Below are 450,530 nucleotides of genomic sequence, written 5' to 3' on the forward strand. Positions count from 1 at the left end.
CGAGGCGCTCGGCAAAAAGGTCCTGCGTCTGGCCGGTGGGGCGGATGTGGGCGACGCCCTTGTCCGCATCGACGAGCACCTCGTCGCCTTCGCGGACGAGACCGCGCAACCCCTGCACCCGGCCCAGCACCGGCACGCCCATCGCCCGCGCGACGATGACGACGTGGGCGGTCAATGATCCTTCCTCCAGCACGACGCCCTTCAGCCGGCGGCGATCGTATTCGAGGAGTTCCGCGGGACCGAGGTTCTTCGCGATCAGGATCGTGTCGCGCTTGAGGCCCTGGCTCGCCGCGGTGCCGAGCTGGCCGGAAACGATCCGCAGCAGCCGGTTGGACAAGTCCTCGAGGTCGTGCATCCGGTCCGCCAGCAGCGGATCGTCGATCTCGCGCATGCGCATCCGGGTGCGCTGCTGGACGCGTTCGATGGCCGCCTCGGCGGTCAGGCCGCTGTCGATCGCCTCGTTGATGCGGCGCCCCCAGCCTTCGTCGTAGGCGAACATCTTGTACGTCTCGAGCACCTCGTCGTGCTCGCCGCCCTTGCCGAACTCGGCCTGGCTGGCCATCACTTCGATCTGGTCGCGCATCTTGTCGAACGCGCGGTAGACCCGCTGGCGCTCGGCCTCGGTATCGTCCGCGACGACCTGGTCGATATGGATGCGCGGCTGATGGAACACCGCCTGTCCGCCCGCCAGCCCCTTCACCAGCGCGAGCCCGGTGGCCGACTGCGGGCCGGACTGCGCTTCGCCGACGACCCCCTCTTCCTCGTCGACGAGGCCCGCGTGCGCGATGAGTTCGCTGAGGACCATGGCGACGGTCTGTAGCGCCTCGATCTCCACGTCCTCGTAGCGGCGGGGATCGGCGTGCTGGACGCACAAGGTGCCCACCGCGCGGGCGCGATAGACGATCGGCACGCCGGCGAAGGAGTGGAACTTGTCCTCTCCGGTTTCGGGGCGATAGGCGAAATCGGGGTGCGCCGCCGCTTCGGCGAGGTTCAGCGTCTCGATGCGTTCGGCGATGATGCCGTTGAGGCCTTCGCCCACGGCCAGCCGGGTGACGTGCACCGCGTCCTGTTCCAGCCCGCGGGTGGCGAACAGTTCGAGCATCCCCTCGCGCAGGAGGTAGATCGAGCAGACCTCGCTATCGAGGCTTTCGCCGATGATCTGGACGACCTGGTCGAGCTTGCCCTGCGGGTGGAGGCGCGAGGCCATGACCTCGTGCAGGCGGGTGAGGATCGTGCGGGCGGCGTTGGCGGCTGTCATCGACCGCGGTGCCTAGCGCATCGGACCGCGCATGGGAAACCGCGCGGCGCCGGAAATCGTATCCGGGCAGAAGGCCGATGGCGCGCCCCGTGTCCCGCCGAAGCGAAACGCCGGAGCGCGCCACCCTCCCGTCGCTGGTCCATACGGCGAACGGGTTGGCGAAGGCCTAGATCGCGCTCAGTTCCTCCTTGATGCGCAGCTTGGCCTTCTTGAGTTGCTGGATCGTCCCGGCGTCGGGCGCCGGCCGGCACATCTCGTCGTGCAGGCGGGCCTCGAGGCTGGCGTGCTTGGTTTCGAGAGCGTTGGCGTGGGACGATGATAGCATCGGTGTCTCCTTTCGAAGGGTGCGACCCAGAAAAGCGACTCGTGCCTCGCGGACACGAGCCGCGTGAAGGGAATGAACCACACCGATCCTGTCTTGCGAACCCCTGACATTCCCCTAATTCGACGGACCGCAGGCAAACGTGCGACGGACCGAGACAGGGGGGACAAGCGGCGTGACCGAGCAGGAACTGAAGAAGCTGCTGGCCTCGCTGCGCACCGAGCATCGCGATCTCGACGCTGCGATCGATGCGCTGTCGGCAGCGGGCTCGACCGACCAGCTGCAGATCGCACGCCTCAAGAAGCGGAAACTGCGCCTGCGCGACCAGATCTCGATCGTCGAGGACCAGCTACTGCCCGACATAATAGCGTGAATCCCGGGTAAACCTGTGCCGCCGCGGGACAGGTCCCAGAATTCTCGGGATTGTTCGGTTACCGTTCTGGCGAGCGAAGGATGGTCTGGGTAGCGAGGTCCCGATGGCCAGCCCAACCGACATCAGCCAACCGATCGTCGAGACCCTCTACTGCGAGGCGCTCGTGCTCGCCGACGAGGTGCGCGCGGCGTTCGACCTTTCGCCCGCGCGCACGGGAACCGAGGACCTGGTGCGGATCGCCCTGTCGGTGGAAGGCTTGCGCACGACGACGCGGATGATGCACGTGCTGGCCTGGCTCCTCAATCACCGTGCCTATTTCGCCGGCGAACTCAGCGAATTCCAGTTGCGGCGGCATGGCGTGCTTCCGCCCGACCGCCCCGCCGATCCGGAGCAGCTCGCGTTGCTCGAGCCGGAAACCCGCGCGTTGATCGCCGACAGCATGGCGCTCCACGGACGGATCGCCCGCCTCGACAAGGCATGGCGCGATCGCTTCATTGTCGAGCCCGCAGCCGTCCTCAGGTGGCACGAACGGCTGGGCAGGGAATTCTCGGCCGGCTGACCGCCGCTCAGATCGCTTCCAGCGCGCGTTTCCAGCGCTTCAGGCGATCCGCCCGCTCCTTGCCGTCCATCGCAGGCTCGAACCGGCGGACCCTGCCGCGCATGGCAGCCGCAGCGTCTTCCAGCGCGGGAAAGAGCCCTGCCCCCACGGCCGCCAGCATCGCCGCGCCGAGCGCGGTCGTCTCGATCATGTCGGGCCGCTCGACCGGGACCTCCAGCACGTTCGCGAGGTCCTGCGCCATCCAGTCGTTGGCGCTCATTCCGCCGTCGATCTTCAGGCTGGCCCAGCGCGCGCCGTCGGCGGCGAAGGCATCGGCAAGATCGCGCGTCTGGTGCGCCATCGCTTCCAGCGCGGCGCGCGCGATCTGCGCGCGGCCGGTAGAGAAGCTCAGGCCCGCGATCACCCCGCGCGCATCGGCCTTCCAGTGGGGCGCGCCGAGGCCGGATAACGCCGGCACGATCGTCACCCCGCCGCTGTCCGGCACCGAACGTGCCAGCGCCTCGGTCTCCGCCGCGCTGTCGATCACGCTCAGAGCGTCGCGCAGCCACTGGACGAGGCTGCCGGCGACGAAAACGGATCCTTCCAGCGCATAGGTCCGCTTGCCGCCGGACTGCATCAGCACCGTGCCGAGCAGGCGATGCTCGGACCGGGGCATCGCCTCGCCCATGTTGGTGAGGACGAAGGCGCCCGTGCCGTAAGTCGATTTGGTATCGCCGGGCGCGAAGCAGGCCTGCCCGATCGTCGCGGCTTGCTGATCGCCGGCGAGCCCGGTGATGGGGATGCGCGGGCCGAGCAGTTCCGTCGCTGACAGTGCGCCCTGCGTGTCGACGACCCGCGGCAGCGCGACACGGGGAACGCCGATCAGTTCGCATAATCCCTCGTCGAACTGTTGCCCGTCCAGGTTCAGCAGCAGGGTCCGGCTGGCGTTGGATGCGTCGGTCAGGTGGTCGCGGCCTTCCGACAGTTTCCACACCAGCCAGCTCTCGACCGTGCCCAGCGCCAGCCGCTCCGCCGCAGCAGCCGAGCGCACCTGCCCGTCGTTGTCGAGCAGCCAGCGCATCTTGGTGCCGGAGAAATAGGGGTCCAGGAGCAACCCCGTCGCACGCTGGACCAGGGGCTCGTGCCCCGCCTGCTTCAGCTCGGCGCAGAAACCGGCGGTCCGGCGATCCTGCCACACGATCGCGCGGGCGAGCGGTTCGCCGCTCTGGCGGTCCCACGCCACCACGGTCTCGCGCTGGTTGGTGATGCCGATCGCCGCGATGGTATCGGCGCCGACCTTGTCCGCGACCTCCTGCGCGCAGGCGAGCGTAAACCGCCAGATCTCGTCGGCGTCGTGCTCCACCCAGCCGGGCTGCGGATAGTGCTGGGTGAGCGCCTTTTGCGCCACGGCGGCGACGTGGCCGGCACGGTCGAAGGCGATCGCGCGAGTGGATGTGGTACCCGAATCGAGGACGAGGATATGGTCGGTCATCTGGCGGCAGTTCTCCCGGCGCGTGACATGCGCCGCCCCGGGCCCCATATGCAAGGGGATGGCAGGCCCGCCCCCCAAACCCTGGCCGACCGGCAAGGTCGAGCGCCTCGAACCGCTGGTACGCCGCGTCCTCGCGCCCAATGCCGGTCCCTACACCTACACCGGCACGGAAACGTATCTGGTGGGCGACGACGATCGGATTGCGGTGATCGATCCGGGTCCCGACGATCCGCGCCACCTCGCCGCGCTGACCGACGCGATCGGCGATGCGCAGGTCGCCGCGATCATGTGCACCCACACCCACCGCGACCACTCGCCCGCGTCGCGCCCGCTGGCGGAGGCGACTGGCGCACCAATCGTGGGATGCGCGCCGCTGGTGCTCGACGACAGCGGCCCGCGCGCCGACGCGAGCTTCGACCGGCATTACGCCCCTGACAGGGTGCTGGAAGACGGGGAGGCCATGACGGGCCCGGGCTGGACGCTGACCGCGGTCGCCACCCCCGGGCACACCTCGAACCACCTGTGCTTCGCGCTCGAGCAGTCGGGCGCGCTGTTCACCGGCGATCACGTGATGGGCTGGTCGACCAGCGTCGTCGTTCCGCCCGATGGCGACATGGGCGCCTACATGGCGAGCCTCGACAGGCTCTACGCCCGCGCCGGAGAAAACGGCGACCGGGTCTATTACCCTGCCCACGGCCCGCAGATCGACAATCCGCGCCAGCTGGTACGCGGGATGATCGGTCACCGCCGCCAGCGCGAGAACCAGATCCTGCGCATCCTTCGCGAGGGACCCCATGCTGCCGCCGACTTCGTACCGCGCATGTACAAAGGGCTCGATCCGCGCCTCAACGGGGCGGCGGAGATGAGCGTGACGGCCCATCTGGTCGATCTGGAACGCCGCGGCATGGTTGCCCGTACGGGCGACATATGGGCCGTATCGTAGCGGGAAGCGGCTCTACTCGAACCCCGGTTCTTCGAAGGAGCGGAACGCTCTCGCCTCTCGCGCCGTTCGGGTTATAGCGGGGGCAGACCCCCATCGGGAGCGAAGATGAGCATAGAGACACGGCCGCCCACCGGGGAGGACCTCCTCGCCGAGATCGATCGCCTGCGGAAAGACCGCAACGCGGTGATCCTGGCGCATTACTACCAGACGCCCGCGATCCAGGACATCGCCGACTTCGTGGGCGATAGCCTCGAGCTGAGCCGCAAGGCTGCCGATACCGATGCCGACGTGATCGCGTTCTGCGGCGTCAAGTTCATGGCCGACACGGCCAAGATCCTCAGCCCGCAGAAGATCGTCGTGCTGCCCGACATGGATGCGGGGTGCAGCCTCGAGGACAGCTGCCCGCCCGAAAAGTTCAAGGCCTTCCGGGAGGCCCATCCCGACCACATCGCGCTGACTTACATCAACTGTTCGACCGAGGTGAAAGCCCTGTCGGACGTGATCGTCACCAGTTCCAGCGCCGAAACGATCCTGTCGCAGATCCCCGAGGACCAGAAGATCATCTTCGGTCCCGACCGGCATCTCGGCGGCTATCTTTCCCGCAAGTTCGGGCGCGAGATGCTGCTGTGGCCGGGGGTGTGCATCGTGCACGAGGCGTTCAGCGAGACCGAGCTCCTCAAACTGAAGGCGCAGCACCCCGGGGTGCCGGTCGCCGCGCATCCCGAATGCCCGCCCTCGATCATCGACCACGCGGACTACGTCGGTTCGACCAGCGGTATCCTGCAGTTCGCCAGGACGTTCGAGGGCGACACCCTGATCGTCGCGACCGAGCCGCACATCATGCACCAGATGGAACTGGCACTGCCGGACAAGACCTTCATCGGCGCGCCGGGTGCCGACGGCAACTGCAGCTGCAACATCTGCCCGTACATGGCCCTGAACACGATGGAGAAGCTCTACGTCGCGCTGCGCGATCTCGAGCCGCGCATCGAGATCGAGGAAGGCCTGCGCCTCGCCGCCAAGAAGAGCCTCGACCGCATGCTCGAGATGGCGAGCGGGACGATTGGCCAGGGAGATCTCGGCGCGCGGTGACGCGCCGGAAGGGAACACGCGACCTCGGCAAGGTCTGAGGCGTTTCAGGGAGAATGAGAAGAATGGTCGCACGCTGGGCGCTCGCCGCCGCACTGATCGCAACACCCGCCGCGCTGCCGGCACAGGATACCGACGCGCAGGATCCGTACATCTGGCTCGAGGAGATCAAGGGCGAGAAGGCGATCGCACAGGTCGACGAGTGGAACGCCGCAACCGAAGCCAAGCTGACCGCCGCGCCCGAATACCCCATCGCTAAAGCTTGCGCGAAGCAGATTCTCGACGACGATCGGCAGATCGCCATGCCGACCGCGATCTACGGCGACAAGGTCACGAACCTGTGGCGTGACGCCGCGAACCCGCGCGGCGTGTGGCGGATCGCCAGCCTCGCCAGCTACACCGCCGGAACGCCCGAGTGGAAGACGCTCATCGACGTCGACAAGCTGGGCCGCGACGAGAACCAGAGCTGGGTCTGGCACGGCGCCAACTGCCTCGCGCCCGACTACGCCCGCTGCCTCGTCTCCATTTCGCCCGGCGGGACCGACGCGGACGTGGTTCGCGAATTCGATATCGGCACGGGCCGGTTCGTCGATGGCGGCTTCACGCTCCCCGCCGCGAAATCGAACGTCGCCTGGTTCGACAAGGACACCCTGTTCGTCGGCACCGACGAGGGGGCGGGATCGATGACCGATTCCGGCTACCCGCGCCTCGTCAAGCTGTGGAAGCGCGGCACGCCGTTCGCCTCGGCGAGGCAGATCGCCGCTGGCGAGCAAGCCGATGTCAGCATTTCGGGGTTGTCGGTGCTCGACGGCGATACCCGCTGGCAGTTCGTCAACCGCAGCCCCACCTTCTGGACCAACAAGTGGTCGCTCGTGAGCGACGGCGGCAGGCTCGTTCCGCTGCCGCTGCCCGAAGATGCCGAGTTCGAAACGGTGCTGGGCGGCCAGCTTATCGCGAAGCTCAATTCGCCGCTGGCGGCCGCGGGTGCCGGGTCGGGCTCGCTCGTCGCCTGGCCGCTCGCGGACATTCGCGCAGGCCGCACGGCGAAGCCGACGGTCGTCTTCCGCCCCGAAGCCTCGCAATCGGTGGAAGAAGTATCCTCGTCCGAAAACGCGCTGTGGATCAAGGTGCTCGACGACGTGTCGGGCAAGCTGCTGCGCTACGATCCAGCCTCCACCGGGTGGACCGGTCGCGCGATACCCCTGCCCGCAAACAGCACGGTGCAGATCGCGCAGACCAGCGGCAAGGGCGATACCGCGTTCGTCTCGGTCGAAAGCATGCTGACCCCGCCGACACTCTACGCAGTGACAGGCGATGCCGCACCGGTGGCCGTGGCGAGCGAGCCGCCGCAGTTCGACGCGTCGAAGTTCGAGGTCGTGCAGAAATTCGCGACGTCGAAGGACGGGACGAAGGTGCCTTACTACCTCGCCCGTCCGAAGGGCGCGACCGGGCCGCTGCCGACGCTGATCCACGCCTACGGCGGCTTCCGCAATGCGCAGACGCCCAAGTACCTGACCGAAGAGCCCTATCGCAGCGGCCCGCTGGGCCTGTTCTGGCTGGAGGAAGGCAACGCCTACGTCCTTGCGAACATCCGCGGCGGCGGCGAATACGGTCCGCGCTGGCACCAGGAAGCCTTGCGCGAGAAACGGCAGAACAGCTTCGACGATTTCCACGCGGTCGCCGACGATCTCGTCGCACAGGGCCTTGCCGAAAAGAAGCGGATCGCGGCCAGCGGCCGCTCGAACGGCGGCGTGCTGGTGGGGGCGGTCGCGAACCAGCGACCCGATCTCTACGGTGCGATCATCTCGGGCAGCCCGCTCATCGACATGCGCCGCTACAACAAGCTGCTGGCCGGGGCATCGTGGATGGACGAGTACGGCAACCCGGACGTGCCCGCCGACTGGGCCTACATGAAGGCCTGGTCGCCCTACCAGAACATGAAGCCGGGCAAGGACGCGCCGGTCGCGTTCTACTATCTCTCCACGCTCGACGACCGGGTCCATCCCGGCCACGCGCGCAAGGCCGCGGCCAAGCACGAGGCGTTCGGCCAGCGGTTCTATTACCACGAGTACAAGGAAGGCGGCCATTCGGTGGGCGCCGACCACGCCGAGGATGCCAAGCGCGCAGCGTTGCTGCTGGCGTTCCTCAACCGCGAGATCGGTTCGGAGATGGCGGCCGGCAGCGTGACCGACTGATGGCCGATATTCGCTGGCTCTGGGATCGGTTGAACAGCAACTACTGGTTCTACCCGGCGCTGTTCTCGGTCTTTGGCGCCGCGCTCGCGTTTGTTCTCATCGGCGTCGACCGGTCGGGGTTCGCAAACTTCCTCAATAGCGTGCCGCAGATCGTGCCGGCCCGGCCGGACAGTGCGTCCAACATGCTGACCGTCATCGCAGGGTCGATGATCGGAACTGCTTCCACGGTGTTTTCGATTACCATCGCGGCGGTCGCGTATGCGAGCGGCAACTACGGGCCGCGCCTGCTGACGAACTTTCTGGAAGACCGTGGCAACCAGCTGAGCCTTGCGACTTTCATCGGGACGTTCGTCTATGCAGTAACGGTGCTGCGCAGCGTCCGTGCAGAGGACGAGGTCGCCTCGAGCGCGGAAACGTCCGCATCCACTTATCTTCCCGGGTTCGTGCCCCAGCTATCGCTGCTGGTCGCCTATGCACTGATGGCCCTGTCGGTCGCGGTACTGGTCTATTTCCTCAACCACGTCCCGTCCTCGATCCGCATCAACACGGTCCTGCGCGGAATCGGCGCGCGTTTGATCGAGCAGTTGCGGGACGATTTTCCTCACGACAACACGGGGCAGGAACCGATCCCCCATCCGGAAGGTCGCGCGGTCGAGGCGCGCACGACCGGATACGTGCAAATGGTCGATTTCGACGAACTGGACGATCTTGCGCGCAAGTACAAATGTACCATCGGCATGCGTATCCGCCCCGGCGACTTCGTCCATCCCGGAATGGCATTGGCGGATTACCGCTGCGAGGAGGACAAAGACGATACAGGCGAAGAGATCTGCGACCGATTGCACGGCGGGTTCATCGTGGGCGCAACCCGTACGGCGAAGCAGGATCCGCAGTTCCTTATCGATGAGCTGGTGGAGATCGCGCTGCGTGCCCTGAGCCCCGGCATCAACGATCCGTTCACCGCCATCACCGCTCTTCACTGGCTGGGCGCGGCGACAGCCGAAATCGGTGGCCGCGACTTGCGTGTCCGATTAGGCGACGTTGACGCGGAGCAGGTCGTCTTTCCCCTCCCCGACGACTTCGCGCACTTCGTCCGTCGCGGATTTGGGGCCGTCCGCGGAGCGGTGGCGACGAGCCCGTCCGCCGCGCTCGTCATGTTCGACGTGCTGGTAAATGCAAACCGCTCGATCGACGACGCGCGGCGCACACGTCTCCTCCGGCTCGAAGGGGAGCGGCTGATGGAGCAATCGCGCGAGGCCTTGGCGGGGCCGGAGCTGCAGGAAGTAGAGGCGCGCTTCCAGACCTTCCGGAAACGAATTCCGGCGGAGTAGGGCCGTTTGCTAGGGCGCGCGCACCCGCGGGGAGGCGGGGGCCCGCGTCCGCGCCAGTACGAGTGCTCCGCTGACGAGCGCCATGCCGAGGAGGTCGGTCGGCCCCAGCACCTCGCCGAACGCCAGCCAGCCGACCGCACCCGCGATCGCCGGCTGGGTCAGCAGTGCCATGCCGATGACGAGCGGCGGGAAGTGCTTGAGCGAATAGACGAGCAGCCCCTGGCCGAGCACCTGGCTCGACAGCGCGAGCCCCAGGATCGGCCACCAGCCCTCCGGTCCGGGCCAGACCGGTTCGCCCAGCATCAGCGCGATGACCAGCAGGGCCGGCGCCGCCGCCACGCAAACGAGGAGCAGGACGCTCCACTGGCCGAGCTGGGTCCGCGCCGCCTGCGCGGGCAAGAGGTAGAACACGTAGAACAGACCCGCCGCGAGGCAGAACAGGTCGCCCACGAGGGTCGCGGTCGATATCTCGAGGCTGCGACCCATCAGGATCGCCGCCCCGGCGAGCGCGGCGGCGAGTGCAGCCCATTCGGCCACGCGCGGCATTCGGCGCAGCGCCACGAGACCCCACAGCATGATGAGAATGCTGCCCGAATTGCCGAACAGCGTCGCATTGCCGAGCCGCGTCCGCTCGATCCCGATGTGCCAGCTGGCGAGATCCGCCGCGAAGAACGCGCCGGCGGCAAGCAGCAGCAGTACCGTTTTGCGCCCCGCCGTGTTCGCATCCCGCTCGCGCCAGGCGAGCAGCGCGAAGAGCGGCAGTGGCAAAAGCATGCGCCAGAACCCCGCCGCGACCGGCCCGGTATCGGCCAGCCGGACGAACCACGGGCCGAGCGCGAGCGCGGCGTTGCCGCCGAGCAGCGCGGCGAAGTGCCACGCGCCGGGGGCGTAGGTTTTGTTGCCGTTCGCCTCGCTTGCACCGTCCATCACGCGCCCCTAGCTCGGTTGCGATACGAAACCAGCGAAAAGGCGAGTGCATGTACGACATCCTGTTCCAGCCGATCCAGCTCGGCGCGATTGCGGCAAGGAACCGCATCCTCATGGCCCCGCTCACCCGCGGGCGCTCGAACTACCCCGATGCCAACCCCAGCGACCTGATGGTCGAGTACTACCGCCAGCGCGCTGGCGCCGGGCTCATCATCTCCGAAGCGACCGCGATCAGCGCCGAAGGGCGCGGCTGGCCCAACGGGCCGGGCATCTGGACGGACGAACACGTGGCGGGCTGGAAGAAGGTGACCGAAGCGGTCCATGCCGAAGGCGGCGCCATCGTGCTGCAGCTGTGGCACATGGGCCGGACCGTGCATCCCGACATGCTGGGCGGCGAGCCTCCCGTCTCGGCCAGCGCGACCTGCGCGCCCGGCCATGCCCACACCCCGACCGGACGACAGAACTATCAGCCTGCCCGCGCGCTCGGAAAAGACGAGATCGCCCGCGTCGTCGGCGATTATCGCAAGGCGGCCGAGAACGCGAAGGCGGCGGGCTTCGACGGGGTGCAGCTGCACGGCGCGAACGGCTACCTCGTCGACCAGTTCTTGCGCGATTCGACCAACCTGCGCGACGACGAATACGGCGGCACCGCCGAGAACCGCGCGCGCTTCCTGCGCGAGGTGCTGGCCGCGCTGGTCGATGTCTGGGGCGCGGGGCGCGTCTCGGTCCGGCTCAGCCCGAACGGCGAAACGCAGGGCTGCGACGACAGCGATCCCGCGACGACGTTCGCCGCGGCGGCCAAGGTGTGCGAGGATCTCGGCATCGGCTTCGTGGAACTGCGCCAGCCGGGTCCGGACGGGACCTTCGGCCAGACCGACGTGCCCAAGCAGGACGGCGTGATCCGCAAGGCCTACACGGGTCCGCTCGTGCTCAACAGCGACTACACCGCCAAAGAGGCCGTGGCCGATATCGAGAGTGGCCGGTGCGACGCGGTGGCCTTCGGCCGGCCCTTCATCTCCAACCCCGACCTCCCCGACCGCATCGCCGCGGGCGCCGATTGGGCACCGAACAAGGACGTGCCCAAGAGCTGGTACCTGCCGGGGCCCGAGGGGTACACCGACTATCCGACGATGGCCGAAGAACGCGAGGCTGCCGAATAGCTACTCAGCAGGGGTTTCGGCTGCCGCCGGCGGGCTTTCGGGTTCGCGCGGCGGTTCGCCGGGACCTTCGCCTGAATCGCGCGGCGGGGCGGTGGCCCCGTCGGTTGCCGGCGTTTCTCCGCCGTCGCCGCTATCGCCGGCACCGCTCATCGGCGGGCTCTGCGACCGGACCGTGTCGAGCGGCAGCATCTCGTCGCTGATCGTGCCGCCCAGCACCTGGCCGGCGGCGTTCTTGCGTTCCCCTTGCGCGGGGGCATCATTGCCGCCGCACGCGGCGAGCGTGAGCGGCAGTGCCGCCAGCAGGATCGGGCGCAGGGTCATGTCGTCTCCGGGCAGGGCCTGAGGCCGGCGATAAAGTCGCCTGCCCGCGCGAGCAAGGCCGCATCGAACGCGGCTGTATCGGAAGGCAGGCCCAGCCGCTCCATGCTGGTGACGCCGAATTCGGCGATACCGCACGGCACGATGCCGCCGAAATGCGAAAGATCGGGGGCGAGATTCACGGAAAAGCCGTGCATCGTGACCCAGCGGCGCACGCGCACGCCGATTGCGCCGATCTTCGCCTCGGTCCCGTCGGTGTCGCGGGTCCAGATGCCGATCCGCCCCGGCGCCCGCCAGCTGTCGACCCCGAGATCCGCCAGGGTGCCTATCACCCACCCCTCGATGCCGTGCACGAAATTGCGCACGTCCTTCCCCCGCCGTGAAAGGTCGACCAGCACGTAGCCGATGCGCTGGCCGGGGCCGTGGTAGGTGTATCGGCCGCCCCGCCCGGCGTCGACCACCTCGAACCGGGGATCGAGCAGTTCGGCCCCTGCCGCGCTGGTGCCGGCGGTGTAGACGGGCGGATGTTCCAGCAGCCACACGAGTTCGCGCGCCTCGCCCGCGGCGATCGCGCGATTGCGCGCTTCCATTTCGGCCAGCGCCTCGCGATAGGGCACGAGGCCGGGCGACACGCGCAGTTCGATTTCGGCGGGTAGGGTCGACACGGGCGTTGCGTGGGGCCTCGCGCGGCGCTTATCAAGCCCGCGCGCATCGAGAGGGAAGACGACAGCGATGAAATTCGACATGACCGCCGCGTGGAACGAGGCGATGCGCCTTGCGAACGCCAACCGCGACGTGCTGCTGGTAGTGGCGGGCGTATTCTTTTTCCTGCCGTACGTCGCCTTCATGCTGTTGTTCCGTGACCGCATGAACGCGCTGGAAGCGGCGCAGGCCGCCCGCCCCGACCCCGAGGCCGCGAGCGCGGCGATGATGGGCTTCTACGGCGAGATCTGGTGGGTCATCCTGCTGATCGCGATTATCCAGGGCATCGGCATGGTGGGCCTGCTGGCGCTGCTGCGCGACCGGTCGCGGCCCACCGTGGGCGAGGCGCTGAAAACCGGCGTACGGTATCTCCTACCCTATCTCGGCGCGCAGCTGATCACGAGCTTCCTCATGGGCATGCTGCTGTTGCTGCCGTTCCTCGTCGCCGGGGTCGCGGGCGTGACGATCGGCGTGTTCGCGGGCGGCGCGGCGATCGTGGGGATCGCGTACACCTTCCTGCGCTTCATGCTCACGCCGCCGGTCATCGCGGTCGAGAAGGTGGGCAACCCGATCGCCGCCATGGGCCGTTCGTGGCGCCTGACGAAGGGCAACGCGGTGCGCCTGTTCTTCTTCACGATGCTGCTGGTGATCGCCCTCCTGGTGGTGAGCATCGTCTTCAGCATCGTCGTCGGACTGGTCTTCGCGCTGGGCGGCACGCAGAGCGCGCTGATCGGTCAGGCGATCGTGTCCGGCCTCGTCAACGCGATCTTCGTGACGATCTTCCTGGCGGTGCTGGCCGCGATCCACCGCCAGCTCGCCGGCCCCGCCGCCGCGGCGATCGGCGAGACCTTCGACTGAAAGGTCAGTCCTTCCAGCCCCAGAACAGGCGGCAGGGAAGGACGTTCAGCGCTTCGAACCCGCTGTCGATGCGGGCGAAGTGCCGCGCCATGAAATCGCGCGCGGCGGCGCTGAACTGATAGACGAGGAACGCGCCGCCGGGGCGCAGAACGCGGTGGGTCGCGGCGGCGATGGCTGGGCCGACGCCATCGGGCAGGGTCGAGAACGGCAGGCCCGACAACACGTAGTCGGCATGGTCGAACCCGTGTGCCCGGACGATCTCCTCCACGTCGGCGGCGCTGCCGAGCACGGGCTTGAAGCGGCCGTCGGTGATCGTCTTGCGCAAGTAGTCGATGTAGAGCGGATTGGTGTCGATCACGATCAGCGTGCCGTCGCGCCGCATCCGTTCGAGCACCGGGCGGCAGAAGGTGCCGACGCCGGGGCCGTATTCGACGAACAGCCTGCATTCGTCCCATTTCACCGGAGCCAGCATCTTGGCGATGGTGAAGCGCGAGGACGGGATGATCGAGCCGACCATCTTGGGATGTTCGAGGAAACCGCGGAAGAATACGCCCCACTGGCCGAAGAACCGGCCCATGCGACTTCCGAAACTTTCGCCCCGGTCGATCGCCATCTCGTTGGAATCGGACAAGAAACGCGCCCCGTATGTCACCCTGTGCGTCAGGGCCGTTGATGGCGCGCGGGACTGGCAGGAACGGCCGCGCATTGCAAGCGCCGACCGCCCTCGCTAGCGCCGGGCCGATGGCCCGTCCCGATCCCGAACAGCCGACCGCGCCGACCGCCTCTGGCGCGCCGCACCGGCCGATCTCGCGCCAGCGCATGGCGCTGCTGTTCATGGTCATGCTGGTCACCGCCGCGGGCAACACTGCGATGCAGTCGGTCATGCCGTCGATCGGCACGGAACTCGGCGTGGCCGACGTATGGATCAGCTTCGCCTATACCTGGTCGGCACTGTTATGGGTGATCTGCGCGCCGATCTGGGCTCGGCGCAGCGATCGGCGCGGGCGCAAGGCGATGATGACCGTCGGGCTGTTCGGCTTCATCGCCAGCTTCGCCCTGTGCGGCCTGATGCTGTGGTTCGGCCTCAGGGGCTGGCTCGCTCCGCTGTGGACGCTGCTGTTCTTCGCCGCCGCGCGCAGCCTTTACGGCGGGTTCGGCTCCGCCGCGCCGCCCGCGGTGCAGGCCTATGTCGCCAGCCGCACCCCGCGGGCCGAGCGAACGCAGGCGATGGCGCTGATCGCCTCGAGTTTCGGCCTCGGCACCGTGATCGGCCCCGCGCTCGCCCCGCTGCTCGTGTTTCCCGCCACCGGCCTCGTCGGACCGTTCTTCGCCTTCGCGATCGCCGGCGTGGTGGTGCTGGCCGCCTTGCGGTCGACCCTGCCCAACGACGATCCGATGTTCGCCGCCAAGGGCGACGTGGTCGGCGCGCCGTTCAGCGCCAGCTCCAGCCCGCGCCCCGACGATCCCCACGCCGGCGAGGACGAAGAGGCGGCGGGCGGCGCGGACATACCCGACCTGTCGTGGCGCGACCGGCGCCTGCGGCCGTGGCTGATCGCCGGGCTCGTCGGCGGCCATGCGCAGGCCGCGTTCCTCGGCCTCGCGGGCTTTTTCGTGCTCGACCGGCTGGGCCTGCGCGCCACGCCCGACGAGGGGACCGGATCGATCGGCATCGTCCTCATGTCCGGCGCCATCGCCACGTTGCTGGCGCAGTGGGGGCTCATCCCGATGCTCAAGCTCGGGCCCCGGGCCAGCACGCTGTGGGGCATGGCGATGGCCATCGTCGGGGTCGCGGTCTTCGCGCTGTCGCACAGCCTCCACGCGATGGCATTGGGCATGGCGATCGCGGCGATGGGATTCGGCCTCTATCGACCCGGCTTCACCGCCGGCGCTTCGCTGGCGGTCACCCGGGCCGAACAGGGGCAGATCGGCGGCATCGTAGCCAGCGTGAACGGCGCGGCCTACATCCTCGCCCCGGCGATCGGGGTGTGGCTATACGGCCACCACGAATTCATCGGCTTCGCGACCATCGCGGGGCTTTGCGCAGCGGTCTTCGTGCTGGGATGGCGATCGCTCGCCGCGGACGAAGTGCTGGAAGCACCCCGTCCGCAAGGCGAGGACCGCTAGAGGATTTCCTCGACCTTCTCGGGCGGCCGGCAGAGGCGCACGCCCTTCGCGGTTTCGACCAGCGGACGCTCGATCAGCTTCGGGTCGGCCACCAGTGCATCGAGCACCGTCGCATCGTCCGCCGTCGTCAGGCCGCGCTCTTCCGCATCGGTCTTGAACGTGCGCACGCCCTCACGCGGGGCCATTCCGGCGTCGGCGTAGAGCTGGGCCAGCTTCTCACGCGTCGGCGGGTTCTTCAGGTATTCTATCACGTCCAACTCGATGCCGTCGTGCGCCTCGAGGATCGCGAGCGTGGTGCGCGACTTGCCGCACTGTGGGTTGTGCCAGATCGTTGCCTTCATCGCGGATCTCCTTCGCTTTCGCGCCTAGCGCGCGGTGCAAGGCAGGAAAAGTGCGGGCTAGAGTTGTAAATGCGAATTAGTCGCAATAGACGGTTGTGTAACGAGAACGATTCGCAACAGGGAATGTCATGAGCTTTACCATCCGCACCGCGCTCGCCGGTGCCACCGCGCTGTCGCTGCCTTTCACCGGAACCCCCGCCTTGGCGGCCGAAGAAGCGCCCGGCGACTACCTACCGTCCGATATCGTCGTGACCGGCCTGCGCGATGGCTATTCCAGCGCCGACGGATCGACCGCGACTAAGACGCCGACCCCGCTGATCGACGTTCCGCAAACCGTCTCGATCATCACCGAGGACCAGTTCGACGACCAGGCGATCACCCACCTGCAGGATGCGCTGCGCTACGTCCCCGGGGTCACTCTCGACACCGGCGAAGGACACCGGGACCAGGTCTTCATCCGCGGCCAGGCGACCACGGCCGATTTCTATCTCGACGGCCTGCGCGACGACGCGCAATACCAGCGCCCGCTCTACAACGTCGCCCGCATCGAGGTGCTGAAGGGGTCGAACGCGCTGATCTTCGGTCGCGGCGGCGGCGGTGGGGTGATCAACCGCGTGAGCAAGACGGCCGACCCGGTCGCAGCGTTCGCCGGTTTCGACGCCGACGTCGACACGTTCGGCGCCTTTGCACTCGCCGCCGATCTTAACCAGCCGCTTGCCGCCGGGGTCGCCGGACGCCTGAATGCGACGTACGAGGAGTTCGATAACGCCCGCGACTTCTTCGAAGGGCGCTTCATCGGCATCTCCCCCACCGTGCGGGCCGACCTCGGCGAACGCACCCGCGTAACCGCATTCTACACTTACGACGACGACCGGCGTATCACCGACCGCGGCAACCCGTCGCTGAACGGCGGGCCGCTGAAGGGTTACGACCGCACCTTCTTCGGCGATCCCGACTTCAATCTCGCCGAGACCCGCGCGCACATCGCCCGGCTGCGCCTCGACCACGATCTCACCGACAGCCTCAGCGTCAACCTGACCGGCCAGTTCGCCGACTACACGCTGTTCTACGCCAACGTCGTCCCGTCCAGTGCGACCGCGACGACCGCGACCCTGTCGGGCTACACCAGCGGCACCGACCGGCAGGGCCGCATCGTCCAAGGCAACCTCGTATGGGGCGGGGCGACCGGCCCGGTGCGCCACACGCTGCTCGCCGGGTTCGAGGCGGGCCGGCAGGACACCGACGCGGATCGCACCCTGATCGATTTCGGCGGCGGCGCGCAGACGGTGATCGTCGCGCTGGCGCGCCGGCTCGCCGTGCCGTCGGCGGTGGCGGGCCCGCTCAGCCGATCCACGTCGTCGCAGCTCGACTTCGTGTCGGGGTACATCCAGGACCAGGTCGAATTCGGCCCCGTCCAGCTGATCGCCGGCGTGCGGTACGACGAGTTCAGCCTCGACAGCGTCAACAACTTCGGCAACCTCGCCCTGTCGCGCACCGATCGCAAGTGGAGCCCGCGCGCGGGCGTGGTCTTCAAGCCGGCCGAGGAGTTGTCGCTCTACGCCAGCTACGCGACGAGCTTCCTGCCCCAGTCGGGCGACCAATTCACCGTGCTCGACACGACCACCGCCGGGCTGGAGCCGGAGAAGTTCCGGAACCTCGAGATCGGCGCGAAGTATGCGCTCACCCCCGGCCTGTTCGCGACCGCCGCGCTCTTCCGCCTCGACCGGTCGAACACCCGCGCCGCCGACCCGCTCAACCCCGGTTTCACCGTGCTGACGGGCGAGAGCCGGGTCGAGGGCTTCGAGGCGAGCCTCGTCGGGCGCATCCGTCCGAACTGGCAGGCGAGTCTCGGCTACACCTACCTCGACGGCGAGATTCGCGAGGCGACGACGTCCGCCCCCGCCGGCCGCCGCCTCCAGCAGCTACCGCGCCACCAGGCGAGCGCGTGGACGCGCTACGACGTCAGCGACCGCTTCGGCCTCGGCCTCGGCGCGGTGTACCAGTCGAAGCAATTCGCCTCGGTCAGCAACGCCGTGACCCTGCCGTCGTACGTCCGCTTCGATGCCGCCGCGTTCTTCGAACTCAACGAGCGCATCTCGCTGCAGGTGAACGCCGAGAACCTGTTCGATGCGAATTACTATCCGAGCGCCCACGGCGACAACAACATCCAGCCCGGCGACCCCTTCAACGTCCGGTTCGGGGTGCGGGTGAAGCTCTAGCGGCCGGCGCTCACGCCCCGGGGTCCATCGCCGGCACCGCCTTCGCGGCATCCTCGGCCGAGATGCCGGGGGCGGGCGCCGCGCCGATGGTCTCGCGCCGCGCGGCAACCCGCGCCGCCCGCTCGATCGCGCGGACCAGCCGGGGGTAGACCCCGCAGCGGCACAGGTTGGGCAGCGCGGCCGCGATCTCGGCCTTGCCCGGGGCGGCGTTCTTCGCCAGCAGCGCGGCGGCGGCCATGACGATGCCGGGGGTGCAGAACCCGCACTGGATCGCCTGTTCGGCGACCATCGCCTGCTGGACGGGATGGCTGCGGTCGCGGCTCAAACCCTCGATCGTGGTCACGAAACGCCCTTCCGCCTCGGCCAGCGTGACGAGGCAGCTGCGCAGCGCCTCGCCATCCACGATCACCGTGCAGGCATGGCAATCGCCCACGCCGCAGCCGTATTTCGTGCCGGTCAGGTTCGCCGCATCGCGCAGCGCCCACAGCAGCGGCGTGGCTGGGTCGAGGTCGAATGCGACGGGGCGGCCGTTGACGGTGAGCGCGGTCATGCGCCCGCGCCTATCGCACGGCGGCGCGTGCCCGCACAAGCAGCTTGGCCTTGCCCGCCCCGCCCGCTACCGCGCCCGCGATGAGCGAGACGGCCAGGCTGACGCGCGGGAGCATCCGCGGCCATCTCGTGACGCAGACCCTGCCGATGGTCGTCGCCTCCGCCGCGCTGATGTCGGTCGGCCTGATCGACGCCTATTTCGTCGGTCAGCTCGGCAGCGACGAGCTGGCGGCGATGTCGTTCATATTCCCCGTCACGATCGCGCTCGCCAGCCTCGGCGTGGGGGTCATGGTAGGGGTCAATTCGGTCGTGGCGCGCGCGGTCGGGGCGGGCGACATGGAACAGGCGGGCCGGCAGTCGAACGTCGGCGCGCTGTTCGCGCTCGGCCTTGGCGTGGCGATGGGTGCGGCCCTGTGGCTGCTGACGGATCCGTTGTTCCGCCTGTTGCAGGCCCCCGCCAACCTGATGCCGCTGATCGAGGCGTACATGGGTCCCTTCGCGCTCGGCATGCCGGTGCTGCTGCTCCAGATGGGTCTCAACGGCGTGCTGCGCGCCCAGGGCGAGGCGAAGCGCACCTCCGCCGTGGCGGTCACCTACGCGGCGGCGAACTGGGTTCTCGACCCGTTGCTGATCACCGGCGGCATGGGCATCCCCGCGCTGGGGATTGCGGGCGCCGCGTGGGCGACGACGCTCGGTTACCTATTCGCGGTCGTGCTAGCGATGTGGCTGGTGCAGGGAACCGACCTGCCGGTGAACCCGATGCTTGCCCGCAAGGCGCGGGTCGGCAAGTCGCTGCGCGAGATCGCGGTCGTCGCCGCGCCGGCCAGTTTCTCGAACGCGATCAATCCCATCGGGCTGTCGGTGCTGACCGCGCTTCTGGCGAGCCAGGGGCAGGACGCCGTCGCGGGCTACGGCGCGGCGGGCCGGTTGCAGAGCTTCGCGACCGTTCCCCTGCTCGCGCTGTCGGCCTCAATCGGCGCGATCGTGGGTCAGAACTGGGGCGCCGCCCAGGAGGACAGGGCCCGGCGCGCGTTCTTCGAGGCGGGGGTTTTCTGCGTCGGATACGGCCTCGTGCTGGCGGTCGTGCTGTTTGCCGCGGGCGAATGGTTCGCCGGGTTCTTCACCGAGGATCGCGCGGTCGTGACCGAGTTCGCCCGCTACATGCGGATCGCCGCGTGGGGCTATGCCGGGTTCGGCCTGCTGATCGTCGCCAACGGCGCATTGAACGCGATCGGCAAGGCGAACTGGTCGCTGGGCCAGAGCTGCGCCCGCGTGTTCCTGGTCATGCTGCCGGTGGCATGGGTTCTGCGGCCCGTGTGGGGATCGGCCGCGATCTACACCGCGGAACTCGCGGCCAACGCGATCGGCGGCGCGCTCGCGGCGTTCATCGCGTGGCGGATGCTCGGCCGCCGCGCCTAGTCGCCGCCGAGCGCCAGCAGCGCGAAGCTGCCGAGCCAGTGCGAACCCATGTAATCCTCGCCGATATGCGGCAGGCTGGCGTCGATATGGCGGCGGGCGACGTCCGCGAACCGGCCGGGCTCGTCCAGCGCCTTGCCGATGCCGTGCCAGCACCATGCCCGGCTGAGGTTGAGGCCGTCGAGATGGGCGATCTTGCCGTCGGTGCGGTCGGACACGGTCACAGGTTCGAACAGGGCGGGCGGCGCGGCGGTGGCGGTGTGCGGCAGGAAGTTCGTGAACCAGCCCGCGAACGCCTCGCGCTCCAGCACCCGGCCCATCAGCGATGCGACGGTAAGTGCGGGCGAGAGGAACTCGTCGCCCCCCGGCTCCCACCCGCGATAGTCGGTGCGCCCGCCGAACCATTCGAGGGCGCGGGTACGCAGGGCCGCGGCGAGCTCCGCGTCGCGCCCGTCCGCCCAGCCTAGCGCCAGAACCATCGCGAAGGCGCTGTTGAAGTGGGTGCCGACGGTGATCGGATACGTCATCCGCCCCATGTATTCGCCGAGCATGGCGGCAAGCTGCTCCGCCAGCGGCCGCAGCGCTTCGCCCCACGGCGCATCGTGCCGCTCCGCCTCGGCATGGAGCGCGAGGAGCCAGGCCCAGCCGTAGGGGCGCGATGCCCCGCGCCCGTCGGGCCGGTCGAACCGGGCGATCTCGCCCGCGATCTTGTCCGGCACCAGCATCGCGTCTGCCAGCACGCGGATGTCGGCGGCCTCCGGCATGTCGGGATGGAGCCGCGCCAGCCGCAGGACCTGCCAGTAGCCGTGGACGCAGCTGTGCCAGTCGAAGCTGCCGTGGAACACGGGATGGAGGACGGCCGGCTCCACCACGTCCGCCGGCCCCTGGATCACCTGATCGAGCTTGAACGGCCAGCGGCGCGTGAGGTTCGGCAGCGTCATCTGCGCGAACGTGCGCGCGTGGTCTCGGGTCAGTGTCATGCGAACGCCAGGAAATAGAGGAGCAGGATGTTGGCGAGGAGCAGCGGGATCGCGGTCGGCACCTGCGCCTTGATCACCGCGTTCTGGTCCTTCAGTTCGAGGAGGGCGGCGGGCACCAGATTGAAGTTCGCCGCCATCGGCGTCATCAGCGTGCCGCAGAAGCCCGCCAGCATCCCGATCGCCGCGACCTTGATCGGATCGCCGCTCCACAGGCCGACCAGCACCGGCATGCCGACGCCCGCGAACATCACCGGGAAGGCGGCAAAGGCATTGCCCATGATCATCGTGAAGCCCGCCATGCCGAGTGCGTAGACGACCACCGCGCCCATCCGGCTGCCTTCGGGGATGATGCCGCTGGCGATTCCGCCCACGACCCCGCCCACGCCTGCGAGCGCGAACACCGCGCCGAGGCTCGCGAGCATCTGCGGCAGGACCGCGGCCCAGCCCACGCTGTCCATCAGCCGCGTGCCTTCGGCGAGCGGCGTCACCGCGCGCGGGCGGACCCAGGCGTAGCAGGCCGCGAGCGCGAGGAGGACGCCGAAGGTCAGGCCCACCAGCGTCACCTGCCTGACGTCGAACAGCCCCGGCATCCGCTTGAACGCGAGGGTGCCCGCGAGCGCGACGGCGGGAATGATCAGCGCTGGAAGGAATATCCGGTTGCCGCGCCGCGCGGCTTCCTCGCGCCGTTCCTCGATCGACGTCGTCGGCCGCCCGCCGCGCCCCATGAGCTTGAAACCGGCGACGACCACCAGTCCCAGCACGAGCACGCCGTTGCCGACGTCGCCCAAAAGGTCGCCCAGCCAGAAACTGGCGGCGAGCAGCGCATAGAACGCCGCGTTGCCCCACCGTTTCGGGTTGCCCCCATCGGTGGCGGAGAGGATCGCGTAGGCGAGGAACACCGCCCCGCCGACCGCATAGACGAAACCGAGCCCGATCATTCGCCCGCCCCTTCCTGCCGCGCGCGTGCCTTCGCCAGCGCGCGGTCTAATAGGCACAGCCGCGAAGCGTGGATGGCGAAGGCGCAAACCGCGGTGGGGATCGCCCACAGCGCGAGCTGCAGAGGTTCCGCCTCGATCCCGAAGCCCTGCAGCACGCCGACCATCAGCAGGATCGAACCGATGGCGATGAAGATGTCCTCGCCGAAGAACAGGCCGACGTTGTCGGTTGCCGCCGCGAGTGCGGGCACTCGGTCCTCGCCCGGCGGCGCGCCTTGCTTCTCCGCCGCGGCTTCGGCCATCGGCGCGACGAGCGGCCGGACGGTCTGCGCCGGGCCGGCGATGGAGGTGAGCCCGAGCGCGGCGGTCGCCTGCCGCAAGATGAGGTATCCTATTAGCAGCCGGCCCACCGTCGCGCCCTTCAGGGCGGCGATCGCGGTGCGCGCGCGTTCCTGCAGGCCGTGGCGTTCCAGGATGCCGATCACCGGCAGGACGATATAGACCACGCTGACGTAGCGCGCATCGTTGAACGCCTTGCCGAAGGAGGCGAGCACGCTGAGCGGATCGAGCCCAGCGGCCAGCCCCGTGACGAGCGCGGAGCCCGCCACCACCAGCAGCGGATTGAACCGCAGCACGAAGCCGACGACGACGACGGCGATACCCAGCAGGACCAGCATCAGGCCTCTTCCCCCTTTTCTCCCCAGCCGCCGCCGCCCGGCGTCTCAATCACGAATACGTCGCCCGGCGCCATGTCGGCCGATGCGGTGGCGCCGAGCACCTCGACGCTGCCGTCGGCCCGCTCGATCCGGGTGGCGCCGGCCGCTCCGTCGCCGCCGCCGGCCATGCCCGCGGGCGGAACGGCGCGCCGGTTGGCAAGGATGTTGGCGCGCATCGGCTCGCGGAAGCGGACCCGCCGCAGCGCGCCGTTGCCGCCCGGCCACTCGCCCGCCCCGCCCGATCCGGCGCGGACCGCGAACGCCTCGACCAACACGGGAAAGCGGCTTTCGAGCACCTCGGGATCGGTCAGGCGGCTGTTGGTCATGTGCGTCTGCACCGCGTCGGCCCCGGCATAGCCCGGCCCCGCCCCGCCCCCGCCGGCGATCGTTTCGTAGTACTGGCGCGTGTCGTCGCCGAAGGTGAAGTTGTTCATCGTCCCCTGGCTGCCCGCCTGCGCGCCCAGCGCGCCGAGCAGTGCATCGGTGATCGCCTGGCTCGTCTCCACGTTGCCCGCGACCACGGCCGCCGGATACTCCGGCGACAGCATCGAGCCTTCGGGCACTCGGATCGCCACGGGCCGCAGGAACCCGTCGTTCAAGGGGATCGCGCTGCCCTGCAGCAGCCGCATGGCATAAAGGCAGGCCGCCCGCACGACCGGGCGCGGGGCGTTGAAATTGTCGCCGAACTGGTCGCTGGTGCCGGCGAAGTCGATCGTCGCCTCACCGCTATCCCGGTCCACGCTCACGGCCACGCGGATGCGAGCGCCGTTGTCCATCGCGACCGCGTGGGCGCCGTCGGCCAGCGTCTTCAACCGCCCGCGCACCGCCCCGTCGGCATAGTCGAGAAGGCGGCCCATGAAATCCGCGACCGTGTCCGCCCCGTGATCCGCCGCAAGATCGAGCAGCCGTTCCGCGCCGCGCCGGCAGGCGGCGACCTGCGCGGCCAGATCGGCGACGTTGATCGCCGGGTTGCGCGCCGGATGCGCGCCTGCGGTCAGGAGGGCGTGGAGGTCGTCCTCGAGATATTTGCCATCCCGCACGACCAGCACGTCGTCGAGGACCACGCCCTCTTCTTCGATGGTGGTGGAGTTCGACGGCATCGATCCCGGCGCGATGCCGCCGATGTCGGCATGGTGCCCGCGCGCCGCGACGAAGAAGGCGGGCGCCGCACCGACAGGTACGAAGACCGGAGCGATCACCGTGATGTCGGGCAGGTGCGTGCCGCCGGCATACGGCGCATTGAGGGCGTAGGCATCGCCTTCGCGCATCGTGCCCGCGCGGTTGGCGATCACCGTCCGCACGCTGTCGCCCATCGATCCCAGGTGCACCGGCATGTGCGGCGCGTTGGCGATGAGGCTGCCGGCCGCATCGAACACGGCGCAGCTGAAATCGAGCCGTTCGCGAATGTTGACCGAGCTGGCCGAATGCTGGAGCGCGGCGCCCATCTCCTCGGCGATGCCCATGAACAGCCCGCCGAATATCTCCAGCCGCACCGGATCGGCGGCGGTGCCGGACGACGCGCGAGAAGCGGCGGCAGTCCGTTCGAGGACGAGCATCCCCCCTTCCGCCATCCGGGCGGTCCAGCCGGGCTCGACCGCCAGCGTCGCGACCGGATCGATCACCAGCGCCGGTCCCGCGATCCGCTGGCCTTTCGATAGGCTCGCGCGCTCGTAAACCGGGGCGCGGTGGCTGGCGCCTGCCATCGTGCAATCGACCGTCGTCGCCGCTTCGCCCGGAATGTCGGCGACGGCGAAGTCCGGTACGCGCGCGGTGCTGCCGGCGGCGGCCTCGACGCGCAGCATCTCGATCGTGAGCGCGGCATCGGTGGTGTACCCGAAGCGCACCCGGTGCGCATCGGCGAACGCGGTCCGCATCTCGACCTCGCTACCCACCGGCACGGGAATGGTGCTGTCGCCCGAAGCAAGCCGGATGTGCGCCTCCCCCGCAACCGCGATCCGCGCAGGCTCGACCCCTTGCGCCGCCAGTTCGCCCTGCGCCTCGTCCGCCAGCCGGGCGGTCGCCGCGCGGAGCGCCTGTTCGCAACCCGCCAGCGGCAGCGCCACCGTCGCCTCGCGCACCGCGCGCCGGTCGGCAAGGCCCATGCCGTAGGCCGACAGCACGCCCGCCAGTGGATGGACGAGGACCGTGTCCAGTCCCAGCGCATCGGCGACGAGGCACGCGTGCTGCCCGCCCGCGCCGCCGAAGCAGCTCATCGCGAAGCGGGCGATGTCGTGACCCTTGGCCACCGAGATCGATCGGATTGCCTGCGCCATCTGCGCCACCGCCACCGCGACGAAGCCCTCCGCGGCCGCCTCGCGCGTCATCGCCTCGCCGGTCGCCGCCGCAACCTCGGCCAGAACGGCGTCCATCCTCGCCTCCGCCGCCGCCCGGTCGAGCGGCCGGTCGCCGTCGGGGCCGAAGACGGCAGGGAAGAATTCCGGCTGCAGCTTTCCGAGCAGCAGGTTGCAGTCGGTCACCGTCAGCGGCCCGCCCTGGCGGTAGCAGGCAGGGCCGGGCTGCGCGCCGGCGCTTTCGGGCCCGGCGAGGAAACGTGCGCCGTCGAACCGGCAGATCGATCCCCCGCCCGCCGCCACGGTGTGGATCCGCAGCATCGGCGCGCGAATGCGTACCCCTGCCACGCGGTTCTCGCTGTCGCGCTCGTAGCGTCCAGCGAACAGCGAGACGTCGGTCGAGGTGCCGCCCATGTCGAAGCCGATCGTCCGCTCGTACCCGGCGGCCATGGCGGTTTCGGCCATCCCGACGATGCCGCCCGCCGGGCCCGAGAGGATCGCGTCCTTGCCGCGCAGGGCCGAGCCGGCGGCAAGTCCGCCGTTCGACTGCATGAACAGCGGATCGCTGTCGCCGATCGCAGCCGCAAGCCCCTCGACATAGCGGCGCAGCACGAGCGAGAGATACGCGTCGGCGCACGTCGTGTCGGCGCGCCCGACCAGCTTGGCGAGCGGCGAGACCCGGTGGCCGACGGCGATCTCCTCGAACCCCGCCCGCGCCGCGAGCGCCGCCAGCGCTTCCTCGTGCGCGGTATGGCGATACCCGTGCATCAGCGCGATCCCGATGGCCTTGATGCCCCGCGCCCGCGCTGCCTTCAGGCCCGCGAGCGCGGCCTCCTTGTCGAGAGGGACCAGCACCTCGCCCTCGGCGGTCACGCGCTCGTCGATCTCCAGCACCTCGGCGGGCAGCGGGGCGGGCTTCTCGATCGCGAGCGCGAAGATGTCGGGCCGTTCCTGCGTGCCGATGACGAGGAGATCGCGGAAGCCCTTCGTTACCGCTAGCAGGACCGGCTCGCCCTTGCGTTCGAGCAGCGCGTTGGTGGCGATCGTGGTGCCGATGCGGATGTCGGCGGGGGGCAGCGGGCCCTCGCCTGCACCGGTCAGGCGGCGCATCGCCTCCACCGCGGCATCGGGATACTGCGACGGGTCCTCGGACAACAGCTTGGCCGTATGCAGCCGTCCGCCGGGGCCCAGCGCGACGACGTCGGTAAAGGTGCCGCCGCGGTCGATCCAGAACTGCCAGCGGGCCGCGTCTTCGCTCATCCGGCTCGCTATGCCCCAACCCGCCCCGGCCGACAAACGCCGATGCGGCGCTTACGGGGCATTAACCATCGGACCCGCATAGCCCGGCGCACGAACACGCGGGGGCGACTTGATGGACGATCTGCTGGCCGAATTCCTGGCCGAAACGCGCGAGATGCTGGAGGCGGTGGGCGGCGAACTGGTCGCCTGGGAAGCCGACCCGGCCGATGCCGCGCGCCTCGATGCGATCTTCCGCTTCGTCCACACGGTGAAGGGCAACTGCGGCTTCTTTGACTTCCCGCGCCTCGAGAAACTCAGCCACGCCGCCGAGGACGCGCTGGCCGAAGTGCGCGCCGGTCGGCGTAGCACCAGCCCGCGCCTCGTGACCGCGGTGCTCGCCATCGTCGACCGCATCGGCGCGATGATCGACGCGATTGAATTGGGCCAGGACCTGCCCGAACGCGGAGACGACGTCCTCATCGCCGCTCTCGAACCCGACAGCGGCGACGGCATCGAAACGATTTGCGATGCCGGCGGCACCGGCGGCGACGGCGGAGCGCGAGCCGGCACCTCGCCCGCCGGCGGCCAGCAGCGCACCATCCGCCTGCCGGTGACGCTGCTCGACAGCGTGATGTCGAGCGTGTCCGACCTCGTCCTCGCCCGCAACGACCTCGCCCGCCGCCTGCGCGAGGCCGACGTGGACCCGGCCGTGCGCGGCCCGTTCGAACGGCTGGGCTCGATCCTCGATCAGGTGCGCGAGGCGGTCACCCGCATGCGGATGCAGCGGATCGAGCACCTCTACGGCGCGCTGCCGCGGCTGGTGCGCGACCTTGCGACCGAACTCGGCAAGCAGGTGATGATCGATCTCGAAGGCAGCGAGGTCGAACTCGACCGCGAGATGATCGAGATGATCCGCGATCCCCTCACCCACATCATCCGCAACGCGATCGACCACGGGATCGAGACCCCGGCGCAGCGTCTGGCCGCCGGCAAGCGCGAGATCGGGACAGTGCACATCGCCGCCCGCCAGAGCGGCAACCGCATCCTCCTGTCCATTGCCGACGACGGCCGCGGGATCGACGGGCAGCGGCTGGTCGAGAAGGCCGTCGTCGCAGGCAGTATCTCGCAAGCCGAAGCGGACGCCATGAGCGAGACCGAACGCCAGGCGCTGATCTTCGAGGCAGGCCTCTCCACCGCCGCCGCGGTCACCTCCGTATCGGGCCGCGGCGTGGGCATGGACGTGGTGCGCGCCAATATCGAGCGCGTGGGCGGCTCGATCGAGCTGGTCAGCACGCCCGGCCAGGGCACCCGCATCCAGCTCAGCCTGCCGCTCACGCTCAGCATCATCCCCTCGCTCACCGTCGAGGCGGGCGGGCAGATGTTCGCCATGCCGCGCAGCTACGTCGAGGAGATCGTGCACGGTCGCGCCCGGCACATCGAGTTCGTCCGCGCGGGCGACGCGACGCTCGTCACCGTGCGGGGCAAGCGGGTGGCGCACCTCTCGCTCGCCGACCAACTCGGCATGGACGGCGGGGCACGCCCCGAAGCCGGCACGCTCGTGCTCATCCGGCTGGCCGGGGGCGACCTGTTCTCGCTCGGCGTCGACCGCATCCTCGATCACGAGGAACTGGTCATCAAGCCGCTCGCTCCGGCGATTATGGCCTGCGGATACTATGCCGGCTCGACCCTGCTCGACGACGGCAACCCGGTGCTGATGCTCGACATCGCCGGGATCGCGCGCAAGGCCCGGTTGCTCGGCGAGGCACGCACCCGCGTCCGCGCGGCGGAAGAGGTCGTCGTTAACGACGACGAGCGGGCACGCGAGCCCGCGCTGCTGTTCGCCGGGCTCGACGGCCGCCGCCGCGCGATCCGGCTGGCGGTCATCAACAGGATCGAGCGGATCGAGGCCGGCGCCATCGACCTTGCGGGCCAGCGCCCGACGGCCGTGGTCGGCGACACGATCTTCGCGCTCGCCGGGGTTGCTTCCGGCGTGCCCGACGAGGGACAGGTCAACGTCCTGCGCCTCGGCGACGGAACGGCCGAGATCGCCTACGCCATCGACCGCATCGTCGACACGGTCGACCTGCCGGCCGAGATCACCCCCGCCCCGCACGTCGGGGAGCTCGAAGGCAGCGTTCTGATCGGCGGGGAGGCGGTCGATCTCGTCGACGCGCACTGGCTCTTCGCCGCGCACGCCGCCCCGCCCCGTGCACTCGATCCGCCATCGTGCCGGATCCCCAGCCACGATGCCTGGGCGCGCACGATCCTCGCCCCGCTGGTGGAAAGCGCGGGCTACCGCGTGGTCGACGAGACTTTCGAGGGGACCGCCGATGTGGCGATCGCCAGCGACGATGCCGCAGCCGCGCCGACGGCCGGGTCGGGCACCGTGATCACCCTTTGCGCCGATCCCGGACAGGCCGGGGGCGCGCACGGGTCCATCTACCGCTACGATCGCGCCGCCCTGCTCGCCGCGCTCGCGGCCCTGCGCACCGGGAGGGCGGCATGAGCGAACTGGTCCTGATCGTCACCATCGCCGGCCGCGCCGCCGCACTGCGCGCAGCACAGGTCCATTCGGTGGTCGAACTGGAAGCGGTCGTCCCGGTGCCGCGCGCACCCGGGCACGTCCTCGGCCTGTCGGCGCTGCGGTCGAACACGCTGACCGTGGTCGATGCAGCCGCGGCGCTCGGGCTCGAGGCGGCGGAGCGGCCCGGCATCGGCACGCGCACCCCCATCGTCGACCATCACGGCCACCGCTACGCATTGGTGGTCGAGGGGATCGACGATGTCGCCACCACCATGAGCGAGCCTGTGCCGGTCCCGGGCGAGGCCGGCGACGGCTGGCAGCGCGCCAGCGACGGCCTGATCGAAACCGACCGCGGCCCCGCGCTTCTCCTCTCGCTCGATGCCATGTTCGGCGGGGCGACCGCTAGGGCGGCTTAACCGGATGATTACCCCGCGAGCCTACTCCGGCAACGAACCAACCTCGGAAACGAAGGTCGCATCGCATATGAAACACTGCCTCGTCGTCGACGACTCGCGGGTCATCCGCAAGGTGTCGCGCCATATCCTCGAATCGCTCGACTTCACAGTCGACGAGGCGGAGAACGGCAGCGAAGCGCTGGATCGCTGCGGGCAGACGATGCCCGACGTCGTCCTGCTCGACTGGAACATGCCGGTGATGAGCGGGATCGAGTTCATCACCCGCCTGCGCAAGACCGACGGCGGCGACCGCCCCAAGGTCGTCTTCTGCACGACCGAGAACGACGTGGCCCACATCCGCGAAGCGATCGACGCCGGCGCCGACGAATACGTCATGAAGCCGTTCGATCATGAGACCTTGCAGATCAAGCTCCAGCTGGTCGGCTTCGCCTGAGCGCGCCGGTGGACCGGCCGCCTCCCCCCGCCCCATCCGCCGGAACCGGACGCCGCCCGACGCGGGTGATGATCGTCGACGATTCGCTCGTCGCTCGCACCGTCCTGTCGCGGATCGTCGAGGCCGAGCCGGGTCTCGAGATCGTCGCCAAGGCGACCACCGGCGAAATGGCGCTCCAGCGGCTTGCCGAAACGCCGGTCGACGTGATCCTGCTCGATCTGGAAATGCCGGGCATGGGCGGGATCGGCGCGCTGCCCCGCATCCTCGCTTCGGCGAAGGACACGCAGGTACTCGTCGTCTCCTCGCTGACCCGCGAAGGGGCCGAAGCGACGCTGAAGGCGCTCTCGATGGGCGCGGCCGATACGCTCCTCAAGCCCCGTTCGGGCGAATTCGACGACGCCTATGCGCGCACGCTGGTGGCGCGCATCCGGGCGCTGGCCCCTTCGGGGAGGGCCGGCCTGCTCAGCCCCCCGCGCGCGCCCGTTTCGCCATCGATGCGGACCGCCGCGCCGGCAGCCGAGCCCGACGTCGTCGCGATCGGCGCCTCGACTGGCGGCATCCACGCGCTGTGCCTCCTGCTCGGCGCGCTGCCCAAGGGGTTCCGCGTGCCCATCGTGGTGGTGCAGCACCTGCCCGCCACGTTCATGGATACGCTCGCGCGGCAGGCCTCGGCCGCCGGGGGGATGCCCGCCGTCGTCGCCGCTGCCGACACGCCGATCGAGCCGGGCCGCATCCATGTCGCGCCAGGTACCGGCCACCTCGTGCTCCGCCGCGAGCGGGGCCGCCTCGTGGCGGGAATCGCCCATCACGCGGTGCCGAGCGGGTGTACTCCCTCGGTCGATCCGACGTTCGAGTCGCTCGCCGACGTCGCCGGTCCGCGCGCATTGGGCGTGGTGCTGTCGGGCATGGGCCGCGACGGCGCCATCGGTGCGAAGCGCATCGTAGAGGCGGGCGGCACCGTCTTCGCGCAGGACGCCGTGACATCCGCGGTGTGGGGCATGCCCCGCGCGGTGGTCGAGGCCGGGTTCGCCAGCGCGGTCCTGCCGCCCGAACGGCTCGCCGAGCGCATCGGCGCCCTGTGCACCGCGGCGATGATCGCATGAGCGAGATCTCCGAACGGATCGTCGCCGACCTGCTGTTCGCCCGCACCGGCCAGCAGCTGACCGAGGCGCGTCGCTGGCGCATCCAGACCGCGCTTGCCGGCCTGTTCCGCGAACGCGGCATCGCCAACATCGACCAACTCGTCTGCTTGCTGGCCGAACCGCGCGAATCGGGCCTGGCGCAGGACGTGGTGGAGGCGCTGCTCAACAACGAGACCTATTTCTTCCGCGACCGGCTGATGTTCGATCTCCTCGCGCGCGAAGTGCTGCCGGACCTCGCGGCCAAGCGGGCCGAGACGAAGCGGCTGGCCATCTGGTCGGCCGGCTGCTCGACCGGGCAGGAGGCGCTCAGCCTCGCGATGCTGTTCGCCGACCAGCCCGAACGCTGGGCGGGATGGAAGGTCGACATCCTCGGCACCGACATCTCGGGCAAGGCGGTCGCCGCCGCCCGCCGCGGGGTCTATTCCCAGTTCGAGATCCAGCGCGGGCTCGGCGTCACCCAGATGCTGCGCTGGTTCGAGGAGGGCACACACGGCTGGACGCCGCATGGCGAGCTCAGCCGCCGCGTGCGGTTCGACCGGCGCAACGTGCTCGACGAGCCGCCCCACCCGGGCCGCTTCGACCTCGTGCTGTGCCGCAACGTGCTGCTGTATTTCGAGCGGGCCAACCGGATGCGCGCGTTCGACCATCTCGCGCGCGCCACCGCAGACGACGGCTGGCTGATGATCGGCGCGGGCGAGACCGCATCGGGCCAGACGACCGCGTTCGCGCCGGCCTGCGACACCAGCGGCCTTTATCGCCGCATCGCGCCGAACACAGTCTCGCAGTCCGCTTGGCCGGACCGGGCAAGCGCAGGGTAAACAGGCACTTAAATGTTCCTTAGGCAATGCGCTTTACCGCTTGGCTCTGGCGCGGAAGCCTCTCCTCCGAGGGGGGCCGCATCGAGGGGGCCGGAGTGATCGCACGGGGCGACAGGGAAAGGCTGGGTTCGAAGGCGCTCGTCTTCGCGCCGATCGTCGTGCTGTCCGCCATCTTCGGTGCGTTCGCCGGGCTCGTCGCGATGGGGCCGAGCCTGTCGTCGGCATCCGCGGTCTGCATCGCGGTGATCGGCATCGCGGTCTATGCCGCGACCGTCGCCCTGCTCGGCCGCTTCGGCATGCACCAGGTTTCGCGTCTCCACGCGCTGGGGCGGACCGACAGTCTGACGGGCCTGCCCAACCGCCGCGCACTGCACGACGATGCCGCCCGCCTCGCCCGTCCGGCGGAAGAAGTCGCCATCGCGCTCATCGATCTCGACGGGTTCAAGCTGGTCAACGACCACTACGGCCACGTCGTCGGCGACCAGCTCCTTTGCGAATGTACCGCGATCCTGCGCGATATCTGCGGCCGCGAGGCGCGCAGCTATCGCCTGGGCGGTGACGAGTTCGCGATCCTGAAGACCGGCCCGGTCGCGGGCACCATCGTCGAAGGCATCTGCCGCACGCTGATCGACCGGTTCGCCGCCCCCGTGCCGATCGAGGACCGGCGCATCGCGATCGGGGCCAGCGTCGGGCTCGCCCGTTCGGCGGCGAGCGACAGCGCCGGATCGTCCGAACTGCTGCGCCGCGCCGACGTGGCGATGTACGCCTCCAAGCGCGGCGGCAAGATGCGCTGCACGTGGTTCACCGACGACTTCGACCGCAACCGCGAGGCGATGCAGGAACTCGACGGCGAACTGCGCATGGCGCTGGTACGCGAGGAATTCTCGCTCGCCTACCAGCCGCTCGTCGATGCCCGCAGCGGCGTGGTGGTCGCGGTCGAATCGCTGATCCGCTGGGACCGGCCCGACGGCCGCAGGATCGGCCCCAACGTGTTCATTCCGGTGGCCGAGGAATCGGGCCTCATCAACACGATCGGGCTGTGGGTACTGGAACGGTCGTGCCGCGACGCGCTGGCCTGGAACGAAATAAAGCTGTCGGTGAACATCTCGGCCGCGCAGCTGCGCAACCCGGAGTTCCCGATCCAGCTCGGCCAGATCCTCGAGGACACCGGCTTTCCGCCCGAACGGCTGGAACTGGAGATCACCGAAACCTGCCTCGTGCTCGATCCAGTGGTCGCGGAGCGCAGCCTGAGTCTCATTCGGGGTTTCGGCGTCACCGTCGTGCTCGACGATTTCGGCACCGGCTACGCCTCCATCGGCTTCCTGCGCCAGTTCCGCTTCGAGAAGCTGAAACTCGACCGATCGCTCGTGACGGGGGCGCAGCTCGACGAAGGCAGCCGCGCGATGATGATGTCGAGCATCTCGGTCGCGCGGGCGATGAACATGGATGTGACCGCCGAGGGGGTCGAGACCGAAGCGCAGGCCGATCTGGTCCGCGCCGCCGGGTGCGACCAGATCCAGGGGTGGCTCTATTTCAAGGCGATGCCCGCGGCCGAGATCGCGGCGCATCTGGACAAACCCGCACAGGCCACCGGCGCGGCGGGAACGAGGGCAGCATGAACGCTATCACACCGATCGAAGCCGATACACTGACCGACGAGATCGCGCAGGTCAGCCTGAGCGCCGATGCCTATGCCCGCCAGCAGGATCGCTGGGCCGCGGCGCGCTGGTTCAACGACCTGCCTCTGGCACGCAAGCTGGCGTATCTGTGCGGCGGCCAGTTGCTCGCGGTGACCCTGACAACGTTCCTTGGAATGGCAGCCTTGGCCGGCATCGTGCCGTTCGGGTTCGCCTCGACTGTGATGATATTCGTGTGGCTCGCGGCCTTCGTGCTCGGCGGTGTGGCGCTGCGGCGTATGCTGATCGATACCGCGGCTCCGCTCGGCAAGCTGAGCGGCGACATGCGCAGCCTCGCTTCGGGCAAGCGCGGCTTCACCATCTCGCACCTCGACCGGCGGGACGAGATCGGCGCGATGGCGCGGGCGTTCGAGGTCTTCGTCAAGTCGGGCACCAAGCTCGACGAGATGTTCGAAGGCCGCAAGGCCCAGCGCGAGGAGCAGCAGCGCGCCCTCATCGCGCTCGCGGCCGGCTTCGAACGCGACATTTCCGGCGTCGTGTCGGCGGTTGCGTCGGCCGCCGACCAGCTCGAGAATGCCGCCGAGACGATGGCGGGCAGCGCCGACGGGTCCGCGCGCCAGGTCGACAGCGCTTCGCGCTCGCTCGACGAGGCGTCCGCCGGGGTCGCCGCCGCGGCTGCCGCGAGCGACGAGTTCGCGATGTCGATCGGCGAGATCAGCCGCCAGGCGGCGCAGTCCGCCGGCCTCGCCCGCGAGGCCACCGGCGCCGCCGAGAAGGCCGACCACACGGTGAAGGCGCTGGCGCAGTCGGCCGACGAGATCGGCGAAGTCGTCGAGCTGATCGGATCGATCGCGCGGCGCACCAACCTTCTCGCTCTCAACGCCTCGATCGAGGCGGCCCGCAGCGGCGAGGCGGGGCGCGGCTTCGCCGTGGTCGCGAGCGAGGTGAAGGAGCTTGCCGCGCAGACCAGCAAGGCGACCGATGCGGTCGCCGCGCAGATCAAGGCCATGCAGGAATCGACCGGGGCCAGCGTGGGCGCGCTGCGCTCGATCGCCGCGCAGGTCCAGCAGCTCGAGGCGACCGCGGTCTCGATCGCCTCGGCGGTCGACCAGCAATCGGTGGCCGGACAGGAACTGGCGCGCAACATCGACACCGCCGCGAGCGGCGCGGCTGCCGTGTCCGCCAAGGTCGGCACGGTGCGCGAAAGCGCGCTGGCGACCGGGGCGACCGCCAGCCAGGTCCTGGGCTCGGCGACCGAGCTCAAGGTCCAGGCGAGCGCCCTGCGCGGACAGGTCGACGGCTTCCTGCGGCATGTAAGGGCAGGCTGAAGCCCGCCCTCACGTCTCCGATTGCGCTACCGCGCTTCGCGCTACTTGAGCGCGGGCGCGGGCGCGGGGCCGCCGGTCAGTCGCCGGTACCGTCGCCGAAGTCGGTCGCGGTGCCGACCGACTGCGAACCCGCCGCGCCGCCGCCGTTCTCCCACCAGTAGGGCAGGCGCTTCGCGTCGCCGGTCTCGACCTCGTTCATCGTGCGCGCGTCGTAAAGCCGCCCGCCCACCATCACGCGGGCGATCTTGTCCGAATTGCGGATGTCCACGCTGGGATCGGCATCGAGCACGATGAGATCGGCGAGCTTGCCGGGTTCGAGGCTGCCGACGTCGCGCGCCATGCCGAGCGATTGCGCCGGCACGATGGTGCCCGCCCGCAGCGCCTCCACCGGGGTCATCCCGCCGCGCACGAAGCTCCACAGTTCCCAGTGCGGCGCGATGCCCGCCTGCTGGCCGTGCGCGCCGATGCTGACCTTGACCCCGCGCTTGGCGAGCTTGTGCGCCTCGCGGCCGGCATCGTCGTCGACATAGACCCATTCGGGGCCCGTCTCACGCCGGGCGGTCGCTGCAAGCAGTTCGCGCGGCGGGGTGTGCACCATCAGCGGGTTTTCCCACACGTTGGTGTGCGCACGCCAGTACGGATCGCCCGCGAGACCGCCGTAGGTCACCACCAGCGTGGGCGTGTTGTTGGTCTGGCTCTGGCTCCAGAACTGCAGCACGTCCTCGTAGAAGGTTTCGACCGGCACGTTGTGCTCGACGGTCGAGATACCGTCGGCAATCAGGGTCATGTCCATGCCGAAGAGGCTGCCGCCCTCGGCCACGTCGAGCATGTTTTCGGCGCGGCTCGCCTGCGCGGCCTGCTGGCGCTGTTCGCGGCGGGGCTGGTTGTAGTTCTTGATCGAGTGGCCGCCCTGCGCCTTCAGCCGGCGGACATGGGCCAGCGCATCCTCGTAGCCGTCGATCCGGGCATAGATGCCGGGCGCCTTCGCGCCGTAGACGATCTCGCCGGTCGAGAAGATGTGCGGTCCCAGCAGCGTGCCGGCCTGCTGGCGTTCGGCGGCGGCGAAAATCTGGCTCGCCTGGTTCGACGGATCGTGGATCGTCGTGGTGCCGAGCGCGAGGGCCTGGACCATCGACCAGTTCTGCTGCGGCACGAGGTCGCCGGTGCCCTGCGGTCCGTGCGCGTGCGCGTCGACAAGGCCCGGCATGATCACCTTGCCCGACGCGTCGATCCGCCGCGCGCGCGCGGGGATCGACACCGCGTCCGCCGGCCCGACCGCCACGATGCGGTTGCCCTCGATCACTATCGTGCCGTTGTCGATCGCCCCGGCATCGTCGCCGGCCATGGTCAGGATGCGCGCACCGGTCAGCGCGACGGTGCCGGTGGGCTTGTCGGCGCGCATCGTGGTGCCGAGCGCGATGCCGCCGGTGGGCGGCACGAACTTAGCGTCGTCCTTGCCGCGCGGGGCGGCGGTGAACATCGCCGCGGTGGAGGCGCGCATCATCTGCGGGCCCATGAGCCACGTCAGCGTACGTCCGTCGGCCGTCCAGCCGAGGTAGTCCGCCCCGCCCGTGCTCGCCTTGGCCAGCGGCAGCGCGTCGGCCTTCTCGCCCACCTCGATCGCCTGGCCGCCGGGAAGCAGCGGCATGGCATAGGCTTCGTAGTTCTGGCGGAACGCCACGTACTGCCCGTCGGGCGAAACGGTGAAGTCGGTCGCCAGTTCGCCCTGCACGTGAACGCGTTTCGCCTCCCCGTTGAGGTCGGTTGAGATGAGCTGCTGCTTGCCGCCCTCGCGCGCCAGCATGAACAGGCGGTCGTTCGCCGCGCCGAACTGCGGCACGGCCGTTCCGCGCGCGACTATCTCGGGCGTGCCGCCGCCGGCCGCGACCCGGTAGACGCCCGCGTTGCCCGAATAGTCGGGCGAGGTCAGCCCGCCGCCTTCACGCTTCTCGAACACGATCGAGCGGCCGTCGGGCGAGAACTGCGGCAGCGCGTAATGGCCGGGCTGGCGGGTGACCCGCACCAGCGAGCCGCCGCGCGCGTCGGTGGTCACGATTTCGCCCAGGCCTGCGTCGGTCCACCGCACGAAGGCGATCCGCTTGCCGTCGCGCGACCATGCCGGCCAGGCCTGCAACCCCTCGCCGCTCACCAGCCGCCGGGGCGCACCGCCGGCGGTGTCGCGCACCCAGACATGGCCCAGGCTCTCGTAGGCGACTTGCCGCCCGTCGGGCGACAGTGCGGCCATCTTGATCATCTTCGTTTCGAAGGTGTCGGGCGCGACCGGGATCACCGGATGCGGCGCGTCGGCGATGCCGCGGGTGTCGTCGATGCGGAACGGTATCTCGGCTCCGCCCGTCCCGTCGGCATTCACCCGGCGCAGCTTGCCGCCCGACCAGAACACCACGCTTCGGCTGTCGGGCGTCCAGTCCATGTTGGGATAGAACCCATAGACCGCCCAGGTTTCCTGGAGGTCCGCGTCGAGATCGCCGTAGATCATCCGTTCGACGCCGGTCGCGATGTCCTTGGCCCACAGCTGCGACTGGTCCTTGTCGCGGCGGATGAAGGCGATGCGCGTGCCGTCGGGCGACGGGGTCGGGCGCACCGCTCCGCCGAAGCCGCCGACTTCCGACCGGGTTTCTCCGGTGGCAAGGTCGAAGCTCTCGATCTCGAAGGCGCCCTGCAGCGAATCCTGCGCGTAGGCGAAGGTGTTCCCCGCGCTGATCGCCTTGGTATAGTAGATGCGCTTGCCGTCGGGCGAGAAGATCGGTTCGCCCTGCTCCTTCTGGAACGCTTCGCTCGGCCGGGCGACGAGCTTCACGCCGCTTCCGCCCGCCACGCTGTAGAGCCAGACTTCGCCGGTGCCCGCCGAACGCTGGGTGGTGAAATGCTTCTTGGCGACGATATAGCGCCCGTCCGGGCTCCAGTTCGGCTGGTTGAGCAGGCGGAAGCTTTCTTCCGTCACCTGCACCTTGCCGCTGCCGTCGGTGTTCATCAGCCAGACGTTGTCGCCGCCCCCGCGGTCGGAGGTGAAGGCGATCCGGCCGCCGTCGGGGCTGAAGCGCGGCTGGACCTCCCACGCCAGCCCCTCGGCGATCCGGCGCGGCGTGCCGCCGGCGATCGGCATCGTGTAGATGTCGCCCAGCAGGCTGAAGGCAACGGTGCGTCCGTCGGGGCTGACGTCGACGTCCATCCACGTCCCCTCGTCGGTGCGGATCGGCACCTGCCGGATCGTCGCGCCGCGCGGGTTGCTCACGTCCCACTTCTCGTCCTTGGCCGGGGTCGCGGTGGCCGGCAGCGGGGTCGTCTGGACGGCCTCGCCCGACCCTTCGGCAGGCTTCGCATCGCCTTCCTGCGAGGCGTCGACTTCCTGTTCCTCGACCGGGTTGGGCGACGGCTGCGGAGGCGGTGCCGCCTGCGCATGGACGACGCCGGGCGCGGCGGTCGCCGCCAGCACGAGCGCGAGGACGGATGCGACGGACGACTTCATGGATGTTCCCCCAACTGCGGTTTTGCCGTCGTCTAGGCCGCCCCGCCGCCAGCGTCACCCCGCTAATCGACGAACAACGTGCCGCGATGCTTGACGCTGGGCTCCTTCGTACGGATGCTCGCGCCGAACGAGGGGAGCTTACCGATGAACCGATTCCGTCACCACGCCAGCCGCATCGCCATCGCCGCGGGGGCAATGATCGCCGCCACGACCGCCGCCGCGCAGACCGCGCCCATCGTCCAGCCGGGCGCGCCGGGCCAGCCGAGCAAGGCGCTGTCCGCGCAACAGGCGATCAAGCTCGCCAGCACCGCCTACGCCCCGGGCGACGTCGCGTTCATGCAGAACATGATCGTGCACCACAACCAGGCGCTGGAAATGGCGAAACTGGTGCCCTCGCGCACGAACAACCCGGCCATCCTCAAGACCGCCGACCGCATCGAGAAGGGTCAGGCCGACGAGATGAAGTTCATGACCGGCTGGCTGACCGACCGGAACGAGGACGTGGCCATGCCGGGCATGGGCCACGCCGGGATGGATCACGCGCACCACATGATGAAGGGCATGGCGAGCCCCGAACAGATGGCCGCGCTCGCCGCCGCGAACGGCACCGCGTTCGACCGCATGTTCCTGCAGCTGATGATCGCCCACCACCTGGGCGCGGTCGACATGGTGGCCGAACTGAAGCGCCAGCCGGGCACCGCCTACGACCCGGTGATGTTCGAGTTCGTGAACGACGTGGTGACCGACCAAGAGGCCGAGATCCGCCGCATGAACACCACGCTCGCGGGCCTCTCGCAGGATCCCCGCGCGCTGCTGGCGGCCGGTTTCCGCGACGCGGGCGAGGCGATCCTGAACCTGCGCAAGGTCGCGGTCCTCGAAAAGCCCGCCGGTTTCTTCGACCCCGCCAATCCCGCCCAGCTCCAGCCGGAAAAGCCGAAGAAGGAAGGCGCCGACGCGGCCAAGGCGAAAGCGCCCGCGAAGGCCGCGGCGGAAGACGGCGAGGACGAGGCCAAGCCCTCGTTCTCGGAACGCGGATCGCTGCTCGACTTCGCCGCGACCGACATGGCTTTCCGCGACGACCTGATGATCGCGGGCAGTTACCACGGGTTCAACATCTACCGCCTCGGCACCGACGGCGTGCCCAGTCTCGTCAGCTCGACCGTGTGCCCCGGCGGCCAGGGCGACGTCTCGGTCGTCGGCAACCTCCTCGTCATGAGCGTGCAAGACAGCCGCGCGCGGGTCGATTGCGGGCTTCAGGGCGTGCAGGAGAAGGTCAGCGCCGAACGCTTCCGCGGCATCCGCGTGTTCGACATTTCCGACCTCACCCGCCCGCGCCAGGTCGGCCAGGTCCAGACCTGCCGCGGCAGCCACACCCATTCGATCGTCTCGGCCGACGACAAGCGGCTGGTGATCTACAACTCGGGCACCAGCTACGTGCGCGACGAGAAGGAACTGGCGGGCTGCGTCAACACGCAGGGCGATACCAACACCGCGCTGTTCTCGATCGACGTGATCGAGGTGCCGGTGGCCGACCCCGCACGCGCGCGCATCGTCGACCGGCCGCGCATCTTCGCCGCCAACGGCCAGATCAACGGGTTGTGGCGCGGCGGCGACCACGGCGACGATGCCGCCGGCGGCCGCACGCAGGAAACCTCCGACACCAACCAGTGCCACGACATCACCGTGTTCCCGGCCAAGAAGATCGCCGCCGGTGCGTGTTCGGGCAACGGCATCATCCTCGACGTGTCGGACCCGCTGAAGCCCCGGCGTATCGACGACGTGACCGACAAAGGGTTCGCCTACTGGCACTCTGCCACCTTCAACAACGACGGCACCAAGGTGCTGTTCACCGACGAATGGGGCGGCGGCGGGCGGCCGCGCTGCCAGGCGGGCGATCCGACCAACTGGGGGGCGGACGCCTTCTATGCGATCGAGAACGGCAAGCTGATCGCCAAGGGGCACTACAAGCTGCCCGCGCCGCAGAGCGACAAGGAGAACTGCGTCGCCCACAACGGCTCGATCATCCCGGTGCCGGGCCGCGATATCTTCGTGCAGGCGTGGTACCAGGGCGGGATCAGCGTGATCGACTTCACCGACGCGGCGAACGTGAAGGAAATCGCCTATTTCGACCGCGGCCCGATCGACAAGGATCAGCTGGTGACCGGCGGATACTGGTCGGCCTACTGGTACAAGGGCCGCATCTACGCCACCGAGATCAGCCGCGGCCTCGACGTCTTCGCGCTCGAGCCCAGCGAGTTCCTGACCGCCGAGGAGATCGCGGCAGCGAACGCGGCGGTCTATCCCGGCGACGTCTTCAATCCGCAGACCCAGACCGAAGTGACCTGGCCGGTCGCGGTGCGCGAGGCGGCGGAAGCGAGCCGCAAGGGAGGCTGACGGAATCGTTGCACCCTGCAACGGATAGGCATACGCTCGGGCCGACTGGAGAGAGCGAAATGAGCCTGACCGCCTGCGACCACGACGTCCTCATCGTCGGTGCCGGGATATCCGGCATCGGGATGGCGGCGCACCTCGAAATGATGTGCCCGGACCGCAGTTATGCCGTGCTCGAACGGCGCGAGAACCTGGGCGGTACGTGGGACCTGTTCCGGTACCCGGGCGTGCGGTCGGACAGCGACATGCACACGCTGGGCTTCGTGTTCGAACCGTGGAAGCACGAGAAGACGATCGCCGACGGCCCGGCGATCGTCGACTACCTCAACCGCATCGTCGACGAACGGAACATCCGCGACCGGATTACCTTCGGCACCAGGGTGATCTCCGCCGACTGGAACTCCGACACCGCCTGCTGGACAGTCGTGAGCGAGCGCGGCGCCGCGCGCGAGACGACGACGGCCAACTGGCTCTACCTTGGCACCGGATACTACGACTACGACGATCCCTACGACGCGGGCTTCGACTTCTCCGCGTTCGAGGGCGAGGTGCTGCACCCGCAGTTCTGGCCCCGGGATCTCGACTACGCCGGCAAGAACGTGGTCGTGGTGGGATCGGGCGCGACCGCGGTCACCATCGTGCCGTCGATGGCCGGCAAGGCCGCGCGGGTCACCATGCTCCAGCGCACGCCCACCTGGATGTTCAGCCGCCCGGCCAAGGACCGGCTGGCGAATTTCCTGCGCAAGATCCTGCCGGAAGAAACCGCCTACCGCATCACCCGCTGGAAGAACGTGCTGCTGCAGGATATCGGTTTCAAAGCGGCGCGCAACAGGCCCGAGAAGGTGAAGCAGGGCCTGCACAAGCGGATCGAGAAATCGCTCGGCGACCGCTACGATCCGGCGACCTGGACCCCGCCCTACAACCCGTGGGACCAGCGGCTGTGCCTCGTCCCCGACGACGACCTGTTCGAGGCGATCAAGCAGGACAAGGCCGAGGTCGTGACCGGCCACATCGATACGTTCGAGAAGGACGGCGTGCGGCTGAAGGACGGGCGGCATATCCCCGCCGACATCGTCGTCACCGCGACGGGCCTGAAGCTCGCCGTCGCGGGCAAGATCGCCGTCAGCCAGGACGGCGCGCCGGTCGATTTTGCGGAGCGGTTCTACTACAAGGGCTGCATGTTCTCGAACCTGCCGAACTTCTCGGTCGTGTTCGGCTACCTCAACGCCAGCTGGACCCTGCGCGCGGACATCAACTCCGAATACGTGTGCAAGGTGCTGAACCACATGAAAGCCGTCGGCGCGACCGTGGCCGACCCGGTTCTCGCATCCGATCACACCCTGGAGGAGGACGACCTGTTCGATTTCTCGAGCGGCTACATCCAGCGATCGAAGCACATCATGCCCAAGAGCGCGACGGTGCTGCCGTGGCGGCTCAACCAGGATTACCGCGCCGACCGCAAGGCGCTCGCGAGCGCGCCGATCGACGACGGCGTGCTGACATTCTCTCGCGGCGGCGAGGGCACAGGCACCGGCACGGGTCGGGTGGAACAACTGGAGGCGGCGGAGTAACGCCCGCTCCATGACCGACCGCATCTGGACCGCCGCCCTCGTCGTCATCGGCGACGAAATCCTTTCGGGACGCACGCACGACAAGAACATCGCCCAGGTGGCGAGCTGGCTACAGGTGCAGGGCATCCGCCTCGCCGAAGTGCGCGTGGTGCCCGACGTGGAGGACCGCATCGTCGAAGCGGTAAACGCGCTGCGCACCGCGAACGACTACCTGTTCACCACCGGCGGCATCGGGCCGACGCACGACGACATCACCGTCGATGCGATCGCCAGGGCGTTGGGCGTGCCGGTGATCGTCCACCCAGATGCGCGGGCGATCCTGGAACGGTATTACGGTGCGCGCGGACTGGAACTGACAGAGGCACGCCTGCGCATGGCCCGGGCACCTGAGGGTGCCGAGCTCATTCCCAACCGCATGTCGGGCGCGCCGGGACTGAAGGTCGCCAACCTGTTCGTCATGGCCGGGGTGCCGCACATCACCGCCGGCATGCTCGACGCGCTCACCGGCACGCTCGAAGGCGGCGCACCGCTGCTGTCGGCGACCATCGGCGGCTGGGTCCCCGAAAGCGAGGTCGCCGACGTGCTGCGCCAGGCGGAAAAGAATTTCGCCGACGCGCCGGGCGGCGTCGCCATCGGCAGCTATCCGTTCTTCCGCGAGGGCCGGGTGGGCGCGAACTTCGTCATCCGCTCCACCGACCGCGGCACGATGGAAGCCTGCCGCGACGCGCTCGCCGCGGCGCTGGCCGAGGCCGGCCACCCGACCACCGACGGCGGCATCTGAGACAACAGAAAAGGGCCCGAGGTTTCCCCCGGGCCCTTCCTAATTCCGGTCTGCCGGAAGGCTCAGGCGCCTTCGACTTCGGCGACGTCGATCTTGAGGCCCGGGCCCATCGTGGTGGTCAGCGAGACCTTGCGCACGTACTTGCCCTTAGACCCCGAGGGCTTGGCCTTCACGATCGCGCTCGTGAGGGCGTCGAAGTTCTGCTTCAGCGCATCGTCCGAGAACGACAGCTTGCCGAGGCCCGAGTGGATGATGCCCTGCTTCTCCACGCGGAATTCGACCTGGCCGCCTTTGGCGTCCTTAACGGCCTGTTCCACGTTCGGGGTCACGGTGCCGAGCTTCGGGTTCGGCATCAGGCCCTTGGGACCCAGCACCTTGCCGAGACGGCCGACGACGCCCATCATGTCGGGCGTGGCGATCACGCGGTCGTAGTCGAGGTTGCCGGCCTGCATGTCTTCCATGAGGTCCTCGGCACCGACCTTGTCGGCCCCGGCGGCGAGCGCCTTGTCGGCGTTGTCGCCGCGGGCGAACACGGCGACCTTGACGTCCTTGCCCGTGCCGCTGGGCAGCGAGACCATGCCGCGGACCATCTGGTCGGCGTGGCGCGGATCGACGCCGAGGTTCATCGCGACCTCGAGCGTTTCGTCCATCTTCTTGCTGGCGTGCTCGCGCAGCAGCTTCAGCGCATCGGCGAAGCTGTAGTTGGCGTCACGGTCGATCTGGGCGACGACCTTGTCCTTCTTGGTCTGCTTGGCCATCGGATCAGCCCTCCACCACTTCGAGGCCCATCGAGCGCGCGGAGCCCTCGATGATGCGGGTTGCCATCTCGATGTCGTTGGCATTGAGATCGGCCATCTTGGTCTCGGCGATTTCCGCCAGCTTCGACCGGGCGATCGTGCCCGCGGTCACCTTGCCCGGCTCTTTCGAGCCCGACTTGAGGTTGGCGGCACGCTTGATCAGGAAGCTCGCCGGGGGCGTCTTCGTGACGAAAGTGAACGAACGGTCGGCATAGACCGTGATCACGGTCGGGATCGGCATGCCCTTGTCCATGTCGCCGGTGGCGGCATTGAAGGCCTTGCAGAATTCCATGATGTTGACGCCGCGCTGGCCCAGCGCGGGGCCGATCGGGGGCGACGGGTTGGCGGTGCCCGCGGGCACCTGCAGCTTGATATAGCCGTCGATCTTCTTGGCCATGGCTGGCCTCCTTTCTCACTGTCGGCCCGTTTTATGGAAACGGGCCTCATGGTAAGCGGTCAAGCGGTTGGCCCCATCGGGCCAGCCTCCCGCGCGAAACCCGCGCCGGAACGCGGGAAGCGGCGCCCCTAGTCGATGGGACGCCGAATCACAAGCATGGGTTACTTGCTGAGTTCGACCTGCTCGAAGTCGAGTTCGACCGGGGTCGCGCGGCCGAAGATCGACACGCCGACCTTGACCTTCTGCTTGTCGAAATCGAGTTCCTCGACCAGCCCGTTGAAGCTGGCGAAGGGGCCGTCGAGCACCTTCACGCTGTCGCCGATCTCGTAATCGACGTTGACCTGCTTCTTGGGGGCGGCCTTGGCCTCCTCCACGCCGCCGAAGTAGCGGGCGGCCTCGCGCTCGGAAATCGGCTGCGGCTTCTGGCCGGAGCCCAGGAAGCCGGTGACCTTGGGCGTGTTCTTGACGAGGTGGTAGACGTCGTCGGTCAGGCGCAGCTTGGCCAGCACGTAGCCCGGCATGAACTTGCGTTCGACCTGGACCTTCTTGCCGCGCTTGATCTCGGTCACGGTCTCGGTCGGAACCTCGACCTCCTCGACCGCCTCGGACAGGCCCAGGCGCTCGGCCTCGGCGATGATCGAATCGCGAACCTTGTTCTCGAAACCGGAATAGGCGTGGATGATGTACCAGCGGGCCATGAGTGGTGCCTAGCTTTCGTGTGGGATCAGGCGAGCGACAGCAGCCAGCGCATCACCGCGCCAAACAGGGTGTCCACGCCCAGGAAGAATACCGACAGGATCACCATCATGATGCCCACGAAGATCGCGGTGCGGACCGTTTCCTCGCGGCTCGGCCAGACGACCTTGCGCCCTTCGGCGCGCACCTGGTTGACGAATTCGCCCGGACTGGTCTTGGCCATGGTCTGATCCCGTTCAATCGATTGCCGCGCTGCGCGGCCTCGCGTCCGCTCCAGATAAGGGTCTGCGCCGCCCCGGTTCAAGACCGGGAGGGGCTGGATTCTCTCATCTGTCGAGGAAGCCCGCCCGCCCTAGCCCCGTCGGCGGGCGGAATCAAGCGGGGCCGGCGGCCGCTGGCGAACCCGCGGCGACCGGACCCGATGACACATCGCGAGGATGCGAGAGCGCGGCTCAGCGCAATCCGAGCAAGCGGGCGAAGAAACCCGGTTCTTCCATCGGGCGGATCGGCCCGTGAATTTGGTGCCGCAGCGATGCATCGCTGAACGGACGCGGCTGGACCCACGCATCGGGGCGGCTGGAACGGAACGACAGGCTGGACATGGACGCTTCCCTTCGTCTGGACCGAACGATTACGGTTTGACGATGAAAACGCACGTCTCGTCGCAGCGGTTCCCGAGCATGGCGCGAGCAACCTGTTGTTTACCATGAAAAGCGCGGGCGTGTGGCCGGTGGGCCACGCCGCCGGCGCCGGACGATCAACCGGCCGCGTTCGATCAGGCCGGGCGGCGGGCGAAGATCCCGAAACCCGCGATGATCGCATAACAGATCGCCGGGATTGCGAGTGCCGCGGCAAGCCCGATGCCGTCCGCCAGTGCCCCGTAGAGCGCAGGGATGATCGCGCCGCCGGCAATGGCCACGTTGATGATACCCGAACCGTCGGCCGCGCGCGGACCCAGCTTCTCGCAGGCGAGCGCGAAGATCGTTGGAAACATGATCGAGTTCATCAGGCCGACCAGCAGGAGCGAATAGCCCGCCACGGCACCGGTCGTGTTGGCGGAGACGAGGATCAGCACGATCGCGCCGATGGCATTGAACGCGAGCACCTTGCCCGGGCTGACCATCCGCATGACCGCCGAACCGATGAAGCGCCCGACCAGCGCGCCGAGCCAGTACAGCGTCACCATCCAGCCGATCGCGCTTTCCGGCTGGCCGAGGACGGTGTCCTGCGCGAGATAGTTGATGATGAAGCTGCCGATGGCGACTTCCGCGCCGACGTAGAGGAAGATGCACGCCGCCCCGTAACCGAAGCGCGGACGCTTCAGCAGGCCCAGCCCTTCGCGCAAGGTGGTGGTCTCGTGCTTTTCGCCCTGCAGGCGGTTGCGGAACAGCCACACGACACCTGCCACCACCGCGAGCGCCGCGGCGAGGAACAGGTAGGTGTTGGTGATGATCGCCGATTCGGTCTGGCGATAGGCGGTCAGTGCCGCCCCGCTCAATTCGTCGGCGGTCACGTTGGCGATGCTGCCGAGGATGATGCCGGCCCCCACGAGCGGGAAGATCGTGGTGCCGAGCGAATTGAACGCCTGCGCGAACGTCAGCCGGCTGTGCGTCGTCGCTGCCGGGCCGAGCAGGCTGATCAGCGGATTGGCGACGATCTGCACCAGCACCACGCCGGTCGCGAGGATGAAATACGCGAACAGGAACACCCCGAACGTCGCCGTCTGGCTCGCCGGGATGAACAGCAGGCAGCCGACCATCATCGTCAGCAGGCCCGCCACCGCGCCGCGCATGTAGCCCAGCCGCTTGACCAGCCGCGCGCCGGGGATGCCGACCACGGCGTAGGCGATGAAGAAGCAGAACTGCACCAGGCTCGCCTCGAAGTAGGAGAGCGTGAAGAGCTCCTTCAGCTTCGGGATGATCACGTCGTTGAGGGACGTGATGCCGCCGAAGATGAAGAACAGCGCGAAGACGAAGTAGTTGAGACCGGGCGCGTGCACCTGGGTCCCGGCATCCTCGACCGGATGCGGATCGGTGCTGATCGCGACGTCGGGTGCAAGCGCCATCGGAATTCTCCCTCATGGCCGCTCGTGCGGCCGTATCGTTGTCTGGGTGCGGCCTAGAACGAGCAGTCGGTACCCGCCGGCATATCGACCCGCGCGATCTCCGCCAACTTTATCGTGAGCGGCGCGTCGGTCGCGAAAGTGAGCGCGCTGCCGGCGGCCGGCAGGCAGCGGTCGGTCAGAATCATCTCGCGCCAGTCGCGGCCCGCGGCGGTCGAGAACTGCGAGGTGACGTCGAGCGTCCGTCCCCCGCTCGACACGCGCACCGGGCCCGCCGGTCGGTCGTCGAGCGCGTAGGCCACGCGCCAGGCGTTGCCGCCCGCCACGTTCGGGTTCGCCACGGTCAGCGACGATCCGGCCGCGAGCGTCACGAGCCGGGCATCCTCCTGCCGCTTGCGGTCGAAGCCTTTGGCCGACACGCCCCCGGCGCTGCCGAGCAGGTTGGGGATCGCCGTGCCGCCCGCGGTGGCGGCCGCGCCGCTGGCGAGCCGGCCGTTGCCGAACAGCTCCACCCCGGCCTGCTCGGTCAGGAACGCGCAGTCTTCGGCCAGGCGGCCCGTCGCGGTGCGATTCCCGAGGTCGTTGCCGTAGCCGCGGGGGAAGAGCCCGCTGCCGGGCTCGTTCGCAGGATGCCCGTCGCACGTGTTCGGCCAGGTGAACGAGAGGCGTCCCGTCGCCGGGCGCTTACCGAAGAGCACGTCGGCCACGCCCGCGCCCTCGCCGCCGGGCAGCCAGCTCGCCACGAAGGCGTCGGCGGCGTTGAGTTCGCGGTTCACCCACAGCGGGCGGCCCGAAAGGAACACCGCGACGGTCGGCACGCCGGCGGCGTCGAACTTGCGCAGGAGCGCCAGCCCCTCCTCGTCGCGGAAGGCGAGGTTCTTCCGGTCGCCGTAGAATTCGGCGTAGGCATCCTCGCCGAACACCACGATCGCGGCGTCGGGCTTCGCGGCATAGGTCCCGTCCGCCGACAGGGTGGCGGTGCCCCCCGTCTCGGCCGCAGCGGCGCGGATGCCCTGCCAGATCGAGGTCGCGCCGGGGAATTTCTCCGGCCCCAGCTCGCGTCCGCCCTGCCAGGTCAGCGTCCAGCCGCCCGCGGCCTGCGCGACGCTGTCGGCGGCCTTGCCCGCGACGAGCACGCTCGCGCCCGCCTTCAGCGGCAGGACGCCGGTGTTCTTGAGGATGACCTGCGATTTGGCGACCGCCTCGCGCGCCAGCGCGCGGTGCTCGGGCGAACCGAGCACGGTGCCGGCCCCGGCCCGCTCCGACGGGCGCTTCGCCTGCGGATAGAGCAGCCCGGCGCGTGCCTTCACGCGCAGCACGCGGGTCACCGCCTCGTCCAGCCGGGCCATCGGCACGGTACCGTCCCGCACCTGCTTCACGAGATTGGCGTGGAGCGCCTTCCAGTCGTCGGGCACCATGTAGATGTCGAGCCCAGCGTTGATCGCCTGCGGGCAGTCGGCGTTCGTGCACCCGGGGATCTGCCCGTGCGCGTTCCAGTCGCCGACCAGCAGGCCGTCGAAGCCCAGTTTGCCGCGCAGGTAATCGGTCAGGAGCGCGCGGTTGCCGTGCATCTTCTCGCCGTTGATCGAGCTGAAGCTGGCCATGACCGCCAGCGCGCCCGCATCGATCGCATCGCGATAGGGGCGCGCGTGGATCGCCTCGAGTTCGGCAAGGTCGCCCAGCGTGTCGCCGGTGTCGACGCCGAGGTTCGTGCCGCCGTCGCCGAAGAAATGCTTGGCCGTGGCGATTACCCGGTCCTCGCCCATGAAGCCCGGCGTTCCCTTGCCGCCCTGCAGCCCCTCGACCAGCGCGGCGCCCATCTTCGCGACGGTGGCAGTGTCTTCGGAATAGCTTTCGTAGGTCCGGCCCCAGCGGTCGTCGCGCGCCACGGCGATGGTTGGGGAGAAGTCCCACTCGATCCCGGTCGCGCGCATCTCGGCCGCGGTCGCCGCGCCGATCCGGCGGACGAGATCGGCGTCGCCCGTCGCGCCCAGCCCGATGTTGTGGGGGAAGATCGTCGCCCCGACGACGTTGGTATGGCCGTGCACCGCGTCGATGCCCCACATCGTGGGGACGATCGGCTCGCCGGCCGGGAGCGGGGCGACCGAGGCCTCCCACATCGCGTCGGCGAGCTTCAGCCACTCCGCCGCGGGCGCGAACTCGTCGCCGCCCGGCCCGCCGTTGCCGCCGGCCAGGTAGCTGCCGAAGCGGTAGCGGCGCATGTCCGCGGCCGTGAAGGAGTTGATCTGCGGCTGGATGAGCTGGCCGACCTTGTGCTCAAGCGACATCGCCGAGACGATGGCAGCGATGCGCGCGTCCTCGCCGATGCCGCTGGCGGCCTCCGGTGCGGCTGCGGACGCGGTCCGCATACCGGGCTGCTGGACGCATCCTGCCAGCGCCAGTGCGCAGACAGCCGCCGTGAACATCGCACGCATGCCGATCTTTCCCCTCTCGCCGCCCGGCCTGCCGGGAGCCTGTTCTGTGAACGTTATCAAAAGCGATTTCGCACGCCTCGCGCTCGATTGCAAGCGCCTAGCTGCCGGTCCGGAGCCCCGTCAGCAACACGCTCGCCGCCAGCGCGCAGACGGCCAGCACGGCGAACAGGCCGGTGAAGCCGAACGCCGGCACCAGCGCCAGCGTCAGCCACGGCATCGCCAGCGACGGGCCGGTGTTGGTGAGGTTGAAGAACCCGAGATCCCGCCCCCGGTTGCGCGCGCGCGGCAGCACCCGCAGCGTCTGTGCGGTGTGCAGCGACAGGAACACCGACGCGGCGAGGCCGAAGACGAGGTAGCCCGCGATCGACGATGCGATTTCCTGCGATAGCGCCATGATCGCCAGGCCGGTCGCCGACATCAGGCCGGCGATCTGCATCGGGCGGAAGGGCCGCCCGCTCCGGTCCGCCCAGCGCCCCGCCAGAAGCGCCAGCGGCACCGCGCCCGCCAGGATCGCCCCGAATATGCGCGCCACCCGCGCATCGGTCATGGCGGGATCGACGCTGCGGAACCAGAAATAGAGGAAGGCGAACAGCGCCGCTTCCGAGATCTGCAGCAGCAGCCGGGCAAGCCACATCCGCACGACCCGCGCCTCCACGAAGCGCCCGCGCACCGGCTCTGCCGCCTCGCCCGCGCAGTCGTCCGCCATCAGGTGCGGCATCGCGCGCGGCCGGCCGAAGATCAGCACGGGCGCCACGCACGCCGCGACCAGTGCCGCGACGAGCCACAGTCGCCCGTCCGCCCCCGCAAGGCCCGGCCAGGTCACCACTGCCCCCGCCGCCGCGCCGGCCGCCGGAGCGAACGCCAGCAGTCCGCCCAGGACCCCCTTTTGGTCGTCGGGCACGCAGTCCCCCGCCCACGCGAACAGCGGCGCCAGCATCATGTTGAGGCCGAGCTGCCATGCGACCAGCATGGCCACCAGCAGCATCACGTCGGCCACCCGCGAGAACGCCACGAGCAGGATCGAGGACAGCACCAGCCCGCCCGCGATCCATGGCCGACGGCTGCGCGTGCGGTCGCTGGCCCAGCCGAAGGCGATGTTGGCGAGGCTCGCCGCGACCGCGCCGGCGAAGGTGGCGTAAGCGAGCGCGCCCACCGCATCGCCCCGGGCGATCCCGTCAATGCGCACCGGCAGGAGGATGGTGAGGAAGGGGATGTAGGCGATCGACCCGCCGGCCACCGCGAGCGCGTAGAGCAGCAGGAACCGGGTCGCCTGCCGCGGCCCCGCCTCTTCAGTCGTCAATCGGCATCCGGGCGGTCGAGGCACGCTCCACGAACGGCGCGGGGATCGTCGTCGGCCCGGCGGGCACGTCCTTGCCCGAATGGGCCGCGATGATCAGTTCGACCGCGCGCGAAACGGTCTCGGCGATGGGCTGGTCGATGGCGGTGAGCGGCGGGTTGGCGAAGCGCGTGACCGGCGTATTGTCGAAGCTGACGAGCGACAAGTCGCCCGGCACCTGAAGGCCCATCTCGCCCGCCACCTCCAGCGCGGCGAGCGTCATCTGGTCGCTGCTGGCAATGATCGCGGTCGGCCGCCCGGCCCGCGACAGCAGCGTGCGCGCCGCGACGAGGCCGGATTCGTAACCGAAGTCGCCGCGTTCGCACAGGCCCTCGGTCGGCAGGCCCGCTTCGGCCATCGCCGCGCGCCAGCCCTGCTTGCGCCATTCGCTGAGCGAGTATTCCGCCGCGCCCGCGACGAAGCCGATGCGCGTATGGCCGAGGTCCAGCAGGTGGCGGGTGGCGATGCGCGCCGCGTCCTCATCGCCCATCAGCAGCCCGATGCCGCCCCCTTCGCCCAGCGAGCCGATGCGGGCGTAGGGGACCCCGGCGTTTTCCAGCACGCCGGTAATCAGCGGATTGTCGGAGTGCGGCGGGGTCAGGATCACCCCGTCGGGCTGCAGCGCGGCCAGCGCGGCGGTCAGTTCGCGTTCGACATGGTCGTCGTGCGTGTCGACCAGTTCGATGATCATGCGGTAGCCGTACTCGGCGCATTTGAGCATCCCGCCGAGCAGCATCTGGTCGACCCAGTCGGACCCCTCCCGTGCCCGCCACGCCTCGATCGTGCGGTCGCGGTCGTTCAGGGCGAGGATGAGGTAGGAGCGCGATCCGCTCATCCGCTGGGCCGCGATGGAGGGGATGTAGCCCAGCTTGTCGATCGAGGCCTGCACCCGCTCGCGCATCTGCTGGCGGACGTTCGGCTCGTCGTTGATGACCCGGCTCACGGTTTGCAGCGACACGCCCGCATCCGCCGCGACGTGCTTGATCGTGACTGCCTGGCGCCGTCTCGCCATCGGATCAATCGTCCCTCATCGCGTTCCCGCCGCTAGCGTGCGCGGGCACCCGTGGCCAGTCCCGCCGGCCCGCAGGCCATGAACGAAGCCCATGAACGGGGGGCATATCCGCGCGCGGGCCCCATGCACCGCGCGCGGATACCGCCACCCCCGTCCGCGTCAGTAATTGATGCGAACGAGGAAGGTGTAGCGGCGGTCGTTGCGGAACGCCGAACGGGTTTCCCGCGTGCCGTCGAAGTCGATGACCTGGCTGGTGCGGGTCACCTCGTCGAGCAGGTTTACGCCCTGCACGCCGACCTTTATGTTCTCGGTCACGTCGTAGAAGATCGACGCGTCGAGCTGCCCGGTGCTCTCGCCGAAGATCGGCGAATACGGGAAGATCACGTCGCGCGGGGTCTGCAGGAAGTCCGAGCGCCAGTTGTAGGCCGCGCGGGCCGACAGGCCGTACTTCTCGTAGAACAGGACCGCGTTCACCGTGTGCTTCGACACGCCGGCGAGCGGCAGGGTCGGGGCGATCGGGCTGGCACCGGCCAGGAACGTGTTCGAGAAATCGCCCGCATCGACGTAAGTATACGTCGCCTGCGCGCCCAGCCCGGACAGCGGCCCCGGCAGGAAGTCGTAGGTCTGCTGGTAGGCGACCTCGACCCCCTTGAGCGTACCGCCCTGGAGGTTGAACGGACCGCCGTACTGCACGGTCGCGGTCACCCCGCTCGGCGCGGTATAGGTGCGGATTTCCGCCCCGTTGCTGACGACGTTCTTGATATCCTTCAGGAAGAACGCCGCCGTCAGCGAGCCGACCCGGTTGAAGTACCATTCGGCCGACAGGTCGTAGCTCCACGCCGTGGTCGGGCGCAGGAAGCGGTTGCCGGTCTGGATCGCGAACAGCGGCCCGGTCGTCAGCGTCCCGCTGTTCTGCAGGGCGCCGGTGTTGTTGCCGATGGTCCCGCCGGTCTGGAACGCGGCGAGATCGGGGCGGAAGATGCCCTTCGACATCGCCCCGCGGAACACCCAGCCAGATCCGGTATCGAACTTCACGTTGAGGCTGGGCAGCCAGTAGTCGTACTGGATGTCCGCGCTGTCGTCGATCGTCTCGCCGGTGAAGATCGAGGCGAACTCGGCCAGCCGGGCGTCGGACAAAGCGCAGTATTCCAAAGCCGGAGTGCCGGGCTGCGCCGCTGCGCAGCGGGCGCGCAGCGCCGGGCCGGTCACGACGGTGCCGGCCGGCAGGCCGACAGCCTCGGCAGTCGGGAAGCCGATCTGGCCGGCGACGTCGGTGATCGTGTTGACGTAGCGGATGCCGATGTTGCCCGACAGGTTCGCCCCGCTCGCGAAGTCGCGGCGGAAGTCGGCACGCACGTATGCCGCCGCGCTGGTTTCGCCAACGTTCGAGATCTCGCCCGGCGTGAACGGGGTGCCCGGGACCACGTTGGCGCGGGCATAGATCGGGATCCATGCGTTCGGCGTCAGCGTGAAGGCGGTGATCGCCGCCGCCTGCTGCTGGACCGACCCGTTGAGGTAGTCCTGCAGCACGTTGTCGCCGCCGAAGAAGAACGCCGACCCGTTGCCGACCGGCACCGGCGCGTTGCCGCGCTGGAAGTCATCGCCGAAGGGCGAGCGCAGGCTGGCCGAATTCGGGAAGTCCTGCACGTAGGCACCGCCGCAGCCGAAGGCCTGGAAGTCGCCGCAGTTCCAGTTGCCGCCGCGCCCCGTCCACGGCGCGCCGAGGTTGCCCCAGTTGGAGAAGTTGGAGTTGCGGGTCACCCGCTGGCGGTCGCTCCACCGCGCACCGAACCGCACGCCGCGCAGGAAGCCTTCGTCCGACACGTCGTATTCGAAGTCCGCGCGGGTCGAATAGAGCGAGCCTTCGTTCTGCGACTGGTTGTCGATGAGGAACCAGTAGAGCGACTTCGTCGGATCCTCGAAATAGCCGGGGGTCGAGCTCGACTGGCCCGGGGTGAGGAACTGGACGGCCGGCGTCGTGCCCGAGTTGTCGATCGACAGGTCCGAATAGGTCTGCATCGCCGAGATGAACCCGTCGAGCGAACGGTTCGAGCGGATGTATTGCCCTTCCAGGTTGAACCGGAAGCGGTCGGTCACCTCGCCCTGGGCCGACAGCGAGAAATCCTCGGTCTTCGCGTCGTCCTGTTGCTGGAAGCGCAGGAGCTCGGTCGGCAGGCCGTTGATGCCGCCGTTGGGGTTCGCCTGGGTCAGGATGCCGCTGACGAAGCGGTTGCCGTCGAACACCGGGGTGGTGCCGGGGCGGAAACCGGGGAACAGAAGGTCGTCGTTGACGAGGGCGAGGATCGAGTACTCGTTGAGCGTGCCTTCGGTCTTCGCACGCAGGTATTCGGCGGTGAAGACGAAGCGTTCGTCGGCGCTCTCGAACTGGCCGACGACCGAGATCGCGTTGCGATCGCGGGTAAGATCGGTCGTGCGCACGCCCGCGCCCTTGGGAATGATGACCGTGCCTGCGGGCGGGAAGTTCGACGCGTCGAACGCCGGCGCGCCCGTGAAACCGCCCGAACCCACCGGCTGCACGCGGATGCAGCCGCCCGAGAAGTCGGAAACGCGGTAACACGGGTCGGTGATCTGCGAGGCGTCGGTGCGTGTCACCAGCTCCTGCTGGGCGTAGCCGACCTGCAGGCCGAAGGTGCCCGCCCCGGTCTCGAAGGTGTTGGAGGCCAGCACCGAGAAGCCCGGCGACCATTCGCGGGCGAGGTCGCCGTAGTTGACCTCGGCGGTGCCGGCGACATGGAAGCCGCGCTTGTCGAGCGGCTTGCGGGTGACGAGGTTGACCGTCCCCGAAATGCCGCCTTCGATCATGTCGGCGGTGACGTTCTTGAACACTTCGACCCGGCCGAGCAACTCGGGCGAGACGTCGTTGAACGACAGTTCGCGCCCGCCGTTGGCGGAGAAAATGTCGCGGCCGTTCAATTCCGACCGCACGAAGGGCAGGCCGCGGATGATGACGCCCGAACCCTCGACCGAGAAGCGATCGGGATCGTCGCGCTGGACGAAGCGGCTGATGTTGACCCCCGGGACGCGCTGCAGCGCTTCGGCCACGGATCGATCGGGAAGCGCGCCGATATCCTCGGCGGTGATCACGTCGACGACGGTGTCGGCGTTTTCCTTGATGTTCTGCGCACTTTCGAGCGAGGCGCGGTAGCCCGAGACGACGATCCCTTCTTCGGCCGGGGCGGTCCCCACCGGGCAGGTCTCGGTCGCCGGATCGCAGTCGGCGGTACCGGCGGACGAGCTCTGCGCCCAGGCGGCGGTGGGCATGCCGATGGCCGCGACGGCCGACATCGTACCCAGCGCCAGCGCGCGCCAGGAACACTCGTGCGAAAGGGTGCGCTTGAAAGCCAAAGTATCCTCCCCAGAATCGTTCGTCGGCAGCGCACGCCGCCACGATACGGTTGCCCTCCTATGCCAACTTGTGAGCGTTCACAAGTCTCATTTGAACGTTCACAACAGCTGCGGATATGCTAGCCTTGCGGGCGGGATAAGTGCGAGGGAGAGGGCATGGGTATCGAACGGATCGTGATCGTCGGCGGCGGGACCGCCGGCTGGATGGCCGCCGCCGCGCTGTCGCGGCTGCGCACCGGCCACCGCGACCTCGAAATCGTCCTCGTTGAATCCGAACAGATCGGCACCGTCGGCGTCGGCGAGGCGACGATCCCGCCGTTCAAGGACTTCAACCGCCTGCTCGAGATCGACGAGCGCGAGATGATGGCCTTCGTGCAGGGCGGCTTCAAGCTGGGCATCCAGTTCGTCGACTGGGGGCAGGTGGGCGACAGCTACATCCACCCGTTCGGCAATTACGGGTACGAGATCGACGGATTGTCCTTCCATCACCTGTGGCACCACTACCAGGCGCGGGGCGACAACCGTCCGATCCAGGTCTTCAACCTCGAAACGATGGCCGCCTACTTCGGCCGCTTCATGCGGACCGAGGATTACCAGCGCGACGACCTGCCGCCGGTCAACTACGCCTATCACATCGATGCCACCACCTACGCCCGCTTCCTGCGTGGTTATGCCGAGAAACGCGGCGTCGTGAGGCGCGAGGGCAAGGTCGCCGACGTGACGCTGGACGGCGAGACCGGCCACGTCACGGGCATCACGATGGAAGACGGCGAGAGGGTTCCGGGCGACCTGTTCGTCGACTGTTCGGGCTTTCGCGGGCTGCTGATCGAACAGGCGCTGGAGACGGGGTACGAGGACTGGTCGCACTACCTGCCCTGCAACCGCGCGGTCGCCCTGCCCTGCGCGCGCGAGGACGGCTCGCCCCCGTTGCCCTACACACGGGCCACCGCACACAGCGCCGGGTGGCAGTGGCAGGTCCCGCTGCAACGCCGCAACGGCAACGGCCACGTCTATTGCAGCGCCTTCATGGAAGACCAGCAGGCGCTCGACATCCTCGTCGGCAACATCGCGGGCAAGCCGCAGGCCGATCCCAACTTCCTGCGCTTCACGACCGGGCGGCGGAAGAAGTTCTGGAACCGCAACGTCGTCGCCTTGGGCCTCGCCGCGGGGTTCATGGAGCCGCTCGAATCGACCTCCATCCACCTCATCAACACCGGCATCACCAAGCTGGTGGCGCTGCTCTCGCTCGACGGTGTGACCCAAGCGCAGGAGGATGCCTTCAACCGCCTGACCGGCAAGGAATACGACCGCATCCGCGACTTCCTGATCCTGCATTACAAAGCGACCGAGCGGACCGATTCCGACTTCTGGAACCACTGCCGCACGATGGATGTGCCGGGTAGCCTCGCAGAAAAGATCGGGCTGTTCCGCGCCACCGGGCAGATCTTCCGCGAAGACGACGAGCTGTTCACCGAGACGAGCTGGGCGGCTGTGATGATGGGCCAGCGGATCGCGATGGGCGGGCACAACCCGATGGCCGAAAGCATCGCCGCCGACCCCAGGGTGCGCGGCGAATTCGACGAGATCGAACGCTCGGTCCGTTTCGTGGCCGAACGCATGCCCGCGCACGGCGACTACCTAAGGCAGTACTGCCCGGCGGCCTGAGGCCGGAAAGCGTTCGCGATGCGGGAAGAATTGGCAGGGGTGACACGAACCCCTGCCGGAAAATAACGAGGAGGACATCGTAGTTCCTGCCTGGTCGGATCTTGCTGCTTCGATCGAGCACGAAGGGGCCCAACAGGCCGCGGCCGCGCGGCTGGCCGAGCTTGGCGTGAAGCAGTCGGCGTTGCGCGAGGCAATGGCCCGCAAGGTCATCAACGAAGCGGTCATCGTAGCCATACGTGAATTTCGAGAGGCGCTAGCGGATCCTGGCTCAGCTTACGCGCCCGTCCTGTGAACCGAATACGAGCCGGCTCCGCAGTATGTCGTTGCCCCGCCGGTCCCTTTCACGTCTCCCCTTCCCCAGCCCGCGGCGCCGGACCCCTATGCGCCGACGACCGCGACCGAAGCGCTGCAAAAATCCTTCGAGCACGGCCCCAAGACCGGCGGCAAGGACGGGAACTCTAGACGGAAGAACGGGCAGGCTTCGCAAGCGAATACGCGCAAGCAGGCGCGGGCCCCCGCGCGCCTCTTAGAGCAGGTTATGGAAGGCCGGCCGCTTGTGCGGATTACGCACGATGATCTGGTAACACTCAAGCAGCTGCCGTTTTTCGTAGAGGGCCAAGCCAACCACTCGTTTCGGCACGCGGCAATCGACGCGATGAAAGCAGATGGCATTTCGAGAGAAATACGGTCGGATTTTGATAGGAATAAGCTTACCTCCGAAATTGAGGGCCGCTATTCGAATGCCCACATGAAATTGCTGCGAAACGCTGCAAAAACCATTCCGAAGGTGACCGAGCATCTCCATCCAGCTGCGGTCAACCTACTTCCGAAACGCCTTCGCCAGCCGAGAAACGCGCGAACGAAGCGAACGGAAATGTTAGGGGATTAGTTGACCGAGTTTCGAAATCGTTGAGGAAGCTTGGAGCGTTGAGCTTCCTGTGAAGAAGTCTCAGGTCAAGGTTCGAGACGTGACAAAGCCTAGACCACCTAGTTTCCCAATCGGTTTGTTACGGTAGTGGTGCGCTAGAAGGTTACCGTCGGCCAGCGCGCGGACATCGGAACGGGCGATTTTGTACACGCGGCTGTGCATTTCAGGCTTCCATTTGCCTTCGCACTTGCAACAATTTGGGCCGTGCACTAACCGGTCGCAATCCACCGGACCCGGCCGTGCCGGGTGGCTCGGCCCGGCGCCTATCCCCGGGACAACCTTTCAGACCGGCATTCTGGCCGCACAAAGTGTTCGCAGCTGAGCGATGCTTTCCCGCATCGTGCCGGTCGTGTGAGTCGTGTTAGGGTTCACATGTTCGATATTTCCGCGCTGAAGCGCGAATGGCTTTTCAATCCCCGGCGGGACATCCTCGCCGGCATCGTCGTCGCACTTGCGCTCATTCCCGAAGCCATCGGCTTCTCCATCATCGCCGGGGTCGATCCAAGGGTCGGCCTTTACGCATCGTTCTCGATCGCGGTCATCATCTCGCTCGTAGGCGGGCGACCGGGCATGATCTCGGCCGCGACTGCCGCGATCGCGGTGCTGGTCCTGCCGCTGATCCAGCAACACGGCGTCGATTATCTTTTCGCTGCGACCATCCTGATGGGCGTCATCCAGGTCATCGCAGGTTTCCTGCGGATGCACCTGCTGATGCAATATGTCTCGCGCTCGGTGATTACCGGCTTCGTCAACGCCTTGGCGATCCTGATCTTTATCGCGCAGCTGCCGGAACTGACAGGCGTCCCGATGCTGACCTATGTGCTGGTCGCCGCGGGACTGGCAGTGATTTACCTCTTTCCGCGGCTCACCAAGGCCGTTCCGTCGCCTCTCGTCGCAATCGCGATCCTGACGGCGGTCGTCTACTACATGGGCATGGATGTGCGCACCGTGGGCGATATGGGCGAGCTCCCTTCGTCGCTGCCTTCGTGGTTCATACCCGACGTTCCGTTTACCCTCGAGACGCTGCAGATCATCCTGCCCTACTCGGCGACGATGGCGGCGGTTGGCCTGCTCGAATCCATGCTGACTGCGCAGATCGTGGACGATCTGACCGATACGGGGTCCGACAAGCAGCGCGAGATGAAGGGGCAAGGCATCGCCAACTTCTTCACCGGCTTCCTTGGCGGCATGGGCGGCTGTGCCATGATCGGCCAGTCGGTCATCAACGTGAAATCGGGCGGGGAGACGCGGCTGTCGACCTTCGTGTCTGGTGTCTTCCTGCTGTTCCTCCTGCTCGTTCTCGGTCCGCTGGTCGCCATCATCCCGATGGCATCGCTGGTCGCGGTGATGATCATGGTCTCGATCGGCACCTTCTCATGGCGCTCGATCAAGGACATCCGCACCAATCCCTGGCAGTCGTCGGTGGTAATGATCGTTACGGTGGTTGTGGTGGTGTGGACGCATGACCTGGCGCAGGGCGTGCTCGCCGGCGTGATCCTTTCGGGCCTGTTCTTCGCCAGCAAGGTGAAGCGGCTCTTCACGGTCGATACCGACCTGTCAGCTGACGGGGCGACGCGGACCTATCGCATTGCTGGCCAGGTCTTCTTCGCTTCTTCCGATCGCTTCGTCGAAGCCTTCGATTACAAGGAAGTGCTCGACGGGGTAGTGATCGACGTCAGCCGCGCGCACTTTTGGGACATTTCGGCGGTGGGAACGCTCGACAAGGCGATCCTCAAGTTCCGCCGCGAGGGCACGGCGGTCGAGGTCCGTGGCCTGAACGAGGAGAGCGCCACGATGATCGAGCGCTATGCTATTCATGACAAGCCCGGCGCCGACGCGCAGCTGGGAGGACACTGATGGGAGAGACAACAATGGAAAACGTCCTCGCGGCGATAGATGCCTCGGCCTACGCTACCAGCGTGTGCGGTTATGCCGGTTGGGCAGCGAAGCGGCTGTCCCTGCCGGTCGAACTGCTCCACGTCGTCCAGCGACAGGATGCGGTCACAGCGCGCAAAGACCTCTCCGGCGCGATCGGCCTGGGCGTCAAGAGCGACCTGATGGAAGAGCTCGTGCGCCTTTCCGAAGAAGGCAGCCGGACCGAGATCGAGAAAGGGCGCGTGCTGCTAAAAGCGGGAGAGCAGCTACTTCGCGGGGCGGGCATTGAGCAGCTATCTACGCTGCACCGCCACGGCGGCGTGGTGGAAACGATCCTGGAGCGCGAGGATCATGCCCGCGTTGTTGTGATCGGCAAGCGCGGCGTCGGCCACGAATATGCCTCGGACCATATCGGCTCGACGATCGAGCGCGTTGTCAGGGCAAGTGAGAAGCCGGTGCTGGTAGCCTCGCGCGAATATGCAGAACCAGAGCACATCGTATTCGCCTACGATGCCAGTCCCGCCGCGGAAAGAGCGCTGGAGCGTCTGGCCAACTCGCCGCTTTTTGATGGCCTGCCCGTCACCATCGTGATGGCAGAGGCGGACAGCGAAGCGCAGCGTGAGAAGCTGACCATGGCAGAAGCGGCATTCGCCTCAGGCCACCCTGTCACCGTCTTGATGGAGCGCGACAAGGCCGAAAAGGTCATTCCCGGCGTCGTTGCCGCCACCGAGCATTCGCTGCTGCTGATGGGCGCCTATGGCCATTCGCCTATCCGCCGGATGATCGTGGGCAGCACGACCACGGAAATGGTTCGCACCGTCAAGGCCCCGGTGCTAATGGTGCGCTGATATGTCGATCGATCCTGCCACGTTCCGTGATCAACTGGCCAAGCGGCTAGGCGAACTGGAAGAGCAGGATCGCATCTCCGCGAAGGATCGCGACCCGGTCACGCTGGACCAGGAGAGCGTAGGCCGCCTGTCCCGGATCGATGCCATGCAGGTGCAGGCCATGGCGCTTGCACAGGAGCGGCGACGCAAGGCAGAACGCGCAGGCATCGCGGCGGCCCTCCAGCGAATCGAGGAGGTTGAGTTCGGTTACTGCGTCGAACGTTGCGAGAAGATTGTCGAGGGTCGGCTGCGGAATAACCCAACAGTGGTAAGGTGCCTGGAGTGCGCTGACGGGAGTGCCTGAAGCGACGGATTACGGCTGCGCCGCAAGGTGCGAGCGGTTGTGTTGGACGAAGACGGCGAGGTTCTTCTCGTCCGGCCGCATGGCTACCGCGATGGGGAATGGACACTGGCAGGCGGCAGCGTCGAGGAGGACGAATCCCCGGTCGAAGGGTCAGGTGGATCGGCAGCTTGATCATCTGCTACGCCTTCAGCTCGTCGGCGGCGGCGGACCCGATGACGTTCGACTGCAGCGGCGTCGCGGTGAGTTCGATGATGGCCAAGGGATCGAGGCGCGCTCTCGATCGTGAGAAAGCATCGCATCACGCCAAGGTGGAAGCGAATGAGGCCGCGCTTACGGAAATGATCGCACGTGTCGGCCCTATCCTTTCGCCGAAGCAGGAAGAGGCGCTAAGCCAAGCGAAGAAGGTTATGAGGCAGTTCGGAATGCCACCTTCCGGAGTTGGAGCGGTGATCCGGCTCCCGCGACCGGCGGCGGTTAGACGTTTCTGCCCGCGCAGATTTCCTGCGGCCAATGCAGCCCGCACCTTGCATCTCGACTCCTGCCGATTCATGGTGGCGATATCGAGACCGCGACGAGGTGCCACGGCAGGGTACCACGCAGTTTTGAACCGCAAGGAAACCTGAAACCTTTCAGGTACTTGGACCATTTCGAAAAATTGGCAGGGGTGACAGGATTCGAACCCGTGGCCCTCGGTTTTGGAGACCGATGCTCTACCAGCTGAGCTACACCCCTGCGCTGGAGAGGCCGCGCCTTAGGGGGTAAAGCCGGGCATCGCAAGGCCGCTTGAACGTGCTAGGGCGCGCTTCGACCATGCACGCCCCCGCCAGCCCCCCGATCCCCACCGACCTCCTGCTCCTCGCCTATCGCAACGGCATCTTCCCGATGGCCGACAGCCGCGAGGATACCGAGGTGTTCTGGGTCGAGCCGCGGCGCCGGGCGATCCTGCCGCTGGACGGCTTCCGCCTGTCGCGCTCGCTCGCCAAGACGGTGCGCCGCGACCGTTTCCGGGTGACCTGCAACGCCGCCTTCGACGAAACGATCGCTGCCTGTGCCGCGCCGCGCCCCGACCATCCCGAAAGCTGGATCAGCGGGCGGATTGCGACAAGCTACCGCGCGCTCCATGCCGAAGGGCACGCCCACTCGATCGAGTGCTGGGAGGGCGAGGAGCTCGTCGGCGGCCTGTACGGCGTGGGATTCGGCGGAGTGTTCTGCGGCGAATCGATGTTCAGCCGGCGGACCGACGCCAGCAAGGTCGCGCTCGCGTGGCTGGTGGCGCTGATGCGGCGCGGCGGCGCGCGGCTGCTCGACTGCCAGTTCATGACCGAACACCTCGCCTCGATGGGCGCGGTCGAGATCGCGCAGGCGCGCTACGTCGCGTTGCTGGGGGACGCTTCGGGCGCGGGCGCCGACCCGCTGCCCTCGGCGTTCGCCTCGCTGCTGTCGGATGCGGACGCGGCGGGCTTACCGCCGTCGAAGCTCATTTTGCAGTCCTTGATCCACACGTCGTAGACCGGGTGCTCGACGACGTTGAGGCTGGGGGATTCCTTGAACAGCCAGCCGGAAAAGACCTTGCCCCATTCGGCATTCGCACCGGGGTTCTGGATGAAGACCTGCGCAAAGGCGCCGGTCTGGCGCGGGAATTCCCACGGCGCGGTCCGCTCGCAGGCGGCCAGCCGGACGATGAGATTGCCCCAGCGGCGCGCCTCGCCGGGCTTCATTTCCCAGTTCTGCGACAGGTTGTTGCGCTTGTTGAGGACGCCGATCACCGCCACGCGCTCGGCCATCGGGGTGCCTTCGGATTTCTCGACCGGCTGCACCATCTGCGGTGCGCGCATATCCTCGGGCAATTCGGTCTCGACCGGGCGCGGCTCGGGCGGGGACCGGTCGCAGCCTGCGAGCACGGCGGCCGCGGCGATAAGGGCGAGGGTCGCCCGCACGGTCAGGCGTCCGGGCTCCACGCCTCGTAGTCGCCGGCCGCGGCGGCGCGCCGGCCGCCCCTTTCCAGCGCGCCCTGCGGCCGGTACGCGGCATCGCTGCCGGTGACGTTGGGGCTATGCTCGGCTTCCCAGATGCGCGGCGGCGGCAGGTTGCTTTCGGGCACGCCGTCGAACGCGCCGTGCAGCCAGCCGTGCCATTCGGCCGGCACGTTGCTGGCATCGTTCGCGCCGCTGTAGATCACCCACCGGCGCTCGCGCCCGGCATGGGGCTGGCCCGCCTTTTCCGGCTTCTTGCTGCGGTAATAGCGGTTGCCGGCGAAGTCGGTGCCGACTTCCTCGCCGTGGAGCGAGGACCACAGCATCGTGCCGATCGTCGCGCCGTTCCACCAGGTGAAGATCTTGGAAAAGAAGCCCATGGGCCGCGCGCCTAGCCGATTAGCCGAAAGTCGCCAAGCATCTACCAGCCAGTCCCGACGCTCGGGCCTACCACTCGACCGTGCTGCCGGGCCCGATGCCCAGTTCCTTCGCCCGACCGGCGTTGAGTTCGAGCACGGCGGAGGTCAGCCCGGCGGCGGTGACCGGGGTAAGGTCGTAGGGCTTGGCATCGGCGACGTTCAGCACCTTGCGGTCGGTGCCGATGAAGATGATGTCGAGCGGCAGCGGGGTGTTCTTCATCCAGAAACTGGCGATGTCGGCCGGCTGGCGGGGGAAGAGCATCCCCTCGTCCGCGCCCATCTTCGTGCGGAACATGAGGCCCCTGGCCTGCTCGGCCTCGCTCGCGGCGACCTCGACGCGGAAATCGTGGCGTCCGTTGGTGCCGGTGACCGAAAGCGGAATGACCCGCAGACCCGATTCGGGGTGGACCGACGCGGTCGTCGTCGCCGCGGCAGCGGCGGCGGGGGTCGCCTCGGCGCCCGGCTGGGGCGAACAGGCGGCGAGGACCGCGGGCATCAGGACGAGAGCGGCAATACGCATGTCAGGGGGTCTCCTCGGCCTCGGCCGCCCATTCCTCGGCCGCCGAAACGCTCGGCGCCTCCACTACCGCGCGGGCGGCGTCGAATCCATGCCCTGCGCGCACCATCGCGGCGATCTGTTTCTCCCGCGCGGCCCGGTCGTCCGCCTTCTCGCCCCACGGACCGAGCCGCCGCCGCGCGGCGAGCGCCAGCGCCGCCTGGCGCGCCGCCGCGTCGTCGGGGCGCAGGTCCTCGCGAATGTCCGCATCGATACCCGCCGCGCCCAGCGTCTGGTCGACGCGCCGCGCGCCGTATCCGCGCCGCAGCAGGCCGCCGCTCTTCGCCCGTGCCCAGGCGGCATCGTCGATGTAGCCGAGTTCCACGAACCGTTCGACGATCGCCCGCGGGTCGGCCGGCCGCTCCCCCTCCCACCCCCGCTCGCGCAGCTTGCGCACGAGGTAGCCTTCCACCTTGGCCGCGCTGGTCGCGAACCGCGCGACATAGGCGAGCGCAAGATCGTTCAGCCGCGCCGGATCGAGCGGTTTGGGGGGTCGGCGTTCGCGTCTGTCTCGCATCGTCGCCATATTCGTGCCACATAGAGTAACGAATGGGAAACATTGGACCACATGCGCGCGGCGGAACGTTACGCGCGCCTAACGCTTGGACTGCGTAAAACAGAGCGCCGCCGGCCCCCCGGACAAGGGCGCGCAGACAACGGGTTTATCCTCTTTCATGACCGAATCGACCCTCACGCCCACGCCGAACGACTGCCCGCTCCCGCGGCGGCGATCGGACTTCGCGACTTTCGCCGAAGCGATCGACTACGCCGCGCGTAGCGAGAAGGGGCTCAATTTCCACGACATGCGCGGCGACCTCGTGCGCCCCTATCCGTTCTCCGAAATGCGCGCGGATGCGCTGAAGATGGCGCACCGGCTGGTCGCGGCGGGAATCGGCCGGGAAGACCGCGTCGCCATCGTGGCCGAAACGAGCCCGGAATTCGCGGCGCTGTTCTGCGGCTGCGTCTATGCCGGGGCATGGCCCGTGCCGCTGCCGCTGCCGACCACGTTCGGGGGCAAGGACAGCTACATCGACCAGCTTGCCGTCCAGCTCGAAAGCAGCGATCCGAAGATCCTGATCTATCCGGGCGAGATCGCCGACCTGGCCCAAGCCGCCGCCGAGCGGCAGGGTTGCGAAGGCATCAGCTGGGAGGAATTCGCCGCCGCCGACGCGCCCCCGGTCGACCTGCCCGAACCGCAGCCCGACGACATCTGCTATCTCCAGTATTCGTCCGGCTCCACCCGCTTCCCGACCGGGGTCGCGGTCACCCACCGGGCGCTGCTGCACAACCTCTACGGCCATGCCACCGGGGTCGACCTGGGCGAGAACGACCGCGTCGTCAGCTGGCTGCCGTGGTACCACGACATGGGCCTCGTGGGCTGCTTCCTCTCGCCGATCGCCAACCAGGCGAGCTGCGACTACCTGAAGACCGAACATTTCGCGCGCCGCCCGCTCGCCTGGCTCGACCTCATCAGCCGCAATCCGGGCAACACGCTCAGCTATTCGCCGACCTTCGGCTACGACATCTGCGCGCGGCGCATCTCTTCGCAGAGCCATGTCGGCGACCGGTTCGACCTGTCGCGCTGGCGCACCGCAGGCAACGGCGCCGACATGATCCGGCCCGACGTGATGCAGGCCTTCGTCAACGCCTTCGCCGAAGCGGGGTTCAAGGCGAGCGCCTTTACCCCCAGCTACGGCCTTGCCGAAGCGACGCTGGCGGTCACGGTGATGCCGCCGGGCGAAGGCATCCGGGTGGAACTGGTCGAAGAGGAACGCCTGTCGGGCGCGGAGCGCGATCTCAGCCGCCCGGCCCGCTACCGCGCGATCGTCAACTGCGGCAAGCCGCTGCCCGGGATGGAAGTCGAGATTCGCGGGGAGCATGGCGAGATCAAGGGCGACCACCGGATCGGCAAGGTCTGGTGCCGCGGCGAATCGGTCATGCACAGCTACTTCCGCAACGAGGAGGCGACCAACGACTGCCTCGTCGCCGGGCCGGACGGCGAGGTATGGCTCGACACCGGGGACATGGGCTACCTCGGGAACGGCTACCTGTTCATCGTCGGCCGGGCGAAGGACATGATCATCATCAACGGCAAGAACCACTGGCCGCAGGACATCGAGTGGGCGGTGGAACAGCTGCCCGGCTTCAACCACGGCGACATCGCGGCCTTCAGCATCGACGACGGCAACGGCGAGGAAGTGCCCGCCGTTCTCGTCCACTGCCGCGTCAGCGACCCCGACGAGCGCGTGCGCCTGCACGACCAGATCCGCGACAAGGTCCGCTCCATCACCGGCATGAACTGCGTGGTCGAACTGGTCCCGCCGCGCACGCTGCCGCGCACGTCCTCGGGCAAGCTCAGCCGGGCGAAGGCCAAGCGGCTCTACCTTGCCGGCGAGATCGAGCCGATCAAGCTGCCCGAGGCGGCCTGACCCCTACTCGCCGGCTCCATCGCCGGCATCGTCCCATGTTGCGCGCAGCGGCGCCGGGCCGGGGGCCGTACGCACGGTGACACCCTCGTCCCGCAGCGTAGCCGCGGCGGCGGCGGCATCGGCCTCGGGGCCACTCAGCACCACCGGCCGGCCCGACCGCTGCGCTGCCCAGCTAACGAGGGCGAGAGCGGAAGCGCCCGCCCGGGTCGGCTCCCCGTCGGCGAAGGCGACTGTCGGCAAGGCGATTTGCAGCGCCCCTTGCGGCGGTTCGACCGCCACCGCCCAGCCGTCGGCATCGGCGGCTATCCGGCGCTCGAGCGCGCGGTAGGTGGCAAGGCCCGCGCCCGGCAGGGCCTGCGCGCGCACGACCGCGCGGCGCTTGCCCCGATCGATCGTCACCGCATCCTCGCCCGTCCCCGCCACGAGCGCGAGCTCGCGCGACAGGGCATCGATCCGCGCGCTCTCGTCCGCCTCGCGCTCGGCTTGCGCGGCGGCGAGCTGTGCGGCTTCGGCGGCCTGCGCGCCGGTGCCGACCTGGTACTGCGTGATGCGCAGCTGGACCGGCCGGCCGAGCAGGCGCTGGAGCGTGCGCGCACCCTGCACCTCGGCCTGCGGAACCGGTGTCGGGGTCAGCACCGTGGCATCGACCGCGACCGGATCGGCCCGCCAGTCGATGTCCACCTGGCTCAGCCGCGAACGGTCGTCGAACAGGCCCTGCAGCTCGCTGCGCACGATCCGCGCGCCGTTCGCCTCGCGCCCGATCTGGATCAGCGAATAGCCCAGTGGCACGGCCAGCAGCACGAACACGATGAAGACCGCCAGGTTCTGCATCATCGTCTGCCGCCCGGTGAGGTCCGCCCGGAAGCCATAGAGCCGCGCCATCAGCATTGCGGTGACCGCGATCACGATGGCGTTGGTCACGAACAGCAGCAGCGCGCCCGAGAACACCGTCCAGTTGACCGTCGCGAGGCCGAAGCCGACCACCGCGAGCGGTGGCATCAGCGCGGTCGCGATCGCCACCCCGACGATCGCCCCCTCGCGCCCGCGGATCATCGCGTAGGCGCCCGCCAGCGCGGAAAACAGCGCGACGAGGAGGTCGAACAGGTTGGGCCGGGTGCGACTGGCGATTTCGCTCGTCACCGTCTGGATCGGCGACAGGAACACGATGAGCGCGCACAGCACGATGGCCATCACGCTGCCGGCAAGCAGCGCCCTCGCCGATTTACGCAGCCAGGCGTAATCGCCGATCGCCAGCGCGAAGCCCAGACCGATGATCGGCCCCATCAGCGGGCTGAGCAGCATCGCCCCGATCACCACCGCGGGGCTGGACAGCAGCAGGCCGAGGATCGCGATCCCGCCGCTCATCGCGGTCATGAACATGTAGCGGCCCGAGATGTAGGCCTCTTCCCGCCGCGTCTCGATCACCTTGGCCTGGTCGATGTCGCGGATGACCATGCGCCACCAGCGGCCCCAGCTTCTCACCACGGTGCCGAACGGCACGTGGGTCTGCGCGAGCGTATCGCGGTTCGCGGGCGCGGTGTTCCCCTCTGCCATCCTCGGGTCCCTAGCCCGCCCGGCCGCGCGACGAAAGGGTGCGCGACGGAAGGGTGCGCGCGGGGCGAAACGTGCTAGGAAAAGCCGCGAAACTACTTGCGCACCGCCGCCGCTGTCCTAATTTGATAATACACCATGCCAGAGGATCCCATGGCCGAGACCAAAACCGCCACTGCCGTCGATCTCGAACTCACCCCGCCCGACCCCGTGCCGGCGGTCGCCGCCGAGCGCGCGTCGGGCCTCGTGCCGGTCAGCGAGGAAAAGAAATCGAAGCTGGAAGAGAAGGCCGACGCCTTCGTCGCCGATCTGGTGGCGGAGGATGCGAACTCGCCCGAGTTCGGTCGCAAGGTCGACCAGATTACCAACATGGGCCGCAAGGAAATCATGGCCGCGGCCGGCATGTCCAACCGCTTCCTAGACCGCCCGGTGCGCGCGATGGACAAGGACGAGGGCGTGGGCGCCAACCTCGCGGAATTGCGCCGCGTGGTCGAAGACCTCGACCCGGGCCGCCGCGGGGCGAAATCGGGCACGCGCAAGATCCTCGGCATCATCCCGTTCGGCAACAAGCTGACCAACTACTTCCGCAGCTATCAGAGCGCGCAGACGCACATCCAGTCGATCCTCGGCAACCTTTCCAGCGGCAAGGACGAGCTGCTGATGGACAACGCCGCGATCGACGTGGAACGCCAGAAGCTGTGGGAGGCTATGGGCAACCTGGAACAGATGATCCACATCTCCCGCACGCTCGACGCCAAGCTGGAGGACAAGGCGGCGGAACTCGACGCGACCGATCCCGCCAAGGCGAAGGCCATCCGCGAGACCGCGCTGTTCTACGTCCGCCAGCGCACGCAGGACCTGCTGACGCAGATGGCGGTTTCGGTGCAGGGCTACCTCAGCCTCGACCTCGTGAAGAAGAACAACGTCGAGCTAGTGAAGGGCGTCGACCGCGCCAGCACCACCACCGTGGGCGCGCTGCGGACCGCGGTGACGGTGGCCGAAGCGATGACCAACCAACGGCTGGTGCTGAACCAGATCACCGCATTGAACACCACCACGGCCAATATCATCGACAGCACCAGCACGATGCTGCGCGACCAGACCGGCAAGATCCACGAGCAGGCGGCATCGAGCACCATTCCGATGGAGACGCTGCAGCGCGCGTTCCAGAACATCTACGACACGATGGACGAGGTCGACGCCTTCAAGCTGCGCGCCCTCGACAGCATGAAGCAGACGGTCGAGACGCTGTCGGGCGAAGTCGAGAAGTCCAAGGGCTACATCGCCCGCGCCGAAGGGCAGGCCCGCGCGGCGAGCCAGGTGTCCGAATCGAAACTGCTGGCGGCCGAATGAGCGGGCGCGACCTGACTTCCGCAAGCGACCGGATCATCGAGCACGCGCGGGTCGTGCGCGACGACAATCGCGCCGGCGGCCGTCATCGCCGCACGACCGGGCGCCCCATCGGCGCCGGCTCGAAGCGGCTGCGCCAGCAGCACCTCACGAAGAAGATCGTGCGCATCGTCGTCGCGATCTTCGCGCTGTGGGTCGCGGCCGGGATCGTCGGGACCATCCTGAACGGCATCGGCTTCATGGGCGTGATGGCGCTGATCGTCGCGACGATCGTGGGCGTCGCCGTGCTCGGCAAGTACCCGCGGATGAAGGTGCCCAGCCGCACCGATCTTGCCCGCAGCAACGATGCGAAGGCACTCGTCGGCAAGACCGAGCTCTGGCTGGAGGCGCAGCGCCCCGCCCTGCCCGCCCCCGCCGCCGACATGGTGGGCAGGATCGGCGTGCAGCTCGACGCGCTGGGCCTCCAGCTCGACGGGCTCGATCCCAACCATCCCGCGGCGCGCGAGGTCCGCAGCTTGGTCGGCGAGACCCTGCCCGAGATGGTCGACAGCTATCGCCGCATTCCCCACACTTTGCGCGCCGAGGAGCGCGCGGGCGCGACCCCCGATGCCCAGCTCACCGAAGGGCTCGGCAAGATCAGCGACGAGTTGGGCCGCGTGACCCGCGAGCTGGCCGAGGGCAACCTCGACGATCTGGCGATCAAGACCCGCTACCTCGACTACAAGTACGGCGGCGACGCCGCCCTCGACACCAATCGCAAGGACATCGCCTGATGCGCGTCGCCATTCCCCACCAGCTCGACCAGGACGAGGTCCGCCGCCGTCTGAAGTCGAACACCGAAAGCGTCGGCGACCACATCCCCGGCGGCGCGGCGGTGCGCACGACCTGGCCCAGCGAGGACCGGATGGACATGGCGATCGGCGCGATGGGGCAGAACCTCGTCGCCCACGTCGACCTCGAACCCGGGCAGCTCGTGCTCAACGTCGACCTGCCGCCCGCGCTGTCCTTCGTCGAGCCGATGATCGCGGGCGCGATCCGCAGCCAGGGCGACCGGCTGCTCGCTCCCCCCAAGAAGTAATCGCGGCGCGGCCTAGAGCCGCCGTTCGGTCTCGAGGTATTCTTCCGGGATGCGCAGCGCGGCCGATGCCGCCTGCGTTTCGCGCAGGAACAGCACCAGCGCCCACATCATCAGCCCGATGGCGAGGAGGAACGTGCCGGCGGCGACCTGCTGCAGGTCGACCTTGCCCAGCTCTTCCAGAAACAGCACCGCCACGGTGACCCCGATCGACAGGCCGCTCGTCACCAGCAGGCGCAGCGCCTGGCCGATCAGCTGGATGCGCCGGTTCACAAGGCGGATTTCGCGCACCACCTGATCGTGCGCCATGCCCTCGGTCTCGGCGTGCACCCCCTGCAGCGCGCGGCTGCGGTCGACCACCCGCCCCAGCCTTGCCGACAGCAGGTTCATGATGTTGCCGATCGCCACCAGCACGAACACCGGGGCGAGCGCGAGCTGGATGGTCTGCGCGATCATGCCCGCCAGATAGGACGCGCGCCGCCGATTGGAAACGATTTGCCCCGTGCTGAGTCGACTCCTGCGAACGAAGGGGAAATTTCGATGGCCGCACGCGCATACTGGACCGGGCAGATCCGCCTCGCTCTCGTCTCTATCCCGGTCGAGGTCTACGCCGCCACCAAGAGCGGGGCGGCGATCAGCTTCCGCCAGATCCACGAACCGAGCGGCAAGCCGATCAATTACGAAAAGGTCGTGCAGGGCATCGGCCCGGTCGATCACGACGAGATCGTGAAGGGCTACGAAATCTCGAAGGGCAACTACGTCCTCCTCGACGACGACGAGATCGAGGCGGTCAAGATCGAGAGCAAGCGCACCCTCGAGCTCGTCCAGTTCGTCGACGCGAACGAGATCGACGTGTTCTACTTCGAGAAGCCCTACTACGTCGTCCCGCAGGACGAGCTGGCCGAGGAAGCCTTCGTCGTGCTGCGCGAGGCGTTGCGGGCGAAGAAGAAGGTGGCGCTCGGCCAGATGTCGGTGCGGGGTCGCGAACAGCTCGTCAGCGTCAAACCGTGCGGCAAGGGCCTCGTCATGGAAACGCTGCGTTACGAGGACGAGGTTCGCCAAGCGCAGAGCTATTTCAAGGACATCCCGACGGGCAAACCGGCGAAAGAGATGCTCGAACTGGCGGGATCCCTGATCGACCAGAAAAGCGCACCGTTCGACGCCGGCGAATTCCGCGATCGCTACGTCGATGCGCTGAAGAAGCTCGTCGAGAAGAAGGCCAAGGCGAAGGGCAAGAAAGTGCTGGAGGACGTCGAGGAACCAGGAACGGCCGGCGGCAAGTCCAACGTGATCGACCTGATGGCCGCGCTCAAGAAGTCGGTCGGCGGAAAGGAACCGGCCAAGAAAGCGCCCGCAAAGAAAACGGCTGCGAAGCAAACCTCGGCCAAGAAGGCCTCTCCGGCGAAGAAGCGCGCCTGATGGAACTCAATCCGCCGGTTCTCGTCCATTTCATCGACCTCGACCTCGCCGCCCGGCTCGGCATCGCGGCCGTGCTAGGCCTGGCGCTCGGCCTCGACCGCGAGGTGCGGGGGGTGGCCGCCGGTATGCGGACGCACGGCCTCATCTGCTTCTCCGCCGCGGCGATGACGGTGTCCATCATCGCCCTCTATCACGAGATGGGCGGTGACACCGAAAACGCCCGGATGGACCCGTTACGGGTGTTCGAGGCGACCGGTTCGTTCATCGGCATAATCGGGGCGGGGCTGATCGTGTTCAGCAAAGGGAGCGTCAAGAACCTCACCACGGCGGCGCACCTGTGGCTTGCGGCGGTGATCGGGATAGCCTGCGGCGCCGGGCAATGGCCGCTCGTCGCGATCGGCTCCGTCATCTCGGTCATCATGCTGACGTTGCTGCGCCTGGCCGAAAGGCGGTTCTTTCCCGACAAGGATACCACGGCATGAGCAAGCGCGACCCCTTGGCCGAATACAACAAGAAACGGGACTTCGCGAAGACGGCGGAGCCTTCGGGCAAGCGCGCGACCAGCGACACCGGCAACCGCTTCATCGTGCAGAAGCACGACGCGACCCGGCTCCACTGGGATTTCCGGATCGAGGCCGACGGGGTGCTGAAGAGCTGGGCGGTGACCAAGGGGCCCAGCCCCGACCCCGAGATCAAGCGCCTCGCCGTGCGGACCGAGGATCACCCGCTGAGCTACGCAGAATTCGAAGGCTCGATCCCCAAGGGCGAATACGGCGGCGGCACCGTGATGCTGTGGGACACCGGCACCTGGGCCCCGGTCGAGGGCAAGAGCTGGAAGGACATCGACAAGGGCCATCTCCACTTTACGCTCGACGGGACACGGATGAAGGGTGAATGGATCCTCATCCGCCTGAAACCGCGCGGCAACGAGAAGCGCGAGAACTGGCTGCTGCGCAAGGTTGCCGACGCGTTTGCGGAGGAGGGCGACCCGCTGGTCGAACACGCGCTCACCAGCGTGCTGACCGGCCGGACGATGGCGGAGATCGAGGCCGATGCGGGCGGCGAGCACTCGCTGGCGGGCAAGAAGGGCAAGGCGTTCGCAGCCGAGATGAGCAAGGCTGCGGCGCACAACGCGAAAAAGGCGCGCAAGGCGCCGAAAGCGAAGAATTCGGCACCCGCGAAGCCGCCGAAATTCGGCAAGCCCCAGCTCGCGACGCTCGTGGACAGCGTGCCCGCGGGCAACCGCTGGATGCACGAGATCAAGTTCGACGGATACCGCGCCCTCATCGCCGCGGCAGGGGAACAGGTGCAGGTCTGGACCCGGAACGGCAAGGACTGGACCGACAAGTTCGCACCCCTGGCCGAAGCGGTCGCCGCACTCGACCTGCCCCCCTGCCTGATCGACGGAGAGATCGTCGCCTACGGCAAGGACGGCAATCCCGATTTCTCTTCGCTACAGGCGGTATTGAAGCGCGGTCACGGCAGCCAGACCGCGAAGGACAAGCTCAGCTTTCATGCGTTCGACCTCCTCGAAGCGAACGGCGAGGATTTGCGAAAGCTACCCAATATCGAGCGAAAAGAGCGGCTTGAGGCTCTCCTCGCCGCCGCGCAGCCGCCGATCCATGTCGCCGATCACGTGCTGGGCGCGGGCGAGAAGCTCTACCGCGCGATGTGCGATGCGGGCCAGGAAGGGATTATCTCCAAGGCGATCGACGCCCCCTACCGCGGCAGCCGCACGAAGAGCTGGGTCAAGGTGAAATGCACCCGGCGGCAGGAATTCGTGATCGTCGGCTGGAAGAAATCGAGCGCGAAGGGCCGCCCCTTCGCCTCGCTGCTCCTCGCGCAGAACGAGGGCAAGACGCTGACATACAAGGGAAATGTCGGCACGGGCTTTTCGCAGGAAACGATGGCCGACCTTGCCGCAAAGTTTGTGAAACTCGAGCGCAAGACCCCGCCGGTCGAAGTCGACAAAGCCTCGTCGCGCGGGGTCACCTGGCTGAAACCCCACCTCGTTGCCGAGATCGCCTTTGCCGAGTTCACCGCCGACGGCAACGTACGCCACGGCAGCTTCCTCGGCCTGCGCGGAGACAAGGAGGCGGCGGCGGTCGCTCCGGAAAAGCCCGAACCCGCGCCCGAAGAAGACTCAGGCGTCGCAATCACCAGCCGCGACCGCGTGATCTTTCCCGAAAGCGGGCAGACGAAGGGCGAACTCGCCGACTACTACGAAGCCGTCGCGCCGCTGATGCTGCCGTGGGCTGCGCAGCGCCCGATCAGCCTCGTTCGCTGTCCGCAAGGTCGCGGAAAGAAATGCTTTTTCCAGAAGCACGACAGCGGATCGTTCGGCCCGCACGTCCACCACGTTCCGATCACCGAGAAGGACGGCGGGGCGGAGGATTACCTCTACGTCGAGGATGCCGCCGGGCTCGTCGCCTGCGTCCAGATGGGCACGATCGAGTTCCACGGCTGGGGCAGCCGCAGCGGCGATGTGGAGCAGCCCGACCGGATGATCTTCGACCTCGACCCCGACGAAGGCCTCGACTTCGGCGACGTGAAGTCGGCGGCCGAGAACATTCGCGACCGGCTCGCCGATATCGGCCTCGCCAGTTACGCGATGCTGTCGGGCGGCAAGGGCGTCCACGTCGTCGTTCCGCTCACGCCCGGCCATTCGTGGGACGCGCACAAGGACTTCGCCAAACGGTTCGCCGAGGCGCTGTCGCTCGCCGAACCCGACCGCTTCATCGCGACGATGAGCAAGGCCAAGCGCAAGGGGAAGATCTTCATCGACTGGCTGCGCAATCAGCGCGGCAGCACTGCGGTGCTTCCTTATTCGGCCCGTGCCCGCGAAGGCGCGCCGGTGGCGATCTCGATCGCGTGGGGCGAACTCAAGGACTTCGCCGACGCGCACCCGTTCTCGATCTCGGATGCGAAGAAGTTGGCGACGCGCGCGAAGTCGAAGGCTTTGGCCGGATGGGGCTTCGCCGAGCAGACGCTGCCCGAAATCTGACCGCTCAGGCGAGGCCCTTGGCAATGTCCATCCGGCCCGCATCACCCACGCTGCTGCCCCCGTCGACGTCGAGGATCGTGCCGGTGATGTAGCTGGCGGCCGATGAGCAGAGGAAGGTCGCGGCGTCCGCGATCTCGTCGATCTCGCCCCAGCGCTTGGCTGGAATGCGATGCTCGTGTGCCGCCCGCATCTCGGGATTGGGGGCAAGGCGCGCCATGCCTTCCGTCCCGTCGATCGGGCCCGGAGAGATGCCGTTGACGCGAACGTCCGGCCCCCATTCGATCGCGAGGGTGCGGATGACCTGGTTGACGCCGGCTTTCGCGGCGCAGGCGTGAATCTGCAGCGCCATCGCCTGTTCGGCCTGCCCCGCGGTGATCGCGATCAGGCTGGCGGGCGTGTTGAGGAGGTCGTGGCAGGCGCGGAACGTGTTGAACGTGCCGAGCAGGTCGATGTCGACGACGGTCTTGAAGGCGTTCGCGCTCATGCCCAGCGCGGGTGCCAGGAAGTTGCCCGCCGCGCCGGCGACCACGAAATCGAGCGGACCGAAATCGCTGCGCGCTTGTTCCAGCGCACCGCGGATCGCGCCGTAATCGCGTACGTCGGCACTCATGCCCAGCGCATCGGTGCCGATCTCTCCCGCGGCGCGCGCGGCTTTCTCCGGATCGCGGCCGCAGACCGCGACCTTGGCGCCGAGCGCTGCGAAGCGCCTGGCGATGCCGAGGTTGATGCCGCTGGTTCCGCCGGCGACGAACGCCACCTTGCCGTCGAACAGTCCGTCGCGAAACGTGGTCATGCCGCTCTCCCCCAAAAACGCCGATACTTGCGCGCTCGTGCCGTGAGCGTAGCGTGGGGGCGGGAGGATGCAACGATGATGGACCCGCTATTCGATTTCACCGGCAAGGTCGCGCTGGTCACCGGCGGCAGCCGCGGGCTGGGGCGAGAGATGGTGCTGGCGCTGGCGCAGCGCGGGGCGGACGTGGCGATCGCCAGCCGCAAGCTCGACGCGTGCAAGGCGGTGGCGGAGGAAGTGCGCGCGATGGGGCGCCGCGCGATGGCCCATGCCGCACACTGCGGACGCTGGGACGAGATCGATGCACTGGTGGAAGCGGCTTATGCCGAATTCGGGCGGATCGACATTCTCATCAACAACGCCGGCATGGGTCCGCAGATGCCGAGCCATGAGGTCAGCGAAGCGCTGTTCGACAGCGTGCTCAACCTCAATTTCAAAGGTCCCTTCCGCCTCGCGAGCCAGGTCGCGCACCGCATGGCGCAGGGTGACGGCGGCTGCATCGTGAACGTCAGCAGCACCGCTTCGATCCGCGCGATCCCGATGGTCGTGCCCTATGCCGGGGCGAAGGCGGCGGTGAACGCGATGACCGTCAGCCTTGCGGCCGAATACGCGCCGAAGGTCCGGGTCAATGCGCTCGTCCCCGGCCCCTTCCTGACCGACATCGCGCAGGCGTGGTCGGAAGAGGCACGCGAAACCCAGCCGGTCGCGCTCGGCAGGCCGGGCCGCCCCGAGGAGATCGTCACCGCCGCACTGATGCTGGCGAGCCCCGCGTCGAGCTACACCACCGGAGCGCTCGTGCAGGTGGACGGGGGACCGCGATAGGCCCTCCCGTCATCTCAGCGAAAGCTGGGATCGCTCTCCGAGATGCGGAACCTGGCGGCACGCGACCCCAGTTTGCGCTGGGGTGACGGCCTTGCTCACATCGAGCGCGCGATCAGCATCTTCATGATCTCGTTCGATCCGCCGAAGATGCGCGTGATGCGGCTGTCGCGGAACATCTTCGCGATCGCGTATTCGTTGATGTAGCCCCAGCCGCCGTGGAACTGGAGACACTTGTCGACGACCTCGCCCTGCAGCTCCGTCAGCCAGTACTTGGCGATCGAGGCGGTGGTGACGTCGAGCTCGCCCTTCAGCACTTTCTCGATGCAGTCGTTGACGAAGACCTTGGCGGCGGTCGCCCTGGCCTTGAGGTCGGCGAGCACGAACTGGGTGTTCTGGAAATCCCAGATGGTCTTGCCGAATGCCTTGCGCTGCTTGACGTACTCGACCGTGGTGTCGAGCGCCTTCTCGATCGTGGTCATCGCGCCGATCGCGATCACCAGGCGTTCCTGCGGCAGTTCGCCCATCAGCTGGTAGAACCCGCGCCCCTCGACCCCGCCGAGCACGCTGTCGCTGGGGAGGTACACGTCGTCGAAGAACAGTTCCGACGTATCGGCCGCGTCCTGCCCGATCTTGTCGAGCTTCTTGCCGCGGCGGAAGCCCTCGGCCCCTTCGGTCTCGAGCACCATCAGGCTGATGCCCTTGTGCCCTTCCTTGGGGTCGGTCTTGGCGACGACCACGATGAGGTTCGCAAGCTGCCCGCTGGAAATGAAGGTCTTCGCCCCGTTGAGGCGGTAGCCGTTGCCGTCCTTCACCGCGGTGGTGGTGATGTTCTGAAGGTCGCTGCCGACGCCCGGCTCGGTCATCGCGATGGCGCTGATCAGCTCGCCCGAGACCAGCTTGGGCAGCCACTTCTTCTTCTGCTCCTCCGTCCCGTGGCGGACGATGTAGGGCAGGATGATGACGTTGTGCAGCGACGCCGCGAACCCGTCGACGCCCTTTTCGGCCTGCTGCTCGAGCACCACGAGATCGTGGCGGAAGTCGCCGCCGTGGCCACCGTATTCCTCCGGCACGGTCATGCCGAGCAAGCCCGCCGCGCCGGCCTCGCGCCAGAACTCCGCCTCGACCTGCCCATCCTCGCGCCATTTCTCGACCCGCTTGGCCGGCGCGTGCTGTTCGTAGAACTTGCCCACCGCATCGCGGAAGATCGCGATTTCCTCGTCTTCCATGAATGCGGGATCGGGTACGTCGATGACGGGCATGGGGGAGGTCCTCTCGATGTCGATTCTGCTATTGAGGGAAGCGTATCAGGCGGGTAGCGATCCGCAACCGAAATTACCGCTTACGTAAAGGGCAGGCATGGAACTGATCGGACCCACCAGCCAGAGCTACATCAGCCAGCGCACGCGGCTGCATTACGCCGACTGGGGCAACCCGGACGCCCCGCCGCTGATCCTGCTCCACGGCGGGCGCGACCACTGCCGCAACTGGGACTGGACCGCCGAACGCTTCCGCGACGACTGGCACGTCATCTGCCCGGACCTGCGCGGCCACGGCGACAGCGAGTGGAACAACAACGGCGTCTACACGACGATGGGCTACGTCTACGACCTCGCCCAGCTGGTCCACCAATTGGGTCTCGCGCCGGTGACGATCGTCGCGCATTCGCTGGGCGGCAACATCGCCACCCGCTTCACCGGGCTCTACCCCGACCAGGTCCGCAAGCTGGTGGCGATCGAAGGCCTCGGCCCCAGCCCGAAAATGATCGAGCAGCGCCGCGCGAAGCCCTACGGCGACCTCTGGACCAGCTGGATCGACAAGAAGCGCGAGGCGAGCGCGCGGCAGGTACGCAAGTACGATACATTCGAGGATTGCCTCGACCGGATGCGCGAGGCCAACAGCTACCTTTCGGCCGAGCAGGCCCGCCACCTGACGCTGCATGCCGTCATGCGCAACGAGGACGGCACCTTCAGCTGGAAGTTCGACCCCCACCTCCACGCCTGGCCGCCCGACGACGTGCCGACCAAAGGCCAGCACGCCCTATGGGCCGCGATTACCTGCCCCACGCTGATGATCTACGGCAAGGATTCGTGGGCCAGCAATCCGGAAGAGGACGGGCGGCTGGCGCTGTTCGGCGACAACGTGAAGGTCAGCGAATACGAACGCGCTGGCCACTGGGTGCATCACGACCGGTTCGAAGATTTCGTGAGCGAAGTGGGCACCTTCATCGCCTGAGGCGGCAATGTCGGCAGGGCCGGACAGTGCCCAGAATGCTGCACTTGCGAAATAATTGCGGCGACGGGTGTCGCAAGGGCCGCCTCGTCCCTATGTGACCCCCATGCCCTTTCCCCAATTGCCGCCGGTTCTCGGCGAAGCGCTGACCGCACGCGGTTACAGCGAGCCCACTGCCGTTCAGGCAGCCGTCCTCCAGGCCGAAGCGGAAGGGCGCGACCTCGTCGTGTCGGCGCAGACCGGCTCGGGCAAGACCGTCGCTTTCGGCCTCGCCATGGCGCCCGACCTCATCGGGGCGAACGGCATGGTCGGGTTCGCCGAAGGGCCGCAGGCGCTGGTCGTCGCGCCGACAAGGGAACTGGCGCTGCAGGTCAGCCGCGAACTCGTGTGGCTCTACGGCAAGGCGGGGGCGCGTATCGCCAGCTGCGTCGGGGGCATGGACCCTTCGAAGGAACGCCGCGCGCTGCGCGACGGCCCGCAGATCGTCGTCGGCACCCCCGGCCGGCTGCGCGACCACCTCGAGCGCGGGGCGCTCGACCTCGCGCACATCCGCACCGTCGTGCTCGACGAGGCGGACGAGATGCTCGACATGGGCTTCCGCGAGGACCTCGAGGAACTGCTGGACGCGACGCCCGAGCAGCGGCGCACGCTGCTGTTCTCGGCCACGATGCCGCCCCAGATCGCCCGTCTCGCCCAGAGCTACCAGCGCGATGCGCTGCGCATCTCCACCATCGGCGACGAGCGCGGGCACGGCGACATCGCCTACCAGGCCGTCACCGTCGCGCCCGCCGATATCGAGGCGGCGGTGGTCAATCTCCTGCGCTTCCACGAGGCGCCGAGCGCGCTATTGTTCTGCGCGACACGCGAGAACGTGCGGCGGCTGCACACCACCCTGCAGGACCGCGGTTTCGCGGTCGTCGCGCTGTCGGGCGAGCATTCGCAGTCCGAGCGCAACCAGGCGCTGCAGGCGCTGCGCGACCGGCGTGCGCGTGTCTGCGTGGCGACCGACGTCGCCGCGCGCGGGATCGACCTGCCCTCGCTCAGCCTCGTCATCCATGTCGAGATTCCGCGCGATGCCGAGACGCTCCAGCACCGCTCGGGCCGAACGGGCCGCGCGGGCAAGAAGGGCACCGCCGTCCTGCTGGTCCCCTACCCCCGCCGCCGCCGTGTCGAATCGATGCTGCGCGGCGCACGGATCGAGGCCGACTGGATCGCCGCACCCACGGCCGAGGACATTCGCGCGAACGACCGCACGCGCCTGCTCGAGGCGCTGCTCGAACCGGCCGAGTTCGACGACGAGGACCGCGCGCTCGCTGCGCAGGTGCTCGAACAGCGCAGTCCGGAGGACGTCGCCGCCGCTCTCGTCCGCGCGCATCGCCAGGCCATGCCGCAGCCGGAGGAGCTGATCGCGAACAACCCGGAACGGCAGAGGGCGGACCGCCAGGAACGCCACCGCCCCGGTTTCGAGGATGTCGTCTGGTTCCGCATGGACATCGGCCGCCGCCAGAACGCCGATCCGCGCTGGATCCTGCCGCTGCTCTGCCGCCGGGGTCACATCACCCGCAACGAGATCGGCGCGATCCGCATCGGGCCGAACGAAACGCATTTCCAGATCCCGCGGGCCATCGCGGAGCGGTTCGACGGTTCCGTCCGGCGCACGGCCAGCGCCGAGGATGGGAACGACGTGACGATCGAACACGCGCCCGACGGCCCCCGGCAGGCCGCGCGCCAGAACCGCAAGGGCAACGATGCGCCGCGGCCGGGACCGAATAACGGGCCGCGCGTTCGTCCGGTCGCGCAGGGCGGCAAGAAGCCGTGGCCGAAGAAGCCGCACCGCAAGGGCTCGCGCAAGGCGGACTGACCGGCGAGCGCCCCCCGGCGTGATGGACTCAGGCGACCGTACCGGCCTCCTTCAGCGCCGCGATCTCGCCGTCCGACAGGCCGAGCGAAGCAAGCACCTCGCCCGTCTGGTCGCCCGGCATCGGCGCAGGTTGCGGCTTGGCGGTCGCGGTGCCCGAGTAGCGCGGTGCGGGCGCCGGCTGCATCGATCCGCCGACCTCGACGAACGTGCCGCGTGTCCTGTTGTGGGGATGCTCCACCGCCTCGCTCATGGTGAGCACCGGGGCATAACACACGTCGGTGTGCTCCATCAGCGCATCCCACTCGGCGCGGGTTCTGGTCCTGAACAGCGCGGTGAGCTTGTCCTTCAATGCGCCCCACCGGCCGCGGTCGTGCTGGGCGTCGAAGTCCTTGTCGTCCGCCAGCCCGGCTCTCGCACGCAATTCGGCGTAGAACTGCGGCTCGATGCTACCGATACTGACGAACTTGCCGTCGGCGGTCTCGTAGGTGTCGTAGAAGTGCGCACCGGTGTCGAGCATGTTGACGCCGAGATCCTCCGACCACACCCCCATGTCTTTCATGCCGTGCATCATCGCCATCAGGACCGCAGTGCCGTCGGTCATCGCGCAGTCGATCACCTGGCCCCCTCCCGTGCTTTCTGGCCCGCCGCGCGCGACGTTGAGCAGCGCGGCGGTCATTCCGAAGGCGAGCATCATCCCGCCGCCGCCGAAATCGCCGACCATGTTGATCGGCGGGGTCGGCTTGCCGCCCGCGCGCCCGAAGTGCGCGAGCGCGCCGGCGAGCGCGATGTAGTTGATGTCGTGCCCGGCGTAAGGCGCGTAGGGCCCGGTCTGGCCCCAGCCGGTCATGCGGCCATAGACGAGCTTCGGATTGTCGGCGAGCAGCTCGTCGGGGCCCAATCCCAGCCGCTCCATCACGCCGGGGCGGAAGCCCTCGATGATCCCGTCCGCGCTCGCGGCGAGCTTGCGGGCCAAGGCGACGCCTTCTGGACTTTTCAGGTCGATGGCGATCGATTTGCGCCCGCGGGCGAGCACGTCCTTGGCTGTAACCGGCTGCGATCCGCCGCGCGAACCGCTTGCACGGTCGATGCGGATGACCTCGGCACCGTGGTCGGCGAGCATCATCCCGCAGAACGGCCCCGGGCCGATGCCCGCGAATTCGACGATCCGGATGCCTTCGAGGGGTCCGGGCATTACTTGCCCTTCCAGTTGGGGCTACGCTTCTCGGCGAAGGCGAGGCTGCCCTCGCGCGCGTCCTCGCTCATGAACACCTGTGGCATCAGCTCGCCCTGCTTCTGCCAGCGGTCCGCATACGACCAGTCGGGGCTCTCGTTGATTACCTGCTTCGATACCCGCACCGCGACCGGCCCGTTGGCGGTGACCTTGGCCGCCAGCTCCAGCGCCGCGTCGAGCGCGCTGCCGTCGGTCACCCGGTTGACGAGGCCGAGGTCGTAGGCCCGCTGCGCGTCGATGAAGTCGCCGGTCAGCGCCAGCTCCATGGCGATCTTGGGCGGGATCATCTGGGGAAGCTTGACCAGCCCGCCCGCCGCCGCGGCGAGCCCGCGCTTCGCCTCGGGAATACCGAACTTCGCGTTCGCGTTGGCGACCACGAGATCGCATGAAATCATCAGCTCGAACCCACCCGCCAGCGCATAGCCTTCGACCGCGGCGATCAGCGGCTTCACCGGCCCGCGCTCGGTGATTCCACCGAACCCGCGCCCTTCGACCGAAGGCCGCTCGCCGCGCAGGAAGCCTTTCAAGTCCATGCCCGAGCAGAACGTGCCGCCCGCTCCGGTGAGGATCGCGACACGCAGGTCGTCGTCGCTGTCGAGCCGGTCCATCGCGTCGGCGATGCCCTGCGCCGCGGCGGCGTTCATCGCGTTCTTCGCCTCGGGCCGGTTGATCATGACGATCAGCACGCCGTCACGGACTTCGGTCAGCAATTCCTCGCTCATCGCGGTCTCTCCCATTTCGCTTTGCAACTTGTCTTGTGCCGCTTGTCGGCACGGCTTACGTTTCCGTCAACCCGATTCCAAACGAGAGGATACAAGACATGGGCGAGGCCTACATCATCGACGCGGTGCGCACCCCCCGCGGCATCGGCAAGGCGGGCAAGGGCGCGCTGAGCCACCTCCACCCGCAGCATCTGGCCGCCACGGTCCTCTCCGCGATCAAGGAGCGCAACGACCTCGACACCGCGACGGTGGACGACATCGTGTGGTCGACCAGCAGCCAGAACGGCAAGCAAGGCGGCGACCTGGGGCGCATGGCGGCGCTTTCCGCAGGTTACGACGTGAAGGCCAGCGGCACCACGCTCGACCGCTTCTGCGGCGGCGGCATCAGCAGTGTGAACTTCGCCGCCGCGAGCGTCATGTCGGGAATGGAAGACTGCGTCATCGCGGGCGGCACCGAGATGATGAGCTACACCGCCGCGCACGCTGCCGAACAGGCCAATGCCGGCCTGCCGCCGCGCCTGATGGGTTCGGGCCACGAGGCGCTCGACGAACTCCACCCGCAAAGCCACCAGGGCGTGTGCGGCGACGCCATCGCCACGATCGAGGGCATCGACCGCAAGGCGTTGGACGACCTCGCACTCGTCAGTCAGCAGCGCGCCGACCGCGCGATCAAGGAAGGCCGCTTCGACAAGAGCGTGGTGCCGGTAAAGAACCCCGACGGCACGATCGCACTCGACAGGGAAGAGTTTCCGCGGCCCGAGACGACTGCCGAGGGCCTCGCCTCCTTGAACCCGAGCTTCGCCAAGATCGCGGACTTCGACATCGGCGGGACGACCTTCCGCAAGCAGATCAACCGCCGCTATCCCGACCTCGAGATTCAGCACTTCCACCACGCGGGCAACAGTTCGGGCGTGGTCGACGGCGCCGCGGCGCTCCTCATCACCAGCCCCGAATATGCCAAGGAGAACGGACTCAAGCCCCGCGCGCGCATCGTCGCCTACGCCAACCAGGGCGACGACCCCACGCTGATGCTCAACGCCCCGGTCCCGGCGGCGAAGAAAGTGCTGGAAAAGGCTGGCCTGACCAAGGACGACATCGACGTGTGGGAGATCAACGAGGCGTTCTCGGTGGTCGCCGAGAAGTTCATCCGCGACCTCGATCTCGACCGTGAAAAGGTGAATATCAACGGCGGTGCGATGGCGCTGGGTCATCCGATCGGTGCGACCGGTTCGATCCTCGTCGGCACCGCGCTCGACGAACTCGAACGCTCGGGCGGCCGCTACGGCCTCATCACCATGTGCGCGGCGGGCGGCATGGCCCCGGCGCTGATCATCGAGCGGATCGACGGCGAGGCATAAGCCGGCGCTTCTCGACCGGACGGCACGCGGCGGGCTTTGACAAAAGACCCGCCGTTTGCTATTTAGTTTCAAACGAAACCAATGCGCTTTCCGGAGACACGCCCATGGCCGACCTGTTCGAAAACCCCGCCGGCCTCGACGGCTTCGAATTCGTCGAGTTCTGCGCGCCCGAGAAGGGCATGCTCGAACCGGTGTTCGAGGCGATGGGCTTCACCCGCGTCGCGCAGCACCGCTCGAAGGACGTGCACCTCTGGCGGCAGGGCGGCATCAACCTGATCGCGAACTACGAACCCAGGAGCGCCGCGTGGTACTTCGCCCGCGAACATGGTCCGTCGGCCTGCGGCATGGCGTTCCGCGTGAAGGATGCGCGGCAGGCCTACGCCCACCTGCTGGAAAAGGGCGCCGAACCCGTCGCGGTGCAGACCGGCCCGATGGAACTGCACATCCCCGCGATCCGCGGCATCGGCGGGGCGATCCTCTATCTCGTCGACCGCTATGCCGGTGAAGGCGACGAAGGCCTGACGATCTACGATATCGATTTCGAGTACCTTCCGGGCGTCGACAAGCACCCGGTCGGGGCCGGGTTCGAGCGCATCGACCACCTGACGCACAACGTCTACGGCGGCCGGATGAAGTACTGGGCGGACTACTACGAGACGCTCTTCAACTTCCGCGAAATCCGCTACTTCGACATCAAGGGCGAATATACCGGCCTCACCTCCAAGGCGCTCACCGCGCCCGATGGGAAAATCCGCATTCCCCTCAATGAAGAGGGCAAGGGCGGCGGCGGCCAGATCGAGGAATTTCTGCGCGAATTCAACGGCGAGGGTATCCAGCACATCGCGCTTATCTGCGACGATCTCGTCGCCGCTTGGGACCGCCTGCAGAAGCTGGGCGTTCCCTTCATGACCGCGCCGCCGGACACCTACTACGAGATGCTGGAAGAGCGCCTGCCCGGTCATGGCGAGGAAGCCGAGCGGCTGCGCACCCGCGGGATCCTGCTCGACGGGACGACTGAGGGCGGCCAGCCGCGCCTGCTCCTCCAGATCTTCGCGCAGGCGCAGGTCGGCCCCGTGTTCTTCGAGTTCATCCAGCGCAAGGGCGACGAGGGCTTCGGCGAAGGCAACTTCAAGGCCCTGTTCGAAAGCATGGAGCGCGACCAGGTCAACCGCGGCGTGCTCAAGGTCGAGGAACCGGCGGAATGACCGACCACCCCATCAAGCACCCCATTTCCTTGGGCGGCGTCCACCATGCCGCATATCGCTGCAAGGATGCCAAGGAGACCGTCGAATGGTACGGCCGCGTGCTCGGCATGGACTACACCACCGCCTTCGCCGAGGATCATGTGCCCTCGACCGGCGACTACGACCCGTACATGCACGTGTTCCTCGACGCGGGTAACGGCAACGTGCTGGCGTTCTTCGAACTGCCGCACCAGACCGACATGGGGCGGGACGAGAACACACCCGCGTGGGTCCAGCACCTCGCCTTCAAGGTCGCCAGCGAGGAAGAGCTTCTCGCCGCCAAGGAGCATGTCGAGGCGCAGGGCATCGACGTGCTAGGCCCCACGCATCACGGCATCTTCAAGTCGATCTACTTCTTCGATCCCAACGGCCACCGGGTCGAACTGGCGACCGACATCGGCACCGACGAACAGTACGCCGAACTGAAGCGCGTCGCGCCGATGATGCTGGAGGAATGGAGCCGGACCAAGAAGGCCCCGCGCCATGCCGACTGGCTGCATGAGATCGCCCGCGGCGAACACGCCGCCGCCAAGCCGTCGGACTAGCGGGCGCCTCCGCCCACGAATTCGGCGATAGTCGCGACCAGCCGTTCGCGGCTGGTCGAGAATGCGGTGACGAGCGGCGCAAGATCGCGGGCGAGCAACAGCCTTTCGAGGTCCGCTTCATCCCAGGCGACGTGGATACCTGTCCGGTCCGCCATCGCTGCGGCGGTTGCCTGTTGGTGATCGTTTCGATGCTCCCCCAGCGCCGTCCGGCGAACAGAAGGGACGAGCGGCTTCCTCGCTTTAGAGACCCATAATCAGACGAAGCAGCAGGAGCCATCGAAGCAAGATGAGGCTCGTATGGCATGACCCACTGCGAAGTTAGAAATTGACGCTCGCGATTGGCGCAGGATGCACCAAAGCCGCGACCGCTTTCCCAGCTTGGTAACCGTAAGAGTCACAGAGAGGAGCTGATTATAACGTTGTTTGTTCAGCACCTCCCGAGGGCGATCCGAGACGCGTCCGAGAGCGAATATCCGACCAAAATCGGAATTTTGCTGTAGTTTTGGATTTTTCGCGCTTGCCCACTCGGCCCTTATAAAAAAAAGGGGTGGTGATGAACGATATCTTCGACACTCTGCCGACAGACCGCTTCCCGCTGCCTTTCCTTGAAGCCTTACCATCACTCACTGCGCGAGAGGTTCATGACGAACTCCGACGCGGGCGGGATCAATGCGATTGGTTATGGTCAGATAGCGGATGGTATATGCGCTGCCGGATTGAACGCTTGGATGGTGCCCACCTTCGGTTGGCTGTCACAAATCAACCCAGTTGCTTGATGAATCAGGGCGAGGCGATCATCAAGGTCTCAAAAGCGAGTAACTACTCCGACCTGAGAGCATTCTCATTGTTTGACTGCCCAGCGTGTGGATCAACCAGGAGGAAGCTTCTCGCTTACGATACGTGGCGTTGCCGAGACTGTTGCAAAGTACCTTACCGGAGTGAACGCTTGAGTGCCAAGGTCCGCAAATGGGAGCGGATGGACGAGCTTGCCAAAAAGATAGTTCAGGGGCGCCCAAAGGGGATGCATCACAAAACATTCGCAAGCTTGGTACGAGAGCACGACCGTCTGAAGCGGGAGTTGGGCGATACCCGAGCAACACCGCCCCGCGAATATCAACTGATGCTATCTCAACAATGGTCGTCCTCACGAGTGAGACCGTTCTAACACATTGCTAGTCTCGCCTGACTGTCGATCGCCGATAAGGCGAAGGCCAAGCTCGGTAATCCTCTCTCGCCACTCGATCATGGCAAGCCAGTCTTGGGGAATACCGCTGGCGCCGTAGATCGCACCGGCAAGCTGGCCGGTGATGGCCGCGGTGGTGTCGGCGTCGCCTCCGAGATTAGCAGCGAGCAGGACAGCGTCCCGGAACGAGGTTGTGCGGGCGGTCGCCCAGAGCGCAGCCTCGAGCGAGTGCGCGACATAGCCCGACGACTGGATCTCGTCGCGCCGCTTACCGTGCCAGGAGCCGTCCATGATCGCAGCGATCGTGCCGCGATAGGCGGCATCGGAACGCGGCGCGATAATGGTGCTAAGAGGTTCACCGGCGATGGCAGCGGCAAGAAGCTGCGCAAAGGCGACCGAGGCACTGATGGCTTCTGGAGCGGCATGGGTGGTGACCGTCTGCCGGGCAGCGACCTCGACAAGCCTGGCGGGATCGTGCGCCCATCGCAGGGCAACCGGAGCAAGGCGCATGAGCGCACCATTGCCGGCGGTCTTGGGATCGGTCGAACCGGCTGCAGCGTCGCCCGTGCGGCGCCACCGCGCCAAGGCAGAGGATACCGTGATGCCGATGTCGAAACAGGTCCCGGTACACGAGTAGGCACCGCTGCGCTGCCAGCGGTCGAACCGCTGCATGAGATCGTCCTGGTCGAGTTCGGGGTGCGCAATGAGGCTGTCGGCGAGAGCAAGAGCCATGGCGGTATCATCGGTCCACTGCCCCGGCTTGAGCCGGAAAGGTCCGCCGCCAACGATAGTGGTGAGGGGCTCATAGCTATCGCGGGCTTTGAACTCGAGCGTGGTTCCAAGCGCATCGCCGACCGCAAGGCCAAGCAGGGCTCCGAGTGCGCGGTCCTGCAGCGCATCGGGCGTTGTTGAGGGGATCAGTTCGGGTGCTGGCGCGATGCTGTGGACATAGCGTTCCTGCGCTGTTGTCTCGATAGCGCCGGGCCGTGCCGCGCGCACGATGGCAATGGCCTCCTCCGCCGGGGTGCCCAGTTCGACTAGCAGGCGAGCCGCAATCATGCCGGCACGGCCAAGGCCCCCTTTGCAATGGACGACCACGTCGAAGCCGTTGCGCAGGCGAGTCCGCAGGCCCTCGCCTGCGGTCAGCCAAGCCTGCTCGAACGCGTCGGTGGGAACCGAAACGTCGGCAATGGGCAGGTGAAGCCAGTCCATGTGCTGCCGGCGGACTTCGTCGCCGAGGTCCGGTACGCCGAGCTCATCCAGTTCGTGCGGTTCGACCAAACTCACCACTACCGCTGCGCCGCTCTCGCGAACGGCGGCGACGTCGAGAGCGAGGTCTCGCTTCCACGTACCGGTTGCGGCATGCGCCTGCTGCTTGCCCGGGCAAAAGGTCATGCCGATCCGCCCCGCGGGCAATCCGCCGGTAGTGGCAGGCGACACATAATCGATTCGCAAGGGGTGGGAGATGCTGGTTCGGATCATTCAGGCGGCTTCTTACAACACCGCTTGTTTGTCAGCGGCAGCTTATGCTTGCTCCTCTGAAGCAAGACCAGCCAGCCCAAAGTTGCTCAAGGGCTCATGATCCTCGAGCGACCACTTATTCAAGGCAAGCAACTTGATGCGGCAGCCGACGCGATTGAGTTATCGGCCACCGCGACCAACGTTATACAACCCTTATGAATTCTTGTCTCGTAGAAAGCGGCACGAATGCTCGAGTTTCTTTGAGCGTCAAAATTAATCCAACTTTAGGATCGGACGATCAGGAACATTGATCGCTTCAATCTCGGTGCAACCTCTTCCTAAGAGTTCCTGCTCGAACCTGCTGGCGAATTCAAGGGATGAAATTGGAACTTTGACGCGTTTACCGCGCTCGTTCCTGTAGCGTAGAACCAAAACCCGACCCATCGGACCTTCCCTAGATTTCCGATCGACGCATAGGCGATTTTGAGCGGAATTGCCACGTTTCCCTTGAATTGCTCTGCCTGAGCCGAGCGTCTCATCATTTCGTAAAACACCATTCCTCTTCTGCGTGAAGCGAGCAGATCGTGAAGGCGTGAGGTGATTCTCCGGCATGGGTCGGGGCGGATGCCTCGCGCTGACGAGGAGAGCCGTTGCCATGCAGTTGAACGCCGTACCGCCCGTACCCGCAGTCGCAAGGAAGACGCCCCGGCGCCAGGCCCGGCCAGCTTCGAACCCGTGCCGGGAGGATGCACCGCCGTCGGAGCCGTTGCGACCAGCTGAGCCAGGCCGAACCCCGCAGGAGCCGGGCGGTGCCGATCAATGCCGCTTGCCGGGTGAGCGATGCGGCGTCACGACGCCAGGCGTCATGACCGCAAGCGCATCTTCGCCTATAGGGCCTTACTGGCCGGCGCTGTCGGCGATCGGCCTGTCGGAGGAGGCGCGTGAGGCCCGCCGCCACTCGATCGGGGGAAGCGATGCCAACATCATCCTGTCGGGTTCGGACGAGAAGGTCCTGCGGCTGTGGCAGGAGAAGCGCGGCGAGGCCGAGCCGGAAGACCTGACCGGCAACCTTGCGGTCATGCTGGGATCGTGGAGCGAGGCGTTCAACCGCCAGTGGTACGAGCGCGACAGCGGGCTTGCGGTCAGCCGGGTCGGCATTTCGATCACGAGCGAGCAACAGCCGTGGCGCACCTGCACGCTCGATGGCTACGTCGATGCGCTGGCCGCGGTATGGGAGGCCAAGCACACCAACGCGTTCACCAGCGCCGAGGATGCGCTGGCCCGGTGGATGCCGCAGCTTCAGCACAATATGGCGGTGATCGGCTGCGAACGGGCGGTGCTGTCGGTGATCTTCGGCAACGCCAAGTGGGAGGTGTTCGAGATCGCCGCCGACTGGCTGTACCAGGACGAGCTGCTTGAAGCCGAACAGCGGTTCTGGGACTGCGTGCTGACCGGCGAGCCGCCGGTCGCGCTCCCTCCCCCGCCCCCGCCGCGGCCGGTGGGGCATCGCGAGGTGAGCCTTGAAGGCAGCAACGCATGGGCAGCAGCCGCTGCCGACTGGATCGCCAACCGGGCCGCGGCCGCCACGCACAAGGCGGCGACCGCAGCATTGAAGGAGCTGGTCGAGGCGGACGTGACCCGCGCGTTCGGCCACGGCATCGAGGCCAAGCGCAGCAAGGCCGGCGCGCTGTCGATCCGTGAGCTCGGCCAGTGATCGGCCGGGTCTACCAGGCAATCAGCGCGGTCGCGGGCGAGCTGGCCGGGGACGGCATCGCCAAGACACGGCTCAATGCGCGGGACAACTACCTTTACCGCAGCATCGACGATGTGCTGGGGGCGCTGGCTCCGCTTCTGGCCCGTCACCGGCTCTGCATCCTGCCGCGGGTACTGGAGCGCAGCGCGGCCGAGCGGATCGATGCGAGCGGCGCGCTGGTCATGCACGTCGCGCTCAAGGTTGCGTTCGATCTCGTTAGTGCGGAGGATGGCTCGGCGCACACGATCGAGGCATACGGCGAAGCGCTGGATGAAGGCGACAAGGGCACCGCCAAGGCGATGCAGTCGGCTTACAAGTATGCGGTGCTGCAGGCGTTCTGCGTGCCGGCGCTGGCCGGCGAAGACGCCGATGCCCGCTCACATAAGCTGACGCCCTCGCTCCGGGCCGAACCCGCAGAAGGCTGGCCGGCGTGGTGCGCGATGCTGCGCGGCGAGATCGCCGCCTGCGCGTCTCCAGGCGACCTCCGCTCGTTGCAGCAAGCCCGGCGGGGCGACCTCGCGGCGCTCTCGCGCGAGCAGCCGGCGCTTTACCGGGACATAGGCGCTGCGTTCGCCGGGCGTCAGGCAGCGCTGACCGGGTCACAGCATGACGCCGCGACGTCATCTGCAGCAGGCGAGCCCGAAGCTAGGGATACGGGACCGGCTCAGCCCCCTGCCAGGCCCGCGCAGCAGCGTACACCATCGAGCGCGCACACCGCCGAGAATGGGTCTGCGGCAATAGCGGCAGCCACCATCAATACAGCGCGGCCGAAGAAAGCGAACGGTGCGCATGCGTAGCGCCCCACTGAGCAGACATCTTCCCGAACGACTCACGCGGGATCGTACAAAGCCTGCGTCCGGGCGGGACTGTCCGGCTCACCGGGCATGGGTGCGCGGTCATCACTGCTGTGTCCCCGGCTGTCTCGACCGCCAGATCGAGTGCGCTCATGTGCGGTCGGGCACGGACGGCGGCACCGCCCTCAAGCCGTCCGACCGCTGGTCGGTCAGCCTGTGCCGCACTCATCACGCCGAGCAGCACCGCATCGGCGAGCGTGCGTTCGAAGCCAAACACGCGCTCGACCTCAAGGCGATAGCCGAGCGGTTCGCGGCCACCTCGCCCCATCGGCACAGGATCTGAGCGCGATGGAGATGAGGCCTCGGCCACCGCGCGCCGATGAAGCGGCGTTGCAGATATTAGCAAACTTACCACAGCACCCCGAAAGGCTAGACTGCCTCCAGACCTACCGGGCCCTTCACGCCATTCGCGAACTGCTCGAGAACTACGCTGCGCGGAACTGGTCCTCCAGCGCCGCCAGGTTACTGCACACAGGCGCTGCGATCATCGCGCTTACCGCGACGCGTGTCGGAGAAAGCCTCGCGTATAAACGAGACAGAGACGAGCAAAATTGATTTCAATACCGCAAATTTCGACATCTGTGCTTGGGAGAGCGCCTGACTGACCTACATCCGAGAATCTCGCATCATCCGCCGCAGATTTTTCCGCCAATGCACTGCCGGCACGTCAAGTGTTGCGCGCGTTTCGTTTGAGTCCAAGAGCGAATAGCGAGGTCGCTTGGCTGCGGTGGGAAACTCATCGGTTGTTATTGGATATATGGGTATTTCCCGCGTGAGTCGACCAACCGTTAGCGCTTCCTCCTGAATCGCGACCGCGAAGTCATACCAGCTTGCCGCCCCTGCATCACTGTAATGCCAGATGCCTCGCCCCCGTCGTAGGGCTAGGCGCCAAATTACATCTGCGAGGTTTGGACTATATGTGGGTGCCCCGATCTGGTCAGCGACGACTTTGAGTTCATCACGGGAAGACATAAGCTGTAACATTGTGTTGACGAAATTTGCGCCGTCGAGGGAGTAAACCCATGATGTTCGAAGGATTGCGGCGTGATCAACAACGGCATCCTCGCCACCCGCTTTTGTTTCGCCATAAACTGACAGTGGATTTCTAGCGTCGTCAGGTTTGTATGGGGTGGAGCGAAGACCGTCAAAAACGAAGTCGGTTGAAATGTGCACCATGCTCGCCCCCGCCCTTCTAGAAGCCTCTGCTAAGATGCCTGGTGCTATGGAATTAATTCGACAAGCTTCGTCAGGGTGAGTTTCTGCTAGATCAACCGCCGTGTAAGCGGCAGCATTGATAATCAGATCTGGGCTTTCGGTTTGCACGAATTGCCGGATTGCATGGCCATCACCAAGGTCGAGATTCTGCCGATCGCATGGAATCGCTGTCAATCCGTCGGGTACCGAAGCAAGTAACGCCATACCCAATTGCCCCCGCGCACCCGTAATCAATACCTTCATTATATTTCTCATTCAATGTTGGTAGAAAATGCCAGTAATTACGATTAACCATCGCCGATGAACGAGTGTTCAGATTCTCGGGACGCAGGCGAGTTAATCGTAATCAATCTTGAAAATCGAACTCCGACTTCTTCTGATTCAAGTTCGGATAAATCGACATCAGTCCCTAAGCAACCGCTCCGCCACCTTCCGCACCTCCGCCCCCATGTCCTCGCGCTCCAGAGCCAGCGCGAGGGTCGCTTCCACGAAGCCGACCTTGCTGCCGCAGTCGAAGCGGCGGCCGGCGAAGGTGACGGCGTGGAAGGGCTGGGTGCCGATCATCCGGGCCATCGCGTCGGTCAGCTGGATCTCGCCGCCGTCACCCTTGCCTTGGTTCTCCAGCGTGCGCATCACCTCGGGCTGGAGGATGTAGCGGCCCGAGACGATCTTGGTGCTCGGCTCGGTGCCGGGGGCGGGTTTTTCCACCAGGCCGGCGACTTCGGTGAGGGTACCCGACACCTCCGCGCCCGGGTCGATCACGCCGTAGCTCGAAACCTCCTCGCGCGGGACATCGAGCACCGAGATGAGGTTGCCGCCGACTTCCTCGTAGGCCTCCACCATCTGTTTCATGCAACCGGTTCCGCCGCCCTTTGCAGCAACCATCAGCTCGTCGGGCAGGAGGATGGCGAAGGGTTCGTCGCCCACGATCGCGCGGGCGCACCAGATCGCGTGGCCGAGGCCCAGCGGCACCTGCTGGCGCACGGTGATGATCTCGCCCGGGGTGAAGCGGGTGGAATCGAGCGCGGCCATGTCCTTGGCTCGCTCGGCCATCGTCGCTTCCAGTTCGTAGGCGATGTCGAAATGCTCGACGATCGCGGTCTTGCCGCGTCCGGTGACGAAGATCATCTGCTCGATCCCCGCCTCGCGCGCCTCGTCCACCGCGTACTGGATCAGCGGGCGGTCGACGATCGGCAGCAGTTCCTTGGGGATCGCCTTGGTCGCGGGGAGGAAGCGGGTGCCGAGCCCGGCGACGGGGAACACGGCTTTTCGGATGGGCTTGCGGCTGTTCATAGGCATCTCCAGCGGATTGCGACGACAACATATCAGAACGATAATTGGGCGGTATCCGACAGCGCGCCCGTCCGTCTCGATTTGGTGCGCACGCCTAAAGGTAATAGTTTTGAAGGGATATCGGAGGAAAAGGATTCAACGCACAAAAGGGTACCACCATGAGATTTGCAAACCCCAAAATCTTCGCGTCGGCTACTGCAAGCATCGTTGCCATGAGCGCTCTGGCTGCCATGGGTCCACTTTTGGCGCGCGAACCGGACTCGGAGAGACTGACTGCGGCCCCGGAGCAACCTGCAGACCGTTACTCCGGCTTCAATATCTTCGAATGGCCGGATATTTACCAGTATTCTCGGTAACAGCTCGATTCGGCAGCGACGCTGAAGTTCATAATTTTGAGCAATCAGCTTGAAAAACGAATGATTCCTCCTTTTAAATTCATGCAACGCTTTCAAGTTTTAGCCAGCATAAATTGCTAGGTGAATCGACATCACGATCATGTCGTTAAGCCGTAACACGCTCGCGTCTTGGTCGCGAAAGGATTAAGCCAAAAACGGGCTAGGAATCTTCTTTAACATCGCGCGCGCCTACGCTCGGAGCGCTTGTAATTCCTCTTTCCGCATGGCCGAAATGCATCCAACCACAGGCCAGCCAGCGGGGCCGCAGGACTCGTCCCGGCAATCGCTTCAGCCGCCTCTAAGATCTGAATAAACATCAATCATAATAATTTGCGTAAGCAGATGAACCGTATCCATAGCCATATTCATCTCCGAGCCCACCGTCATAACGGTTAAGTATAGCTCCAAGACAAATTGATGGCTCCATGATTCTCATAACCTCACGAACTTGGCGATCGGTCGTGCGACCACTATCAGCGATTATGATATAGCCATCCAAATGTTGCGCGCTCAACATCGTATCATCGTTGGCGAACGCCGGCGGTAGATCGAACAGAACTATCGATTGGGCGGTTCTCGTGCGGAGCTCTTGCACTACCGATTCAAAGCTCTGTCCGGACAACAATTCGGCCGAGACGTCTTTGACGGGACCAGTCGGAAAAACAACGACGTTTTCGTTCGCGATCCGATACCCGCATTCGGACAGGGTGATATCGCTACCGGCCAGAACCGAAGCAATCCCGACGCTACTTTCTAGACCAATCTGCTCCGAAAGTGAGGAACGTCTCAAATCAAGGTCAACCAAGAACACGGGGTTGTCCTGGACCCGTGACAAGGATGCTGCGAGGTTCATGGACAGGTAGGATTTCCCGGCGCCAGGAGTCGCCGAAGTAACGCCAATGAGGCGCGTTCCTTGTTCTGAAAACTTCTTGGCAACCGAGGTTCTTAGAAGGCTGAATGCGCGAGACCTGCGATCGCGCGTATCGAAGCCTACGATGAGATGATCCTCTAGCCTGCCCTTCGGCGGATCGAAAACGGCAAAATCACCAATGTTCCAAACATCTCGGGAGCCTTCGCGGCGTGTGTCATCGACCTTTGTCGTTCTCATAAAATTCCTTTTACGCTCGCCGAAATCGCAAGAAGGTCCATCGGCCCGATTTAGGAGACGTCATCGATCCCGTTTTCGCAATGACCGGCACTACCCCAAGCGGCGAAACCCCCATCGCTCGTTTCAAGCCGGACGGATCACGAATGGGACGGGTGAACATCTCGACCGCCAAGGCGAGCGCGATGCCGAGGGCGAGCCCCCCTCCAATCCCCAAAGCGAGAATCAGAAGGCGATTCGGCGACGTTGGCTCATCAGGGATAACCGGCGGCTCGACAACGACAAGTCGTTGTCCCATTTGCTCATCTTCTGCTCTGACACCGGCCTGCGCAGCCATCAGACTTTTCTGAACCTCTTCCCGGCTTGCGTTTAGCGCCGTCAATTGTTGTTGCAGTTCGGACAGCTTTTGCTGGACAAGCGGAGCGCGAGCTTGGGAGGCAAGTCGGTTGCGAACCTGAGCATCTTCCTGCGCCTTTGCCGCCCGCAAAGCTGCGATCTGCGAGTTATTAAATGCTATTTGCTGGTCTATTGACTGCACCGGCAGCTTCGTCACGTTGCTTTTGGCAAGTTGCCGAGCTTCCGCCAAGCGTTGGCGAGCAGTGACCACATCGGGATGGTTCTCTGCATAAACGGCCCGCGCAGCAGCCAGTTGCTGTTCGGCGGCGACGACGACGGGGTCACGTTCGCTGCTAGTGAGCGCGATCTGACGTTGGCTCTGAAGTTGCTGATTTTCGTTTTGCAGAGACGAGATCTGAACGTCGAATCCCGCGGAGCTGCCACCAATCATGGTCGCTCCACCAGCGAGCACACCTCCGTTGGCCGCAGTGATCTGAGAAATCTGGCCCTGCAAGCCCGCGATCTGCATGTCTAAAGTGTTTGCCTGATCCTGGAGGAACTGCGCAGTATTTACCGCTTGCTCCGAGTTTCCACTCGCGTCGAGGCGCAGGATGCGCTCCATCAAATCTTGAGCGACCGCTTGCGCTTGCGCGGGCTCATTGTAAGTATAGGCCAGCTCGAAAGCGATCGTGTTGTCGTCAGCGTTATTCTTGCCCGCTTCATTTGGTGTAATTGTAACGGCTTCCCGCATTTCATCAACGATCTGCGACAATGATTCAGAGGTTCGCTTCTCCGGATACAGGCCATGCTTTTCGATCATTGTGATAAGATCGGGGCGCGCCGTTACCTGCTCTTTAATCCTCGCCATTCGTCTCGCGACGACTTCCGTCCCGTCGAGTGCGAGCAGTTCGCTTGGCAACTGCGCGGACTGAACCAGCATGGTCGCATTTGCGCGATATGTTGGAGGAAGGACGAGCAAAGCAACCAATGCGGACATCACTCCGATTACCGCAGGGACGATTATCCACCAGCGCCGCTGAACCAGGATCACGGGCAGTAGCGCGAGAATATTCCCCCCCTCTGAGTCCTGTCCTCCTACTTCAGCGTCAAAAGCGAATGGATCACTCAACCGTCTTCTCCGAATTTTTTGGTCAAACCAAACCCAATACTAAAATTTGGCTTGCGACTGAAAGTGTCACTTTGAACCTTGGAATAACTTCCTGTAACAAAGCCACGAAGGCTGTTGGAAAATGCCCTGCTGTAAGTTCCTGCAATTCCGCCGAAGCGCGAATTCCAATCTTCGGTTGCAAAGCCGTTTGCCGATGTTTGATCTGTCCAGGTGTAGCGCACCGAGCCAGAGATGCTGTCCGACTCAGTGATCTTCCTACTGTATCCCAGGTCGATCCCCGTCACGATACTCACGCCCGCAAATCCTGTAGGGCGCGCAGAGCGCTGCGCAGAAAGGCAAAGCGATCCCTCAAGCAATCGATCGCAATATGAGCCGCGAGCGGTCAAGTAAGTTCGCGTATTGCTGCCGCCTGCAATCAGGTCCGTATTGACCACAGCAAAGCCTGCTTGGGCGGCAAGCTTTGCCGTCTCGGAAAGCCCCCAGTCGACTCCTACAGAAGGCGAGAAAATGCGAGAGTCACCCGTGGTTCTATTCTCGTAATCAACGAGGCCCGCCTCCACGCTCGTCTTCAACATAAGCGATTCGTTCAACCGCCGACCATATTGAAAGTTGGCTGATGTTGTACGGTAATTGATGCCGGCTGGACCATCATACGTACGGTAGGTCGAGTCCAGTCCGATCCCCAACGCATCGGTTGGGGATAGAGCATACTCAAGCCCAGCACCAAGACCAAACGATGTTGCGCGCGTCCTCAATCCAGCGACGGTGGTATCTACAAAAGGGAGGTCGGGAAAAGTATTATCCGGGTTCAACACAGACGGTTCGCCCAGTAGCACGTCTTGGGCCGCCGAACGCGAGGTAGTGATGGTCGCCGCGGCGCGCAAACGCAGGCGTTCGCTCAATCGTCGGTCACCGGTGAGCCCCAACCGCCCAGTCACATCACTTTTGTATCGACTGAGATAGGTCGAATATCGCACTGCACCGTTCAACTGCAGATTTGACGTTTCATCCTCAAGTCTAATCCTTGGAGCCACCTCGGCATAAACTGATATAGAGCCAGTCGATCCATTTGCATCTAAAAATGGATTTGATGAGTAGTTTCCGCCCACAGAAACGTCGACAGACTTAGTGACTTCTTGAGCATGAGATGGTTCTGCGGCAAAAGTGCACAGAACGATTAGGCTGACCGCCGAAGTCTCCGCAATAGTCGTCATGGCACGATAACCGTATCACCCGATTCGATACGAATGACGCTTGACCGGTCCACGTCGTTGCTGCTGGCGCCGGTCTTGAAGAGTGCGCCAACTCGCACGGGGATTGCTCGGATCGAATTGCCCTCTTTCCGTAGAATTACAATGTCATTGAGATTGGCGAATTCATTTGGTCCGCCAGCCATACTCAACCCTTCAAGAACATTTACGTACCGGCCTGGCGTAAAGGTACCCGGCGCCTTGACGCGTCCCATGATGGAGAACTGCAAGCCGGTGGGCGCTGCAACCGACACGGTTACCTGCGGAACTTGGCCGCGATACTGGCCCGCCAATCCGTTTGTGATTGCCTGCTCCAGTTCGCGCGGCAGAAGGCCTTGCGCAGTGATCTGGCCAACCAGTGGAAACGCAATCGAACCATCTGGCAACACCTTGACAGCGCGCTGCAAACGCTCCTCGCCCCACACATAGATCTGAAGCTCGTCGCCCGCATTGATCCTATAGGGATCCTGACGCACGACTCCGGGTGCTGGGGCCATTTGAGGCAATGGTGCTTGCGCGACCGCTGCAGAACCGACGCTTGCCAGAATGACAATGGACGCTAGAGTGAAATTACGGATCATCTGGTAGCTGCTCCTCGCTGCTTCCGCGTGCTATAATCCTTCCTTAGAGCAACGATCATCCTCTTTCCAACGCATTTACCCTCAATTTTCTGCTGGCGCCTGGTCCTCGCCGTAGCTGTGGGCGCGTCCGTGGTCTCTTGCAGTGCGCTTCGAAATGATCCTCAAGAGGATGCGGGGCGCGCATTGAGCTTGCTTGACCAGCGCCGGTTTGCGGAAGCCCGTCAAGCAATCTCGGCAGCGATCGCGACGCGTGACGATGAGCCGGACTACTATCTTTTGCGAGCCCGGATCGAGTTCGCGGCCGGTCAGACGGCAGCTGCCTACGCCGCATACCAGGATGCGCTGGCTCTAGATGCAACCAACGCGGAAGCCTTGCAGGGCGTATCACAGTTAGGCCTGCAGGTCGGTGATTACGAAGAAGCCGAAAACGCTGCCGATCAAATCTTGACGCTTCAGCCTGAGCAATCCGATGCTTTGCTTGTGCGTGGCCTGATCGCGCTGGTGAAAAGGCGCTATGAAGAAGCGGGTGGATGGGCAGATCGCATACTCAGACAGGATGAAGGCAGCGAAGCAGGGGCAATTCTGAAGGCGCGGGCAGCCTTTCTGGCCGGCGATCCGCAAGCGGCTCTTGCAGCAGTAAACCAATACGAAGCGATGCGGGCACCAACAGCCGGCAGCGTTCGTACACGTCTCGAGATCGCACGTGCGAGGCACGACGCCGCAGCAATGCGCGACGCTTTCGACCAGCTGGATCGGCTGACACCGCGGGATGCGACTCTTGCGATTGATCGCGGAAATTTCAGCGCGAAAACAGGCGATAAAGCGCACGCAAGGCGTTTTTTGACAGTTGCGCTGGCACAGAAGGATCTGACAGACGCGCAGATTGCGGATGCGGTCGGCGTTCTCAGAGAGTATTCTCTCTTATTGACGCCCGAATTTCTCGACCAACTCCAAGCCTCGGCCAATACAAAGTCCCTAAGCGCATTGAAGCGTTTGGCGCTGTCGCGAGGCGAATTGAATGCAGCCAAACGACTTCAAAAGCTTATGAAGCCTCAAGAGGCCCAAGCGATCGAAGCCGAAATAGCTCTGCAGCAAACGAACTTGCCAAGAGCGCAAGCCATCGCAGCCGAAATTCTCAAGCAGGATAAGGATAACTGTGCTGCGCTTAGCGTGGTGGCAGCCATCAAGCTGAAGACCGGTTCGTTTAGTGATGCTGTACGATTTGGCCAACGCGCTTCAGCTCAATGCCCTGATTTGCCTCAAGCCTACGAAATTACCGCCCTAGCTTACGCCGCGCAGAACGACCCCGTAAATGCGCGCAGGGTTTTTCGTGACGGTATTGATACCAACCGGCAGAGTGAACCGCTTACGCGATCTTATGTGGACTGGTTGATAAAACAGAGAGCTGTTCAAGAGGCAGCAGGGGCAGCGCGAAGGCTTACGCGCGCTGCCCCAGCATCGACGTCCGGATGGCGTTTGCTTGCTGATGTCTGTCGACGCGGCTCCATGGCCTGCGTCGGCGAGGCAGACCGCGGGCTTGCTGCTGCCAGCAAGAACTATGGAATAGATTTGAAGCCTGGCGAACTCCCGCCAAACGGGCTTCTCGGGCGATTTGTCGTACGATGACGGCTACATCCAAATCCGAAAAGGCTCGTGTCGCATTTCTCGGGCTCGATTTCGATCCCTTGTCTTTAAATGAAGCTGCTGCGGCTGTAGAGCGAATGTCTGCTGAGCAGCAGTTTGCCTACGTGGTGACTCCCAATGTTGACCACGTCGTTCGGTTGCATTCAGAGCCTATCCTCGACGACCACATTGCCCTCGCATACTGTCAAGCAAACCTAGTGCTCTGCGACAGTCGCATCCTCTCCGCGCTTGGCAAACGGTCGGGGAAAGTCCTGCCTGTCGCACCGGGCAGCGATCTGACCTCACTTGTTTTGCAGCGCGCCGCGATCGGACGAAACCTGAGCGTAGTCGGAGGAAGTCCTGAAATGCATCGGCGCCTTGAGCGTCTCTACCCCATGCACAGCTGGAGGTTCTCCCTCCCTCCCATGGGCGTGCGATACAATCCTGCGGCGCGCGCGGAGATTTGCCAGTTCGTTGAAAGCAGCAGCGCGGATATGATCTTCTTCGCGATCGGCGCACCACAATCAGAATTGATATGCCGCGAGATCGCGCTACGGGGCAATGCCCGCGGCGTCGCCTTGTGCACGGGCGCTTCGCTGGAATTCATCACAGGACTGAAGATGCGGTCGCCCCGTTGGATGCAGGCCGCACACATCGAATGGCTGCACCGCCTTTTGACGGAGCCCAGAAGGCTTTGGCGACGCTATCTGGTCGAGGGTCCGCGTATTTTTTGGATATGGTGGGGCTATCAGAGAGCGACAACCAATCCTGAACGCTAATCTCGCTTTGTGCGGTTCCAGTCGATCTGGCGACGACGGCGTAGGAGATTTGCGTATATTGGAAGTTTCCAGAGGACGTATTGCGGAACACGTGCGAGCGCTGACAAGGGTGCCACCGCGTGCCCGCCCGCTTTCCACGCGAGCAGCACCGAGGTGGTCGCTCCGGATATCATCGCGAGCAACACTAAAGTCGGGATCCAATGACCGGTCAGAAGAGCCAGCCCGCAGCTCAACACTAAGATACCAACCCCGAAAGCAACCAATAAAGCTACGGGCGGCACGATCATGTGCATGCCGATTACGAACAAAGCGCGCGAACGGGTACGCACCGCCTTTAGCAAAAGAGGCAGGGCACGACGAGCCATTGTACGAATGAACCCATGTTCCCACCGGCTCCGTTGGCCACGGCTGGCGTCAAGAGGAGCTGGCGGACTGGTGACATGTACGTCATCAGCGAGTAGAGCAAATTGTCCGCGTTCCGCTAGATCGAGGCCCAGCTTGAGATCTTCTGTAGCATCGGAGGTTGCAAGGGGTAACGTGGCGAAGATTTGCCAAGGAAATGCCATCCCCGTTCCGAAAAGAAGACCGCTTCCACCCAATCTGATCATTCCTCGTGCGCGGAACAGGTTTTTGACCATCATAGCGAAGTTCGAGATGGCAATCTGAGAGACGTCTTTTGACCCACCGACTATTAAATTGGCAGCTTGGACCGGCTTACCCGAACTGCTTGCACGTTGCGCGAGGATCTTGGTGCCCCCTAAAGATATACGACAATCGGCATCCAGAACGACAACGGCATCCACAGGCGATAACATTAAATGATCTCGCCCGAACGCCAGCGCATGGCCCTTGCCCACGTTTTCCCTATCGTGACGCTCAATGACCTCAGCGCCGACCGCGCGCGCCTTATCTGCGGTGTCGTCGCGGCAGTTGTCCGCGACTACTACAACGCGGCCACCGGTGTCTGAGGCTAACAGGCTCGAGATCGTATCTGCTATTATGGACGCTTCGTTATGAGCGGGGATTAATACAGCCCACTGCACCGTATCATCTGACAGCGGTAACAACCTGATCGGTCGCAAACCTGAGTACACCTCAAGCGTAAACCAAGCGAACAATATCCCCGCTGGCAGGCAGATCGCCCATTGCGCAACGAATAGAGCAATCATCAAAAAACCTCGTCCATCAGAGCTTATCGCAGCCTTCGGAGTTTGCAGTCCGATCGAGATGGCTTATCGGACCTTCAACCTGGAGGGCTAGATCCGTGTCACGCAGCTATTTCAGCAATCGAAGAGTACTTGTCACTGGAGGAGCCGGTTTCGTGGGGTCTCACCTCGTCGACCGCCTGCTCGAAAGCGGAGACGAGGTCCTTTGCGTCGACAATCTCTTTACAGGCGCAAAGGCGAATATCGCCCACCACCTGAACCACCCTAGGTTCGAGTTTATGAGGCACGACATCTGTTTTCCATTGTTCGTTGAGGTTGACGCAATTTACAACCTCGCGTGTCCAGCCTCTCCTATCCATTATCAACATGATCCTGTGCAGACGACAAAGGTGTCGGTGATTGGATCGATTAATATGCTGGGCTTGGCTAAGCGGATCCATGTGCCGATCCTCCAAGCTTCGACCAGTGAGGTTTATGGCGACCCTCATCAACATCCGCAAACAGAAGCTTATTGGGGCAACGTCAATCCCATCGGCCTACGGTCGTGTTACGATGAGGGAAAGCGCTGCGCTGAAACCTTGTTTTTCGATTACCATCGACAGCATTCGCTTAACATCAAAGTCGCGAGAATTTTTAATACCTACGGTCCGCGAATGCATCCCGCCGATGGGCGGGTCGTTTCGAACTTCATTATTCAGGCCCTGCGAGGCGACGACATTACAATTTATGGAGATGGCTCGCAAACGCGCAGCTTCTGTTACGTGGATGATTTAGTCGACGGCCTTATCCGTCTCATGAACTCGCCTGCGGGTATCACAGGACCCATTAACTTGGGTAATCCGGTCGAGTTTACCATCCGTCAGCTAGCTGAAATTGTCATTGAAATGACCGGTGCTCGTTCGAAACTTATAGAGCATCCATTGCCCTCCGATGATCCGATGCAGCGTCGTCCAGATATATCGCTGGCGCGTGACAAGCTGGATTGGCAGCCTCACATCGCTCTACGAGATGGGTTAGAGAAAACCGTCTCCTACTTTAGAAATCTCCTAGACTAAAGTTGTTCGACAATCGTGCGTTCGATCGCCTCCCTGTATTGCTCGGCGATTCTGCCCCATGAAAAGCGATCTATTCCATGGCCTGAATTGCCGCGTCCCGCAGCGAGTGACGTTCGCAGCGCGTTTCGCAGCTGGACCGAATCCTCGGTGTCGCACAGGAATCGTACCTGGTCCCCGAGGATCCAACGAAGGCGAGCCGTATCATGCCCAACTATGGGAAGACCACTTGCCCACGCCTCGAGAAAAACGTTGCCGAAGGATTCCAATAGAGACAGGTGCAGGAACACGTCCGCTGACGCATAGAGAGCCGGCATCCGTTCAGCCGGAAGCGATACGCGCCGAAAACGACCTGGCATGAGTTCGTCCGCCAGTGATTGCGCATCCTCACGGAGGGGCCCGTCTCCAGCTACGATTAAGACGGAATCTTTCAACGCTGACACAGCCCTAATTCCGTCCAGCACGCGCTTGGATTCAATCAGCGCGCTTACCATCAGAATGACCGGCTGGTTGCGAGAGATTTTGAGCTCTGATCTTAGATTCTCGTCGGTCTTAAATTGGGCGGGATCAACGCCGTTAGGTATGAGAGCGCAATTCCATCGATGATGATTCCTCTCAAAATAATCCGGATTAGTGCAAACCAAGAGATCGGTGTCGAACGTACGATATTCCGATCGATTGCTAACCGCTGGCCAGTCGCCGTTCTGGGTAACAAACACCCTTACCCCTTGCGATTTCATACGTGCCAATGCCCAGTGGGTGAAGGGAAACGAACACGTGATGAGCGCATCGAAATCCGCTGAGGTGCGGTTCCGCAGTAGATTGAAAGCGAATGTCGCGTCTTCCCACGACGTTTCGCTTCGGAAAGGTGGAAAAAAGGGAAACCGCTCGAACCGTTCGCGCGATACTGCAGCGATCTGTCGATATGAGTAAGGGACCGTAGTCGACAGATCGCCAGAACCGGCGACAGTCACGTCATCGCCGCTCTCCGACAAAGCACGTGCGACGTTGAGCAACGCGACTTCCGCTCCACGATCAAACCGATGGAACCCCGGCAGCGCAAAAAGCAGCTTCAGCGCGCGCCCCCCTCTGCTGCGGTTTCTTTCGGGGGAGCGAACCCATTTTGATATTCGACCTTTGCTGACGCTCTAGCCGCCTTGAGACGCTGCATCATGGTGTCACCCAACTGCTTGTTGCGCAGAGCTTGGGCGGCGAGTGGACGTGCCTGATCGCCCGTAATCGGTTCCGTGCGAGTTCCGGTAACGACCGCTACCGTGACGATACCGTTCTCTGGAACCACAAACGGCTCTCCTGACGGTAACGACTGTATTCGCTGCAAACGCTCCGGACCAAGTTGCAATGCGTCGATCTCCGAATTTCCTCGCTGATATTTAATCCCAAGGCTATCAAGCGTCCTTGTCACCTCAGCCATTGAATGGTCGTTTTCAAGCGCTTTAAGTCGGCCGAAATCACCAGGTAGCGGAAACTGAAGCCGATCGACGGTAAAGATTGTGCGGTTCGCGAACATTCCGCCGTTTTGCGAGACAAACTCGTCAATCGCCTTTTGATCCGGGACCTCGACGGTTCGCTCTGCGCGCTGATTGAGCATTTGAGCCAGCAAGGCATCGTCGAGCTGACGTTTGCGAAGGATGTATTCGGGCGTTTTATCCAAACCATCCTCCTTCGCAGCTTGGGCCATCAATCGGCGATCGACGATCCGTTGAAGCGCGGCAGATTGGGCGATCTTTTTGTCAGTGCCCTCTGGAATAGCCATATTCCCTAGTTCGGCATTGATCTCTTGGAGAGTAATCTCGTCACCATTAATTACCGCGGCCACCTGGCCGGTAGCCTCTTTTGAACAGGCACTAATAGCAAGGCTCGAACAAGCCAAAATCGCAGCGATGAGCTTTCGATGGTGCATACAAATCATCCTTGATGGTATCCCAGCTAACCTACCAGGAGTTGCTGCAAGCGGGGAGCGCTGGCTTCGAAAAACTCTTGCATAAAGCGAGTCAATTGCGGACGCGCAATTTCGAATGGTGTGTTCAACACCGAGACACGCATTAACATCCCGTCGGGGATCTGCCGCGCCAAGTTGGCTTCGATAACCGCCACTCTCTGCTCGACCCAAGTGCGGGGGAAATCACCACCAAGCCGTGTGAAATAAAGAACCTGCTCAGTGCGATCCGGACCGGTCGCGGTGAAAGCAGTGCCTGGCACGGACCGGTTTCCGACAGGGAGATCGAGTGAGACCGTCGGACTGAGAGCGAAGCCGCCAACCGGATAACAGGTTTCAGGACGATGAACTTGAAGGACACCGTCCTGCGCATTGTTATAGGCGAGTAGGAGCATAACCGGAGGGCCCGAGGAGCCTGCATAAACTCGTGTAACAAGATTGTCGTAGAGACGATCGCGGGTCGCGTCAGGAGGCGGAAGCACAACCCCGCTCTGACCAACTTCTGACCAAGCCCCGAAGCGTTGCGGGATCCATTTATCAAACAGCTTTGACGGAACAATGGGATGGGCAATGTCAGGTTTGCGAGCAAACGCTAAACCTGACGCAGCCACCAAAAGGCCGCCAATGAAAAAATGCCGTCGATTAAATAGAACAGTGCGATGAGTAGCTTGCAAGGAATCTTTACTCATAGAAACCCCTTGCCCGGCGAGTTCTCAACCGCTCAAAAATGGGATGCAGAATGGCATCCAGTAGGAATATGCCCACAAGGGCGACAGCGAAAAGAAGGATCCCCGCGAAGTTATGAAGGAAGCCCTGCGCAGCCGCTTCGCCATAATGGTACGTCAACAGGATGAGGATGATAACGCGGACAAAATTTGCCGCGAGGGCAACTGGCACGATTAACAATACGAGGAGCAGGGCGTATCGCCATTCGGCTTGATGCCTCATATAGATATAGAAAAGTGAGATCGCTGAAAGCGAAATGATAGAATTTATGCCGCTGCAAGCAGCCGCTACAAGGAGTTCATACTGACCAATATAAATTCGAACACCTTCACCGGCGATCGGATAGTCCATAATGGCTAACGCACCAATCGCAGCCTTTGACAACCACATCTTCATCGGGATCGTGACAGCGTACACGATGGTATCCGGAGGCGGAAATATGAAAGCCAGGTATACCAGTGGGAACCACATCCGCTTGATGGCGGCTAAGCCGGTCAAACTGTACATCACCACGATCAACGAGGCATACATCAGGTAGCCCTCGATCTCGACGATCTCTGTTATGCGCGCAAAGACTGTAAGAGGCACCAAGACCGCCAGCGCGATCCAAACGAACGGCCATGATGGTGGCTGAACGACAGAACGGGACGACCGCCACTGCTGCCAAAGCAGCCACAAGCCTGTGGAGAGCACGATGGGCCCATGGGCCCCCTCCTCGCCAGACCAACCCACCCGAATTACAAAAATCATCGTCGGAATCGCGAAAATTGCGACCGCGAGTGCGAGTACGATGGCGCGAGGCGACCAGAGCGGACCTGACGGTGCTCTGTTGCGGCTCGGCTCGCTAGAGATTATGCTGGTTGCCATAGAATGTCGGTTTTCACCATCGCCATATAATTCATCATGGCCGTGGTGGAAACAGCAGGCGGCTCATTTGCACCACCTTGTCCGGATATCGCACGGTTTGCAAACCTTAGCTTGATCGAGCCGCCCACATCGTCGACGGACCGCAACGATGTTCACTCGGCGAACAATGAAACGGATCACGGCTGCGCTGATGATCGGATTGCTCGCGGCTGTAGGCTGTTGGCTGTTAGTGTCGTTGCAACATGGCCGGCAGTCGCTGCCTGTGGCAGACGAAGCGCCAATCCATAGTGATCAGACTCTTCCGCAATTGCCCGTGCCTCAGGCGCTCCTCCCGTTAACGCCGCAGGAAGCAGAGAAAGCTAACGAGGAAATTCCATTCGTCTCGGATCCACCAGAGCCAGCGCGGCCATTGGTATATGTTGCCGATGATGCTCTCGGATTATCCCGCAAGAAAGCCATCGACTGCCTTACGGCCGCAATCTACTACGAAGCTGGCAGCGAAAGTGCTCAAGGAAAACGAGCGGTCGCGCAAGTTATCTTGAATCGCGTTCGCCATCCGGCGTTTCCGATGTCCATCTGCGGGGTGGTATATCAAGGTTCCGAACGATCCACCGGTTGTCAATTTACGTTCACTTGCGACGGTAGTCTTTTGCGTCAACCCAGCCGGGCCGGATGGGATAATGCTCGCAAGATCGCTGCAGAAGCTCTCGATGGCCATGTTGAGCCCGCGGTGGGTATGGCGACCCATTATCATGCGAATTATGTGGTTCCCTACTGGGCTTCGTCTTTAGACAAGATAACGGCCATTGGCACTCATCTTTTTTATCGGTGGAAAGGCGCTTGGGGACGGCGAAATGCTTTCACGCAAAGAGCCTTGCCAGAAAGCACCGGCGGCGGAGAAGTTTTACCTGAGGTCAACGTCCCGCTCGCTGATCCTGTTGTCGTCGACAAAATTGACGGTTTCGGGATGCCAGAGGCGCTGCAATCTAGAATTCTCGCTGATGCTGTAAAAAGCGTGCCAGCGCCCGAGACTGCGATCCTGCAAAAACCGGCTTCCGATCTCAAAGCCGACCAATCAGAATCGCGGCTTATCGTTGATGATAATCGCGCTAAGCTAAGGGGCGAAGAAGCCGAATAAAACTTTGGCAACGTTTAGCGAAGAAATCAATCAAGGGGACATCGCTGTGAAAATAGCCGTAGCAGGTTCCGGTTACGTCGGACTGGTGTCGGGGGCGTGCTTCGCCGACTTCGGTCACGACGTCGTCTGCGTCGACAAGGATCAGTCCAAGATCGACCGGCTGCACGACGGGGTCATGCCGATCTACGAGCCCGGGCTCGACGCGCTGGTCGAGACCAACGTCAAGGCCGGCCGCCTGACGTTCACGACCGATCTGGCCGAGGGCATCCGCGGTGCGGCAGCGATATTCATCGCGGTCGGCACGCCGAGCCGCCGCGGCGACGGACACGCCGACCTCACTTACGTCCATGCCGTCGCGCGCGAGGTGGGCGAGGCGCTGGCGCACGATTGCGTGGTCGTCACCAAGTCGACCGTGCCCGTCGGCACCGGCGACGAGGTCGAGCGTATCATTGCCGACACCGGCTGCGCGCACCGCGTATCGGTGGTCTCGAACCCGGAATTCCTGCGCGAAGGCGCGGCGATCGGCGATTTCAAGCGCCCCGACCGCATCGTGATCGGGGCGGAGGACGACTTCGGCCGCGAGACGATGCGCCAGGTCTATCGCCCGCTGCATCTCAACCAGTCGCCGATCCTGTTCACCAACCGGCGCACGAGCGAACTCATCAAGTATGCCGCGAACGCCTTCCTCGCGACCAAGATCACTTTCATCAACGAGATGGCGGACCTGTGCGAGAAGGTCGGCGCCGACGTCCAGGACGTAAGCCGGGGCATCGGCATGGACGGGCGTATCGGGCCAAAGTTCCTTCATGCCGGGCCCGGCTATGGCGGAAGCTGCTTCCCCAAGGATACGCTGGCCCTCCTCAAGACGGCCGAGGACGCAGGCGCGCCGAGCCGGATCGTCGAGGCGGTGGTCAAGGTCAACGACACCCGCAAGCGCGCGATGGGCCGCAAGGTCCTCGACGCACTGGGCGGACCCGAGGCGGCACGCGGCAAGACCGCGGCGCTTCTCGGGCTGACGTTCAAGCCCAACACCGACGATATGCGCGACAGCCCGGCCATCGCGGTCGCGCAGGCACTGGGCGACGCGGGGGTGGAGGTGAAGGCATACGATCCCGAAGGCATGGAGCTTGCCGCTCCGCTGATGCCGGCGGTGACGATGTGCAAGAGCGCCTACGACGCGATCGAGGGCGCCGACGCGGTGGTGATCGTGACCGAATGGGATGCCTTTCGGGCCCTCGACCTCGCCCGCGTCAAGGATCTCGCCAACGCGCCGGTCCTCGTCGACTTGCGCAACGTCTATCGGCCCGACGAGGTGCGCGCGGCCGGCTTCGAATACTCGAGCATCGGCCGCGCCGGTCCAAAGGAAGCGAGTTGAAACCATTGCCGCAAAATGAGGGAAGCGATGGAGCGCGTTCGACTGCAGTTGGTGAGCGATGGGCGCATCAAGCCCTTCGATTTGCAATCTCAACTGGCATCAGCGCGGCTCTTTCCTTTGGGTTGCCCGTGCTGCTCGTCGAGACGGCGGGGATCACTGAACCTCGCGCGGTACAGATCGGGTTCGCGGCGGCGTATATCGCCAATCTCGTCTTGCTGCGTAACTTTGTCTACCGTTCCACACGAGGTTGGCGCCGCGACGTCGTCAGATATGTCTTCGTCAATGGTGCTTTCCGTGTGGGGGAATATTTCGTCTTCCTCGCTCTCTATGATAATTTTGGCGCTCCATACCCAATCGCATTGCTGACGGTGCTCGCACTCTCCGCCTTCCTCAAGTTCTTCGCCTATCGCGCCCTGTTCGCAGCGAGGCGCCCGCAATCGAGGACAAAATGAAACTTATTATCCAAATCCCTTGCTACAACGAAGTCGACACCTTGGGCGAGACCGTCCGCGACCTGCCTCGCGCGATTGAGGGTATCGACGAGATCGAATATCTCGTGATCGATGATGGTTCTCGCGACGGGACCGCTCGTCTGGCACACGAGCTCGGCGTTCATCACGTGCTGCGCAACGTCGTCAATCTCGGCCTCGCCCGTACATTTGCGCGAGGCATCGATTACGCGCTGGGGGCGGGAGCCGATATCATCGTCAATACCGATGGTGACAACCAGTATGCTGGCGAGGATATAGCCGCCCTTGTGCAGCCTATCGTCGAAGGCCGCGCAGAAGTCGTCATCGGGGATCGCCAGACATCAAGCGTCGCCGATTTTTCGCAAAGCAAAAAATTTCTGCAGCGCATCGGAAGCACGATTGTCCGAGGCTTTTCCGGCGTCCAAGTGCCAGATGCGGTCAGCGGCTTTAGGGCAATCTCGCGCGATGCTGCAATGCAGATCAACATCGTGTCCTCATTCAGTTATACGATCGAGATGCTAATACAAGTCGGAAAAAAGGGTGTGGCATACGACAGCGTACCCGTTCGCACCAATCCAAAAACGCGTGACTCACGTCTGTTTAAATCTGTTTTTCGATTTATCGAGCGCTCTGGCACAACGACCCTTCGAATGTACGCCATGTACCAGCCTTTACGGGTATTTTCACTAATTGGCGTGTTGATTGCATTGGTAGGGAGTGTTCCGCTAGCTCGTTTCCTCTACTTCTATCTTTTCGTCAGCGGAGAGGGCAAAATCCAGTCCCTCGTGATCGGTTCGGCTTTACTTACTGCGGGCACGGTGACCTTCGTGCTTGGCATCCTCGCCGACCTGCTGGGTCGTAACCGACAGCTTATGGAGATGACCCTCGAGCGAGTCAGGCGGATCGAACTTGGCTTGCGAGAGCACGACACGCGAAGGAGCATCTCGATAATGCAGCAAGAATCGCAGCGAGAAAATGACGCAAAAGGGATCGACAGCGAAACGACGGATCGGGCCGATTGATCTGCGTAGTCGCGAGGGCAGCGCCTGTCTCCTGCAGCGGAAGCTGCTGCCAACGCCGCCAGTTTCACGCGGCCAGCACCAGCGTATCAGCTGGTGGCGATTGATGAACAGAGATTGCCGACATTGCGGCGCTTCCGATTCACGACCGGAGGTTCCGAAGTTCAGCTGTTTAATGCAGCGGAGGATCCCAGGTCGAGGAAATTGACTACATTAAGGGTAAATTAACCGTACATCTCTCATAGGCTTGGGATGGTCAAGGCGGAGCCTTCTAATTGTCAGCCGCTCGAAGAACGCGGCGTCCGGCGCTTCGGCTTTTTGGCGGCGCTGGCATGGTTGATGGCAGTTGCAGCAATATCGACCGATCTGTATCTTCCAGCAATCCCAAGCATGGCATTGGGGTTGAGGGAAACGCCCGTCACTATCCAGCTTTCGGTTGCATCCTATCTTGCTGGGTTCGTGTTAGGTCAACTAGGCTGGGGCCCGTTGGGAGATTCAATCGGTCGCCGCATGCCAATGCTGGCGGGCTTAGCCTTGTTTGTCGCCGCCTCTGCCGGATCGGCGCTCTCGATCAGCGGCGAGGCAATTATTGCTTGGCGCTTAATCCAAGGTATTGGGGCGAGTGCCTGCGCGGTGCTTTCTCGAGCAGTCGTGCGAGACCTCTATTCGGGTGACGATGCAGCGAGAGTATTGTCAACACTCCTCGCGGTCATGGCGCTTTCACCACTGTTGGGGCCATTGTTGGGCGCAGCGATCCTAGATTTTGCAGGATGGCGAGCGATTTTTTGGACACTTGCAGTCGCCGGCATAATATCCGCGTATGTTGTCTTGAAGCAAATACCCGAAGACCGGATCGAGCGAACGGGTACGGCAATAAGTCGATATACCAAGACGTACGTTGAGATAGCCACTGATGTCCGCCTACTTACACCCTTGGCAGTTGGCGCTAGCTTTTATGCAGGTCTATTCGCGTTTCTCTCCGCGTCTCCGCAGATATTTATGGTCGCGTTCGACTTCACGCCCGGCGCATTTGCCTCGTTGCTAGCTTTTGGCACGTTTATGGTCATAATCTCTAATCTGATAAATGCACGCGTCGTTAGACGGGTCACTCATTCGCGGGCGCTCACTGTTGGGGCTCTCATTGGCTGTGTATTCGGATTAGGATCGATTGGCGCTACGGCTTTAATGCCTGGCGATGCGCGCGTTCTCATCGCGGCCCTAATGGGCTTCATGATCTCGGGCGGCTTTATCGTCGGAAACTCCGTCGCGGGCGTGCTTGAATTCTACCCCCGTGCTGCCGCAACAGCATCCGGACTTTGCGGTGCTGTTCAGTTCCTAGCGGGACTCGCCGGCTCTCTGGCGGTTTCCATACTTTTTGATGGAACAGCGCTACCGCTTTCCTTGGTTCTCGGCACCGCGGGCATCACGATGCTAATCTTCACCTTCCTAAAGCGGCCTGGCGACGAACCCGTCGCTTAGGGCTCACCCACGGCGCATTGGCCAGGGAAGCGCTACTGAGGCCGATCTCTGCAACGCAAGAATCTCTAGGGCCTCTGAAATGTTGCTTCACATTTCTAGCTCTAGCACGAACTTCTGTACCAAAAAGGAACAGATTTTGCCTAAGCCGACTTTTTTCAGGAACTGATGGATATGAGGTGGCTTTAGGGTTGATCGGAGGTTGTTAAGAAGTTAGCAAGCTTACCGTCTGGTTAACACCCGAGTCGAATCTCCAGAAAGGGAGGCCCCTTATGACCATGCTCCACAGAATGCTTACGGCCACGGCCGTCGTCGCTGTGGCGTTCGCCACTCCGGCGTCCGCCGCTGATATTTTTCCCGAAGGCACGCCCGCGGCTGCGACCAATCCGCCCAACTCGACATTTGAAGTCGTTGGTGACCCCTTCTCCGGTGCCGTGTCGGCCACGATCGGCAACGCTGGCATCGCCACCGGGCTTTTTACTGATCGTTTCATTTTTCGCCTAGGCCAGAATGGCCTCGGTAGCGGATCGATCACGACAACCCTTGCTGGTGCGCTTGGCGGTAGGACCGACTTGGATTTTCTGTCGGCGACCTTGTTCAATGGCTTCACCAGTTTCGTTGTGCCGCTGTCGCCTAACGGCGCATTCGAATTTGGTGCATTGACGAACGTTCCGATTTTCGCAGACGTGGCAAACGTTCTGACTATTAACGGTCGCTCGCGCGGGGCCGGATCGTACGGCGGTGATCTTTCGTTCGTTCCCACCGCTGCGGTGCCGGAGCCGGCGACCTGGGCGCTTATGCTTTTGGGCTTTGCCGGTATTGGTGTAACGATGCGTCGGCGTCGCAAGGATAAGGTTCGCGTTCGCTACGCGTTCTGATTGAATATCGACACTATATCAGGGTGGGCGGAACAGCTGTTGCGCCCACCCTTTTATATGCTCCAATTACATATCAACGTTCGCTGCAGGTCCGCCCGGCCTCATGCGGCCGCACGCATCTCCGCTTTACAAATATGGCTAGGGGATTGCCTAGACTTGCGCCGATCTGCCGCATATTCCGCAATTCGCCCGCGCAACCCCTTTTCCTCGCGCTCGCTAAAAAAGTGCGAATAGAGCGTTCTTTCGCTCCGGTTCGTTTTGCCAGCCCATTTACGGATGTTCAGGCAAATATCCGCAACGGCGACATGCATCAATTGAGACGGCGCTCCCACGGCCTCGTTTTCGCACAAACCGCCGATCTTGCGGAAGCCTAGCATCAACTCATAAAAGCGCACGTGTCGAGGATTTACCTCGATCAAAAGGTCGGTCCCCCCGAAATGTTCCGTGCCGTAAATATAGACGACGTGAAACAGGCTCGCCAAGAAGGGCCGAGAATCAGGGGACGGGTCGAATGCGAACTTCGTCAGTTCGCACAAAACCGCCCCAGGACGCCTGCGCAGTTCGTCGACTTCGCGGCCGAACGTACGATCCGCGGCGAGTTTATTTTTCGAATCGGCGACGAGCGTGATCGTGCCAAAGATCTGCACATCTGATGACGCCACAAACGTTGTCGAAGCTTCGTTCGCATTGATTCGGTGATTTGAACCGTAGCCACGAGCACCGTACTGCCGGTTGACGACCATGCTGGCCGAGTTCCTTTGCCCGTCACAATCGGCAAGCCGGATGGCGATGGTTTCGCTGTCGCCGGCTGCCTTCACCGATCTGTGCGACCGATAGAGTACCGCACCGTCACCGGCGAAGTTGGCCTGCCATTCTTCAGCTCGGCCTTGACCGTAACCCGTGTAAATTGCATGCATGACCACCCCCGATCCGCAGCGTTCGCGACGCTGGCGTTCTCACGACCAATCCACCGACCGATCCCTTGACCGGCACATTGGTTCACCAAAGTTAAGGCTGGGGAACAGAATTTGGTTAACCGACAAAGCGGCTATGCGATGCACGATTACGGCGAGAGCGACCCAACCCGAAACGATCCTGTCGGGGCTCTTGCCCTCGACGCCCCATAGGATATGGATCGTTAGCAACCGGGCAAGCCTAGATCGATAGAGCGCACGTGTTTCGCGGTAAAACCAATTTCTTTCGGCATCGAGTGAGCGAGAGCACATGACCCTGCCCCACCTCAATTCTTTATGGGTAGGCCCGCGACTGGACTATCTTGAGCGACTCTGCCTAGCGTCGGCACGGGCCACGGGTCATGAGTTCACACTCTGGAGCTACGAACCGCATGAACTCGAAGGCGTTCCCCCGGGCACCGACCTGCGCGACGCTGCCGAAGTCATGCCGCGCGAACGTCTGCTTCGATACCGAGATAGCGGCAGCGTCGCGCTCGGAGCCAATCTTTGGCGCATAGAGATGCTTGCGAAGGGACTCGGCCACTGGGTCGACATGGATTTTATTTTCCTTCGGCCATTGGCTTTCCCAACGCCATTCGTTTTCGGTTGGGAATACGAAAATCACATCAACAATGCCGTCCTCGGCGCGCCTGCGAATTCGGCCATGGTTCGTGACTTGCAGTCCATCCCGCAGCCCAACCGCTGTCCGCCATTCTACGGACCCAAAAGAAAGCTGATGTTCTACTGGCAAAGGCTGCGCGAAGGCCGGATCGAGCTCGAGGATTACCCTTGGGGAACCTTCAGCGCCGGTCTGGTCACCTACGTCGTCAAGACGAACAACCTGGCCCACCATGCCCAGCCACCCGACGTATTCTATCCCGTGCGTTGGAAGGATGCGCGAGAGCTTTACGAACCCGCGGAAGTGGTCGAAGGCATGCTCACGGAGCGTACCGTCGCGGTCCATATGTGGCACTCGCGGTTGGAAGGTCTGAAGGATGCGCCGCCACCGCCGGGTAGTTTCATCGCCAAGATGTGCGATCGGTTCGGGGTCGAAGCCGGTTGACCGCGCAAACCAATCCCAATTTCCGTGGCGATGATCCAAAAGAGGCGGACGAGCTGACACGCCACTTTCACGCCATGAACTGGCTCTGCTGCGGAGCGTTCCTCCTGTTTATATGGGTCCATTCGGCAACGATGTTTTCCCGTTCCACCTCCTTCACCAAGTGGTGATCCTTGCCGTCGCCTTGCTTCTATCGCGTCTGCTGTCGGGCTGGGGGCTCTATCTAGCGACCGCAATCTCCGCCTCCGCTCTCGCGATGGTCATCGTTACTCTTTTCATAAAACCCTTCCCGCTCCTCCAAGAGTGGTTCGGGATGATGCGTCGGTAAGTCGCGATGCGTGCACTCCATACGCCGGTCCTTGCCATCTCTGTGGGCGTCGCGCTGATGCTATGGATGCAACGGAGCGATGACCAAGGCCGCTCGTTGGAAGGCAGCCCTCTTCTCGCCCAGATCCGCGACGACGAACACGCCCCACGTCTCGGCAGGAACGATGCCCAGGTAACGATCGTCGTCTACACCGATTATCAATGCCCCATATGCCGCGCTGCCAGTCGAGATCTCGAAGCGGCCATCGGCCGTGATCGCGACGTAACGATCCTCGTCAAGGAATGGCCGATCCTCGGGCCCGTCTCCTTACGAGCCGCGCGTGTCGCACTGGCCACGGCGGATCAGGGTATCTATCCGGCAGTTCACCGCGCGCTGTTGAAACGTGCCGTGCTTGATGAAAAGACGCTGCGTGACGTGGTGCGCGCAAGCGGCGGCTCTTGGGAAACGGTTGAAGCAACGCTGAAAAACGACGAATTAGGAATAAATGCCTCGCTGGCGCGCAACGCGAGAGAGGCTTTTGCTCTCGGTCTTCAAGGGACGCCAGGATACATCGTTGGCGACACCCTCGTTCAAGGGCAGACTACAAAGCGACGGTTTCGCCAACTGATCCAGCGAACTCGAAATCACCAATAGCCGATCAACCGTTCTCGGGCGGATTTTTATTTAGGAAGTACAAAAGGACCGCCGGCGCCAGCCGGCGGTCCTTTATAACCTTATGAAAAGATCAGCGACTCTCGAATTAGGCGTGGACTGTCTTCGCGAACTGGCGCCGTCGCGTCCTCATTACTCCGCCCACCGCGGCGAAACCGATGAGAAGAAGCGCCCAGGTAGACGGTTCAGGAACTGCGGAGCTTATCGCCGTGACACCGCCCAAGCGGAGCTGGCGAATGTCGCTAATCCCGGTCGTGCTGGGATTGCCAATGAAACCAATACTCGTGAACATCGTGCCATCGGTGCCGTATACGCCGAAGAAATTATTTCCGTTTTTGCTAACGGACTGCGTCGACGTTCCAGTGGTTCCATCTGCCAAAACGTAGTTCACGAAAATGCTGGTCGCTTCGTTCGCGGCATTTCCAGGCACAGGGCTTAGGTTGAAGATCGCGGAGGTGAACGCAAACCCACTCGCGAGCGAAAACTCAACCGAATTGAGCAATCCGTCCAACGCTGACACGGTCGCCTGCCCTGCGGACGCAGCGACCAAAGTATCTGTGCTGCTGGTGTAGTTGACCTGAACATTCGAGGTGTTGGTCATGCCAGTGACAGGGGACGAACGATCATCCACGAGGACGTTCTCATCCGTCGTGGTGCAGTTGGAGCCGGTACAAATGAACACACCGGCACTGGCGGGGGTTGCGAGCGCCAGACCGGCTACAACGGGCATCAAACTCAGATATCGCATAAAGTATCTCCATATCACGGAAACGACGAAACTGCGGCCCATCCCCGTCGCATGGAATGTGTTTTCGTTAGACGACTCGTTTTACCCTATTTTAACGCCTGTATCGAATGATATTTCGCATTGCCCCAAAGTGGGTCAGAATCATGCGATTCAAGCGCTAAATGACATGAAGCGATGATATTCCCGGTTGAATGCCAAGCCGCAAGCTAACGGAGATTAGGCTACCGTTAACGGTCGGTCTTCGCTTGAAGAGTTCGGCGGACCCATCCACCCAGTTGCCGCCCCCCCGGCAACCGGTGGTGCCATTTGGAGCGCGCGATGTCGCTTCGCGATGTACGCTGGACGGCCAAAGGGGGAACGGCGAATTCGGTCCGCACCATCGGATGCGCGCGACGAAACCATATATAGGCCGCATCGATCGGCGGATGAACCGCGTCATCCGGATCAAGAGCATCGAGGTAGGCGCTCACCTGAACTGCACCCTCCCTAGAAAATCCCATCATGTGCGCGCCGATGATGTCGCTATTGTGCAAGTCGTGAGGATTAGCGGCGTCGTGCCCGCCGTAGAAAATGTCCCACGCCGTCTTGGCCTCAAATTCTGCGGCGTGAGATGAGAAGGCGCAGTCGTCTTCCAAAATCAAAACTGAAGCACCCGCTGCGACCGCTTCCCGCAGGATTTGCGCTTGTCCAAGATAGACCCCGTGCGCGCCGATCGAATTGAAGCGGCCCTGATCGGCTGGTCGAATGCCTGGAAAGTAGGCAACGCGCGGATCGCCGGCGAGCCCCACCGCAGCCAACTCAGCGTCCATCTCGCGTCGTCGGTCAGTTCGCTCGGGAAGGTTGATCACCCGGATGCGATCGAAGGTATCGAGCAGCCTCACCGCGCGCGAACTTTGTCGAACAGCGCCTTCATCCGGTAGGCGGTTTCCGCGATTGAATGCTCGGCGAAGACCCTTTCTTTTCCTGCCGCGACAATCTTTCGCCGCAAGTCTTCATCCGCCGCCAACCTTTCTATCGCTGACGCCAGAGCCGAATCGTCGGTAGGGGTTACGGTAAGCCCAGTAACCTCGTCTTCGATCAACTCGGGGATCCCAGCGACCCTGCTGGCGATGACCGGCACACCGATCGCCATCGCTTCCATCACGACTACCGGCAAGCCCTCCATAAAACTGGGCAGGACCATTATGTCCGCTCCCGCAATGGTCTCCAGCGTGCGCGCTTCGGGCATTGCGCCGAGGAGGCGTATCGCATCGGGCAAGCCAGCTTCGCGGATCGCCATTTCGACATCATCACGCCCTGGTCCGTCGCCGACTATGTCTACCGTAACGCGATGACCCTTATGTGTCAGCCGGGCGACAGCTTCGATCAGCACAGAGTAGCCCTTCTCCGGCGATAAGCGCCCCACGCAAACGATATAGAGCGCCCGATCGACCATCGCTCCGTGGTCGCGGCGTGGCGGCATCGCGGAGAGGTCGATCCCACACCGAACGATCGCAAGGCGGTCCCAACAGTACGGCTGAGTAATACGCATTGCCTGTGCCAACATGAATCTGCTCGCGCTCGCGACGAAGGCGGCGTTCCCGATCTTGTCCGGCAGTAGGAGGCCGGCCGGATAATCGGTTTCCGAAATTCCATGCAACGTCATGCTCCATGGGATGTCGGCCAGTTTTGCCGCGAGCATGGCGACCGTAGCGCCGCTATTAGCGAAATGCGAATGCAGCACGGTTGCTTCGCATTCGACGAGCATGCGGGAAAGCACCATTGCTTCGACGAAATGGAACTGCGACCAGACGAGCCCCCGCCAACCCGGGGGACGGTGCGACAACGCGCGCACCCATGTCTGCATCGCTCGCAAAGGATGCCGGGCCAAGTTCCACAGGATCGCCGCTGCGAATCGCGTCAGCGGCTCTTTCAATATAATGCTGACCGGTTCTTCGCCCATGCGGTTATTACCGCGAACGGAAAATGGTCGAACGGTTTCACCCAAGCTGCGCAGTCCATCGACTTCGCGCCGTACGAACGTATGCGAGGGCGCGTGGTAATCACTGACCAGATAGGCGATCGTGCTCATTTGTAGAAGATCGTTCCGCTACGCCGGCCGCGCAAACGCGACATGAGGAAGCGCCCTGCCCCGACCGTCTCCGCGATTTTGCCAACCACCAACAAGCCTGCTTCCCGTGGGTCCGTTCGCATCGATAGTCGAACCCATTGCACGAACCAGATGATTGGTGCGGCAAGCAACGCCCTCGGTCCGAAGAGACTCGCCAGCAGTATCGCCAACACGATTACACCCAAAGTCCAGAAGAGCGCTCGAGCAAGCGACCGGGCGTAGAGTGGCCTTGGGGTAAGGCGCGTCCGGTCCCAGACCTGCGCGTAGCCGAAACCTCCGCGCACCGTACGCAGCCACCATTGGCGGAAGCGATGCATGTCGGCATCGTGGACGGTCATGGGGCAATCGAGCCGCCAGATTTTCCAGCCGGCGGTGCGGAGCCGACTGCACATCTCCGGTTCCTCACCTGCAATCATGGCGGCATCGAACCCGCCCACCTCGCGGAAGGCCAAGGCTCGAAGCATGGCATCGCCGCCGCAAGATGCGGCTTCGCCGACGGGAGTGTCCCATTCACGGTCCGCAAGCGCATTATAGAATGATGCCTCGGGAAACCTTTCACTCCGGCGGCCACAAACAACTGCAACGTCGGGTCGGATGGTGAGAAACTCTTTGGCGGCTGAGAGCCATCCTGTTTCGAACTCGCAGTCTCCATCGACGAACTGAATGAATGCGACATCGGGTTTGAGCGACAGAAGCCGAGCCGCCCCTTCGTTGCGCGCACGGGCAGCTGTGAACGGAACGGCCAGATCGAGTTCCACCACATGGGTACCCAAGCTTCGCGCGTGTTCGACGCTGCCATCGGTCGAGGCGCTATCGACGTAAACCGTTGTCAGCCCAGTCGGGATCGAACGGAGACAGCATTTGAGCCGCTCGCCCTCGTTCCGGCCAATGACGACAACCCCGATCTTCTGTCGCTCAGACATGCGCAGTCCCGGCTTGCGCAACCCACCCCGCGAGGCCGGAAGTTAGTCCCAGCAATCCGCTGAACTCTCTGCAAAAAAGCGCGAAAACGAGGAATAACATCGTCGCCGCCAGATCCTGGCGGAAGAACGCCAGCCCCAACGCATGCTTTCGCCAGACGAGGACGGCGTAGCGTGCCGCTTCGCCAGCAACGAAACCGAACAGCGCGGCGATAATTCCCCAACGCGGCAGAAACATTGGCAAGGTTCCGGCGATGACCGCCAGCTTCACGATGTTGCTAGTCGCCACGCTAGCCGGCTTGCCCACACCCATGACCATCGCGTCAGCAAGGGCACCAAGGATGGCAAACCAAGTACCGACCAAGAGAATCGTCAGGAAAATTCCCGCAGAACTATACCGATCGTCATAGGCGAGATCGATGAAAGTGTCTGCGAAGGTCACGGCCAACGCGAGTGCGGCGGCCGAGCCGATCAAAACCGGCCAGCGCAGTGGCGCGATACGCGCACGCAGCGCGAAACCGCGCTCTTCGCTAGCTGAGATTTTCGGAAAGATCAGCATATTGCCCATGCGCTGGAAGACCTGCAGTACAGTATCGGCAAAGGTGCGCGCGATGCCGTAGATGCCCAGCACCGCGAAGGGGATGGCGTCGGCGAAATACAGCCGATCGAAATTCATCGCCAGAAAGTAAACGAGTGAGGCAAAGAAGATCCATTTGCCGAAATGCGTGATCTCGCGGAGCGCGTGCCGTTCTATCTTTAAGCGGTGCGTTACGCCGCGCAGGAGAAAATAGCTTCCGACCGTGGATACCAATGTACCCAGCAGCAATCCCCCCACGAGCGCCCAGATCGTCGGCGAGAGAAGAGCGAAAACGATGTGGATGACCAATGAGGCGACCGAAACGGCAAGGTCAAAAAGCGCAATCCGGCGTACCTCCAGCCGCTTTTGGAGGAGATAGCGCGATGGAGACGCAAAGCCCGAGATCACGAAGATCAGGGCGGAAATAGGCAAAAGTACACGCAGTTGCGGATCGTCATAAAGCGCGGCCAGCGGCACCGTCAGCGCGAGGGCGATGACGAAGAGCACCAAACCGCGAACGATTTTCAGCGTCCAGGCGGTGTCAAAAAAGGCCCGCTCTTCGGCCCTCTGGTTGTGAACCATGCTCTGGCCGATGCCCACGTCGGACAAAAGTTCGCCCCCGGTGCGCAAGGTATTGATTAGCAGCATTGTACCCAACAGTGCAGGGGCAAGAAGCCAGGCGAGTGCGACGTTGGTCGCCAGCCTAACGACCTGTTGAGCGACGAAACTGCCGCCGACCCACCCGATTTGCGCGAAAAGCGTGCCGCGCGCGCGCACCGTGCTGGCGACTTTGGCAATGCCCCCCCCCACGCGCCAAGCGGTCATGACTTGCTCCACCGATCTCGCGCGAACCGCGCGTAGTGAGTCGGCTCAATACCGTCCTTGCTGTGCACCATGACTGCGAGAGCTTCGTCTGGCAGCTGGCTGAAGAAGCGCTCGAAATCATCGTCGGACGCAAGCGTTCGATCCCAGTTGGTATGGACCAGCGGGCGTGGATCTGCGAAATGCCCGCTTTCCAGAAACCCGGCTCCGCAACGCACCCAAATTCCGTAGAGCATGTATTCCGAGAAAGTGCGCCTGCGGCCCAGCGCAATCTGCCAAGGCAAACCGGTGGTCGCGGCAATTCGGTCTGTTAGCGCGCCAACCACCTTGGCGCGCCAAGGGATCATGTTGCCGACATAGTTGTTTGGCCTGGTCGGTGGTGTGACACCGGTCAACGCGGCGGCTTCGAGCGACCATTCGCATATCTCGTCATTGCGGTAGTCGACCTCAGGCAGGCCCAGCATACCGTCGTTGAACAGCCGTCCAGGCTCGAACGGGCGCACAAATACGCAATCGGAATCGATGTTCACGAACACCGACGCATCGGAGACTCGCGGCATCGAAAGTTTGTAGAGCTGTTGGGTGATCCAGCCGCGCAATGGTAGCACGCGGTGCCCGAACCACCAGCCATTGTTGCCCCACGCCTTGTGCAACTCGCGATCGAGCAATTCGCGTGAATCGACGATTATCGTATGTCGGTCGGCCAGTTCCGCAAACAGCGAAAGATCCGGCTTGTCGATGACCAGATAGTGATCGATGCCCGGCGCGCAGGCGCGGCGCGATTCCACCAGCAGCCGACAGCGTTCCAAATCACGCGAAAAGCTCGGCGTGACGAAACAGAGGGTCGTATCGTCGGTCAATGCATTGTCCGGTTTGGAATGGTGTAGGGATTCCCTACCGCACGGAATGGGCACCGGCCACCTCTGACTTGACCCGTTGTGCGACATCGGCACATGCCTGACGAATTCAAAACTATGGCATCGACCGGATCGCATTCTGCCGGCAAGGTTGCACCATCGCCCCCGATCTACGTTAAAACTCGCCCACACAGGAACCGCCCCGACTTTGAAGCCGCCGCTCTTCTTTATGACCATCGCTACTCAATTCGAAAACGTGGGAGACGCGCTCATTCACCGCGAGCTGATCCGGCTCGCGGCGAGCCACGGGCCGGTCGTCGTGGACTGGTCTCGCTGCCCAGAATGGTTTCGCGAAACGCTTGATATAACGCGCATACCATCCGTGACGACGATTACAGACAGAACAGCCTTTTACCGTCGCATCCTAATATCGAGATTGCATGGGAAGCGTTGCATCCTGCTTCTTAAGCCTGGCGCCTACTTTGGGCCGCGCGGCTTCGGCGAACTGCACGCCGCGCTCGTCCTCGGGTTCAATAAGCTGCTCGCACTCGCCGGGGTCGAATTCATGCAGTTCGGCGCTTCCTACGAAAGACTGGACAAGGCTAATGCCCGTTTCCTGCGACGGAAAAGCCGCCTCTATGCGGCGCATTTCGTAAGGGACGAACAGAGCCTGTATTACGCACGGTCGTTGGGTATGTCGATCAGCGGCTTGCTCCCAGATCTTGCCTTGGCGATGCTGGCGGAGAACGCGCCTGGCAGTACCGCTCGCGCGGACGGCCCTATCACGATCGGGCTTTCGTTTCGGATCGGACAGTTCGACGGCCAAGAGGCCACTATTCTTCTCTTTATAAATTTGTTGGTCCAAACGATCGGCGTTGAAGCAATCAGACGATTTGTCATCGTTTCGCAGGTCGAATGGGACACCACCTTTGCCGACACGCTCGAACGGATTGTCTCAGAGCGGTTCGGCATACCGGTCGAATCGGTCGCGACATGGCGTTCGATCGCCCAGACGCGCGAGACCTATGCTGAATGTGATCTGATCTTTTCCAATCGGCTCCACGCTTTGCTAACCGGGGCAAGCGTTTGCCCACATGTGGTCGGCCTTGTCGATGGCGACGCCAATCGCAAGATCGTGGGCGCATTCGAGGCGATCGGCTGGGGCGACAATCTGCTGGATATACGATCGCTGACCCCGGTCACGTTTCGCAAATTTGTCGCGTTCGTGCGGGCCAACCCCGTTAGCGGCGCTGATGCCGCGGCGCATCTGCGTGAAGGGTTTGCTTCCGCGATCGACCCGTCTCACCTGCCTGCTCACGCCGACAAGCGAATTGGCCACGCCTCCTCTGTATCTGGAACGAACGCATGAAAAATCCCTTCGCCCGCCGTGCCCCCACCCCGGAGGAGAGCGCCTATGCGCGATTGGCGCGCAAGGGTTATTCACCGGCCACGATCGTCGACGTCGGTGCCTACGAAGGCAACTGGACTCGGCTGGCGCGTAGAACGTTTCCCGCTGCGCGAGCGATCATGTGCGAGGTTCAGCCAGGCAAGCGCGCTGGGCTGGAGGCGGTGGCCAGCGAGCTAGGTCGGGTCAAGCTGGTGTCCGCCGTCCTTTCCGCGCGCGCAGACGAAACCGTTCGTTTCAATGAGATGGAAACCGGCTCCTCGCTTTATCCGGAAAACAGCAACGTCGAGCGGACCGAACGCGAACTTGTCACCACCACGCTCGACATCGCGACGCAAGGGGCAGAGGGACCTGCCTTTCTCAAGATCGATGTGCAGGGGGCCGAACTCGACGTGCTCACCGGCGGCCAGGATTTCCTCGCAAAATGCGACCTCGTCCAGCTCGAGATCGCGTTGCTTGACTACAATCGCGGCGCGCCGCGCTTCGTCGACGTGATCGGCTACATGGACGAGCGCGGCTTCGTGCCGTACGACATTGCCGGATGGAGCCGCCCCAACCGGATCGACCTCGTGCAGATGGACCTGTTGTTCACCCGCCGCGATTCGCCGCTGCGCACGACGTTCTTCGAGTTTTGAGCGTCAGGAGATGGTCCATGGAAAGTTTTTCAAGACGCTCTCGTATTTACACGTATTGTCCCCGCATTCTAGCGGGTCAATCGAAATGTTTCGGTTCGGATACAATGATTTTGCCGATTGAGCGACACTGTTATGGATAGTTTTCTCTTCTCCGTAACGAATGCGTTAAAAAACAAATGTCAATCGTATGGTATAAATGGTTTTTTATTTCTACCTTTTAGGACATTCGATAGAGAGACTTCAAACTAATGTTTGAACGATATCCAAATCTTTGTTAATATGTTCAAAGCAGGAAACATAACAATTCACTCGATTCAACTACTGCGAGCGGTGGCGGCTTTGCTCGTGGTGCTTTTTCATGCGCACCTCGCACTCGTGCAAGTAGGTTCCGCCAAAATGTTCGCCGGCGAAGCATATCTTTTTAGATTTGGTGCGGTCGGCGTCCATATCTTTTTCGTGATCAGCGGCTTCATTATGGTTCACACCTCGCGTACTGAGCCCTCTTTCGACGCGAAAAGCTTTTTGCGGCGGCGTCTCCTGCGCATCTACCCCATTTACTGGATCTGCGCCGCCCTCTATGTCATCGCACATTTCGCGATTGAACAACCCTTTTTCCTTTCGGGCGCTGAATGGATCGGCGCGCTACTACTTTGGCCGGGGCAGGCTTCGAAGATCATCGGTCCAGCTTGGACTCTCTCCTTTGAGATGTATTTTTATGTTTGCTTCGGGCTCTTCATTCTATTCGGTCTGACACGCGGATTGTTGGGTCTGGGCGCGTTCTTCCTGGTCTGCATCTTTGTGCGACCGCTTACGGGTTTCCAGTCGTCGCCTACTAATCTAGCAAGCAATCCGCTGTTGATCGAGTTTTTGGCAGGTTGCGTGATCGGCTGGCTACTAAAGACTGGTCGCCTCCCCAAGCGTGGTGGAAACTTAGCAATCGTCGGCGCGCTCTTCCTGTATCTTGGCGGCATCGTGGTCGGTTACGAACGCGTGCCCAGTCTTATCGCATGGGGTCCGCCGAGCGCCCTTCTAATTCTAGGTGTCGCGATAATCGAATCTGCGCGCGGGGCGCATTCTTCGGTGCGAAGGATCGGCTATTTTGGTGATAGTAGCTATGCCCTCTATTTGATCCACATTCTGATCATAACGCTCATTATTTCGGCGGTAGGAGCTGCGAGAGTGCAAACGCTACCCGCGATCCCCGGGGCCATCCTCATTACCATCCTCTCGCTCGCTGCCGCCGAAAGCCTTCATTGGGGCCTTGAGCGCCCGTTACTGCGCCGACTCAATCCACGCCGAGCGCTCGTGCCGCCTCGACCGATTCTCGAGATCGAAGGGTCCGAGGTTCGGGGAAGCGGGCCGGAATGACTTTTCTGACGCCGGTAATCCGATCCTGGCGAGCGAAGCCTGCAATTACGCCAAGGGCAATGGCGAACATATACTGCGCCTGATAGGTTACAAATATCCATTCGTACAGCGAATGCACGGACATCACTAGGATCGCCACGGTAAAACCGAGGACCACGTCGCCGCGCGGATCCTTTGGGTGCCGCGCGACATACCGGAACCCGAGCGCGATAGCCGAACCGAACATCGCTATCAGAGCTATCAAGCCAAGGTAGCCAGTTTCAGCTCCCACGAGCAGATAAACGTTGTGAACGTTGGCAGAGCGGCTTCTCCATGACCATGCGACGCCCGCATTCTTGCTGTAACCCTGTGTATTGGCCGTGACGACATATTGATTTGCCCCTACTCCCATAGGATGATCGCTCCACATGGCCCGCGCCGCGCGCTCGAAGGCCGCGCGTTCGTCGTATCCGCTCGCGGACGCAGTGGGCGCGACCTCCAAGCGCCGTGTCAGGCTCTCATAAGTAAGGGGACCGATGATCATGAGGCCGACCACTGCCGCCCCGACCACTTTCCGTTTATGGGCGTTTGCACCACGCAACAGGGAGAGAAGAAATAGCAGTCCGATTCCCATGGCAACAAACCCAATCGCCCCCCGCGACGCCCCGAGCGCGACAGCGACCAGCGCAGCAATTAATCCGACCGGGACAAGCTTGTTCTTTTCTCCAGCCAGCAGAAGCGCGAGGAGGGGCAACGTTACGAAGTGCAGCATCATGCCGAGCAAATTTTGATGGCCCATTGTTCCCGACGACTGCAATGCGCCCGAAAATCGCTCGTTTACGGCGGCTACGGCTTGGAAAATCGCTCCAAAACCAAGGCCGAAACACAAAAATCTTATGCCATGAGGCTTCGCGACGACCGCTGCGACAGCTACGAACACGAGGAAAAGCCTCCCAACTTGAAAGACGTAGAACGCCGAGCTCATTGCCGAACCGCTGAAAGCAAGTGAGACGATCGTTGCGATCAGATAGAACAACACCGTGATTTGAAGAGGAAGCCTGCGAAACGATCCGCGAAAGGTTATTATCAAAGCCAACGCCAAGCTGTCGAGCGCGGTGAAGATCAATCCCTTCGCGTAACCGGGCCATGTTGACCAGGCTATAAATGCCGCGTCTAAATTAACGGCATTGATAACGAACGGCAGCGCGCCGATTGCCGCGTAAGCCCATTTGCGCTGGTGCGGGTAGGCCTTGAGCCACCACACCAGCACCGGGACCATCGCAATTAAGAGAAAAAGGCCGATGAAACGCATTCCGGCGGTTATCGGCGTCCATCGGCATCGCCGCAAGGGGCAGTGCGAAATCTGGACTGATCAGTAGGCATTGGGATGAACGACGACACGCACCGTCTTGAGCAGGATCACGATGTCGCTCCACAGCGACCATCCGCTCACGTACTCCAGGTCGTGGTGCACGCGCATCTGCAGGTCGTGCTCGGTATCGGTGGCACCTCTGTAGCCGCGAATCTGGGCCAGACCCGTTAGGCCGGGCTTAAGCGCATGGCGCATCCAGTAAGCCTCGCTCGCATGCCAGAACAGTTGATCACCCGCGCGTGACCCCAGCGCGTGGGGGCGGGGGCCAACCATGCTCATGTCGCCGCGCAACACGTTCACCAGCTGAGGTAGCTCGTCGATGCTCGTGCGGCGGATAAAGCGGCCGACGCGCGTGACCCGGTCGTCGTCGCGACTCGCCGACCGGGCGCCGTCCGCGTCGGACTGCCGCATCGAGCGGAACTTAAGGATATCAAACTGGCGCCCGCCGAGGCCAACCCTGCGCTGGCGGAACAGTACCGGCCCGGGGCTGTCCAACTTGATGGCGACCGCCGTTAACAAAAGGAGCGGCGAAAGCGCTGCCAGCGCCAGCGCTGACACTGCGATATCGAGCGCGCGTTTTTGTACGCGATTAACAAGGTTGAGCGGACCCAGCGACATCACCAGCGTGTCCCTTCCGCCGACTTGGCCAACATCGACGGCGCCCATCAGCAAGTTTTCCTCCAGCACGATTTCACCGCCCACGTCACTCCCCTTGAGGAAGGAGGCCCAAGCCGCGCGGTGGTTCGTCCGGCACGCTACGATTACCCGGTCGTACGGCGCAACGAGATGCGACAACCGGTCGATCTTGTCGGGACGGTCGGGGTCTGGCCACAAACCCGCGGCGGCAACGTCCACCGTTGCCAACGCGGGATTCGGGCTTTCCACTTCCAGCCCGTCACGGATCAAGACCGTAGCCAATGCTTGGCCATGCATGGTCCGGTTAAAAACGTAATCCAGCGCGAGCTTGCCAAGAACGAGATAAACGGCCGCGGCACCGAAGGTTAGGGCCAGACCGGCGCGCGAGATTTCGTCCGCATTGACGACGAAGCTGACCCCGAGGATCACCAGCAGCGTTGCGCTCAGCGCGCCAAGACCGCGGCGCATCGCCAGTAGTCGGCTCTCCAGCGTTTCCACCGCCTGTACTTCGCGAGCAAGCATTATCAGCACAAACACGGGAATGGCGAGAAATAGGATTGGTTGCCCCGCTGCGGACAACCAACGCTCGTCTCTAATCTGCAAGGCAGTGTAATAGCCCGCTATCAGCGCTAGGCAGTCGAGCGTGAAAGACAGTGCGTAAAGCGACGCCCGCTTGTCGCGCGCGAGCATTCCCCCATGCTCACGGCGCGAATGCGGGTTCAGCAGTAATCGACTATCGATCTCGTTCACTAGCCTTCACCAAAAGGACTGGACGGCATCCTTTCCGTACCATGATTAGGACAGTAGCTGATGCCTCGTTCGCGTCTGTATCGAAACAGGTCAACCGGAGTGTTTGAATCTGTGGCGCTCCTGTTAGCTGGGCTCACAAATCGCCCAGCTTGCTCCGCCCAAGCCGATAGCACAGCGGCCCGCGCGGTTCATGTCGCCCACAAGGCACAGGCCACGTCCCACGGTGCTAATCGATTCGAGCGGGAAGCGCGACACGAGTTTAGGCGCGGTAGCGAACCAGTCGTAAGTCACATAAAGACCACGCACGCCGTCGTGAAACCCGTAGAACCAGATTGCTGGGCGCGCGTCGGGCCCATCGCCCTTGCCCTTGCCGAACGCCCATGAGGCGATGCGATAGGCTGAAAGCGAGCGCCAGCTGCGACCGCCGTCACGGCTCCACAACAGAGTCTCGCTGTCACGGGCCTCGGTCTCACTGGCATACAGCAGTTCGCCCGCGCGGCCTGGCACGTACTCTAGCCGGCATTGCCAGAATTGTGAGGGTTCGAAATTGCGTTGGCCAGGCGAATGAAGCGCGCCGTCGAACACCTGTTCGAAGGTCGCACCGCCGTCGGCCGTGACCCAAAGTCCGCCAAGGTTCGGGCCGCCCCCCGGCTGGTCGAAAGTATTCATCAGGACGGCAAAAGTGCCGGGCCGTTCCTTGTCCGCGGCGATGCATTTGCGCGCAACGTAAAACGCGTTGACGAGGCTGCGGACGTGCGTGACCCCGCCGAATCCCACCGGTAGCCAATTCACCCCGCCATCGCGCGTGCGCCACAGGCCGCCCTTGTTGCCTTCAGCTAGCAGCATCGTGTCGCGGTTTGAGACCGCGATGCATCCCCCGGGTAGCCAGGCGGATCCGTCGGGCTTGCGGCCGAACGGTATCCAACTCGCCGCGAAGTCCTCGCTGTAGCCGGGCACCCCGCCCGATTGGTGAAATAGTCCGGCCACGAAACGCGGATCGTCGATGGCGCCGTCGATCGAGCGTAGGTGCGTTACGGCGCTCTCGTTGCGCTTGCCGTCCTTCGGAGCGTAGGTCCATTCGCCCGACAGACCGCACTTCGGGTCAACCCGCCAGACCGCTTTGTCCATGCAGCCGAGCAGCAAATCGGGTTGACCGGCCCGCGCCCATCCACAGGTCGGCACGAATTCGTAGATCCCGCGCGTCATGTCGTGGACCGTAAGGTCGCCGGCACGTTCGAAATTGTAATTTGCCCAAGTCAAGCCGATCCCGTCGGAGATTACCAGACGACCCGGGATCAGGGGGTGGAAATCGATCTTGGACGGATACATGGCCTTCTTTCGATTCGACATCCACGCGACTTCGCCATCGCCGCGATACTCGTCGCCGATGTCCCGCCAGGTTTCCCCGCCATCCTGCGAGGAGAACCACTTTTGTGAGTCCTCGTCGGTCGAGAGCATACGCTGTTCATCGCTCGGGTCGACCGCTACTTGGTCGACCCATTCACCGGGCCGTAAGTGGGTCCAATCGCCGCCGCGCAGCCGCCAGATGCCGCGCATCGCGGTCTGCGTGGGCGTTTCCTTGCCTGCCGAGCCAAAGCGGTAATGTACGGTAAACAGGTCCCCGCTCGGCATTAGCTTTAGGCCGGTGGAATTGAGCGGCCCGCCCAAGAATCGCACTGGGCCGAACGGGCCGGTCGGATAGAAGAACAGCCCGGTCCCAAACACATGCGCGTACAAACCGCCATCTGGCGCGAAGGCGAACAACGTCTTGCCGCGTACATTGCCCTGCTCGATGGCGGTTTGCGGCAGGTCGAGCATCACCGGGGCGCTGGCGAACCCGTCGCGCGTAGCATAGGCACCATCGCCGTTGGTCCCTACCACCACCACGCCCGAATCGGTCGGATGCACCGCCAGCGCGCCGCCGAACCGGCGGCTGGCGCCGTTGTTGGCGAGCATCGTCTTGTCAATAAGACTGGTCGGCAGCGCCTGCCCGCGAAAAACCCGATAGACCCGGCCGCGCCACACTGCGTAGATCAAGCGCTTGTCGCTGGGAGCGAAGCGCGCGGCATACAGACCGCGGCCGTTGTAGACGCTCTTGGGCGGAGGATCGAATTCGGAGTGCGGAAGGTTCTTGGTCTCGAGCAGCGGGGTCCAGCGATCCTCCCCCGCGCGCCGCACGTAACCGTTGAACACGTCGGTACAACACAACAGGTCCCGTCCGTCGGCAGACCAGGTGAAATCGGTGATGAAGCCGCCGCCGTCGAACGGCGGCCGCTTAAATATATAGCCATTTTCAGGGTTTGAGGCGACGCCAGACCAAACAACCGTTTCGTCTCTCGACGAAGCAAGCGAACTAAAGATCTTCAATTCCGAAAATCTCGTGGCCGCAACGATCCCTCCAATCGTTCCGGTGGCGATTACTCCGCCCCCTAGCAGAGCGCGTCGAGATACTCCGGTGTTTTGCATAATGAGAGCTTAGGGAGTTAAAGCGTTATGTCCAATCAAACTCTTGGAAAGATTATCGGCCGTGTCCCCTCATGCGCACCATTGGAAGTGCCGGTATGGAAACCGACGGCACGACGACGCGCCTTGCCAAATGGCCCCGCAACCGCAGCCCGGATCGCAAAGGGCATCGCAGAACTCGAACACGACTTCCGGCTTGCCGAGGGCCTATGACCGTACGGCTCATCCGTGACATCGAGGAGACGGTGCGCAAGGCGACCCCCGAGCATTGGGAGATCATCACGATCGACTGGTCCGTTTTGCTCAGTTCGCCCGTTTGGAAGTCGAACCGCGGCCTCGGCAAGGGCGATGTGTGGTCCGAGATCAGGGAGATCGCAGCCGACGACGAAGATCAGGTCTGACCCAGCGACAATCGGTGCCAGTATGCCCCGGTTGGGTCTCGAACTGAAATTTCGCAAAGGCCTTCAACCCGCCGCCATGGTTGCGCTCACCGGGAGGGCTAACGTTGCCCTGCTCGAGCAAATTGGCCTTAAGAAGGACGATACCGGTAAGCGTCTGTTCCTGCCAATCGCCATCGACTAGCCTCGGTTGCGGAACGGTTACAGCGAGAACGATCAGACCGGAGTCGTGCTACCGGTGCAGAAGACCGTCGAAGCCGTGACGGCCAACAAGCCGGAACTCGACTAGCTTTCCAGATCATCCGCCAAAAGGGTAACGGCAAATAGCCTGGCCAGCCTACCGCTGACAGCCACCCACACGGAAAACGGCAGGACCGGACGGCGGTCCGCCGCTCCAACTACAACCGACATCAAAAAATCCTCAACATGCTCCAGCATCGACAGGAAACGGGACCTGCGATGAGCATCAGACGACCCCCCGAACCTGCGGTCACGAGCAGGGTCCTGAAGATCGTGCCAGTGTCGGAATGTTGAGGGACAGGCGAGCTGCTCGCTCTCGGCGCCCGATCCGTTGGCGCTCGGCACGATCGCTATAGCGCAGCGTCCAACGCTCTTCGCCGCTAACAACAAGCTCGCCTGGATCAACAATTACCATGTCAGAACCAAACCGCCACCCAACTGCTAGCTGGCATCCAACTCACGGGATCGGATCCATGGGCAAATCACCGATGCGACGGCGATTGAGCCATCTACGCGCAGGAGTCTCAACCAAAAAATAACTAGCCATCGCCAAAATCACGGCGGGGAACAGGGCCCAAGAAGATCCATTCGCAACTTTGTAGAATGGCTGTTGCCATATATAAAGCGAATACGAGATCAATCCAGCCCAAACGAATACCGGAAGAGACAAAAATCTACGGACGAATTCATGACTGTATTCAATTGTATTTACTGCGTACGCTAGCATTAAGGTCGGTACCGTCATTTTCAATGGCAGAGAGCCAAAAGAATGGAAGGTTGTCGCAGCACAAAGCAAAAATACTGGAGGTAAAGCCCAATGAGGGTTTCGAATTTCTCGCGTCAGCAGGTAAAGTCCGGCGGACAAAAAGACAGGTGCGATACGCACGTCCGTGCGCCAGTAAATTTCATGTACGTACCCAGCCCCCTTATAATATAAAACTGCGCCATTTATCATCGCCAAGATAGACAAACATATACATAGCCAAACGGCAATCTTTCTGTTTCGCGCTACGGCAACTGACATCGCGGCAAGGATTGCGTAAGAGTGCTCCTCAATTGCAATTGACCACAGATGATCTAGCGGTCCTGCGATATTGCCCCCAAAGGCACCGTATAAATTGATCCAGAATGTTAACGCAGAGAAGGCTGTCAATGCATTCGTACCCTCCTCCCGCCCCATCGCTTGAGCAGCGAAGGTCACAATAAGCATCGCCAGGACAAATACTAGCAAAACAGGATAGATTCTTGAAAACCGACGCCAAAAAAATTTCCTTAGACCCATGCGCTCGATGTAAAGGATATGCGCCATGAGCCTTCCACTGAGAACAAAAAATAGTTCGACCCCAAAACTTCCCCACATGGCTCCGAAGGGGCCAAAATGCCCAAGTAATACGAATAGAATTGCGAGGCCGCGCCATCCATCCAAATATGTTAGGCGATGAGCTTGTTCTTTCGCAGTCATTCGTTTATGCCATCCAATTGACGTAGGAAGATAACCCAGACCCTCTACATGTCATTTCATTCGCCAGCCACATGAAGATAGATGCTGAGGTGGTTAGAAGGGAATTTACGCGTTTCGATGGTGTACATCAGCCCACTCGTTGTCCGATGCCCCGATCAACGCGATGCTCAATTTCGTCCAGACGCCAGCACTGTGGCTGTCGATAGCGAAGTGAAATTGGCGCTCAAACAAGACACTGCCTTCGCGACTCGCTTCAATTTCATCATACGAAGGCTGCGACCCGAGGGACACGCCTTATACCTCGTCCGACGGCCCCCGTCCTAGCAAAAAAGGGGGGCCGTTTTGCTTTGTTAAGCGTGGCAATTATTCTGCCAGGTCTTCTCGCTGACGCGACGCTCGCCGCCGCCTCTTCTCCTCGCGAAGCAACCGTCTCGGACGCACGCGATCGAACCAGAACGCAGCCAGTGTCAGAGCCGGGATGAGAAGCAGGAGGACGATGAGGAGGTATTCGAGCACTGGGAGCCTTCGATCAAAGTTGCGAGAATCGATATGGCGTCTCCCATGTCGCCAATCCCTTCCCAACGTTTGTCGAGTGTTTTTGGTTTCGTTGACGTTCTTGCTGTCGATCACAGCCGCCCCACCACAATATTCCCATCCTGCACACTACCCGGCAACCACGACCAGCAATCACGTCCGCCGTAGCTCTCCCAATTCGATGCGGTGGTGCCAGGCTGAATGCGGAGGGACTGCACGTCGGTACCGCGGCGGAGCATCACCGCAGGCGTCTCACTATCAGCAACAGGGCTCCCCTGCCCGTCATGCCCGATCCAGTCTACGGGAATGACGAGCGGCCCGAAAGCGCGGACGTGGCGAAAGCGACGAGCGATCACAGGACTTTGCGCGCAAGCGAAATAGCAAGCGGGTCAGGCTCATTGGCAACCGCAACGATAACTTCCATGGCCATTCCCCAACCCGAACCAATACGCTAAAGTACGCCGCAGAGCGGAATGGATCGATATCGTAGTTTTGTCGCCTTCAGTGAGGAGCAGCAGATTTTTTGCGAACCGATTTTAGCCTATTGATCTGAATGTTTTCATCACGAATTATTCGCCTTTATACATAACTCGCTGACCAGTCGAGGCTACGGCAATTCCCGCAGCGAAAGGGAGTAACCAAAGCATTCGCATCGTGTAGCGCGCATCCGGTTTCGAGAACGCGCCACAAATAAGTGCATTCGCGAAAATCGCGACTAGAAGCACTGCGACATATCGACCCGCTTGTGAGGCCAACGCCGACTTTCCAGCTCGCATAAGTGCATAAATAAGAATGAAAACGCTCAACATTGAGCCAACGGCACATAGAACTTCAATTTTCTGCAACGGGAAAGTGCCGGCGTAGGCGCGGGTCCCGAGGATGTGCGCCTTGACCATCGGAGGATAGGACTTGTCTATTCCGCTGCGGTTGAGTTCGGAGAGGTTAAAGTTGCGTAGGCTGAAGTCTGCCAACCCTTCAACACTACTTACAGCAACATGCTCGATGAACCGAAGGGGGTCGGCGAGCGCAACGGCAACAAAGAACCGCTTGTCTTGGGCTGCCAACAATCTTTGCGAAGTCGGCGTTGCGATCTGGAAAACTCCGTTAAGCCGGTTTTGGCTCCAAAGGAAGTTATCAGACGCCTTGGGAAGCTTGCCACGATAGCGGCAGATTTCGAAACTCGAAGGCGAGAAACAATGATTCTCAAGGTATGCGTTTCCGGGCCCCTGATCGACAAGGCGCGCGGTGAGAAATGGGGGTGAGATCGGTGGGGCACCGGTTTGTTTTGTCACGGCATAATCAAAGGCAAAGTTGGCGACGAGAAACGATGTGACTATGATCGCGCCAAACACTGCATTCATCGCGCGCTCCCGTATTTGAGTCACCGTAATTCCGAGAAACGCGATGGGCAACGCCAATAGCAGATTGGTTGTGTGAAAGGTGATTAGAATTGCCGAGATTACGAGCGCAGCAAAAAATTCAACCGGAGTGAATTGGCGCCGAAAAAACAGGGCTAATGCGAAGAAGGCGGAAAAAATTCCGGTCCAAACATCGGGCATCAATGTGCAAGAGTAGAGCGGAAGCGGCGATGCGAGGCTAATAGCACAAACAGATAAGGCGAGCATTTTTTTATCAAACGCAACCGCTCGGCTGACGATTGAAAGAATGAAAGACAGAGTCGCAGCGACAAGCGAGCATTGGAAGAATACTGCTCCGAGCGGTCCAAACCAGCGAATAGGCAGGTACAAGAGAGCGCCGTAATAAATAGATCGCCCTTTGAGGACCGGGCGGGTCGGTTGGACAGTAGTAGCGCCCGGTTTTGAGGGCGATGTGATGGGGGTCGAGCCTATCTTAAGTCTATCGGACCACTCGGAAGGACTGCCCGTTACAACGACAAAAGCAGCATCGGCGGCCCGAATGTAGTTACTAGTATCTGGATGCCAAAATGGCCCGCCGTTCAGTGCCGCGGGCCAAGTCAGACCAAGGAGGAAAGCTGTAAAAACAGCGAGCAGTGTTCGCGTAGGCATGCGCCGACCACTCTGCTCAACCATCAGTACGACCCCATCAGTTGTTCAGCAGTTCGCCATGGTCCGTTAGCCATCACACGGATCGAAATAGCGGCAGCTTGGCGTCCCACGCGTGCTCGGCAACTCGGCGACTCTTAGCCGAAGAAAGGCTACGGACGCGGCCCATTCGTCATATATAAGATCATTGTAAGGCCGGCACTATGAGCGACACTCGCCACCTTTTCGACACCCTTCGCTAGCTTCAGCCGAACATGCCGCCGAATGGCACCCTGCGACCAAAGTGTTGCGATTGAGTGAGTTTGCTTTTTTTTGAAGAGATCAGCCCGGTGGTGGTCAAGATCGATAGCTTTAGCGAACAAACGGAAGCTGCAATTTCAAAACCTTGAACACATAAAGAACAACGCCAAGCAGTATTGCTGCTGCTAAAATCGGTATGCCTTCGTTTCCTACGTAGTTTGCAACCGCGCATGCGACCGCAGGTGGGGCATACTGCCAAAGCTCATCGCGAGGCTCTTCTTCCTGCGACCTCTGAATGAGCAGCGTGACCAATCCTGCGAACATGAAGACTGTGAGCCAGTCCCAAACCGTTTCCAAAGCCACAACTCCTTAGCACCAGGTGGTGCACGACCCTCCTTAAGCTAGTTTAATCAGCTCGTCGACTCTAGCGAGCCGACGAACCAGCTTTGGAAGGCATACGGGCTCCTGACGCCCAAAGTTTATCGAGGCAGCGCCCGCTGACCTACCACATTTCCTGGTTGCGCATATCGACAAACCAAGATTTCCTCGCGTCCGAGTGCGCTCAAAGCGCAGCCTACAGAGTCCGTGGTTTGCCAAACGATTTGGGTGTAATGACTCACGTCTGCAGGGTTACCTGTCACGCTGTTGTGGGGGAAGACCCCGGGAGTAAAGTTGCGTTTCTCAGAAATCCATAGCCCAACCATCTGCTCGGGAGTGAAACTCGATGGCGTTCCTCCCCAAAGATTCTCACCTTGAAGGGGCTTTCCCGCTTCATTTGGAGAATGTTCAAATTGACCGGATGAGGAAAGGTGGTCGGCCCATGTTTGCGCTTCCCTAGCCAGCCCGTCGTCCCAGGATAACGGGGCTACACCCAGTTTCTGTCGCTCGCTGTTGTGTGCCTCAAGAATCCGCTGCTCCATTCCCCCGGTGCGTGTTTGAACGCCGGTTTGGCCAAGCAGGATTAGGGTCAGCAGGACATATTTGTGGAGTTTCATCAGGCTCACCTCGTCGATGGAACCTGGGGTCGTTGCGCTTACGACGAGGTCAAACGTTGCGGTTAACAACGTTTTAAGCTAGTGCCGCCGTCTCGACTCGTATGGTCAGCGGAAGCCTTGTTTCAGCGGTAACGCTGTGTCGGTCATGTGTTCCATTTCAGGATGCGCACGCCGTCGGATTCGCAATGAATTTGTAAAGGCGCATTGATGAGCCATGGACATTAGACGGACCCTTCGTGACAAGCCGAAAGCCTCTCTGCGTATGGGGCTTTTGATCGGCGTGGTCCTGGCGACTTCTCAAATCCCTGGGTCGAGCGATCAAACGCTTTCGGCGAGCGCTGGGGACGTATTGAAGTCGTTCCTTGAACGATCTCCCGGTGCCCGAGGCATAGTGGACATCATCAAGGGGCGGGCAGCCAGAGTTGAGGGCGATCAGCGGCCACCTCCGTCCGAGATCCCAACACAGCGGGCGCTCGGAAAAATTTTCGAGACTGCTCCAGAGGCTGTTGTTGGTGGTGATGTACCGCCGACAATCTTCCTGCCCGATGATATCGGGGCAGCGTCCGATACGATCGTTCCTATCGCAGACGTTGGTTCACTTCCCAACCTCCCAACAGGGGGAGCAAATTCGGTTGGCTCTGGCGGATTAATCGGCGGACCGGGCGGAGGGATCCCCGGAGTCGGCGGCAGTAATCCTGGTGGCGGGACCGGTGCACCATCTCCCGCACCGCCCGCTCCGACAATTCCAGATGTTGAATCGGCAGTTCCAGAGCCCGGTACTTGGCTGCTCCTGATTTTCGGTTTTGCGGCTTGCGGAGCCGAATTGCGGAGGAACCGACGTCGCCGTCTCATAGCTTTATCGGGCTGACGGTGCCTTACTTATGATAGCCCGACCGATTGTTATTGCCTCAGCTGGCTGCCTTGCTGTCTTATTGGCGGCGAGTGTCGCCAAAGGGCATCTCGATCAGTTACATCAGAGAGATCGCCTAATCGGCAGCGAACTGAGGCCTAGGTCGGCCCCCGCTATCCGTTCGCAACTTTTGCCCGCGCAAGCCGGTAGAGCGGCGCAATCAGGGCTTCTACCCTCCGGAGTGAAGTCGCTGCTTTCAGTGAATAAGCCCCTTACTTATGGCCAATTCATCTGGGCAGATCGCGAACAGAAGACCGGGCCTATTGAGATATGGGTGGACTTGGATAGACAAATGATATCCGTGTTTCGCGAAAAACACGAAATTGGAACCGCCGTTATTATATATGGCGCGCCCGAAATGGGAACTCCAGTTGGACGCTTTTCTATTCTGCGAAAGATTAAAGACTACCATTCTAGATCGTATGACGCCCCGATGCCATACTCCTTGTTCTTGACTACAGATGGCGTCGCCCTCCATGAGAGTCCGATCTCGCGCCGCCGCGCTACACACGGCTGTATCGGACTCCCGGAGGAGTTCGCCCGATTGGTTTTTGACGCGGCGAAGACTGGCGATCCTGTCACCATCGTGCAGTAAGATCCAAAAAACCAGTCCGAGCACGTCGCTTACGGTGGGAGTTCCAGCCGGTTGCCCTCCGCGGAGGTTCTAGCCGAATCTGCAAAGGACGAGTTTCTCGTTCGCGCCTGTGGGCCGCCCTCCCCACCGAAAGCGGCCCTATCGGCCAAAAGGCGCCCTTGTCGGGTTACTACCGAATCGATGGGGTAGATGGCACCCTTGACAAGGGTCTGCTTAGCACGGGCAGGGAAAAGCGGAGGGAGTAATTTCAACCGTTGATAATCAAGCTTTCCCATCGCTCCATGATTGCGATGACACGGAGCTTGGCTCCTTTCAGGATTAAACAACGAAACCCCCATAAATTCGTCCCAGTTGCCTTGCCTCGTGACGTACTCTCAGTCCTCGCAATTCCTGCTGCTCAATCGGCAGGACCATTTGAGCCGATGTCCTTCGCTTGGACGCGGCGCAGACCCTTTGTGCCCAAGAAGGGCCGGGAGCGTCCTATCTATTGTGCCATGGCATTGACCTGTAGGCTGCCTAATATTTGTCAAACTTTGGCGTGAGCGGTTGTCTTGATTCAGCACAGACGATTCCGCAATCTTGTCATAGTCGAATTGGGTCTCCTTAAAGGAGCTATGGATATGTGCACGGACGAAGCGAGGCAAATTGCGGCATTTGTACGGCATCAAGCGGATCACTGCTTAACCGTCTCTACTGCAATTCCGGACAATTACCTTATAGACGCTCGCCCTAGAGAGGTCTGGCTCACCGTCGCTGAGGTATTGAGAACCGTGGCTGGCGAGATTGAGAATGGCGCACACCAGCAGAACACGCGAAGTGATTGTTCTGCCGATTTAGATCCGCAATAGCACCTTGGCCATGGAAGCTAGTTTGTCGGGATAAGATTCCGAATTGTGTCCGCCGACTCTCTCCGGCGCTCGGGACAGCGCATTATCTGGCGAAATCGTCCTAGTCGCATTTCCCGCCGCTCGCGTTGCTCCCACTGACAGGGCCAGACTCCCGGCGAGGATGGCAATGCAAGCTGCATGCTCGATCAATCGGCCAGCCAGCGAACCGACGGCGCGGGTTTCATTGCGCGCTGAGCGGACCGGATCCTGTCCATATCTCGCCCTTTAAAAGCATATAGGCGCATTAGCGTGTTCAGCTGGATAGCGATGCAAAAAGGTAAAGTGCTTGGCTCTTATTGCTACATCTCTTTCAAGCCTACGAGCAAATCAGAATATTGCTTCGCCGCTTTCGCGACAGCCGCGCGTTCGCGCCGTTGCTAATCACCAAGAGATGGACCGAGGACGCTGCGTGGCGGATGTAATTGACGGCGAGCACCTTTGGACGGTGCGCTACATCGATCTCGCCGGTCGAGATCAGGTCGTTAAACCTCAGACCAAGCAGCTCGCCTTCTGGCTTCGCGACGTCTTAGCTAACCACGGCTGCACGAGCATCCAGGTGATCCGCCCGAAACCCAAGCGATTGCGCCGGCCGGCGGTTTCTGCGGCGCATGACGGCACCCACGAAACCGAAGCCAACAAGCAGGAGCATCCAGGTGCCCGGCTCCGGAACCGCCGGGGTCGGCACGCCAGTCGCGAATAGCCGGGCGTTGGAGAGACCGGCGCGATTAAAGGTGAAGGTGTCGAGCCCGCCCTTCAGATTGCCCGCATCGAACAGATAAAACGCAGTGCCTTGATAGCCGACGCCGGTCGATTGACCCTTCGCCGCACCAACATGGACCGCGATCAAAGTCTGCCCGTACAGTGCCGTATTGAAATTGATGTTCTTGCCCGAAAGGCTCGGCAAGGATTCGAGAATGGGCAAGGTCGAACCCGTGTAGGAGGTGCCCAGCAACGCATTCACAATCGCAGCGGAATCATTGAGCGAGGAGCTGCGACCGCTGTCCAGATTCCCGGAATAGAATCCCGAACAAGAGGTTGCGGTAACCGACAGGTCGCTCGTCGAGCACGACGTCGACCCTAACATCGCTGCTGCCTCTGCCTGCGCTGGAGCGAATAGGGCAGCAGCAGTCGCGGCGGCAGCGAGGAAAAGCTTGGGAGCGGTCATGGCAATACTTTCGAACAATTGCCCTGCCGAAATGAGCAAGGCAGCGACTCGAAGCTGAGCTGCTGTCGCTGGTGATCGAAATACTCTCCATGAGAGTTAACCGGAAGCTAATTAAATTCAGCGAGTCCCGATGTGGGATTCCCGGATTCTGTCGGGCTTGCTTTCACACATTCGCGGTACGCCGGGCTCTACCAACGCGTTTAGAAACCAAGACAAGCTACGCGTCGGCCGACAAGCGGGTTTCGGCCGAAGATATCAGGAGAAGGGTCGAAACGTGCATATTGCGGCGTTCTCGATAAACATAGCCTCCTTTAGGACCAAAAAGCGAGCCAACGCGTTCCTATCCTTGAATCGTCACAGGAATCTTACATGACTATGCGTTGGCGCGTAACCGCTCAATGCGAAGCGGATGAAAGAGAAGTCGTGCTTACCGAGACGAAACACTTGGCCGACTTCATTTCGGATTGCTTCGTCGACAAGGGGTGTTCGGATATCAAGATTACTGATCTTGAAGAGAACAGCCGCGGCCCCTCGGGATAGCCTGACCAATGGACCTCGAACCTAACTATGTGTCTGACGACCGAATGACCAAGCGCGAGATGTGGATGTGGGCGCTATGCGCCTTCGCAGGCATGACGGCCGGCATCGCTGGGTGGGCAGCGCTTGCGTGGTTTGATCTGTGAAAATGGTCCAGCGGGTTGCGCTCCCGCTGGACCGAGTTGCGGACCCGGATGCATTGCGGGTCCCAAGGCAGCAGGTGAGTTTGGAGGATAAAGATGGGATTGCTGCTAGGCCGATATATGCAGAGATAGTTGCCGAAAGCTTGATGGGACAACTCGCTACGATCCGCTCGAACCACTTTTCCATATAATCAGCCTGGTTACCCAGCACTCTAATCAGGACTATGTGGAGATTGAAAACGAAACGGCTCCCGCGATTTGCCGCACGGGAGCCGTCGCTTTGGGGCTGGGATAGGAGCCCTTGGGTCGGATGTCACTTTAGCGATCGGAGAGCGTTTGTCCAAGGCCGACAAACGCGACGACGCAATCTGGTACAGTTCCGATATCCTCCTCGCCTTGCTCGGTTAAGTTTGTCAGAGGCTGGTCCGGTTACTCGAAGGTCACTGTTGCAGACGAGCCGTCGCAAAGGTTGAGCAAGGCGTACCCATCACCTAATGCTGCAATTCCTTCTCATTGTTATGCTGGTTCTCTTGCCGGCCGCCGTGATGGCCGCCGCATGGTTTGACATCTTTCGGCCACGGAGACGACGTCGGGAAGCAAGAAGGAAACGAAGAGACGATCGTCGATTAAAGCAAGCCCGCTACCGCTTTTGGGTAATGTTCTTGCGACCATTCCGACAGATTCGCCTGACCGATCAGCGATCAGCCGACGAGAAGCGTAAAGACGTGGATTGACCGCGCTGATTGCGGCCCATTTCAAGCACCGCCAAGCTGCGCAGCATCGAGATCACGTACCGAGGCTCCAGCACACCCTGGTGCTGGCCGACGAAGCTGGCCCCCTTGAACTCGTCCCACGCATTGACCAGGCCATGACGTCAAGCCCGGTCAACTGCGGGCTTGCCGACCTTCCATCCGGGCGATGTGTCGCAAACAACCTCATCCGAAATGGACGGACCGCGCTCGCCCGTTTAAGGGCGGCCGAAATTCACCCTGTTCGTTAAACGGCGGCTAGGTGGATTTGCTGAAAGCTCAACTCACTTGAACGGGTCGCCGCGTTCGACATGACAGGCGTTCAAAACTCGGCCCCGTCTGGGCATCGGTTCTGCACGCAAAAAGGTGTATGATGGTTAAGTCGTCATTACCATCGACGTGAAAGGCAAGGAAGTGACCACGCAGATCCTCACGGCCGAACTCGCGCGGTCGCTCGCGCAGCTCACGCCGCGCGAGGCCGAGGTCCTCGCGCATCTTTCCCAGCACAAGACCAGCAAGCAGATCGGCCTCGATCTCGATATCCACGAAAACACCTTGAACAAGGCGATCGCCTCGGTCCGCTCGAAGTGGCAGACGCGGGACCGGTACGAGACGGCGCAGGTCTACCAGCGGCTCACGGAGGGTGTGGGAAATCATCCCCCCCAAATTCTGCCCCATGACGACGACACGGATGGCGATGCAGACGACGTCTCGGACCTACCGACGACGGCGACGTTCCGCCTTTCCGACGTGTTTGCGATTGAGCACGGCGGGAATACGGAAGTTCCCCCGCCGGCGGGTCTGGAGGTACTCGATTCCTGGTTCGGCCGGGGCTGGCGGTTTGCCGCCATTCCCGTCCTGGCTCTTTTGGTCGCGGCTACGGCGCTGGTGGTCACCGCCATCGCCACCAGCCTGAGCTGAGGAGCCGAGCGGGGCCCGAGTCCTTCTTCCAGCAACCGGGCCCGCCGGGCCGTGGAGACGAAGAAGATGATGACCCCCCAAGTTTCCGCCATGCGGATCGCACGCGAACTCCAATCCCTGGAAAACGATATCGACGCGCTGATCGCCAAGGCGGGCGCGCTCGCCGGTCAGGTTGCCACTGCCCGGGTCGACGGCGGCTATCCCGCCGCAACCGGCCATCGCGCCATTCTCAAGCTGCTGTCCGCAACGCAAAAGGCCGGCGAAATCCGCAGCGACCTCGTCCGCGCCCACGAGGATCTGCGGCACATCGCCGAAACCGCCGACTTCCCGACCGCCTGTCCGCCGCAAGCCGTAGATCAAGACGCGCCGCTGCGGGTCGCCTCCTGAAGATCGGGCTGCCGTGACTGCGTTCCAGTGGCCCGTCGTGGTCTTCTTCGCGGTCATGGCAGCCACGACCCTCGTCGCTGTGCGCTGGGGTGACCGGGCGGAGCGATTCGGCGCGATGCTTCTGGTCGCCGTACTGGCGCTACAGACGATCCTGCGCCTAGTGATCGCACCAGAATTCGATGTCGTCGATCCAACGTCCGTCGTGGTTGATGCGGTCGCATTCGCAGGCTTCACCTGGCTGACATTCAATTCACGGAGGTTCTGGCCATTACTCGCCGCTTCCCTTCAATTGCTGAGCTTGGCCACGCATGCCGCCCGCGCCTCGGGCCTGCACGTGGACCCGATGGTCTACGCCTACATGAAGAGCGTGCCAACGTTCTTCGTGCTGGTGGCGCTGCTGCTGGGGACGCTGTTCTATCAGCGGCGCCGACGCAGGGCGCTGTGCGCGCGCTGTTCCCGCGGCTCGAAACCGACGGTGCGCGGGCAGCCCTGACCGATGCGTTCGGCCGGCTCGCCCAAACCGCGCGCGAGGCGTTCGTGTTCTGCCTGTTCGATCGCACAGGCCGGCCGATCTGCTCGTTCACACGCGGCGGTGGCGCGGGCTCGATCGAGCTCAACTTCCGCGACGTCATCGAGCGCGCGCTCGGCAACGCGGCGCACGGCATCGTGCTCGTCCACAACCACCCGTCGGGCGACCCGACCCCCAGCGCGGACGACATCGCGTCTACCCGCATGCTGGCGGCACTGTGTCGACCGCTCGAACTCGAACTCCATGATCATCTGATCGTCGCAGGCGACCGCATATTTAGCATGCGCCGGGCCGGGTTGATCGAAGCCAACCGGAAAGCCGCATGAACAAGCGCAGCACGATCGACTGGTCGCAGGCGACCGAACTTCGCGGATCCGAGGCCCGCAGGTCCACGGTGCAGGACGCAGCCGAGGCGGAACTTGCCGCTTTGCACAACCGGCGGACCAGGATGCCGTCGTCCCGGCTCAGTGATACCGAGTGGGCGATCCTGCTCGAATGCTTCGTGGCCGATGGAGACGGCAAGATCCTCGCCACCAAATCCATGGAGGCGGTTGCGGGCGTTTCGTCCTCGACGACGTCGCGAATCATCGATTCCCTCGAAGGAAAGGGACTTGTAACCCGCGCCGGCTTCGAAGGCGATCGCCGCCTGCGCCTGGTCCGGATTACCCAAGAGGGCCGCAGCGCCGTCCGCACCGTGTACCGAGGCGGGTCGGAGGCACTCCAGTGAGCGGGTTTCAACGCCAACCTCTCATCCTCGTCAGCGACCGCGGACGGTGCGTGCCGAGCATGCCGCCGCTCGATGAAATCGTGGCCCGCCTCAATAGCGAGGCCGTGCCGCGCATGAGCTTCCGGGCCCATTTGGGCGGCTTCCCGGTTTCCCACGCTCGCGGCCACCGCACGCATCTGACGGTGGCGGTGGCAGCCGGTTTCGCTATCGGAGCCGCGACAATGTTCGCGTTGAGTTGGCTGGCATGAAAATGGGCCCCCCCCTGCCGAGCCGGACCCGCACCGGTCGCCCCATCATCCGGCCCGCCCAACCGCTTCCCGAGGCAAGTCGAAACCCGTGCCAGTTCGTGTGGGAGCCGTGGGGAATCGCCGCGGTCGTGGGCGTGGCGGGAATCGTGGGACTCGTGCGCGGGGCCGAATTCCTCCATTGATCGAAACGGGTCCGAGACGTACCTGATTCGCCGGGATGAACCGTTGAGTGCCGACGATACCTTCTTCGTGGCTCGTAAGGGCCGCGTCTGGGCGTGTTTCCTCGATGGCAGGCCCGCCGTCGATCTCGGCCCAGAAGCGGTCTTCTGGACGGCGGCCGAGGCGTTCGCCGAGGAACGGTTCCCGCAGCAAGACTGCGCTCCCACCCCACAGTTTGCGAGCCCGTCCTTAATTGCTCCCGCTCCGGTGGCTGCGGAGAGACTGCCCCCGGCCGTTTCCTCCCGCACCGTCAACGAGCGGAGCCAGGAACGGCGCGAGGTGTCGATCGTCGGCCGGGTCTTCGCGGCAGGCGGCAGTCGCGAGGTGATCATCCACGACCTGTCCGAACAGGGATGCCGGATCGAAGACCGCTCGCAGATGAAGCTGCGCGAGGGCGGGCATGTTACCGTCAGGATCGGTGAGGTCGGCCCCATCCCGGCCACAGTGCGCTGGATGCATGCGGAGGAGATCGGTCTGCGCTTCGACAATCCGTTGTATCCTTCGGTGCTCGATCACATTCACGCGCAATTCGGACGGCGATGATCGGCGGTGCCGGTAGGTACTGCTACCTATCGTGGGAACCCCGTAAGTCGAACTGCGTAAATTAACCGGTTTACGCTATTTTACGGAGGGTTGCCGATGCGTCCAACGATCGTTCTTTTTGACGGGAACGAGGGCAGGCGCGCCTCGATCGCGGGCACTTTGCGGCGCATCTGGCACGTCGAACCGTTCGACGACATCGCCGATCTAGTCCGGTTCAGAACCGACAACGTCATCTTTGCGCTCGTCGACGACCGCGACGGCGATGTCGAAGCTGTGGCAGAGGCATTGGGTGACGCGGGCATCCCCGTGATCGCGTACAGCGACACGATTGAGGTCAGCCGCGTGGTCGACCGGTCGCACGCCGGTGCCATCGACTATCTTGAATATCCCTTCGATTTCAAGACGATCAGGGGCCGAGTCGAAAACTCGCTTCGCCAGCGGGGGGGAAGTACCGACGAACGGCGCCGGAAAGCTCAGGCGCGCGCAAAGCTGGATTCCCTTTCCGCGCGGGAAACCGACGTGATCCGTGCGGTCGCCATCGGAAGCTCGAACAAGGGCATTGCGCAGCAACTCGGCATCAGCCCTCGGACGGTGGAAATTCATCGCGCGAACATGTTCAAGAAACTTGATATCGCCTCCGCCGCCGAGGCCACTCGCCTCGCCATCGAGGCTGACCTTGTTTAATTAATGCGGTTGCTTGCGGGGGTCGGTCCGCAGGTGATCGCCTGCGCGCAGGCCCGCGCCATTGCACCGCAGAGCGCGCTCGTATGATCGGCAGCCTGTACCGTGTGCTCCTCCGACCGGTCGGGTATCCACGCCGAAGCAATCGCGATGCCACCGGGACTGCGTGACATCATGTACCCGAAGACATCGCCCGCCAGCAAAGCCGCCGCGCTCTCGTCGGCACCCGCATCGAGAAGCCTGTCGAACGATCCGTCGATCCGGTCGCGATCGAAGCCCGCCAGATTAGGTCCGATCTGACGCAATATCTCGCAAAGCCCACGAAGGGTGTCGACAGGGGGGTTATCGCCTTCGCACCGACTGGCAAGATCATCGAGCTTGCTCGGAAAGTCGCTTATACCAAAGGGGGCGCCGTCGTTCACCTCTTTGCAAATCGCGTCAAAATGGCGGAAAGTCAACGTTTGCGCTTTCTCTCCGGCAAATCCCGTCGTCGGGACGGAATTCATGCCGGTCGCCGCTAGGAATTGCGTACGCTGGTTGGGCGCTGGCCCATTCCGGAAAAGCATTCGTTTGCGCTGGCGCTGGCGCTGGCGGACCTGCGCGCCGGTAGTCGCGAGGACTACGCCGCAGCGTTCGGTCACGGCGTTTTCGCGCGAAATCTGGCTCTGGGCAACATTTGGAACAAAGCGTTCGTGCGTCATGTCCGATCCCTGCCGCAACCGGATACCGCCCGTGCCGCCGTCGCAGAAGCACAGCGGCGCGGTGCCGGGTTCGACTGCGCCGCGCTGGAGGCGCTGACCCTGACGTGCGCCGCGGGCGGTTGACTTCTCGACCCTTTATATTAGATAGATCTCATATGGCTGAACCGAGCATCACGGACGACCCGCCAATCGTACATGCGGCCGAGCAAATACGGCGCGCTTCCGCCGACGCCTCCCTGCGCCCGAGCATCGCCGGTTTCTTCGACGAAGCGACGAACACCGTCAGCTACGTCCTACACGATCCCGTCACGCGCGAGGCGGCGATCATCGATTCGGTTCTCGATTACGAGGCCGCATCGGGACGCACCTCGAACGGTTCGGCGGACCGCATCGCCGAGTACGTCGCGGCAAGCGACCTCAAGGTCGCCTGGCTGATCGAGACCCACGCGCATGCCGACCATATTTCCGCCGCGCCCTACCTGCAGGAGAAACTCGGCGGGCAGCTTGCGATCGGCCGCGGGATCGTCCGCGTGCAAGAGGTCTTCGGCAAGCTGTTCAACGCCGGAACCGATTTCGAGCGCGACGGATCGCAGTTCGACCGATTGTTCGACGACGGCGACACGTTCCGGCTGGGCGGCATCGAGGCATCGGTGCTGCACGTGCCCGGTCACACCCCGGCCGACATGGCGTTCGTCTTCGGCGATGCGGCGTTCGTCGGCGACACGATTTTCATGCCCGATTTCGGCACCGCCCGCGCGGATTTCCCCGGCGGCGACGCGGGCGAGCTCTATCGCTCGATCCGCCGGCTTCTGTCGCTTCCGGACGAAACCCGCCTGTTTCTCTGCCACGACTACAAGGCGCCGGGCCGCGACGAGTTCGCCTGGGAAAGCACCGTCGGCCAGCAGCGCCGCGAGAACGTGCACGTGAAGGACGGAACCACCGAAGCGGAATTCGTCGCGATGCGCACCAGCCGCGACAGCACACTCGCGATGCCGAAGCTGATCATGCCGAGCGTGCAGGTCAACATCCGCGGCGGCCGCCTGCCCGAGCCCGAGGACAACGGGGTCGCCTACATCAAGATACCGATCAACGCGGTCTGATTCATCGAGGAGTAGTTGGTATGGAATTGAGCAATCTCGGCAAGGGATACGCCGTCACCGGCCAGATCGCTCCCGGCGATATCCCCGCGATGCGCGACGCAGGCTACGCCGCGATCGTCTGCAACCGCCCGGACGGGGAGGCACCCGGCCAACCCTCCTCGGCCGAGGTGCGCGCGGCGGCGGAAGCGGCCGGAATCGCTTACCGCTACAACCCGCTTTCTCCGGGCGAACTCACCCCCGGCCATGTCCACCGCCAGGCCGATGCCATCGCCAATGCGGACGGGCCGGTCCTCGCCCATTGCGCCAGCGGCAAACGCGCCGCCATGCTGTGGGCGCTCGCCAACCCCGAAGGGCTCGGTGCCGACGAGCGGATCGAACGGGCCGGAGCCGCCGGTTACGACCTGTCGGATATGCGCGGGCAGCTCTGATCATTCCCGCGAGCGCGGCGCGCATCACGCGTTGCAATCTTCGCGTCGCCGTTTTGCCCCGAATGCGCTAGTCATGCGGACATGTTCGACAACGCCGATGCCCTGATCCTCGCGCGGATCCAGTTCGCGTTCACGGTCAGTTTCCACTTCATCTTCCCCGCCTTCTCGATCGGGCTCGCGAGCTTTCTCGCGGTGCTCGAAGGGCTGTGGCTGAAAACCGGCAAGACGCGCTATCTCGATCTCTACCGCTACTGGCTGAAGATTTTCGCCGTCGCCTTTGCGATGGGCGTCGTCTCGGGCATCGTCATGTCCTACCAGTTCGGCACCAACTGGGCGGTCTTCTCCGACAAGACCGGTCCCGTGCTTGGCCCGCTCATGGCCTACGAGGTGCTGACCGCCTTCTTCCTCGAGGCGGGGTTCCTCGGCGTCATGCTGTTCGGCATGGAGCGGGTGGGCAAGCGGCTCCACTTTTTCGCCACCTGCATGGTCGCGTTCGGCACGTTCGTATCGGCCTTCTGGATTTTGTCGGCGAACAGCTGGATGCATACGCCGGCAGGCTATATCCTGGGCGCGAACGGCCAGTTCCTGCCGGGGGAAAGCTGGTTCGACATCGTCTTCAATCCCAGCTTTCCCTACCGCCTCGTCCATACCGTCATCGCCGCCTACCTCACCACCGCGTTCGCGGTCGGCGGCATCGGCGCATGGCACCTGCTGAAGGGCCGCGCGAACGAGCACGTGCGAACGATGTTCTCGATGGCGATGTGGATGGCCGCGCTGGTGGTGCCGGTCCAGATCGTCGCCGGCGACATGCAGGGCCTCAACACGCTCGAACACCAGCCGGCCAAGGTCATGGCGATGGAGGGGCATTTCGAAAGCCACCCCGACGGCGCGCCGCTGATCCTGTTCGGCATCCCCGACAGCAAGGCCGGCCGGGTCGACTACGCGATCGAGATCCCCAAGGCCTCCTCGCTGATCCTCAAGCACGATCCCGACGCCCCGCTTGCCGGGCTCGACACCGTGCCGGAAGACGAGCGGCCGCCGGTCGGCATCGTCTTCTGGTCCTTCCGCATAATGGTCGGTCTCGGCTTCGCGATGCTGGGTATCGGCATGTGGAGCCTCTTCGCGCGCTGGCGCGGCAGGCTGTACGACTGGCCCTGGTTGCACCGGGCGGCGCTGGTCATGGGTCCGTCGGGCTTCGTCGCGGTGCTCGCCGGCTGGATCACGACCGAGGTCGGTCGCCAGCCGTGGGTCGTCTACGGACAGCTGCGCACCGCCGACGCCGCCAGCCCGCTCGACGCACCGGCCGTCGGTGCATCGCTGCTTGCCTTCGTGCTCGTCTACTTCGCGGTGTTCGGCGTCGGCGTATGGTACATCCTGCGTCTCGCGGCCAAGTCCCCGCATCCCGGCGAAGGCGGCGTGGCCGAGGACATGGACGCGCCGATCCGCACCGCGGGCATCACCCCGGGACCGACCCAGAACCCGGGCGATCCCGACAAGCTGCCGCGCAACCGCGAGGAGGCAGAGTAATGGTGCCCGATCCCACCCTCTCCGCGATCTGGGCGTTCATCATCGCCTTCGCGGTGTTCGCTTATGTCGTGATGGACGGCTTCGACCTCGGCATCGGGGTACTGTTCCCGACGTTCGCGCCGGGGCGCGAGCGCGACCGGGCGATGAACTCGATCGCGCCGGTGTGGGACGGCAACGAAACCTGGCTGGTGCTGGGCGGAGGCGGCCTGTTCGCCGCATTTCCGCTCGCCTACGCGGTCATCATGCCGGCGACCTACCCGCTGGTCATCGCCATGCTGCTCGGGCTGGTCTTCCGCGGCGTGGCGTTCGAGTTCCGCTGGCGCGACGACCGCCACCGCGCGTTCTGGGACGTGGCATTCACCGGCGGGTCTCTCGTGGCGGCAATGGCGCAGGGCATGGTGCTGGGCGCGCTGCTGCAGGGAATCGAGGTTTCGGGCCGCGAATACGCCGGCAGCTGGTGGGACTGGCTCACCCCCTACACCCTTCTCACCGGGATCGGCACGGTGGCGGGCTACGCCCTTCTCGGCGCGACCTGGCTGATCTGGAAGCTCGACGGCGAAGGGCAGGCGCACGCCCGCAAGCTCGCCAAACGGGCCTTCTGGGCGACCGCCGTGCTGATGGCGGCGGTCAGCATCTACAACCTCGGCCTGCGCACCGAATATGCCGAACGCTGGCTATCGACGCCCGACCTGTGGTTCGCGCTGCCGGTGCCGGTCGCCACCGCGGTGCTGGGGCTGTGGTTGCTGCGCGCACTCGCAAAGGGCGAGGCGCTGCCGTTCTTCCTGTCGCTCGGGCTGTTCGCTTGCGGCATGGCGGGCCTTGGCCTCACCATCTGGCCAAACGTCGTCCCGCCCTCGCTGACCATCTTCGAAGCCGCCGCGCCCGAGCGCAGCCAGTGGTTCATGCTGATCGGCGTCGGCCTGACGATGCCGCTGATCCTGGCCTACACCGGCTGGGCCTACTGGGTCTTTCGTGGCAAAGTCGCGCACGAGGGGTATCATTGACTGTGCCGTCGCCGCACCCTGCTCCGCTGTGGAAGCGCCTCGCGTGGATGGCGGCGATCTGGGCGGGCAGCGTGGCCGTGCTCGGCGCGGTCGCGATGGTCCTGCGCGCCTGGATCGGCGCCTAGCCCGCGTCCGGTCCGCAGAAGCGCATGTAGAGCGTTTCGAGCAGCGCCTTCGCATCCTCGCTGTCGAGCGAATAGTGGATGAACTGCCGGTCGCGCCGGGTCTTCACCAGTCGCTCACGGCGCAGGATGCCAAGGTGCTGGGACAGCGCCGACTGGGACAGCTCCATCTTTTCCGCGATCTGGCCGACCGTCTTCTCGCCGTCGACGAGGTAGCACAGGATCATCAGCCGCGATTCGTTGGCCATCGTGCGCAGCAGATCCGATGCCTTTGCGGCGCTGGCTTCCATCGCCGCGAGCGGCATGTCCATTGCGAATTCTCCGGTAATGCGTCGCCGCCCCGCACGCGGCGGTTTCGAGTGCGGATATAACAGCTCACCTCGCCGTGTGAAAGTCGGCAGCATTGCGAAGCACGCAGGCCTGAGCCGTTCCAGACGGCGACGGGTTTCACGTGACGGGACTAAATCGGTGATACCTGGCGGAACCGACGAAAGTGGTGAGCCCTGCTGGGTTCGAACCAGCGACCTACTGATTAAAAGTCAGTTGCTCTACCGACTGAGCTAAGGGCCCAAAACACATTGCCTTGGCGAGGCGCGCCCTAGGCCAGCGGTGTCGGGCGGGTCAAGCGGGCTTGGAGGTGGCGGACGGTCAGGCCGGTCAGCGGATCGCGCCAGCCGGGGGCGACGGCGGCAGCGGGTCCGAGGACGAAGGCGCGCCGGCGGAACTCCGGATGGGGGAGGATGAGCGTTTCGCTCGCCCACGGGCCGCCGCTCCACAACGCGATGTCGAGATCGAGGACCCGCGCGCTCCAGCGCTGCCCGCGGCGCCGGCGGCCGAAATCGCTCTCGATCCCCTGCAGCACATCCAGCAATGCCTCCGGCGCGAGACCGGTCGCCACCCGGGCCGCCGCGTTGGCGTAACGGCGATGCGAGGGACCCAGCGGGGCGCTTTCGATAACCGGCGAAACGGCTTCGACCGCAAGGCCTGCATCCGCCAGCGCAGCGACCGCCGCCGCGATCACCCGCCGTGGCGGGCCGCGGCGGGGGTGCCGCACGTTGGATCCCAGCGCGACGACATAGCGGTGCGGGCGGCCACCGCCGGTCAGACGTCCTCGCAGATGCGCCCGTAGAGTTGCGGGCGGCGGTCGCGGAAGAAACCCATGCCCGCGCGATGCCTGGCCGCCCGGGCGAGGTCGATCGCGGCGACCAGCACGCCGCTTTCCCCGGCGCCGAATTCGGCGATGTAGTCGCCCCATTCGTCGGTCACGAAGCTGTGGCCGTAGAATGTCTGCCCGTCTTCGGTTCCGATGCGATTGCTCGCGATCACCGGCATGCAGTTGGAGACCGCGTGCCCCAGCATCGCGCGGCGCCACATGCGGCTGGTATCGAGCGTGTCGTCGTAGGGCTCGCTGCCGATCGCGGTGGGATAGAACAGCAGCTCGGCGCCCATCAGCGCCATCACCCGCGCGCTTTCCGGGTACCACTGGTCCCAGCACACGCCCACGCCGATCCGGGTGCCGAAGACATCCCAGACCTTGAACCCGTCGTTGCCGGGGCGGAAGTAGTACTTCTCCTCGTAGCCTGGTCCGTCGGGAATATGGCTCTTGCGGTAGGTCCCCATAATCTCGCCGTCGGGGCCGATCATGGCGAGAGTGTTATAGTAATGGTGCGCGTCGCGCTCGAAGAAGCTGGTGGGGATCGCCACGCCGAGCGATCCGGCCAGCGACTGCATCGCGCGCACCGAGGGATGGTCTGCCGTCGGCCGCGCAAGCGCGAACAGCTCTTCCTCCTCCACCTTGCAGAAGTACGGGCCGGAGAAGAGCTCGGGCGGGAGGACGATCTGCGCGCCCTTGCCCGCCGCGTCCTCGACCAGCGCCGAGACGGCGTCGATATTCGCCTGCTCGTCGTGCGACGACAGGTCGAGCTGGAGCGCGGCGACGGTGACGGTGCGTTCGCTGGAAGCCATCCCGGGGGGTTATTTGCCGCGCAGCGCGAAGTCCACCTGAATGAACACGTCCGAGCTGGTGGTGCCGATCATTACGCGGGGCGGGGCGCCCGGCGGGCGGGGCGCGGTGTTGACCGGCGGCGGAGGTGCGACCGGCGGCGGCGGGCCGGCCGCCTCTTCGGCCATGACGGCGGTGGCGTCCGCGGCCCGGAAGTAGGTGTTGCCCTGACTGCCGCCCGCATCCCGAATGTAGAGGACCCGGCTGATCTCCATGTCGGCCGCGTTCGCATACGCCTCCGCCCGCTTGCGCGCCGCCTTGTAGGCGTCGGCGTAGGCGAGGTTGGCGACACTTTCGGGGTCGGTCATCGACAGGTTCGGGCCGCTCACCACGTTCGCCCCCGCATCGGTCACGGCGGTCACCGCCTCGCTGACCCGGTCGGCCTGGCGCAGTGTCACGTTGACGATGTTCGAAGCCTGGTACTGGCCCCTGCGCGGACCGTAATCGAGCCGCTGGACGCTGACGGCGCGGGTCTGGATATCCTTTTCGGTCACCCCGACACCCTGCAGTGCCGCCACGATCTCGGCGATTTTCTTCGCGTTGGCCGCGCTGGCGGCGGTGGCGCTGGCCGCCCAGGTCTCGATGCCGGCCTGGAACTCCGCCTTGTCGGGTCGGCTTTCCGCATGGCCCGATGCACTGACCGACAGGAGGGTCTCGTTGCGGTCGACACCGCGCGCGTCATTGGCGCGATCGGTACACCCTGCAGCCAGCAGTGGGAGGGCGAAAAGGGCGAGGCGGCGCATGGAAGGTCTCCAAGTTGATGATACAGGGTTACATCAATCCGGAGATGTCGCAAGCCCTCAACGTTTGCGGAACAGCAAGGTCATCCGGTCGCTCTCGCCCAAGGGGCGCAGGGCCTCGTTCTTGCTCGACAAGGTCGGCGGCATTTCCCACACCCCGCCGGCGTGGTTGGCGGGATCGCGCGGGTTGGCGTTGATCTCGCTCGTGCCCACGAGTTCGAAGCCCATCGCCTCGACAAGCCCGACGACGTCGTCCTGACGCAGGTATCCCTTCGTGCCGTTGGCGTAGTCGCCGTCGGCCGTCGGCTTCGCCCGGTGCTGGACCACGCCCAGCATTCCGCCGGGCTTCAGCAGGTCGCGCATCGCCTTCAGTTCGCTGTCGGCGAAGTTCCAGCGCATCATGTTGTGCATCATGCGGATCACGAGGATGCGGTCGAACGTGCCCTTGTCGGCGTCGGTCACGCCGTCGAGCGTGAGGCCGGCGGTCTGCGCCGCGGGCCGGCCGGTCCAGCCTTCGACCTGCGCGGGAAAGCCGGCGGCGGACTTGCGGATGCCCTCGCGCGCCTTTTCGTCGAAGACGCCCTCTTCCGGGGTGAAGAACAGGCCCACCAGTCGCCCGTCGGCGTTGAGGTAGTTGGCGAGAACGCGCGAATACCAGCCGCCGCCCGGCGCATATTCGCCCACCTTCATGCCCGGTTCGACCTGGAAGAAGGCGAGCGTTTCGGCAGGGTGACGGTATTGGTCGCGGGGCGCGTCCTTCGCGCGGTTCGGGTTGGCGACCGCGGCCTGCGCGGCGGCGGGATCGTGGGCCGCCGCGGGGGCGGTCGTGGCGAGAACCCCGGTCAGGGACGTCAGGGCCAAGGCGGCGGCGAAGAGGCGCATCGAAATCTCCCGGTGTTGCGGCGCGCCATCCTATATCGCGCGGCGGCGATGACAACCGCCGCGGCGCTTCCTATCTCACCGGCGACAAGGAGACATTGGATATGAGCGAACAGGCAATCGTCGCCGGCGGGTGCTTCTGGTGCACCGAGGCGGTCTTCCGCGACGTGGTGGGAGTAAGCCAGGTCGAGAGCGGTTACATCGGCGGGCACGTCGACAACCCTACCTACAAGGCGGTCTGCAGCGGCGACACCGGCCATGCGGAGGCGATCCGCGTGACGTTCGACCCCGATACCATCTCGCTGCCCGAGATTTTCGACGTGTTCCTGGGCACGCATGACCCGACCCAGTTGAACCGGCAGGGCAACGACGTCGGCACCCAGTACCGCAGTGCGATCTTCCCGCTCGACGACGCGCAGCGGGAGGAGGCCGAAGCGGCCATCGAACGCTGGAACGCCGAACACGGCGGCAACGCGGTCACCACGATTGAGGAAGCCACGACGTGGTACCCGGCCGAGGACTACCACCAGGAATACTGGAAGGGCGAAGGCCAGCGGAACCCCTATTGCCTCGCGGTCATCCCGCCCAAGCTGATGAAGCTTCGCAAGAGCTTCCAGGACAAGGTAAAGGCCTAGCCGCGCCAACGCGCCGCGAAGAACCCGTCGAGGCCGCCATCTTCGGCCAGCATCGAAGGGTCGGTCCGCAGCCATCCTTCGGGTGTTGGCGCCAGGCCCGCGGGCAATTCGCCGGGGGCGATCGGCAGGGGCGGCAACGCAACCGCGGCGGTCTGCGCTTCGCCCTCCTCCGGCTCCAGCGAACAGGTGGCGTAGACCAGCGTGCCGCCCGGTGCGAGCCAGCCGGTTGCCCGCTCGATCAGCGCGGCCTGCAACTCCGCCATCTCCGCGATCTGGTTCGGGCCGATGCGGTGAAGCACGTCGGGATGGCGGCGGCAGGTGCCCGTGGCGGTGCAGGGCGCGTCGAGCAGGATAGCGTCCCACGTCCGCCCCGGCTCCCACTTCAGCGCGTCCGCGGCGACCACTTCGGCGGCAAGGCCGGTGCGTTCGAGGTTCTCGAGCAACCGGTCGAGCCGCTTGGCGCTCTTGTCGACGCTCGTCACCCGCCAGCCCGCAGCGGCGAGTTGCAGCGTCTTGCCGCCCGGTGCGGCGCAGAGGTCGAGCGCGCTGCGCCCCTCGCCCGCCCCGAGCAGACGGGCGGGTAGCGAGGCGGCAAGGTCCTGCACCCACCACGCCCCCTCCTCGAAGCCCGGCAGCCGTTCGACCATGCTGCCGCGCGGCAGGCGGACGTGGCCCGGGGCGAGCGAACCCCCGCCGAGTTCCTGCGCCCAATGCTCGGTCTCGCTCCAGTCCCTGAGCGCGATGTCGAGCGGCGGCGGGTCGGCCAGCGCGGCGGCGATCGCGGCGGATTTCGCGCCCCAGCGCGCCGCCACGTTTTCCGGCAGGGTGGGCGCGCCCGGCAACGCGGCCCCTCGCTTCGTCAGCGCCGAGAACACCCCATGCGCCAGGCGTCGCGGCCCGCCGTCGAGCAGTTCGAGCCCGGTGGCGATCGCGGCGTGGGGCGGCGTGTCGAGCCGCAGGACCTGAGCCAGCATCATGCGCAGCACGGTGCGCGGCTTCGCATCGGGTGGGAGCGCCTGCTTCGTCGCGCTGTCGATCATCGCGTCGAGATCGACCAGCCAGCGCAGGCTCTCGCCGGCGATGGCGCGGGCGAGGCCCCGGTCGCTCTGCGTCAGGCCCTTCGCCGTCGCGCTCTCGGCCATCTCGAGCGTCTCACCCCGGCGCAGGACCGCGTCGAGCATCCGAAGCGCGGCGGCGCGTGCGGCGAGTCCCTGTATTTTTGCCATGACCGCCCCCTATCGGCGATTGCACCCGAGAGCCAGCGCGCCCATCTTGGCCGCATGGAACGCGCCACCACACGCCCCGAGAGGTTCGCCAAGCCGGCCCACTGGTCGAACGATCCGCCGCCCGCGCCCGCGCAGCCGCATGTCGAGGAGGAATTGAGCCCCACCCGCTACGGCGACTGGGTGCGCAAGGGCATCGCGATCGACTTCTAGAGCGGTTTGAAGGTCACCTTTAGCCCGTCCTTGGGCTTGGGGATCGGCCACGGCTGCCATTCGGGCTCGTATCCCTCGGCGATCTCGATGCGGTAGCGCTGGAGCAGCTGCGCCAGCAGGATCTTCACCTGCATGTAGGCGAAGTGGAGGCCGAGGCACATGTGCGCCCCGCCGCCGAACGGGATCCACGCATACTTGTGCCGCGCCTTTTCCGCCTCGCGGGTGAAGCGCATCGGATCGAAGCGTTCGGGATCGGGCCAGATGTCGGGCAGCTTGTGGGTGAGGCCGACGTTGAAGCCGACTTCCGTTCCGCCCGGGATGCGGTAGCCGCCGAATTCGAAGCTGCGCAGCGCCCGGCGCGGCAGGCTGGGGACCGGCGGGATCAGCCGGAGCGCTTCCTTGAACGCCATCTCGGTCAGCTCCAGCTTGCCGAGGTCGTCGTAGGCCAAGCCGCGCGGCGTGCCCTTCGCATCGGGGCCGCCGGTGACCGCGACGATTTCCTCGCGCAGCCGCTCCTGCCAGTCGGGGTTCTTCGCCAGCAGCCACACGAGGCTCGTCGCCGAGGACGTGATCGTGTCGTGCGCCGCCATCATCAGGAAGTTCATGTGGTCGGCCACCTGGTCGACGTCCAGCAGGCTGCCGTCCTCGCGCGTGGCGGTGGCGAACTGGCTGAACATGTCCTGCCCCAGCCCCTCGCCCGCGCGCCGCTTCAGCGTTTCCTTCTCGAACAGGTCGACAAGGTAGGCACGCGCATCGACGCCTTTCTTCATCTGCGTGAACGGCAGCGGCTTGCGGATCGGCGCAATCGAGGCCTGCACCTCGTCGACGAAGGCCTGGTTGATCCTGGGCGATTCCGGCCCCCAGCTACCGCCGAGAAAGCTTTCGGCCGCAAGGTCTAGGGTCAGCTGCTTGATCGCCGGATAGAACAGCCGCTCCCCGCCCCAGTTCGCGACTTCATCGGCGATGCCGCGGTCGAGGGCGCCGGCATAGTGGCGCATCGGACCGGGCTTGAACGCGATCGACAGCGCCCGCCGGTCGATCCGGTGATGGTCGAAGTCCATCAGCATCAGCCCGCGCGGGAACAATTTGTCGAGCGTCGGTCCCCAGCCCTGTTCGGAGCTGAAATTCTTCTGCCGGTCCATCAGGATCAGCTCGTTCGCTTCCGGGCCGATCAGCGCGACGTGCCAGCCGCCGAAGGCGCGGTTCTTGTACACGGGGCCGTAGGTCCGGTACATCCGCCAGGCGAACCCCACCGGATCGGCGAGCAGGCGGAAGGTATTGCCGACCACCGGCCAGCCGGCCTCGCCCGGGATGTGCGCCAAATCCTCGGCATTTGGGTGCCCGACATAGGCGTTGGCCGGGGGCGTTTCCTCGTCGTTGCGCGGCAGCGGTTCTGCGATACTCGCCATGGGTGGCTCCTTGAAACTTACCCGGTTGTAAGTGAGCTAGACCCAGCCCGCAAGTTCGCGCCGCACCAGCGCCTCCAGCATCGCCATGCCCGCCTCGCCCGCGTTGAGGCACGAAAGCGCCGCGAATTGCTCGCCTCCGGCCTCGGTGAACTGCTCGCGCCCGCGGATGGCGAGCTCTTCCAGCGTTTCGAGGCAGTCGGCCGAGAAACCCGGTGCCGCGATCGCGAGACGGCGGGTGCCGGCCTTCGCCTCGTTTTCCAGCACGGCGTCGGTCGCCGGTTCCAGCCACTTGGCCCGGCCGAAGCGGCTCTGGAACGTGGTTTCGATCCGCAAGCCCGGGCGGTCCAGCGCCGCCTCCAGCAGGCGCGCGGTCTTGCGGCAGTGGCAATGGTAGGGATCGCCGAGCTCGAGCGTTCGCTGCGGCATCCCGTGGAAGCTCAGCAGCAGAACCTCGGGCGCGAAATCGAGCGCATCGAGCTGCGCCCCGAGATCGGCCGCCAGCGCCGCGATGTAGGCCGGGTCGTCATGATAGGGCGGCAGGGTCCGCAGCGACGGTTGCCAACGTCTTTCCCGCAGCCAGTCCCCGGCCTTGTCCACAACCGTCGCGGTCGTGGCCCCGCTGTATTGCGGATATAGCGGGGCGAGCAGGATGCGCTCGCACCCCCGTTCCATCAGCGCCTCCAGCCGGCTGGCGATGGACGGATTGCCGTAGCGCATGGCGTAATCGACGTGCACCTCGCCGCCCAGGCGCTCCTGCAGCCTTCCCGCCTGCTCGGCGGTGATCGCCGCGAGGGGCGAGCCCGCCTCGGTCCATACTTGGCTGTAGGCGTGCGCGCTCTTCTTCGGGCGGGTGTTGAGGATGATCCCGCGCAGGATCGGCTGCCAGGCGATCGCCGGAATTTCCACCACGCGCCGGTCCGACAGGAATTCGGCGAGGTAGCGCTTCACGCTGCGCGGATCGGGTGCGTCGGGCGTGCCGAGGTTGACGATCAGCACGCCGACCCCGCCGCTCTTCACCGGCGAGTGGCCTTGCGGCAGGTCTTGGGCAGTCCAGGTCACAAACCCTCCGAAAGCAGGGGCAGGCGGCGCAGGCGCAGGCCGGTCGCCGAGTACAGGGCGTTGGCGATCGCCGGGGCCGCGACCGCCACGCCGATCTCGCCGGGATCGGCCGGATCGCCTTCGCCCGCGACGATGTCCAGCACGATCTCGGGGCTGTCCGCCAGAACCGGTAGCGCCAGGTCGGCGAGCCGGCTCGCGGTAGGCAGGCCGGCCGCATACTGCAGCGTCGATCCGGTGGCGAGGCCGGTGCCGAATATCAGCCCGCCTTCGATCTGTTGGCGTACGATGTCGAGATTGACGATGCGACCCAGATCAACCGCGGCGGACAGGCGCTCCACCCGCACGCCGCCCTCGCCCGCGCGCGCGGTGGCGACGCAGGCGATCCGCGCGACCGCGCCCCCGGTCGCGGGGTCGCCGATCCGCCAGCAGGCGATGCCCTTGCCGCTGCGGTCGGCACCGCCGTCCCACTCGCCGAGGCGGGCGGCGCGCTGCAGCAATTCGGCAAGGCGCGCATCGCCGCCCAGCATGCCGATGCGGAACGACAGCGGTTCGCGCCCGACGCGGGCGGCCAGCTCGTCGACGAAGCTTTCGACGACGAAGGCCGACCAGGCGTGCGCGTTCCCGCGCATCCGGCCCGACGGCAGACCGACGTTCACCGGGACGTGATCGATGGCGATGTCGGGGATCGCGTAGGGGCCGGCAGCGCCTTCGAAAGCGAGCGGGTCGGGCGCATCGCCCGTGACGGCGAGCGCGGCTTGCGCGGTCTTGTTGCCGAACAGCCGGCGACCGAACTCGGTGGTGGTGGCAGGCATAGCGACCCGCAGCCGCAGCGCGCGCGGGCTTCCGTCCTCCCGCGCGGTCCATGCGCTGGCAAGCGCGGACAGCGGCGCGCGCGGGCGGCCGGCGACGTGTTCCTGCCAGCGCGACCAGACGAGCTGCACCGGCGCGCCCGCGGCTTGCGCGATTACCGCCGCCTCGATCGCGTGGTCGTGCTCGAGACGCCGGTCGAAGCTGCCGCCCGCGGCCATCGGATAGAGCACGGTATCCGCCGTCGCCAGCCCGACCGCCTTGGCAGCGGCGGCCTTGGCCTCCGCCGGGGCCTGGGCTGCGACCCACAGCTCGAGCTTGCCGTCCGACAGCCGCGCGGTCGCGCTCGCGGTTTCCAGCGTGGCATGGGTCGCGGGCGCGATGTCGTAGCGATGGGTGACCGACGGCGCACCGCGATCGCGGTCGCCCGTCCCGCGCGTCTCGATCCGGCTCGCCTCGCCCCTGGTCAGCGCCATTTCGAGCGCGGCGGCGATGCGTTCGCTATCGGCGCGTCCGGTGGTCTTCCACACCGGTGCCATGGCCTTCAGCGCCTCTTCGGCCGCCCACCAGGTATCGGCGACGGCGGCGATCCAGCCGCGCGCCTTCACCACATGCCGCAAGCCTCGCACCCGCGCCCCGGCCTCCTCGTCGAAGCCCTGCAGCTCGGTGTCGCCGATGGGGCCGTGGCGGATCGCGGCGTAGAGCATGCCGGGCAGGCGCACGTCGCCGGCGAACTGGAAACTGCCGTCGACCTTGGCCGGCAGGTCGAGCCGGGGATAGGGTACCGTGTCCTCCGCGGCGACGGGGCCGGCGCTTTCGCTCCAACCCGCGGGCCGCAGGGGCGGGGGGTCGGGCGGATCGTAGCCGGCGGCATCCTCGGCCAGCGCCGCGAAGCTCAGATGCTTGCGCCCATGGAAGACGAGGCCGCCGCGCGCGTCGCATTCCTCCGCCGACACGCCCCAGCGATCGGCGGCGGCCATGCACAACATCGCCCGGGCCGCCGCCGCCGCCGCGCGCGCGGACGCTTCGTAGGCGGCGAGGCTCGTGCCGTCGGCGGTCGCCATGAAGCCGTGCTCGCCCGCCCAGCGGCGGAGCGGCAGCTTGCGCGGATCGTCGGCCAAGACGGGTAGCGACGGCAGCCACAGCGGCGCCCATTTCGCCGCCAGCGGGAGGTTGGCATAAGCGCCAGAAACCGGCGCAGGCTCGACCGCAACCTGCCGCCAGTCCGCGCCCATCTCCGCCGCGACGACCTGCGGGATCAGCGTGGTGATGCCCTGCCCCATCTCGAGCTGGGGGACCGCGACCGTCAGCACGCCGTCGCGGGCAAGCTTGAGCCAGGCGGAATAGGCCCATTCCCCGCGGCCCGCCGACAGCGGCACGCCGTATTCGCGCGGCCACAGACCCCAGGCGACCAGCAGTCCGCCGCCCACCGCGGCTCCGGCAAGGAGACCCCGGCGGCTGACTTCCATCGCTAGCCGGCCCTCTTGCCGGCGTTCCCGTCGAGCCAGTCACCGACCTTCATGGCGATCGCAGCGAAGACGTCCGCCGCCTCGCCCTCTCCCGCGGCGGGCGGGGTGCCGGCATCGCTCGCCTCGCGGATCGACAGCGTCAGCGGGATGCGCCCGAGGAACGGGATGCCGGAGGTTTCGGCCACCGCTTCCACTCCGCCGCGGCCGAAGGGATCACTGATCTCGCCGCAATGGGGGCAGGCATAGCCGCTCATGTTCTCGACCAGGCCGATGACCGGCACCGGGCCCTTGGCGAACAGTTCGGCGGCGCGGCGCGCGTCGATGAGCGCGAGATCCTGCGGGGTGGACACGATCACCGCGCCCGCCGGCCGATGCTTCTGCAGCATGGTGATCTGCACGTCGCCGGTGCCCGGCGGCAGGTCGAGCAGCAGCACCTCTGTATCCGCCCAGTGCGCGTCGACCAGCTGCCCGAGCGCGCCCGAAGCCATCGGCCCGCGCCAGGCCAGTGCCTTTCCGGGCTCGACGAGATGGCCCATGGAGAGCATCCGGACGCCGTAGGGGCTGTCCACGGGCACCAGCTTGTCGCCCCCGCCGTCGCCTTCCGCCTGCGGACGAATGCCTTCGGTCGCAAGCAGCGTCGGCTGGCTGGGGCCGTAGATGTCGGCATCGACCAGCCCCACCTTGCGTCCCGCGCGGGTCAGCGCGACCGCCAGGTTGGCCGTCAGCGTCGACTTGCCGACCCCGCCCTTGCCCGATCCCACCGCGACGATCACGGGACCTGCGCGCACAGGCCGGCCCGCATCCCCGCCCGCATCCTCGCCCGAGGCCCGGTCGGCCATCACCGCCACCCGCACCTCGCGCACGCCGTCGGCCGCGCCCAGTTGCGCGCGCACCGCCTGCTCCAGCGCGTCGCGTCCACCGGCGTCGAGCCCGCTGCCATCGACGACGACGGTCGCGACCCCGTCGGCGAGCTTCAGCGAGCGCACTCGGTCGGCCAGGGCCGCCGGCAAACGGGTTTTGAGGTCGGTCTCGTCCATCCGGGCCGCGCCCTAGCACCAAAATCGGGGGTGCCACCCCTTTTTTCCGGGCGCGCGGTCCCTATAACGAAGGCATGGACAAGAAGGATGGGTTGGGACGAATGATCGGCCTCGCAATGGCCGGCAAGAGCCCGTGGGGAAACAACTCCGGCGACGGCACCGGAAATGGTACCGGAAACGGTGACGGGACGGGCGATGCGACCCCGCCGCGCCCGTCGGCGGACAAGCCCGACAAACCGAAGGGCCCGCGCAATCCGTGGCTGCCGCCGTCGGACGAGCCGCGCCGCTCCGCCTCCATCGAGGACATCTTCAAGAACCGCGGCCCCGAAGGCCCGCGCCGCACCGGCGGCGGGGGCGGCGGCGGCCCGAACTTCCGCCTGCCCCAGCGGCCGGGCGGCAAGAGCTGGTTCCCCATCGGCATCGCCGCCATCGCGCTCGTGTGGCTCGCCGTCAGCAGCATCCACTTCGTGCAGCCGCGCGAACAGGGTGTCGTCACCTGGCTGGGCGGGAAGTACGCCCGCACGCTCAATTCGGGCACGAACTTCACGTTCCCCTGGCCGATCCAGTCGGTCGCGGTGGAGAACGTCAGCACGATCCGCAGCGAGACCATCGGCAATTCGGGCGAGAACCTGATCCTGACCGGCGACCAGAACCTGGTCGATCTCAGCTACATCGTGCGCTGGAACATCAAGAACCTGGTCAACTACCGATTCGAACTGGTCGAACCGCAGGAAACGATGACCGAAGTCGCCGAATCCGCGATGCGGGCGGCGGTCGCGGAGACCAGTCTCGACACGATCCTGTCGGGTGCCGGGCGCGAGCAGGTGGAAACCCGCGTACGCCGGCGGATGCAGGACATCCTCGACGCATACGGCGCGGGCATCGCGGTGCAAGGTGTCGAGATCGCCCGGACCGAAGCGCCCGAGCAGGTGATCGAGGCGTTCAACGACGTGCTCGCCGCGCGCCAGGATGCCGAACGCAACCTCAACGACGCGCGCCGCTACGAACAGCAGATGCTTGCCCAGGCACAGGGTAGCGCGGCGGAGTTCAACGAGATCTACGAGCAGTACCGCCTCGCCCCCGAGGTGACGCGGCGCCGGCTCTACTACGAGACCATGGAAGCAGTCCTGTCCAAGACCGACAAGACGATCGTCGAGGCCGACGGCGTCACCCCCTATCTCCCGCTGCCCGAGGTGCGCCGCAGGGCGCAAGGCCAGCAGGCCCAGACCCCGCCCGCGGCGGCCCCGGCGGGAGGACAGTGACGATGGAACGCATCTGGCAAACACACAGATTGACCATCCTCGCGCTGGCGGCCCTCGCCTTCGTGCTGATGAGTTCGATGATCGTCGTCCCCGAAACGCAGCAGGCGGTGATCATCCGCACCGGCGAGCCCGACCGGGTCATCAACCGGTTCAAGCCCGACGAGCCGTTCGGCAAGACCGGCGCGGGCCTCGCCCTGCGCATCCCGCTCGCCGAACGGGTCCAGATGGTCGATCGCCGCATCCAGGATCTCGACATGGAAGGCGAGACCGTTCTGTCGAACGACCAGCAGCGGCTCGAGGTGAACGCCTACGCCCGGTTCCGCATCTACGACCCGATCCAGTTCGTGAAGAGCGCCGGGACCGAAGACCAGCTCCGTTCGCAGCTCGAGCCGATCCTCACCTCGGTGTTGCGGCAGGAACTCGGCCGGCGCACGTTCGCCAGCCTGCTGACCCCCGAACGCGGCGACGCCATGCTCAACATCCGCGAGGCGCTCGACCGGCAGGCGCGGCAGTACGGGGCGCAAATCCTCGACGTGCGGATCAAGCGTGCCGACCTGCCCGAAGGTACCCCGCTGCAGGCGGCCTTCACCCGGATGCAGTCCGACCGGCAGGAAGAGGCCGAGACGATCCGCGCCGGCGGCCGCCGCGACGCGCAGATCATCCGCGCCGAAGCCGAAGCCAACGCCGCGAAGACGTACGCGGACGCCTTCAACAAGGATCCGGAGTTCTACGATTTCTACCGCGCGATGCAGAGCTATCGCACCACGTTCGAGAGCGGCACGGGCGACAGTTCGATCATCATGTCGCCCGACAACGACTATCTCAGGCAGTTCCGCGGACGGCGTTGACCGTTCGTCGAAGCGTTCAATCGCGGTTCAGCCCCCCGGGCGTGAATTCCCGTTTCACGGGGGACACGCATTCGAAGACGAAAAGGACAGGCCACACGTGCGATATTCCTACGGATTGACCTCGGCGCTGCTGGTGGGCGGCGCGGCGCTTTCGCTGATCACAGGCTACCCCGCCGGCGCGCAGGTCGCCCAGAACGACGAAGGCCAGATGGCCCGGGTCGTGCCCCGCGCGGGCGCGCCGGAAAGCTTCGCCGACCTCACCGCGCAGTTGCAGCCCGCGGTGGTCAACATCTCCACCCGCCAGCGCATCCAGGTGCAGGCGCAGTCGAACCCGTTCGCCGGCACTCCGTTCGAGGGTCTGTTCGGCAACCGCGGGCGCGGCGGCAGCACGCAGCAGCCGACCACGCGCGAGGCGCAGTCGCTGGGTTCGGGCTTCATCATCTCGTCCGACGGTTACGTGGTGACGAACAACCACGTCATCGCGCTGCAGGGCAAGGGCGAGGTGGAGGAGATCACCGTCACCACCACCGACGGCACCGAGTATCCGGCCGAACTCGTCGGCAACGACGCGGCAAGCGATCTGGCGGTCCTCAAGATCAAGGCGCCAAAGGCCATGCCGTTCGTCAAGTTCGGCGACAGCAGCCAGGCCCGCGTGGGCGACTGGGTCATCGCTATCGGCAACCCGTTCGGCCTCGGCGGAACGGTGACGAGCGGTATCGTGTCGGCCGTGCTGCGGAACACCGGTTCGGGTAGCGCCTACGACCGCTACATCCAGACCGACGCCAGCATCAACCGGGGCAACTCGGGGGGGCCGCTGTTCGACATGCAGGGCAACGTCATCGGCATCAACAACGCGATCTTCTCGCCTTCGGGCGGCAGCGTGGGCATCGGCTTCGCCATCCCGGCCGAGATCGCCGCGCCGATCGTCCAGAAGCTGCGCAGCGGCCAGGAGATCGCCCGGGGTTATCTCGGCGTGCAGATCCAGCCGGTCAGCGGCGATCTCGCCGACTCCCTCAACCTGCCGCAGAACCGCGGCGAGTTCGTGCAGGGCGTCGAGCCCGGGCAGGCGGCCGACAAGGCCGGCATCCGGGCGGGCGACGTCGTGACCAAGGTCAACGGGCAGGACGTGACGAACGAGCAGACGCTCTCGTTCCTCGTCGCCAACATCGCGCCGGGCACCCGCATCCCGGTCGAACTGATCCGCGAAGGCCAGCGCCGTTCGGTCACGCTGACCGTGGGCAAGCGGCCGAGCGACGAGGAACTCGCCCAGTCGCAGCTGTTCAACAACGACGACAACGGCACCACCGAGAACCCGATGTCGCGCGGGGGCGGCAGCGATGCACTCGCCACCACGCTCGGCCTTCAGGTCGCGCCGATGACGCCGCGCTACGCCCAGCAGTTGGGCGTGCCGGCCGATACCTCGGGTCTCGTGATCCTGGGTGTCGATCCGGGTTCCGATGCGGGCCAGAAGGGCCTTCAGGCTGGCGACATCGTCACCACCGCGAACTACAGGTCGGTGGGTTCGGTCGCCGATCTCGAAGCCACGGTCAATCAGGCGAAGTCCGGCGGGCGCGAGACGGTGCTGCTGCGCATCCAGCGCCGCGGGCGCCCGCTCACCTACGTGCCCATCCGGCTACGCTGAACCCCATCGTAGGCGACGAAACGCCCCGCCCGGCCCATGCCGCGGCGGGGTTTTTCGTGCCTTGCGCCGGGACGGGCGGCGGGGAGGGCCGGTCAGAACCGGGGTTGCGGGGAAGCGGTCGGCTGCGGGGGCGGCAGCGTCACGCTGCGCGGACGCGGCGGGGGCGGCGCGCTGGGCGACGGCGCCGGACGCGCACCCGTGGCGCGGTCGAGGAAGTCGTCGGGCGCGGCCTGCGTCGCCTCGCTCGCGGGGCCGGGTCGCCGGCCGGGCGGCGGGTATCCGGGCTGCTGCTCGCCCTCGGGCGGGAACGGATTGCCCCCGGGCGGCAGGCCCGGCCCGGCGCCCGGGCGCTGCGGCTCGACCAGGTTGCCGCCCTCGTCGATGTAGTAATAGTCCTCGGGATCGCCGCCCAGGATCTGCTCCTCGTCGGGCTCGAGCTGCCATTCGGGCAGCTGGAGGTCGGTCTTGAACTCCTCCACCGGGCGATCCTTCACCGCGTACTTCATGTAGGCCGCGAACGCGCGCGCCGGTGCGGTGCCGCCCTGCAATCCGGGCACTGCCTTCGCATCGTCGCGGCCCATCCATACGCCGGTGGTTATCCCGCTCGAGAAGCCCAAGAACCAGCCGTCCTTGTTCGAGCTGGTGGTACCCGTCTTGCCCGCCACCGGCCGGCCGATCTGCGCGGAGCGGCCGGTGCCGGTGCTGACCGCGGTCTGGAGCAGGTCGGTCATGCCGGCCGCGACGTAATCGGGGACCAGCCGCGTGGCGGTGCGGGCTTCGTGCCGGTACAGCTCCTCCCCGCTCGTCGTGGTAACGCGCACGATGCCGTAGGGCTCGACGCTTTGCCCGCCCGCCGACACGCTCGCGAAGGCGCGGGTCATGTCGATCACGCGGGTCTCGCTGCTTCCCAGCACCATCGCGGGATAGGTCGAGATCGGGGTCGTGATGCCGAACCGCCGCGCCATCGAGGCGACGGTGCCGAAGCCGACCTCGTTGCCGAGCTGCGCCGCGACGGTGTTCTTGGAATAGGCGAAGGCGCTGCGCACGTCGATTTCACCGGCATAGCCGCCGCCCGAATTGCGCGGGCTCCAACCGTCGATGGTGACAGGCACGTCCTTGACCCGGTCCTCGGGCGTGTAGCCCGCCTCCAGCGCAGCGAGATAGACGAACAGCTTCCACGCCGAGCCGGGCTGGCGGACGGCCTCGGTCGCGCGGTTGTAATTGGTGGTGACGTAATCGGTCCCGCCGACCATCGCGAGGACCGCGCCGTCGCGGTCGAGGCTGACGAGCGCGCCCTGCGAACCGGATGGCACGTTGGCCTTGATCGCGGTCGCGGCGGCCTGCTGCATCCCGGTGTCGAGCGTGGTCCAGACCTCGATCGGCTCGAACGTTTCGGGCAGCAGGATGTCGAGCTGCGGCAGCGCCCAGTCGGTGAAATAGCGCACCGAATTCTGGCTGACGTCCTTCTTGAGCTTGACTGCGGATGGATCGACCGCCGCCTCGCTTGCGGAGATGCGGCCCTGCTGCCGCATCAGCGACAGGACGACGTTCGCCCGGTTCACCGCGGCATCGACGTCGGCGGTGGGGGAAAAGCGGCTCGGCGCCTTCACCAGCCCGGCGATGATCGCCGCCTCGGCCACGCTGAGGTCGGTGGCGTCGTGGCTGAAGAACTTGCGGCTGGCGGAATCGACGCCGTACGCGCCGCCGCCGAAATAGACCTTGTTGAGGTAGAGCTCGAGGATCTGCTCCTTCGAGAACTTGGCCTCCAGCGCGAGGCTGAGGATACCCTCGCGGAATTTGCGGTCGAACGACCGGTTGTTGTTGAGGAACAGGTTGCGCGCCAGCTGCTGGGTGATCGTGCTGGTCGCCTGCAGGCGCCGGTCGCCGGTCAGCCAGACGTAGACCGCGCGGGCGAGCCCGATGGGATCGACGCCGGGGTGGCTGTAGAACCGCCGATCCTCGACCGAGATCATCGCGTCCTTCATGACCTGCGGGATCTCGCCGCTGTCGAGCCACTTGCCGTAGCTGGGGCCGAGTTCGACGATCTCGGTCCCGTCGCGTGCGCGCACGACGATCGTCTGGCCCGGCTGACTGGCCTGGAGCGAGCTGTAGCTCGGCAGCGAACGCATCGCGAAGACGACCGCGAGGCCGAGGAACAGCAGGCCCAAGAGCGCCGCGCCGCCGCCCCACACGAACGCGCGGCGCAGCCACAGGCGCCAGCCCGTGGCCCCGGGCGCGGTTTGCCGCGACTGTCGCCTGCGCTGCGCCTCTGCCGCCGCGCGCCGGCTACCCCGTTCCGCCATCTGGTTTGCCTACATCCTCATGCCCGTTTGCGCGCGCGGGGGTGCATAGGCGAGATGTAACCCGGCGTGAACGCCTATTCCGAAGCGCCCGCCGCGCCCCCACCTTCGGGCGTGAAGTCGAGCGAGGCCGAATTGATGCAATAGCGCATCCCGCCGCGGTCGCGCGGTCCGTCGGGGAACACGTGCCCCAGGTGCCCGCCGCAGTTTCCGCAGGTCACTTCGGTGCGGACCATGCCGAAGCTGGTGTCGCGGTGCTCGTCGACCGCGGCGCCCTCTGCCGGCGCGACGAAGGCGGGCCAGCCGCACCCGCTGTTGTACTTCTCGTCGTTGGTGAACAGCTTCTCGCCGCACCCGGCGCAGGTGTATTCGCCCGCGGCGTAGTTCTTGTCGTACTGGCCGGTAAAGGCCCGCTCGGTGCCCTTCTCGCGCAGGATGTGGAAGCGCTCGGGGCTCAGCTTCTCGCGCCATTCGGCGGCTGACAGGTTCTTGAAATCGATGGTCATGGGAAGCTCTCCTTCCCGCGATATATGGGGAGAGGGGGGCCCGCTCTCAACCGTCCACCAGCGCGTAGTGGGCGGGCGGCTGGATCACCTCCATGCGCTCGGTCAGCAGCGGGCGGAAGCTCGGGCGGCTCTTGAATACGGCGTACCAGCCCCGCGCTTCCTCGTGCCCGGTCCAGTCGATTCCGCCGAGGTAGTCGGCGACCGAGATCTGCGCGGCGGCGGCAAGGTCGGCCATGCTCATCGTGCTGCCGGCGAGCCACGGGTGGTTCGACACCAGCCAGTCGACGTATTCGAGATGCTCGTGCGCCAGCTTCATCGCCTCGCGCAACACGCGGCTGTCGGGCGGCTGGCGCAGGACGATGCGCTTCTTCATGCGCTCGTGGAGCAGCGGGGCGACGACGTCGCCGAAGAAGTTCTCGTCGAACAACGCGACCAGCCGGCGGATCTCCGCCCGGTTGGTCGCCGTGCCGTTGATCATCGCGGCCTTGTCGACCGTTTCCTCGAAATACTCGCAAATCGCGCGGCTGTCGGCGAGCACGATGCCCTTGGCCTTGTCCTCCAGCACCGGGGTCCGGCCCGCCGGATTGAGGCGCCAGAAGCTGTCCGACGGCTCCCACGGATTCTCGCGCCACAGTTCGTAGCCGACGCCCTTTTCGCTCAGCAGCAGGCGAACCTTACGGCTGAAGGGGCACAGGGGAAACTGGTAGAGGCGCCACATGGGCGGGTGTCATGCACCAGCGCGCGGCGCAAATCCACCGGCCCGCCCAAGATTTAGCGGTGGACGGTCAGTGTCAGTACCCTACGCGTGCGCGCGCGCCGACTTCGGCCATGACCTCGACCATGCGGGCGGCCATTTCCTTCATCGCCGGGATCATCGCGCCCATGCCGCCGGCCATGCCGGCCATCTGCCCCATCACTTCGGGCAGCCGCTCGCGCACCCGGTTAGGCACGTCCTCGGCCCCGGGATTGGTGGAGCGCAGGGTCATGTTCGGATCTACCGCCTCGGGATCCTCGCCCGCGGCCCGGGCGACCGCCTTGGCGAGCGGGGCGAGCGGCACGTCGAGGATCGCCTCGCTGGCCGCAGCCATCCCTTCGGCCATTGCGGCCTGAGTGGCGGGATCGCCGAGCGTGGCCTCGATCTCGGCGGTGGTCGCCTCGGTCTCGTCGACCGGGCCGGCCTGCGCAAGCGCGGGCAGCGGCGCGGCGAGCGCGAAAAAAGCGGCGGTTGCGATAAGAGTGCGCATGGCACGTCCTTCCCATTCAAATTGCAAGCGAATCGACGGGAAACACTAGCTCCCGCCGCTTGCCTCGGCCTGAACGAGCGACGCGCCCTGCCGCGTCAGAGCCCCGACGCGTCGAGCAGAAGCAGGCACGGCGACATGGCCGCTTCCAGCTCGCCGGGCCGCTGCAAGACCTGCGCGATCGAGCCGATTTCCGCCGCCACCCGCTCGCGCGGCCAGCGCGCGCCGTCCATGATCCCGGCGGACGTGCGCACGAAGAACTCCTTGCCGCGCGCGGTCTGCGCCGCGTCGAGCGAGACCCGGCCCTTCCCTTGCGGACCGGCCGCGATGGCGAAGGCCGCCGAACACTTGAGCGCGGCCCCCTCCTGCAGCGACAGCGGACGCTGCGGCCCTTCCGCAGGGGCAGGGGTAGGGGCGGGAGCCGGCGCCTGCGCGAGAGCGGGCCCCGCGAGGAGGAGTGCGAACGGGGCGAAGCGCTTGATCATGACGCGCCCCTAGCCCGCTTCACCTGAACCGCGCCAGACCGTGTTGACGCGCCCGCCCCGCCCCGTCACTGCCGCACGCAAAGGAGACATCCATGCCCGACATGCTCGACAGCCACCTGCTCATCGCCGGCGAAGCCGTTTCCGGCGGCGGGCGCGACGTTCACGACGTGCTCGATCCGGCCACTGGAGAAAGGAGCGGGGGCGTGGTCCACGCGACCGCCGAGGATCTCGACCGCGCGCTCGAAGCGGCGGCGCGGGGGTTCAGGACCTGGCGCAATACCTCCGCCGACGAGCGCACGGCGATCTTGATGAAGGCCGCCGGCCTCATCCGCGAACGCGCGAAGGACATCGGCGCGATGATCACCCGTGAGCAGGGCAAGCCGCTGAAGGAAGGCATCGGCGAGACGATCTACTGCGCGATGCTGCTAGAATTCTATGCCGGCGAGATCAAGCGCCTCTACGGCCGCACCCTCGTGCGCCCGGCGGGCAGCCGGGTCGAGGTGCAGTATCACCCGGTCGGCCCGGTCGCGGGCTTCGCGGCGTGGAACTTCCCCGCGCTCAACGTGATGCGCAAGATCGGCGGGCCGCTCGCCGCGGGGTGCTCCACCATCGTCAAGCCGAGCGAGGAAACCCCCGCCGCCGGCCTCGCGCTGGTGCAGGCGTGCATCGACGCCGGCGTACCGGGGGATGTGGTCCAGTGCGTGTTCGGCGTACCGGACGAAGTCAGCACCCACCTCCTCGGCAGCCCCGTGATCCGCAAGGTGACCTTCACCGGATCGACCGCGGTCGGCAAGCACCTGGCCAAACTCGCCGCCGAAGATCTCAAGATCGCCACGATGGAACTGGGCGGGCACGGCCCCGTGCTCGTCTTCGCAGACAGCGACATCGACAAGGCGCTGGATACGATGGCCGCCGCCAAGTACCGCAACGCCGGGCAGGTCTGCGTCAGCCCCACCCGCTTCCTGATCGAGGAGGACGTGTTCGAGCGCTTCCGCGACGGTTTCGTCGAGCGGGCGGAGAAGGTAAAGGTCGGCCCCGGCACCGAGCGCGACACCGACATGGGCCCGATGGCCTCGGCCCGCGGGCTGGAACGGATGGAAGGGCTCATCTCCGATGCGACCGGTCGCGGCGCGAAGTTGCTCGCCGGAGGGACGCGCATCGGCAACCAGGGCTTCTTCCACCAGCCGACCGTATTGTCCGAAGTGTCCACCGACGCCGAGATCATGAACGAGGAGCCCTTCGGCCCCGTCGCGATCCTCAACCCGATGAAGGGCGAGGACGCGATGATCGAGGAAGCCAACCGCCTGCCCTACGGCCTCGCCGCCTATGCCTGGACGCGCGATCCCGCCCGCCGCCGCCGGCTCGCCGCCGAGGTCGAGGCCGGGATGCTGGGCATCGACACCGGCGCCGTCAGCGCCGCCGACGCGCCGTTCGGCGGGGTCGGCTGGTCGGGCTACGGCAGCGAGGACGGGCGCGAGGGCGTGCTGGCCTGCATGGTCACGAAGACCGTCCACGAAGGCTGAAGCGGCGCAACGGGGGCCGGCCGGTCGGCGGGCCGCCGCCCCTTGACGCGCGAACGCGGCCGGACGACGGTAGCAAGTCGCAACCGAACAAAGAGAGAGGAGAGCCCGATGTACAGCCACATGATGGTCGGATCGAACGACATCGACCGGTCGAAGCAGTTCTACGATGCCACGTTCAAGGCGATGGGCGGCCGCGAGGGGATCAAGGACGACAAGGGTCGCCTGATGTACCTCCACAACGGCGGCGCCTTCCTTGTTACCCCGCCGATCGACGGGCAGCCGGCGACGCACGGCAACGGCTGCACGGTCGGCTTCGCGATGACGCCTGAACAGGCCGACGCCTGGCATCAGGCCGGTACCGAGAACGGCGGCACCGCGATCGAGGATCCGCCGGGCGAGCGTCCGGGCTCGGGCATGTACCTTGCCTACCTGCGCGATCCCGACGGCAACAAGCTCTGCGCACTGCATCGCATCCAGAAATGATGCCCGAGATGCCCCTCCCCGGCGGGGAGGGGCCAGCGCCGGGGGCCCCCAGGGGCGAGGCGGGATTGCGGGCCGACCTTGCGGCGCTCGCGATCCCCTTCGCCAGCCACGAACACGAAGCCGTCTTCACCGTCGCCGAGAGCCGGGGCGCGGAGCGGGACTGGCCGGGGGCCAGCACGAAGAACCTGTTCCTGAAGGACGTCGCCGGCGCGTTCTGGCTGGTGACCGTCCCCGCCGAAGCGCGCGTGGACCTCAAGGCATTGCCGCAGGCTATCGGCTGCAGACGGGTGAGCTTCGCCAAGGCCGATGACATGGAGCGCCTGCTCGGCATCCGCCCCGGTTCGGTCACCCCGCTCGCGATGATCGATGCGGCTCCGGGCAGCGTCACCGCCGTTCTCGACGAAGGACTGGCGGCCGCCGACCGGATCAACATCCACCCCTTGCGCAACACCGGCACGCTGGGCCTCGCAGGCGCGGACGTGCTGCGACTGCTGCGCCACTGGGGCCACGCACCCGTGGTCGCGCCCGTCCCGACCCAAACAGGCGACTGACCGCTACTGCGAGAAAAGCAGCAAGCTGTGGCCACCGCCAGACAGAAGCACACCGTTCTGCGGCGTACGCCCGACCGTATCGGCCACGTCGAGCGCACGAAGGACGTCTTGAACCCGTTCGGGCGGATTGATGGTACAAATGGGCCGTGAAGGCTGACCGGTTAAGACCGGCGCCGGGGGGCGGGCCTTGTCGGTCACGATCCCCAAACCCGTTATCCGATATCGCCTCGCCATGCCGGAGCAGCGCGGCTCCCACCAGATTTCGTCGGCATCGGCGCTAAGCGCGAGCCCGTAAGGCTCGTCAAAGGGCGCGCCGTCGATCCCGGCGACCCGCCATTCGCCCTCCAGCGTCGCGATCGGCATCAGCGATGACGACGGGGCAGCCGAACCGGCGTCCTGCTCGACCCCTTCTCGAGAAGACACTTCGCGGCATCCGGCGAGAAGGAGAGCCAGAACGATCGGCGCGATACGCATGGTACCTTTCTGGTAGACCCGCCGGATATGAAAAGGCCCCGCCGGATCGCTCCGGCGGGGCCTTTCGTTTTACATCGTCCTATTCGGCTTACGCCTCGGTGTCGTTGTCCTCGACCGGGGCTTCGTCGCTCTGGATCAGGTAGTCGCCGGCATCCGCGTCGGTGCCGTGGGTCTCGCCCTCCATCACCGCCAGCGGATCGTCGCCGATCGCAGCCTCGGGGCCCTGCATCAGCTCGGCCTCGTGCTCCTCTTCGGCGGTGTTGGCCGCGATGATCGCTTCCTGCGCCTTCTTCCACGCGGCCCGCAGTGCGGCGTCGCGGCTGGAGGCGGCGATACGCATCCGGTTCATGCCTGCGCCGGTGCCGGCGGGGATGAGACGGCCCACGATCACGTTCTCCTTGAGGCCGATCAGCGAATCCTTCTTCCCTTCGACCGCCGCCTGCGTGAGCACGCGGGTGGTTTCCTGGAACGACGCGGCCGAGATGAACGACCGGGTCTGCAGGCTCGCCTTGGTGATGCCGAGCAGCACCGGGGTGCCGGAGGCAGGCTTCTTGCCCTTGCCGAGCTTGGCATTGGCCTCGTCCATTTCTTCGCGATCGACCTGCTCGCCCGGCAGCAGCACGGTGTCACCACCGTCGGTGATCTCGACCTTCTGCAGCATCTGGCGAACGATCACCTCGATGTGCTTGTCGTTGATCTTCACGCCCTGCAAGCGATAGACTTCCTGGATTTCGGTGCAGAGGTACTCGGCCAGCGCCTCGACCCCCATGACTTCCAGGATGTCGTGCGGATTGGGGCTGCCCGAAACCAGCGTGTCGCCCTTCTTGACGTGGTCGCCTTCCTGCACATCGATGACCTTGGTCTTGGCGATCAGGTATTCCACCGGATCCCCTTCCTCGGGTACGATCGCGATCTTGCGCTTGGCCTTGTACTCGCGGACGAATTCGACCCGGCCGGAGATCTTGGCGATCACCGACACGTCCTTGGGCATGCGCGCCTCGAACAGTTCGGCGACGCGCGGCAGACCGCCGGTAATGTCGCGGGTCTTGGCGGCTTCGCGCGACGCACGGGCGAGGATGTCGCCCGCCTCGACGTGCTGGCCGTCCTCGACCGAGAGCGAGGTGCCCGGCGCCAGCATGTAGCGCGCGGCCTCGGTCTCTTCGCTCTTCCTGTCGCCTTCCTCGCCCAGCAGGGTGAGGCGGGGACGCAGGTCGTCCTTCTTCTTGCGGCTCGACGCGCGCAGTTCGGTGACGACGCGCTGGGCGATGCCGGTGGCATCGTCGACGCGTTCTTCCATCGTCGTGCCGTCGATCAGGTCCTGGAAGCGGACCGTACCCGACTGCTCGGTGATGATCGGCAGGCTGAACGGATCCCACTCGGCCAGGCGGTCGCCCACCTTCACCTGCGCGCCGTTCTCGTTGAGGAGCACGGTACCGTAGGGCACGCGGTGCAGCTCGCGCTCGCGGCCCTCGGCGTCGATCACCACGATCTCGCCGTTGCGGGCGAGGCTGAGGATTCGGCCCCGCTTGTCGACGATGGTCGGCATGTCACGGTATTCCACGCGGCCTTCCGAAATCGCCTCGAGGTGGCTCGTTTCGTTGAGCTGCGCCGCGCCGCCGATGTGGAACGTCCGCATCGTCAGCTGGGTGCCGGGCTCGCCGATCGACTGCGCCGCGATGACGCCCACCGCTTCGCCGATGTTCACCGGCGTACCGCGCGCAAGATCGCGGCCGTAGCAGGTGCCGCACACGCCCTGGTCCGCCTCGCAGATCAGGGGCGAACGGATCTTGGCCGACTGGACCTCCGCTTCCTCGATCGCCTTCACCATCGGCTCGTCGAGCAGGGTGCCCGCCTTGACGATGACTTCGCCGGTCTTGGCGTTGACGAGGTCTTCGGCCGTGGTGCGGCCGAGGATGCGCTCGCCGAGGCTGGCGATCACCGAGCCGCCCTGCACGATCGCGCGCATTTCCAGCGCCCGGTCGGTCTTGCAGTCGTCGACGACGATCACGCAGTCCTGCGACACGTCGACGAGACGGCGGGTCAGGTAACCCGAGTTCGCCGTCTTGAGCGCCGTGTCCGCAAGACCCTTGCGGGCGCCGTGGGTCGAGTTGAAGTACTCGAGGACGGTCAGGCCTTCCTTGAAGTTCGAGATAATCGGGGTCTCGATGATCTCGCCCGACGGCTTGGCCATCAGGCCGCGCATGCCGGCCAGCTGCTTCATCTGCGCCGGGCTACCACGCGCACCGGAGTGGCTCATCATGTAGATCGAGTTGATCTGCTTTTCCTTGCCGTCCTCGTCGATCGGCTGGGCGCGGATCTCGTCCATCATGGCGTTGGCCACCTGGTCGCCGGTGCGGCTCCAGGCGTCGATCACCTTGTTGTACTTTTCCTGCTGGGTGATCAGGCCGTCCTGATACTGCTGCTCGTAGTCGGCGACGAGGGCCTTGGCCTCCTCGATCAACCCTTCCTTGCTGTCGGGGATGATCATGTCGTCCTTGCCGAACGAGATGCCGGCCTTGAACGCGTGGCGGAAGCCGAGGCTCATGATCGCGTCGGCGAACAGCACCGTGTCCTTCTGGCCGGTGTGGCGGTACACTTGGTCGATGACGTCGCCGATCTCCTTCTTGGTGAGGAGCCGGTTGATCACCTCGAACGGCACGGTGTGCTTCTTCGGCAGACATTCGCCGATCAGCATGCGGCCCGGCGTGGTGATCACGCGCGCCATGTACTCCTTGCCCTTCTCGTCGACCTGAGGGACGCGGGTGATGATCTTGGAGTGGAGCGTGACGGCCTTGGTCTCGAGCGCCTGGTGCACTTCGGCGATGTCGGAGAAGCGGGGCAGCTTCTCGACCTTCTCGCCGTTTTCTTCCTCGATGAACTCGGGCGTCTTCTCCTGCCGTTCCATCGACAGGTAGTAGAGGCCGAGGATCATGTCCTGCGAGGGCACGATGATCGGCTTGCCGTTAGCGGGGCTGAGGATGTTGTTCGTGCTCATCATCAGCACGCGCGCTTCCAGCTGGGCTTCGAGGCTCAGCGGGACGTGCACGGCCATCTGGTCGCCGTCGAAGTCGGCGTTGAAGGCCGAACAGACGAGCGGATGCAGCTGGATCGCCTTGCCTTCGATCAGGACCGGCTCGAACGCCTGGATGCCGAGGCGGTGGAGCGTCGGCGCGCGGTTCAGCATCACCGGGTGCTCGCGTATCACCTCGTCGAGGATGTCCCAGACTTCCTTGCGCTCCTTCTCGACCCACTTCTTCGCTTGCTTCAGGGTCATCGACAGACCCTTGGCGTCGAGGCGGGCGTAGATGAACGGCTTGAACAGCTCGAGCGCCATCTTCTTGGGCAGGCCGCACTGGTGCAGCTTGAGTTCCGGCCCGGTCACGATGACCGAACGGCCCGAATAGTCGACGCGCTTGCCGAGCAGGTTCTGGCGGAAGCGGCCCTGCTTGCCCTTGAGCATGTCGGAGAGCGACTTCAGCGGGCGCTTGTTGGCGCCGGTGATCACGCGGCCGCGGCGGCCGTTGTCGAACAGGGCGTCGACCGCTTCCTGCAGCATGCGCTTTTCGTTGCGGACGATGATGTCCGGCGCGCGCAGTTCGATCAGGCGCTTCAGGCGGTTGTTGCGGTTGATCACGCGGCGATAGAGGTCGTTGAGATCCGACGTCGCGAAGCGGCCGCCGTCGAGCGGCACCAGCGGGCGCAGTTCGGGCGGGATGACCGGCACGACCTCCAGGATCATCCATTCGGGACGGTTGCCCGAATCGATGAAGCTTTCGACGACCTTCAGCCGCTTGATGATCTTCTTGGGCTTGAGCGTGGACTTGGTGGTCTCGAGCTCTTCCAGCAGCGCGTCGCGCTCGCCTTCGAGGTCGAGTTCCATGAGCATGGTCTTGACCGCGGCCGCGCCGATGTCGGCGGTGAACGCGTCCTCGCCGTACTCGTCCTGCGCGTCCATCAGCTCGTCTTCGGTGAGCAGCTGGAACTTCTCGAGCGGAGTCAGGCCGGGCTCGGTGACGATGTAGCTTTCGAAATAGAGCACGCGCTCGAGCTGCTTCAGCTGCATGTCGAGCAGCAGGCCGATGCGGCTCGGCAGCGACTTCAGGAACCAGATGTGCGCTACGGGCGCGGCGAGCTCGATGTGCCCCATGCGCTCGCGGCGGACCTTGGTCACGGTCACCTCGACGCCGCACTTCTCGCAGACGACGCCCTTGTACTTCATGCGCTTGTACTTGCCGCACAGGCACTCGTAGTCCTTCACCGGACCGAAGATGCGCGCGCAGAACAGGCCGTCACGTTCCGGCTTGAACGTGCGGTAGTTTATCGTTTCCGGCTTCTTGATCTCGCCGAACGACCAGCTGCGAATGCGCTCGGGCGAGGCGATGCCGATCTGGATCTGGTCGAACGTCTCGGGCTTGGCGAGCTGGTTGGTGAATTTGGTCAGTTCGTTCATGGTCTTTTCGCCTTCCTAGCCCCTCCTCTTCAGGGGAGGGGTTGGGGTGGGGAATGTCATTCGGGCGGGGCGCTTACAGGCCCCACCCCCGGCCCCTCCCCTGAAGGGGAGGGGTGAGAGCAAGTTACTCCGCCGCGATGGCCAGTCCGTCGGCATCGTCGTCGTCCTCGCCGAGCGAGGAGAGTTCGACGTTGAGGCCGAGGCTGCGCATTTCCTTCACGAGCACGTTGAAGCTCTCCGGGATGCCGGCCTCGAAGGTGTCGTCGCCCTTGACGATCGCTTCGTAGACCTTCTGCCGGCCGACCACGTCGTCCGACTTCACGGTGAGCATTTCCTGCAGCGTGTAGGCGGCGCCGTAGGCCTGGAGCGCCCAGACCTCCATTTCGCCGAAGCGCTGGCCGCCGAACTGCGCCTTGCCGCCCAGCGGCTGCTGGGTGACGAGGCTGTAGGGCCCGATCGAACGCGCGTGGATCTTGTCGTCGACGAGGTGGTGAAGCTTCAGCATGTAGATGTAGCCCACGGTCACCTGCCGGTCGAACGCGTCGCCGGTGCGGCCGTCGAACAGGGTCACCTGTCCGCTGGTCGGCAGGCCCGCCTTCTCCAGCATCGCCGAAACGTCCGCCTCGCGCGCGCCGTCGAACACCGGGGTACCGAACGGAACGCCGTCCTTCAGCGTGCCGGCCATCTCGACGATGTCTTCGGCCGAACGGCTTTCGATATCGTCGTGGTACTGCTCGCCGTAGACCTCCTTCAGCTTCTCCACGACCGCCGTCGGGGCCGCGGCCGCCTTGGGATCGGGATTGGCCTCGCGCCATTCCTCGAGCGCCGCGGTGACCTGCTGGCCGAGGCCGCGGGCCGCGAGGCCGAGGTGCGTTTCGAAGATCTGCCCGACGTTCATGCGGCTCGGCACGCCCAGCGGGTTGAGCACGATGTCGACCGGGGTGCCGTCTTCCATGAACGGCATGTCCTCGGCCGGCAGGATGCGCGAAATGACACCCTTGTTGCCGTGGCGGCCGGCCATCTTGTCGCCCGGCTGCAGCTTGCGCTTCACCGCGACGAAGACCTTGACCATCTTGAGCACGCCGGGGGCGAGCTCGTCGCCACGTTCGAGCTTTTCCTTACGGTCCTCGAACTTGTCGTCGATGACCTTCACGGCCTCGTCGTACTGGCCCTTGATCGCCTCGATCTGCTGCTGGCGGCCGTCGTCCGCGACCGCGAACTTGAACCACTCGTGCCGCTCGACGCCCTCGATGAGGTCGTCGGTGATCGTCTCGCCCTTCTTGATGCCCTTCGGCGCGGCCGAAGCGACCTGGCCGACGAGCATGTCCTTGAGGCGGTTGTAGGTCGCGCGGTTGAGAATCGCCCGCTCGTCCTGGCTGTCCTTGCGGAGCTGTTCGATCTCCTGGTTCTGGATCGCACGGGTACGGTCGTCGATCTCGATACCGTGACGGTTGAACACGCGCACGTCCACGATCGTGCCGGCCACGCCCGGGGGCAGGCGGAGCGAGGTGTCGCGCACGTCGCTCGCCTTCTCGCCGAAGATCGCGCGGAGGAGCTTTTCCTCCGGCGTCATCGGGCTTTCGCCCTTCGGCGTGATCTTGCCGCACAGGATGTCGCCCGGGTGCACTTCGGCACCGATGTAGACGATGCCCGCCTCGTCGAGGTTGCGCAGGGCCTCCTCGCCGACGTTGGGGATGTCGCGGGTGATGTCCTCGGGCCCGAGCTTGGTGTCGCGCGCCATGACCTCGAATTCCTCGATGTGGATCGAGGTAAACACGTCGTCCTTCACGATGCGTTCGGAAATCAGGATCGAGTCCTCGTAGTTGTAGCCGTTCCACGGCATGAACGCGACGAGGCTGTTGCGGCCCAATGCAAGCTCGCCGTATTCGGTCGAGGGGCCGTCGGCGATGATGTCGCCGGCTTCCACCGTCTCGCCCACCTTCACCAGCGGACGCTGGTTGATGCAGGTCGACTGGTTGGACCGCTCGAACTTCTGCAGGCGATAGATGTCGACGCCCGACTGGCCGGGTTCGACGTCGCCCACCGCGCGGATGACGATGCGGGTCGCGTCGACCTGGTCGACCACGCCGCCACGGCTGGCGGTGATCGCCGCGCCGCTGTCACGCGCCACGGTTTCTTCCATGCCGGTGCCGACGAAGGGCGCTTCGGCCTTAACCAGCGGCACGGCCTGGCGCTGCATGTTCGATCCCATCAACGCGCGGTTGGCGTCGTCGTTCTCGAGGAACGGGATCAGCGAGGCGGCTACGGACACCAGCTGCTTGGGGCTGACGTCCATCAGCGTGACCTGTTCGTTCGGCGCCATCACGAACTCGCCGTTCTGGCGGGCCGAGACGAGCTCTTCGGTGAACTTGCCGCCGTCATCGGTCGCGGCCGAGGCCTGCGCGACGGTGTGCTTCTGCTCCTCCATCGCCGACAGGTAGCTGACGTTGCCCGAGACGACGCCGTCCTTCACCGCGCGGTACGGCGTCTCGATGAAGCCGTACTTGTTGACGCGGGCGAAGGTCGACAGCGAGTTGATAAGGCCGATGTTCGGGCCTTCGGGCGTCTCGATCGGGCAGATGCGGCCGTAGTGCGTGGGGTGAACGTCGCGGACTTCGAAGCCGGCGCGCTCACGCGTCAGACCGCCCGGCCCGAGGGCCGAGACGCGGCGCTTGTGCGTCACTTCGGACAGCGGGTTGGTCTGGTCCATGAACTGCGACAGCTGGCTGGAACCGAAGAACTCGCGCACCGCGGCGACGGCGGGCTTCGCGTTGATGAGGTCGTTCGGCATCACGGTGCTGACGTCGACCGAGCTCATGCGCTCCTTCACCGCGCGTTCCATGCGCAGCAGGCCGACGCGGTACTGGTTCTCCAGCAGCTCGCCCACCGAACGGACGCGGCGGTTGCCGAGGTTGTCGATGTCGTCGACTTCGCCCTTGCCGTCCTTGAGGTCGACCAGTTCCTTGACCACTGCGAGGATGTCTTCCTTGCGCAGCGTGGTCACGGTGTCCTCGGCGTCGAGGCCGAGACGCATGTTGAGCTTCACGCGGCCCACGGCCGACAGGTCATAGCGCTCGCCGTCGAAGAACAGGCCTTCGAACAGGGCTTCGGCGGTTTCCTTGGTCGGCGGTTCGCCGGGGCGCATGACCTTGTAGATCGCCTCCAGGCCCTCGTCGCGGTTCTCGGCCTTGTCGACCTTGAGCGTGTTGCGCATCCACGGGCCGGTGTTGACGTCGTCGATGTCGAGCAGTTCGATCCGGTCGATGCCCGCGCGGTCGAGCGCGTCGAGGTTCTCGGGCCCCACTTCGTCGCCCGCCTCGATCCAGATGCGACCGGTCTTCTCGTCGATCATGTCCTTCGCGGCGAAGTGACCGAAGATTTCCTCGGTCGGGATCAGCAGTTCGGCAAGGCCGTCCTTGGCCGCCTTGTTCGCGGCGCGCGGGGAAATCTTCTGGCCGGCGGGGAACACTTCCTCGCCGGTCTTGGCATCGACGAGCGCGAACGCGGGCTTCTGGCCGCGCCATGCCTCGGCGGTGAACGGGATCTTCCAGCCGTCCTTGGCGCGCTGCCAGGCGACGGTTTCGTAGAAGTGCGCGAGGATGTCCTCGCTGTCGAGGCCGAGCGCGAACAGCAGCGCGGTGACCGGCAGCTTGCGCTTGCGGTCGATGCGGACGTTGACGATGTCCTTGGCGTCGAACTCGAAGTCGAGCCACGAGCCGCGGTAGGGGATCACGCGGGCGGCGAACAGCAGCTTGCCCGAGCTGTGGGTCTTGCCGCGGTCGTGGTCGAACAGCACACCCGGCGAACGGTGCATCTGCGACACGATCACGCGCTCGGTACCGTTGATGATGAAGGTGCCGTTGTGCGTCATGAGCGGCATGTCGCCCATGTAGACGTCCTGCTCCTTGATATCGAGGACGCTGCGGGTCTCGGTTTCCTGGTCCACCTCGAACACGATGAGGCGCAGGGTGACCTTCATCGGCGCGGCATAGGTGATGCCCCGCTGGCGGCATTCGGTCGTGTCGTACTTCGGCGGCTCGAGCTCGTAGTGGACGAAGTCGAGTTCGGCGGTGCCGGCGAAATCGCGGATCGGGAACACGCTGCGCAGGGTCTTCTCGAGGCCCGAGACGTAGCCGGTGCTCTTGTCCGAGCGCAGGAACTGCTCGTAGCTCTCGCGCTGGACCTCGATCAGGTTCGGCATCTCCACCACTTCGTGGATGTCGCCGAAGATGCGGCGGATGCGCTTCTTCGCGGTGCCGGTCTGCTTGCCGCGGCTCGTCGCCGGTGCCTTTGCCTTGGTCGCCATGGAGGGGTGTTGCCTCTGTCGTTGTGCCGCGCGAATGGCGGCGAAAGTCGTTGTCTCGTGCGCGGGCGAGAAATCGCAAGACGCCAAACGCCCGCAGCGAATCGCAGGCCCGGTGGGCCGCCGCTGCAGGCTTCGTACGTCGCGATTATGGAAACGCCGCTTCCATCCTGGGTCCGTCGCCGCGCATCGACGGACCGTGCTCGAAGCGTGCGGTCGGACCTGCATATAGGTTTTGCGCCGGAGCGAGTCAAATCCCACCGCCATCACGGGGAGTGAAGATCCGCTCCGTAGTGCGCTGCCTGCGGCCAACGAACCCGCAGAGTTTCGCTTTTCGATAAGAAGGTTATCGAAAATCGATGTTTATCGATTGACAATAAGCCCGAATCTGTTTATCGAATATCAACATCAGCCTTATCGGAGAACGACAATGACCCGCACTTCCTCGAACCTCTTCGCCGCGATGGCCGCCATCGTCCTGACGATTGTCACCTTCCAGCAGACGATCGCCGTTCCCGCCCCCGTCTCGACGACGGCATCCGCACCGGTTCTTGCCTGATCGCAGCTTCAAGGAGGCTTTCATGACCCTGACCCCCAAGGATCCGCTGTTGTTGGCGGCGCGCGCCCTCATCCTCTTCTTCATCGCGGCCTTCGGCCTCGGCGTTGCCGGTCTCGCTATCGGAGTGCCGGCATTCCTGCTCTATCGGGACCCGATCCTTGCCGCGATGACGGAGGATAACGTCACGGTCGTGGACGCGAACTTCATCCCCACCATGGCGCTCGTCATGGTTTTGGCTGCCGCATTGCTCGGCATCGCGATCTGGTTCCTCGTCCTCTTGCGGCGGATCGTGGATACGGTAGGCATCGGCGATCCGTTCATTTCGGACAACGCAGACCGGTTGCGCACGATGGGTTGGCTCGCCTTGGCAGGACAGGTCGTCGCGATCCCGCTCGGGGTGGTCGGCTTCTGGCTGGCCGGAATGGTCCGCGACAACGACAGTGTTCGCTTGACCGGCGACTTCAACATCTCGGGTGCCGGCGTCGTCCTGGTTCTCGTCCTCTTCATCCTCGCCCGCGTGTTCCGTCAGGGCGCCGCGATGCGCAAAGACCTGGAAGGAACCGTGTGATGCCGGCAGAAGAAGGAACAAACATCATGGTCAGTCTGGACGACCTGCTGCACGACCGACGGATGACGCTGACCGAGCTGGCCGAGCGCGTCGGCCTTACCCTCGCCAACCTGTCCATCCTCAAGACCGGCAAGGCCAAGGCGATCCGCTTCTCCACGCTCGAGGCGATCTGCCGCGAACTCGAATGCCAGCCCGGTGATCTGCTCTCCTATCGCCCCTAAATCCCCCGGCCCCGCCCCGACCGCAATGGCGGACCGGGGCGGGAACCGATGGCAAATGTGGCGATTGTAAGGCGGATTAACCGGAGTACGATCATGAGGAAGATTGCTCTTATCGCCGCCCTGCCCATCGCCCTCGGCCTTGCCGCCTGTGGCGACAACACCGCCGACACCGCCGCCACCGAAGGCGACATGACCGCCGCGCAGGCGACCGACGATGCGATGGCCGCCGACACCAGCGCGGTCGCACCGACCGACGGCACCGTCCCCGCCGCGACCGGCACCGACGGCCTGACCACCGCCCAGCAGGCCGAAGTCGCCGACGAGACCGCCGAAAGCCTCGAGGAGCAGGCCGACCGTGTCGAGGACGCCGGCAACGAAGCCGAAGCCAACCGTCTCGAAGCGCAGGCCAAGCAGCTTCAGAACGAGCGCGACGCCAAGCGTTGATCCGGAGCGCGCCCCGCGAAGGTTGACTTCGCACCGTGATCCTCTAGAGGCCCGCCCGTCCGGCGGGCCTCTTTCATTGGGGGACCGCGGGGCGTCCGTCCGAGACAGCTGGTGCCGCGGGTTTTGCCGCGTCTTAATCTCCAGCCTAGACGGGGAAACGAGATTTCCGGCCCCGACCACCCCGTCGCGGCCTTCCACGGTGTTCGCACCGCTCCTTCCCCATCGATGGACTCGCCCGGCCGTGCGCTTGCGCGCGGCTGGTCATGTGAGCCGGTCGCAGGCCTGCCTGCGGCCACAAGTGAAGGAGCAAGGCATGGATCGTTCGCAGAAAGCCGATTCGGTCGCCGAGCTGAGCAAGGTCTTCAACGAGGTCGGCGTGGTGGTTGTCACCCGCAACCTCGGCATGTCGGTGGGTCAGTCCACCGACCTGCGCACGAAGATGCGCGACGCCGGTGCGACCTACAAGGTGGCGAAGAACCGTCTGGCCAAGCTGGCAATCAACGACACCGCCTATGCGGGCATCGGTGAATACCTCACCGGTCCCACGGGCCTCGCCTGGTCGACCGACCCGGTGGCGGCGGCCAAGGCCGCGGTGGATTTCGCCAAGACGAACGACAAGCTCGAGATCGTCGGCGGATCGATGGGTAGCCAGGTGCTCGACGCGGACGGGATCAAGGCGCTCGCCTCGATGCCGAGCCTCGACGAGCTGCGCGCCAAGCTGATCGGCCTCGTCAACGCGCCGGCGACCAAGGTCGTCCAGCTCGTCAACGCGCCCGCCAGCAAGCTCGCCCGCGTATTCGGGGCCTATGCGGCCACCGGAGAAGCGGACGCAGCCTAAGCGGTTCTTGTCCGAAGCAACAATTCTCGGGGCAACTTTCCCGCCCCGGCCCAATTTTGGAGTGAAACATCATGGCCGATATCGCCAAGCTGGTTGAAGACCTTTCGAAGCTGACCGTCCTGGAAGCCGCCGAGCTCGCCAAGGCGCTGGAAGAAGAGTGGGGCGTGAGCGCCGCCGCTGCTGTGGCCGTTGCCGCGCCCGCCGGTGGCGGTGACGCCGGCCCGGCTGCCGAAGAGCAGACCGAGTTCGACGTGATCCTCACCGGCGACGGTGGCAAGAAGATCCAGGTCATCAAGGAAGTCCGCGCCATCACCGGCCTGGGCCTGACCGAAGCCAAGGCGCTCGTCGAAGGCGCGCCCAAGGCCGTCAAGGAAGGCGTCGCCAAGGCGGAAGCCGAAGAGATCAAGAAGAAGATCGAGGAAGCCGGCGGCACCGTCGAGCTCAAGTAAGCCGCTCGGCGGGGCGGGCTGGCGCAGCCAGACCGCCACCCGCCGAAGGCCGGCCGGCGTGGGCCTCGCCCACGTTCGACGTCACGGCTCCGCCGGGACGCCGCAGGCCGAACACCTCGTCTCCTTCGAGACACGCGAAGGGCGGTCCCATCCGGGGCCGCCCTTTTCGTTTGTCCGCTCGGCTCGTCGCGGGAGTCCGCCGGTTTGGCCGTGTTGCGACCGCCCCGTTAATCCGGGCGCAAGGCTGCGGCCAACATCCGCCCGTCCAGTCCGGCCAGGGGGGGACGGACGGCAATCGGGGGCCAGTATTCGCCATGCGCGCGAGGGAGTTCGTCCCCGGGCGCCGGGTGCCGAGAAGGAAGACACGCATGAACCCCACCCCCCGCACCGCCGCGCTGTCGGCGGCCGCAGCCCTAGCGGCACTGGCGGCGCCCGCCGGGCTTTCCGCGCAGGACCGGACCCTTCCCGAAGGCGAGGTGATGACCACCGTCACCGGCAACCTGCCGGCCGACCTTGCCGGCCTGCCCGACGGCCCGGAGATCGACGGCTTCATCTCCGCCCGGTCCGGCGACCGCATCCGGGTGACCGGCGAAGACGGCACGACGACGATCGTCGGCATCAGCGAAGCGACCGAAGTGAAGAGCAGCGGCGGCTTCCTCGGTTTGAGCCGCAAGACGCTGGGCCGCGACGCGCTCCTCAACGGGATCCCGGTCAGCGTGAAGACCGCGCAGTGGGGTTCGGGCCTCGTCGCGAGCCGGGTCACCTTCAAGGCGGGCGACTACAAGACCGCCGCGATGATCAGCCGGGGCACCGCGCAGGGCTTCGCCGAACAGACCGCCGCCACCCAGGCGCTGCGCAGCCGCGTGGCCGACATCGACAACTACAACGTCAAGGGCACGACGAACGTGTTCTTCGACACTGGTAAGGCCAACCTGACGGGCGAGGCGCAGGCCAGCCTGTGCCAGGCGGCAAGCCAGGCGCAGAACATGGACAACGCGCTGTTGCTGGTGATCGGCTACACCGATTCCACTGGCGGGTACGAGATCAACCAGGACCTCAGCGAGAAGCGTGCCGCGCGGGTGGTGAACTACCTCCAGCAGCAGTGCGGCTGGAAGCCGTACCGCATGCTGACGCCCACCGGCATGGCCGAGGCCGACCCGCTGGCCGACAACACGACCGACGCGGGCAAGGCGCAGAACCGCCGCGTGGCGGTCAACATCCTCGTCAGCAAGGCGGTCGACGGGATGTAAGTTTCTACGCCTCTCGACAACGGAGGAGGGCGGCCCGCAGGGTCGCCCTTTTTCGTTGAAAAGACAGCGGAACCCGCTCGCTAGCCCGGCGTTGGGTGCGGCATGGGGCCGCTCGTCTTTCTGATTGCACAGGCGAGCGCGGCGCACGCCGCTGCCGCCAGCCCTCCCGACATCGAAATCCGCGCTGAGGCGACCGTCCGCTCGCTCGAGGTGCGTTCGCGAGGCAGCGCCAGCCTGACGCTCACTGCCGAGCCGGGTGAAGCGCCGCCGGTGGAGGTCGAGCGCTCGGCCCCCGCGGGCCCATCCAGCTACCGCAACCTCACCATCCGGGTCCGGGGTATCGCGCGCCTCGCCGCGCCCCGGCCCATCGCCGCCATCGACACGACAACAGGGGAAACCGAATGAAAAGAGCACTTCTCGCCGCCGCGGCGATCGCCGCTGTCACGGCCGCGCCGGCCATGGCGCAGAACCGCAACGCGCCGGCGAACCAGGCCAACAGCCCGGCGGTCGCCTATCTCTCCAGCGTGCCGGCCGACCAGCAGCCCGACGTGGTGCTCGACGTGCCCAACCTCTCGGTCGACGAGATCACGCTCAAGGTGGACAACCTCCAGGTCCGCGTGGCGCTTGACGCGCAGCTCGCCAGCCTCCTCAAGCTGTCCGCCGGGGCCGACGCCTCGATCGACCAGGTCGAGCTCAGCATCAAGGGCGTGAAGGCGCAGGCCGCGCTGATCGTGCGGCTCGACAACGTGCGCGCGATCATCGAACGCACGCTCCAGACGCTCGACAACAATCCGCAGATCGTCGAGCAGCTGACCGGCACCGTCGACAACGCGGTCGGCGTGACCGGCGGGGTGGTGAACAACACCGTCTCCACCGTCGGCGACCTCACGCGCGGCGTGCTGTCGAGCGGCCGCGTTCTCGACCTCGCCAGCAGCGGACTCTCGGTGGTGTCCTCAACCGTCAATTCGGCCGGCGACACCGTGCGCCGCCTGCGCGGCAGCGACGGCGGCCTCTACGATGTCGTCACCGACACCGCCGGCAAGATCCTGCGTTCGACCCGCGTCGGGGGCTAGGCCGCCCCGCCGCCCCGGCGGGCCACCCATGCCTTGTGAGAGCGCGCGCTCAGCTTGTCGAACGCGGCCGTCACGGTGACCCCGTGCATTACGACCGAGGCCGCGATGATGAGACCCAAGGTCCCCCAGAGGCTGTATTCGGATTCGAACGATCCGTGGTTGAACCCGTAGCTGAGGTAATAGACCGACCCCAGCCCGCGGATGCCGAAGAACGCGATGACGCCGCGTTCGAAGGGGGGGCGCTTCACGCCGATGAGGCTCAGCCAACCGGCCACGGGCCGGATGATCAGCAGCATCACTGCGGCGAACAGCGCCTCCTCCCAACCGATGTCGGCGAGCAGGCCGCCCGCGATCATCCCGCCGAACATCAACAGCAGGAACATCATCAGCAAGCGCTCGGCCTCGTCGGCGAAGTCATGCAGGCGCCGGTTGAATTCGTTGCCTTGCGCCGCCTGTCGGATCATCAGACCGGCCACGAACACCGATAGGAAGCCATACCCGCCCGCGAACTCGGTCGCGGTGTAGGTGACCAGCGTCACGCCCAGTGCGATGAAGCCGTCGCCCGTGCGCGAAAGCCGGGTATCCGAAGGCAGACTGTAGGTCATCTTGCCGACCAGCCATCCGATCGCGACGCCCATCGCCAGGCCCGCCGCCAGCTTCCAGACGACGTCCTTGAGGAGCCATTCCCCGGCGACCTCGGCCGTCAGGCTGCCCGCGGCCGCGATCGCGATCGCCAGGTGAATGAAGGGGAACGCCAGCGCGTCGTTCAGTCCGGCCTCGCTCGTCAGTGCGAACTTCGCTTCGGCTTCGCTTTCATCTTCGTCGTGCTCGATCTGGACGTCGCCCGCCAGCACGGGATCGGTGGGCGCCAGCGCGGCGCCGAGCAGCAACGCGGTGGCCAGTCCCAACCCGAGAAGGACCGAGCCGAGGATCATCACCATCGCGATCGTCAACGGCATGGCGAGCCCGAGCAGGCGCCAGGTCACGTTCCAACTATGCCAACCGCACTTCCGGCCGAGCTTCAACCCGGCACCCATCAACGAGACGATGACGATCAGTTCCGCCGATCGTTCGACGAGAACCGGCGCATTGTCGGGATGCGGGGCCCAGACGGCGAAGGGGGTGACGGAAAACACCCCGACGCCGATCAGCACGCAGACGATCGGCAACGACAACGCAACGCGGTGCAACGCGATGGGGAGCCAGGCGACCAGCAGGATTAGGGCTCCCAGCCCGAAGAGGATCTCGAAATACCAGGCACCGATGCGCGGGGCCTGCGCTGCGATGGTCGCCGCCTCGGACAGCACTTGCAGCACGAATTGTCCTCCGATCCTCGGGGGCTTCGAACGGCCCCGACCGCATTCAGACGGTTGGGTCGGCGTTTGCGTTCCCGGCGACAGGCCGCGAACCGCCTTCGACCTGGCGAATGATCATGTCCTGCGCGGCGCGATAGTCGCCCGCTTCGAACTGGACATCGAGGCGCCTGCGGTCCGTCTTGCGGTAAGCGTCCTCGGCGGCGTCGATGTCCTGCCGGGAATCCCCCAGCGCGGCGAGCGCGGCACGCCCCATCGCGACCGCAGATTCCATCACCTCGCGCACCACATAGTCGTGCGGTGCGTCGCGCAGGTCGATGAGGGTGCGACGGTCGAAGGCGCGCACGAAGATTTTCGGTTGCGGAAAGGCATCGCGCACCGCCTGCAGGAACGCCCGGTCGAGCTGGGTCCCATCCATGCAGAAACAGATCGCATCGGCATCCCCGGCCCCCGCCTGGCGCAGCAGGTCGATCCGCGTGCCGTCTCCGAAATAGACCTTGCTGCCGAACTCGCCGGCGACATCGATCATGTCGGTGTCCTTGTCGATCAGGGTCACCGCGATGTCGTTGGTGATCATCATCTGCGCGACCGTCTGGCCGAACCGGCCGTATCCGACCACCAGCGCAGCCGCGCCGTCGCCGCGCGGGCCCTCGCGGTCCTCGCGCGATGCCGGCTCCCGGCGCAGCGGTCCGGTCAGCATCATCAGAAACGGCGTTGTCGCCATCGACAGGGTGACGACCGCGCCGAACAGGCTGGCGGCCTCCGGGTCGATCAGGAAGCCCGATTGCGCCTGTGCGAACATCACGAAGCCGAATTCGCCGCCCTGGCTCAGCAAGAGGCCGAGCGCCAACGCCGCGCGCCAGCCCATCTTCATCATCATGCCGAGCCCGAAGATGACCGCCGTCTTGGTCGCGATGAGGCCCACCGCCATGGCCAGCACGAACAGCGGCCGCTCCGCGATCGCGCCGAGGTCGAGCATCATGCCGACAGCTAGGAAGAACAGTCCGAGCAGGATCGAACGGAACGGTTCGACGTCGGTTTCCAGCTCGTGGCGAAAAGGCGTGTCGGCCAGCATCACGCCCGCGATGAAGGCACCGAGCGCGGTCGACAGACCCAGCAACTCCATCGTCGCGGCGCTGGCGACGACGGTGAACAGCGCCGCGACGATGAACATCTCGCGCTCGCCGAAGCGGCCTATGAGGCGGAACAGCGGGCGGATGAGGAACCGCCCCGCCAGCAGGAGGCCGAAGATCGCCCCGACGGTGATCAGCGCCAGCTGCCACCCCGGCGGCCCGCCCTGTTCGGCAGGGTTGCGGCTCAATGCGGCGACCACCGTGATCATCGGGATGATCGACAGGTCCTGGAACAGGAGAACCGAGAACGCCCGCTCGCCGAAGGGGGTGCGCAGCCGGCCCGAGGATTGCAGCATCGGCAGCACCTGCGCGGTCGACGACAATGCGAGTGGCAGCCCCAACGCGATCGATGCCTGCCAGCTGAACCCGGTGAACGCCCCGATCGCCGCCGTCAGCGCCGCGCCGCACAGCAGCACCTGCGCAAGGCCGAGGCCGAAGATCTCCTTCTTCAGCCGCAGCAGCCGCGCGGGCGCGAGTTCGAGGCCGACGACGAACAGCAGCAGCACGATGCCGAGTTCGGCGATGGCGATCTTGCCCTCGGCCTCGCCCGTCAGGCCGAGCACCTGCGGCCCGATCACCGCGCCGGCGACGAGGTAGCCCAGCGTCGCGCCCAGCCCCAGCCGGCGGAACAGAAGCACGAAGCCCAGCGCGAAGCCGAGCATGATCACGGCATCGCGCAGGAAATGGGTGGCGGCCTCGTGCTCCATGAAAGCGCCCTCTAGGCGCTATCGAGGCGGCGTCAAATCTTGAGGTTCGCGCGCAGGCCGATCATGTCGATGCCGGGGTTCTGCTGGCTGTTGAACAGCCGCGCATTGGAGATGTGGACCCAGCTCGCCTCCACGCTGACACGCGGGGCGACCGCGATGCCCACCGCGATCTCCGGCTCGAACAGCACCCGGCTGCCGAGGTCGGTCCGCACGCCAGTGGCGGGATCGACCCGGAGGTTGGGCGCGTTGTGGACCACCAGACCGACGCCCGGCCGCACGTACACGCTGCCGAGGTCGAACTTGCGCCCCACGCCAACGCCCACGAAGTCGGTTCCGCCCTCGCGGCTGTTGACCGAACCGAAGACGTAAGGCTCGATCCGCGCGACCGGCAGGATCGGATCGAAGCGATAGCCGGCCTGGAGGTCCATCCCGCCTTCGCCCGAATCGAGCGTGAACGGCGTGTCGACCCCGTGCGCGTAGACGCCGCCGTAGATCTCGCCGGCATGGGCGGGCGCGGCGACGGCGAAGAGCGCGGCGGCACTGGCGGCGGCGGCGAGAAGTGTCCTGGTCATGGAACCGCCATAGGCTGTGGCATGCTTGCCGCAAGCTGAAGCGAAATGGGGTCGGTATCATCCCGGCCCTTCCGGCCCGCCCCGCCCGCGCCTATCCAGGCCGGCTTTATGCTGCAGGCAGCTGCCCCCACGCCCGCTTCGGGCTCCCGATCGGAATGGAAGCGCGAAATCCGCGCCACGCTCGGGCTCGCCTGGCCGCTGGCCGCGGCGAACCTGCTGCAGATGCTGGTCTGGGCGATCGACGTGATGTTCATCGCCCGGCTCGGCACGCTGCCTCTCGCGGCGGCAAGCCTGAGCTTCGCGCTGTTCGGCACGCTGATGTGGGCGCTGACCGGGCTCACCGGCATGGTCTCGGCCCTCATCGCCGCCGCGCTCGGCCGCGGCACCGGGATCGTTCGCGAGGTGCGCCGGGCGACGCGCATGGCGCTGTGGCTGGCGGTGCTGTCGGGCGGCCTGCTCGCCGCGGCGATGGCGCTGGGCGGCGAATGGTTCATGCAGCTGACCGGGCAGGACCCGCGGATCTCGGCGCTGGCGGGCGATTTCCTGATCGTGCTCGGCCCCGCGGCGATCCCGATGCTGATCTGCAACGTGCAGCGCAGCTATGCCTCCGCGCTCGGCCGCCCGGTCTTCGCGACCATTGTGGTCGGCGCGCAGGTCGCGCTGGCCGCGCTCGCCAACTATGCGCTGGTGTTCGGGCACTTGGGAATGCCCGCGATGGGCATGATGGGCTCGGCCATCGCCAGCAGCGTGACCGCATGGGCTGGCGTGCTCGCCTACGGGGCGCTCATCCGATGGGATCGCAACCTCGGGCGCTACCGCATCATGGGCCGGTTCTGGAATCCCGACTGGCAGTATTTCCGCCGGCTCGCCGTGCTCGGCGCGCCGGTCACGCTGACGATCGTGGCCGAAGGGGGGCTGTTCAACAGCGCGGCCTTCATGATCGGACATTTCGGCACCGACCAGCTCGCCGCCCACACGCTGGCGTTGCAGCTGGCCTCGTTCGCGTTCCAGGTACCCTTCGGGGTTTCGCAGGCCGCGACGATCCGGGTCGGCTACCACTATGGCGCAGGCGACCGGGCGGGCATCGCGCGCGCGGGATGGTCGGCGATCGCGGTGGGGACGGGGTTCATGATCTCGACCGCGTGCCTCATGATCCTCGCCCCCGCAGCGCTGCTGTCGCTCTACATCGATCCCGCCGCGCCGCGCTATGCCGCGACGGTGGCGTACGCTGTCGTGTACCTGCGGGTGGCGGCCGCGTTCCAGTTGTTCGACGGATTCCAGGCGGTGACGGCGGGCAGCTTGCGCGGCCTGCAGGATACCCGCGCGCCGATGCTGATCGCGCTGTTCAGCTTCTGGGTGCCGGGCCTCGCGGCGATGCTGCTTTTGGGGTTCGCCACGCCCCTGCAGGGCCTCGGCGTGTGGATCGGCCTGCTGGTGGCGCTGGTGTTCGTATCGGCGGGCCTCATGTGGCGCTGGCTGCGCCGCGAACGGCTTGCCCCGCTTGCCGTGCCGGCTGCCTGAAAAAACTTGGGCCCGGCCGCTTGACCCCCATTCGCGGGGCACTATCTGCGAGCGCGCTGGCACTCTCGACAAGGGAGTGCCAATAGCGTTCATCACTCAACCAACCCGAGAGGCAAGCACCATGGCATTTCGTCCGCTGCACGACCGCGTTCTCGTCCGCCGCATCGAGGCCGACACGAAGACCGCCGGCGGCATCATTATCCCCGACAGCGCCCAGGAAAAGCCGAGCGAAGGCGAGATCGTCTCCGTCGGCACCGGTGCCCGCAACGACCAGGGCCAGATCACCCCGCCCGACGTCAAGGCCGGCGACCGCGTCCTGTTCGGCAAGTGGAGCGGCACCGAAGTCAAGATCGACGGCGAGGACCTCCTCATCATGAAGGAGAGCGACATCATGGGCGTGATCGGCTGATCACTCCGTCATCCCAGCGAAAGCTGGGATCGCTGGCCGTAGGCGCCAGCACGCTTTCCCCTCAAACCAACCCGATCCCAGCTTTCGCTGGGATGACGAACTGGAGATAGAAACATGGCTGCCAAGGACGTAAAGTTCAGCCGCGACGCGCGCGAACGCATCATGAGCGGCGTCGACACCCTCGCCAACGCGGTGAAGGTGACCCTCGGTCCCAAGGGCCGCAACGTTGTGATCGACAAGAGCTTCGGCGCGCCGCGCATCACCAAGGACGGCGTCACCGTCGCCAAGGAGATCGAGCTCAAGGACAAGTTCGAGAACATGGGCGCGCAGATGCTGCGCGAAGTGGCCTCGAAGACCAACGACAACGCCGGTGACGGCACCACCACCGCCACCGTGCTCGCCCAGGCGATCGTGACCGAAGGCATGAAGTCGGTCGCCGCCGGCATGAACCCGATGGACCTGAAGCGCGGCATCGACCTCGCGGTCGAGAAGGTCACCGAGAACCTCAAGGGCCGTTCGAAGCCGGTTTCCGGTTCGCAGGAAATCGCCCAGGTCGGCATCATCTCGGCCAACGGCGACCGCGAAGTCGGCGAGAAGATCGCCGAGGCGATGGAAAAGGTCGGCAAGGAAGGCGTGATCACCGTCGAAGAGGCCAAGGGTCTCGAATTCGAGCTCGACGTCGTCGAAGGCATGCAGTTCGACCGCGGCTACCTCAGCCCCTACTTCATCACCAACCCCGACAAGATGACCGTCGAGCTGGATAACCCCTACATCCTGATCCACGAGAAGAAGCTGTCGTCGCTGCAGGCGATGCTGCCGATCCTCGAGGCGGTGGTGCAGTCGGGCCGTCCGCTGCTGATCATCGCCGAGGACATCGAGGGCGAGGCGCTCGCCACGCTCGTCGTCAACAAGCTGCGCGGCGGCCTCAAGGTCGCGGCGGTCAAGGCCCCCGGCTTCGGCGATCGCCGCAAGGCGATGCTGCAGGACATCGCGATCCTGACGCAGGGCGAGATGATTTCCGAAGACCTCGGCATCAAGCTCGAGAACGTCACCGTGGGCATGCTCGGCCAGGCCAAGCGCGTGTCGATCGACAAGGACAACACCACCATCGTCGATGGCGCCGGCTCGGCCGACGACATCAAGGCGCGCGTGGGCGAAATCCGCACCCAGATCGATGCGACCACCAGCGACTACGACCGCGAGAAGCTGCAGGAACGTCTGGCGAAGCTCGCCGGCGGTGTTGCCGTGATCAAGGTCGGCGGCGCTTCGGAAGTCGAGGTGAAGGAGCGCAAGGACCGCGTCGACGACGCCCTCCATGCGACCCGCGCCGCAGTGGAAGAAGGCATCGTCCCGGGCGGCGGCACCGCGCTGCTGTACTCGGCCAAGGCGCTCGAAGGTCTCGAAGGGGCCAACGACGACCAGACCCGCGGCATCGACATCGTGCGCCGTTCGCTCACCGCGCTGGTTCGCCAGATTGCCTCGAACGCCGGCCACGACGGCGCGGTCGTCTCGGGCAAGCTGATCGACGGTCAGGACGAGAACATGGGCTTCAACGCCGCGACCGACACCTACGAGAACCTGGTCCAGGCCGGCGTGATCGACCCGACCAAGGTCGTGCGCACCGCCCTCCAGAACGCGGCCTCGGTCGCCGGTCTCCTGATCACCACCGAAGCGGCGATCAGCGAGAAGCCGGAAGACAAGCCGGCCCCCGCGATGCCCGACATGGGCGGCATGGGCGGCATGGGCTTCTGATTTCGGACGCGGGGTAGCCGCACGGCTACCCCGGTCTCGAAATCGGAAGCGGCCGGCGGGTCGGCGCAGCCGAACCCGTTCGACGACTCGGGCTTCGCCTGGGTCGGCTCACCGAAAGCAGAAAAGGCCGGCGGAGCGATCCGCCGGCCTTTTCCTATTGCGCCAGACCCTCGCCGAGCGCACTCGCCAGCACCGCCGCCATCCTCTCCACCCCAGCAGCATCCGCCAGCAGGTCCTGCCGCACCTCGATCTCGACGTAGCGCAGGCCCCGGCCGTAGGCGTGACGCGGCACCGTGTAGTCGGTCGCGTCCATCCGATAGGGTTCGTTGTCGCCCACCACGAGGTCGCCCCGCGTCCGCAGCGCGGCCAGCACCGCCAGCGCGAAGCCTTCGCGGTGCCCGTCGTGCAGCACGCCGATCTCCCACGGTCGCCGCGCTTCGCTCATGACGGGTGTGAAGCTGTGGACCGAGACAAGGACGGGATCGTCCATCCCCTCCAGCGCCGCGCCGATGGCCGCATGGTAGGGCGCGAAGACCGCCCCCTCGCGCGCCGCGCGGTCCCCCGCTGTCAGACCCCGATTGCCCGGGATGGCCGTCCCGTCGCTCGCCCGCACGATCCATTCGGGATGATCGGGCGCGCGGTTGCAGTCCACCACCAGCCGCGAATAGGCCTGCGCCACGAACGGCGCCGCCAGCCGGGCGGACAGCGCTTCGCCCAGCGCCTGCGTACCGAGGTCGACGGCGATGTGGCGCGCCCGGTCCGCCGCCGACACACCGAGGTCGCCGAGCGCGGCCGGAATCGCCGCCCCGGCATGGTCGCCCACCAGCACGAAGGGGCCATCCGCCCGCACCGGCAGGGTTTTTCGGACCGGATCGGGGTCTGAGGGGTTGAGGAGGGACAGCGGCATCGCGGGAACACCCCTCGCACAGGCCGCGCCGCCGGACCAGCCATGCCCATCACCGTCTCGATCAATCACGTCACCCGCTATCGCTACCGCCGCGATGTGGCGTTCGGCGAGCATCGCATCCTCGTGCGCCCGCGCGAGAGCTTCGACCAGCGAGTGCTGTCGGCCAACCTCGAGATCGATCCCGAACCGCAGTCGCTCCGCTGGCTGCAGGACGTGTTCGGCAACGCGGTCGCCATCGCCACGTTCGACCGGCGCGCCGATACGCTGGAGGTGCGCGGTAGCGCCGAGGTCGAGCACCTGCCGACCTGCGAGGAAGACATCGAGATCGAGCGGTACGCCGAAAGCTACCCGTTCACGTATTCCTCCGAAGACATGCCCGACCTCCTGCGCTCGATCGAGCGCGACTATCCCGACCGCAACCGCCAGGTCGACGACTGGGCGATGGACTTCGTCGATACCGCGCATCCCAATGGCACGCTCGATCTGTTGAAGCGGATGACCGAGACCATCCGGCGCGACTTCGCCTATCAGCCGCGCGAGACGAAGGGCATCCAGTCGCCGCTGGAAACGCTCGATCTCGGCAGCGGGACGTGCCGCGATTACGCGGTGCTGATGATGGACGCGGTCCGCGCGCTGGGCTTCGCGGCGCGGTTCGTGTCGGGCTACCTCTACCAGCCCGACAACGAGAACGCGCGCGTCGGCGGCCATTCGACCCATGCCTGGGTGCGCGTGTTCCTGCCGGGTTCGGGCTGGGTGGAGTTCGACCCCACCAACGGCATCGTCGGCAACCGCGGCCTCATCCGCGTGGCCGTCGCCCGCGATCCCGCGCAGGCGACCCCGCTGTCGGGCACCTGGCGCGGGGTGAAGGGCAGCCAGATCGACATGGGGGTGGACGTGCGCATCAAGCAGCACACGGTCGAAACCGACCACCCGCCGATGATTCAGAAGGAGACCGAGCAATGCTGATCCGCACCGGCTTCGATATCGCGTTCGAAACCGACACCGACGTGCCCATGCTCGCCCTCCTCAACGTTCGCCCCGAACGGCAGGCGGACCTGCGCACGCCCGAGGTGCTGCGGGCCGAGCCGGCCGTCCCCTATCGCCAGTATATCGATCCTTTCGGCAACGTATGCACCCGGCTGGTCGTGCCGGCGGGCGGCATCTCGCTGCGCGCCGATTTCGTCATCGAGGATCCGGGTACGCCCGATCCGGTCGCGCTCGATGCCGTCCAGCACCCGGTGGACGAGCTGCCGGACGAGGTCCTGACCTACCTCATGAGTTCGCGTTACTGCGAGGTCAGCCGATTGTCTCAAGAGGCATGGGACATCGCCCGGGACCATCCGCCCGGGTGGGCACGCGTGCAGGCCATGGTGACCGCGGCGCACGAGCGGATCGAGTTCGATTACATGAAGGCCAGTACCGAAAGCACCGCGCGGTCGGTTTTCGACACGCGCTGCGGGGTGTGCCGCGACTTCGCCCATCTCGCGATCACGTTGTGCCGCGCGATCAACGTGCCGGCCCGATATTGCACCGGCTATCTCGGCGATATCGGGATCGACCCGATCGACGCGCCGATGGACTTTTCCGCCTGGTTCGAGGCGTATCTGGGCGGCCGGTGGTACACGTTCGATGCGCGCCACAACACGCCGCGGATCGCGCGGATCGTGATGGCCCGCGGGCGCGACGCGACGGACACGGCGATCACCACCAGCTTCGGCAACGCGCGCCTGACCCGGTTCGACGTCCACACCGACGAAGTCGCCGATACCGACCTGTCGCGTCCTCCAGCCGAGACCGCCCTTCCCCAACGCGCCGTCGCCTGATCCGCAGGAAAATCGCGCCGGAATGCGGACCCCTCCCCCGCCCGGATCGTTGGTTCGGGAGAGGAGACAACACACATGAAACTGAGCCACAACGCCCACGTCGCCATCGTCGACGGCACCCGCTTCGTCGTGATGCGCAACAAAGGGCAGGCCTTCGAACCCAAGCTCGAGGCGGTCGGCGAACCCGAGCTCGATCCCACGAACTTCAGCGCCGGCGTGCGCCACCAGGATCCCGGCAGCCAGCAGACCGGCGCGACCGATCTCAACGAACTGGCCCACGGCGCGGCGGCCAGCGAATGGCTCAACGCCAGGGCCAAGGCCGGCGAGATCGAGGAACTTCTCGTGATCGCCGATCCCAAGACGCTCGGCGAAATGCGCCGCCACTATCACGGCGAACTCGAAAAGCGCCTCGTCGGCGAAATCGCCAAGACGATGACGGGCGAGCCGACCGACCGCATCGAAGCGGCCATCGCGGCCGCCTGACGACGCCTCGCCAACGCCGGACCCGGTTCAGTCCAGCCGGGTCCGGACGCGCCGTTCCTTCTCCGATATCGCGGCTGCGACACTTTTCGTCGCGCGGCTGTTGCGCAAGAAAACCTTGTCCCGTTAAGTCTGTGCAAAGGATGATGGGGCCAGGGTAGGGACATGGGACTGGGACGGATCGCGCGGCTCGCCGCCGCACTCACGCTCGGAATTTCGAGCATTTCCACCGCGCATGCGGCGGAAAACGAATTCAACCAGCTGTTCGACGCGATGCTCGGCACCGAGGTGCGCGCGCCGCAAAGCTACCAGACGCAAGGCGACTGGGCGCTCGAACGCACGGTGGCGCAGATCGCGAACGGATCGGGCGGGCGGATCGGCGTCTATGCGGTCGATCTTGCCAGCGGGCGAGAAGTCTCGGTGCTGGGCGACCAGCGATTCCCGATGGCGTCGACCAGCAAGATCGCCATCGCCGCGACCTTCATGGAAGGGGTCGAGAAGGGCCGCTGGACCCTGTCGAGCGAATTTCCGCTGATGGTGCCGGTCGCCTCGGCGCGGTTCTCGTCGACCAAGGCGCCGGTCGTGCCGGGCAAGTACTACAGCGCGGTCGATCTCATCGAGATGATGATCACCCGTTCCAGCAATCCTGCCACCGACGCGCTGCTCAAGGTCGTCGGCGGGCCGGCCGCGGTCAACGCCTGGGCGGCGCGCAACGGGATGCCGGATTTCAACATCACCCGCGACATCGCCACGCTGGTGCGCGACGACGGCGAGATCGACCCCGCCCAGCGCATCGACGTCCGCGACAGCGCCACGCCTCAAACGATGGGACGGCTGCTGGCCGGGCTCTACCAGGGAAAGTTCCTGCGCGAATCGAGCCGCCGGGTCATTCTCGGCGCGATGGAGCGCTGTCGCACCGGCGCGCGCCGGATCAAGGGCATGCTCCCCAGCGGCGTGCAGGTCGCGCACAAGACCGGTACGCTCAACAACACCGCCAGCGACATCGGCATCATGCACACGCCCGACGGACGCGCGATCGCGGTGGCGATCTACGTGACGGGACAGGGATCGAAGCCCGCCCGCGATGCGAAGATCGCGAGCATCGCCCGCGCACTCTACGACGGATATCAGGCCCCCGCGCTCGCCGCGGGCCGCGCCTACGCCAACGCGACCTACTGATCGATCGGCCAGGTCGGGGGCACGTTTTCCGGCCAGGTTCGAGACACAAGAAAAAGGGCGGCGCCTCGCGGCACCGCCCTCTTCTTTTTCGCTCGATGGAGGCGAAGGCTCAGTCGGCCTGCGCTTCAGTCGTCGTTTCGCCCTGCACGTTGGCTTCGGCAGCGGCAGCAGCGTCGGTCGCGGCAGCGGCCGTGGTGTCGGCGGCATCGGCAGCGACAGCGGCGGTGTTGTCCGCGGCGTTGTCGACGGCTTCGCCCATCGCGTCGGCGTTGGCGGCGGTGTCGGCAGCAGCCGACTCAGCGGTGGTGGCGGCGGCGTCTTCGGTCTTTTCCGAGCAGGCCGACAGGGTCAGGGCGGCGGCGCCAGCGGCGGCGGCGAGAATGATCTTACGCATAGTCGTTGTTCCTCTGAACAGCGTTGGTTGGGTGCACCGTGTGGTCACCGTGCCGATCCCAAATAGTGGCAGGAATGTGGCGGCGCAAGGGCAAACGCACATTTCCGCCCAAATTCTGCCGCAGTTCGCCACAATCTGCTGAACGTCGCCGAATTCGGCACGTGTTACGGCGCCGAAATTCGGCTGACCCGATGCGCCGGCGCTGCTAGCAGGACCGCGATGGCAGACAAGCAGCATCTCTACCTGGTCGACGGATCGGCCTATATCTTCCGCGCCTATCACCGGCTCCCGCCGCTGACGAACCCCGCCGGAACCCCGGTCGGCGCGGTCTATGGCTACACGACGATGCTGTGGAAGCTGGCCGACGATCTCGACAAGGCCGACGGTCCGACCCACCTCGCGGTCATCCTCGACAAGGGCGCGACCAGCTTCCGCAACGAGATTTACGACCAGTACAAGGCGCACCGTCCCGACCCGCCGGAGGACCTGGTACCCCAGTTCCCGCTGATCCGCGACGCCACCCGCGCCTTCAGCCTGCCCTGCATCGAGGAGGACAACCTCGAGGCCGACGACATCATCGCCACTTACGCCAGGGCGGCCACCCGCCGCGGATGGGACGTGACGATCGTGTCGAGCGACAAGGACCTGATGCAGCTCATCGGCCAGTGCGCCGACGAGCACCTCGACCCCGGCGTGACCGAAGGCGGGTGCATCGACATGCTCGACACCATGAAGAACGCTCGTATCGGGCGCGACGAGGTGATCGAGAAGTTCGGCGTGCCGCCCGAACTCGTCGGCGACGTCCTCGCGCTGATGGGAGACAGCGTGGACAACGTGCCCGGCATCTACGGCATCGGGCCCAAAACCGCTGCGAAGCTGATCCAGGATCACGGGACCCTTACCGCCGCGCTCGATGCCGCGCCGGAGATGAAGGCCTCCAAGCTCAAGGAACGGCTGATCGAAGGCCGCGAAATGGCCGAACTGAGCCGGGTGCTGGTCGAACTGAAGTGCGACTGCCCGATGCCCGTCGACCTCGACGACATGAAATTGGACGGCGTGCCGCCCGAACCGCTCGCCGCGTTCCTGACCGAACACGGCTTCACCAGCCTCCTCAAGCGGCTGGACGATGGCAAGGGCAGCCCCGACCGCCCCACCCAGCTCAATCCCGCCAAGCCGCAGACCGCCGGTGCCCCCGCCTCGCCGCAGGGCAACCGCCAGCCCCTGCCCGAGATGCCCCCGGTCGACCGCACCGCCTACGAATGCGTCACCACGCCCGAACGGCTGCAGCACTGGGTCAAGCGCGCCTTCGCCGCCCGCGTCGTCGCCATCGATACCGAGACCAGCAGCCTCGACGCCATGCGCGCCGAACTCGCCGGGATCAGCATCGCCCTCGAACCCAACGACGCATGCTACATCCCGCTGGCCCACGGCGGGTCCGACATGTTCGCCGAGAAGCCGCAGCAGGTGGACCGTTCCGCTGCATACGCGATGCTGAAGCCCCTGCTGGAAAGCGACGCGGTCCTGAAGGTCGGCCAGAACATCAAGTACGATCTCAACATCCTGTCGCGCTGCGCCGGGATCCACGTGGCCCCGATCGACGACACGATGATCGTCAGCTTCGCGCTCGACGCGGGGCGGAGCATCGACGGCATCGGCGCGGGCGGCATCGGCGGCGGACACGGGATGGACGAGCTCGCCCAGCGCCACCTCGGACACAAGACGCTGACGTTCAAGGATATCTGCGGCACGGGCAAGAAGGCGATCCCCTTCGGCGAGGTCCCGCTCGACAAGGCGACCGAATACGCGGCCGAGGACGCCGACGTGACCTGGCGTCTGTGGAAGACGCTCAAGCCGCGCCTCGCGCAGGAAGCCGGCACGCAGGTTTACGAGCGGGTGGACCGGCCGCTGATCCCGGTCGTCGCCGCGATGGAGCGAAACGGCATCAAGGTCGATCGCGCCGGCCTCGCCCGGCTGAGCGAGGAGTTCGCCACCGAGATGGCGCGGATCGAGCAGGAGGTGTATGCCGAGGCGGGGACCGAGTTCACCATCGGCAGCCCCAAGCAGCTTGGCGACATCCTGTTTGACAAGATGGGCTACAAGGGCGGGCGCAAGGGGAAGAGCGGGCAATATTCGACCGACCAGGCGATCCTCGAAGGACTGGCGAACCAGGGCGCGACGGTCGCCACCAAGGTTCTCGAATGGCGGCAGCTGTCGAAGCTCAAGTCCACCTATACCGATGCACTGCAGGCGGCGATCAACCCCGATACGGGCCGGGTGCACACGAGCTACAGTCTCGTGGGGGCGCAGACCGGCCGCCTGTCGTCGACCGACCCCAACCTCCAGAACATTCCCATCCGCACCGAGATCGGCCGCCAGATCCGCGACGCGTTCGTGGCGGAGGACGGCAACGTCCTCCTCGCCGCCGACTACAGCCAGATCGAACTGCGCCTGGCCGCGCACATGGCCGACGTGCCGCAACTGAAAGACGCTTTCGCCAGCGGCGAGGATATCCATTCGCGCACCGCCGAGGAGATGTTCGGCACCGTCGACCGCGACACCCGCGCGCGGGCCAAGACGGTCAACTTCGCGATCCTGTACGGCATCAGCCGCTGGGGCCTCGGCGGACGACTGGGGATCGAGGCGGACGAGGCGCAGGCGATCATCGACACCTACTTCCAGCGCTTTCCCGGCATCCAGCACTATATCCACGCCACGCTCGAAAGCGTGCGGGCCAAGGGATACTCGGAAACGCTGTTCGGGCGGAAGACGTGGTTCCCGCGGATCAACTCGAAGAATCCCAACGAACGGGCCGGCAGCGAACGCGCCGCGATCAACGCGCCGATCCAAGGGACCAGCGCCGACATCATCAAGCGTGCGATGGCTCGCATGATGCCCGCACTCGAAGCTGCAGGGCTGGGCCACATCCGGATGCTGCTGCAGGTGCACGACGAACTGGTCTTCGAACTGCCTGAAGGCGACGTGGCGGCCGCGACCCCGGTCATCGGGCGGGTCATGGCCGAGGCGGCCGAACCCGCGGTGCGGCTCGACGTGCCGCTGGGGATCGAGATCGGCACCGGACGCAGCTGGGGCACGGCGCACTGACGCTGAGGCGCCCGGGCGTCCGGTCCCGCCAGCTTGCGCCGACCGCGCACGGCCACTAATCCGACTGGCATGGACGCGAAGGACGACACGGCCGCCGCACCGACGGCGCGCTTTGCGTTCGGCCCTACCCGAATGCGCTGGACGACGCCCATCGCCTTCGCCGTCGTCGCCGCCGCGCTTCTGGGCGCCATCTTCCTGATTTTCGAGACCGTCGAGGCCGAGCGGCGGGAACGCGAACAGGTCTTCCGGACCAACGAGATCCTCGTCCAGCTGCGAAACGTCAGCCGATCGGCCCTGAATGCCGAGACTGGCCAGCGCGGGTACCTCATCACCCTCGACCGGCGCTACCTGCAGCCATACTTCCTCGGCCGCGAACAGTACCGCCCAGCGATGAACAAGCTGCGCGAGCTTGTCGGCGACACGCCCACCGGGCGGCAGGAGGAACTGCTCGACGAAATGGAGAACCTCGGCGATGCAAAGTTCGCCGAAATCGAACAGTCCATCGGCCTCATCGAACGGGGCGACCGCATCGGAGCGCAGCGGCTCGTCCTGACCGACGAGGGGCAGGAGGCGATGGAACGCCTGCGGCTGGCGGTTCGCGAGCTGGAAACGATCGAGCGCGATGTCCTGCTAGGCGCGTCACGCGAAGCCGCCCGGGCGGAAGGGCGGGTCTTGCCCCTGTTGGCCGGCCTTCTGGCGCTCGTGCTGGTGGCGCTGTGGCTGGGCCTGCGTCTCTCGGTCCGCGCCGCGCGTGCGGAGGCCGAGGCGGCCCAGGCGGTCGTCGTGGCCGAAGCGCGCGACCGTGCCGACCTCCTCGCGCGCGAGCTCAATCACCGGGTCAAGAATCTGTTCGCGGTGATCCTGGCTATCGTGCGCATGACCGGCAAGGACGTGCCCGAAGCGAAGCCCGTAGTGGAAAAGATCGCCGAGCGCATTCACGCCCTGCTGACCGCCCACGAGGTCACGCAAGGGACGCTGGACAAGCCCGTCGCGTCGCTGAAGGCGCTGCTGGAGACCACGGTGCGCCCCTACCTGACCGCCGATCGCACTGCGGAGTTCGAAGGGCCGCCGGTGGAACTGTCGGCCAAGCAGGTCACGCCGCTCGGTCTCGTCCTCCACGAACTCACGACCAACGCCGTCAAGTACGGCTGCTGGAAACAGGGCGGCGTTCTCCGCGTCGGCTGGAGCGACGACGGCAACGACATCGAACTGACCTGGCGCGAGGAGTGCAAGGGTGACGGCGCGGAACCGACCCGACAGGGGTTCGGCAGCCTGTTGATGACGGGCGCCGCCAAGCAGCTTCGCGGCAGTATCGACCGCCAGTTCTCGGCCGACGGGGTCGTGGTCACCATCCGCTTCCCCAACTCCTGAAGGGGCCACACGGGTTGAAACGGTGCCGTGCGGCCCATAGGGCGCGGGCATCATGTTTCGTGAACTGAACCCCGCCCGCTATTCGATCGACTGGACGGAGGCTGCGCACGCCGCGATCTACGGCGCGGTCGCGATCGCGATCGCGCTGATCGTCCACCGAATCGCCTTCGCCATCGCCGATCGCCTGTCCGCTCGGACCGCGACCCCGGTCGACGGCATGGTGATCGACCGGATCCGCACGCCCGTCCGCTGGGCGCTGGTGGCGGTCGGCATCGCCCTTGCCGCCAAGGCGGACCCGTGGATCGGCCACGTCTGGTACGCGCTCGACAACTTCCTCCTCCCCGCGCTGCTCGGCTGGATCGCCTACGCGGTGATCAAGGCGTTCGCGCTGGCCCTCGACCACCGCGCCGAAGCGTCGGTCGATCTCGCCGCCGCGCGCAGCCACCGCACGCGCATTTCCATCCTGTCGCGCACCGCAACGTTCGTGGTGCTGTTCGTCACCGTCGGGTTGATGCTGTTCCAGCTTCCCGGCGTCAGCCAGGTGGGCGCGACGATCCTCGCCTCCGCCGGTCTCGCCGCGCTGGCGGTGGGTGCCGCCGCGCAGCCGGCGTTGAAGTCTCTCATTGCGGGATTGCAAATGGCAATTACCGAACCCATCCGCCTCGGCGACATGGTGGTGATCGACGGCCACACTGGCCGGGTCGAGGAAATCCGCATGAGCTTCGTCGTGGTGCGGATGTGGGACGAGCGCACCGCCATCGTGCCGACGAGCCGGTTCCTCGATAACAGCTTTGAGAACTGGACCCGCGCCAGCGAAGTGCTGACTGGCCCGGTATTCCTCCACCTCGACCCCTCGGCCGAAATCGCGCCGATCCGCGCCGAATTCGAGCGCTTCGTCGCCGAACACCCACGGTGGGATCAACGCACCGCGCAGGCGTTGCTAACGGAAGCGCGCGCCGGTTCGGTCGAACTGCGTCTCGCGGTTAGCGCGGCGACCATCGGCGACCTGTTCGAGCTTCGCGCCGCCATTCGCGAGCACATGCTCGACTGGCTGCGGAAGGAACAGCCGAAGGCACTGCTCCATGCGACGGTGGCGGCCGGCGCGAGCTGATCGCGCCGGCCACCGACGGGGTCAGTCGTCCTTGCGTTCGCCCTTTGCAGGGGCGGGGGCGGGTGCGTGCTTGTACTCGCGCGTGGGCTCCAGCATGCCTTCGGTGATGAAGCCGATAGAGGTGGCCGCCTCCGCCGCGCGCTTCTTCAGCTCGCCGCGCATCTTCTTGTATTCCTCTTCCATCGCGGGCGTCACCGTGGCGCGCGAGTCGCCGAGTGCCTGGGCGAAGTCGGCCGCGGTCACTTGCGTCACCTCGCGCCCCGCGCGCCGCAGCGCGACGAGACCGGCCCGGCGGACCACGTCTTCCAGGTCGGCGCCGGTGAAGCGCTCGGTATCGGCGGCAATGCGGCCGAGATCGACGTCGGACGCCAGCGGCATGTTCCGGGTATGGATACCCAGGATCATCGCGCGGCCCGCCTTGTCCGGCGTGCCCACGTAAACGAGCTCGTCGAACCGGCCCGGCCGCAGCAGCGCCGGATCGACCAGCGTCGGGCGGTTGGTAGCGCCGATGACGACAACCGACTGCAGCTCTTCCAAGCCGTCCATTTCCGCCAGAATCGTGTTGACCACGCGGCCCGTCACCTGCGGTTCGCCCGCCGACGACCCGCGCGCGGGCACCAGGCTGTCGATCTCGTCGATGAAGATGACGCACGGCGCCACCGAGCGCGCGCGCTGGAACATCCGGGCGATCTGCTGCTCGCTTTCGCCGTACCATTTGGACAGGAGATCGGACGACTTCATCGAGATGAAGTTCGCCTCCGCTTCCTTGGCGACGGCCTTGGCAAGCAGGGTCTTGCCGGTGCCCGGGGGCCCATAGAGCAGAAAGCCCTTGGCGGGACGGATGCCCAGCCGGCGGAACGCGTCGGGGTTCTTGAGCGGCAGCTCGATCCCCTCTTTCAACGCGTCGATCGCCTCGGCCATGCCGCCGATGTCGTCCCAGGCAACGTTGGGCACCTGCACCATGACCTCGCGCATCGCGCTCGGCTGGACGCGCTTCAGCGCCTCGAGGAAATCCTCGCGGGTGACCATGAGGTCTTCCAGCACCTCGGGCGGAATGGTCCGTTCGTCGAGATTGAGGCGCGGCATGATCCGGCGCACCGCCTCGATCGCCGCCTCCCGCGCGAGCGCGGCGATGTCGGCGCCGACGAACCCGTGCGTCGTGCGCGCCAGCTCGTCGAGGTTCACCTTGTCGCCCAGCGGCATGCCGCGGGTGTGAATGCTGAGGATTTCGCGCCGGCCCTTCTCGTCGGGTACGCCGATCACGATTTCGCGGTCGAACCGGCCCGGACGCCGCAGCGCCTCGTCGATGGCGTCGGGGCGATTGGTCGCCGCGATCACGACGACGTTGGAACGCGCCTCCAGCCCGTCCATCAGCGTGAGCAGCTGCGCCACGAGCCGTTTCTCCGCCTCGCCGGCGACCTGGCTCCGCTTGGGTGCGATCGAATCGATCTCGTCGATGAAGACGATCGCGGGAGAATTCTTGGCCGCTTCCTCGAACACCTCGCGCAGGCGCTTCTCGCTCTCGCCGTAGCCCGAACCCATGATCTCGGGCCCGTTGATGATGAAGAACGTCGCGTCGCTTTCGTTGGCGACCGCCTGTGCGAGCCGGGTCTTGCCGGTCCCCGGCGGGCCGTGAAGCAACACGCCCTTCGGCGGGTCGACACCGAGGCGGGTGAACAGCTCAGGATAGCGCAGCGGCAGCTCGACCATTTCCCGAAGCTGCTGGATCGTGTCGCCGAACCGCCGACGTCGTCGTAGTTCACCACCGCGCGGCCGTCGCGTGGCTCCTCGAACTCGGCTCGCAGCTCGACTTCGGTGTTCTCGTCGATGTGGACGATGCCCTTGGGGCTGGTCGACACGACGCTGAGACGGATCTGGGTGAGCGCGTAGGCCGGCTGGTTGAACATCCGGCTGACCTGCGGCGGCATGTTCTGCACCGGCTGCTGACCGGTCGTCGCGACGATGTCGCCCGCGACCAGCGGCTTGCGGAAAAAGTTGCGCTGTAGCGCCTGCGTGGGACCTTGAAGACGCATCTCGCGCTGGGCGGGGGCGAAGACCACCCGGGTAGCGGGGCGCGATTCGGCGACGCGAATCTGCACGTGCTCGCCGCTGCCGACTTCGGCGTTGCCGCGCTGCAGCCCGTCGAGGCGGACGACCTCGAGCGCCTGATCCTCGTCGTAGGCCGGTACCGCAATCGCCGCGGTGGTCCGCTTTCCGACGATCTCGACCACGTCGCCTTCGGTTATGCCGAGCGCCTGGAATGCGCTGCGCGGCATGCGCGCGATGCCCTGCCCGCTTTCCTCCTGCCGCGCTGCCGCGACCTGGAGCCTGATGGTGGTGTCGCCTGTCGTCTCGCCGTCCGTATCGGCCATCGATCCCGGCCCTTTCTTCTCGTGTCTTTTGTCCCCTTCCAGCTAGGAAGCGGAATGCCGTTTTCCAATGAACGGGGGGACAGAAGGTGCCGAGGACCCTGTATAGGCGGCACGAAAAAAAGGCCCGGCGAATAACCACCGGGCCTTGAAAGTCTTGGGAGAGGATGCCTGAAAGGCAGGGAGACATATGCTGCACTGCACACTTTTGTGCAAGTGCGAAAAGGACATGTACCGTTCGATTTTCTGCAACCGAGCGTCCGATGGAAACCCGGGTGGATGACAGGCGCGTGCGGCCTCGCTAGGACCGCCGCGATGAAAAAGCTCCACGCCGATGCCGCCGCCGCCCTCGATGGGCTGCTGAAGGACGACATGCTGATCGCCGCGGGAGGCTTCGGCCTGTGCGGCGTGCCCGAACGCCTGCTCGATGCGATCCGCGACAGCGGGGTCAAGGGGCTGACCTTCGCCAGCAACAACGCCGGGATCGACAACGAAGGGATCGGCAAGCTGCTCCGCACGAAGCAGGTCGCCAAGATGATCTCGAGCTATGTCGGCGAGAACAAGGAGTTCGAGCGTCAGTACCTGTCGGGCGAACTCGAGGTCGAGTTCTGCCCGCAGGGCACGCTTGCCGAACGGATGCGCGCGGGCGGTGCGGGCATCCCCGGGTTCTACACGAAAACCGGGGTCGGCACCAAAGTGGCCGAAGGCAAGGAGACCAAAGTCTTCGACGGGCAGGAGTACGTGCTCGAACGCGGCATCTTCGCCGACCTTGCGGTGGTAAAGGCGTGGAAGGCGGACGAGACCGGCAACCTCGTGTTCCGCAAGACCGCGCGCAACTTCAACCTGCCCGCCGCCACCTGCGGCAAGGTCTGCGTGGTCGAGGTGGAGGAGATCGTCCCCACCGGCAGCCTCGACCCCGACTGCATCCACCTGCCCGGCGTCTACGTCCAGCGGATGATCGTGGGATCGCCCTACGACAAGAAGATCGAGTTCCGCACCACCCGCGAGCGGGCCGCGTGACGCCCGCGCGCGTGCGTTTGCCGCTGGCGATCGCCGCGCTGGCGGCGTTGCCTGCGCTGTCGGGCTGCGTCGCGGCAGTCCTGCCAGTCATGGCGGCCGGAACCGTGGTGGGCGTCGACAAGAGCAAAGACAAGCGCCGTGCCGATGCGGCCGAACGGCAGGGCCGCGTCGCCATTCCCGCCGGCCCCGAGCCCGTCGCGGTGGCCGCATCCGGCCCCGCCGCGGCGACGCCTTCGGCGATCGTCCGCTCGCAGGATTTCTCCGACGGCAGCCGGGTGGAAGTGACGATGCCCACGCAGTCTGCGCGCTCGACTCCCGTGCCCGAGTTGCCCAGCGCACCCGCGCCCGAGATCGCCCCCGGCGATGCCGTGACGCTGGCGGACGGAACCCGGGTCGCCGCGGTCCCCGGCGGTCTGCCGCCGCCGGGCGGCGCCGTGCCGGACGCGCTGCGTCGGGCATCGTTGCCCGCCCCGGCCGCCTCGCTGCCCGCGAGCGGCGACTACGGCGCCTTCACGCGTTTCGCGGCGGACATGGGCACCCTTCCGATCGCCGGGGCCGAGCGGCGATCGGCCATGCTCTCCGATCCCGAAGCTCTCAGCCCGGTACGGCGCGAATGCTCGATCCATCCGGCGGCAGTCATGATCGACCTCGACCCGGCCGGCGCCACTCTCGACCCGCAGCGCGCGACCCGCGGCGATCCGGCGTTGGCCGACGCGCTGGCACGGTTGCGGGCGGACGACATCGCGATCGCGTGGGTATCGTCGAACACGGCCGACCGTGCGGGGGCCGTGCGCCGCGCCCTCGTCTCCTCAGGGCTCGACCCGGCGGGGCGCGACGAACTGGTGCTCCTGCGCTTCCCGGAAGAGCGCAAGCAGACCCGCCGGCAGGATGTCGCCAAGGAACTGTGCATCGTCGCCATCGCGGGCGACGAGCGCGCCGATTTCGACGAACTCTTCCAGTATCTCAAATCCCCGGCGGCAGGCGCCGCGCTGGAGCCCATCGTCGGCAACGGCTGGTTCCTCATCCCCACACCGCTCAGCTAAGGAATTTCCATGCCCTGGACCCGCGACCAGATGGCCGCCCGCGCCGCACAGGAGCTCGAGGACGGCTACTACGTCAACCTCGGCATCGGCATCCCGACCCTCGTCGCCAACCACATTCCCGACGGGATGGAAGTGACCCTGCAGAGCGAGAACGGCATGCTCGGCATCGGTCCGTTCCCCTACGACGACGAGGTCGACCCCGACCTCATCAACGCCGGCAAGCAGACGATCAGCGAGCTACCGCAAAGCGCCTACTTCGACAGCGCGGCGAGCTTCGCGATGATCCGCGGCGGGCACATCGACCTCACCGTGCTGGGCGCGATGGAAGTGTCGGAAACCGGCGACATCGCGAACTGGATGATCCCGGGCAAAATGATCAAGGGCATGGGCGGCGCGATGGATCTCGTCGCCGGGGTCAAGAAGATCATCGTCGTCATGGAACATACCGCAAAGGACGGCAGCCCCAAGCTCATCCCGGCGTGCAGCCTGCCGCTGACCGGACGCGACGTGATCGACATGATCGTCACCGATCTGGCCGTGTTCCGCCGCAAGGATCACGACAGCCCCTTCGAACTGATCGAGCTCGCCCCCGATGTGACCGCCGAGGAAGTGGCCGAAAAGACGAGCGCGAAGTACGAGGTGGCGCTGGGGTGAGCTACACGCTCGTCACTGCGAACCGGAACTACTCGAGTTGGCTTGGGTCGGTCGGGTGATCGCCCATCCGGCGATGCGGGAATGGGAAGCGGCCGCGCTCGCAGAAAGCTGGCGCAAGGGGCGCCACAAGGAAGAGCTTGCCGCGGCAGGACAATTCGTCGCAGACTACCGGGCAGGAGCCTGATCGCTCCGGACGGGAGAGCGAGCCGATGGCGATGAACCGCGTATGCGAGATGACGGGCGCGGAATTTCCGCTGTTCGCGTTCAGCCATTGCCGCGACGTCGTGGCCGCGGTGAGCAAGGCAGGCGGCTTCGGCGTGCTCGGCGCGACCCGCTTTAGCCCAGAACAGCTCGAGGAGGAACTCGCCTGGATCGACGCGCATGTCGATGGCGCGCCCTACGGCGTCGACGTCATCGTGCCCGAGATCGTCGATGCGCGGGTCGCGGGCATGGCCGACAACGCGGCACGCGCGGCGGCCATCGAGCCGCGCTATGCCGAATTCGCCGCCGACATCCTCCAGCAGTACGGAATCGAGGCGAACCGCTCGGTCGCTCCGTTGCGCGAGAGGATGGGCATTACCCCGGAGAACGGCATGGCGCTGATGGAGGTCGCGTTCCGGCACCCCATCCGGCTCATCGCCAACGCGCTCGGCATCGCGCCGGCGGCAATGATCGCCGAGGGCAAGAAGCGCGGCGTGCCCGTCGCCGCGCTGGTGGGCGCGAAGGAACACGCCATCCGGCAGGCGGACGCTGGCGTCGATATCATCGTGGCGCAGGGGGGCGAGGCGGGCGGCCATTGCGGCGAGGTATCGACACTGGTGCTGATTCCGGAGGTCGTCCGCACCCTGGACCGCGCCGGCCATGCCGTGCCGGTATTGGCGGCCGGCGGCATCATGACCGGCGGTCAGATGGCGGGCATGATGGCCGCCGGCGCGCAAGGGGCGTGGACCGGCAGCGTCTGGCTCGCGACGCCCGAGAGCGAGACGAGCGCGACCTTCCGCGACAAGATGGTTCATGCGCGCAGCCGCGACACCGTGCGCTCGCGCAGCCGCACGGGCAAGCCGGCCCGCCAGCTCAGGACCGCCTGGCACGAGGCGTGGGATTCCGCCGGCGGCCCCGGGACGCTGCCCATGCCGCTGATGGGCATGGTGTCCGAGCCCGCCTTCGCTCGCATCGAGCGCGCGGCGGAGGCAGGCAATCTGCAGGCGAAGGAACTCGTCAGCTATTTCGTGGGACAGGGTGTCGGGCTGGTCGGGGACGTCCGGCCGGCCCGCGCGGTCGTCCAGTCGTTTCGCGAGGAATTCGTCGAGGCAGTGGAAAGCCTGGCCGCCGCCTTGCGATGAAGCGCCTCCGCCGTCATTCGCCTTCGCTGGCCCTTGCCATCATCACCCTCATCGGTCTGATCGGGTTCGTAGACCGGATCGTCGTCAATGCGCTGGTCGAACCGCTGAAGGCCGAATTCGGCCTCAGCGACGCGCAGATCGGCACACTCGGGTTCGCCTATTCGACGCTCAACATCGTGCTTGGCGTGGTCGTCGCGCGGATGGCCGAAAGCCGGCGGCGGCTGACCTTTACCGCGGTCGGCACGCTGCTGTGGTCGATCGCCGCAACGGCCTGCGGCTTCGTCAACGGCTGGTACCAGCTTCTCGCGGCACGCATCGCGGTCGGCGTGGGCGAAGCGGTCGGCCTGCCGGCCAACCAGTCGCTCATCGCGGACTACTATCCGCCGGGCCGCAGGGCCACCGCGATGTCGGTCCTGCTTCTGGCCGCCCCGCTCGGCGCCTTCGTCGGTCTCGCCGGGGGCGGCTACATCGCGCAGATCTGGGGCTGGCGCTGGGCCTTCATCATCACGGGCCTGCCGGGAATCCTCCTCGCCGCGATCGTCTGGCTGTTCCTGCAGGAACCCGAACGCGGCGCGCACGACGCGCTCAAGGACGAGCAGGTCCCCCCGATCGGAACGGTGATCAGGCGGTTCGTGATCCTGCCCAGCGCCCGGCACCTCCTTATCGGATCGTCGCTCGGTTCGATGGTTGGGTTCGGGATGATCGCGTTTCTCTCGGCGCTCATCAGTCGCAGGTTCGGGCTTCCGGTCGGGGAAGCCGGGCTGACTACGGCGCTGATCTCAAGCTTTCCGGCAGCGCTGGCGACGATCGGCGGCGGGGTCCTCGCCGACCGGCTCGCGCCCCGCCTGCGCGCCTCCTACGCGCTGGTCCCGGCGATCGGACTGCTGCTGGCCGCGCCGCTCTACTTCCTCGCCTTCACGCGCAGCGATTTCGTGCCCTTCGTCGTCTTCACCAGCCTCGCCGCGCTCGTCCAGTTCGCCTACCTCGGGGTGACGGCAGGAACGCTCCAGAACATGATGGGATCGCGGATGCGGGCGACCGCCAACGCGCTCACGAACATCCTCGGCGGCCTCATCGGCGGGCTGGGCCCGGTACTCATCGGGCTTCTGAGCGACCGGCTGGCGGCGACCGGGCTGCCGTCCGACGTCGCGTTGGGTTACGCGATGTGCGGTGGCGGACTGCTGTCGCTATGGGCGGCCGGACATTATTTCCTGGCCGCGCGAACGGTGGCGAACGATCTCAACGCGGTGCGCGAGGGGACGCACGCCTAGGTCAGGCGACCGCCGCTTTCAGCGCGTCGACGAGGTCGGTCTTTTCCCACGGAAATTCATCGCCCGACGCGGTGCGGCCGAAGTGGCCGTAGGCCGCGGTCTTGCGATAGATCGGCTTGTTGAGGCCCAGTCCTTCGCGAATGCCGCGGGGGGTGAGGCCGCCCAACCTGTCGGCGGCGACCGCTTCGATGGCGGCCTCCAGCTTCTCGTCGGGGACGGTGCCGGTGCCGTGGGTGTCGACGTAGATCGACAGCGGCTGCGATACGCCAATGGCATAGGCCACCTGGATCGTGCAGCGTTTGGCCAGCCCGGCCGCGACCACGTTCTTGGCGAGATAGCGCGTCACGTACGCCGCCGAGCGGTCGACCTTCGTCGGGTCCTTGCCGCTGAACGCACCGCCGCCGTGCGGGGCCGCGCCGCCGTAGGTATCGACGATGATCTTGCGGCCCGTCAGACCGGCGTCGCCATCCGGCCCGCCGATCTCGAAGCTGCCGGTCGGATTGATGTGGTAGACCGTCTCGTTCGTCAGCAGGTTGGCGGGCAGCACGTCGGCCACCACGCCCCGCACGTAGTTGTGCAGTTCGGTCTCGTTCGCGCCCTCGTCGTAACCCTTGGCGTGCTGGGTCGAGACGACGATCGCCGTCGCCGCGACCGGCTTGCCGTCGGCGAAGCGCAGGGTGACCTGGCTCTTGGCGTCGGGTTCGAGGAACGGGGCGGCGCCGCTCTTGCGGTCCTTCGCCATGCGGTGGAGAATCTTGTGACTGTAGTCGAGCGTCGCCGGCATCAAGTCGGGCGTCTCGTCGCAGGCGAAGCCGAACATGATGCCCTGGTCGCCCGCGCCTTCGTCCTTGTTCTCGCCGGCGTCGACGCCCTGCGCGATGTGGACGGACTGGCCGTGCAGGTTGTTCTGGAATTCGAGCGTTTCCCAGTGGAAGCCGTCCTGCTCGTAGCCGATGTCCTTCACGACGTTGCGGACGGTGCGCTCGATCTCGTCGAGCGCGCCTTCGGCCCACTTGCCGTTTTCGTACACGCCCTTGCAGCGGATCTCACCGGCCAGGACGACCTTCTGCGTGGTGGTCAGGGTCTCGCAGGCGACGCGCGCCTCGGGGTCCTTCGACAGGAAGAGGTCGACGATCGCATCGGAGATCTGGTCAGAGACCTTGTCGGGATGGCCTTCGGAAACCGATTCGGACGTGAACAGGAAGTCGGACCGCATGGCTCGGGAATCTCCGGATATAACGAAAGCTTTATATGTGATGCGCGGCCTAGCGGCCAAGCCTTCGCCTGACAAGCAGCGATAGGAGGAGCGCGAGCGCCGCCCAGCCGAGCGAGAGCGGATTGCCGAACAGGGCGAAGGGAGTGGGCGGCAGAGCGCGCGGAATGCGCGTGTCGATGCGGCCCGGGGTGAAGCTGGTCGGCAGGTGTTCGCGCACCGTGCCGCGCGCGTCGATCACCGCGCTGATGCCGCTCACCGTCGCGCGGATGACGGGCAAGCCCTCCTCGATCGCCCGCATGCGCGACTGGCCGACGAACTGCGGCGAGCCGAAGCTGCCGAACCAGCCATCGTTGGAGGGATTGAAGATCCATTCCGGCCGGTTCGCCCGGTCGACCACTTCTCCCGGAAAGATGATCTCGTAGCAGATCTGCATTCCGACGGTGCCGAAACGGCCGAGATCGACCGTCTGGGGCCCGGGGCCAGGGATGAAATCAATCGAACCGGCGACGAGCCGAGTCGCGCCGAGCGGTTCCAGCAGCCACCGCAGGGCCAGATACTCGCCATAAGGCACGAGATGCGCCTTGTAATAGCTGCCGACGATCTCGCCCGCAGGGTCGATGGCGCTGACCGCATTGTAGGCGCCGACCGCCTTGCCGTTTTCGATTTCGAGATCGACCGCACCGGTCAGAAGCATGCTGCCCGGCCCGATGACCTTTCCGATGCGCCCCCTGGCAAAATCGGGATCGGCGCCGGCGGTGGTCGCGAGGTAATAGCGCCGCGGATAGCCCGGGCGCAGGTAGTCGGGCAGGCCGGATTCGGGCCAGAGCACGAGCCGCTGCCCGTCATCCCTGCGTGGCTGCGTCATGGCGGCAAGCGTGCGGAACTGGTTCTCGAACTCGCTCGGGTCGTCGATCTGGTGTTGCCTGAAACCGGGCTGGACGAGCGCGATCTGGCGCGTGCCCGGCATCGGCGCGGGGCCCGGCAGGTACATGCCCACGGCGACCAGCATGAAGACGGTGGCCACGCGCCACCATGCCCGCGCGGCCGCCAGCGCAGCGATCCCGCCGCCGATGATCGCGGTGAGTCCCGAGAGGGCATAGGTGCCCAGCCACGGCAGCAGCGCGGCCAGCCCGGGCCGGTCGTAAGGCCCTAGCAGCGTCAGGCCCAGCGGGTCCCACGCATAGCCGGTAAAGACCCAGCCGCGCAGCCATTCCCCCACAGCCCACGCGCCTCCGAAAGCGAAGGCGAGCGCGATCGACAGTGTTCCGCCGACTGCTCTCGCCAGTCCGGCGGCGATGGCGGGATAGACCGCGAGATAGACGGCGAGCAACGGTACTGCGAGCCAGCCGAGAAAGGCGGGCATCTCGGACTGGAAGCCGAACGCCGCGGCGATCCAGTTGTTGGCAAAGGTGAAGTGCGCCAGACCGAACAGCCAGCCGAGCCGTGCCGCGTGCTTCCAGTCGCGGGCCGCGGCCAGGATCGCCGCGAACAGCGCCAGGCCGACCAGCGCCACCGGCCACAGGTTCAGCGGCGGAAAACCGGTTGCGGCAAGGAATCCGGCGGCAAGCGATGCGAGGCGCGGACGGGCGGCAAGGGCCACCCACCAGCGTGCGAGCCGTTCGGTCACCCCGCGCCGCCCGGCTGGCTCAGCCGGCAGCCTTCAGCGGCTCGCCTTCGTCGTCGGCCTTGCGGCGACGGCGCGGCGGCAGCTTGCGCTTGGGCGCGGCACCCTCGTCGCCGATCTCTCCTTCGGTGACTCTTTCGCCTTCGTCGCCCGTGGCGGAGAACGACGGCGGCAAGACCGCGATGTCGATCTCCCCGCCTTCGACGGCCGATACCGTATCGTCCGCGGCGCTGCGACGAGCGCGCGGCTTGCGCTTGGGCGCGTCGCCGGTCCCGGCGTCTGCATCGCGCTTGCGGCTGCCGCGGGTAAAAGGATTGTCGGCGGGCTCGTAGTCGGACGAGCCGGCATCGTCCGCGCCGATCTCGTCGTCCTGACCGCGCACATCCCGGCCATCCGGGCTGCCGCCGCGGTTGCCGCGCTGACGGCGCCCGTCGTTATCGCGGTCGCCGCGGGCCGGCCGATCGCCACCACGGTCGTTCGAACGGTCGTTGCCGCGGTCTCCGCTCCGGTCGTTCTGGCGGCCCTGGCGCTGACGGCCGCCGTCGAATTCGTCTTCGACCTCGTCGCCGTCGTCGTCGTCGCGCTCGTTGCGATTGCCGCCGCGCGCTTCGTCCTGGCGAGCCTTGTTGTCGGCAAGGACGCGGAAATAGTGATCGGCGAACTGCAGGTAGTACTCGGCCTGCACACGGTCGCCATGATGGGCCGCATCCTGCGCAAGCTTCTTGTACTTGTCGAGCATCTGCGGCGCATTGCCACGCGCCCGGCTGTCGATGCGGTTCTGGTTGCCCCCGCCCTGGTTGCGATTTCCGCGACCGCGACGGCGGTTGTTGTTGTTGTTACGATTGTTGTTCAAGGAAAAACGTTCCTTCGTGGTGACCGCCCGGAACATCCCTCCCGATGCCGGACCGTCCGCAAGACCCCAGCCGCGAGCAACCCGTGCTGCGCGGCGCTCCACCTGCCTGTCGTGCAGCGGGGCTTCCACCCGCGCGGCCTGGCAAATGTCGGAGCTGGACCGGACCGGGAGGCGCTTGCCGACAACCGGTTGGTCCGAGAACAGAGGTAGCCACGCCCGGCCGCTTTGCCAAGTGCTAACTCACCCTGGGCGGAGGATAAGCGCCCGCGGTCGTCCGCCGAGATCGCAGCGAAGCTCCGCCCCGAGGCCCGCATCGGCGGCGATCGCGCCGACGGCGTCGGCCTGGCGATGCCCTATTTCCAATACCGCGAGGCCCTCGTCAGTAAGGAGCGAAGGCAGTTGCGGGACGAGGACGCGGTAGTCGTCGAGGCCGTCCGCGCCGGCGAACAGCGCTCCTGCAGGCTCGTGCTCGCGGACGTCGGGCGCGAGGTCGGCGTCGAGCTCGACATAGGGCGGATTGGCGAGCACGAGGTGGAAACGCCCCAGCCCCTCGGTCCATCCCGGCGCGCTCCAGTCGGCTTCGAGCATCTTGGCACGCTGCGCGAGGCCCAGAGCAGCCGCGTTTTCGCGCGCGATCGCGAGCGCTTCGGCCGACCGGTCGATGCCGATGCCCGTGGCTCCCTCGTTCTCCGCGAGCACGGTGAGCAGCAGCGCGCCCGATCCGACCCCGCAGTCGAGCACGCGGGCGGGCGCGGGGCAGGCCTCGAGCGCGGCGGCCACGACGGTCTCGCTGTCGGCGCGGGGGATGAGCACGCCCGGCGCGACCGCGAACTCCCGGCCGTAGAACTCCTGCACCCCGAGGATGTAGGCGACGGGTTCGTGCCGCATGCGCCGGGCGATCAGGCTGCCGACGCCGGGCGGCACGGGATCGCCCATGTGCCGGAGGAGCATGTCGCTACGGCTGACGTCGAGCAGGGCGGCGACCAGCAACTCGGCATCGAGACGCGGGGTGTCCGACGTGGCGGCGAGCGCCTCGGCCGCCTCGCGGATCGCGACGCCGACGGTCATCTATTCGCCCAGCGCCGCGAGCCGCTTGGCCTGATCCTCGGCGGTCAGCGCCTCGACCAGCTCGGTCAGGCCCGGGCCGGCGAGAACCTCGTCGAGCTTGTGCAGCGTCAGGCCGATGCGGTGATCCGTCACACGGCCTTGCGGGAAGTTGTAGGTGCGGATGCGTTCGGAGCGGTCGCCCGAACCGACCATCGCGCGCCGCGCGTCGGCCTCGGCCCCCTGCACCTCGCTGCGGCGCAGGTCGAACAGGCGGGTGCGCAGGACCTGCATCGCCTTGTCGCGGTTGCGGTGCTGGCTGCGCTCGTCCTGCATCGCCACGACGATGCCGGTCGGAAGGTGCGTGATGCGCACCGCGCTGTCGGTGGTGTTGACGTGTTGGCCGCCGGCGCCGGACGAACGGTAGATGTCGATCTTGAGATCCTTGTCCTCGATCGTCATGTCGACCTCGGCCGCTTCGGGCAGGACGGCGACGGTCGCGGCGCTGGTGTGGATGCGCCCGCCGCTTTCGGTTACGGGCACGCGCTGGACGCGGTGGACCCCGCTTTCGAACTTGAGCTTGGCGAAGACCCCCGCGCCGTTCACGTTGGCGACGATTTCCTTGTAACCGCCAATGTCGTTCGCGGCGATCGAGACCGGCTCGACCCGCCAGCCCTGTTCGGCGGCGTAGCGTTCGTACATGCGGTAGAGGTCGGCCGCGAACAGCGCCGCTTCGTCGCCGCCGGTGCCGGCACGGATTTCGAGCATCGCGGGCTTCGCATCGGCCGCATCGCGCGGCAGCATCGCGACGGCGAGTTGGCGCTCTGCCTCGGGCAAGGCGTTGCGCAGCCGTATCGCCTCCTCCTCGGCGAGCGCCTGCATGTCGGGATCGCTGTCGTCGAGCGCTTCCAGCTCGGCCAGTTCGCCGCGCATCGTGCGGACCTGTTCCGCCACGCGCACGACCGGCTCGAGTTCGGCATAGTCGCGGCTCGCGGCGACGAACGCTTCGCCCTCGAGCGTACCAGACGCCAGTCGCGCCTCGAGCTCGGCGAAGCGATGCGCAATCTGGTCGAGGCGTTCGGCGGGGATGGTCAACTTAGACGATCCAGCAATTTCATGAGGCCCGGGTCGGCACCTCCATCGACATTCAATCCATGCCCGTTGGCTGCGCATTTGAAGATCGCACCCGCGCCACGCTTTACCGCCTTATCATAACGTTTCCGCGGTGAGCCGGTCGCAATAAGCTCCGCGACATACCCTTCACTGCGCAGGGTGGTCAGGACATGCCAAGCGTGGCGTTGCGCGTTTGAGGAATCGTCCTCGACAACCACGATCACGTCAGCGTTGGGCTCCGTGCGCTCACCCACCAGCATCGCCAGCCGCTCGATCCCCGCCGCCCAGCCGACCGCCGGGGTGGGGGCGCCGCCGAGGCTTTCCATCAAGCCGTCGTAGCGCCCGCCGCCCAGCACGGTGCCTTGCGCGCCCAGCCGGTCGGTGACGAACTCGAACGCGGTGTGGCGGTAGTAGTCGAGACCGCGAACGAGCGCGGGGTTGCGCTCCCATGCGACACCCGCCGCATCGAGCCCGGCGGTGACATTGCCGAAGAAGTCCTGTGCCTCGGCCGAGAGGTAGTCGTCGATCTTCGGCGCGTCGGCCACGAACGCCTTGTCGCGCGGGTCCTTGCTGTCGAGGATGCGCAGCGGGTTCTTCTCAAGCCGCTCCTGCGAATCTTCGGAAAGCTCGCCGCGAACCGCGCGGAAGTAATCGACCAACGCCGCGCGCCACGCCTCGCGGCTGTCGCCGTCGCCCAATGTGTTGAGATTGAGCGTCACACCGTCGGCGATGCCGAGTTCTTTCAGCAGCTGGTCGGCCATTGCAAGCAGCTCGACGTCGGCCTGCGGCTCGCCGGCACCGATGATCTCGGCGTCGATCTGGTGGAACTGGCGGTAGCGGCCCTTCTGCGGGCGCTCGTAGCGGAACAGCGGCCCATGGGTCGCGACCTTGAGCGGGGCGTGCTGCTGCCAGCCGTCGGTGATGAAGGCGCGCGCGATGCCGGCGGTGAACTCGGGCCGCAGGGTCAGGCTTTCGCCGCCGCGATCCTCGAACGAGTACATTTCCTTGGAGACGACGTCGGTCGTCTCGCCGATCGCGCGGCTGAACACCTCGGTCCGCTCGAACACCGGCATTTCCACCCGGCGGAAGCGGTAGAGCTTGCGCACGCGTTCGAAGGTTTCGACCACGAAGGCGAAGGCCTCGGCCTCGGCGCCGAAGATGTCCTGCGTTCCGCGAATGGCCTGGGGTGTCTTGCTCATGGTGGCGCGCCGTTAGCGCAGTCGGTCCGCGCGCGAAAGGCGCTCGTCGAAGCGTGGCTTGCAACCGGCGAGGCGATTGCGCATGGCTGCGGCCATGAAGCTTCGTTTCGCGGTCGCGCCGCTCGCCCTCCTCGCCATCTCCGCTCCCGCCTTTGCGCAGGACCGGTCCGCGCCGGTCGCGGTGCAGCTGGAAAACCGCACCCCGCTGCCCGCCGACACACCGTGGCCGGGCGGCACGATCGACCTCAAGATCGACGCGACCGATACCCGCCGCGCGGTCTATCGCGTGACGCAGACGATCCCGCTCGCCCCCGGCACGACCGATCTCACGCTGCTCTATCCCCAGTGGCTGCCCGGCAACCATGCCGCGCGCGGCCCCATCGCGCAGGTGAGCGACATCCGCTTCCTGGTGAACGGCAAGCCCGTGCTGTGGAAGCGCGATCCGCTCGACGTCTACGCATTCCGCGTCGACCTGCCGCAGGGCGCACGCGAGGTGGTCGCCCAGTTCATCCACACCTCGCCGCTCGCCTCGGCCGAGGGGCGGATCACGATGACGCAGGAAATGCTCAACCTCCAGTGGGAGAAGATGAGCCTCTATCCGGCGGGGCATTACGTGCGCCGGATCGCGGTCAAGCCGACCGTGACCGTGCCAAAGGGGTGGGAAGTCTACACCGCGCTTGACGGCATGAAGCGCACCGGCGGCGCGAGCGGCGGCGACACCGTCACTTGGGCGCGCACCGACTACGAGACGCTGGTCGATTCGCCGATCTTCGCGGGCAAGTACGCCCAGAGCTGGGACATCGGCCGCGACGTCAAGCTGGACGCGGTGGCCGACAAGCCGAGCCAGCTCGCGCTCGCGCCGCAGAACCTGCAGCACTTCAAGGATCTCGTGACCGAGGCCGACGCGCTGTTCGGCGCGCGGCATTTCGACCACTACGACGTCCTGCTGGCCATGACCGACCGGATGGGCGGGATCGGCCTCGAACACCATCGCTCCTCCGAAAACCAGTACGAGCCGGATGCGCTGGTCAAGTGGGACGAGATGGACTGGGACCACAACGTGGTCGCGCACGAACTGGTACACAGCTGGAACGGCAAGTTCCGCCGCCCGGCCGACTTGTGGACCCCCGACTACCGCACCCCGATGCAGGGTAGCCTGTTGTGGGTGTACGAAGGGCAGACGCAGTTCTGGGGCTGGGTGCTGGCGGCGCGATCGGGCCTGCAGGGCAAGGATACCGTGCTCGGCCAGTTCGCGAACGCGGCCGCGCGCTATTCCGAAGGGCAGCCGGGCCGCGCTTGGCGCGACGTGGGCGACACCACCAACGATCCCATCGTCAACGCGCGCCGGCCGCACCCCTACCCCTCGCTCCAGCGCAGCGAGGACTATTACGTCGAAGGCGCGCTGACCTGGCTCGAAGCGGACCAGATCATCCGCAAGGGCACGAACGGCGCGAAGGGCCTCGACGATTTCGCTAAGGTGTTCTTCGGCATGCCGGCCGGATCGAGGCCCGGCGATTACGGCCAGCTGACCTACACCTTCGACGATGTCGTCGCGGCGCTGAACGGTGTCTATGCCTACGACTGGGCGGCTTTCCTGACCGACCGTCTGCTCACGCCGGGGCGGCCGCCCGCCACCCGCGGGATCGAGGCGGCCGGCTACCGGATGGTCTGGCGCGATACGCCCAATCCTTACGACAAGGGACGGATGGACTATTCCAAGGGCCTCGACCTCACCTATTCGCTCGGCATGACGCTCGACAAGGACGGCGACGTCGGCTCGGCGCTGTGGGATGGGCCGGCGTTCGATGCCGGTATCGTCGAAGGCGCGCAGATCGTGGCGGTGAACGGCGAGGCCTACTCGGCCGATACGATGAAGACCGCCATCGGGGCGGCTGCCGGCACGAAGACTCCGATCCAGCTTCTGGTGAAGCGTGGGAGCACCTACACCACGATCCCCATCGCCTATCACGGCGGCCTGAGATGGCCGTGGCTGGCGCCGGCGGGTACGGGCGAACAGGGGCTCGACCGTCTGTTGGCGGCCAGGGCCGGCGGCTGACACGCCCTTGGCGGGCATCGGCAACCGCGTCGCGCCCGCGCGTTTCCTCGTCTTCCTCGCGGTTATGGTCGCGAGCTACGCCGCACTAAAGCTGACGATGCCGTCGGACGACTGGCGCGACGGGATCGCGCTGGCGTTCGATGCGGCCGCGGCGGTGTTCCTCGTTTCGCTGTGGCCGTTGCTTCGCGAATGCAGCGCGGACGAAATGCGCCGCCACGCCCGCGACAACGATGCCAACCGCGCGCTCGTGCTCGGCCTGACCACGCTCCTTACCGTGGTCGTCATGGCAGCCATCACCGGCGAGATGAAGGGCGCCCAAGGCGGGGACGCCTGGTCGATCGTCAAGCTCGTGGGCACGCTGCTGCTCATCTGGCTGTTCGCCAACAGCGTCTACACCCTGCATTACGCCCACGCGTTCTATTCGAAGGATCCCGACAAGGGCGGCGATCGCGGGGGCATCGCGTTTCCGGGGTCCGACAGGACGCCGGGTTACTGGGACTTCGCTTACTTCGCGTTTACGCTCGGCATGACGTTCCAGACTTCGGACGTGGAGACGACCACGACCTATGTCCGCACGGTCGCGCTGTTCCACTGCTTCGCCGCCTTCGTATTCAACATCGGCGTGATCGCCTTCACCATCAACGTGCTGGGCGGCGGAAGCTGATCGACTGCGCGATGCGTGTTGCGGCGCAGCATCGGCTTGCCTAAGGGGCCGCACCATGCAGATCGAAAAGATTCCCGTGGGCGACAACCCGCCCGAGAGCCTGAACGTCATCATCGAGGTACCGACCGGCGGCGAGCCCGTGAAGTACGAGTTCGACAAGGACAGCGGCGCGCTCTTCGTCGACCGCATCCTCCACACGCCCATGCGCTACCCGGCGAACTACGGCTTCGTGCCGCACACCCTGTCGCCCGACGGCGACCCGCTCGACGCGCTGGTCATCGCCCGCTCGCCGTTCATTCCCGGCTGCGTCGTGCGCGCGCGCCCCATCGGCGTGCTGAACCTGGAAGACGAACACGGCGGCGACGAGAAGATCATCTGCGTGCCCATCGACACGACTTTCCCCTACTATTCCGACGTTGCCGAAACGAAGGACCTGCCCTCCATCATCTTCCAGCAGATCGAGCACTTCTTTACCCACTACAAGGATCTCGAAGCCGAGAAGTGGGTGCGCGTCGGTGCATGGGGCGACGCTGCGGAAGCCCGCCGCATCGTGGTCGAATCGATCGAGCGAGCGAAGGACGCGAAGGCCGGGGCGGCCTGACCTTCGCCCCCCCGGGGTCACTCCACCGGCTTGCTCGAATCGAGCAGGTCGTTTTCCTGGCCTTCCCCCGACTTGCGGCGCTCGTCGTCGACCATCTCGGCAATTTCGGCGTTGGGGCGGACGTCCTCGGCATGGGCGACATCGGTGGCGGGAGCCTTCGGTGCGCGCCGCGCCGCCGGGGGCGGCGATATCGCGTCGGACGCGTCACGATCCGGTTCGCGTGTTGAGGATACCTGCTCGAATGGCAGCGGGGTCCGCTCGTCGAAGCGCAGGCGGTGGATCGGTTCGGGCAGGGCGAAACCGCCGTGCTCCAATGCCGACTTGACCGCGGCGATCGCCCGGCTGCTGGCCTTGTACCAGTCGGCTTCGCCCTGATCGATCCAGCCCAGGAACTTCAGCACGATGTTCGAATCGCCCACCTCCTCGGTACGCGCTTCGGGCGGGGGTTCGGCGAGCACGAAATCGAGACTCGCCAGCGTCTCGCGGCCGAGCTTGCGCGCGGCGTCGGGATCGTCGTCGGCGTCGATACCCAGCATGAAGTCGAAGCGGCGCTTGGGATTGCGGGTATAGTTGAGGATCGTCGCCTTGAAGACGTTGCTGTTCGGGATGCGCAGGTGGTTGCCGTCCAGCGTCATCAGCACGGTCGCGCGGCTGGTGAGGCGAATCACCCGCCCTTCGCTGTCGTCGATCACCACGTGATCGTTGGCGCGGAACGGCTGGCGTAGCGAGAGCATCAGCGAGGCGACGTAGTTCTCGATCGTGTCGCGCATCGCAAAGCCGAGCGCGACGCCGACGAGCCCCGCCCCGCCGAGTACCGCCCCGAGCAGCGCGGTCGCGCCCACGATATCGAGCGCGATCGCCAGCCCGCCGACCACGAACACGAAGCGGATCGCGCTGGCGATGAGTTCGGCGAGGAAGGAGTTGGGCGCGAGCCGGTGCCAGATGCGCCCGAGCCCGGCGATCAGATAGCCCAGCAGCGCGATGCCCAGCCAGATCGCCAGCGCGAGGCCGATCAGCGGCAGCATCTTGGCAAACCCCGCCACTTTGGCCGCGATCCCGCCGACCGCCGCGGCGCCGTCTATCGAGACATCGCGTTCGAGATCGTTTTCGACCGTGACCACACCGGCGATGCGCCCGGCGATCGCTTCCGCCCGGGCGATGTCGTCTTCCACAGGCACTGGGCCGGCCAGCGTTACCACGCCTTCGCGCACGGTCACTCGCACTTTTTCGAATGCGGGCAGGGCGGCGAAGATACCGCTCAGCCGGCGCGCTATGCGGTCGTCGGCGCCCTGTTCGGTATCGGTGGCGATGGGGGTGGGCGAGGCGGTCGCCGTGGGTTCGGGGGATGGATCGGCCGTAGGGAGGATCGCCGCCGCGGGGGCGGCCGCCAGCAGCAGGGCGAACCAGACAAGGGGTCGCAGCAGCGATGCAATCACGTTCGTTTCCCCCTCACCTTACGATCCCGCCACGGTCATGCCGTCCACACGCAAGGTCGGCGCATTGACTGCGCGCCAGGTTTCGAGATCCCCGGCTGCCCGGATGCCCTGCCACATGTCTAACAAATTGCCCGCGATGGTGAAGCCTGCGACCGGACCCTCGATCCGGCCGTTCACGATACGCCGCCCCGCCGCGCCGCGGCTGTAGTCGCCGGTCACGCCGTTCACGCCCTGCCCAATCAGGTAATCGACGAGCACGCCGTCGCGAATGTCGGCGATGAGGTCGTCCACGCTGCCGCTTCCGCCCACCAGATCGACGTTGCTCGGCGACACGCCGGGCGCACCGCCGGTCCCGCGCGCGGCATGGCCGGTGAGCGGCAAGCCGAGCTGCGCGGCGGATGCCACGTTGGTGAGCCAGCCGATGAGCCGCCCGTTCTCGACGAGCGCGCGGGGTCGGCACGCCACACCCTCGCCGTCGACGGCACGCGAACGCATCCCGCGCGGGCGCAGGGGGTCTTCCACCAGCGACAGATCGTCCGGGAAAAGCGATTCGTCTTCGCGTCCGAGAAGGAAACTCGCCCGCCGAGCGATCGCTGGGGCTGCCATTGCGCCGAGCAAATGGCCCACGAGCGAGGCCGAAACGCGCGGATCGAACACGACCGGCATGGGCCCGCCCGCGAGGCCGCCCGGGTCGAGGCGCGCGACCGCACGGGTTCCGGCGAGGCGGCCGATCTCGTGGGGATCGGGAAGGTCGGCGAGGTGCCGCGTGCTGCGCGCAGCATGGTCGCGCTGCATCCCTGCCCCCTCGCCCGCGATCACGCTCGCGCTCAGCGAATGGCCGGTCCCTTCGAAGGCATGCGCGAAGCCCGTCGAGGTCGCGAGCGCCGCGACGGACCGACTCGCGCCGGCAGAACCGCCTTCGCTGTTCGCGACGCCGGCAACTGCGAGCGCCGCATCCTCTACCGCGCTGGCGCGCTCGCGCAGTGTCTGGGGCGAAAGATCGGTATCGTCGGCGATATCGAGATCGGGGAACGGCCCGCGGGCGAACTTTTCTTCGGGCGCGAGGCCGGCATACGGGTCCTCGGGCGCATGCCGCGCCATCGCGACGGCGCGTTCCGCCAGTTCGCGTACCGCCCCGGCGGAAACGTCCGCGCTGGACACGCTGGCCGAGCGGCGTCCGACGAATACCCGCAGGCCCAGGTCCACGCTCTCGGACCGGTCCACGTCCTCCAGCGCGCCCAGGCGTACGCTGACCGACTGCGAACGGTCGGCGCGGCCCACCGCATCGGCGGCAGTCGCCCCCGCCCTGCGGGCAGCGGCAACGAGAGCCTGTGCGGCATCGAGCAGGATATCGGGTGTCATGCGATCCGCGCTAGGCGGACCGCGCCGTCGCCGCAACGACAGGCTGGCGGATCAGCCGAGCGAGGCGATCAGCTTGAACAGCGCGGTGAGCGCGAAGGGCAGCCCGATGGCGAGGAGCCACAGCAACGCCTGATCGCGCCGGTATGCACCGCGCAGCGCCGGGTCAGCCGCAGCTTCGTCCGAAATACCCATCCAGCGTCCTTCGAACAGGCGGCAGGCGGGGATGATGGCGGCGACGAGGACGACCAGCGCGAGGTAGGGCAACATCGATGCCGAGCCCGACTTCAGCGCATGGACGGTGACGAAGATCTGAAGGCCGGTGTAGACCAGCAGCGCATAAGCAATGTTGTCGCTCATGCGTTTGCGCCAGTCGAGCATCCGTACCGGACGCGCTGCGCGATCGATCGCCTTGGCCATGTCTGGCTCTCCCTAAGTCCTCTCTCCGGCACGGATCATCCCACTAACGCTGCGGTATTGCAAGGGCGCGTCCGCGAACGTCCCGGCGCGGGCCATGCACGTTTCCTGCCAGACGACAACCAACGGGGGTTTCCTGCGCCTCCGGCAATGCTAATGCCGGCCGGGCATGGACACGATGACGACCGACACCCCGCCCGCTCCCGAACGCGCGGACGCCACCGCCCCGCTCCCCAACGGAGGGCTGGAGGTCATCTCCATCGCCAAGAGCTACGACAAGCGCTCGGTCCTGTCCGACATCTCGCTGACGGTGGGCAAGGGCGAGGTGCTCGGCCTGCTCGGCCCGAACGGCGCGGGCAAGACGACGTGCTTCTATTCGATCATGGGCCTCGTCCGCCCCGATTCGGGCCGCATCCTGATGGATGGCGAGGACGTGACGAAGCTACCGATGTATCGCCGCGCGATCCTCGGCCTCGGGTATCTGCCGCAGGAAACCAGCATCTTTCGCGGCATGACGGTCGAACAGAACATCAACTGCGTGCTGGAACTCGTCGAGCCCGACAAGGCGACCCGCGCGGCCGAGCTCGACCGGCTGCTCGACGAATTCGGCCTCACGCGCCTGCGCGAAAGCCCGGCGATGGCGCTGTCGGGGGGCGAGCGGCGCCGCTGCGAGATCGCGCGGGCGCTGGCGGCCAAGCCCAGCATCATGCTGCTCGACGAACCGTTCGCGGGCATCGACCCCCTGTCGATCAGCGACATCCGCGATCTGGTGAAAGACCTCAAGACCCGTGGGATCGGTGTGCTCATCACCGACCACAACGTGCGCGAAACGCTCGAGATCGTCGACCGCGCCTGCATCATCTACGGCGGCCAGGTCCTGTTCGCCGGCACGCCCGAGGCGCTCGTCGCCGACGAGAACGTGCGGCGCCTCTACCTCGGCGAGAATTTCACGCTGTGATCTGCCCCCCGCCCGTCTGATACGTCATGGTGCTCGGACCACGCCTCGACCTGCGGCAGTCCCAATCGCTGGTGATGACGCCGCAGCTCCAGCAGGCCATCAAGCTGCTGGCGCTGTCCAACCTCGAACTAGAGACCTTCATCGGCGAGGCGCTGGAGGCCAACCCCCTGCTCGAGGTAGGCGAAGTGCGGCGCGAGGAGGGCGCTGACGCGCCCGAGCCCCTGCCGCAGGAAACCGCATCCGATGCGGCCGGCGTCGGCGAGGCCGCGCTCGACATCGACCAGACCGCGCTCGACCGCGACCGCGACACCGGCGACTGGAGCGCCGCCGCGGGTTCGCCCGGCGGCGAGGACGCGCCCGCGATCGACGAACGGGGCGAGGCCGGCGGCCCGACCCTCGCGCAGCATCTCCACGCGCAGGTCGGCGCGGCGGCGGGCGATGCGCGCGAGGCCTTCGTCGCCCGCGCCCTCATCGACCAGCTCGACGAGGCGGGCTACCTTGCCGCCACGCTGCCCGAAATGGCCGCGACGCTGGGCGTTCCGCTTTCCGAAATCGAGCGCGCGCTTGCCGTCGTGCAGTCGCTCGATCCGACCGGTGTCGGCGCGCGCAATCTCGCCGAATGCCTGGCGCTGCAGGCGAAGGAGGCGGACCGCTACGATCCGTGCATGGCGCGCCTCATCGATAACCTGGAACTGGTGGCGAAGGGCGACGTCGCGCGGCTGAAGCGAATGTGCGAGGTCGACGACGAGGACTTCGCCGACATGCTTGCCGAACTGCGGGGCTACGATCCGCGGCCGGGCCTGCGCTTCGGCGGCGGCGGCGAGGCGGCGGTGGTCCCCGACATCCTCCTGTCCGAAGCAAAGGGCGGGTGGGACATCGCCCTCAACGAAGCGACGCTTCCCCGCCTCATCGTCAACCGCGCCTACTATCTCGAACTGCGCACCGGCGCGGGCGACGACAAGACGGCGCACGGCTGGTTGAAGGATCAGCTGGCGGAAGCGAACTGGCTTCTGAAGGCGCTCGACCAGCGCGCGAAGACCATCCTCAAGGTTGCCGCCGAGATCGTGAAACGGCAGGAGAGTTTCTTTCGTCGGGGCGTCAGCGAACTGAGGCCGCTGACCCTTCGCGCCGTGGCCGACGAGATCGAGATGCACGAAAGCACGGTCAGCCGGGTGACGAGTAACAAGTATCTCGCCTGCCCGCGCGGCACGTTCGAACTCAAGTACTTCTTCACCAGCGGCGTCGGCCGGACCGGCGACGGCGCCGATGGCGAAGGGGCGAGTGCCGAGGCAGTGAAGGCCGCGATCCGCCAGCTGATCGAGGCGGAGGATGCCAAGGCGATCCTGTCCGACGACACGCTGGTCGACCTCTTGAAGGACAAGGGTTTCGATCTCGCCCGGCGGACCGTGGCCAAGTACCGCGAGTCGATGGGTATCGGCAGCAGCGTGCAGCGGCGGCGCGCTCGCAAGCTGGCCGCCCTCTGATCGCGAAGCGCCGGCGCGGCACTGTTGCGAAAAGGACTCAGCAAGTTTTCGCCCGTGTCGTTTACATGCCGTTAACCTTTTTCCTTCAGACGTTTTGTGGTTAATCGCGGACAACACCTCTTACCGAGGAGTTAGCCGCCGGATTTCGGGGCTTTGAGGGGGAACCTGGCCATGCGCGTGTTGCTGATCGAGGACGAGCCGACGACGGCCAAGGCGATCGAGCTTATGCTCACCACCGAGGGATTCAACGTCTACCAGACCGACCTCGGCGAGGAGGGCTTGGATCTGGGCAAGCTCTACGACTACGACATCATCCTGCTTGACCTGAACCTGCCCGACATGCACGGGTACGACGTTCTGAAAAAGCTGCGCGTCGCCAAGGTGCAGACGCCGGTGCTGATCCTGTCGGGCATCGCCGAGATGGACAGCAAGATCCGCAGCTTCGGCTTCGGCGCCGACGACTACGTCACCAAGCCCTTCCACCGGGAGGAACTGGTGGCGCGCATCCACGCCGTCGTCCGCCGGTCGAAGGGTCACAGCCAGTCGGTCATCCGCACCGGCAAGCTCGCCGTGAACCTCGACGCCAAGACTGTCGAGGTTGATGGGGCTCGCGTGCACCTGACCGGCAAGGAATACGCGATGCTGGAGCTGCTCAGCTTGCGCAAGGGCACCACGCTGACCAAGGAAATGTTCCTCAACCACCTCTACGGCGGCATGGACGAGCCCGAGCTCAAGATCATCGACGTGTTCATCTGCAAACTGCGCAAGAAGCTCAGCCACGCCTGCGGCGGCGAGAACTACATCGAGACCGTGTGGGGCCGCGGCTACGTGCTGCGCGATCCGCACGAGGAGGCCGAAGCGGCCTGACCCGACCGAATTTCTTTCCTTTTGGACGGGGGAAGAGCCGCCCGGGGTGTTCGCATCCCGGGCGGTTTTCGTTTCGCGCAAGGCAATTGGCATCCGCGCGCGCTAGAAAATCTATCTTTCCGGCCCGGTCGGTGCGCGGCAGTTCTCTGGCTCCATAGCCCGGAGACAGGCGATGATCGAATTCGGCGATTTCAACCTGTGGGCGCTGCTGCCGTTCATCGGCATCGGCTTCGCGGCGCAACTGGTCGACGGCGCGCTGGGCATGGCATTCGGCGTCATAATGAACACGCTTCTGGTCGGCTTCCTCGGCCTCCCGCCCGCGGTCGCATCGCAGCGCGTGCACGTGGTCGAATGCTTCACCACCGCGATGAGCGGGCTGTCGCACCTCTACCATCGCAACATTGACGTGAAGCTGTTCTTCCGGCTGTTGATACCCGGCGTGATCGGCGGCGTCAGCGGCGCGTACCTGCTGTCGAATCTCGACGCCGCGCTCGTGAAGCCGTTCGTCCTGCTCTACCTCACGGGTATCGGGCTTTACCTTCTGGCACGCGGCCTTCTCTATCCGCCCACCCAGCGCGAGGCGAAATACGTCGCGCCGCTCGGTCTCGTCGGCGGCTTCCTCGACGCGGCGGGCGGCGGCGGGTGGGGGCCGGTGGTCACCTCGAACCTGCTGATCCAGGGCGCCGACCCGCGCAAGGTCGTCGGCACGGTGAACTCGGTCGAGTTTTTCCTCACCCTCACCATCTCGGCCACGTTCATCTGGCACCTCGGCATCGCGGATCTGGCAGGGGCGACGCTGGGCCTGCTCATCGGCGGCGTGCTGGCCGCTCCGTTCGGCGCGCTGGCGGCCAAACGGGTTCCGGCCAAGTGGATGCTGATCCTGGTCGGCATCGTCCTCACCCTCACCAGTGCATACGGGGTCTGGACCGCCTGGATGAAGTGACGCTAGGCGGCGGCGCATGACCGCGAACAAGCCCGGCGATCCGACGACCCTCAACCGCCTCTACGGCCGCAGCCAGGGCAAGCCGCTGCGCGCTGGCCAACAGGCGCTGGTCGACGACCTGCTGCCGCAGATCGCGCCGCCCGCCGAAGGGCCGGTAACGAGCGAGGCCTTGTTCGGCGATGCGCGCCCGCTTCATTTCGAGATCGGCTTCGGCGGCGGCGAGCACCTCGCCTATCGGGCCGACCTGCTGCCCGATCACGGCTTCATCGGCGCCGAGCCCTTCGTGAACGGGGTCGCGCAGGCCCTGACCCATGTGCGCGACGGGGCGCTCGGGAACGTGCGTATTCACCATGGCGACGCGCTGGAGGTGCTTGGCCGCGTGCCCGACGGCGCGCTGACGATGCTCTATTTGCTCCATCCCGATCCCTGGCCCAAGGCGCGGCATGCCAAGCGGCGGATGATGAACGACGGCCCGGTGCGGATGATCGCCGACAAGCTGAAGCCCGGCGGAGAGTTCCGCTTCGGCACCGACCACGCGGTCTATCTACGCCATGCGCTCATGGTGATGCGCCGCTTCACCGACGATTTCGAATGGGTCGTGGAGGGCAAGTCCAGCTGGCAGAACCGTCCGTCCGGCTGGCCCGAGACCCGCTACGAGCACAAGGCCCGCACGGTCTACGGGCACGAGGTCTGGTATTTCCGCTTCCGCCGACGCTAGGGCGCGCGCCGGATCGGAATGACGCGCGAGGGCGGCGCAGGCGTCGCGCTCTCGCTCGCTTCGGCCAGTCGATCCTCGGACAGGGGCTCGTCGAAGCGCAGGCCCGCACTCCCCCGCTTGGCCCACCGCAGGCGCGCCACGATAGAATGGACGGTTCCCAGTGTGAGAATGATCGGGTCGGCCTTGGTCGCGGCGGCGCCAAATCCCCGTACGCGGCATCCGCGCGCATCGAGATCGAGCACGGCGACCGCGAACGGCTCCCCGTCCCCGACCCGGCACACGGCATCAAGCGAAACCGCCTCGCGCTCGCCGGCGCGCGGTCCAGAATACGAAGTGGCCAGTTTCGGCCTTTTTGCGATCCCCATGGCCCGGACCTTGGCCCCGCGAGGTTTCGCCCCGCCGAACGCGGATGGTTAACTAAACGAACCGGCGCCGTCAGGCCTCGAGCTCGATGTCCCAGTAGAGCCAGTCGCGCCAGGTTTCGTGGAGGTAATGCGGCGGAAACGCGCGGCCGTGCTGGTGGAGCTGCCAGCTCGTCGGCCGGATCGGGCGCACGATGTTCATGTGCGCCTGTGCAGGCGTGCGGCCACCCTTCTTCATGTTGCACGGCGCGCATGCGGTGGCGATGTTCTCCCACGTGGTCTTGCCTCCGAGCCGGCGGGGAATGACGTGATCGAAGGTCAGGTCTCTCTCGCTACCGCAATACTGGCAGGCGAACCGGTCGCGCAGGAACAGGTTGAAGCGGGTGAACGCGGGGAATTCACTCGGCTTCACGTACTGCCGCAGCGCGATGACGCTCGGAATCTGCATGTCGAGGCTGGGCGAATGCACCTGCCGGTCGTAGCTCGCGACGATGTCCACCCGTTCGAGGAAGACCGCCTTGATCGCCGTCTGCCACGGCCACAGGCTCAGCGGATAGTACGACAGCGGTGTGTAGTCGGCGTTGAGCACCAGCGCCGGGCAGCTTTCCAGCTTGCGCGCCGGATCGCCTTCCGCGCTGCGGAACTGTGCCGCCCGTTCGATCAGTTCGGCCTTGAACATACGCGTCCTGCCCCTCCGATTGACCCAGAGGACCATTTGCCGATTCGGGAGTCAAGTTCGTGACAGATGCTGTATCCCCGACCGATTGCGGCTAGGCCTCCGGCGATGGAGGTCACCCGCTTCGCTCCCAGCCCCAACGGGCCGCTCCACCTGGGTCACGCCTGGTCGGCGATCGTCGCCCACGATCTCGCGCGAAAACGCGGCGGGCGGTTCCTGCTGCGGATCGAGGATATCGACGGCGCACGCAGCCAGCCCCAATTGGCGGACGAGTTCCGCCGCGACCTCGCATGGCTGGGGCTCGAGTGGGACGAGGTGCCGGCCCAGTCCACCCGGCTCGCCGCGTACGAGGCGGCGGCGGACAGCCTTCGCTCGCGCGGGCTGCTCTACCCCTGCACTTGCACCCGTGCCGAGATCGGCGGCCCGGTCTATCGCGGTACGTGCCGCGGGCGGACCGATGCGCCCCGGGATGCCGCCTGGCGGCTCGACGTCGAACGCGCTCTGGCGATGTCCGGGCCGCTCGAATGGACGGACGAGATCGCCGGCGTCCAGCGCGCCGACCCCGGTTTCGCCGGCGACCCCGTGCTCGTGCGCAAGGACGCGCCTGCCAGTTACCACCTCGCCGCCACGCTCGACGATGCGGCCGACGGTGTGACGCTGGTGACGCGAGGCCGCGACCTGTTTTCAGCGACCCATGTCCACCGGCTGCTGCAGGCGCTGCTCGGGTTGCCGGTGCCGCGCTGGCACCACCACCTGCTGCTGGTCGAGTCCGACGGGAGGAAACTCGCCAAGCGCCGCGGATCGGGCGCTGCGGGGTTCGGCCTCGCCCAAAGGCGCCTCGCCGGCGAGGACGGGCGGGCCCTCGCCGATTCTTTGCGCGCCCACCGCTTCCCGTCTGGAATCTCGCTGGGCGAAGGACTAGATTAGCGTCATGCAGACCCTCCTGATCATCGTGCTCCTCGCCCTCATGGCGGCGGTCGTCTATTCGCTCGTCCGCGGGATCGTGGCGTTCCTGCAATCGCACAAGGCCGATATCGAGGATGGCGGCACGCGGCAGAAGGAAATGCAGCTGAAGCAGAACAAGATGATGATGAACCGCATCCTGTTCCAGGGCGCGGCGATCGTGGTCGTGTTCCTGCTCCTCAGCCTCGCCCGCTGAGCGGGCCGCGCGGGTGGTCAAGCTCAACAAGATCTACACGCGCACCGGCGACGACGGCACCACCGGGCTCGTCGACGGATCGCGCACGTCCAAGGCCGGCGCGCGGATCGAGGCGATCGGCGCGGTGGACGAGGCGAACAGCGCGCTCGGTCTCGCCGCGGTGTCGCTGGACGGCGAACCGGCCGCGAACGTCGCCCGGATTCAGAATGACCTGTTCGATCTCGGGGCGGACCTCGCAACGCCGCTCGGCGAGGTGGGCGGCGCCGATTTCACCCCATCGGAAATGATCCTGCGGATGGTTTCGGCGCAGGCCGAATGGCTGGAAAAACGGATCGATGCCGCGACCGAGCGTCTCGAGCCGCTCACCAGCTTCGTCCTGCCGGGCGGCAGCGAGAGCGCCGCGCGTGTCCATGTCGCGCGGGCCGCGGTGCGCCGAGCCGAACGCGCGATGGCCGCTCTGGCTTCGCACGAGCCGGTCAATCCGGCCGCCCTGTCCTACGTCAACCGGCTGTCGGACTACCTCTTCCAGCTCGCCCGGTTGTGCAACGACGAGGGCCGCGGCGACGTGACCTGGACCCCCGGAGCGAACCGCTGAGCAAAGCGCTGGCCAGCGATTGCTGCGCCCGCTAACGCGCCTTCGCTGCAACTGCGAAGGAATACTCGGCATGGAAACGATCGGCGTCATCGGAGCGGGCCAGATGGGCTCCGGCATCGCGCAGACGCTGGCGCAGCACGGATACCGTGTCCTCCTGTCCGATGTTGACCTTTCCGCAGCCGAAAAGGGCAAGGGCGGCATCGAGAAGGCGCTCGGCAAGCTGGTCGGGCGCGGCAAGATCGCGGTATCCGACGCCGAAGCCGCCCTCGGGCGTATCGAGCCGGTCGCCGATCTTTCCCCGATGGGCGATGCCGCTTTCATGATCGAGGCCGCGACCGAGAACGAGACGGTCAAGCAGTCGATCTTCGGCGCTGCCGGCAAGGTTCTAGGCGCAGATGCCGTCATGGCGTCGAATACCAGTTCGATCCCGATCACCCGGATGGCCAACTGGACGCCCGACCCGGCGCGCTTCATTGGGCTTCACTTTTTCAATCCCGTGCCGGTCATGGGCCTCATCGAGGTCATTCCCGGTCTCGCCACCGCGCCCGAGACGACCGCCCGCACCCGCGCCCTGGCGGAAAGCCTCGGCAAGCAGGTGGTCGAGGTGCAGGACGAGCCGGGTTTCGTGGTCAACCGCATCCTCGTGCCCATGCTCAACGAAGCGGTCTTCGTGCTGGGCCAGGGAACCGCGAGCATCGAGGATATCGATACGGGTTGCCGCATCGGCCTCAATCACCCGATGGGACCGCTGGAACTGGCCGATTTCATCGGACTCGACACCGTGCTCGACATCGTCCGCGTGCTTTATACGACGACGGGCGACAGCAAGTACCGCCCCGCCCCGCTCCTGATGAAATACGTCGAGGCGGGCTGGCTGGGCCGCAAGACCGGCAAGGGGTTCTACGACTATTCGGGCGAGGCACCGGTCCCAACGCGCTGAGCCGCGGGAACGCGAACGGGCGGGCGTCGGTTGTCCGGGCAAAGGAGTTACCCAATGCCCACCGATCCCGATCTCGCCCCCGAAACACACAACGACGAACAGGACGACGAACAAAGCCAGGCGCAGACCGTCGCCGACCAAGCGCAGCAGCTGCGCAAGGGCGATCCGACCTCCAGTGTGAAGCACGACACCACTGAAACGCCCGACGTCGTCGATCACATGCGCGACATGGAAGCTTCGGGCCGGATCGACATGGGGGCCTATCGCGGCGAACCCAACATGGACGACGACGAGGGCAAGTACGGCGAGGACAACGACATCGATCCCGAGCTGCCGTCCGACAGCTGAGCCGGCTCAGGCCTCGGCGATGGTTCCGTCGTTGAGGACCCATATCCCCGCCACCAGCACGAGCGCGCCGAGGATCACCGCATAGGCCAGCATGCGGAAGTTCGGGGCCGAAGGGCCTTCCAGCGCGTGAGAATGAAGCCGCCCCAGCGTCGCGCACATGCGGCGCTGGGCGGACCAAGCCAAAAGTGCGCCGGACAGGATGAACATCGTCGCAATCGCGCGGGCCAGCCACGGTGGGTCGAATGCGCCGAATACAGCCCGGAATGCCAGCCCGATGCCGATCGCCGCGAACGCGGTGCGGATCCAGCCCGCGAACGTCCGCTCCATCGCCATGATGTTGCGGTCCTCCGCGAGTTCGGTCCGTTCGACCGCGAGGTCGTTGCTGTCCGGCTGCGGGCTGTCGGTTTCGTCCTGGGCCATTCCACGCGACGATAGCGTCGTCTCAGCGCGCGGCAACCTCGGGTCCGGGCAACAAATCTTTCCGGCGGTTGCCGGAGCCGGTCAGCCGCCGGTCGCCCCCGCTTCCCGTTTCAGCTCGTAGAGCGTCTCCAGCGCCTCGCGCGGGCTCAGCGCGTCGATGTCGAGCGCGGCCAGCGAATCGCGCAAGGTATCGCACTGCTCCTCCTCGATGTGCGCCGCCGCGGCGAACAGTGGCAGGTCGCCGAGCCCGGCAGCCAGCCCCCCGGTCTGGGCGCGGCCCTTCTCCAGCTTGTCGAGCACGGCCTTCGCACGCGCTACGACCGCCGGCGGCACCCCCGCAAGACGCGCCACGGCGAGCCCGTAGCTGCGGTCGGCCGGCCCCTCCGCCAGTTCGTGGAGCAGCACCAGATCGCCCTTCCACTCGCGCGCGCGGACGTGGTGGAGGCTCAGCGCCTCGCAGCTTTCCGCAAGGCGGGCGAGTTCGTGATAGTGCGTCGCGAACAGGCACCGGCTGCGGTTGCCGGTGTGCACAGCCTCCGCCACCGCCCAGGCCAGCGCCAGCCCGTCGTAAGTCGATGTGCCACGGCCGACTTCGTCGAGGATGACGAAGCTGCGATCGGTCGCCTGGCTGAGGATCGCGGCGGTCTCGACCATCTCGACCATGAAGGTGGAGCGGCCGCGGGCGAGCTGGTCACTGGCGCCCACGCGGCTGAACAGGCGGTCGACGAGGCCGACCCTGGCGCTGGTTGCCGGCACGAAAGAGCCCGCCTGCGCCAGCAGGACGATCAGCGCGTTCTGGCGCAGGAACGTGCTCTTGCCGCCCATGTTGGGGCCGCCGATCAGCCACAGGCGGTCGTCGGGACCGAGCCGGCAATCGTTGGCAACGAAGCGTTCGCGGGCACCGGCCAGCGCCGCCTCCACCACCGGGTGCCGCCCGCCCTCGACTTCGAGCACGGCTTCCTCGACGATCGTCGGGCGGGCCCAGCCCCCTTCGGCCGCGCGCTCGGCGTGGCTGGCGGCAACGTCGATCCGGGCGAGCGCGGCGGCGGTCCGGGCGATCGCCTCGCGCGCGGCGACGGCGCTGTCGACGAGGTCCTCGAAATGCGCTTCTTCCGCCGCCAGCGCGTGGCCGCCCGCCTCCGCGATGCGGCTCGCTTCCTCGTGCAGGACCAGCGAATTGAAACGCACTGCGCCGGCCATCGTTTGGCGGTGGGTGAACCCGCTGTCCGCCCCCATCAGTGCGTCGGCATGCTTTGCGGGCACCTCGATGAAGTAGCCGAGCACGCCGTTGTGCCGGATCTTGAGCGCGGCGATGCCGGTCTCGCTGCGATATTTCGCCTCGAGAGCCGCGATCGCGCGGCGGGCGTTGCCACTCGTCGCGCGCAGATCGTCGAGCGCGGCGTCGTAGCCTTCGGCGATGAACCCGCCGCCGCTCCGCTCGGTCGGCGGCGAGGGGACGAGCGCGCGGGCGTAGAGGTCGGTCAGCGCGCCGTGCCCGCCGAGGTCGGGCAGCAGCGTTTCCAGCAGCGGCGGGAGGTCGCCCTGCCCCTTCACATGATCGCGCAGTCGCCGTGCGCCGTCGAGCCCGTCGCGCAGTTGCCCGAGATCGCGCGGGGAGCCGCGCCCCGCCACCACCCTGCCCAGTGCGCGGCCGATGTCGGGCATGGCGCGCAGGGCGGCGCGGATATCGGCGCGCAGCAGCGGGTCGGCGTGGAGCCAGGCGACGAGGGCCAGCCGTGCCTCGATCGCAGGCCGGTCGGTCAGCGGAGCGGCGAGATCCTCGGCCAGCTGGCGGGCGCCGGCGCCGGTCGAGCAGCGGTCCACCGCCTCGATCAGCGAGCCGCGCCGGCCGCCGCCCGATGCCTCGATAATCTCGAGGCTGGCGCGGGTTGCGGCATCCATCGCCAGGGTCCCGCCGCCGTCCGCCGCGACCGGGGGCAGGAGCAGCGGCAGGTTTCCCCGGCCGACGTGGCGCAAGTAGGATACGAGGCCGCCCGCCGCGCCCAGCATCGCGCGGTCGAACTGGCCGAAGCCGTCGAGGGTGGAGACCCCGTGGACCTCCCGCAGAATTTCGGCGCCGGTATCGCTGCCGAATTCGGCGCGCGGGCGCGGGGTGCTGTCCTCGGGCGCCGAATCCCAGCCGTCGGGCACCACGACCTCGCTCGGGGCCAGCCGTGCGAGAGCCGCGGCAACGTCGGTCTCGGCGCAGGTTTCGAGCACCATGCGCCCGGTCGAGATGTCGACGCTCGCCACCCCGAAAGTGCCGCGCACGTCGCATACCGCGGCCAGCACGTTGGCGCGGCGCGGTTCGAGGAGGGCTTCCTCGGTCAGGGTCCCGGCGGTCACGAAGCGGACGATGTCGCGTGCGACCAGCGCCTTCGACACCGGGGCACCCTCGCGCTTCGCCCGCGCCTTGGCCTCCTCGGGCGTCTCGGTCTGCTCGGCGATGGCGACGCGCTGGCCGGCCTTGATCAGCCGCGCGAGGTAGCTTGTCGCCGAATGCACCGGCACCCCGCACATTGGAATGGGCTCGCCGTCGTGCTCGCCCCGGCTGGTGAGCGCGATGTCGAGCACTTGCGCGGCGATCTTCGCATCGTCGAAGAATAGTTCGAAGAAATCGCCCATCCGGTAGAACAGCAGGCACCCTTCGGCTTCGCGCTTGAGCGCCAGATACTGCTGCATCATCGGGGTTGCGCCGCCGGCCATAGCGCCGGGGCGTAGCGGGGCGCATCCCGATTCGCCAACTCGCCCGCGCGGCGCTTTCCCCTGTTGCCCCTGTTCCCCCTGTTGCCCCTGTCGCGACCGATAATCTTCCGTTACGGCACCGGGCGAACCCGAACCGAAAGACCGACATTGTCCGACACCGAGAAGCCGACCGCCTTCACCACCCGCGAGGCATTGTTCTACCACGAGACGATCCGCCCCGGTAAGATCGAGATCGTGGCGTCGAAGCCGATGGCGACCCAGCGCGACCTCAGCCTCGCCTACTCGCCCGGCGTCGCGGCCCCGGTGGAAGCGATCGCGGCCGATCCGGCCTGCGCTGCAAAGTATACCGCCCGCTCCAACCTCGTCGCGGTCATTTCCAACGGCACCGCGATCCTCGGCCTCGGCAACCTCGGTGCGCTGGCGTCGAAGCCGGTGATGGAAGGCAAGGCGGTGCTGTTCAAGCGCTTCGCCGACGTCGATTCGATCGACCTCGAACTCGATACCGAGGACCCGGACAAGTTCATCGAGGCGGTCGCGCTGATGGAGCCGAGCTTCGGCGGCATCAACCTGGAAGACATCGCCGCGCCCGAATGCTTCGTGATCGAGGCCGCCTTGCGCGAACGCATGAACATCCCCGTCATGCACGACGACCAGCACGGCACCGCGATCATCGCCGCCGCCGGCCTCATCAACGCCTGCCACCTGACCGGCCGCAATCTCAAGGACGTCAAGATGGTGGTGAACGGCGCGGGCGCATCGGCGCTTGCGTGCACCGCGCTCATCAAGTCGCTGGGCGTGCCGGCCGACCAGGTGATCGTCTGCGACCGGCAGGGGCCGATCTATCCGGGCCGCGACAACGTGGACCAGTGGAAGAGCGCGCACGCCACCGTGACCGAGGCGCGCAGCCTGGAAGAAGCGCTGGTGGGGGCCGACGTGTTCCTCGGCCTCAGCGCGGCGGGCGCATTGAAGCCCGAGTGGGTGGAGAGGATGGCGGACCAGCCGATCATCTTCGCGATGGCCAACCCGGAACCCGAAATCCGGCCCGAAGCGGCCAAGGCCGTGCGCACCGACGCGATCGTCGCCACCGGGCGCAGCGACTACCCCAACCAGGTCAACAACGTGCTGGGCTTCCCGTTCATCTTCCGCGGCGCGCTCGATGTGCAGGCGACCGCGATCAACGAGGAGATGAAGATGGCCGCGGCCGAGGCGATCGCCAGCTTGGCGCGCGAACGCGTACCCGACGAGGTCGCCGCGGCCTACGGCGTCAACCACAAGTTCGGCACCGACTACATCATTCCCGCGCCGTTCGATCCGCGCCTGATGGAAGTCGTCTCGAGCGCGGTTGCGAAGGCGGCGATGGACACCGGGGTGGCGAAAGCCCCGATCGCGGACTTCGACGCCTATCGCCTGCAACTGAAGGCCCGCCTCAACCCCACCACGTCGGTGCTCACCCGCGTGTACGAGGATGCCAAGGCGAACCCCAAGCGGGTCGTCTTCGCCGAGGCGGAGGAGGACGTCGTGCTGCGCGCGGCGATCCAGTTCCGCGACTTCGGCTACGGCACCCCGATCCTGGTCGGGCGGACCAAGGCGGTGGTCGACAAGCTGCACATGCTGGGCGCGAGCGATCCGGGCAGCTTCGAGATCCAGAATTCGAACGACAGTGAACTCGTGCCGCAGATGGTCGATTTCCTCTACGAACGGCTGAAGCGCCGCGGGCGCACCTTGCGCGACGTACGCCGGATGGTGAACCAGGAACGCAACGTCTTCGCCGCGCTGCTGGTGGCGCTGGGCCACGGCGACGCCATGATCAGCGGCATCACCCGGACCTTCGCCCAGACCGCGCGCGAGGTGAACCTGGTGCTGGACCCGAAGGAAGCCGACAAGCCCGGCGCGGTGCCGTTCGGTATCCACATGCTGATCGGCAAGAACTACACGGTGTTCCTCGCCGACACGACGATCAACGAACGGCCGACGTCCGAACAGCTCGCGCACATCGCGAAGGAAACCGCGGCGGTCGCGCGCCGGCTGGGCCACGAGCCGCGTGTCGCCTTCCTCAGCTATTCCACCTTCGGCAACCCGCCGGGCCAGTGGCTCGACAACATCCGCGACGCGGTAGCGATCCTCGACGCGGAGAACCCCGGCTTCGAATACGAAGGCGAGATGGGCCCCGATGCCGCGCTCAATCCCAAGATCATGGAGCTCTACCCGTTCAGCCGCCTGTCGGCACCCGCGAACGTCCTCATCATGCCGGGCCTGCAATCGGCCAACCTGTCGGCCAAGCTGCTGCGCGAACTGGCCGGGGCGACCACGATCGGGCCGATGATGGTGGGCATGGAGAAGCCGGTGCAGATCGCGCCGATGACCGCGATCGCGCCCGAGGTGCTGACGCTGGCGGTGCTCGCCGCGGCGGGTGTCGTCGGCTAGATTGCCGTCGACCGGGCGGTGGCTAGATCGCCGTCCGCACGCTGAGCAGTTCGGGGAAGAAGGCCTGCTTCAGCACGCCTTCGAGATAGGGCACGCCCGCCGTCCCGCCGGTCCCGCGCTTGAAGCCGATGATGCGCTCGACCGTTTTCAAATGGCCGAAGCGCCAGCGCTGGAAATGGTATTCGAGATCGACGAGCTTCTCGGCGAGTTCGTAGAGGTCCCAGTGGTCCTGCGGCTTGCGGTAGATCTCCGCCCAGGCCGCCTCTACCCCCGGGGAGGGGGTCCAGCCGCCGTGGTGGTCGCGCTCCAGCACCTCGGCGGGAATCGCGAAGCCGCGCCGCGCGAGCAGCCGCACCGCCTCGTCGTAGAGGCTTGGCCGGGCGAGTTCGGCGCGCAGGTCCGCCGCCACGTCGGGCGTCGCCTCGTGCATCGTCACCATGTCGGGGTTCCGGCCGCCCATGAGGAATTCCATCAGCCGGTACTGCGCGCTCTGGAACCCGCTCGAGCTCGACAGGTGCGGGCGGACCTGCGAATAATCCGCCGGGGTCATCGTGCTCAGCACTTCCCACGAATGGATGAGCTGGCCCTGCGCGCGGGCGACCCGGGCCAGCATCTTGAACGCCGGGCGCAGGTCGTCGGCGCGGATGCACGCGCGCGCGGCGGTGAGTTCGTGGAGGCACAGCTTGAGCCACAGCTCGCTCGCCTGGTGGACGATGATGAACAGCATCTCGTCGTGCGCGCCCGATGCCGGGTGCTGCGCCGAGAGGAGCTTGGGGAGGTCGAGGTAGCTCGAATAGGTGACGTCGGACATGGGCGGCCTCTAGGATATGTCACCGCGAATAAAAACCGGCTCCCGCTCACCCTGAGCCTGTCGAAGGGTGCCTCACCAAGGTCAGAGGTCGCACGGCGTCCTTCGACAAGCTCAGGACGAGCGGGACTGGGGATTACCCGTCTATCGTGCGGGTCGCCGGGTGGTGCTTGTCGAGGTGGCGCTTGACGATTTTCAGATTGCGGGTGTTCGATCGGAACAGGAAATCGAACGCATCGCCCACCACCGGCACCGCGCCGACTGCGGTGTCGAAGGCGACGTTGCCGGTCATTCGCCACAGCTTCCACTTCGGCATGCCGAGGTTGCGGGCTTCCCACACGATATACATGCCCATCGCGGCAGATACGAAATCGCCGATTACGGGGACCAGCCCCACGATCGCGTCGAGTCCCACGCGGCGACTGGTGCCGGGCAGGACGAAGCTGTTTTCCAGAAGCTGCTCCATCGCCTCGATCCGGCGGCGGACGGAGACGTGATCGCTGCCGATCGGAAGCTCGAGGCCCATCGGGCGGGCCCCGGTCGGACGCGGATCGGACGGCGGTTCCATCGGCGGCGCTCTCCTTCGATCCGTCATGTGGGTCCGGCGGCGAGCGGGGGCAAGGGATGGACCGCCCAGCGGTTCTCGGCGAACCCGGCGATCGTGCCGCGGACCATCGACCAGCGGACCGGCGCGCCGAGCGGAATGTAGGTGCCCTGCGCGGTCAGGCGCGCCTCGGCCTCGGCCAGCATCGTCTCGCGCGCGACCGGGTCGGCGACGGCCGCCGATTCCCTGACCAGCGCGTCGGCCTCGGGCGAGCAGAGCGCACGCCGCACCGCGCAGGCGAACTGGTCGAGATACCACCGCCGGCTGCCGAAGCGGGCAACGGCGTCGACGAGCGCGAGGTCGGCGGTCTCGCCCGGGCGCGCGCGGACCGCGGCGACCCCGATCTCGGCCCAGTCGGCGGCGAGTTCGCGCAGGAGCAGGTCGGAGCCGGGGCCATCGGGCAGCGAAACCGTCACCCGCCGCTCGCCGCCGTAGCCGGCGATCCGCTGGCGGGCGACCGCGCGGCGTTGTTCGATCGTCTGGCCGGCCCAGCGCTCGGGCGCGCCGGCCGCGATGGCCGACGGCGCGATGCGGGTGCTCGGCTCCCACCCGGCGATGTTGAAGGGCGCGATCAGCGTATCGCGCTCGATCGCCATCGACAGCGCCTCGCGCCGGCCGGCGTCTTCCAGCAGCCCTTCGGCGCGCATGACCTTGAGGCCCATCAGCCCCTGCGCCGCGTCGAGCCGGACGTTGCCGCGCGACAGCGGCCCGGAATCCGCGAGCGGGAAATCGGGAAGCGTGCCGCCGAGCACGATGTCGACCGCGCCGCTGCGGAACGCCGCGACCGCGGCGCGCGCGTCCATCGCCTTCAGCACCAGCGGCCGGGTGCCCTCGCGCCAGTCCTCGCGCGTGGGCAGGCCGCGCGCCTCGGGCGGCAGCAGCGCGAGCCGGGCGACGTCGCCGGTGCGGGTCAGCGTCAGCGGTCCGGCGCCGCGCTTCTTGTGGAACAGGCCCAGTTCGGGCTGCGCGAGCAGCTGGAGGAAATCGGGGACCGGGCTCGCCAGCCGGATCTCGATCACCCGCCCGGTCATCGCCCGCACGTCGGTCACCGCGGCGAAGTCGAGGCCGAGCGAGGTGCCGCGCAGTTCGCGCAAGGTCCGCCGCAGCGAATCGCGCACCTCGTCGGCGTCGATGGGTTCGGGCGCGCCGCCCTCGCCCGCCGGCCAGTCCGAATTGCGCAGGCGGAAGATGTAGCTCAGCCCGTCGTCGGTCACGATCCACCGCTCGGCGAGCGCGGGGACGACCTCGCCGGTCTCGTTGAGCGATACCAGCCCCTCGGCGGTCGCGGCGCGGATGGCCTGGGCGGGCGGGGACAGGCGCAGGCCCGTGTCGAACGGCGCGTCGGCGGTGCCGATCCACGCGATGGCCACCGCGCTCTCGTCGTCGGCCGACCCGCACCCGGCCAGCGCGGCGGCCAGCACGGCCGCAGTCGCGAGTGTTCGGGAGATGGAACGGCGGCGGGTCATGCGCAGCCGACTAGCAGGTCGGCCGCGGTTCGTCAGCGACCGCGCCTAGATATTCCGCAGGCGCGCCGTGCGTCCTTCGGTACCCGGCGGCGCGATAGTGGACGGGCGGACGTAGCGCGGGGTGTCGAGATCGCCATTGCCGCCCACCTGCGGTCGCGGTGCCTTGGGGTCGATCTCGCGGGCGAAGGCGATGCCGAAGCGCTGGTCCTGCACCCACGCCACGCTGCCGTCCACCGGGGGGAGATTGCGCAGTTCGACCGTCATGCGGGTGCCGCGCAGGACCGGCAGGTCGCCTTCGGCCATCATCCCGGCCGCCGACAGGTTGCGCACCTTGACGCGATGCGTGGCGGTGTCGCCTTCCAGCCGGATGTCGGCCATCAGGAACAGGCTGTCGCGATTGATGTGCCGTGTGTCGACGCCCGACATTGTCCGCCCGTGCCCTTTCTCGTCGCCGGAATATCCGCACGCGCGGAATTACCCGCGCCTTCGCGCAAAACCGGTAAACGCGGATGTCTAACGAAGGCTAAACGGAGCGTGCGCAGAACTGCCCGGATCAGTCGTCGCGGGAGACTTTCTCGCGGCGTTCGTGAGCTTCCTGCGCCTCGACCGTCATGGTCGCGACGGGGCGCGCGACCAGCCGCTTGAGGCCAATGGGATCGCCGGTCACCTCGCAGAAGCCGTATTCGCCCGCGTCGAGCCGGCGCAGCGCCGCGTCGATCTTGGCGATGAGCTTGCGCTGCCGGTCGCGCGTTCTCAGCTCGATGCCCCAGTCGGTTTCGCTTGAGGCGCGGTCGTTGAGATCGGGCTCGCGCATCGGCCCGTCCTGCAGCGATTGCAGGGTGGCACTGGACGATGCCAGGATCGAGTGCTTCCATTCCAGCAGCAGCACCCGGAAGTAATCCTGGTGCGCCGCGTTCATGTACTCCTCGTCCTCGGACGGCAGGTAGTCGGGCGCCAGCGCCCGTTTCGCCTGTTCCAGTACGTCGATGTCGTTCGCCGCCGAAGTGGCCATCGAAGGTCCTCTCAAACCCTGAGCGCCCTACCCCCGCCCCCGGCGACCCCGGCGACCCGTCTGGCGCTTTGCGCGGGCCTATAGGGACGGGCCGGAATCGGCACAAGCGCCCTTTCCGAAAGCGCGCCCCTAGGTCGGCCAAACTTAAGCGCGTTCGAACGGGTGCGGCAGCAACCTCTCGCTTTTCGCGATCATCGTTAACGGGTTGTTAGCCATATCCCGCTTGAAGTGTGCCCACGGCCGCGAGGGGGCGTGCCGGACTGGGGGACACGACATGGAACTGCGTACGATCGAAGGGGGAGCCGGACTTCCCAACGGAACGAAGATCGCCGACCTTGTGGTGGCGCAATGCCTCGCCGCCGCGGCGCAGGGCGTCGTATCGGCCCTGTTCGACCTCGGCGTCGCGTATTCGACCGGGGGCCACGGCCTCGCCTGCGATCTCGTCGAGGCGCACAAGTGGTTCAACCTCGCCGCCGCCAAGGGGCACGAGGACGCCGCCTGGTGCCGCGCCGACGTGTCGGACGAAATGACCGCGCGCGAGATCGCCGAAGCCCAGCGCCGCGCGCGCGAGTGGCTCTCGGCCGGCCACCGCCGCGCCGCCTGACGCCGCCCGACCCGGGCAGGCGGCCCGTCAGGGCCCCTTGCGGAACGGAGTGCGTTCGGACAGCCACTCGGCATCGACCGCGATGCCTTCGCGCTCGCGATCGAGGAAATCGGCGACCGCTTTGCTGAAACCCGGATCGGCGATCCAGTGGGCCGAGGTGGTCTGCACCGGGCCGTAGCCGCGGGCGATCTTGTGCTGGCCCTGTGCGCCGGCCTCCACCCGGGCTAGCCCGCGCTCGATCGCCTCGTCGATCGCCTGGTAATAGCACAGCTCGAAATGCAGGAAGCGCTTCTCGCGCGTGCAGCCCCAGTACCGGCCGTAGAGTGCATCGCCCCCAGCGAAATTGAGCGCGCCCGCGATGGGTTCGCCGTCCTCGAACGCCAGCACCAGCACGATCGCATCGCCCATCCGCTCGCCGAGGAGGTCGAACGCCTCGCGGGTGAGGTAGGGCCGGCCCCATTTCCGGCTGCCGGTATCCTGGTAGAAATGCCAGAAGGCGTCCCAGTGTTCGGGCCGGATGTCGGAACCCGACAGGCGGCGGATCTCCACCCCTTCCTGCGCCGCTTCGCGTTCCTTGCGGATCGCCTTGCGCTTGCGGCTGGCGAGATCGGCGAGGAAATCGTCGAAGGTGCGGTAGTCGCGGTTCTGCCAGTGGAACTGGATGTCGTGGCGGATCAGCCAGCCGGCCGCCTCGAACAGCGGAACCTGTTCAGGCTCGACGAACGTCGCGTGGATGCCCGACAGGTTGTTCGCATCCGCGAACTGCTGCGCGAAACCGAGCAGCGGTTCGACCAGTTCGAGCCGCTGCGTCAGCACCCGCGGCCCGCTCGCGGGCGTGAAGGGTGCGGCGACCTGAAGCTTGGGGTAGTAGCGCCCGCCCGCCCGCTCCCACGCGTCGGCCCATGCGTGATCGAAGACATATTCGCCCTGGCTGTGCCCCTTGAGATAGGCCGGCAGCGCGGCGACGAGCTTGCCGCCCTCCTCGATCACCAGCGGCGCGGGGAGCCAGCCGGTGCCGTCCCCCACGCTGCCCGAATCCTCCAGCGCCGAGAGAAAGCCGTGGCGCATGAACGGGTTGCCGCGGTCGGTCCCCCCGGCGGTCAACGCATCCCAGTCGGCGGCGGGAAGCTCACCCACCGAACCGGCCATGCGGGCGACGAGGTCGCTCATGCCAGCCCCGCCCCTTCCGCGATGGCGGCGTCCGCGTGGCGCGCCGCGCGCTCGCGCAGTTCGGGCGTCCGGACGGTCCAGGTAAGGACTGGCATCCCCTTCGCCCGGTGCGCCGATGCGAAGCGGCTGGGCAGGTCGCGCACGTCGCAGGCGAGAAAGTCGGGCTTCGCGTGGGCTACCGCGAGCCGCCTTTCGACCGGGCCGAGCGCCTCGCCCTTGCCCTCCTCGGTCACCACGAGGCCGCGCACGGTGGCCGGCGCATGGCGATGGAACCAGTGCGGCACCCGCGGATCGAAGCTCATCACCGCGACATCGCCGGTGTAGCCCGCAAGCGCGGCCTTCACCGCGGCACACAGGGGCGCAGGGTCGATCGCGCGTTTCGATTTCACTTCGATCAGCAGCGGCACCCGGCCCGCGACTTGCGCCAGCACGCTCTCCAGCGTCGGGACGGTATCGGCGCTATCTAACAGGGCGATTCCGGTCAGCGTCTCGGCATCGCGCTCGCGCACCGCGCCGGTCTCGCCGGTCAGTCGGTCGAGATCCCAGTCGTGGAAGACCACCGCCCGCCCGTCGCGGGTGACCTGCACGTCGCATTCGATGCCGAGCCCCCGCGCGATCGCACCGGCGAAGGCTTCGGGCGCATTCTCGGCAGCCCCGCCCTCTCCCGCCGCACCGTGCAGGCCGCGATGCGCGTAAGTCCACGCGCCGAGCCAGCCGCCGCGCGCGGTATCAGTCCCGGATGGCGACAATCGCGTCGACCTCGACCGCGGCGCCGAGCGGCAGGATCGGCACGCCGACCGCGCTGCGCGCATGCTTGCCGGCCTCGCCGAAGACCTCGGCCATCAGTTCGCTGGCGCCGTTGGCGATCTTGGGCTGCCCGTCGAACTCGCCGGTCGAATTGACGAACGCGCCCAGCTTGACGATCCGTTCGACCCGGTCGAGCGAACCCAGCGCCGCCTTCAGCTGCGCGAGGATCATGAGCCCGCAGGCGCGTGCGGCGGCCACGCCGTCGTCGAGGGTGACGTTTTCGCCCAGCCGGCCCTTCACCAGTTCGCCATTCACGAACGGCAACTGGCCCGAAACATGGGCGAGCCCCCCGTGGACGACCACGGGAACATAGGCCGCGACCGGCGCGGCCGCGGCGGGCAGCTCGATGCCGAGTTCATTGAGGCGGGTATCGATGCTCATGCGTTTTCCTCTTGCGTGTTCAGTTGGTCGAGCAGCCACGGCAGGGCATGCTCCCATGTGTCGATGCGCGCGTGGGCGTTGCCCGCCGCGTGGGCACAGGCGATGCGGCCCGCCAGCATCGGTTCGCCGCACAGGTGCAGGCGGCGCACCCCCGGCACGTCGGTGCCGACCGAGGCGTGATGCTGGGCGAGATCGTCGATGAAGACCGCGCGGCTCGGCGCGTATTCGTCCATGATCGCCTTCAGCGCCGGGCCCTTGGGGCCCTGGTTGGTGAAGACGCGCGCGTGGATGCCGTGGCCGGCGAGCTGTTCGAAACGCATCTCGCGGTGCCGGTCGGTGAGGTTGGTGAGCACGACGACGTCGGCCTCCTCGCCCAGCCGCGCCATTGCCTCCACCGCGCCGGGGATTGGCGTCTGGCGGTGCATCTCGGTATCGAAGAAGCCGCGCAGCAGCCGCCAGATCTCGTCGGGCGGCACGCCCTCGCCGGTTTCGGCGTATTTCATCGCGCCGGCGAAATCGTTGCCGACCATCTCGAACCTGACGCCCTGGCTTTCGCCCAGCCAGTCGCGGAAGGGCGCGACCATGTAGAGCAGCACCTCGTCGCAGTCGGAAATCACCAGGGGGCGGCTCATTCGAACGTCTCCCGGCCGGCCAGTTCGCGGCGGGCGGCGACCAGCCGATCCGGCGCGACGTTGAGCGCATCGGCCGCGAGCATCAGGTCGGGCTCGTGCGCCGCGAGATAGTCGAGCACGGCGGCGAGAGTGGTACGGTCGGTGAGATTGTCGCGCAGGACCTCGGGCGTCAGGCCGGTCAGCGACAACAGGCGTTCGGCCCGGTCGTCGTCGGCCAGCACCCAGCCAAGCGCGGAGAGCGCCAGCGTGTCGGCGTCTCCGGAATGATGGTGTATGTCGGCGGTAATTGTCAGTGTCCTTCCGGGGCCCTAAGCGCGACGCTCACGCAACCGGCCCGGTGCAATGGGAGAGCCGCCGCAGTGGCAAAGAGAATCCTCGTTGTCGAGGACAACGACCTCAACCGGAAATTGTTCTGCGACGTGCTGCGCGCGACCGGTTTCGAGGTCGAGCCGGTGGCCGACGGCGAGCTGGTGCTGAACGCCGCGCGCGCGTTCGATCCCGACCTCGTGATCATGGACATCCAGCTTCCGGGTGTGTCGGGCGTCGACCTCATCGAGGCGATGCGCCGCGACGGCGCGCTGGCGGCGATTCCCGTGCTGGCGGTCACGGCCTACGCCGGCAAGGGCGACGAGCAGCGCATCCGCGATGCGGGCGCCAGCGGATACCTGTCGAAGCCGGTCAGCATCGGCCCGTTCATGGCGGCGGTGAGAGGGCTCTTCGGCTGACGGACGGACAAGGAGTGGCACGGCGGGAAACTTTCGGTTATTCGGAAGTTCACCAGCACGAGAATCAATCGCACACTTCGGGTACAGATCATGACGATGCGCTGGCGGATAACCGCCAACTGTTCGGGCGTGGACGAGGTCGTCCTCACCGAGAACCGCCCCGCGGCCGAACTGATTTCGGCCGGTTTCGCCGATCGCGGCTGCACCGACATCGCGATCAAGGAACTGCCGCCGAAACCGCCGGCCCCGTGACCTGCTCTTGACAAGCGGCGCGGCAGGCCGCTTTCCCGCAGGCTGAACCCCGGCACATGCCTTCCGCCCGGGCGGAGGCCGCAGACACAGGACAGCCAGCCCCATGGACCGCGCAGAAGTCGACGCCCGCATCCGCACTCTCGCCGAACCCTTCAACAAGAAGGGCGTGGCTATCGACGAGGACACGAGCTTTGCCGGCGATCTCGAATTCGACAGCCTGACGGTGATGGATTTCGTCGCCGCGATCGAGGACGAGTTCGACATCATCATCAGCATGAACCAGCAGGCTGAAATCGAGACCTGGGGCGACCTCGTCGACGCGGTCGCCGACATGGTGAACAAGTGAGCGAGGGCATCGTCCAGCCCGACCGGCCGGAAGTGCTGGAGGGAGACGGAAAGGACCTGTTCTCGAAGTTCGACGACCTCATCGCCATGCGCGAGGGGCTGCTGTCGACCGGGCAGGAGGATCCCTTCAGCCTGGTGATGGAGAAGGTCCTTTCCCCCACCCGCGCGATCTGCAATGGGCGCGACACGATCCTGCTCGGCACCTACAACTACATGGGCATGACGTTCGATGCGGACGTGATCGCGGCGGGCAAGCAGGCGCTGGAGGAATTCGGCGCGGGCACGACCGGAAGCCGGGTACTCAACGGCACCTACCAGGGGCACCGGGCGGTCGAGGACGCGCTCCGCGAATTCTACGCGATGGACCACGCCATGGTGTTTTCCACCGGGTACCAGGCCAACCTCGGCATCATCAGCACGATCGCCGGCAAGGGCGATTACATCGTCCTCGACATCGACAGCCACGCGAGCATCTGGGACGGCTGCAAGCTGGGCGATGCCGAAGTGGTGCCGTTCAAGCACAACGACATCGAGGCGATGGACAAGCGGCTCGGCCGCATCCCCGAAGGCGCGGGCAAGCTCGTGATCCTGGAGGGCGTCTATTCGATGCTCGGCGACATCGCGCCGCTGAAGGAAATGGTCGCGGTCGCCAAGAAGCACGGCGCGATGGTGCTGGTGGACGAGGCGCACTCGATGGGCTTCATCGGCGAGCACGGCCGCGGCGTATGCGAGGCGGCGGGCGTGATCGACGACTGCGACTTCATCATCGGCACGTTTTCCAAGTCCGTCGGCACCGTCGGCGGCTTCTGCGTTTCGAACCACCCCAAGTTCGAGATCATGCGGCTGGTCTGCCGCCCCTACGTCTTCACCGCGAGCCTCCCGCCCAGCGTGGTGGCGACCGCGGCCACCAGCATCCGCAAGCTGATGCACGGGTCGAACAAGCGCGCGCACCTGTGGGAGAATTCCAAGCGTCTGCACCAGGGGCTGACCGCGCTGGGCTTCGAGCTCGGCACGAAGGAGCCGCAGAGCGCGATCGTGGCGGTCATCATGCCCGACCTACAGCGCGGCGCGGCCATGTGGGAGGCGCTCCTGAAGGAAGGGCTCTACGTCAACCTCGCGAGACCCCCGGCGACCCCGGCCAACATGACCCTGCTGCGCTGCTCGCTGTGCGCCGAACATTCGGCGGGAGAGGTCGAGACGATCCTCGGCATGTTCGAGCGCGCGGGCAAGGCGGTGGGGATCATCGAGCCCTGACCGGGTGAAGGCCGTCTTCGCCTGGCTGGCGCGAACGGGGTTTCTCTACGTCCTCCTGTGCGCGGCTATCGCGTTCTTCGTCTTCGCGTGGCCGGCCATGAAGGACGGGCTCGCCCCCGACCGGCTGCGCGAGGATGCGATGGGTGCGGGCGAGCTTCGCGCCGCGCTCGCCGCCGACTACGACGCGGCGCGCGCCGCGCTCGCCCGGCAATCGCAGGCGCTCGAGACGCAATCGCTCGCGGCGATCGACGGTCGCATCGCCGCGGCCCGGGCAAGCCGCGGGGCTATCGACAGAGAGCTGGCGGGCGGCGGCGGCTGGTTGGATGCCGTGCGCCCCTCGCGCATCCTCGCCCGCAAGCGCCTGGAACTGCGCGGCAACGCGCTCAATGCCGAGATCGGACTGTTGCAGGAGGCGCGCAACCTGGCGGCGGCGCGCGACGCGCAGACCCGCTATCCCCGCGTGCCGACCGCGCGATCGATCGCGGCGGCGACGCGGACCTGTGCCATGTGGACCGCCCGGCTCGAGCGGTTCGAGAGCGACAACGCGATCCGCCGCGAATACCGCGCCATCGTCCTCGACGAGCGCGACACCTTGCAGGCCGGCAAGGCCCGCGAATGCGGCAAACGCGACCGCTGGACCGCGACACGCGACGCGGCGCTTGCGGCGAACCGCGCACTCGCATCCGCCCGCGAGCGTTACGATGCGTTTACCGCCGATGCGCTGGAGAACCTGCCCGACCCGTCCGCGAACATCGACAATCGCACGGTGCGGGACATCGCCTGGATGGCGTTCGTCGCGCTGCTCGGCATTCTGCTCGCGCCTTTCGCTATCCGCACGCTGTTCTATTTCGCGCTCGCCCCGATGGTGGAGCGCGGCAGGCCGATCCGGCTCTCCGGGCCTTCTGCCACCGGGGCCGTACCGCGCGCCGGGGGCGGTTCCCGGCCGACCCTTTCGCTGGCGCTGGGCGAGGACGAGGAAATCCTCGTACGGCAGGGCTACCTGCAATCGACCCCCGACGATGCGACGACCGACCACCGCTGGGTGCTGAGCTGGCGGCACCTGCTGTCCAGCATCGCCAGCGGCATGGTCTTCCTCACGCGGGGGTCGGGCGCGGGGAAGACATTCGGCATTTCGGCCCGCGACGATCCGTTCGCGGAGATCGCGCGCATCGACCTGCCGGACGGGGCCGCCCTCGTGCTGCAGCCGCGCGCGCTCGCGGCGATCGTCCAGCCCGCCGGGAGTCCGATGCCAATCCGCAGCCGCTGGCGCTTCGGCACGCTGCACGCGTGGCTGACGTTCCAGTTCCGCTACCTCGTGTTCCACGGGCCCGGCACTCTGGTCGTCAAGGGCGGCCGCGGGGTCCGCGTCGAGCGCGCGGAGAGCGGGCGACGGTTCGCGCAGGACCAGCTGATCGGGTTTTCCGCCGAGACCGCCTACAGCGTGGCGCGCAGCGAGACTTTCCCGCCCTACCTGTTCGGGCGCGAGCCGCTGTTCCGCGACCGGGTCAGCGATGCCGACGGGGGCGCGCACGGCATCCTGGTGCTCGAGGAAGCGCCGATGGCGGGCCGCCGCAAGGGCGTGCGCGGCGGGCTGGAAGGCGCCTTCGACGCCGCGCTGAAGGCCTTCGGGATCTAGCCGGCGGCGATTCGCCCGGCGGCGACCCGGGTTAGAATGACCCTGCTGCGCTGCTCGCTGTGCGCCGAACATTCGGCGGAAAAGGGCGAGACGATCCTCGGCATGTTCGAGCGCGGGCAAGGCGATGGGGATCGTTTGATCGTGGCAGTCTGATTTCGGCAGTCAGGTCCGAGGGAAGCGGCGGGTTCCCCGTGAACCGGCGAGTTCGATCGCGCTCGGCCGGCCGCTTTCGAAGGTGAAGATCGCGCGCATCGCGGGTTGGTCCTTCGGGGCGAAGGTATCGCCGCCGAGCGCGACGAGCTCGGTCGGCCCCATCGGCGTTTCGGCCACGAGCCGGTCGCCCGCCAGCGCCACCGTCACCGCCCCGAAGGTTCCCGCGTAGTCCGGCAGCGGACGCGCGGGTTCGATCGGTGCGGCCTGTGCGTGATAGACCTCGGCAAGCCGTTCGAGCACCGGCCTTTCGTCGTCCGGTCCTGTCGCCGCGAGCGCGGTCAGTGCCTCGGCCTGCGCCCGCTCCAGTGCGACGTCCTGCGATACCGCGATTGCCGGGGCGATGCCGACGCCTTCCCAGCCCTTCCCGGTCTTCAGCTGGATCGCCTGTCCGGTCGAGACCGAGATCACCAGTCCGCCGGGCAGCGGATAGAAATCGTTGTTGAAACCGCCTCCGCCCGTCGTTTCGCCCACGAGCGTGCCGAAGCCGAACGCGGAGACGTGCGCTGCGAACTCCTCGGCGGCGGAGAACGAGCGCTTCGACGTCAGCACGTACACCGGCCGATCGGCGAGCGAGAACGGCTTGGCCGTGGTGGCCGAGGTCTCGATCGGCCCGCCCCGCGTCTGGAACTGCATCAGCGGCGTGCCGGCGGGCAGGAACCAGCTCGCGAGATCGGCGACGGCATCCGGTTCGCCGCCGCCGTTGCGCCGCAGGTCGACGATCACCGCGGACCCGCCACGCAGGAACTGCATAGCGTTCGCGATCGCCGCTTCGGCTGCGGGCGTGCCCCACATGAAGCCTGTGTAATCCATGTAGCGCACGTTGCCGGGCAGCACTTCGAGCTTCGCGACGCCCGCATTGTTGAGCGCGACCGACCGTACCATCGCCGGCGTCGGGCCCTCGTCCTGCGCGGCCGTGCCTGCCGGCCGGGATGCGAGGTCGGCGGCGAAGGCGGGATTGTACGACACGCCGAGATGCCCGTCGGGGGTGACTGCGCCCATCACCCGGTTGACCGCTTCGGCCAGCGCCGCTCCCGACAGTCCCGCGAAGGCGCCGTCGGCCTGCGCCCTCGCGAGCGCGGCATCGAGCGCGGCGCCGGTCTCTGCGATCACGTAGCGGTCGCGCAACAGCGAACGCACCCTGTCGACGACCGCGACCGGATCGAGCGCGGCTGCTTCGGCGGCCTGCGGTGCGGCGGGTGCCGCGACGGCCAACGCGGCCGGGGTTGCGCTGAGCGCCATGGCGATCGCTACCAGGAACGGGCGGACGGAAGCGGACATGGGCTTGCCTTTCGAGGGGTAAATACCGCCTCCTTTTATCTTGGCCGTGCCGCGCGGTGTGGGCAAAGATGGCCTGCGATTTGCCCGTTTCGGGCGCTCGAATACGGATCGTTGCCGCAAATGCGCGAATGGGACGCCTATGATCGCAAGCTCCTGGCCCTGTTGCAGGAGGATGCGCTGGCGACCGCGGAAGATCTCGCCCGGGATGTAGCGCTGTCGCCATCGGCGATCGCGCGACGCATAAGGCGGATGCGCGAGGACGGCACGATCGTTGCCGACCGCGCGGTGGTGAGCGAGCGGATCGGCCCGTTCCTGTCGGCGATGGTCGACATCCAGCTCGATCGTCACGCGCTCGCGCCGGTCGGGCAGCTCCTTAGCCGGCTGGAGGCGCGGCCGGAGGTTCAGGTCGTCCTCGAAGTCGCCGGCCCGTTCGACCTGCTGCTGCTGGTGGTCGTGCCCGACATGGACGCGTTCAACGCCTTTGCCGATTCCGCGCTGGCGGACGATCCGGCGGTGCGACGGTACGAGACGCGCTTCGTGAAGAAGCGGCGCAAGTTCACCACCGCGTGGCCTCTGGACTTGGCGAAGTGACGGTATGACGGCCGGAACGGTGTGTCCCGTCCCGGCCGTCGCGCCCGAAGGGGGTCTGACCTGTGCGGCCGCCTCCTCTCCTGTGCTCGCAAGCCGTGACGGATGCGAAACCGGGTAATCCAGATGGCCGGACCGATCGCCGGCTTGTTGGGGACAAGGCATATCGGTAGGGACCGATCTGAAATGTCCAGAATTAGACAATCTGCGGCGAAGCGCTCGTCCAGCGCGACGATGCTGTTCCGCGCGCTTTCCCCCGAAATACGGGAGGACCTCGCAAGCCACCTGCCGATACGCTCCTTCGCCGATGGCCAGATCATCCAGTTGCGGGGCGATGTGGCCGATGGGATCTGGCTGATCGAGGAAGGGTCGGTGTCGCTCGGCCAGTTCGCCGGCGACGGCGACTTTCGCGGCCTTGCCTTGCTCGGGCCGGGCGATTCGTATGGAGAGCTCGCGGTCCTTGGTGGACGCCCGAAGGTTGTCGATGCGGTCGCGCGCGGCGAGGTGCGCCTGAAGGCGATCCCCCGCCATGCCTACGAGGCTGCGCTGGCGAGCGATCCCGCCGTGGTGCGCATGGTCCTGGGGGCGATAGCGCGGCAGTTCCAGGAAACGCTGAACCTGCTCGCCGGATTTCGCCGCGGATCGACTGCTTCGCGCATGGCCGCATTGCTCGCCAACCTGTCCGGCGGCACACCCGGCCTCGTCGCGATCACGCAGCAGGAACTAGGGGACCTTTTGGGCGTGAGCCGGGCAAGCGCGCTTTCCGCCCTGGCCGAGTTGGAGCGGGAAGGACTTGCGCGCCGCGGCTACGGTAAGCTCGAGATCGTCGATCCCGCCGGCTTGCGCGCGCTGTCGATCGCGGGCCGCGCGTCGGGGTAGAGCGCGGCGAGGACCGCCGTTCCGCTGTCCCGCATAACGGTCGTGTAGAGCTCCGCCGCCTCGCCGTCCCTTGCCTTGCGCGCGGCGGTTAGCGCGGACTTGTGCCGGGCGATCTCGGCCTCGACCACCGGGGGCCAGTGCGGCGGGTGTTCGCCTTCGCTCCATTCGCCCCGCCCGCGGCCGTAGTGCGCGACGGCGAGGTAGCGCAGCAGCGCGGTCGCGGCGAGGCGTTCCATGAAATCCTCCGACCAGCGCACGCTCGATCCGTCTTCCCCGCGCGCGAGGTTGATGCCCTTGGCGATGCCGGTCGCGCCCAGTGCGCCGAGCACCGCGCCCACGATCATCCCGCCGCCCAGCGTCAGCCCGCCCGCCGCGAGGTCGGCGGCAAGGCCGCCCACCGCGCCCGAGGCCATTCCGCCCAGCACGGCGGCGGCACCTTCCGGCGTCTTTTCGGCGTGGGCGTAGTCGTCGCTCACCCGTTCGAGCACGGTCCTGGCCGCCTTGCCCGACAGGTTGTGGAGCCGGATGAGTTCGTCGGTGGAGGTTGCGGTCGCTTCCGCCAGCCGGCCGCCCAAAGCCTGCATCGACTTGCGCGCCGCGCGATCCCCGCGAGACGTGCCGGTGACTGCGGCGGCGACCTTGCCCTGCCAGCCGGGTTCGTCGACCGTCTCGCGGTCCTTCGCCGCGGCGGCGAGATACCGGGCGAGCACCGCCATCGACTGGTCGAAACGCGTGCGATTGAGTTCTTCCCACCGCGCCCGCAGGCCCGCCATCGCGGGCTGTTTTTCGGGCGGCAGCAGCGGCGCGACGGCATCGAGCAGCGCGCCTTCCTGCACCCAAACCCGAGCGAAGGCATCGAGCGGCAGGACCGCGCGGACCTGTCCCGATGTTCCGATGTCCGACCACCGCGCGATCTCGTTCGACACGTCGCCGCGCGGGGGACCCATCTGGTTGAGGAGGACGACCACCGGCTTGCCGATCCAGCCGAGCACCTCCATTTCCAGCCCGACGTAGCCCGCCGCCGCCGGATCTTCCGCCGCGTTGACGAGGTAGAGGATGACGTCGGCTTCCTCGCGCACGTTCTTGACCGCCTGCTGGCTCGACCACAGCGGCCGCTCGCGCCAGCGGTCCCAGACCTGGGTCAGGAACCAGCCGATGGGATTGCCGCTCTGCCGTAGGCGCGACAGCAGCCGCGCGGTGTCGCCGAAGCCGGGGGTGTCCCACAGCATCAGCGTGTCCTCCCCCGCCTGGACGAGGACGTAGCCGGTGGAAAGGTCGGTGACGTGCGCCGCGTCGCGCACTTCGCCGACGTCGCGTCCGAGCAGCGTGCGGGTGAGCGTGGTCTTGCCGACGTTGGTGTGGCTCACCAGGCTCAAGTTGACGGTGGTGCCGGTGGCGGCGGGCGCTTCGAGGGTCATCGGCGCATCTCCGCGTCGGGCAGCAGCCCGCGCTCGATCTTCTGGGCGAGGTCGCCGTCAGGGCTGTCCGACAGGTCGATGCCCAGCGGCGTCACCCCGGCTTCGCCCAGCACCGCGCGCCATGCGGCGAGGCGCTGGGCGACCCGTTCCTCCAGCCCCGCCTGGCCCGCGAAATGCGCGCGGTAGCCGCTTTCGTCGATGATCGCGGCGAGCACGGTGCCGGGATGATCGCGGCGCAGGGCATCGGCGATCTGGCGGGCGAGCGCGCCGTGGTTCTCCGCCTCGGGCGTCGCGGCGAGGGTGAACAGCAGGACGTGGTAGTCGTCGTCCGGGGCGGGGGGATGGGCGGCGAGCCAGCCGTCCTCGGCGCCGTAGGCAACGTCCTCGTCGAAGCGCACCTCGGCGCTGTCGCCGAGCGCGGCGCGCAGGGCCGAGGCGAGACGGCGGCGGGTCTCCTCGCCGGGCTTCGCGGCATAGGGGGTCACGCGCACGGCTCCGGCCCGGCCGCCGCTGGCGCGCAGCAGCCGGCGGACGTAGAAATTGTCGCGCCCCGCCACGGGCAGTGTGCGCGCCAGCCGCAGCGCGCGGGCCCCCTGCCATGCCGTGAGCGCCAGGCGCGGTACGATCACGAGCGCCGCCATCGTCACCGTGTAGAGGTGGATCCACGGCCCCGCATTGACGCCTCCACCGAGGGCGCCCGCCTGCGGTCCGGTCCAGCGCATCGCCTCGATACCGGGCACGCCGGGGATGGCGACCCCGGTCAGCGCGCTCGCCGGGCCGAGCACCGTGGACAGCAGCGCGTGGACGGCGGGGGCGGAGAGGAACGTGCTCTCCCAGCCCGCGCGGTATTCGGTCACCAGCGCGCGGCCGTAGATGCCGGCGATGAGCCCGGCGGCGAACAGCGCCGCGCCGAGGTGGAGCGTGCGCGCGGTGCGGGCCGAGGCGAGCGGCGCGGTGAGCGCGGCCCAGCGGCGGCGGAACGCGAGCGCGGCGCGGTCGATCGGCGTACCGGCCTCGAACTCCCGCCGGCCGGCGTGATTCGCGCGGCCCGCCAGATCGGCCAGCGGCACGGCCGAAACATGCCCGCGCCCGGTCAGCGCAGTACCAGCCAGCCAGAGATAGACGAGGAGGTTCCACGCGATCGTGCCGAGCAACGGGACGGCCAGCAGGTCGAGCCGCTTGGCGGTGCCGAACTCGTTCGCGAGCAATCCGGCGGCAAGCGCGACGAGTGGCAACAGGATCGCGAGCCATCGCGTCCAGCGCCCTTTCTCGAGCAGGCCCGCGATGCCCGGATGGCGGGTCGCGATGCGGGTGGTGGCGAAGTCGGCCCGCGCGGCGACGAAGCGCGCATCGGCGCGGCGACCGGTCCCTCCGCCGACGGCCACGCGGGCGCGGGCATCGGCCTGATCGCGGTCCTCGCGGGTGAACAGCAGACCGTCGCGGTCCTCGAGTTCGATCGCCCGGACGAGTTCCACCTGTCTCGCTTCGTCTTCGGTCATGCGGCCCCCTTGCCCTGCCGTGACCATCACAACGAACCTGCGCGCCGCCGCGTTCCGGGCGGGCGGACTTGGCACCATCCAAATCGGCCCTTGCAATATTAGGCAAGTCTAATATATAGGAAGCATGATGACCTGTCAGACCGTTTCGCCCGCCCATGCCCGCCGCCTGGTCGAGGACGGTGCCGCCTTGATCGACGTCCGCTCGCCCGCGGAATTCGCACGCATTCACGTGCCCGGCGCGAGGAACGTGCCGCTCGGTTCGACCGATCCGCTCGGTGCGGGTCCGGCGGTGTTCCTCTGCAAGTCGGGCATGCGCACCGGCGCCAATCGCGCAAGCCTCGCGGCGCTCTGCAATGGTGAAAGCTATGTGCTCAACGGCGGCCTCGACGCGTGGCGCAAGGCCGGGCTGCCGGTGGCGGAAGACCGCAGCCAGCCGATCGAGATCATGCGCCAGGGCCAGATCGCCGCGGGAGTGATGATCCTCGCCGGGGTGCTCCTCGGTTTCACCGTCGGGCCCGCGTGGTTCGGCCTCAGCGCCTTCGTCGGCGCAGGCCTGACCTTCGCCGGAGTGAGCGGATGGTGCGGAATGGCGCATCTCCTCGCGCTAATGCCGTGGAACCGCCGCGCCGCCGCCCCCGCCCCCGCATCCGCCTGATGCGATGGAGCCCGTCACTGTCCTCCTCGCATTGGCGTCGGGCACGCTGATCGGCTTCGTGCTCGGCCTCGTCGGCGGGGGCGGCTCGATCCTGGCGGTGCCGCTTCTGGTCTACGTGGTCGGCGTCGCGAGCCCGCACGCCGCGATCGGCACCGCGGCGGTCGCGGTCGCGCTCAACGCCGCGGCCGGGCTTGCCGACCATGCACGGGCCGGGACGGTCAAGTGGAACTGGGCCATCGTGTTCGCCGCCGCCGGCGTGCTCGGCGCAGCACTGGGCGCGGAGGCCGGCAAGGCCATCGACGGGGCGGCGCTCCTCGCCGCGTTCGGCGGACTGATGGTGGTGGTCGGCGCGCTGATGCTGCGCGGGCGCAAGGGGGGCGGCGATCCCGACGTGCATCTCGATCGCTCCACCGCGCGCCACCTCCTTCCCCGCCTCGCTGCGGCGGGTCTCGCGGTCGGTCTGCTCGCGGGCTTCTTCGGGATCGGTGGCGGGTTCCTCATCGTGCCGGGCCTCATCGCGGCGACGGCGATGCCCATCGGAATGGCGGTGGGGACCTCGCTGGTCGTGGTCACCGCGCTGGGCGCGACGACTGCCGGCTCCTACGCCTTGTCGGGCTACGTGGACTGGGGCCTCGTCGCGTGGCTGGTGGCGGGCGGGATCGCGGGTTCGGTCCTCGGCCGCCTCGCGGGCAAGCGGCTCGCGGCGCGCAAGAATCTGCTCGAACGCGGGTTCGCCGCGGTCGTCATCGCGGTGGGCGCGTTCGTCGTGGCGACCAGCCTCTGACCGGAACGAGTGCGCCGCCCGGCCGTCTCCCCATGCGAAGGAGACACACCAAATGGCAATCGTGAAATCGGGCAGCGCACAGTACGACGGGCTGGGCAAGGACGGCAAAGGCCACGTCAGCACCCAGTCGGGCGCGCTGTCGGACCAACCCTACGGCTTCCAGACTCGCTTCGAGGACAAGCCCGGCACCAATCCCGAAGAACTGATCGCGGCCGCGCATGCAAGCTGCTTCACCATGGCCCTGAGCTTCGCGCTCGAGAAGGCGGGGCACACCGAAGGCACGCTGAAGACCACCGCGAAGGTCAGCCTGGAGAAAGAGGGCGACGGGTTCACCGTGACCCGGTCCGACCTGACGCTTACAGGTTCGGTCGAAGGCATCGACGAGGCGAAGTTCATGGACCTGGCCAACGAAGCCAAGGCGAACTGCCCGATCTCGAAGCTGCTGAACGCCGAGATCACCCTCGACGCCACGTTCGAAGGTTAAGCTCCGGGCGTCTGTGCGACCTCCTGAACGGCGGTGGCCGACGAACACCGATCGGTTTTCGCCGCGTCGCCGCCGGACAGGAGCGTAAGAGCCAGGAAGCCCCCGACCACGAGGACCGCGAAGACGGTCGTCAGCAGTCCGAGGTACTTGTCGATAATGCGCTTGATCGGCGCGCCGAACACACGGAACAGGATGCCCACCGTCATGAAGATCAGGGCCCGGCCGGCGATGCTCGCAAGGATGAACGGCACGAGCGCCATTTCGATGAAGCCCGCGGTGATCGTCAGCAGCTTGAACGGTACCGGGGTCGCGCCTGCGAGGAAGATGACCTCCCAGTCGCGCTCGCGCAGGTGGCAGGCGGCAACCGGAAACTTGTCCGTCAGGCCGAGCATCCCGAGCATCGCCTGCCCGACCGTGTCGTACAGGAAATATCCGATCGCATAGCCGAACAGCCCGCCGAGCACGGACGCCGCAGTCGCGACCACGGCGAAGCGGATGGCCTTCTTCGGCTCGGCAAGGCACATCAGCCCGAGCAGCGGATGGGGCGGGATCGGAAAGAAACTGGCTTCCATGAAGCTGATCAGCGCGAGCCACCAGACTGCGTGCCGATGTGCGGCCTTGTCCAGCGTCCAGTCGTAGAGCTTGCGAAGCATCGTGCGTTCCCTGCCGCCCGCCTGTCCGGACGTGCGCGGCCCTCTAGGGCAGACGAGGCACCGGCACAATCGCGAACCATTGATAACCTATTTGGCACTTTGCGATTGACATCGTAACGCTCGTTGGTTAGAGGAACGCGATTATGTAGTTTACAAACCCACGGCTAAGTGCTAGATAATGCTTAACAAGGAGCAATATCACCGTGTCGGTTCTTTCTTCCCCCCACTTCCACGACGAAGCCAAGGCTTACGAGTATCTTGAGGGCATCGTGTGGGCCGGTGGGGTTGTGTGCCCGCATTGCGGCGTGACCGGCGGCCGCGTGTACGATCTTTCGGGCGTTCGCACGAAGCCGAGCAAGAAGAACCCGAACGGCAAGGTCCGCCACGGTCTCAAGAAGTGTGGCGAGTGCCGCAAGCAGTTCACCGTCAAGGTCGGCACCGTGTTCGAACACGCCCGCCTTCCCCTGACCAAGATGCTCCAGGCGGTGCACCTTATCGTGTCGAGCAAGAAGGGCATCAGCGCCCACCAGCTCGCCCGCGTCCTAGAGGTCCAGTACAAGAGCGCTTGGTTCCTCGCCCACCGTATCCGCGAGGCCATGCGCTCTGGCGATCTTGCCGCTCCCTTCGGTTCGAACGGCGGCGCTGTCGAAGTTGACGAGACCTACATCGGCTTCAAGGCCGGTCGCGCTCTCCAGAAGGGCACCGGCCACAAGCGCGCTGTCCTCGCCCTTGTTGACCGTGACAGCGGCCAGAGCCGTTGGTTCCATATCGACAACGCCCGCGCTGGCGACATTCACCCCATCGTGTCGGCCAACATCAGCCGCGAAGCCCGTCTCATGACCGACGAAGCAACCATGTACCGCAAGATCGGCCGCGAGTTTGCCGAGCATGGCACCACGATGCACGGCGCGTTCAACTATGTGAGCAAGACCGATCGCACCATCCACACGAATACCGTCGAAGGCGCGTTTTCGATCTTCAAGCGCGGTATGCGCGGCGTGTATCAGCATTGCGGCGAACACCACCTGCACCGCTACCTTGCCGAGTTTGAGTTCCGCTACAACACGCGCACCGCGAATGGCTTTGACGACCGTGCCCGCGCTGGCGAGGCGATGAAGGGCATTGTCGGCAAACGTCTCACTTACTCCTGATTGACTAGCCGGAACGACCAGCGCGCAACCGCGCGAATTCGTCGTCGTTCAAGGTGGCGCACCCAAACCCGGCGCGCTAAAAAGATTGGCCAGACTCTAGCCAGACGCTCTCGGGAAGCGTAGATTCTCCGAAGGAGTTCGTATGGACGAGAGCCGCGCGCCCAGACTAACCTACAAGGTTCATTTACCCGGCGGTCAATCGCGCCTTCGGGAAGCGGCCCTGTATGTCATGCAAAAGTGCAAGGGCGCAGAGTTTTTCGGCCTTACCAAACTGAACAAGATACTCTGGAAAGCGGACTTCACTGCTTTCGCCTCAAGGCGCGTGCCGGTCACTGGCCGGCAATACCAGCGCCTCCAGCAGGGCCCTGCTCCAGTTGAGATGCTGCCGGTTCTCAATGACCTTGAGCGGGACGGCTATATCAAAATTGCAAGGCGCTTGCAGGGCCATCTAGAGGAAAAACGTCCAGTGGCGTTGGTTGAGCCTGCGCTACGGTTTTTCAGCGCCGATGATCTTTCTTACCTCGATGCTGCGATCGAGCAATATTGGTCTTATTCGGGACGCGGCGTCAGCGCGGATTCTCATGGAGTGGCATGGGAAACGCGCGAAAACGGCGATCCGATGCCCTACGAACTATCACTTTTGTCGGATGAAAAATTGAGTGCCGCCGATAGCCTCGTATTTCTAGATATTGGGAGGAAGCGCGGTTGGCGCACTCAATAGATGCGGAATATCATTTGGGCAGATGAGTTCACCGGTCAGGTGAAAAGGGCCGGGGGCGCGCGGATTGTCGATGAGGCTTTATCGCCCATCATCGATGGCTTGATGAGAAATCCCTATGGTTTCCCGAAAGTCGAGAATGACTGGACCAGCTTTCGTTACGCTAAAACCGACGCAATACTCGGAAAGCTTGGCGCTCTGACGGTGGTTTTCACAATCGATGATGATAAAAACGTTGTGCTGGAATGGCTAGATGAAGACATCCCCTTCTGAGAAAACGCAGCTCGAAAAATTCAAGGAAGCCGCGCGCGAGCTTGAATGCGACGACGACGAACAACGCTTCAAGGAGCGGCTAGGGAAGCTGGTGAAGTCGTCGCCTGTGGACAAATCAAAGAAATGACTCGCCAAGCGAGCCGTTAGTCGGAATCCTAGAGACGGGCCGAAAGTCCGTAGTGCCGCCGAGCCTTGTGGGCAGGAGGCACACGCGGTGCCTTCGGGCGAACGGCCCATCCGTTCTTTTTCTAGGAGAAATCCGATGAAGAAGGGCACTCACCAGCGGGCCCGCAGTGCGATCACTGGTCGCATTGTTCCGCTGAGCCAGGCTCGCCGCAGTCCTCGCACGACTGTGGTCGAGACCTACAAGACGGGCAAGAAGGGTCCCAAGAACTAACGTTCTGACCTTCAAGCCTTGAATGGGGGCCGCCGGGGGAAACCTCGGCGGCCTTTCCGTTGGCCCTTGAATCAGAGTCGGATTCCCGCGTCAACCCTTTCCTACACGCCCTCAATCCGCCTAGCTGGAAGCTCGACGATCTCAACGTCGGTGCATCCGCGGTCGACGAAGCAATCTGCGATAAAGTCGGCGGTAGCACGCGCTTCGGTTAGCACGACCTCCCGCTCTTCCGCCTTGCATGAGGCGGAGACGCGCCAGCGTATTTCCATTTTGTGTGACACCTTGCGATTGAGTCGCCCATGAACGGCCGCGATCTCAAATCGCTCCCGACTTTCCTACACCGCCCCATTCGGCCTAGCTGGCGATATGCGCCGTCCCGATCGTTCAGAGCTTGAGTTCACGATGCTGCTGTTCGCGGCCCTCGCGCCGGTCGGGTACTACACCCTGCGCTTCGTAATGGGGCTAGTTTAACCGCGGTGGCACGCTCGATTCGAGTCGCGCAAGTCGAGCGTGCCGCCAATTTCCTTAGCAATTTCAGAACCGCTGTCGAGTGGGTTTGTAAACTGCACAATCGCCTAGAGGAACGGAACATCGCGATAGTGTGATTCGCCGCCTCGGCGGCTGACGGGCGGGGCCTTTCGGGGTCGCCGCCCTTTTTCACGCCTGCGCGATGGGGCCTGACGGGACGGGGAACAGCGACATGACGAAAGGGACGTGCGCGCCGCGGCCGTGGGAACAGGCGTTCCTCGCGGCGCTGGGAGCGGGCGAGACGCAGACCGACGCCGCGCGCGTGGCCGGCATCGCCCGGACGACGGCCCAGAAGCGCCAGAAGGTCGATGCACGCTTCGCAGCCGAGGTCGCGCTTGCCCTTCAGTCCCCGCGCAAGAAATCCATCGGCGATGCGCCGCGGACGATCTCGAAGGACAAGAAACTGGAGATATTCCTCGCCCGGCTGGCCGAAACATCCAACGTCTCGGCCGCCGCGGCCGATGCCCAGCTTTCTACGGCGAGCGTCTACGACCGCCGCCGTGACGACCCGACGTTCGCCCAGCGCTGGACCGACGCGCTCGCCGAAGGATACGACCGCCTTGAGATGGACCTGCTCGAACGGTTGCGAACCGGCCGGCTCGAGGATGTCGACGCCGAGGGCAAACGGCGCAAGTTCGACGTGTCGGCCGCGTTCCGCTGCATCGCCGCCCACCGCGAGACGGTCGCCCGGGAGAAAGGCCGGCGCAAGCTGTCGGACGAGATCGTCACGATCGAGGCGATCAACGCCCGCATCGACAAGATGCGCGAGAAGGAGGAAGCCGCCCTCGCCCGCAATGCCGCGGCCAAGGGCGTGATTGTGGTGCGCGATGAAGGCTAGGCGCGCACCCAGCCGGGGCGCCTGGTTCCGCCGCTCCGACGCCGAAGGGGCCGAACTGCGCCGCATTCTGGCGCGCGAGTTGAGCCCGCACGAAATCGACGCGCTCGGCACGTGGCACTGGGAGGTGTGGGGCCGCGACGAACAGCTCGCGCCCGAAGGCGACTGGCGGGTCTGGCTGATCTGCGCCGGCCGCGGGTTCGGCAAGACCCGTGCGGGCGCCGAATGGGTGCGCGGCGTGGCGCGGGCCGACCCCGATGCGCGGATCGCACTCGTCGGGGCGAGCCTGCCCGAAGCGCGCAGCGTGATGGTGGAAGGCGAAAGCGGCATCCTCGCGGCCGCGCCCGGTGCGCTTCCGCCCGATTTCGAACCGTCGCTGCGGCGGCTGACCTGGCCCAACGGCGCGCAGGCGTTCCTCTATTCGGCCGCCGAGCCCGAGGCCCTGCGCGGACCGCAGCACAGCCATGCCTGGTGCGACGAGATCGCCAAGTGGGAGAACGCCGGCAACCGCGCGATGAATGCGTGGGACAACCTGCAGCTGGGCATGCGCCTTGGCGATCATCCGCGCGTGCTCGCCACCAGCACCCCGCGCAACGTGCCGCTGATGGCGCGGCTCCTGCGGGAAGCCGAGGGCCGCGGTGTGATCCTGGCGCGGGGCCGCACCCTCGACAACGCCGGTGCATTGCCCGCCAGCTACTACGAATCGATGCTCGACCAGTTCGGCAACATCGCATTGGGGCGGCAGGAACTCGACGGCGAGATGCTCGACGAGGTCGAGGGCGCGCTGTGGAACCGCACGCTGCTCGACCGCTGCCGCGAGGGCTTTCCCGCCGCGCTGCGGGTACGCACCGTCGTCGGCGTCGACCCGCCGGCCGGGGGAGGCGGCGATGCCTGCGGTATCGTGGTCGCCGCGCTGCTCGACGACGGCACCGCCGTGGTGCTGGCCGATGCGAGCGTCGAAAAGGCGAGCCCCGAACGCTGGGCCCGCGCCGTCGCCGGGGCGGCCGAGGCATGGGACGCCGATCGCGTGATCGCCGAGGCGAACCAGGGCGGCAGCATGGTCAAGAGCGTGCTGCGCGCCGCCGACGCGGTGCTGCCGGTGACACTGGTGCACGCAAGCAAGGGCAAGGCCGCCCGCGCCGAGCCGGTCGCCGCGCTCTACGAAGCGGGCAAGGTCCGCCACACGGGGCTGTTCGGCAAGCTGGAAGACGAGATGTGCGGGCTGATGGCCGCAGGCCGCTACGAAGGCCCCGGCCGCTCCCCCGACCGCGCCGACGCGCTGGTCTGGGCGTTGACCGAACTGATGCTCGGCAAGAAGGCGGGACCGCGGGTTTCGGCCCTCTAGGAATCGAATCGAAAGGATAGTCCATGTCGTTTCTCGACAGTCTTGCCTCCGCCTTCAAGGGCGGGGGCGAGCCCGCTCGCGTGCCGATCAGCCGCGGCTTCGTCTCTCCGTGGGCCGGCCTGGGTGCGACCGCGTTCGAAGGCGGGCCGCCGCCGTTCGAATACGCCCGGTCGGTGCGCGCCGCGTTTCTCGACAATCCGGTGGCGCAGCGGAGCGTGCGGCTGGTGGCCGAGGGGGTCGGTTCGGCGCCCCTGCTGCCGTGCGACCCCGCGCTCGCCGCGCTGGTCGAGGCGACGAGCGCCGGGCAATCGCTGCTCGAGACGCTTAGCTGCCAGCTCGTGCTGCACGGCAACGCCTTCGTCCAGGTGATGAAGGACGCGGCGGGCCGCCCGGTGGAGCTGTTCGCGCTGCGGCCCGAGCGGATCAGCGTGGTGGCCGGGCCCGACGGGTGGCCGGTCGCCTTCGTCTACAAGCTCGCCGATCGCAGCCTGACGATCCCGCTGGAGGACGAGGACGGCTGGCCCAACCTCGTCCACATCAAGGGCTTTCATCCGGCCGACGACCATTACGGAGCGGGCTGCCTCGCCGCGGCGGAACAGGCCGTGGCGATCCACAACGCGGCCAGCGCATGGAACCGCGCGCTTCTGGAGAACGCGGCGCGGCCATCGGGCGCGCTGGTGTTCGACCCCGGCGACGGGGCGGTCCTGAGCCCCGACCAGTTCGACCGGCTGAAGGCCGAACTCGCCGGAGCCTACGCCGGGGCGGGCAATGCCGGGCGCCCGATGCTGCTGGAAGGCGGCCTGAAGTGGCAGTCGATGGCGATGACCCCAGCGGACATGGACTTCGCCGCGCTGAAGGCAGCCGCCGCGCGCGACATCGCGCTCGCCTTCGGGGTGCCGCCAATGCTGCTCGGGCTGCCGGGCGACGCGACGTACGCCAACTACCGCGAAGCGAACCGCGCGCTGTGGCGGCTCACGCTGCTGCCGCTGGCGGGCAAGATTCTGGGTGCGATTTCGGAAGGGCTCTCGCCGTGGTTCGCGCGCGAAAGCGGAGGCGCCCGGCTGGCCGTCGACCTCGACCGTATCCCCGCCCTCGCGGAAGATCGCGAGAAACTGTGGGCGCAGGTTTCGGCGGCCGAATTCCTCTCGGTCGCGGAGAAGCGCCGCATCCTCAACATCGGAGACGAACGATGACGCCCCAGTCGGCCATGAGGGAAGACATGCTCGCGCGGCTGATCGCGCAGGCGGCAAGCGAGGGAAGCGACCTCGTGACCCTGCGCGCGATCGTCGAGGAATCGAGCGAGGTGGCCGCGATGCGCGTGCTCGACCGCCTGGGCCTCGCCGATGCGCGCGCGCAGGACGACATCGACGAACTGCGCGAGCTTTTGAAAGCATGGCGCGACGCCAAGGCGAGCGCATGGAAGGCGGCAGTCGAGTGGGTGACGCGCGGATTCCTGGCGCTGCTGCTGGTCGGGATCGCGATGCGCCTCGGCGTGCCGGAACTGTTGAAATGAGCGCCCAGCCGGCCTTGCGCTTCGCCGGTTACGCCGCGCTGTTCGGAGTGGCCGACGCCGCCCGCGACACCATCCTGCCCGGCGCCTTCGCGCGCACGCTGGCGGAGCGCCGGGACCCCATCCCGCTGTTCTGGCAGCACCGGCCCGACCAGCGGATCGGCTGGATCGAACACGCCGCGGAGGATCGCCGCGGCCTGCGGGTGGTTGCGACGATCGATAACCCCGATGGCCGCGCCGGTGCCATGCTGCGTGCCAATGCGGTGAACGGCCTGAGCTTCGGCTTCCGCACCCGCGCCGCCCGCCATTCGCCGGGCGGTCGCAGCCTGCAGGACGTCGACCTCGTCGAGGTCAGCCTCGTTACCCACCCGCTCCAGCACGGTGCGCGGGTTCATCTCCTCGTTCCCGACCACGCCCCGAACAGTACCCCCCAAGAAAGGTAGACTGCCCATGGATATCCTCGTTTCCTCGCCCGCCGCACAGACCGTGTCGGCGGCCGGACCCCTTGCCGATCCACTCGGCCAGAGTTTCGACATCGTCGCCCGCCAGGACGCTGCCGAGACCGAGATCAAGGCGCTGCGCACCGACATGGACGAGGTGAAGAGCCGCCTCGACCGGGTCGGCCGCGCGGCCCAGCGACCCGTCATCGGCACCGAGACCGCCAGCCCCGAAGTGAAGGGCTTCGTCGACGGTTACCTCCGCGCCGGCCGGACGACCGAGCTCAAATCTCTCAATACCGTCGTCCCCGCCGACGGCGGCTATGCCGTCCCGCGCGAGATCGACGCGATGATCGCCCGCGAGCTGACCGAGATCAGCCCGATCCGCAGCATCGCGCAGGTCGTCCAGACCGGCAGCAGCGGGTACCGCAAGCTCGTCAGCACCGGCGGCACCGCCTCGGGCTGGGTGAGCGAGACCGCCGGCCGGCCCGAAACGGATGCGCCGTCCTTCGCCGAGATCGCGCCGCCTTCGGGCGAACTCTACGCCAACCCAGCGGCAAGCCAGGCGATGCTCGATGATGCGGCCTTCGACCTCGAAAGCTGGCTGGCGAGCGAGATCGCGATGGAGTTCGCCCGGGCCGAGGGCGCGGCGTTCGTACACGGCAGCGGCGCGAACATGCCGAAGGGGTTCCTGAGCTCGCCGGTCTCCGCGATCGGTGACGGCACACGGCCCTTCGGCACGGTGCAGTACGTCGGCACCGGCGACGACGCGGGCTTCGGCGCCGAGCCGGAGGCGCGGCTGATCGACCTCGTCCATACACTGCGCGCCGGGCATCGCCAGGGCGCGAGCTGGGTGATGAATTCGGCGACGCTGGCCGAGGTCCGCAAGCTCAAGACCGCCGACGGCGCGTTCCTGTGGCAGCCGGGCCTCGTGGACGGGCAGCCCGACCGCCTGCTCGGCTATCCGGTCGTCGAGGCCGAAGACATGCCCGATGCCACCAACGGCGCGTTCCCGATCGCCTTCGGCAACTTCCGCGCCGGCTACCTGATCGCGGAACGTTCCGCCACGAGCATCCTGCGCGATCCCTTCACGCACAAGCCGTTCGTCCACTTCTACGCGACCAAGCGCGTCGGCGGCCAGGTACTCGACAGCGCGGCGATCAAGCTGCTGCGCATCGAGGCGTAGTTTGTCGCGCCCTCAGACGCCGGGCGGAGCGCGTCCGCGCTCCTTGGCTTCCGGCCTAACCGGCCGACGGCCGTTCGGCCTTGCGGGCTTCCTGGTCGGAAGCCCGGTCTGAGGATCATGCCCGCGTCGGAGTACCCCTTCTCCGGCGCGGGCCTTTCTTTTCCTGACGAGATCGGAGACGCCGCATGCAGCGGACCATTGTTGCGCCCGCGGAAATGCCGGGCGCCGCTCTCGACGAACTGAAACAGTGGCTGGGCATCCGGACCGGTGCCGTCGGCGACGATGCAATGCTTGTGGCCTTGCTGCGCGCGGCGCTCGAGACCTGCGAGGCGTTCACCGGATCGGTGCCGCTTGCCTGCGGGATCGAGGAAGTGCTGCCCGCCACCGCCGACTGGCGCGCGCTGTCTTCCAAGCCGGTGATCGCGATCGTGGGGCTGGACGGCATTGCCGCCGAGGGCGCGCGGTTCGCGCTGGCGGCGGACGCCTACGAAGCCGACATCGAGGCGGACGGCACCGGCCGTGTCCGGGTGACCTCCCAGGGCAGCGCGGGCCGCGTGGCGGTGCGCCTCACCGCCGGTCTCGCCCCGGCGTGGGAATTGCTGCCCGGCGCGGTGCGGCACGGCATCGTCCGGCTGGCCGCGCATCACTGGCGGGACCGCGACGGCGGCAGCGATGCCGCGCCGCCCGCCGCGGTCGCGGCGCTGTGGCGCCCGTGGCGGCGGATGCGGCTGTGATCGGCGCGAAGACCCGCCCCGCCCCGCAGCCCTTCGCCGCGAGCCTCGCCGCCAAGGCCAAGGCGCTCGGGCAAGCGCGGGCGGAGGCGCTGGCCCTAGGCCGCTCGCCCTTACGGTGGCGCAAGGCGCGCCTTCTCTGGCCACTGTTCTGACGGTCCGGCGCCGCCGCGGCGGGCCGCAAGCGCGAACGCGCGTTGGCCGGTTAGGCCGGAAGCCGAGGCCGTGGATGCGGCCGCCGGCGCTTGAGGCAAGACGAAAAACGGAGACAATTGATGGAAGACCTGCTGCGCCCCGCGCTGCTCGACTGGCTGCGCGCTGCGCCGGCCCCGCTCGACGCGCTGACCGCCATCGAGGAGGAGGTGCCCCCGCGGGCCACGCCGCCCTGGCTCGCCATCGTCGCCAGCGCGAGCGCCGACTGGTCCGTCAAGGATCGGCGGGGCCGCGAGATCCGTATCGCCATCGAACTCAATAGCCGCGCGGACGACCCGCGCGCCGATGCCCCTCTCGTCAGCGCGCTCGACAGACGGATCGAGGCGCTGCCACGCGCGCAGGAAGGCTTCGAGATCGCCTCGATCGCATTCCTGCGCGCGCGCACCGAACGGCGCCCGGCGAACGCCCGCGCAACGCTGATGGAATACCGTTTCCGCTGCCTCGAACCCCAAACGGAGAACCAGCCATGACCGCCCAGACAGGCGCCGCCTTCCTGCTCAAGATCGGCGACGGCAGCCAGCCGCCCGCCTACGCCACCGTCGCCGGGCTGCGCACAACGCAGATGTCGATCAACGGCGATACCGTCGTCATCACCCACAAGGACAGCGGCGGCTGGCGCGAACTGTTGTCGGGCGCGGGAACGCGTTCGGTCTCGGTATCCGCGAGCGGCATCTTCCTCGGCAGCGAGGCGGAAGCCGCGGTGCGCGGCCACGCGCTCGGCGGGACGATCGCCGACTACGAACTGTCGTTCGAAGACGGCGAGCGAATGCGTGGGCGTTTCCTCGTCCAGCGGCTCGACTATGCCGGCGATTTCAACGGGGAGCGGACCTACACGCTGCAGCTGGAAAGCAGCGGCGCGGTCCTGCCCGCATGAATCCGCACCGGGGCGAGGCCGCGCTGGTCGTGGGCGGGACGGCGCGCACCTTGCGTCCCACGTTCGCAGCGCTGGTCGCGGCGGAAGAGGAACTGGGCCCGCTGTTCGCTCTCGTCGAGCGCGCGGGTGAGGGCCGGCTGCGCCTGTCCGAGATGGCCGCTTTGTTCTGGCACTGCCTCGAAGACCCGGGGGGCACGCCGCGCGAAGCGATCGGCGAGGCGGTGGCGGAGGCCGGCCTTGCCGCCTGCGCCCGGCCGCTGCGCGCGCTCCTCGGCGCGATCCTCCAGGGCCGGACCGCGACGGGCCCGGGGTGAGCGGGACCGATATCTTCGGCGCAGCGGCCCTGACGCTCTCGGCGCTCGCCGCCCGGGCGTTGGGCTGGCGACCGGGCGAGTTCTGGTCGGCGACCCCGGCGGAGCTTGCCGCCTGCCTCGCCGATCCCGCCGCGCCGCCGCCCCCGCTCGGCCGCGCCGACCTTGCACGACTGATGGAAATGGATTCCGGAGGAGGGCCCGATGGACACGGTTGACGAACTGCTGGTGGAAGTCCGCGCGAGTACGCAGGGCTTCGGCCGGGACATCGCCGCGATGCGCGCGACCTTCGACGGCACGCTCGTCGACGGCTTCGAAAAGGCCGGCGGCGTGCTCGAACGCGGCCTGCTCTCGGCAATCCGCAGCGGCAGCCTGGGGTTCGAGGATTTGAAGCGCGTAGGGCTGTCGGTCATCGACCAGATCGCGAACCAGGCCCTCCACTCGGGTCTCGACAAGTTGTTCGGCGGCGGCGGAGGGGGCGGGGCCGGCGGCGGAATCGGTGGGGGGATCGGCAGCCTGCTCGGGGGCCTTCTCGGCTTGCCCGGGCGCGCGACCGGCGGGCCGGTCAGCCCCGGGCGCCCCTTCCTCGTCGGCGAGCGAGGTCCGGAGCTGTTCGTCCCCACGAGCGCGGGGCGCGTCGAGGCCGGGCCGGTCCGCGCCGCACGCGACGTGCGCGTATCGATCAGCCTTGCCGCCCCGCGCGGCGCCCCCGCCCCGATCGCACTCCGCCGGTCGAGCCGGCAGGTGGCGAGCGCCGTGCGGCGTTCACTCGTGGAGTTCTGAGCGATGGCATTCTGGCTGGCGAAAGAGCGGCGCGGGCAGGAATCGGACTGGATCCAGCGGTTCGACCCGCGGTTCTGGACCGTGAACTTCCCGCGCCCGATGATGGCGTCGGTGGTCACCACCGGTCCGGATTCGTTGCGGGTGGACTGCGAGTTCCACAACTCGGGCGAGCTTGCCGGACTGATCTGGGCAAGCGAGGACCGGCTCGACCATCCGCTCGCCGCCTATGCGATCGACCGCGACTATTCGCGCACGACCCTGCGCTTCCGCTGGCGATCGGGTGGGATCGTGCCGCTCGACGCGGTGAACGGACCCACGCTCACCATCGAGGGGCGCGATGCGGCGGGCATGGCCCGGGCCTGGTACGTCCGCCTGTGGAACTACGCCGTCGGTACGCCCGAGGACGCGGTCGTCGACCTGCCGTTCTCGACATTGGAAAGCGGGTTCGTGCTGCCCGGAGAGGCGGTGCATCCGGCCGACATCGACCGGATGTTCATCAGCCTCGTGCCGCCCGGCTACGTTCCCGGCGGCACCGCACCGCTGGCCGCGCGCGCCGACGGGTGGGCCGAACTCACCGACATCGTCTGCGACGGGGATCGCGCGATGCTCGAGATCGGCGACGTGCTCGTACCCCCGCACGGGGTCGGCATCGCAACCGCCTACGACGACGCATTCGACCAGACGCCCGCGCGTCTGATCCGCATGGCGCAGGCTTTGGGCTATCGCGGCGCGCTGGTTCACTACGTCGGGATGAGTCATTTCTTCCGCCTCGGCGCGGACGGACTGGCGCTGACGGACGGCACGCTATGCGCCCCCGCGGCCGCATGGCATCGCAGCTTCTTCGCCGAATGCGTGCGATCGGGATTCGAGCCGATCGTTTCGCTGAGCTTCGAGCTTCTGGCCCGGCACTGCCCCGACGACTGGCAGCAGCGCGCATGGGACGGGGCGCCCGGCCGGACCGGCTGGGATCCGCCCTCGGCGCTGCTGTCGCCCGCGAACCCGCAGGCGAGGGCCTGGCTGCAGGCGGTGGCCACGCGGTTCGTCGCGCTGATGCGGGAACAGGGCCTGCCCGTCCGGTTCCAGATCGGCGAACCGTGGTGGTGGATCGATACGCGCGGCGCACCCTGCATCTACGACGATGCAATGCGGACCGGACTGGATGGCGAGACCGACCAGGTGAAGAACGTGCGTGCCGAGCTCACGCCTTCGCAGCAGGACTCCTTGGCAAGGGCCGCGCGCCAACTGGGCGGGGCCACCCTCGCCCTGCGTGACGCTGTGCGCGCGGCAGCGGGTGGGGGCGCGGAGGTCATGCTGCTGCTGTTCATGCCGACCGTCCTCGATACCGGGTCTCCCGCTCTCCAGACGCTCAACCTGCCGTGGGAGTGGGAAAGCCCGGCGTTCGACCGGTTGCAGCTCGAAGACTACGACTGGTTGACAGGCGGGGCCGAGGCGCTGCGCCACCGGGCGCTGCAATATGTCGATGCACGGTTCGGTTACGCCCGTTCTCAGCAGGACTACCTCGCCGGGTTCGTGCTCGATGCCGCCGATGCCGCGGCGTTCTGGCCGCGGATCGACGCCGCGATCGACCACGCGCTTTACGACCGGCGCGTCGGCCGTGCGTTCGTGTGCGCCGCGCCGCAGATCGCCCGCGACGGCTACACCCGCCTCGCCCCCACCAAGGAGACTGACGTGCAGCCCTTCGACGATGTGCTCTATCCGCTGGCGCTGGGCCGCGATGCCGGGGTGAGCCCGGAATTCTCGACCAGCGTGGCGGTAACGGCGTCAGGGCACGAGCGCCGCAATTCGCTGTGGAGCGATGCGCGCCTGCGGTTCGACGTGGGCCCGGGCGTGCGTTCGGAGGCCGAGCTGGGAACGTTGATCGCCTTCTTCCGCGCACGGCGGGGTCCCGCGCGCGGGTTCCGCCTGTCCGATCCGTTCGATCACAGTTCGAACGGGATGACGGGCGCGCCCACCCCGACCGACCAGTTCGTCGGCGTCGGCGACGGCCTGTCCGCCGCCTTCCAGCTCGCCAAGCGCTATGGTCCCGGTCCGGAGCCGCAGGTTCGCCCGATCACCCGGCCGCGCGCCGAAACCGTGCGCGTGAGCGTGGACGGCGAGGAAACGAGCGCCTTCGCGCTCGAGCCGGGCGGGATCATGCGTCTCGCAACCACGCCCGCCGACGGGGCCGTCGTGCGCGCCGGGTTCCTGTTCGACGTCCCGGTGCGCTTCGCCGAGGATCGCCTCGACGTGAGCGGCGCGACCTTCGCTGCCGGCGAAGCCCCTTCGGTCCCGCTCGTCGAAATCCGCGAAACGCCCGGGTTGCCGCTGTGAGCCGGGTGTTCCTCGCCACCGAACTCGAGGGCGTGGCGACGTTCTGGCGCATCTACCGCCGCGACGGCACGACGCTGGGCTTTACCGGGCACGACCGCGACCTCGCCTTCGGCGGGATCGTGCACCGCGCGGCCCCCGGCATGCTGCCGAGCGCGATCCGCCGGACCGCCGGTCTGGATGGCGACAGCGCCGAGATGGAAGGCGCGCTTGCCCACGATGCGATCGATGGTGAAGACTTGGCAGCGGGCCGCTTCGACGGCGCGCGGGTGGAAGTCGGCGCGGTCGACTGGGAAACGCTGGACCACGCCGTGCTCTACAACGGGACGATCGGCGCGGTCGCGCGGAGCGGCGGCGCCTTCACCGCCGGACTCGCATCCGCCAAGGCCGCGCTCGAGATCAATCCTGTGCCGCGCACCAGCCCGACCTGCCGGGCGGCGTTCTGCGGCCCCGAATGCGGATTGTCGGCGAGCCGTTTCACCCATACGGCGACGCTGGTTTCGGCCGAACCCGACGCGGCGCGCGTGCGGTTCGACCAGGCCGGCGACGGCGCTTCCTTCGTGTCCGGCAGCCTGCGATGGCTCGACGGGCCATACGCAGGGATGGCGATGGACATCGCCGAAGCCGACGAGACCGGCGGCCTCGTTCTCGATGCCGAGCTGTCTGACAACCTCATGGCCGGCACGCGGGCGATCCTGCGCGAAGGCTGCGACCATACCATCGCCACCTGCACGGCGCGCTTCGCCAACGCGGCGAACTTCCGGGGCGAGCCGTTCCTGCCCGGCAACGACCTGTTGGCGCGGTATCCCAGTTCCTGACCTGACGGGCGCGCGCCTCGCCGATGCGGCTGCCGCACTGGTCGGCGTGCCCTTCCGCCTGCACGGCCGCGATCCGGCGACGGGCCTCGACTGCGTGGGGGTGGTCGCCGCCGCGTTCGCCGCCTGCGGTACGCGTCCGCACGTTCCGCACGGCTATGGCCTGCGCAATCGCTCGGTCGGCGCGCTGCTCGAACTGGCCGGGGCGGCCGGCCTCGCCGATGCGTCAGGTGAAGACGCGGTGGGCGACATCCTCCTGGTGCGCCCCGGGCCCGCCCAGCACCACCTTCTCGTCGCCTTGTCCGGCGAGCGCTATGTCCATGCCCATGCGGGGTTGCGCCGCGTGGTGATCCAGCCGGGGCCGCTGCCGTGGCCCGTCGAGCGCCGGTGGCGGCTCGCAGCAAAGGAAACCCGCTAGATGGCCACGCTCCTCCTCACCGCGGTCGGCACGATGGTCGGCGGTCCCATCGGGGGCGCGATCGGCGCGATCGCCGGTCGTTCGATCGATGGCGCCATCGTCGGCGGCAGCAAGCGCGAAGGCCCGCGGCTGAGGGAACTCAGCGTCACCACATCGAGCTACGGCCAGCCCATCGCGCGCCTTCACGGCCGGATGCGCGCGGCCGGCACGATCGTGTGGGCGACCGACCTTGCCGAACACAAGTCGACCAGCGGCGGCCGGAAGGGGCAGCCGTCGACCAGCAGCTATTCCTACACCACATCGTTCGCGGTGGCTCTCTCCAGCCGGCCTATCGCGTTCATCGGGCGCATCTGGGCCGACGGCAACCTGCTGCGGGGCGCGGCCGGCGACCTCAAGGTGGCGGGCTCGATGCGCATCCATACGGGGCACGGCGACCAGCGGCCCGACCCCCTGATCGCCGCAGCCGAAGGCGAAGCGTGCCCGGCCTTTCGCGGCTGCGCCTATGTCGTGTTCGAGGACCTTGCGCTGGAGGAGTTCGGCAACCGCATCCCGGCGCTGACATTCGAGGTCCTGGCCGACGAGCAACCAGTCGATATCGCGGCGCTGGTGGCACCGCTCGGGGGCCTCGTCGCCGGCGAAGGCACGCTCGGCGGATTGGCGGGGTTCGCCAACGAAGGCGGGCCGCTGGTCTCGACGCTCGCATCACTCGACGCGCTGTATCCGCTCGCCTGCGATGCGGGCGGCGAATGCCTGACGATCGGAACGGAGGCTTCGATCCCCGGCGACGTGCCGATGCTCCCGCCGCCCGGACTGGGGTGGGACGAGGACGACGATACGGGAACAGCCGCGGACGATGGCGCGCGTGAGGTACGCGGCGATGCCGACCGGGAACGGCCCGAGGCGCTGCGATATTACGATGTCGCCCGCGACTACCAGCCCGGCGTGCAGCGACCGGCCGGACGCACTGCGCCGGGACGGACCGCCACCATCGAGTTTCCGGGTGCCTTGGCCGCCGACGACGCGCGCGCACTGGCCGACGAGGCCGCACGGCGCAGCGGATGGCGGCGCGATGCCTTGTCCTACCGCATCGCCGAACTCGATCCCGCGCTCGCGCCGGGGCGCGATGTGCGGGTGCCCGGCCGCCCGGGCATCTGGCGCATCGAGGGGTGGGAGTGGCGCGCCCGCGGCGTCGAACTGGAACTCGTCCGCCGCAATCCCCGCACGCTCTCCGCCCCCGCCGGCACTGCCGGCGCGCTCCCTGCGCCGGCCGATGTCGGGACCGGACCCACTGTCCTCGCCTTTTTCGAGGCACCGCCGGCCGACACGGAGCCCGATTCGCCCACGTTGTTCGCCGCGGCGAGCGGCGGCGGCGCGTGGAGCGGCGCGGCGCTGTTCGTCGACCGGGCGGGCGAACTCCTGCCCATTGGCGGCACCGGGCGCGAACGCGCGACGATGGCGACACTGTCCGCTCCGCTCGATGTGTCGCACGCAATCCTGTTCGAGCCGGATGCACAAATCGAAGTCGAACTGACTGCGCCGTCGGAAGGGTTTGTCCCGGCGACCCTCGCGGCTCTGACGATGGGCGCGAATCGTCTGCTGGTCGGCGGCGAGGTCGTCCAGTTCGCCGAAGCGGCCGACCTCGGCCTCGGGCGCTGGAGACTGCGCGGATTGTTGCGCGGGCGCGGCGGGACCGAGTCGGCGGCGCGTGCTGGACATCCCGCAGGAACCTTCGCGGTTCTTCTCGACGACGCCATCGTCGCGCTCGATCGTGGAGTGGTCGGGAGCGATCCGGGGTCGACCATCGCGGCCATCGGAAAGGGCGACGACCAGCCCGTCTATGCGGTCCTCGCCAATCCCGGCCTCGGTCGCCGTCCGCCCGCGCCCGTGCATCCGCGCTCAACGACGCTTGCCGGCGGAGGCCTGGAATTCGCCTGGACTCGCCGAGCACGGGGCGCGTGGAACTGGCCCGACGCGGTGGATGCGCCGCTGGTCGAGGAGACCGAAGCCTATCTCGTGGGGCTGGGCCCTGTCGATGCTCCGGTCGCCGAGTGGTCGGTTTCGGTACCATTGCTTTCGATACCGGCACCGGAAGCCGCCACACTTGGCGCCGCCCATGGCGGTCGTGCGCTGTGGGTGCGCCAGGTCGGCCGGTACGGCCTTTCAGACCCGCTGCTTCTCACCCGCCTTCCATGACCTTCTCCTATCAAGGAACTGCGATGATGACCGATCCCGTTTCGTATCCCGCCGCCACCCCCCGCTTCGGCTTCCCCTTGCTGTTTCCCGGGCAGATTCAGAAGGAAGCGTTCGTGAATGCCGCGCTCACGCGCGCGGACATGCTGCTGCATCCGGTCGTGGAGGGGGAGAGCGCCGAACCACCCGCGGGAGTCGCCGAAGGGCAATGCTGGCTTATATCCACCGGCGCGCTGGGCGATTTTGCGGGGCATGACGGGCAGATCGCGTGCAAGCAGTCGGGCGCCTGGCTTTTCGCCGCCCCGTCGGACGGAATGACGATGCATGATCGCTCGACCGGCCAGACGGTGACGTACATCGGCGGCTGGCAACGACCCGCTACCCCGGCACTCCCGACCGGTGGGAGCGTCGTCGACGTCGAGGCGCGCGCAGCGATCGAAACTGTTGTATTCGCGCTACAGCAGGCCGGATTCTTCGCGCAAAACTGATTCCGGGAACCGAAGCGGGAACCCGGGATGGACGGGCTCGTTAGGGCCGCACAAGGAGGGCTTTCCTGCAAGATTTTTAGGTGTTGCGCGGCAAAACGATGTTTCTGTGCAACAGTTTTGGTCGAAAGCCTGCTTGCCTCTGTAATGAGGAAAAGTTAGAAATCGGGCCGCTCGATGGCTCTAAATTCGCTAAAAAGGGGAATTATATAATGCGGAATCTCGTCATTGGCTTGGCGATGGCCTCTACGGCTATTGCGTCGCCTGCTCTCGCCCGCGACGGTGCGTGGTACGTCGAACTCGACGGCGGCCCGATGATCGTCGAAGATCTCGACTTCGACATCAGCAACGTCTCGAACGCCGCCACGCTCGACAGCAAGACCGGTTACGACTTCGGTGGCCTCGTCGGCTACGACTTCGGCTTCATCCGCCTCGAAGCGGAAGGCAGCTACCGTGCGGCCGACGCCAGCGCGCTGATCGTCAACAACGGCGGCCTGATCTCGGGCAACAACGGTGCGCTCACGCTCCCCGCCGCGCAGTACGCCCTCGACGGCGACTCCAGCGTCCTGAGCTTCATGGTCAACGCCCTCGCCGACTTCGGCGACGACGACGGCATCCAGGGCTTCGTCGGCACCGGTGTCGGCGTCGCCCGCACCAAGCTGAACGGCTTCAGCGCCGTCACCAGCGGCCCGGGCTTCGTCGACGATTCGGACAGCGGCTTCGCCTGGCAGGCGCTGGCTGGCGTTCGCGCTCCGCTCACCGACACGATCGACGTCGGCCTGAAGTATCGCTACTTCAACACCGAACAGCTGAACTTCGTCGGCTCGAACGGCCGCTCGGTCCAGACCGAGTGGAAGTCGCACTCGCTGCTCGGCACCATCGGCTTCAACTTCGGTGGCGCGCCTGCTCCGCTGCAGACCTGCTGGGACGGCACGCAGCTTCCGATGGACGCCGTTTGCCCGGCCCGCCCGGTCGCTCCGCCGCCGCCGCCGCCGGTCGCTCCGGCTCCGCAGCCGGTCGCCTGCAACACCGGCCCGTACATCGTGTTCTTCGAATGGGACCGTTCGGACATCACTCCGGAAGCCGCAACGATTCTCAACAGCGCCGTATCGGCCTACGCCAACTGCGGCAGCGCCGCGGTCATGCTGGCCGGCCACGCGGACCGCTCGGGTTCGAGCCAGTACAACGTCGGCCTGTCGCAGCGTCGTGCCGATGCGGTGCGTTCGTACATGACCGCCCGCGGCGTGGCGGACACCCGCATCTCGACGGAAGCGTTCGGCGAATCGCAGCCGCGCGTTCCGACTGCGGACGGCGTTCGCGAACTCCAGAACCGCCGGGTGGAAATCACCTACGGTCCGGGTTCGGGCATGTAATTTCGACGTCAGTCGAAAAACGGATTGGGGGCTGGAGAAATCCGGCCCCTTTTTCGTTGGTAGATCGAACCTATCCAAAACGGAGATCTGCCATGTCCCCTCGCCTTCCCACTTCCGCCGCCTTGCTGGCCTTCGCCCTGGCCGGGTGCACCACGATGGCGGACTTGCCCGACCGGCGCATCGGATCGGCAACCATTTCGCTCCCGAACGGCCAGCCGGTCGGAACGGCGCAGTTCGCTCAGGTCGGCAACACAGCCACGGTCGCGGTCGCGCTTACGGGCATCGCGCCCGGTACGCACGGTATTCACCTGCATACGACGGGGGCCTGCGCTGCACCCGACTTCACGTCGGCCGCCGGGCATCTCAACCCACTTGATCGGAAGCACGGTTCGGCCGCGCCCGGCGGCAAGCACGAAGGCGACCTGCCCAACATCGTGATCGGTTCCGGCGGCAGCGGCACGCTCACCGCCGACCTGATGGGCACCCCCGATCAGGTTCGCAGCTGGCTATTCGATGCCGATGGCACCGCGATCGTCGTCCACGCTGCACCGGACGATTATGTGACCGACCCCTCCGGCAATTCGGGCGCGCGGATCGCGTGCGGGGTCGTCAAGCCGGCGTAAGGCTGTCCTCGCCCGCGTCCTTGGCGCGGGCGACCATGGTCGCCATCGCACGGGGCACCAGTCTGATAGCTGCGATCAGGCAAGCGAGCCCAAACGGTATCGCCCACATGATCGAGCGCACGCCGAGCGAGATGCCCTGTCCTTGCTCGGCAGCGCCTTGATACCCCGCCGAAATCCATCCGGCGAGAAACGGGCCGAGCGCGAGCCCGTAAAGAGTTGTCGCAAGGAAGAATGTGGCCGTGGCAACCCCGCGCATGCGGGGCAGCACGAGCGACTGGCTGGTCGCGGCCGCCGCGCCGAGAGCGCTGGCGGCCAGCAGATTTCCGAGCGCCGCGAAGATGTAGAAGACCGGCTGACTATCGGTCGTGAAGGTGATCCAGTAGACCGGCACCGGCGTCAGCAAACCGAAGATAATGACGTAAATCCGGCCGGCCGGCGTACGTTCGAACAGCCAGTCGGCGATGCGCCCACCCAGGATGACGCCGAGGAAACCGGCGACCGCCGCCGGCGCGCCGAGCAGGAAGCCGATCTCTGCGGCATCGATGTCGAAACGTCGCTCTCCGTATGGCGCCGAGAAGAACGAACCGGCGTAGGACACGAAGGACACCGTGCCATAACCCAGGATCGTCGCGAGGAAGGCCGGCGACCCCCACGTGAGGCGAAAGGTCGGCTTGTCGCGCGACCAGAGCGCGCTCGCCCAGCTGAACACGGCGTAGTAACCGATGCCGAGAAGCGTCCACTGGTCGGACACCGCCGGAATGATCATGCCCGGCCCAGCATACACGAAGTGATTCATGAGCAGCGCGAGCCCGGCAAAGAAAGCCGCACCGCCGAGATTGAGCGCCAGCGCCGCCGGCCCGCGGCGCAGGGCACCTAGGACGGTGAGCGGGGGAATGATCTGCAGTAATTCGTCGAAGAACCCGCGAAATGGCTTCGGGTCCTCCGGCGTCGGCATGCCGTCGATCGCACCGCGGACCGGCTCGCGCAGAGTGAGAACCCACGCTGCCAGGAACAGCCCCGGAAGCCCCACCGCCACGAACGCGGCCTGCCAGCCGACGAGGCCGAACGGCCCGCCGCCGGGATAGGCCTCGTTCCATCCATCCTTGATCAGTCCGCCGATCAGCAGAGATATGCCCCCTCCGAAATATAGGCCCGACGAATAGATCGCGAGCGCGGTGGCGCGCAGGCGGGCGGGAAACCAGTCGGAGATGAGGGAATAGGCCGACGGGCTCGCGGTCGCCTCGCCGATGCCCACGCCGATCCGCGCCCCGGTGAGCATTGCGCCGTTCTTCGCGAAACCCGACACGGCAGTCATGACCGACCACAGCGACAGGCCGATACTCATGAGACGCACGCGCTTCCAGCTGTCTGCCAGTTTGCCCAGCGGGATGCCGAACAGCGCGTAGAAGATCGCAAACGCCGTCCCGTAGAGGAAACCGAGGTACGCATCGTCGACACCGAGATCGGCCTTGATGTCGTTGGCGAGGATCGAAAGGATCTGCCGGTCGATGAAGTTGAGCACGTAGACCAGCACGAGCACGAAGAGCGCATACCAGCTGTAGGCGGGAACCTTCGCGTCGGCCGCCGGCAAGACAGCGTCGGCAGCGTCGTTCGCTTCGCTCAAATTCCCTCTCCCATGGTCCCCGCCGGTCATCCGCCGGCGTATGGCACCCTATCCTGCAACCCGGCCTCCGCGAAGCCCTTTCGGCGCAAGCGGCAGCTGTCGCATTCGCCGCAGGCTTTGCCATCCGGCGCCGGGTCGTAGCAGGACCAACTCCAGCCCGTATCGAGGCCCAGCCGCGCGGCCTCGCGCGCGATGTCGGCCTTGGTCATGTGCTGGAGCGGCGCGTGTATCGCGAACGGCGCCCCCTCCACACCCGCCTTCGTGCCAAGGCGCGCGGTTTCGGCAAAGCTTGCGATGAATTCGGGCCGGCAGTCGGGGTAACCCGAATAATCGAGCGCATTGACGCCGATGAAGATGTCGCGCGCGCCCGCGCTCTCCGCAAAAGCCGTGGTCAGCGCCAGAAACACGAGATTGCGCGCGGGCACGTAGGTGACGGGAATATCGTCCCCCACACCGTCCTTGGGCACGGCGATATCGTCCGTCAGGGCCGAACCGCCGAATTGCCGCAAGTCCAGAGGAAGTTCGACGTGCCGGTGGGCGCCCAGCTCGCGGGCGATCGTCCGCGCCGATTCCAGTTCGCGCCTGTGGCGCTGGCCGTAGTCGATCGTGAGGGCGTTGAGGACGAAGCCGCGCTCGCGGGCGATGGCGGCGGACACCATGGAATCGAGCCCGCCCGACAGCAGGACCACCGCGATGGGAGATTGGGACGTCATTGCCGCCGCGCTAGGACCAAGCCGCCCGTCCGGCAACCGCGGACCGTGCGCAAGCGATCAGCGGCAGGGACCGATCTTGCGCGCTTCGGCGGAAAATTCGAACGGCGTCCCGCCCGCAATTCCCTGGCTATCGACCTGCACGAGCGACTTCGTTTCGCGGCGGATGCTGGTGCGCCCGTAGCCGTTTCCCCGGCAGGTGTACTGGACGGTGACCGAACCGGGGGCGTCCTCCACGACGAAACGGTTGCAGCCCGATGCGCCATGCTTGATCTGCAGCAGTTCCCGCCCGGTGCGAACGCAGATACGGCTAGCCGGTGCGCCGTCGCGATAGCGGAGTTCCCACTGCCCCTTGTCGAGGCCGGACAGCATGGTGAGGGCGGGACCCTGCGCCGCCGCGGGCGCGATCAGTCCGGCGAGAAAGAGACCGCCAACCGCACCGATCAGGCGCAGCCCGGTCCGGGTCTTCGATAGCATCGTTTGAACTCCGAACGTGCTCTCCCGCGACCATGTCCGGCGGCACGACTAGCACAAAATCGCTTCGCCTTTAATCGGTTCCTCGTCCGGTTTCCGGTTCGAAATCGTCCCTGATCGGGAATTTGCGCGAGCAGAACGCGCAATCGACGAGGATTATTCCTTCGTCGTCGCGCATCGCCGCGCGCTCTTCGGCCGGAAAGCGAGACAGGACCGACGCATAGTGCTCGACGGAACAGCGACAGCCGCGCGAGGCGGTGGCACCCGGCTGAACACGAACCTCGTCCTCCTCGTGGAAGAGGCGCCAGACGACCCCCTCCAGCGACAGGTCGGGATCGAGAAGTTCGTCGTGCCGGACGCTGCCCGCCAACACCGCAACGTGTTCCCATTCGGGATGGTCCATGCGCACATGGAGCCGTTCCCGCCCCTCCTCGCTTTCGGCGAGATGCTGGACCAGCATGCCCGCGGCGACGGTGCCCGCGCCTCCCGAGCGAACCGCCACACGGATGAGGGTCGGCACCTGTTCGGATTGTTCGAAATAGCTTTCGCACGCCTGTGCGAGCGATTCGCCTTCCAGAGGCACGATGCCTTGGTAACGGCCGCCCTCGCCCTGGGGCAGGTCGAACGTCACAGCGAGATAGCCCTTGCCGAACAGCGCGAATAGCGACGGATTGGCGCCCAATGCCGCCAGCCGTTCGCGGTCGAAATCGACATAACCGCGCAGTTCCCCCGCCCGCCAGTCGCACACGAGCAACCGCACCACGCCGCCTTCGGTCTGCGCCTGCATGGTCAGCTGGCCTTCGTCATCCTTCAGCAGACCGCCCAGCAGCGCGGTCAGCACCAGCGCTTCGGCGAGAAGGTGCGTGATCGCCGGTGGATAGGCGTGGGCCGAAAGGATTTCGTCGAGCACGCGGTCCAGCCGCACGGCACGCCCCCGCGCGTGGTGCGAAGGGATCGAAAAGGCGAGAAGCTGGCCGGCGAATGTCTCCGCCTGTTCGGGTGTGTCGGTCATCGCCGCCCGATATGGGCGCTGTCGCTCAAGTCACAACAGGCCGAAGCACCACAGCAGGATCGACTTCTGTGCGCGGATCCGGTTTTCCGCCTCGTCGAACACCACCGACCGGTCGCTTTCGAACACGTCCTCGGTCACTTCCTCCCCTACATGCGCGGGAAGACAGTGGAGGAAACGCGCATCGGGCTTCGCCAGCGCCATCAGCTTCGCATCCACCTGGTAAGGCGCCATCGCCGCCAGCTTGTCTTGCGCGTGGACCTGCCCCATCGAGACCCAGGTATCGGTCACCACGATGTCGGCCCCGGACGCCGCCTCCGCCGCGTCACGAGTGACGGTCACGGTCGAGCCGCCCTTACGCGCCAGTTCGACGAATTCGTCATGGGGGTCGTAGCCTTCGGGCCCCCCGATCCGGACGTTGAACCCCAGCAGCCCCGCCGCCTCGAGGATCGAATGCAGCACGTTGTTGCCGTCGCCCAGCCAGGCAAGTTCCAGCCCGGCGAGCGACTTGCCCTGCTCTTCGATAGTGAGGAGGTCGGCGACGATCTGGCAGGGGTGCGATCGGTCGGTGAGACCGTTGATCACCGGCACACAGGCATGCCGTGCCAGGTCCTCGGCCTTGGCGTGATCGTCGGTGCGGATCATGATGCCGTCGACCATGCGGCTCAGCACCCGGGCCGTATCGGCGATGCTTTCGCCCCTGCCGAGTTGCGACGTACCCGAATCGAGGATCAGCGCCGACCCGCCGAGCTGCCGCATCGCGATGTCGAAGCTCACCCGGGTGCGCGTCGAGCTCTTTTCGAAGATCATCGCGAGCACATGTCCCGCTAGGGGGGCGTCGGTATCGGGCTTGCCCTTGGGCCAGCCGGACCGCGCGGCCTTGCGGCGCCGGGCATCGGCCAGCATCGCCTTCAGCGCATCGGGCCCCGCATCGGCGAGATCGAGAAACCGGCGCGGTGCGCTCATGCGGCCTGCGCCTGTTCGAAGTCCGCCGCGCCGGCCGACAGCTTGTCGAAGAATTCGTCGAACTCGGCATCGCCCGCGACCAGCGGCGGCAGGATGCGCAAGGTGTTGTCGCCGGCGGCCACGGTCAACAGGCGGTGATTGTCGCGAAGGTGGACATAGAACGGACGGCTTTCGGTCTTCATCCGGATGCCGAGCATCAGTCCCTTGCCACGGACGCAGTCGAACAGGTCGGGATAGTTGCCGATGAACTGTTCGAGCCGGGCACGCAGCCGCTCGCCCTTGGCGGCGACTTCGGCGAGGAAGGCGTCGTTGCCGACCGCGTCGAGCACCGCCTCGCCCGCCGCCATCGCCAGCGGGTTGCCGCCGTAGGTCGATCCGTGACTGCCCACGACCATGCCGCGCGCGCCCTTCTCCGTCGCGAGACAGGCCCCGAGCGGGAAGCCGCCGCCGATGCCCTTGGCGGTGGCCATGATGTCGGGCTCGATGCCGTAGTGCTCGTATGCATACATCTTGCCGGTGCGCGCGACACCGCACTGCACTTCGTCGAGAACGAGCATCAGGTCGTTATCGTCGGCAAGCTGGCGCAGGCCTTTCATGAACCCGTCCGATGCCGGGCGGATGCCGCCTTCGCCCTGGATCGGTTCGACCAGGAAGCCCGCGGTGTTCCGGCCCATCATTGCCTTCGCGCTCTCGAGGTCGTCGAACTCGGCGTACTTGAACCCGCCGAGCAAGGGCATGAAGCCCTTGTGCATCTTTTCCTGGTTGGACGCGCTGATGGTGGCCATCGTCCGCCCGTGGAAGGCGTTCCGAAACGTGATCAGCTCGTGCTTGTGATCGTCGCCCACGTGCTGGTGATAGGCGCGCGCCGCCTTGATCGCGCACTCGACCGCTTCAGCGCCGGAATTGGTGAAGAACACCGTATCCGCAAATGTCAGGTCGACCAGCCGCTGCGCCAGTCGCTCGCCCTGTGGGCTGCCGTAGAGGTTGCTGACGTGCATCAGCGTGGCGGCCTGGTTCTGGATCGCCCCGATCAGCCCGGGGTGGCTATGGCCGAGCAGGTTGACCGCGATGCCGCTCGCGAAGTCGAGGTAGCGGGTGCCGTCCTCATCGATGAGATGGCAGTTCTCGCCGCGCACGGGGCGCACGCCGCACCGGGGATAGACGGGCATCAGGGGGGTGATCGACATGGGAAACCTCGGGAGTCTGGGAAGGTTAAAAGCAAATGGCGGCTCCCGAAGGAGCCGCCATGCTGGATTGTACGGCTGGTCTGATCTGCCCCGCAATGCCCGGCCGGGCCGGGCGGGGGCTCACCTCATTCGCTGACCGGAACGAGGTTGACTGCCGAATGCTTGCCTCGTCGATCGACCTCGAGGTCGAACTCGTAGCGCTCGCCTTCGTTGAGGGCCGACAGACCAGACCGCTCGACCGCGCTGATATGCACGAATGCATCGGGCTGGCCGTCGTCGCGAACGAGGAAGCCGAAGCCCTTCATCGCGTTGAAGAACTTCACCGTGCCGGTCGCCTTTTCGCCGGTCAGTTCGCGCCGCGGCGGACCACGGTCCGCGCCGCCGAAACCGCCACGATCGCCGCGGTCGCCGCCGCGATCTTCGCGGGGGGCACGTTCCGATACCGGCACCACGTCGCCGACGATCTGGAGATCCTGAGCGGAAATCTTGCCGCCGCGATCGACGAGGTTGAATTCCAGTTCCTGCCCTTCGCCAAGGCCCGAGAGGCCCGCACGTTCGACCGCGGAGATGTGAACGAACACATCCTCGCCGCCGCCTTCCTGGGCGACGAAGCCGAAGCCTTTCTGGCTGTTGAAGAACTTGACGGTGCCCTTGCCGGTGCCGACGACCTGCGGGGGCATCCGGTTGCCGCCGCCGAAGCCGCCGCCACCACCACCGCCGCCGCCGCTGCGGAAACCACCGCCGCCGCCGCCGCCGCCGAAGCCGCCACCGCCGCCGCGGTAGCCACCACCGCCGCCGCCGCCGTAACCGCCGCCGCCACCACCGTAGCCGCCGCGATCACCGCCGCCGAAACCGCCGCGGTCGCCGCCGAAGCCACCGCGATCGCCGCCGCCGCCGAACGGATCGAAGCTGTCTTCACCAAATCCGTCGCGCTTGTCCCTGCCGCCGCGACGCTTCCCTCTGTCGTAACCCATATTCTACTTCGAACCTTCGTTCCGCACGCCGCCCTCAAAAACAAAGCGCGGCGTGCGGGCGGGGCACGCCGGTAGGGGCCGGACGGCTTCCCCGCCATCCGCTCCCCCGAGTCATACCGGGTTCATAGCCCAGAACCTCCCATGTTGCGAACGATTTAAGTCAAGCCCGAAAATGCGGGCGTCAAACGGCTTCGGTTCTTCTTGTCAGCAGCCTGCTTCGGCGGCATTGCGCGGTCCATGGACATCGTTGCCCTCCTGTCGGATCCGGCCGCCTGGCTCGCCCTCCTGACCCTCATCGCGCTCGAGGTCGTCCTCGGCATCGACAACCTCATCTTCATCGCGATCCTGTCGAACAAGCTGCCGCCCGAACAGCAGTCCAAGGCGCGGCGCATCGGCCTCTCGCTGGCGCTCATCATGCGGATCGGCCTCCTCATGCTGATCGGCTGGCTCGTAACGCTGACCCAGCCGCTGTTCGACCTCGGCATAGTGGGAAGCCCCACTCTGTACGGCGAGCCCAGCTTCGAGACCGCATTCTCCGGACGCGACCTGATCCTGCTGGCGGGCGGCCTGTTCCTGTTGTGGAAGGCGACCAAGGAAATCCACCATTCGATGGAGCCCGAGGATCACTCGGGCGACCTGCTCGACAAGACCCCGGGCGTGGCCGAGGCGGCGAAGGCGACCTTCGGCGCCGTCATCGCCCAGATCATCGCCATCGATCTCGTGTTCTCGGTCGATTCGATCCTGACGGCCGTCGGCATGACCGACGAAGTGCCGATCATGGTCGCCGCGGTGGTCATCACCGTGGGCATCATGATGGTCGCCGCCGATCCCTTGGCTAAGTTCATCGAGCGCAATCCGACGCTGGTGATGCTGGCGCTGGCATTCCTCGTGATGATCGGCCTCGTGCTGATCGCCGATGGGTTCGGCTTCCATGTACCCAAGGGCTACATCTATGCCGCGATGGGCTTCTCGGTCGGGGTCGAAATCCTCAACATCGTCCAGCGTCGTCGCCGCGAGGGCAAGAAGGCCATCCCCGAATGAGCGATTTTCGCAAGCTCACCGAGACGGTGTTCGCAAGTCCGCAGATTGCCGTCGCGGACGTGTCGACGGCGCAGGCGATGGGTGTGGCGCTGATCGTCAACAACCGGCCCGACGACGAGGAGCCGGGGCAGCTGACCGGCGCCGCGATCGAAGCCGCGGCGCGCGGGGCCGGGCTCGGCTACGTCGCGATCCCCGTCACCCATGCGGGTTTCTCCATGCCGCAAGTGCAGGCGATGGCCGATGCGCTCGCGGGGGCGGAGGGCCCCGTCCTCGCCTACTGCCGCTCCGGCACCCGCTCGACCCTGTTGTGGGCGCTGGCCGAAGCCATGCGCGGCGCCGATCCCGAAGACCTCGCGCGGGCGGCCGCGCAGGCGGGATACGACCTTACCCCGGTGCGCGCGGCGATGGACGCCTTGGCCGCCGGAGAGCGGTGACCGGCAAGCTCGTCCAGTTCGGCGGCTCGCTGATCGCGATCTTCGCGCTGGCCTGGATCGCGCTGAAGCTCGGCCTCGGCGGCGATGCGCGCATCCGCGACGAAGCGCACCTTCGCGATCTCGTCGACGAAGCCCTGCACGGCTTCGATCCGGTCGACATCGCGATCGGCCGGGACGGTCTCTCCGCGCTGGCTCGCGACGGCGAAGGGCGGATCATCGTGCTGCGCCGGCACGGCAGCCACTTCGCCTCGCGGCTGCTCGACCGCCCTGCCCGCGTCGAAAGGACTGCCGGCACTCTGACCGTCGATACAGGCGACCGGCGGTTCGGCGAAGTCGCTCTCGACCTCGGTACCGATGCCGGGGTTTGGGCCGAGCGGCTGAACGCGGTATAGGGCCGTCATGCCTGACTTCTCGCCCATCGACTATGCCGTGCCCGGCTTCGTCCTGCTGGTGCTGGTCGAGATGCTATGGGCCCGCAAGATGCGGCGCGAGGCGTACGAGCCGCGCGATACTCTCACCAGCCTGGCGTTCGGACTGGGGAGCACGGTGGCCGGCCTGCTGACAGGCGGCCTGTTCCTCGCGCTGTTCCTGTGGACGTGGCAGTTTCGGCTGTTCGACATCGGCTGGGCATGGTGGGCGTGGATCCTGTGCTTCGTGCTCGACGATCTCGCGTACTACTGGATCCACCGCTTCGGGCACCGGGTCCGCTGGTTCTGGGCGAGCCATGTGAACCACCATTCCAGCCAACATTACAACCTCAGCACGGCGCTGCGGCAGACCTGGACCGGGTTCCTGACGCTCGGCTTCGCGTTCAAGCTGCCGCTCGTCCTCCTCGGGTTCCACCCGGTGATGATCGCTGTGTGCGGCGGTTTCAACCTCATCTATCAGTTCTGGATCCATACCGAGGCGATCGGCAAGATGCCGCGCTGGTTCGAGGCGGTGATGAACACGCCGAGCCACCACCGGGTCCACCACGCGACCAACCCGCGCTACCTCGACCGCAATTACGCGGGCGTGTTCATCGTCTGGGACCGATTGTTCGGTACGTTCGAGGAGGAACGCCCCGAGGAAGAGCGCATCCGCTACGGCATCGTGCGCCAGCTCGGCACGTTCAACCTCGTCTGGTCGGTCTTCCACGAATGGGTGGGTATCGCGCGCGACGTGCGCTCGGCGCCGTGGCGGCACAAGCTGGGCTACCTCGTGCGTGAGCCTGGCTGGAGCCACGACGGCAGCCGCGAGACCAGCGGCACCATCCGCGCCCGCTGGGAAGAGCGGCGCAAACGGGTTGCGACAGAAAACCCGATTGCGGACACGGGCGGGCCTGCCTAACCTCCTTTTCAAAAGGAGAGGTTCGTGGACGAATTCGACGTGATCGTGATCGGCGGCGGCAGCGGGGGCAGCGCGGTCGCGGGCCGCCTGGCGGAGGATCCCTCGCGCACCGTCTGCCTGATCGAAACGGGCGGCAGCAACGACACGGTCAGGGTCAAGACCCCCGGCTTCATGCCGTTCATTCCCGGCGCCTCCAACTACCGGTTCGAAACGGTGCCGCAGGCCGGCCTGAAAGGACGCACCGGCTACCAGCCGCGCGGGCGCGGCCTCGGCGGATCGAGCGCGATCAACGCGATGATCTATATTCGCGGCAACCGCTGGGACTACGACAACTGGGCCGCGCTGGGCTGCGATGGATGGGGCTACGACGATGTCCTCCCCTATTTCAAACGCGCCGAGGACAACGAACGCGGCGGCGATGCTTGGCACGGCGCGGACGGTCCGCTCCACGTCAGCGACCAGCGCTGGACCAACCCCGGCAGCCGCGCCTTTGTGGAGGCCGCCGCATCGCTGCAGCTCCCGGTGAACGAGGACTTCAACGGCGAAAAGCAGGAGGGCTTCGGCCTGTACCAGGTCACCCAGTACAAGGGCGAACGCTGGTCCGCCGGTCGAGCCTATGTCGAGCCTGCCCGCGGCAAGCCGAACTTCGCGCTGCGCACCAGCACCACGGTGGAAAAACTGGTGATCGAGGACGGCCGGGTGACCGGCGTCCAGGTCATGAGCGGCCGGGGCCGCGAGACCTTGCGCGCGCGCGGCGGCGTCGTCCTGTCGGGCGGCGCTTTCGGCAGCCCGCAGACCCTGATGCTCAGCGGCATCGGCCCGGCCGCGCACCTGAAGGATCACGGCATCGATGTCGTGGCCGACGTGCCGGCGGTCGGCAGCGACCTGCAGGATCATCCGGATTACGTTTCGAGCTGGCAGACGACCAGCAACGACTTCTTCGGCGACAGCATGGCCGGAAACTGGCGCATGGTGAAAGCCATCGTCGAGCATCGACGCACCCGCACGGGCGTAATGACCACGCCGTTCGCCGAGGCCGGCGGGTTCTGGAAAGTCATGCCGGACGCGCCCGCGCCCGACGTGCAGTGGCACTTCGTCCCCGCCATGCTGGAAGATCACGGGCGCACCAAGGTGAAGGGGCACGGGTTCTCGCTGCACGCCTGCGTCCTGCGCCCGGAAAGCCGCGGTACCGTGCGGCTGGCGAGCGGCGACGCGCGGGCGGCCCCCGCGATCGATCCGGCCTTCCTCACCGACGAGCGCGACATGGAAGTTTTGCGGGCCGGAGTGCGCCTGTCGCATCGGATCGTCGAATCGCCGCCGATGTCCGATTACGCGCCGCGCGACCGCTATCCGGTCCACATGTCCGACGACCGGGCGCTCGACGATCTGATCCGCAGCCGGGCGGACACCGTCTATCACCCCGTCGGCACCTGCCGGATGGGCGGCGATGCGGACAGCGTGGTCGACCCCACGCTCAAGGCCCGCGCCGTCGACGGCCTGTGGATCGCCGACGCCAGCGTGATGCCGCGGCTCGTGAGCGGCAACACCAACGCCCCGAGCATCATGATTGGCGAGCGCTGCGCCGAATTCGTGAAGGCCGCACTGGCTGCTTAGCTTGAAGGACCGGGCCAAGGCGCTGAAACGCGAGGCGCTGACACTGTGGGTCGCCGCACGCGATCCGCGCACGCCGCTTGCTGCCAAGATGCTGGCGGGAGCGGTCGCGGCCTATGCGTTCAGCCCGGTCGACCTCATCCCGGATTTCATCCCGGTGCTCGGGCTGCTCGACGACTTGCTGATCGTCCCGCTCGGAGTGTGGGCCGTCCTGAAGCTCATTCCCCCGCCGCTCGTCGCGGCCTACTGCGCCGAGGCTGCCGCGCTGGCCGAGCGTCCCACATCCCGCACGGCCGCCGTGGTCGTCGTCGCGGTTTGGGCCATCGCGCTTGCCGGTGCCGCCTGGCTGATCACGCGCTGACAAGAAAAAGGGACCGGAAGCGCGGTGGCTTCCGGTCCGTTCGAGTCGGTGTTCGCAGGAGGAACATCGGTTGGCGAAGCCGGGGATAGGAGAGGAGACCCCGGCTCCGCCAATTTCGGTAATTTCTAGTTGTAGGCGCGCTCTCCGTGCTCGCCGATGTCGAGGCCGTCATACTCGACCTCGTTAGACACCCGGAGGCCGGTGAGCATCTTGACGGCGAAGGCGGTGACGGCGGTGCCGATGCCGGCCCACACGACGGCGACGGCCACCGCGATGATCTGGGTCACGACCTGCGCCCCCATCGCGGTCGAGCCATCGCCCGGCCCGCCGAACACCGGCTGGTAGACGATGCCGGTGCCGATCGCGCCGACGATACCCGCGACGCCATGGATGCCGAACACGTCGAGCGCATCGTCGTAGCCCAGCTTCGCCTTCATCTTGGCGACCGCGAAGTAGGCGACGATCGAAGCGATGATGCCCAGCACGATCGCACCGAACGGTCCGCTGTTGCCGGCTGCCGGCGTCACTGCGACGAGGCCGGCGATGAGGCCCGAGGCAAAGCCCAGCGCCGAGCCTTTGTGGCCGGCAAAGCGCTCCATCAGCATCCAGGCCAGCGCACCCGCCGCCGTGGCGACGAAGGTGTTGATCATGGCGAGGCCCGCGCTGCCGTCCGCCTCCAGCGCGGATCCGGCGTTGAAGCCGAACCAGCCCACCCACAGCAGGCCCGCGCCCACCAGCGTCAGCGTGAGGCTGTGCGGCGGCATCGGTTCGGCGGGATAGCCCTTGCGCTTGCCGAGGAAGGTCGCGAGCACCAGCGCCGAGACGCCGGCATTGATGTGCACCACGGTGCCGCCGGCGAAATCGAGCGCGCCCATGTCGAACAACAGGCCGCCGCCCGCCCAGACCATGTGGGCGATGGGAAAGTAGACAATCGTCAGCCAGATCGCCGTGAACAGCATCGCGGCCGAGAACTTCAATCGCTCCACCGTCGCGCCGAGGACCAGCCCCGCAGTGATCGCGGCAAAGGTCATCTGGAAGCTGATGAAGACGTATTCGCTTATTACCTCGTCGGAAAAGGTGGCGGCGGTACTGTCGGGCGTGACCCCGGCGAGGAAGAACTTGCCCCAGCTGATGAACTGGTTGCCTTCCGGTCCGAACGCGAGGCCGTAGCCGTAGATCACCCAGATCAGCATCGCGAGACAGGCGGCGGCACCGACCTGGGTCATCGTGCTGAGCATGTTCTTCGACCGGGTCAGGCCGCCGTAGAACAGCGCGAGCCCGGGCAGGATCATGAGGAGGACCAGCAGCGTGGATGTCATCATCCAGGCATTGTTGCCGGGATTGGCCACCGCGGCGGTGGCCGTCTCGACCGTGGCCGCGGCGATCGGCGAACCGGCGTCGGTGGCTGCGGTGGTCGCGGTTGCCCCGGCCTCCTGCGCGAAAGCGGCGGTCGCGGCGAGCAACGAGCCCCCCGTCACGAGCGCGGCGGTCAGTGTCTTGCGAATCATCTGTCTTGTCCCCTCGAAGATCAGAGCGCGGTGTCGCCGGTCTCGCCGGTGCGGATGCGGGTCGCCGAAGCGAGGTCGAGCACGAAAATCTTGCCGTCGCCGATCGCTTCTGTCCGGGCGACCGACTGGATGGTTTCGACCACCTGCGGCGCCACGGCGTCGGACGCCGCGATCTCCAGCTTCACCTTCGGCAGCATGTTGGTGGAGTATTCAGCCCCGCGGTAGATCTCGGTCTGGCCCTTCTGGCGGCCGAATCCCTTGACCTCGGTCACGGTCATGCCGGCTATTCCGATGCCCGACAACGCCTCGCGCACTTCGTCGAGTTTGAACGGTTTGATCACGGCGATGATGAATTTCATCGAACCCCCCAGGTTTGCCCACCGAGTTCCACCGGTATCGTTCGCAGACGCAGCAAGTCGCGTGCCAGACTGAGACGGTGGTTCGATTTCAGTGGCTTGAAGGATTGCAGCCCGCTCGCGGGGCGCTGACCACGTATACGGATGCCCAATTTCAGGGCATGTGCCGCAATTCAGGGCAGTTCGAGCTTCGCCCAGACCGGCAGATGATCGGAAGCCTGGTTGGCAAGCGCGCTGTGGTGAACGCCGGTGCCGTGCACCGTCCACTCTGGCGAGACGACGATGCGATCCAGCTGCGCCACCGGTTGCCGGCTGGGGAAACTGCGGCCCGGCGCGAGCGACTGCCAGCCGCCCGCGGCGAATTCGCGCATCGCGCCGGTGCCCACGCCCCACTGGTTGAAGTCGCCGAGCAGAACCGACGGGCAGCCGTGTTCGCAATCATCGACGTGGCGCAGGATCGCGCGGACCTGGTCGCGGCGGCGAAGTCCGGACAGGTCGAGATGCATCCCAAGTGCGCGGACCCGTTTCCCTTCGACCGAGAAATCGCCCCGCACCGCGCCGCGCGGCTCCAGCGTGGGGATCGTGACCGGATGCGCCTCGATATGCTCGAATCCGCGCCGCACCAGCAGCGCATTGCCGTGCCACCCCATGCTCGACGGCCGGCGTGCCACCGCCATCGCGCGCCACGGGCTGTCGTCGAGCATGGCGCGCTCGATCACGCTCGCGCGTGTGCCGAAGCGCCGGTCGCATTCCTGCAACGCGACGACATCGGCATCGAGCTCGTGGAGGACCGCGAGGATGCGCATGGGGTCGCGCTTGCCGTCGGTGCCGACGGCCTTGTGGATGTTGTAGCTGGCGAAAGTAAGCTGCACGTACGGGTCCGAACGCCCGTCAGCGCTCTGCGGTCCCGGGAAGTTCGCCGGAGATGTACCGATCGGTCGCCCGCACGGGCAAGCCGTCGATGCTGGCTATTTGCGTGGCCGCCAGCGCCTCCCACTGCGCAGGGTTCGCCTGCGCGTGCGCCTTGACCAGCGTTGCGCGGTCCTTTTCGTACTCCATCAGGGGCACCCCCCAGCCGCAGCTGGTCTGCACGCTCTCGACCGCGATGTCGAAGATTTGGCGCGTACCGGGCAGCAAGGTGAAATGCGCGGCCAGCCCCTCCCAATCCGGATCCATCGGCAGGACCGGCCGCCCGCGTCCGTAAATCCGCAGGATCAGCGCCGGCTGTTCGAAATTGCAGACCATCAGCGTGATCCGGCCGTCCGCCAGCAGGTGGGCGTTGGTTTCGTTCCCCGATCCGGCGAGGTCGAGATAGGCGACACGCGTAGGCGACAGGACCTTCAGCGAATCGGTGAGGCCCTTGGGGCTGAGATTGATCCGCGCATCGGCCGCGGCGGTGGCGACGAAGAACACCGGCTGCGCCTCGATCATGGCGACGTGCCTGTCGTTCAGCGCTTCCGAAAATTCCGCCATGGTCCCATCAGCCTATCTCGCTGCGCGTGCGGCAGCAACCGTGCGGATCGCGCCCTCGCGATCCGACCGGTCATGTTGGGGGATGATCGACATGATGCGCAGCGGACTTCTTCTCGCGAGCGTCGCGTTGCTAGCCGGTGCGATCACCCGCCCGCGGACGATCTCGGAAGTGAAGGCCTGGCTGACCGCCGAGTAAGCGCGGAGAGCACGGCAGGTGGTGGCGACGGGGGGAACGCCCTAGCGCATCAGCCCGCCGATGAGGTTGCGCACGAAGCGCCCCACGTAAGGTCCGGCCAGATCGGTCGCGATGGAGCCGGCGGCGCTGCTGGCGGCGGTCTTCATCGGGCTGGCGCGCGATTTCTTGCCGAGGATCGCGCCCGCCGCGATCGACGCGCCCGAACCCAGCGCGGCCCCGGTCGCGCGCTTCGCCGCCTTGCCCCAGATCGAGGTATGCTTGCGTTCGCGCTTGCCGACTTCCGCGCGGCTGGTCTCCTCGACCTCTTCGGCAGTGGCCGCCGCATCGGCAGCCTTCTGCGCGATGACTTCCTCGGCGCTCTCGCGGTCGACCGCGGTGTCGTACTTGCCATCCCACGGGCTAACCGACTGGATGATCGCGCGCTCCTTGGCGTCGATCGGGCCGAGCCGGCTGCGCGGCGGCTTGATCTTCGTGCGCTGGACGACCGACGGCGCGCCGTCCTCCATCAGCGTGGACACGAGCGCCTCGCCCGTCTTCAGTTCGGTGATGGTCTGCTCGATGTCGAGACCGGGGTTCAGGCGGAAGGTCTCCGCCGCAGCCCGGATCGCCTTCTGATCGCGCGCGGTGAAGGCGCGCAGGGCATGCTGCACCCGGTTGCCGAGTTGCCCGGCGACCTTCTCGGGAATGTCGATCGGGTTCTGCGTGACGAAGTAGACGCCCACCCCCTTCGAACGGATCAGGCGGACGACCTGTTCGACCTTGTCCATCAGGGCATCGGGAGCCTCGTCGAACAGGAGATGCGCCTCGTCGAAGAAGAACACGAGCTTCGGCTTGTCGGGGTCGCCTACCTCGGGCAGCACCTCGAACAATTCGGCGAGCAGCCAGAGCAGGAACGTGGCGTAGAGCTTGGGACTGCGCATCAGCTTTTCGGCGGCGAGCACGTTGATCATTCCGCGCCCCTTCTCGTCGACCCGGATGAAATCGGCTATTTCCAACGCGGGTTCGCCGAAGAACATGTCCGCCCCTTGCGCCTCGAAACTGAGGAGCTGGCGTTGGATCACTCCGATCGTCTGGCGCGAGACGTTGCCGTACTTCGCGGTCAGTTCCTTCGCGTGTTCGGCGGTGTAGGCCAGCATCGCCTGCAGGTCGCCGAGATCGAGCAGCAACAGTCCCTGTTCGTCGGCGAAACGGAAGACGACGTTGAGGACGCCTTCCTGCGTCTCGTTCAGTTCCAGCAGGCGGGCCAGGAGCAGCGGCCCCATTTCCGAAATCGTCGTGCGAACGGGATGCCCCTGTTCGCCGAACAGGTCCCAGAACACCGTCGGATTGTCGCTATAGCCGTAGTCGTCCATCCCGAGCTCGACCGCACGCTGTTCGAGCGCGGCGGCGTGCTTGAACGAGGGGGAGCCGGGCATCGCGATGCCGCTGAGGTCGCCCTTCACGTCGGCGAGGAACACCGGCACGCCCGCGGCGGAGAAGCTTTCCGCGAGCCCCTGCAACGTCACCGTCTTGCCGGTGCCGGTCGCCCCCGCGACGAGGCCGTGGCGATTGGCGCGGCCGAGTTCGAGGTACTGCTTCTCGCCGCTCTCGGCGAGGCCGATGAAAATCTGGCCCACGTGTCGCATACTCCCGCTGCGTCGCTCCCCGCATCTAGTGGGCAGGGCGCCGCAGGCGGTCAAGCGCCCTCGACAGCGAAGCGCGAGGCGCTAAGGCGGTTCGCATGGCCGGGCGCGCCCCTCTCGTACTGCTCGACGACGCGCGCGGCGGCGGCGCGGCGGACGCACACCTGTTCGAGAATCCCCGCCAGACCTTCGTTGCCCACCGCGCCGCCGACGTGGCAGCGGTGCTCGGCGCCGCCGATGCCGCCCGCCGCGAAGGCGGTACGCTGGCGGGCTTCCTCGCTTACGAGGCGGGCCTCGCTCTCGAACCCAGGCTGGCGGAACGCGCCGACGCGCGAACCGGCGCGGCGGGACCGCTCGTATGGCTGGGCCTGTTCGACGATCCGCGCACCATCGCGGCAGACGAGGTGGCCGGTTGGCTAGCCGAACGCGCGGGCGGCGCCGCCAGCCTCGGCCCGCTCGTGCCGCAAGTGTCTCCGGGAGCGTACGCCGAAGCATTCGCCGCGCTGCAGGATGCGATCCGGGCGGGCGACATCTACCAGGCGAACCTGACCTTCCCCCTTGCGGGCAGCTACCGGGGCGATCCGCTGGCGCTCTATGCGGCCCTGCGGAACGACGCGAAGAGCGGCTACGGCGGGGTGGTCTTCGACGGACAGCACTGGCTGCTCAGCCTGTCGCCCGAACTGTTCGTGAGCCTGAAGGGACCAGACGCCAAAGCGAAGCCGATGAAGGGCACTCGTCCTCGCGGCGGCGATGCGGCGCAGGATACCGCCCATGCCGAGGAACTCGCCGGGTCCGCCAAGGACAAGGCCGAGAACCTGATGATCGTCGACCTCATGCGCAACGACCTGTCGCGCGTTGCCGAGCCGGGCAGCGTGCGGGTCGAGGCGCCGTTCGCGGTCGAGACCTATCCCACGCTCCACACCATGACGACGACGGTCCGCGCCCGCCTTGCCGCTGGGAAAGGCGCGATGGACCTCGTTCGGGCGCTGTTCCCGTGCGGATCGATCACCGGCGCGCCCAAGATCCGCGCGATGCAGCTGATCGACGCGGTAGAGCGCGATGCGCGAGGGCCCTATTGCGGGGCGATCGGCCGGATCGAACCCAGCGGCGACGCGGCCTTCAACGTCGCCATCCGCACCTTGCGCTTGACCGAGATCGAGAACGCGCACGGGTCCGCCATGCTCGGCGTCGGCGGCGCGATCGTGGCCGACAGCGAACCCGCCGCCGAATGGCGCGAGGCCAACGTCAAGGCGGGGTTCGCCGGGCGCTCGGCCGCCGGGTTCGACCTGATCGAGGCGATGAAGTTCGATCCCGAGACAGGCATCGAGCTTCTCGAATTCCATCTCGAACGCATGAAGGCGAGTGCAGCGGCGCTCGGTTTCGCCTTCGACCGTCATGCCGCGCGCAACCGCATCCAGGCGCTGTGCTTCGATCTGGAGGATCCCGCCAAGGTTCGCCTGTTCCTTGCGCGCAGCGGGGTGACCGCGCTGGAAGCGCAACCTCTGGGCGAGATACCAGCGGCCATGACCGCCATCGCCCTGCCGATACCCGTCGATACCGGCGACCTGCGCCTTGCGCACAAGACGTCCGACCGCTGGTTCTACGACGCAGGAAGCGACGCCGCGCGCGAAACAGGGGCCGATACCGCGCTGTTCGTTCGTGACGACGGGCGCGTCACCGAAGGCATGACTGCAAACCTCTTTGTCGAGAGGGACGGCGTTTTGCTTACCCCGCCGGCCTCCCTCGGTCTCCTGCCGGGCGTGCTGCGGCGCTCGCTGATCGACGGCGGCAAGGCCCGCGAGACCGACCTGACGCTGGACGACCTCGAAGGGGGCTTCCTGCTCGGCAACGCCGTGCGCGGCCTCGTACCGGCAAGGCTGCTACCGTGATCCCGATCCTGTTCGAGGACGGCGAGGCGCTGGTCGTCGACAAGCCCGCGGGCCTGCCGATCGAGCGGCCGCGCGCGGGCGGGCGCTCGCTCGAGGATAATCTCGCCGAACTGCGACTGGGTTTTCAGCGCGATCCGGTCGCGGTTCACAGGCTCGACACCGACACCAGCGGCTGCCTGCTGCTTGCGCGCAATCCGAAAGCGCTCGTCCGGTTCAACCGCGCATTCGAGGAACGCGTCGTCGCCAAGCGCTACATCGGCCTGGTCGCCGGGGATGTCTCAGAAGACGAAGGAACGATCGAACTCTCGCTCAGCAAGATCAGCTCGGCGGAGAAGGGCTGGCGCATGATCCCGGCCAGGAAAGGCAAGCCGGCGGTCACCCACTGGCGCAAGCTGGCGGCGCACGGCGGCTTGACCCTCGTCGAGTTCCGGCCCGAAACCGGACGCACCCACCAAATCCGCGTTCATGCCGCGAGCGCATTCGGGGCGGCGCTGGCCGGCGACCCCGTCTATGGCAGCAAGCGCACGGGCCCGCGCACCATGCTTCACGCGATCGGCCTGGAGGTTCCGCGCGAGGGTAAGCCGCCGATCGTTGCCCATGCTCCGCTGCCCGCCGATTTTGCGGCGATGGGCTTCGCGCATGAATGAAGCGGACGAAACGGTCGCCCGCGCCATGTCGATCGCCGGCGAAAGTTTCATCGCCGCTTCGGGCCCCGGCGGGCAGAACGTCAACAAGGTGGCGACCGCGGTCCAGCTGCGGCTCGACGTGTTCGCGCTGCGCCTGCAGCCCCAGGTCTTCGCACGGCTGAAGACCGCGGCCGGCAGCCGCATGACCGCGGGCGGCGAGATCGTGCTGACCGCACGCCGGTTCCGGACGCAAGAGGCCAACCGCGCCGATGCGCGCGAGCGGCTGGAGGCGCTGCTGCGCGGTGCGTTCGATGCCCCTGCGAAGCGCGCCAAGACCCGCCTCAACCGGATCGGCAAGGAAGCGCGCATCAAGGCCAAGAAAACCCGCGGCGCGGTAAAGGCCAATCGTGGCAAGGTGGAGTGGTGAGCAGGACCCGCGCGGCTTGACTTTCCACCCCGATTCGATCAATGGCCCGCCCCGACGGGCGGTGCGCGTGCGCCGCCCTTGATGTTTTTCGGGCCAGCTGTGGCCTTTCAACGAATCAGGAACTTGCCATGGCGAAGCCCGCAACCGTCAAGATCCGGCTGGTCTCGACCGCCGACACCGGTTTCTTCTACGTGACGAAGAAGAACCCGCGCAACCACACCGAGAAGTTCACCTTCCGCAAGTACGACCCGGTTGCCAAGAAGCACGTCGAATTCAAGGAAGCCAAGATCAAGTGATCTTCCTGAACCGCCGGAACCGGACAGGTTCACAGGTGGTTCAACGCTCCGCACCCAGAACCCGGAGCATGGCTAAGTTGAAAAATCTCCCCAAGATCACCCTGCGCGCCGCGATTGCCGGCGCGCTGGCCGTTGGCGCCCCTGCGGCGCTGTTGACCCTGCCTGCTGCCCCGGCGACCGCCGCGGCCGGCGATCTCGATGCAGCGGTCACCGCGCTGCGCGGCATCTCCACGATGAAGGCCGACTTCACGCAGACCGACCGGAAGGGCCAGACCCTGAGCGGCGTTCTGACGCTGAAGCGCCCCGGCAAGATCCGCTTCGAGTACGGCAAGGGCGCCAACATGCTCGTCGTCTCGAACGGCAAGTCGCTCTATCTCGTCGACTACGAGGTGAACCAGGTCCAGCGCTGGCCGATCGGCAACTCGCCGCTGGGCGCCCTGCTCGATCCCAGCCGCGACGTGAAGAAATACGGCAAGCTGATCCCGTCGGGCAGCGACAACGTCGTCAGTGTCGAGGTGCGCGATTCCAAGCACCCGGAATACGGCGTGATCACGATGATCTTCGTCAAGAACGCCAGTGCGCCGGGCGGCCTGCAGCTCACCAACTGGGTCGCGCTCGACGCGCAGAACGGGCGGACCACGGTTCGCCTGTCGAACCAGCGTTACGGCGTGGCGGTCGCGGACAGCGCGTTCACCTTCAAGGACCCGCGCCGTTCGTCCGGTCGACGCTGACGAACGGCTCGTCCGCCCGCCGTTCGCCGGTTGCGACGGGATGCTTTCAGGCGTTCATGCACCGGCAATCGAAGCGGGCGTAAACCATCTCTCGCAGGACGGTTCGAGGTGGGTTTCCCCCCTGTTGCCCTGACCTCATAAGAGGCCGCCTGCACAAAGCGTGACGAACGCTCAAACGGAACCCTCGCGCCAATGCCCCCGGCGCGGGGGTTTTTTGTTTGCTCGGTTGCGGCAGCGGGCGCCGCTGCCTATCCGCAGGCCATGATCTCCGTCGCCACCTGGAACATCAATTCGGTCCGCCTGCGTATCGCGCAGGTAGAACGGATGCTGGCCGAGCAGGCGCCCGACGTCCTGTGCCTGCAGGAGATCAAGTGCCAGGAGAGCCAGTTTCCGGCGCAGGCGCTGGCCGACATGGGATACGTCCACCAGGCCGTCCATGGGCAGAAGGGTTATCACGGCGTCGCCACCGTTAGCCGCCTGCCGTTCCGCGAACTCCATCGCCACGACTGGCAGGACAACGGCGAGGCGCGGCACGTGGGGATCGAGCTCGATGGATCGGGGCTAGTCGTCGAGAACGTGTACATACCCGCAGGCGGCGATGTGCCCGACCGCGCCGTCAACGCCAAGTTCGGGCAGAAGCTCGACTTCCTCGAACGCATGACGCGCTGGGCTGACGCGCTCGACCGGCCGACCTTGCTGGTCGGCGACTTCAACGTCGCCCCGCTCGACTGCGACGTCTACGATCACAAGGCCCTGCTGAAGGTCGTCAGCCATACGCCGATCGAGGTCGAGGCGCTCGGCCGCCTGACCGATGCGCACGGCTGGGTCGATCTGGGGCGGCAGTTCATCCCCGCGCCTGAGCGGAACTATTCGTGGTGGTCCTATCGCAGCTTCTGGCGGCAGAAGGACCAGGGCCGCCGCCTCGATCACATGTGGGCCAGCCCCGACCTCAAAGCCGCCGCCACCGCGCACCGGATCGTCGAAGAGACGCGGCGTTGGGAGCAGCCGAGCGACCACGTGCCGCTGGTGACGGAGTTCGACCTCTGACCCCCTCCCCCGCCCGCCGCGCCGCGCAGGCGGTCGACGCGCTGCGCCACGGCTGGCCGATCGCGCTGGACGGCGGACCGGTCTTGCTTCCCGCCGAAACCGCCTTCGCGGACGCGGCTCGGTCCCGCCACATGCTCATCGGCGCCGCCCGGGCGGAGACGCTGAAACTCGCCAACCAGCGTGCGGCGGCCGTGCCGGAAGCACCGGTGCTGATGCGGGCGGCCGAACCGTTCGACCTGGCCGCGGCGCGCGCGGTCGCCGACCCCGCGCTCGACCTCGCCAGTCCGCTGAAGGGGCCGTTCAAGGCCGAACCGGTCGACTGGCATGCCGGCGCGGTCGCCGCGCTGGAACTCGCCCGCATCGCCGGCATCCTTCCCGCTTTCCTCATCGATCCGTCGAGTGCGGGCGAGGCAGTGCCGTTCACGCCTGCGGACCTTGCGGCGTTCGCCGATCCGGCGCGTCTCGGCATCGCGGCACGGGCGCGGCTGCCGGTATCGGCGAGCGAGGACTGCGAGATCGTCGCCTTCCGCGCGCCCGACGACCTGCGCGAACACGTCGCGCTGGTGTTCGGGCAGCCGGCGACCGACCGCCCCCCTCTCGTGCGGCTTCATTCCGAATGCCTGACCGGCGACGTGCTCGGCAGTCTCAAGTGCGATTGCGGACCGCAACTCGACGCGGCGCTGTATGCTGTTGCCGAAGAGGCGCGCAGCGGCGGCTGGGGCGTCGTGCTCTACCTGCGGCAGGAAGGCCGGGGGATCGGCCTCGTCAACAAGCTGCGTGCCTACCGGCTACAGGATCTCGGGCTCGACACGATCGACGCCAACCGCCGGCTCGGGCTGCCCGACGAGGCCCGCGATTTTCCCGTCGCCGCGCGGATGCTCGAACTGCTCGGCGCGCGCAGAGTGCGGCTGATGACCAACAATCTCGAAAAAGTCGTCGCGCTGGAGGATGCCGGGGTCCGAGTGATCGAGCGCGTGCCGCACAGCCTCGAAGGCAACCCGCACAACACCCGCTACCTCGCGACCAAGCGCGACCGCGCGGGCCACCTCCTGCCCTAGAGGCGCATGCCGATCGCCTGCCCCATGCGCACCGTGCTGCCGGGGCCGAGGTCGTCCAGCCACTCGATCCGGCCGGGCTCGAACAGCAACACGACCGTGGACCCGAGGTAGAAGCGGCCCATCTCGTCGCCCGCCGCGAAATCACGGCCTTCCGGGATTTCGGCTCCGACGACCTCGCGCCCGTGCGGCTGGACCCGGCCGCCCCAGACCGTGGCGATCCCGGCGACGATCATCGCGCCCACCATCACGCTGGCGAAGCTGCCGAGATCGCCTTCGAACCGGCAGGCGAGACGTTCGTTGCGGGCGAACAGGCGGTCGACACCTTCGGCCGTGACGCCGTTCACCGAGAACAGGTCGCCCGGCACGTAGACCGTCCGTTTCAGCGTGCCGGCGGCGGGCATGTGGACGCGGTGGTAGTCCTTCGGCGAGAGGTAGATCGTCGCGAAGCGCCCGCCCTCGAACCGGGACGCATCCTCCGTATCCCCGCCCAAAAGCTCGGCGACCGTATAGTCGCGCGCCTTGGCCTGTACGATCCGGCCGCCGGCGATCGGGCCGATCTGGCTTACCGCGCCATCGGCGGGGCTCAGCACGAAGCGCTGCGCATCGACCAGCGGGCGTGCGCCGGGCCTGAGCGCGCGGGTGAAGAAGTCGTTGAAGGTTTCGTAGGCGACCAGCGGGCGCTCGGCCTCGGCCATGTCCACATCGTAGGCCGCGGCGAACCGGCGGATCAGGGTATCGCGGACCAGCGGGTTGCGGCTGTCGGCGAACCGTCCCGCTAGTTTCGACAGAGCGTGCTGCGGAACGAGATGCTGGGCGCGGATGAAGAGCTTGCTCATGTGAGCGCGTTGGGCTGGGAACCGGCGAAGGTCAACGCAGCTGGCTGTCCTTGCTGCCGCGGCGGTTGATCATCGAATGGCGGACTGCGCCGTCGCGATCCGACTGGCACGCCACGCATGTGCGGACCCCCGGAAGTGCGGCGCGCCGGCGCTCCGGAACGGGTTCGCCGCAGTCGTCGCAATATTCCGCACTCTCGCCCTTCGGCGTGCGGGCGCGGGCAGCGGCGACCGCGTCGTTCACGGTGTCATCAATCTGATCCTGTACCGCGCCGTCGCGGGTCCATCCGCCTGCCATTGCACTGCTCCTCGAGCGGTCAACCGGCGGCGGAGCGCGCTGGTTCCGCGGCTAGCGCGTCTCGAACGGCGCGATGCCGGTTCCCAGCGTGTTCGGCCCGAGCGCCAGCTTCTCACCCGTCCAGTCGGCGACGAACGCGCTCGACCGGCGCACGCCCGGCGCGAAGCGCGCATCGTTGCCGGCGACGACCAGTCCGCCGGACGGATGCGTGATGGTCTCCGCGCCCACCGCGATGAAGGCGGAGTAGTTCTCCTTGTCGGCCCCTTGCACGAACCAGTTGTTGGTGATCTGACCGCGCGACCCGGCCGGCAGGTCGATCATGTAGTTGGTCGCGCGCCCGTTCGAATCGTCGAAGCTGTTGCTGGCGATCTCCGCTATGGCCGCGCGCGACTTCAGGTAATGCCCCCCGGTGCCGCGTTCGAACCGGCTGCGGGTCACGCGCAGGCGGCCGTAGTCGCCGATGTAGATCGAATGCGCGCAGCCGGCCGAATTCTCGCACGTGCCGAGGCCTGAGAACGTGGTCTTGTCGATCACGATCGTGCCGTTTGGGTTGTCGCCGGTGAGAATGCCCTGCTGGCTGTCGAGGAACCATGTCTGTGCGATTGTGAGGTCGCCGCCTTCGAGCCGGATGCCAGCACCGTTGCCGTCGGGGACGGCCATGCCGCGAAAGACGACGCCCGCCACGCGCGCGCTGCGTCCTCCGAGCACGAGCGCGGCCTTGCCTTCGCAAGCCGTCCGGTCGAACGTGACCGTTCCGGGCTCGGCGGCGAGGTAGGTCACGTCGCCGCCGCGCTGGACGGCGCATTGGCGGTAGGTGCCTGGCGCGATCGTAACGGTCCCTCGCCCTTCGCCGATCACGTCCACCGCCTGCTGCAACGTCGCGAAACTCCGCCCGCTCTCGGCAATCGCGAAGGGCGTCGCAGACGTCTGCGCCATCAGGGCCGCGGCCGGGATCGCCATGACCGCGATTGCGGCGAGCGCGACGACGAGACCGTAGGGCGGGCGGGCGGGCAGGTTGCGGGCGAGGCTATCCATTGCTCCCGGGATAGGCGGCAATGGTTAACGGCCCATCAACTCTCGCCGCGCTTGTTCGCCTTCTTCTCGGCCAGCAGCTTGCGCACATCGACCACTTCGCTGCGCACGTACATCCAGCGCGCCATCGATACGGCCCATATCGCCATCAAGATGACGAAAACGACCGTCGCATAGAGCGGATCGACGCCGCCCCTGTCCCCGCCGTCCATCACCCAGTCGAATCCGATGGCGAGAGCGATCGCGGGCAGCGTCCATAGCGCGATATAGGCCCATCCCGCCCGGCCGCGCGGCATTATGTTGAAACTAAGCCCGTTCCGGGTCGTGACGAAGGGCTTGTCCTCCTCGCGCATCACGATGTCTCGTTCGCGCGCGGGGCGGTCACGAAACCGGCCACGGCGTCCACCAGCTCGCTCGAGACCGGGAGAGCGGGGTTCGCGTACGTGGCGAGGTTACTTTGGGCATCGTCGCCCTCGACGTCCTTGAGGACGTGGTTCATCGACGGAACGACGATGTAGTCGGCGGAGGGGCGCGCCGCATGGAGTGCGGCGCCGTTGGCGGGCGGCACCTGGAAATCCTTTCCGCCCTGGACGATCAGAAGGGGTCCCGCCGTCGCCGCCGCGAGGGCGACGGGATCGTATGTCATGAGGTCGACGATGTAGCCTTGCACGGCAGGATTGAAGACGCTCGCCAGCGCGGGGTGGAAGCCCGCGACATCAACGCGCTCGCCCTTCTCCAGCATATCGATCGCATGCAGCGCATCGGGAAGGACCGGAGCGTTCGCCGGGTTGCCCTTGAACTGCGCCCGCAGGATTTCGGCCATCGTCATGCCCGGCCCGGCTAGCACGATGACGCCGCACAGGTCCGGCACCTTGCCCGCTGCGGCGAGCGCGACGAGCCCGCCCTCGCTGTGTCCGGCCAGCCAGACGCAATCGCGCCCGGTCGCCTGGCGAGTGCGCTGCACCCATGCGCCAATGTCGGTCACGTAGTCCGCAATGGTCACCGCATTGGCATCGGCGATGGCCGCCTTGCTGCCGAACATTCCGCGCTTGTCGATACGCACCGACCCGATGCCGCGCGCGCCCAGCGCTTCGGCGAGCAGGCGATAGGATGCCGCCTTGACCCCCATCGGGTTGTTGCCGTCGCGGTCGGTCGGGCCGGAACCGGGCACGATCAGCACGACCGGCTTGCCGTCCGCCGGGGTGACGAGCGTTCCGGCGAGCTGCCCTTCCGGGCCGGATGCGGTGATTTCTTCCGCGGCGACGGGGACGGCAAGGGCCGCGAGAGCGGCGGCGGCAATCAGGGTCTTCATCTCAGGCCTCCTTGGGTGGCCGACCGCGCTTCGGCCGGCTGCTCGCCTTGGTCTCGATCCCGCGCGCGTCGAGCGCTTCGCGCAGGAGCATCTCGATCTGGGCGTTGGCGCTCCTCAGTTCGGCCGCGGCCAGCCGCTCGACCGCGGCGTGGACCGCCGGGTCGAGCCGCAGGGCGAAGGCCTTCTTTTGCGGAGCGTCGCTCATGCCCGCTTACTGGTACAGCGTCCCGGCGTTGACCACCGGCTGCGCCTCGCGCTCGCCGCACAGGACGACCATGAGGTTCGACACCATCGTCGCCTTGCGCTCGTCGTCCAGTTCCACGATGCCGTCCGCGGAAAGCTTGGTCAGCGCCATCTCGACCATGCTCACGGCGCCCATGACCAGCTTCGCCCGCGCGGCGATCACCGCTTCGGCCTGCTGGCGCCGCAGCATCGCTCCGGCGATCTCGCTGGCATAGGCGAGGTGGGTGAGGCCGGCTTCGTCGACCACGATGCCCGCCACCTTCAGCCGGTCGTTGAGTTCGGCCTGGAGTTCGCCGTTCACCACATCGGGGCTGCCGCGCAGCGTGGTCTCTTCTTCTTCCAGGTCGTCGTAGGGGTGCCGCGCGCCGACGGTGCGCAGACCCGCCTCGATCTGGATTTCGACGAACTGCTTGTAGTCGTCGACGTCGAACGCCGCCTGCGCGGTATCCTGCACCCGCCAGACCACGTTGCACGCGATGTCGATCGGGTTGCCCTTGAGGTCGTTGATCTTGACCCGGTCGGAATGGACGTTGTGCGCGCGGGCCGAGATTTTCTTGCGCATCATCCACGGCCAGACCCAGCGCAGCCCCTCGGTGCGGTCGGTGCCCCGGTACGCGCCGAACAGCGTGATCACCGCTGCCTGATTCGGCTGGATCATGTAGAAACCCGCCGCGATCAGCAGCGGCACGATGAACGCGGCCAGCAGCAGGCCGACAAACGCGAGCTTTTCGCCCTTGCTCGCGCCCGATGGCGGAAAGCCGCCCGACACGAACCAGAACGCCAGCGCCGCCGTAACGACCAGCGCCAGCAGCATGACATAGCCGTTGAACGTAGCCGCCGGCCGTTCGCGGCTGGTCACCATCCCCTTGAGTTCCACCGACATGACGAATCACTCCTCCGATATGTTTATGATATCATATTTATATCGACCGGCCCGCCGGTCAAGTCGAATCGGCGAAAGCCCGGATCACCTCCACGAACGCATCGCCGTACGCTTCGAGTTTCTTCGCCCCCACACCCTGCACTTCGCCGAGCGCCGACCGGGTCGCGGGACGCAGCGCAGCCATTTCGCGCAAGGTGGCATCGTGGAAGATCACGTAGGGCGGAAGGCCAGCCGCCTTCGCCAGGTCGCGGCGAAGCGCGCGCAGAGCTTCGAACAGCGGGTCGCCGACCGGATTCGCCTCGGCCCCGCCACGCCCGCGCCGGCGCGAACGCTCCCGCGCGGGCGGCACGACGATCTCGACGCTCCGTTCGCCCTTCAGGATGGCCTTCGCATCGCCGCCCAGTTGCAAACCGCCGTGTTCGGTCGCCACGAGCGCACCGCGCGCCTGCAACGCACGCGCCAGCGGCTGGAGCAGGCGCGCCTCCTCGCCCCCCACGATGCCGAAGACGCTCAGTGTGTCATGCCCGCGCTGGACAACCCGCTCGTCGGGCGATCCGGTGAGCACTTTCTGCAAATGCCCGAAACCGAAGCTCTGCCCGGTCCGATAGGCGGCACTGAGCAGCTTTTGCGCCAGTTCGGTCGCATCGGTCACGCCCGGCGCGTCGAGGCAGTTGTCGCAGTTGCCGCAGCTTTCAGGCGGATGCTCACCGAAATGGCGCAGCAACACCGCACGCCGGCAGCCGGCGGTTTCCACCAGCCCTGCCAGTGCATCGAGCCGTGCGCGTTCGGACGGACGGCGATCTTCCGGCACTTCGGCCAGCCGTTGCCGCGCGGTGGCAAAATCGCTCGCGCCCCACAGCATTACCGCCTGCGCCGGGTCGCCATCTCGCCCGGCGCGGCCGGTTTCCTGGTAGTAGGCCTCGATCGATTTCGGCACGCCGGCATGCGCGACGAAACGCACGTCGGGTTTGTCGATACCCATGCCGAACGCGATCGTGGCGACGATCACCATGTCCTCGCTCTCGACGAAGGCAGCTTGGTTGCCGGCGCGCACGTCGGGGTCGAGCCCGGCGTGGTAGGGGCGCACCTGCCGCCCCGTGGCGGCGGCGATCTGTTCGGCCAGCCGCTCGACCTTGGCCCGCGTCGGGGCGTATACGATCCCCGGGCCCGGCATCTCGTCCATCAGCGCCGCGACCTGGCGGACGATGGTGTCGCGGTGGCGGATGGCATAGCGGATGTTGGGCCGGTCGAAGCCGGCGACGATCAGCCCTTCTTCCGGGATGCCGAGCTGGGCGTGGATGTCGGCCCGCGTATGCGCGTCCGCCGTCGCCGTCAGCGCCAGCCGGGGGACATGCGGGAACGCGTCCATCAGCGGGCGCAGCTGGCGGTAGTCGGGCCGGAAATCGTGCCCCCATTCCGACACGCAGTGTGCCTCGTCGATGGCGAACAGCGCGAGCGGGGCCGACGACAGCAGGTCGCGGAAGGCCGGCTGGCTCGCGCGTTCGGGCGCGACGTAGAGGAGGTCGAGCGCCCCGGCGCGGAACGCGTCCATCGTCTCGCGCCAGTCGGCGTCGGCGCTCGTCAGCGTGGCGGCGGCGATCCCGTTCGCGCGTGCGCTACGCAGCTGGTCATGCATCAGCGCGATGAGCGGGCTGACCACCACGCACGTGCCCTCCAGCATCGTGGCGGGAAGCTGGTAGGTGAGCGACTTGCCCGCGCCGGTCGGCATGACCGCGAGCGTCGAGCGGCCCGCCAGCACCCGCTCGATCACGCGGGGCTGCACCCCGCGAAAATCCTCGAACCCGAAGACCTGCCGGAGCCGCTCGCGCGCGGCATCGAGGGGCGGGGCGACCATTGCATCCATGCGCCCCGCCTTGGCACACGCGCGGCCCCGGGGGAAATGCCCGCCTTGTGGACAGCAGAGATTGCGGCGCGATTGTGGCGCGGGTAATGGAGGTCCGCCCCCACATACGGAGTTTCATCATGAAGAAGATCGCTTTCGCCGCCCTTCCCCTCGCGCTCGGCCTCGCCGCCTGCGGCAGCACCGACGACGCCTCGACCGCGGCCGAGGCCGACACCGTCGAAATGCCCGCCGACGAGGCGATGACCGGCGTGACCGAAGAACCCGCCGCGGACCCGGCCGCCAACGCCGCGGTCGATGCCGCCGCCGCCCCCGCCGAAGCCGCCGCCGCGACCGCCAGCGCGACCGCCGAGGAAGTCGGCGCGAACGCCGCCGAAGTCGCCGCCCGCGCGCAGGCTGCCGCGGCCGCCGCCGACGCCGCGACCGAGACGGACGCGCCGCAGAACTGATCCGGCGCGCGCTCCGGCGCACGACCGACCGATGGAGCGGGCGGATCGCAGTGTGCGATTCGCCCGCTTTCTCTTTTTCGTAGAGGCGGTATGGCTAGGGCCATGCGAACGACCGCCTCGCCCGCCTCCGCCGCCCTTCCCCTCGCCGCGCTGCTGGCCGCGTGCGGGCCCAATCCGTCCGATCCCGGCCCCGGAAACGTGACCGTGGGCGAGGCGCAGGCGCTCGACGATGCCGCCTCGATGCTGGACGAGCAGCGTCATGCCGGAGCGACCGCGCCCGCCGCCGATCCCGCCACGCCACCCGCCCCTGACAGGCCCGACACGAAGGACGCCCCGCAATGACCGGTATGGACCCCGAACTGTTCGAGCAGTTCATCGACCAGCTCGAACGCTACGTGCGCGAGCGGCTGCTGCCCGCCGAACGCGAGGTGATCGAAAGCGACCGCATCCCCGAGGCGATCGTCGACGAGATGCGCGAAATGGGCCTGTTCGGGCTGACGGTGCCGGAAGAGTACGGCGGTGCCGGGCTCAGCACATCGCAATATGCGCGGGTCGTGAAGACGATGGCCTATGTCGCGCCGGCGTTCCGCAGCATCTTCTCGATTAACGTCGGCATGTTCAACAGCGCGATCAAGAACGGCGCGACCGAGGCGCAGAAGGCCGAATGGTGGCCCCGCATCGCCGCCGGCGAAATCGCCTGCTTCGGCCTGACCGAGCCCGGCAGCGGCAGCGACAGCGCCGCGATGGCGACCACCGCCCGGCCCGACCCGGACGGCAACGGCTGGATCCTCAACGGGACGAAGCGCTACATCACCAATTCGCCGCAGGCCGCGGTCGGCCTCATCATGGCTCGCACCGAGAAGGACGCGATGCCCAAGAACGCGCACGTATCCGCCTTCATCGTGCCGATGGACACGCCGGGCGTATCGACCGGCAGCCCGGACAAGAAGATGGGCCAGTCCGGCGCGCAGATCGCCGACGTGATCCTGGAGGACGTGCACGTCCCCGGCGAGGCGCTGCTGGGCGGCGAGACGGGCAAGGGCTTCGTCTTTGCGATGAAGAGCCTCGACAACGGGCGTATCTCGGTGGGCGCGGCGGCAACCGGCTATGCCCGCCGCGCGCTCGACAGCGCCTTGCGCTACGCCACCGAGCGCAAGGCGTTCGGCGAGCCCATCGCGAACTTCCAGCTTATCCAGGCGATGCTGGCCGACAGCGAAATCGAGATCTACGCCGCCGAGGCAATGATGGCCGACGTCACCGCACGCGCCGACCGGGGCGAAAACATCCTCCGTAAGGCCGCCGCGTTCAAGGTCTTCGCATCCGAGATGTGCGGCCGCGTAGTCGACCGGGTGGTTCAGGTCTACGGCGGTGCGGGCTACCTCGCCGAATACGATGCCGAGCGGTTCTTCCGCGATGCGCGTATCTACCGCATCTACGAAGGAACGACCCAGATCCTCCAGCTGCAGATCGCCAAGCACATGCTGCGCGATTTCGCGGCGCAGGCGTAGATGTACGACCTTCTCTCCGACCTTTCGATCGTCGAGGTGTCGAGCTTCGTCGCCTCGCCCACGGTGGGACTCTACTGCGCGCAGATGGGAGCCGAAGTCATCCGGGTCGACCAGATCGGCGGGGGGCTCGACTACGACCGCTACATGCAGACCGCCGAGGGGCGCAGCCTCGCGTGGGAGAACCTCAACCGCGCCAAGAAGTCGGTCGCGCTCGACCTGCGGTCGGCCGAAGGGCGCGAACTCGCCGTCGAACTGGCGCGTGCGACCGGACAACTCGTCACCAACCTGCCGGAAAAGAGCTTCCTGTCGCACGCGGCGGTGAGCGAAGGGCGGCCGGACATGATCAGCCTTCGCGTGATGGGCTGGCACGACGGGCGACAGGCGATGGATTTCACCGTCAACGCCGCCAGCGGATACCCGCTGATGACCGGCCCGGAGGACTGGGATGTCGCCACGGCGCCGCCGGTCAACCAGGTGCTGCCCGCATGGGACTTCATCACCGGGGCGTACTGCGCGTTCGCACTGATGGCGGCGGTGCACCTCCGGTCGCGCACCGGCGAAGGCGCGGAAGTGCGCGTACCGCTGGGCGACGTCGCCATCGGCACCGTCGCCAACTCGGGCGCGATGGCCGAAATGCTCTATCGCGGCGGCGACCGCCCGCGGCTGGGCAACGCGATCTGGGGCGCGCTGGGGCGCGACTTCACCAGCCGCGACGGCAAGCGCTTCATGGTCGCAGTGCTGACCCCAAAGCAGTGGACGGCGATGGTGGATGCGCTCGGCATCGCCCAACCCGTCGCCGCGCTGGAGACGAAGACCGGCGCCGAATTCGCAAAGTCCGACCATAACCGCTTCGTCCACCGCGACGCGCTGTTCGCGATCGTACAGGGTGCCGCGGGCCAGCGCGATTACGCCGACCTCGCCCAAGCCCTGACCCGGGCTGGGGCGACGTTCGAGCGGTATCGCACGATGCACGAGGCATCCACCGACCCCGAGCTCGTCGGCGACAACCCGCTGTTCGGCCCGAGCCCGGCGAACCCCAGCGGCTTCGCCTACCCCGCCGCCCGCAGCTTCGCCAACCTGCCCGCGCGCGAAGCCGCCGATCCGCGGCCCGCGCCCTATCTCGGCCAGCATAGCGAGGAAGTGCTCAGCCAGCGGCTCGGCCTCGGCTCGGGCCAGATCGGCGACCTGATTGACCGCGGGGTCGTCGACACCAGCGACCAGACCGGATTGAGGAAGAGACCATGACTGCAAAACGCCGCGCCGCCATCGTCAGCCCCCTGCGCACCCCGGTTGGCAAGTTCCTCGGCACGCTCTCGCCGCTCGGTGCCGGCGAACTGGGCGCAATCATACTGAAGGCGCTGATGGAGCGCACTGGCATCGATCCCGCCCGGGTGGACGACGTCGTCTTCAGCCAGGGCTATGGCAATGCCGAAGCCCCTGCCATCGGGCACTGGAGCTGGCTGGCCGCCGGCCTTCCGCTCGAGGTGCCCGGATACCAGCTCGACCGCCGCTGCGGATCAGGGGTGCAGGCGGTGGTCAACGCGGCGATGATGATCGAGGCGGGACATGCAGACGTGGTCGTGGCGGGCGGCTGCGAAAGCATGTCGAACGTCGAGCATTACACGACCGCGCTGCGCGGCGGGGTCAAGGCAGGTAACGTCGAGCTGTGGGACCGGCTCACCCGCGGCCGCCTGATGAGCCAGCCTGTCGAACGCTTCGGCGTCATCACCGGCATGATCGAGACCGCCGAAAACCTCGCCAAGGACTACGGCATCACCCGCGAAGAGGCGGACGAATTCGCGGTCAGGTCGCACCGGAACGCCGCCGCCGCGTGGGATGCAGGCAAGTTCGACGACCAGCTCGTCACGGTCGAGGTGCCGCAGAGGAAGGGCGATCCGCTGGTCTTCGCCAGGGACGAGGGCTTCCGCGCCGCTGCCAGCATGGAAAGCCTCGGCAAGCTGCGCGCCCTGGAGGGCGGCGTGGTGACCGCGGGCAACGCCAGCCAGCAGAACGATGCGGCGGCCGCCTGCCTCGTGGTGGCGGAGGACAAGCTGGAGGAACTCGGGCTCGAACCGATGCTGTGGTTCACCGGCTACGCCGCGGCGGGCTGCGACCCGAGCCGCATGGGCATCGGCCCGGTCCCGGCGGTCGAGCGATTGTTCGCCCGCACCGGCATGGGCTGGGACGACATCGGCCTGGTCGAACTCAACGAAGCCTTCGCGCCGCAGGTGCTCGCCGTCCTGAAGGGCTGGGGCTGGTCCGAGGACGATACCCGCCGCGACATCCTCAATGTCAACGGTTCGGGCATCTCGCTCGGTCATCCGATCGGCGCGACCGGCGGGCGCATCCTCGCCGACATGGCGCACGAGATGGCCCGGCGCGAGGTGCGCTACGGCCTCGAGACGATGTGCATCGGCGGCGGTCAGGGCATCGCCGCGATCTTCGAGCGCGCAGCCTGACGGGGCGTTTGCGGCACGCGCGCCGCGGTGCTAGTTTCATCCGCAACGATGGCTACGCTCGCAACCGCTGAACCCGACTTCACTGCGCTGCCGGACCTCCCGGCGGACGTGTTCACCGCGCCCCTGCAGAAACCGGCCCATGTCGGCGACGACTGGCTCGAACCGAAGCAGACCGTCTACGACAGCGACGAAGACGCGATCTGGAACGACCTGTTCGCGCGCCAGATGGAAGTTCTGCCCGGCCGCGCCGCAAGCGCGTTCATGGCCGGCCTGCAGAAGCTCAACCTCAACCGGGGCGGCGTGCCCGAGTTCGCCAAGCTCAGCGAAGACCTGTCGGCGCTGACCGGGTGGTCGGTGGTGCCGGTGCCGATGCTGATCCCCGATCACGTGTTCTTCTGGCACCTGGCCAACCGGCGTTTCCCGGCCGGCAACTTCATCCGCACGCGGGAAACGTTCGACTACATCCAGGAACCCGACGTCTTTCACGACGTGTTCGGCCATGTGCCGATGCTGACCGACCCGGTCTATGCCGACTACATGCAGGAATACGGCCGCGCCGGGTGGAAGGCGATGCGCTACAACCGGCTGAAGGCGCTGGGCGCGCTCTACTGGTACACGGTCGAATTCGGGCTGATCGAGGAAGCCGGCAGCATCAAGGCCTACGGCGCGGGTATCCTGTCCGGCCCGACCGAGGTGGTTTACGCAACCGAGGCGGCAAGCCCCAACCGGATCATGCTCAACGTCGACCGGGTGATGCGCACCGACTACGTCATCGACGACCTGCAGCCGACGTATTTCGTGATCGAGAGTTTCGAGGATCTCTACCGCCAGACGGTGGAGCGCGATTTCGACCGGCTCTACCGCTCGCTTTCGCCGGGCTTCACCTACGCCAACAGCGCGGTGATCGATCTCGACAACGTGGTCAGCCGGGGAACGCAGGAATACCTGCTGCGCGGCGGCCGCGGCAGCGGGGCGACGGCGGCCTAAACCACGAAAAAGCCGGCCCGGGATCGCTCCCGAGCCGGCCAATTCGGTTAGAGCGTGAAGCTCAGTTCGTGGTCGCGGTCGCGGCCGGAGCTGCGCCGTTGTCCATCGCTTCGCCGGTCTCTTCCATGGCGTCGGCCTTGTCTTCGGCCTGGTCGGTCATGGCGTCGGCCTGGGCGTCGGAGATCTGGCCAGCGTCTTCCATGGCTTCCGCCTGGTCGTTCACGGCTTCGGCGTTCTGCTCGCCGGCGTCTTCCATGGCGTTCTCCTGCGGGCCGTCGCAAGCGGCGACGGTCAGACCGAGGGCGAGAGCCGACGAAAGGGCAATAAGCTTCTTCATTTCAGTTTCCCCTTTTAGGATGGGACGCGGTGCATACCACCTTGCGACCCCGATTAAAGCAAAATTGTGGCAGTGCTCAGCGCGCCATCCGCATGCGGGCGGCATTGAAACCGCCGAGGACGGCGACCGATACGGCGATCGCGGCCAGAAGGGCGGTGGCGGTGAGGCCCAAGGCGAGCGGAGCGGCGCTGAACAATGCGCCAGCGACGAGCGCGGCAATGACGCCTACGCCCATGTTGAGCGCAATATCGCGGCCCTCGTCGTTGCAAGTCAGGATCGATGCCGACCAGCCGAGGATCGCACCGACCGCCATGAGAACGACAAAGCCCAACTGTTACCACCTATTGCTACGGTACCGAGACGGGAAAGCCGCGAGCTATCCTATGGTTCCTCCGAATGCGACGAGCCGAGGGGGGTTACCGTAACGACAGCCAGGCCAGCGCGACGATGCCGAGGACGATCCGGTACCATGCGAAGGGGGCAAAACCCCGCCGGCTGACGTAGGCCACGAACGCCCGGATCACGAACAGCGCGACGACGAAGCTGACGACGAAGCCGATCGCGATCTCGTCCCAGCCAACTGATCCCGCAGTGGCGAGCTGGTCGCCCCTGGTCGCGAGTTCGAGCGTGGTGGCACCGACCATCGTCGGGACGGCGAGAAAGAAGCTGAATTCCGCCGCAGTCTTGCGGTGAACCCCCATTGCGAGCGCGCCCATGATCGTCGCGCCCGAGCGACTGACCCCCGGAACCATCGCGAGGCATTGTGCGAGGCCGACCCCGATGACCATCCTGAGCGGCAGGTCGGCGACGCCGTCGTCGCCTTCGCGCGGCCCTTCCCTCAGTTCGACTTCCGCGGGTTGGTACCGCCGCTCGATCAGCAGGATCGCAATGCCGCCCGCGATCAGCGCCCAGCAGACGATCGCCGGGCTGCCCAGCATCACGTCGATGTAGTCCTTGAGCAGCAGGCCGAGGACCGCGCTGGGCAGGAAGGCGACGAGAATGTTGCGCGCGAACATCAGCCCCTGCCGCTCGAGGCGCAACACGCCCATGCCCGCCGACCAGAAATTGCCCCAGTACTGGTAAACCACGGCGAGGATCGCGCCCAGCTGGATCACGACGTTGAACATCGCCCACTGCGATGCGTCGTAGCCGAACAGTTCGGTGGCAAGGATCAGGTGCCCGGTCGAGGAGACGGGGACGAATTCGGTCAGACCCTCGACGATGCCGAGGAGGATGGCGGTAAGTGTAAGGCCCATGCGCCGCGCTCATGAAGAAAGGGCGGGGCAAGTCAAGTGACCTGCCCCGCCTCGACCTCTCGGAAGCGACTTACGAGCAACCGATTACCAGATTTTCACGCGCTGTTCGGGCGGAAGGTAGAGCGCATCGTCGGGCGTCACGTTGAACGCCTTGTACCACGCGTCCATCTGGCGGACCGCGCCGTTGGTCCGGTATTCTTCCGGGCTGTGCGGATCGGTGCGCAGGCGCTGGCGGGCGCTGTCCTCGCGCTGCTGGCTGCGCCAGACCTGTGCCCAGGCGAGGAAGAAGCGCTGGTCGCCGGTCAGCCCGTCGATCACCTTGTCCTCCTTGCCGTTCAGCGACAGCTTGTAGGCACGGTAGGCGAGGCTCAGTCCGCCGACGTCGCCGATGTTCTCGCCCAGCGTCAGCCGGCCGTTCACGCAGGTCTTGCCGTCGTCGAGCGGGCAGAACTCGCCGTACTGCTTGACCAGCGCATCGCCGAGCTTGTCGAACGCGGCGCGATCGGCGTCGGTCCACCAGTTGCGCAGCATGCCGGTGCCGTCGGACTTCGAACCCTGGTCGTCGAAGCCGTGGCCCATCTCGTGGCCGATCACCGCGCCGATCCCGCCGTAATTCACGGCCGGGTCCGCCGACTGGCCGAAGAACGGCTGCTGCAGGATGCCGGCGGGGAACACGATCTCGTTCTTGGTCGAGTTGTAGTACGCATTCACCGTCTGCGGCAGCATGCCCCACTCGGTGCGGTCGATCGGACCGCCGAGCTTCGACAGCATGTCGTTGTAGGCCCACTGCCCGGCTGCCATGCGGTTGGCGAGCGGGTTGCCCGACACGATCGTCAGACCCGGGTAGGTCTCCAGTTCGTCGCGGTAGCCGATCTTTGGATCGAACGCGTCGAGCTTGGCGATCGCTTCCTTCTTGGTCGCGGGGCTCATCCAGTCGTTCTCTTGGATGCTGATCGCCATGGCCTTGCGCAGGTTCTTGACGAGGTCGACCATCGCGGCCTTGTTCTCGGCCGGGAAGTACCGCTGGACGTAGGACGCGCCGACGAGTTCGCCGAGCAGGCCTTCGGTTTCGGACGTCGCACGCTTCCACCGTTCCCGCTGCTGGGGCGTGCCCGACAGGGTCGTGCCGTAGAACGCGAAGTTCTTCGCATCGAGGTCGCTGCCGAGGATCGCCGCGTTCGAGTTGAGGAAGTTTTTCACCATCCAGGCCTGCAGCGTTTCGACCGGCGTCGACTCGATCAGGGCGAGCATCGCAGGCGTGCCGCCGCCGATCTTGGCGAGCGTCGCTTCGTCGAGGCCGAGTTCCTTCGCCCGCTCGGCGCTCGGTGGCAGATCGGACACGATGTAGCGATCGGTGTCGGCGAGCTTCGACGAGGCAAGCAGCGCGGCCATCGGGAACGACGGCGACAGCGCCGCGAGTTCCTCGGGCGTCAGGCGGTTGTAGGTGAGGTCGCGGTTGCGGCGCGTGGCGCGGTCCCACTGGACCTTGCGCGCGATCTGGTCTTCGAAGTCGTAGACTTTCTGCGCCATGCCCGCGGCATCGGCATAGCCGCCCTGGCCGAGGAGATAGGCGACATAGTCGCGGTACTTGGACTGGATGCCCTTACCCTTCTCGGTTTCGTCGAGGTAGTAGTCGCGATCCGGCAGGCCGAGCCCGCCCGAGCCCACATAGACCGAGTAGCGCGTCGGCTCCTTGGCATCGACGCTCACGAACCCGCCCACGGGCGAGGGGTAGCCGGTCTCGCCCCACAGGGTCGCGAGTTCGGCCAGCGTGCCCGCGCCCTTGATCTTGGCAAGATACGGCTGCGCGGGGGCGAGGCCCGCCGCGTCGATGGCGGCGGTGTCGTTGTACGACTTGTAGGCATCGACGATGCGCTTCTCGTCGGCGGTCAGCGTGGCCGGGTTCTTGGCGACGAGATCGTCGATCAGCTTCTTGACGTCGCTCGTCGACTTCTCGCCGAGGTAGTTGAACGAGCCATAGCGGCTGAACTGCGGCGGCAGCGGGTTGGCCGCCAGCCACTTGTCGTTGGCATAGGCGAAGAAGTCGTCGCCCGGATCGACGGTCTTGTCGAGCGCGGCGGGGTCGAAGCCCCAGGTGCCGAACGTCATCTGCGGCGCGTGCATATCGGCCTTCGCGGCCGGAGCCGCGTTGGCGGCGGGCGTCTGCTGCGCCATGGCGGGCGCGGCGAAGGCGAGCGCGGCAGCGCTGGCGCCAAGGGCGGCGATAGTCTTGAATGTCATAGGATGTCCTCTGTCCCCCGGAACCGCGAACGGGCCCCGATCCTGCGGCGCATCCGACACGCACACGCGCGCGGGGTCAACGCCGCCTGTCGATTGCGGTGGACCCTTCATAGAACACGGCGCCTGAGGCGGGGATGAACGCGCCCGGCCAGTGCCTGACGCAGGTTCCGAGCGGTCAGGCGGCCTGCGACCCGGCGAACTGCAGCGAGGCGAGCCGCGCGTAGAGGCCGCCAGCTTCGGCCAGGACCCCGTGGCTGCCCTGTTCGACGATCCGCCCATCCTCCATCACCACGATCCGGTCGGCCTGTCGCACGGTTGCGAGACGGTGCGCGATCACCAGCGTGGTACGGTTCGCCATCAGGCGGTCGAGCGCGTCCTGCACCAGCCGCTCGCTCTCGGCGTCGAGCGCGCTCGTCGCCTCGTCGAGCAGCAGGATCGGCGCATCGCGAAGGATCGCCCGTGCGATGGCCACGCGCTGGCGCTGGCCGCCCGAAAGCTGGGTGCCGTTCTCGCCGAGGAAGGTGTCGAGCCCGTCGGGGAGCGCGCGCAGGAAGCTCTCGGCATTGGCGGCCCGGGCCGCTTCCCAGATCGCCTCGTCGTCGGCCTCCCAGTTACCGTAGCGCAGGTTGTCGCGCGCGTTGGCGCTGAACAAGACGCCGTCCTGCGGCACGAAGGCAATGCGGCGGCGGATCTCGCGCGGGTCCGCGCTGGTGAGCGGCACCCCATCGAGCCGGACGGTGCCCGATTGCGGGTCGTAGAACCGCTCGGCAAGCTGGAAGATCGTGCTCTTGCCGGCACCCGACGGCCCGACGATCGCGACCGTTTCGCCGGGCTGGACCTCCAGCGTGAAGTCGCGCAGCGCCGGGGTGTCGAGCCGGGTGGGATAGCGGAAGCTGACGTTGCGGAAGCTCAACGAGCCGCGCGGGGGCACCGGCAGCGCCTCGGGCCGGGCGGGCGCGGCGATGGCGGGTTCCTCATGCAGCAGTTCGGCGAGCCGGCTGGCCGCGCCGGCACCGCGCAGCAGGTCGCCGTAGACTTCGGTCAGCGCGCCGAGCGACCCCGCCACGAGGCCCGCCGTCAGCACGACCGCGGCGATCGTGCCGCCGCTGATCTCGCCGCTGGCGACGCCCACCGCGCCCCGGTACATGAGCAGGACGACCCCGCCGAACACGATCGCGATGATGATCGCGGTCATCGCCGCGCGGATGAGCACCCGCCGCCGGGCCGTGTCGAACGAGCTTTCGACCGCGTCGGAGAAACGCGCGCTCTCGCGGTCTTCCTGGTTGAACGCCTGCACGACCTTCATGCCCGCGAGGACCTCGGTCGTCATCGCGCCGATGTCGGCCACCCGGTCCTGGCTGGTGCGCGAGACGTTGCGCAGGCGGCGGCCGAACACGGTGATGGGGATGACCACGCCCGGGATGATCAGCATCATCCACAGCGTCAGTCCGGGGACGAGGATGAACAGGTAGATCGTGCCGCCCACGGCCATCAGCAGGTTGCGCAGCGCCACCGAAACGGTCGTGCCCACCACCTGTTCGATCAGGACCGTGTCGCTGGTCATCCGGCTGGAGATTTCCTTGGGGCTGTTCGCCTCGTAGAAACCGGGGGCGAGCCGCAGGAGGTTGGCCTGGACCTTCTGCCGCACATCGGCGACCACGCGCTCACCCAGCCAGCTCACGAAATAGAACCGGAACGCCGTGCCGATCGCCAGCACGACGACGATCATCGCCATGAGTTCGAAGGCGCTGCGGATGCCGCCGATGTCGGCGCCGCGCGAGAACCCCTGGTCGATGATGACCTTGAAATAGGCCGGTATCGCCAGCGTCGCCCCGGCCGTGACCGACAACGCGACGAGCGCCATGGCAATTTGCGCGGGATATTTCAGCGCCTCGCGCCAGATCATCACCAGCGGGCGGATGCTCCGGGCCTTGGCCGGCGCGGGAGAAGCGGCTGCCGGGGGCGCGTCGGCGGCGTTTTCGGGATCGATTGTCGGGCTCTCGTCCATCGCGGCGGGACATAAGGCGCGGCGCGGGCGAAATCCACCGGGCCCCTGCCGCCCGGCACCGTTTTCGAGATTGTGCGTTGCACAATGGACCCCATATGGGCACTTTACACTGCACGAACGCCCGCGAGAGGCGGCAGACAGCAGGGGAAACAGATTGCTTTACCACGCCCACGAAATGCAGCGCGCCTGGCTCGGCGGAGTCAGCGCCTGGGCCTCGATCGCTTCCGAGATGCTGTCCAATCCGATGAACCCGGTGGGCTACATGGGTATGGGCCCGATGGCCGCGAGCGCGCTCGACGTGTTCGCCCACGCCACCCAGACGCGCGGCAAGCCCGCGTTCGACATCGAGGCGGTGACGGTCGGCGGCAAAAGCCGCGCCGTGACCGAGAGCATCGTGCTTCACAAGCCGTTCGGCGATCTCCTCCGCTTCACCCGCGACGGTCTGCCGGCCGATGCGCCGCGCGTGCTGATCGTCGCGCCGATGAGCGGCCACTACGCCACGCTGCTGCGCGGCACGGTGGAGCGGATGGTCGCGAATGCCGATGTCTACATTACCGACTGGGCCGACGCGAAGGTCGTGCCGTCGAAGGCGGGCCGTTTCGATCTCGACGACTACATCGACTACCTCGTCGAGTTTCTCGATCACATCGGACCCGGGTCGCACATGATCGCGGTCTGTCAGCCGTCGGTCCCCGCGCTGGCGGCGACGGCCATCATGAACGCCGGCAAGCACCCCGCCCGCCCCGCGACGCTGACGATGATGGGCGGCCCGATCGACACCCGCCGTTCGCCCACCACGGTCAACGACCTCGCGATGGAGCGCCCGATCGCCTGGTTCCGCCAGAACGTGATCGCCACCGTGCCGATGCAGTACGCCGGACACGGCCGCCGGGTCTATCCGGGGTTCCTGCAACTAGCCGGGTTCATGAGCATGAATCTCGGCAACCACATGATGAGTCATTACGAGATGTTCAAACATCTCAACGCCGGGGACCACGAGAGCGCCGACGCAACGAAGGCGTTCTACGACGAGTATCGCTCGGTCTGCGACATGACGGCCGAATTCTACCTCCAGACAGTGGAGGAGGTGTTTCAGAAGCACTCGCTGCCCAACGGCACCTTCGTCCACCGCGGCGAGCCGGTCGATCTCGGCGATATCCTCGATACCGCGATCCTGGCAGTGGAGGGAGAGCGCGACGACATCTCGGGCATCGGCCAGACGAAGGCCGCGCTCGATCTCGCGACCGGGCTGTCCGACGGCAGGAAGCAGTACTATCTCGCCGAAGGGGCGGGCCATTACGGCATCTTCAACGGCAGCCGCTGGCGCGACAAGATCGCGCCCGTGGTGGAGGATTTCATCGCGCGCCATTCGGCCCGCGCGCTGAAGGCGGTCGCCTGATAGGTCAGGTCGCCGGCGGCGGGGCCTCCCCGCCCGCCTTGCGCCGTACGAAGACCCGGCGGATGACCCGCCGCGCCATTACGATCAGCAAGACGGTAAGTGCGAGCAGCACCGCCGCGATCCCGCCCGCAACCACGGGATGGGCGTAGGCGAGCCAGAGCAATCCGGCGGCGGCAACATCCTCCGCGGTCGACACCGCTACGTTGCTGAACGGTTCGGGGCCGGCATTGACCACCGCGCGCGATCCCGCCTTGCCCGCGTGCGCGGCAAACGCCGCTCCGCCGCCGAGCAGGAACGCGATCACCTGGAACGCAGGGTCCGCCGGATCGACCACCGCCAGCGCCAGCAGCGCCCCGCCGACGGGGCGAACCACGGTGTGCACCGCGTCCCATGCCGAATCGAGCCACATTACCTTGTCGGCGAAGAACTCGGCCAGCGCGGCGACAGCGGCCACTCCCATCACCCACGGATTCGCTAGCACGTCGAGCGATGCGAGATGGTCGGGAAGCGGCAGCACGTCCACCCGCATCGCGAGGCCCGTGGCGAAAGTCGCCAGATAGAGCCGCCAGCCGGCCAGCAGGCTGACGCTGGCGGCAAGGCCCAGAACCTCGACGATGCCCATGCCGCTATCCTTTCTCCACGCGGAACGCCACGCGCGCCCGAACGCTACGATAGGGCAGACCTACCGGAGCCCACGATGATCGTCACCACCAATCCCGCCACCGGCGAAACGCTCGGCCGCTATCCCGTGCTGACCGCCGACGAGATCGACGGCCGCCTCGCCCGCGCCCACGAAACCTTCGGCACGTGGCGCCTGTCGCCGCTGGAGGAGCGCGCCGCCCTGCTCGAAAGCTGTGCCGAAGCGTTCGAGCGCGACATCGAGGCGCTGGCGGAGATCGCGACGCGGGAAATGGGCAAGACCGTCGCTTCGGCGCGGTCCGAGGTGCAGAAGTGCGCCGACCTGTTCCGCCATCTGGCACAGGACGGCCCCGCCATGCTGGCGGCCGAAACGTTCGACCTCGGCGGCGGGCGCACGGCCGAAGGGCGCTGGCTGCCGCTCGGCCCGGTGCTGGCGGTCATGCCCTGGAACTTCCCCTACTGGCAGGTCGCCCGCTTCCTGGCCCCCGCGATCCTCGCCGGCAATACCGCCCTGCTGAAGCACGCGAGCATCGTCCAGGGTACCGCGGCGAAGCTCGAGGAGACGCTGATATCGGCCGGCGCGCCTGCCGGACTGTTCCAGAACCTGTGCATCGGTTCGGACGCGGTGGAGGCGATCATCGACGATCCGCGCGTGGTTGCCGTCACCCTCACCGGAAGCGAAGGCGCGGGCCGCGCGGTGGCCGGAGCGGCGGGGCGCAACCTCAAGAAGGTCGTGCTCGAACTCGGCGGGTCGGACCCGTTCATCGTGATGCCGAGCGCCGATCTGGGCGAAGCGGTGAAGCAGGCGGTCACCGCGCGCATCCAGAACACCGGGCAGTCGTGCATCTGCGGCAAGCGCATGATCGCCCATGCCGACATCTACGAGGAGTTCCTGGAGCGGTTCTCCGCCGCGATGCGGGCCGTGAAGGCCGGCGACCCGTTCGACGAGGAGACCGACATGGGCCCGCTGTCGAGTACAGACCAGCTCGAAACCGTGCTGGGCCAGTTGGCGAAGGCGCAGGAAGAAGGCGCGAACCTGCTGTTCGGCGGCGAGGCGACCGACGGGCCGGGAGCCTTCATCAGCGCCGGCATCCTCACCGACGTGCCGCTGGACAGCGACACCGCGAGGCAAGAAATCTTCGGCCCCGTGGCCCAAGTCTACCGCGCGGCCGACATCGACGAGGCGATTCGCATCGCCAACGCGATCCCCTACGGCCTCGGCTCGTCGGTCTGGACCAACGACGCCGACGAGGAGGAACGCTTCATTCGCGACATCGAGGCCGGGATGACGGCGATCAACCAGTTCCTCGCCAGCGACCCGCGCGCGCCCTTCGGCGGCATCAAGCGGTCGGGCCACGGGCGGGAACTGTCGCAGCACGGCCTGCACGAGTTCATGAACCTGAAGACCGTGCTGCGCCCCGCCTGACCGATACCGCGTGACCGGCCCCGACCGGCGCGCTCAGGACGGCTCGTGCATCGGGCAGCCCGAACGCTGGGCCCTGAACTCCAGCGAATGGCGGTAGGTGTGGCGCCGCGCCCGGTTGGTGTTGCCCAGCGGGACGTGCGCGGCGAGCCCGGTCCACGAACTGAAATGCAGCGTGTCGTTGACCGTGCGCACCGTCTCCTCGTCCCAGCTGTCCTGCGCCGGAATCTTGAGCGTAGCGACCTTTTCGAACGGCGAGACATCCTGCGGCCATTCGACCGACGAATCCTCGACCGGCTGCTTGCGCGGGTCGCGCAGGAGCTGGACGCAGAAATCCCACTCGGCATCGTTCCGCATCATCTGTTCGCGCACGTGGTGGCGCAGCCCGTCGCGGTCGTCGCCGATCTCGACCGTCGCGCCGTCCAGTGCCTTCATCCATGCGGCCGAGGGGCGGAGCATGAACTTCGCCACGTAGTCGCCGTAGCGGAACGGGGTCGTGGAGAAATACTCGAGCGACAGCGGCTCGCTGTGCGGCACCCCGCCCAGCGCGGCGAGCGACGGCGCGGGATCCAGTCCCAGCGCCTGGCGCGCATCGTTCGTCAACTTGAAGGTATCGGCGGCGATCTTCTTCAGCCATTCGGCCTTGTCGGTCGTGCGCGAGGTGAGGTCGAGGTTCTTGGCGAAGGCTTGCGCGTTCGGCGCTGGGAACGCCGGGGCGTTGAGGAAGATGAAATCCTGCGTGCTGCCGTCGGCGCCAGGCATCCGCTCGCCTTCCACGCCGCAGACCTTCAGCGCGAAGCCGCGCGGCAAGTGGATGTTGTCGTGCAGGATGTCGCCGGCATTGGTCGACATGCGGATGTAGGCTTCGTGCGCGCCGGCCCTGGCGAACAGCCCTTGCGCCAGTTCGGGGGGCAGACCGTCCATGACGGTGAACGTCCCCTTGGCGACGCCGTGCGATTTTGCGTGCACGCCGCGGATGGCGCGGCCCGAGTTCTCGTAAGTCGTCTCGAGGATGCGATCGAAATCCTTCTCCAGCGCGACGATCGTCTCGGCTTCCGCATCCGTGTCGATGGTTTCCAGGTCGTCGGAATAGGGCACGGGGTCCGCGGGCATCGGGTTTCCTCTCGCTCGTTCAGGTTTTCCCGACAGAAAGGCGCAGCCGGTCCCGTGGTTCCGGCGAAGTGCGCCATCGGCGGCGCGCGCCTTCTAGCCCACCCTCGCCCCTTGCCCGCCGTCGACGGGCAGCAACGCGCCGGTGACGAAGCGCGCTTCGTCGGAGGCGAGGAACAGGGCCGCGTTGGCGACGTCCCACGCGCTGCCCATCCCGCCCTTCAGCGGAACCATGGCACTGCGCGCCTCGCGCTGGGCGGCAAGATCGCGGCCGTCGCGCGCCGCGGTGCCGCCCACGCCCATCGGCGTGTCGATCAGACCGGGGAGGATCGCGTTGCAGCGCACGCCGCGCTTCGCCGATCCCAGCGCGGTCGCGATCGCGAACCGGTTGAGTGCGGCCTTGGACACCTCGTAGGCGACCATGTTCGCGCCCGCGGTCGAGGCGAGCGAGGAGACGAGCACGATCGAACCCCCGCCGGCCTCGCGCATCGGGGCGAGAACCGCCTTCACCAGCCGCCGGGCGCCGGTGAAATTCACCGCGAACACGGTTTCGAAGGCATCGTCGTCATGCGCGTGAGCCGGGCCGTCGCCGGAATGGCCGATGCCGACGTTATCGACGCACACATCGATCCGCCCCCAGCGCTCCAGCGCCGCGGCGACGATGGCATCGGCATCGGTGACAATGTCGGCGGCGAGGGCATGGGCGGTGCCGCCCGCTTCGCTGATCGCGGACACGGTCTCTTCGGCGCGCGCGAGATCGCGATCGACGCAGAGCACGTCCGCACCCTCGCGCGCGAACGTCATGGCGATGGCCCTGCCGTTGCCGATCGTCTCGCCGGGCTGCTGACCCGCCCCGACCACAATAGCCGTCTTGCCGCCCAGCCTGTTCACCGAATCCGGCTCACCGGCGCCCGCTCATCGCCGGTCGAGGTCCGGATCGAGCCGGTCGCCGTCTTCCAGCTGCACGCCGAAGCTGTTCAGCATCATCGAGACTTGGGTGTACTGCCCCACGGTGAATACGACGTCCATGCGCCCCTTGTCGCCGAGCGGTTCGAGCGCTGCCCATGTCGCGTCCGACACGAAATGGTCGCCGACCAGTTCGTCGCAGGCGCGCACGATGGCGCGGTCGATGTCGTCCCAGCATTCGGCGCCGGCGCCCTCCTTCGTCGCGGCGACCTCGGCCTCGGTCATCCCGGCGGCGAGGCCGATCCGCTCATGCTGGCCGAACTCGTAACCCGAACCGCACAGGTACCCGGTGCGCAGGATGGCGATCTCGCGGCGCCGCGGGTCGAGGCTGTTCCGGCGGCTGAGGACGTACCCGCCCCATTCCAGAAATCGCCGCAACGCCTCGGGCGCGCGGGCGAAGGTCAGGAAGATGTTGAGCGGCGCCGCCCCCTCGCGCGTTACCGACGCGACCGCCCCGGCCTGCTCTTCGGAGAGCGAGGCCGGGTCGAGCGGCCCTATGCGGGGTGCGCGCAGGCGCATGTTACCCCGGCCTCACGTAGGGCAGCGGCAGGCCGACCATCAGAGTATCTCGAACAGCCCTGCCGCGCCCTGGCCGCCGCCGATGCACATCGTGACGACGGCGTATTGCACGCCGCGGCGCTTGCCCTCGATCAGCGCGTGCCCGACACAGCGCGCACCGGTCATGCCGAAGGGGTGGCCGATCGAAATCGATCCGCCGTTGACGTTGAGCCGGTCGTCGGGAATGCCGAGCTTGTCGCGGCAGTAGAGCACCTGCACCGCGAACGCCTCGTTCAGTTCCCACAGGCCGATGTCGTCCATCTTGAGGTCGAAGCGCTCGAGCAGCTTGGGGATCGCGAAGACCGGTCCGATGCCCATCTCGTCGGGTTCCGTTCCCGCGACCGCCATGCCGACGTAGCGGCCCATCGGGGTGAGGCCCTTCTTCGCCGCGACGCCCGCTTCCATCACCACACACGCCGACGAACCGTCGCTGAGCTGGCTCGCATTGCCGGCGGTAATCACGCCGCCTTCGCCGACCACCGGCTTCAGGTTCGACAGGCCTTCCAGCGTGGTGTCGGGACGGTTGCAGTCGTCCTTGGTCGCGGTGACTTCCTTGTAGGAGACTTCCTTGGTCTCCTTGTCCATTACCGCCATCGTGGCGGTGCACGGGACGATCTCGTCATCGAACTTGCCCGCAGCCTGGCCGGCGGCGGTGCGCTGCTGCGACTGGAGCGAGTATTCGTCCTGCGCCTCGCGGCTGATGCCGTAGCGCTTGGCGACGACTTCGGCGGTGCCGATCATCGGCATGTAGATGTGCGGGTGCATTTCCAGGAGCTCGCGGTCGGGCTCGACGAACATCTTGCCGCTGCCCACGACCTTGGAAATCGATTCGAGACCGCCCGCGACGCAGATGTCCATCCGGTCGATGACGACCTGCTTGGCGGCGGTGGCGATCGCCATCAGGCCGCTCGAACACTGGCGGTCGATCGTCATGCCGGGTACGCTGACCGGCAGACCGGCGCGAAGGCCCGCGAGCCGCGCCACGTTGCCGCCGGTCGAACCCTGCTGCACCGCACAGCCCATCAGGACGTCGTCGACTTCGGCGCCGTCGATCCCGGCCCGCTCGACCGCGGCCTTGATCGACCAAGCGCCCAGCGTCGCGCCGGTGGTGTTATTGAATGCACCGCGCGCCGCCTTTGTCAGCGGGGTACGGGCGGTGGAAACGATGACGGCGTCGCGTGCCATGGAAGTGTCCTTTTTTCGTCATCCCAGCGGAAGCTGGGATCGTTTCAATCTTGGTCGGAACATGGGGCCGGCGATCCCAGCGTTCGCTGGGATGACGGCTAACCGCAAAAGGTCAGACGAAGACCTGCATGATCCATTCGGTGATGAGCGCGGGCTTGTCCTCGCCCTCGATCTCGATGGTGATTTCGTTGGTCTGCTGCCACTGGCCGGGGCGCTTCTCGATCATCTCGATCAGCTTCCAGTGGCCGCGGATGCGCTTGCCGCTGCGGACGGGGCTGATGAACCGCGTCTTGTTGCCGCCGTAGTTCACGCCCATTTTCACGCCGTCGACCCGAGGCAGGTCGGAGTTGGCGCTGAGGTAGGGGATCATCGACAGGGTGAGAAAGCCGTGGGCGATGGTCCCGCCGAACGGGGTCATCTTCGCCTTTTCCTCGTCGAGGTGGATGAACTGGTGATCGCCCGTCGCTTCGGCGAACTGGTTGATCCGTTCCTGGCTCATCTCGACCCATTCGCTGGTGCCGATGGTCTCGCCGACTTTTGCGGCCACGTCCTGCGGGCTCATGCGCCTCTCCTTTTGAAAACCCGGTATGCCGGGCTCTCATAGGCGCACACATCGTCTCAAGGCAACGCGGGTTTGCCTGCCGCTACGGCATCGGGCGCCGGGCCGGGCCACGCCCGGCGTGCGCCGCGTCCCCGCCGATTCGCCGCCGTGTCCATCCGGCGGCACCAGCTCCACAGCGCGCACTGCACGCCGATCAGCGTCAGCACGAAGGGCTGGTAGGCGATCCCCTGGAACAGAGAGCCGACGAGGTAGACGACCTGTCCGAACTGGAGCGCGGTCGCGAGGGGGGCCTGCCATCGCTCGCCATCGCCGGTGCGGTTCTTCCACCGGCGGCGGATGCGCTCCATCTGCCACAGGCCCAGGAGGTGGATCCACAGCCACAGCATCAGGCCCGGCCAGCCCTGTTCGCCCAGCATCTCGAACACGGCGGAATGAAAGGCGCGGGATTCGTCGGTATGCTCTTCGTAGCGGACCGACATGCTGTTGCCGCTGCCCGTGCGGACCGGCGTCATGTATGTGAACTTGTTGCCGCGGTAGGCGTCGAACCCGCCGCCCAATGGATGGCTGTTGGCGTAGTCGATGGTCCATTCCCACACCGCCATGCGGGTGGACGCCGACTTGTCCTCGTCGGTCGATTCGAGCGTCGACATCCGCGCCATCCAGCTTTGCGGCAGGAAAGGAAGCGCGACGAGGCCCAGCGCCGCCGCGCTGCCGATGTAGAGGAACCGCCGCTTCGCATCGCGCAGCATCAACGCGCCGAGCACCGCGATGCACAGGAGTCCCGTGCGCGCCTCGGTCCCGATCGGGATCAGCAGGCAGGCAAAGACGAGCGCATAACCGAACCACTTCACCCGCCAGTCGGGGGGGAACACCGTGCCGTGCTTCGTCAGCCACAGGATCATCGGGATGATCGCAATCGCCACCGTCGCAATGGTAGAGCTTTCGTACATGCCGGTGTTGTTTTGCACGAACAGGTAGAGCCGCCCGTATCCGCCCCCGCCGGTCGCGGTCTTGATCCCGCCATCGATGATGATCGCGCCGGCGGTCAGCACCATCGTCAGCACCACCGCCTCGAAGCGGAGCCGGGTGGTCAGCGTCAGCGGCAGGAAGATCGCGAAGACCAGCGCCTTCCACACCCAGGCCCACTTGGCCGCCGCCTCCACCGGGAAGTCGGCATGGGTGGTCGTCCACGCGCAGAGCAGCAACAGCGCCACCATCAGCCACTGGCGGAAGGCGAACTTCGCGCCGTGCTTGGGATCGGCGAGCAGCCAGCCGCCGAAGGCCGCGCAGAACGCGATCAGCGAGACCGGCATCGCGCTCACGAACCGCCAGCCGATGTCCTGCGGCGCAAGCGTGTCGATGTAGATGTAAAGCAGCACCCACAGGAAGGGCCGGAAGAGGCCGAGCACGAGCATCCCGAGGATGAACAGCAGGAGCGCGAGGTCGATCATGCCTCCGATTCCTCGGACGCCGCCCGGTCGGGATCGCGGTCGAGATCGTCGCGCCCGAGCAGCCGCAGCGCCATCAGCAGCAACAGGCCGTGCGACAGCGCGAGGGCGAAGAGGTCGATCATCCGCCGCCGGCCCTAGCGCGGCGCGGTTGACGGCCCGTTAAGCCTGTCGTGCGAGAACGCACCGCCATGACCCGTGTGCTCCACGTCCTCGACCATTCGCTGCCGCTCCACAGCGGCTACACCTTTCGCACCCGCGCGATCATGGCGGCGCAGGTCGCGGCGGGGCTCGACGTGCGCGGGATGACCGGGCAGCGCCACACTGCCGACGGACCGCCCAACGAAGCGGTCGAAGGGCTGCTGTTTCACCGCACGCCGGGGACCGCGAGCGGCCCGCCGGGGGTGCGCGAATGGCGCGAGGTCGGCGCGTTGGCGGATGCGATCGTCAAGCTCGCGCACGACTGGCGACCCGATGTGCTCCACGCCCACTCGCCCGCGTTGTGTGGCCGCGCCGCGATCCGCGCCGGCGCCGCGCTGGGCATCCCGGTGGTCTACGAGATCCGCGCCTTCTGGGAAGACGCGGCCGTGGGCAACGGCACGGGACGCGCCGGATCGGTCAAGTATCGCCTGACCCGCGCGCTGGAGGATGCGGTCGTGCGCGATGCCGATGCCGTCTTCACCATCTGCAACGGACTGCGCGACGACCTCGCCGAACGCGGGCATCCGGCGGGCAAGATCGGCCTGTCGCCCAACGGGGTGGACCTCACGCTGTTCGGCGCCCCGCCCGCGCGTGACGCGGCGCTGGGCGCACGGCTCGGTCTCGGTAGCGGGCCGGTGGTCGGCTTCATCGGCAGCTTCTACGATTACGAGGGGCTCGACGTCCTGATCGACGCGATGCCGCGGCTGATCGCCCGCCAACCGGGCGCGCGGCTGCTGCTGGTCGGCGGGGGACCGATGGACGCGGCCCTGCGCACCCAGGCCGAGGCCTCGCCCGCGCGGGAGGCAATAGTCTTCACCGGCCGCGTGCCGCACCGCGAGGTCGAGCGGTACTATTCGCTCGTCGACGTGCTCGCCTATCCGCGCAAGGCCAGCCGGCTGACCGACCTCGTCACTCCGCTCAAACCGCTCGAGGCGATGGCGCAGGGCCGGCTCGTGGCCGCCAGCGACGTCGGCGGCCACCGCGAATTGATTGCCGACGGCACCACCGGCACACTGTTCGCGCCCGACGATCCGGCCGCCTGCGCCGACGCGCTCGCCGACCTGTTCGACGACCGCTCCGGCCGGGCCGCTATGCGCGACCGCGCCCGTGCCCACGTCGCCGAACATCACGACTGGGCCCGCAACGCGCGTCGTTATCAGGACGTTTACCAACACCTGTTAGCCCGGCGGAATAACGGGGAGCTGTCCGCCGCCGCCTGAGGGCCAAACGGACTCTACGCTCCCGCCGCAACGGGGTACGAAGTGAGCGACAAACCCAGCGACAAGACCGGTGACGGGGTCGCCGAGAGGGCAACGGCCCGGGCCGCCGCGAAAGCACCGGTGAGCGCGCATCCCGCGTTCCCGGCCATCGTCGGGCTGTGGTTCGCCGCGCTGTTCGGGATGGGCAGCCTCGTGCTGCCGGTCGCGATCTACGAGCAGACCGCCTCGGCCACCGGCATCGCCTCCGTATGGACCGCCGCGCAGGCGCCGCTGGGCGTGACCGCGCGCATCCTCATCTCGCTGGTCGCGGCCGCCGCGGGCGTGCTCGCCGGCCTCGCCGTTGCACGCAAGGTCGCCGCCGCATCGCCGGCGCGCCCGATGGCCCGCCGCGCCGCCGCGCTCAGCCCTTTGGTCTCCGCCGATACGCGCCCCGCCAAGCGACCGATTTCCGCGCACGAGGAACTGGGCGAAGGCGGTCTCGACGCCGCCGAGAAGCCGAAGAAACGCCGCGCCCTGTCGGTCACCGACGACAGCGCGCGCAGCGAATTCCTCGACTACGCCCCCGTACCGGGCAACTTCGACTATGCCGCGCCCGAGGCCTCGACCGAGCTTGACCTGGCTCACTTCGCGCAGGAAGCGCCGGACGACGACGAGCAGCCTGCCTTGGAGGAGGAAGTCGCCTTCGAACCCGCGGCGCCCGAACATTCCGAGCCCGAACCCTTCGAGGACCTAGCCATGACAGCGCCCGCACCGACCGCTTCTGCACCCTTCGCGCGGCCGTTCGACATGCCGCTTGAAACCCCCGAAGCGTTTGGGCCCGTTGCGGCCGAGGAAACGGTTACATATCAACCGGAACCCGAAGTCGACGCGCGGCCGGTCACCGAGCGTCCGCTCGGCGACCTTGCGATCGCGCAACTCGTCGAACGGTTCGCCCTCGCGCTCGAAGGCCACCGCGCCGTCGCCGCGGCCCCGGTCGCCGAGGTCCACGCCATGCCCGCTGCGTCCGCGCCGCAGGACGCCGAAACACCGACGCCGGTCGCCCAGCCGGCAGCCCCGTTCGACGATCCGTTTGCGGCCCCTGCCGCCGCGGCGATGCCCGCTGCCCTGCGCCCGATGGATTTCGGCGCCTTCGGCGAGGACGAGGACGAGGACGACGAAGGCGCCCTGCCCGATCTCGACCTCACGTCGGTCCTGTCGCGCAGCGTCCGCGCGTTCGCACCGCCCTCCGCGCCCGCGCCATCCACGCTTGGGCCCGCCGCTCCTACTGCAGCCCCCGCATTCGTTGCACCGCCGGCGGTCGATTTCGGCTTCGCCCGCCCCGGCCCGGCCGCTTTCGCCGATCCGCTCTCGGCAAGCGCGAATTCGGCCAGCGAGGACGATGCCGAGGACGAAGGCTACAGCTCGCTCCTCGCCATGAAGAGCCCGTTCGGCCTCCCGCGCGAAGCCGTGCGGGTCGAGGACGAAGACGCCGACTCCGATTCGATTGAGCCGGTCGTGATCTTCCCGCATCAGGCCGATCGCCGCCCCGCGCCCGCTACCGACGGCCCGGCCCAGGGCAGCGCGTTTGCCGCCGCATCGCGCCCGTTCGATGCGCCCGCTGCGCGGTTGGAGGCGCTCGACCGGACCGGCACTGCCGCGCCGGCGCCGCGTGCCACTTCGGGCGAGACCGAACGCGCCCTGCGTGAAGCGCTCGAAAAGCTGCAACGGATGAGCGGCGCGGCCTGATCCGGCCGGCCGCACGCCCTTCCCTTTTCGCACCTGCGAAAGCCGTGCTTTAGCCGGCTCAACCCGCGCGCGGCTTGCACCGCTCCGCGCGTTTCGCCATTGCCGCTGAATGCGATACGATTGCTGCGCGAAGCGGCATAGCGAATCGCATTTTATTGCCGAGCGCCGGTCGCCGCGCCGGTATCGACACGGGATGGAAACGAAACGGATGGCTCTTCCCCACACCCAGGGGCTCTACGACCCGCGTAACGAGCACGACGCCTGCGGCGTCGGCATGCTGGCGCATATTCGGGGCGAGAAAAGCCACACTATCGTCACCCGCGCGCTCGAAATCCTCGGCAACCTCGACCACCGCGGCGCCGTCGGCGCCGATCCGCTGATGGGCGACGGCGCAGGCATCCTGATCCAGATCCCCGATCCTCTGTTCCGCAAGTGGGCGGCGCGCGAAGGGTACGACCTGCCGCCGCCGGGCGAATATGCGGTGGCGCAGTGCATGATGCCGCGTGGGCAGGCTGCGCGTGACTTCGTGACCGGACAGTTCGAACGCTTCGTCGCCAAGGAAGGCCAGCGCCTCGTCGGCTGGCGCGACGTGCCGGTCACGCTCGACGGCCTCGGGCAGGCGGTCGTCGCCTCGATGCCGGTCATGCGCCAGTGCGTCATCGCGCGTGGGCCCAACTGCGCCGACCAAGGGGCGTTCGAGCGCAAGCTGATCGTCATCCGCAAGCAGACGCAGAACCCGCTGAAGGCGCAGGAGGACAAGCTCGGCATTGCAGGCCTGAGCCAGCTCTACATTCCCAGCTTCTCGAGCCGGACGATCGTCTACAAGGGCCTGCTGCTTGCCCACCAGGTCGAGAGTTTCTACGACGACCTGCGCGATCCCGACTGCGTTTCGGCGCTGGGCCTCGTCCACCAGCGTTTCAGCACGAACACATTTCCCAGCTGGCGGCTCGCGCACCCCTATCGCTTCATGGCCCACAACGGCGAGATCAACACCGTGCGCGGCAATGTGAACTGGATGAACGCCCGCCGTCGCACGATGGAATCGCCGCTGCTGGGCGCCGACCTCGACAAGCTGTGGCCGATCATCCCGCACGGCCAGTCCGACACCGCGTGCCTCGACAACGCATTGGAGCTGCTGCTGCTGGGCGGATACGACCTCGCCCACGCGATGATGATGCTCATGCCCGAGGCGTGGGCCAAGGACCCGCTGATGGATGCGGGCCGCCGGGCGTTCTACGAGTACCACGCCGCGCTGATGGAGCCGTGGGACGGGCCCGCCGCGGTGTGCTTCACCGACGGCCGCCAGATCGGCGCCACGCTCGACCGCAACGGGCTGCGTCCGGCGCGCTGGTGCACCACAAGGGACGACCTCATCTGCCTCGCCTCCGAAAGCGGCGTGCTGCCGTTCGCGGAAGAGGACATCGTCAGGAAGTGGCGGCTGCAGCCCGGCAAGATGCTGCTGATCGACCTCGAGAAGGGCCGCATCGTCGAGGATGCGGAGCTCAAGGCCGAACTCGCCGCCGCCGAACCCTATGCCGAATGGCTCGACAAGGCGCAGTACAAGCTCGAAGACCTCGACCACGTGGAGCCCGAGCTCAGCGCCGTGCCCGAGCCGACCGAGGACCTGCTGGAGCGCCAGCAGGTGTTCGGCTACACGCAGGAGGATCTCGCCCGGTTCCTCGAACCGATGGCGCAGGCGGGCGACGATCCCATCGGCTCGATGGGCACCGACACGCCGATCGCCGTGCTCAGCGACCGTCCGCGGCTGCTGTTCGACTATTTCAAGCAGAACTTCGCGCAGGTCACCAACCCGCCGATCGACCCGATCCGCGAGGAGCTGGTGATGAGCCTCCTCTCCATGATCGGCCCGCGCCCGAACCTGCTGGGCCACGACGCGGGCACGCACAAGCGGCTCGAGGTCGGCCAGCCGATCCTCACCAACGACGATCTCGCCAAGATCCGTTCGGTCGAGGCCGCGCTCGACGGGGCGTTCCGCTGCGCCACGATCGACACCTGCTGGGACGCCGCCAGCGGGGTCGAGGGGATCGAGCTCGCCATCCGCGAGATGTGCTGGGCCGCGACCGAAGCGGTGCTGGCTGACCACACCATCCTCGTCCTCAGCGACCGCGGGCAGAGCAACGACCGCATCCCCATCCCGATGCTGCTGGCGACCTCGGCAGTGCACCATCACCTCGTGCGGCAGGGACTGCGGATGCAGACCGGCCTCGTCGTCGAGACGGGCGAGGCGCGCGAGGTGCACCACTTCGCCGCGCTCGCCGGATACGGCGCGGAAGCGATCAATCCCTACCTGGCGTTCGAGACGCTGGAGGACATCCGCCGGACCAAGCTGCCCCACCTCGAAGAGGCGGCGGTGCGCAAGAACTACGTCAAGGCGATCGGCAAGGGCCTGCTCAAGGTCATGTCGAAGATGGGCATTTCCACCTACCAGTCGTATTGCGGCGCGCAGATCTTCGACGCGGTCGGGCTGTCGAGCGACTTCGTGGAGGCTTACTTCACCGGCACCGCGACCACGATCGAGGGCGTGGGCCTGCGGCAAGTGGCGGAAGAGACCGTCCGCCGCCACGCCGCGGCCTACGGCGACAATCCGGTCCTGCAGGGCATGCTCGACGCGGGCGGCATCTACCAGTTCCGCCTGCGGGGTGAGGCGCATGCCTGGACGCCCGGCACCGTCGCCGACCTGCAGCACGCGGTGCGCGGCAACAGCCAGGATCGCTACGAGGACTATGCCCGCGCGATCAACGAGCAGTCCGAACGCCTGCTGACCATCCGCGGCCTCATGGAACTGAAGCCCGCCGCCTCGCCCGTGCCGCTGGACGAGGTCGAGCCGGCGGCCGAGATCGTGAAGCGGTTCAGCACCGGCGCGATGAGCTTCGGCTCGATCAGCCGAGAGGCGCACACCACGCTCGCCATCGCGATGAACCGCATCGGCGGCCGCTCGAACACCGGAGAGGGCGGCGAGGAACCCGACCGCTTCCTGCCGCTGGATAACGGCGACACGATGCGCTCGAAGATCAAGCAGGTCGCCAGCGGCCGCTTCGGGGTGACCACCGAGTATCTCGTCAATTCGGACGACATCCAGATCAAGATGGCGCAGGGCGCCAAGCCCGGCGAGGGCGGCCAGCTGCCCGGGCACAAGGTCGACAAGGTGATCGGCAAGGTCCGCCACTCGACCCCGGGCGTCGGCCTCATCAGCCCGCCGCCGCACCACGACATCTATTCGATCGAGGATCTGGCGCAGCTCATCCACGACCTCAAGAACGTGAATCGGCAGGCGCGCATTTCGGTGAAGCTGGTGTCCGAGGTCGGCGTCGGCACGGTCGCGGCAGGCGTGTCGAAGTGCAAGGCCGACCATGTCACCATCTCGGGCTACGAGGGCGGGACCGGCGCTTCGCCGCTGACCAGCCTGACGCACGCGGGTTCGCCGTGGGAGATCGGGCTAGCCGAAACCCAGCAGACGCTGCTGCTCAACGATCTGCGCAGCCGCATCGCGGTGCAGGTCGACGGCGGCCTGCGGACGGGCCGCGACGTCGCCATCGGCGCGCTGCTCGGCGCGGACGAGTTCGGCTTCGCCACCGCCCCGCTGATCGCGGCCGGGTGCATCATGATGCGCAAGTGCCACCTCAACACCTGCCCGGTCGGCGTCGCGACGCAGGACCCCGAACTGCGCAAGCGCTTCACCGGCACGCCCGAGCACGTGATCAACTACTTCTTCTTCGTGGCGGAGGAACTGCGGCGGATCATGGCCGAGATGGGCTTTCGCACGATCGAGGAGATGGTCGGCCGGGTCGACCGGATCGACATGGCCCGGGCGGAACGGCACTGGAAGGCCCACGGCGTCGACCTGTCGCGCCTGCTCCACCGGGTCGAGCCGGTGGGCGGCCACACGCTGTTCCATTCGCAGGAACAGGACCACGCGTTGGACGGCGCGCTCGACGTCGAGCTGATCGAGGCCTGCCGCGATGCCATCGACACCGGCGCGCCGGTCCAGCTCGAACGGACGATCCGCAATGTCAACCGCACCGCGGGCGCGATGCTGTCGGGTGAGGTCGCGAAGGCGCACGGCCACCGCGGGCTCGACCCCGAAACGATCCGCATCGAGTTCACCGGCGTCGCCGGGCAGAGCTTCGGCGCATGGCTCGCCCACGGGATCACCCTGCGCCTGACGGGCGATGCCAACGATTACGTCGGCAAGGGTCTGTCGGGCGGCCGCATCGTCGTCCGCCAGCCGGAAAACGTCGAGCGTGACCCGCGCGAGAACATCATCGTCGGCAACACGGTGCTCTACGGCGCGATCGCCGGCGAGGCGTACTTCCAGGGCGTCGCGGGCGAACGCTTCGCGGTGCGCAATTCGGGCGCGGTCGCCGTGGTCGAAGGCTGCGGCGATCATGGCTGCGAGTACATGACCGGCGGCACCGTGGTCGTGCTCGGCCAGACGGGCCGGAATTTCGCGGCCGGGATGAGCGGCGGGGTCGCCTACGTCTACGACGAGGACGGCAGCTTCGCCAAGCGCTGCAACACCGCGCAGGTCGGCCTCTCGGCCGTCTCGCCCACCCGCGACGAGGACGAGGGAACCGGTCGCCCGCTCCAGCGCGCCCGCGGGGTCGACGATGCCGGCATGGGCGACATGCTGCGCCACGATGCCGAGCGGCTGCGCGTGCTGGTGGAACGCCACAAGCTCCACACCGGCAGCGCGAAAGCCGCCGCCATCCTCGACGACTGGAATACGGCCCTCGCGAAATTCGTGAAGGTCATGCCCGAAGACTACGAACGCGCGCTGCGCCAGCTCGAGGCCGAGCGCGACAATGCCGCGATGGAGGCGGCCGAGTGATGACAGACCAGCAAAACAAAAAGCCCCTCCCCTTCAGGGGAGGGGTCGGGGTGGGGCTTGTCACTCCGCGGCGCATTGGCGGCACAGCCCCCACCCCCGGCCCCTCCCCTGAAGGGGAGGGGAGATAATGGGCAAGGAAACCGGCTTCCTCGAATACGAACGCAAGGACCGGCAATACGCCGATCCCAGGGAGCGCGTGCGCCATTACAAGGAGTTCGCGATCCCGCATCCCGAACCGGACCTGCGGCTGCAGGCGGCGCGGTGCATGAACTGCGGCATCCCGTACTGTCACAACGGCTGCCCGGTGAACAACCTGATCCCGGACTGGAACCACCTCGTCTACGAGGCGGACTGGAAGAACGCGCTCGAGGCGCTGCACAGCACCAACAACTTCCCCGAGTTCACCGGCCGCGTCTGCCCCGCCCCGTGCGAGGCGGCGTGCACATTGAACATCACCGACCAGCCGGTGACCATCAAGTCGATCGAGAACGCGATCGCCGACCGCGGCTGGGCCGAAGGCTGGATCGTGCCCCGCCCGCCCGCCCGGCGCACCGGCAAGCGGGTCGCCGTCGTCGGCAGCGGCCCGGCCGGCCTCGCTTGCGCCCAGCAGCTCGCCCGCGCGGGCCATTCGGTGACGGTGTTCGAAAAGAGCGACCGGGTCGGCGGGCTGCTGCGCTACGGCATCCCCGACTTCAAGATGGAGAAGTACCTCATCAACCGCCGGGCGGTGCAGATGGAGGCCGAGGGCGTCCACTTCCGCACCAGCACCGAAGTCGGCGTCGACGTCTCGTTCGCGTCGCTGAAGGAGAACTTCGACGCGGTCGTGATGGCGGGCGGGGCGGAGGATCCGCGTCAGCTCGGCATCCCCGGTGCTGAGCTGCCCGGCGTGCGACTGGCGATGGAATTCCTGACCCAGCAGAACAAGCGCAACGCGGGCGACGACGAAGTCCGCGCCGCCCCGCGTGGCACCCTCTCCGCGCGCGGAAAGCACGTCGTCGTGATCGGCGGCGGCGACACCGGGTCGGACTGCGTCGGCACCAGCAACCGGCAGGGCGCGGCCAGCGTGACCCAACTCGAGATCATGCCCCAGCCGCCCGAGCGCGAGAACAAGGCGCTCACCTGGCCGCACTGGCCGCTGAAGATGCGGACCTCCACCAGCCACGAGGAAGGCGCGAACCGCGATTGGGCGGTGATGACCAAGCGCGTGATCGGCGAAGGCGGCGAGGTGACCGGCCTCGTATGCGCGCGCCTCGAATGGAAGGACGGCCGGATGGAGGAGATCGCGGGCAGCGAGTTTACCCTGCCCGCCGACCTCATCCTGCTGGCGATGGGCTTCGTCGGGCCGCGCAAGACCGGCCTCGTCGAACAAGCCGGGGTCGAGCTTTGCAATCGCGGCAACGTCAAGGCCGACACCGACGCCTACGCCACCAGCGAGGATGCCGTGTTTGCCTGCGGCGACATGCGCCGCGGGCAGAGCCTGGTCGTCTGGGCCATTCGCGAGGGCCGCCAGTGCGCCCGCGCCGTGGACGCGGCGCTGATGGGCGTGAGCGAGCTGCCGCGCTAGGCGCTTGCCGAATCGGATCGTATCGCTTCTCTTCACCGGGAGAGGAGATTGCCCGTGAGCTACAAACCCTTCGACCTCAGCGGCAAGGTCGCGCTCGTTACCGGGGGCAATTCGGGGATCGGCCTCGGCATGGCGGAAGGGCTCGCGGCGGCGGGTGCGGACGTGGCGATTTGGGGGCGCAACGAAGCCAAGAACGCCGCTGCGCTCGAAGCCTTGAAGAAGCACGGCACGCGGGTCGAGGCCCTGGCGGTCGACGTGTCGGACGAGACGGCGGTGATCGATGCGACCGCCGAGGTCCTTTCCCGCCTTGGCCGGATCGACACCTGCATCGCCAACGCAGGCGTCGGCGGCGGCGCGCCGCTGGCCGAGCAGACGACCGAAGCGTGGCGCAAGGTCACCACGGTCAACCTCGACGCGGTGTTCTGGACCTGGCGCGAGGCGACGAAGCACATGATCGCGCGGGCCGAGACCGGCGATGCGGGCGGCTCGCTCCTCGTCACCTCCAGCGTCTCGGCCATCCACGGCGCGCCGCGCAACCAGGCCTACGCCGCGACGAAGGCCGCGGTCCTCGCCATGGCGCGCGGGACCGCGGTCGAGCTTGCCCGCTACGGCATCCGCGCGAATGCCGTGCTGCCGGGCTGGATCGCCACCGAAATGACCGAGCGCCTGCAATCGTGGGACGCCTTCACCGACAAGGCGATCGGGCGCGTGCCCATGCGCCGCTGGGGCGAAGGCGAAGATTTCGCCGGCATCGCGGTCTACTTCGCGTCGGACGCCAGCCGCTTCCACACCGGCGATTCGGTGGTGATCGACGGCGGGTATTCGATCTACTAGCCCGCGGGAGCTGGCGCAGGCTCGTCTTCCCCGAGCGAGCCGAACCCCGGCGCGGTATCACGCATCACCGTGTCGGCGGCGATCTGCTCCATGTCGTAGCGGACCGAGCGCGGCGCCTGCGCCCCGCAGGCGGTGCAGGCGGCTATCATTACGAGAAGAGCCGGAATGCGCATCCGGTCGCCCTACGCGAACGCTGATGAGCGAAGCGTGTCGCGCGATGGTTAAGGGAGCGGCAGGGACGCGGGCGCTTCGTCCAGCCGCCAGTCGATCTCGCCCCGCCCGTGTTCGCGCAGGAAAGCGTTGGCCCGGCTGAACGGGCGGGAGCCGAAAAACCCGCGATGCGCCGACAGCGGGCTGGGGTGCGGGCTGCGGATCACGAGGTGGCGCGTGCCCTCGCCGAGATCGGCGATGCGGGCGGCCTTGGCCTGCGCCTGGCTTCCCCACAGGATGAAGACCGAAGGCTCGGCACGCGCGGCGACGGCGGCGACGGCTGCGTCGGTCACCGCCTCCCACCCCAGTCCGGCATGGCTCCCCGCGCGCCCCGCCTCGACCGTCAGGCTGGTGTTGAGCAGCAGGACGCCCTGCTCCGCCCAGTGCGTCAGGTCGCCGCCTCCCGTCGGCGGCAGCCCGAGATCGGCGGTCAGCTCCTTGGCGATATTGCGCAGGCTCGGCGGCGGGCGCATTCCCGGCGGGACCGAGAACGCGAGACCCATCGCCTGCTCCGGTCCGTGATAGGGGTCCTGGCCCAGAATCACGACCCGCACCCGGTCGAGCGGCGTGAGCTCGAACGCGCGCAGCCGGTCGCCATACGGCGGATAGATCGCGGTGCCCGCCGCCTCGTCGGCCGCCAGCCTCCGGACGAGCGCCTGCGCCCCGGGCGCGGCCAGCGCCGGGCCGATCGCCGCGCGCCAGCTTGGGGCAAGTGCTTCGTCCATCGCGGCGCAAGGAATTAGGCGGCGGGCGCGGGAGCCGCCAGCGCCCCTTTCCCTCTATCCCCGATGCGCCTAAGGGCGAGGCCTCTATGACAGTTCATTTCCACGAAGAAGACCTGCCCGACGGCCTCCTGTTCGCCGACGGCCCGATCGCGGTCGACACCGAGACGCTCGGCCTCATCACCCACCGCGACCGGCTGTGCGTGGTCCAGCTTTCCGACGGGCACGGCGACGAGCACCTCGTGCGCTTCGGCCCGGGATCGAGCTACGACGCGCCGAACCTCAAGGCGCTGCTGGGCGATCCGAACCGGCTCAAGCTCTACCACTATGCGCGCTTCGATATCGCCGCGATCCTGTTCTACCTCGGCGTCGAAGCCTCGCCGGTGTTCTGCACCAAGATCGCGAGCAAGCTGACCCGCACTTACACCGACCGGCACGGGCTCAAGAACCTCGTGTCCGAACTGCTCGCCGCCGACATTTCCAAGCAGCAGCAGCTTTCCGACTGGGGCGCGCCCGAACTGACCGAGGCGCAGCGCGAATACGCCGCCAGCGACGTGCGCTATCTCCACCGCCTGCGCGAAGTGCTCGTCGCTCGGCTGGAGCGCGAGCATCGCACCGCGATGGCACAGGCGTGCTTCGATTTCCTGCCCACCCGCGCGCGGCTCGATCTCGCCGGATGGGCGGACAAGGATATATTCAGCCACGATTAGGCTGCTGGTGCGTTAGGTTGCCGAGATGACCATGTCCCCCCGCATCGAAACGCAGGAAGCGAAGGCGCTGCGCAGTTCGCGCCAGCGCTTCGCCGCGCCCGGCGGCAGCCACGATCGCATCGTCTCGCTGCTGGCCAAGGTGCTGCCGATGGGCGTCGGCGTGATCGCCGCGCTGATGATCGTCACGCCCCTGAGCCCGCGCGGCGAGGTGAGCTTTCTGCTCGACCGCAACAAGGTGGCGGTGATCGCCGAGCGGCTGCGGGTCGACAACGCGATGTACCGCGGTTCCGACACCGACGGCCGGCCGTTCTCGCTGACCGCCGGAGAGGCTGTCCAGCAGTCGAGCGCCGAAGGCATCGTGCGGATGCAGGACCTCGTGGCGCGCATCCTGCTGCGCGGGGGGCCGGCCGCGGTCACCGCCAAGGCGGGGCAGTACGATATCGAGGACGAACAGATCGCCGCACCCGGCGGGGTCCTCGTGACCGCCGCCGACGGCTACCGCATGATGACCCGCGGCGTCTCGGTCGACCTGCCGAACAAGCGGCTGGTGGGATCGGACGGGGTCAGCGGCTCGGTCCCCGCCGGCACGTTCAGCGCCAACCGGCTCGAGGCCGATCTCGACGCGCGCACCGTCACCCTTGCCGGCAACGCCCGGCTGCGCATGGAACCCGGCAAGCTGAGGATGCCCTGATGAACCGTCACGTTTCCACCGCCATGAAGTCGGCCGTGCTGGGCTTCGCGGGCACCGCCGCCGCACTGGCGGGCATGGGCGCCTACGCCCAGGCGATCGCCGGGCACAACTCGAACGCGCCGGTCAACTACGCCGCCGACCGGATCGAGCTGCAGGACCGGCAGAACCGCGTGATCCTGTCGGGCGGGGTCGACATCACCCAGGCCGGCCTCCGGCTGCAGGCCGCGCGCACGCAGGTGAACTACACCGATGCTGGCAGCCTCAAGATCCAGCGCATCACCGCTACCGGAGGGGTCACCGTCAGCCGCGGCAACGAGCGCGCGGCGGGCGAGGTGGCGGTCTACGACTTCAACCGGCGGGTCATCACGATGGCCGGCAACGTCCGCCTCAACCGCGGCGGCGATACATTGAACGGCGGGCGGCTGGTGATCGACCTCAAGAGCGGGGTGTCGAGCGTCGACGGCCGTGCCAACGGGTCGTCGTCGGTCACCGGCAACGTCCAGTCGAGCGGCAGCGGGCGGGTCAGCGGCTCGTTCAGCGTGCCGGAGAACTGAAGGCCGGGCGGCTAGAACGCGCGGGGGTGGACGATCACCCCCAGCGTGCGCACGATGATCCACAGGTCGCCCCTCAGTGACCAGTTGCGGATGTATTCCAGATCGGCGCCCAGCCGATCGGTGAGATCGATCTCGCGATCGGTTGCCCCGCGATAGCCACGAATCTGCGCGAGGCCCGTCACGCCGGGCTTCAACGCGTGACGGTTCCAGTAGGCCCGGTCGACGTCCCAGAACAGCTTGTCGCCCGCCTGGCTGCCGAGCGCGTGCGGACGCGGGCCGACGAGGCTCATGTCGCCCTTGATGACGTTGAGCAGCTGCGGGAGTTCGTCGATACTGGTCCGGCGGATGAAGCGGCCCACCCGGGTCACTCGGTCGTCGCCGGGCGAGGCGGAGCGGTTGCCGGCCGCATCGGTCCGATGGACCCGCATAGAGCGGAACTTGAGCACGTCGAAGAACCGGTTCCCCCGGCCGAGCCGTCGCTGGCGGAACAGCACCGGCCCGCGGTCCTCCAGCCTGATCGCAAGCGCGACCAGCAGGAGGAGAGGCGACAGGATCACCAGCCCAAGGACCGACAGCACCGTATCGAACCCGCGCTTCAGCACCCGCTGGCGCATCCCGAGCGGGCCGTTCGAGACGACCAGCGAGCGCCAGCCGTCCTCCACCACCAGTCCGATCGGCTGCAGATCGCCCAGCCGGTCGGTCACCAGCTCTCCCTTCACCCCGGCGCCGCGAAGGGCCGCCGCCCATGGCAGTCGGTCGTCGAGCGGACAGCTGACGATGACCCGGTCCATGTTGGCCATGAACCGGCCCAGCCGGTCGAGGGCGTGCGGATCGCCGGTATCGGGCGCGATGCCGTGCTCCAGGGCATTCAAGCGGATCGCGCTCGCGAGCGAAATGTCGGGCCCGCCCGCGTCGATCAGCAGGACATTCGTCGTCCCGCTGCGCCACTGTCGCGCGATCGAGGCCGCCAGCACGGCGCGGCTGGCGACGATCAGCGCAGCGGCACCGCCGATGCCGATCGTGAACACGACGCGCGAAAAGGTCGCGGTGACTTTCGCGTAGAAAGTGATGAAAATCAGCAGCGCCGCGGCCAGCGCCAGGGCCACGATCGCCCGCCCGGCGGCATAGCGCCAGCTTTGCAGCGCGTGGATCGAATAGGCCCGCTGCTGCAGGGCGAGCGTGAGGTAGAGCGGCAGCAGCAACTGCGCCTCGAGCAGCGATGTCTGGTCCGGTTCGAAATCGAGATAAATCCGGCCCGCCACGAAGAACGCGCCGACGATCAGCGCGATATCGACGACGACCATGAGAAGGTACAGCCGCAGCCGGCGGCGCTCGCGCGACGGCACGAGGGCCACGGCCGCCGTGCGCATATCGGCATCGTGAGGCGGCAGCTGGCCCATCGGTGGAAAGCGACCCTTTTCCGGTTCCCGGCCTGCTGCACTGCGGGAGCCGGATTTTCAAGGCCTGTGAACGATTTAAGCTCGCCTTTGCGAGGTCTGTCCGCGCGCCGCCCGGGCAATCGCTGTCAGGGCATTGGCGAGGATCGTCTCGCCGGCGGCATTGTTGGCCAGCAGCGCGCGGTGCAGCTCGATGAGGCGCGCCACCAGCCGCTCCAGCCGCGCGCCGCGCCACCGTTCGAGCTGGTCGCCCAGATCGTTCGCATCCTTGAAGAACACCCGCCGCGCACGCGTTTCGGCCTGCACGAACGCCTTGGGCTTTTCGCCCCGCCCCATGCGCGCGTCGAGCTGGGCGAGCTGGGCCGCGCGCCGCTCGAACGCCAGCAGCAGCCCAACCGGGTTGAGCGACACCTCGCGCATCCGGTGGAGTTCGCCCGGCAGCTCCGCCGTCCGACCGGAAAGCACCGCGTTGACCAGCGGCATGAACCCGTCGTCCTCGGTCCGCGCCCCGATCGTGTCGAGCGCTTCGGCGGTGGCGGTGACCGGGGCCGAGGGGCCGGCGTCGAGGTAGAGCGCGAGCTTCGTGACTTCCGACTGCGCCAGCCGCACGTCGAGGCCGGCGGCCCGGGCGATGCGTTCGGCGAGATCGCCCGACAGGGCGACCCCGGCCTGGTCGCCCATCGTGCGCACCGCGTCGCGCAGCTGGCCGAGGTCGGGCGGGTAGAACATCGCCACCAGCGCATCGCTGCGCTTTTCCAGCAGCTTGGCGGTGCGCGACTTGTCGGTGGCGGAGGTCGCGACGACGAGGACCGGGCATGGCGCCCCGTCGCCGTTGTCGATGGCGGCGAGATGGTTGGCGAGCGCATCGTGCGCCTCGTCGCCGCTGGCGCGCACGACGATGTGGCGCGCCCCCGCGAACAGCGAGTTCGAGCGCGCCTCGTCGGCCAGCAGCACGGGATCGCGGCGCAGGTCGCCGCCGGTCAGGTCCACCCGCTCGCCGGGGTCTTGCAGCATCGCCGCAATGCGCTGGGCAGCGGCAGCGGCCCCCGCCTCGTCCGGCCCGCAGAAGAAGAAGACCTTCGCATCGCGCGCCGCGCGCGGCGCGGCGGCGGCGAAATCCTTCTGCGTCGCCTTCATCGCGCGGCCGCCTAGCGCGGCTGGCGGAGGGCCACCGCGAGACGGGTCGTGATCTGCGAGGCGATTTCCTTCGCGAGATTTTCCAGCGCGGTCTGTTCGGCGGCGATCGTCGCGTACTCGCTCGACACGACGTCGATGCCCGCGTCGGACCCGGCGGTCGCATCGAGCACGATCGCCCCGCTGGCGAGATCGACGAGCTGGTAGCGCGCGCGCAGGGTGCGTCGCTCGCGGCCGATCGTGTCGTCGCTCAGCACGCCGAGGCTTTCGAGCCGGTCGTCGAGCCGCACGTCGAGGCGGTACTTCGTCGCCGCCGCCCCGCCCGCGCCCAGCCGGTCGACCAGCGCATTGCGGACCAGCCAGCCGGCCTGCCCCTCGATCGCGGGCACTTCGATCCCGGCGAGACCGCGCGCGACCGCGCCGTTGCCGCCCCCTGCGTACATTGGCGACAGGCCGCACCCGCCGAGCGCCAGCGATGCCGCCATGGCGGCGCCGATCATCCCGAGCGTTCTCATGCGACGATGTTCACCAACCGGTCGGGCACCACGATCACCTTGCGTATCTCCGCGCCATCGAGCGAACGCTGGACCTTCTCGGACGCCAGCGCAAGCGCCTGCAGTTCGTCCTGCGGCAGTCCCTTGGCGACGGTCAGCGTGTCGCGCAGTTTGCCCTTCACCTGCACCGCGATCGTTACCTGCGTGTCGACCAGCAGCGCCGGGTCGTGCGCCGGCCATGCGGCCTCGGCCACCAGCCCGCTGCCGCCCGTTTCGGCGTGGAGCGCTTCGGCAAGGTGCGGCATCATCGGCGAAACGAGGTGCGGCAGGACCGCCACCGCCGCTGCGCGTTCGGGGCCGGGCGCGGCCTTCTCGATGCCGCTCGCCAGTTCGTAGATCTTGGCCACCGCCTTGTTGAAGGCGAGCGCTTCGATATCGGCGGCCACCCCGGCGATCGTGCGGTGCGTCAACCGGGCGAGGTCCGTCCCTGCGCCGCTCCCGTTCGCGGGCGCGGTGGCGATCCGCCACAGGCGCTGGACGAACCGCGCGCAGCCCTCGATCCCGGCTTCGGACCACGGCAGGTCGCGTTCGGGCGGGCTGTCGGAGAGCATGAACCAGCGCACCGCGTCGGCGCCGAAACGATCGATGTAGGGTGCCGGGTCGACGACGTTCTTCTTCGACTTCGACATCTTGACGACCTTGCCGATCGTCACCGGTGCGCCGTCGGCCGCCAGGGTCGCGCCCGTTCCGGTCCGCTCCACCTCGTCGGGGCCGAACCATACCTCGCGCCCGTCCTGAGTGCGGGAGTAGGTTTCGTGGGTGACCATCCCTTGCGTGAACAACGCTTCGAACGGTTCGGCGAAGTCGATCATGCCGATGTGCTTCAGCGCCCGCGTCCAGAACCGGGCGTAGAGGAGGTGCAGGATCGCGTGTTCGATCCCGCCGATGTACTGCTGCACCGGCAGCCATTTGGCCGCCTCGTCGCGGTCGAACGGCTTGTCGGCGGGCTGACTGGCGAAGCGCAGGAAGTACCACGAGCTGTCGACGAAAGTGTCGAGCGTGTCGGTCTCGCGCACCGCCGGGCCGTGGCATGCCGGGCACTCGACGTGCTTCCACGTCGGATGCCGTTCGAGCGGGTTGCCGGGCGTCCTGAAGTCGACGTCCTCGGGCAACACCACCGGCAGTTGATCCTCCGGCACCGGCACGATGCCGCAGCTCTCGCAGTGGATGAAGGGGATGGGCGTTCCCCAGTACCGCTGGCGCGACACGCCCCAGTCGCGCAGGCGATAGACCGTCCTGCCCTCGCCGCGGCCCTGGCCTTCGATGGCGCGGATGACGGCGGCCTTGCCCTCGTCCACGCTCATCCCGTCGTACTCGCCCGAATTGACGAGCACCCCGTCGCCCGCCTCCGCCTCGGTCATCGGCGCGTCGGCGTGCGATGCGTCGGCGGCGACGACGCGGCGGATCGGCAGGCCGTACTTGCTGGCGAATTCGAAGTCGCGTTGGTCGTGCCCCGGCACCGCCATGATCGCGCCGGTGCCGTAGTCCATCAGCACGAAGTTCGCGATCCATACCGGCAGCGGATCGCCGGTGAACGGGTGCGCGGCGGTGAGGCCGGTGTCGAAGCCGAGCTTCTCGGCCGTCTCGAGCTCGGCGGCGGTCGTGCCGCCCTGCTTCACCGTCTTCACGAACGCGGCGGCGGCGGGGTCGCGCGCGGCCAGCCCTTGCGCCACCGGATGATCGGCGGCCACCGCCAGGAAGGTCGCGCCGAAGATCGTGTCGGGGCGGGTTGTGTAGACCTCCAGCCGCTCGCCGTCCGACAGGTCGAAGGCGAACTGCAGGCCCCGACTCCGGCCGATCCAGTTCTCCTGCATCAGCCGCACCTTGTCGGGCCACTTGTCGAGGCTCTCCAGCCCCTCGAGCAGCTCTTCGGCGAAGTCGGTGATCTTGAGGAACCACTGCGACAGCTTGCGCCGCTCGACCTGCGCGCCGGAACGCCAGCCCCGGCCGTCGATCACCTGTTCGTTGGCGAGCACGGTCATGTCGACCGGGTCCCAGTTGACCTCGCTCTCCTTACGATAGACAAGGCCAGCCTCGTAGAGCTTCAGGAAGAGCGCCTGTTCCTGCCCGTAGTATTCGGGGTCGCAGGTGGCGAATTCGCGGGACCAGTCGAGTGCGAAGCCCAGCCGCTTCAGCTGTGCCTTCATGTTGGCGATGTTGTCGCGGGTCCAGCCGCCGGGGTGCACGCCCTTTTCCATCGCGGCGTTTTCGGCCGGCATGCCGAACGCGTCCCACCCCATCGGGTGCAGGACCTCGTGCCCGGTCATCTTGCGATAGCGCGCAAGGACGTCGCCCAGCGTGTAGTTGCGCACGTGCCCCATGTGGATGCGCCCGCTGGGATAGGGGAACATCTCGAGCACGAAGCTCTTGGGCTTGTTGCTGTCGCTGTCGGCGCGGAAAGTCCCTGCCTCGTCCCAGGCGCGCTGCCAGCGCCCGTCAGCGGTATCGGGTTCGAAACGTGTCTCGCTCATTGGTGCCCTGTTAGAAGAGATTTGCTTCCAGGCGAGCCGAAAATCGTGGTCGTCGAGAACCGGCGCGCAGCGACCTTGCAGGTCGTGAGCACCGGAAGCGCAGACGGCTGCGGTTTGCAGGCCGTCTGGGAGCAAATCAGCCGGTAGACGCCTCGCGCCTCAGGGCGCGCGCTTTGGTCAGGATGATGTCTTCCAGCCGCTGCACGGTGGCGGCCTGGACCGGGGCGTCGACCCACGATCCGCCCTGCGCAACCTGGCGGCTGGCGGCCACGCGCACGGCATCGGCGCGCAAGTCCTGGTCGAGGATCGAGACGGTGACCTTCACCCGCTCGCCCGGGTTGCGCGGGTTGGCGTACCAGTCGGTCACGATCACGCCGCCGTTGCTGTCGGCCTGCAGCAGCGGGGCGAAGCTCACGGTCTCCAGCGCGGCGCGCCAGAGGTAGGAATTGACCCCGATCGTCGTCACCTGGCTGGCGGCGAGGTCGGCGCGCGGCCGGTCGTTCTTCGCACAGGCGGCGAGCGCCAGCGGCAGGAGGGCTGCGGCGGCGATGGTGCGGATGGATCGGAAGGTCATGGGAAGCGGAGCGTCCTTGCAAGGCTCGGTGTGGCAAACGCCTCTAGTGCCCTCGCGCGGCGCGGGCAAGGCTGCGGCGAAATGGGCCCGAGCCCCGTGAACCGCCGCTTAATCGCCCGGACATTGACCTCCGCGTGTGGACGCCGCGCAACACTTTCCCGCCGAATGCGAGAAGTCATTCGCAAAACAGTGCAAAACCGGCTGTCACGATCCTATCATCGAACCATGTCATCGCCGTGGGGGCGAGTCGGTTTCAGGCGAAACCGTTCCGCTCATTGGGCGTTCAGGCAACCGGGGGTTTGGAAAAGCGAAATGGCGAAGCGTAGCGACATTGCCGGCACGAAGCGGAAGGGGGCGGTCGCCGTCCCTGCCCTGCTTGCCGCCGCGTCCGCGCTGCTCGTGGGAATTCCCACCGCCGGCCTCGCCGTCGTCGCGACCGATGTCGATGCGCCGCAGGCGCGCGTGCCGATGCAGTTCACCCCGGCCGGGGTGGACCCCGCCGCCGCCCGCCGCGTCGCCGCGAAGATCGCCGCGCGGGGACAGGAAATGCGCTTCACCCCCGCCGGCGGAATAGGCGCGCAGCGCCAGACCGTGACCGTGGCGATCCGCGTCGACGAGCCGACCGCGCGGGCGATCTCGGTCCGCACCGCTGCCGCTTCGGCCCGGGCGATCACCGCGTCGGACGCGGGCAAGGGCCCGTCGATCGCGTCGATCGCGCCGGCCCGCTACAACCTCGGCATCGCACGCGGCTATCGCAGCTTCGCCAAGCCGGTCGAAACGGCCGCCGCGCCCGCCGGGCTCGGCATCAACAGCGCCGCCCTGCCCGACCTCGCCAGTTTCCGCCCGAGCGAAGGCGTGAAGGAGAAGCCGAGCCGCCTGCAGGGCGCGATCGCCTTCGAGAGCGAGAGCCGCACCGGCCGCAGCCCGCAGACGCTGGAGGGTGCCGGCGGACAGGCGGTCGACCTCAGCACCGGTTACCGCGTGACCCGCAACCTCAACGTCACGGCGGGCGTGCGCCTGACGCAGGACCGCGACCGTCTCGCGCCGCTCACCGACGGCCAGCGCGACGACCAGGCCGTCTACGTGGGCACCAAGATCCGCTTCTGACGCTACGGCACCGCCGCATTGTGAATTGGTATGAACAGCCCCGCCACGCGCGGGGTTTTTCTTTGCGCGTGCGCCGCCTTGGCTTAGTCAGGAATGTGGAGAGACCCTGAAACGCAAGGAATACCCATGACCAACCGTGTTGCCATCGTCACCGGCGGAACCCGCGGCATCGGCGAGGCGATCAGCCTCGCACTGAAGGCGCAGGGCCGCACCGTCGTCGCCAACTACGCCGGCAACGACGACAAGGCGAAGGCCTTCGCCGACCGGCACGGCATCGCGGCCTACAAGTGGGACGTGGGCGACCACCAGGCCTGCCTCGACGGGTGCGCGCAGGTCGAAAGCCAGGTCGGCCCGGTCGACATCGTGGTGAACAACGCCGGCATCACCCGCGACGGTACGCTCGCGCGGATGAGCTTCGACGACTGGAACGACGTCATGCGGGTGAACCTCGGCGGCTGCTTCAACATGGCCAAGGCCTGCTTTCCCGGCATGGCCAGCCGCGGCTGGGGCCGGATCGTGAACATCGGCAGCATCAACGGGCAGGCCGGCCAGTACGGCCAAGTGAACTACGCCGCCGCCAAGAGCGGCATCCACGGCTTCACCAAGGCGCTGGCCCAGGAAGGCGCGAAGAAGGGCGTCACCGTCAACGCCATCGCACCTGGCTACATCGACACCGACATGGTCGCCGCGGTGCCCGAACCGGTGCTGGAAAAGATCGTCGCCAAGATCCCCGTCGGCCGCCTCGGCCAAGCGGACGAGATCGCCCGCGGCGTGGCCTTCCTGTGCAGCGACGACGGCGGCTTCGTGACCGGCAGCACGATGAGCATCAACGGCGGCCAGCATATGTACTGACGGGCGGAGGCGCGGCGACGACCGCGCCGATGCCGCACGCGAAGCGGCGGCACCGCCAGGAACGGCCGGCGGGTTGGCGGCCATCGGCCGACCATCCCGTTCGACGTCACAGCGGCGGCTTCGCCGTCGCCCCGAGCCAGCACCATGCCTCGCCAACAACGGCCGCCCGAAGTTTGAGTATTAAACCGGCATCCCGCCGTGCTAGTTGGGCCGCGTGCAGCACAGACTTGAGGCCCTGTCCGATCGCGAAATGGAAGTCCTCCGTCTGCTCGCTACCGGGCACGATGCCAAATCGGCGGCGGATGTCCTGCAAGTCTCCGTCAATACGATAAACGAACGGCTGAGAGACGCCCGGCGAAAGCTGGGGACGACGAGCAGCCGAGAGGCGGCGCGCATCGTGGCGCATGCCGAAGTAGGCCCCCAAGAAACTTGGGACAAGAAAGCGGGGCTCGACAGCTTCGCGATCGGTGCGACCAGTATGACCGACCCCGCCGTGGGCAGAAGGAAGCGCCTTTCGCTTCTGGCTTTCTTGGGAATTGGCATCATGATCGCAATCGTACTCATCGGAACGCTTCTGGCAGTACCCGTCGACAGCCCCGTCGGTTCGGGTGCTCCTTCCCCCGCGTCCATCGCCGCATCCCCCTCACCGGCGCCCCGTGCGCCTTCGGCGATGCTCGGACCCCGGTATCTCGTGGACGTCGACGGCACGCTGCAAGGGCGGTCGGTCGCATCCTCGCAAATGCCGATGCAAGCGGGCAGCATGGCCTCGCTCTCGGATGCCGGCGCCTACGACCTGCATTTCAACGTATCGCCCGATCCGGAGACCGTCGGCAACCTGCTGGTATCGGTCAATGTCGTGCTTCCCGGCAGCGATGCCACGTTGCGCTATTCACGCACGCTTTCGGTCGCACCCGGACAACCTGCGAACTTCACCCTGGACGCGATCGGCGACAGCCCTTCACCCGGTTCTGTGACTATTACCGCCTATACGGCCAATCCCCGGTCGTAAGCGTGCTCGGGCGGCGATCGGCGCCCGGTCAAGCGGCCGCTCACTTCCACGCGAACAGCAGCCGCCCCTCGCCGAGCCGCTCCAGCACTTCGCGGATCGCATCCTGCGTCACCGCGAAGCAGCCCTGGCTGCGGCCGATGAGGCCCTGCGCCGAGGCCATCGTCTCGCTGACGTAGTCCGCGCCGTGCATCACGATTGCGCGGGCTTCGGCCATGTCGTTCGTGGGATCGAGGCCGACCAGCCGGCGCGAGGCGCCGTGCTTGCCGGTGTATTGCGCCGCGGTGACATAGGCTCCTTGCGAGGACGCTTCGGAATCGGGGACGTTGGAAAAGCTCTGCAACCAGCCGCTGCGCGAAGGGTCCGAACCCTTGCCATGCGAGACGAGGTAGCTCTCGACCGCGCCGCCTTCCAGATCGACGAGATGCATGCGCGCCTCGCGCGAGGGGGCGGCAAAATCGACCACGGCGATCCGGTCACGGTGCGGGATGCGCGCGCCGTGCCGATCCAGCGCGGCCATCGCGCGCGGATAGAGGCGCGGTTTGGCAAGATCGGGCACGGGCGGCGGAGCGGCGGGCGCAGGCGCGGCGGTCCGTACCGGTACCGACGCCGGCTTGCCGCCGAACAGCAGCGGCAGGGCAATACCCGCCGCCGCCACGCCGGCACCGGTTAGGAATCGCCGCCGGGCGGCATGATGTTCGGGGCCCACCTCGTCCATGGCCGTTTGATAGCGGAAATCGCCTGACCGTGAGCGAAGCGCCTCGTTGCCGCAGCGACAGGTTTATTCGACGTAGGCGCCGACAACCTTCCAGCCGCCGCCTTCGCGCACGAGCGCGATAGTCTCGATCTTGTCGCCGCCCAGCGCGTATTTCGTCTGGAACACGACGATCTCGTTGCCGTCGGGCGGGGTGGGCACGCTTTCGACCCCGACCAGTTCGCGCGACATAACATCGCCCAGCCGGGCGCGCAGGGCGCTGGCGGCGTCCTGCCAGCCGGCGAGCGTGTTGGCCTTTCGGAAACTCGCAGCGGTGGCGGCGTAGCTGCCGGCGTAGTCGCCCGCCTCGGCAAGCTCCAGCCAGCGGCGGGCGGCCGCCGCCAGCGCGGCATCCTGTGCGGCGGCTTCGGCGGATACGGAAGGGGCGCGAACGGCGGGTGCCTGAGCGGAGGGTACTTGGGCGGCGGGGGCCGCGAGAGCGATGGCAAGGGCGATGGCGAGGGACAAGGCAATGGCTCCTGTGGCGACGAACCAGGTCCGCCGCATGCGCCGCCTGTCACCCTGACCGGCGTGCTGCGCCGTACCGACATCGGTCACGGTCCTTGCCGCCGCATCCCCCAAAGGCTCGTCCCCGAAAGATTGGGGGTCGCCAGGCGCCTCCGGCTCCTCGTGCGCCAGCAGCATGCGCGCCGCCTCGCGGCTGCTCGATACGCCGAGGATTCGCCGCGCGTCGCGCAGGCGTTCGTTGACGGTGTGGACCGATCGGCCGAGTGCGCGGGCGCACGACTTGGCATCGTGCCCGCGCCCGATCAGGCGCAGCGCCTCGCGCTGCTTCTCGCTGAGCTGGGCGACGGCATCGGGCATCGGGTGGAAGGCTACGGGCCGGGGCGGGCCGCCGCCACCCCCAAAAATTGGGGGCGCGTCGCAGGCCCGCCGGGTGCTAGAGGCGGGGCCGATGCCCGCGCCTTACCATCCCCCCGTCAAGCGATCGGTCGCGATCGCCGGCCACAAGACCAGCATCAGCTTGGAGCCGATGTTCTGGGACATGCTGCGCGCCGCCGCCGCGCGGGAAGGGACGGCGGTGAGCGCGCTGGTCGCCCGCATCGACGAGGAGCGGATCGCCAGCGTGTCCCCGTGCGGGCTCGCCGGTGCGATCCGCATATGGCTCGTCCATGCAGAAACGGGCGGCTCCGTAGAACCGCCCGCTTCATGATCCGCTTGAGATCGTTTCAGTCCCTGTGGCTTCCTATTCGGATCGCCGGGGAAACGATAGCGGATTAGGCCGTGACGATGGCCGGATTCTTTTCGTCGATGTTGTGGATGTCGCCGGTCTTGCCGGTGGTGCCGGCATAGCGGGCACCGGGCTCGGTCTGGCCCTGATAGTACTTGTAACCGGCGTAACCGAGCGCGCCGAGGACGATGAGCTTGAGCATTCGTAATCTCCTTTTGCCCGACCAATGCATGCGACACGGAATCGATCCAGAGCCGCGCGCCGCATTCGACAGATCGATGCTCGGCTGCGATCAGTAGGTCGCGGGCGGATCGCTGGCCGGGAAGCTTTCGTCGCTGGCCTCGTCGGTCTCGGTCCATTCGCGCTGGGGGGTATCCCGCATTGCCTCGGGGCCGGCATCGCGCACCTGGTGGCGATTGCCTTCGCTGGTTTGCCCGGGGGCGAACGCGGCATGACCCTGGTGGCCTTGGGCATGACTGAAATAGCGGTACCCGACGTAGCCGAGCGTACCGAGTGCGAGAAGTTTCAACATGGGCGGGGACCTTTCGTATGTCCCCCTGCAACGCGCGACCGGGCAGATGGTTCGCGCCTGGCGCCTATTCGTCGCCGACCCGCTCCACAGCCGCGCCGACCAGCGCCAGCTTCTCTTCCAGCCGCTCGTACCCGCGGTCGAGGTGGTAGAGGCGGCGCACTTCGGTCCGCCCCTCGGCGCGCAGCCCCGCGATGACGAGGCTCATCGAGGCGCGCAGGTCGGTCGCCATCACTTCCGCGCCGGTCAGCCCCGACACACCGTGGACGATCGCGGTGCGGCCGCTGGTCTCGATATGCGCGCCCATGCGGGCAAGCTCGGGCACGTGCATGTAGCGGTTCTCGAAGATCGTCTCGGTCAGCACGCTGGTCCCCTCCGCCACGGTCAGCAGCGCCATCAGCTGGGCCTGCATGTCTGTGGCGAGCGCCGGGTAGGGCGCGGTCGACAGGTTGACCGCCTTGAGCTTGCCGTCCGCCGCCACGCGCACGCCGCCCTTCTCCGCCTCGCACGACACGCCGATGTTGCGCAGGGCGTGGAGCGTGGCGGCCATCTCTTCCGCCTTCGCGCCCTCGAGCAGCACCTCGCCCCCGGTGATCGCGGCGGCGCAGGCATAGCTGCCCGCCTCGATCCGGTCGGCCATCACGCGGTAGGTCGCCCCGTGGAGGCGCCTCACCCCGTGGATCGTGAGGTCGCTGGTGCCGATCCCCTCGATCTCCGCCCCCATCGCGACGAGAAGGTTGCACAGGTCCACGATCTCGGGCTCGCGCGCCGCGTTGCCGAGGCGGCTGGTGCCGGTGCACAGCACCGCGGCCATCAGCGCGTTCTCGGTCGCGCCGACGCTGACCACGGGAAAGTCGTAGTCCCCGCCCGGCAGCCCGCCATCGGGCGCGACCGCCTTCACGTATCCTTGCGCGAGCTCGATGTCCGCGCCCAGCGCCTCCAGCACCTTCAGATGAAGGTCGATCGGGCGGTTGCCGATCGCGCAGCCGCCGGGCAGCGAGACGGTCGCCTCGCCCATGCGCGCCAGCATCGGGCCGAGCACGAGGATCGAGGCGCGCATCTTGCGCACCAGCTCGTACGGGGCGACGGTGTTGGTCACTCGCGGCGTTTCCAGCGTCATCACCCGCCCGAAATCCTCCGGCCGGTTGCCCTGGATCGCGGTGGTGACGCCGAACTGGTTCATCAGGTGCTGGAACCCGTCGATATCGGCCAGCCGCGGCAGGTTGCGCAGCGTCAGCGGCTCCTCGGTCAGCAGCGCGCACGGGATGAGCGTGAGCGCGGCGTTCTTCGCGCCGGAAATGGGAATGGTGCCCGACAGGCGCTTGCCGCCCTCGACGATGATCTTGTCCATGGGCTGCGGCTCTAGCGCGAAACGCGAACGCGACAAGGGCGGCGCGCAGAGTTGATCCATGTTGGATTGCGAAGCTCGATTGCTTTGCTATCCCCCCGCCCCATGAGCAGCCGCAAGCCCATCCGAAAAGCCGTGTTCCCCGTCGCCGGGCTCGGCACCCGCTTCCTCCCCGCGACCAAGGCGATCCCCAAGGAACTGCTGCCGATCGTCGACCGCCCGTTGATCCAGTACGCGGTGGACGAGGCGCGCGAGGCGGGGATCGAGCAGATGATCTTCGTCACCGGCCGCGGCAAGACCGCGATCGTCGAACATTTCGACATCGCCTACGAACTGGAAGCGACGATGGCCGAGCGGGCCAAGGACATGGCCGCGCTCGATCCCACCCGCTTCACCCCGGGCGAGATCATCACCGTGCGCCAGCAGGTGCCGCTGGGCCTCGGCCACGCCATCTGGTGCGCCCGCGCGATCGTGGGCGACGAACCCTTCGCCATCCTCCTGCCCGACGAGCTGATGGTTGCTGCAAAGGGCGGCGGAACCGGCTGCATGAAGCAGATGGTGGAGGCCTACGAGGACGTCGGCGGCAACCTCATCTCGGTGCTCGATGTCCCGCGCGAGGAGGTGTCGAGCTACGGCGTGATCGACCCGGGCGCGGAGGTGTCGACCACTCTCACCGAAGTCGCCGGCCTGGTGGAAAAACCCGCCCCCGGCAACGAGCCGAGCACCAAGATCGTCTCGGGCCGCTACATCCTCCAGCCCGAGGTGATGCGCACGCTGGAGAACCAGGGCAAGGGCGCCGGCGGCGAGATCCAGCTGACCGACGCGATGGCCCGGATGATCGGCACCCAGCCCTTCCACGCTGTTACCTTCGCCGGCCGCCGCTTCGACTGCGGCAGCAAGGTCGGCTTCGTGGAGGCGACCCTCGCGCTGGCTTTGGAGCGCGAGGACATGGGGGCCGAGGTGCGGGCGATGGCGGAGCGGTTGTTGGCGAGCTGACCCATTTCTCTCCCCTCGCGGGAGAGATACGCAGACTTGGCAGCTTGCTGCCTAGTCGGAGTTGAGAGGGGCTTCGTCGAGGTCCAGCGGCAACTCGATCTCCCGCATGATGCGGTCCGTCTTGACGAGGATCTTCACGATCTTCTGATAGTGCCCGATATCCTCGTAGGACAGGACACGCCCGCGCCGGTCCTTGAGCCATTTCTGCGCGGGCTGGTAGCCGCCGATGTGGAACCCCCAAGCGACCTGCGGCACTCCGGCGAAGAACTGATCCCGGTTGATCTGGACCCGTCCGCCCTCGAACTTGGGGAAGCCGCCGGCGACCGTATCGTCGCCCTCACCTTCGAAGGGGTAGGGCGTCTCGCCGATTGCGGCGGGTTCCATCAGGTGGAGCCGCCGCAGCGCCTCGCCTTTTTCACTGACGTGGCGGAACACCTCTGGCGAAGGGGGGTAGGGCACGCGCGGGAAATTGATCTTGAGGAATTCGGCGAAGGTCCGTCGATAGTCGGGCGAGTGCAGCACGCCGTAGATGTAGTCGAACACCTTGACCTCGCTGGGTCGCGCTTCGCCGGTAGGGGCGCGGAAATCGTCGTCCGGCCCCGCTTGGTCGGCGGGGTCGATTTCGGCGGCTTTGCAAATGGCGGCGTAGAGATTGGGGTTAAGGTTGAGGCGAACGGCTTGGTCAAGCGTGCCGACCTCTGGGTATAGGTAAAGCGGAAGAATGAAGTTGATGTCGTAAGCCGCAAAAATCTTGTGAGTGGATGGATATTTCAGAACTAGCGCCCCGACTTCGTCTCTCGTTTGGCGTGGAACGGCGAGTGCTAGATTCTCGTGACCTACCAGATGGGTTGTCGCGCGCTCGCGCCGATGCACCGCTACATGGGAATCGAATACGGTATATCTGTCATCCAAAGGCCGGAAATGGATCGGAATGACTTTCTTGCGCCATTCACCATTCGAGAGACCGACTTTGGCCTTTTCGTAGTTCCACTGATTTTGAGAGCACAGCCGAAACAATTTCCGAGCTGCAGCTTCGTCAGCCGTCGCGAGAAACTTTTCAACCTTCGCGCTGGCCTCGCTCCGGGTCCACGAGATCGCGAATTCGTCTTGCGTCGTGACAATGCCGGGTGCGGGGCTGCCATTCTGATCAAATAGATCGGCCAACGAGACGCCAGCTCGATAGATTTGTTCGACCTTTTTGTCTGTCGGCTGAAAACGCCATGGCGGGGCGTCGGGTGAGACGTCGTGTGTCTTTAACGACTTTGGCGAGTTCTCCCACAAGGCTTGATACTTGACGTCTCGTGAACCCCACAAATCGGCGTGAATGACGGGAGCTAGCGGCTTCGCCTTCAACCCTGCCTTGCGCTTCAACGCAATGATGATCGCCACACCTTGCTGAATGTCGAATACGTTCTTGTCCGCCCCGCCGTCTGGGCTGACTTCCTTCTTCTTGGCGTTGCCGTGCAGATCGAGGACGAATATTCGGTCAAATGTCTCACGGAGGTGATTCCGCATGTCGAGAAACGTTGGATTATCAAGATAGCTGTGGTTGGTGATGAAGCCGAGTACGCCTTCGCCGCTCTTTTCAATCAGATGCTCGGACATACGAATGAATTTGACGTAGTCGTCGGATAGCCACTTAGCCTGTGCTGGCCGCTTCAACTCTGGACTAACCTTGTAGTCGCCCATCAACCCTTCGATCCAATCGCCAAAATTGGAAGAGTGCCCCGAATACGGCGGATTGCCGATCACGCACATAATCGGCGTCTGGCGCTTTACTTCGCTTGCCCCGCGCGCTTCCTCGGCAAGCGGCTGGAAGAACAGGTCTTTCACCTCGCGCTCGGCGGGTTCGAGCGCGTTGGTCAGCCAGACCGACAGGCGCGGCGGCTTGGCGCTCGGTTTGTAGCCGGTCTGCTCCAGCATCATGTCGAGCTTCATGTGGCACATGGCGTAGCTCGCCATCAGCAGCTCGAACCCGTGCAGGCGCGGGAGCAAGTCTTCCTCAACATAGCTCGACCATTTGCCCGGCGCGCGCGCCTTCACGCGGTCGGAAATCAGCTGCACCGCCTTGGCCAGAAAAGTGCCGGTGCCGGTGGCCGGGTCGAGTATCTGGACCTTGTGCACGTCCTTGCGGATCGTGACCGGCTTGCCCTTCGCGTCGTTCTGCCCAGTGTCCCAATCGATCGTGACCTTGCCGGTGTCGGCCAGCCCATCGGCGAGGCCGAATTCGGTCTTGAGCACGTCGTCCACCGCGCGGACGATGAAATCGACCACCGGCTCGGGCGTGTACCAAACCCCGCGCGCCTTGCGCTTCTTCGGGTTGTAGGCGGCGAGGAAGTCTTCGTAAAAATGCACGAACGGATCGTTGCGGGCGGTGAACTTCCCGAATTCGCGGAACAGGTCGTGCGGGTCGCTCGCGCGCATGACCTGCACCAGGTCGTCGACGATGTATTCCAGCCGCTTGGGCAGCGCGGGGCCCGCAATGTATTCGAACAACCCTTTCAGGAACGGGTTCGATGCCGGCAGGTCCTCCATCGCTTCCTGTCGGCTGAACGTGTTCAGGTCGGTGTCGTGGAAGCGCGCGGCGAACATGCCGTAGGTGATCGTCTCGGCGTAGATGTCGGCGAATTCGCCCGGCGTCAGGTTGGGCAGCAGGTTGGTCTTGAAGCTCCGGAACTGCCCGCCCAATCCGGAACGAAACTCGGGATCGTCGGCCAGCGCGATGCCGATCTCGTCCTTGATGATCGCGGCCTTGGCGGCCATGATTTCGGCGAGCTTCGCCGCCGAGCGGATCGAAATCGGCTTCGCTTCGGCAAAGCGGCTGAGCTGGCGGCCGAGTTCGTCGAATTTGTCGGGGTTGGGCTGCAGCCCCATCACGAAATCGGCGATCGATACGAAGTGCAGCGGCTCGCCCTCGCGGATGAACTCGAAATCGACGCCGTTGGTGTAGATCAGGTTCGGGAACGCGGCTTCGTAGCGCTTGCGCTGGTCCTTCGAGTAGCCCTTCAGCTTGATGACGTCCTTGTCGACGTCCTTCGCCTCGACCCAACCGATCGGCACGTCTTTCCGCTGGAAGATGAAGTCGGGCATACCCGCATCGCTGCGCTTGGGCTCGTTGATGACGGTAAGTGTGGGGTCGATACTTTCGAACAGGCGCTGGAGCGCGGGACGATAGCTGTGCTCGGTCGCCTGCCCCGTGCGGTACTTCGCAACGACTTCGTCAAGGTAGTCGGAAATATTCAAGAGCGCGTCCCCCTTGCGTCCCTCCTACCCCAGCCGAATCGCCCCGCAAACAAACCATTTTCCTACAGGCCCCGCCCCGGGCTAGCCTTGCTGTGGCTCTTACCTACCGTCGATCTTCCTCAAGTTCACCGCGGCGCTTCGTGCGCGCGCGGCGTGCGTGAAGTTTGCGAGTTTTCCCGGCGCCGGGCTGCACCGCCCTGGACAGTGCGACAGGTGTGATATGCCCTCGCCGGGAGGGGCCGATCAGCTCGCGGTCACCCGCAGCGGGAGGGTCTTCAGCCCGCCGACGAAGGTGCTTTTCGACCGCGCGCAGTCGCCGGCCAGTTCCACCCGCTCCACCCGGTCGAGCAGTTCCTCGAACAGGATGCGCATCTCCAGCCGGGCGAGGTGGAGGCCGAGGCACTGGTGCGCGCCCGCGCCGAACGCCAGGTGGCGGTTGGGGCTGCGGGCGGCGTCGAACCGGCGGGGCCGCTCGAACTGCGCCGGATCGTGGTTGGCCGCGACGTAGTTGATCATCAGCCAGTCGCCGGCCTCGATTTTCTGCCCGCCGACCTCGGTATCGGTCGCCGCGGTGCGCATGAAGTGCTGCACCGGGCTGGTCCAGCGGATCGCCTCCTCCACGATGCCGGGCAGCAGGCTGCGGTCGGCCTTGACCCGCGCCCACTGCTCCGGGTCCTGCGCCAGCGCGAGCATGGCCCCGGCGGTGCTGGCGCTGGTGGTGTCGTGCCCGGCGGCGGCGACGATGATGTAGTAGCCCATCATGTCGCGGTCGTTCAGCGGCTCGCCGTCGACGGTGGCATTGGCGATCGTGCTGGCGACGTCGCCGGTGGGATGCGCGCGTTTCTCGGCCGTCAGCTTCGCGAAGTAGGCCTCGAAATCCTTGACCGCGCCGGCGACGATCTGGGTGATCACCTCGGGCGGCAGGTCCTTCATGCCGGACTGGTTGAGGTCCTCGTCCTGCCCGCCGAACATCTGCTGGGTGAGGGTCAGCATCCGCTGCTCGTCCTCCTCCGGCACGCCGAGGATCTGCATGACGACGTGCAGCGGATAGGGCGCGGCGACGGTCTTCGAGAAGTCCGCCACGCCGCCGTTCCCGCCCGCCGCGGCGAGCAGGCGGTCCACCGCGGCGCGCGCGATGGCGCGGGTCTCGTCCTCGATCGTGCGCAGGTTCGCGGGCATGAACCAGCTCTGGGTCAGCTTGCGGTACTTCATGTGGACGGGCGCGTCGAAGGTGACGAGGCTGGCCACCATGTGCTCGCTGCCGCCGCTGAAATTCTTGGCGAACTCGATCCCGTCGGCGGTGCTGAACACCACGGTGCGCGGGTTATTAAGGAAGGTCGCGTTGTCCTTCGACACGCGCATCACGTCATCGTAGCGGGTGACGAGCCAGAACGGCGGGAATACCTGCGCAGCCGTGGCATCGGGGCCGGGCTCGATCCGGGCGACGGGCATGTGCTCGCGCAGCCAGTCGAACGTGTCGAGGAGGTGGTCCCATTCGGCGTAGGCCTTGGGATCGATCACTTCGCGTGCGATCTCAGGCGGGGCGGTGTTGGGGGCGAGCGTAGCCATCGACTAGGCCTCCTCGGCCGCGCGTTCCCTGAACTCGTCCTTGAGCTTGCGCTTGTAGAGCTTGCCGTTCGCCTCGCGCGGGAGTTCGGCGCGGAACTCGATCTCGCGCGGCAGCTTCAGCCGGGCGAGCTTGCTTCCGAGGTAGTCGAGAAGATCGGCCTTCAGCGCCTCGCCGGCGGCGGCCAGGTCGGCGGGCTGCACCACCGCCACCACGCGTTCGCCCATGTCGGGATCGGGCGCGCCGATCACTGCCGCGTCGGCGACCGCGGGGTGGGTGATCAGCAGGTTCTCGATCTCCTGCGGGTAGATGTTCACGCCCCCGCTGATGATCATGTTGGACCGGCGATCGGTGAGGTAGAGGAATCCGTCCTCGTCCAGCTTGCCGATGTCGCCCAGCGTGGTCCATCCGTTGGGATGGGTCGCCTCGGCCGTCTTCACGGGGTCGTTGTGATATTCGAACTGGTCCTCCACCTCGAAGAAGATCACGCCTTCCTCGCCCACCGGCACCTCGTTGCCGTCGCCATCGCAGACGTGGGGGATGCCGCGGATGGGCTTGCCCACCGAACCGGGATGGTCGAGCCACATCTGCGAGTTGGCGAAGGTCATGCCGTTGCCTTCGGACCCGGCGTAGTATTCGAGGATGATCGGCCCCCACCAGTCGATCATCGCGTGCTTGACCGATACCGGGCACGGCGCGGCCGCGTGGATCGCGCGCTTGTGGGTCGACAGGTCGTACCGCGTGCGCGCTTCCTCCGGCAGCTTGAGCATGCGGATGAAGTGCGTCGGCACCCACTGGCTGTCGGTGACGCGGTATGTCTCGATCGCGGCGAGCGCGGCTTCGGGGTGGAATTTCTCCATCACCACGACCGTCCCGCCCAGGCTTTGGGCGGTCATCGACCAGCGGAACGGCGCGGCGTGATAGAGCGGGCCGGGCGAAAGGTAGACGACGCTGCCGTCGGTCGGCCACCCGAACGCGGCGGCGGCCAGCATGATCAGCGGGCTCACCGCCATGTGGTCGGGGTCGGGCGGGGTCGCGGGCTTGATGCCCTTGGGCCGGCCGGTGGTGCCCGAGGAATAGAGCATGGCGAGGCCGACGCTCTGGTCGGCAATCGGTTCGGCCGGCATCGCGGCAAGCGCCTCGGCGGCATCGGGCGCTCCTTCGAACACAAGCTGCGCGACGTCCGGCGCGAGGCGGGCGAGCTCCTCCAGCCGCGGGGCGAACTGCGCCGAACTGATCAGCAGCGTCGCGCCGCTGTCTTCGAGGATATAGGCGACCTCGTCCGGGGTCAGGTGGGTCGAGATGGGCACCAGCGTGGTGCCGGCGCGCTGGTTGCCCCAGGCGATCTCGAGGTATTCGGGCCGGTTCTCGAGCCAGAGGCCGACGACCCCGCTCTCCGCCGCGAGCCCGCGCGACCGGAACAGCTGTGCGACGCGGTTGGCCGCGGCATCGAGCTCGCCGAAACTGACCGTCTTCCCGCTGCCGGCCATAACGATCGCCGGATGGTCGGGCCGGGCGGCGGCGTGAGTCGTCGGGTGCATATCTCTCTCCTGGCGGGAGAGACTAGTTTTCGTGTCCAACCGGGCAAGCGAAAAGCGAGGGATTGCAATGCGCCGGACTCGACTGGCGGCGCAGACCGACCTTCAGATATGCAAAGGGCGACGGGATGACCCGCCGCCCTATGCCGACACCCTCCCCGATGTCGTGGCCGCCACGTTCGCGCGGGCGGCCGAAATGCTGTGTGCCTCAGCGGGCGGCGACCGCCACGCCGGTGCCGGCACCCGTTTCCGCCATGTAGGGGATCGGGTTGACCGCTTCGCCCGCCACGCGGACTTCGTAGTGCAGGTGCGGGCCGGTCGAACGGCCGGTGCTACCGACGTAACCGATGATGTCGCCCTTCTTGACGCGCTCGCCGGCGGCAACCGCCAGGCGGCTCATGTGGGCATAGCGGGTTTCGAGGTCCGCGCCGTGCTCGATGGCGACGTAGAGGCCGTAGCTCGAGAACCAGTCGGCACGGCCGACGGTGCCGTCGGCGGTGGCATAGACCGGGGTGCCGGTCGGGGCCGCGAGGTCGATGCCCTTGTGGGCGCGCATGCCGCCGATGACAGGGTGGGTGCGCATGCCGTAGCCGCTGCTGGTCGAACCGACGGCGAGCGGAGCGCGCGAGGGCACTGCGACGCTCGGGACCGACTGCACCGGAGTGGCCGGGCCGCCGTTGTCCATCGACTGCCAGCCCGAGAAGAGCTGCTTGAACTGTTCGTCGCTCGAGGTGATGCCGGAAGCCTTCGCATCGCGCACCGGGGCTGCGATATCGGCCGAAGCGGCGCTGGCGTTGGCGAAGGCCGGCGAAGCGCCCATCGAGAGGAAAGCACCCGCCACGGCGAATGCGGTTGCGACACGGCGCTGGAGTTTGTTGAGACCCAAGTGACCCGTCCTTACTTTATTTGCGCGACACCCCCCGGCGCCGCTGCGAACCCGTTCGCCACCCATCCGAATGAAAGGCCACGAAATTTTTTTGAGACTGATCGGAACCCCCCGCCGTCTCGTGGATTATGGGTTAGCCGGGTAAAGATTTACGAAGCAAGTGCGCGCACCGCGCCGAGCGATAAACCGGCTGCCGAACGCGCCGAGTCGTTGAACGGAGCCTTCATGGCCCCGCCGAAATGGGCGCGCACCAACGAAATCCATAGATTTTCTGCCGGAATTCCGCGCTTTCCCGCGATATCGGCGAAGTGCTTGACGCCTGCCGCGACGTGGCGAATTTCATCGTCGAGGATTCGTTCGAGGATCTTCTTGCCCGTGCTGTCGCCCTGTGCGGCGACCCGTTCGATCATTGCGGGCGTCACGTCGAGACCCCGCGCTTCCAGCACCATCGGTACCACCGCCAGCCGCGCCGCGACGTCGTGTGCGGTATCGCCCGCCGCCTGCCACAGACCCTCGTGCGCGGGCAGCGCGCCGTAACGACTGCCCATGCGCGCAAGGTGCCGTTCGATGAGCGCGAAGTGCATCGCCTCGTCCGCCGCGACCGCCAGGAAGTCGCTCACGAACTCCCTCCCCATCTCGCCCCCGAATCGCCCGGCCATGTCGAGCGCAAGGTCGATCGCGACGAATTCGATGTGCGCGATCGCGTGCCAGGACGCGATGCGCGCGCGGTCGGAGCCGCCCCGCCCGCGCTTCGGCATGTCGCGCGGCGGCAGCAGAACGGGCTCGGCCGGCCGCGCGGGCACGCCCGGCATCGGCGTGTCGAACACCGGGGCGAGGCGACCGAGCCGCCAGTCTCGCGCGACCGCGCGCGCCGCCATGACCTTCGCCCGGGGATCGGCGGTCAGCAGCGCCGCGCGGATCGCCCCGCCCGCGGTCGGATTCATAGAGCCCGCGCAGCCTCCAGCACTTCGGCGGCGTGTCCGGCGACCTTCACCTTGTTCCACACGCGCACGATCCGCCCTTCGGCGTCGAGGAGATAGGTGGTGCGGACCATGCCCATGAAAGTCTTTCCGTAGAGCTTCTTCTCGGTCCAGATGCCCAGCGCATCGCTGAGGCCGCCGGTCTCCGCGTCGGTCGCGAGCGGCACCGTCAGCCCCTGCTTCTCGATGAAGGTCCGATGCTTCTGCGGCGTATCCTTGCTCACCCCGAGCAACGAGACACCCGCCTTCGCGAAGTCGTCGGCGAGCGCGGAGAAATCCTTCGCCTCGGTCGTGCAGCCCGGCGTGTTGCCGCGCGGGTAGAACCAGACGACCGCCGGCCTGCCCGCGAAATCGGACGGGCGGACGATGCCGCCGTCGGGAGTTTCGAGCGCGATGTCGGGCATCGGGTCGCCCACTGCGGGTGCGGTCATTCTGTATCTCCGGTCTGCGGGGCGGCGAGATCCTCGCCGAACGAATCGGTCCAGGCGGTCGCGACGTCCTGCCGTGCGGCGGCGAAGGCGTGCAAGAGCGCATCGAGGTCCGCCGCGCCGCACGCCTCGGCCAGCGCGGCGGCGGCGGCCGGCGACGGGCGGGCGAGGTCGGGCGCGAGCAGCCGGCCGGCCACCAGCAGCCGCGTCATCAGCGCCAGGGCCTCGCGCACGGCGGCGGGCAGCTTGCCCTCGTTCACCAGCGTATCGACCGCCGTGCCGAGGTCAGGATCGAACGCGGTCCGGTCGCGCAGCTGGAGGTAGTGGACGAGAAACTCGAGATCGACGAGCCCGCCGCGCATCAGCTTGGCGTCGAGCGGGCCCTGCGGCGGCTTGTGGGTCGCCATCTCCGCCCGCATCCTGAGGACGTCGCCGCGCAAGGTGTCCGCATCGCGCGGGCGTTCGAGCACCGAGGCGATGATGGCGGCGAGCTCCGCCCGCGCCGCCGGCGAGCCGGTGAGCGGCCGGGCTCGGGCGAGCGCCATGTGCTCCCAGGTCCAGGCTTCCTCGCGCTGGTAGCGGGCGAAGGCGTCGAAGCTGACCGCGAGCGGGCCTTGTGCCCCCTGCGGCCGCAGCCGCGTGTCCACTTCGTAGAGGGCGCCCTCGGCGGTCGGCACGCTGAGCGCGGCGGTGACCCGCTGCGCGAGGCGATTGAAGTAGTGCGTCGGCCCCAGCGGTCTCTCGCCGTCCGATTCGCCCTCGAACCCGCCGGTAAACAGATAGATCACGTCGAGGTCGGACGCGTGGGTGAGCGTCCCGCCGCCGAGCCGCCCGAGCCCCAGCACGACGAGTTCGCCGCCCGGTACCCGGCCGTGAACCCGCTCGAACTCGGCGATGGCAGCGGCCTGCGCCACCTCCAGCGCGGCCTCTGCCGTGCGCGACAGCGCCATGCCGATCGCGAGCGGATCGTGCGTCGCCGCGATGGTCTGGACGCCGAGGCCGAAGCGCAGCTCCCCGGTCACGCGGCGGATGCGATCGAGCTGGCGTTCGTAGTCGGGCGCCCCCTCGTCCCGCATCCGGCCCGCGATCGCGGCGACATCGCCCGGCAATTCGAGCGCGCTCTTGCCGATCAATGTGTCGAGCAGTTCGGGGCGGCGGCCGAGCTCGTCCGCCAGCGTGGGGGCGAGCACGAGCACCCGGACCAGCTGGTCGGCAAGGCCGGGCCGCTGGAGAAGCAGGTTGAACAGGTTGAGCGCACTCGGCGCCGCCAGCAGCACGCGTTCCCAGCGGTTGAGCGCCTGCTCGGGCTCGGACGCGGCGGCGAAGCGTTCCAGCAGCACCGGCAGCAGCGTCTCGAACGCGGCGCGCGCCGGTTCGGACCGCAGCGAGCGGATGCGCCCGTCGCTCCACGAACCGATCCGCTTCGCGAGCCGGTCGGGATCGGCGAACCCCAGCTCCTCCAGCCGGCGCGCGAGACCGTCGCCGCGCACCGCGACCGGGCGGGAAGCGTCCTCGTCGTCCGCGATCAGGGCGTCGTAGCGCGCCGCCACCCCGGCCACGATGCCCGACAGCTCGGCGACCAGCGCCGCCCCGTCCGCCATGCCGTCGAGCCGCGCGACGTTGTCCAGCGCATCGCCGGCGGGCAGGACGTGGGTCTGCTGGTCCTCGACCATCTGCAGCCGGTGCTCCACCATCCGCAGCCGGTCGTACGCTTCGCCCAGCGCCAGCGCATCCTCGCCCGCGATCACGCCGGCGGCGGCCAGCGCGTCCAGCGCGGCGCGCGTGCCGCGCACCCGCAGCGACGGATCGCGCGCGCCGTGGATCAGCTGGTGGGTCTGGGCGAAGAACTCGATCTCACGGATGCCGCCGCGGCCCAGCTTGAGGTTATAGCCGGGGCCGGGCTCGGTCGGCCCGGCATGGCTCGCGCGGATGCGCAGCGTCAGGCGGCGGATGTCCCCGATCGCACCGAAATCGAGGCTGCGTCGCCACACGAACGAACGGATCGCCGCGAGGAAATCCTCGCCCGCCGCCACGTCGCCCGCGGCGGCGCGCGCGCGGATGAAGGCCGCCCGTTCCCACGCGAGCGCGCTCGATTCGTAATGCGTCAGCGCCGCGCCGACCGGGATCGCCAGCGGGCTGACCTCGCTCGCCGGGCGCAGGCGCAGATCGACGCGGAAGACGTAGCCTTCGCTCGTCACGTCGCCGAGCAGGCGCACCGTTTCGCGCGCGTAGCGCTGCGCCGCCTCGGCCGGATCGTCGCGCTCCCGCCGGGGCAGCGCCTCGGGATCGTAGAGCAGGATGGGGTCGATGTCGGAGCTGTAGTTGAGCTCGCGAGCGCCGTGCTTGCCGAGCGCGAGGGCGATCATGCCCGCAGGTTCCGCTCCCGTCCGCCGCGCGATCGCATCGGCCATGGCGGCGCCGAGCGCGCGGTCGGCGAAGGCGGAGAGGGCGCCGGTCACTTCGAACAGCGGAAAGGCGCCGGCAAGGTCGCCCACCGCCAACGCCGTGCCCAGCGCGCGCTTTTCCCGCCGCAGGGCGACCCCGACGTCGGCAGCACCCTCGCCCGCCTTTGCCGCCAGCGCGAGCGCGCCCGTGCCGTCACCCGCCGCCAACAGGTCCGCGATGGCGGGCATCCTGTCCAGCGCGCGCGCGAGGTAGGGCGCATGCGCCCGCGCCCGTGCGAGCGCGCCCTCCCAGTCAGCGTCGGCGCCTGCGTCCATCCTTCGTGCCCTGCCTGTGCGCGGGGTCGCGCGCAAGCTTGCGGGGCGGCGCCCGCTTTGCGACAAGACCGCGGCATAACGAGGGAATGTCCATGATCCGCCGCCCGAACCCCGCCGCCGCCGCGCTCGCCGCAATCCTTGCCGCATCGCTGTCGGCCTGCGCCGCGACATCCGCCGGGGGCGGCATGGCCGGTGCGCCCGGTGCCGGCACGATCTCCGTCGAGACGCTCAAGTCCGCGACTCAGGCCCTGTCCTCCGACGCGTTCGAGGGCCGCGCCCCCGGCACCGTGGGCGAAGAGCGGACCGTCGCCTACCTCGTCGACCGCTTCGGCAAGGCGGGGCTGAAGCCCGGCAACAACGGCAGCTGGGTGCAGAAAGTACCGCTGGTCGAGATCACCGGCACCAACTTCGGCCCGCTGAGCATCTGGGGCAAAGACGGGGCGGCGCAGAGCTTCGCCTACGGCAGCGACTGGGTCGGCGCGAGCTACCGCGAGGCGCCGTCGATCAACCTCGCAAACAGCGAGATGGTGTTCGTCGGCTACGGCATCGTCGCGCCGGAGAAGAACTGGAACGACTACGCCGGCGTCGACATGGAGGGGAAGACCGCGGTCATCCTCGTCAACGATCCCGACTACGAGAGCCAGGGCCTCGCGGGCGATTTCGGCGGGCGCGCGATGACGTTCTACGGCCGCTGGACCTATAAGTTCGAGGAAGCCGCCCGGCAGGGCGCCGCCGCCGCGATCATCGTCCACGACGAATTTCCCGCCGCCTACGGCTGGAACGTGGTGGAAAGCAGCTGGTCGGGCCCGCAGGTCTACGCCGCCCGTGCCGACAAGGGAGCGAGCCAGACGATGATGAACGGCTGGGTGCAGAAACCGGTCGCGCAAAAGATCATGGCCGCCGCCGGGCAGGACCTCGCCGCGCTGTCCGCCGCCGCGAAGAAACGGGGTTTTCGCGCCGTGCCGCTGGGCGTGACCGCGAGCACCCGGTTCGGCAACACCTTCCGCACCTTCGAATCGCAGAACGTGGTCGGCGTGCTGCCGGGCACGACCCGGCCGGACGAGACTGTGCTCTATACCGCGCACTGGGACCACCTCGGCCGCTGCAATCCCGACGCGAGCGGCGACGACATCTGCAACGGCGCGGTCGACAACGCGACCGGCGTCGCCGCGCTGGTCGCGCTGGCCGAAGCCAACGCCCGGGCCGGCGCGACCCCGCGCGCCCAGGCCTTCATCGCGCTCACGAGCGAGGAATCGGGCCTGCTCGGCAGCCAGTACTACGCCATGAACCCGGTCTTCCCGCTGGCGCGGACGGCCGGGGGCATCAACATCGACGGCCTGCCGCTCGCCGGCCGGTTCCGCGACGTCGTCGCCATCGGCGGGGCGAAGAGCCAGCTCGACGCGTACCTGTCGCGCGCGCTGGCCGCCGGCAATCTGGCGGGCAGCCCCGAACCGACCCCGGAAAAGGGCTTCTACTACCGCTCCGACCACTTCAACCTGGCGAAGGTCGGCGTGCCGATGCTGTACCTGAAGGGCGGCGACGACCTGGAAGCCGGCGGCACCGCGGCCGGCGCGGCGGCTGCCAAGGAATGGACCGAGCAGCGCTACCACCAGCCGTCGGACGAATACGATCCCGACTGGGATTGGGCGGGCGCGCAGCAGATCGTCGAGGCCTACTACCGGATCGGGCGCGAGCTTGCGACGACGCCAGACTGGCCGAACTGGAACGAGGGCGACGAATTCCGCGCCGCGCGCGATGCCTCGTGCGCCGCCGACCCGGCCGGTTGCTGAGGCGCGCCGCATGACCGCGAAACCGGGTTCGGCAATGCCCCCCGAATGGGCCCAGCAGGACTGGCTGTGGATCGGTTTTCCGCACCTCGCCGACGAGTGGCCCGGCTATCTCGACCGCGCGCAGGAGCAGATCGCCGCGTTCGCCAGCGCGGTCGCCGAAAGCGGGCAGGACGTGCGTTTGCTGGTACGCGACGCCGCGAACGAAGCGCGCGCGCGCAGCCTCGTCTCGGCCGCGGTCGCACTCGAACGGCGGACCTACGGCGACGTCTGGCTGCGCGACACGGGCCCGCTGGTGCGCGCCGACGGCACGGCGCTGCGCTGCGGCTTCAACGGCTGGGGCGGCAAGTACCTGATGGACGGCGACCAGACGATCGGGGCCGAACTGGCCGGGGACGCGGGGCTTCGCGTCGAGACCGGCGACTGGATCCTGGAAGGCGGGGCGATCGACGGCGACGGCACCGGCCTCGTCGTGACGACCGAGCAGTGCCTGCTCAACCCCAACCGCAACCCCGACCTGTCGCGCGCGGACATCGAGGCCCGGCTGGCGCAGGACCTCGGCTTCGACCGCGTGCTGTGGCTCGGCGACGGCCTGATCAACGACCACACCGACGGGCACGTCGACAACCTCGCGCGGTTCGTCGGCCCGAACCGGCTGGCGCTGCCGCGCGCAACCGGACCCGGCGACCCCAACGCCGCCATCTACGCCGACGCTAAGCGCCGCGCCGAGGCCTTCGGGGTCGAGGTGGCCGAGATCCCATCCCCCGGTCTCGTGACCCGCGGCGATCTCGTCGAGCCGGCGAGCTACGCGAACTTCGCGATCACCACGAACCTGGTGGTGGTTCCGACCTTCGGCTCGGTCCACGACGAGGACGGGGTCGCCGCGGTGGCCGCGCTGTTCCCCGACCGGGCGACGATCGGCCTCGCCGCCGATGCCGTGCTGGCGGGGGGCGGCGGCTTCCACTGCGCGAGCCAGCAAATGCCGGCCTTAACCCGGAGTTAGGATTTCGGGCGCAGCTTCGGCCCATGGCCAGAGCCGTCGCCCTCGTCGCCGAAAGCGAATCGCCCGTGTTCGAAGCCCTGCGCTTCGCCATCGCGACCGCGTGCCCGCTGGCGCTGATCTTCGCGGGCCGCTTCCTGCCGTTCTAGACCGCCAGCTTGGCGAGCGCGACCAGCGCGGTCGCACCCAGCACGACAGCCACGAACAGTCGCCAGCGCCGGTCGTCGACCGTGCCGAACCGGCGCGCGCCCAGCCAGTTGCCCGCCAGCACCGCCGGTAGCAGGATCAGCGCCAGCAGCAGGAACTGTGGGCGCAGCAGCCCGAGCGCCGCACCAGAGATCAGGCTGACGGTCGAGGCGGCGGTGAAGACCAGCAGCATCGAGGCCTTCGCCACGGCACGCGGGATGTCGCGCCCGACGTAGTAGGGTACCACCGGCGGTCCCGGCATCCCGGCAAGTCCTGTCAGCACGCCGGTCGCCAGTCCGGTGGCGGCCGTCCGCGCCGCGCTCGGCGGGTCGGCCGACCGGCGCGGCAGCAGGATGGCGACGAAGGCCGACAGTGCGACCAGCGCGATGAGGACGCGGGCGACCGGGTTGGGCATCACCGACAGCAGCCACAGACCCGGCGCGGTCGCGACCGCCACGCCGGCGATGATGCGCCACGCGGTGCTTTCCGCGTCGCGCAGGATCATCCGCATGTCGCTGAGCCCGATGAGGACCGAGACCCCGTTCGTCACCAGCACCGCCTCGACCGGCGTCACCGCTAGCGCGAGGACCGGCACCAGCAGGATTGCCATGCCGAAGCCCGCCAGCCCCCGCACGTAGGCGGCCGCGAACGCCGCCGCGAGCGCGCCGGCGATCTGAAACCCGTCGAACCCGATCGGCGCGTCCAAGCCGGCCGGCTCAGCGCAGGTCGGGCGGGGTCGCCTCCGCGGTCAGCATGGCGATCGCCTCGGCCAGCGGCATGACCTTCTGGTGCTGTTCGCCCAGCGTGCGGACGGCGACGGTGCCCTCCTCCGCCTCGCGCTTGCCGACGACCAGCAGGTGCGGAACCTTGGCGAGGCTGTGCTCGCGCACCTTGTAGTTGATCTTCTCGTTGCGAAGGTCGCTCTCGACGCGGATGCCCGCCGCCGTCAGCTGCCTCACCACGTCGTGCGCGTAGTCGTCGGCATCCGAGACGATCGTCGCCACCACCGCCTGCGTCGGCGCGAGCCAGACCGGCAGCTTGCCCGCGAAATGCTCGATCAGGAAGCCGATGAACCGCTCGTACGACCCGAATATCGCGCGGTGGAGCATGACCGGGCGGTGCCGCTCGCCGTCCTCGCCGACGTAGCTCGCGTCGAGCCGGTCGGGGAGCACGCGGTCGCCCTGGATCGTGCCGACCTGCCAGGTGCGGCCGATCGCATCGGTGAGGTGCCATTCGAGCTTGGGGGCATAGAACGCGCCCTCGCCCGGCAGTTCCTCCCAGCCGTAGTCCGCGTTGGCCATCCCGGCCTCGGCGACCGCGTCGCGCAGTTCCTGTTCGGCCTTGTCCCAGTCCGCCTCGCTGCCGAAGCGCTTTTCGGGGCGCAGGGCGAGCTTCACGTGATAGCTGAAGCCGAAGTCCGAATAGACCTCGTCGGCCAGCTTGCAGAACGCGCGCACCTCGTCGACGACCTGGTTCTCGGTGCAGAAGATGTGCGCGTCGTCCTGCGTGAACTGGCGCACGCGCATCAGGCCGTGGAGCGCGCCGTGCGGTTCGTTGCGGTGGCAGCAGCCCATCTCGCCGAGACGAATCGGCAGGTCGCGGTAGCTGGTGATGCCCTGCTTGAACACGAGCACGTGCGCCGGGCAATTCATCGGCTTGATCGCCATCCACTCGGCATCGGACGCGACTTTGGGCTCCGCGCCCGCCCCGCTGTCGTCGACCTCGGGCACGATGTCGGGCACCGCGAACATGTTCTCGGCGTACTTGCCCCAGTGGCCGGACTGTTCCCACTGGCGCACATCCATCAGCTGCGGCGTCTTGATCTCTTGGTAGCCGGCAGCGTCCATCTTTCGGCGCATGTAGGCTTCGAGCGCGCGCCAGATTTTGAACCCCTGCGGATGCCAGAACACGCTGCCGTGCGCCTCTTCCTGCAGGTGGAACAGGTCCATCTCGCGCCCCAGCTTGCGGTGGTCGCGCTTGGCGGCTTCCTCCAGCCGGTGGAGGTGGGCATCGAGCTGCTTCTTGTTGAGCCAGCCGGTGCCGTAAATGCGCGTGAGCTGCGCGTTCTTCTGATCGCCGCGCCAGTACGCCCCGGCGACGCGCATCAGTTTGAAGGCTTGCGGATCGAGCTTGCCCGTGCTGGCGAGATGCGGCCCGCGGCACATGTCGAGCCAGCTGCCTTCCTCGCCCGGATTGCCCGAGTGGTAGACCGTCAGCTCCTCGCCTTCCGGCAGCTCCTGCGCCCATTCGGCCTTGAACGTCTCGCCGTCGGCCAGCCACTTGTCGATCAGCTGCCGGCGGCTCCACACCTCGCGCACCAGCGGCTTGTCGGCGCGGATGATCTCGCGCATCTTGTCCTCGATCGCGGGCAGGTCGTCCATGCTGAACGGCTCGCGGCTCTCGGGTGCCTTGACGTCGTAGTAGAACCCGTCGTCCGTCGCCGGGCCGAAGGTGATCTGCGTACCCGGCCACAGCGCCTGGATCGCCTCGGCCAGCACGTGGGCGAAGTCGTGGCGCGCCAGTTCCAGCGCATCGGCCTCGTCGCGGCTCGTCACCAGCGCCAGCGCCGCGTCGCCTTCGAGCGGGCGGTTGAGATCGCGCAGTTCCCCGTCGACGCGCGCGGCGAGCGCTGCCTTGGCGAGGCCCGGGCCAATCGCCGCGGCGATGTCCGCCGGGGTGGTGCCGGGCTCGACCTCGCGCACCGAACCGTCGGGGAGGCTGATCTTGAGGAGCTCGCTCATGGGTACCTTCGCTTGCGTTTGCGCGCCCTTGGCACATGCCAGCGCGCGCCGGAAGGCGTCAGTTAAGAGGACCGGTCCGGGGAGCCTGACGCCGCGCTGCCCCAACCGGGCGGCGGCGACCGGCGACTAGCGCGCTGGCGACCGCCCCCGGAACCCGGGGGTAGTGGTGGTAGTGAGGGCGCGGATGCGTCGCATGGCCGCCGATGTAGCGCGCCGGCCGCCGATTGTCGATGCCCGGGTGAGCGCCCTAGCTTGCCGTCAGCCGCCGTGCGCCGTGCTCCGCCACCATCCGGTGGGTGCCCGCCAGCGCCGCCGAGCGGGTCTTCACCGACCCGCTGAAGCGCCATTCGCAGCTCGCCCGCGCCGGCGTCAGTTCGACTGCCATGTAGCCCCGCCGGGTGGCATCCATCCACGCCAGCCCTTCGTTGAACGCGACCAGCGCTCTTGCTGCAGCCTGCGCGCGCGGGACCCCGAAGTAGGCTTCGAAGCCGGGCGAGGAGACCGACTGGCCGGCGAATTCCACGCCCACCGGCGCGCCGTCGTTCGCAAGGTCGAACGCCCAAGCGTTGTGGGTGTCCCCGGTCAGGGTGACGAGGTTCGCGCCCGCTTCTTGCGCGGCCGCCAGCAACCGCTTGCGCGCCGCGGGATACCCGTCCCACGCATCCATGTTCGACGGCAGTCCGGCCGCCCCGGCGCGCACCGCGCTGGCGATACGCGCCCGGACGTAGTCGGGCGCGCCTGCCGCTGCCGCCTGGGCGATGGCGGGCGGGGTCCTGAGGCTGCCGAGCACGACCTGCTGTACCAGCACCTGCCATTTACGACCCGAGCGCACCGATGCGGCCATCGTCCCGGCGAGCCAGCCTTCCTGCTCGGTGCCCAGCATCGAGCGCGCGGGATCGGCCCACGCCCCGTCCCTGAGCGAGGCGAGCGCGCCGTCGATCGCCTGCGGCGGCAGCCCCTTGAGCATGTCCGACAGGTCGAGCGGCTTGTCGCGCGCGGTCAGCCGGGTCTCGATCCGCAGCAGGGTCGCAAGGTCGCCCACGTCGTAGCGCGCCCACGGCGCTTCGCTCACCGGCAGCCATTCGCTGCGCGCCTGCATCGCCGCGCGGGTGCGGGCGGCCCACGGCCCTTCGGTTTCGGGCTGGTGGTTCTGCGCCCCGCCCTTCCATGCGTCGTTCGCGGTCTCGTGATCGTCGAACACCGCGATCATCGGGACCATGGCGTGCAGCCGCCGCAAGTCGGGATCGCTGCGATAGCTGGCATAGCGCGCGCGGTAGTCGGCGAGGTGGATCAGTTCGTTCGCGGGCGCCGGTACGCGCCCGGCCACCGCCTCGTCGGCACTCGGGTAGTTGCCGGGATCGTATTCGTAGAGATAATCGCCGAGATGCACCGCGAGGTCGAAATCGCCCGCCGCGCCCGCGTGCGCATATGCGTTGAAATAGCCGAACCCCATGTTGGAGCAGCTGAACACCGCCATGCGGAACCGGTCGGTCCTGCCCTCCGGCAGAGTGCGCGTGCGCCCGGTCTCCGAGACGGTGCCGTCGGGCGCGACGAAGCGGTAGCGGTACCAGCGCCCGGGGGCGAGGTTGCCCGCAACCGCCTTGACGCACCAGTCGCTTTCCGGCCCGGCGACGACATCGCCGCCCGATACGACCTTCGCGAAATCCTCGGCCTCCGCCACTTCCCAGCGCAGCCGGTCCGCGCCCGTGCCGACATAGCGGGTCCACAGCAGGACCGAGCGGGCCGAAGGCTCCCCGCTCGCGACACCGTGCGTGAACCCGCGCCCGCCCTGCGCGGCGAGCGGGCTGGCGGCGAGGCCCAGCCCCAGCGCGCCCCCGCGCAGGAGGCTGCGGCGGTCGAGCGACGGGATTGCGGGACCGTTCGGAATGTGCGGCATCGGGTATCCTCTCGCCGCCATTGTGCGCATCCGGCGGCCCGCTGTCACTGGCCATTTAAAGCGACCTTTCCATGACATTGGGCATGACAGCGGCGGCCCCCGGGCACGCCGGGTTTGCGCCGCGGGGCCGGTCCGCTAGAGCGGCCCGCACAGTCCTCCGCAGCATCCGAAAGGCCCGCCCCATGTTCCAGCGCCTGTTCGTCGACCATCCCCGCAGCGTCGACGAAAGCTACGCCGAGCATTTCGCCGTTGCCGGGCGATTCGGCCTGACGATGATCCGCGGCGGCCTGTGCGCGCTGGTCCACGCCATCGTGCCGGGCTGGTGCGTGACCACCGGCAGCGACACGATCCGCCGGCTCAACGCGATCATGGTCGAACAGCGCCGCGCCAAGGGTGAGGCCGTGACGCAGATCGCCACCGTCGACTGGGTGATCTGACGCTGCCCGTCATCCGCCACTATGCGATGCCCGGCGGCGGCCGGATCGCCTATCGCCACACCCCGGGCCGCGGCCCCGCGCTGGTCTTCCTGCCCGGCTACATGTCCGACATGGCGGGCGGCAAGGCGACCGCGCTGTTCGAGCGGGCGCAGGCCGAAGGGCGCGAATGCCTGCTGCTCGACTATTCGGGCTGCGGACAAAGCGACGGCGACTTCGCGGACGGTACCCTGTCGCGCTGGCGCGACGAGGTGCTGGCGCTGGTGAACGCGGTCGTCGCCGGTCCGGTCGTCGTCATCGGATCGTCGATGGGCGGCTGGCTGATGCTGCTGGTGGGCGAGGCGCTGGAGCGCCGGCTCCACGCCCTCGTCGGGGTCGCCGCCGCGCCCGACTTCACCGAATGGGGCCGGTCGGAAGAGGACAAGGCGCGGCTGGCGGCCGGCGAGACGGTGTTCGACGCCAATCCCTACGGCCCCGATCCCACCCCGATGCACGCCGCGTTCTGGGCCGACGGACAGGCGAACCGGCGGCTGGGTACCGCCATCGCGCTCGATTGCCCGGTGCGGCTGATCCACGGAATGCGCGATGCCGACGTGCCGTGGCAGATTTCGCAGCGCCTTGCGGATTCGCTGCGTTCTCCCGACATTCACCTGACACTCGTCAAGGACGGCGACCACCGGCTGAGCCGCGAGGGCGACATCGCTCTCCTCCTGCGCACGGTCTTCTCGCTTTAGGAAATGCCATGCTCTCCATCCTCGCACCGCTGATCATGCAGGTCGGCATCGGCACGATGGCCACCCCCGTCAGCCCCGTTCCGCCGGAACTGGAGAACCGCATGCGCCGCAATACCCAGCTGCCCGGGCGCGCCGAAACGCAGCCGGCCATCGCCTCGTGCCTCTCGCTCGCCGACAGGGATCCCGACCGTGCCCGCGATTTCGCGAGCGAATGGGTCTCGCGCACCGATGGCGAGCAGCGCGCGGCGGGCCGCCACTGCCTGGGCGTGGCGCAGGGCAACGCGGGCGCCTGGGGCGATGCGGCGGCAAGCTTCCTCGCCGCGCGCGACGAGGGGCCGGCGGGTGCCTTCGCCGCCCGGATGGGCGCGCTGGCGGGCAGCGCCTTCCTCGCCGAAGGCCGCGCGGCCGATGCGCTTGCCGCGCTCGATAGGGCGGAGGCTGCGGCGGCCGGCGACGCCGAACTCACGGGCGGCATCGCGATGGACCGGGCGACCGCGCTCGTCGCGCTGGGCCGCCCGGACGAGGCATCCGCCGCACTCGCCGCGGCGCGCGAGGAGGTGCCGGGCAATGCCCACGCCTGGCTGCTGTCGGCCACACTCGCCCGGCGACAGGGCGATCTTGTGGCGGCGCAAGGCTTCGTCGAGCGCGCCGCGGCGATCGATGCCCGCGATCCCGAGATCGGGCTGGAGGCCGGCGTGATCGCCGCGCTGGGCGGCCGCGACGATGCCGCGCGCCGATCGTTCGAATCGGTACTCCTCGCTGCCCCCGAAGGCCCGCTGGCCGACGCCGCCACCACCTATCTGGAGCAACTGGCCCGATGATCCCGCTGTCCGTCCTCGACCTCGTCCCCGTCCGCGAAGGCGGCACTCTGGCCGAATCCTATGCCGCCACCGCCAGCCTCGCGCGCGCCGCCGAGCGGCACGGGTTCAAGCGGTTCTGGGTCGCCGAACATCACACGATGGAAGGGATCGCCGGCGCCGCCACCGCGGTCGTGCTTGCCCACGTCGGCCACGCGACGTCGACCATCCGCATCGGGTCGGGCGGGATCATGCTGCCCAATCACAACCCGTTCGTGATCGCCGAACAGTTCGGCACGCTCGACGCGCTGTTTCCGGGACGCATCGATCTCGGGCTGGGCCGCGCACCCGGGGCGGGGCCCCAACTGCAACGGGCGCTGCGCAAGAACCTCCATGCCGCGGCGGAGATGTTTCCGCAGGACGTAGTCGAACTGCGGGCGCTGCTCGCGGGCGATCCGCAGCTGCCCATCCAGGCGACCCCCGGGCAGGGTTCGCAGGTGGAGATGTGGATGCTCGGCTCCAGCCTGTTCGGCGCGCAGCTCGCCGCGCAGCTCGGCATGCCCTACGCCTTCGCCTCGCACTTCGCGCCCGACCATCTCGATGCCGCGCTGAAGCTCTATCGCGAACGGTTCGAGCCGAGCGCATGGCTGGAGAGGCCCCACGCGATGGCGGCGATGACGGTCTTCACGGCCGAAACCGATGCCGAGGCGGAACTGATCGGATCGAGCCAGCAGCAGAGCTTCGTGCGGCTGCGCACCGGCCAGCCGGGCAAGCTGCCGCCCCCGGTGAAGGGATACCGCGACACGCTGCCGGGGGCCGCGCAGGGCCTCCTCGCGCACATCGGGCAGGCAAGCGCGATCGGCTCGCCCGCCACGGTGCGCGCCGCCATCGGCCGCTTCGTCGAACGCACCGGGGCCGACGAGATCGTCGTCTCGGGCGCGACCTACGATCCGGCCGCGCGCGAACGCTCGCTCGAACTCACGATCGAGGCGCTTGCGGCCTGATGCCGGATAGATAGGCCGGCTCGTTCGTAGACCGGGTTGGAGAGAGGTTGCGGCCCTTGGCGCAAAGGCTTAGGGGCGCCAGATTGCTGCGAACGGCGGCAACAAAATAACAAGCGGCCCTGCGCCTTTCCGGGGCCGGTGGAGCTGACCGAATGGCCGCCAGGACCGCTGCGAAGTCTTCCGACACACCCGCCGGGGGCACTCCCCCTCTCCAGCCCGACGGCGAGCTGGTGAAGGCGCTCGAAAAGCGCATCGCCGCCTCGCTGCTGCCCGGCGACCAGGCCTTCGACAAGGCGCCGCTGACCGACGCCGCGCGCTTCCTGCTCGAAACCGCCGCCCGGCGCGATGCCGGAGGCATGAACCTGTCGCTCGCATCGGCCAGCGAGGACCGGCGCTTCATGCGCATCGCACTCGTCAACGACGACATGCCGTTCCTGGTCGATTCGGCCGCCGCGACGGTCGCCGCCCACGGTCTTTCGATCGACCGCCTCGTCCACCCCGTCGTCCCCGTCCGGCGCGACGATGCGGGCACCCTCACCGGGCTGCCCGACAAGGCGGCCGCCGGCGAGCCGCGCGAATCGATGATCTACATCGAAACGCCGCGCATCGACGCGAAGCAGCGCCGCGCGCTGGAAACCGATCTGAAGGCGACCATCGCCGACGTGCACGCCGCCGTGGCGGACTGGTCGAAGATGCGCACCGCGTTGCTGGAGGATGCCAACCGCATCGGCGACAGCGAGGGCGCGTCCCTGCTGCGCTGGCTGGAAGGCGGCATGCTGACCCAGCTCGGCCACCTCACCCGCCTCCGCGACGGCAGCCAGACGGATATGCTCGGCATTTGCCGCAAGAGCGCCCGCGCGATCCTGGCCGACGCGAGCTTCGACCGCGCGTTCGAATGGTTCGCCGATCCCGCCAACGCCGACCGCGTGCCGCTGATCGTCAAGGCCAACGTCATCTCCAACGTCCACCGCCGGGTGCCGCTCGACCTGTTCATCGTGCCGCTCTACGACAACGGCGAAGTCTGCGCGCTGTCGGTCCACGCGGGCGTGTGGACCAGCGCCTCGCTCACCACCGCGCCGGTCGACGTGCCGCGTTTGCGCACCCAGCTTGCCGCTTTGAATGCGAAGTTCGGCTTCGACCCCCACGGCCACGCCGGCAAGTCGCTCGTCCACGCGCTGACCGCGCTGCCGCACGACCTGGTGATCGGGTTCTCGGAAGAGGACATCGAACGCGTCGCGACGACGATGATGAGCCTCGTCGACCGGCCCCGCCCGCGCCTCGCGCTGGTCGAGGCACCGCTCAGCCGCCACCTCTTCGCCTTCGTGTGGATGCCGCGCGACATGGTGTCCACCCAGGTCCGCCTGCGGATCGAGCAGCTGCTTGAAGACGGCACCGGCGGCAAGGCGCTCGATTGGAGCCTGCAGGTCGAAGGCGGCAACCTGGCGCTGCTGCGCTACGTCCTCGACTACCGCGAGCATAGCGGCTCGCCCGATCCGCAGCCGATCGAGGAAGCGATCCAGACGCTCCTGCGCGGCTGGGGCGAGGCGGTCGAGGCCGAACTCGCGCTGGAGGAAGAATCCTCGCGCGCCGCGGCGATCGCCGCGCGCTATGCCGAGAGCTTCCCGACCGCGTACCGCACCGCCTACGGCCCGGCAGAGGCCGCGCACGACATCCGCCGCCTGCGCCGGCTGGGCGCGCTGGAGAGCGAGGGCGACGGCCTCCTCCCCTTGCGCGACGTGCGGCTCTACCGGCACGAGGGCGACCCCGCCGACCGGATGCGGCTCAAAGTTTACCAGCTCCACGGCACGCTCGCCCTGTCGGACGCGGTGCCGGCGCTGGAGAACTTCGGCTTCCGCGTGATCGACGAGATCCCCACCGGGCTCGACGAGGACGGCGAAGGGCCGAAGGACCGCTACGCCACGATCCACGACTTCACCCTCGCGCTCGGTGAGGGCGAGGCGACCGAGCCCCTGCTGGCGCGCTGCACCGCGGTCGAGGAAGCGATCGCCGCCGTGCTCAACGGCGCGGCCGAGGACGACGCCTTCAACCGGCTCGTCGTGGGCATCGGCCTGTCCGCGCGCGAGGCGGACTGGATGCGCGCGTTCTACCGCTACCTGCGGCAGACCGGCATGGGCTTCACGATCTACACCGTGGTCGACGCGCTGCGCCGCGCGCCTCAGGTCACCGGGCCGCTGGTGCGCCTGTTTGCCGCGCGCCACGACCCGGCCTTCGCGGGCGACCGCGGGGCAGCGGCGGACGAACAGTCGGCGGCGATCCGGCAGGGCCTGGCGCAAGTCGCGGCGATCAACGACGACCGCCTGCTGCGGCTCTACCACGCCACCATCGACGCGATCCTGCGGACCAACGCCTTCGCCCCCGCCGCGCGCGAGGCGCTGGCGTTCAAGTTCGATTCCGGGCTCGTCCCGAACCTGCCCAAGCCCGTGCCGTGGCGCGAAATCTTCGTCTATTCGCGCCGGGTCGAGGGCATCCACCTGCGCGCCGGGCCGGTCGCCCGCGGCGGCCTGCGCTGGTCCGACCGCCGCGACGACTTCCGCACCGAGATCCTCGGCCTGATGAAGGCGCAGCGGGTCAAGAACGCGGTCATCGTGCCCACCGGCGCGAAGGGCGGCTTCTATCCCAAGCAGCTGCCCGACCCGGCCCGCGACCGCGAGGCGTGGGCCGCCGAAGGGCGCGGCAGCTACGAGGCGTTCATCCGCACCCTGCTGTCGATCACCGACAACATCGTGGAAGGCCGGGTCGTCCACCCCGAACAGGTCGTGATCCACGACGGCGAGGACCCGTACTTCGTGGTCGCCGCCGACAAGGGCACCGCGACCTTCTCCGACATCGCCAACGGCATCGCCGAAAGCCGCGACTTCTGGCTCGACGACGCCTTCGCAAGCGGCGGGTCCAACGGCTACGACCACAAGGCGATGGGCATCACCGCCAGGGGCGCGTGGGTTTCGGTCCAGCGCCACTTCCTCGAAATGGGCGTCGACGTGCAGACCGACACCACCCGCGTGGTGGGCTGCGGCGACATGTCGGGCGACGTGTTCGGCAACGGCATGCTGCTGTCGAAGGCGGTCAAGCTCGTCGCGGCGTTCGACCACCGCCATATCTTCCTCGACCCCGATCCCGATCCGGCGAAAAGCTGGGAAGAGCGCGCGCGGATGTTCGCCCTGCCCCGCTCGAGCTGGGAGGACTACGACCCCGCGCTCATCAGCAAGGGCGGCGGCGTGTTCGCCCGCACCGAGAAGCGTATCCCGCTGACGAGGGAAGTGTGCGCGGCGCTGGGCGTCGAGGAATCCGAACTCGAACCCGAAGCGCTGATCTCCGCCATCCTCAAGGCGCCGGTCGACCTCGTCTGGTTCGGCGGCATCGGCACGTATGTGAAGGCCGCGGCCGAGAACAATGTACAGGTCGGCGACCCCGCCAACGATGCCCTGCGCGTCGACGGCGCCGACATCCGCGCCAAGGTGATCGGCGAAGGCGCGAACCTCGGCATCACGCAGGCCGGCCGGATCGAGTTCGCGCTTGCCGGCGGGCGGATCAACACCGACTTCATCGACAACTCGGCCGGGGTCAATTGCTCCGATAACGAGGTCAACATCAAGATCGCGCTCGCCGCTGCCAAGCGCGCGGGCAAACTGAGCGAGAAGCGCCGGGTCGAACTGCTCGGCGAGATGACCGACGAGGTGTCGGCGCTGGTTCTGGAGAACAACCGCCTGCAGGCGCTCGCGCTGTCGATCGCCGAAGCCGGCGGCCCGGCGGCGATGGCCGCGCAGGTCAACCTGATCGAGACGCTGGAAGGGCGCGGCGCGCTCGACCGCAAGACCGAAGGGCTGGCCCCGGGCGACATCCTGGCCCACCGCGCGGGCGACGGCCTCGGCCTCACCCGCCCGGAACTCGCGGTGCTATTGTCCTCGACCAAGCTGGTGCTGCAGGATGCCATCGAGAAATCCTCGCTGACGCAGGATTCGGCGCTCGACGACATGCTGGTCGATTACTTCCCGACCGCGATGCGCAAGACCTATCGCAAACAGATCGAGACCCACCAGCTGCGCGGGCCGATCATCGCCACCCAACTCGCCAACCGGGTCATCAACCGGATGGGCATCGTCCACGTCTTCGAACTGTCCGAGGAAGAGGGCGTGGGCCTGGCCGACGTGTGCGCCGCGTTCGTATCGGCGGCCCGGCTGTTCGGGGTCGAGGCGCTGTGGGAAGAACTGGAAACCGCGGCCATGCCCGAGGATGCGCGGATCTACATGTTCCGCCACACCGCGGGCGCCCTGCGCAACCACATGGCCGACCTCATCCGCGCCGGGGCGAGCATCGAATTGCCGAGCGCGATGATCGCGCTCCTTGAAAAGCGCGTCCACCAGCTGTCGAGCGAAACCGGCGAGCTCCTGACCGAGGCGTCGCGCCGGCAGTCGGACCGGCTTGCGGGCGAATTCGTCGCCATGGGCGCGCCGGCCGACATCGCGGCGCGGGTCGCGCATCTCTACGACCTCGACGGGTCGGTCGGCCTTGCCGCCCTGTCGAAGGCGGCGGGGATCGACGCGCGGGCGCTGACCGCGGCGTTCACCGACCTCGGAAACCGTCTCGGCCTCGACTGGGCGCAGAGCAGCGCGGCGATGATGAATCCGTCGGACGTGTGGGAGCGGATGCTGGTGGCGGGGCTCAGCCGCGACTTCCAGCAGATGCGACTCGAATTCCTGCGCCGCCTGTCGCGCCGCAAGGGCGCCAAGGACGATCCCTCGGCCGCGGTGGCGAACTGGGCGCAGGACCATGCCGCCGCGGTGCGCCAGTTCCGCGGCGTTATCGGGCGGGCGCAGGGGCAGAGCCCCATCGCCCCGGCCATGCTCGCGCAGATCGCCAGCCAGGCGCGCAACCTCCTCGGCCGGTAGCGGCCGGGTTGACGGCGGCGCGCTTTCCGGCAAGTCCGGCTGGCGATGGAGCATGCCGACGTCGTCATAGTGGGTGCCGGGCACGGCGGGGCGAACGCCGCGATCGCCCTGCGCCAGCAGGGGTTCGCCGGCTCGATCGCGATGATCGGGCGCGATCCGCTGCCGCCCTACGAACGGCCGCCGCTGTCGAAGGAATACCTGGCCGGCGACAAGCCGTTCGAGCGGATCACCATCCGCCCACCGGCCTTCTGGGCCGAACGCGACATTGCGCTGAAGCTCGGCACTTCGGTATCCTCGGTCGATCCGGCGGCCCACACGGTCAAGCTCTCCGACGGGAGCGAGCTCGGCTACGGCAAGCTGATCTGGGCCGCGGGCGGCGATCCGCGCAGGCTGCCGTGCCCGGGCGCCGACCTTTCCGGCGTGCATTCGGTCCGCTCGCGAGCCGACGTCGACCGCATGAAGGCGGAACTCGACGGCGGGGCGAAGCGCGCGGTCGTGATCGGCGGCGGCTACATCGGGCTGGAGGCGGCCGCCGTGCTGACCAAGCTCGGCTGCACGGTGACCCTGCTCGAGGCGCTCAATCGCGTCCTCGCGCGCGTCGCCGGCGAGCCGCTCAGCGAATTCTACCAGGACTATCACCGCGCGAAGGGCGTCGACATCCGGCTGGACACCAGGGTCGAGCGGCTGGAAGGCGAGAACGGCTGGGTCCGCCGCGTCGTGCTCGAAGGCGGCGAGGCGATCGACGCCGACATCGTCGTGGTCGGCATCGGCATCGTGCCCGCGGCGGGCGCGCTGGTGCCCGCGGGCGCGGCGGGGGCCAACGGCATCGACGTCGACGAGTTCTGCCGCACCTCGCTCGAAGACGTCTACGCCATCGGCGACTGCGCGGCGCATGCCAGCCGCTGGGCCGACGGCGCGGTGATCCGCCTGGAATCGGTGCAGAACGCCAACGACATGGCGACCACCGCGGCCAGGCACATCGTCGGCACCGAGGAACCCTACGCCGCCTTCCCGTGGTTCTGGTCGAACCAGTACGATCTCAAGCTGCAAACCGCCGGCCTCTCGCTCGGCTACGATGCCACCGTGGTCAGGGGCGATCCCGAGGCCGCGAAATTCTCGGTCGTCTACTTAAGGGAAGGGCGAGTGATCGCGCTCGACTGCGTGAACAGCACCAAGGACTACGTTCAGGGCCGCAAGCTGGTGGAGGCGCGCCTGTCGCCCGATGCGGACCTGCTCGCCGACCCCGCCGTACCGCTGAAGGACCTGCTGTGATCGGCCCGTCCGACGGCATGGCGATGCTGTCGGGCCTGAAGGTCGTCGACCAGACGAGCGTGGTCTTCGGGCCGTACTGCACCCAGATCCTCGGCGATTTCGGTGCCGAGGTGGTGAAGGTCGAACCGCCCACCGGCGACGGTTTCCGCCACGCCGGCCGCCCTGCGAAGACGCCGGGCATGGGGCCGCAGCATATCGCCCTCAACCGCAACAAGAAGAGCCTCGCGCTCGACCTCAAGGACGACGACGCGAAGGCCACCTTGCGCGGTCTGCTGGCGGATGCGGACATCTACGTCCACAACGTGCGCGGCGCGGCGATCGAACGGCTCGGCTTCGGCTACGAAGCGGTGAAGGCGATCAACCCCGCCATCATCTACGTTCACTGTGTCGGCTTCGGATCGAACGGGCCCTACGCGGGGCTGCAGGCCTACGACGACGTGATCCAGGCGCTGACGGGCACGACGAACCTACTCGGCCGCGTCGATGGCGACCCGCGGCCACGTTACCTGCCCTCGCTGATCGCGGACAAGGTCGCGGGGCTGCATGCGGCCTATGCGACGATGGCCGCGATCGTCCACCGGTTGCGCACCGGCGAAGGGCAGTTCGTCGAGGTGCCGATGTTCGAAGCGTTCGCGAATTTCATGCTGAAGGAACACCTGGCCGGCCTCACCTTCGATCCGCCGGTCGGCGATGCCTGCTATGCGCGGCAGGTCGATCCCCACCGCCAGCCCTTCCCTACGAAGGACGGCTGGGTCAGCATCGTACCCTACCGCCCGGGCCACGCACAGCAGGTCATCGCCGCGCTGGGTGACCCGGCCTTCGCCGCCGACGAACGGTTCGCAACTCTCGAAGGCGCAATGGCCCAACTGCCGCTGCTCTACGCCCGCATCGGCGAACTGACGGCGGACAAGAACAGCGCCGATGTCGTCGCCATCATGCACTCCATCAACATGCCCGCGATGCCGGTGCGCGATGTCGGCGAGGTGCCGGCGGACCCGCATTTGCAGGGCGCCGGTTTCTTCTTCCGCACCGAGCATCCGACCGAAGGAACGGTGCTGCAGATGCGCGAACCCTCGCGCTTTTCGGCTTGGGACGGCGGCGAGCCGGCGCCGGCGCCGACAATCGGCCAGCACAACGCCGAATTCAGCAGGTGAATCGCCGCCGAAATTAGGCGGACCGGGCGAGTTCTCCTGCCGCCCATTCGGCCGCCTCGGCCACCACCGGATCGGGATCGCGGCGCAGCGGATCGACCAGCGGCAGCAGCGATGGATCGTCCGAATTACCCGCCGCGATCAGGCAGTTGCGGACGAACCGATTGCGCCCGATCCGCTTGATCGGGCTGCCGGAGAACAGCCGGCGAAAGCCCGCATCGTCGAGCGTCAGGAGATCGCCGAGCCGGGGCGCGGCAAGCTCCGCGCGTGGCAGGAGAGCGCGATTCGCAGCCGCCGATTCGGCGAACTTGTTCCACGGGCAGACCGCCAGGCAATCGTCGCAGCCGTAGATCCGGTTGCCCATCGCCTTGCGGAACTCGTGGGGGATCGGCCCGGCGTGCTCGATGGTGAGGTAGGAGATGCAGCGCCGCGCATCGAGTTGATAAGGCCTGGGAAATGCGTCCGTCGGGCAGGCGCGCTGGCAGGCGTCGCAGTTGCCGCAGCGGTCGGCATGCGGGGCATCGGGCGCGAACGCGATCGTGGTGTAGATCGCGCCGAGGAACAGCCAACTGCCGTGCTGGCGGCTGACGAGATTGGTGTGCTTGCCCTGCCAGCCGATCCCCGCCGCTTCGCCCAGCGGCTTCTCCATGACCGGGGCGGTATCGACGAACACCTTGACCTCGGCCCCCGGCACCTCGGCGACCAGCCACCGGGCGAGCGCCTTCAGCGCCTTCTTGACCGTGTCGTGATAGTCGCGGCCCTGCGCATAAACCGATATCCGCGCCGCCGACCGCTCGCCGGCCAGCGCCAGCGGATCGGCCTCCGGCGCGTAGCTCATCCCCAGTGCGATCACGCTGCGCGCGGCGGGCCACAGCCCTTGCGGACTGGCACGCTCTTCGACGCGCCGGTCCATCCATTCCATCGTGCCGTGCGCCCCTTCGCCGAGCCACTGGACCAGCCGCTCGCCGCGCAGGGGATCGCCCGCGGCAGAGGCGATGCCCACCGCCGCAAAGCCGAGACGGCGGGCCTCGTCCGCCAGCCGGGCGCGCAAGTCGTCGATGGCGCCGCCGTTAACCAATCTTGGGGTTGCTCCCGTTCACGCGGCACGGTTAATCCGTTCGCATGCATGCACCGCTAGGCGCTCCGACAATGACGGGCAACGCCGTCTCCCCCGCTCAGAACGCGCCGCTCGCCATCGAGGCGCGCGGTCTCGTGAAGCGGTTCGACGGCGTCACCGCGGTTGACGGCGTGGATCTGTCGGTACCCGAAGGCGCGATCTACGGCGTGCTCGGCCCCAACGGGGCGGGCAAGACGACCACGCTCAGGATGCTGCTCGGCATCATTGACCCCGACGAAGGAGTGCGCCGAATCTTCGGCCACGAACGCCCGCACGATATCGCGCGCATCATCGGTTATTTGCCGGAGGAACGCGGGCTCTACCCCTCGATGACGGCCTACGAGGCGATCGGTTTTTTGGGCTCGCTGCGGGGCATGCCGCTCGCCGAAGCGAAGGCGCGGGGGCGCGAACTACTGGAGGAGCACGGCCTCGGCCACGCGGCCGACCGCACGATCCGCCAGCTGTCGAAGGGGATGGCGCAGACAGTCCAGCTTCTCGGCACTCTCGTCCACCGGCCGCGCCTCGTCGTCCTCGACGAACCCTTCAGCGGGCTCGACGCGCTCAACCAGGGCAAGCTGGAACGGATGATCCGCGGGCTTGCCGAGGACGGAACCACGGTGATCTTCTCCACCCACGTTATCGCCCATGCCGAACGGCTCTGCGAAGGAGTTGCGATCATCGCGGGGGGCAAGGTGCCCTACGCCGGCAGCGTCGACGCGGCGCGCGACCGGATCCCGGCACAAGTCCGCCTGGAAACCGAGGTGACCGGCGGGCCGTGGCGCGCCGCGCTGCCTGCCGATGCCCGGCACGAAGGGCGCTACTGGCTGTTCTCGCTGCCCGACAGCGGGATCGAGCCCTTGCTGCGCGCGCTCATCGAAGGCGATGCCGGCATCCTGTCGCTCTCGATCGAGCGCGCTGGCCTTCACGACGCTTTCGTCCATATCGCCGGCGAGGCGGCAGCCCGCGCGATGGAACAGCCCAGCCCGGCGGAGGCATCCCGATGAACGACCGGCCGATGAGCGACCAGCCGATGAGCGACCGGCAGACCAGCCGCCTCTCGCTCGCCCAGGCGGCGTTCGTCGTCGCCCGCCGCGATTTCGGCGCGATCCTGTTTTCCAAGGCGTTCCTGTTCTTCCTCCTCGGCCCGGTGTTCTTCGGCCTGATCAGCATCGGCGCCGCGTCGATCGGGCGGCAGGCGGCCGAGAACAGCGATCCGCCGGTGCTCGCGGTCATGCTCGGCGCGGGCGAGAACCTCGCCTTCCGCTACAACTACGAGCGACTGCAGTCGGTCGTCGATCTGCCGCGCATCGAGCTCGTCGGACCGGGCGAAGCGATGGCGCCGGACGAACTGCTCAGGCAACCGGGGCGCAACTTCGGCGCGGTCCTTCACGGCAGCCTCGAAGCGCCGCACCTGGCGGGTACGGAGGAGCGGCTCGAGCGGTGGAAGGGCCCGGTCGCCCTCGTCGCCGCGACCGCGCTCGGCGAGAGCAGCCGCTATCCCGACGTGACGCTGACCCCCACCGCCTCCAGCCAGTCGAGCGAAACCCGCGCCCGCAGCACGACCGCAACCGCGGCGCTGACGTTGCTGTTCCTCCTAACGATGCTGCTGGCCGGCATGGTGATGTCGAACCTCGTCGAAGAGAAGGCGAACAAGATCATCGAGATCCTCGCCGCCGCGATCCCGATGGATGCGGTCTTCATGGGCAAGCTGTTCGCGATGCTGGCGGTGAGCTTCGTCGGCATCGCCGTGTGGGGTGCGATCGCCGCGCTGATCATCGCCGGTGGCGGCGCCGCGCTCGGCCCCGTGCCGCCGCCCGCCGTCGGCTGGCCGCTCTTCGTTGCGCTGTTCCTCGTCTATTTCGCGATGGCCTACCTTCTTCTTGGGTCGATCTTCCTGACGATCGGCGGAATGGCCCCAACCGTGCGCGACGTGCAGACGCTGTCGATGCCGGCCTCGATGCTGCAGCTGGCGGTGTTCTTCCTCGCGACTTACGCCACCAGCTCGCTCGGCTCGCCGGTCGAGATCGCCGCCCTCGCCTTCCCGCTGTCGAGCCCGTACGCGATGATCAGCCGCGCGGCGCAGGACCCCGCCCTGTGGACCCACGCGGTCGCGCTGGCCTGGCAGGCGTTCTGGGTGTTCGTGTTCGTCCGCTTCGGTTCGCGGCTGTTCCGCCGCCGCGTGATGAAGTCGGGACCGCAGGGTACGCCGCGCCGCCGGTGGTTCGGCCGGCAGCCGCGCAGCGATGCCGCACCGGCTTGACCGGTCCCGTTTCGCAACCTGCTATTGACACTGCGGTAGGTAAGGTCAGGATACCCGCCAAGGAGGCGACCGCCCGACGGAGTCGCCCGCACAGGAGAGAACCGATGGCGAGCCAGCCGCTGGGCATGCCCACTCAATGGACCACCGCTCCCCGCGCGGCCGACGCGCTGGAGAAGGCGCTGCGCGAGAACCCGCAAGCCCTGCCGGTGCACACCGACAAGTGGGACGTCAGCAGGTCGGACATCTACTACGAGGATCGCTGGCAGCCGGTGTTCCGCGACATGCGGGCGCAAGGCGACCTCATCAAGGTCGAGGACTCGCCGTTCGGGCCGTACTGGAACGTCGTCAGCCACCGGGCGATCCAGCACATCGAGGCCCTGCCCGATCTCTATTCCTCGGCCGAGGGCATCACCATCCTCGACCGCATGAGCGACGAACAGCTGGCGGAACTCGGCCGCGACCGGTTCGAGCTGCCGATGTTCATCGCGATGGACCGGCCCAAACACACCGGCCAGCGGCGCACCGTGGCGCCCAAGTTCACCCCGTCGAACATGGCCGACATGGACAGCGAGATCCGCGCGCGCACGGGCGAGCTTCTCGACACCCTGCCGCGGGGCGAGGTGTTCGACTGGGTCGACACCGTGTCGATCGAGCTCACCACCGGCATGCTCGCGCTATTGTTCGACTTCCCGTGGGAAGACCGCCGGCTGCTGACGTTCTGGTCCGACTGGGCGGGCGATACCGAGATCGGCCTCATCCGCGATCTCGACATGCAACGGCAGGGCATCATCCGCGAGATGGGCGCCTATTTCACCAAGCTGTGGATGGAGCGCGCGCAAAGCGAGCCCACCCCCGACCTCATCTCGATGATGATCCACTCGCCCGCGATGAACCAGATGAGCCCCGAAGAATACATGGGCAACCTCATCCTCCTCATCGTCGGCGGCAACGACACCACGCGCAACACGATGAGCGGCATCGTCCACGCGTTCGACAAGTTTCCCGACCAGCGCAAACTGTTCGAGGAAGACCCCTCGCTGATCCCCAACGCGGTGCAGGAATGCATCCGCTATCAGACCCCGCTGGCTCACATGCGGCGCCAGGCGACCGAGGACAGCGAGCTGTTCGGCCAGACGGTGAAGGCGGGGGAGAAGCTGATCCTGTGGTATATCTCGGCCAATCGCGACGAGGCGGTGTTCGAGAACCCCGACAAGCTCGACATCACGCGCGAGAACGCCCGGCGGCACCTCGCGTTCGGTTACGGCATCCACCGCTGCGTCGGCGCGCGCCTGGCCGAACTGCAGCTCAAGGTGCTGCTGGAGGAAATGCACAAGCGCCGCATGCGGGTGCACGTGGCGGGCGACGTCGAACGGGTGCGGGCCAATTTCGTCCACGGCTTCCGCAAGCTCGAGGTCGAGATCACCGAGTTCTGACGGCGTTCAGGTGCCCGGCGATAGGTATATCGGCATGATCCACTCCCACCGCCGTTCGTTCCTGTCGTGGCTGGGTGCCTCGGCCGCCGTGCCCATCCTTGCGGCCTGCGGGGCCTCTCCCGCGCAGGCGCGCTCGTGGCCCAAAGGTATGAGCGATGCGCAATGGAAGACGAAGCTGACGAAGGCGCAGTACACCATCCTGCGCGAAGCCGGGACGGAGCGGCCGTATTCCTCCCCGCTCAACAAGGAAAAGCGCAGGGGCACCTACGTGTGCGCGGGCTGCAACAACGATCTCTATTCGTCGGCGACGAAGTTCGAGAGCGGAACCGGCTGGCCGAGTTTCTGGAAGCCGCTGCCCGGCGCAATCGCGACCGATACCGATTACAAGATCGGCTATCCGCGGACCGAGGTCCTGTGCGCCGATTGCGGCGGCCACCTGGGCCATGTCTTCGACGACGGACCCAAGCCGACCGGCAAGCGCTATTGCATGAACGGGGCGGCGATAAAGTTCCGCGCGGCCTGAGGAGCGCAATCCGAAACGCCCGCGCACGGCATCTGCTCATACGAAAAGGGCGGCGAAGCACGAAGCCTCGCCGCCCTTTCGTGTATGCGGTGTTCGCGATTAGCGAGCGCGGCCGCGCTGCACCAGGTTGGCGATCAGCAGCAGGACGATCGCACCGGCGACGGCGACGAGGAACCCGGGAAGGTTGAACGTCTGGATCGTGGTTTCGATGCCGAACAGCGGACCGGCAAGCAGGTTGCCGATGATCGCGCCGACGATGCCGACGATGATGTTCATGATGATGCCCATCGACGCGTCACGCGCCATGACAAGGCTTGCGAGCCAGCCGGCGACACCGCCGACGATGATAGCGATAATCCATCCCATTTTCGTATTCCTCCTGTTTGCGCGCCGAGTTTTCTGCGCTCAGTACGCCGCAATAAACGGCGCGCAGGCCAAGGCGTTCCCCGATCACGTCGGAACGGGCGTCAGGATGACGGGATGCGAGGGAGGTTCGGGCGCCCGGATGCGCGCGCGATCAGTACTTCAGCTGGCGCTCGTAAAGGTCGCGGTAGTGCTGGATGCGGGTGACCCGCAGGCCCTGCATGCCCGACCGGTCGACCGCGCGCTGCCACGAGGCGAACTCTTCCAGCGTGAGGTTGTAGCGTTCCAGCACCTCGTCGATCGTAAGCAGGCCGCCGTTGACCGCGGCCACGACTTCGGCCTTGCGGCGCACGACCCAGCGCTTCGTCTCGGGCGCGGGAAGATCGTCGATCCCGAGCGGCTCGCCGAGCGGGCCGATGACCTGAGCGGGCCTGATTTTCTGGTTCTCGATCATTGCGTTCCCTGGTCGCCCCTGGCGGCTTCTTCGACGTTGGCGGAATGTATGGCCGGAGGCGATTTGCCACCCCCTAAAGCATCGCGGTTAACAGGCTCTTGTCGCGCCTGCGCGATCAGTGCGGACGGGGGCGGCGGGTCCACGAAGAACGCTAGATCCGCCCGTCCGCCGAAGCTGGCGGAGCCGGGCACTGGCGAGGCCATCAGCGCCCGCAGATCGCGCGTCGCGGCAAGCCGGGCGACGAGTTCGCCCCATGCCAGCGGCCTGAGGTCGCGCGCGGTTACCGAGTTCTTTGCCGGACCGGTGGCAGCAAAAATGGCGCTTTCGAACATGGCGGCCTGTTACGTGCGGAGCAGTCAAGAAGAGGTAAAAGCGGCATTTACCGGCGGTTAAAATGCAAGCCGGTGGCTCTCCGGGACCGCCGCGTGTATGGGCGGGGGCTGAGACTGATGATGACGATCCACGCCCCCATCTCCCCCGCCGCCGCGCCGTTTTCCACGGATACCGCCGCCGCATTGTTCGACCTGCCGCGGGATGCCGCCCGGTGCCGCATCGTCGTGGCCATGTCGGGCGGTGTCGATTCCTCGGTCGTTGCGGCCCTCGCCGCCGCCAGCGGAGCCGAAGTCGTCGGCGTCACCCTCCAGCTCTACGACTACGGTGCGGCCACGGGGCGCAAAGGTGCCTGCTGTGCCGGCGACGACATCCGCGACGCGCGCGCGGTGGCCGACCGGCTGGGCATCGCGCACTACGTGTTCGATCACGAGAGCGCCTTTCGCGAGGACGTGGTCGAGCGTTTCGCCGACGACTACCTTGCCGGACGTACCCCGGTGCCGTGCATCCGCTGCAACATGGGGCCCAAGTTCACCGATCTTTTGCGGATGGCCCGCGAACTGGGTGCCGACTGCCTCGCCACCGGTCACTACGTGCGGCGGATCGCCGGCAGCGAGGGGCCGGAGCTGCACGCCGCGCTCGATCCGGCCCGCGACCAGTCGTATTTTCTCTACGGCACCACCGACGACCAGCTCGATTTCCTGCGCTTTCCGCTGGGCGGCCTGCCCAAGAGCGAAGTCCGCGCGCTGGCCGAGGCGGCAGGACTGCGCAACGCGGCCAAGCCCGACAGCCAGGACATCTGCTTCGTGCCGCAAGGCAACTACGCCGACATCGTCACGAAACTGCGCCCCGAGGGCGCACGTCCCGGCGCGATCGTTCATGCGAAAACCGGCGAGACGCTGGGCAGCCACAAGGGCGTTATCCACTTCACGGTCGGCCAGCGCCGGGGCCTCGAGATCGGGGGCCAGCCCGAACCGCTCTATGTCGTCAGCATCCATGCCGACAGCGCCGAGGTACGCGTAGGCCCGAAGGCGATGCTGGCCGTAGGCGCGGCGCACCTGATCGAGACCAACCGGATCGGGCCGCTGCCCGCAGGACCGCTGACCGCAAAGGTCCGCAGCCTGGCAAAGCCGGTGCGGGTCGTCCTCGACGGCCCGCTCGGCGAGGGCGAGCGGACGACGATCCGCTTCGCCGCGCCCGAGTTCGGCGTCGCCCCTGGACAGGCGGCGGTGCTTTACGCCGGCACGCGCGTGATCGGCGGCGGCTGGATCGACGCGACGGAGGCGGCGGCCTGAGCGCGAAGCCGGGGCAAATCTCGCCGCTGGCGCTGGCGCTGCTCGCGGCGTTCGTGATCGGCATTCCGCTGGCGCTGTTCGGCCCGGGCATTCTCAGAAGCCGGGAAGGTCCGCCCCAGCCTCTCTGGCGCGTTCGCGACGCGGCCCCGGTCACCGCCCGGCAGTCCAGCCCGACCCGAGGCATGACCCTGTCTGCTCGCGGATACGGTACCGTTACCGATGCTCCCGCAGTGGTCGTTTCGACGGAGGAGACGCCGCCCGCCCCCATCGCGGACACACGGCCCGCCGCCGATGTCGCGGCGTTCGTGTCGGCATGGGCCGTGCTCGAACGCAACATCGCCGTGCCCGACAGACCGCTTATCTGCACGCTCGAAGGCACCGGCCCGGCGCGCGGCAGAGTGATATTGCGCGAGGGCTGCCTGAAAGTCGCATTCGCAGGCGGTCCGGAGCAGCCTCTTTTGCCGCTCAATGCCCGGCTATTTCGCGATGCAGATGGCTTTCTCGCGCTTGGAGCGCCGGACAGGGCGGCAGATCGCTCCGTTCGAGTCGGAGAGCCCGATGCCTCGATCCTGGTCGCCTCGTGTCCGCTCCCCGATACGGTCGCGCCGCCGCGCTCTTACGCCAAGACGTGCGGCACAGCGCCGATGGTCGTAGCCGCGCTCGTGGGGCGGCGACCGCTCTGCTCGGATCGCATTCTGGAAGAGCGCGAACGGATGGAGCGCGAGGAGGAGATAACAGCCCGGCGGATCAAGGCGGAGGCAGATGCCTGCAAGGCTGCGGGCCGCAAGGCCTGCCCGCCCGGCGTGATCCCGCGCTTGCCGCCGCTGACCGACGACACAGCGGCGTGCCGCCTGCCGGCGGGCTACCGGTCGTCCCAGGGGTCGAGCACGCAGCCATAGCCGGGCTTCATCGTCGCGGTATCGCTGACCACCAGAAGGCGCGCGGTGACCGACTTTGCCGCCTCGTCCTCGGACAGGGTCACCAGTTCCATCCCAGCAATCTTGTCCTTGGCGCAGTCGTCCAGCCCCCGGCCCGCCACGAAGCGGCACGAGCACGCGACCCGCGCGCTGTAGGCGGTCGCCGCATGGCTATAGCCCATCGCCGCCGTCCCGAAAGCCGCCCACAGCGCCAGCAGCACGACGACCGCCGCGCCGATCCAGACCAGCCGGTTCGCGCGCGGGCGATTGCCCTTCGTCCTCTTCGCGGTTGCCAACGCGGAAACTCCCGTGCGATTGCGCGGGCCGTCCATGACCCCTGCCCGTTCCCTTATCGCCGCGCTCGCGCTGCTGCCAGCCCTGTCGCTCCCGCTCGCCGCGTGCGGGTCGCAGGATGCCGCGCCGCCGCCGCTGGACAAGGACGCGCTTGCCGCGGTGAAGGCCGACCCCGGTGCCCCGACCGAACAGCTGGCCCGGGCGATAGACGACCTGTTCCGGCCGGAGGACGCCAGCGGCGCCGCGCTTGGCGAGACGCGCGCGCTCGTCGTCATGCACGGCGGCAGGATCGCCGCGGAACGCTACGCCCCGGGGTACGGTCCGGACACGCGCTTCGTCAGCTGGTCGATGGCCAAGACGATTACCGCGACGATGATCGGCATGCTCGTCGCCGACGGAAAGCTGCGGCTCGACGAGACGCCGCCGATCCCGCGCTGGCAGCGGCCCGGCGATCCGCGCGGCGAGATCACCCTGCGCCAGCTCCTCCAGATGCGCAGCGGCCTGCGGCATACCGAGGCCGGCGAGGTGCCCTACGAATCGAGCGAGGTGCGCATGCTCTTCCTCGACGGGCGCGACGACATGGCGACCTTCGCCGAAAGCCAGCCGCTGGAGGCGGAGCCCGGCGCGAAGTTCGAGTATTCGAGCAATACCACCGTGATCCTGGCCGACGTCGCCGCGCGGGCTTTGACGCGCAGCACCGATCCCGACGCGCGGCGCGCTGCGGTGGCCGACTACCTGCAGGCACGGCTGTTCGGCCCGCTCGGCATGACGTCGATGGTGCCCGAATTTGACCGCGCGGGCACGCTCGTCGGCGGCAGCTTGATGCACGCCACCGCGCGCGACTACGCTCGGTTCGGCGACTTCCTGCGCAATAAGGGATCGTACCGGGGCACCCAGCTCGTCCCGCGCCGCTGGGTCGAGTTCATGACGAGCCCCAGTCCGCGGTCGGGCAACTACGGCGGGCAGACCTGGCTCAACCGCGATCCACCCGAAGGCAACGATCCACTGTTCGCCGCGCGCGGCCCGAAAAGCCTGTTCGCGATGATCGGCCACATGGGCCAGTACGTGCTCGTCGCGCCCGACCGGAAGCTGGTGGTGGTTCGCCTCGGCCATTCCGATGCCGCCGAGCGCCCGCCGATGGTGCAGCAGCTCGCGGATATCGTCGAGCTCTACCCCCCGACGTAGAACGTCCCCTCCACCACGGTCACGCACGGCCCGCCGAGCCACGCCCGGTCGCCGTCGATGCGGCAGGCAAGGTCGCCGCCGCGCTTCGAGGCCTGGTGCGCGGTGAAGCCGTCTCGGCCGAGCCGGGCGGTCCAGAACGGAGTCAGCGCCGCGTGGGCCGAACCGGTGACCGAATCCTCGTCCACCCCGCCGCCCGGCACGAAGACGCGGCTCACGACATCGACCGAATCGCCCGGCGCGGTGCAGATGAACTGGTCGTTCCCGAGCGCGCCGAGACCGCCGAGATCGGGGGCGAGCGCGCGAACCTGCGCTTCGTCCTCGAACAGGTAGATGCCGTAGCGGTCCGGGCTGAGCCACACTTCGACTGGCTGCGCGCCGAGCAACGCGACCGCCTCGGGCCAGTCGGAGCGCTCGGTAGGGATGCATGGAAGCGCAAGCTCGTAGCCCGCACCGCTGCGCCGCACTTCGAGGTTGCCGGCGCGCCGTGTGCGAAACGTCACCCGATCGCCGCCGTGTTCGGTCAGCATCACGTGCCCGCTCGCGAGCGTCGCGTGGCCACACAGGCGCACTTCCTCGGTCGGGGTGAACCAGCGCAGTTCCCAATCGGTCGCGCCGCTCGCGTCGCGGACGAGGAAGGCGGTCTCTGCGAACATGTTCTCCGCCGCGATCGCCTGCAGCGTGGCATCGGGCAGCCAGTCCTCGAGCGGCATGACGGCGGCCTGGTTGCCGGCGAAGGGCCGGTCCGCGAAGGCATCGACGTGCCAGTATTCGATCTTCATCTCACTGGTTCTCCAGCCGCGAGAACTGGTCTTCCTCGACCAGCGGATTGTCGGGTTCGTCGATGTGACCCTCTGGATCGATGTGGATCAGCAGCTCGATCCCCGGAAACCGCCGGCACAGGTCCTTTTCGACCCGTTCGATGATGTCGTGCGCCTGCCCGACGGTGAGGTCGGCCGGCAGGTCGACGTGGAACTGCACGAAGTCGGCCGAACCCGACGACCGCGTGCGCAGGTCGTGAAGGTTCGTAAGCTCGGGATGCTCGGCGGCCGCTGCGACGAACTGCAGGCGCTTGTCCTCGGGCCATTCGCGGTCGAGCAGCTGGTCGATCGCCTCGCTCGCCGCGCGCCACGCGCCGAGAAGCAACCATGCGGCTATGCCGAGGCCGAACAGCGGATCGGCCTTCGAGAACCCGAGGTACTGGTCGAGCACCAGCGCGGCGATGACCGAAAGGTTGAGCAGCAGGTCGGACTGGTAATGGACGTTGTCGGTTCGGATCGCGAGACTGCCGGTGCGCCGGATGACGTGGCGCTGCCAGGCGAGCAGAGCGAAGGTCGCGGCGATGGCGATGGCCGAAACGACGATGCCATCGCCCGCCGCCGCGGTCTGCGTCTCGTCGCCGATGAGCTGAGTTAACGCGCGAAATGCGATCGCTGCGGCCGAGATCGCGATCAGCATAACCTGGAAGATCGCCGCCAGCGCCTCGCCCTTGCCGTGGCCCCAGCGGTGCTCGGCATCGGCGGGCTGGGCGGCCCACCACACGCCCCACAGCGTCGCGAGGCTGGCGACGAGATCGAGCCCGGTATCCGCCAGGCTGCCGAGCATCGCGGTCGAGCCGGTCTTCCACGCCGCCCAGCTCTTCATGACGCCGAGGAACAGCGCCATCGTGATCGAGGCGAGCGCGGCGCTGCGGGTCAGCCGGGCGCGGGCCTCTCGGTTCTCCGGCGTCACGGGTAGAGCAGCGTGCTGGTCCACCCGGCCCCGTCCCGTTCGAAGCGGCGGCGGTCGTGGATCCGGTTGGGCCGGTCGAGCCAGAACTCGATGGCCTGCGGATCGAGCCTGAAGCCCGTCCAATGATCGGGGCGCGGCACTTCGCCCGCGCCCGCGCATGCCTGCTCCAGCTCCTCCACCCGGTCGATGTAGGTCTGCCGATCGGGGAGCGGACGCGACTGGTCGCTCGCCGCGCTGCCGACCTGGCTGACGAAGGCGCGGCTGTGGAAGTAGTCGTCGGCCTGCTCGGGCGTGACCTCGGTCAGCGGGCCCTCGATGCGGATCTGGCGGCGCAGGCTCTTCCAGTGGAACAGCAGCGCGGCGCGGGGGTTGGCGCGGATTTCCCCGCCCTTGCGGCTTTTGGCGTTGGTATAGAACGTGAAGCCGCCCGCGTTTTCGCCGATCGGGCCCCAGTCCTTCAGAAGGACCATCCGCACCGACGGCATTCCGTCCGGCGTGGCGGTGGCAAGCGCCATGGCGTTGGGATCGTTGGGCTCGCTCGCCTTCGCCTCGGCGAACCATTCGCCGAACAGGCCGATCGGGTCGTTGTCGGGCAGGGCGGATTGCGAATCGATCATGCGAATGGTCCCCATGGTCTCACCCGCGTACCATCCGGACGGTCCGGACTCCGGACGAACGGCGGCGTGCGGGCGCCGCGCACGCCCTAGCTCCCGCGTCGGCCCGAGGAAACCCTCGCTTCCTGCGCGGGCATTCTTGCGCCCGAGGGGTGCCTGACCTAGCTAACACGCCAGATGGCTACGAAATCCCCCGATCCCTACGCGATCCTCGGCGTTTCCAAATCGGCGTCCGACAAGGACATCAAGAGCGCCTATCGCAAGCTCGCGAAGGAGCTGCACCCCGACCGCAACAAAGACAATCCGAAGGCGGCGGAGCGGTTCTCGGACGTCACCCGCGCTTACGACCTGCTCTCCGACAGCGCGAAGCGCGCGCAGTTCGACCGCGGCGAGATCGATGGCGAGGGCAATCCGGCGAATCCCTTCGCGGGGATGGGCGGCGGCGGTCCGTTCGGCGGCGGTTTCAACGGCGGCGGCCAGAACCCGTTCGGGGGCGGCGGCGGTTTCCGTCCGGAGGACTTGCGCGGCGGCGGCGCAGGGGGGCCGGACCTCGGCGACCTTTTCGAAGGGCTGTTCGGCGGAGGCGGTGCACGTTCGGCCAGATCGGGCGGCATGGGCGGCTTCGGCGGCGGCGATCCCTTCGGCAGCCAGCAGCGCCGCCCGCCTCCCCCGCAGAAGGGCGCCGACATCGCCTACAAGCTGCGCGTGCCCTTCGTCGACGCCGCCGCGCGCAAGGATCAGCGGATCACCCTGGCCGACGGCAAGACGATCGACCTCAAGCTGCCAGCGGGTGTCGAGGACGGCACCCAGATGCGCCTCAAGGGCAAGGGCCAACAGGGCCCCGGCGGCGCGGGCGATGGCATCGTCACGATCTCGGTCGACAACCACAAATTCTTCCGGCGCGAAGGCGACGACGTGCGGCTCGACCTGCCGATCACGCTCGCCGAGGCGATCCACGGCGGCAAGGTGAAGGTGCCGACGGTCGACGGCGCGGTGATGCTGACGATCAAGCCCGGCACCAGCGGCGGCACGACGATGCGGCTGGGCGGAAAGGGATTCACCCGCAAGGACGGCAAGCGGGGCGACCAGCTCGTCACCCTCGAGATCGCGCTGCCGGCCGACACCGCGGAACTGGAAAAGCGGCTGGAAGGCTGGCAGGACACCTCGAACCCGAGGGCGAGCCTGGGGGTCTGACCGCAGCGATTACCCGGGGGCGCATGACAGACGAGCCGGTTCAGGACCCGCCCCTTCCCGAACCGGAAGAGCGCGCGGTGCTGTCGCTCTCGCCCGAGGAACGCCGCCGCCACGCACTGCAGCATCGCCTGCGAACGCAGGTGGTCAGCAAGGTCGGGCCCGGCACCAAGGCGTGGGAAATCACCAAGCGGGTCGCCGTGGGCGCCTACAACGACGGCTTCATCCACGCCGGCAACCTTGCCTATATGGCGATCCTGGCGATTTTCCCGTTCTTCATTCTGGGCGCTGCCATATTCTCGATCGTGGGCGACGAGAGCGAGCGCGCGGCGACCGTCAACGCGGTCCTCTATGCCCTGCCGCCGATCGTCGGCAACGTGATCGAACCGGTGGCGCGCACCGTGATCGAATCGCGCAGCGGCTGGGTCTTGTGGCTCGGCGGCTTGTTCGGGCTTTGGACCGTGTCGAGCCTCGTCGAGACGATCCGCGACATCCTGCGCCGCGCCTACGGTACCCCGGCGACTCACGCATTCTGGAAGTACCGGCTGTTTTCGGCCGGGATCATTTTCGGCGCGGTCGTGCTCCTGATGCTCAGTCTGCTGGCACAAGTCGTCATCGGCGCCGCGCAGGAGGTGATCGACGCCTACCTGCCGCAGCTGTCGAACGCGATCGGCGAACTGCGCCTGACCCGACTGGTGCCCGCGTTCGGCCTGTTCGGATCGCTTTACCTGTTGTTCTACACCCTGACGCCCAAGGCCTATCGCGACCGGCGCTACCCGAAATGGCCGGGCGCGCTGGCGACCGCGCTGTGGTGGATCGGGGTCACGGTCGCGCTGCCGCCGGCGATCCGCAGCTTCTTCAGCTACGACCTCACGTATGGCAGCCTCGCGGGCATCATGATCGCGCTTTTCTTTTTCTACCTCGTCGGCTTAGGGATGGTCGTCGGAGCCGAGCTCAACGCGGCGCTGGCGGAAACGCCCGAGGAGGCGGAGAACCGCATCGGGCAGGCCGACGACCGGGTACGCCGGGCACACACGGCAAAGGATCAAGAAGGAACGGCATGAGCGGATTAATGGCAGGCAAGCGCGGCCTCATCATGGGCCTCGCCAACGACAAGTCGCTCGCCTGGGGCATCGCGCAGAAGCTGGCCGAACACGGCGCCGAACTGGCGATCTCGTACCAGGGCGCGGTGATGGAAAAGCGGGTGCACCCTCTCGCCGAGCAGCTCGGCTGCGATTTCCTGATCGATTGCGACGTCGCCGACATGGCCAACCTCGATGCCGCTTTCGAGACGCTGGCGGCCCGCTGGCCGACGATCGACTTCGTGGTCCACGCGATCGGTTTCACCAACAAGGAAGCGCTGCGCGGCCAGTACTTCGACGTCACGCTCGACGATTTCCTGATGACCATGAACATCAGCGTCTACAGCTTCACCGCAGTCGCCAAGCGGGCGGCGAAAATGATGGGCGAAGGTGGCAGCTTGCTCACGCTGAGCTACTACGGCGCGGAAAAGGTCATTCCGCACTACAACGTGATGGGCGTGGCGAAGTCGGCGCTGGAGACGAGCGTCAAGTACCTCGCCAACGACGTCGGGCCGCAGGGCATCCGGGTGAACGCGATCAGCGCCGGCCCGATCAAGACGCTCGCGGCGAGCGGGATCGGCGATTTCCGCCTGATCCTCAAGTGGAACGAATACAACGCGCCCCTGCGCCGCAACGTGACGATCGAAGACGTCGGCGGCGCCGCGCTGTACCTCCTGTCGGATCTCGCAAGCGGGGTCAGCGGCGAAACGCACCACGTCGACGCGGGCTACCACACCATCGGGATGAAGCAGGAAGACGCGCCGGACATCGCGCTCGACCGCTAGGTCAGCCGTTAGCGGCCGCGTCGCGATCGTGCACCAGCGTCAGGTCCACGCCGCGCCCACTCGGGCGATATCCGGCAACCAGATGGGCGAGCAGGTCGCGCGCAGCCGCCGCGTCGCCGGTCGCGACCGCCCGCTCCATCGCGGCGATGTGCACCTTGAGCTCGGACCAGGGCAGCATGTCCTCGTTCGCCCGTACGATGCGCGGATGATCCGACGGATGCCCGCCGTCGCCGATCAGCAGTTCTTCGTAGAGCTTCTCGCCGGGCCGTAGTCCCGTGAACGCGATCTCGATATCGCCGTCGGGATTCGCCTCGTCGCAGACGGTCAGCCCCGACAGCTCGATCATATTGCGCGCCAGGTCGACGATCTTCACCGATTCGCCCATGTCGAGCAGGAACACGTCGCCCCCATGCGCCATGCCGCCCGCCTGCAGCACCAGCTGCGCGGCCTCGGGCACGGTCATGAAGTAGCGCGTGACCTCCGGATGGGTGATGGTGATCGGGCCGCCGGCCGCGATCTGCTTGCGGAACAGCGGGATGACCGACCCGCTCGACCCCAGCACGTTGCCGAAGCGGACCATCGAGAAGACCATTTCGGGATACTCGGCCTGCAGCGCCTGGAGGACCATTTCGGCCAGCCGCTTGGTCGCGCCCATCACGTTGGTCGGGCGGACCGCCTTGTCGGTGGAGATGAGCAGGAACCGCTCGACCTTGGCCGCATGCGCCTCGCGCGCGAGGGTGAAGGTACCGAACACGTTGTTGCGGATGCCCTCGATCACGTTCTGCTCGACCAAGGGCACGTGCTTGTAGGCGGCGGCATGGATCACCAGCGACGGATGCCACGCCGCCAGCACCTCGCGCATGCGGCGGGCGTCTACAACCGATGCGAGTAGGGGAACGAGAACGGTAGCGTTTTCGCCTACGTCCTCCGGCGCCATCTCCGCGAGAATCCCGGTCAGTTCCTGGTTGATCGCATAAAGATTGTATTCGGAATGATCGACGAGCAGCAGCGCGGTCGGCTCCAACTTAACGATCTGGCGGCACAGCTCGCTGCCGATCGACCCGCCTGCCCCCGATACCATCACCACCTTGCCGCTGACGTTGCGGCGCAGCAGCGCGTCGTCGGGTGGGATGGAGGCCCGGCCGAGCAAATCCTCGATGTCGAGTTCGCGCAAGTCCCCGACCGAGATCGAGCCCTTCGCGATGTCGGTGAAGCTAGGCAGCGTGCGGACGTGGACCGGCAAACCGCGCAGCGATTCGAGGATCTCGACCCTCCGCCGGCGCGAGGCCGAGGGAATGGCCAGCAAGATGTCGTCGAGCCCGCGCTGCGCGATCAGGCGCTCCATCCGCCCCGGCGGGATGATCGGCAGGCCGCGCAGGGTCGAGTTCCACAGCACCGGATCGTCGTCGACGAAGGCGACGGTCTGCATCGAGCGCGAGGCGGAGATGGCCCCGGCCAACTCCAGACCCGCACTGCCCGCGCCGTAGATCGCGACGCGGCGCGCGCCTTCCTGCCGCCAGCGCGTGGCGTAGTTCTCCGCGAAAGCGACCCGCGCGGCGAGGCGCATGCCGCTTACCATGAGAGCCAGGAGGATCGGCTGGATGAGACCGATCGTGCGCGGCACGTTGGTGACGCCGACCAGCGTGTAGACTGCCGCGAATGGCACCGTGTAAACCGCGACCGCGCGGAAGATCGAAACCAGCGCCTCGGGCCCCGAATGGCGGAAGATCGCGCGGTAGAGTCCGAAGGTGACGAAGATCGGCAGGGCCAGCGCGACCGACACTACCATGGGGTGAAACGGGCCTTGATGCAAAGGGGGGAAGAACCCCACTCGCAGATAGAATGCGAGCCACACCGCCAGCACGCACATCGCGACATCGCCGACAAGCGCGATCGCGCGCTTCACCACGCGCGGGATCGACAGCACCGCGTCGGAGAAACCCTGCCATCTGTTCACGGCCGTGTCCCTTTCGCCGCTGCGGCATCGCCCCGGCCGCCTCCGGCAAAGGTGTGCCACAACGTAGGCCAGTCACCGACAGGTCGTTGGGCCGAATAGTATTCCGCTTCCACTGCCGCGAGCCGTTCGGGGTCCGACATGTCGATCCCGGCGAGTTGCGCGGCTCCGGTCACTCCCGGCCGGATCGCGTACAGCCCAAGCCGTTCGCGCGCGTCTACCAGCACGGTTTGCGACGGCAGGCACGGCCGCGGCCCCACCAGGCTCATGTCGCCCCGGATAACGTTGATGAGCTGCGGCAGTTCGTCGAGCTTGAGCCTACGCAGGATGGCGCCGAGACGCGTGATCGAAGCGGTGCCGATCTCGTGCGATGCCCCGTGCGCGGTATCCGCGCCCATCGTGCGCAATTTATACATCGGAAAAGGACGCTGACCGCGCCCGACGCGAGTCTGAACGAAGAGCGGCGAGCCGGCGCTTTCCAGCCTGATCGCCACGAGCAAGACGACGCACGGCAGGAACACCGCGAGCGCAAGCGGCAGTGCGATGGCGAGATCGAACGCCCGCTGGAAGGGTGCGGCCCGGATTGACATGGCGCCGCCCATTAGCTTCAGCGGCGGCATGTCACAAGCGAATGGCGGCAGCCCTATCATACTCGTCGGCGGGGCGAGCCGCGCCGCGCGCGCTCTTGCGGCCAGGCTGTGCGCGCCGGTCGTGCCGGTGGTGCGATCCGCCGCCGGACTGGCCGGAGAGCATGTGGTGGAAGCCTTCGATCATGGTCCGGGCGACCTTGCGCTGGCCGGGGCCATCGTCGTCAATTGCGCCGGCACCCCATTCGGAAGTGCCGAGGAACTCGATCGGGCCAACCGCGCCGTACCGGTCGCATGGGCGGGTGCAGCCGCTCAACGCGGTGCGGCCCGGTTCGTCCAGTTATCGTCGTTCTCGGTCTACGGACCGGCGGAGCATATAACCGACGACACCCCCCTTTCCCCTTCGAGCGACTACGGCCGATCGAAATTGGCGGCCGAAAGGGCTCTTGCGAAGGAAATGCCCGCCGACCGCCTCACGATTCTGAGAGTGCCGATCCTCGTCGGTGGCGGGAACGACAAGCTCGCGCAGCTCGTCGCGTTGGCCAAACGAACGGGGATCGTCCCCGCTGCGCCATGGGCGACCCCCCGCTCGATGCTGAGTTACGACGCGCTGGCAGCAACCATCATCGCACTGGTGAAGGACGGTGCGTCCGGCACCGTCAGCGCTGCCGACCCGCAGCCTTTCGATCCCGAACTCCTCGCCGCTCGCGCCCGCATGGCTGGTCGCAGCCTGCGCATCGTCCGCGTGCCGCGCCCCGCCCTCTCGCTAGCGCGCGGGTTTGCCCCCGGCGTGTACGCCAGCCTGTTCCGCCCCAACCTTCTGTCTCCCGAGAAGAATGCAATCCCGCCTGGCGAGGACTTCGAACGCCTCCCGCAAGTCGTCGATCGCTATCTGGCGGAGTAAACGGCGGCGACCGCCGGGTTGTCCTTTGGACGTGCGCCACCTAAAGCGCCCCCGCCCGGCGATGCGGGCGGACAATATGGTCGTTTGCACGTGAAGGGTATAGTTTTGGCCGGGGGCAGCGGCACGCGGCTCTATCCGGCGACTCTCAGCATCTCCAAGCAGTTGCTGCCGGTCTACGACAAGCCGATGATCTATTATCCGCTGTCGGTGCTGATGCTGGCCGGCATCCGCGAAATCCTCGTCATCAGCACTCCGCGCGACGTGCCGATGTTCCGCGAACTGCTGGGCGACGGCAGCGATTTCGGCATTTCGCTCGAATACGCGGTCCAGCCCCAGCCCAACGGGCTTGCCGAAGCGTTCGTCATCGGCGCCGACTTCGTGCGCGGCGGGCCGAGCGCGCTGATCCTGGGCGACAACATCTATCACGGCGAGAAGATGGGCGACAAATGCGCCGCTGCCGCTGCCGAAGCCGCGAAGGGCGGGGCCAACGTCTTCGCATATCACGTGGACGATCCCGAACGCTACGGCGTCGCGGAGTTCGATCCGGCGACGGGCAAGGCCATCTCGATCGAGGAAAAACCGGCCAACCCGCGCAGCAACTGGGCGGTGACGGGACTCTATTTCTACGATGCCGACGTGGTCGACATTGCGAAGTCGATCAAGCCGTCGCATCGCGGCGAGCTCGAGATCACCGACGTCAACCGCACCTATCTGGAGCGGGGCGACCTCCACATCACCCGGCTGGGGCGCGGTTACGCCTGGCTCGACACCGGCACCCACGACAGCCTGCACGAAGCGTCGAGCTTCGTGCGCACGATCGAGCACCGGACCGGCATCAAGATCGCCTGCCCGGAAGAGGTCGCGCTGGAACAGGGCTGGCTCGATGCCGAAGGCGTGCTGCGCCGCGCCGCCGCGCTCGGCAAGACGGGCTACGCCGACTACTTGAAAAAGCTCGCCGGGGCGCGCGCATGACCGATTTCCGCCCGACCGAAATCGACGCCGTCGTCGAGGTCGTCCCGCCCCGCTACGGCGACAACCGCGGGTGGTTTTCCGAAGTCTACAAGCGCACCGCATTCGCCGATGCCGGAATCGAGATCGACTGGGTGCAGGACAACCAGTCGTTCTCCGCCCCCGTCGGCACCGTGCGCGGGCTGCATTTCCAGGTGCCGCCGGTCGCGCAGGACAAGCTCGTGCGCGTGCTGGCCGGATCGATCTTCGACGTGGCGGTCGACCTGCGCCGCAGTTCGACGACTTATGGCAAATGGGTCGGGCGCACCCTGACTGCCGAGGAGGGCAACCAACTGCTCGTGCCGATCGGATTCGCGCACTGCTTCATGACGCTCGAGCCCGACACGCAGGTTCTCTACAAAGTGAGCGCACCCTGGTCGAAGGAGCACGAGGGCGCGATCCGCTGGGACGATCCGGCGATCGACATCGACTGGCCCGACACCGGCCATGCGCCGACCCTGTCCGACAAGGACCGCGAAGCACCTCTCCTGGCCGAATTCGACAGTCCGTTCGAGTAACGGCACCGTTCGTCGGGGGCCGTCGCGCCCCGCCGGGGGGTTGCCTGCCGGGTCCCGCACGACTAGAGCGCGCGCTGTTTCAGGACGCCGACCCGAGGCGACGCTACACACACCCATGAACCTGCGCTTCCTTTCCTCTTCCAAGAGCAGCATCGACTTCAAGGTGCTCGCGGTCTTTCTAGCCGTCGTCTTCCTGCTGGGCGGCGGCGCGCGGGCCGACATTGCGAGTCTGGTGCTGTTGCGTCCGCTTTCGGTCGTGCTGGCGGGTTGGTGGATCCTCCGGCTCGACCGGGCTGCCCTGTCGCGCCATCGCTGGTTCCTCCTGTTTGCGGGGGTCACCTTCGGCCTGTTGCTGCTCCACATGATCCCGCTGCCTCCATCGCTCTGGCAGTCTTTGCCGCAGCGCGATCTCGTCGAGCGGATCGACGCAGCGGTCGGTCTGGGCGAGGTCTGGCGTCCGCTGACGCTCGCCCCCGACGCTGCGCGCAACGCGCTGTGGTCGCTGTTCGTGCCGTTCGCGGTGGGCCTCGGCATGCTGCGGCTCGACGGGCGGGAGCGGCGCACGATGCTGGCGGTGGTGCTGGGGCTGGGCGCGATGTCGCTGGCTCTGTCGCTGCTGCAGGTATTCGCGCCGTCTGCATCTGTGCTGTGGTTCTACCGCGTCACCAACAACGGCTCTCCGGTCGGCCTGTTCGCCAACCGCAACCATGCCGCCGTATTCCTCGCCGCCTTGCTGCCGCTGGCGACCGCCTGGGCGATGCAGCAGGGCGACGAGAAGCGCGCGGTCCTGAAGCGCACCGCGCTGGTGGTGGCGGTGGTGCTCGTGGGGCTGGTCGAGCTCGTCTCGGGCTCGCGGGCCGGCATCGTCGCCTACGGCGCCGCGATCCTTGCATCGGTTCTCCTGCTGCCCACCGAATGGAAGCCGGCGCGCCGCCGGGCGAAGGCACCGCCCGCCTTCCTCGGTCGGCCGCGGCGCAGCGCCCTCATCGCGGTCGTCGCGTTCGGCGCGCTCCTGGTCGCGCTGCTCCTGCTGCTCGGCGGACAGGCAACTGCTCTCAGCCGCCTGTTCGACAGCGGTACCGGCGATTTCCGGCCCATGTTCTGGCGGCGGACTACCGCCATGATCGGCGAGTACTTTCCGCTGGGTTCGGGCTCGGCATCGTTCGTCGAGGCGTACCGGGCCGGCGAACTGCCCGGCGATGTGATGCGCTCCTACGCCAACCACGCGCACAACGACTACCTCGAGATCGCGCTGACGCTGGGCATACCCGGTATCCTCCTGGTCGCGGCCATCCTTGCCTTCATCGTGTTTCGCCTGCTCGCCGCGTGGCGCATTGCTCCCGTTCCGGGAAGCAACGTGCGCCTCGCTCGTGCCGCCGGCGCGGCGCTGGTGATATTCGCCGGCGCAAGCATCGTCGACTACCCGCTGCGCGTCCCCTCGCTCTCCGCGTTCGCCGTAGTCGCCCTGTTCTGGCTGGTTTCGCCGCGGTCGGCGGGCCGGGACAGTTCATGAACGGTTTAAAACTCCTATGGTTTTCCGGCCGCTCCTCGTTTAGTCGAGCGGTCTCTGGAGGGTTTCGATGCGTCTGAGTTTCGTGTTCGCAGTGCTGGCTGCCGTGCTGCTGGGCGCGTGCAGCACGGGCACCAAGGTCGGCGGACCCGGTTCCGCTGCGCAGGTCGTCGATGGCGCCGTGTTGCCCGCACCGACGCTGGCCGACACGCACAACACCCGCGCCTACCGCGTCGGACCGCTCGATACGCTGTCGGTCCGTGTCTATGACATGCCCGAACTCAGCATAGACCGGGTCCAGGTCGCCGCCGACGGCAGGCTGACCTATCCGCTCGTCGGCAGCGTCGACGTCTCGGGCCTCACCCCGACCGAAATCGAGGATTCCCTGCGTAGCCGCCTCAAAGCCGCCTATATCCGCGACCCGCAGGTCAAGGTGAACCTGCTCGAGACGATCACCCAGGTCGTTACCGTCGATGGACAGGTGATGCAGCCGGGCAGCTACCCGGTCGTTACCGACATGACCCTCGTCAAGACGATCGCCGCCGCCCGCGGCCTCAAGGAATTCGCCAAGCCGGGTTCGATCGTGGTGGTGCGCACGGTGGAAGGGCGCAAGATGGCCGCGCTCTACAACCTCAACGCGATCCGCCGCGGGGTCTACGAGGACCCGCCGATCTACGCGAACGACCTCGTCTTCGTCGACGAGAACGTGGCCGCCCGCTACTTCGGCCAGGCCGCGTCGCTGTTCTCGACGCTGACCTACCCCCTCGTCACGATCCTGCAGTAAGACGGGCACCGGCATTCCATGAGCAAGACCCTGTTTTCCCAAGGCATGGCCGACATGCAGCCCGCATCGGCCGATAGCGCCGCCGTGCGCGCCGACCACGGCGACGGGCACGTCGGCGCCGCGCCGATCCTGCTGCAGTACTGGAACGCGGCGCTGCGCCGCAAATGGATCATCCTGGCCATCGTCGTTCTCGCGATGACTGCTGGCGTGGTCTACACCCTGCTCGCCCGCCCGCAGTACGAAGCGACCGCGCAGATCGAGATCAGCCGCGACGAGCGCAATCCGACCAAGATCGAGGGCGCGCAGTCCGAGACCTCGATGCAGGATCAGGAATTCTACCAGACCCAGTACACCCTGCTCGAATCCCGCTCGCTGGCCGAGCGGGTGGCCCAGCAGCTTTCGCTCGCCAACAATCCCGATTTCTACGCCGCGCACGGGGTCGAGCCGCCCGCAGCCGGCAATGCCCGCGACCAGGTCCGCAACGCCGGCCGCCTGCTTCTCGCGCATGTCGAGATCCTGCCGATCACCCGCTCGCGACTGGTCGACGTCACCTACATCAGCGGCGATCCCGCCTTGTCGGCGCGGATCGCGAATGCCTGGGTGGAAAACTACATCCAGGCCGCGATCGACCGGCGTTTCGCCTCGACCGTCGGCGATCGCAAGTTCCTTGAGGGACGGCTTGCCGAACTCGCCGTCAAGCTCGAGCAATCGGAGCGGCAGGCTGCGGAATTCGCAAGCAACAAGGGCATCGTCCCGCTCAACACGACGATCGGCGGCGACGGCAGGACTCAGACCCAGCAGACGCTGGCGGCCGCACAGCTGACGGCTCTCAGCAACGCGCTGGCCGACGCGACTGCCGACCGCATCGCCGCGGAAGCCCGCACCGGCAGCGCGACCAACGATTCGGTGGTCGAAAACGCGACCGTCGCCAGTTTGCGCCAGCAGCGCGCAGAAGCGGCGGCGGAATACGCGACGCTGATGGAGAAGTTCGAGCCCGGCTTCCCCGCCGCGCGCGCGCTCCAGAACAAGATCGCCTCGCTCGACCGGGCCATCGGCAGCGAGGAATCGCGGGTCAACCGTGCGCGTTCGACCGGATATACCGAAGCTGCCCGGCGCGAGGCCAACCTGCGGCAGCAGGTCGCCGCGTTGTCGGGCCGTCTCGGCCAGGAAAACCGCGACGAAATCCAGTACAACATCTTCCTGCGCGATGCCGATACCACCCGCCAGCTCTACGACAGCCTGCTCCAGTCGTACAAGGAGATCGGCGTCGCGGGCATCGGTGCCAACAACATCTCGATCGTCGACCGCGCCGAAGTGCCGACCAGCCCGTCGGCGCCGGTGCTGACGGTCAACCTGCTCGTTGCGCTGCTCCTCGGCCTCGGTCTTGCCGCGCTGGTCGTCGTGATCCTCGAACAGATCGACGAGGGCCTCCGGGATCCGTCGGACGTGCGCCGCCAGCTCAACGTCCCGCTTCTCGGTGCCGTGCCGATGTCGGACGTCGAATCGCCTGTCGCGGAACTCGCCGATCCCAAGTCGGAACTGTCTGAGGCCTATCTCAGCGTCCAGACAAGTTTGGCTTTCGCGACCGATCACGGCGTGCCGCGCAGCCTGATGGTGACGAGCTCTCGCCCGGCGGAGGGCAAAAGCCTGACCGCCTATGCGCTCGCCTCCGTCCTCGCCCGCACCGGCAAGTCGGTCATACTGGTCGACGGCGACATGCGCTCCCCTTCGGTCCACGAGCTCGACGGATCGACCAACGTGCGCGGCCTCAGCAACGCACTGGCCGGCGACGACGACTGGGCAGCCAACGTCCGCCCGAACGCCACGGGCCGTTTCACGGTGATGAGTGCCGGCCCGACCCCGCCGAGCGCAGCCGAACTGCTGAGCGGCGCCCGCTTCGCAACCGTCCTGAACGAACTGGCATCGCGGTACGATCACGTCGTGATCGACGCGCCGCCGGTCCTCGGACTCGCCGACGCGCCGATCATCGCCCGCGCGGTGGAAGCCAGCGTCTTCGTGGTCGAGGCGAACGGCGTTTCGGTCCGCGGCCTGCGCTCCGCCATCGGCCGCCTGCGCCAGTCGCAGGCGAACCTCGTCGGCGCGGTCATGACCAAGCTGACCAGTGCGGGCTTCGGCTACGGTTACGGGTACGGCTACGGTTACGGCTACGGACGGACCGCCGACGTCCCCGCGGAATGACGCATGGCCCGTTTGTCGTTCCGAACCACCGCCGTCATGATCGGCGCGATCGCGCTGGGATCGCTCGCGTTCCTCGACGCGGCGCGTGCGAGCATGGTCGAGATCAATCCGTCCCTTGCGGTCGCCCTTCCGGGTAGCGAGGACGCGCAGGTTCGCCTGCTGTCGGCCCTGATGGGCCAGCCCGACAAGGGTCCGCCGAAGGCCGCCGCGATGGCCGTCGCGCGCGAGCGCCTGCGCGACGAACCGCTCGACGGGGACGCGCTGAACCTGATGGCCTACGTCTCCGACCCGACCGGGCGTTCGGCGGAAACGCGTAAATATGCCGATCTCGCGACCCAGGTGTCGAAGCGGCAAATCTTCTCGCAGCTGGCGATGACCTACGGCGCGGCCAGCGCCAACGATACGGTGGCCGCGCTCGACCGGTTCGATGCCGTGCTGCGGTCCCGGCCCGACGCGGGTGCGCTGTTCTTCCCCCGCCTGCGCCCGGCTCTGGCGAGCCCCGAAATGCGCGCGGCGATCGCCGGCTTGGCGCGCGACGATTCTCCGTGGGCGATGGATTTTCTGCTGTTCAGCAGCGGCGAGCCGCAGTTCTCGCCGTTCGTATCGGACGTGCTTCGCCGTTCCGGCACCGCGGTCCCCGAGCGCCAGCGTGCGCTTCTGGGCGGGCCGCTTGTCACCCGCGCATTCGAGGCGGCGGACTATGCCGGCGCGCGCGACATCGTGGCTCTCGTGCCCGGTGGTTCGAAGGCCCTGTTCACCAGCCCCGCGCTTTCGGAGCGCTCGCTCGATACCAGGTACGGGGCGGCCAGCTGGTCGCTTCCCAGCAGCGCGGCCGGATCCGCCAGCGCGACGGGCAAGGGCGCGGACGTCGGCCTGTCGGTCTATGCGACCGGCGGCGCGCACGATGTCGTGGCGATCAAGAACCTGCTCCTTGCGCCCGGTCGCTACGCGATGTCGCACGCGCTGGTCGCGGGCATGAACGCGGCCGAGGGTGCCGACGCGCGTTGGCGGCTGTCGTGCATCGGCCGGTCCGACATCTGGATCAGCCCCAACCTCCTTGCGGGTGAGGGAACGAAGCGGACGTTCGCGCCCTTCACCGTCCCGTCCGGCTGCCCCGCGCAGCGCCTCGAACTGAGGACCGACGTCGTCTTCGGGCAGCCGTCGATCGATTTCACCGTGCGCAACCTCGCCTTGAAGCGCGCATCCGCCGCGAACTAGTTCGCGCACCTTTGCACATCTCCAATCTGGCAGACACAATGACCCAGGGTTTGAACGACAAATCGATTTTGCTCACCGGCGGCACCGGCTCCTTCGGCAAGGCCTTCGTACGCCGCGCGCTCGACCTTTACCCCGGTATCCGGCGGCTCGTCATCTTCTCGCGCGACGAACTCAAGCAATTCGAAATGCAGCAGATGTTCCCGTCGGACCGGTATCCGCAGCTGCGCTTCTTCATCGGCGACGTGCGCGACGAGGCGCGCCTGCGCCGCGCGCTGGAAGGCGTCGATATCGTGATCCACGCCGCCGCGCTCAAGCAGGTGCCGGCGGCCGAATACAATCCGTTCGAGTGCATCAAGACCAACGTCCTGGGCGCGCAGAACCTGATCGAGGCGGCACTCGATTCGAAGGTCACCCGCCTCGTCGCGCTGTCGACCGACAAGGCGGCCGCGCCGGTCAACCTGTACGGTGCGACCAAGCTGTGTTCGGACAAGCTGTTCATCGCCGCCAACAACATCCGCGGTTCGCGCGACATCCGCTTCAGTGTGGTGCGCTACGGCAACGTGATGGGCAGCCGCGGCTCGGTCATCCCGTTTTTCCTCGCCCGCAAGGGGCAGGGTTCGCTCCCGATCACCGATCACGCGATGACCCGGTTCAACATCTCGCTCGACGAGGGCGTGGACATGGTCCTGTGGGCGATCGACAATGCCGAGGGCGGCGAGATCTTCGTGCCCAAGATTCCGTCCTACAAGATCGGCGATGTCGCGAGCGCGATCGATCCCGACGCTAGCCAGGACGTGGTCGGCATTCGCCCGGGCGAGAAAATCCACGAGGAAATGATCACCGAATCGGACAGTCCGAACACGGTCGATCTCGGCGAGTACTACGCCATCTTGCCTTCCAGCGGGGCGGTCGAGCGCTATTGCGCGGACCGGGGCGCCACGCCGGTGGAGCCCGGTTTCGCCTACAACAGCGGGTCCAATCCAGACTTCCTGTCGGTCGACCAGCTCCGCGACCTGATCGACCGCCACGTCGCGAACGGTTCCGGGGACTAGGGGCGCGCATGGCGAGAGGCGCCGCCCTCTTCTTCGCGCGAGACTTCCTCGCGACCGAGTTCCCCCGCATGGCCGAGGCGATGCGCGACCGTCCGCGCGTGTACATCGTCCTCAACGAGCAGGAGGCCGCCACGGTCGCCTCGCTCGATCCGGAGGGCGAAATCGAGCGGGTGGGCGCTGCCCATGCGCAGCACCTGATCGGCGACGACGGAAGCGCCGTCGCCCGGGATCGGACGCTGCGCTACGCCTCGCTGGAGGAAATCGACCAGGTCCGGCGCGCCGTGCAGGCGGTGACCGACGCGGTGCTCGCCCGCCATCCCCGCCCGTCGTTCTACTTCGACGAACCGGTGAGCGGCTTTGCCAACGAGATGTTCAACGCGCGGTTCAAGGCGGCCGGCGCGCTGTGCCTGCATTTCCAGACCGCGTGGGTGCCGGGTTACATCTTCTTCACCAGCGACAAGGGGCAGGACGAACCGATCCGCCTCGACCTGATGTCTGGCGGCCGGGCCCTTACGGAAAAGCACATCGAGAGCCGCGCGCTGGGCAAGGGTCTGCCGCACTACATGCTGTCGTACGGCAAGGTCGGCACGCGCGCGCGAGACATGGCGACGACGTTCGGCAAGGCGATGTACCGCAAGTTCTTCCGGCGGCACGGAACCTACGTCGATCGCGACATCGAAGCGCACCTGTTCCATTCGCGCGCGCTGCGCCGGTCGCTGACCGGCCGCTACAGCCCCGATCCGGTGTCCGATGCGGGCGGCGCCGCCGGTACCGAAGCCGGACGCAAGCTGGTCCTCTTTCCGCTTCACTACGAGCCGGAATCGCTGCTGACCCACTTCAGCACTTATTACCGTCAGGAAGATATCGCGGCCCGGCTGCTCGATAGCCTGCCGCCCGATGCGCGGCTGGTGATCAAGGAGCATCCGTCGCAACCTGGCGCGCTCTTGCTGCCCAAGTGGCGCGACCTCGTGCGGGCGAAGCGGGTTATCGCGCTTCCCGGCAACTATCCCGCCTCGCGCTTGTTTGCGCTCAAGCCGACGATCGCCAGTCTCGGCAGCACTCTCGCGCTCGAGGCCGCGGTGGCCGGGTGTCCGACCGGCGTGATGGGTTCGGTCTATTTCGCGGATGCGCCGGGCATCACGCGCATCGCCCGGCCTGAAGACTGGCCGCAAGTGACCGACACGAAGCCGGCGACCCATGCCGAAATGGCCGATTGGTACGGGGATTTCCTCGACCGATACTGCTTCGCGGGCAACCTCATGCGGGGCAAGACGTGGATCGAGGACCCGGATACCGTGTTCGCGGCGCTAGACAGAGTGGCAACCAACAAGTGATCGACATCCCCTACAGCACCCAGTCGATCACGGAGGCGGATATCGCCGCGGTGGTCGACGTCCTGCGTTCGCCCTATCTCACGCAAGGGCCCAAGATCGAGGCGTTCGAGCGCGCGATCGCCGAACTTCACGATACCGCCCACGCGGTCGCCGTTTGCAACGCCACCGCGGCGCTGCACATCGCCTGCATGGCGCTGGACCTTGGCCCGAACGACAGGCTGTGGACCAGCCCGATCAGCTTCGTCGCCTCGGCCAACTGTGGCCGCTATTGCGGCGCGAAAGTCGATTTCGTCGACATCGACCCCGTTACCCGCAACATCTCGGTCGAGGTGCTGGCCGACAAGCTCGCCGCCGCCGAGCGCGACGGCACCCTGCCCAAGATCGTCGTTCCGGTCGATTTCGGCGGCTTCCCGGTCGATATGGCGGCCATCCGCGAGCTTGCCGACACGTACGGCTTCGCAATTGTCGAGGATGCGAGTCACGCGGTCGGCGCACAGTACCGCGATCGGCCGGTCGGCCAGGGCGCCGACATCACCATCCTCAGTTTCCACCCTGTCAAGATCGTCACCACCGGCGAAGGCGGCGTCGCGATGACCGACGACGAAGGCCTTGCCTCCCGGCTGCGCCTGCTGCGCAGCCACGGCGTCACCCGCGACCCCGCCCAGATCGAGCGCCAGGACGAGGGCGGCTGGTACTACGAACAGGTCACGCTGGGGTACAACTACCGCATGACCGACCTGCAGGCCGCGCTCGGCCTGTCGCAGCTCGAACGGCTGCCGGAATTGTGGGCGGCGCGCGAGCGCCTGTCGCGCCGCTACGACGAGAAGCTCGCCGGCCTGCCGCTCTTCACGCCGCCCCGCGCCGGCGACAAGCAGTCGGCCCATCACCTCTACCCGATAGAGATCGATCCCGCCCGCTCCAACGTGTCGCGGCGGGCGCTGTTCGACGCACTGCGCGAGGACGGCATCGGGGCGAATGTCCACTACATTCCGATCCACCTGCAGCCCGATTACCGCAGGCTCGGCTTCGGATCCGGCGATTTCCCGGCGGCCGAGGAATACTATCGCCGCGCGGTGACCATCCCGCTCTACCCGGCGCTGACCGATGCGCAGCAGGACCGGGTGATCGAAAGCCTGTCGCGCACTCTGGGATGACCGACCGGCCTTCGCCTTCCCTGTGCCTCGGCACGGTGCAGTTCGGCGTGGCTTACGGCATCGCCGGATCGGGCGCCCGCGTGCCCGAAGCGGAAGCCGCCGCAATCCTTGCCGCCGCGTGGGAGGCGGGCATCCGCCGGCTCGACACTGCGCCCGGCTATGGCGATATCGAGGAGAGGCTGATCGGCCTCACCCGCGGGCGCGGGTTCGAGATCGTCACCAAGATACCCAAGCTGCCAGCCGAACTTGCGACCTCGGTAGACGCTGCACGCTTCGTCCGCGATGCGCTCGATCGCTCGCGCAGCCGGCTGGGCGAAACGATCTGCGGCATACTGTTTCATGCCGCCGACGACCTTGTCGGACCGCACGGAAGCGCGGCGTGGGATGCCGCCGCCGAATGGTGCGCGCGCGAGCGGCTGCCGTTGGGCCTGTCGGTCTACGGCCCCGAAGCGCTCGCGGATTGGGCGGGCGAGCATCGCGTTGCAATGGCGCAATTGCCGGCGAACGCGTTCGATCAGCGCATCTCCGGCGCTGCCCTGCCCGAACACATCGAGATCACCGCGCGATCCGCCTTCCTGCAGGGCTTGCTTCTGATGGATGAAAGCGAGGCCGCGCGTCGCCTGCCCGCCGCATCTGCGGGGCTGGCGGCTTGGAACCAGCTCTGCCACAACGAAGGTCTCGCGCCGATCGTCGCCGCACTCGGCGTCGTCAAGGGATTGTCGCGCATCGATTTTTGCGCGGTTGGGGTGGAAACCGCCGTCCAGCTTTCCCAGATCGTGGAGGCATGGGCCGCCGCGCCCGCCCTTTCCGCCCTCGACCTCGCCACCGCCGATCCGGCGGTCATCGATCCCCGCACATGGAGCGCCGCCGCTTGACCGTCACCGCGCTGATCCAGGCCCGCATGTCGTCGAGCCGGCTTCCTGGCAAGGTGCTGGCCGATCTCGGCGGGCAGCCGATGATCGGCTACATGCTCGGCCGTGTGCGCCGGGCGGCGCGGGTCGACAACGTGGCGGTCGTCACCAGCACCGACGCGAGCGACGACCCGCTGGCCGAAGCGGTCGCGGCGATGGGGGGCCGAGTGCACCGGGGATCGCTCGACGACGTGCTGGACCGGTTCGGTACCGCCGTGAACGAGATCGGCGGCGACACGATCGTGCGCCTAACGGGCGACTGCCCGCTCATCGACCCCGCGGTCATCGACACGGTGATCGCCCTGCGCGAGCAGACGGGCGCGGACTATGCCAGCAATGTCGAACCGCCAAGCTTCCCGGACGGGCTCGACGTCGAATGCTTCACCCGCGCCGCGCTGGACCGCGCATTGGTCGAGGCGACCGAACCCGCGATGCGCGAGCACGTGACGGTGTGGATGCGCGGCGATGCCGGCGGCCTGACGCGGGCCAATCATGCTGCCGTCGTCGATGCCTCGCACCTACGGCTGACTGTCGACTATCCCGACGACCTCGAGGTCGTGCGGGCAATCGTGCAGCAGGAGCAAACCGCCGCTTCACCTTACGATTTTTTTGACCTAATGCGCGTGCTCGATGGACGCCGCGACTTGCGCGAGACCAATTGCCATGCACGCAACGAAGGCCTCGAACGGTCGCTTGCCGCGGATGCGGCGGGTCGCACCGGCGTCACCGAACAGGAGTAAGACATGAAACGCTGCAACCCCTGCGGCCTGCCCGAAACGCACGAAACCATCGCCTTCGATTCGGCGGGCACGTGCAACATCTGCCGCAACGTCGAATTCAAGCAGTCGGCGATCGACTGGGAAGCGCGGCGCGAGGAACTCGGTCAGCTGATCGAGGAACATCGCGGCAAGTACGACTACGACTGCATCGTCCCGTTCAGCGGCGGCAAGGACAGCACCTGGACGCTGTACTACCTCGTTAAGGAATTCAACGTGAAGCCGCTGGTCGTCCGGTTCGACCACGGGTTCATGCGCCCCAACCTGGAAGACAACGTCAAGCGCGTCTGCCGCGAACTGGGCGTCGACATCCACACTTTCACGCCGAACTGGCATGTCGTGCAGAAGCTGATGCTCCAGTCGTTCCTCGAGAAGGGCGACTTCTGCTGGCACTGCCACACCGGCATCTTCAGCTACCCGATGTGGGTCGCGCTGGAGAAGCAGGTGCCGCTCATCTTCTGGGGCGAACCGTCGGCCGAATACACCGCCTACTTCAGCTACGAGCAGGCCGAGGAAGTCGACGAGAAGCGCTTCAACCGCTTCGTGAACCTGGGCATCAGCGCCGACGACATGTTCGTGCGCCTGGGCGGCGACGTCGATCCGCGCGATCTCAAGTGCTTCAGCTATCCGCCGCTGAAGGATCTTCGCAACCTCAACTACCGTTCGGTCTGCCTCGGTTCGTACATTCCCTGGGACGTCAAGAAGCAGTCGGCCATCATCATGGACGAGCTCGGCTGGCAGGGCGACGAGGTCGAGAACGTGCCCCCGCAGTACAACTACGAGAAGATCGAGTGCTACATGCAAGGGGTGCGCGACTACATCAAGTACATCAAGCGCGGGTACTCGCGCCCGTCGCACCTGGCCGCGATCGACATCCGCCACGGCCGCATCACGCCCGAGGAAGGCCGCAAGCTGGTCGCCGAGTACGAGGGCAAGCGTCCGCCGAGCCTCGACCTGTTCCTCGACTTCATCGGGATGAGCGAGGAGGAATTCCTCAAGGTCGCGATGAGCCATCAGGTGAGCCCTTACGAGCATCACCCGGAAGAAACCGAGGACGGGCGCAAGACGCACGACTTCGACCAGTGGATGCGCGACGGTTCGATGGACCGCAACGTGGCCGAAAAGATGATCGAGCGCTGGCGGTCGAGGAACCGCATGGCGGACGCCTGACGTGTCGTTCGGGGCCTGCCACGTTGGGCTGATCGACTACGAGGCAGGCAACGTCCGGTCGATCGAGAACGCGCTCGATCACCTCGGCGCGCGCGTGTCGCTGGTCTCGCAGGCGAGCGATTTCGAAGGCAAGACGCACCTGCTGCTGCCGGGCGTCGGCGCGTTCGGGTACTGCGCGGACAAGCTGCGCGCGACCGGACTGGTTCCGCAGCTGAGACAGTGGGCGATCGACGACGGTCGCCCGCTGCTCGGCATCTGCGTGGGCATGCAGCTCCTCGCCGACCGCGGTGAGGAACTGGGCACCCATGACGGGCTCGGCTTAGTCGGGGGCACCGTGCGCCCGCTGAAGGGCGACCCGCCGAGCGTGCGCATCCCCCACGTGGGCTGGAACGACGTGACCTTCGCCGACGATTTCGGCAGCTTCCGCGCGGGCGACACGGCCGACTTCTACTTCGACCACAGCTTCGCCTACCACGATCCCGTTCACGGCGAGACGCTGGGCACGGCCGAGCACGGCGAGCGGTTCTGCGCGATCGTGCGCCGGGGCAAGCTGGTCGCAAGCCAGTTCCATCCGGAAAAGAGCCAGCGGGCGGGCCTGCGCTTCCTCGAAGGTTTCCTGGGGATCGACCCGTGCTGAAGAAACGCATCGTGCCCAAGCTGCTCATTCGCCACCGGCAGGTGGGGCGTTCGATGCGCCCGGTGCTGGTGACGACGCGCGGCTATACCGAGACGATCGAGGTCGGCGACCCGGTCAGCCAGGCCAAGATCTACGAAGCGCAGATGGCCGACGAGCTCATCGTCCTCAACATCGACGGCACGCCGATCGGCGGGGACGAGATGATGCTCGATCTCATCGCACGTCTCGCGAGCGAAACGTTCATGCCGCTCGCGGTGGGCGGCGGCGTGCGCACGGTGGAGGATTTCGGCACCCTGCTCGGCAGCGGGGCGGACAAGGTCTCAGTCAACCAGGCGGCGCTCGAAAACCCCGCGCTCATCGGGGAGGCGGCCGGCCGCTACGGCGCGCAGGTCGTGGTCGTCTCGATCGACTACCGCACGGTCGAGGGCGCGCCGCAGGTATTCGTCGACAGCGCATCGAAGCCGACCGGGCGCACTCCGCAGGAGTGGGCGAAGGAAGCCGTATCGCGCGGAGCGGGCGAGATCCTGCTCACCAACGCCGATCGCGACGGCATGGGAAGCGGCCTCGACATCGATATCGCGCGCGAGATCGCCGACAGCGTCGACGTGCCGCTGATTCTTTCGGGCGGCTGCGGTCTGGGCGCTCACTTCGCCGCCGGCTTCATCGACGGCGGGGCCGAGGCGGTGGCTGCCGGGACCTATTTCTGCTTCCGAGACCAGAACCCGTTCCAGGCGCGGTCGCACATCGCCAACGCCGGCGTGCCGATCCGGATGGAAGTCTGATGGAGCTAACGCCCACCGCCGCGTGGCAGGACGACGAGGTTGAGCTGTTCCTGCTCGGCCCCGACGATGCCACCGAGGAATATGTCGGCTGGCTCAACGATCCGCCGATCGCACAGTACCTCGAGAGCCGCTTCGCCCGGCATGACATCGAAGGGACGCGGCAATTCGTCGCCGACCAGCGCGCCCATCCCGGCGTGCTGTTTCTCGGCATCCGGAGCACGCCGCTCGGCCGCCACGTGGGCAACATCAAGCTCGGCCCCATTTCGCGTCAGCACGAGACCGGCGACATCGGCATCATGATCGGCGCATCCGAAGCCTGGGGTCGTGGCATTGCCACCCGCGCCATCCGCCTGATCTGCGCCATCGCCCGCGACGAGCTCGGGCTGCGCAAGGTGACGGCGGGTTGTTATGCCTCCAACGTGGGCAGCGAGCGCGCGTTCGAGCGCGCCGGCTTCGCGATCGAGGGGCGGCGGCCCGCGCAATTCCTGCTCGACGGCAAGCCCGAGGACATGATCCTAATGGGCCGCGTTTTCACCTCCGAGACCACGAAAGACGACTGACCCGATGCGCAGCTTCACCACCTCGGAAGAATGGCTCGACCGCGCCGAACGCACGATCCCGCTCGGCAGCCAGACGTTCTCCAAGAGCCGGACCCAGTTCCCGCGCGGCATCTCGCCCTATTTCATCACCCGGGCCGACGGCGCACGGGTATGGGACGCCGACGGCAACGAGTACGTCGACTTCATCAACAGCCAATGCTCGGTGACGCTCGGCTACAACGATCCCGACGTGACCGCCGCGGTGAAGGCGCAGCTGGAAAACGGGGTGATCTTCTCGCTCCCCCACCCGCTCGAGATGGAAGTCGCCGAGCGCATCGTCGCCATGGTGCCCTGCGCCGAGAAGGTGCGGTTCGGCAAGAACGGCTCCGACGCGACCGCCGGCGCGATCCGCATCGCACGCGCCTTCACCGGGCGCGACCGGGTGGCGGTGTGCGGCTATCACGGCTGGCAGGACTGGTACATCGGCTCGACCGCGCGCAACCTCGGCGTGCCGCAGGCGACCCGCGATCTCACCAGCACGTTCGCCTTCAACGACGCCGATTCGCTCAAAGCCCTGCTCGATGCGCATCCGGGCGAGTTCGCCGCCGTCATCCTCGAGCCGATGAACGTCGCCTACCCCACGCCCGACTTCCTCGGCGCGGTGAAGGACCTTGCACATGCGCACGGTGCGCTGCTGGTGTTCGACGAGACCATCACGGGTTTCCGTTTCGCGAACGGCGGCGCGCAGGAGATGTTCGGCGTAACGCCCGACCTCGCGACTTTCGGCAAGGGGCTCGCCAACGGATACCCCGTTTCGGCGGTAACCGGCCGGGCCGACGTGATGAAACTGATGGAAGACGTGTTCTTCTCGTTCACTTTCGGCGGCGAGACGCTGTCGCTCGCCGCGGCCAAGGCCACGCTCGACAAGCTGGCAAGCGGCCCGGTTCTGGCCAACATGCGCAAGACCGGCGAAGAAGTGTGCGCCGGGATCGAGGCGTTGATCGGCAAGCACGATCTTGGGCACATGCTGGCGGTCAGCGGCGACCCGACCTGGTCGTTCGTGAACTTCCGCGACACCGAAAACTACACCATGTGGGAGCTCAAGACGCTCTTCATGCAGGAGATCTTCGAGCGCGGGGTGCTGTCCTACGGCACGCAGAACATCTCGGCTTCGCACGGGCCGGAAGAAGTGCGCGCTCTGCTCGATGCCTACGACGCTGCCTTTGCCGCACTGGCCGATGCGGACGCCAACCGGTCCCTGGCGCAAGTGCTGCGCTGCAAGCCGCTCGAGCCGCTGTTCAAGGTTCGGTGACCCGCGCGATGCGGATCGTCTTCCGCACCGACGCATCCGACGCGATCGGCACCGGCCACCTGATGCGGTGCCTGACGCTGGCGGATGCAGCCGCCACCGAAGGCCACATATGCACGTTCGTGATGCGCGAACATCCCGGCCGGCCCGAGGGGTTGGTCGAGGCCCGCGGCCATGCGCTCGTGGTGCTGCCGAGCAAAGCCGGTTTTCTTGGCGAGGACGATACCGGCGGCCCCAGTCTCGACCACGCGGATTGGCTTGGCGCTTCGCAGGCGGTCGATGCGCGGCAGACGGCTGCCGCCGTGGGCGACGGGTACGACTGGCTGGTGGCCGACCACTACGCGCTCGACCATCGATGGGAGAGCTCGATGCGCGCCGCGGGCGGCGGGCGCATCATGACGATCGACGACCTTGCCGACCGGCTCCACGATTGCGACCTGCTGCTCGACCAGAATCTGCAGGGAAGTGCCGGACGGTATGCGGGTCTGGTGCCGGCAGGCTGCCAGACCCTGATCGGCCCGCGCCATGCCCTGCTGCGTCCCGAGTTCGCCGCCCTCGCCAAGGAGATCGAGGGACCGCGCGCATTGCAGGCCGGCGCGCGCGTGCTCGTATACTTCGGCGGAATCGATCCCGACGGGGCGACGCTGGTCGTGCTCGAAGGTCTCGGCGCGCTCGACAAGGGACTGGCAGTCGATGTCGTGGCGGGTGCGCGCAATCCCCATCTGGCGGCGATCCGCGAGGCTGCCCGGCGGATGCCCGACACGCGCCTGTTCGAGGGAAATGCCGACATGCCCGCTCTGATGGCCGGAGCATCGCTGGCGATCGGCGCCGCCGGGGCAACCGCTTGGGAACGGTGCTGTCTCGCCCTACCCACAATCCTGATTACCATCGCCGAGAACCAGAAGCCGGGCGCCGCGGCGCTGGCCGACGCGGGGGCCGCGCTGTGGCTCGGCGACGTAGGCGAGGTGACACCCGGCGATGTAGCCCGGTCGGTCGCGGCGTTGACGGACGATCCCGTGCGCGCGGCCGCGCTCGGCGAGACGGCACGCTCGCTGTGCGACGGGGCCGGCGCCGGCCGTGTGCTCGCGGCGCTGTCCGCGCCCCGCACCCGGCTGCGCCTCGCCGCGCCCGACGACTGCGAAACCGTTTTCGCCTGGCGCAACCATCCCGATACACGCCGTTTCTTCCACGATCCCGCGCCCGTCGCGATCGCCGACCACCGCGCGTGGTTCGCCCGGACCATCGCAGATCCCGATCGCAGGCTGTGGATCGGCGAGGAAGACTCTGGCGCCACCGGGGTCGTGCGGTTCGACCGCGATGCCGACGAAGCGAGCGCGCTGATCTCGGTCTATCTCGTTCCCGGCGAGGGCGGCCGCGGCGCCGGTGCGCGGCTGATCGCGGCCGGGTGCGCCGAAGCGGCCGCCGGCTGGCCCGGCCTGACCGCCATCGATGCGGAAATCCTGCCCGAGAATATCGCCTCGGCGGGGGCCTTCGCAAAGGCGGGCTTTGTGCCCTATGGCGCCCGCGACGCGCATCGCTGGCGCCTGACACTGCCCCGAGGAGCACGACCGCAATGACCACCGTACTCGTCGTCGCCGCCCATCCCGACGACGAATTGCTCGGATGCGCCGGCACGCTCGTCCGCCACGTGCGGGCCGGCGACCGGGTCGCGATCGCGATCCTGGCCGAAGGCGCCACCTCGCGTTCCTCGGCGGACGGCCGCGACGAGCACGCCGCCGAACTCGAGCGGTTGCGCGATGCCGCGCGCGCCGCAGCCGCCACGATCGGTGCGGAACCGCCGGAGTTCTTCGGACTGCCCGACAACCGGATGGACGGCGAGGTGCTGCTCGACGTCGTCCACCGGCTGGAGGCGACGGTGGCGCGGGTGAAGCCCGACATCGTCTACACCCACCATCGCGGCGACGTGAACATCGACCACGACGTGACCCATCGCGCGGTCATTACCGCCTGCCGTCCGCTTCCCGGCCACACCGTGACGCGCATCCTTGCGTACGAAACCGTATCGAGCACCGAATGGATGAGCCCGGCGAGCGCCCCGCCCTTCGCCCCCAACTGGTTCGTCGACATCTCGGACGCGCTCGAGACCAAGATAGCCGCGCTGCGTTGCTACGAGGCCGAAATGCGCCCCTTCCCGCACCCGCGTTCGTACCAGGCGGTCGAGCACCTCGCCCGCTGGCGCGGCGCAAGCGCCGGATTCAAGGCGGCCGAGGCGTTCATGCTCGTGCGCCAGACGGTGCCGAAAGGTGGCCAGGACCGATGACCGAAGTCGTCGTCTCCAGTCGTCCGTGGCATGGCGGACTGGCGGAGCGCCTCGCGCGCAAGACCGGCCGGCCGTTCGTACAGATCGGCACGCGGGGGGAATTCACCGCGGACCACCTCGCGGCGATCGGGGCCACGCGCGTGTTCGTGCCGCACTGGTCGAAAATAATTCCCGAATCCGTCTTCGGCGCATTCGAGACGATCATCTTCCACATGACGGACCTGCCCTATGGCCGGGGCGGATCTCCGTTGCAGAACCTGATCGTGCGCGGACACGGCGAGACGATGATCAGCGCGCTGCGCTGCGAGGCGGGGCTCGACACCGGGCCCGTCTACATGAAGCGCCCGCTGTCGCTCGAAGGTACGGCACAGCAGATTTTCGAGCGCGCGGGCGACATTATCGAAGGCATGATTGCCGAGATTGTCGCGAACGATCCCGAGCCGCAGGCGCAAACGGGCGAGGTAACCGAGTTCCGCCGGCGCAAGCCCGCCGACGGTGATCTCGCCCCGCTGTCCGATCCGGAACGGGTATTCGACCATATCCGCATGCTCGATGCAGAGGGGTATCCACGCGCGTTCGTCGATTGCGGACCGTGGCGCATCGAGTTCGAGGACGCTCGCTTCGACGGGCAGGAAACAACCGCGAAGGCACGCTTTGTGCTGCGCGACGCCGACGCTAAAGGGAAGCCATGACACCTTTTCAGATCGAAGACTTCACCATCGACACCTACGCCCCGCCGCTGGTGATCGCCGAGGTCAGCGCCAACCACAACCACTCGCTCGACCGGGCGCTGGAGATCGTCGATGCGGCCGCCGCGGCAGGCGCCAACGCGATCAAGCTGCAGACCTACACCGCCGACACGATGACGATCGATCACTCGGAAGGCGAATTCTTCATCTCCGACCCGAACTCGCTGTGGAACGGCACGTCGCTCTACGACCTCTACAAGGAGGCCTACACCCCCTGGGAGTGGCACAAGCCGATCTTCGACCGCTGCCGCGAACACGGCATGATCGGCTTCTCCACCCCGTTTGATCCAACGGCGGTCGACTTTCTGGAAGATCTCGGGGTCCCCTGCCACAAGATCGCCAGCTTCGAGAACGTCGACCTGCCGCTGATCGCCAAGGTCGCGCGGACCGGCAAACCGATGATCATGTCGACCGGGATGGCGACTGCCGCCGAGATCGACGAGGCGGTCCGCACCGCGCGCGAGAACGGGTGCGAAAACCTCATCCTGCTGAAATGCACGAGTTCGTATCCGGCCGATCCGGCGAGCTCCAACCTGCTCACCATCCCCCACCTGCGCGAGATGTTCGGCTGCCACACCGGCCTGTCCGATCACACGATGGGCATCGGCGCGGCGGTCGCGGCCACGGCGCTGGGCGCAGTCGCGATCGAAAAGCACCTGACGATCGCCCGCGAGGACGGCGGGGTCGATTCGGCATTCTCGATGGAGCCGGACGAGCTCGCCGCGCTGGTCCGCGAGACGCGGACCGCCGCCGCGGCGCGGGGCACGGTGTCCTACGGCCCGAGCGAGGCCGAGAAGGGCAGCCTCGTCTTCCGCCGGTCGATCTACGTGGTGGAGGACGTCGCCGCTGGCGAGGAGCTGACCGAGACGAACCTGCGTCTCATCCGCCCCGGCCTCGGCCTCGCGCCCAAGCACTACGCCGACCTCGTCGGCAAGCGCGTCTCGCGCGACGTCAAGCGCGGTACGCCGGCGAGCTGGGACCTGATCGGCTGACGCACGGGCCGCCGCCGCGTTCTCAGGGGCGCGGCGCGGCTCCGTTCCCTCGCTGCAGAAAGCGCCGCGGGATCAGCGAGCCGGTGAGGATCGCAAGCTGCACCGACTTCGCGGCCGCCATCGCAAGAAGATAGCCCGTCGTCCCGGCGCCCTGCGTCCACGCCGCCCCCGCCCCGATCACGAGCACCGCCGCCGCCGACCCCGCCGCCAGCGTCACGACCCGCTCCCGGTCGATCGCCACTACGGCGTATTCCAAGACCACGCACAGGAACGTGATCGAGACGAAGCAGGCGATGCCGACCTCGAGCAGGCCGATGTCGTACTTGGCCAGAAGGGCGTGGCCCACTTCGAAGTTCACTCCCCCGAATGCGGCCGCCAGGAGCGCGAGCGAAGTGCCGACGATGGCGGCCGCCGGAAACGACAATAGCCGCAGCGTGGGGCGCAGGCTCGCGCCCGCGCGCTGGACCTTGATGATCTGCGGCCCCGTCTTCTGGGCGAGGATGTTGACCACCACCTGACCGATCTGCGCGAACATCAACGCAAAGGCATAGGAGCCCGCAATGGCCGGCCCGGCCAGCGCCGCGACGACAGCGCGGTCGCCGCTGCCGATCATGTTCACCAGCAGGGCCGAGGTATAGAGATTGTAGTCGGCGGGTGCCTTCACCGGCGCCGCGCCGAACGGCAGCAGGTGCCGCAACGACCATGTGCCTTGCACCGTGATGAGCGCCATCGCCGCGATCTCGCCCACCAGGGCGCCGGTCCAGCCGTAAAGAAAACCGCCCAGCGGAACGAGCACGAACGCGGAGATCGAGCGGATGAAGCTGTAGCGCCAGATGAGGCCGGCATCGCCGATGCTGAGGTTGAGCGCGGACACCACGCGCCCGATGAGCGTGATGAGCGCCAGCGGCACGGCCAGCACCGTGAACACGACTCCGTCCACACCCGCGATCAGGTAGCCGGCCGGGACCGCTGCGAGCGAACCCGCCAGGGTCAGCTTCGTCACGCGGAGCGATATCCACTTCGACGCGCCCACGAGCAAATCGGTCTCGCCGTCGGCCCAGTAGCGGGGGAAGCGCTTTATCGTCCCCTCGAGCAGGCCGAAGGACAGCAAGGCGGAGCCGACCGTCGCGGCACCCGCGGCACCCGCATAGGAACCGAACTGCGCGGCCGGCATTACCAGCGCCAGCACGAGCAGCTTGGCAAAGCCGAACGCGGCGGCCGCCCCCATCATGACGATATAGACTGGCATTGCTGGCAGGACTTCTTCGGGCCGAAACGCGGTGCGCGGCGGACGGTTCGAACAAGTCGGACGGCAAGTCCAGCCAATTCTGGGCGTGCAAGGGCATCGAAGGGTCCCGGGTTCCGCCGCGCCCGTCCGATCTCTTGCCCCACCGGCAGCGAGGCGCTAAAGCATTGCGACAGACGCCGTTTCCGGGCCGTGCCGATATATTTGCGGGCCCGCGTCGACCAGCCGGAAAGGTGTGACGTGAAGAAAGCGCTTTATCTCGTCGCGCTATTGTTTTGCCTGTTTCCCTATACGCAGATCATTCCGCTTGCGTCCTACACCCAGCCCTACGCTCTGGTGTTCAGTACGATGGCGGCAATCGTCGCGATACCGTTGGTGCAGGACAAGTTTCCGCGCGGCGACCTCACCGCACTGACGATCCTGGCGATGGCCGGCGTCCTCGGCTTCGTGGTGTCTTGCCTGCCGAACCCCTCCCCGCAGGACTTCAAATACCTGCTGATTTACGTCTCGCCGCTCGTTTTCGCGGTGGCCGCCTTCGCGGTGACGCTGGAAGACCCCAAGATGGCCGATCGCGTCATCGTGTTCGCAGCCGGGGCATGGGTCCTTGTCGGTCTGATTCAGACGGTCATCAGCCCATCGTTCATGACGCAGCTCGTCGGCGAATTCAGCGATGCGGGCGAGGTTGTTATCGAATCGGGGCGCGGTACGCTCGGCTTCGCGCCCGAACCGACCCACTTCGGGTTTCACATGATCATCCTCGCCGCGCTCCTAGCGCTCGTCGGTGGGCGCAACCTCTTAGCGCTAGCCTGCCTGGCGACAGCCGTCCTTATCGCCCGTTCATCGAGCGCGGTGCTCGCGCTGTCGCTGGGCACGATCATCTACCTTGCCGTATTCGGCCGGTGGGGCCGCTGGCTGCTGATCGCGATCGTGCCGCTCTATTTCATTCTCGGCGGCATTCTCGATTCCGGGCTGCTGCCAAACGACCTGCGCGTGGTCCAGTTGCTCAAGTCATTCTACGAGGATCCGTGGTACCTGATCACCGCCGATACCAGCGCGAACATGCGTCTGGGAGGTATCTGGGTCGGGCTGCAGGAAAGCTTCGAACGCGGCTTCATCCCGGCCGGGCTCAATTCGGCGCAATGGGAAGCGGCCGTAGGCCCGATCATGGCGAGGAACCCGTGGCTCATCGGCCTCAGCCCGGCCGGCATCGCATCGGGCCTGCTCATCGTCGTCTATCAGCTCGGTGTGCTCGGGCTGGGACTCATGATCTATTTGACGGTGCGGATGCTGCGCGGCCTCCGATCGCATTTCGAGACCTTCCTGCTGTGCTCGGTCGTCTTCGTGTTCATGTCGCAGTACATGATCTCGACCCCGGGATACGGCCTGATCCTCGGCGTACTGGCGGCACGCCGCGTGCTTGCCGAGCGGGCCGATCTCGGGCAACGGCTGTCCGCCCCGACCACGCCGCCCAACCGGGCCCTGGCGGTCGCCTGATCCAAGCGAAAGAATGATCCCGTGAAAATTGCGATTACCGGAGGGATGGGCTTCATCGGCCAGGCGCTGGCGCGCCGCCTGATGAACCAGGGGCACGCGGTGCTGCTGATCGACAACCTGTCTCCGCAGATACACGGCGAGCAGCCCTCGGTCACCGTGCCCGATGGGGCGGAGTTCCGCCGACTGGACGTGCGCGACGTGATCGACGAGCCGTCGCTGTTCGAAGGCGTCGACGCGGTCTACCACTTCGCTGCCGAGACGGGGACGGCGCAGTCCATGTACCGCATCCGCCACTACGTCTCCGTCAACGAAATGGGTACCGCCGCCCTTCTTGAGGCGCTGGCGAAGTGCGAGCGGCGGCCTTCACGGCTGATCCTGGCCTCCAGCCGCAGCGTCTACGGCGAAGGTGCCTATGCCGACCCGCGCGATCCGGGCCGCATCGTCCAGCCGGCCAGTCGTACGCCCGCCCAGCTTGCCGCAGGCGAGTGGGAGTTCCGCACGGCGGACGGACACCCGCTCGAGGCGGTGCCCACGCGCGAAGACATCGCCTTCGCGCCGGGTTCGGTCTATGCCGCGAGCAAGGCCGCGCAGGAGCTCCTGATCCGCTCGGCCGCCCCGGCGCTGGGCATCACGCCGGTCGTCCTGCGTTTCCAGAACGTCTACGGCGAGGGGCAGTCGCTCCAGAACCCCTACACCGGGATCATTTCGATCTTCTTCAACCGCGCACGGCAGGGCCTGCCGATCGCGCTGTTCGAAGACGGTAAGGAAAGCCGCGACTTCATCCACATCGACGACATCGTCGCGGGCCTCGTTGCCGCGCTGTCGGCCGACGTGCCGGACGGGGCCGCGATCAATCTCGGCGCAGGCGTCCCGACCACCGTGACCGACCTTGCCGATGCGCTGCTGTCGGCAAGCGGCCACGCCGTGCCGGTCAGCGTGACAGGCGAATACCGGGTCGGCGACATCCGCCATTGCTACGCCGATCTCGGCAATGCGCGGAAGTACCTCGGTTTCGATCCGCAGGTGGACTTGGCGCAGGGGCTGATGCGCTTCTGCGCCTGGGCCGAGGGGCAGCCGACCTTTGCCGACCGGTCCGAGAAGGCCATGGCGGAATTGCGCGAGCGCAAGCTCGCCTCGGCCGACTGAGCGAGCGAGAGCGCAAGGCCATGAGCGGGCCAGCCAGCCTCACGGGGTCGCGCGTCCTGCTGATCGCGCCCCGCTTCTTCGGTTACGACGAGGCGATGACGCGCGAACTGAGGCGGCGGGGCGCAATCGTCGACGCGATCCCCGACCGCCCGATAAATTCGCCGTGGTACCACGCCGCGGCTCGCTTCGCGCCCGCCGCCACGAGACGCGCGACCGAGCGATACTATCGCCGGGCACTGAAGTCCTTTGGTGCCGATCGGTACGACCATGTCTTCGTGGTCAACGGGCAGACCGTCTCGCCGGCGTTGGTCCGCGACCTGAGGCGCGCGCATCCCGAAGCGCGCTTCGTGTTTTATCTCTGGGATTCGCTCGCCAACCGGCCGACCGCGCTCGGTCTCGTGCCGCTGTTCGACGTAGCGTTCTCGTTCGAGCGCGAGGTCGCGCGCAAGCACGGTATGCGCTTCCGCCCGCTGTTTTCCGACGACCACGCGAGCGCCGCCGGGCAGGGCGAGGCGTACGACATCTCTTTCATCGGAACTGCCCACACCGACCGGCACCGGGTGGTCGAGCGCCTTGACGCAACGTTGCCGCCGGGCACACGCCGATACTGGTACCTATTCCTCAAGGCGCCTTGGGTGCTCGCGGCCTATCGGCTGACCAATCCCGCATTCCGTGGTGCGAAGGCGGAAACGTTTACCTTCGCTCCGCTGGCGCGGGCCAAGGCACAGCAGGTCTTCGAGAGCAGCCGCGCCATCCTCGACATCGAACACGCTCGGCAGGACGGGCTGACGATGCGCACGCTGGAGGTGCTGTGCGCCGAGAAAAAGCTCGTGACGACCAACGCCGACATTCGCGCCTACGCCTTCTATGACCCGGCGCGGATCGAGGTGATCGACCGCCAGGCGCCGCGCATCTCAGACGGTTTCCTGGACACCGCCGCGCCGCCGCTGGCGGAGGACGTCCGCCAGCGTTATACCATTGCGGGATGGATCGACGAACTCCTGTCGGACGAGGACCGCTCCGCCGTCCACCTGAAGGATGGATACTGGACGGGAACGGGTGATGAGTGATCCCCGCTCGCTCGGCTCGCTGCTCGCGTCCGATCTCGAACGCTATTACTATTACTACGGCCAGGCCGGACGGCCCGTGCGCCGGCGCGACCTGTGGCGCAACTTGCTCATACCGCGCTGCGCGCCGGTCGGCTGGTATCGCCTAGCCCATGCGGCGCACCGCAACGGCCGGACCGGTATCGCCAAACTGTTGACGTGGCTCAATTTCTACCTCTACGGGGTGGAAATCAGCTCGGCTTGCGAGATCGGACCGCATTTCTTCATGCCGCACGCGTCGGGCACGGTCATCGGCGCGAACCGCATCGGGGCCTACGCCGTGATCTACCATCAGGTGACGCTGGGCGCGAAGGAGGTCGAGCCTGCGCATGACCAGCGGCCCGTGGTGGGCGACCGCACCTTCATTGCATCGGGCGCGCGGATCATCGGACCGATCGTGCTGGGCGACGACGTTGCGGTCGGTGCGAACGCGGTCGTGACGAAGTCGTGCGGAAACGCGGTAACGCTCGTCGGTATTCCCGCGCAGGAAAGGCCGCGCGCCCTTACCGACGCCCGCGGATAGACCTCAACTCGCCAGCCTGAGCGGCGGACGCGCGGGCGAGCGCGAGGCATCCGGCCAGATCCCGCGCGTGTCGTAGATCGCTGCGCCCACGCGCTCTTCCGGCGGGACGACGCGGAAGACGTCGTGATCGACCAGCACCACCAGCACGCCGCACGTCTCCAGCGCGGTGTCGATGTCGACCAGCGTCGCCCCGGTCCCTTCGAATTCGCGCGGGAGTTCGCGGGCGTAGGGCTCGACGATCCGCACCCGTTCGCCGAACTTTCGTGCCAGGCTGGCGGCGACGTAGCGCGCCGGGCTCTCGCGAAAGTCGTCGATGTTCGCCTTGAACGCCAGGCCTAGACAGGCGACCGGCACGCCCGGATGTGCCTCGACCAGCTCGGTCGCTTTCGCGACGACGTGGTGCATCTTGGCGTCGTTGACCTCGCGCGCGGTGCGGATGATCTTCGCTTCTTCCGGTGCGCCGTGGACGATGAACCACGGATCGACCGCGATGCAGTGCCCGCCCACGCCGGGGCCTGGCTGGAGGATGTCGACCCGCGGGTGCCGGTTGGCGAGGCGGATGACCTCCCACACGTCGAGCCCCATGCGATCGGCGATCATGCTGAGTTCGTTGGCGAACGCGATGTTGGTGTCGCGATAGGCGTTCTCAACCAGCTTGGTCATCTCGGCGCTGCGCGCATCGGTGGTGACGCAGGTACCGCGCACGAAGAGCTTGTAGAACGCCAGCGCCTTCCTCGCGCAGCGCGGGGTGATTCCGCCGATCGAGCGGTCGTTGTGCGTCAGTTCTTCCAGGATGCGTCCCGGCAGCACGCGTTCGGGGCAATAGGCGATCGACACGTCGGGCCGCCCCTCGGCGATGCCGGGCATGGCGAGATCGGGGCGGAGCGCCGCCAGCCGGTCGCGCAGCGCTTCGGTGGTGCCCACCGGCGAGGTCGATTCGAGGATTACGCAGTCGCCCTTTTTCAGCACCGCGGCGACATTGGTCGCGGCCGCGATCACGTAGCTGATGTCGGGCGTGTGATTGCCGTCCTTTTCGAACGGGGTCGGCACCGCGATGACGAAGACGTCGGCCGCCGCGATCTCGGTCGACGCGCGCAAGGTGCCGCGCTGAACCATCGCCTGGACCAGACCGTCGAGATCGGCTTCCTCGATGTGGATTTCGCCGCGGTTGATCGTGTCGACGACGCGTTGGCTCACGTCGATACCGGTCACACGGCAATTGCTGCGCGCGATCACCGCCGCGGTCGGCAGCCCGATATAGCCGAGGCCGATGACGCACACTTCCGGATTGGTTTCGCCGCGCATGATATTCCCGCAATTGGTTTCGCGCGCAGGCTATAGGCGGAAGGGGTAAATTTACCGGTAACGGTGTTTCAGCGCGCGGCCATCAGATCGACTATGCGTGCGGTCGCCCTGCCGTCGCCGAACGGATTGTGCGCCTTCGCCATCGCCTCGTAGGCGTGCGGATCGTCGAGCAGCCGGTTTGCCTCCGCCACGATGCGGTCCGCGTCGGTGCCCACAAGCCTGGCGGTCCCGGCCGCAATTCCTTCCGGCCGCTCGGTCGTCTCGCGCATCACCAGCACCGGCTTCCCCAGCGCGGGCGCTTCCTCCTGTACTCCGCCGCTGTCGGTCAGCATCAGGGTGCTGATCGCCAGAAGGCGCGCGAAGTGCGGGTAGTCGAGCGGCTCGATCAGGGCGACGTTGTCCAGCCCCGCGAGCCGCTCGTTCATCACGGCGCGCACGTTGGGATTGAGGTGGACGGGAAAGATCACCGCAACGTCGTCGCGTTCGGCGAGGCGGCGGACCGCCGAGGCGATTCCCTCCATCCCGTCGCCGAAGTTCTCCCGCCGATGGCTGGTCATCCCGATGATGCGCTTGCCCGCGAACCGCCGCTCCAGATCGGCGAGACCCGCCGCGAGAGCGGGCTCGCGTTCGATCTTTGCGGTCACCCAGTGGAGCGCGTCGATGACCGTGTTGCCGGTCACGTGTATCGTCTCGGGCGCGACGTTCTCGCGGCGCAGCGCTTCCGCCGCGGTTTCGGTGGGGGCGAAGTGCAGCGCGGCGAAGGCGCCCACGATTTTGCGGTTAACCTCTTCCGGCCACGGATGGTGGATGTTGCCGCTCCGCAGGCCGGCTTCGACGTGCGCGACAGGAATCTTGCGGTAATAGGCTGCCAGAGCGCCGGCCATCGCGGTCGCGGTGTCGCCCTGCACCACGACCCAGTCGGGCCGTTCGGCGTCGAGCACGCGGCCGATCCCGGTAAGGAGGTTGGCGGTCAGCGCGTCGAGCGTCTGGTCGGGCTGCATAAGGTCGAGATCGTGGCCCGGCACGATGCCCGCAATCTCGAGAACCTGGTCGAGCATGCCGCGATGCTGGCCCGATACGCAGGTCCGGCTCTCGAACCGCTCGTCGGCGGCCAGCGCATGCACAAGCGGGAAGAGCTTGATCGCTTCCGGCCGGGTGCCGAACACGGTGAGGACCTTGCGGACGTTCGTCATGACCGCAGGCCCCTACACCCCAAATGCTACGAAAACGCCAACCGGGGCGGTCAGCCTTCGCCCAGCCGCTCCCCGGCATATTTGCCCGATCGAATGGGCTCCCACCACCAGCCGTTGTCGAGATACCAGTCGATGGTCTTGGCGAGGCCGCTTTCGAAGGTTTCGGCCGGGGTCCAGCCGAGCTCGCGCTCGATCTTGCTGGCGTCGATCGCGTATCGGCGGTCGTGTCCGGGACGGTCGGCGACGAAGGTGATGAGCTCGCGGCGGGGCTTGCCGCCGTCGAGCGGCCGCCGGGCATCGAGCGCGTCGCAGATCGCCTCCACCACCGCCAGGTTCGTGCGTTCCTGGTTGCCGCCGACATTGTAGCTTTCGCCGACGGCGCCCTTCGTCAGCACCGCTTCCAGCGCCGCGGCGTGATCGTCGACGAACAGCCAGTCGCGCACGTTGTCGCCCTTGCCGTAGACCGGCAGCGGCTTGCCCTCGAGCGCGTTGAGGATGACGAGCGGGATGAGCTTCTCGGGGAAGTGATACGGGCCGTAGTTGTTCGAGCAGTTCGACAGCACGACCGGCAAGCCATAGGTTTCGTGCCAGGCGCGCACGAAGTGGTCGCTTGCCGCTTTGCTGGCCGAATAGGGCGAGGACGGCGCGTAGGGCGTGTCCTCGGTGAACAGGCTGTCGTCGAACGGCAGGTCGCCGAACACCTCGTCGGTCGAAACATGGTGGAACCGGAAGTTCTCCTTCGCCTCGCCCTCGAGCCCGCGCCAGTATTCGAGCGCGGCCGACAGCAGGCGGAACGTGCCGACGACGTTCGTCTCGACGAACGCGCCCGGGCCGTCGATCGACCGATCGACGTGGCTCTCGGCCGCGAGATGCATGATACCCTCGACCGCGTGTTCGCGCACCAGGCGGAGCACCAGATCGCTGTCGGCGATGTCGCCTTCGACGAGCACGTGGTTCGGCGCGTTCTCGATGACCTTCAGCGACGCGGGATTGCCCGCATAGGTCAGCTTGTCGAGCGTGACGACGTTCGCCCCGCCGCGCACGAGGCGGCGGACGACGGCTGATCCGATGAAGCCGGCGCCGCCGGTGACGAGGATCGATTTCATCGGGGCGCCACGGAGCTCGGAATCGGCGTCATGTCGTTGGAAGTCCTGCTGCAAGGAAAGCCGGTGGATCGGCGCTCCCTAGGCAGCAAACCGGCGCGAGACAACCGGAGCCGTGCGCCGGATTACTGGCCCGGTGGCACCATGATCGGCGCGGCGTCGCCCGGCTGCGTGGTTGGTACTTCATCGGGAGTGGGGCCGGCCCGCTCGGCTTCGAGGCGCTTCATGTATTCGCGCTCGATCTCCTCGACGCGGCTCTGCTCGCTGGCGGCGTCGGCATCGATCGTCGACAGGCGTTCGGCGCGTGCCGCGGCAATCAGGGCGGAGAACCGCACGTCGGCGCCTTCGCGCTTGTCGGCATAGGCCGCGTCGATGAGCTGCTGGGTGCACCCGGTGAAGCCGCCCGCGCCCGCGGTGGAGCACGAATTGGTGCCGAACCTGGTCACCAGCTCCAGTTTCTCGACCCGGCGCGCCCAGGCCATGTTCGCAGGATCCTCGCTGAAACGCAGCGCCTCGGGAATGCGGTAGCGGTCGCCCTCGGGCATGCGCGCGACGACCAGGATCTCGTCGGGATCGGTCGGGGCCGGCGCCGCGTCGTCGCCGTAGACGATGACCATGCGGACCTTGTCCCCGCCGGCGTCCTGCGCGGCGGCGGGGGCCGCGACCAGCGCGGCGGCGGCGAATAACGGCAGGGCGAACAGGCGGTTCATCGTGGTGTCCTCAAATCTTTGGCGGGGTCGAAGTCGGGCGTGAGAGAGCCCTATGCGCCGTGAATACCCAATGAAGCGCTCGTCGCCCCGTCCCGGTTCCGGGTTGCGGCGGCGTTAGATGCGCTTCGACAGTCCGATCGCGACCCTGCAGCCGAGACGGATCGCCGAACTGAGCAGGGGATAGCCGGGCGCGCGCTCCGCCCCGGCGGCGAGCGCCGCGTCGCGGTGGGCGCGTTCGTCCTCGCGGAATTCGGCGATCATGCCGGCAAGTTCGGGGTCGTCGCCGCTCGCTTCCAGCTCGTCCAGCTGCTCCGAATAGTGCCTGTCGATCTCTTCCTCGACCGCGGCGGTGCAGGCCATCGCGGCTTCCGGTCCCATCAGGGCGGTCGCGGCACCGAGAGCGTATCCCGCAGCAGACCAGAACGGCTGCAACGCGGTGGGGCGTACCCCCCGCTTCGCCATCAGCGCGTCGAACTTCTCGCGGTGGCCGCGTTCCTGTTCGGCCATCGCGGCGATCTCGCCCGAATGCGGCCCGCGATTGCCCATGACGGCGAGTTGCCCCGCATAGATCCGGGTCGCGCCGAATTCGCCCGCCTGGTCGACGCGGATCATCTGCGAGCGGTCGGGTCGGGAAGATGCGAAAGTCATGTGCGGCGCCCGATCAGCACGAGAATGGCGATACCCGAGACTGCCGAAATGAGGAAATTCCACCCCGCAAGAGATATGCCCAGCAGGCTCCACTGCACGTCGTCGCAGCGGACCAGCGGCGCGTTCATGATCGCCTCGAGCGGATCGCCGCCGCCGCTGGAAATGGTGCTGCACGCGGTCAGCCCCTCCCACCAGCCGTATTCGACCCCGGCGTGGAATGCGCCGATCGCACCCGAAACGAGAATCGCGAGGGCAGCCAGCGCGATCCACAGCCGGCGGGGCGGCGCGAAGAACGAGATCGCCGCCAGCGCGATTGCCGCGAAGTGCGGGTAGCGCTGCCACCAGCACATCTCGCACGGGTAAAGGCCGAACGCGTATTGCCCGACATAAGCGCCGCCGAGCAGCAACAGCGGCACGCCGAGTGCCAGCCGCTGGGCGAGCGCGGTGGACCGGCTTGCGGTTCCCCGTCCCGGCATCAGTTCTTGCGCGCCACTGCGTTCGGGGCAGTCCGGCGGAGCGTGCGAAGCGCGTAGTCGAGCTGGAAGTCCTCGACCCCTTCCTTCTTGAGCTGTTCGGCGGTCAGCTGGAAGCGCGGATCGTCGATCCGGTCCTTCTCCAGATCCTTGTCCTTCAGTGCCGCCTCGTTGACGAGATGACCGCGCAGGTCCGATTCGCGCATCCGGAATTTCTCACGCTTGGCGAGATCGGGGTCGGACAGCTGCGGCACGCGGATGTCGGGATCGATGCCGCCTTCCTGCACCGAATGGCCCGACGGGGTGTAGTATCGCGCCGTGGTCAGCTTGAGCGCGGCGGTCTGGCCCAGCGGCAGCAGGGTCTGCACGCTGCCCTTGCCGAAGCTCGTTTCGCCCATGATCACCGCGCGATGTTGGTCCTGCAGCGCTCCGGCGACGATCTCGCTTGCGCTGGCGGAGCCGGCATCGATCAGCACGATCACCGGCACGCCCTTGGCCATGTCGCCCTTGAACACGCTCTCGGCCTCGTACCGGAGCGACTCGCCGCGCGCGCGGCCCCGCTGCGAGACGATCTCGCCCTTCTCGAGGAACAGGTCGGACAGCGCCACCGCCTCGTCGAGCGAGCCGCCCGGGTTCTGGCGCAGATCGAGAACTAGGCCATTGAGCCGCCCCGACGCCTGCTTCTTGAGGTCGTTCCAAGCGGTGAACACGTCCGAACCGACGTCGCGGCTGAACTCGTTGACCGAGATGTAACCGATATTGCCCGCCTTCAGTTCGTGGGTCACCGGTTCCAGCTCGATCACGCCGCGCGTCACGGTCACGTCGAACGGCTCGTCGCGGCCGGTGCGAAAGATCGTCAGGCGAATGCTGGTGCCAGCCTGTCCGCGCATCCTGGCCACCGCTTCGTCGAGCTCGCCGCCGTAAATCAGCTGGCCGTCGAGGTGGGTGATGTAGTCGCCGGCCTTGATTCCGACCTTGTCCGCCGGGCTGCCCTTGAACGGGCTGACCACCTTGACCGCCCCGTCGTCCATCACGACCGACAGGCCGAGGCCCGAATAGTTGCCGTCGATCATCGTCTCGAGGCGCTGAAGATCCCCGCCGTCGAGGTAGGCCGAATGCGGGTCGAGGCTGGCAAGCATCCCGTCGATGGCGCCGCGGATCAGCTTGTCGTCGTCCACCGGCTCGACGTAGCTCGCCTTGATCCGCTGGTAGACCGCGAACAGCTTGGCGAATTCCGGGCCGGCGCGCCCGTCGACCTGCGCCATGCCGGCGGTCGTGGCCGGGATCAGCGCGATGGCGCTAACGAGCGCTGCGGATTTGACGAGTGAGCGGAGATTCATGCGGGGGTTCCCATCCTTCGACCCGCTTCTATCGCGCAGGCCAAGTTAATGCCAGATGAGGCGTAAGGCGGCAGACCGCGATCACCGCAGATATTCCGCCGGATTGACCGGTGCCCCGTCGCGTCTCAGTTCGAACCCGACCGCCGGACGGTCGATACCCGCAACCCCCAGCGGCGAACCCGCGACGACCGACTGTCCCACCGCCACGTCGACCCGCGCGAGGCCCGTGACGAGGCTGGTGAAGCCCCCCGAATGCTCGATGATGACGATCCGGTCGAACCCCCGGAACGGTCCCGCGAAGGCGATCCGGCCCGCCCCCGGCGAGACGACCTGCGCGCCGTCCGCGGGAGCGAGCGAGATGCCGCCCGAGCGCACGCCGCCCTCGCCCGCCGCGCCGAAGCCGGCGATGGTGCGCCCGGCGACCGGAAGCTGGAACGCTGGTCGTGCGGATCCAGCGGGCGCAGACGATGATGGCGGACCCGCATCGACGTCCGAAACAAAACCGCTGTCCTCGGGGCGCGCCGGGCGGAGGCGTGGCCCCGGCAGGGCGGCGAGCGTGCGCCGCAAGTCGCCGATCCGGTCGAGGCTGCCGACGAGCCCGTCGAGATCGCGTGCTTCTTCGGCCAAGGCCAGCGCGCGCTCCGCCTCGCGCGCCGCCGCGCCGCTCGCCGAACGCAGCGCCATGCGCTGGCGCGATTCGACCGCGGCAAGCTGACGCCGGCGGCTCTCGAGTTCGCTCTCGCCCGATCGCAGCGCGGCCAGCGCGTCGCCAGCCTCGGCCTCGATGGCGCGTGCCCGCGCGATCTCGCCGCGCAGCGCGGCGGTGCGGCGGCGAACCTCGGGCAGCGTGGTCTCGAGAATTGCGCGCACGTGGACGGTGTCGGTGAGGCTGCCGGGACGCAGGATCGACAGCGCGAGCGGGCGGCGCGCCAATTTCTGCAGGCCCGCGGTCAGCCGGATGAGCGGGCCGCGGCGCACCGCCAGCCGCCGATCGAGCGCCGCGCGCTGCTGACCGGCGAGCGCGATGCGCGCCTCGGCGGCGGTGATGCCAGCTTCCGATTGCTGGATACGCGCCGCGAGCGCAGCGGCCTCGCTCGCGGTCTTGTCAGCTGCTTGCCGGGCGGAGCGCGCCCTCGCCTCCAGCGCGTCGGCGCGGCTTGCGGCATCGCGCGCTTGCTCGCGCGCACGGGCGAACGCCGCCCGCGTTTCGGCCGCATCGCCGCCGTAACCTTGCGCGCGCTGCGCCATTGCGCCCTGCACCGCGAGGATGGCCGCGACGGCCGCGATCAAGGCGAGAATGGGCATGAAGCGATGCACGTCACCGCCCTAGCGGCGATTGGCGCGATATCGAAGGGCGATGGTAACCGCGATTGTCTAAGGCGGCGCGAAAACCTACGCCGCCGGCAGTCCAGCGAAAGGCATCCATGCGAAAAGTCCTCGTCACCGGCAGCGCCGGCTTCATCGGCTATCACCTGTCGCAGCTATTGCTGGACGACGGGTTCGTGGTCGTCGGCTACGACGGGATGACCGACTACTACGATGTCCGCATCAAGGAACGGCGACATGCCATGCTGTCGCAGAACGAGAGGTTCAGCGCCCATGTCGGGATGCTGGAGGACTTCGACGCGCTCCACGCGCTTGCGATGGCCGAGAAGCCCGACGTGATCGTCCACCTCGCCGCGCAGGCGGGGGTCCGCTACAGCCTCGAGAACCCGCGCGCCTATATCGATGCCAACATCGTCGGCACGTTCAACGTGATGGAATGCGCGCGCGAACTCGGCGTCGATCACCTGCTCATGGCCAGTACCAGCAGCGTCTATGGCGCGAACGAGGATATGCCCTTCGACGAGCTCGAGCGGGTCGAGACCCAGATGACGCTCTACGCCGCCACGAAGAAGGCGAACGAGGCGATGGCGCACAGCTACGCCCACCTCTGGACCCTGCCGACGACGATGTTCCGCTTCTTTACGGTCTATGGGCCGTGGGGCCGGCCGGACATGGCGTTGTTCAAGTTCACCCGCGGCATTCTGAACGGCGAGCCGATCGATATCTACAACGACGGCGAGATGTACCGCGATTTCACTTACGTGACCGACCTCGTACGCGGGATCCGCCTGCTGATCGATGCCGCCCCGGTCCGCCCAAGCAGTCGCGATGCGATCTCGCCGGGCGACAGCCTGAGCCCGGTCGCCCCCTTCCGGGTGGTCAACATCGGCAACGGCGAGAAAGTCCGCCTGCTCGATTTCGTGGAGGCGATCGAGGCCGAATGTGGGACCGAGGCGAAGCGCAACTACATGCCGATGCAGAAGGGCGACGTTCCCGCCACGTGGGCCGACACCGCACTGCTCCAGCGGCTGACCGGTTACACGCCGAAGACGGATTTTCGCGACGGGGTGCGGCAGTTCGTCGCATGGTACCGCGACTACTACGGCGTCTGATCAGCCGCTGCGGTGATAGGGATGGCCGGCGTCAATCGTGGTCGCGCGGTAGAGCTGTTCGGCGAGCATCGCGCGGGCGAGCAGGTGCGGCCAGGTCATCGCGCCCATTGCCAGCAGCAGGTCGGCATTCGCGCGCTCCTCGTCCGAATGACCGTCCGCCGCACCCAGCACGAAACGTGCCTCGCGCACGCCCTCGTCGCGCCACCGCCCCAGAATCGCGGCGAACTCCTCCGACGACAGAGCCTTTCCGCGCTCGTCGAGGAGGACGGTGCGGCATGGCGCAAGGGCTTCCGGCACCTTGCCGCCGGTTTCGGGCAGTTCGGTATGCCGGAACGGCCAGGTCAGCCGCTTTTCATAGCGCGCCACCAGCTCGGCCTCGGGCGAACGGCCCAGCTTGCCGCGCCCGACAACGTGCAGAAGCACTCAGGCCGTGCCCGATGCTGCCGGTTTCTCGTCGCCGAAGCCCCACATGCGTTCCAGGTTGTAGAAGCTGCGCACTTCGGGACGGAAGAGATGGACGACCACGTCGCCCGCATCGATCAGCACCCAGTCGGCGGCCGGGAGGCCTTCGATTCGCGCGTTGCCGAAACCGGCGGCCTTGACCTTTTCGGCGAGATGCTGGGCCATCGCGGCAACCTGCCGGGTCGAACGACCCGACGCGATCACCATGTGATCGGCGATGGACGACTTGCCCGCGAGCGGGATGGTCACGAGATCCTGCGCCTGGTCGTCGTCGAGCTGGGCGAGGACGAGCGCATGGAGCCGCTCGGCCGGGGTTCCGGGATCGGTCACTGCACCTCCGGGGATGGCACCGGCGGTCGCCGGCAGGGATTGCGCCTGTTGCATGGGCGGGAAACGAACTCCTTGATTGTCCATTCGGGCTGCAGCGGAGACTGCAAGAGGGCATCGGCGCGCGTCATGTGCGCCGGAGTGTCCTCCGGGCGGGGTGAAGACGGTCTGAATGAGCCGGGTAGCGGGGCGGCCGACGACCGGCCGTACCGATCGCCATTGCTGTGCGTGGTCACGGTGGGCGTGGTCACGAGAGGCCGGTGTACTCCCTTGCCCGCGATCCGTAAAAATCCTCCGGCGGGCACGGGCAGCCTGCCGATGCCTTACAGATAGCCTGCCCGGCGCTTCGCCGCAATGGCGCTGCTTGCCCCGCCGCGCCGCCACTGCGATAGGGCGGCGATCCCCTGCGACGAGGCGAGACGGCATGAACGACGCGAAGCACCCGGTCCCCGTCCTCGTCACCGGCGGCGCGGGCTACATCGGCAGCCACGCCGTCCTCGCGCTGCGCGATGCCGGCCATCCGGTCGCGGTGATCGACAACCTCAGCACGGGGTTCCGGTTCGCAGTCCCGGATGACGTCCCGTTCTACGAAGGCGACATCGCCGACGAAGCCCTGCTGGCGCGAATTTTCGCCGAACAGGGCACGCGGGCGGTCATGCATTTCGCGGGCTCCATCGTGGTACCCGAATCGGTCGAGAAGCCGCTCGACTACTACCTCAACAACACCGTGAAGAGCCGCGCGCTTATCGCCGCCGCGGTCGCCGCCGGGGTGCCGCATTTCATCTTCTCCAGCACCGCTGCGACCTACGGCATGCCCGATGCCGAGCGCGTGTCGGAGGATACACCGCAACAGCCGATCAATCCGTACGGCTGGTCGAAGCTGATGACCGAGCGGATGCTCGCCGACACCGCCGCGGCGCACACGCTGAATTATTGCGCGCTGCGCTACTTCAACGTCGCCGGCGCCGATCCCCACGGGCGCAGCGGGCAGTCGACGGCGGGCGCGACGCATCTCATCAAGGTCGCGGTCGAGGCGGCGCTGGGCAAGCGCGCCCACGTGGCGGTCTACGGCACCGACTACAAGACGCCCGACGGCACCGGTGTGCGCGACTATATCCACGTGTCCGATCTTGCCGCCGCGCATGTCCTCGCGCTGCAGGCGCTGGTTGCCGAGCCGGGGCGGTCGCTGCAGATGAACTGCGGTTACGGGCGCGGATTTTCGGTGATGGAAGTGCTCGACGCAGTCGACCGGGTGACCAACATGGCGATCGACCGCCGGATCGAGGGGCGCCGTGCCGGCGATCCCGGGGCGCTGGTGTCGGACAATGCGCGGATCATGGCGACCCTGCCGTGGGAGCCGAAGTATGCCGACCTCGACACGATCGTCGCTCACGCGCTCGCTTGGGAGCGCAAGCTCAGCGAATTTCGCAATCAGGAATAACGGCGCACCCAGTCCGGATCGGCCTTGCGCAGTTCGGTGGCCGAGATCGGGTCGGGATCGAAGCTGAGCCAGACCAGCATGGGCGTGCGCCAGTCCCCCCGGCGCAATACCGCGGGCGGAACGCGATAACGGCGAAGCCACGCCATCGCGGGGCTTGCGAAGGCCTTCGCCTCGTACCCAGGGCGGGCGAATACCGCGATGGGGACCGTCCGCGCGATGGCGCGCCAGTCCTTCCAGCGGTGGAACTGGGCGAGGTTGTCGGCACCCATGATCCACACGAAGCGGCGGCGGGGGTAGCGCCGCTTGAGGGCGCGCAGGGTGTCGATGGTGTAGCGGGTGCCCAGGTCACGCTCGATCGCAGTGGCGCGGATCGGTGCCCGCCGCGCCTGTTCCCGCGCGCTGGCGAGCCGGACCGCGAGCGGGGCCATGTCCTTGCCAGATTTGAGCGGGTTGCCCGGCGACACCAGCCACCACACTTCGTCGAGCGCGAGCAGGCGCAAGGCGGCGAGGCTGATCTGCCGGTGCCCCCGGTGCGCCGGGTTGAAGCTGCCGCCGAGAAGCCCGGTGCGAATCACTCTTCGCCCGGAACCCGGCGCGGCGAGACGCTGCGATAGCCGCCCTGGCGCGCGAGCATCCAGCCGGGATATTCGCGCGGCAGGCGGCTTAAGGTGCCGAGTTTCTGCAGTTCCTCGGCGCCGAATTCCACGTCGCAGGCGCCGATATTGTCGGCCAGCTGGTCGGCGCGCTTGGCCCCGACGATGACGGTCGAGACCGCCGGCTGGTACAGCAGCCACGCCAGCGCAAGCTGGGCGACCGTCTTTCCCTTCGCATCTGCCATTTCGCGCAAGGCGTCGATCACGTCCCATGCTCGGTCCTTTTCGACCGGCGGGAAGTCGAACTTCGCCCGGCGCCCTTCCCCGCCGCTCAAGCCGTCATCCTCTCGCGTGTACTTGCCGCTGAGCAATCCGCCCGCCAGCGGCGACCAGACCATCAGCCCCACGCCTTCGCTTTCGAGCATCGGCACGATTTCGCGCTCGAGGTCGCGCCCGGCGATCGTGTAATAGGCCTGGAGCGAAGCGAACTTCTCCAGCCCCAGCCGCTCCGAAATGCCGAGCGCCTTCATGATCTGCCACGCCGCCCAGTTCGAAACGCCGATGTAGCGTGCGCGCCCGGTCCGCACGATGTCGTCGAGCGCGCGCAGCGCCTCGTCCATCGGGGTCTGCGAATCCCAACCGTGGATCTGGTAGAGATCGACGTGATCGATCCCCAGCCGCTCCAGGCTGGCGTCGATCTGATGCAGCAGGTGATAGCGGCTGGTGCCCGCGTCGTTGGGCCCTTCGCCCATGGAACCCATCGCCTTGGTCGCGATCACCACGTCGCTGCGGGCAACGCCGAGGTCCTTCAGCGCCTGGCCGACGAAACGTTCGGACTGGCCGCGGGTGTAGACGTTGGCGGTATCGATGAAATTGATCCCGGCATCGAGCGCCTGCTTCACCATCGAAGTCGACGCGTCCTGATCGAGGCCTGCGATGGCGGCGAACATGCCGGGGTCGGTGCCGAAGGTCATCGCACCCAGGCACAGTTCGGATACGATGAGGCCGGTGGAGCCCAGTCGGTTGTAGCGCATGTCGTCTCCTAACCGCGAACGTCTCTCATCCGCGCGTCTGTCCCGTCCCCCGCACGATCCACTTGTAGGTCGTCAGCCCCTCCAGCGCCACCGGCCCACGCGCGTGGAGGCGCCCGGTCGCGATGCCGATCTCCGCGCCGAGGCCGAATTCGCCTCCGTCGGCGAACTGGCTGGAGGCATTGTGCATCACGATCGCCGAATCGACCCGGGCGAGGAATTGCGCCGCAATGGCGTCATCCTCGGTCACGATCGCATCGGTATGGTGCGACCCGTGCGCGGCAATATGCGCCATTGCCGCGCCGACCCCGTCGACGACCGCGACGCTGAGCACCGCGTCGAGGTATTCGGTGTCCCAGTCCTCGTCCGACGCCGCCAAGACCCGCGGGTCGATCGCCTGCGCCCGCGCATCGCCGCGTAGCTCGCACCCGGCGTCGAGCAGTGCAGCCAGCAACGCCGGCGCATCCGGGTAGGCGGCGTCCACGAGCAGCGTCTCCATCGCCCCGCAAATGCCCGTCCGCCGCATCTTTGCATCGAGCGCGATGGCGGTCGCCTTGGCCGGGTCGGCGGCGGCGTGGACGTAGGTCGCGTTGTTACCGTCGAGATGGGCGAGCACCGGCACCCGCGCATCGGCCTGGACCCGCGCGACGAGGTTCTTGCCACCGCGTGGCACGATCATGTCGATGAGGCCCGCCGCCCCCAGCATCGCCCCCACCGCGGAGCGATCCTGCGTCGGCACGAACTGGACGGTGGCGCGCGGCACGCCTTCGGCTGCCAGCCCCTGCACGAAGGCCGCGTGGATTGCGCGGTTGGTGCCCGCCGCTTCACTCCCGCCGCGCAGCAGCACCGCGTTGCCGCTGGCGAAGCACAGCGCCGCGGCGTCCGCGGTCACGTTGGGACGGCTTTCGTAGACGATGCCGACGAGGCCGATGGGAATGCGCACCCGCTCAAGCACGAGGCCGTTGGGCCGTTCCCCGCGCGAGATCGTTTCGCCGAGCGGCGACGGCAGCGCGGCCACCGCTTCGATGGCGGCGGCGATCCCTTCCAGCCGGGTGGGATCGAGGCAGAGCCGGTCGAGCATCGCGAGGGTAAGGCCAGCCCGTTCTCCGACGGCGCAGTCGAGCGCGTTTGCGTCTAGTATGCATGCAGCGTCCGCGCGCACGGAAGCGGCTGCCGAGCGCAGCGCGGCCGAGCGGTGCGCCGCGCTTATTTCTGCGAGTAACGGCAGGGTCGCGCGCGCTGATTGCGCAAGACGCGCGATCAGTTCGGCGGGACGTTCGCTGTCGGCCATGCCATGATCGCTAGCAGCGCAATTGCCTCAAGTCAGGCAAGGAAAGCGATAGGCGCGCGAACGCCGATTGCCACTTCGTGTTCCCGACAAAATGCAAAAAAAGCGCGATTGCGAACGTTTCACCGCACGACTCGTCCGACTCGCCCCGAGTCCCCGCTCGTGGATTCGACCTTCAGGTTAACTTTGGCTAGCCGGCGCCCGGGATAAAAACGGGTCGTAGGGGTCTCGGACACATGACAGCAACCGCCGGCGGGCCGCTTGCCCGCCTGCGCGCCTGGTTTCCCGATCGCGAGTTTTTCATGCGGTCGCAGGGACAGGTTCGTTTCATCAAGATAACATCGCGCGTCCAGATGACCGTCGCGGGCATCGTGCTCGCCGCGCTCGTCGCCTGGGGCGTGTCGATGGCGGTCATGGGCTGGCTGCAGTATCGCGCCGCCGCCGACCGAATGTCTCTGCTCGAGCGCGAGGCCAAGGTCGCAACGTCCGAAGAACGGTTTGACGCCTACAGCCGCGATCTCGGCAAAACGACCGCCGATCTCGCCAAGCGGCAGGAGTTCCTCGAGGAGATGGTGGAATCACTGCCCGCCGACATGCGCAGCGACGAAACCGTGACCGATTCGACCGGCGAGGCGGCCGCGACCGTCGAAAAGGTCAGCGCACTGTTCCCGCAAGCCGCCGGGCTCGCCCGGATCGAAGCGCGTCAACTCGCCTTCGCCGAAAAACTGACCCGCTATGCCGACCGCCGCGCTGAACGAAGCGCTGCGGCGATCCGCAAGCTGGGGCTCGATCCCAACGCCATGATCCGGACCGCCCGCAAAGGTGCGATCGCGCGCGGCATGGGTGGTCCGCTCAAACGTCTCGCGACTTCGGTCGACGGATCGATCGATCCGCGCTTCGAACGCCTCGGGCTTAGCCTCGCGCGGATGGAAGCGCTCGACACGAGCCTTGCCGCCATTCCGCAGTATCGCCCCGCCGCGGTAGAGATGCTGACTTCGAGTTACGGTTTCCGCAGCGATCCGTTCACGGGCGAATCGGCCATGCACTCGGGCCTCGATTTCCGCGGCCCGGTGGGCGCGCCGATCTATGCCGCCGCAAACGGCCGGGTCACCTTCGTCGGCCGGAAGGGCGGTTACGGCAACGTCGTCGAAATCAGCCACGGCAACGGGATGATCACCCGCTACGCCCACATGAGCCGGTTCCAGTCGCGCGTCGGCCAGGAAGTCGCCGCGGGCGATGTGATCGGCGCGATCGGCAGCACCGGTCGCTCGACCGGACCGCACCTCCACTTCGAGGTGCGCGTCAACGACCGCGCGGTGAACCCGCGCCCCTTCCTGGAGGCAGCCCCCCGTGTTCTCAAAGAAGCTCGACGAGTTCAGCCCGAGCAGCGCGCCGATGGCTAGGCAGTCCGCCAGCGGCTCGACTTTCTCGGTCATCGGCAGCGACGTCGTCATCAAAGGCGATATCGAAGCGAGCGCGGACCTCCACATCGACGGCCGCGTGGAAGGCGACATTGCCTGCGCCAGCCTGGTGCAGGGCGAAGGCAGCCACATCCAGGGCGGCATCACCGCCGAAAGCGCCCGCATCGGCGGGGCGGTGACCGGATCGATTGCGGCGCGCGAACTCGTGGTCCTGCGCAGCGCGCGGATCAACGGCGACGTGAACTACGACGCGCTGACGATCGAACAGGGCGCCGAGGTCGAGGGCCGCTTCGCCCATCGCGTGCCGCAGCAAAACAGTGCGCCGGTCGCCGTTGCCGAAGACGGCGAACCGCGGCTCACGCTGGCGAACTGATCGAAGCCGTCCCCCCGGCGCACGCTGGGGTCGCCAAGGATCAAGCCACTTCGGCCTTCAGCGCCTTGCGGTCGAGCTTGCCGATCATCGTCTTGGGCAGATCGTCGCGGACGACCACGGCGCTCACCCGTTCGTGCTTGCCGACGCGGGTATTGAGCCACTTCGCCAGATCGTCGCCCGTGGCCGCCGCGTCTTCGGCGAGCGTGACGTAGGCGCGCGGCATCTCGCCGTGATAGTCGTCGGGCAGTCCGATCACGAGCGCTTCCTTCACAGCCGGATGTTCGAGCAGCACCGCCTCGACCTGGCTCGGGAAGACCTTGAACCCGCCGACCGCGATCATGTCCTTGATCCGGTCGACGATGGCGATGAAGCCGTCGGCGTCGATCTCGGCCACGTCGCCGGTGCGCAGCCAGCGGGTGCCGTCGATCTCGGCGAAGGCGTCAGCGGCGGCATCGGGGCGGTTCCAGTAGCCCTGCATGACCTGCGGGCCGGCGACGACCAGTTCGCCCGGTTGCCCGTCTGGTGCGGGCCGGGTCGCATCCTCCTTGTCGAGCAGGCGGATGCGGGTGTGCGGCAGGACTTGGCCGATCGTGCCCGGCTTGCGCAAACCTTCGTAGGGGTTGGTCGAGACGACGCCCGAACTCTCGGTGAGGCCGTACCCTTCGACCAGCCGCGATTTCGTTTCGGCTTCCCACCGTTCGCGGACCGGCGCGGGCAGCGGCGCGCCGCCCGAGATGCAGACCCGGAGCGAGGAGAAGTCGGTCTTCGCCAACTGCGGATGGTCGAGCAGCGCCTGGTACATCGTCGGAACCCCGGGGAAAGCGGTCGCCCGCACCCGCTCCAGCGCCTTAAGCGCCTGCTTCGCATCGAACCGCGGCAACATCGCGATGCACCCGCCCCTGGCGACCGTACGGTTGAGCACGCAGGTGTTGGCGAACACGTGGAACAGCGGCAACACGCCGAGGATCACGTCGCGCGTATCGCGCTCGGGATCGATCGCATCGACCTGCAGCGCGTTGGTGGCGAGGTTGGCGTGGGTGAGCATCGCCCCCTTGGGCCGCCCTGTCGTCCCGCCGGTGTATTGCAGCAGCGCGAGGTCGTCGCGCGCAACGCGCGGCAGGGCGGCAGTCTCGCTCGACAGCATATGCCGCCAGCGCACGACGTCCGCCCGCTCGGGGATCGCCGCGATGGACTTGCGCCCCAACAGCTTCAGCGCGATCCGCTTGGGCCACGGCAGCATGGCACCCAGGCTGCCCACGACCAGCGTTTCGAGTTGCGACCCGTCGAGCACCTTCGATGCGGTCGGCAGCAGGCTGGCGACATTCACCGTCACGAGCAGCCGCGTGCCCGAATCGGCGACCTGCGCGCTCAGTTCCTCCGCGGAATAGAGCGGCGAGAAGTTCACCACGGTCGCGCCCGCCATCATCGCGCCGTAGTAGGCCGACAGGTAAATGGGCACGTTGGGCAGGAACAGCCCGACCCGGTCGCCCTTCCCGATGCCGCGCAGGGCAAGGCCCGCCGCCACGCGGCGCGCCTCGTCCAGTATCTCGGCATAGGAATAGGTCCGCCCTAGGAAATCGACCGCCGCCGCCCGCGGGGTGCGCGCGGCCGCCCTTTCGAGCAATTCGGGCAGCGTGGGCGCGCCGAGATCGACGTCCCACGCGCACGGATGCGCATAGGCCTGCGAGGATGGGTGGTCCGGTCCGTTGCTGACATCCATGTCAGCGAGACTGCGACAACCCTTGCCTCATGGCAAGGGCCGCGCGCGGGGTTACTGTTCGCCCGCAGCCTCTTCGGCGCGCTTGTTCTCGAGCCAAGCGGCCGCTTCGGCTTCCTGGCTCGCCTCGACCGCGGCTTTGGCGGCGGCCTCGCGCTCGGCGCGCAGTTCGGTGATGAGCGCTTCGCGATCGTTGCCGAGCCGCGTCTCGCGGGCACCGGTGTCGTCCTCGATCCCGGCCTTCTTCGCCGCCTTGGCGACGGTCGCGTCGAGCTCGCGCTGCGAGCACAGGCCGAGCGTGACCGGATCCTTGGGATTGATGTTCTGGATGTTCCAGTGGCTGCGGTCGCGGATCGCGGCGATCGTGTTGCGGGTCGTGCCGATCAGTTTGCCGATCTGCGCGTCCGACACTTCGGGATGGTTGCGCAGGATCCACGCGATGCCGTCGGGCTTGTCCTGCCGCTTCGACACAGGCGTGTAGCGCGGCCCCTTGGTCCGGCTGACCGCGACGGGGGCCTTGTGCATCTTCAGCGCGTAATCGCTGTCGGATTGCCCCTTCTCGATCTCCTCGTTGGTCAGTTCGCCCGCGTGCACGGGGTCCCGGCCGGTGTACTTGGC

430 protein-coding genes, 2 tRNA genes, 5 pseudogenes and 1 other annotated feature (2 of these 438 only partly in view) are annotated in these 450,530 nt (G+C 66.9%); of the genes and pseudogenes, 239 read left to right on the forward strand and 198 right to left on the reverse strand.

Annotated elements, in window-relative coordinates:
• Together ptsP and D4766_RS05020 are read right to left on the reverse strand one after the other, a co-directional pair.
• Positions 1–1,258, reverse strand: the 5' portion of a protein-coding gene (gene ptsP, locus D4766_RS05015) for a phosphoenolpyruvate--protein phosphotransferase (protein ID WP_120716455.1). Its footprint begins 1,010 nt before the window's first position; 1,258 of the gene's 2,268 nt are visible here — the first part of the coding sequence; it begins with the start codon at positions 1,256–1,258; the stop codon falls past the left edge of the window.
• Positions 1,259–1,424: 166 nt separating this feature from the next.
• On the reverse strand, positions 1,425–1,583 hold the full coding sequence (locus tag D4766_RS05020) for a YdcH family protein (protein WP_120716456.1): 159 nt from the start codon (positions 1,581–1,583) through the stop codon (positions 1,425–1,427).
• 172 nt (positions 1,584–1,755) lie between these two features.
• Between D4766_RS05020 and D4766_RS05025 the strand changes: the two genes are divergently transcribed.
• Both D4766_RS05025 and D4766_RS05030 read left to right on the forward strand, forming a co-directional pair.
• Entirely contained in the window at positions 1,756–1,953 is a 198-nt protein-coding gene (locus D4766_RS05025; protein WP_120716457.1) for a YdcH family protein, read from the forward strand.
• A gap of 103 nt (positions 1,954–2,056) precedes the next feature.
• Complete coding sequence (locus tag D4766_RS05030) at positions 2,057–2,512, forward strand: DUF1465 family protein (protein ID WP_120716458.1); 456 nt, start codon at positions 2,057–2,059, stop codon at positions 2,510–2,512.
• Positions 2,513–2,519: 7 nt separating this feature from the next.
• Here the strand turns inward: D4766_RS05030 and glpK are convergent, their stop codons facing one another.
• The gene (gene glpK, locus D4766_RS05035; RefSeq protein WP_120718070.1) at positions 2,520–3,983 is read right to left on the reverse strand and encodes a glycerol kinase GlpK; all 1,464 of its coding nucleotides are present in this window, start codon (positions 3,981–3,983) and stop codon (positions 2,520–2,522) included.
• A 58-nt stretch (positions 3,984–4,041) separates the two neighbouring features.
• Between glpK and D4766_RS05040 the strand changes: the two genes are divergently transcribed.
• From D4766_RS05040 to D4766_RS05055, 4 genes are all read left to right on the forward strand, one after another.
• On the forward strand, positions 4,042–4,926 hold the full coding sequence (locus D4766_RS05040) for an MBL fold metallo-hydrolase (RefSeq protein WP_120716459.1): 885 nt from the start codon (positions 4,042–4,044) through the stop codon (positions 4,924–4,926).
• Between the two features lie 105 nt (positions 4,927–5,031).
• Positions 5,032–6,018: a quinolinate synthase NadA gene (nadA, locus tag D4766_RS05045; RefSeq protein ID WP_120716460.1), complete on the forward strand. Its 987-nt coding sequence runs from the start codon at positions 5,032–5,034 to the stop codon at positions 6,016–6,018.
• A gap of 62 nt (positions 6,019–6,080) precedes the next feature.
• Positions 6,081–8,210, forward strand: a complete 2,130-nt coding sequence (locus tag D4766_RS05050; RefSeq protein WP_234024900.1) for a prolyl oligopeptidase family serine peptidase — start codon at positions 6,081–6,083, stop codon at positions 8,208–8,210.
• Positions 8,210–9,541, forward strand: coding sequence for a DUF2254 domain-containing protein (locus D4766_RS05055; protein ID WP_325049123.1), 1,332 nt, complete (start codon positions 8,210–8,212; stop codon positions 9,539–9,541). Before D4766_RS05050 ends, D4766_RS05055 begins: the two co-directional genes overlap by 1 nt.
• Positions 9,542–9,550: 9 nt before the next feature.
• Here D4766_RS05055 and D4766_RS05060 read toward each other — a convergent pair whose 3' ends face one another.
• Positions 9,551–10,468, reverse strand: coding sequence for a DMT family transporter (locus D4766_RS05060; RefSeq protein WP_120716462.1), 918 nt, complete (start codon positions 10,466–10,468; stop codon positions 9,551–9,553).
• Positions 10,469–10,518: 50 nt separating this feature from the next.
• On the opposite strand from D4766_RS05060, the gene D4766_RS05065 reads away from it, so the two are divergent.
• The gene (locus D4766_RS05065) at positions 10,519–11,628 is read left to right on the forward strand and encodes an alkene reductase (protein WP_120716463.1); all 1,110 of its coding nucleotides are present in this window, start codon (positions 10,519–10,521) and stop codon (positions 11,626–11,628) included.
• On the opposite strand, the gene D4766_RS05070 is transcribed toward D4766_RS05065, so the two are convergent.
• Together D4766_RS05070 and lipB are read right to left on the reverse strand one after the other, a co-directional pair.
• On the reverse strand, positions 11,629–11,949 hold the full coding sequence (locus D4766_RS05070; RefSeq protein WP_120716464.1) for a hypothetical protein: 321 nt from the start codon (positions 11,947–11,949) through the stop codon (positions 11,629–11,631). It lies immediately after the preceding gene.
• Entirely contained in the window at positions 11,946–12,611 is a 666-nt protein-coding gene (gene lipB / locus D4766_RS05075) for a lipoyl(octanoyl) transferase LipB (protein WP_234024901.1), read from the reverse strand. Before lipB ends, D4766_RS05070 begins: the two co-directional genes overlap by 4 nt.
• 67 nt (positions 12,612–12,678) lie before the next feature.
• On the opposite strand from lipB, the gene D4766_RS05080 reads away from it, so the two are divergent.
• Positions 12,679–13,506: a DUF7847 domain-containing protein gene (locus tag D4766_RS05080; RefSeq protein ID WP_120716466.1), complete on the forward strand. Its 828-nt coding sequence runs from the start codon at positions 12,679–12,681 to the stop codon at positions 13,504–13,506.
• Between the two features lie 4 nt (positions 13,507–13,510).
• On the opposite strand, the gene D4766_RS05085 is transcribed toward D4766_RS05080, so the two are convergent.
• Entirely contained in the window at positions 13,511–14,119 is a 609-nt protein-coding gene (locus D4766_RS05085) for a class I SAM-dependent methyltransferase (protein ID WP_120716467.1), read from the reverse strand.
• Between the two features lie 128 nt (positions 14,120–14,247).
• Between D4766_RS05085 and D4766_RS05090 the strand changes: the two genes are divergently transcribed.
• Complete coding sequence (locus D4766_RS05090) at positions 14,248–15,630, forward strand: MFS transporter (protein WP_120716468.1); 1,383 nt, start codon at positions 14,248–14,250, stop codon at positions 15,628–15,630.
• Here the strand turns inward: D4766_RS05090 and arsC are convergent.
• Complete coding sequence (gene arsC / locus D4766_RS05095) at positions 15,627–15,971, reverse strand: arsenate reductase (glutaredoxin) (protein WP_120716469.1); 345 nt, start codon at positions 15,969–15,971, stop codon at positions 15,627–15,629. The genes D4766_RS05090 and arsC overlap by 4 nt on opposite strands.
• A 128-nt stretch (positions 15,972–16,099) precedes the next feature.
• Between arsC and D4766_RS05100 the strand changes: the two genes are divergently transcribed.
• Positions 16,100–18,190, forward strand: a complete 2,091-nt coding sequence (locus tag D4766_RS05100; protein ID WP_120716470.1) for a TonB-dependent receptor — start codon at positions 16,100–16,102, stop codon at positions 18,188–18,190.
• 10 nt (positions 18,191–18,200) lie between these two features.
• On the opposite strand, the gene D4766_RS05105 is transcribed toward D4766_RS05100, so the two are convergent.
• Positions 18,201–18,740 carry a (2Fe-2S)-binding protein gene (locus D4766_RS05105; RefSeq protein WP_120716471.1) on the reverse strand — a complete coding sequence of 180 codons (540 nt, stop codon included), beginning with the start codon at positions 18,738–18,740 and terminating at the stop codon, positions 18,201–18,203.
• An 80-nt stretch (positions 18,741–18,820) separates the two neighbouring features.
• On the opposite strand from D4766_RS05105, the gene D4766_RS05110 reads away from it, so the two are divergent.
• The gene (locus D4766_RS05110; RefSeq protein ID WP_120716472.1) at positions 18,821–20,158 is read left to right on the forward strand and encodes an MATE family efflux transporter; all 1,338 of its coding nucleotides are present in this window, start codon (positions 18,821–18,823) and stop codon (positions 20,156–20,158) included.
• Here D4766_RS05110 and D4766_RS05115 read toward each other — a convergent pair.
• Genes D4766_RS05115 through D4766_RS05130 form a run of 4 tightly spaced genes read right to left on the reverse strand, consistent with a single transcriptional unit; the run spans position 20,155 to position 26,337 of the window.
• Entirely contained in the window at positions 20,155–21,135 is a 981-nt protein-coding gene (locus tag D4766_RS05115; RefSeq protein ID WP_120716473.1) for a DUF2891 domain-containing protein, read from the reverse strand. The two genes, D4766_RS05110 and D4766_RS05115, sit on opposite strands and share 4 nt — an antisense overlap.
• Positions 21,132–22,073, reverse strand: a complete 942-nt coding sequence (locus tag D4766_RS05120; RefSeq protein WP_120716474.1) for a DUF979 domain-containing protein — start codon at positions 22,071–22,073, stop codon at positions 21,132–21,134. The genes D4766_RS05115 and D4766_RS05120 overlap by 4 nt, the downstream gene beginning before the upstream one ends.
• The gene (locus D4766_RS05125; RefSeq protein ID WP_120716475.1) at positions 22,070–22,747 is read right to left on the reverse strand and encodes a DUF969 domain-containing protein; all 678 of its coding nucleotides are present in this window, start codon (positions 22,745–22,747) and stop codon (positions 22,070–22,072) included. The genes D4766_RS05120 and D4766_RS05125 overlap by 4 nt, the downstream gene beginning before the upstream one ends.
• The gene (locus tag D4766_RS05130; RefSeq protein ID WP_120716476.1) at positions 22,747–26,337 is read right to left on the reverse strand and encodes a hydantoinase B/oxoprolinase family protein; all 3,591 of its coding nucleotides are present in this window, start codon (positions 26,335–26,337) and stop codon (positions 22,747–22,749) included. The genes D4766_RS05125 and D4766_RS05130 overlap by 1 nt, the downstream gene beginning before the upstream one ends.
• A gap of 112 nt (positions 26,338–26,449) precedes the next feature.
• Between D4766_RS05130 and D4766_RS05135 the strand changes: the two genes are divergently transcribed.
• From D4766_RS05135 to D4766_RS05165, 7 genes are all read left to right on the forward strand, one after another.
• Positions 26,450–28,822 carry a chemotaxis protein CheA gene (locus tag D4766_RS05135; protein WP_120716477.1) on the forward strand — a complete coding sequence of 791 codons (2,373 nt, stop codon included), beginning with the start codon at positions 26,450–26,452 and terminating at the stop codon, positions 28,820–28,822.
• A complete protein-coding gene (locus D4766_RS05140; protein ID WP_120716478.1) occupies positions 28,819–29,256 on the forward strand; it encodes a chemotaxis protein CheW in 438 nt (145 codons plus the stop codon). Before D4766_RS05135 ends, D4766_RS05140 begins: the two co-directional genes overlap by 4 nt.
• Positions 29,257–29,323: 67 nt before the next feature.
• Positions 29,324–29,689, forward strand: coding sequence for a response regulator (locus D4766_RS05145; protein ID WP_120716479.1), 366 nt, complete (start codon positions 29,324–29,326; stop codon positions 29,687–29,689).
• A gap of 68 nt (positions 29,690–29,757) precedes the next feature.
• Complete coding sequence (gene cheB / locus D4766_RS05150) at positions 29,758–30,792, forward strand: chemotaxis-specific protein-glutamate methyltransferase CheB (protein ID WP_120716480.1); 1,035 nt, start codon at positions 29,758–29,760, stop codon at positions 30,790–30,792.
• Positions 30,789–31,649, forward strand: coding sequence for a CheR family methyltransferase (locus tag D4766_RS05155; RefSeq protein ID WP_120718072.1), 861 nt, complete (start codon positions 30,789–30,791; stop codon positions 31,647–31,649). The genes cheB and D4766_RS05155 overlap by 4 nt, the downstream gene beginning before the upstream one ends.
• Before the next feature lie 95 nt (positions 31,650–31,744).
• Positions 31,745–33,268 carry a putative bifunctional diguanylate cyclase/phosphodiesterase gene (locus tag D4766_RS05160; RefSeq protein ID WP_234024902.1) on the forward strand — a complete coding sequence of 508 codons (1,524 nt, stop codon included), beginning with the start codon at positions 31,745–31,747 and terminating at the stop codon, positions 33,266–33,268.
• Positions 33,265–34,614, forward strand: coding sequence for a methyl-accepting chemotaxis protein (locus D4766_RS05165; protein ID WP_120716481.1), 1,350 nt, complete (start codon positions 33,265–33,267; stop codon positions 34,612–34,614). The genes D4766_RS05160 and D4766_RS05165 overlap by 4 nt, the downstream gene beginning before the upstream one ends.
• A 76-nt stretch (positions 34,615–34,690) precedes the next feature.
• Here the strand turns inward: D4766_RS05165 and D4766_RS05170 are convergent, their stop codons facing one another.
• Positions 34,691–38,101, reverse strand: coding sequence for an amidohydrolase family protein (locus D4766_RS05170; RefSeq protein WP_120716482.1), 3,411 nt, complete (start codon positions 38,099–38,101; stop codon positions 34,691–34,693).
• A gap of 144 nt (positions 38,102–38,245) precedes the next feature.
• Here D4766_RS05170 and D4766_RS05175 point away from each other — a divergent pair, with 144 nt between their 5' ends.
• From D4766_RS05175 to D4766_RS05185, 3 genes are read left to right on the forward strand one after another with little or no spacing between them, the layout of a single operon-like run.
• Positions 38,246–40,495 carry a DUF305 domain-containing protein gene (locus tag D4766_RS05175; protein ID WP_120718074.1) on the forward strand — a complete coding sequence of 750 codons (2,250 nt, stop codon included), beginning with the start codon at positions 38,246–38,248 and terminating at the stop codon, positions 40,493–40,495.
• 59 nt (positions 40,496–40,554) lie between these two features.
• A complete protein-coding gene (locus tag D4766_RS05180; RefSeq protein WP_120716483.1) occupies positions 40,555–42,063 on the forward strand; it encodes a flavin-containing monooxygenase in 1,509 nt (502 codons plus the stop codon).
• A 10-nt stretch (positions 42,064–42,073) separates the two neighbouring features.
• On the forward strand, positions 42,074–42,844 hold the full coding sequence (locus D4766_RS05185; RefSeq protein WP_120716484.1) for a competence/damage-inducible protein A: 771 nt from the start codon (positions 42,074–42,076) through the stop codon (positions 42,842–42,844).
• A gap of 62 nt (positions 42,845–42,906) precedes the next feature.
• Here D4766_RS05185 and rplA read toward each other — a convergent pair whose 3' ends face one another.
• The 10 genes from rplA to D4766_RS05230 form a co-directional block, all read right to left on the reverse strand.
• A complete protein-coding gene (rplA, locus tag D4766_RS05190; RefSeq protein ID WP_120716485.1) occupies positions 42,907–43,602 on the reverse strand; it encodes a 50S ribosomal protein L1 in 696 nt (231 codons plus the stop codon).
• A gap of 4 nt (positions 43,603–43,606) precedes the next feature.
• The gene (gene rplK / locus D4766_RS05195; RefSeq protein ID WP_120716486.1) at positions 43,607–44,038 is read right to left on the reverse strand and encodes a 50S ribosomal protein L11; all 432 of its coding nucleotides are present in this window, start codon (positions 44,036–44,038) and stop codon (positions 43,607–43,609) included.
• Between the two features lie 161 nt (positions 44,039–44,199).
• A complete protein-coding gene (gene nusG, locus D4766_RS05200) occupies positions 44,200–44,736 on the reverse strand; it encodes a transcription termination/antitermination protein NusG (protein WP_120716487.1) in 537 nt (178 codons plus the stop codon).
• A gap of 26 nt (positions 44,737–44,762) precedes the next feature.
• A complete protein-coding gene (gene secE, locus D4766_RS05205) occupies positions 44,763–44,957 on the reverse strand; it encodes a preprotein translocase subunit SecE (protein WP_120716488.1) in 195 nt (64 codons plus the stop codon).
• Between the two features lie 229 nt (positions 44,958–45,186).
• Positions 45,187–45,336, reverse strand: a complete 150-nt coding sequence (locus D4766_RS13730; RefSeq protein WP_162935654.1) for a hypothetical protein — start codon at positions 45,334–45,336, stop codon at positions 45,187–45,189.
• A 173-nt stretch (positions 45,337–45,509) separates the two neighbouring features.
• The gene (locus tag D4766_RS05210; protein ID WP_120716489.1) at positions 45,510–46,799 is read right to left on the reverse strand and encodes a sugar MFS transporter; all 1,290 of its coding nucleotides are present in this window, start codon (positions 46,797–46,799) and stop codon (positions 45,510–45,512) included.
• A gap of 53 nt (positions 46,800–46,852) precedes the next feature.
• The gene (locus D4766_RS05215) at positions 46,853–49,231 is read right to left on the reverse strand and encodes a glycoside hydrolase family 3 protein (RefSeq protein WP_120716490.1); all 2,379 of its coding nucleotides are present in this window, start codon (positions 49,229–49,231) and stop codon (positions 46,853–46,855) included.
• A 97-nt stretch (positions 49,232–49,328) separates the two neighbouring features.
• The gene (locus D4766_RS05220; protein WP_120716491.1) at positions 49,329–50,531 is read right to left on the reverse strand and encodes an MFS transporter; all 1,203 of its coding nucleotides are present in this window, start codon (positions 50,529–50,531) and stop codon (positions 49,329–49,331) included.
• Positions 50,521–51,579, reverse strand: a complete 1,059-nt coding sequence (locus D4766_RS05225; protein WP_120716492.1) for a LacI family DNA-binding transcriptional regulator — start codon at positions 51,577–51,579, stop codon at positions 50,521–50,523. Before D4766_RS05225 ends, D4766_RS05220 begins: the two co-directional genes overlap by 11 nt.
• 159 nt (positions 51,580–51,738) lie before the next feature.
• A complete protein-coding gene (locus tag D4766_RS05230) occupies positions 51,739–54,945 on the reverse strand; it encodes a TonB-dependent receptor (RefSeq protein WP_234024903.1) in 3,207 nt (1,068 codons plus the stop codon).
• 156 nt (positions 54,946–55,101) lie between these two features.
• On the opposite strand from D4766_RS05230, the gene D4766_RS05235 reads away from it, so the two are divergent.
• The 5 genes from D4766_RS05235 to D4766_RS14175 all read left to right on the forward strand — a co-directional run bounded on the left by D4766_RS05235 (position 55,102) and on the right by D4766_RS14175 (position 60,775).
• Positions 55,102–56,610 carry a tryptophan halogenase family protein gene (locus tag D4766_RS05235; RefSeq protein WP_120716493.1) on the forward strand — a complete coding sequence of 503 codons (1,509 nt, stop codon included), beginning with the start codon at positions 55,102–55,104 and terminating at the stop codon, positions 56,608–56,610.
• Positions 56,611–57,764: 1,154 nt separating this feature from the next.
• Positions 57,765–57,818 (forward strand) — a sequence feature (sul1 is cis-regulatory element that is thought to sense ions involved in sulfur or methionine metabolism; They are found in Alphaproteobacteria).
• Between the two features lie 92 nt (positions 57,819–57,910).
• Positions 57,911–59,395 carry a SulP family inorganic anion transporter gene (locus D4766_RS05240; protein WP_120716494.1) on the forward strand — a complete coding sequence of 495 codons (1,485 nt, stop codon included), beginning with the start codon at positions 57,911–57,913 and terminating at the stop codon, positions 59,393–59,395.
• Positions 59,396–59,409: 14 nt separating this feature from the next.
• A complete protein-coding gene (locus D4766_RS05245; protein ID WP_120716495.1) occupies positions 59,410–60,261 on the forward strand; it encodes a universal stress protein in 852 nt (283 codons plus the stop codon).
• A gap of 1 nt (position 60,262) precedes the next feature.
• Positions 60,263–60,604, forward strand: a complete 342-nt coding sequence (locus D4766_RS05250; protein ID WP_120716496.1) for a TraR/DksA family transcriptional regulator — start codon at positions 60,263–60,265, stop codon at positions 60,602–60,604.
• Positions 60,605–60,631: 27 nt separating this feature from the next.
• Complete coding sequence (locus D4766_RS14175; RefSeq protein WP_407701503.1) at positions 60,632–60,775, forward strand: NUDIX hydrolase; 144 nt, start codon at positions 60,632–60,634, stop codon at positions 60,773–60,775.
• 485 nt (positions 60,776–61,260) lie between these two features.
• Here D4766_RS14175 and D4766_RS05260 read toward each other — a convergent pair.
• Positions 61,261–61,336, reverse strand: a tRNA-Trp gene (locus D4766_RS05260).
• Positions 61,337–61,414: 78 nt separating this feature from the next.
• On the opposite strand from D4766_RS05260, the gene aat reads away from it, so the two are divergent.
• Complete coding sequence (gene aat / locus D4766_RS05265) at positions 61,415–62,113, forward strand: leucyl/phenylalanyl-tRNA--protein transferase (protein WP_120716498.1); 699 nt, start codon at positions 61,415–61,417, stop codon at positions 62,111–62,113.
• A 35-nt stretch (positions 62,114–62,148) separates the two neighbouring features.
• On the opposite strand, the pseudogene D4766_RS14140 reads toward aat, so the two are convergent.
• From D4766_RS14140 to D4766_RS05285, 4 genes and pseudogenes are all read right to left on the reverse strand, one after another.
• A pseudogene (locus tag D4766_RS14140) lies at positions 62,149–62,439 on the reverse strand (DUF2155 domain-containing protein); the annotation flags it as partial.
• Positions 62,440–62,543: 104 nt separating this feature from the next.
• Positions 62,544–62,957, reverse strand: a complete 414-nt coding sequence (locus tag D4766_RS05275) for an NADH:ubiquinone oxidoreductase subunit NDUFA12 (RefSeq protein ID WP_120716499.1) — start codon at positions 62,955–62,957, stop codon at positions 62,544–62,546.
• Between the two features lie 67 nt (positions 62,958–63,024).
• Positions 63,025–63,516, reverse strand: coding sequence for a DUF192 domain-containing protein (locus D4766_RS05280; protein ID WP_120716500.1), 492 nt, complete (start codon positions 63,514–63,516; stop codon positions 63,025–63,027).
• Between the two features lies 1 nt (position 63,517).
• Positions 63,518–64,069: a regulatory protein RecX gene (locus D4766_RS05285; protein WP_120718076.1), complete on the reverse strand. Its 552-nt coding sequence runs from the start codon at positions 64,067–64,069 to the stop codon at positions 63,518–63,520.
• A 157-nt stretch (positions 64,070–64,226) separates the two neighbouring features.
• On the opposite strand from D4766_RS05285, the gene D4766_RS05290 reads away from it, so the two are divergent.
• Positions 64,227–65,981, forward strand: a complete 1,755-nt coding sequence (locus D4766_RS05290) for a fatty acyl-AMP ligase (protein WP_120716501.1) — start codon at positions 64,227–64,229, stop codon at positions 65,979–65,981.
• Between the two features lie 3 nt (positions 65,982–65,984).
• On the opposite strand, the gene D4766_RS05295 is transcribed toward D4766_RS05290, so the two are convergent.
• Positions 65,985–67,535: a TIGR00341 family protein gene (locus D4766_RS05295; protein WP_120716502.1), complete on the reverse strand. Its 1,551-nt coding sequence runs from the start codon at positions 67,533–67,535 to the stop codon at positions 65,985–65,987.
• A gap of 150 nt (positions 67,536–67,685) precedes the next feature.
• On the opposite strand from D4766_RS05295, the gene D4766_RS05300 reads away from it, so the two are divergent.
• Genes D4766_RS05300 through D4766_RS05310 form a run of 3 tightly spaced genes read left to right on the forward strand, consistent with a single transcriptional unit; the run spans position 67,686 to position 69,960 of the window.
• The gene (locus D4766_RS05300) at positions 67,686–68,885 is read left to right on the forward strand and encodes a toxic anion resistance protein (RefSeq protein WP_120716503.1); all 1,200 of its coding nucleotides are present in this window, start codon (positions 67,686–67,688) and stop codon (positions 68,883–68,885) included.
• Positions 68,882–69,655, forward strand: a complete 774-nt coding sequence (locus D4766_RS05305) for a hypothetical protein (RefSeq protein WP_120716504.1) — start codon at positions 68,882–68,884, stop codon at positions 69,653–69,655. The genes D4766_RS05300 and D4766_RS05305 overlap by 4 nt, the downstream gene beginning before the upstream one ends.
• Complete coding sequence (locus D4766_RS05310) at positions 69,655–69,960, forward strand: polyhydroxyalkanoic acid system family protein (RefSeq protein ID WP_120716505.1); 306 nt, start codon at positions 69,655–69,657, stop codon at positions 69,958–69,960. Before D4766_RS05305 ends, D4766_RS05310 begins: the two co-directional genes overlap by 1 nt.
• A gap of 12 nt (positions 69,961–69,972) precedes the next feature.
• Here D4766_RS05310 and D4766_RS05315 read toward each other — a convergent pair whose 3' ends face one another.
• The gene (locus tag D4766_RS05315) at positions 69,973–70,413 is read right to left on the reverse strand and encodes a DUF2721 domain-containing protein (protein ID WP_120716506.1); all 441 of its coding nucleotides are present in this window, start codon (positions 70,411–70,413) and stop codon (positions 69,973–69,975) included.
• Positions 70,414–70,497: 84 nt separating this feature from the next.
• On the opposite strand from D4766_RS05315, the gene ku reads away from it, so the two are divergent.
• The 3 genes from ku to ligD are packed head-to-tail and all read left to right on the forward strand — an operon-like array spanning position 70,498 to position 74,380.
• Positions 70,498–71,376, forward strand: a complete 879-nt coding sequence (ku, locus tag D4766_RS05320; RefSeq protein WP_120716507.1) for a non-homologous end joining protein Ku — start codon at positions 70,498–70,500, stop codon at positions 71,374–71,376.
• Positions 71,376–71,858 carry an MgtC/SapB family protein gene (locus tag D4766_RS05325; RefSeq protein ID WP_120716508.1) on the forward strand — a complete coding sequence of 161 codons (483 nt, stop codon included), beginning with the start codon at positions 71,376–71,378 and terminating at the stop codon, positions 71,856–71,858. Before ku ends, D4766_RS05325 begins: the two co-directional genes overlap by 1 nt.
• Positions 71,855–74,380, forward strand: coding sequence for a DNA ligase D (ligD, locus tag D4766_RS05330; RefSeq protein WP_120716509.1), 2,526 nt, complete (start codon positions 71,855–71,857; stop codon positions 74,378–74,380). The genes D4766_RS05325 and ligD overlap by 4 nt, the downstream gene beginning before the upstream one ends.
• A 4-nt stretch (positions 74,381–74,384) precedes the next feature.
• On the opposite strand, the gene D4766_RS05335 is transcribed toward ligD, so the two are convergent.
• Positions 74,385–75,173, reverse strand: coding sequence for an SDR family oxidoreductase (locus tag D4766_RS05335; protein WP_120716510.1), 789 nt, complete (start codon positions 75,171–75,173; stop codon positions 74,385–74,387).
• A gap of 75 nt (positions 75,174–75,248) precedes the next feature.
• Here D4766_RS05335 and D4766_RS05340 point away from each other — a divergent pair, with 75 nt between their 5' ends.
• Positions 75,249–75,992 (forward strand): SDR family NAD(P)-dependent oxidoreductase, encoded by a 744-nt coding sequence (locus D4766_RS05340; protein ID WP_120716511.1) that lies wholly within the window; start codon positions 75,249–75,251, stop codon positions 75,990–75,992.
• A gap of 95 nt (positions 75,993–76,087) precedes the next feature.
• Here the strand turns inward: D4766_RS05340 and D4766_RS05345 are convergent, their stop codons facing one another.
• Entirely contained in the window at positions 76,088–77,251 is a 1,164-nt protein-coding gene (locus D4766_RS05345) for an acyl-CoA dehydrogenase family protein (protein WP_120716512.1), read from the reverse strand.
• A 97-nt stretch (positions 77,252–77,348) separates the two neighbouring features.
• Here D4766_RS05345 and D4766_RS05350 point away from each other — a divergent pair, with 97 nt between their 5' ends.
• Both D4766_RS05350 and D4766_RS05355 read left to right on the forward strand, forming a co-directional pair.
• Positions 77,349–78,224, forward strand: coding sequence for an alpha/beta fold hydrolase (locus D4766_RS05350; protein ID WP_120716513.1), 876 nt, complete (start codon positions 77,349–77,351; stop codon positions 78,222–78,224).
• Positions 78,225–78,327: 103 nt separating this feature from the next.
• Entirely contained in the window at positions 78,328–80,082 is a 1,755-nt protein-coding gene (locus D4766_RS05355) for a DEAD/DEAH box helicase (protein ID WP_120718077.1), read from the forward strand.
• Positions 80,083–80,110: 28 nt separating this feature from the next.
• Here the strand turns inward: D4766_RS05355 and D4766_RS05360 are convergent, their stop codons facing one another.
• Positions 80,111–81,274 (reverse strand): CaiB/BaiF CoA transferase family protein, encoded by a 1,164-nt coding sequence (locus tag D4766_RS05360; RefSeq protein ID WP_120716514.1) that lies wholly within the window; start codon positions 81,272–81,274, stop codon positions 80,111–80,113.
• Complete coding sequence (locus D4766_RS05365; protein ID WP_194955807.1) at positions 81,274–82,035, reverse strand: crotonase/enoyl-CoA hydratase family protein; 762 nt, start codon at positions 82,033–82,035, stop codon at positions 81,274–81,276. The genes D4766_RS05360 and D4766_RS05365 overlap by 1 nt, the downstream gene beginning before the upstream one ends.
• Positions 82,036–82,133: 98 nt before the next feature.
• Here D4766_RS05365 and D4766_RS05370 point away from each other — a divergent pair, with 98 nt between their 5' ends.
• The 3 genes from D4766_RS05370 to D4766_RS05380 all read left to right on the forward strand — a co-directional run bounded on the left by D4766_RS05370 (position 82,134) and on the right by D4766_RS05380 (position 85,182).
• The gene (locus D4766_RS05370) at positions 82,134–83,393 is read left to right on the forward strand and encodes an acetyl-CoA C-acetyltransferase (RefSeq protein WP_120716516.1); all 1,260 of its coding nucleotides are present in this window, start codon (positions 82,134–82,136) and stop codon (positions 83,391–83,393) included.
• Positions 83,394–83,497: 104 nt separating this feature from the next.
• Positions 83,498–84,598 carry a 4-hydroxyphenylpyruvate dioxygenase gene (gene hppD / locus D4766_RS05375; RefSeq protein WP_120716517.1) on the forward strand — a complete coding sequence of 367 codons (1,101 nt, stop codon included), beginning with the start codon at positions 83,498–83,500 and terminating at the stop codon, positions 84,596–84,598.
• Positions 84,595–85,182 (forward strand): VOC family protein, encoded by a 588-nt coding sequence (locus D4766_RS05380; protein ID WP_194955795.1) that lies wholly within the window; start codon positions 84,595–84,597, stop codon positions 85,180–85,182. The genes hppD and D4766_RS05380 overlap by 4 nt, the downstream gene beginning before the upstream one ends.
• Here D4766_RS05380 and D4766_RS13735 read toward each other — a convergent pair.
• Both D4766_RS13735 and D4766_RS05385 read right to left on the reverse strand, forming a co-directional pair.
• Positions 85,179–85,337: a hypothetical protein gene (locus D4766_RS13735; RefSeq protein WP_162935655.1), complete on the reverse strand. Its 159-nt coding sequence runs from the start codon at positions 85,335–85,337 to the stop codon at positions 85,179–85,181. The two genes, D4766_RS05380 and D4766_RS13735, sit on opposite strands and share 4 nt — an antisense overlap.
• Before the next feature lie 989 nt (positions 85,338–86,326).
• The gene (locus D4766_RS05385) at positions 86,327–87,781 is read right to left on the reverse strand and encodes an ADP-ribosylglycohydrolase family protein (protein WP_234024904.1); all 1,455 of its coding nucleotides are present in this window, start codon (positions 87,779–87,781) and stop codon (positions 86,327–86,329) included.
• 910 nt (positions 87,782–88,691) lie between these two features.
• On the opposite strand from D4766_RS05385, the gene D4766_RS05390 reads away from it, so the two are divergent.
• The 3 genes from D4766_RS05390 to D4766_RS05400 are packed head-to-tail and all read left to right on the forward strand — an operon-like array spanning position 88,692 to position 90,716.
• A complete protein-coding gene (locus D4766_RS05390) occupies positions 88,692–89,540 on the forward strand; it encodes a YqaJ viral recombinase family protein (RefSeq protein ID WP_162935656.1) in 849 nt (282 codons plus the stop codon).
• On the forward strand, positions 89,537–90,376 hold the full coding sequence (locus tag D4766_RS05395; protein WP_120716520.1) for an ERF family protein: 840 nt from the start codon (positions 89,537–89,539) through the stop codon (positions 90,374–90,376). Before D4766_RS05390 ends, D4766_RS05395 begins: the two co-directional genes overlap by 4 nt.
• Entirely contained in the window at positions 90,369–90,716 is a 348-nt protein-coding gene (locus D4766_RS05400) for a DUF968 domain-containing protein (RefSeq protein ID WP_120716521.1), read from the forward strand. Before D4766_RS05395 ends, D4766_RS05400 begins: the two co-directional genes overlap by 8 nt.
• Before the next feature lie 323 nt (positions 90,717–91,039).
• Here the strand turns inward: D4766_RS05400 and rfbD are convergent, their stop codons facing one another.
• The 6 genes from rfbD to D4766_RS05425 all read right to left on the reverse strand — a co-directional run bounded on the left by rfbD (position 91,040) and on the right by D4766_RS05425 (position 97,737).
• A complete protein-coding gene (gene rfbD, locus D4766_RS05405; protein ID WP_120716522.1) occupies positions 91,040–91,891 on the reverse strand; it encodes a dTDP-4-dehydrorhamnose reductase in 852 nt (283 codons plus the stop codon).
• 159 nt (positions 91,892–92,050) lie between these two features.
• Entirely contained in the window at positions 92,051–92,941 is an 891-nt protein-coding gene (locus D4766_RS05410; protein ID WP_120716523.1) for a UTP--glucose-1-phosphate uridylyltransferase, read from the reverse strand.
• Positions 92,942–93,652: 711 nt separating this feature from the next.
• A complete protein-coding gene (locus D4766_RS05415; RefSeq protein ID WP_120716524.1) occupies positions 93,653–94,444 on the reverse strand; it encodes a CpsD/CapB family tyrosine-protein kinase in 792 nt (263 codons plus the stop codon).
• 10 nt (positions 94,445–94,454) lie between these two features.
• The gene (locus D4766_RS05420; protein ID WP_162935657.1) at positions 94,455–95,828 is read right to left on the reverse strand and encodes a GumC family protein; all 1,374 of its coding nucleotides are present in this window, start codon (positions 95,826–95,828) and stop codon (positions 94,455–94,457) included.
• A gap of 74 nt (positions 95,829–95,902) precedes the next feature.
• Entirely contained in the window at positions 95,903–97,120 is a 1,218-nt protein-coding gene (locus D4766_RS13740; protein ID WP_162935658.1) for a hypothetical protein, read from the reverse strand.
• Complete coding sequence (locus D4766_RS05425) at positions 97,117–97,737, reverse strand: polysaccharide biosynthesis/export family protein (protein ID WP_234024906.1); 621 nt, start codon at positions 97,735–97,737, stop codon at positions 97,117–97,119. Before D4766_RS05425 ends, D4766_RS13740 begins: the two co-directional genes overlap by 4 nt.
• A gap of 183 nt (positions 97,738–97,920) precedes the next feature.
• On the opposite strand from D4766_RS05425, the gene D4766_RS05430 reads away from it, so the two are divergent.
• Together D4766_RS05430 and D4766_RS05435 are read left to right on the forward strand one after the other, a co-directional pair.
• Positions 97,921–99,363, forward strand: coding sequence for a tetratricopeptide repeat protein (locus D4766_RS05430; RefSeq protein ID WP_162935659.1), 1,443 nt, complete (start codon positions 97,921–97,923; stop codon positions 99,361–99,363).
• Positions 99,360–100,139, forward strand: a complete 780-nt coding sequence (locus D4766_RS05435; RefSeq protein WP_120716528.1) for a WecB/TagA/CpsF family glycosyltransferase — start codon at positions 99,360–99,362, stop codon at positions 100,137–100,139. The genes D4766_RS05430 and D4766_RS05435 overlap by 4 nt, the downstream gene beginning before the upstream one ends.
• Here the strand turns inward: D4766_RS05435 and D4766_RS05440 are convergent.
• Positions 100,136–101,308 (reverse strand): glycosyltransferase family 2 protein, encoded by a 1,173-nt coding sequence (locus tag D4766_RS05440; RefSeq protein ID WP_120716529.1) that lies wholly within the window; start codon positions 101,306–101,308, stop codon positions 100,136–100,138. The genes D4766_RS05435 and D4766_RS05440 overlap by 4 nt on opposite strands.
• Before the next feature lie 95 nt (positions 101,309–101,403).
• Here D4766_RS05440 and D4766_RS05445 point away from each other — a divergent pair, with 95 nt between their 5' ends.
• The gene (locus D4766_RS05445; RefSeq protein ID WP_120716530.1) at positions 101,404–102,360 is read left to right on the forward strand and encodes a UDP-glucuronic acid decarboxylase family protein; all 957 of its coding nucleotides are present in this window, start codon (positions 101,404–101,406) and stop codon (positions 102,358–102,360) included.
• Here D4766_RS05445 and D4766_RS05450 read toward each other — a convergent pair.
• From D4766_RS05450 to xrtV, 4 genes are read right to left on the reverse strand one after another with little or no spacing between them, the layout of a single operon-like run.
• Positions 102,357–103,487, reverse strand: coding sequence for a glycosyltransferase family 4 protein (locus tag D4766_RS05450; protein ID WP_325049133.1), 1,131 nt, complete (start codon positions 103,485–103,487; stop codon positions 102,357–102,359). The genes D4766_RS05445 and D4766_RS05450 overlap by 4 nt on opposite strands.
• On the reverse strand, positions 103,430–104,278 hold the full coding sequence (locus D4766_RS13745; RefSeq protein ID WP_162935660.1) for a hypothetical protein: 849 nt from the start codon (positions 104,276–104,278) through the stop codon (positions 103,430–103,432). Before D4766_RS13745 ends, D4766_RS05450 begins: the two co-directional genes overlap by 58 nt.
• A gap of 26 nt (positions 104,279–104,304) precedes the next feature.
• A complete protein-coding gene (gene epsI / locus D4766_RS05460) occupies positions 104,305–105,003 on the reverse strand; it encodes an exosortase-associated protein EpsI, V-type (protein WP_120716533.1) in 699 nt (232 codons plus the stop codon).
• Positions 104,996–105,907: an exosortase V gene (gene xrtV, locus D4766_RS05465; RefSeq protein WP_120716534.1), complete on the reverse strand. Its 912-nt coding sequence runs from the start codon at positions 105,905–105,907 to the stop codon at positions 104,996–104,998. Before xrtV ends, epsI begins: the two co-directional genes overlap by 8 nt.
• A 190-nt stretch (positions 105,908–106,097) precedes the next feature.
• Here xrtV and D4766_RS14145 point away from each other — a divergent pair, with 190 nt between their 5' ends.
• The 6 genes from D4766_RS14145 (at position 106,098) to D4766_RS05495 (ending at position 112,263) form a co-directional block, all read left to right on the forward strand.
• On the forward strand, positions 106,098–107,045 hold the full coding sequence (locus D4766_RS14145; protein WP_325049124.1) for a cell wall hydrolase: 948 nt from the start codon (positions 106,098–106,100) through the stop codon (positions 107,043–107,045).
• Between the two features lie 46 nt (positions 107,046–107,091).
• Entirely contained in the window at positions 107,092–108,420 is a 1,329-nt protein-coding gene (locus D4766_RS05475) for a UDP-glucose dehydrogenase family protein (protein WP_120718079.1), read from the forward strand.
• Positions 108,417–108,872 (forward strand): GtrA family protein, encoded by a 456-nt coding sequence (locus tag D4766_RS05480; RefSeq protein ID WP_162935661.1) that lies wholly within the window; start codon positions 108,417–108,419, stop codon positions 108,870–108,872. The genes D4766_RS05475 and D4766_RS05480 overlap by 4 nt, the downstream gene beginning before the upstream one ends.
• On the forward strand, positions 108,869–109,912 hold the full coding sequence (locus D4766_RS05485) for a glycosyltransferase family 2 protein (protein ID WP_120716537.1): 1,044 nt from the start codon (positions 108,869–108,871) through the stop codon (positions 109,910–109,912). The genes D4766_RS05480 and D4766_RS05485 overlap by 4 nt, the downstream gene beginning before the upstream one ends.
• Positions 109,913–110,161: 249 nt before the next feature.
• Entirely contained in the window at positions 110,162–111,388 is a 1,227-nt protein-coding gene (locus D4766_RS05490) for a multidrug effflux MFS transporter (RefSeq protein ID WP_120716538.1), read from the forward strand.
• Positions 111,389–111,657: 269 nt separating this feature from the next.
• On the forward strand, positions 111,658–112,263 hold the full coding sequence (locus tag D4766_RS05495) for an FxDxF family PEP-CTERM protein (protein ID WP_120716539.1): 606 nt from the start codon (positions 111,658–111,660) through the stop codon (positions 112,261–112,263).
• A 101-nt stretch (positions 112,264–112,364) separates the two neighbouring features.
• Here the strand turns inward: D4766_RS05495 and D4766_RS05500 are convergent, their stop codons facing one another.
• Positions 112,365–113,180, reverse strand: a complete 816-nt coding sequence (locus D4766_RS05500; RefSeq protein WP_162935662.1) for an N-acyl amino acid synthase FeeM domain-containing protein — start codon at positions 113,178–113,180, stop codon at positions 112,365–112,367.
• Between the two features lie 307 nt (positions 113,181–113,487).
• Here D4766_RS05500 and D4766_RS05505 point away from each other — a divergent pair, with 307 nt between their 5' ends.
• Positions 113,488–114,279 (forward strand): hypothetical protein, encoded by a 792-nt coding sequence (locus D4766_RS05505; RefSeq protein WP_120716541.1) that lies wholly within the window; start codon positions 113,488–113,490, stop codon positions 114,277–114,279.
• A 331-nt stretch (positions 114,280–114,610) separates the two neighbouring features.
• Positions 114,611–115,237 (forward strand): DsbA family protein, encoded by a 627-nt coding sequence (locus D4766_RS05515; RefSeq protein WP_120716543.1) that lies wholly within the window; start codon positions 114,611–114,613, stop codon positions 115,235–115,237.
• Positions 115,238–115,343: 106 nt separating this feature from the next.
• Here the strand turns inward: D4766_RS05515 and D4766_RS05520 are convergent, their stop codons facing one another.
• The 6 genes from D4766_RS05520 to D4766_RS05545 form a co-directional block, all read right to left on the reverse strand.
• Entirely contained in the window at positions 115,344–116,003 is a 660-nt protein-coding gene (locus D4766_RS05520; protein ID WP_162935663.1) for a PEPxxWA-CTERM sorting domain-containing protein, read from the reverse strand.
• A 227-nt stretch (positions 116,004–116,230) separates the two neighbouring features.
• Positions 116,231–116,884 (reverse strand): glycosyltransferase family 25 protein, encoded by a 654-nt coding sequence (locus tag D4766_RS05525; RefSeq protein ID WP_120716545.1) that lies wholly within the window; start codon positions 116,882–116,884, stop codon positions 116,231–116,233.
• A complete protein-coding gene (locus D4766_RS05530; protein ID WP_120716546.1) occupies positions 116,881–118,074 on the reverse strand; it encodes a glycosyltransferase family 4 protein in 1,194 nt (397 codons plus the stop codon). The genes D4766_RS05525 and D4766_RS05530 overlap by 4 nt, the downstream gene beginning before the upstream one ends.
• Positions 118,071–119,036: a glycosyltransferase gene (locus D4766_RS05535; RefSeq protein WP_120716547.1), complete on the reverse strand. Its 966-nt coding sequence runs from the start codon at positions 119,034–119,036 to the stop codon at positions 118,071–118,073. The genes D4766_RS05530 and D4766_RS05535 overlap by 4 nt, the downstream gene beginning before the upstream one ends.
• The gene (locus D4766_RS05540) at positions 119,029–120,435 is read right to left on the reverse strand and encodes an oligosaccharide flippase family protein (protein WP_162935664.1); all 1,407 of its coding nucleotides are present in this window, start codon (positions 120,433–120,435) and stop codon (positions 119,029–119,031) included. Before D4766_RS05540 ends, D4766_RS05535 begins: the two co-directional genes overlap by 8 nt.
• Positions 120,432–121,292 carry a DUF6492 family protein gene (locus tag D4766_RS05545; RefSeq protein ID WP_120716549.1) on the reverse strand — a complete coding sequence of 287 codons (861 nt, stop codon included), beginning with the start codon at positions 121,290–121,292 and terminating at the stop codon, positions 120,432–120,434. The genes D4766_RS05540 and D4766_RS05545 overlap by 4 nt, the downstream gene beginning before the upstream one ends.
• Before the next feature lie 205 nt (positions 121,293–121,497).
• On the opposite strand from D4766_RS05545, the gene D4766_RS05550 reads away from it, so the two are divergent.
• From D4766_RS05550 to D4766_RS05560, 3 genes are all read left to right on the forward strand, one after another.
• The gene (locus D4766_RS05550; protein WP_162935665.1) at positions 121,498–122,658 is read left to right on the forward strand and encodes a polysaccharide pyruvyl transferase family protein; all 1,161 of its coding nucleotides are present in this window, start codon (positions 121,498–121,500) and stop codon (positions 122,656–122,658) included.
• The gene (locus tag D4766_RS05555; protein ID WP_120716551.1) at positions 122,655–123,329 is read left to right on the forward strand and encodes an FkbM family methyltransferase; all 675 of its coding nucleotides are present in this window, start codon (positions 122,655–122,657) and stop codon (positions 123,327–123,329) included. Before D4766_RS05550 ends, D4766_RS05555 begins: the two co-directional genes overlap by 4 nt.
• A 252-nt stretch (positions 123,330–123,581) precedes the next feature.
• Positions 123,582–124,697 carry an acyltransferase family protein gene (locus D4766_RS05560; RefSeq protein WP_162935666.1) on the forward strand — a complete coding sequence of 372 codons (1,116 nt, stop codon included), beginning with the start codon at positions 123,582–123,584 and terminating at the stop codon, positions 124,695–124,697.
• Here D4766_RS05560 and D4766_RS05565 read toward each other — a convergent pair.
• From D4766_RS05565 to D4766_RS05575, 3 genes are all read right to left on the reverse strand, one after another.
• Entirely contained in the window at positions 124,615–125,988 is a 1,374-nt protein-coding gene (locus D4766_RS05565) for an O-antigen ligase family protein (RefSeq protein ID WP_120716553.1), read from the reverse strand. The genes D4766_RS05560 and D4766_RS05565 overlap by 83 nt on opposite strands.
• A 60-nt stretch (positions 125,989–126,048) precedes the next feature.
• Positions 126,049–127,434, reverse strand: coding sequence for an exopolysaccharide biosynthesis polyprenyl glycosylphosphotransferase (locus D4766_RS05570; RefSeq protein WP_162935667.1), 1,386 nt, complete (start codon positions 127,432–127,434; stop codon positions 126,049–126,051).
• Between the two features lie 123 nt (positions 127,435–127,557).
• On the reverse strand, positions 127,558–129,801 hold the full coding sequence (locus tag D4766_RS05575) for a beta propeller repeat protein (protein ID WP_162935668.1): 2,244 nt from the start codon (positions 129,799–129,801) through the stop codon (positions 127,558–127,560).
• Positions 129,802–130,106: 305 nt separating this feature from the next.
• On the opposite strand from D4766_RS05575, the gene D4766_RS05580 reads away from it, so the two are divergent.
• Entirely contained in the window at positions 130,107–130,298 is a 192-nt protein-coding gene (locus tag D4766_RS05580; protein ID WP_120716556.1) for a hypothetical protein, read from the forward strand.
• A 694-nt stretch (positions 130,299–130,992) separates the two neighbouring features.
• Here the strand turns inward: D4766_RS05580 and D4766_RS05585 are convergent.
• From D4766_RS05585 to D4766_RS05600, 4 genes are all read right to left on the reverse strand, one after another.
• Positions 130,993–131,997, reverse strand: coding sequence for an acyltransferase family protein (locus tag D4766_RS05585; RefSeq protein ID WP_120716557.1), 1,005 nt, complete (start codon positions 131,995–131,997; stop codon positions 130,993–130,995).
• A gap of 1,103 nt (positions 131,998–133,100) precedes the next feature.
• A complete protein-coding gene (locus D4766_RS05590) occupies positions 133,101–134,582 on the reverse strand; it encodes a hypothetical protein (RefSeq protein WP_162935669.1) in 1,482 nt (493 codons plus the stop codon).
• A 324-nt stretch (positions 134,583–134,906) separates the two neighbouring features.
• The gene (locus D4766_RS14180; protein ID WP_407701504.1) at positions 134,907–135,158 is read right to left on the reverse strand and encodes an XrtV sorting system accessory protein; all 252 of its coding nucleotides are present in this window, start codon (positions 135,156–135,158) and stop codon (positions 134,907–134,909) included.
• Between the two features lie 116 nt (positions 135,159–135,274).
• Positions 135,275–135,790: a CAP domain-containing protein gene (locus D4766_RS05600; RefSeq protein WP_120716560.1), complete on the reverse strand. Its 516-nt coding sequence runs from the start codon at positions 135,788–135,790 to the stop codon at positions 135,275–135,277.
• 881 nt (positions 135,791–136,671) lie between these two features.
• Between D4766_RS05600 and D4766_RS14100 the strand changes: the two genes are divergently transcribed.
• The gene (locus D4766_RS14100; protein ID WP_120716562.1) at positions 136,672–137,295 is read left to right on the forward strand and encodes a L,D-transpeptidase family protein; all 624 of its coding nucleotides are present in this window, start codon (positions 136,672–136,674) and stop codon (positions 137,293–137,295) included.
• A 1,413-nt stretch (positions 137,296–138,708) separates the two neighbouring features.
• Here D4766_RS14100 and D4766_RS05615 read toward each other — a convergent pair.
• Positions 138,709–139,347 (reverse strand): PEPxxWA-CTERM sorting domain-containing protein, encoded by a 639-nt coding sequence (locus tag D4766_RS05615; protein WP_120716563.1) that lies wholly within the window; start codon positions 139,345–139,347, stop codon positions 138,709–138,711.
• A gap of 1,843 nt (positions 139,348–141,190) precedes the next feature.
• On the opposite strand from D4766_RS05615, the gene D4766_RS05625 reads away from it, so the two are divergent.
• The 9 genes from D4766_RS05625 to D4766_RS05655 all read left to right on the forward strand — a co-directional run bounded on the left by D4766_RS05625 (position 141,191) and on the right by D4766_RS05655 (position 145,034).
• Positions 141,191–141,697, forward strand: coding sequence for a helix-turn-helix transcriptional regulator (locus tag D4766_RS05625; protein WP_162935671.1), 507 nt, complete (start codon positions 141,191–141,193; stop codon positions 141,695–141,697).
• Positions 141,698–141,763: 66 nt separating this feature from the next.
• Entirely contained in the window at positions 141,764–142,084 is a 321-nt protein-coding gene (locus D4766_RS05630) for a hypothetical protein (protein ID WP_162935672.1), read from the forward strand.
• 13 nt (positions 142,085–142,097) lie between these two features.
• Positions 142,098–142,577, forward strand: coding sequence for a hypothetical protein (locus D4766_RS13750; protein WP_162935673.1), 480 nt, complete (start codon positions 142,098–142,100; stop codon positions 142,575–142,577).
• Entirely contained in the window at positions 142,526–142,939 is a 414-nt protein-coding gene (locus tag D4766_RS05635; RefSeq protein ID WP_162935674.1) for a JAB domain-containing protein, read from the forward strand. The genes D4766_RS13750 and D4766_RS05635 overlap by 52 nt, the downstream gene beginning before the upstream one ends.
• A complete protein-coding gene (locus D4766_RS05640) occupies positions 142,936–143,340 on the forward strand; it encodes a MarR family transcriptional regulator (protein WP_120716568.1) in 405 nt (134 codons plus the stop codon). Before D4766_RS05635 ends, D4766_RS05640 begins: the two co-directional genes overlap by 4 nt.
• A 59-nt stretch (positions 143,341–143,399) precedes the next feature.
• Entirely contained in the window at positions 143,400–143,588 is a 189-nt protein-coding gene (locus tag D4766_RS05645) for a hypothetical protein (RefSeq protein WP_120716569.1), read from the forward strand.
• Positions 143,585–143,770 carry a hypothetical protein gene (locus D4766_RS13755; protein ID WP_162935675.1) on the forward strand — a complete coding sequence of 62 codons (186 nt, stop codon included), beginning with the start codon at positions 143,585–143,587 and terminating at the stop codon, positions 143,768–143,770. Before D4766_RS05645 ends, D4766_RS13755 begins: the two co-directional genes overlap by 4 nt.
• Positions 143,771–143,813: 43 nt before the next feature.
• Positions 143,814–144,350 (forward strand): PilZ domain-containing protein, encoded by a 537-nt coding sequence (locus D4766_RS05650; RefSeq protein WP_162935676.1) that lies wholly within the window; start codon positions 143,814–143,816, stop codon positions 144,348–144,350.
• Positions 144,351–144,446: 96 nt separating this feature from the next.
• Positions 144,447–145,034: a response regulator transcription factor gene (locus D4766_RS05655; protein WP_120716571.1), complete on the forward strand. Its 588-nt coding sequence runs from the start codon at positions 144,447–144,449 to the stop codon at positions 145,032–145,034.
• Here the strand turns inward: D4766_RS05655 and D4766_RS13760 are convergent.
• Positions 145,031–145,732, reverse strand: coding sequence for a hypothetical protein (locus tag D4766_RS13760; RefSeq protein WP_162935677.1), 702 nt, complete (start codon positions 145,730–145,732; stop codon positions 145,031–145,033). The genes D4766_RS05655 and D4766_RS13760 overlap by 4 nt on opposite strands.
• A 155-nt stretch (positions 145,733–145,887) precedes the next feature.
• On the opposite strand from D4766_RS13760, the gene D4766_RS05670 reads away from it, so the two are divergent.
• From D4766_RS05670 to D4766_RS05690, 5 genes are all read left to right on the forward strand, one after another.
• Positions 145,888–146,832 (forward strand): MBL fold metallo-hydrolase, encoded by a 945-nt coding sequence (locus tag D4766_RS05670; protein WP_120716574.1) that lies wholly within the window; start codon positions 145,888–145,890, stop codon positions 146,830–146,832.
• Positions 146,833–146,852: 20 nt separating this feature from the next.
• Positions 146,853–147,260, forward strand: a complete 408-nt coding sequence (locus tag D4766_RS05675; RefSeq protein ID WP_120716575.1) for a protein tyrosine phosphatase family protein — start codon at positions 146,853–146,855, stop codon at positions 147,258–147,260.
• Positions 147,261–147,341: 81 nt separating this feature from the next.
• Positions 147,342–148,787, forward strand: coding sequence for a cytochrome ubiquinol oxidase subunit I (locus tag D4766_RS05680; protein WP_120716576.1), 1,446 nt, complete (start codon positions 147,342–147,344; stop codon positions 148,785–148,787).
• Entirely contained in the window at positions 148,787–149,791 is a 1,005-nt protein-coding gene (gene cydB / locus D4766_RS05685; protein ID WP_120716577.1) for a cytochrome d ubiquinol oxidase subunit II, read from the forward strand. The genes D4766_RS05680 and cydB overlap by 1 nt, the downstream gene beginning before the upstream one ends.
• 2 nt (positions 149,792–149,793) lie before the next feature.
• Positions 149,794–149,916, forward strand: coding sequence for a DUF2474 domain-containing protein (locus tag D4766_RS05690; RefSeq protein ID WP_120716578.1), 123 nt, complete (start codon positions 149,794–149,796; stop codon positions 149,914–149,916).
• Here the strand turns inward: D4766_RS05690 and D4766_RS05695 are convergent.
• The 6 genes from D4766_RS05695 to D4766_RS05720 form a co-directional block, all read right to left on the reverse strand.
• The gene (locus D4766_RS05695; RefSeq protein WP_199798103.1) at positions 149,913–150,224 is read right to left on the reverse strand and encodes an ArsR/SmtB family transcription factor; all 312 of its coding nucleotides are present in this window, start codon (positions 150,222–150,224) and stop codon (positions 149,913–149,915) included. The two genes, D4766_RS05690 and D4766_RS05695, sit on opposite strands and share 4 nt — an antisense overlap.
• 183 nt (positions 150,225–150,407) lie before the next feature.
• Positions 150,408–150,483: transfer RNA gene (locus D4766_RS05700), tRNA-Lys, on the reverse strand.
• 28 nt (positions 150,484–150,511) lie between these two features.
• Positions 150,512–150,967 (reverse strand): 2-amino-4-hydroxy-6-hydroxymethyldihydropteridine diphosphokinase, encoded by a 456-nt coding sequence (folK, locus tag D4766_RS05705; RefSeq protein WP_234024907.1) that lies wholly within the window; start codon positions 150,965–150,967, stop codon positions 150,512–150,514.
• Positions 150,968–151,014: 47 nt separating this feature from the next.
• The gene (gene aguB / locus D4766_RS05710) at positions 151,015–151,878 is read right to left on the reverse strand and encodes an N-carbamoylputrescine amidase (protein ID WP_120716579.1); all 864 of its coding nucleotides are present in this window, start codon (positions 151,876–151,878) and stop codon (positions 151,015–151,017) included.
• A 9-nt stretch (positions 151,879–151,887) separates the two neighbouring features.
• Complete coding sequence (locus D4766_RS05715; RefSeq protein ID WP_120716580.1) at positions 151,888–152,658, reverse strand: SIMPL domain-containing protein; 771 nt, start codon at positions 152,656–152,658, stop codon at positions 151,888–151,890.
• A gap of 57 nt (positions 152,659–152,715) precedes the next feature.
• The gene (locus D4766_RS05720; RefSeq protein ID WP_120716581.1) at positions 152,716–153,537 is read right to left on the reverse strand and encodes a class I SAM-dependent methyltransferase; all 822 of its coding nucleotides are present in this window, start codon (positions 153,535–153,537) and stop codon (positions 152,716–152,718) included.
• A 101-nt stretch (positions 153,538–153,638) separates the two neighbouring features.
• Between D4766_RS05720 and msrA the strand changes: the two genes are divergently transcribed.
• On the forward strand, positions 153,639–154,169 hold the full coding sequence (gene msrA / locus D4766_RS05725; RefSeq protein WP_120716582.1) for a peptide-methionine (S)-S-oxide reductase MsrA: 531 nt from the start codon (positions 153,639–153,641) through the stop codon (positions 154,167–154,169).
• Here the strand turns inward: msrA and D4766_RS05730 are convergent.
• Positions 154,166–155,395, reverse strand: coding sequence for an RsmB/NOP family class I SAM-dependent RNA methyltransferase (locus D4766_RS05730; protein WP_120716583.1), 1,230 nt, complete (start codon positions 155,393–155,395; stop codon positions 154,166–154,168). The genes msrA and D4766_RS05730 overlap by 4 nt on opposite strands.
• Positions 155,396–155,449: 54 nt before the next feature.
• Between D4766_RS05730 and D4766_RS05735 the strand changes: the two genes are divergently transcribed.
• Complete coding sequence (locus D4766_RS05735) at positions 155,450–155,605, forward strand: DUF1674 domain-containing protein (protein ID WP_120716584.1); 156 nt, start codon at positions 155,450–155,452, stop codon at positions 155,603–155,605.
• Here the strand turns inward: D4766_RS05735 and D4766_RS05740 are convergent.
• Genes D4766_RS05740 through D4766_RS05755 form a run of 4 tightly spaced genes read right to left on the reverse strand, consistent with a single transcriptional unit; the run spans position 155,602 to position 161,386 of the window.
• Complete coding sequence (locus tag D4766_RS05740) at positions 155,602–157,014, reverse strand: cytochrome P450 (protein ID WP_120716585.1); 1,413 nt, start codon at positions 157,012–157,014, stop codon at positions 155,602–155,604. The two genes, D4766_RS05735 and D4766_RS05740, sit on opposite strands and share 4 nt — an antisense overlap.
• Before the next feature lie 36 nt (positions 157,015–157,050).
• On the reverse strand, positions 157,051–158,073 hold the full coding sequence (hemH, locus tag D4766_RS05745; protein ID WP_120716586.1) for a ferrochelatase: 1,023 nt from the start codon (positions 158,071–158,073) through the stop codon (positions 157,051–157,053).
• Complete coding sequence (locus D4766_RS05750; RefSeq protein ID WP_120716587.1) at positions 158,070–160,349, reverse strand: molybdopterin cofactor-binding domain-containing protein; 2,280 nt, start codon at positions 160,347–160,349, stop codon at positions 158,070–158,072. Before D4766_RS05750 ends, hemH begins: the two co-directional genes overlap by 4 nt.
• A 2-nt stretch (positions 160,350–160,351) precedes the next feature.
• Positions 160,352–161,386 carry an Mrp/NBP35 family ATP-binding protein gene (locus tag D4766_RS05755; protein ID WP_120716588.1) on the reverse strand — a complete coding sequence of 345 codons (1,035 nt, stop codon included), beginning with the start codon at positions 161,384–161,386 and terminating at the stop codon, positions 160,352–160,354.
• A gap of 101 nt (positions 161,387–161,487) precedes the next feature.
• Between D4766_RS05755 and hflK the strand changes: the two genes are divergently transcribed.
• The 3 genes from hflK to D4766_RS05770 all read left to right on the forward strand — a co-directional run bounded on the left by hflK (position 161,488) and on the right by D4766_RS05770 (position 165,138).
• Positions 161,488–162,648, forward strand: coding sequence for a protease modulator HflK (hflK, locus tag D4766_RS05760; protein ID WP_407701506.1), 1,161 nt, complete (start codon positions 161,488–161,490; stop codon positions 162,646–162,648).
• 2 nt (positions 162,649–162,650) lie between these two features.
• Positions 162,651–163,496, forward strand: coding sequence for a protease modulator HflC (gene hflC / locus D4766_RS05765; RefSeq protein WP_120716589.1), 846 nt, complete (start codon positions 162,651–162,653; stop codon positions 163,494–163,496).
• Positions 163,497–163,593: 97 nt separating this feature from the next.
• Entirely contained in the window at positions 163,594–165,138 is a 1,545-nt protein-coding gene (locus D4766_RS05770; RefSeq protein WP_120716590.1) for a Do family serine endopeptidase, read from the forward strand.
• Positions 165,139–165,230: 92 nt separating this feature from the next.
• Here the strand turns inward: D4766_RS05770 and D4766_RS05775 are convergent, their stop codons facing one another.
• The 5 genes from D4766_RS05775 to D4766_RS05795 form a co-directional block, all read right to left on the reverse strand.
• Positions 165,231–167,441, reverse strand: a complete 2,211-nt coding sequence (locus D4766_RS05775) for a transglycosylase domain-containing protein (protein ID WP_120716591.1) — start codon at positions 167,439–167,441, stop codon at positions 165,231–165,233.
• Between the two features lie 74 nt (positions 167,442–167,515).
• Positions 167,516–167,944 carry a peptide-methionine (R)-S-oxide reductase MsrB gene (msrB, locus tag D4766_RS05780; protein ID WP_120716592.1) on the reverse strand — a complete coding sequence of 143 codons (429 nt, stop codon included), beginning with the start codon at positions 167,942–167,944 and terminating at the stop codon, positions 167,516–167,518.
• Between the two features lie 46 nt (positions 167,945–167,990).
• Positions 167,991–168,662: a glutathione S-transferase family protein gene (locus tag D4766_RS05785; RefSeq protein ID WP_120716593.1), complete on the reverse strand. Its 672-nt coding sequence runs from the start codon at positions 168,660–168,662 to the stop codon at positions 167,991–167,993.
• Between the two features lie 73 nt (positions 168,663–168,735).
• On the reverse strand, positions 168,736–169,188 hold the full coding sequence (locus D4766_RS05790) for a hypothetical protein (protein ID WP_162935678.1): 453 nt from the start codon (positions 169,186–169,188) through the stop codon (positions 168,736–168,738).
• Between the two features lie 95 nt (positions 169,189–169,283).
• On the reverse strand, positions 169,284–169,670 hold the full coding sequence (locus D4766_RS05795; RefSeq protein WP_120716595.1) for a hypothetical protein: 387 nt from the start codon (positions 169,668–169,670) through the stop codon (positions 169,284–169,286).
• A 92-nt stretch (positions 169,671–169,762) separates the two neighbouring features.
• Between D4766_RS05795 and D4766_RS05800 the strand changes: the two genes are divergently transcribed.
• From D4766_RS05800 to D4766_RS05810, 3 genes are all read left to right on the forward strand, one after another.
• Entirely contained in the window at positions 169,763–171,193 is a 1,431-nt protein-coding gene (locus tag D4766_RS05800) for an NAD-dependent succinate-semialdehyde dehydrogenase (protein ID WP_120716596.1), read from the forward strand.
• A 108-nt stretch (positions 171,194–171,301) separates the two neighbouring features.
• Complete coding sequence (locus D4766_RS05805; RefSeq protein WP_120716597.1) at positions 171,302–171,676, forward strand: VOC family protein; 375 nt, start codon at positions 171,302–171,304, stop codon at positions 171,674–171,676.
• Positions 171,676–172,227 (forward strand): prolyl-tRNA synthetase associated domain-containing protein, encoded by a 552-nt coding sequence (locus D4766_RS05810; protein ID WP_325049127.1) that lies wholly within the window; start codon positions 171,676–171,678, stop codon positions 172,225–172,227. The genes D4766_RS05805 and D4766_RS05810 overlap by 1 nt, the downstream gene beginning before the upstream one ends.
• Before the next feature lie 3 nt (positions 172,228–172,230).
• Here D4766_RS05810 and D4766_RS05815 read toward each other — a convergent pair whose 3' ends face one another.
• The 3 genes from D4766_RS05815 to rpoB all read right to left on the reverse strand — a co-directional run bounded on the left by D4766_RS05815 (position 172,231) and on the right by rpoB (position 181,457).
• Complete coding sequence (locus D4766_RS05815) at positions 172,231–172,701, reverse strand: hypothetical protein (RefSeq protein WP_120716598.1); 471 nt, start codon at positions 172,699–172,701, stop codon at positions 172,231–172,233.
• 88 nt (positions 172,702–172,789) lie between these two features.
• Positions 172,790–177,151, reverse strand: coding sequence for a DNA-directed RNA polymerase subunit beta' (rpoC, locus tag D4766_RS05820; RefSeq protein WP_120716599.1), 4,362 nt, complete (start codon positions 177,149–177,151; stop codon positions 172,790–172,792).
• Positions 177,152–177,275: 124 nt separating this feature from the next.
• A complete protein-coding gene (rpoB, locus tag D4766_RS05825; RefSeq protein WP_120716600.1) occupies positions 177,276–181,457 on the reverse strand; it encodes a DNA-directed RNA polymerase subunit beta in 4,182 nt (1,393 codons plus the stop codon).
• 427 nt (positions 181,458–181,884) lie between these two features.
• Here rpoB and D4766_RS14105 point away from each other — a divergent pair, with 427 nt between their 5' ends.
• From D4766_RS14105 to rplL, 6 genes are all read left to right on the forward strand, one after another.
• A complete protein-coding gene (locus D4766_RS14105) occupies positions 181,885–182,013 on the forward strand; it encodes a hypothetical protein (protein WP_267896446.1) in 129 nt (42 codons plus the stop codon).
• A gap of 22 nt (positions 182,014–182,035) precedes the next feature.
• Positions 182,036–182,581 carry a DUF2975 domain-containing protein gene (locus D4766_RS05830; RefSeq protein ID WP_120716601.1) on the forward strand — a complete coding sequence of 182 codons (546 nt, stop codon included), beginning with the start codon at positions 182,036–182,038 and terminating at the stop codon, positions 182,579–182,581.
• Complete coding sequence (locus D4766_RS05835) at positions 182,581–182,802, forward strand: helix-turn-helix domain-containing protein (protein ID WP_120716602.1); 222 nt, start codon at positions 182,581–182,583, stop codon at positions 182,800–182,802. The genes D4766_RS05830 and D4766_RS05835 overlap by 1 nt, the downstream gene beginning before the upstream one ends.
• Positions 182,803–182,895: 93 nt before the next feature.
• Positions 182,896–183,246, forward strand: coding sequence for a hypothetical protein (locus D4766_RS05840; protein ID WP_120716603.1), 351 nt, complete (start codon positions 182,896–182,898; stop codon positions 183,244–183,246).
• Between the two features lie 313 nt (positions 183,247–183,559).
• Positions 183,560–184,084 carry a 50S ribosomal protein L10 gene (gene rplJ / locus D4766_RS05845; RefSeq protein WP_120716604.1) on the forward strand — a complete coding sequence of 175 codons (525 nt, stop codon included), beginning with the start codon at positions 183,560–183,562 and terminating at the stop codon, positions 184,082–184,084.
• A 71-nt stretch (positions 184,085–184,155) separates the two neighbouring features.
• Positions 184,156–184,533: a 50S ribosomal protein L7/L12 gene (gene rplL / locus D4766_RS05850; protein ID WP_120716605.1), complete on the forward strand. Its 378-nt coding sequence runs from the start codon at positions 184,156–184,158 to the stop codon at positions 184,531–184,533.
• Here rplL and D4766_RS13765 read toward each other — a convergent pair.
• Entirely contained in the window at positions 184,526–184,684 is a 159-nt protein-coding gene (locus tag D4766_RS13765; RefSeq protein WP_162935679.1) for a hypothetical protein, read from the reverse strand. The genes rplL and D4766_RS13765 overlap by 8 nt on opposite strands.
• Before the next feature lie 217 nt (positions 184,685–184,901).
• Between D4766_RS13765 and D4766_RS05855 the strand changes: the two genes are divergently transcribed.
• The 3 genes from D4766_RS05855 to D4766_RS05865 all read left to right on the forward strand — a co-directional run bounded on the left by D4766_RS05855 (position 184,902) and on the right by D4766_RS05865 (position 186,856).
• A complete protein-coding gene (locus tag D4766_RS05855; protein WP_120716606.1) occupies positions 184,902–185,783 on the forward strand; it encodes an OmpA family protein in 882 nt (293 codons plus the stop codon).
• 102 nt (positions 185,784–185,885) lie between these two features.
• Positions 185,886–186,188 carry a hypothetical protein gene (locus D4766_RS05860; protein WP_120716607.1) on the forward strand — a complete coding sequence of 101 codons (303 nt, stop codon included), beginning with the start codon at positions 185,886–185,888 and terminating at the stop codon, positions 186,186–186,188.
• Positions 186,185–186,856 (forward strand): hypothetical protein, encoded by a 672-nt coding sequence (locus D4766_RS05865; RefSeq protein ID WP_120716608.1) that lies wholly within the window; start codon positions 186,185–186,187, stop codon positions 186,854–186,856. The genes D4766_RS05860 and D4766_RS05865 overlap by 4 nt, the downstream gene beginning before the upstream one ends.
• On the opposite strand, the gene D4766_RS05870 is transcribed toward D4766_RS05865, so the two are convergent.
• The 3 genes from D4766_RS05870 to D4766_RS05880 are packed head-to-tail and all read right to left on the reverse strand — an operon-like array spanning position 186,853 to position 190,581.
• Positions 186,853–188,172: a cation:proton antiporter gene (locus D4766_RS05870; protein WP_234024908.1), complete on the reverse strand. Its 1,320-nt coding sequence runs from the start codon at positions 188,170–188,172 to the stop codon at positions 186,853–186,855. The genes D4766_RS05865 and D4766_RS05870 overlap by 4 nt on opposite strands.
• 46 nt (positions 188,173–188,218) lie before the next feature.
• On the reverse strand, positions 188,219–190,009 hold the full coding sequence (locus tag D4766_RS05875) for a cation:proton antiporter domain-containing protein (RefSeq protein ID WP_120716609.1): 1,791 nt from the start codon (positions 190,007–190,009) through the stop codon (positions 188,219–188,221).
• A 32-nt stretch (positions 190,010–190,041) separates the two neighbouring features.
• Entirely contained in the window at positions 190,042–190,581 is a 540-nt protein-coding gene (locus tag D4766_RS05880; RefSeq protein WP_120716610.1) for an acyloxyacyl hydrolase, read from the reverse strand.
• 108 nt (positions 190,582–190,689) lie between these two features.
• On the opposite strand from D4766_RS05880, the gene D4766_RS05885 reads away from it, so the two are divergent.
• The 3 genes from D4766_RS05885 (at position 190,690) to groL (ending at position 194,263) form a co-directional block, all read left to right on the forward strand.
• On the forward strand, positions 190,690–192,102 hold the full coding sequence (locus D4766_RS05885; RefSeq protein ID WP_120716611.1) for an MATE family efflux transporter: 1,413 nt from the start codon (positions 190,690–190,692) through the stop codon (positions 192,100–192,102).
• A gap of 121 nt (positions 192,103–192,223) precedes the next feature.
• Positions 192,224–192,511, forward strand: a complete 288-nt coding sequence (locus D4766_RS05890; RefSeq protein ID WP_120716612.1) for a co-chaperone GroES — start codon at positions 192,224–192,226, stop codon at positions 192,509–192,511.
• 114 nt (positions 192,512–192,625) lie between these two features.
• Positions 192,626–194,263 (forward strand): chaperonin GroEL, encoded by a 1,638-nt coding sequence (gene groL, locus D4766_RS05895; protein ID WP_120716613.1) that lies wholly within the window; start codon positions 192,626–192,628, stop codon positions 194,261–194,263.
• 154 nt (positions 194,264–194,417) lie between these two features.
• Here the strand turns inward: groL and D4766_RS05900 are convergent, their stop codons facing one another.
• On the reverse strand, positions 194,418–195,170 hold the full coding sequence (locus D4766_RS05900; RefSeq protein ID WP_120716614.1) for an N-formylglutamate amidohydrolase: 753 nt from the start codon (positions 195,168–195,170) through the stop codon (positions 194,418–194,420).
• A 42-nt stretch (positions 195,171–195,212) separates the two neighbouring features.
• Between D4766_RS05900 and D4766_RS05905 the strand changes: the two genes are divergently transcribed.
• From D4766_RS05905 to D4766_RS05920, 4 genes are all read left to right on the forward strand, one after another.
• A complete protein-coding gene (locus tag D4766_RS05905; protein WP_120716615.1) occupies positions 195,213–196,136 on the forward strand; it encodes a transglutaminase family protein in 924 nt (307 codons plus the stop codon).
• A complete protein-coding gene (locus D4766_RS05910) occupies positions 196,130–196,993 on the forward strand; it encodes a transglutaminase-like domain-containing protein (protein ID WP_120716616.1) in 864 nt (287 codons plus the stop codon). Before D4766_RS05905 ends, D4766_RS05910 begins: the two co-directional genes overlap by 7 nt.
• Before the next feature lie 75 nt (positions 196,994–197,068).
• A complete protein-coding gene (locus D4766_RS05915; RefSeq protein WP_120716617.1) occupies positions 197,069–197,476 on the forward strand; it encodes a baeRF12 domain-containing protein in 408 nt (135 codons plus the stop codon).
• Between the two features lie 162 nt (positions 197,477–197,638).
• Entirely contained in the window at positions 197,639–198,652 is a 1,014-nt protein-coding gene (locus D4766_RS05920; RefSeq protein WP_120716618.1) for a serine hydrolase, read from the forward strand.
• 109 nt (positions 198,653–198,761) lie between these two features.
• On the opposite strand, the gene D4766_RS05925 is transcribed toward D4766_RS05920, so the two are convergent.
• Positions 198,762–199,046 carry a hypothetical protein gene (locus tag D4766_RS05925; protein WP_120716619.1) on the reverse strand — a complete coding sequence of 95 codons (285 nt, stop codon included), beginning with the start codon at positions 199,044–199,046 and terminating at the stop codon, positions 198,762–198,764.
• A 219-nt stretch (positions 199,047–199,265) separates the two neighbouring features.
• Here D4766_RS05925 and polA point away from each other — a divergent pair, with 219 nt between their 5' ends.
• The 3 genes from polA to D4766_RS05940 all read left to right on the forward strand — a co-directional run bounded on the left by polA (position 199,266) and on the right by D4766_RS05940 (position 204,630).
• A complete protein-coding gene (gene polA / locus D4766_RS05930; RefSeq protein WP_120716620.1) occupies positions 199,266–202,148 on the forward strand; it encodes a DNA polymerase I in 2,883 nt (960 codons plus the stop codon).
• A gap of 69 nt (positions 202,149–202,217) precedes the next feature.
• On the forward strand, positions 202,218–203,519 hold the full coding sequence (locus D4766_RS05935; protein WP_120716621.1) for a sensor histidine kinase: 1,302 nt from the start codon (positions 202,218–202,220) through the stop codon (positions 203,517–203,519).
• Between the two features lie 52 nt (positions 203,520–203,571).
• Complete coding sequence (locus D4766_RS05940; protein WP_120716622.1) at positions 203,572–204,630, forward strand: mechanosensitive ion channel family protein; 1,059 nt, start codon at positions 203,572–203,574, stop codon at positions 204,628–204,630.
• Positions 204,631–204,651: 21 nt separating this feature from the next.
• On the opposite strand, the pseudogene D4766_RS05945 reads toward D4766_RS05940, so the two are convergent.
• Positions 204,652–207,002, reverse strand: a pseudogene (locus D4766_RS05945) (CDC48 family AAA ATPase).
• Between the two features lie 312 nt (positions 207,003–207,314).
• Here D4766_RS05945 and D4766_RS05950 point away from each other — a divergent pair.
• From D4766_RS05950 to D4766_RS05975, 6 genes and pseudogenes are all read left to right on the forward strand, one after another.
• The gene (locus D4766_RS05950) at positions 207,315–208,019 is read left to right on the forward strand and encodes a CoA transferase subunit A (protein ID WP_120716623.1); all 705 of its coding nucleotides are present in this window, start codon (positions 207,315–207,317) and stop codon (positions 208,017–208,019) included.
• Positions 208,016–209,062 carry an HAD family hydrolase gene (locus D4766_RS05955; RefSeq protein WP_120716624.1) on the forward strand — a complete coding sequence of 349 codons (1,047 nt, stop codon included), beginning with the start codon at positions 208,016–208,018 and terminating at the stop codon, positions 209,060–209,062. Before D4766_RS05950 ends, D4766_RS05955 begins: the two co-directional genes overlap by 4 nt.
• A gap of 9 nt (positions 209,063–209,071) precedes the next feature.
• On the forward strand, positions 209,072–209,716 hold the full coding sequence (locus D4766_RS05960) for a CoA transferase subunit B (protein ID WP_120716625.1): 645 nt from the start codon (positions 209,072–209,074) through the stop codon (positions 209,714–209,716).
• A 43-nt stretch (positions 209,717–209,759) separates the two neighbouring features.
• A pseudogene (locus D4766_RS14010) lies at positions 209,760–209,900 on the forward strand (glutathione S-transferase); the annotation flags it as partial.
• 25 nt (positions 209,901–209,925) lie between these two features.
• Complete coding sequence (locus tag D4766_RS05970; protein ID WP_234024909.1) at positions 209,926–211,059, forward strand: NAD(P)H-dependent flavin oxidoreductase; 1,134 nt, start codon at positions 209,926–209,928, stop codon at positions 211,057–211,059.
• Positions 211,056–212,330 (forward strand): spinster family MFS transporter, encoded by a 1,275-nt coding sequence (locus tag D4766_RS05975; protein ID WP_120716626.1) that lies wholly within the window; start codon positions 211,056–211,058, stop codon positions 212,328–212,330. The genes D4766_RS05970 and D4766_RS05975 overlap by 4 nt, the downstream gene beginning before the upstream one ends.
• A gap of 1 nt (position 212,331) precedes the next feature.
• Here D4766_RS05975 and metK read toward each other — a convergent pair whose 3' ends face one another.
• The 6 genes from metK to hisS form a co-directional block, all read right to left on the reverse strand.
• Entirely contained in the window at positions 212,332–213,546 is a 1,215-nt protein-coding gene (gene metK / locus D4766_RS05980; RefSeq protein WP_120716627.1) for a methionine adenosyltransferase, read from the reverse strand.
• A gap of 49 nt (positions 213,547–213,595) precedes the next feature.
• Positions 213,596–215,173: an apolipoprotein N-acyltransferase gene (gene lnt, locus D4766_RS05985; protein WP_234024910.1), complete on the reverse strand. Its 1,578-nt coding sequence runs from the start codon at positions 215,171–215,173 to the stop codon at positions 213,596–213,598.
• Positions 215,174–215,192: 19 nt separating this feature from the next.
• Positions 215,193–216,023, reverse strand: coding sequence for a DUF4167 domain-containing protein (locus tag D4766_RS05990; RefSeq protein WP_120718086.1), 831 nt, complete (start codon positions 216,021–216,023; stop codon positions 215,193–215,195).
• Positions 216,024–216,263: 240 nt separating this feature from the next.
• Entirely contained in the window at positions 216,264–217,091 is an 828-nt protein-coding gene (prmC, locus tag D4766_RS05995) for a peptide chain release factor N(5)-glutamine methyltransferase (RefSeq protein ID WP_120716629.1), read from the reverse strand.
• The gene (gene prfA, locus D4766_RS06000) at positions 217,092–218,162 is read right to left on the reverse strand and encodes a peptide chain release factor 1 (RefSeq protein ID WP_120716630.1); all 1,071 of its coding nucleotides are present in this window, start codon (positions 218,160–218,162) and stop codon (positions 217,092–217,094) included. It lies immediately after the preceding gene.
• Positions 218,159–219,379, reverse strand: coding sequence for a histidine--tRNA ligase (gene hisS / locus D4766_RS06005; RefSeq protein WP_120716631.1), 1,221 nt, complete (start codon positions 219,377–219,379; stop codon positions 218,159–218,161). The genes prfA and hisS overlap by 4 nt, the downstream gene beginning before the upstream one ends.
• A 94-nt stretch (positions 219,380–219,473) precedes the next feature.
• On the opposite strand from hisS, the gene D4766_RS06010 reads away from it, so the two are divergent.
• From D4766_RS06010 to ppa, 3 genes are read left to right on the forward strand one after another with little or no spacing between them, the layout of a single operon-like run.
• Entirely contained in the window at positions 219,474–221,435 is a 1,962-nt protein-coding gene (locus D4766_RS06010; protein ID WP_120718087.1) for a M61 family metallopeptidase, read from the forward strand.
• A gap of 7 nt (positions 221,436–221,442) precedes the next feature.
• Complete coding sequence (locus D4766_RS06015; protein ID WP_325049129.1) at positions 221,443–222,099, forward strand: DUF1345 domain-containing protein; 657 nt, start codon at positions 221,443–221,445, stop codon at positions 222,097–222,099.
• 55 nt (positions 222,100–222,154) lie between these two features.
• A complete protein-coding gene (gene ppa / locus D4766_RS06020; RefSeq protein WP_120716632.1) occupies positions 222,155–222,700 on the forward strand; it encodes an inorganic diphosphatase in 546 nt (181 codons plus the stop codon).
• Between the two features lie 17 nt (positions 222,701–222,717).
• Here the strand turns inward: ppa and D4766_RS06025 are convergent, their stop codons facing one another.
• From D4766_RS06025 to D4766_RS06035, 3 genes are read right to left on the reverse strand one after another with little or no spacing between them, the layout of a single operon-like run.
• Positions 222,718–224,133, reverse strand: coding sequence for a mechanosensitive ion channel domain-containing protein (locus D4766_RS06025; protein WP_234024929.1), 1,416 nt, complete (start codon positions 224,131–224,133; stop codon positions 222,718–222,720).
• A 21-nt stretch (positions 224,134–224,154) separates the two neighbouring features.
• On the reverse strand, positions 224,155–225,498 hold the full coding sequence (locus D4766_RS06030; protein WP_120716633.1) for a TldD/PmbA family protein: 1,344 nt from the start codon (positions 225,496–225,498) through the stop codon (positions 224,155–224,157).
• A 51-nt stretch (positions 225,499–225,549) separates the two neighbouring features.
• On the reverse strand, positions 225,550–225,915 hold the full coding sequence (locus D4766_RS06035) for a hypothetical protein (RefSeq protein ID WP_120716634.1): 366 nt from the start codon (positions 225,913–225,915) through the stop codon (positions 225,550–225,552).
• Positions 225,916–226,090: 175 nt separating this feature from the next.
• Here D4766_RS06035 and lptB point away from each other — a divergent pair, with 175 nt between their 5' ends.
• The 5 genes from lptB (at position 226,091) to trmB (ending at position 230,882) form a co-directional block, all read left to right on the forward strand.
• A complete protein-coding gene (lptB, locus tag D4766_RS06040; protein WP_194955808.1) occupies positions 226,091–226,870 on the forward strand; it encodes an LPS export ABC transporter ATP-binding protein in 780 nt (259 codons plus the stop codon).
• Positions 226,871–226,896: 26 nt separating this feature from the next.
• Entirely contained in the window at positions 226,897–228,354 is a 1,458-nt protein-coding gene (gene rpoN / locus D4766_RS06045; protein WP_120716636.1) for an RNA polymerase factor sigma-54, read from the forward strand.
• 171 nt (positions 228,355–228,525) lie between these two features.
• Positions 228,526–229,221: a response regulator transcription factor CtrA gene (gene ctrA, locus D4766_RS06050; RefSeq protein WP_120716637.1), complete on the forward strand. Its 696-nt coding sequence runs from the start codon at positions 228,526–228,528 to the stop codon at positions 229,219–229,221.
• Between the two features lie 172 nt (positions 229,222–229,393).
• Complete coding sequence (locus tag D4766_RS06055) at positions 229,394–230,164, forward strand: sulfite exporter TauE/SafE family protein (protein ID WP_120716638.1); 771 nt, start codon at positions 229,394–229,396, stop codon at positions 230,162–230,164.
• A 16-nt stretch (positions 230,165–230,180) separates the two neighbouring features.
• Positions 230,181–230,882, forward strand: coding sequence for a tRNA (guanine(46)-N(7))-methyltransferase TrmB (gene trmB, locus D4766_RS06060; protein ID WP_120716639.1), 702 nt, complete (start codon positions 230,181–230,183; stop codon positions 230,880–230,882).
• On the opposite strand, the gene D4766_RS06065 is transcribed toward trmB, so the two are convergent.
• Entirely contained in the window at positions 230,879–231,247 is a 369-nt protein-coding gene (locus D4766_RS06065; RefSeq protein WP_120716640.1) for a hypothetical protein, read from the reverse strand. The genes trmB and D4766_RS06065 overlap by 4 nt on opposite strands.
• A 70-nt stretch (positions 231,248–231,317) precedes the next feature.
• On the reverse strand, positions 231,318–231,923 hold the full coding sequence (locus D4766_RS06070) for an HNH endonuclease (protein ID WP_120716641.1): 606 nt from the start codon (positions 231,921–231,923) through the stop codon (positions 231,318–231,320).
• 105 nt (positions 231,924–232,028) lie between these two features.
• Here D4766_RS06070 and gluQRS point away from each other — a divergent pair, with 105 nt between their 5' ends.
• From gluQRS to D4766_RS06095, 5 genes are all read left to right on the forward strand, one after another.
• A complete protein-coding gene (gene gluQRS, locus D4766_RS06075; RefSeq protein WP_120716642.1) occupies positions 232,029–232,847 on the forward strand; it encodes a tRNA glutamyl-Q(34) synthetase GluQRS in 819 nt (272 codons plus the stop codon).
• Between the two features lie 4 nt (positions 232,848–232,851).
• The gene (locus D4766_RS06080; protein WP_120716643.1) at positions 232,852–233,079 is read left to right on the forward strand and encodes a twin transmembrane helix small protein; all 228 of its coding nucleotides are present in this window, start codon (positions 232,852–232,854) and stop codon (positions 233,077–233,079) included.
• A gap of 13 nt (positions 233,080–233,092) precedes the next feature.
• A complete protein-coding gene (locus tag D4766_RS06085) occupies positions 233,093–233,674 on the forward strand; it encodes a cob(I)yrinic acid a,c-diamide adenosyltransferase (protein ID WP_120716644.1) in 582 nt (193 codons plus the stop codon).
• A gap of 70 nt (positions 233,675–233,744) precedes the next feature.
• On the forward strand, positions 233,745–234,614 hold the full coding sequence (locus D4766_RS06090) for a 3-hydroxyacyl-CoA dehydrogenase family protein (RefSeq protein ID WP_120716645.1): 870 nt from the start codon (positions 233,745–233,747) through the stop codon (positions 234,612–234,614).
• A gap of 54 nt (positions 234,615–234,668) precedes the next feature.
• A complete protein-coding gene (locus D4766_RS06095; RefSeq protein ID WP_120716646.1) occupies positions 234,669–234,962 on the forward strand; it encodes a hypothetical protein in 294 nt (97 codons plus the stop codon).
• A gap of 6 nt (positions 234,963–234,968) precedes the next feature.
• On the opposite strand, the gene D4766_RS06100 is transcribed toward D4766_RS06095, so the two are convergent.
• Both D4766_RS06100 and mutS read right to left on the reverse strand, forming a co-directional pair.
• Positions 234,969–235,382, reverse strand: coding sequence for a YidH family protein (locus D4766_RS06100; RefSeq protein WP_120716647.1), 414 nt, complete (start codon positions 235,380–235,382; stop codon positions 234,969–234,971).
• An 81-nt stretch (positions 235,383–235,463) separates the two neighbouring features.
• Positions 235,464–238,088 carry a DNA mismatch repair protein MutS gene (gene mutS / locus D4766_RS06105; protein ID WP_194955796.1) on the reverse strand — a complete coding sequence of 875 codons (2,625 nt, stop codon included), beginning with the start codon at positions 238,086–238,088 and terminating at the stop codon, positions 235,464–235,466.
• Between the two features lie 147 nt (positions 238,089–238,235).
• Between mutS and D4766_RS06110 the strand changes: the two genes are divergently transcribed.
• Positions 238,236–240,512: an NADP-dependent malic enzyme gene (locus D4766_RS06110; protein ID WP_120716648.1), complete on the forward strand. Its 2,277-nt coding sequence runs from the start codon at positions 238,236–238,238 to the stop codon at positions 240,510–240,512.
• A gap of 22 nt (positions 240,513–240,534) precedes the next feature.
• Here D4766_RS06110 and D4766_RS06115 read toward each other — a convergent pair whose 3' ends face one another.
• From D4766_RS06115 to dksA, 5 genes are all read right to left on the reverse strand, one after another.
• A complete protein-coding gene (locus D4766_RS06115; protein ID WP_120716650.1) occupies positions 240,535–241,323 on the reverse strand; it encodes a tryptophan 2,3-dioxygenase in 789 nt (262 codons plus the stop codon).
• Between the two features lie 133 nt (positions 241,324–241,456).
• The gene (locus tag D4766_RS06120) at positions 241,457–241,888 is read right to left on the reverse strand and encodes a DUF4112 domain-containing protein (protein ID WP_234024911.1); all 432 of its coding nucleotides are present in this window, start codon (positions 241,886–241,888) and stop codon (positions 241,457–241,459) included.
• A gap of 23 nt (positions 241,889–241,911) precedes the next feature.
• A complete protein-coding gene (locus D4766_RS06125; RefSeq protein ID WP_120716651.1) occupies positions 241,912–243,390 on the reverse strand; it encodes an ABC transporter substrate-binding protein in 1,479 nt (492 codons plus the stop codon).
• A 45-nt stretch (positions 243,391–243,435) separates the two neighbouring features.
• Positions 243,436–243,816, reverse strand: coding sequence for a PilZ domain-containing protein (locus D4766_RS06130; protein WP_120716652.1), 381 nt, complete (start codon positions 243,814–243,816; stop codon positions 243,436–243,438).
• A gap of 127 nt (positions 243,817–243,943) precedes the next feature.
• A complete protein-coding gene (gene dksA / locus D4766_RS06135) occupies positions 243,944–244,402 on the reverse strand; it encodes an RNA polymerase-binding protein DksA (RefSeq protein ID WP_120716653.1) in 459 nt (152 codons plus the stop codon).
• 274 nt (positions 244,403–244,676) lie between these two features.
• Here dksA and D4766_RS06140 point away from each other — a divergent pair, with 274 nt between their 5' ends.
• Positions 244,677–245,006, forward strand: a complete 330-nt coding sequence (locus tag D4766_RS06140; RefSeq protein ID WP_120716654.1) for an SEL1-like repeat protein — start codon at positions 244,677–244,679, stop codon at positions 245,004–245,006.
• Between the two features lie 27 nt (positions 245,007–245,033).
• Here D4766_RS06140 and D4766_RS06145 read toward each other — a convergent pair whose 3' ends face one another.
• Genes D4766_RS06145 through D4766_RS06165 form a run of 5 tightly spaced genes read right to left on the reverse strand, consistent with a single transcriptional unit; the run spans position 245,034 to position 248,289 of the window.
• A complete protein-coding gene (locus D4766_RS06145) occupies positions 245,034–246,176 on the reverse strand; it encodes a GNAT family N-acetyltransferase (protein WP_120716655.1) in 1,143 nt (380 codons plus the stop codon).
• The gene (locus D4766_RS06150) at positions 246,173–246,925 is read right to left on the reverse strand and encodes a glycerophosphodiester phosphodiesterase family protein (RefSeq protein WP_234024912.1); all 753 of its coding nucleotides are present in this window, start codon (positions 246,923–246,925) and stop codon (positions 246,173–246,175) included. The genes D4766_RS06145 and D4766_RS06150 overlap by 4 nt, the downstream gene beginning before the upstream one ends.
• The gene (locus D4766_RS06155; RefSeq protein WP_120716657.1) at positions 246,906–247,364 is read right to left on the reverse strand and encodes a RidA family protein; all 459 of its coding nucleotides are present in this window, start codon (positions 247,362–247,364) and stop codon (positions 246,906–246,908) included. Before D4766_RS06155 ends, D4766_RS06150 begins: the two co-directional genes overlap by 20 nt.
• Positions 247,361–247,996: an HAD family hydrolase gene (locus tag D4766_RS06160; protein ID WP_120716659.1), complete on the reverse strand. Its 636-nt coding sequence runs from the start codon at positions 247,994–247,996 to the stop codon at positions 247,361–247,363. Before D4766_RS06160 ends, D4766_RS06155 begins: the two co-directional genes overlap by 4 nt.
• Positions 247,993–248,289, reverse strand: a complete 297-nt coding sequence (locus D4766_RS06165) for a DUF3572 domain-containing protein (protein ID WP_325049134.1) — start codon at positions 248,287–248,289, stop codon at positions 247,993–247,995. Before D4766_RS06165 ends, D4766_RS06160 begins: the two co-directional genes overlap by 4 nt.
• Positions 248,290–248,355: 66 nt before the next feature.
• Here D4766_RS06165 and D4766_RS06170 point away from each other — a divergent pair, with 66 nt between their 5' ends.
• From D4766_RS06170 to D4766_RS14015, 6 genes and pseudogenes are all read left to right on the forward strand, one after another.
• Positions 248,356–248,721 (forward strand): response regulator, encoded by a 366-nt coding sequence (locus tag D4766_RS06170; protein ID WP_120716661.1) that lies wholly within the window; start codon positions 248,356–248,358, stop codon positions 248,719–248,721.
• A gap of 90 nt (positions 248,722–248,811) precedes the next feature.
• The gene (locus tag D4766_RS13770; RefSeq protein ID WP_162935680.1) at positions 248,812–248,973 is read left to right on the forward strand and encodes a hypothetical protein; all 162 of its coding nucleotides are present in this window, start codon (positions 248,812–248,814) and stop codon (positions 248,971–248,973) included.
• 103 nt (positions 248,974–249,076) lie between these two features.
• Positions 249,077–249,319, forward strand: coding sequence for an acyl carrier protein (locus tag D4766_RS06175; protein WP_120716663.1), 243 nt, complete (start codon positions 249,077–249,079; stop codon positions 249,317–249,319).
• On the forward strand, positions 249,316–250,572 hold the full coding sequence (spt, locus tag D4766_RS06180) for a serine palmitoyltransferase (RefSeq protein ID WP_194955797.1): 1,257 nt from the start codon (positions 249,316–249,318) through the stop codon (positions 250,570–250,572). The genes D4766_RS06175 and spt overlap by 4 nt, the downstream gene beginning before the upstream one ends.
• Before the next feature lie 4 nt (positions 250,573–250,576).
• Positions 250,577–252,208, forward strand: coding sequence for a hypothetical protein (locus D4766_RS06185; protein WP_120716664.1), 1,632 nt, complete (start codon positions 250,577–250,579; stop codon positions 252,206–252,208).
• A gap of 12 nt (positions 252,209–252,220) precedes the next feature.
• Positions 252,221–252,347: pseudogene (locus D4766_RS14015) on the forward strand (serine palmitoyltransferase); the annotation flags it as partial.
• Positions 252,348–252,370: 23 nt separating this feature from the next.
• Here D4766_RS14015 and D4766_RS06190 read toward each other — a convergent pair.
• On the reverse strand, positions 252,371–253,699 hold the full coding sequence (locus D4766_RS06190; RefSeq protein ID WP_162935681.1) for a S41 family peptidase: 1,329 nt from the start codon (positions 253,697–253,699) through the stop codon (positions 252,371–252,373).
• Between the two features lie 120 nt (positions 253,700–253,819).
• Here D4766_RS06190 and D4766_RS06195 point away from each other — a divergent pair, with 120 nt between their 5' ends.
• Positions 253,820–254,290 (forward strand): Lrp/AsnC family transcriptional regulator, encoded by a 471-nt coding sequence (locus tag D4766_RS06195; RefSeq protein ID WP_162935682.1) that lies wholly within the window; start codon positions 253,820–253,822, stop codon positions 254,288–254,290.
• Positions 254,291–254,473: 183 nt separating this feature from the next.
• Positions 254,474–255,166, forward strand: coding sequence for a Crp/Fnr family transcriptional regulator (locus tag D4766_RS06200; RefSeq protein WP_162935683.1), 693 nt, complete (start codon positions 254,474–254,476; stop codon positions 255,164–255,166).
• Here D4766_RS06200 and D4766_RS06205 read toward each other — a convergent pair.
• The gene (locus D4766_RS06205; RefSeq protein WP_120716667.1) at positions 255,094–256,584 is read right to left on the reverse strand and encodes a DUF3482 domain-containing protein; all 1,491 of its coding nucleotides are present in this window, start codon (positions 256,582–256,584) and stop codon (positions 255,094–255,096) included. The genes D4766_RS06200 and D4766_RS06205 overlap by 73 nt on opposite strands.
• The gene (locus tag D4766_RS06210) at positions 256,581–258,083 is read right to left on the reverse strand and encodes a DUF2868 domain-containing protein (RefSeq protein WP_162935684.1); all 1,503 of its coding nucleotides are present in this window, start codon (positions 258,081–258,083) and stop codon (positions 256,581–256,583) included. Before D4766_RS06210 ends, D4766_RS06205 begins: the two co-directional genes overlap by 4 nt.
• A 127-nt stretch (positions 258,084–258,210) precedes the next feature.
• Between D4766_RS06210 and D4766_RS14190 the strand changes: the two are divergent.
• The 4 genes and pseudogenes from D4766_RS14190 to D4766_RS06225 all read left to right on the forward strand — a co-directional run.
• Positions 258,211–258,471 (forward strand): annotated as a pseudogene (locus tag D4766_RS14190) (rhodanese-like domain-containing protein); the annotation flags it as partial.
• Between the two features lie 57 nt (positions 258,472–258,528).
• Positions 258,529–258,738: a YgaP family membrane protein gene (locus tag D4766_RS14195; protein WP_407701509.1), complete on the forward strand. Its 210-nt coding sequence runs from the start codon at positions 258,529–258,531 to the stop codon at positions 258,736–258,738.
• A gap of 4 nt (positions 258,739–258,742) precedes the next feature.
• A complete protein-coding gene (locus D4766_RS06220) occupies positions 258,743–259,522 on the forward strand; it encodes a sulfite exporter TauE/SafE family protein (protein WP_120716669.1) in 780 nt (259 codons plus the stop codon).
• Positions 259,523–259,574: 52 nt separating this feature from the next.
• A complete protein-coding gene (locus D4766_RS06225; protein WP_120716670.1) occupies positions 259,575–260,006 on the forward strand; it encodes an OsmC family protein in 432 nt (143 codons plus the stop codon).
• On the opposite strand, the gene D4766_RS06230 is transcribed toward D4766_RS06225, so the two are convergent.
• Positions 260,003–260,659: a YqaA family protein gene (locus tag D4766_RS06230; RefSeq protein WP_120716671.1), complete on the reverse strand. Its 657-nt coding sequence runs from the start codon at positions 260,657–260,659 to the stop codon at positions 260,003–260,005. The genes D4766_RS06225 and D4766_RS06230 overlap by 4 nt on opposite strands.
• A gap of 203 nt (positions 260,660–260,862) precedes the next feature.
• Here D4766_RS06230 and D4766_RS06235 point away from each other — a divergent pair, with 203 nt between their 5' ends.
• From D4766_RS06235 to D4766_RS06345, 23 genes are all read left to right on the forward strand, one after another.
• Positions 260,863–261,810, forward strand: coding sequence for an IS1595 family transposase (locus D4766_RS06235; RefSeq protein WP_120716672.1), 948 nt, complete (start codon positions 260,863–260,865; stop codon positions 261,808–261,810).
• Between the two features lie 142 nt (positions 261,811–261,952).
• Positions 261,953–262,531: a Panacea domain-containing protein gene (locus tag D4766_RS06240; RefSeq protein WP_120716673.1), complete on the forward strand. Its 579-nt coding sequence runs from the start codon at positions 261,953–261,955 to the stop codon at positions 262,529–262,531.
• Positions 262,532–262,801 (forward strand): hypothetical protein, encoded by a 270-nt coding sequence (locus tag D4766_RS06245; protein WP_120716674.1) that lies wholly within the window; start codon positions 262,532–262,534, stop codon positions 262,799–262,801.
• The gene (locus tag D4766_RS13775) at positions 262,782–262,928 is read left to right on the forward strand and encodes a hypothetical protein (RefSeq protein WP_162935685.1); all 147 of its coding nucleotides are present in this window, start codon (positions 262,782–262,784) and stop codon (positions 262,926–262,928) included. The genes D4766_RS06245 and D4766_RS13775 overlap by 20 nt, the downstream gene beginning before the upstream one ends.
• 970 nt (positions 262,929–263,898) lie before the next feature.
• Positions 263,899–264,564: a hypothetical protein gene (locus D4766_RS06250; protein WP_162935686.1), complete on the forward strand. Its 666-nt coding sequence runs from the start codon at positions 263,899–263,901 to the stop codon at positions 264,562–264,564.
• Complete coding sequence (locus tag D4766_RS06255) at positions 264,554–265,906, forward strand: DNA-packaging protein (protein ID WP_120716676.1); 1,353 nt, start codon at positions 264,554–264,556, stop codon at positions 265,904–265,906. The genes D4766_RS06250 and D4766_RS06255 overlap by 11 nt, the downstream gene beginning before the upstream one ends.
• 23 nt (positions 265,907–265,929) lie before the next feature.
• Positions 265,930–267,099, forward strand: coding sequence for a phage portal protein (locus D4766_RS06260; protein ID WP_120716677.1), 1,170 nt, complete (start codon positions 265,930–265,932; stop codon positions 267,097–267,099).
• Positions 267,096–267,419: a DUF6127 family protein gene (locus D4766_RS06265; protein WP_234024913.1), complete on the forward strand. Its 324-nt coding sequence runs from the start codon at positions 267,096–267,098 to the stop codon at positions 267,417–267,419. The genes D4766_RS06260 and D4766_RS06265 overlap by 4 nt, the downstream gene beginning before the upstream one ends.
• On the forward strand, positions 267,416–267,859 hold the full coding sequence (locus D4766_RS06270) for an HK97 family phage prohead protease (protein WP_120716679.1): 444 nt from the start codon (positions 267,416–267,418) through the stop codon (positions 267,857–267,859). Before D4766_RS06265 ends, D4766_RS06270 begins: the two co-directional genes overlap by 4 nt.
• Before the next feature lie 7 nt (positions 267,860–267,866).
• Positions 267,867–269,039, forward strand: a complete 1,173-nt coding sequence (locus tag D4766_RS06275) for a phage major capsid protein (protein ID WP_120716680.1) — start codon at positions 267,867–267,869, stop codon at positions 269,037–269,039.
• Between the two features lie 185 nt (positions 269,040–269,224).
• Positions 269,225–269,773 carry a head-tail connector protein gene (locus D4766_RS06280; RefSeq protein ID WP_120716681.1) on the forward strand — a complete coding sequence of 183 codons (549 nt, stop codon included), beginning with the start codon at positions 269,225–269,227 and terminating at the stop codon, positions 269,771–269,773.
• Between the two features lie 272 nt (positions 269,774–270,045).
• Positions 270,046–270,453 carry a DUF3168 domain-containing protein gene (gene gp17 / locus D4766_RS06290; RefSeq protein ID WP_120716683.1) on the forward strand — a complete coding sequence of 136 codons (408 nt, stop codon included), beginning with the start codon at positions 270,046–270,048 and terminating at the stop codon, positions 270,451–270,453.
• Positions 270,450–270,857 (forward strand): phage major tail protein, TP901-1 family, encoded by a 408-nt coding sequence (locus D4766_RS06295; RefSeq protein WP_120716684.1) that lies wholly within the window; start codon positions 270,450–270,452, stop codon positions 270,855–270,857. Before gp17 ends, D4766_RS06295 begins: the two co-directional genes overlap by 4 nt.
• On the forward strand, positions 270,854–271,171 hold the full coding sequence (locus D4766_RS06300; protein ID WP_120716685.1) for a gene transfer agent family protein: 318 nt from the start codon (positions 270,854–270,856) through the stop codon (positions 271,169–271,171). Before D4766_RS06295 ends, D4766_RS06300 begins: the two co-directional genes overlap by 4 nt.
• A complete protein-coding gene (locus D4766_RS06305; protein ID WP_234024914.1) occupies positions 271,168–271,386 on the forward strand; it encodes a phage tail assembly chaperone in 219 nt (72 codons plus the stop codon). Before D4766_RS06300 ends, D4766_RS06305 begins: the two co-directional genes overlap by 4 nt.
• Complete coding sequence (locus D4766_RS06310; RefSeq protein ID WP_120716686.1) at positions 271,373–271,951, forward strand: tail tape measure protein; 579 nt, start codon at positions 271,373–271,375, stop codon at positions 271,949–271,951. Before D4766_RS06305 ends, D4766_RS06310 begins: the two co-directional genes overlap by 14 nt.
• Positions 271,952–271,954: 3 nt before the next feature.
• Entirely contained in the window at positions 271,955–274,282 is a 2,328-nt protein-coding gene (locus D4766_RS06315) for a DUF2460 domain-containing protein (RefSeq protein WP_120716687.1), read from the forward strand.
• Entirely contained in the window at positions 274,279–275,097 is an 819-nt protein-coding gene (locus tag D4766_RS06320; protein WP_120716688.1) for a phage/gene transfer agent baseplate hub protein, read from the forward strand. The genes D4766_RS06315 and D4766_RS06320 overlap by 4 nt, the downstream gene beginning before the upstream one ends.
• 46 nt (positions 275,098–275,143) lie before the next feature.
• The gene (locus D4766_RS06325) at positions 275,144–275,512 is read left to right on the forward strand and encodes a hypothetical protein (protein WP_234024915.1); all 369 of its coding nucleotides are present in this window, start codon (positions 275,144–275,146) and stop codon (positions 275,510–275,512) included.
• On the forward strand, positions 275,513–277,705 hold the full coding sequence (locus D4766_RS06330; protein ID WP_120716689.1) for a GTA baseplate fiber-binding domain-containing protein: 2,193 nt from the start codon (positions 275,513–275,515) through the stop codon (positions 277,703–277,705). It begins immediately after the preceding gene.
• A gap of 26 nt (positions 277,706–277,731) precedes the next feature.
• Positions 277,732–278,190: a DUF2793 domain-containing protein gene (locus tag D4766_RS06335; RefSeq protein ID WP_162935687.1), complete on the forward strand. Its 459-nt coding sequence runs from the start codon at positions 277,732–277,734 to the stop codon at positions 278,188–278,190.
• Positions 278,191–278,399: 209 nt separating this feature from the next.
• Positions 278,400–279,560: an OmpA family protein gene (locus D4766_RS06340; protein WP_120716691.1), complete on the forward strand. Its 1,161-nt coding sequence runs from the start codon at positions 278,400–278,402 to the stop codon at positions 279,558–279,560.
• 92 nt (positions 279,561–279,652) lie between these two features.
• Positions 279,653–280,183, forward strand: a complete 531-nt coding sequence (locus D4766_RS06345) for a superoxide dismutase family protein (protein WP_120716692.1) — start codon at positions 279,653–279,655, stop codon at positions 280,181–280,183.
• Here the strand turns inward: D4766_RS06345 and D4766_RS06350 are convergent.
• From D4766_RS06350 to D4766_RS14150, 7 genes are all read right to left on the reverse strand, one after another.
• On the reverse strand, positions 280,170–281,837 hold the full coding sequence (locus D4766_RS06350) for an MFS transporter (RefSeq protein WP_120716693.1): 1,668 nt from the start codon (positions 281,835–281,837) through the stop codon (positions 280,170–280,172). The genes D4766_RS06345 and D4766_RS06350 overlap by 14 nt on opposite strands.
• A complete protein-coding gene (gene queC, locus D4766_RS06355; RefSeq protein WP_120716694.1) occupies positions 281,834–282,520 on the reverse strand; it encodes a 7-cyano-7-deazaguanine synthase QueC in 687 nt (228 codons plus the stop codon). Before queC ends, D4766_RS06350 begins: the two co-directional genes overlap by 4 nt.
• Positions 282,521–282,577: 57 nt before the next feature.
• Entirely contained in the window at positions 282,578–282,994 is a 417-nt protein-coding gene (locus tag D4766_RS06360; RefSeq protein WP_234024917.1) for a DUF3617 domain-containing protein, read from the reverse strand.
• Between the two features lie 70 nt (positions 282,995–283,064).
• Complete coding sequence (hslO, locus tag D4766_RS06365) at positions 283,065–284,003, reverse strand: Hsp33 family molecular chaperone HslO (RefSeq protein WP_120716695.1); 939 nt, start codon at positions 284,001–284,003, stop codon at positions 283,065–283,067.
• A 30-nt stretch (positions 284,004–284,033) separates the two neighbouring features.
• A complete protein-coding gene (argF, locus tag D4766_RS06370) occupies positions 284,034–284,966 on the reverse strand; it encodes an ornithine carbamoyltransferase (RefSeq protein WP_120716696.1) in 933 nt (310 codons plus the stop codon).
• Positions 284,963–286,153, reverse strand: coding sequence for an aspartate aminotransferase family protein (locus D4766_RS06375; RefSeq protein WP_120716697.1), 1,191 nt, complete (start codon positions 286,151–286,153; stop codon positions 284,963–284,965). Before D4766_RS06375 ends, argF begins: the two co-directional genes overlap by 4 nt.
• A gap of 125 nt (positions 286,154–286,278) precedes the next feature.
• A complete protein-coding gene (locus D4766_RS14150) occupies positions 286,279–287,127 on the reverse strand; it encodes a cold-shock protein (protein ID WP_120716698.1) in 849 nt (282 codons plus the stop codon).
• A gap of 237 nt (positions 287,128–287,364) precedes the next feature.
• Here D4766_RS14150 and D4766_RS06385 point away from each other — a divergent pair, with 237 nt between their 5' ends.
• From D4766_RS06385 to D4766_RS06410, 6 genes are read left to right on the forward strand one after another with little or no spacing between them, the layout of a single operon-like run.
• Entirely contained in the window at positions 287,365–288,168 is an 804-nt protein-coding gene (locus tag D4766_RS06385) for a TerC family protein (protein ID WP_120716699.1), read from the forward strand.
• Entirely contained in the window at positions 288,165–288,602 is a 438-nt protein-coding gene (locus D4766_RS06390; protein WP_120716700.1) for a protein tyrosine phosphatase family protein, read from the forward strand. The genes D4766_RS06385 and D4766_RS06390 overlap by 4 nt, the downstream gene beginning before the upstream one ends.
• Positions 288,599–288,994, forward strand: a complete 396-nt coding sequence (locus D4766_RS06395) for a hypothetical protein (RefSeq protein WP_120716701.1) — start codon at positions 288,599–288,601, stop codon at positions 288,992–288,994. Before D4766_RS06390 ends, D4766_RS06395 begins: the two co-directional genes overlap by 4 nt.
• A 7-nt stretch (positions 288,995–289,001) precedes the next feature.
• On the forward strand, positions 289,002–289,931 hold the full coding sequence (locus tag D4766_RS06400) for a sterol desaturase family protein (RefSeq protein WP_120716702.1): 930 nt from the start codon (positions 289,002–289,004) through the stop codon (positions 289,929–289,931).
• Positions 289,932–289,955: 24 nt separating this feature from the next.
• Positions 289,956–291,545 carry a GMC family oxidoreductase gene (locus D4766_RS06405; RefSeq protein ID WP_120716703.1) on the forward strand — a complete coding sequence of 530 codons (1,590 nt, stop codon included), beginning with the start codon at positions 289,956–289,958 and terminating at the stop codon, positions 291,543–291,545.
• A 1-nt stretch (position 291,546) separates the two neighbouring features.
• Positions 291,547–291,903, forward strand: coding sequence for a YkvA family protein (locus D4766_RS06410; RefSeq protein WP_234024918.1), 357 nt, complete (start codon positions 291,547–291,549; stop codon positions 291,901–291,903).
• 125 nt (positions 291,904–292,028) lie between these two features.
• Here the strand turns inward: D4766_RS06410 and D4766_RS06415 are convergent, their stop codons facing one another.
• The 5 genes from D4766_RS06415 to D4766_RS06435 all read right to left on the reverse strand — a co-directional run bounded on the left by D4766_RS06415 (position 292,029) and on the right by D4766_RS06435 (position 297,052).
• Positions 292,029–293,411: an ammonium transporter gene (locus D4766_RS06415; protein ID WP_120716704.1), complete on the reverse strand. Its 1,383-nt coding sequence runs from the start codon at positions 293,409–293,411 to the stop codon at positions 292,029–292,031.
• A gap of 20 nt (positions 293,412–293,431) precedes the next feature.
• Positions 293,432–293,770: a P-II family nitrogen regulator gene (locus D4766_RS06420; protein WP_120716705.1), complete on the reverse strand. Its 339-nt coding sequence runs from the start codon at positions 293,768–293,770 to the stop codon at positions 293,432–293,434.
• 170 nt (positions 293,771–293,940) lie between these two features.
• Positions 293,941–294,639: an endonuclease/exonuclease/phosphatase family protein gene (locus D4766_RS06425; RefSeq protein ID WP_120716706.1), complete on the reverse strand. Its 699-nt coding sequence runs from the start codon at positions 294,637–294,639 to the stop codon at positions 293,941–293,943.
• A 19-nt stretch (positions 294,640–294,658) separates the two neighbouring features.
• Positions 294,659–295,240 carry a pyridoxamine 5'-phosphate oxidase family protein gene (locus D4766_RS06430; RefSeq protein WP_120716707.1) on the reverse strand — a complete coding sequence of 194 codons (582 nt, stop codon included), beginning with the start codon at positions 295,238–295,240 and terminating at the stop codon, positions 294,659–294,661.
• A gap of 237 nt (positions 295,241–295,477) precedes the next feature.
• Positions 295,478–297,052: a helicase HerA-like domain-containing protein gene (locus D4766_RS06435; protein ID WP_194955798.1), complete on the reverse strand. Its 1,575-nt coding sequence runs from the start codon at positions 297,050–297,052 to the stop codon at positions 295,478–295,480.
• A gap of 104 nt (positions 297,053–297,156) precedes the next feature.
• Between D4766_RS06435 and pabB the strand changes: the two genes are divergently transcribed.
• The 7 genes from pabB to ribA all read left to right on the forward strand — a co-directional run bounded on the left by pabB (position 297,157) and on the right by ribA (position 303,132).
• Positions 297,157–298,947 carry an aminodeoxychorismate synthase component I gene (gene pabB, locus D4766_RS06440; protein WP_120716709.1) on the forward strand — a complete coding sequence of 597 codons (1,791 nt, stop codon included), beginning with the start codon at positions 297,157–297,159 and terminating at the stop codon, positions 298,945–298,947.
• Complete coding sequence (locus D4766_RS06445; protein ID WP_120716710.1) at positions 298,944–299,594, forward strand: RluA family pseudouridine synthase; 651 nt, start codon at positions 298,944–298,946, stop codon at positions 299,592–299,594. The genes pabB and D4766_RS06445 overlap by 4 nt, the downstream gene beginning before the upstream one ends.
• Complete coding sequence (gene arfB, locus D4766_RS06450) at positions 299,587–300,000, forward strand: alternative ribosome rescue aminoacyl-tRNA hydrolase ArfB (protein WP_120716711.1); 414 nt, start codon at positions 299,587–299,589, stop codon at positions 299,998–300,000. Before D4766_RS06445 ends, arfB begins: the two co-directional genes overlap by 8 nt.
• Positions 300,001–300,128: 128 nt before the next feature.
• Positions 300,129–300,296 carry a 50S ribosomal protein L33 gene (gene rpmG / locus D4766_RS06455; protein ID WP_057882031.1) on the forward strand — a complete coding sequence of 56 codons (168 nt, stop codon included), beginning with the start codon at positions 300,129–300,131 and terminating at the stop codon, positions 300,294–300,296.
• A gap of 68 nt (positions 300,297–300,364) precedes the next feature.
• On the forward strand, positions 300,365–301,027 hold the full coding sequence (locus D4766_RS06460; RefSeq protein ID WP_120716712.1) for a LolA family protein: 663 nt from the start codon (positions 300,365–300,367) through the stop codon (positions 301,025–301,027).
• Positions 301,028–301,288: 261 nt separating this feature from the next.
• Complete coding sequence (gene xth, locus D4766_RS06465) at positions 301,289–302,074, forward strand: exodeoxyribonuclease III (RefSeq protein WP_120718099.1); 786 nt, start codon at positions 301,289–301,291, stop codon at positions 302,072–302,074.
• Entirely contained in the window at positions 302,023–303,132 is a 1,110-nt protein-coding gene (gene ribA / locus D4766_RS06470) for a GTP cyclohydrolase II (RefSeq protein WP_120716713.1), read from the forward strand. Before xth ends, ribA begins: the two co-directional genes overlap by 52 nt.
• Here the strand turns inward: ribA and asd are convergent.
• Genes asd through recQ form a run of 8 tightly spaced genes read right to left on the reverse strand, consistent with a single transcriptional unit; the run spans position 303,129 to position 309,597 of the window.
• A complete protein-coding gene (asd, locus tag D4766_RS06475; RefSeq protein WP_120716714.1) occupies positions 303,129–303,968 on the reverse strand; it encodes an archaetidylserine decarboxylase in 840 nt (279 codons plus the stop codon). The genes ribA and asd overlap by 4 nt on opposite strands.
• 31 nt (positions 303,969–303,999) lie before the next feature.
• Positions 304,000–304,263, reverse strand: coding sequence for a DksA/TraR family C4-type zinc finger protein (locus tag D4766_RS06480; protein WP_120716715.1), 264 nt, complete (start codon positions 304,261–304,263; stop codon positions 304,000–304,002).
• A gap of 51 nt (positions 304,264–304,314) precedes the next feature.
• Positions 304,315–305,298, reverse strand: a complete 984-nt coding sequence (locus D4766_RS06485) for a right-handed parallel beta-helix repeat-containing protein (protein WP_120716716.1) — start codon at positions 305,296–305,298, stop codon at positions 304,315–304,317.
• 35 nt (positions 305,299–305,333) lie between these two features.
• A complete protein-coding gene (locus tag D4766_RS06490; RefSeq protein WP_162935688.1) occupies positions 305,334–305,651 on the reverse strand; it encodes a hypothetical protein in 318 nt (105 codons plus the stop codon).
• Positions 305,648–306,607, reverse strand: a complete 960-nt coding sequence (locus tag D4766_RS06495) for an alpha/beta hydrolase (RefSeq protein ID WP_120716718.1) — start codon at positions 306,605–306,607, stop codon at positions 305,648–305,650. The genes D4766_RS06490 and D4766_RS06495 overlap by 4 nt, the downstream gene beginning before the upstream one ends.
• 1 nt (position 306,608) lies before the next feature.
• The gene (locus D4766_RS06500) at positions 306,609–306,812 is read right to left on the reverse strand and encodes a type II toxin-antitoxin system antitoxin (protein ID WP_120716719.1); all 204 of its coding nucleotides are present in this window, start codon (positions 306,810–306,812) and stop codon (positions 306,609–306,611) included.
• Positions 306,813–306,818: 6 nt separating this feature from the next.
• Complete coding sequence (locus D4766_RS06505) at positions 306,819–307,733, reverse strand: SPFH domain-containing protein (RefSeq protein WP_120716720.1); 915 nt, start codon at positions 307,731–307,733, stop codon at positions 306,819–306,821.
• A 58-nt stretch (positions 307,734–307,791) separates the two neighbouring features.
• A complete protein-coding gene (recQ, locus tag D4766_RS06510) occupies positions 307,792–309,597 on the reverse strand; it encodes a DNA helicase RecQ (protein WP_407701507.1) in 1,806 nt (601 codons plus the stop codon).
• Between the two features lie 119 nt (positions 309,598–309,716).
• On the opposite strand from recQ, the gene D4766_RS06515 reads away from it, so the two are divergent.
• From D4766_RS06515 to phhA, 6 genes are all read left to right on the forward strand, one after another.
• A complete protein-coding gene (locus D4766_RS06515; RefSeq protein WP_120718101.1) occupies positions 309,717–310,043 on the forward strand; it encodes a hypothetical protein in 327 nt (108 codons plus the stop codon).
• A 102-nt stretch (positions 310,044–310,145) separates the two neighbouring features.
• Complete coding sequence (locus D4766_RS06520) at positions 310,146–310,385, forward strand: hypothetical protein (protein ID WP_120716721.1); 240 nt, start codon at positions 310,146–310,148, stop codon at positions 310,383–310,385.
• 5 nt (positions 310,386–310,390) lie between these two features.
• A complete protein-coding gene (locus D4766_RS06525; RefSeq protein ID WP_120716722.1) occupies positions 310,391–311,551 on the forward strand; it encodes an acyl-CoA dehydrogenase family protein in 1,161 nt (386 codons plus the stop codon).
• Positions 311,552–312,796: a CoA transferase gene (locus tag D4766_RS06530; RefSeq protein ID WP_120716723.1), complete on the forward strand. Its 1,245-nt coding sequence runs from the start codon at positions 311,552–311,554 to the stop codon at positions 312,794–312,796. It begins immediately after the preceding gene.
• Positions 312,793–314,010: an acetyl-CoA C-acetyltransferase gene (locus tag D4766_RS06535; RefSeq protein WP_120716724.1), complete on the forward strand. Its 1,218-nt coding sequence runs from the start codon at positions 312,793–312,795 to the stop codon at positions 314,008–314,010. The genes D4766_RS06530 and D4766_RS06535 overlap by 4 nt, the downstream gene beginning before the upstream one ends.
• Positions 314,011–314,058: 48 nt before the next feature.
• Positions 314,059–314,997, forward strand: coding sequence for a phenylalanine 4-monooxygenase (phhA, locus tag D4766_RS06540; protein ID WP_120716725.1), 939 nt, complete (start codon positions 314,059–314,061; stop codon positions 314,995–314,997).
• Between the two features lie 61 nt (positions 314,998–315,058).
• Here phhA and D4766_RS06545 read toward each other — a convergent pair whose 3' ends face one another.
• The 5 genes from D4766_RS06545 to D4766_RS06565 all read right to left on the reverse strand — a co-directional run bounded on the left by D4766_RS06545 (position 315,059) and on the right by D4766_RS06565 (position 320,839).
• Positions 315,059–315,334: a hypothetical protein gene (locus D4766_RS06545; RefSeq protein ID WP_120716726.1), complete on the reverse strand. Its 276-nt coding sequence runs from the start codon at positions 315,332–315,334 to the stop codon at positions 315,059–315,061.
• 76 nt (positions 315,335–315,410) lie between these two features.
• Positions 315,411–315,665 (reverse strand): GlsB/YeaQ/YmgE family stress response membrane protein, encoded by a 255-nt coding sequence (locus D4766_RS06550; protein ID WP_120716727.1) that lies wholly within the window; start codon positions 315,663–315,665, stop codon positions 315,411–315,413.
• An 85-nt stretch (positions 315,666–315,750) separates the two neighbouring features.
• On the reverse strand, positions 315,751–316,590 hold the full coding sequence (locus D4766_RS06555; RefSeq protein WP_120716728.1) for an undecaprenyl-diphosphate phosphatase: 840 nt from the start codon (positions 316,588–316,590) through the stop codon (positions 315,751–315,753).
• Positions 316,591–316,674: 84 nt separating this feature from the next.
• The gene (locus tag D4766_RS06560) at positions 316,675–318,831 is read right to left on the reverse strand and encodes a M13 family metallopeptidase (protein WP_120716729.1); all 2,157 of its coding nucleotides are present in this window, start codon (positions 318,829–318,831) and stop codon (positions 316,675–316,677) included.
• 175 nt (positions 318,832–319,006) lie between these two features.
• The gene (locus tag D4766_RS06565; protein ID WP_120716730.1) at positions 319,007–320,839 is read right to left on the reverse strand and encodes an ABC transporter transmembrane domain-containing protein; all 1,833 of its coding nucleotides are present in this window, start codon (positions 320,837–320,839) and stop codon (positions 319,007–319,009) included.
• A 154-nt stretch (positions 320,840–320,993) separates the two neighbouring features.
• On the opposite strand from D4766_RS06565, the gene D4766_RS06570 reads away from it, so the two are divergent.
• Positions 320,994–322,238 (forward strand): polyhydroxyalkanoate depolymerase, encoded by a 1,245-nt coding sequence (locus tag D4766_RS06570; RefSeq protein ID WP_120716731.1) that lies wholly within the window; start codon positions 320,994–320,996, stop codon positions 322,236–322,238.
• Between the two features lie 4 nt (positions 322,239–322,242).
• On the opposite strand, the gene D4766_RS06575 is transcribed toward D4766_RS06570, so the two are convergent.
• A complete protein-coding gene (locus tag D4766_RS06575) occupies positions 322,243–322,860 on the reverse strand; it encodes a DUF4126 domain-containing protein (protein WP_120716732.1) in 618 nt (205 codons plus the stop codon).
• A gap of 75 nt (positions 322,861–322,935) precedes the next feature.
• Between D4766_RS06575 and D4766_RS06580 the strand changes: the two genes are divergently transcribed.
• On the forward strand, positions 322,936–324,303 hold the full coding sequence (locus D4766_RS06580; RefSeq protein WP_120716733.1) for an NAD-dependent succinate-semialdehyde dehydrogenase: 1,368 nt from the start codon (positions 322,936–322,938) through the stop codon (positions 324,301–324,303).
• Positions 324,304–324,336: 33 nt separating this feature from the next.
• Here the strand turns inward: D4766_RS06580 and D4766_RS06585 are convergent, their stop codons facing one another.
• The 7 genes from D4766_RS06585 to D4766_RS14110 form a co-directional block, all read right to left on the reverse strand.
• On the reverse strand, positions 324,337–325,413 hold the full coding sequence (locus tag D4766_RS06585) for a catalase family protein (RefSeq protein WP_120716734.1): 1,077 nt from the start codon (positions 325,411–325,413) through the stop codon (positions 324,337–324,339).
• Between the two features lie 93 nt (positions 325,414–325,506).
• Positions 325,507–326,301, reverse strand: coding sequence for an SDR family NAD(P)-dependent oxidoreductase (locus tag D4766_RS06590; protein ID WP_120716735.1), 795 nt, complete (start codon positions 326,299–326,301; stop codon positions 325,507–325,509).
• 24 nt (positions 326,302–326,325) lie between these two features.
• The gene (locus D4766_RS06595) at positions 326,326–326,895 is read right to left on the reverse strand and encodes a carboxymuconolactone decarboxylase family protein (RefSeq protein ID WP_120716736.1); all 570 of its coding nucleotides are present in this window, start codon (positions 326,893–326,895) and stop codon (positions 326,326–326,328) included.
• A gap of 39 nt (positions 326,896–326,934) precedes the next feature.
• On the reverse strand, positions 326,935–328,119 hold the full coding sequence (locus D4766_RS06600) for an acetyl-CoA C-acyltransferase (RefSeq protein WP_120716737.1): 1,185 nt from the start codon (positions 328,117–328,119) through the stop codon (positions 326,935–326,937).
• 112 nt (positions 328,120–328,231) lie between these two features.
• Positions 328,232–328,681 carry a MaoC family dehydratase gene (locus D4766_RS06605; RefSeq protein ID WP_120716738.1) on the reverse strand — a complete coding sequence of 150 codons (450 nt, stop codon included), beginning with the start codon at positions 328,679–328,681 and terminating at the stop codon, positions 328,232–328,234.
• 56 nt (positions 328,682–328,737) lie between these two features.
• Positions 328,738–330,132 (reverse strand): DUF5935 domain-containing protein, encoded by a 1,395-nt coding sequence (locus tag D4766_RS06610; RefSeq protein ID WP_120716739.1) that lies wholly within the window; start codon positions 330,130–330,132, stop codon positions 328,738–328,740.
• Entirely contained in the window at positions 330,129–330,254 is a 126-nt protein-coding gene (locus tag D4766_RS14110; RefSeq protein WP_267896448.1) for a hypothetical protein, read from the reverse strand. The genes D4766_RS06610 and D4766_RS14110 overlap by 4 nt, the downstream gene beginning before the upstream one ends.
• 66 nt (positions 330,255–330,320) lie before the next feature.
• Here D4766_RS14110 and D4766_RS06615 point away from each other — a divergent pair, with 66 nt between their 5' ends.
• The 5 genes from D4766_RS06615 (at position 330,321) to D4766_RS06635 (ending at position 340,522) form a co-directional block, all read left to right on the forward strand.
• Positions 330,321–331,550, forward strand: a complete 1,230-nt coding sequence (locus tag D4766_RS06615; protein ID WP_120716740.1) for a TIGR04063 family PEP-CTERM/XrtA system glycosyltransferase — start codon at positions 330,321–330,323, stop codon at positions 331,548–331,550.
• A gap of 42 nt (positions 331,551–331,592) precedes the next feature.
• A complete protein-coding gene (locus tag D4766_RS06620; RefSeq protein ID WP_120716741.1) occupies positions 331,593–333,275 on the forward strand; it encodes a hypothetical protein in 1,683 nt (560 codons plus the stop codon).
• A gap of 208 nt (positions 333,276–333,483) precedes the next feature.
• A complete protein-coding gene (gene gltB, locus D4766_RS06625; RefSeq protein ID WP_120718102.1) occupies positions 333,484–338,124 on the forward strand; it encodes a glutamate synthase large subunit in 4,641 nt (1,546 codons plus the stop codon).
• A 127-nt stretch (positions 338,125–338,251) separates the two neighbouring features.
• Positions 338,252–339,688, forward strand: coding sequence for a glutamate synthase subunit beta (gene gltD / locus D4766_RS06630; protein ID WP_120716742.1), 1,437 nt, complete (start codon positions 338,252–338,254; stop codon positions 339,686–339,688).
• Between the two features lie 54 nt (positions 339,689–339,742).
• Positions 339,743–340,522 carry an SDR family NAD(P)-dependent oxidoreductase gene (locus D4766_RS06635; RefSeq protein WP_120716743.1) on the forward strand — a complete coding sequence of 260 codons (780 nt, stop codon included), beginning with the start codon at positions 339,743–339,745 and terminating at the stop codon, positions 340,520–340,522.
• Here the strand turns inward: D4766_RS06635 and D4766_RS13780 are convergent.
• Both D4766_RS13780 and ung read right to left on the reverse strand, forming a co-directional pair.
• Positions 340,519–340,695 carry a hypothetical protein gene (locus D4766_RS13780; protein ID WP_162935689.1) on the reverse strand — a complete coding sequence of 59 codons (177 nt, stop codon included), beginning with the start codon at positions 340,693–340,695 and terminating at the stop codon, positions 340,519–340,521. The genes D4766_RS06635 and D4766_RS13780 overlap by 4 nt on opposite strands.
• A gap of 48 nt (positions 340,696–340,743) precedes the next feature.
• Positions 340,744–341,457 (reverse strand): uracil-DNA glycosylase, encoded by a 714-nt coding sequence (gene ung / locus D4766_RS06640; RefSeq protein ID WP_120716744.1) that lies wholly within the window; start codon positions 341,455–341,457, stop codon positions 340,744–340,746.
• Positions 341,458–341,543: 86 nt separating this feature from the next.
• Here ung and D4766_RS06645 point away from each other — a divergent pair, with 86 nt between their 5' ends.
• The 3 genes from D4766_RS06645 to D4766_RS06655 are packed head-to-tail and all read left to right on the forward strand — an operon-like array spanning position 341,544 to position 343,409.
• Entirely contained in the window at positions 341,544–342,164 is a 621-nt protein-coding gene (locus D4766_RS06645; protein WP_120716745.1) for a ribonuclease D, read from the forward strand.
• Between the two features lie 25 nt (positions 342,165–342,189).
• Positions 342,190–342,855: an LPS export ABC transporter periplasmic protein LptC gene (gene lptC, locus D4766_RS06650; RefSeq protein ID WP_120716746.1), complete on the forward strand. Its 666-nt coding sequence runs from the start codon at positions 342,190–342,192 to the stop codon at positions 342,853–342,855.
• Positions 342,855–343,409 (forward strand): LptA/OstA family protein, encoded by a 555-nt coding sequence (locus tag D4766_RS06655; protein WP_120716747.1) that lies wholly within the window; start codon positions 342,855–342,857, stop codon positions 343,407–343,409. Before lptC ends, D4766_RS06655 begins: the two co-directional genes overlap by 1 nt.
• A gap of 11 nt (positions 343,410–343,420) precedes the next feature.
• Here the strand turns inward: D4766_RS06655 and D4766_RS06660 are convergent, their stop codons facing one another.
• The 5 genes from D4766_RS06660 to D4766_RS06680 form a co-directional block, all read right to left on the reverse strand.
• On the reverse strand, positions 343,421–344,809 hold the full coding sequence (locus D4766_RS06660) for an exopolysaccharide biosynthesis polyprenyl glycosylphosphotransferase (protein ID WP_120716748.1): 1,389 nt from the start codon (positions 344,807–344,809) through the stop codon (positions 343,421–343,423).
• A 75-nt stretch (positions 344,810–344,884) separates the two neighbouring features.
• Complete coding sequence (gene holA, locus D4766_RS06665) at positions 344,885–345,943, reverse strand: DNA polymerase III subunit delta (protein WP_120716749.1); 1,059 nt, start codon at positions 345,941–345,943, stop codon at positions 344,885–344,887.
• A gap of 11 nt (positions 345,944–345,954) precedes the next feature.
• The gene (lptE, locus tag D4766_RS06670) at positions 345,955–346,440 is read right to left on the reverse strand and encodes an LPS assembly lipoprotein LptE (protein WP_120718103.1); all 486 of its coding nucleotides are present in this window, start codon (positions 346,438–346,440) and stop codon (positions 345,955–345,957) included.
• Between the two features lie 11 nt (positions 346,441–346,451).
• On the reverse strand, positions 346,452–348,965 hold the full coding sequence (gene leuS, locus D4766_RS06675; protein ID WP_120716750.1) for a leucine--tRNA ligase: 2,514 nt from the start codon (positions 348,963–348,965) through the stop codon (positions 346,452–346,454).
• 136 nt (positions 348,966–349,101) lie between these two features.
• Positions 349,102–349,539: a DUF3576 domain-containing protein gene (locus D4766_RS06680; RefSeq protein WP_120716751.1), complete on the reverse strand. Its 438-nt coding sequence runs from the start codon at positions 349,537–349,539 to the stop codon at positions 349,102–349,104.
• Between the two features lie 312 nt (positions 349,540–349,851).
• On the opposite strand from D4766_RS06680, the gene D4766_RS06685 reads away from it, so the two are divergent.
• The 3 genes from D4766_RS06685 to D4766_RS06695 all read left to right on the forward strand — a co-directional run bounded on the left by D4766_RS06685 (position 349,852) and on the right by D4766_RS06695 (position 352,507).
• On the forward strand, positions 349,852–350,646 hold the full coding sequence (locus tag D4766_RS06685) for a hypothetical protein (RefSeq protein WP_120716752.1): 795 nt from the start codon (positions 349,852–349,854) through the stop codon (positions 350,644–350,646).
• Between the two features lie 126 nt (positions 350,647–350,772).
• Complete coding sequence (phbB, locus tag D4766_RS06690; RefSeq protein ID WP_120716753.1) at positions 350,773–351,498, forward strand: acetoacetyl-CoA reductase; 726 nt, start codon at positions 350,773–350,775, stop codon at positions 351,496–351,498.
• 214 nt (positions 351,499–351,712) lie between these two features.
• Positions 351,713–352,507 (forward strand): helix-turn-helix domain-containing protein, encoded by a 795-nt coding sequence (locus D4766_RS06695; RefSeq protein ID WP_234024919.1) that lies wholly within the window; start codon positions 351,713–351,715, stop codon positions 352,505–352,507.
• Positions 352,508–352,547: 40 nt separating this feature from the next.
• Here the strand turns inward: D4766_RS06695 and D4766_RS06700 are convergent, their stop codons facing one another.
• Both D4766_RS06700 and D4766_RS06705 read right to left on the reverse strand, forming a co-directional pair.
• Positions 352,548–353,222, reverse strand: coding sequence for a murein L,D-transpeptidase catalytic domain family protein (locus tag D4766_RS06700; RefSeq protein ID WP_120716755.1), 675 nt, complete (start codon positions 353,220–353,222; stop codon positions 352,548–352,550).
• A gap of 63 nt (positions 353,223–353,285) precedes the next feature.
• Complete coding sequence (locus D4766_RS06705) at positions 353,286–354,083, reverse strand: helix-turn-helix domain-containing protein (protein ID WP_120716756.1); 798 nt, start codon at positions 354,081–354,083, stop codon at positions 353,286–353,288.
• A gap of 91 nt (positions 354,084–354,174) precedes the next feature.
• Here D4766_RS06705 and D4766_RS06710 point away from each other — a divergent pair, with 91 nt between their 5' ends.
• Positions 354,175–354,432 carry a ribbon-helix-helix domain-containing protein gene (locus tag D4766_RS06710; RefSeq protein ID WP_120716757.1) on the forward strand — a complete coding sequence of 86 codons (258 nt, stop codon included), beginning with the start codon at positions 354,175–354,177 and terminating at the stop codon, positions 354,430–354,432.
• A 64-nt stretch (positions 354,433–354,496) separates the two neighbouring features.
• Here D4766_RS06710 and D4766_RS13785 read toward each other — a convergent pair whose 3' ends face one another.
• From D4766_RS13785 to murA, 3 genes are all read right to left on the reverse strand, one after another.
• On the reverse strand, positions 354,497–354,652 hold the full coding sequence (locus D4766_RS13785) for a hypothetical protein (protein ID WP_162935690.1): 156 nt from the start codon (positions 354,650–354,652) through the stop codon (positions 354,497–354,499).
• A 90-nt stretch (positions 354,653–354,742) separates the two neighbouring features.
• A complete protein-coding gene (locus D4766_RS06715; RefSeq protein ID WP_120716758.1) occupies positions 354,743–354,982 on the reverse strand; it encodes a hypothetical protein in 240 nt (79 codons plus the stop codon).
• Between the two features lie 64 nt (positions 354,983–355,046).
• Positions 355,047–356,330 carry a UDP-N-acetylglucosamine 1-carboxyvinyltransferase gene (gene murA / locus D4766_RS06720; RefSeq protein ID WP_120716759.1) on the reverse strand — a complete coding sequence of 428 codons (1,284 nt, stop codon included), beginning with the start codon at positions 356,328–356,330 and terminating at the stop codon, positions 355,047–355,049.
• A gap of 102 nt (positions 356,331–356,432) precedes the next feature.
• On the opposite strand from murA, the gene D4766_RS06725 reads away from it, so the two are divergent.
• The gene (locus tag D4766_RS06725; protein WP_120716760.1) at positions 356,433–357,323 is read left to right on the forward strand and encodes a UTP--glucose-1-phosphate uridylyltransferase; all 891 of its coding nucleotides are present in this window, start codon (positions 356,433–356,435) and stop codon (positions 357,321–357,323) included.
• A 51-nt stretch (positions 357,324–357,374) separates the two neighbouring features.
• Here the strand turns inward: D4766_RS06725 and D4766_RS06730 are convergent, their stop codons facing one another.
• The 7 genes from D4766_RS06730 to D4766_RS06760 all read right to left on the reverse strand — a co-directional run bounded on the left by D4766_RS06730 (position 357,375) and on the right by D4766_RS06760 (position 368,685).
• A complete protein-coding gene (locus D4766_RS06730; protein WP_120716761.1) occupies positions 357,375–360,566 on the reverse strand; it encodes a type ISP restriction/modification enzyme in 3,192 nt (1,063 codons plus the stop codon).
• A gap of 243 nt (positions 360,567–360,809) precedes the next feature.
• Positions 360,810–362,135 (reverse strand): cytochrome P450, encoded by a 1,326-nt coding sequence (locus D4766_RS06735; RefSeq protein WP_120716762.1) that lies wholly within the window; start codon positions 362,133–362,135, stop codon positions 360,810–360,812.
• Positions 362,136–362,138: 3 nt separating this feature from the next.
• Positions 362,139–363,674, reverse strand: coding sequence for an acyl-CoA synthetase (locus D4766_RS06740; protein WP_120716763.1), 1,536 nt, complete (start codon positions 363,672–363,674; stop codon positions 362,139–362,141).
• A 205-nt stretch (positions 363,675–363,879) separates the two neighbouring features.
• Positions 363,880–364,491, reverse strand: coding sequence for a M23 family metallopeptidase (locus D4766_RS06745; RefSeq protein ID WP_120718104.1), 612 nt, complete (start codon positions 364,489–364,491; stop codon positions 363,880–363,882).
• Positions 364,492–364,706: 215 nt separating this feature from the next.
• Entirely contained in the window at positions 364,707–365,501 is a 795-nt protein-coding gene (locus D4766_RS06750) for a ferritin-like domain-containing protein (protein ID WP_120716764.1), read from the reverse strand.
• Positions 365,498–365,968: a peroxiredoxin gene (locus D4766_RS06755; protein WP_120716765.1), complete on the reverse strand. Its 471-nt coding sequence runs from the start codon at positions 365,966–365,968 to the stop codon at positions 365,498–365,500. The genes D4766_RS06750 and D4766_RS06755 overlap by 4 nt, the downstream gene beginning before the upstream one ends.
• Entirely contained in the window at positions 365,965–368,685 is a 2,721-nt protein-coding gene (locus tag D4766_RS06760; protein ID WP_120716766.1) for a bifunctional [glutamine synthetase] adenylyltransferase/[glutamine synthetase]-adenylyl-L-tyrosine phosphorylase, read from the reverse strand. Before D4766_RS06760 ends, D4766_RS06755 begins: the two co-directional genes overlap by 4 nt.
• A 92-nt stretch (positions 368,686–368,777) precedes the next feature.
• Here D4766_RS06760 and D4766_RS06765 point away from each other — a divergent pair, with 92 nt between their 5' ends.
• The 3 genes from D4766_RS06765 to D4766_RS14115 are packed head-to-tail and all read left to right on the forward strand — an operon-like array spanning position 368,778 to position 371,621.
• A complete protein-coding gene (locus D4766_RS06765; protein WP_120716767.1) occupies positions 368,778–370,475 on the forward strand; it encodes a M28 family peptidase in 1,698 nt (565 codons plus the stop codon).
• Between the two features lie 10 nt (positions 370,476–370,485).
• A complete protein-coding gene (locus tag D4766_RS06770; protein ID WP_120718105.1) occupies positions 370,486–371,475 on the forward strand; it encodes an agmatine deiminase family protein in 990 nt (329 codons plus the stop codon).
• A gap of 23 nt (positions 371,476–371,498) precedes the next feature.
• Positions 371,499–371,621: a hypothetical protein gene (locus D4766_RS14115; RefSeq protein WP_267896449.1), complete on the forward strand. Its 123-nt coding sequence runs from the start codon at positions 371,499–371,501 to the stop codon at positions 371,619–371,621.
• Here D4766_RS14115 and D4766_RS06775 read toward each other — a convergent pair.
• From D4766_RS06775 to D4766_RS06785, 3 genes are all read right to left on the reverse strand, one after another.
• Entirely contained in the window at positions 371,618–372,364 is a 747-nt protein-coding gene (locus D4766_RS06775) for a sulfite exporter TauE/SafE family protein (protein WP_162935692.1), read from the reverse strand. The genes D4766_RS14115 and D4766_RS06775 overlap by 4 nt on opposite strands.
• Before the next feature lie 10 nt (positions 372,365–372,374).
• Positions 372,375–374,399 (reverse strand): threonine--tRNA ligase, encoded by a 2,025-nt coding sequence (gene thrS, locus D4766_RS06780; protein ID WP_120716768.1) that lies wholly within the window; start codon positions 374,397–374,399, stop codon positions 372,375–372,377.
• A gap of 247 nt (positions 374,400–374,646) precedes the next feature.
• Entirely contained in the window at positions 374,647–376,296 is a 1,650-nt protein-coding gene (locus D4766_RS06785) for an alkaline phosphatase D family protein (protein WP_120718107.1), read from the reverse strand.
• Between the two features lie 182 nt (positions 376,297–376,478).
• Between D4766_RS06785 and D4766_RS06790 the strand changes: the two genes are divergently transcribed.
• The 7 genes from D4766_RS06790 to D4766_RS06820 all read left to right on the forward strand — a co-directional run bounded on the left by D4766_RS06790 (position 376,479) and on the right by D4766_RS06820 (position 386,598).
• Positions 376,479–376,733, forward strand: coding sequence for a DUF6356 family protein (locus D4766_RS06790; protein ID WP_120716769.1), 255 nt, complete (start codon positions 376,479–376,481; stop codon positions 376,731–376,733).
• Between the two features lie 26 nt (positions 376,734–376,759).
• Complete coding sequence (locus D4766_RS06795; RefSeq protein WP_120716770.1) at positions 376,760–377,464, forward strand: alpha/beta fold hydrolase; 705 nt, start codon at positions 376,760–376,762, stop codon at positions 377,462–377,464.
• An 8-nt stretch (positions 377,465–377,472) separates the two neighbouring features.
• Positions 377,473–378,285, forward strand: coding sequence for a tetratricopeptide repeat protein (locus D4766_RS06800; protein ID WP_120716771.1), 813 nt, complete (start codon positions 377,473–377,475; stop codon positions 378,283–378,285).
• On the forward strand, positions 378,282–379,265 hold the full coding sequence (locus tag D4766_RS06805; protein ID WP_120716772.1) for an LLM class flavin-dependent oxidoreductase: 984 nt from the start codon (positions 378,282–378,284) through the stop codon (positions 379,263–379,265). Before D4766_RS06800 ends, D4766_RS06805 begins: the two co-directional genes overlap by 4 nt.
• Before the next feature lie 152 nt (positions 379,266–379,417).
• Positions 379,418–384,172 carry an NAD-glutamate dehydrogenase gene (locus D4766_RS06810; RefSeq protein ID WP_120716773.1) on the forward strand — a complete coding sequence of 1,585 codons (4,755 nt, stop codon included), beginning with the start codon at positions 379,418–379,420 and terminating at the stop codon, positions 384,170–384,172.
• A 45-nt stretch (positions 384,173–384,217) separates the two neighbouring features.
• Positions 384,218–385,444, forward strand: a complete 1,227-nt coding sequence (locus D4766_RS06815; RefSeq protein WP_120716774.1) for an NAD(P)/FAD-dependent oxidoreductase — start codon at positions 384,218–384,220, stop codon at positions 385,442–385,444.
• On the forward strand, positions 385,441–386,598 hold the full coding sequence (locus tag D4766_RS06820; RefSeq protein WP_234024733.1) for a CaiB/BaiF CoA transferase family protein: 1,158 nt from the start codon (positions 385,441–385,443) through the stop codon (positions 386,596–386,598). Before D4766_RS06815 ends, D4766_RS06820 begins: the two co-directional genes overlap by 4 nt.
• A gap of 13 nt (positions 386,599–386,611) precedes the next feature.
• Here D4766_RS06820 and queG read toward each other — a convergent pair whose 3' ends face one another.
• Complete coding sequence (gene queG, locus D4766_RS06825; protein ID WP_120716775.1) at positions 386,612–387,673, reverse strand: tRNA epoxyqueuosine(34) reductase QueG; 1,062 nt, start codon at positions 387,671–387,673, stop codon at positions 386,612–386,614.
• A 71-nt stretch (positions 387,674–387,744) separates the two neighbouring features.
• Between queG and D4766_RS06830 the strand changes: the two genes are divergently transcribed.
• From D4766_RS06830 to msrB (D4766_RS06845), 4 genes are all read left to right on the forward strand, one after another.
• A complete protein-coding gene (locus tag D4766_RS06830) occupies positions 387,745–388,716 on the forward strand; it encodes an ABC transporter ATP-binding protein (RefSeq protein WP_120716776.1) in 972 nt (323 codons plus the stop codon).
• A complete protein-coding gene (locus tag D4766_RS06835) occupies positions 388,713–389,972 on the forward strand; it encodes an ABC transporter permease (RefSeq protein WP_234024734.1) in 1,260 nt (419 codons plus the stop codon). The genes D4766_RS06830 and D4766_RS06835 overlap by 4 nt, the downstream gene beginning before the upstream one ends.
• Before the next feature lie 104 nt (positions 389,973–390,076).
• Complete coding sequence (locus D4766_RS06840; protein ID WP_120716777.1) at positions 390,077–391,405, forward strand: cytochrome P450; 1,329 nt, start codon at positions 390,077–390,079, stop codon at positions 391,403–391,405.
• Between the two features lie 34 nt (positions 391,406–391,439).
• Entirely contained in the window at positions 391,440–391,928 is a 489-nt protein-coding gene (gene msrB, locus D4766_RS06845) for a peptide-methionine (R)-S-oxide reductase MsrB (protein ID WP_120716778.1), read from the forward strand.
• 99 nt (positions 391,929–392,027) lie between these two features.
• On the opposite strand, the gene D4766_RS06850 is transcribed toward msrB (D4766_RS06845), so the two are convergent.
• The 3 genes from D4766_RS06850 to D4766_RS06860 all read right to left on the reverse strand — a co-directional run bounded on the left by D4766_RS06850 (position 392,028) and on the right by D4766_RS06860 (position 393,077).
• Positions 392,028–392,294 carry a GlsB/YeaQ/YmgE family stress response membrane protein gene (locus D4766_RS06850; protein WP_120716779.1) on the reverse strand — a complete coding sequence of 89 codons (267 nt, stop codon included), beginning with the start codon at positions 392,292–392,294 and terminating at the stop codon, positions 392,028–392,030.
• A 151-nt stretch (positions 392,295–392,445) separates the two neighbouring features.
• Positions 392,446–392,745 (reverse strand): CtrA inhibitor SciP, encoded by a 300-nt coding sequence (gene sciP, locus D4766_RS06855; RefSeq protein ID WP_120716780.1) that lies wholly within the window; start codon positions 392,743–392,745, stop codon positions 392,446–392,448.
• Positions 392,742–393,077: a hypothetical protein gene (locus D4766_RS06860; RefSeq protein ID WP_120716781.1), complete on the reverse strand. Its 336-nt coding sequence runs from the start codon at positions 393,075–393,077 to the stop codon at positions 392,742–392,744. Before D4766_RS06860 ends, sciP begins: the two co-directional genes overlap by 4 nt.
• Positions 393,078–393,194: 117 nt before the next feature.
• On the opposite strand from D4766_RS06860, the gene mnmA reads away from it, so the two are divergent.
• Entirely contained in the window at positions 393,195–394,370 is a 1,176-nt protein-coding gene (mnmA, locus tag D4766_RS06865) for a tRNA 2-thiouridine(34) synthase MnmA (protein WP_234024735.1), read from the forward strand.
• Positions 394,371–394,552: 182 nt separating this feature from the next.
• On the forward strand, positions 394,553–395,269 hold the full coding sequence (locus D4766_RS06870; RefSeq protein WP_162935693.1) for a hypothetical protein: 717 nt from the start codon (positions 394,553–394,555) through the stop codon (positions 395,267–395,269).
• Here D4766_RS06870 and D4766_RS06875 read toward each other — a convergent pair.
• The gene (locus D4766_RS06875; protein WP_194955746.1) at positions 395,233–395,583 is read right to left on the reverse strand and encodes a hypothetical protein; all 351 of its coding nucleotides are present in this window, start codon (positions 395,581–395,583) and stop codon (positions 395,233–395,235) included. The two genes, D4766_RS06870 and D4766_RS06875, sit on opposite strands and share 37 nt — an antisense overlap.
• A gap of 34 nt (positions 395,584–395,617) precedes the next feature.
• Between D4766_RS06875 and D4766_RS06880 the strand changes: the two genes are divergently transcribed.
• Positions 395,618–396,766 (forward strand): serine hydrolase domain-containing protein, encoded by a 1,149-nt coding sequence (locus D4766_RS06880; protein WP_120716783.1) that lies wholly within the window; start codon positions 395,618–395,620, stop codon positions 396,764–396,766.
• On the opposite strand, the gene D4766_RS06885 is transcribed toward D4766_RS06880, so the two are convergent.
• Genes D4766_RS06885 through pdxH form a run of 3 tightly spaced genes read right to left on the reverse strand, consistent with a single transcriptional unit; the run spans position 396,751 to position 399,111 of the window.
• Positions 396,751–397,545 carry a PhzF family protein gene (locus tag D4766_RS06885; RefSeq protein WP_120716784.1) on the reverse strand — a complete coding sequence of 265 codons (795 nt, stop codon included), beginning with the start codon at positions 397,543–397,545 and terminating at the stop codon, positions 396,751–396,753. The genes D4766_RS06880 and D4766_RS06885 overlap by 16 nt on opposite strands.
• Position 397,546: 1 nt before the next feature.
• Positions 397,547–398,518 (reverse strand): cation diffusion facilitator family transporter, encoded by a 972-nt coding sequence (locus D4766_RS06890; RefSeq protein ID WP_524539509.1) that lies wholly within the window; start codon positions 398,516–398,518, stop codon positions 397,547–397,549.
• Positions 398,491–399,111 carry a pyridoxamine 5'-phosphate oxidase gene (gene pdxH, locus D4766_RS06895; protein WP_234024736.1) on the reverse strand — a complete coding sequence of 207 codons (621 nt, stop codon included), beginning with the start codon at positions 399,109–399,111 and terminating at the stop codon, positions 398,491–398,493. Before pdxH ends, D4766_RS06890 begins: the two co-directional genes overlap by 28 nt.
• 174 nt (positions 399,112–399,285) lie before the next feature.
• On the opposite strand from pdxH, the gene D4766_RS06900 reads away from it, so the two are divergent.
• From D4766_RS06900 to fabI, 3 genes are read left to right on the forward strand one after another with little or no spacing between them, the layout of a single operon-like run.
• Positions 399,286–400,302 (forward strand): DnaJ C-terminal domain-containing protein, encoded by a 1,017-nt coding sequence (locus D4766_RS06900; RefSeq protein WP_120716786.1) that lies wholly within the window; start codon positions 399,286–399,288, stop codon positions 400,300–400,302.
• 23 nt (positions 400,303–400,325) lie between these two features.
• Positions 400,326–401,363 (forward strand): YihY/virulence factor BrkB family protein, encoded by a 1,038-nt coding sequence (locus D4766_RS06905; protein ID WP_120716787.1) that lies wholly within the window; start codon positions 400,326–400,328, stop codon positions 401,361–401,363.
• Entirely contained in the window at positions 401,360–402,166 is an 807-nt protein-coding gene (gene fabI / locus D4766_RS06910; RefSeq protein WP_120716788.1) for an enoyl-ACP reductase FabI, read from the forward strand. The genes D4766_RS06905 and fabI overlap by 4 nt, the downstream gene beginning before the upstream one ends.
• Position 402,167: 1 nt before the next feature.
• Here the strand turns inward: fabI and D4766_RS06915 are convergent, their stop codons facing one another.
• Positions 402,168–404,123 carry a polysaccharide biosynthesis protein gene (locus D4766_RS06915; RefSeq protein ID WP_199798079.1) on the reverse strand — a complete coding sequence of 652 codons (1,956 nt, stop codon included), beginning with the start codon at positions 404,121–404,123 and terminating at the stop codon, positions 402,168–402,170.
• On the reverse strand, positions 404,120–404,740 hold the full coding sequence (locus D4766_RS06920; protein WP_199798080.1) for a sugar transferase: 621 nt from the start codon (positions 404,738–404,740) through the stop codon (positions 404,120–404,122). The genes D4766_RS06915 and D4766_RS06920 overlap by 4 nt, the downstream gene beginning before the upstream one ends.
• Between D4766_RS06920 and D4766_RS06925 the strand changes: the two genes are divergently transcribed.
• The 21 genes from D4766_RS06925 to pseI all read left to right on the forward strand — a co-directional run bounded on the left by D4766_RS06925 (position 404,739) and on the right by pseI (position 426,534).
• A complete protein-coding gene (locus tag D4766_RS06925) occupies positions 404,739–405,611 on the forward strand; it encodes an NAD-dependent epimerase/dehydratase family protein (protein ID WP_162935694.1) in 873 nt (290 codons plus the stop codon). The two genes, D4766_RS06920 and D4766_RS06925, sit on opposite strands and share 2 nt — an antisense overlap.
• A gap of 90 nt (positions 405,612–405,701) precedes the next feature.
• Complete coding sequence (gene rfbA, locus D4766_RS06930) at positions 405,702–406,583, forward strand: glucose-1-phosphate thymidylyltransferase RfbA (RefSeq protein ID WP_120716790.1); 882 nt, start codon at positions 405,702–405,704, stop codon at positions 406,581–406,583.
• Positions 406,580–407,137, forward strand: a complete 558-nt coding sequence (gene rfbC, locus D4766_RS06935) for a dTDP-4-dehydrorhamnose 3,5-epimerase (RefSeq protein WP_120716791.1) — start codon at positions 406,580–406,582, stop codon at positions 407,135–407,137. Before rfbA ends, rfbC begins: the two co-directional genes overlap by 4 nt.
• 115 nt (positions 407,138–407,252) lie before the next feature.
• Positions 407,253–408,650, forward strand: a complete 1,398-nt coding sequence (locus D4766_RS06940) for an O-antigen ligase family protein (RefSeq protein ID WP_120716792.1) — start codon at positions 407,253–407,255, stop codon at positions 408,648–408,650.
• Between the two features lie 67 nt (positions 408,651–408,717).
• On the forward strand, positions 408,718–409,431 hold the full coding sequence (locus tag D4766_RS06945; RefSeq protein WP_120716793.1) for a polysaccharide biosynthesis/export family protein: 714 nt from the start codon (positions 408,718–408,720) through the stop codon (positions 409,429–409,431).
• Positions 409,432–409,449: 18 nt separating this feature from the next.
• A complete protein-coding gene (locus tag D4766_RS06950; RefSeq protein ID WP_120716794.1) occupies positions 409,450–411,630 on the forward strand; it encodes a GumC family protein in 2,181 nt (726 codons plus the stop codon).
• 3 nt (positions 411,631–411,633) lie between these two features.
• Positions 411,634–412,848: a hypothetical protein gene (locus D4766_RS06955; protein ID WP_120716795.1), complete on the forward strand. Its 1,215-nt coding sequence runs from the start codon at positions 411,634–411,636 to the stop codon at positions 412,846–412,848.
• A gap of 38 nt (positions 412,849–412,886) precedes the next feature.
• Positions 412,887–413,900 (forward strand): UDP-N-acetylglucosamine 4,6-dehydratase (inverting), encoded by a 1,014-nt coding sequence (pseB, locus tag D4766_RS06960; RefSeq protein ID WP_120716796.1) that lies wholly within the window; start codon positions 412,887–412,889, stop codon positions 413,898–413,900.
• Positions 413,901–413,908: 8 nt separating this feature from the next.
• Complete coding sequence (locus D4766_RS06965) at positions 413,909–415,234, forward strand: hypothetical protein (protein WP_120716797.1); 1,326 nt, start codon at positions 413,909–413,911, stop codon at positions 415,232–415,234.
• Positions 415,231–416,388: a UDP-4-amino-4,6-dideoxy-N-acetyl-beta-L-altrosamine transaminase gene (pseC, locus tag D4766_RS06970; protein WP_120716798.1), complete on the forward strand. Its 1,158-nt coding sequence runs from the start codon at positions 415,231–415,233 to the stop codon at positions 416,386–416,388. The genes D4766_RS06965 and pseC overlap by 4 nt, the downstream gene beginning before the upstream one ends.
• Entirely contained in the window at positions 416,385–417,263 is an 879-nt protein-coding gene (locus tag D4766_RS06975) for an aldo/keto reductase (RefSeq protein WP_120716799.1), read from the forward strand. The genes pseC and D4766_RS06975 overlap by 4 nt, the downstream gene beginning before the upstream one ends.
• On the forward strand, positions 417,245–418,039 hold the full coding sequence (locus D4766_RS06980) for a cytidylyltransferase domain-containing protein (RefSeq protein ID WP_162935695.1): 795 nt from the start codon (positions 417,245–417,247) through the stop codon (positions 418,037–418,039). Before D4766_RS06975 ends, D4766_RS06980 begins: the two co-directional genes overlap by 19 nt.
• Before the next feature lie 3 nt (positions 418,040–418,042).
• Entirely contained in the window at positions 418,043–419,245 is a 1,203-nt protein-coding gene (locus tag D4766_RS06985; protein WP_120716801.1) for an N-acetyl sugar amidotransferase, read from the forward strand.
• A 1-nt stretch (position 419,246) separates the two neighbouring features.
• Positions 419,247–419,882: an imidazole glycerol phosphate synthase subunit HisH gene (gene hisH / locus D4766_RS06990; RefSeq protein WP_120716802.1), complete on the forward strand. Its 636-nt coding sequence runs from the start codon at positions 419,247–419,249 to the stop codon at positions 419,880–419,882.
• Entirely contained in the window at positions 419,876–420,664 is a 789-nt protein-coding gene (gene hisF / locus D4766_RS06995; RefSeq protein WP_120716803.1) for an imidazole glycerol phosphate synthase subunit HisF, read from the forward strand. The genes hisH and hisF overlap by 7 nt, the downstream gene beginning before the upstream one ends.
• Positions 420,664–421,224, forward strand: coding sequence for a GNAT family N-acetyltransferase (locus D4766_RS07000; protein WP_120716804.1), 561 nt, complete (start codon positions 420,664–420,666; stop codon positions 421,222–421,224). The genes hisF and D4766_RS07000 overlap by 1 nt, the downstream gene beginning before the upstream one ends.
• A gap of 4 nt (positions 421,225–421,228) precedes the next feature.
• Positions 421,229–422,515: an aminotransferase class III-fold pyridoxal phosphate-dependent enzyme gene (locus D4766_RS07005; protein WP_120716805.1), complete on the forward strand. Its 1,287-nt coding sequence runs from the start codon at positions 421,229–421,231 to the stop codon at positions 422,513–422,515.
• A complete protein-coding gene (pseG, locus tag D4766_RS07010) occupies positions 422,512–424,089 on the forward strand; it encodes a UDP-2,4-diacetamido-2,4,6-trideoxy-beta-L-altropyranose hydrolase (protein ID WP_120716806.1) in 1,578 nt (525 codons plus the stop codon). Before D4766_RS07005 ends, pseG begins: the two co-directional genes overlap by 4 nt.
• Positions 424,086–424,793 (forward strand): PIG-L deacetylase family protein, encoded by a 708-nt coding sequence (locus D4766_RS07015; RefSeq protein WP_120716807.1) that lies wholly within the window; start codon positions 424,086–424,088, stop codon positions 424,791–424,793. Before pseG ends, D4766_RS07015 begins: the two co-directional genes overlap by 4 nt.
• Positions 424,790–425,485: a formyl transferase gene (locus D4766_RS07020; protein ID WP_120716808.1), complete on the forward strand. Its 696-nt coding sequence runs from the start codon at positions 424,790–424,792 to the stop codon at positions 425,483–425,485. The genes D4766_RS07015 and D4766_RS07020 overlap by 4 nt, the downstream gene beginning before the upstream one ends.
• Positions 425,482–426,534 carry a pseudaminic acid synthase gene (gene pseI, locus D4766_RS07025; RefSeq protein ID WP_120716809.1) on the forward strand — a complete coding sequence of 351 codons (1,053 nt, stop codon included), beginning with the start codon at positions 425,482–425,484 and terminating at the stop codon, positions 426,532–426,534. The genes D4766_RS07020 and pseI overlap by 4 nt, the downstream gene beginning before the upstream one ends.
• 22 nt (positions 426,535–426,556) lie before the next feature.
• Here pseI and D4766_RS07030 read toward each other — a convergent pair whose 3' ends face one another.
• Positions 426,557–427,783: a hypothetical protein gene (locus D4766_RS07030; RefSeq protein ID WP_120716810.1), complete on the reverse strand. Its 1,227-nt coding sequence runs from the start codon at positions 427,781–427,783 to the stop codon at positions 426,557–426,559.
• A 237-nt stretch (positions 427,784–428,020) separates the two neighbouring features.
• Here D4766_RS07030 and D4766_RS07035 point away from each other — a divergent pair, with 237 nt between their 5' ends.
• From D4766_RS07035 to D4766_RS07050, 4 genes are read left to right on the forward strand one after another with little or no spacing between them, the layout of a single operon-like run.
• Complete coding sequence (locus D4766_RS07035; protein ID WP_120716811.1) at positions 428,021–429,274, forward strand: hypothetical protein; 1,254 nt, start codon at positions 428,021–428,023, stop codon at positions 429,272–429,274.
• 21 nt (positions 429,275–429,295) lie between these two features.
• Complete coding sequence (locus D4766_RS07040) at positions 429,296–430,420, forward strand: NAD-dependent epimerase/dehydratase family protein (protein ID WP_120716812.1); 1,125 nt, start codon at positions 429,296–429,298, stop codon at positions 430,418–430,420.
• Between the two features lie 20 nt (positions 430,421–430,440).
• A complete protein-coding gene (locus D4766_RS07045) occupies positions 430,441–431,490 on the forward strand; it encodes a WaaS/CpsH family glycosyltransferase (RefSeq protein WP_120716813.1) in 1,050 nt (349 codons plus the stop codon).
• On the forward strand, positions 431,483–432,049 hold the full coding sequence (locus tag D4766_RS07050) for a serine O-acetyltransferase (RefSeq protein WP_162935696.1): 567 nt from the start codon (positions 431,483–431,485) through the stop codon (positions 432,047–432,049). The genes D4766_RS07045 and D4766_RS07050 overlap by 8 nt, the downstream gene beginning before the upstream one ends.
• A 3-nt stretch (positions 432,050–432,052) precedes the next feature.
• Here D4766_RS07050 and wecC read toward each other — a convergent pair whose 3' ends face one another.
• The 8 genes from wecC to D4766_RS07090 all read right to left on the reverse strand — a co-directional run bounded on the left by wecC (position 432,053) and on the right by D4766_RS07090 (position 440,138).
• Positions 432,053–433,354 carry a UDP-N-acetyl-D-mannosamine dehydrogenase gene (wecC, locus tag D4766_RS07055; RefSeq protein WP_120716815.1) on the reverse strand — a complete coding sequence of 434 codons (1,302 nt, stop codon included), beginning with the start codon at positions 433,352–433,354 and terminating at the stop codon, positions 432,053–432,055.
• Between the two features lie 68 nt (positions 433,355–433,422).
• Entirely contained in the window at positions 433,423–434,547 is a 1,125-nt protein-coding gene (wecB, locus tag D4766_RS07060; RefSeq protein ID WP_120716816.1) for a non-hydrolyzing UDP-N-acetylglucosamine 2-epimerase, read from the reverse strand.
• Positions 434,548–434,597: 50 nt separating this feature from the next.
• The gene (rfbB, locus tag D4766_RS07065; RefSeq protein ID WP_120716817.1) at positions 434,598–435,653 is read right to left on the reverse strand and encodes a dTDP-glucose 4,6-dehydratase; all 1,056 of its coding nucleotides are present in this window, start codon (positions 435,651–435,653) and stop codon (positions 434,598–434,600) included.
• Positions 435,654–435,775: 122 nt separating this feature from the next.
• On the reverse strand, positions 435,776–436,360 hold the full coding sequence (locus D4766_RS07070) for a hypothetical protein (protein WP_120716818.1): 585 nt from the start codon (positions 436,358–436,360) through the stop codon (positions 435,776–435,778).
• Between the two features lie 114 nt (positions 436,361–436,474).
• Entirely contained in the window at positions 436,475–437,008 is a 534-nt protein-coding gene (locus tag D4766_RS07075) for a demethoxyubiquinone hydroxylase family protein (protein WP_120716819.1), read from the reverse strand.
• The gene (locus D4766_RS07080; protein WP_120716820.1) at positions 437,005–437,484 is read right to left on the reverse strand and encodes a disulfide bond formation protein B; all 480 of its coding nucleotides are present in this window, start codon (positions 437,482–437,484) and stop codon (positions 437,005–437,007) included. Before D4766_RS07080 ends, D4766_RS07075 begins: the two co-directional genes overlap by 4 nt.
• Positions 437,484–438,821, reverse strand: a complete 1,338-nt coding sequence (locus D4766_RS07085) for a S41 family peptidase (protein WP_120716821.1) — start codon at positions 438,819–438,821, stop codon at positions 437,484–437,486. Before D4766_RS07085 ends, D4766_RS07080 begins: the two co-directional genes overlap by 1 nt.
• Before the next feature lie 81 nt (positions 438,822–438,902).
• Positions 438,903–440,138 (reverse strand): murein hydrolase activator EnvC family protein, encoded by a 1,236-nt coding sequence (locus D4766_RS07090; RefSeq protein ID WP_234024737.1) that lies wholly within the window; start codon positions 440,136–440,138, stop codon positions 438,903–438,905.
• 107 nt (positions 440,139–440,245) lie between these two features.
• On the opposite strand from D4766_RS07090, the gene D4766_RS07095 reads away from it, so the two are divergent.
• Positions 440,246–441,259, forward strand: a complete 1,014-nt coding sequence (locus D4766_RS07095; protein WP_120716823.1) for an NAD-dependent epimerase/dehydratase family protein — start codon at positions 440,246–440,248, stop codon at positions 441,257–441,259.
• On the opposite strand, the gene D4766_RS07100 is transcribed toward D4766_RS07095, so the two are convergent.
• Positions 441,260–441,682, reverse strand: a complete 423-nt coding sequence (locus D4766_RS07100; protein ID WP_120716824.1) for a 23S rRNA (pseudouridine(1915)-N(3))-methyltransferase RlmH — start codon at positions 441,680–441,682, stop codon at positions 441,260–441,262.
• Positions 441,683–442,105 carry a ribosome silencing factor gene (rsfS, locus tag D4766_RS07105; protein ID WP_120716825.1) on the reverse strand — a complete coding sequence of 141 codons (423 nt, stop codon included), beginning with the start codon at positions 442,103–442,105 and terminating at the stop codon, positions 441,683–441,685.
• A 367-nt stretch (positions 442,106–442,472) separates the two neighbouring features.
• Here rsfS and galE point away from each other — a divergent pair, with 367 nt between their 5' ends.
• A complete protein-coding gene (galE, locus tag D4766_RS07110) occupies positions 442,473–443,489 on the forward strand; it encodes a UDP-glucose 4-epimerase GalE (RefSeq protein ID WP_120716826.1) in 1,017 nt (338 codons plus the stop codon).
• Here the strand turns inward: galE and D4766_RS07115 are convergent.
• Genes D4766_RS07115 through D4766_RS07125 form a run of 3 tightly spaced genes read right to left on the reverse strand, consistent with a single transcriptional unit; the run spans position 443,480 to position 446,404 of the window.
• A complete protein-coding gene (locus tag D4766_RS07115) occupies positions 443,480–444,061 on the reverse strand; it encodes a nicotinate-nucleotide adenylyltransferase (RefSeq protein WP_120718115.1) in 582 nt (193 codons plus the stop codon). The two genes, galE and D4766_RS07115, sit on opposite strands and share 10 nt — an antisense overlap.
• Positions 444,061–445,116: an aldo/keto reductase gene (locus tag D4766_RS14030; RefSeq protein WP_120716827.1), complete on the reverse strand. Its 1,056-nt coding sequence runs from the start codon at positions 445,114–445,116 to the stop codon at positions 444,061–444,063. Before D4766_RS14030 ends, D4766_RS07115 begins: the two co-directional genes overlap by 1 nt.
• A 25-nt stretch (positions 445,117–445,141) precedes the next feature.
• The gene (locus D4766_RS07125) at positions 445,142–446,404 is read right to left on the reverse strand and encodes a glutamate-5-semialdehyde dehydrogenase (RefSeq protein WP_120716828.1); all 1,263 of its coding nucleotides are present in this window, start codon (positions 446,402–446,404) and stop codon (positions 445,142–445,144) included.
• Positions 446,405–446,637: 233 nt separating this feature from the next.
• Between D4766_RS07125 and D4766_RS07130 the strand changes: the two genes are divergently transcribed.
• The gene (locus D4766_RS07130; RefSeq protein ID WP_120716829.1) at positions 446,638–447,804 is read left to right on the forward strand and encodes a M23 family metallopeptidase; all 1,167 of its coding nucleotides are present in this window, start codon (positions 446,638–446,640) and stop codon (positions 447,802–447,804) included.
• Positions 447,797–448,195, forward strand: a complete 399-nt coding sequence (locus tag D4766_RS07135; protein WP_120716830.1) for a bactofilin family protein — start codon at positions 447,797–447,799, stop codon at positions 448,193–448,195. The genes D4766_RS07130 and D4766_RS07135 overlap by 8 nt, the downstream gene beginning before the upstream one ends.
• 40 nt (positions 448,196–448,235) lie before the next feature.
• Here D4766_RS07135 and D4766_RS07140 read toward each other — a convergent pair whose 3' ends face one another.
• Together D4766_RS07140 and D4766_RS07145 are read right to left on the reverse strand one after the other, a co-directional pair.
• Positions 448,236–449,915, reverse strand: coding sequence for a long-chain-fatty-acid--CoA ligase (locus tag D4766_RS07140; protein ID WP_120716831.1), 1,680 nt, complete (start codon positions 449,913–449,915; stop codon positions 448,236–448,238).
• 51 nt (positions 449,916–449,966) lie between these two features.
• Positions 449,967–450,530: the 3' portion of a DUF1013 domain-containing protein gene (locus D4766_RS07145; protein ID WP_120716832.1), read on the reverse strand. The gene runs 144 nt beyond the window's last position; only the last 564 of its 708 coding nucleotides appear in the window; its start codon lies off the right edge, out of view — the gene reads right to left on this strand; it ends in the stop codon at positions 449,967–449,969.

It is taken from the genome of Tsuneonella amylolytica (assembly GCF_003626915.1).
Lineage (GTDB): Bacteria > Pseudomonadota > Alphaproteobacteria > Sphingomonadales > Sphingomonadaceae > Tsuneonella > Tsuneonella amylolytica.

Excerpts from the sequence above, each read along its gene's own strand:
- polA (WP_120716620.1), top strand. The coding sequence starts at position 199,266 with ATGGCAGACAAGCAGCATCTCTACCTGGTCGACGGATCGGCCTATATC.
- D4766_RS05855 (WP_120716606.1), top strand. The coding sequence starts at position 184,902 with ATGAACCCCACCCCCCGCACCGCCGCGCTGTCGGCGGCCGCAGCCCTA.
- D4766_RS06595 (WP_120716736.1), bottom strand. The coding sequence starts at position 326,895 with ATGCGCCTGCGCGCACCCCGCATAGGGCCGCTCGACCCGGCCTCGCTC.
- rplK (WP_120716486.1), bottom strand. The coding sequence starts at position 44,038 with ATGGCCAAGAAGATCGACGGCTATATCAAGCTGCAGGTGCCCGCGGGC.
- D4766_RS05520 (WP_162935663.1), bottom strand. The coding sequence starts at position 116,003 with ATGCGATATCTGAGTTTGATGCCCGTTGTAGCCGGTCTGGCGCTCGCA.
- D4766_RS05800 (WP_120716596.1), top strand. The coding sequence starts at position 169,763 with ATGCCCGACATGCTCGACAGCCACCTGCTCATCGCCGGCGAAGCCGTT.
- D4766_RS05055 (WP_325049123.1), top strand. The coding sequence starts at position 8,210 with ATGGCCGATATTCGCTGGCTCTGGGATCGGTTGAACAGCAACTACTGG.
- D4766_RS06255 (WP_120716676.1), top strand. The coding sequence starts at position 264,554 with ATGAAGGCTAGGCGCGCACCCAGCCGGGGCGCCTGGTTCCGCCGCTCC.
- D4766_RS05905 (WP_120716615.1), top strand. The coding sequence starts at position 195,213 with ATGCCCATCACCGTCTCGATCAATCACGTCACCCGCTATCGCTACCGC.
- D4766_RS13730 (WP_162935654.1), bottom strand. The coding sequence starts at position 45,336 with ATGTCCAGCCTGTCGTTCCGTTCCAGCCGCCCCGATGCGTGGGTCCAG.
- D4766_RS05515 (WP_120716543.1), top strand. The coding sequence starts at position 114,611 with ATGCGTGCACTCCATACGCCGGTCCTTGCCATCTCTGTGGGCGTCGCG.
- D4766_RS06535 (WP_120716724.1), top strand. The coding sequence starts at position 312,793 with ATGACTGCAAAACGCCGCGCCGCCATCGTCAGCCCCCTGCGCACCCCG.
- leuS (WP_120716750.1), bottom strand. The coding sequence starts at position 348,965 with ATGAGCGAGACACGTTTCGAACCCGATACCGCTGACGGGCGCTGGCAG.
- D4766_RS06745 (WP_120718104.1), bottom strand. The coding sequence starts at position 364,491 with ATGGGCGCTTCGCCGGCCTTCGCCAACGCCAGCGCCGCTTCGGCCGAT.
- D4766_RS06275 (WP_120716680.1), top strand. The coding sequence starts at position 267,867 with ATGGATATCCTCGTTTCCTCGCCCGCCGCACAGACCGTGTCGGCGGCC.
- rpoB (WP_120716600.1), bottom strand. The coding sequence starts at position 181,457 with ATGGCGACCAAGGCAAAGGCACCGGCGACGAGCCGCGGCAAGCAGACC.
- D4766_RS13780 (WP_162935689.1), bottom strand. The coding sequence starts at position 340,695 with ATGCGCATTCCGGCTCTTCTCGTAATGATAGCCGCCTGCACCGCCTGC.
- D4766_RS05070 (WP_120716464.1), bottom strand. The coding sequence starts at position 11,949 with ATGACCCTGCGCCCGATCCTGCTGGCGGCACTGCCGCTCACGCTCGCC.
- D4766_RS06985 (WP_120716801.1), top strand. The coding sequence starts at position 418,043 with ATGAAACGCTGCAACCCCTGCGGCCTGCCCGAAACGCACGAAACCATC.
- gp17 (WP_120716683.1), top strand. The coding sequence starts at position 270,046 with ATGGAAGACCTGCTGCGCCCCGCGCTGCTCGACTGGCTGCGCGCTGCG.
- D4766_RS05390 (WP_162935656.1), top strand. The coding sequence starts at position 88,692 with ATGACCGCAAGCGCATCTTCGCCTATAGGGCCTTACTGGCCGGCGCTG.
- D4766_RS05785 (WP_120716593.1), bottom strand. The coding sequence starts at position 168,662 with ATGTGGCGCCTCTACCAGTTTCCCCTGTGCCCCTTCAGCCGTAAGGTT.
- metK (WP_120716627.1), bottom strand. The coding sequence starts at position 213,546 with ATGCGGTCCGACTTCCTGTTCACGTCCGAATCGGTTTCCGAAGGCCAT.
- D4766_RS06345 (WP_120716692.1), top strand. The coding sequence starts at position 279,653 with ATGTCCCCTCGCCTTCCCACTTCCGCCGCCTTGCTGGCCTTCGCCCTG.
- D4766_RS05115 (WP_120716473.1), bottom strand. The coding sequence starts at position 21,135 with ATGACACTGACCCGAGACCACGCGCGCACGTTCGCGCAGATGACGCTG.
- D4766_RS06430 (WP_120716707.1), bottom strand. The coding sequence starts at position 295,240 with ATGGCGGAATTTTCGGAAGCGCTGAACGACAGGCACGTCGCCATGATC.
- D4766_RS06070 (WP_120716641.1), bottom strand. The coding sequence starts at position 231,923 with ATGTTCAAGGCCGAACTGATCGAACGGGCGGCACAGTTCCGCAGCGCG.
- D4766_RS05300 (WP_120716503.1), top strand. The coding sequence starts at position 67,686 with ATGGCCGAGACCAAAACCGCCACTGCCGTCGATCTCGAACTCACCCCG.
- D4766_RS06055 (WP_120716638.1), top strand. The coding sequence starts at position 229,394 with ATGATCGAATTCGGCGATTTCAACCTGTGGGCGCTGCTGCCGTTCATC.
- D4766_RS13785 (WP_162935690.1), bottom strand. The coding sequence starts at position 354,652 with ATGCTCAAGCTCATCGTCCTCGGCGCGCTCGGTTACGCCGGTTACAAG.
- D4766_RS06385 (WP_120716699.1), top strand. The coding sequence starts at position 287,365 with ATGGACATCGTTGCCCTCCTGTCGGATCCGGCCGCCTGGCTCGCCCTC.
- D4766_RS06880 (WP_120716783.1), top strand. The coding sequence starts at position 395,618 with ATGACCCCTGCCCGTTCCCTTATCGCCGCGCTCGCGCTGCTGCCAGCC.
- D4766_RS06495 (WP_120716718.1), bottom strand. The coding sequence starts at position 306,607 with ATGAAGACCCTGATTGCCGCCGCCGCTCTCGCGGCCCTTGCCGTCCCC.
- D4766_RS05210 (WP_120716489.1), bottom strand. The coding sequence starts at position 46,799 with ATGGCGCTTGCACCCGACGTCGCGATCAGCACCGATCCGCATCCGGTC.
- D4766_RS05155 (WP_120718072.1), top strand. The coding sequence starts at position 30,789 with ATGAGCGAGATCTCCGAACGGATCGTCGCCGACCTGCTGTTCGCCCGC.
- phhA (WP_120716725.1), top strand. The coding sequence starts at position 314,059 with ATGGCTACGCTCGCAACCGCTGAACCCGACTTCACTGCGCTGCCGGAC.
- D4766_RS05100 (WP_120716470.1), top strand. The coding sequence starts at position 16,100 with ATGAGCTTTACCATCCGCACCGCGCTCGCCGGTGCCACCGCGCTGTCG.
- D4766_RS05630 (WP_162935672.1), top strand. The coding sequence starts at position 141,764 with ATGATGACCCCCCAAGTTTCCGCCATGCGGATCGCACGCGAACTCCAA.
- D4766_RS06140 (WP_120716654.1), top strand. The coding sequence starts at position 244,677 with ATGGAACTGCGTACGATCGAAGGGGGAGCCGGACTTCCCAACGGAACG.
- D4766_RS05435 (WP_120716528.1), top strand. The coding sequence starts at position 99,360 with ATGACGGCTACATCCAAATCCGAAAAGGCTCGTGTCGCATTTCTCGGG.
- D4766_RS05900 (WP_120716614.1), bottom strand. The coding sequence starts at position 195,170 with ATGCCGCTGTCCCTCCTCAACCCCTCAGACCCCGATCCGGTCCGAAAA.
- D4766_RS05135 (WP_120716477.1), top strand. The coding sequence starts at position 26,450 with ATGGACGATCTGCTGGCCGAATTCCTGGCCGAAACGCGCGAGATGCTG.
- D4766_RS05400 (WP_120716521.1), top strand. The coding sequence starts at position 90,369 with ATGCGTAGCGCCCCACTGAGCAGACATCTTCCCGAACGACTCACGCGG.
- prmC (WP_120716629.1), bottom strand. The coding sequence starts at position 217,091 with ATGACCGTCGGCGTCGCGATCCGCGAGGCGGCCGAGGCGCTCGCCGCC.
- D4766_RS06645 (WP_120716745.1), top strand. The coding sequence starts at position 341,544 with ATGACAGTTCATTTCCACGAAGAAGACCTGCCCGACGGCCTCCTGTTC.
- D4766_RS06830 (WP_120716776.1), top strand. The coding sequence starts at position 387,745 with ATGACGGGCAACGCCGTCTCCCCCGCTCAGAACGCGCCGCTCGCCATC.
- D4766_RS05370 (WP_120716516.1), top strand. The coding sequence starts at position 82,134 with ATGGGCGAGGCCTACATCATCGACGCGGTGCGCACCCCCCGCGGCATC.
- D4766_RS05580 (WP_120716556.1), top strand. The coding sequence starts at position 130,107 with ATGACCGTACGGCTCATCCGTGACATCGAGGAGACGGTGCGCAAGGCG.
- D4766_RS05585 (WP_120716557.1), bottom strand. The coding sequence starts at position 131,997 with ATGACTGCGAAAGAACAAGCTCATCGCCTAACATATTTGGATGGATGG.
- D4766_RS13770 (WP_162935680.1), top strand. The coding sequence starts at position 248,812 with ATGACGATGCGCTGGCGGATAACCGCCAACTGTTCGGGCGTGGACGAG.
- D4766_RS06525 (WP_120716722.1), top strand. The coding sequence starts at position 310,391 with ATGGACCCCGAACTGTTCGAGCAGTTCATCGACCAGCTCGAACGCTAC.
- D4766_RS05215 (WP_120716490.1), bottom strand. The coding sequence starts at position 49,231 with ATGCGTGCGATGTTCACGGCGGCTGTCTGCGCACTGGCGCTGGCAGGA.
- glpK (WP_120718070.1), bottom strand. The coding sequence starts at position 3,983 with ATGACCGACCATATCCTCGTCCTCGATTCGGGTACCACATCCACTCGC.
- secE (WP_120716488.1), bottom strand. The coding sequence starts at position 44,957 with ATGGCCAAGACCAGTCCGGGCGAATTCGTCAACCAGGTGCGCGCCGAA.
- D4766_RS07020 (WP_120716808.1), top strand. The coding sequence starts at position 424,790 with ATGACCGAAGTCGTCGTCTCCAGTCGTCCGTGGCATGGCGGACTGGCG.
- msrA (WP_120716582.1), top strand. The coding sequence starts at position 153,639 with ATGAGCGAACAGGCAATCGTCGCCGGCGGGTGCTTCTGGTGCACCGAG.
- D4766_RS05530 (WP_120716546.1), bottom strand. The coding sequence starts at position 118,074 with ATGAGCACGATCGCCTATCTGGTCAGTGATTACCACGCGCCCTCGCAT.
- D4766_RS05840 (WP_120716603.1), top strand. The coding sequence starts at position 182,896 with ATGAGGAAGATTGCTCTTATCGCCGCCCTGCCCATCGCCCTCGGCCTT.
- D4766_RS13775 (WP_162935685.1), top strand. The coding sequence starts at position 262,782 with ATGAAGACATCCCCTTCTGAGAAAACGCAGCTCGAAAAATTCAAGGAA.
- D4766_RS05775 (WP_120716591.1), bottom strand. The coding sequence starts at position 167,441 with ATGGCGGAACGGGGTAGCCGGCGCGCGGCGGCAGAGGCGCAGCGCAGG.
- D4766_RS05175 (WP_120718074.1), top strand. The coding sequence starts at position 38,246 with ATGAACCGATTCCGTCACCACGCCAGCCGCATCGCCATCGCCGCGGGG.
- D4766_RS06035 (WP_120716634.1), bottom strand. The coding sequence starts at position 225,915 with ATGGCCAAGGCGATCGATCGCGCAGCGCGTCCGGTACGGATGCTCGAC.
- D4766_RS05105 (WP_120716471.1), bottom strand. The coding sequence starts at position 18,740 with ATGACCGCGCTCACCGTCAACGGCCGCCCCGTCGCATTCGACCTCGAC.
- rplJ (WP_120716604.1), top strand. The coding sequence starts at position 183,560 with ATGGATCGTTCGCAGAAAGCCGATTCGGTCGCCGAGCTGAGCAAGGTC.
- D4766_RS06120 (WP_234024911.1), bottom strand. The coding sequence starts at position 241,888 with ATGGAACCGCCGTCCGATCCGCGTCCGACCGGGGCCCGCCCGATGGGC.
- pabB (WP_120716709.1), top strand. The coding sequence starts at position 297,157 with ATGGCCGGGCGCGCCCCTCTCGTACTGCTCGACGACGCGCGCGGCGGC.
- D4766_RS06520 (WP_120716721.1), top strand. The coding sequence starts at position 310,146 with ATGCGAACGACCGCCTCGCCCGCCTCCGCCGCCCTTCCCCTCGCCGCG.
- D4766_RS06115 (WP_120716650.1), bottom strand. The coding sequence starts at position 241,323 with ATGTCCGACGTCACCTATTCGAGCTACCTCGACCTCCCCAAGCTCCTC.
- D4766_RS06940 (WP_120716792.1), top strand. The coding sequence starts at position 407,253 with ATGAACCTGCGCTTCCTTTCCTCTTCCAAGAGCAGCATCGACTTCAAG.
- D4766_RS06030 (WP_120716633.1), bottom strand. The coding sequence starts at position 225,498 with ATGACACCCGATATCCTGCTCGATGCCGCACAGGCTCTCGTTGCCGCT.
- D4766_RS05245 (WP_120716495.1), top strand. The coding sequence starts at position 59,410 with ATGGAAAACGTCCTCGCGGCGATAGATGCCTCGGCCTACGCTACCAGC.
- D4766_RS05280 (WP_120716500.1), bottom strand. The coding sequence starts at position 63,516 with ATGCGTATTGCCGCTCTCGTCCTGATGCCCGCGGTCCTCGCCGCCTGT.
- D4766_RS06530 (WP_120716723.1), top strand. The coding sequence starts at position 311,552 with ATGTACGACCTTCTCTCCGACCTTTCGATCGTCGAGGTGTCGAGCTTC.
- D4766_RS06810 (WP_120716773.1), top strand. The coding sequence starts at position 379,418 with ATGGCCGCCAGGACCGCTGCGAAGTCTTCCGACACACCCGCCGGGGGC.
- D4766_RS05940 (WP_120716622.1), top strand. The coding sequence starts at position 203,572 with ATGTTTCGTGAACTGAACCCCGCCCGCTATTCGATCGACTGGACGGAG.
- rplA (WP_120716485.1), bottom strand. The coding sequence starts at position 43,602 with ATGGCCAAGCAGACCAAGAAGGACAAGGTCGTCGCCCAGATCGACCGT.
- D4766_RS06605 (WP_120716738.1), bottom strand. The coding sequence starts at position 328,681 with ATGAGCCCGCAGGACGTGGCCGCAAAAGTCGGCGAGACCATCGGCACC.
- holA (WP_120716749.1), bottom strand. The coding sequence starts at position 345,943 with ATGAAGGCGACGCAGAAGGATTTCGCCGCCGCCGCGCCGCGCGCGGCG.
- D4766_RS05675 (WP_120716575.1), top strand. The coding sequence starts at position 146,853 with ATGGAATTGAGCAATCTCGGCAAGGGATACGCCGTCACCGGCCAGATC.
- D4766_RS07000 (WP_120716804.1), top strand. The coding sequence starts at position 420,664 with ATGGAGCTAACGCCCACCGCCGCGTGGCAGGACGACGAGGTTGAGCTG.
- D4766_RS06840 (WP_120716777.1), top strand. The coding sequence starts at position 390,077 with ATGGCGAGCCAGCCGCTGGGCATGCCCACTCAATGGACCACCGCTCCC.
- D4766_RS06870 (WP_162935693.1), top strand. The coding sequence starts at position 394,553 with ATGACCCTGTCTGCTCGCGGATACGGTACCGTTACCGATGCTCCCGCA.
- D4766_RS06705 (WP_120716756.1), bottom strand. The coding sequence starts at position 354,083 with ATGCCCGATGCCGTCGCCCAGCTCAGCGAGAAGCAGCGCGAGGCGCTG.
- D4766_RS06090 (WP_120716645.1), top strand. The coding sequence starts at position 233,745 with ATGGAAACGATCGGCGTCATCGGAGCGGGCCAGATGGGCTCCGGCATC.
- rfbD (WP_120716522.1), bottom strand. The coding sequence starts at position 91,891 with ATGAAGGTATTGATTACGGGTGCGCGGGGGCAATTGGGTATGGCGTTA.
- D4766_RS05380 (WP_194955795.1), top strand. The coding sequence starts at position 84,595 with ATGACCGACCACCCCATCAAGCACCCCATTTCCTTGGGCGGCGTCCAC.
- D4766_RS05810 (WP_325049127.1), top strand. The coding sequence starts at position 171,676 with ATGCCCGAGATGCCCCTCCCCGGCGGGGAGGGGCCAGCGCCGGGGGCC.
- D4766_RS06800 (WP_120716771.1), top strand. The coding sequence starts at position 377,473 with ATGCTCTCCATCCTCGCACCGCTGATCATGCAGGTCGGCATCGGCACG.
- D4766_RS05555 (WP_120716551.1), top strand. The coding sequence starts at position 122,655 with ATGAAAAATCCCTTCGCCCGCCGTGCCCCCACCCCGGAGGAGAGCGCC.
- ligD (WP_120716509.1), top strand. The coding sequence starts at position 71,855 with ATGAGCAAGCGCGACCCCTTGGCCGAATACAACAAGAAACGGGACTTC.
- D4766_RS05565 (WP_120716553.1), bottom strand. The coding sequence starts at position 125,988 with ATGCGTTTCATCGGCCTTTTTCTCTTAATTGCGATGGTCCCGGTGCTG.
- D4766_RS06280 (WP_120716681.1), top strand. The coding sequence starts at position 269,225 with ATGCAGCGGACCATTGTTGCGCCCGCGGAAATGCCGGGCGCCGCTCTC.
- D4766_RS05440 (WP_120716529.1), bottom strand. The coding sequence starts at position 101,308 with ATGATTGCTCTATTCGTTGCGCAATGGGCGATCTGCCTGCCAGCGGGG.
- D4766_RS05790 (WP_162935678.1), bottom strand. The coding sequence starts at position 169,188 with ATGCGCACTCTTATCGCAACCGCCGCTTTTTTCGCGCTCGCCGCGCCG.
- D4766_RS05110 (WP_120716472.1), top strand. The coding sequence starts at position 18,821 with ATGAGCGAGACGGCCAGGCTGACGCGCGGGAGCATCCGCGGCCATCTC.
- D4766_RS06905 (WP_120716787.1), top strand. The coding sequence starts at position 400,326 with ATGACAGACGAGCCGGTTCAGGACCCGCCCCTTCCCGAACCGGAAGAG.
- D4766_RS05860 (WP_120716607.1), top strand. The coding sequence starts at position 185,886 with ATGGGGCCGCTCGTCTTTCTGATTGCACAGGCGAGCGCGGCGCACGCC.
- D4766_RS06755 (WP_120716765.1), bottom strand. The coding sequence starts at position 365,968 with ATGACCGCACCCGCAGTGGGCGACCCGATGCCCGACATCGCGCTCGAA.
- lptB (WP_194955808.1), top strand. The coding sequence starts at position 226,091 with ATGACGACCGACACCCCGCCCGCTCCCGAACGCGCGGACGCCACCGCC.
- D4766_RS06460 (WP_120716712.1), top strand. The coding sequence starts at position 300,365 with ATGGCTAAGTTGAAAAATCTCCCCAAGATCACCCTGCGCGCCGCGATT.
- D4766_RS06710 (WP_120716757.1), top strand. The coding sequence starts at position 354,175 with ATGCCCGCGCCTTACCATCCCCCCGTCAAGCGATCGGTCGCGATCGCC.
- D4766_RS05310 (WP_120716505.1), top strand. The coding sequence starts at position 69,655 with ATGCGCGTCGCCATTCCCCACCAGCTCGACCAGGACGAGGTCCGCCGC.
- wecC (WP_120716815.1), bottom strand. The coding sequence starts at position 433,354 with ATGCGCGGCGAAACCAATCCGGAAGTGTGCGTCATCGGCCTCGGCTAT.
- D4766_RS05185 (WP_120716484.1), top strand. The coding sequence starts at position 42,074 with ATGACCGACCGCATCTGGACCGCCGCCCTCGTCGTCATCGGCGACGAA.
- D4766_RS07135 (WP_120716830.1), top strand. The coding sequence starts at position 447,797 with ATGGCTAGGCAGTCCGCCAGCGGCTCGACTTTCTCGGTCATCGGCAGC.
- D4766_RS05815 (WP_120716598.1), bottom strand. The coding sequence starts at position 172,701 with ATGCGTATCGCGCCGATCGTTCTGGCTCTCCTTCTCGCCGGATGCCGC.
- D4766_RS06750 (WP_120716764.1), bottom strand. The coding sequence starts at position 365,501 with ATGAATCCGACCGCGGGCGGGGCGATCCGCGCGGCGCTGCTGACCGCC.
- D4766_RS05695 (WP_199798103.1), bottom strand. The coding sequence starts at position 150,224 with ATGGACATGCCGCTCGCGGCGATGGAAGCCAGCGCCGCAAAGGCATCG.
- D4766_RS13740 (WP_162935658.1), bottom strand. The coding sequence starts at position 97,120 with ATGACGACTATTGCGGAGACTTCGGCGGTCAGCCTAATCGTTCTGTGC.
- D4766_RS05350 (WP_120716513.1), top strand. The coding sequence starts at position 77,349 with ATGGAACTGATCGGACCCACCAGCCAGAGCTACATCAGCCAGCGCACG.
- D4766_RS05050 (WP_234024900.1), top strand. The coding sequence starts at position 6,081 with ATGGTCGCACGCTGGGCGCTCGCCGCCGCACTGATCGCAACACCCGCC.
- D4766_RS05295 (WP_120716502.1), bottom strand. The coding sequence starts at position 67,535 with ATGGCAGAGGGGAACACCGCGCCCGCGAACCGCGATACGCTCGCGCAG.
- D4766_RS06660 (WP_120716748.1), bottom strand. The coding sequence starts at position 344,809 with ATGGGCCAGCTGCCGCCTCACGATGCCGATATGCGCACGGCGGCCGTG.
- sciP (WP_120716780.1), bottom strand. The coding sequence starts at position 392,745 with ATGATCGAGAACCAGAAAATCAGGCCCGCTCAGGTCATCGGCCCGCTC.
- ctrA (WP_120716637.1), top strand. The coding sequence starts at position 228,526 with ATGCGCGTGTTGCTGATCGAGGACGAGCCGACGACGGCCAAGGCGATC.
- D4766_RS05740 (WP_120716585.1), bottom strand. The coding sequence starts at position 157,014 with ATGGCGAGTATCGCAGAACCGCTGCCGCGCAACGACGAGGAAACGCCC.
- hppD (WP_120716517.1), top strand. The coding sequence starts at position 83,498 with ATGGCCGACCTGTTCGAAAACCCCGCCGGCCTCGACGGCTTCGAATTC.
- D4766_RS13745 (WP_162935660.1), bottom strand. The coding sequence starts at position 104,278 with ATGCACCATCGAAAGCTCATCGCTGCGATTTTGGCTTGTTCGAGCCTT.
- ppa (WP_120716632.1), top strand. The coding sequence starts at position 222,155 with ATGCAGATCGAAAAGATTCCCGTGGGCGACAACCCGCCCGAGAGCCTG.
- D4766_RS05950 (WP_120716623.1), top strand. The coding sequence starts at position 207,315 with ATGAAAAAGCTCCACGCCGATGCCGCCGCCGCCCTCGATGGGCTGCTG.
- D4766_RS06260 (WP_120716677.1), top strand. The coding sequence starts at position 265,930 with ATGTCGTTTCTCGACAGTCTTGCCTCCGCCTTCAAGGGCGGGGGCGAG.
- D4766_RS06805 (WP_120716772.1), top strand. The coding sequence starts at position 378,282 with ATGATCCCGCTGTCCGTCCTCGACCTCGTCCCCGTCCGCGAAGGCGGC.
- D4766_RS06560 (WP_120716729.1), bottom strand. The coding sequence starts at position 318,831 with ATGACATTCAAGACTATCGCCGCCCTTGGCGCCAGCGCTGCCGCGCTC.
- D4766_RS06190 (WP_162935681.1), bottom strand. The coding sequence starts at position 253,699 with ATGTCCGCTTCCGTCCGCCCGTTCCTGGTAGCGATCGCCATGGCGCTC.
- D4766_RS07030 (WP_120716810.1), bottom strand. The coding sequence starts at position 427,783 with ATGCCAGTCTATATCGTCATGATGGGGGCGGCCGCCGCGTTCGGCTTT.
- D4766_RS05755 (WP_120716588.1), bottom strand. The coding sequence starts at position 161,386 with ATGGACGAGACCGACCTCAAAACCCGTTTGCCGGCGGCCCTGGCCGAC.
- lptE (WP_120718103.1), bottom strand. The coding sequence starts at position 346,440 with ATGATCGGCGCCGCCATGGCGGCATCGCTGGCGCTCGGCGGGTGCGGC.
- D4766_RS06245 (WP_120716674.1), top strand. The coding sequence starts at position 262,532 with ATGCGGAATATCATTTGGGCAGATGAGTTCACCGGTCAGGTGAAAAGG.
- msrB (WP_120716592.1), bottom strand. The coding sequence starts at position 167,944 with ATGACCATCGATTTCAAGAACCTGTCAGCCGCCGAATGGCGCGAGAAG.
- D4766_RS07075 (WP_120716819.1), bottom strand. The coding sequence starts at position 437,008 with ATGACTTTCGCATCTTCCCGACCCGACCGCTCGCAGATGATCCGCGTC.
- D4766_RS06330 (WP_120716689.1), top strand. The coding sequence starts at position 275,513 with ATGGCCACGCTCCTCCTCACCGCGGTCGGCACGATGGTCGGCGGTCCC.
- D4766_RS05060 (WP_120716462.1), bottom strand. The coding sequence starts at position 10,468 with ATGGACGGTGCAAGCGAGGCGAACGGCAACAAAACCTACGCCCCCGGC.
- D4766_RS06760 (WP_120716766.1), bottom strand. The coding sequence starts at position 368,685 with ATGGACGCAGGCGCCGACGCTGACTGGGAGGGCGCGCTCGCACGGGCG.
- groL (WP_120716613.1), top strand. The coding sequence starts at position 192,626 with ATGGCTGCCAAGGACGTAAAGTTCAGCCGCGACGCGCGCGAACGCATC.
- D4766_RS06390 (WP_120716700.1), top strand. The coding sequence starts at position 288,165 with ATGAGCGATTTTCGCAAGCTCACCGAGACGGTGTTCGCAAGTCCGCAG.
- D4766_RS06335 (WP_162935687.1), top strand. The coding sequence starts at position 277,732 with ATGACCGATCCCGTTTCGTATCCCGCCGCCACCCCCCGCTTCGGCTTC.
- D4766_RS06360 (WP_234024917.1), bottom strand. The coding sequence starts at position 282,994 with ATGCTATCGAAGACCCGGACCGGGCTGCGCCTGATCGGTGCGGTTGGC.
- D4766_RS05305 (WP_120716504.1), top strand. The coding sequence starts at position 68,882 with ATGAGCGGGCGCGACCTGACTTCCGCAAGCGACCGGATCATCGAGCAC.
- rfbB (WP_120716817.1), bottom strand. The coding sequence starts at position 435,653 with ATGAAATCGATCCTCGTCACCGGCGGCGCCGGCTTCATCGGATCAGCC.
- D4766_RS05720 (WP_120716581.1), bottom strand. The coding sequence starts at position 153,537 with ATGCGCCTCTTCGCCGCCGCCTTGGCCCTGACGTCCCTGACCGGGGTT.
- D4766_RS05080 (WP_120716466.1), top strand. The coding sequence starts at position 12,679 with ATGAAATTCGACATGACCGCCGCGTGGAACGAGGCGATGCGCCTTGCG.
- aguB (WP_120716579.1), bottom strand. The coding sequence starts at position 151,878 with ATGGCTTCCAGCGAACGCACCGTCACCGTCGCCGCGCTCCAGCTCGAC.
- D4766_RS05865 (WP_120716608.1), top strand. The coding sequence starts at position 186,185 with ATGAAAAGAGCACTTCTCGCCGCCGCGGCGATCGCCGCTGTCACGGCC.
- D4766_RS05130 (WP_120716476.1), bottom strand. The coding sequence starts at position 26,337 with ATGAGCGAAGACGCGGCCCGCTGGCAGTTCTGGATCGACCGCGGCGGC.
- D4766_RS05830 (WP_120716601.1), top strand. The coding sequence starts at position 182,036 with ATGACCCTGACCCCCAAGGATCCGCTGTTGTTGGCGGCGCGCGCCCTC.
- D4766_RS05735 (WP_120716584.1), top strand. The coding sequence starts at position 155,450 with ATGGAACGCGCCACCACACGCCCCGAGAGGTTCGCCAAGCCGGCCCAC.
- D4766_RS14150 (WP_120716698.1), bottom strand. The coding sequence starts at position 287,127 with ATGGGTTACGACAGAGGGAAGCGTCGCGGCGGCAGGGACAAGCGCGAC.
- D4766_RS06575 (WP_120716732.1), bottom strand. The coding sequence starts at position 322,860 with ATGGGCATCGTCGAGGTTCTGGGCCTTGCCGCCAGCGTCAGCCTGCTG.
- D4766_RS05885 (WP_120716611.1), top strand. The coding sequence starts at position 190,690 with ATGCTGCAGGCAGCTGCCCCCACGCCCGCTTCGGGCTCCCGATCGGAA.
- arfB (WP_120716711.1), top strand. The coding sequence starts at position 299,587 with ATGAATGAAGCGGACGAAACGGTCGCCCGCGCCATGTCGATCGCCGGC.
- D4766_RS07140 (WP_120716831.1), bottom strand. The coding sequence starts at position 449,915 with ATGGATGTCAGCAACGGACCGGACCACCCATCCTCGCAGGCCTATGCG.
- D4766_RS06725 (WP_120716760.1), top strand. The coding sequence starts at position 356,433 with ATGAGCAGCCGCAAGCCCATCCGAAAAGCCGTGTTCCCCGTCGCCGGG.
- D4766_RS06065 (WP_120716640.1), bottom strand. The coding sequence starts at position 231,247 with ATGGGGATCGCAAAAAGGCCGAAACTGGCCACTTCGTATTCTGGACCG.
- D4766_RS05835 (WP_120716602.1), top strand. The coding sequence starts at position 182,581 with ATGCCGGCAGAAGAAGGAACAAACATCATGGTCAGTCTGGACGACCTG.
- D4766_RS06155 (WP_120716657.1), bottom strand. The coding sequence starts at position 247,364 with ATGAGCATCGATACCCGCCTCAATGAACTCGGCATCGAGCTGCCCGCC.
- D4766_RS06420 (WP_120716705.1), bottom strand. The coding sequence starts at position 293,770 with ATGAAATTCATCATCGCCGTGATCAAACCGTTCAAACTCGACGAAGTG.
- D4766_RS05425 (WP_234024906.1), bottom strand. The coding sequence starts at position 97,737 with ATGATCCGTAATTTCACTCTAGCGTCCATTGTCATTCTGGCAAGCGTC.
- lptC (WP_120716746.1), top strand. The coding sequence starts at position 342,190 with ATGACCATGTCCCCCCGCATCGAAACGCAGGAAGCGAAGGCGCTGCGC.
- hisS (WP_120716631.1), bottom strand. The coding sequence starts at position 219,379 with ATGAGCAAGACACCCCAGGCCATTCGCGGAACGCAGGACATCTTCGGC.
- D4766_RS07070 (WP_120716818.1), bottom strand. The coding sequence starts at position 436,360 with ATGAACCGCCTGTTCGCCCTGCCGTTATTCGCCGCCGCCGCGCTGGTC.
- D4766_RS05410 (WP_120716523.1), bottom strand. The coding sequence starts at position 92,941 with ATGAACAGCCGCAAGCCCATCCGAAAAGCCGTGTTCCCCGTCGCCGGG.
- D4766_RS05535 (WP_120716547.1), bottom strand. The coding sequence starts at position 119,036 with ATGTCTGAGCGACAGAAGATCGGGGTTGTCGTCATTGGCCGGAACGAG.
- hflK (WP_407701506.1), top strand. The coding sequence starts at position 161,488 with ATGATCGGCCTCGCAATGGCCGGCAAGAGCCCGTGGGGAAACAACTCC.
- D4766_RS06350 (WP_120716693.1), bottom strand. The coding sequence starts at position 281,837 with ATGACCGGCGGGGACCATGGGAGAGGGAATTTGAGCGAAGCGAACGAC.
- rplL (WP_120716605.1), top strand. The coding sequence starts at position 184,156 with ATGGCCGATATCGCCAAGCTGGTTGAAGACCTTTCGAAGCTGACCGTC.
- D4766_RS06785 (WP_120718107.1), bottom strand. The coding sequence starts at position 376,296 with ATGCCGCACATTCCGAACGGTCCCGCAATCCCGTCGCTCGACCGCCGC.
- D4766_RS13765 (WP_162935679.1), bottom strand. The coding sequence starts at position 184,684 with ATGGGACCGCCCTTCGCGTGTCTCGAAGGAGACGAGGTGTTCGGCCTG.
- D4766_RS06955 (WP_120716795.1), top strand. The coding sequence starts at position 411,634 with ATGGCCCGTTTGTCGTTCCGAACCACCGCCGTCATGATCGGCGCGATC.
- D4766_RS06100 (WP_120716647.1), bottom strand. The coding sequence starts at position 235,382 with ATGGCCCAGGACGAAACCGACAGCCCGCAGCCGGACAGCAACGACCTC.
- D4766_RS06795 (WP_120716770.1), top strand. The coding sequence starts at position 376,760 with ATGCCCGGCGGCGGCCGGATCGCCTATCGCCACACCCCGGGCCGCGGC.
- fabI (WP_120716788.1), top strand. The coding sequence starts at position 401,360 with ATGAGCGGATTAATGGCAGGCAAGCGCGGCCTCATCATGGGCCTCGCC.
- D4766_RS14195 (WP_407701509.1), top strand. The coding sequence starts at position 258,529 with ATGCGCCAGGGCCAGATCGCCGCGGGAGTGATGATCCTCGCCGGGGTG.
- D4766_RS06175 (WP_120716663.1), top strand. The coding sequence starts at position 249,077 with ATGGACCGCGCAGAAGTCGACGCCCGCATCCGCACTCTCGCCGAACCC.
- ung (WP_120716744.1), bottom strand. The coding sequence starts at position 341,457 with ATGGACGAAGCACTTGCCCCAAGCTGGCGCGCGGCGATCGGCCCGGCG.
- asd (WP_120716714.1), bottom strand. The coding sequence starts at position 303,968 with ATGAGCAAGCTCTTCATCCGCGCCCAGCATCTCGTTCCGCAGCACGCT.
- D4766_RS06580 (WP_120716733.1), top strand. The coding sequence starts at position 322,936 with ATGATCGTCACCACCAATCCCGCCACCGGCGAAACGCTCGGCCGCTAT.
- D4766_RS05240 (WP_120716494.1), top strand. The coding sequence starts at position 57,911 with ATGTTCGATATTTCCGCGCTGAAGCGCGAATGGCTTTTCAATCCCCGG.
- trmB (WP_120716639.1), top strand. The coding sequence starts at position 230,181 with ATGACCGCGAACAAGCCCGGCGATCCGACGACCCTCAACCGCCTCTAC.
- D4766_RS05590 (WP_162935669.1), bottom strand. The coding sequence starts at position 134,582 with ATGGTTGAGCAGAGTGGTCGGCGCATGCCTACGCGAACACTGCTCGCT.
- D4766_RS05020 (WP_120716456.1), bottom strand. The coding sequence starts at position 1,583 with ATGCTATCATCGTCCCACGCCAACGCTCTCGAAACCAAGCACGCCAGC.
- D4766_RS05235 (WP_120716493.1), top strand. The coding sequence starts at position 55,102 with ATGGGTATCGAACGGATCGTGATCGTCGGCGGCGGGACCGCCGGCTGG.
- D4766_RS05040 (WP_120716459.1), top strand. The coding sequence starts at position 4,042 with ATGGCAGGCCCGCCCCCCAAACCCTGGCCGACCGGCAAGGTCGAGCGC.
- D4766_RS05065 (WP_120716463.1), top strand. The coding sequence starts at position 10,519 with ATGTACGACATCCTGTTCCAGCCGATCCAGCTCGGCGCGATTGCGGCA.
- hslO (WP_120716695.1), bottom strand. The coding sequence starts at position 284,003 with ATGACCGACACACCCGAACAGGCGGAGACATTCGCCGGCCAGCTTCTC.
- D4766_RS05360 (WP_120716514.1), bottom strand. The coding sequence starts at position 81,274 with ATGCCCGGACCCCTCGAAGGCATCCGGATCGTCGAATTCGCGGGCATC.
- D4766_RS06565 (WP_120716730.1), bottom strand. The coding sequence starts at position 320,839 with ATGGACGAGAGCCCGACAATCGATCCCGAAAACGCCGCCGACGCGCCC.
- D4766_RS06740 (WP_120716763.1), bottom strand. The coding sequence starts at position 363,674 with ATGCACCCGACGACTCACGCCGCCGCCCGGCCCGACCATCCGGCGATC.
- D4766_RS06340 (WP_120716691.1), top strand. The coding sequence starts at position 278,400 with ATGCGGAATCTCGTCATTGGCTTGGCGATGGCCTCTACGGCTATTGCG.
- D4766_RS06295 (WP_120716684.1), top strand. The coding sequence starts at position 270,450 with ATGACCGCCCAGACAGGCGCCGCCTTCCTGCTCAAGATCGGCGACGGC.
- ku (WP_120716507.1), top strand. The coding sequence starts at position 70,498 with ATGGCCGCACGCGCATACTGGACCGGGCAGATCCGCCTCGCTCTCGTC.
- D4766_RS05225 (WP_120716492.1), bottom strand. The coding sequence starts at position 51,579 with ATGGCGAGACGGCGCCAGGCAGTCACGATCAAGCACGTCGCGGCGGAT.
- D4766_RS05600 (WP_120716560.1), bottom strand. The coding sequence starts at position 135,790 with ATGAAACTCCACAAATATGTCCTGCTGACCCTAATCCTGCTTGGCCAA.
- D4766_RS06980 (WP_162935695.1), top strand. The coding sequence starts at position 417,245 with ATGGAGCGCCGCCGCTTGACCGTCACCGCGCTGATCCAGGCCCGCATG.
- aat (WP_120716498.1), top strand. The coding sequence starts at position 61,415 with ATGCACGCCCCCGCCAGCCCCCCGATCCCCACCGACCTCCTGCTCCTC.
- D4766_RS14145 (WP_325049124.1), top strand. The coding sequence starts at position 106,098 with ATGATCGGATTGCTCGCGGCTGTAGGCTGTTGGCTGTTAGTGTCGTTG.
- D4766_RS06095 (WP_120716646.1), top strand. The coding sequence starts at position 234,669 with ATGCCCACCGATCCCGATCTCGCCCCCGAAACACACAACGACGAACAG.
- D4766_RS05120 (WP_120716474.1), bottom strand. The coding sequence starts at position 22,073 with ATGATCGGGCTCGGTTTCGTCTATGCGGTCGGCGGGGCGGTGTTCCTC.
- argF (WP_120716696.1), bottom strand. The coding sequence starts at position 284,966 with ATGAGCGCACCGCGCCGGTTTCTCGATCTCGCCGATGCGGGGCCCGAT.
- D4766_RS05875 (WP_120716609.1), bottom strand. The coding sequence starts at position 190,009 with ATGGAGCACGAGGCCGCCACCCATTTCCTGCGCGATGCCGTGATCATG.
- D4766_RS06480 (WP_120716715.1), bottom strand. The coding sequence starts at position 304,263 with ATGGCAGGCGGATGGACCCGCGACGGCGCGGTACAGGATCAGATTGAT.
- nusG (WP_120716487.1), bottom strand. The coding sequence starts at position 44,736 with ATGGCCCGCTGGTACATCATCCACGCCTATTCCGGTTTCGAGAACAAG.
- D4766_RS05970 (WP_234024909.1), top strand. The coding sequence starts at position 209,926 with ATGGCGATGAACCGCGTATGCGAGATGACGGGCGCGGAATTTCCGCTG.
- D4766_RS05290 (WP_120716501.1), top strand. The coding sequence starts at position 64,227 with ATGACCGAATCGACCCTCACGCCCACGCCGAACGACTGCCCGCTCCCG.
- D4766_RS05730 (WP_120716583.1), bottom strand. The coding sequence starts at position 155,395 with ATGGCAAAAATACAGGGACTCGCCGCACGCGCCGCCGCGCTTCGGATG.
- D4766_RS05365 (WP_194955807.1), bottom strand. The coding sequence starts at position 82,035 with ATGAGCGAGGAATTGCTGACCGAAGTCCGTGACGGCGTGCTGATCGTC.
- D4766_RS06200 (WP_162935683.1), top strand. The coding sequence starts at position 254,474 with ATGTCCAGAATTAGACAATCTGCGGCGAAGCGCTCGTCCAGCGCGACG.
- D4766_RS14110 (WP_267896448.1), bottom strand. The coding sequence starts at position 330,254 with ATGATCGACCTCTTCGCCCTCGCGCTGTCGCACGGCCTGTTGCTGCTG.
- D4766_RS07085 (WP_120716821.1), bottom strand. The coding sequence starts at position 438,821 with ATGAATCTCCGCTCACTCGTCAAATCCGCAGCGCTCGTTAGCGCCATC.
- D4766_RS05910 (WP_120716616.1), top strand. The coding sequence starts at position 196,130 with ATGCTGATCCGCACCGGCTTCGATATCGCGTTCGAAACCGACACCGAC.
- recQ (WP_407701507.1), bottom strand. The coding sequence starts at position 309,597 with ATGGATGCAATGGTCGCCCCGCCCCTCGATGCCGCGCGCGAGCGGCTC.
- D4766_RS06265 (WP_234024913.1), top strand. The coding sequence starts at position 267,096 with ATGACGCCCCAGTCGGCCATGAGGGAAGACATGCTCGCGCGGCTGATC.
- D4766_RS05915 (WP_120716617.1), top strand. The coding sequence starts at position 197,069 with ATGAAACTGAGCCACAACGCCCACGTCGCCATCGTCGACGGCACCCGC.
- D4766_RS06210 (WP_162935684.1), bottom strand. The coding sequence starts at position 258,083 with ATGACCGAAGACGAAGCGAGACAGGTGGAACTCGTCCGGGCGATCGAA.
- D4766_RS05795 (WP_120716595.1), bottom strand. The coding sequence starts at position 169,670 with ATGATCAAGCGCTTCGCCCCGTTCGCACTCCTCCTCGCGGGGCCCGCT.
- D4766_RS06685 (WP_120716752.1), top strand. The coding sequence starts at position 349,852 with ATGGCGAAGCGTAGCGACATTGCCGGCACGAAGCGGAAGGGGGCGGTC.
- arsC (WP_120716469.1), bottom strand. The coding sequence starts at position 15,971 with ATGAAGGCAACGATCTGGCACAACCCACAGTGCGGCAAGTCGCGCACC.
- D4766_RS05640 (WP_120716568.1), top strand. The coding sequence starts at position 142,936 with ATGAACAAGCGCAGCACGATCGACTGGTCGCAGGCGACCGAACTTCGC.
- D4766_RS05645 (WP_120716569.1), top strand. The coding sequence starts at position 143,400 with ATGCCGCCGCTCGATGAAATCGTGGCCCGCCTCAATAGCGAGGCCGTG.
- D4766_RS13760 (WP_162935677.1), bottom strand. The coding sequence starts at position 145,732 with ATGACGCACGAACGCTTTGTTCCAAATGTTGCCCAGAGCCAGATTTCG.
- D4766_RS07130 (WP_120716829.1), top strand. The coding sequence starts at position 446,638 with ATGACAGCAACCGCCGGCGGGCCGCTTGCCCGCCTGCGCGCCTGGTTT.
- rfbC (WP_120716791.1), top strand. The coding sequence starts at position 406,580 with ATGACCGATTTCCGCCCGACCGAAATCGACGCCGTCGTCGAGGTCGTC.
- D4766_RS05680 (WP_120716576.1), top strand. The coding sequence starts at position 147,342 with ATGTTCGACAACGCCGATGCCCTGATCCTCGCGCGGATCCAGTTCGCG.
- rpmG (WP_057882031.1), top strand. The coding sequence starts at position 300,129 with ATGGCGAAGCCCGCAACCGTCAAGATCCGGCTGGTCTCGACCGCCGAC.
- D4766_RS05125 (WP_120716475.1), bottom strand. The coding sequence starts at position 22,747 with ATGCTGGTCCTGCTGGGTATCGCCGTCGTCGTCGTCGGCTTCGTGCTG.
- murA (WP_120716759.1), bottom strand. The coding sequence starts at position 356,330 with ATGGACAAGATCATCGTCGAGGGCGGCAAGCGCCTGTCGGGCACCATT.
- D4766_RS07095 (WP_120716823.1), top strand. The coding sequence starts at position 440,246 with ATGCGAAAAGTCCTCGTCACCGGCAGCGCCGGCTTCATCGGCTATCAC.
- D4766_RS14115 (WP_267896449.1), top strand. The coding sequence starts at position 371,499 with ATGGCCAGAGCCGTCGCCCTCGTCGCCGAAAGCGAATCGCCCGTGTTC.
- D4766_RS05285 (WP_120718076.1), bottom strand. The coding sequence starts at position 64,069 with ATGCGAGACAGACGCGAACGCCGACCCCCCAAACCGCTCGATCCGGCG.
- D4766_RS06950 (WP_120716794.1), top strand. The coding sequence starts at position 409,450 with ATGAGCAAGACCCTGTTTTCCCAAGGCATGGCCGACATGCAGCCCGCA.
- D4766_RS06815 (WP_120716774.1), top strand. The coding sequence starts at position 384,218 with ATGGAGCATGCCGACGTCGTCATAGTGGGTGCCGGGCACGGCGGGGCG.
- D4766_RS05500 (WP_162935662.1), bottom strand. The coding sequence starts at position 113,180 with ATGCATGCAATTTACACGGGTTACGGTCAAGGCCGAGCTGAAGAATGG.
- xrtV (WP_120716534.1), bottom strand. The coding sequence starts at position 105,907 with ATGGCAACCAGCATAATCTCTAGCGAGCCGAGCCGCAACAGAGCACCG.
- rpoN (WP_120716636.1), top strand. The coding sequence starts at position 226,897 with ATGGTGCTCGGACCACGCCTCGACCTGCGGCAGTCCCAATCGCTGGTG.
- D4766_RS05925 (WP_120716619.1), bottom strand. The coding sequence starts at position 199,046 with ATGCGTAAGATCATTCTCGCCGCCGCCGCTGGCGCCGCCGCCCTGACC.
- D4766_RS06920 (WP_199798080.1), bottom strand. The coding sequence starts at position 404,740 with ATGCCGCCGCTGAAGCTAATGGGCGGCGCCATGTCAATCCGGGCCGCA.
- D4766_RS05145 (WP_120716479.1), top strand. The coding sequence starts at position 29,324 with ATGAAACACTGCCTCGTCGTCGACGACTCGCGGGTCATCCGCAAGGTG.
- cydB (WP_120716577.1), top strand. The coding sequence starts at position 148,787 with ATGGTGCCCGATCCCACCCTCTCCGCGATCTGGGCGTTCATCATCGCC.
- pseB (WP_120716796.1), top strand. The coding sequence starts at position 412,887 with ATGACCCAGGGTTTGAACGACAAATCGATTTTGCTCACCGGCGGCACC.
- nadA (WP_120716460.1), top strand. The coding sequence starts at position 5,032 with ATGAGCATAGAGACACGGCCGCCCACCGGGGAGGACCTCCTCGCCGAG.
- D4766_RS06270 (WP_120716679.1), top strand. The coding sequence starts at position 267,416 with ATGAGCGCCCAGCCGGCCTTGCGCTTCGCCGGTTACGCCGCGCTGTTC.
- D4766_RS06600 (WP_120716737.1), bottom strand. The coding sequence starts at position 328,119 with ATGGCACGCGACGCCGTCATCGTTTCCACCGCCCGTACCCCGCTGACA.
- D4766_RS06080 (WP_120716643.1), top strand. The coding sequence starts at position 232,852 with ATGCAGACCCTCCTGATCATCGTGCTCCTCGCCCTCATGGCGGCGGTC.
- D4766_RS05805 (WP_120716597.1), top strand. The coding sequence starts at position 171,302 with ATGTACAGCCACATGATGGTCGGATCGAACGACATCGACCGGTCGAAG.
- wecB (WP_120716816.1), bottom strand. The coding sequence starts at position 434,547 with ATGACGAACGTCCGCAAGGTCCTCACCGTGTTCGGCACCCGGCCGGAA.
- mutS (WP_194955796.1), bottom strand. The coding sequence starts at position 238,088 with ATGGCCGGCGGCGCAACCCCGATGATGCAGCAGTATCTGGCGCTCAAG.
- D4766_RS06130 (WP_120716652.1), bottom strand. The coding sequence starts at position 243,816 with ATGTCGGGCGTCGACACACGGCACATCAATCGCGACAGCCTGTTCCTG.
- D4766_RS05505 (WP_120716541.1), top strand. The coding sequence starts at position 113,488 with ATGACCCTGCCCCACCTCAATTCTTTATGGGTAGGCCCGCGACTGGAC.
- D4766_RS06700 (WP_120716755.1), bottom strand. The coding sequence starts at position 353,222 with ATGGACGAGGTGGGCCCCGAACATCATGCCGCCCGGCGGCGATTCCTA.
- D4766_RS06160 (WP_120716659.1), bottom strand. The coding sequence starts at position 247,996 with ATGAGCCGCCCCCTGGTGATTTCCGACTGCGACGAGGTGCTGCTCTAC.
- D4766_RS06610 (WP_120716739.1), bottom strand. The coding sequence starts at position 330,132 with ATGATCGACCTCGCGCTCCTGCTGTTCATCCTCGGGATGCTCGTGCTC.
- D4766_RS05880 (WP_120716610.1), bottom strand. The coding sequence starts at position 190,581 with ATGACCAGGACACTTCTCGCCGCCGCCGCCAGTGCCGCCGCGCTCTTC.
- D4766_RS06850 (WP_120716779.1), bottom strand. The coding sequence starts at position 392,294 with ATGGGATGGATTATCGCTATCATCGTCGGCGGTGTCGCCGGCTGGCTC.
- D4766_RS05490 (WP_120716538.1), top strand. The coding sequence starts at position 110,162 with ATGGTCAAGGCGGAGCCTTCTAATTGTCAGCCGCTCGAAGAACGCGGC.
- D4766_RS07080 (WP_120716820.1), bottom strand. The coding sequence starts at position 437,484 with ATGCCGGGACGGGGAACCGCAAGCCGGTCCACCGCGCTCGCCCAGCGG.
- D4766_RS07005 (WP_120716805.1), top strand. The coding sequence starts at position 421,229 with ATGCGCAGCTTCACCACCTCGGAAGAATGGCTCGACCGCGCCGAACGC.
- D4766_RS06545 (WP_120716726.1), bottom strand. The coding sequence starts at position 315,334 with ATGAAGAAGCTTATTGCCCTTTCGTCGGCTCTCGCCCTCGGTCTGACC.
- D4766_RS05085 (WP_120716467.1), bottom strand. The coding sequence starts at position 14,119 with ATGGCGATCGACCGGGGCGAAAGTTTCGGAAGTCGCATGGGCCGGTTC.
- epsI (WP_120716533.1), bottom strand. The coding sequence starts at position 105,003 with ATGAGTAAAGATTCCTTGCAAGCTACTCATCGCACTGTTCTATTTAAT.
- D4766_RS06010 (WP_120718087.1), top strand. The coding sequence starts at position 219,474 with ATGAAGCTTCGTTTCGCGGTCGCGCCGCTCGCCCTCCTCGCCATCTCC.
- D4766_RS06315 (WP_120716687.1), top strand. The coding sequence starts at position 271,955 with ATGGCATTCTGGCTGGCGAAAGAGCGGCGCGGGCAGGAATCGGACTGG.
- D4766_RS06770 (WP_120718105.1), top strand. The coding sequence starts at position 370,486 with ATGACCGCGAAACCGGGTTCGGCAATGCCCCCCGAATGGGCCCAGCAG.
- D4766_RS05315 (WP_120716506.1), bottom strand. The coding sequence starts at position 70,413 with ATGATCGCGCAGACCATCCAGCTCGCGCTCGCCCCGGTGTTCGTGCTG.
- D4766_RS13755 (WP_162935675.1), top strand. The coding sequence starts at position 143,585 with ATGAAAATGGGCCCCCCCCTGCCGAGCCGGACCCGCACCGGTCGCCCC.
- D4766_RS06250 (WP_162935686.1), top strand. The coding sequence starts at position 263,899 with ATGACGAAAGGGACGTGCGCGCCGCGGCCGTGGGAACAGGCGTTCCTC.
- D4766_RS07015 (WP_120716807.1), top strand. The coding sequence starts at position 424,086 with ATGACCACCGTACTCGTCGTCGCCGCCCATCCCGACGACGAATTGCTC.
- D4766_RS07050 (WP_162935696.1), top strand. The coding sequence starts at position 431,483 with ATGAGTGATCCCCGCTCGCTCGGCTCGCTGCTCGCGTCCGATCTCGAA.
- D4766_RS05715 (WP_120716580.1), bottom strand. The coding sequence starts at position 152,658 with ATGCGCCGCCTCGCCCTTTTCGCCCTCCCACTGCTGGCTGCAGGGTGT.
- D4766_RS06925 (WP_162935694.1), top strand. The coding sequence starts at position 404,739 with ATGTCACAAGCGAATGGCGGCAGCCCTATCATACTCGTCGGCGGGGCG.
- D4766_RS05540 (WP_162935664.1), bottom strand. The coding sequence starts at position 120,435 with ATGACCGCTTGGCGCGTGGGGGGGGGCATTGCCAAAGTCGCCAGCACG.
- D4766_RS06860 (WP_120716781.1), bottom strand. The coding sequence starts at position 393,077 with ATGTTCGAAAGCGCCATTTTTGCTGCCACCGGTCCGGCAAAGAACTCG.
- D4766_RS06680 (WP_120716751.1), bottom strand. The coding sequence starts at position 349,539 with ATGACCTTCCGATCCATCCGCACCATCGCCGCCGCAGCCCTCCTGCCG.
- D4766_RS05335 (WP_120716510.1), bottom strand. The coding sequence starts at position 75,173 with ATGACCACGTTTCGCGACGGACTGTTCGACGGCAAGGTGGCGTTCGTC.
- D4766_RS06240 (WP_120716673.1), top strand. The coding sequence starts at position 261,953 with ATGGACGAGAGCCGCGCGCCCAGACTAACCTACAAGGTTCATTTACCC.
- D4766_RS05180 (WP_120716483.1), top strand. The coding sequence starts at position 40,555 with ATGAGCCTGACCGCCTGCGACCACGACGTCCTCATCGTCGGTGCCGGG.
- D4766_RS05355 (WP_120718077.1), top strand. The coding sequence starts at position 78,328 with ATGCCCTTTCCCCAATTGCCGCCGGTTCTCGGCGAAGCGCTGACCGCA.
- gluQRS (WP_120716642.1), top strand. The coding sequence starts at position 232,029 with ATGGAGGTCACCCGCTTCGCTCCCAGCCCCAACGGGCCGCTCCACCTG.
- D4766_RS06975 (WP_120716799.1), top strand. The coding sequence starts at position 416,385 with ATGACCGACCGGCCTTCGCCTTCCCTGTGCCTCGGCACGGTGCAGTTC.
- dksA (WP_120716653.1), bottom strand. The coding sequence starts at position 244,402 with ATGGCCACTTCGGCGGCGAACGACATCGACGTACTGGAACAGGCGAAA.
- pseI (WP_120716809.1), top strand. The coding sequence starts at position 425,482 with ATGACACCTTTTCAGATCGAAGACTTCACCATCGACACCTACGCCCCG.
- galE (WP_120716826.1), top strand. The coding sequence starts at position 442,473 with ATGAACGACGCGAAGCACCCGGTCCCCGTCCTCGTCACCGGCGGCGCG.
- D4766_RS06615 (WP_120716740.1), top strand. The coding sequence starts at position 330,321 with ATGACCCGTGTGCTCCACGTCCTCGACCATTCGCTGCCGCTCCACAGC.
- D4766_RS05345 (WP_120716512.1), bottom strand. The coding sequence starts at position 77,251 with ATGCCCGTCATCGACGTACCCGATCCCGCATTCATGGAAGACGAGGAA.
- D4766_RS06715 (WP_120716758.1), bottom strand. The coding sequence starts at position 354,982 with ATGTTGAAACTTCTCGCACTCGGTACGCTCGGCTACGTCGGGTACCGC.
- D4766_RS05655 (WP_120716571.1), top strand. The coding sequence starts at position 144,447 with ATGCGTCCAACGATCGTTCTTTTTGACGGGAACGAGGGCAGGCGCGCC.
- D4766_RS05935 (WP_120716621.1), top strand. The coding sequence starts at position 202,218 with ATGGACGCGAAGGACGACACGGCCGCCGCACCGACGGCGCGCTTTGCG.
- D4766_RS05090 (WP_120716468.1), top strand. The coding sequence starts at position 14,248 with ATGGCCCGTCCCGATCCCGAACAGCCGACCGCGCCGACCGCCTCTGGC.
- xth (WP_120718099.1), top strand. The coding sequence starts at position 301,289 with ATGATCTCCGTCGCCACCTGGAACATCAATTCGGTCCGCCTGCGTATC.
- D4766_RS05615 (WP_120716563.1), bottom strand. The coding sequence starts at position 139,347 with ATGACCGCTCCCAAGCTTTTCCTCGCTGCCGCCGCGACTGCTGCTGCC.
- D4766_RS05920 (WP_120716618.1), top strand. The coding sequence starts at position 197,639 with ATGGGACTGGGACGGATCGCGCGGCTCGCCGCCGCACTCACGCTCGGA.
- D4766_RS05975 (WP_120716626.1), top strand. The coding sequence starts at position 211,056 with ATGAAGCGCCTCCGCCGTCATTCGCCTTCGCTGGCCCTTGCCATCATC.
- D4766_RS06400 (WP_120716702.1), top strand. The coding sequence starts at position 289,002 with ATGCCTGACTTCTCGCCCATCGACTATGCCGTGCCCGGCTTCGTCCTG.
- D4766_RS06230 (WP_120716671.1), bottom strand. The coding sequence starts at position 260,659 with ATGCTTCGCAAGCTCTACGACTGGACGCTGGACAAGGCCGCACATCGG.
- D4766_RS06735 (WP_120716762.1), bottom strand. The coding sequence starts at position 362,135 with ATGGCTACGCTCGCCCCCAACACCGCCCCGCCTGAGATCGCACGCGAA.
- D4766_RS06585 (WP_120716734.1), bottom strand. The coding sequence starts at position 325,413 with ATGCCCGCGGACCCCGTGCCCTATTCCGACGACCTGGAAACCATCGAC.
- D4766_RS06965 (WP_120716797.1), top strand. The coding sequence starts at position 413,909 with ATGGCGAGAGGCGCCGCCCTCTTCTTCGCGCGAGACTTCCTCGCGACC.
- D4766_RS06515 (WP_120718101.1), top strand. The coding sequence starts at position 309,717 with ATGAAGAAGATCGCTTTCGCCGCCCTTCCCCTCGCGCTCGGCCTCGCC.
- mnmA (WP_234024735.1), top strand. The coding sequence starts at position 393,195 with ATGATGACGATCCACGCCCCCATCTCCCCCGCCGCCGCGCCGTTTTCC.
- rsfS (WP_120716825.1), bottom strand. The coding sequence starts at position 442,105 with ATGCAACAGGCGCAATCCCTGCCGGCGACCGCCGGTGCCATCCCCGGA.
- D4766_RS06505 (WP_120716720.1), bottom strand. The coding sequence starts at position 307,733 with ATGTCGGTGGAACTCAAGGGGATGGTGACCAGCCGCGAACGGCCGGCG.
- D4766_RS05030 (WP_120716458.1), top strand. The coding sequence starts at position 2,057 with ATGGCCAGCCCAACCGACATCAGCCAACCGATCGTCGAGACCCTCTAC.
- D4766_RS05165 (WP_120716481.1), top strand. The coding sequence starts at position 33,265 with ATGAACGCTATCACACCGATCGAAGCCGATACACTGACCGACGAGATC.
- D4766_RS06225 (WP_120716670.1), top strand. The coding sequence starts at position 259,575 with ATGGCAATCGTGAAATCGGGCAGCGCACAGTACGACGGGCTGGGCAAG.
- phbB (WP_120716753.1), top strand. The coding sequence starts at position 350,773 with ATGACCAACCGTGTTGCCATCGTCACCGGCGGAACCCGCGGCATCGGC.
- D4766_RS05485 (WP_120716537.1), top strand. The coding sequence starts at position 108,869 with ATGAAACTTATTATCCAAATCCCTTGCTACAACGAAGTCGACACCTTG.
- D4766_RS06885 (WP_120716784.1), bottom strand. The coding sequence starts at position 397,545 with ATGAAGATCGAATACTGGCACGTCGATGCCTTCGCGGACCGGCCCTTC.
- D4766_RS06485 (WP_120716716.1), bottom strand. The coding sequence starts at position 305,298 with ATGGATAGCCTCGCCCGCAACCTGCCCGCCCGCCCGCCCTACGGTCTC.
- D4766_RS06195 (WP_162935682.1), top strand. The coding sequence starts at position 253,820 with ATGCGCGAATGGGACGCCTATGATCGCAAGCTCCTGGCCCTGTTGCAG.
- D4766_RS06765 (WP_120716767.1), top strand. The coding sequence starts at position 368,778 with ATGATCCGCCGCCCGAACCCCGCCGCCGCCGCGCTCGCCGCAATCCTT.
- D4766_RS06205 (WP_120716667.1), bottom strand. The coding sequence starts at position 256,584 with ATGACCCTCGAAGCGCCCGCCGCCACCGGCACCACCGTCAACTTGAGC.
- gltD (WP_120716742.1), top strand. The coding sequence starts at position 338,252 with ATGGGCAAGGAAACCGGCTTCCTCGAATACGAACGCAAGGACCGGCAA.
- pdxH (WP_234024736.1), bottom strand. The coding sequence starts at position 399,111 with ATGATCGATTCGCAATCCGCCCTGCCCGACAACGACCCGATCGGCCTG.
- rpoC (WP_120716599.1), bottom strand. The coding sequence starts at position 177,151 with ATGAACGAACTGACCAAATTCACCAACCAGCTCGCCAAGCCCGAGACG.
- D4766_RS14030 (WP_120716827.1), bottom strand. The coding sequence starts at position 445,116 with ATGCGCTACAACCGACTGGGCTCCACCGGCCTCATCGTATCCGAACTG.
- D4766_RS06375 (WP_120716697.1), bottom strand. The coding sequence starts at position 286,153 with ATGTCGATCACCCCCCTGATGCCCGTCTATCCCCGGTGCGGCGTGCGC.
- thrS (WP_120716768.1), bottom strand. The coding sequence starts at position 374,399 with ATGAGCGAGCTCCTCAAGATCAGCCTCCCCGACGGTTCGGTGCGCGAG.
- D4766_RS14105 (WP_267896446.1), top strand. The coding sequence starts at position 181,885 with ATGACCCGCACTTCCTCGAACCTCTTCGCCGCGATGGCCGCCATCGTC.
- D4766_RS05140 (WP_120716478.1), top strand. The coding sequence starts at position 28,819 with ATGAGCGAACTGGTCCTGATCGTCACCATCGCCGGCCGCGCCGCCGCA.
- D4766_RS05325 (WP_120716508.1), top strand. The coding sequence starts at position 71,376 with ATGGAACTCAATCCGCCGGTTCTCGTCCATTTCATCGACCTCGACCTC.
- D4766_RS07125 (WP_120716828.1), bottom strand. The coding sequence starts at position 446,404 with ATGGCCGACAGCGAACGTCCCGCCGAACTGATCGCGCGTCTTGCGCAA.
- gltB (WP_120718102.1), top strand. The coding sequence starts at position 333,484 with ATGGCTCTTCCCCACACCCAGGGGCTCTACGACCCGCGTAACGAGCAC.
- D4766_RS06790 (WP_120716769.1), top strand. The coding sequence starts at position 376,479 with ATGTTCCAGCGCCTGTTCGTCGACCATCCCCGCAGCGTCGACGAAAGC.
- D4766_RS06655 (WP_120716747.1), top strand. The coding sequence starts at position 342,855 with ATGAACCGTCACGTTTCCACCGCCATGAAGTCGGCCGTGCTGGGCTTC.
- D4766_RS05275 (WP_120716499.1), bottom strand. The coding sequence starts at position 62,957 with ATGGGCTTCTTTTCCAAGATCTTCACCTGGTGGAACGGCGCGACGATC.
- D4766_RS05960 (WP_120716625.1), top strand. The coding sequence starts at position 209,072 with ATGCCCTGGACCCGCGACCAGATGGCCGCCCGCGCCGCACAGGAGCTC.
- D4766_RS05890 (WP_120716612.1), top strand. The coding sequence starts at position 192,224 with ATGGCATTTCGTCCGCTGCACGACCGCGTTCTCGTCCGCCGCATCGAG.
- D4766_RS06415 (WP_120716704.1), bottom strand. The coding sequence starts at position 293,411 with ATGATTCGCAAGACACTGACCGCCGCGCTCGTGACGGGGGGCTCGTTG.
- D4766_RS05340 (WP_120716511.1), top strand. The coding sequence starts at position 75,249 with ATGATGGACCCGCTATTCGATTTCACCGGCAAGGTCGCGCTGGTCACC.
- D4766_RS06555 (WP_120716728.1), bottom strand. The coding sequence starts at position 316,590 with ATGGGCCTTACACTTACCGCCATCCTCCTCGGCATCGTCGAGGGTCTG.
- D4766_RS06125 (WP_120716651.1), bottom strand. The coding sequence starts at position 243,390 with ATGACCCGCCGCCGTTCCATCTCCCGAACACTCGCGACTGCGGCCGTG.
- hflC (WP_120716589.1), top strand. The coding sequence starts at position 162,651 with ATGGAACGCATCTGGCAAACACACAGATTGACCATCCTCGCGCTGGCG.
- D4766_RS05170 (WP_120716482.1), bottom strand. The coding sequence starts at position 38,101 with ATGAAGTCGTCCGTCGCATCCGTCCTCGCGCTCGTGCTGGCGGCGACC.
- D4766_RS05670 (WP_120716574.1), top strand. The coding sequence starts at position 145,888 with ATGGCTGAACCGAGCATCACGGACGACCCGCCAATCGTACATGCGGCC.
- D4766_RS06900 (WP_120716786.1), top strand. The coding sequence starts at position 399,286 with ATGGCTACGAAATCCCCCGATCCCTACGCGATCCTCGGCGTTTCCAAA.
- D4766_RS06220 (WP_120716669.1), top strand. The coding sequence starts at position 258,743 with ATGGAGCCCGTCACTGTCCTCCTCGCATTGGCGTCGGGCACGCTGATC.
- D4766_RS05750 (WP_120716587.1), bottom strand. The coding sequence starts at position 160,349 with ATGGAAGTCAGCCGCCGGGGTCTCCTTGCCGGAGCCGCGGTGGGCGGC.
- D4766_RS06835 (WP_234024734.1), top strand. The coding sequence starts at position 388,713 with ATGAACGACCGGCCGATGAGCGACCAGCCGATGAGCGACCGGCAGACC.
- cheB (WP_120716480.1), top strand. The coding sequence starts at position 29,758 with ATGATCGTCGACGATTCGCTCGTCGCTCGCACCGTCCTGTCGCGGATC.
- D4766_RS05495 (WP_120716539.1), top strand. The coding sequence starts at position 111,658 with ATGACCATGCTCCACAGAATGCTTACGGCCACGGCCGTCGTCGCTGTG.
- D4766_RS06300 (WP_120716685.1), top strand. The coding sequence starts at position 270,854 with ATGAATCCGCACCGGGGCGAGGCCGCGCTGGTCGTGGGCGGGACGGCG.
- D4766_RS07045 (WP_120716813.1), top strand. The coding sequence starts at position 430,441 with ATGAGCGGGCCAGCCAGCCTCACGGGGTCGCGCGTCCTGCTGATCGCG.
- D4766_RS06310 (WP_120716686.1), top strand. The coding sequence starts at position 271,373 with ATGGACACGGTTGACGAACTGCTGGTGGAAGTCCGCGCGAGTACGCAG.
- D4766_RS13735 (WP_162935655.1), bottom strand. The coding sequence starts at position 85,337 with ATGGCGGACCGGACAGGTATCCACGTCGCCTGGGATGAAGCGGACCTC.
- D4766_RS05415 (WP_120716524.1), bottom strand. The coding sequence starts at position 94,444 with ATGAGAACGACAAAGGTCGATGACACACGCCGCGAAGGCTCCCGAGAT.
- D4766_RS06945 (WP_120716793.1), top strand. The coding sequence starts at position 408,718 with ATGCGTCTGAGTTTCGTGTTCGCAGTGCTGGCTGCCGTGCTGCTGGGC.
- msrB (WP_120716778.1), top strand. The coding sequence starts at position 391,440 with ATGATCCACTCCCACCGCCGTTCGTTCCTGTCGTGGCTGGGTGCCTCG.
- queC (WP_120716694.1), bottom strand. The coding sequence starts at position 282,520 with ATGACGTCCCAATCTCCCATCGCGGTGGTCCTGCTGTCGGGCGGGCTC.
- D4766_RS06500 (WP_120716719.1), bottom strand. The coding sequence starts at position 306,812 with ATGAGCGACGCTCCGCAAAAGAAGGCCTTCGCCCTGCGGCTCGACCCG.
- D4766_RS06145 (WP_120716655.1), bottom strand. The coding sequence starts at position 246,176 with ATGAGCGACCTCGTCGCCCGCATGGCCGGTTCGGTGGGTGAGCTTCCC.
- D4766_RS05250 (WP_120716496.1), top strand. The coding sequence starts at position 60,263 with ATGTCGATCGATCCTGCCACGTTCCGTGATCAACTGGCCAAGCGGCTA.
- D4766_RS14100 (WP_120716562.1), top strand. The coding sequence starts at position 136,672 with ATGATAGCCCGACCGATTGTTATTGCCTCAGCTGGCTGCCTTGCTGTC.